Raw genomic sequence first — 455,039 nt, forward strand, 5'->3', positions numbered from 1 at the left:
CGACCAGCGCCGCATCCAGCGCCTGCGTCAGCGTGAAGCTGCCCAGTTGCCGCCCCTGATCATCGTGGATCGTCGTCGTGCCGCTGAGAATGTTGGACCGGTCGATCAGCAGGACCAGGACGTAGTCCGTCAGAGTCGCGCATCGACGCGACTATCGCCATGTCGGTTAGGCAGCTCCGGAGACCGGGTTGCAGGCCGTCCTCACGGGTGGGACGGCCTTCTGAGCGGCACCTTAGAGGAGGATCGGCGGTTCGCCGCCGACGATCACGACGTCCGCCGGGCGGCGCGCAAACAGGCCGACGCTGACCACGCCCGGGATCTGGTTGATCGCCTGCTCCATGGCCACCGGGTCGACGATGGCCAGGCCATGGATGTCGAGGATGACGTTTCCATTGTCGGTGACGACGCCCTGGCCATCGGCGTTCTGTCGCCACACGGGCTGCCCACGCGTCAATGCCTGGATCTCGCGGGCGACGAGGCTGCGTGCCATCGGGATGACTTCGACCGGCAACGGGAACTTGCCCAGTACGTCGACGCGCTTGCTCGGGTCGATGATGCAGACGAACTTCTCGCTGGCCTCGGCGATGATCTTCTCTCGCGTCAGCGCCGCGCCGCCGCCCTTGATCAGGCGCTTGTGCGGGTCGCACTCGTCGGCGCCATCGACATACAGCGAAAGCGGGCCGGTGGCGTTGAGGTCCAGCACTTCCATGCCGTGCGAGCGCAGGCGCTGCGTGCTTTGGTCGGAGCTCGACACCACGCCCTTGATGCGGTCCTGGATACGTGCCAGGGCATCGATGAAGAATGCGACGGTGGAACCGGTGCCGACGCCGACGATCATGCCGTCTTCGACGTATTCGATAGCTTTTTCGCCAGCCAGGCGTTTGGCTTCGCTCATAGGGGTGCCCGTGTTATTCGAGGGAGAGCAGGTATTTCCACTGCGCGGCCGACACCGGGAACACCGACAGACGATTGCCGCGCCGGACCAGTGCGAACTCCTCGCCGAGTTCGGTGGCGTGCTGCTTGATTTCGTCCAGCGAGATCGTGCGGCCCAGCTTGCGATCGAACGCGACGTCAACCAGAAACCAGCGCGGTTCTTCGCGCGTGCTCTTGGCGTCGTAGTAGTCCGACTTGGGATCGAACTGCGTGTCGTCCGGATACGCCTTGCTGGCCACGGTCGCGGTGCCGACGATGCCGGGCACGTCGGTGTTGGAGTGGTAGAACAGAATGCCGTCACCGATCTGCATGCCGTCCCGCATGAAGTTGCGCGCCTGGTAGTTGCGAACGCCGTTCCACGGTTCAGTGCCGACGCGCTGCAGGTCGTCGATCGAGAATGCGTCGGGTTCGGACTTCATCAGCCAGTAGCGGCGACGTGCGCTCATGCGGGCTTCATCAGATTGCGGGCGTGCCATTGTAGGTCGCCGAGTCGGTGCAGATCGCATCCAGGGCAACGTCCCAGTCCGCCCGAAGCAGCGAATCGATTCGCTGCACGTCGAATGCGGCGCCGGCCAGCCAGGGCGGTGCGGCGTCGCGCTGACGAAAGGCGAACGTGCGGTCGTACCAGCCGCCACCCATGCCCAGGCGATGGCAGGACCGATCGAACCCGACGAGCGGGACGACCACCAGGCTCATCTGCGAAGCGTCCAGCAGGCTATCGGGAGACAGGTCCGGCTCGGGAATGCCGTGGCGATTGCTTACCAGCGGGTCGCCTGGACGCCAGGGCGCGAAGCGCAGATGGCCGTCCTCGTGCAGAACCGGCAGGCAGTACACGCATTCATCGGGCAGGCGCAGCTGCCACATGTGCAGCGCAATCTCGCCGTCCATGGCCCAGTAGCCGGCGACATAACCCGAAGTGGGAGCAAAGGGGAGCGCCAGCAATCGCTGGGCCAGCCGTTCTGCACCGGCGATGCGTTCGCCCGGCGGCAGGGCGCGGCGGCGGTCGCGGAGTTCGCGGCGCAATGCCGCGCGGTCAGCCGTCATGCGGCGCGGTTCCCTAATGTTCGCCGGCCATCGCCGCTGCGTGGACAAAAAAGAACAGGCGCGAAGCCGCGCCCGATCTGGATTGGGGACCCCATGCAATGAGGTCCCGGAATGAAAAGTCCTCCGCCAATGGCGATGCTTGCGAAACGACCTTGAACCCGGGGTTCAAGTGGGGACGCTTGGATGCCTTCGGGCTTCCCGCTACAAGGCGGACTTGCACTCCGGGCCTCCGCCGCGCCCCCGTGGTCGTCATTAAGGGACAAGGCGAATGTTTGCGCACGCTGTCGCGCACAGCAGAGGACGTGAGCGAAGTATAGCGCGGGAGTCCGGGTGAGCGCGTCCGCTCGTCGGCACGGCCAAGGCGAGGTTCAGCGGTGCGCGCGTCGGGCGCGCAATCAGCGCGCAGTGGCGTCGAACAGATCGTCGAGGCGGCGATGCAACTCGTTGAGCGTGCGCGAGAGCTCACGGTCGCGGCCTTCGCTTTCGCCCTTGATCTGCTGCAGTTCGTGCGCGAGGTTGAGCGCGGCGAGAACGGCGATACGATCGATCGCCGCCATGCGGTTGCTGCCGCGGATGTCGCGCATGCGCTGGTCGAGCAGCTTGGCCGCGGCGAGCAGGCTGTCGCGTTCGTCCGGCTCGCAACCCACCGTGTATTCACGGTCGAGCAGGCGGATGTTGACCGGTTCGCTGGCGGAACTCATGGCGAAGGACTCACGTGTGCTGCTCCAGCGATTTCAGCCTGGCGATCATCGCCTCCACGCGCGTGCGTGCCTGCTCGTTCTTGGCCAGCAATGCCGAACGCTCGCCGATCAGTTGTTCCTGCTGCTGGCGCAAGCTCCGGTTCTCGTCGCCGAGGCGGCGTGCGCGCTCGGCCACCTCTTCGAGGCGGGCGGTCAGCGACTGCAACTCGGCGATCAGTTCGGCGCGATCCATGGCGGCACGATAGCAGGGCCACTGGGCCGGTCAAGGCGCGCCAGAGCGGGGCGTCGTAGACCGGCTCTCAGGGGACCGCGCCCACCGTGCTGAGCGCACTAGGGGTCCAGGTCCGGATGAAGGCGAAGCAGTGCTGGGCTTCCAGCGGGCGCGCCAGCCAGTAGCCCTGGATCTCATCGCAACCGTGCTCACGCAGGAAGCGCATCTGGTCGACGGTCTCCACGCCTTCGGCGACGACGGTCAGGCCAAGCGAGCGCGCCATCGTGATGACGGTGCTGGTGATGGCCTCGTCTTCCGGATCGTGGGTCAGGTCACCGATGAACTCCTTGTCGATCTTGAGCGTGTTGATCGGCAGGCGCTTGAGGTAGGCGAGCGAGGAATAGCCGGTGCCGAAGTCGTCGATCGCCAGGCCGACGCCGATCGAGCGCAGTGCCTGCAACGTCGCCGAGGTCTGCTCGGCGTTCGCCATGATCACGCTTTCAGTCAGTTCGAGCTGCAACTGCTCGGCGGGCACGCCGCTCTCGATGAGCGTGCGGGCAACGGTCCTGGGCAGGCTGCCGCGCAGCAGCTGCAGCGCCGAGACGTTGACCGCCATCGTCAGCTGGTCGAGGCCATTGTGGCGCCAGCGCTTGAGCGTGCTGCAAGCCTCGCGCAGCGCCCATTCGCCGATGTCGAGGATCAGGCCGCTTTCCTCGGCCAGCGGGATGAACTGCGCCGGCGATATCTCGCCGTGCTCCGGACTGTTCCAGCGCAGCAGCGCCTCCACGCCCGTGATCTGCGACGTCGCGAGCGAAAGCTTGGGCTGGAACACCAGGCGCAGCTCGCCGCGGTCGAGCACCTTGCGCAATGCCGCCGAGATCGTGGCGCGGCGCCGGATCTCAACGTCCATGACCTCGTTGTAGCGCATGTAGGTACGCCGGCCGGCTGCCTTGGCCTGGTACATCGCGGTGTCGGCGTGTTTGAGCAGGTCCGTCGGCACCTGCGCATGCTCGGGGTACAGGCTGATGCCGATCGACGGCGATATCGATACGTCCTGGCGCTCGTCGATTTCCAGCGGATCCTCGAACGCCTGCAAGAGGTCGCGTGCGATCCGCTCCGCTTCGTCCGGACTCTTCAGGTTTTCCAGCACGACGGTGAACTCGTCGCCGCCCAGGCGCGCGACGGTGTGTTCGTTGCCGACTGCGTTGAGCAGGCGTGCGGCGGTGGCGCGCAGGATGCGGTCGCCGGCGGCGTGGCCGAGCGAGTCGTTGATGTCCTTGAACCGGTCGAGGTCGAGGAACAGCACCGCGATGTGCGTGCCCTGCCGGCGCGCGCGCACGATCGCGCGCGAGAGGCGCTCGGACAGCAGCGTGCGGTTGGGCAGGCTGGTCAGCGTGTCGTAGTTGGCCAGGTAGCGCAGCTCCTGCTCGGCACGCTTCTGGTCGGTGATGTCCGTCAGCACGGCCACGTAGTGGCTGCGCTGGCCGCTGGCATCCTGCACCGCGCTGCCCTGCAGCCAGCACAGGAACTCGTTGCCGTCCTTGCGCTGCTGCCAGATCTCGCCCGACCAGCGGCCTGTGCGCTCGAGCTCGCTGCGCATGTGCCGGTAGAACTCCGGGTCGTGCTGCATGCTGTCGATCAGGCTGGACGATCTGCCGATGACTTCGGCATCGCTGTAGCCGGTCATGCGCGTGAAGGCGGGATTGACCGAGACGAACATGAAATCGCGGTCGACCACCGCGACCGCCTCGGCCATGCTGCGCAGCACTTCGCTGGAGATGCGACGCTCGCGCTCCGCGCTGCGGCTTGCCGTGACGTCGCGGGCGGTGCCCGCCACGCGCAGCGCCCGGCCGTTGTCGCCGCGGTCGACCACGCGGCCACGCGCACGCACCCAGCTCCAGCTGCCGCTGGCGTTGCGGACGCGATGCTCCGACAGGAACAGGGCGGAGTCGCCACGCAGGTGCTGGCGCAGGAGTTCGCGCACCCGGGGCAGGTCGTCGGGGTGGATCTCGTGCTCTTCCTCGATGTAGGTCTGCACGCCGATGTCCGGAGCGAGACCGCCCTCCTCGTGGACGCGCATCCGGTGCAGTTCGCCACGCGCCAGGTCGTAATCCCAGAATTGCTCGCCGGACGCCCACAGAGCCAGCTTCAGGCGCTCCTCGCGTTCGCGGATCTGATCGAAGTAGCCGCGCTCGCGTTCGCGACGCTGGTGCCAGCGCCAGCTCAGGGTGGCGCCCAGCGCCAGCAGCATCAGTGCGGCGGCGGTGAGTGCCAGCGGATGGCGCCACAGCGGCGGCGCGACGAACACCGGGATCTGCAGTTCCTGCGGATTCCACACGCCATCGCGATTGGTGGCCTGCGCGCGGAACAGGTAGCGACCAGGCGGCAGGCCGGTGTAGGAGATGTCCTGCTGCATGCCGTTATCGACCCAGCCCTGGTCGAAACCGTCCATGCGGTACCGGTAGCGGATGTTGGCCGCTGGCGCGAAGTCGAGTGCACCGATGCGCAGGCGTAGCAGGTCTGCGCCGTCTGGCACGTCGAGGCGCGCCGGATCCCAGAGCACGCCACCGTCGAGCGAGTCGTCCGCACCGACGCGCGCCGACAGCAGCCGCACTGGGGGTGTGTAGCGCGAATCGGCCATGCGGCGCGGATCGAACAGGTTGATGCCGCGCACGCCGCCCAGCAGCACGCGTCCGTCGCTCAGATAGGCGACGGCGCCGCCGTTGAACTCCAGGTCCTGCAGGCCGTCGGCGAGGCCGTAGGCGCGCGCCTGGTCGTTGTCGGTATCGAAGCGCAGGATGCCGGCGTCGGTGCCGAGCCAAAGGCGTCCGCTCGGCGCCTCGGCGATGGAGAACACCACCGGGACCGGACGCCCGCGCAGCGCTTCGCTCAGCGGGTGGGCAAAGTGGATGGGCTCGCCCGGTACCTCGATCACGCGGCTCAGGCCTGCGTGCGTGCCCACCCAGATCGCGCCGTCGCTGGCGATGTGCACGGCCCGCACGCGGTTGCCGGCGAGGCTGTCGGCGGCATCGCTGCGGTGGCGGAAGTGGCGCAGCATGCCGGTGGCCGGGTCGAGCAGGTCGAGGCCGTCGCTCGTGCCCATCCAGATCCGGCCGCGGCGGTCCTGCGCGATCGCATGCACGGTCGGATGGCTGAGTCCGCTGGGCTGCCCCTCGCGGTATGCATAGCGCACGACGCGGCCGCTGCGCGGGTCGTAGCGCAGGGCGCCGAGGTTCGTGGTGCCCAGCCACAGCGAGCCGTCGCGATCCTTGCTAATCGTGCGCAGGCTGGCGTTGCTGTACTCGCCCAGGTCGAGCGGACGGGTATGGCGGGAATGCGTATTCAGGCGCACCAGTCCGCGCGTGGTGGCGACCCACAATTCGCCGTCGCCGGCCGGCACGAATCCGACGGCACGGTGCTGCGGCAGCATCGGCAGCGCCGCGCTGTCGTCATCGAACCGATCCTCGTCGAGCCGGTAGTGCAGCAGGCGGCCGTTGTCCGTGCCCACCCAAAGTGCACCCTCGTCGTCCTGGATGGCGGCGCGGACGCTGTCGTCGGCTGCCGCGTTGCGCGAGCGCCCGCTGTCGAGGTCGAAGACGTAGCGGAAACGGCTGCCGCGCGGGTCGGTGATGGAGACGCCGCGGAAGCCCCCGCCGACCCACAGCATGCCGCCGCGATCGACCAGCAGGCTGCTGACCGACTCGTCTGGCAGGGTGGCGTCGACGCCTGCTTCCTCGCGGACGGCTTCACTCCGTCCGCTCACCGGGTCATAACGCAGCAGGCCTTCGCCCGGAATGCCCAGCCACAGGCGGCCATCGGGCGCTTCGGCAATGGATCGCACGTCATGGATGCCGGCGTCGCGCTCCGTCGGCCAAGTCCGGATCAGGGTGCGGCCATCGCTGTGCAGCCGGTAGAGGCCGTCGTGGCGGCCGATCCACAGTTGGCCGCGATGGTCCTGCCCGAGGCTGCCTGCCGGTTCCGCGGGGCCGACCCGGTCCACCGCACCACTGACCGCGATACGGTACAAGCCGGCGTTGCTGGCGAACCATACCGAGCCGTCACGCGTCGCCAACAGGTTCTGCCAGGGCGCTTCGCGGGTCGTCTGGGAGTTGAGGCGCACCACCAGCGTGCGGCGGCCGCTGGCGGCGTCCAGTCGCTCCAGGCCGGCGACCGTGCCCACCCAAAGCGAGCCGCGCGCCGGCAGCAGGGCCATCACCTGGCGGTTGGCGTGTTCACCGTCGGTGATCTGGTAGCGGCGGATCTTGCCGGTGCCCAGATCCAGCCGAGCCACGTATTCGGAATAGGTGCCGATCCACAGCGCCTCGCGGCCCTCGACGGCGAGCGCCGTCACGAAGCTGTCCGGGAGCGTTCCGGGATCGCGCGGATCATGGCGGAAGGCGACGTAGCGCTTGCCGTCGTAGCGATGCAGGCCGCCCTGAGTGCCGACCCAGACAAAGCCCTGGCGGTCCTGGGCCAAAGCGGTGACCGTGTTCTGGGTGAGCCCGCGATCGCTGCCCAGGCGCGTGAAGTAGAAATCGCGCGTGGCGGCGTGCGCCGGCGGACCGATGCCCGCAGCGATCAGTATCAGGCCGAGCAGGCCGACGGAGAGGGCAGGGACGGAGGGACGCACGGTACTCAGTGTAGGCAGTGGCTTGCATCGGCAACAAGCTGGAACCGCATGCCATTGCTACACTGCCAACTTCCCCACAATCGTCGTTTGCCTCCCGTTCCGTGTCCAAGACCGACCCCAACCCTGCCGAACTGCCCGCGGTCTCCGCGATCGAAGCCGAAAGCCGGCGCCTGGAACTGGCGGCAACGCCCTTCGAGCTTCACGGTTCGCTGTGCGGCTGGCTCGCTGGCGGCGGCGCGTCGGTACGTGAATGGCCGGCCAAGGTGCTGGCCGACGATGCCATCCCGGCGCCGCCCGAGGGCAGTCCGCTGGATGAACTGAGGCTGGCCAGCGCTTCGCAGCTGGACGATCGCAGCTTCGATTTCGACCTGCTGCTGCCGGAAGCCGACGCCTCGCTGGCCGAGCGCAGCGGCGCACTATTCGAGTGGTGCCGCGGTTTCCTGGGCGCATTCGGCCTGGCCGCCGGCGCTAGCCCGCGGTTGTCCGAGGAAGGGCAGGAGGCCCTCGCGGACCTCGCCCGCCTGGCCGGGGCGCAGGCGCAGGAAGATGGCGACGAGGATGACGAAGAGGCGCTGGTGGAGATCGAGGAGTTCGTGCGCGTGGCCGTGCTGTTGCTGCACGGCGACTGCGTGCTCGCCGCGCAGCATCGCCAGCGCCTCAACTGACCGGCATGGCCAAGCCGATCACGACTCCCGCCAAGGCCTACGCCCGCCGGCGCAGGCAGCTCATGCGCATGGCCGGCGACGACGCCATCCTGGTGCTGCCGGCCGCGCCCGAGCGCATCCGCAGCCGCGATACCCACTACCCGTACCGGCAGGACTCCGACTTGCTGTACCTCACCGGGTTTCCCGAGCCTGAGGCGGTCCTCGTGCTGGTGCCGGGGCGCAAGCACGGTGAAGTGATCCTGTTCTGCCGAGAGCGCGACCTCGAACGCGAGGGCTGGGACGGTCCGCGTTACGGTCCGGAAGGTGCGGTCGAGACGTTCGGCCTCGACGATGCGTATCCGATCACCGACCTCGACGACATCCTGCCGGGCCTGCTCGAAGGCCGGTCGCGCGTGTATTACCACTTCGGACGCGACCAGGAGTTCGACCTCAAGCTGATCGGCTGGCTCAACCGCGTGCGCGCGATGGTGCGCCAGGGCGCGCAGCCGCCGCACGAGTTCCTCGAACTCGGCCACCTGCTCGACGAACTGCGTCTGTTCAAGGATCGCGACGAGATCCGGTTGATGCAGCGCGCCGCCGACATCAGCGTGCTCGCTCACCAGGCTGCGATGCGTGCGGTGCGGCCGGGCATGCACGAATACGAGTTGCAGGCGGAGCTGGAACGCGTCTTCCGCCAGCACGATGCCGAGCCGGCCTACAGCAGCATCGTGGGCGCAGGCACCAATGCCTGCGTGCTGCATTACCGCGCCAATCGCGCGCCGGCGATGGACGGCGACCTGGTGCTGGTCGATGCCGGTGCCGAGTATCGCGGCTATGCCGCCGACATCACGCGCACGTTCCCGGTCAACGGCCGCTTCAGCAAGGAGCAGCGTGCACTGCACGATCTGGTCGGCGCGGCGCAGGCGGCTGCGCTCGCGCAGGCGCAAGCCGGAGTCGCCTACGAGGCCGGCCACGTTGCTGCGGTGGAAACGCTGACCGAAGGGCTGCTCAAGCTGGGACTGCTCAAGGGGCGCCTGGAGAAGAACATCGCCGATGGCAGCTACAAGCGCTTCTATCGCCACAAGACCGGCCACTGGCTGGGCCTCGACGTTCACGACGTCGGCGAATACCGCTTCGATGGCGAATCGCGCCTGCTCGAGCCCGGCATGGTGTTCACGATCGAGCCCGGCCTCTATGTATCGGCCGATGACACCAGCGTCGACGCGAAGTGGCGCGGCATCGGCATCCGCACCGAAGACGACGTGCTGGTGACGCGCGACGGCGCCGAAGTGCTGACCGGCAAGCTTGCGCGCAGTGCGGACGAGATCGAGGCCTTCATGGCCGACGTGCGAGTGGCCTGAGACTCGCTGCTGGCTGCAGCGGCGGTGAGCTTCGCATCCGCCGCAGCCGGTGCCGCGCGCCGCACCGATGTGCGGCGCGCATGGTTGATCACCCGACCTCGGCGAAGCCTTCGCGGGTCAGGTTCAGCGGCGCCGCTTCGGTGCACACCACGTCATCCTCGATGCGGATCCCGCCGAACGGCTTGAACGCCTCGACGCGGGCCCAGTCGACGCTGGCGCCGTGGCCGTTCTTCTTAACCTCGTCGAGCAGCATGTCGATGAAGTAGATGCCCGGCTCGATCGTGACCGCCATGCCCGGCTCCAGCATGCGCGTCATGCGCAGGTATGGATGGCCTTCCGGCTTGGCGATCGTGCCGCCTTCGTCCGAAGCGGCGAACCCGGCTACGTCGTGCACCTGCAAGCCGATGCCATGGCCGATGCCGTGCGGGAAGAAGGCGCTGCTGACGCCGGTGGCGAGTGCGGTTTCCGGCGAGACCTTGATCACGCCGAAGTTCCACAGGATGCCGGCCAGCGCCAGGTGCGCGTCGACGTGGATCTGCTTGTAGTCGACGCCCGCGCGGACCTGGTCGCACATGCGCAGCTGGGCGGCGTCGACGGCGTCGATCATGGCCTGGAACTCGTGGCCGGTATCGAGCGCGTAGCTGCGCGTGATGTCGCAGGCGTAGCCGTGGTGACTGGCGCCGGCGTCGATCAGGAAGCTGCGCACCGGCTTCGGCGGAACCAGGTCGCGCTCGGTGTAGTGCAGGACCGCGCCGTGCTCGTTGAGCGCGACGATGTTGTTGTAGGGCAGGTCGCCCGCGTCCTGGCCGGCAGCCTGGCAGTACACCAGGTGGATGCCGAACTCGCTCGCGCCGGCGCGGAACGCGCGCTCGGCGGCCCGATGGGCACGCACGCCGCGACGCGTCGCCTCGCGCATCATCGCGACTTCATAGGGCGTCTTGAAGGCGCGGTGGTACTCGAGGTAGTTGACGACCGCCGCCGGATTGTTCGGCGCGAACGCGCCCAGGGCGCTTTGCGGCTCGCCGAGGATGGCGCAGCGTCCGGCATGCGCCGGCAGGTGCTGCAGCGCCTCTTCGGGGCGACGGATCACGACGATGTCGAAATGCTCGACCCAGTAGCCGCTCGGCGCCGACGGCACCACATGCCAGTAGTCGAATGGCTGCAGGAAGATCAGCTTGGGCCTCTGGCCCGGCGTGGCGACCAGCCAGCTGCCGGGTGCCTTGGTCAGCGGCAGCCAGGCCTTGAACTGCGGGTTCACCGCATAGGGATAGTCGCGGTCGTCGAAGACCTGGTAGTGCAGCGTGCCGCTGGGCACGACCAGGTGGTCGAAGCCGCCACGCTCCAGCGCCACGGCCGTGCGGCGCTGCAGTTCGTCGATGTGGTGGGAGTAGAGCGAGGAAGCGGCGGGGGCTGGGGTCATTGCGTCGGCGGCCTGGCGGAATCAGCCGCATTTTGCCGCAAATCGCCCGGCGCGATTTTGCGCCAGCCAGTCTTGCTTCAGCTATTCGTAGACCGCGCCGGGGGCGTCCAGCCATTGCCGCAGTTGCAGCATCTGGCTTTCCAGCATCGTGATGAACCGGAATCCGGTCCAGGTCTGGCCTGCCGCGCTGGCGCCATCCTGCCAGAGCAGGTGCGCGCCGACTTCGATCGGCAGGGCGCGGTCGGGCGCCTGGTACAGGTTGAAACGGAACTGGTATAGCCCGTCGTCGACCAGGGGCGCGCTCGCGATCAGCAGCATGCCGGTTTCGGAGAGGTTGCCCAGGTGGCCGACCACGTTGTCGGTCATCGTGTCGACGACCGGAATCGTCTCCGGCACCTTGCGACGGCGGACGCGGCGGAACTCATCCATCATGCGGTGGTCTCCTCGACCGGACCCAGGCCGGCAAAACTGCGCAGGGCGTTGAGCGCGGCATGCCAGGCACGGTCGACCAGGCGGCCCTTGTCGGCGGTGACGATGCGGGTCTGGCCGGCGGCCAGCATGCGCGCCAGGCTGTCCAGCGACTGCTCGCCGACGCGCTGGCCGCGCTGGTTGACGAACAGGGCGTTGTCGGTGACCGGGCTGTACCACGACAGGCGACGGCGCACGACATCGCCCTGCTGGTTGGTGACGAACTCGAACCACGTCCCGAACGGCAGCGCGCGCAACTGGTCGTAGCACTGCTGCTCATGCGCGCTGCGCGGCGGCGGCGGCTTGGGCTTGGCGGGACCGCTGTCCTCGCCCAAGCGGCCACGTGCCTTGAGCTTCATCGCCAGTTCGGTGCGCGATGCCGGATCGTCCTCGTCGCCGACCCCGGTGGTCAGGCGGCGTGCGATCGCGTTGGCCTCGTCGGCGTGGTAGCCGACCAGTCCCAATGCATGTTCGACCTTGGCGCCCAGGCCTGCGGGGACTTTGCTACCGCCCCGGCCGAGCGTCGCCAGAACGATCTGGCGCGTCATTTCCTGGTGCTGCTGCCACTCCGACGACTCCTCGCCGTGGCGCAGCAGGATCAGTGTCAGTACATCGGCCCAGGCCTGGCTCAGCAGCGAGCGCACGAAGCGCGGTACCTGCTGGCCCTGGGTCGCCGAATCGATTTCCTCGGCGGCGCGATGCTTGGCGAGCTCGAGCTTCTCCTTGCCGCGTGCCGCCTCGACATGGCGCCGCTCGGTGACTTCGGCCTTGCGCGCCATCGCCCGCAGGTGCTGCTGCAAGCGCTGGTTGGCGGCATCGAAGACGGTCGAATCGCCGTGGTAGTGCTCGACCACATGGTCGACGGCCCGGCGCAGGTGCTCGTCGAGCTGCGGATCGCTCTCGTCCTCGGACATCCAGCTCGCGCCGGATTCGGCCACGGTATTGAGCAACTGGCGGGCCGGGTGACGCTGCTGGACGAAGAAAGTGCGGTCCAGCAATGCGGCGCGCAGCAGCGGCACCTGCAGGCGATTGAGCAGGACCGAAGCCGTGCTGTCCTCGCGCAGCTCGTGCTGGATCGCGTTGTACAGCATTCCCAGCAGCTCGAAGGTGTCGCTGTCCTCGCGCGACAGCGCGGCTTCCTCGCCATGCTTCTTGTGGCTCTGGGTCAGCAGCGCCTGGCGCAGGTCGGAAAGATTGCGTGCCGACGACACGCCGCTGTTGGCGGCATCGCCCTGGAACGTGCCCAGCGTGGCGATGACCTCGGCGGTCGGAATCGCCTTGGGGTTCTCGGCGCGCCGGCCGGAGCGCAGCTTACCCAGCAGGTCCCGGCGCCCCGACAACAACTGTTGCAGCAACGCCACCGCAGCCGCTTCGTCGGACTCGCTGACTCGGTCGCTCTGTCCCTGCCAGGCGGTGTGCGGCCGCGGTCCGATGCGGGCCGGACCGGCCGGGGCGTCTGCAGGGAGCTCGGGGCGCTCTTCGCGGCGATGGCGCGCGGCCTCGAGCTGTGCCTGGGTGGTGGGGCGGGTACGGATCGGAACGAAGGCCAGGCTGGGCAGCACGTTCTCGCGCGCGAGCAGGGCATTCATCGTGTCGACCAGCTGGGCATAGCCGTTCAGGACATGGCGGTCGAAGGTCCGGAACAGCAGCAGTCGCGGTTCCAGCCCGATCTGCAGCGTCTGCCCGGCTTCGCCGAGGATCCGGCACAGCGAATACGGCCCCACCGGCAGGCGATCGGCGTCGAACGCCGGTGCGCCGCCGAGCACGCCGAAGCGCTGGCCGAGCAGGTGCAGGCCGAGGTTGGCGCGGGAGGAGTGGCGCGCGGCGATGCCCCGCAGCACGGCGCCCTCATCCAGCTCCGAATCCTCGACCAGGCGCAGGTCGCGGAACGTGGGCAGCGTGCGCGAGTCGTACTGCTCCGGCATCGACAGCGGCTCGCGGACGCGCGTCAGCGCGGCCTCCAGGCCCATCAGGTAATGCGGCACGAGGTCGGCGCGGTTCAGGCGCACGATCCGCAGCGTCTCGAAGTGCAGCGACTGCTGCGCGGGGTTGCGGGCGTGGTCGGCCTGGCGGAACAACTGCTGCTCGAACTCACCGAGCATGCGCTCGAGCTGGCGCGCCATCTCGTCCGAGACCAGCGCATACAGATGTTCCAGCACGCGCCGGACCCGCCGCGGCATCGCCGCCGTTGCGAGCGTGGGCCGAACGACGGTGGAACCGAGGGGTTCGAACATGTGGACGATGGCCTGCGCGGGACCTTTTGGCGGCGATCTAACCATGCCTGACAGCGGTCTGCCAGACCTGCCGGGGGTGCCGGCCTACCGGTAAGAGCGGAGGAAGGCCCCGGAACCGGCCATATTCAGGTGGCTTCGGGCCTATGAATCAAGGAACAACGCCACGGCGTCGTTGGTGAAACGCCGGCCCAGATCGGTCGGCCGGACGCGACCGGCGGCATCCTCGACCAGCCAGCCGGTGTCGATGGCCTGCCGCAACTGCGGTTCGATCACGCCCCGGTCGAGCCCGGTGCGCGCCTCGAACTCGCCCAGTGTGAAGCCGTCGACCAGCCGCAGGGCGTTGAGCATGTATTCGAACGGGCGCCGCTCCGGCTCGATCCGGTCGTCGCCGCCGATCGCCCCTGCATGGCCGGCCTGGACCAGGTACTGGGTGGGATGCTTGATCTTCCATCGCCGCAGCACGGCCTGCTCGGCACCCAGCGTCAGCTTGCCGTGGGCACCGGCACCTATGCCCAGGTAGTCGCCATAGCGCCAGTAATTGAGGTTGTGTGCGCACTGTCGGCCCGGGCGCGCGTAGGCACTGACTTCGTACTGCGCGTAGCCGGCCTGCGCCAGCAACGCCTGGCAGTGCTCCTGCATGTCCCAGCTGGCGTCGTCGTCAGGAATGCCGGCCGGCGGCTTCGCGGCGAACATCGTGTTCGGCTCCAGCGTGAGCTGGTAATGGCTGATGTGCGCCGGCTGCAGGGCGAAGGCGCGCTCAAGGTCCTGTTCCGCCATGGCCAGCGTCTGCTGCGGAAGGGCGTACATGAGGTCGAGATTGACGTTGTCGAAGCCGGCGTCCTGCGCCATTTTGACCGCGGCCTCCGCCTCGCCGCTGTCGTGGATGCGGCCCAGGCGCTGCAGGCAGCCGTCGTCGAAACTCTGGATGCCGAAGCTCAGCCGGTTCACGCCGGCGCTTCGGTAAAGCTCGAAACGGCCGTGTTCGGCCGTGCCGGGGTTGGTCTCCATCGTGATCTCGCAGCCGGGCGCGAATCGCAGGCGCGCGCTGGCGCCCTGCAGGATGCGGTCGATGAACTCGGGCGGGAACAGGCTGGGCGTGCCGCCGCCGAAGAACACCGAGTGCACGGTGCGGCCCCAGGCCAGCGGCAGGTCGTGGTCGAGATCGGCCAGCAGCGCGTCCACGTAGGTGTCGAACGGCAACGCGCCCTTTCCCTCATGCGAGTTGAAATCGCAGTACGGGCATTTGCGCACGCACCAGGGCAGGTGCACGTAGAGCGACAACGGCGGCGTGGTGAGGGGCACGGTAGATCGTCAGGAGTCGTCGGCGACGGTGAACGTGCCGATGTGGCGTTCCGACAGCGTCAGTTCGTCGCCCAGGGCATCGATTCCCGCGTAGCGCGGGTCGTGGCGTTGCTGGAACGCAGTGTAGTCCTGCTCGCTGCGCCAGCGGTCGATGGTGAGGTAGTGGCCAGGGCGATGGCCACGCATCAATTCGGTGCCGAGGTAGCCGGGCTGCTCGCGGAACAGCGCCACCCAGGCGCCCTGGCTGCCATAGAGCGCCTCGAACGCGGATTCCACGCCCGGTCGCACTTCGTATTCCCAGACGGTCGCGAACATGGCGATCAAGCCGATTCCTGCAACCTGGCGCGCAGCGCCGCCAGCGCGCGGCCGCGATGGCTGATGCGGTTCTTGCGTTCCGCGTCGAGTTCCGCGGCCGAAACGCCCAGCTCCGGGTCGAAGAACACCGGGTCGTAGCCGAAGCCGCCATCACCGCGACGCGCGTGCAGGATGCTGCCGGACCACACGCCTTCGGCGATCAGCGGCTGCGGATCATCGGCATGGCGCAACAGCACGATCACGGCATAGAAATGCGCCGTGCGCTGAGCGTCCGGCACGTCCTTCAGCACATCGAGCAGCTTGTCGATGTTGGCCTGCGCATCGCCATGCACGCCGGAATAGCGCGCCGAATACAGACCCGGCGCGCCGCCGAGAACATCCACGCAGAGCCCCGAGTCGTCACCCAATGCCGGCATGCCGGTTTCGCGCGCTGCCTTGCGCGCCTTGATCAGCGCGTTCTCGACGAAGGTCAGGCCGGTCTCGTCGGCGTCGTCGACGCCGAGTTCGCCCTGCGTCACGAACTCGATGCCGCTGCCGCCGAGCATCTCGCGGAACTCGCCCAGCTTGCCGGCGTTGCTGCTGGCGATCACCCATTTCATTGGCAGGCTCATGCGGCCGGCCCTCGTGCGGCAGGCTCCAGGAGGTCCCAGCGGTTGCCGTACAGGTCCTCGAACACGGCCACGGTGCCGTAAGCCTCATGGCGCGGCGTCTCGAGGAAGTTCACGCCATGCGCCGCCATGCGGGCATGGTCGCGGGCGAAATCGTCGGTATGCAGGAAGAAGCCGACGCGCCCGCCGCACTGGTTGCCGACGCTCGCGCGCTGCTTGTCGCCATCGGCTTGCGCGAGCAGCAGCGCGGTTTCCGCGCCCTGCGGAGCGACGCGCACCCAGCGCTTGCCATCACCGAGGTCGGTGTCTTCCAGCAGCGCGAAACCCAGGGCGCCGGTGTAGAACGCGATCGCCTCGTCGTAGTCGCGCACCACCAGGGTGATGTTGGCGATGGCCTGTCTCATCGTTGCGCCGCTTCAGCCTGCAAGGGCTTCACGCTGCTTTGCGATCAGTTCGGCGATGCCGGCTTCGGCCAGCGACGTCAGTGCCTCCAGTTCGTCGCGCCGGAATGCATGGCCCTCGGCTGTACCCTGCAGTTCGATGAAGCCGCCGCCGTCGTTCATGACGACGTTCATGTCGGTGTCGCAGTCGCTGTCCTCGGCATAGTCGAGGTCCAGCACGGGCACGCCGCGATAGACGCCCACCGACACCGCCGCGACCGCGCCGAAGATCGGGTCGCGCGTGATTTCCCTGCGCGCCTGCAGCCAGCGCACGGCGTCGACCAGGGCGACATAGGCGCCGGTGATGGCCGCGGTGCGCGTGCCGCCGTCGGCCTGCAGGACGTCGCAGTCGAGCGTGATCGTGCGTTCGCCGAGCAGTTTGCGGTCGATGCAGGCGCGCAGCGAGCGGCCGATCAGGCGCTGGATCTCCAGTGTGCGGCCGCCCTGCTTGCCGCGAGCGGCCTCGCGGTCGGAGCGCGAATGCGTGGCGCGGGGCAGCATGCCGTACTCGGCCGTGACCCAGCCTTCGCCCTTGCCGCGCAGGAATGCGGGCACCTTGTTGTCGACGCTGGCGGTGCACAGCACGCGGGTCTCGCCGAAGCTGACCAGCACGGAACCCTCGGCGTGGCGGGTGTAGCCGCGCTCGATGCGGACCTCGCGCATCTGGGCCGGGGCACGGCCGCTCGGCCGGGCAATGGCGCCCGTCGCGGAGCCGGCGGAGGGAGCTGCGGGAGTGCCGGTCATGGCCATGGGTACCGTTCGGAGGGCGCGCGAGTTTACCATTCGCTCCCTGTCGGCTTAGGAATTCCCGATGATCCGCAGCATGACCGCCTTCGCCAATGGCGAGCGAGTTACCCCGTGGGGCACGCTCGGCTGCGAGCTGCGTTCGGTCAACCACCGCTTCCTCGAGGTAGGCGTACGCCTGCCAGAGGAGCTGCGCGTGCTCGAACCGGTGCTGCGTGAGCGCATCGCCGCACGCGTGTCGCGCGGCAAGCTCGACCTGACCTTGCGCCTGCGCGCGCCGGAAGGCGAGGGCGCCCTGCAGCTCAACCCGTCCCGGCTGCGCGAGCTGAGTGAACTGGCGCAGGACCTCGAGGCCCGCTTCCCGCGTCTGCGCACCGACTTCACCGAGCTGCTGCAGTTTCCCGGAGTGCTGCAGGCCCCGTCGGCCGATCCGGCCGAGCTGCAGGCGCAGGCGCTGGCGCTGCTTGATCAGGTGATCGACGAGTTCGTCGTTTCGCGCGAACGCGAAGGCGCGAAGCTCGCCGCCGTGATCAACGAGCGCGTGGACGGCATCGCCGCGATTGCCGCCGAAGTGCGGACGTTCATGCCAGCCATCCGCGCCGGCCAGCGTCTCAAGCTGGAAACGCGACTCGCTGATCTGGCACAGCCGCTGGATCCGGGCCGTCTCGAACAGGAACTCGTGCTGTCGCTGCAGAAGCTCGACGTCGAGGAAGAGCTCGACCGCCTCGACGCGCATGTCGGCGAAGCACGGCGCGTGCTCAAGCTGCGCGAGGCCGTCGGCCGCCGGCTCGACTTCCTGCTGCAGGAGTTCAACCGCGAGGCGAACACCCTGGGTTCCAAGTCGGTCGACGCTCGCAGTTCCGCCGCCGCGGTGGAACTCAAGGTGCTGATCGACCAGGTCCGCGAGCAGATCCAGAACATCGAATAACGACTGGCCGCGCGCGTCCACAGGCGTCGGCGCGGGAACAGACACACGACAGGAAACGTGATGCGCGGAACCCTTTTCATCGTCGCGGCCCCTTCGGGCGCCGGCAAGTCCAGCATCGTCAATGCGGTGCTCGCACGCGATCCGAACATCTGCCTGTCGATCTCGTTCACCTCGCGCCAGCCGCGTCCGGGTGAGCGCCACGCCGAGCACTACCACTTCGTCAGCGCGACGGAGTTCGAGCAGATGGTCGAGGTCGGCGACTTCTTCGAGCATGCGCGCGTGCATGGCGACTGGAAGGGCACGGCTCGGCAGTCGGTCGAGCCGCAACTCGCTTCGGGCAAGGATGTGCTGCTGGAAATCGACTGGCAGGGTGCGCGCCAGGTGCGCAGCAAGGTGCCCGACGCGGTCAGCGTGTTCATCCTGCCGCCATCGCGCGAGGCCCTCGAGCAGCGCATGCGAAGCCGCGGCCAGGACAGCGAGGATGTCATCGCCCAGCGCCTGGATGCCGCACGCGAAGAGATGTCGCACTACGGCGAGTTCGACTACGTCATCGTCAACGAGCACTTTCCGATTGCCGTCGACGAGATGTGCGCGATCTTCACCGCCAGCCGCGTCCGCCGCGACCAGCAGGTCGCCCGCCATTCGCGGCTGATCACCGCGCTGCTGGTCGACGATTGACCTGGGTAGTCGCCCTGTTCAGGTGGCTGGGGTGCCGGGATTTCAAGCTAACTTCCTGATTCGTAAGGCGGGGCTTGCTCCTGTGGATATCTGCCGCTAACATTTCCGGTCCCTCAAGCCTGCATGACGGCCTTCCGGCCGCCAGGAGCCCCATGGCCCGCATCACCGTTGAAGATTGCCTGGAAGTGGTCAACAACCGCTTCGAACTCGTCATGATGGCCGCCAAGCGCGCCCGCCAGCTCGCCAACGGCGTCGAGCCGCAGCTGGACAACAGCGAAGCCAATGACAAGCCGACGGTCCTCGCGCTGCGCGAGATCGCCGCGCGCCAGATCAATCCGGATTACATCGATGCGGTCGAGAAGGCCGAGCGCGAGCGCAAGGAGCGCGAGGCGCTGGAGTGGGCCGCGGCCGAAGTCGTGGCCGACGAAGACATGTCCAAGGGCGACGACTGATACGCCCACGCGGCGGGCCGTTCACGCGGCCTCGCCCCCGGCTCAGCGCCGGCACACGACGGCCCCGCCCCTGCGGGGCCGTTTGCGTTTGGGCGTCCCGCAATGCGCACGCCATCGCAGACGTTAAAAATGTGATTGCTGGCCCCCATGTTCCGCATTGCGCCCCGCGCCGTTGCGCGCGTAGATTCCGGATATGACCCCCGTTGCGTCAGCACTGAGCCTGCCTGCCATTCCCGCCTTCGACGAGGCGGAGCTGCCGGATTACGTGCGCGAGTTCGAGCGCACCGCCGAATACCTGCCCGAGCCGCAGCGCCATTTGCTGCGCCGCGCCTGGGCGATCGGCGCGGCGGCGCACGCCGGCCAGACCCGCAAGTCCGGCGAGCCCTACATTACCCATCCCGTGGCCGTGGCCCGAGTGTTGGCCGAACAAGGCCTGGACGTGGAGACGCTGGTCGCGGCGATCCTGCACGACACGATCGAGGACACGCCGCTGACTCGCGAGGCGCTGGCCGGCGAGTTCGGCGCCACTGTGTCGGAGCTGGTCGACGGCGTTACCAAGCTAGACAAACTGCAGTTCCGCGATCGCCAGGAAGCCACGGCGGAGAGCTTCCGCAAGATGCTGCTGGCGATGTCGCGCGACCTGCGCGTCATCCTGATCAAGCTCGCCGACCGCCTCCACAACATGCGCACGCTCGGCGCGCAGAGCGTGGAAGCGCGCCACCGCATCGCCCGCGAGACGCTGGAGATCTACGCGCCGATCGCCCAGCGCCTCGGCATGAACCTGATCAAGGCCGAGTTGCAGGACCTGGGATTCCGCGCGCTGCATCCGTGGCGCCATGCAGTCATTTCCAAGCGCATCCGCACGCAGCCGGTGGTGCGGCGCGAGTCGCTGGTGCAGATCGAGGCGCACCTCGCGCAGCGGCTGGCCAAGGAAAAGCTGATGCACCGGCTGGTGAGCCGGGTGAAATCGCCCTGGAGCATCTACACCAAGATGCGCGGCGAACATAAGAGCTTCGCCCAGGTGATGGACGTGTTCGGCTTCCGCGTCGTCGTGCGCAGCGTGCCGGACTGCTACCACGCGCTCGGCGTCGTGCATGCGGCCTACAAGCCGCTGGATTCCCGCTTCCGCGACTTCATTGCCATTCCCAAGGCCAACGGCTACCAGTCGCTGCACACGGTGCTGTTCGGGCCTTACGGCTCTCCGGTCGAGGTGCAGATACGCACCGAGGAGATGGACCTGATCGCCGAGCGCGGCATCGCCGCGCACTGGTCGTACAAGCACGGCGGCGATGGCCCCAACAGCGCGCAGAGCCGCGCACACAGCTGGATCGCCGGCCTGGTCGAATCGCAGCGTTCCACGGGCTCGTCGCTGGAGTTCCTCGAGAACGTCAAGGTCGATCTGTTCCCGGACGAGGTTTACCTGTTCACGCCCAAGGGCGACATCATGGCGTTGCCGCGCAACTCGACGGCGCTGGATTTCGCCTATGCGGTGCACACCGACGTCGGCAACCGCGCGGTGGCCGCGCGTGTCGACGGCAAGCTGGTGCCGCTGCGTACCAAGCTGGCCAGCGGCCAGCGCGTGGAGATCATCACCGCCAAGTCGTCGACGCCGAAGCCGCAATGGCTGGAGTTCGTCGTGTCCGGCAAGGCACGCACGTCGATCCGCCAGCAGCTCAAGCAGCTCGAGCACGAGGACGCGGTGCAGCTCGGTCACCGCATGATCGACCGTGCGCTGGAGGCGCTGGGCATTTCGCTGGACCGCATTCCGGCGGTGCGGTTGGAGGCTTATCTCAACGAGTTCCGCTACCCGCGGCTGGAAGCGCTGCTGGCCGACATCGCGCTCGGCAACCGAATGCCGCAGCAGGTGGCGCAGGCGCTGGCGCGGGAAGCGCCGGGCAAGCGCGGCGCACGTCCCGTCGAGCCGGCGCCGATGTCGCAGGACAAGATCCTGATCACCGGTTCCGAGCGCGGCGTGATCAGCTTTGCCAACTGCTGCCTGCCGATCCCGGGCGACGAGATCATGGGCTACCACACGGCCGGCAAGGGCATCGTGGTGCACCGGCTGGATTGCCCGAACGTCGCCGATTACCGCAAGTCGCCGGACCGTTGGGTGCCGATCGGCTGGGACCGCGAGGTCGCAGGCGATTTCGCCGCGGCGCTGCGCATCGAGGTCGACAACCGGCCCGGTTCGCTGGCGCAGGTCGCGGCTGCCATTGCCGAGGCTGAATCCAACATCGACCGCGTCGAATACCTCGACCGCGACGCCAACGTGGCCGTGATGCGCTTCGCCATCGAAGTGAGCGACCGCCGCCATCTGGCAGACGTGATGCGGCGCGTGCGCCGGCTCAACGTCGTGCTCGGCGTGCAGAGGATGTAAGGCCGGCTGCCGGCTTCGCTAAACTGCGCTCCTTTGAATCCGGAGCGCCCCATGTCCCGTCAGATCATCCACACCGACAAGGCGCCTGCCGCGATCGGTCCGTACTCGCAGGCCGTGCGCGCCGGCGGCACCGTGTTCCTCTCGGGCCAGATCCCGCTCGACCCGGCTACCGGCCTGATCGTCGAGGGCGACATCTCGATGCAGACGCGTCGCGCGTTCGACAACCTCAAGGCGGTCTGCGAAGCCGCCGGTGGCTCGCTGGGCCAGGTAGTGCGGCTGGGCCTGTACGTCACCGACCTGGGCAACTTCGCCGCGGTCAATGCGGTGATGGGCGAGTATTTCCAGGCACCGTTCCCGGCGCGCTCGACGATCGAGGTGTCCGGCCTGCCGCGCGGCGCCGGGTTCGAGGTCGACGCCATCATGGTGCTCGACTGAGTTTGAGGCGCTGAGGCTACTGCCCCGCTCATCCTTCGACTCCGGCGCTTTGCGCCTACGCTCAGGACGAACGGTGCGAGTATCGCTGTGGTCTCAAACCCCGTTCGTCCCGAGCGTAGGCCGCAGGCCGGAGTCGAAGGATGGGCGGGAGAGAGTTGATCCGTGTCACCCCTGCGAGCGCATCTCCCGCGGTGCCACGCCGGTCCAGCGCTTGAAGGCGCGGCGGAACTCGCGGGCGTCGCGGAACCCCACCGCGGCGCCGACGTGGGCGATGCTGAGGCTGTGATCGGCGAGCAGCGCGCGCGCCGATTCGGTGCGCACGCGGTCGTGCAGCTCGGTGAAGCTGGTCTGCGCGGCACGCAACTGACGGCGCAGCGTGCGTTCGGTCAGGTGCAGGTTGTCGGCGATGTCGACCAGGCGCGGGTTGTCGGCCAGGTGCATGCGCAACAGGCGTTCGACCACGGCCACTATCTCGCTGCGCGATTCGTCCGCCGGCATCTGTTCGTCGCACAGCGCCAGCACCTGCTGCGCGCTGGCGGAGTTGTGGGCCGGCATCGGCGAGCGCAGCCATGAGGCATCGATGACGACGCGATTGCGCGCACAGGCGAAGCGCACCGCGCAATCGAACAGCGCGGCATAGTCGTCCGCGTAATCCGGCGCCGGGTAGGCAAGTTCGACTACCCGCGGCCGGAATTCCGGGCCCAGCAGGCCGCGGCACAGCATCAGCGAACTGGCGAACAGTTCCTCGCACAGGAACGGTTCCAGCTCGGCATCCGGGCTGCGCATGAACGCAATGAAGCCGACGCCGCCGTCCCCGGCATCGTCGAGGTCCAGTTCCATCATGGCCCCGGTGATCGGCGCGTACTGCACGCCCAGGCGCAGCGCCTGACCGAAATCGGGGGCGGTCAGCATCGCCAGCCCGAGCAGGCCGAAGTGGCCGATGTTCTGGCGCACGCCCAGCGCCAGCCCCGACCCTTGGATCGGCAGGCTGCGCATGGCACGGCGGATGATCTGGCAGGCTTGGCGGTAGGACAGGTAGGCGGCGTTGTCGCCGCTGAACTCGGCCGGGCCCAGCCGCAGCCCGGCGAACCAAGGCTCGCAAGGCACGCCGGTCTCGCCGGCCATCGCCACCAGCCCGGCGATCATGCCGCTCTTGATGTTGGCGGTGCTCAGGCGGGGGTCGTCGTTGTCGATGGCTTGCATGCGTGGCGTAGCTTGTCCGGTTTCCCCCCCTGAGTATGCCGCCTTTGCCCTCCACGCACGCCGCCCGGTCGTCACAGACTGGCGATTGGGGCCAGGGGACCGTCCAACCGCACAGAAGCGGGTGGCGATACCTGGCATGGGCGGCCGCAGGCCGCGCTGACAGGATGGAGTCGGATGAAGCGGATCATTCTCGCCACGGCGATCACGGGCTGCGTGGCGCTGGCGGCCTGCCAGAAGCAGGAACCGGCGGCGGCTGCCGACACCAGCTATCAGAAGGTGCTGATCGAGCGCCTGCTCGACGCCAAGCCGGGCGACGTCATCGAGATTCCGGCCGGCCGATTCGCGTTCGACCGCAGCCTCAACCTGCGCGTGGACGGCGTGACCATCCGCGGCGCGGGCATGGAAAAGACCATCCTCAGCTTCAAGGGGCAGAAGACTGGCGCCGAGGGGCTGTTGGTCAATGCCGGCAACTTCACGCTCGAGAACCTCGCCATCGAGGACAGCAAGGGCGACGGTCTCAAGGTCAACGAAGGCGAGAACATCACCATCCGTGGCGTGCGCGTGGAATGGACCGGCGGCCCGAAGACGACCAACGGCGCCTACGGCATCTATCCGGTGCAGACCACCAACGTCCTGATCGAGGACTCGGTGGCGATCGCCGCCTCCGATGCCGGCATCTACGTCGGCCAGTCGAAGAACGTGGTGGTGCGACGCAACCGCGCCGAGTACAACGTCGCCGGCATCGAGATCGAGAACAGCATCGGCGCCGACGTATACGACAACGTGGCGACGAACAACACCGGCGGCATCCTGGTGTTCAACATGCCCAACCTGCCGCAGCCGGGCCACACCACGCGTGTCTATCGCAACAAGGTCGTCGCCAACAACACTGGCAACTTCGCGGCGAAGGGCGCGGCGGTGGCCAGCGTGCCGGCAGGCTCCGGCGTGGTCATCAACTCCAACGACCGCGTCGAGATCTTTGACAACGACATCGCCGACAACCAGACCGCCAACGTCATCGTCTCCAGCTACTACTCGACGGGCTACATGAACGAGAGCGGCGTGGCCAAGGCTTTCGATCCGTACCCGGAAGAGATCCACATCCACGGCAACCGCTTCAAGGGTGGTGGCGACAAGCCCGACGGCCTCGACCTGAAGGCATTGAAGGTGGCGATGTTCGGCCTCAACGGACGTCTGCCCGACGTGCTGTGGGACGGCTACTACAACACCAAGCGCGCCGGTGGCCCGCAGATGTGCGTCGACAACGGCACCGCGGCCACGCTCAACGCCGATGGCCCGGAGAAGTACAAGAACCCGCGCATGGTGACCGACGAAGTGCGCTGCAAGCTGCCGGCATTGCCGACCGTTACCCTTCCCGGCGACAGCGCGGCGACGGCCGCGAAGGCAGCGCCGGCGGCATGAAGGGCAGTTCGATGTGGCGGTGTCTTTCCCTTGCAATCGTGCTGGCGGCGCTCGGACTGGGCGGTTGCGAGCGCGCTGGCGCACCGGTGGAGTTCCATGCGCAGGGCCAGCCGCAGAAGCTCGATGACTGGCACGTGTTCCAGATCGAGGACGGGCGCCTGCGGTTCAACGAGGGCGTCGAGCCCTATGCATTGAACACCGCGCTCTTCAGCGATTACGCGCACAAGCTGCGCACGGTGTGGATGCCGCCGGGCGCGCATGCGAAGTACGACGGCCAGGAGGCGTTCGACCTCCCGGTCGGGACCATCATCAGCAAGACGTTCTATTACCCGCGCGCACCGGGCGGCACCGATGACGTGCTGCGCGTGGCCGAGACGCCGGAGGAAACGCGCGACGGCCTGGACCTGGCCAAGGTGCGGCTGATAGAAACGCGCCTGCTGGTGCGCCGCGAGCAGGGCTGGATCGCACTGCCGTACGTGTGGAACGTCGAGCAGACCGAAGCCACGCTGGCCCGCGCCGGCGATGCGATCCCGCTGGAGCTGCGCAAAGCGCACACCGGCACGACGCAGTCGTTCACCTACATCGTGCCGGACGAGAACCAGTGCGCCGGTTGCCACGCCAGCAACAACACGACGCGCGCGCTGCATCCGATCGGTTTGAAGGCGCGCCACATCAACCGCGACGATCCATGGCACGCCGGCCAGAACCAGCTCGACCGGATGGTCTCGCTGGGCCGCCTGCAGGGCCTGCCGCAGGCGAACGTCCCGCGCAACGCGCGCTATGACGATGGCAGCGCGAAGGTCGAAGACCGCGCGCGTGCCTATCTCGACATCAACTGCGGCCACTGCCACAACCCGAAGGGACCGGCCGACACCTCCGGCCTCTGGCTCGACGCCGCCACCAAGGAGCCGCGCCGCCTCGGCCTGTGCAAGCCGCCGGTCGCGGCCGGGCAGGGCACCGGCGATCATCTGTTCGACATCGTGCCGGGCCAGCCCGACGCGTCGATCCTGGTCTATCGCATGAACAGTCTCGATCCGGGCGCGATGATGCCCGAGCTCGGACGCAGCACCGTGCATGAAGAAGGCGTCGCCCTGGTCCGCGACTGGATCCGGGCGTGGCTGGGCAGTTGCCGTACTGAGGGAACGGAAGTCGCGTCGCAGTAGTCCACGCACCGCAGGCGAACGCCTGCGATAACTAAAAGAAAAGCCATTGGGAGGGGAGTTCCGATGTCGCCACGCAAGAAACGGCTCGCTGTATGCATGCAGCGGGCGTTGTCCGGCTGTCTCGTGTTCACCGCGGCCATGCCGCTCGCCTACGCGCAGCAGGCCGAGTCCGCAACGCCGCAGATGACGGCGAAGCAGCTCGACACCATCACCGTCACCGCGCAGAGCCGCGAGCAGGAACTGCAGGACGTTCCGATCGCGTTGCAGGTGGTCACCGAGCAGTTGCTCGACGACATCGCCGCGGAAGACCTGGGCGACATCGACAGCTTCGTCCCGGGCCTGAAGGTCAACAGCCTGCAGCCGACCCAGCCGAGCTTCGAACTGCGCGGCATCAGCACGGACGACTTCGGCATCGGCACCGACCCGGCGGTCGGCGTGTATGTCGATGGCGTCTACGCCGGCCGTGGCGGCGGCGTGCTGCTGCCGTTCACCGACGTGCAGCGCATCGAGGTACTGAAGGGCCCGCAGGGCACGCTGTTCGGCCGCAACACCGCGGCGGGTGCGATTTCGATCATCACCAGCCGGCCGGAAAACGAGAACGCGGCCAGCGGCAAGCTGCGCCTGGGCAATGACAACAAGACGTACTTCGAGGGCATGGCGAACGTCGCCGTGACCGAGGACTCGGCGTTCCGTTTCAACGGCCTGTTCAACCACAGCGACGGCTGGCTGCACGACTCCGTCACGGGCGAGGAGTTGAATCCCGAGAACAACTGGGCCACGCGTGCCGCGTTCCAGACCCGCTTCGGCGACAACACTCGCGCGTGGATCACCTGGGACCACGAGAGTCTGGACCAGAACGGCCAGGCCACCACCGGCGTCGTGCCGATCCCGGCATTGCCGGCGCTGCCGGCGGCGCCCGCCGATCCGGACTCGTTCCTCGATCCGCTGCACATTCCGACGGCATCCGATGCCGTCAATGGCGAAACCCGCGAGTTCGACGGTGCGACCCTGATCGTCGACCACAACTTCGGCTGGGGCAGCCTGACCTCGACCACCGCGTGGCACCAGTACGACTCGATGAACCGCGTCGAGGAGGACGGCACCAACCTCAGTTACCTGTACGTCGACTCGACCAACACCGAGAGTAACGAGAACTTCTACCAGGAGTTCAAGCTCAACGGCAGCACCGATCGCATCGACTGGATCGCCGGCGTCAGCTACTTCCAGGAAGACGCCGACCAGACCAGCGAGGTCAACGTGCTGACCGACTCGGTCGATACGCTCGCGCAGAACCTGGGCCTGGCGCCTCCGGGTGGCCTGTTCGGGCCGATCAGCGATGCCGCCAACATGTTCGGCATTCCGGTGAACCTGCACGGCCTGCCGTGGAACGAGAAGTTCGTCAACACGCTCGATACCAAGGCCTACGCTGCGTTCGGCGACGTGATCTGGCGCGTCAGCGACAAGCTCAATCTGACCGCCGGCCTGCGCTACACGCGGGATGAGAAGGAGTTCACCTGGTTCAACGACCTGCGTAGCGCGCCGGAACTCGATGCCCAGTTGAACCTGCTGGATGCGATCGGCTTCCTCGACGCGATCGGCATCCCCAAGGAAGCGCTGGTCTTCGACGTCGCCTTCGTGGACCCGCCCGCCGTGATGAACAAGGGCGTGCTCAACCGCGCCAAGAAGTCGTGGGACGACTGGAGCCCGCGCTTCGTCGTCGACTACCACTTCCAGGACAACCTGATGGGCTTCGCCTCGCTGGCGAAGGGCTACAAGGCCGGTGGCTTCAACGCGCTGCAGATCGGCAGCGAGTTCGAGAACGAGGACGTCTGGAACTTCGAGACCGGCATCAAGCACACGCTGCCGGACTACCGTCTGTCCTACAACGCGTCGGTGTTCTACTACGCCTACGACAACCGCCAGGCGGTCACGCTGGACATGACGACGGACATTCCGCGCTTCGTCGTCAACACCTCCGACCAGGAAGCCTGGGGCGTGGACTTCGACCTGCGCTGGCAGGCCACCGACGGCCTCGGTTTCGACTTCAACGCCGAGTACCTGGATTCGACCTACAAGAGCTACGTCAATCCGCAGGGCGTCGACCTCGGCGGCCAGCCGACCGGCGCGCCGGAGTGGTCGATGGCCGCGGGCGTGAACTACGTCTGGCGCCTGGCCGACATGGGCGACGTGCGTGCAGCGATGCGTTACGCCTACGTCGGCAAATGCCGCAGCAACGACGAGTCGGTGAGCGTGCTGGGCTGCGGCCGGTTTGGTGCCGTCGAGGCGGGCGAGGCACAGGAAACGCTCGATGCGCGCATCGGCTGGACCGCGCCGAACGGCAACTGGGGCGTCGCCGTGTACGGCAACAACCTCCTCGACAACCAGTACGTCAATACGTTTGGCACCTATGGCATGACGGTGCTCGGTACGGTCGGTGCCCGCATGACCGAACCGCGCACCTACGGCGTGGAACTCAGCGCCCGGTTCTGACCGGGCGCACCACGCCCCACAGCGCGTGTGGCTCAAGGCGGTACTCCGGGGCGTCAGACCCCGGGTGCTTCCGATTTCCCGACCCCGGCGAGGTACGCGCCGGGGTTTTTTTTTCGCCGCCGATCCCGGCATGCTGTTGCGATGCCGACGCGCAAGGACGGGGTCACCGTCGACCTCCACACGCAACCGATCACCTGCCTGCCCGGGGTGGGTCCGCGCGTGGCCGAGAAGCTCGCGGCGCGTGGATTGTCGACCTTGCAGGATCTGTGGCTGCAACTGCCCAGGCAATACGAGGACCGCACCGCGATCGTGCCGATCCGGCTGTTGCAGCCCGGCGTGGCGGTGCAGGTGGAAGGGCGGGTGGAGGCGGTCGAGCGCGGCTTCCGTTACCGGCCGATGCTGCGCGTGGCCGTGAGCGACGACTCGCACGGGACGCTCGTGCTGCGTTTCTTTCATTTCCGCGCCGCGCAGGTGGCGCAGTTCCGGCCGGGCGTCCGTGTGCGCTGCTATGGAACCCCGCGACCGGGGCAGCACGGGCTGGAAATCGTGCATCCCAGCTACCGCGTGCTCGACGACGGTGCCGATGCCGCGCTTGGCGAAAGCCTGGATCCGGTGTATCCAGCCATCGAGGGAATCGGGCCGGCGTCGCTGCGGCGCCTGATCGGACTCGCGCTGGATCGCCTGCCGGACGAAGCGTCGCTGGAACTGCTCCCACGCGAACTGCGTGACGGCTTTCAACTGCCTTCCCTGCGCGAAGCCTTGCTGACCGTGCACCGTCCACCGCAGGACGCCGATGTCGCCGCGCTGCTGACCGGGCGCCATCCTGCGCAGCGGCGGCTCGCGCTCGAGGAGCTGCTGGCACACCACCTGAGCCTGCGCCGCCAGCGCATCGCGCAGCAGGCGCATGCGGCCCCTGTGCTTGAAAAACCGGCGCTGGCGAAGCGGCTGGAGAAAAACCTGCCGTTCGCACTGACCGGCGCGCAGCAACGCGTGTTCGCGCAGGTCCGTTCGGACCTGGCCAGGCCGCATCCGATGCTGCGCCTGGTGCAAGGCGATGTCGGCAGCGGCAAGACCGTCGTGGCGGCGATGTCGGCGATGCTGGCCGTGGCGTCGGGCCAGCAGGCTGCGCTGATGGCGCCGACCGAGCTGCTCGCCGAGCAGCATCTCAACAACCTGCGGGGTTGGCTGGAGCCGCTGGGCGTACGCGTGGCCTGGCTGGCCGGAAAAGTCACCGGCAAGGCGCGCGCGAAAGTGCTGGAGGAAGTTGCCAGCGGGCATGCGCAGGTCGTAGTCGGCACGCACGCACTGATGCAGGAGGGCGTCGCTTTCCACGACCTGGCGCTGGCGATCGTCGACGAACAGCATCGCTTCGGCGTGCACCAGCGCCTGGCGCTGCGCGACAAGGGCACCGGCGGCAGCGGCAATGGCGATGCCATCGTTCCGCACCAGTTGGTGATGACCGCCACGCCGATTCCGCGAACGCTGGCGATGGCGGCGTACGCCGACCTCGACGTTTCCGCGATCGACGAACTGCCGCCGGGCCGCACCCCGGTGCAGACGGTGGCGTTGAGTGCGGAACGCCGTCCCGAACTGGTCGAGCGCATCCGCAAGGCCTGCGCCGAAGGGCGCCAGGCCTACTGGGTGTGCACGCTGATCGACGACAGCGACGAGGTCATCGCGCAGGCCGCACAGAGTACGTTCGAAGACCTGTCCAAACGCCTGCCGGAACTGCGCGTCGGGCTGGTGCACGGTCGCATGAAAGCGGCCGACAAGCAGTCGACGATGCGTGCCTTCAAGGACGGCGCCATCGACCTCCTCGTTGCGACGACGGTCATCGAGGTCGGTGTCGATGTCCCCAATGCGTCGCTGATGATCATCGAGAACGCCGAACGGCTCGGCCTCGCCCAATTGCACCAGCTGCGCGGGCGGGTCGGCCGCGGCAGTGCGGCGTCGAGCTGCGTGCTGCTGTACCAGTCGCCGTTGTCGCAGATGGCGCGGCAGCGGCTGGAGACGATGCGCGAAACCAATGATGGCTTCGTCATCGCCGAGAAGGACCTGGAGCTGCGCGGCCCAGGTGAACTGCTTGGCACCCGCCAGACCGGCCTTGCCAGTTTCCGCGTCGCCGACCTGGCACGGGATGCCGACCTGTTGCCGCAGGTCCAGCGCATCGGCGAACAGTTGCTGGAGCAATCTCCGGAGCTGGCGGAACGGATCGTCGCCCGCTGGGTAGGCGGCGCGATGCGCTATGCCTCCGCCTGACGCTCTGGGCGAACATCGGCCTGTTCATCGATACAAAGTCGCGCCGTTTGGTGAATAATCGGCCCTCCGCGAACTCCCCCCAGCGGTTTTTCATGCACGACGCAAGTGAAGGACAGGCTGCCCTGGCTCCGACAGGCGGTCCGGATGGCGGGAGCCCACGACCTCAGTTCGACATCGGGAGTGGGCATCATGCGCCTCCAGCCTCCGATGCCTCGTCTCCCCCGAAGCTTGCCGTGATGCCTGATTCGATTCGTTCCCGCGCCGGCCTGAGCCTCGGGCAGCCGTTCATTGCCGCCGATGTCGGTGGCACCTTCGCGCGCCTGGGCCTGGTTCAGATGGGCGAGGATGGCAAGGTGGCCGTCCTCGAATACCGCCGCTATGCCTGCGCGAGCCATCCGAGCCTGGCTTCGATCCTGCGCGACTTCGCCGAAGCCGTGCCTGCGCAGGCTGACTCGGTGCAGGCCGAGCACGCCGTGGTCGCGATCGCCGGGCGGCTGGAAGGCGACACGCTGATCAACAGCAACCTGCCCTGGCCGGTCTCGCTGGAGCGCACGCGCTGGGAGGCCGGCATCGGGCACATCGGCCTGCTCAACGATTTCGAAGCGGTCGCCTGTGCGATGCCATACATCGAGCCCTCCGCGATGTCGCGCGTCTGCGGTCCCGAAGATGGTGCGGCGGAGCGCGCGGGGCCGGCGCTGGTGCTCGGGCCCGGCACCGGCTTCGGCGCATCGCTGTACCTGCCGCGGAACCTGCAACCGGGATCGCGGCCGAGCGTGCTGGCCAGCGAAGCCGGCCACGCATCGCTGGCCGCAGGCAACGATCGTGAGCTGCAACTCGTAAGGCACCTGCTCAAGCGCTGGTCGCACGTCGACAACGAGCGCGTGCTGTCGGGTCCGGGCCTGCTCAACATGTATCGCGCGCTGTGCGAGATCGACGGCCGCGCGCCCGAGCTGGATTCGCCGGTGATGATCACCGCCGCCGCCTACGAGCGCAGCGATGCGCACGCGGTCGAAGCGGTGGGCATGTTCTGCGGCCTGCTCGGCAGCCTCGCTGGCGACCTTGCAGTCACTTTCGGTGCGGCTTCCGTTTACCTGGCCGGCGGCATTCCGGCGCAGATCAGCGCGCTGCTGATGGAGAGCGACTTCGCCGCGCGCTTCCGCAACAAGGGCGTGCTGGGCGAGGTGCTCGCACGCGTGCCTGTGTGGCTGGTCGATCATGGCCAGCTCGGCCTGGTCGGTGCGGCCGCGTGGTACTTCGAGCGCAACGGCGATCGCTGACCCGGCGCGGCCGGATGTCGAGCGACCTAGCCCCCAAGCCCTGGACCCCTCGAGCATGAGCAGCCGGCGTCAGTTCCTTCAGTCCTCCCTGATGGCCGCCGGTGCGCTTGCGCTGCCCGGAGGACAGGCCGCCCCCATCGCGGCAGCTTCCGGCGCACGCGTGGTATCGACGTGGGATTTTGGCGTCGGCGCCAACCGCGCGGCATGGACTGTGCTTGCCGGGGGCGGCAGCGCGCTGGATGCGGTCGAAGCCGGCGCGCGCTGGGCCGAGGCGGACCTGTGCAACCCCACCGTGGGCCGCTGCGGCAATCCCGACCGCGACGGTGTGCTCACGCTCGACGCGAGCATCATGGCGGGCGACGGCCGTTGTGGCGCGGTCGCGGCGCTGGAGGACATCGCGCATCCGGTTTCGGTGGCGCGGGCGGTGATGGAAAAGACCCCGCACGTGATGCTGGTCGGGCAGGGTGCCCAGCAGTTCGCCGTCGAACAGGGCTTCGAGAAGACGCCGCTGCTGACCGACGAGGCGCGGGCGGCCTGGCGCGAATGGCTCAAGACCGCGAAGTACGAACCGCAGATCAATGCCGAGCGCAGGCAGCGTCCCGGCGATGCCAGCAACCACGACACGCTCGGCATCCTCGCGCTCGATGCGCAGGGACGCCTGGCCGGTGCGTGCACTACCAGCGGCATGGCCTGGAAACTGCACGGACGTGTCGGCGACAGCCCGATCGTCGGCGCCGGCCTGTACGTCGACAATGAGGTGGGCGCCGCGACGGCGTCGGGCGTCGGCGAGGAAATGGTCCGGAACGCAGCAAGCTTCCTCGTCGTAGAACTGATGCGGCAAGGACGTTCGCCGGCGCAGGCCTGCCGGGAGGCGATCGATCGCGTCGTGCGCAAGCGCCCGGAAGCGAGCAAGCGGATGCAGGTGTGCTTCCTCGCCATGAACAAGCACGGCGAGACCGGCGCGTTCGCGCTGCACAAGGGCTTCGTCTATGCGATGCAGGACGGCGGCCCGGGCCCGCACGACCGTCTCCATGACGCCGCTTCGGTGTACACCACGGAACAAGAATGAGCACGCCGCAATGAGCATGCCGCTGCTCGAGATCGCCGCGAACTCGCTGGGTTCCGCGCTGGCGGCCCAGGACGGCGGCGCCGATCGCATCGAGCTGTGCGAGAACCTTGGCGAAGGCGGTTGCACGCCATCCTACGGGACGCTGGCGCGCACGCGGGACTGCATGCGGATCCCGTTGTACGTGCTGATCCGTCCGCGACCCGGCGATTTCTACTACGACGAGTTCGAGCGCGATGTCATGTTGCGCGACATCGAGGTTTGCGCGCGCCTGGGCTGCGATGGCGTGGTGATTGGCGCGCTCGACACCGACGGTCACGTCGACATGGCGACGTGCCGCGAGCTGGTCGTCGTGGCAGGATTCATGGGCATCACGTTCCATCGCGCAATCGACGCGGCGCGGGATCCAGCCCAGGCACTCGAAGCGGCCATCACGCTGGGTTGCCATCGCGTCCTGACATCGGGGGCGAGCACGACCGCGCTCGAAGGCGCGGATGCGATCGCATCGATGGTGCAGCAGGCCGAGCACCGGATCCGGGTGATGGCGGGCGCCGGCCTCAACGCCGGCAATGTTCGCGAAGTCGCAGCGCGCACGCAGGCGCGCGAGTTCCACGCTTCAGCCAAGGCGGTGCGCGTGTCGGCGATGCGCCACCGCAATGCGCAACTGGCCGGGCTCGACAGCAATTGGCAGCAGACCGATCGCGACGCCGTCCGTGCGCTACGTCGGGCGCTCGACACGCCCGGCACTCCGCCGCCGCAGTAGGCATGGCCGCGCGGCGGCGCGAGCGGCCATAATCGACCGATGACCAGAATCCCCCTCCTGATCGATACCGACCCGGGCGTCGACGACGCGCTGGCGCTGCTGATGGCGTTCAACGATACGCGCCACGAGGTCGTAGGCCTGACCATTGCCGCCGGCAATGTCGGACTGCGCCATACCGTCGCCAATGCATTGAAGCTGTGCGAGGTATGTAACGTCGACGTGCCGGTTTTCGCCGGCTGCTCGGGCCCGCTGCTACACCCGGCGCCCGATGCCGGGTATGTGCATGGCCAGGACGGTTTCGGCGATGTCGGCTACGAGCCGGCGAAGCGCCAGGCCGAAGCGGAGCATGCCGCACAGGCAATCCTGCGCTTGTCGCACGAACATGCCGGCCGCCTGATGCTCGTGGCACTCGGTCCGCTGACCAACATCGCACTCGCGCTGAAGCTCGACCCCACGCTGCCGGAACGCGTGGCCCGGTTCGTGGTGATGGGCGGCGCGGTGACGGCGCACGGCAACATCACGCCGGCGGCGGAGTTCAACATCTACTTCGACCCCGAAGCCGCGCATATCGTTTTCACCGCCTTCGCACAGATCGAACTGGCCGATTGGGAAGCGACGCTCGCGCACGGGCTGCTGCACCAGAAGGTGGTCGGCTGGCTGCAGGCGGATTCGCCGCGCGCGCGCTTCTACGAGCGCATCTCGAAGAAGACCCGCGAATGGTCCGAAGACCGCCGGGGCGATCACTGGCATTCCGCCGATGGCCTGGCGATGGCGTACGCGCTCGAGCCGGAAGGAGCGCTGGAGCAGGTGGCGCGGCCGCTGGCGGTCGAATTGGCGGGCCATCACGGCCGCGGCGCTACGGTCGTCGACTGGCAGCGTCATTCTGGCCGCCCGGACCACGTGATGATCCTGCAACGCTACGATCAGGCTCGCTTCGAGCGCCTGATCGAGGCCGCCCTGGCGGCCGGTTGAGTCGCCCCCGGAAATCCTTTGAGGTTTGGGGTTGCCTGAGGCGGATGGAGGCCTGTATACTGCCGCGCTTTCCCCGAATGAATTGGTGAGTGCCATGAAGGCCGGCATCCATCCCGACTACCGCGAAGTCGTCTTCCAGGACGTCACCACGGATTTCTCGTTCCTGACCCGCTCGACCCTTGGCAGCAAGGAGAAGATCAAGTGGGAAGACGGTAACGAATACCCGTTGATCAAAGTCGACATCAGCTCGGCGTCGCACCCGTTCTACACGGGCAAGCACAAGATCGTCGACACCAGCGGTCGCGTGGACAAGTTCCGCAAGCGTTACGCGCAGAAGTAATCTGCACCTGACGTCCGACCGAAAGGTCGCGTATGACGGCTGCCCTCCGGGGCGGCCGTTTGCGTTTGTGGGCCGGTCGCCGCAATGGACCGGTTTTACCGTGTCTGGCGGTCGGCGCCGCCGTCACGTTCGTGCAACGGTCCGGTGCGGCACCGGCACGGCGCACAGACCAAAGTCCGAGCCTCGGCTCCAGGGTGTTGTGCGATAATTCAGTGTTCGCGGCCTCCGCGACCCTGTTTTCCCCACTTCGTGCCGCGGCCGTCCCTGCGGCATGCAGACCCGAGGAGTGTTTTGTGTCCGATTCCAACAAGGCCGGTCTCGACCAGGTCACCCTGACCGCCGGCGACAAGAACGTCACCCTGCCGGTCCAGCACCCGGTGCTCGGCGCCCCGTGCATCGACATCGCCAAGCTGCCGAAGGAAACCGGCTGCTTCACCTACGACCCGGGTTTTGGCGCCACCGCGAGCTGCAAGTCCGCGATCACCTACATCGACGGCGACGCCGGCGTGCTGCTGTACCGCGGCTACCCGATCGAGCAGTTGGCCGAGAAGTCGAGCTTCCTCGAGGTCGCCTACCTGCTGATGAATGGCGAACTGCCGAACAAGGAGGAGTTCTCCGCGTTCGAGCACGAGGTCACGCATCACACGATGATGCACGAGGCGTTCCGTACGTTCCTCTACGGCTTCCGCCACGATGCGCATCCGATGGCCATGCTCACCGGCATGCTCGGTTCGCTGGCGAGCTTCTACCACAACGATCTCGACCTCGAAGATCCGGAGCAGCGCCGCCTGGCCGCGATCCGCCTGATCGCCAAGGTCCCGACGATCGCCGCCGCCTGCTACCGCTATTCGATCGGCTGGCCGATCCGCTATCCGCGCAACAACCTCGAGTACACCACGCGCTTCCTGCACATGCTGAAGGAAGTGCCGAGCGAGCCGCTGGAGCTCAGCCCGGTCGCCGCCAAGGCGATGGACCTGCTGTTCATCCTGCACGCCGACCACGAGCAGAACGCGTCGACCTCGACCGTGCGCCTGGTCGGTTCCACCGGTGCCAACCCTTACGTCAGCGTCGCCGCCGGCGTCGCGGCGCTGTGGGGACCGGCGCACGGCGGCGCCAACGAGGCGGTGCTGAAGATGCTGGAAGAGATCGGCCGCCCCGAGAACGTCGGTTCGGCGATCGCCAAGGCCAAGGACAAGGAATCGGGCTTCCGCCTGATGGGCTTCGGTCACCGCGTCTACAAGAACTTCGATCCGCGCGCCAAGATCATCCGCGAGATGACCCACAAGGTCCTCGGCGAACTCGGCATCAACGATCCGCTGCTGGATGTGGCGATGCGCCTGGAAGAGGCCGCGCTGAAGGACGACTACTTCGTGCAGCGCAAGCTGTACCCGAACGTCGACTTCTACTCCGGCATCATCTACAAGGCGCTGGGCATTCCGGTGGAGATGTTCACCGTCATGTTCGCCATCGCCCGCACCGCCGGCTGGGTCTCGCACTGGCTGGAACAGCAGAACGATCCGGAAGCCCGCATCGGCCGTCCGCGCCAGATCTACACCGGCTCGGCTCAGCGCGACTACGCCGGCATCGACAAGCGCTGATCCGCAAGGCGCGGTTCCGCATGGCCGGCACTCGCGCACAACCGGCAACGAAGCCGCGGTCACACCGCGGCTTCGTCGTTTTCAGGTGGCTGGTTTACGCGCTGCTGGCGTGCGACGTCGTGCTCTACGCGCGGTTCGGCCGTGCCACCGAGTTCCTGGACACGGCGGCGTGGTTTGTCCTGCTGCTGCTGTTCGAATGGGAGACCGGCGGCTGGACGTTGCCGTCGCGCTGGCGTCCGGCATTGCATGCGGTGCGCGCGGTGGCGGCACTGGCAGTGGTCGCCGCCTGCGTGGGCTATGCGCTCGAACAGGTCTGGCTCGACTTCGCCAACGAAATGGTCTGGCTCGGCGTGATCGCATTGCTCGAGCTGGAAGTTCGCCTGCCGCAAGAGGCGGCCGGCTGGCATCGCCTGCGGCGCGCGGTCGCCGCGCTGCTGTACCTGGCGCTGATCGGCTTCATGCTGACCTGGGCCGCCATGGGCGTGGGCGGCGCGGATGCCGACAGTGCCAGCATGCGCGCGGCCTGGCTGGACGCCTGGGATGCGCTGCTGTGGCTCGTCGCGTTCGTCGCGATCGAGCTCAATGTGTTCGGGCTGGCGCCGGCGCGGCCGCGTCGTGTGCTCGAACGTCAGCCGTCGCCGCGCTCGTAGCCCTCGATCTCGTCGTCGGCGAGCAACTGCCGCAACTGACTCGCCGAGGCGCGGCGCATTGGCTTCTCCTCCAGGCTCGACAATGGTGCCTGGCGCAGCACGTCGAGCGGCAGCACGGTGATGTCGAAGGCGATGTCCTCGGCGCTGAACACCCACACCGGGAAGTCACCGATGCGCTCGCGGTCCAGGCGCAGGCGCCGGCTGCGGGCTTCGGCTGGAATCCCGTGCTGGTCGAGGAATCGCGGGGCCGCGTCCGGGTCGTCGCTGTACAGGTGCAGGGTGACCGGGCTGCGGCCGTCGGCGGTGCCTTCCAGTACCGGACCGACTAGGCGCGGCTCGAAGGCGCGGAAGAATTCCAATGCGCGCAATGCCGCTTCGCGGCGCGCGCGCACGGCGACGACGTTGTCGCGCTGGAACAGGCGCTGGTACTCGCGCAGTGCGTCCTCGATCTCGCGGTTACGCGGCAGCGAGGCGTCGTCGAAAATGCCGAGCCGCTCGGCTGCTTTCAGCTTGGCCTGGTGGTAATCGCGGATGCCGCCTTCGGCCATCAGGCGCGCGGCTTCATGCGCGAGCTGGTGACGGCGCTCGCGTGTTCGTGTCTGCTGGTGCAGGTGGGCGTGCTGTCTGGCGTGGGGCATGACGACCTCCGCGGCTGGCACGACAAGGGCGAGGGCGCTCGCCGCGGCCGGCCACGGAGGACCGGCACTCAGAAGATATCAAACGATTCTTCTGCCGGCGTGGTTTCTTCCGGCCCGTAGTCGACGTACGCCTGCATCCGTTCAAGATCCTCGTGCTTGACCCATTCGAGGATCCCGCCCGTATCCGACGGCACCAATGCGCCGTTGGCGCCGACGGCGACCTTGACCATGCCCTGCGGCGGATCGTTGGCGGCGATCGGTTGGTCCTTCAGCGCCACGCGCATGTAGTCGATCCAGATCGGGAGCGCGGCCTTGCCGCCGTATTCGCGATAGCCCAGCGACTCGAATCCATCGCGTCCCACCCACACGGTGGTGGCGAGAGGGCCGCCGAAGCCGGAGAACCACGCATCGCGGTGGTCGTTGGTCGAACCGGTCTTGCCGCCGACGTCCTCGCGGCCGAGCACCTTGGCCGCGGTGCCGGTGCCGCGCAGCACGACGTCGCGGAGCATCGAGACGATCTGGTAGGCGGTGCGGTCGTCGATTGCGCGCGGCGCCAGCAGCATGTCGGCGATGTTGGCCGGCGGCACGGTGTTCGGCCGGGACTTGTCCTCGCTCTTCTCGACGGCAGGCGCGGTGGTGCCACCGGCGGGGCCGAGGTCGAAGCCGTCGACCACGCTCGAGGCCGGCGTCGCCACGGTGCCGTTGGCGCGCGGCGCGCATTCGCGGCAGGCCACGGCCGGCTTTTCCTTGAACACGACGGCGCCGTCGCGGTCCTTCACCTCATCGATGAACCAGGGCGTGACGCGGAAGCCGCCATTGGCGAACACGGCATAGCCGCGCGCGACCGCCAGCGGCGTCAGCGATGCGGTGCCGAGCGACATCGACAGGTTCGGCGGCAGCTGTTCCTGCTCGAAGCCGAACTGGCTGATGTACTTGCGCGCGAAGTCGACGCCGATGGCATCGAGCAGGCGCACCGACACCAGGTTGCGCGACTGCACCATCGCCTCGCGCAGGCGCATCGGGCCGGCGAAGTTGCCCGTGTCGTTCTGCGGACGCCACAAGTGGCCGCGGCGATCCTTGAAGACCACGGGCGCGTCCAGCACGATCGAAGCCGGGTTGTAGCCGCGTTCGAAGGCGGCCGCGTAGACGAACGGCTTGAAGCTCGAACCCGGCTGGCGGCGAGCCTGCGTGGCGCGGTTGAACTTGTTGCCGGCGAAGCTGTAGCCGCCGGACAGGGCACGCAGTGCACCCGTGTTGGCATCCAGCGACACCAGTGCCGATTGCGCGCGCGGCAGCTGTTCGAGCTTGTAGCCGGCCGCAACGGGCGGCTGGCCCGCAGTCGCGGCGGCGGCCACGCGCTGCACGCGCACCAGGTCGCCGCGCTTCACCAGCTTGGCAGGGGCGTTGCCGTTCCAGCCCTGGTCCGCGCCCAGTTCGATCTCCGTGCCGTCGCCCAGCGCCAGCCGCACCTGCGAGCCGCTGACGCCGAGCACCACGGCGGGCATCAGCCCAGCCTGCGGCGGGATGTTGGCCAGGCGGGTGCGGGCGGTACCGGCATCGTCCCCGGCGTCCAGTTCGAAGTGCTTCTCGACGCCATGCCAGCCATGGCGGCGGTCGTACACGGCCAGGCCGTCGCGGATGGCTTGGTCGGCCGCGGTCTGGAGCGCCGGGTCGATAGTGGTGGTGACGTGGTAGCCCTTGGTCAGGGCTTCGTTGCCGAAGCGGGCGACCATTTCCTGGCGGACCATCTCGGCGACGTAAGGCGCGTACACCTCGACCGGCCGCTCGTGCGGGGTGGCGTGCATCGCCACCGCCTTGGCCTGGGCGGCCTCCGCCGGGCTGACGAAGCGCAGCTCGGCCATGCGGTCGAGGATGTAGTCGCGGCGCTGCTTGGCACGCTCGGGATTGCTCAACGGGTTGCCGCTGGAGGGGAACTTGGGGATACCCGCCAGCGAGGCCATCTCGTCCAGGCTCAGCTGGTCCAGCTTCTTGCCGTAGTAGAACTCGGCCGCCGCCGCCACGCCGTAGGCGCGGTTGCCGAAGAAACTCTTGTTCAGATAGAGCTCGAAGATCTCGTCCTTGCTCAGCTCGCGCTCCATGCGCATGGCCAGCAGCATCTCGGCGAGCTTGCGGGTGTAGCTGTACTCGGAGCTCAGGAAGAACTGGCGGGCGACCTGCTGGGTGATCGTCGAGCCGCCCGGGACCCGCTTGTTGTCGGTGGTGGCCAGCAGCCAGACCGCGCGGCCGATGCCTTTGAGGTCGACGCCGTGGTGCTGGTAGAAGCGGGCGTCCTCGATCGCGATGAAGGCCTTCTTGAGCCGGTCCGGGACGGTTTCGATGGCGATCGGGTAGCGGCGGGTCTCGCCGAACAGCCCCATCAGGCGGCCGTCACGCGCATAGACGTACATAGGCTCCTGCATCTCGACGCTGCGGAGCGTCTCGACATCGGGAAGCTTGGGGGCCACCAGGTAGTACAGGACGCCCAGGGCGACCATGCCAATCAGGAAGACGCCGGCGAACGCGAGGAGCGCCCAGCGCAACAAACGGCCAAGACGGGGCATCAAGCGGATTTCCGATTGCGGGTGTCGTGGCCGTGGAGTATAGAGGAGCGGAAGTCGGGGGCTTGGGGATACGGTCACGGGTGCGGCGTCCGGTTATGGGGCCGCAACCCGTTTTCGCGGTGAAATGGGGTTCTGTTGGCGCTACTTGAAAGAAGTGGTTGCCAGTCTGCGCAAAGTCCGTTATTTAAGGCGGGGCCACATAAAGTGCTCGTAAGCACTTGTGGCAAGGGGAGAAAATCGTGGGGATCGTCACAAAAGGCCAGCCGGCACTGGTTGGCGTGGATATCAGCTCCACTGCGGTCAAGCTGTTGCAGCTCTCCAAGGCCGGCAACCGCTACCGCGTCGAGCATTACGCGGTCGAACCGCTGCCGCCTAACGCGGTGGTCGAAAAGAACATTGTCGAGGTCGAAGCTGTCGGTGAGGCGATCAAACGCGCCGTCGCCCGGTCCGGAACGCGTGCCCGCTTCGCGGCGGCCGCGGTCGCGGGCTCGGCGGTCATCACCAAGCTGATCTCGATGCCGTCCGACCTCGATGGGGTCGACCTCGAGAGCGAGGTCGAGCTGGAGGCCGTCAACTACGTCCCGTACCCGATCGAGGAAGTGAACCTCGACTTCGAGGTGCTCGGGCCGACGCCAGGCAATCCGGACATGGTGCAGGTGCTGCTGGCCGCATCGCGCTCGGAGAACGTCGAGGTCCGCGCCTCAGCGCTGGAGATCGGCGGCCTGACGCCCAAGGTGATGGACGTCGAAGCCTTCGCGATCGAAAACGCCTTCGCGCTGATCGCCGACAACCTGAGCAGCCCGCGGGACGGGATCATCGCGCTGATCGACTCCGGCGCCACGATGACCACGCTCAACGTGCTGCGCAACGGACGCAGCCTCTACAGCCGGGAACAGGTCTTCGGCGGCAAGCAGCTCACTGACGAAGTGATGCGCCGCTACGGCCTCAGCTACGAGGAAGCCGGTCTGGCCAAGCGCCAGGGCGGCCTGCCGGAAAGCTACGACGCGGAGGTGCTGGAGCCGTTCAAGGAGGCGATGGTCCAGCAGGTCAGCCGACTGCTGCAGTTCTTCTACGCCGGCAGCGAGTTCAACCGCGTCGACCAGATCGTGATCGCCGGCGGCTGCGCCGCGATCCAGGGCATCGCCCAGATGGTCGAGGAGCAGCTCGGCGTGCCGACCATCATCGCCAACCCGCTTGCCCACATGACGCTCGGTCCCCGTGTCCAGGCCCACGCGCTTGCGCAGGACGCGCCGGCCCTGATGATCGCCTGCGGCCTCGCCCTGAGGAGCTTCGACTGATGGCACGGATCAATCTCCTACCGTGGCGTGAGGAACGGCGCAAACAGCGTCAGAAAGAATTCGGGGTGATGCTGGCCGGCTCGGCGCTGGGCGCCGTGCTGCTGGCCTTCCTGATCGTCAGTTTCTACAAGGGCCAGATCAGCGGCCAGAACGAGCGCAATACCTACCTGCGCGACCGCATCACCGAGGTCGACACGCAGATCAAGGAAATCGAGGAGCTGGACAAGAAGAAATCCAAGCTCCTGGCGCGCAAGGAAGTGATCGAGCAACTGCAGGCCAACCGCTCGCAGATGGTCCACCTGTTCGATTCGCTGGTGCGCACGATTCCCGACGGCGCCGTGCTGACCTCGATCAAGCAGGACGAGCAGACCCTGACGCTGCAGGGACGCGCGCAATCGAATGCCCGCGTCAGTACCTACCTGCGCAACCTCGAGGGCTCGGGCTGGATGACCAATCCGGACCTGTCGATCATCGAGGCCAAGGGCAACGACAAGGGCCTGCCGTACGAGTTCAGCCTGCAGGTCAAGCTCGCCAACCCGAACGCGCCGAAGGACGAGGACGGCGACGGCAAGCCTGATGCGCCGGCCGCTCCGCCCGCGAACACGCCCGCCGCCGTGGCGCCGACCGCCGCTCCCGCGGCACCGGCATCGCAGCCGGCCACCACGCCCGCCGCGGCACCGGCCAACGGAGGAGCTGCGTCGTGAGCCAGAAGAAAGTCAGCCTGAAAGACCTCGACTTCAACAACATCGGCGGCTGGCCGCAGCAGGCCAAGATCGTCTTCTGCGTGCTTGTCGGCCTGCTGATCGTCGGCCTGGCATGGTGGCTGTTCGTGCGCGACCAGCGCGAGGAACTGGCCGGCCTGGAACGCCAGGAAGCCGATCTGCGCAGCGAGTTCGAAACCAAGCAGGGCCGTGCCGCCAACCTGGAGCCGCTCAAGCAGCAGCTCGCACAGATGGAGCAGCAGTTGCAGCAGATGCTGCGCCAGTTGCCAAGCAAGACCGAGATGCCCGACCTGATCGTGGACATCTCGCAGACGGCGCTGGCCACCGGCATCACCAACGAGCTGTTCCAGCCAGGCCCGGAAGTGCCGAAGGAGTTCTACGCCGAGAAGCCGATCGCGCTGCGCATGGTGGGCACGTACCACCAGTTCGGCGGCTTCGTCAGCGGCGTGGCTTCACTGCCGCGCGTGGTGATCATGACCATGCACGACATCTCGCTGCAGCCGCGTTCGAGGAACAAGGATGCGGTGATCACGCCGAACAGCCCACTGGAGCTGGCCGGCACGGTCAAGACCTATCGTTATCTCGACGAAGAGGAAGTGGCCGATCAGCAGAAGACGGCCGGTACCGCCAAGGGCGGCCAGGGGGGAACCTGAGATGCGCGTGAATGACGTCCGCACCGGACTGCGTCCCGGTTCGCTGGGCCTCGCCCTGCTGCTCGCGCTTGGACTGGCCGGCTGCTCGCGCGGTATCACCAGCACGCCTGGCGAAGCACCGAACCTCGAGAAGTGGGTCGCCGAAGTCAAGGCGCGTCCGGCACCGCCGCTGGATCCGCTGCCGGTGATGCAGCAGTTCGAAACCTTCGAGTACGCAGCGCAGGCGCTGCGCGACCCCTTCAGCAGTGCCTTCACCGACGAAGGCAACGGCAATGGTCCGCGGCCGGATGCGGATCGTCGCAAGGAAACACTCGAGCAGTTCCCGCTCGACAGCCTCGACATGGTCGGCACGCTCGGCCGTGGCGGTGGCGTCATCGCGCTGGTCATGGCGCCTGACAAGGTGACGTATCGCGTGCGGCCCGGTTCGTACATGGGGCAAAGCGACGGTCGTGTGACCGCCGTCTTCGAAGATCGAATCGAGCTGGTGGAACTTGTGCCGGATGGCGCGGGTGGTTGGCTGGAGCGTCCAGCCACGGTCGCGTTGGAAGATCAATGATTGGGGGAGAGTCACGATGACCGTAGTCAACGCCAAACGCTCGCGGCCTGTCCGGCGCCCCATGCTGCATAGCGGGGTCGGCCTGCTGGTAGGCGCGATCGCCGCCTTCGGTGCGGTCCATGCGGCTCCGCAGAGCACGGCGACGCCGACCAGCGTCGCACCGATGCCGAGCCGCGACCCGGCCAAGCAGTTGCCGGGCACCATCGCGGTATCAAACATCGACTTCAAGCGCGGGGACGGCGGCGCAGGCCGCCTGATCCTGCGCTTCGATGGCGACGGTGCCGCGCCGGACCTGCGCAGCACCGGTTCGACCGTCACCATCAACGTCGGCAACGCCAAGCTGCCGGCGAACCTGCAGAAGCCGATCAACGTCAGCGACTTCGCCACGCCGGTGCAGCGCATCGATGCGCGGCCTGCCGGTGAGGGTGCGCAGCTGGTGCTGAACACCAGCGGCAACTACGAATCGATGGCCTACCAGACGGGTCGCGAGTACATCGTCGAGATCGTCCCGCGCGCTTCCACTGCGACCGCGTCGCGTGGCAAGGGCACGGGCCAGGCGATGGGTGCGACTACCTCGGGTGCTTCAACCCGCGCCTACAGCGGCCGACCGGTGACGTTCAACTTCCAGGACGTGCCGGTCCGGACGGTACTGCAGCTGATCGCCGAAGAGTCGGGTCTGAATGTCGTCGCGGCCGACACGGTACAGGGCAACGTCACCCTGCGCCTGGTCAACGTGCCGTGGGACCAGGCGCTCGACCTCGTGCTGCAGGCCAAGGGCCTGGACAAGCGTCGCAGCGGCAACGTGGTATGGGTCGCGCCCCAGTCCGAGATCGCCAAGTACGAGCAGGACAGGGAAGACGCGCGCATCGCGCTCGACAACCGCGTCGACCTGGTCACCGAGTACATCCAGATCAACTACCACAATGCCGCGCAGATCTTCAAAGCGCTGACCGAGGCCAAGGGCGTCGGCGGCGGTGGCGCTGGCGCTGGCGGCTCCAACCAGGACAGCGGCTTCTTGTCGCCGCGCGGTCGTCTGGTCGCCGACGAGCGCACTAACACGCTGATGGTCAGCGACATCCCGAAGAAGATCGCCCAGATGAAGGAGCTGATCCGGGTCATCGACCGCCCGGTCGATCAGGTCGTCATCGAGGCGCGCGTGGTCATCGCCACGGAGACGTTCTCGCGCGAGCTCGGCGCCAAGTTCGGCATCAGCGGTGCCAGCGGCACGCCGGGTGACCGCAGCTCGGTCGGCTTCGGCGGCAGCACCGACGCTTCGTCGGCCAACGCCATCGACCGTGGCAACAACGTCAGCCCGACCAATCCGCGCGGTCTGGGCACGATCACGCAGGGCCTGATGACCAACCTGCCGGTCACCACGCCGGCCGGTGCGGTCGCGCTGTCGATCCTCAATGCCGGCTATCTGCTCGACGTCGAGCTGTCGGCCATGCAACAGGAAGGCCGCGGCGAGGTCATCTCCAACCCGCGCGTCGTCACCAGCAACCAGCGCGAAGCCATCATCAGCCAGGGCCAGGAAGTCGGCTACGTGACGATCTCGCCGCAGCAGGGTGGCAACGACATCCCGATCCCGAACGTGCAGTTCAAGGACGTGCTGCTGCAGATGAAGGTCACGCCGACGATCACCAACGACGGCCGCGTCTTCCTCAACATGGCCGTCAAGAAGGATGAAGTCGAAGGCTTCGTCGACACCTCGATCGGCCAGGTTCCGCAGATCAGCAAGCGCGAAGTCAACACCGCGGTGCTGGTCGAGGACGGCCAGACGGTCGTGATCGGCGGTGTCTACGAGTTCCGCGACCGCAGCGACATCACCAAGGTTCCGTTCCTCGGCGATGTCCCGTTCCTGGGCAACCTGTTCAAGAAGAAGGGCCGCAACCGCGAGAAGGCGGAGCTGCTGATCTTCGTGACGCCGAAGGTGCTCCAGGTCACCCAGCGCTGACCGCTGCGGCACGGATGGACACGGAAAGGGCCTTCGGGCCCTTTCTGCTTTTTGGGCTTCGTCGACGCGACGGGGGCTGAACGCGGACAGGAAGTGATGAACCTTGCACGCAGGCTTGGGTCAAAATCGACCCTGGTAACTGCCTTCCGAGAGCGCGATGGACCTCATGCCCACCGACCTGCGACCGCGCAGCGAGACCGCCCGGCTGCACGACGCATTCCGCGCCCTGCGGGATGCACTGGCGACCGAGATCGTCGGCCAGGCGGCATTGATCGAGCGCCTGCTGATAGCGCTGCTGGCGGACGGACACCTGCTGGTCGAAGGGGCGCCCGGCCTCGCCAAGACCAGCGCGATCCGCGCGCTGGCGGCGCGCCTGGAAGCCGACTTCGCGCGTATCCAGTTCACCCCGGACCTGCTGCCGGCGGACCTGACCGGCACCGAGGTATGGCGGCCGCAGGAGGGGCGCTTCGAGTTCCAGGCGGGGCCGGTATTCCATCCGATCCTGCTGGCCGACGAGATCAATCGCGCCCCGGCCAAGGTGCAGTCCGCACTGCTCGAAGCGATGGGCGAGCGCCAGGTCACCGTGGGGCGCGCCACGTATGCCCTGCCGCGGCTGTTCCTGGTCATGGCGACGCAGAATCCGATCGAGCAGGAGGGCACTTTCCCGCTGCCGGAGGCGCAGCTGGATCGATTCCTGATGTACGTGTGCATCGGCTATCCCGAGGCGGCGGCCGAGGCCGAGATCCTGCGCCTGGCGCGCTCGCATGCGCGCGAGGCGATGCAGGCATCGTCCGTTCCCGTGGAACGCATGCCGCTCGCCGATGTGTTCGCCGCGCGCGAGGCCGTGCTCGACCTGCACCTGGCGCCACCGGTGGAACGCTATCTGGTGGAGCTGGTGCTGGCCTCCCGCGATGCTGCCCGTTACGACGCCGCGCTGGCGCGGCGCATCGCCTGGGGTGCGAGTCCGCGTGGATCGATCGCGCTGGAGCGCTGTGCGCGTGCGCACGCGTGGCTGGCTGGACGCGACTTCGTCACCCCGGACGACGTGCGCGCGGTGGCGCCGGATGTGCTCAGGCATCGCATCCTTCCCAGCTACGAGGCGACCGCCGAAGGCTGGGACGGCGAGCGTCTTGTGCGCGAATTGCTGCAACGGGTGCCGCTGCCCTGAGTCGATGACGATGCAGCTCTCTCACTCCACTCCTGGCCCGGAGGGCGACGGCATCGTCCCGCGCCTGTCCGAACTCGTTGCGCTGCGCGCGGCGGCAGGCGGACGGCGCCATGCGCCGAAGGGCCGCTTCGGCGTGAGCGGGCATGCGCTGTCGCCGTTGCGGGGCAGGGGCATGGAATACGCCGAGTCGCGCGAGTACTCCATCGGTGATGACGCACGCCACATCGACTGGCGCCTGACCGCGCGCACCGGGCGTGCCCACACCAAGTTGTTCCAGGCGGAACGCGAGCGGCTGAGCCTGATCGTCGCCGATACCGCGGCATCGCTCTACTTCGGAACGCGCGTGCGCTTCAAGTCGGTGCAGGCGGCGCGCGCGGGTGCCGTGGCGGCCTGGGCGGCCGTGCGCGATGGCGACCGGATCGCGGCGCTGCGCGGGAGCCTGCGCGAGGCGCCGGTGACGCCCGCTGGCGGCGCACGCGGCGCGCTGCGCGTGCTCGATGCCCTGGTGCGCTGGTACGCGCAGCCACCGGCCGACGACGCCGGGCTGGAGGTCGCGCTCGACCATGCCGCGCGCCTGCTGCGGCCGGGATCCCGTCTGGTCCTGCTGGCCGATCCACGCAGCATCGCGGCGGTGCCGCCACAACGCTGGCCCGGTCTTGCGCAGCACCACGAGGTGATCGTGCTGCTGCTCAGCGATCCGCTCGAAATGCGCCCGCCGAAAGCGATGCTGCCGTTCTCCAGCGGCGGCCATCGCGTCGAGGTGGACCTGGCTGCGCCGACGCCGCGACAGCGCTGGCGCGAGGAGTTCTCCGCGCCTATCGAAGAGGCGCTGCAACGGTTGCCGGCCCGCGGCGTGCGTGTGCAGGTGTTGTCCAGCAGCGACGACAGCGAATCGTGGTTGCCGCTGCTGGGTCGTTCACGGCCGCTGGTGGCGTGAGGGCGCGATGACCGGCATCGTGCTTCGCGACATCCATCAGCCGCCCGCGCCGTCGTGGTGGCCGCCCGCGCCAGGCTGGTGGCTGCTCGTCATCGCGCTCCTTACCCTCGCCGTGGCGTGGTGGTGGTGGCGCGGCAGGCGCGATCGCCGGCGCCGCGAGATCGCGGCGCTGTTCGACCGGGCCGTCGACGCCGCGGAAACGCCGGCGGGCCAGGTCGCCGCCATGTCGGAAATGCTGCGCCGCGCTGCGCGTAAGCGCGATGCGTCGGCGGATCGACTGCAGGGAGAAGCCTGGCTCGAGTTCCTGGATGCGCCTGTAGACCGCGCAAAGCGCCGGCGCAACATGCCGGCGCCGGTGTTCGTGCAGGGAGCCGGGCGCCTGCTGCTGGATGGAGGCTACCGCCGCGACGTAGACGCCGCCGAGGCCAACGCATTGCGCGTGCTGGCGCGCCGGCGCTTCCTGCAATGGATGGGCGCGGCATGATCGATTCCATCATGGCGTCGCTGCAGTCGCTGATGGACCAGTTCGCGTGGCCGTGGTGGTTGCTCGCCTTGCCGTTGCCGTTGTTCGCGCGCTGGCTGCTGCCGCCGCTACGCGGCGGTTCCACTGCATTGAAAGTGCCGTACGGCCATCGCCTCGACGCGGTCGCCAAAGGCGGCGCACGTGCCGTGCTGGCCGGTGGTATCGGCCTGCTGCCGTGGCTGGCGTGGATCCTGTTGTGCGTGGCGGCCGCGCGGCCGCAGCAACTGGGCGAGGCGATCGAGCCGCCGCAGGAAGGGCGCGACCTGATGCTGGCGCTCGACCTGTCGGGCAGCATGAGCGAGCCCGACATGGAACTCGGCAACCATCCGGTCGACCGGCTCACGGCGGCCAAGGCCGTGCTGGCCGACTTCCTGGATCGTCGCGGCGGCGACCGCGTCGGATTGATCGTGTTTGGCCGGCGCGCCTATGCGTTGACGCCGCTCACGCGGGACCTCACTTCGGTTCGCGACCAGCTGCACGATGCGGTGATCGGCCTGGCCGGGCAGGAGACCGCGATCGGCGATGCGATCGGGCTCGCGGTGAAGCGTCTGCAATCGCAGCCGGCCGAACAGCGCGTGCTGATCCTGTTGACCGACGGCGTCAACACCGCCGGTTCGCTCGATCCGAAAAAGGCCACCGAACTGGCGCGCGATTCCGGCGTGCGCATCCATACCGTGGCTTTCGGCGGCGACGGATCGATGTCGGTGTTCGGATTCCGCCTGCCGATGCCCGGCGGCGGAGACGAGATCGACGAGCGGGCGCTGCGCGACATCGCCAAGCAGACGGGTGGCCGGTTCTTCCGCGCACGCGACACAGCGCAACTCGCCGGCATCTATGCCGAGATTGACCGCCTCGAACCGATCCGCCATCCCGGTCCGGCGTTGCGTCCCCGCATCGAGCGCTATCCCTGGCCGTTGGCGGCGGCCTGCGCGTTGGCTTTGCTCGCCTTCGCGCGTCCGCGGCGGAGGCTCGCATGAGCATCGACTTCGCCGCGCTGCACCTGTTGCGTCCGCAATGGCTCTGGGCCCTGCTGGCGCTGCCGCTGCTCGCATGGTGGTGGCGCCGCCGCCGTCGTCGCGACGGCGTCTGGCAGTCGCTGGTCGACCCGCACCTGCTGCCGCACCTGCTGGAAACCAAAGCGGATACGCGCAGCCGCATGGCCGCCGGTATCGCAATGTTGGCGGGCGTGCTCGCGATCGTCGCGCTCGCGGGGCCGAGCTGGCGGCAGAGCGAGCAACCGCTGTGGCAGTCGCACACGCCGCTGGTGATCGTGCTGGACCTGTCGGGTGCCGCCCTGGCGCCGGACCTTCCGCCTTCGCGCCTCGCGCAGGCGCGCGCCAAGATCGCCACGTTGCTGCGCGAACGGCAGGGCGGGCAGGTTGGGCTGGTGGCCTACGCGGGGGATGCCTTCACGGTGGCGCCGCTGACCGACGATGCTGCCAACGTCGCGTTGTTCCTCGACGCGCTCGCGCCGGAAGTGATGCCGGTCGACGGCCAGCGTGTCGATCGCGCCATTGAGTGGTCGTCGCAGCTGCTGCGGCAGGCGGGGTTCTCCAGCGGACAGATCCTGCTGATGACCGACCAGGCCGATGACGCTGCGCGTGCGGCGGCGGCCGAAGCGTCGCGCGGCGGCTACCGCGTGTCCGTGATCGGCCTGGGCCGCGCCGAAGGGGCGTCGTACCGGCGCATGGACGGCAGCATCGCCATGGCCCGCCTCGACGAATCGTCGCTGCGTTCACTCGCCAGCAGCGGCAACGGTAGCTATTCGGCACTGACGCCGGACGATGCCGACCTGCGTGCGCTGGGCGTGCTCGAGCCGGGTCTCGGCGACGCCGATGCGAAGGGCGGAGCAAAAGGGCACGCGTGGCGCGATGAAGGCTATTGGCTGCTGCCGCCGCTGTTGCTGCTGGCATTGCTCTCGTTCCGCCGCCAGGGCGCGGCGGCGTTGTTGCTGCTGTGCGCGATCGTGCCGTGGCAGCCGGCACGCGCGGTGGAATGGTGGCAGCGTGCCGACCAGAAAGCGCATGCACGCATGGAGCAGGGCGCGCGGTCCTACCGGCAGGGCGATTTCGCCGGGGCAGCGCAGGCATACCAGGCTGCCGACAGCGCCGATGCGCACTACAACCGCGGCAATGCGCTCGCCAAGTCCGGCGAGTATCCGCAGGCGATCAGCGCCTACGACGAGGCATTGAAGCGCGAGCCAGGCATGGCCGATGCCATCGCCAACAAGCGCGCCGTGGAAGCGGCGATGAAGCGCAAGCCGCCGCAGGGCGGATCGGGCCAGGATCAGCAACAATCGCGGGGCAAGCAGAAGAGCCAGCCTTCGCAGGGACAGGGCGCGCAGCCGAAACCGCAGCAACAGAGTAGCCAGCAGGATCCGTCGCAAGCCCAGCAGTCACGCCAGGAACAGGCACAGGAGCGTGCGAAGCCGGCCGATTCGCAGAGCCAGCAGGCCGCCGATGCCGCGCAGCGCGAGCGGATGCGCCGCGCGCTGGAGCAGGGCAAGGCGCAACCCGGGCAGCAGCGCGAGCAGGCGCGGCCCGCCAATGAGACGCCGCAGCAGCGCGAACGCCGCCTCGCCAACGAGGCGTGGCTGCGCCGCGTGCCGGACGATCCGGGCAGCCTGCTGCGCGAGAAATTCCGGCTCGAACATGAGCGCAGACAATCGCAGGACACGCCGGGAGAATGATCAGGAACATGATCGGGAGCATGGGCACGATGCGTCGAATGTCGTGGAACCTGCGCGCGTGGCTGGTGGGTGCATGGCTGATGCTGTCGATGATCAGCCTGGACGCATCGGCGCAGGCGCGGGCGTGGCTCGACCGGGACAGCATCGGTGCCGGTGAGACCGTCACCCTCAACATCCAGACGACGTCGGCGAACTCATCCGCGCCGGATTACGCGCCGCTGCAGCGCGACTTCTTCCTGACCGGCCACACCAGCCGGCGCGAGTTCGAACTGGTCAATGGCCGCAGCCGCACGCGCACGCTCTACGCCGTGGCATTGCAGCCACGACGAGACGGCCTGCTGACGATTCCGCCGCTGGACGTCGGCGGCGAGCGCACGCAGTCGCTGACGCTGCAGGTCGCCGCGTCGAGTGCGCGCATGCCGGCGCGTGCCGGCGATGACGTGTTCATCGAGAGCGGGGCAGACGACGAGTCGCCGTACCTGCAGCAGGCGGTGGGCTGGGTGGTGCGCCTGTACTCGGCCGCGCCGCTGGTATCCGGCCAGCTCGACCAGGCCGCGCCGGAAGGCGCATCGCTGCAGCGCATCGGCGATGACGCGCAATACGTGCGCGACATTGCCGGGCGCCGTTACAGCGTCGTCGAGCGCCGCTTCCTGCTGGTGCCGGAGCGCAGCGGCACGCTGACCATTCCCGGTGCGACATTCGAAGGGCGCGGCACCGGCGGATTCTTCGATGACCTGTTTGGCAGCCGCGGCGCGGAGCTGCACGCCAACGCGCCGCCACGTTTCCTGCAGGTGCGCCCGGCGCCGGCCAATGCACCGCAGCCCTGGCTGCCCTTGCACGATCTGCAACTGCGCTACCAGTCCACGCCGCAGGAGTTGCGCGCAGGCAGCGCCGCCACGTTGACGGTCGAGGCGGTCGCCGACGGCGCCACGGCCACGCAGATGCCGGAACTGCAACTGCCCGCGATCGACGGCGTGCAGGTGTTCCCCGAACCGGTGCAGGCCGACGAACGCTTCGTCGACGGACGGCCGCGCGTGAAGTTGACGCGTCGCTTCTCGCTGGTGCCCGCGCGTGCCGGTGCCGCGCAGCTGGCCGGCATGCGCATGGCCTGGTGGGACGTCGGCGCCGGCGCGGTCCGCACCGCCAGCTTGCCCCCGCTGTCGTGGAGCATCGCCCCCGGCGCCGCGACGCAGAGCAGCATGGCGGCGCCTGCCGCGACCACTGCCCCGGCGCCTGCTGCCGGCCCGGATAATTCACCCTGGCAGGCGGTGCAGGGCGCCAACCGCGTCTGGGTCCTTGCGGCATTGCTGTTCGCAGCGCTGTGGCTGTTCACCCTGGTCTGGGGGCTTCACCGCCACGCGCCGGCCGCCGCGCCGCCCAACCTTCCGGACCAGGCCGGAAAAACCCCCGGACGCACCCGCGCCGACCTGAAGCGCGCGCTGGACCATGCCGACTTTGGCGAAGTCGCCCAGACGCTGTGCGCGCTCGCGCACCCGCCTGCCAGGGGCGTCGACGAACTGCTGGCGCGCCTGGACGATGCGCGCCAGCGCGAAGCGGTGCAGGCGATGGAGCGGGCACGCTGGGGTGGCGGCGATGGCGCCGCTGCGCGCGGATTGCTGCGCAGTGCCTTCGCCCAGGGACCGCGCTGGAAGGCCGACACGCCGGCCCCGGCCTCGCCATTGCCGCCGCTCTACCCGGAAGGTTGACGCCCGCCGTCGGGCCGGGGCGCCGGCTCTGGTAATCTCGCCGGCTGCATTGCCGAGGGGAACCGAATGAGCCACGCCAGCCTGCCCGAGATCAACATGCCGACCAAGGGCATGCCGTTGCACGTCAAGGTGCTGATCGGCTTCATCGCCGGCGCCTGCTTCGGCCTGTTCGCGCACTTCGTCGCCCCGGGTTCGCCGCTGGTCACAGGTCTGGTGAGCTACGTGGCGCAGCCAGTCGGGCAGGTGTTCCTCGGCCTGCTGTTCATGCTGGTGCTGCCGCTGATGTTCTCGGCGCTGGTGCTGGGCGTGGCCGAACTGGGCGACGTCGCCAGCCTCGGCCGGCTCGGCTGGCGCACGCTGATCTACACCGCCGTGGTCACGCTGATCGCAGTGGGCATCGGCCTGCTGATGGTCAACCTGATCGGGCCCGGCCACGGCCTCGACCGCGGCATGCTCGACCAGGCGATGGCGCAGGGCGCGCAGAAGGCCGGCGAGATCGCCGCGACCGGCCAGCAGCTCGACTTCATGAAGCTGCTGCTCGGCATCGTGCCGAAGAACGTGATCGCCGCCGCCGTCGACGACAAGCAGAAGCTGGGCGTGATGTTCTTCGCGCTGATGATCGGCATCGGCCTGGTGATGACGCCGAGCCCGGCCACGCAGGCGTTCAAGAATGCGATCCAGGGCCTGTTCGAAATCTGCATGCGCCTGATCGGCATGATCATCAAGCTGGCGCCGTACGCGGTGGCGTGCCTGATGTTCGCGCTGTGCGCCCAGTTCGGCTGGGAGCTGCTGCTGGTACTGGGCAAGTTCGCGCTGACCGTGATCGCCGCGATCGCCGTGCACATGTTCATCGTGCTGCCGTTGTGGGTGAAGTTCGCCGGTGGCATGAGCCCGCGCGCGTTCTTCCGCGGCAGCCAGGAAGCGCTGCTGACCGCTTTCGCCACCGCATCCTCGACCGGCACGCTGCCGGTCACGTTGCGCGTCGCCGAGCAGAACCTGAAGCTGCCGCGCAAGGTCTCGCGCTTCGTGCTGACCGTCGGTGCCTCGGCCAACCACCACGGCACCGCGCTGTTCGAGGGCATCACCGTGCTCTTCCTGGCGCAGGCGTTCGGCATCGAGCTGACGCTGGCGCACCAGGTCATGGTGCTGGGCCTGTGCCTGCTCGGCGGCATCGGCACGGCCGGCGTGCCGGCCGGTTCGCTGCCGGTGATCGCGATGATCTGCGCCGTGCTCGGCATCCCGCCGGAAGGCGTCGGCATCATCCTGGGTGTCGACCGTTTCCTCGACATGTGCCGCACCGCGCTCAACGTCACCGGCGACCTCGCCACCGCCGTGGTGGTCGCCAACCGCAGCGGCGAGGTCGAAGAGGCCGAGGCCGCTGCCGTCATCGGCACCGGCGACGGCGCGCCCGAAGCTGCGACCTGATCGCCGCATCCGCCTTTCCCCGATGCGGGGAAGGCGGAATCCGTGGCCTGGAGTACCGCGGCATGCCGGGCGTCCGCTCCTGGCCTGAAGCTCCCGCGCCCGGTACGCATGAAGGGGCCCTCCACGCGCCCTGCTGCATGATCCGGTGATCCCGCAGCCTGCGTGGAGCACCGCGATGGCCGAGACGAGTCACCGCACCGGCAAGCCCGGATTGCCGCTGCACTGGAAGATGGCGATCGGTTTCGCCGCCGGCCTGCTGCTGGGACTGATCGTGCATTACGGTATCGGCCCGCACGCGCCGGCCGTGCAATGGTTCACCACCTGGATCACGCAGCCCGCGGGAACGCTGTTCCTGCGCCTGATCTTCATGCTGGTGATCCCGCTGCTGTTTTCGGCGCTGGTGATCGGCGTGGCCGAGATGGGGGATGTGCGCTCGTTGGGGCGCATCGGCTGGAAGACGCTGGCCCTCACCGTCATCGTGTCCGGCATCGCGGTCCTGCTCGGCCTGTTGCTGGTGAACTGGTTCAAGCCCGGTGCCGGCATCGATCCCGCCACGGCCCAGCAACTGCTCAGCGAAAGTTCCGACCGCGCCAGCGCCATCGTCAGCAGCACACACACCCAGCCCAAGGGCCTGGACATGCTGATGGCGATCGTGCCGGACAACGTGATCAGCGCCGCCGCCGACAACGCCATCCTGGCGGTGATGTTCTTCGCGCTGATGCTCGGCATCGGTCTGGTGTTGAAGCGCAGCCCTGCCACCGAGATCCTGCAGCGCGGCATCGAGGGCCTGTTCGAGGTGTCGATGATCCTGATCGGCCTGGTGATCCGGCTGGCGCCGTATGCGGTGTTCTGCTTCATGTTCAACCTGGCCGCGCTGTTCGGGTGGGAACTGCTGGCCCGCCTGGGCGCCTATGTCGGCGTGGTCGTGCTGGCATTGGCCCTGCACATGTTCGTGGTGTACTCGCTGACGTTGAAGTTCATCGGCGGCTACTCGCCGGTGCGATTCTTCAAGGGCGTGCAGGAGGCGATGGTGATGGCCTTCTCCACGGCCTCCAGCAACGCGACGCTGCCGACGGCCCTGCGCGTGGCCGACGAGGAACTCGGCCTTCCACGACAGGTGTCGCGCTTCGTGCTGACCGTGGGCGCGACCGCGAACCAGAACGGCACCGCGTTGTTCGAGGGCGTGACCGTGCTGTTCCTCGCGCAATTCTTCGGCGTCGAACTGTCCCTGGGCCAGCAGGCCACGGTCATGTTCGTCTGCATCCTCGGCGGCATTGGCACGGCCGGCGTGCCGGCCGGCTCGCTGCCGGTGGTGGCGCTGATCTGCGGGATGGTCGGCGTGCCGCCGGAGGGCATCGGCCTGATCCTCGGCGTCGACCGCTTCCTCGACATGTGCCGGACCACGCTCAACGTCACCGGCGACCTGATGCTGGCGACCGTGGTGTCCCGGGGCGAGGGCGGGGCGCCGGATACGTCAGCCGCGGCCTGACCGGTACGCCGGTTCAGGCCGGTGGGGCGACAGGGCGGCGTCCGGGTGGGACAATAGCCGCCGCTTTGTCCTCCCCGTTCGCGCCTGGGGAGTTGCCCGCTCGCCGATCCCCACCTTCCCGTTCCCGCCCCGCTCCCGCAGGGACCGAGACCCAAACCAGACCGCCATGACGACGCCCAGCCGCCGCGACCTCGCCAACGCCATCCGATTCCTCGCCATCGACGCGGTGCAGGCCGCCAACTCCGGCCATCCCGGCATGCCCATGGGCATGGCCGACATCGCCGAGGTGCTCTGGAACGACTACCTGAGCCACAACCCGAACAACCCGAACTGGCTCAATCGCGACCGCTTCGTGCTGTCCAACGGCCACGGTTCGATGTTGCAGTACGCGCTGCTGCACCTGGCCGGCTACGACCTGGCGATCGACGAGCTGAAGAACTTCCGCCAGCTCGAATCCAAGACGCCGGGTCACCCGGAAAACTTCATGACCTCGGGCATCGAAACCACGACCGGTCCGCTCGGTCAGGGTTTCGCCAATGCCGTCGGCATGGCACTGGCCGAGAAGCTGCTGGCGCAGCGCTTCAACCAGTCCGGCTTCGATGTCATCGACAACCGCACCTGGGTGTTCATGGGCGATGGCTGCCTGATGGAGGGCATCTCGCACGAGGCCGCGTCGCTGGCCGGCACCTGGGGCCTGAACAAGCTGGTCGCCTTCTGGGACGACAACAAGATCTCTATCGACGGCAACACCGACGGCTGGTTCACCGACGACACGCCGGCGCGTTTCGAGGCCTACGGCTGGAACGTCGTGCGTGGCGTCAACGGCCATGACAGCGAGGAGATCAAGACCGCGATCGACACCGCGCTGAAGTCGGCCGACAAGCCCACGCTGATCTGCTGCCGCACCACGATTGGTTTCGGCTCGCCGGGCAAGGCCGGCAAGGAATCCAGCCACGGCGCGCCGCTGGGCAAGGACGAGGTCGTCGCCACGCGCGAAGCGCTGAACTGGCCGCATGCGCCGTTCGAAATTCCCGAGGCGATCTACGACGGCTGGCGCGTGCGCAGCAACGGCCAGGGCCGCGAGGACCAGTGGAACCAGCTGTTCGCGTCCTACCAGCGCAAGCATCCCGAACTCGCCGCCGAACTGCTGCGCCGTGCGCGCAACGAATTGCCGGAAGGCTTCATCGCCGCCGCCGACGCCTACATCGCCAAGCTGCAGGCCGAAGGCCCGGTCGTGGCCTCGCGCAAGGCTTCGCAGATGGCGATCGAAGCGTTCGCGCCGCTGCTGCCGGAACTGATCGGCGGCTCCGCCGACCTCGCGCACTCCAACCTGACCCTGTGGAAGGGCAGCAAGTCCGTCGCCAGCGACGACCCGAACGCCAACTACGTCTACTACGGCGTGCGCGAGTTCGCGATGACCGCGATCAGCAACGGCCTGGGCCTGCACGAGTGCTTCATCCCGTACGACGCGACCTTCCTGGTGTTCAGCGACTACGCGCGCAATGCGGTGCGCATGAGCGCGCTGATGGGCGCGCACGCGATCCACGTCTACACCCACGACTCGATCGGCCTGGGCGAGGACGGCCCGACCCACCAGCCCATCGAGCACATGGCCTCGCTGCGCTACATCCCGCACAACGACCTGTGGCGCCCGTGCGACGCGGTCGAGTCGGCGGTGTCGTGGAAGCAGGCGATCGTGCGCAATGACGGCCCGAGCTGCCTGATCTTCTCGCGCCAGAACCTCGCCCACCAGGCGCGCAGCGAGCAGCAGGTCGCCGACATCGCACGCGGCGGCTACGTGCTGAAGGACTCGGCCGGTGCGCCGGAGATCATCCTGATCGCGACCGGCTCGGAAGTCGGCCTGGCGATGCAGGCGGCCGAAAAGCTCGGCGACAAGGTCCGCGTGGTGTCGATGCCCTCGACCAATGTCTTCGACCGCCAGGACGCCGACTACCGCGAATCGGTGCTGCCCAAGGCCTGCCGCAAGCGCGTGGCCATCGAAGCCGGTGTCACCGACTTCTGGCGCAAGTACGTCGGCCTCGACGGCGCGGTGATCGGCATCGACAGCTTTGGCGCGTCGGCACCGGCGGAGAAGCTGTTCCCGCACTTCGGTTTCACCGTCGAGCACGTGGTCGAGGCGGCGAAGTCGCTCTGACCGCGCACCGGGTTGGTAACAAAAGAAAAGCGGCCTGTTGGCCGCTTTTTCTTTTGCTGTCCAGTGACGATCAGGCGGCGGTCGGCCGTGGCGTCTCGTGGCGCCGGAAATAGCGGTGGTGCTGCATGTGGTCGTGCTTCTGACCGATCGTGAAGTAGGCCTTGCCGCCGCGGCGGCCGTTCTGCAGGCAGGGCAGTTCGTATTCCGCGTCCGGGTTGTTGGTGTAGTAGTGCGGAATCTTGTCGATGAAGCGTCCCAGCATGTCCGGGCCGCACTCCACTTCCTTGTACTTGTCGAAGCCGAAGCGCGGGTTGCCGATGTTGAAGTCGTCCACGCAGACCACGCCGTTCTCGATCAGCGACAGCTCGCGCTCCAGCGGCCACGCCTCGTACCAGTGCGCGTCGAGGTAGTAGAGCGGGCAGCGGAAGCGGTCGCGGAACTTGGCGATCAGTTCGGGCGAGTCGATCTTCTCCACGTGCGTGTGCGGCATGAAGCCGACCCGGCGCTTGACCAGGTCGACGTAGCGGTCGACCACGTCGCAGGTGACGATGGTGAGGTTGGGATACGCACGCGCCAGGTACTCGGTGGTATCGCCGGCGTTGCTGCCCGTCTCGATGATGGCATCGCACTGGTAGCGCTCGATCAGGAAATCGAATTCGAGTGCCGTCGTGATGTCGAAACCGAACGGCCCGCCGCCGTCGCTGAGTTCGGCCGCACCGAGGCGTCGGGTACGGTAGAAATGGCGGTACACGTTATCGGCGGACATCCGGCATGAACTCCCTGGCGTTGGATCGCCAGTATAGGCAATGTCCCCGCCCGAACCGGAGTACCGGACAGGCGCGCCTAAGCCGTCCGCTTCAGCGCCAGCCCGACCAGGCGCGCTTCGATCCGTTCGCCCAGCCCGCGCGGTTCGGCAAGCTGCATGCGCCCCAGCGCCTCGGCGTCGTCGCAGCGGCCCGCGGTCAGCGCGGCGAGCACGGCGCGCACCTTGCCCGAGCGCGTGGCCGTCCCCGTCTTGAGCCAGCCCAGGGCCTTGACCAGGCGCTGCTCCACCGTGGTGAAGTCGCTGCCCAGCGGATAGTCGGGCAGGCTTCCGGCGGTCCGGAACGGTGCCAGCGCTGTTCGCAGGTGCTCCGGCGTATTGCCGGCGGCCTCTTCCGGCACGGCGACGCCGTCGCGGAGCTTGCCATGGCGCCGGGCGGTATCAAGCAGCCCCGACTGGAAGCGCGCGTCGGCCACCGCCGCCATCGCCGCGATGCAGTCCCCGTCGCTAAGCCCCCGCACGTCGGCGATGCCGTACTCGGTGATGTAGAAGTCGCGCAGATGGCGCGGAATCGTCGTGTGCCCGTAGTTCCACACGATGTTGGACGTAAGGCGTCCGCCTGCCTCACGCGTGGCCCGCAGCATCAGCGCCGAGCGCGCATCCGGCAGCGCATGTGCCATCGCGACGAAGTTGTACTGGCCGCCCACGCCGGAGACGACGCGGCCGTCTTCGAGCCCGTCCGATATCGCGGCGCCGAGGACGGTCGCTATCATGCAACTGTTGAAGAAGCGCGCGCGCCGGCGCTGCAGGCGTTCGAGCGCTTCGTTGCCGCCGTAGAGCTCGTTGACCGCGCTGACGCGCTTCATGCCGATGCCACGGCAGACGTCCTCCGGCAGAGTGCGCAGCCATTGGTAGAAATCCGGCGAACCCAGGTAGAACGCGCCATGCAGGTATTCGCCTTCGCGTTCGAGGCGGGCAAGGTCGTCATCGCTGGCGCGTCCTGCGTCGACACGCTGCATCAGCTCCACGTCGTCGACGACTTTCCGCCGGATCACGCCGACCTCGACCAGTCGCCGGAAGCCCTCGTTGATCATCTCGCTGCAGCCATACAGGCCTTCGGCGAACGGCCCCAACGCCGGGTCGTCCGCACCGGTATTGAGCAACGCGCGCAGCACGCGGCGGTACTCGGCGTTGTCGGTGTGGCGCAGCACCAGCGCGTGGCACAGCGCATCGGCCAGCGCGCCGATGCCGATCTGCAGCGTGCCGCCGTCCAGGACCAGCGTGCTGGCATGGAACCCGATTGCGTAGTCGGCGTCGTTGACCGGCTGGCGCGGCAGGCCGAACAGCTTCGGGTGCGGGCCGGGCGGTGACACCACGATGTCGAAGAAATCCGCATCCACGGCGGCGCTGCCCCCGAGCCACGGCAGGCCCGGATCGACCTCTGCCACCAGCAGCGGCCGCGGCAGGCCGCGCGCGACGATGGCGTCGATGGCATCGAAAGTCAGGTCGGTATTGCACGACAGCGACAAGCGCATGCCATCGGCCGAGCGCGCGACTTTCTGCACGATGGCGTTGACCCCGCGGTCGCCGAGGGCGCGCGCGACATGCGTGTAGTTGAGGCTGGCGTAATGCTGCTGTGCCTGCGCGGAGCCGAGCATCGCGCCGGATTGCATGTAGAACTCCTCGACTTCGATGTGCGGCGGCAGCGCATTGCGCTTGAGTGCCTGCACATAGGCCAGTCGCGGGAAGTCGTCGCCGAAATGGCGCTGCACGAACGGCCCGAGGAAGCGGGCCTCCAGGCCCTTGCCCTTGCCGGGCGGGTCCAGCGACAGCGCGGTATACAGATGCAGCCTTCGCGACGGGTCGCGTTCGACGCGGGCATACAGCGCATTGAGTAGACGATGCGGCTTGCCCAGCCCCAGCGGAGCGCCGACATGCAGCGGGCCACCGATGCGCGCCAGCAGCGCATCGATGGCGGCATCGAGGGAGTCGAGCATGAGCGGTGCAGGGCGGGTCATGTCGTCAGCCTACCGGCTGCGGTGTGAGTGGGTCGCGGAGGCCCGGCGCACGGACTAACGCAGAGCCACGGCATCGATCCAGCGCACCATCGCATCCAGCGCCTCGGCCATGACCTCGACGTCCTTGCGGCCGGAGCGGGCCAGGACATGAAAGGAGTGATCGGCCCCGTCGAGCCAGTGCAACTGCGCACGCGCTCCCAGTTCGTCCACCGTGGCTTGCAGCAGCGCCTGTTCGGCCAGTTCGTCACGGGTGCCCTGCAGGAACAGCATCGGGACGTCGATGTCGGCGAGGTGCGCCGCGCGCTCGACGGAGGGCTTGCCGGCGGGATGCAGCGGAAAGCCCAAAAACGCCAGGCCGCGGACACCGGGCAGCGGCGAGGCGGCCTGCGCCTGCGACGTCATGCGACCGCCAAAGGATTTGCCGCCGGCGAACAGCGCAACGTCCGGCACCTGGCGCGCGGCCTCGGCCACCGCCGCGCGCACGGTGGCCTGCGCCAGCTTCGGCGTATCCGGGCGCCGGGAGCCTCGCTCCATGTACGGGAACTGGTATCGCAACGTCGCGATACCCCGCGCCGCGAGGCCCTCCGCAACCGCGGTCATGAACGGATGCGTCATGCCGGCGCCGGCGCCGTGCCCCAGCACGTAACAGGCGCGCGCATCCTGTGGCAGCTCCAGCAAGGCGGAGACCTGCTGCCCGTCGTCGAGCGTGACCGATAGCGCTGTCGCCTTCATGCGCTGCCTCCGACTTGACCGGACAGCCGCATCAGCGCCTGCGCATAGGCCGGAGCGGTCGGTTCGTGCATGAAGTACACGTGCACATCCTGCCAGGACGTCTCCAGAAGACGTCGCGTCCACTGCGCGAGGTCGTCGTCGGAGTACTGCTCCAGGCGCAGGCGGACGTAGCCCCAAGGCGCGGTCTCGACCAGCGGCGGCGGGGCATCGTCCTCGCGTTCCGACAGGCACAGCGCGGCTGCGGACTGCTGCAGCAGCGAATACACGTCGTCGTCGAACCAGCTGTCGTGGCGGAACTCGAACGCAGCGCGATGATCGGCCGGCAGCAGTTTCAGGAACTCGCCCAGCCGCGGCAGGTCCTTCTTCAGGAACGGGGGCAACTGGAACAGCACCGGCCCGCGCTTCACGCCCAGCGTATCCAGGGTCCGGTAGAGATAGACCACCGAATCGGCGGCGGCGTCGGCTTTCAGCCGGGCGTCGTGGGTGATGCGCCGCGAGGCCTTGATGGAGAAACGGAAATCGGCCGGCGTCGCCTCGGACCAGTGCTCCAGCACCGGCGGCCGGGGCATCTGGTAGAAGGTGTTGTTGATCTCGACCGTGGGCAGGTGCTGCGCATAGAAGGCCAGCATGGCATCGGGCTTGATCTTCTCGGGATAGAAGTCGCCCTTCCATTCCTTGAAGGAATAGCCACTGGCACCGGCCCAACACCGTGGTGCAGTCATCGTCCGACTCCGCGAAGGTACGAATGGCCAAGCTCAGCGAATATTCCGCCAAGCGCCGTTTCGAAGCCACCCCCGAGCCGAAGCCGGTGGTGGCCGAAGGTGGCGGCGGGCCCCTGCTGTTCGTGGTGCAGCAGCATTCGGCACGACGCCTGCACTACGACTTCCGGCTGCTGTGCGATGGCGTCCTCAAGTCCTGGGCAGTGCCGAAGGGGCCTTCGCTCGACCCCGCCGACAAGCGCATGGCGGTGCACGTCGAGGATCATCCGTTCGACTATGGATCGTTCGAAGGCGTGATCCCGCCCGGGCAGTACGGCTCGGGCGAGGTGATCGTGTGGGATTGCGGCACGTACAGCCCCGACGAGCACGGAACCTGGTTCCACGACCGTGCCGAAGCGGAGCGGCAGGTCCGCGAAGGCATCGAGAAAGGCAAGCTCAGCCTGCAGTTGCGCGGGGAGAAGCTGAAAGGATCGTTCGCCCTGGTGCGCACCAAGGACGCGAAGCAGTGGCTGTTGATCAAGCATCGCGACCGCTTCGTCAGCAAGGACGACATCACCGCGCGCGATCGCTCGGTGCTTTCGGGCGTCAGCGTGGCGGAGATGAAGAGCGTGCCGGCGCATCGCATTCCGGCGGCGCAGCTCGCGCCAAGTGCGGGCGATGGAACACCAAAGGCGATGCCCGCGACCATAGCGCCGATGCTGGCGGAGATCGGCGACGCAGCCTTCCGCCGCGAAGGCTGGATGTGGGAACCGAAGCTCGATGGTTACCGCGTAATGGCATTCATCGACAAGGAGGGCGTGCGGCTGCGCTCGCGCCGTGGACTGGACCTGACTGCTGCCTTCCCCGCGCTGGTGAACGAGCTGTCCGGGCAGGGCGTCGATGGCATGGTGCTGGACGGCGAGATCGTCGCCTTCGATGCGAACGGCGTGCCGTCGTTCAACGCATTGCAGAACCGCGTGCAACTGAAGACACCGGCGGAGCTGACAGCCGCGGATCGTGCCGTGCCGGCGGTGTTCTTCTGTTTCGACATGCCGTACTTCGCCGGCGTCGACCTGCGCGATGTGCCGTACCGCGATCGTCGCCGCTACCTCACGCAGGCCTTGCTGCCGTCGCCGCTCGTGCAGCTCGTGCATGCCGACGAGGATGGCATCGCATTGCAGGAAGCGGCATTGACCAGCGGTTTCGAGGGCGTGGTCGGAAAGCGCCTGGACAGCCGCTACCAGTCCGGCCGGCGCTCGCCGTCGTGGCTGAAGGTCAAGCCGGTGCACAGCGCGGAGTTCGTGATCGGCGGCTACACACGCGGCAAGGGATCGCGCGAAGCGCTGGGCGCGATCCTGGTCGGCTACTGGGAGGATGGCGAACTGCGCTTCGCTTCGCACGTGGGCTCCGGGTTCGATGCGCGCAGCCTCAAGCTGCTGCAGTCGCGGCTGGAGCCGCTCAAGCGGTCTTCCTGTCCCTTCGCCGAGAAGCCCGAGCTGCCCAATCCGACGACCTGGGTCGAGCCGGAGCTCGTCGCCGAGGTGCAGTTCCAGCAATGGACCGAGGATGCGCACCTGCGAGCCCCCGTATTCCTGCGGCTGCGCGAGGACATCGATCCGGCGCAGGTGCGGCGGAACGCCAACTCGTCATCCCCGCGAAGGCGGGGACCCAAGGACGTTGCCGTGAAAAGCGCCGGATCCGTGGGCTCCCGCCTTGGCGGCGATGGCGGGCGAACGGGGCATGACATCGAAGAAGTCCTGGCGCGGCTCGATGGTTCGAAGAACGCCTTCGAGCTGACCGTGGGCACGCACCGGATCCGGCTGACCCACCTCGACCGCGTGTACTGGCCGGCAGCGCCGGGCCTGCAGTCGCCACCCCAGACCAAGCGCGACCTGCTGCGTTACCTGGCGCAGGTATCGCCGCTGATGCTGCCGCACCTGGCCGATCGTCCGTTGACGATGATCCGCATGCCCGACGGCATCGGCGGACAGCGTTTTTTCCAGAAGCACTGGACGCAGGAGCGGCCGGCGTTCGTCGAATCCGTCACCGTCTATTCGGGGCACAAGGACGAGGAGCACGAGTACCTGCTATGCAACAACCTGCCGACGCTGCTGTGGCTTGCGCAATCCGGGACGCTGGAGTTCCACGTCTGGCATTCGCGCGCGCGGGTCGGCCCGGATGCGGTCTCGAAGTCCACCGACTACGCGACCTCACTGGAATCGCTCGAAGCCTCGGTGCTGAACTACCCGGACTACGTCGTCTTCGACATCGACCCGTACATCTATTCCGGCAAGGAGGCGCCGGGTGCGGAGCCGGAGCTGAATACCGTCGCGTTCGACAAGGGACGCGAGATCGCCTTCCACCTGCGCGAACTGCTGCTGGGCATGTCGCTGGAGCCGATCGTGAAGACCTCGGGAAAAACCGGGCTGCACGTGTTCGTGCCGATCAGGCGCGACCTCGACTTCGATGCCGTCCGCCAGGTGTCCGAGCTGGTCAGCCGGCACCTCATGAGGTTGTATCCGAAGGACATCACCATGGATTGGAGCGTGCCCAAGCGCACCGGCAAGATCTTCATGGACCACAACATGAATGTCCGCGGCAAGACGCTGAACGTGGCCTACTCGCCGCGCGGCGAGCCCGGCGCGCCGGTGTCCATGCCGCTGACCTGGGACGAACTGGCCGATGCGCATCCACTGGACTTTCGCATGGGCGGTGCGATAACAAGATTGGCCCACACGGGCGACCGCTGGCGCGATGCACTCAAGCGCAAGCAGGACCTGGTGCGGATACTGAAATAGGCACGCATCTTCACGCCGCCGTCATCTGCACGGCGGCCCAGCGGAGGCAGTCATGGCGGCCCGTTCCATCGCGTCATTGAGCATCTCCTTCGGGCTGGTGTCGATTCCGGTGAAGCTGTACACCGCCACCGAATCGAGCCGCACGATCTCGTTCAACCTGCTGCACAAGACCTGCGGCTCGCGGCTGAAGCAGCAGCTGTTCTGCGCGAAGGAGGACATCCCGGTCGAGCGCGACGAGATCGTCAAGGGGTTCGAGTTCGCCAAGGACCAGTACGTGATGTTCGAGCCGGAGGAGCTCAAGGCGATGGAGGAGGCCGGGACGCATGCTGCCGACGTCACCGAGTTCGTGCCGATCGCGGCGATCGACCCGGTGTACTTCGACAAGTCCTACTACCTCGCACCCGACAAGGGGGGCGCAAGGCCGTATGCGCTGTTCTCGCGTGCGCTGCGCGAGTCAGGCAAGTGTGCGATCGGCCGCTGGGCTGCACGGGGCAAGCAGTACATCGTGATGATCCGGCCCTTCGAGGACGGTCTGGTCATGCAGCAGCTGCTGTATTCCGACGAGGTGCGCTCGATCAGGGACCTCGACATTCCCAGTGCCGACGTGAAGCCGGCCGAACTCAAGCTGGCCGAGCAGCTGATCGAACAGCAGGCGTCGGACACCTTCGACCCGACCGCGTACAAGGACGAGGTGCGCGAACGCATCGAGGCCGCCGTACAGAAGAAGGTCGATGGCAAGCAGATCACGCTGGTCGAGGAGCCGGAGAAGGGTGGCGCGCAGATCATCGATCTGATGGAGGCGCTGCGGGCCAGCCTGGAGCGGAAAGCGCCGGCCGCGGCACGCAAGGCGCCGGTGGCCGCTGCCAAACCGGCACGCAAGCCGGCCAAGCAGGCGCCAGCCGCCGAGCCCGGGCCCGAAAAGCGCAAGGGCACGCGGCGGGCCAAATAGGGCATGCACCAGTACGGGGTGCGCGATGTCGAGAAGCTGCTCCGCCTGTCGCGCAGTACCGTGCGCGCGCTGGTGGAGGCCGGCTTCGTCGCGCCGATGCGGGGGCCGCGCAACAGCCTGCGCTTCTCGTTCCAGGACCTGATCGTCCTGCGCACCGCGCAGGCGCTGGAGGTCGCCAACGTACCCCGGCGGCGAATCATGCGCGCGCTGCGCGAACTGCGCAGCCGCTTGCCCGAGGCGATGCCGCTGTCGGGACTGAGCATCGGCGCGATCGCCGACCATGTCGTCGTCCGCGAGGGCGGCAACCGCTGGCATGCCGAATCCGGTCAGTACCTGCTGGCGTTCGAGGGCGACCCAGCACAGGGCGCGCTGCGCGTGATCGAACAGGTGCAGACGCTGCCGCCCTCCGAAGACGGCGACTGGTATGCGCGCGGCGTCGCGCTGGAACGCGAAGATGCCGATGCCGCGATGCAGGCCTACGAGCGTGCGCTGGCCGATGTTCCGGACCACCTGCACGCGCGCATCAACCTCGGCCGGCTGCTGCACGACGCGGGCCAGCTCGATCGCGCGGAGCGTGTCTATCGAGAGGCCATCGATGCCGGCGCCCACGATGCATTGCTGTTCTACAACCTGGGCGTGCTGCTCGACGACCTCGACCGCAAGCCGGACGCGGTGCGTGCGTATGAGGCCGCGTTGAAGGAAGACCCGCAGTTCGCCGACTGCCACTACAACCTGGCGCTGCTGTTCGAGGACCTCGGCGAGCCGCGCCAGGCGATCCGGCACATGGCGCGCTACCGCAAGCTGGTGGGCGAATCCGGCGGGTGAGGTCGCCGGCGCTCGTTCGTCAGGGCGCGTCGACGACGCGGATCGACTCGACCTGGCGCACCGAGCGCGCCGGACGCGAATCGCCCGGGACGACGAGGCGCCACGGACCGTCGTGCGCATCCAGTGCGCTGCCGTTGCAGCGGTTGGTCAGCACCACTTCGCGGGCGCCGAGCGACGGGTCGAGTTCGGCCAGCGCGAAGGCCGCGCGATAGCCGTCGCGCGCGCCGACCACCACCACGCGAGCGAGTTCCGGGCCACGCAGCGGTGTACCCGGCATCGCACCGCTGGCACGCAGCAGTGCGAGCAGCGACACGCCCTGGCATTCGAGTTTCTTCTCGTGGACGACGGTGCGGACCGGTACAGATGGCAGCTTCGCGATCACTGCCGGGTCCAGCGGTACATCCACTGCCGTGGCCGCGGCTGCAGCCAGTGGGCAGCAGGCGAGGAGCAGGGCGATCAGTCGTCGGGTCATGGCGTATTCGCGAAGCGTCGGGCCAGTTGCGAGCCTGCCAGCAGGGCCGCGATGAACACAACCGCTTCCATTGTTCCGTGCGCGAGATTGGCCAGCGCCGGTCCCGGGCAGTAGCCGGCGATGCCCCAGCCGATGCCGAACAATGCGCTGCCGATCAGCAGCCGGCGATCGATGCGGGACGAGGGCGCGGGCGCCAGTGCATCGCCGCAGAAGGCGACGTCGCGTCGTCGTATCCACGCGAACGCCGGCACGGCGACCACCAGCGCGCCGCCCATCACCAGCGCCAGCGACGGATCCCAGTGGCCGGCGACATCGAGGAAGTTCAGCACCTTGTCGGGGTTGGTCATGCCCGAGACAGCCAGGCCCAGCCCGAACAGCGCGCCGCAGATTGCGGCGAAAGCGATCCGCTTCATGCCGCCACTCCGATCACGTGCCGCATGACGAAAGTGGTGATGAAGCCGGTGCCCATGAACGCCAGCACCGACAGCAGCGAACGTTTCGACAACCGGGCCAGTCCGCAGATGCCGTGGCCGCTGGTGCAGCCGTTGCCCCAACGCGTGCCGAAGCCGACCAGCAGGCCTGCTGCGAGCAGCCACGGCAGTGGAAAGTCATCGCGTCCCGGTGCACCGGCGAACGCGAACCAGGCTGCGGCGCCGGCGATCAGGCCGAGCAGGAAGGCGAGTCGCCAGCCACGGCCCTCGCGTTCGTCGACCGCGCTGTTGAGGATGCCGCTGATGCCGGCGATACGGCCGAGCGAGGCGTACAGCAGGCTAGCGGCCAGCCCGATCAGGGCGCCGCCGATCAGGGCGGTGAGGGGAGTGAACTCGGTGGGCATGGGTCAGAATCGATCCAGCGGGATCTTGAGGTAGCGGATGCCGTTGTCTTCCGGCGGCGGCAATGCACCGGCGCGGATGTTGGTCTGCACTGCAGGCAGGATCAGCGCAGGCATCGCCAGCGTCGCGTCGCGTGCTTCGCGCATCGCGACGAAATCGTCCTCGCCTACGCCGTCGCGGACGTGGATGTTGTCGCGCTTCTGCGCGCCGATGGTGGTTTCGCAGGCCATCTCGCGGCCACCCGGACCGTAGTCGTGGCAGACGAACACGCGCGTCTCGTCGGGAAGATCGTCGAACAGGCGATGGATCGAGCGATACAGAGTACGCGCATCGCCGCCCGGGAAGTCGCAACGCGCGGTGCCACCGTCCGGCATGAACAACGAGTCGCCAGTGAACAATGCATCACCGATCAGGTAGGCACTGCTGTCGGGCGTGTGGCCCGGCACGCCGACGACGCGTGCGTCCAGTGCGCCGATGCGGAACGATTCGCCGTCCGCGAACAGGTGGTCGAACTGTGAACCGTCCACCGGGAAGTGTTCGTCGAGGTTGAAGATCGGCCGGAATGTTTTCTGCACCTTGCGGATGCCTTCGCCGATGGCGAGCCGGGCCTGCGGCCATTGCGACTTCAGCCAGTGGCCGGCGCTGAAGTGGTCGGCGTGCGCGTGCGTTTCCAGGATCCACTGCACCTGCAGGCCGTGCTCGCCGACGAAGTCGAGCAGTTGCTGTGCCGACGTGGTCGACGTGCGCGCAGCCTTGGGGTCGAAATCGAGTACGGCGTCGATCACCGCTGCGGCCGGTCCGTCGGGTTCGCGCAGCACGTACGACCACGTGTTGCTGTCGGCGTGGAAGAACGGTTGGACCAGGGGCTTCATCGTGGCCTCCAGTTCGCGGCCGGCATGCGGGGTTGCGACCGATTATATTAGTAATTGCTAATTTAGCAAAGCTGCATATAATGCACTCGCGGCCGGCCGGGGCCTTCGTGAATGAGGATGCTGTCTTGCCACGAGTCAAACGTTCCAGGGCGCCAGCCTTGGCCATGGAGCAGATGCAAGCGTATGCCGCCGAGGCCGCGGCGCTGATGCGCTCGCTCGGCAATGAGCAGCGCCTGATGATCCTGTGCCAGCTGGTCGACGAGGAGCTCGGCGTGGGCGAACTGCTGTCGCGCATGCCGCTGTCCCAGTCGGCCCTGTCGCAGCATCTCGCGGTACTTCGCGAGGCGAACCTGGTGCAGGCACGACGCGAAGGTCTGCAGGTGTTCTATTCGCTCGCGCCGGGGCCGGCCAAGCCCATCCTGTCGTTGTTGCATTCCATCTATTGCGCGGAGCCAGCATGAACACGACATCCATGATCGCTGCAGGCGCGCTCGCGTGCGCCATCGCTGCCATGCCGCATGCAGCTGCAGCGGCGACACCTGCCCAGTCTGTTTCCGAGACGCCCATGTCCGATGCCGTTGCGAACCCGCCCGTTCCGAACCTGCGCCGTCCCGGCGAACGCCTGATGACCGGCGGCCAGCCCGCCGCCACCGCGTGGAAGCAGTTGGCCAATGAAGGCGTGACCACGGTGATCAACCTGCGCCCTGACGTGGAGCTGGAGGGGCGCGACGAAGCGGCGGAGGTTGCGGCCGCGGGCCTGGGCTATCGCCAGATTCCGGTCGCCGGCAGCGCAGGTATCACAGCCGATAACGCGGACGCGCTGTGGTCGGCGATCTCGCAGTCGTCTGGCCAGGTGCTGGTGCACTGCGCGTCCGGCAACCGCGTGGGTGCGCTGCTCGCAATCGGTGCCGCGCGCCAGGGCGGGAAGTCGCCGGAGCAGGCGCTGGAGTTCGGCAAGCAGGCCGGCCTTACCGGTGCCGAGCCGCGCGTGCGCGAACTGCTCGGCCTGCCGCCGAAGGAGTGATCAGCGGCCCAGCGCCGCGTTGAGCGTGGCGGCCAGTTGCGCGCCGCCGCGGCGCAGTTGCACCTCGGCGAGCGGGCGCCAGGTCTGCACGTAGTCCTCGCCGACGACGGCCTTGGCCGGATAGAAGCCCGGCCGCACGACGACCGCGCATGAGGCTTCGGCCCACTCGGCCGATGCGGGGGGCAGCGGTGTGCGCGACATCGTCACGGCCAGCGGCATCGCACGCAGGCGTTGCAGGTAGGCCGTCTCGTCGAGGCCGGCGGCGTTGATCATGCCGCTGTCCCACAGCGAGTGCAGGTTGCTGCCCTTGCCGTTGAAATTGACCTGGCGGTCGTTGCCACCCTTGTCGTGGCCGTAGCCCGCATGCAGCGGCTGGTGCACGTCGCCGATGAAGTGGACGACGAACTTCAGCGCCTGCTGGCGTGCCGCCTTCGGCTGCTTGCGGTCGGCGAGGATCGCAGTCTGCGCGCGGATCGCCTCGACCACGCAATCGCCACCATTGGGGCAGTGCTGGGCCTGCACATAGCGGCAGCCGTCTTCGGCGATGTTGACGTAGTGCCACTTCGAGGTGCGCTTGCCGAGGTCGGGATCTTGGTCGCGCAGTTCGTCGGCCCAGTTGGCGATGCCGGGCAGCGTCGGCTCCGCTTCGCCCTGCAGCAGTTCGTTGATCGCGGCGCGCGTGCGCGGACTCAGGTCGTCCCAGGCCAGCGCAGCGACCAGGCGGTGGCCCAGGCGGCCCCAAGCGGCGGCTGGCGCGGGCAGCAGCGCGACGACGGTGAGCAGGGAGGCGGCGATGAGGGGCAGGGGCAGGCGTTTCATGGCGCGCACTTTAGCCCAGGGGGCTTCGCCAGCGGCTTGCGGTTTCTGCCGCAAACCACCGTCGGCCCAACGCCCGGCCGGCGGCTTCACCGCTGGGCGGCCCACTGGCGGGTCCACACTGGCCGGCAAGGGCCAAGCGCAGCGCCTGTTAGAATGGGGATCCCCTTTCCATCCGCTGCGCCAGGGGCGTGGCCGCAGGAGTCTTTCCGCTATGACCATCAAGGTAGGTATCAACGGCTTCGGCCGCATCGGGCGCAACGTGCTGCGCTCGGCCGTCCAGAACTTCGCTGGCGAGATCGAGATCGTCGCCATCAACGACCTGCTGGAGCCGGACTACCTGGCCTACATGCTGAGCTACGACTCTGTGCACGGCCGCTTCAAGGGCGATGTGAAGGTCGAAGGCAACACGCTGATCGTCAACGGCAAGAAGATCCGCCTGACCCAGGAACGCGATCCGGCCAACCTGAAGTGGGACGAAGTCGGCGCCGACGTCGTCATCGAATCGACCGGCCTGTTCCTCGACAAGACCACCGCGCAGAAGCATCTCGATGCCGGCGCGAAGAAGGTCGTGCTGTCGGCGCCGTCGAAGGACGACACGCCGATGTTCGTCTACGGCGTCAACCACAAGACCTACAAGGGCGAGGCGATCATCTCCAACGCTTCGTGCACGACCAACTGCCTGGCGCCGTTGGCCAAGGTGCTCAACGACAAGTGGGGCATCAAGCGCGGCCTGATGACCACCGTGCACGCCGCCACCGCCACGCAGAAGACCGTCGACGGCCCGTCCAACAAGGACTGGCGCGGCGGCCGCGGCATTCTGGAAAACATCATCCCGTCCTCGACCGGCGCCGCGAAGGCCGTCGGCGTAGTGATCCCGGAGCTCAACAAGAAGCTCACCGGCATGGCGTTCCGCGTGCCGACCTCGGACGTGTCGGTCGTCGACCTGACCGTCGAACTCGACAACGCCGCCACCTACGCCGAGATCTGCGCCGAGATGAAGGCGCAGTCGGAAGGCGCGCTGAAGGGCATCCTCGGCTACACCGAGGACAAGGTCGTCGCCACCGATTTCCGCGGCGACACCCGCACCTCGATCTTCGACGCCGAAGCCGGCATCGCGCTCGACGGCACCTTCGTCAAGCTGGTCAGCTGGTACGACAACGAGTGGGGCTACTCGAACAAGTGCCTCGAGATGGTCAAGGTCGTCGCCGCCAAGTAAGCGGCACGCACCACGATCGATGAACAAGGCCGGCATTGCCGGCCTTGTTTTTTGCGGTTCGGGACACAGTTAACCAAGGTATGAGCGAGAACCACGAACTCACCGAACAGGACCTGGCGACGCTGGTCGACCGCTTCTATGAACGGGTCCGCGCCGACCCCGAGCTGGGTCCCGTGTTCAATGCCGCCATCGACGACTGGCCTGAACACAAGCGCATGCTGACCGCGTTCTGGTCTTCGGTCACGCTGGGTACGAAGCGCTATCGCGGCAACCCGATGGCGGCGCACCGGCCGCATCCGATCCGCGCCGAGCATTTCGATCAGTGGCTCGCGCTGTGGCAGAGCACCGCGAACGAGGTGCTGGCGCCGGAACATGCCGCGAAAGTGCTCGAAACCGCACAGCGGATCGGCTACAGCCTGCGTTACGGCCTGGGCCTGCTCGACAAGGAAGGTGCACGGCCGCTCGGCCTGCCGATCGCTACGGCGCGCTGAGGCGCCGCACTCGAGCGAACGGGCTCAACCGAATTTGCGCATGGCCGGCCACACCTCGGCCCAGTCCATGCGCAGGTTGCGGCACAGGAAGACTTCCGGGTGGTCGCGGGTTTCCTCGTTCGGCACGTCGAATCGATTGCGGATGCGGGTGACCACCACACAGTCGGCAGGCGTGTCGGCCATGCCTTCGCGGTCGTCGCCGAGCACGATCACCGTCTGCGGCGATGTCATGCCATAGCCGCGGTACCAGTACGAGTTCACCGGGCTGATCGCCCGTGGAAGTCCGTACTGTCGTCCGTACAGATTGATGGCGCCCGCCTCGCCGTAGTTGTTGGCGAAGATCGCGGTACGGGTGCGTTCCTCCGGCGTCAGGCAGGAGTAGATGCGCGCGACCTCAGCGACCAGGTCCTGCCAGCCGATCTGCTCGGCGAAGTTGTCGTGCGCGGCGCGGCTGATTCGCCAGCCGGTCGAATTGACCGGTGCCAGTTGCAGGCCGACGAGCCCGCTGCCCACCGCCATGGCGGCGATCCACAGCGAGAGCGTCACCGCGCCCAGACGCGACGTCCACAGGCGCAGCGGCCGGCGCGCCCGCAGCCAGCGCTCGGCTGCGACACATCCGGCCGCGACCAGCATCGGATAGGCCGGGGCGAGGTAGTACGCGCGCCCTTGGGCGAGCGCGAACAGCAGTAGCGGTACGGCGTACATCCAGGCCAGCGCGCGGTAGCGGCGGCCTTCGGGCGAGAGCACCAGCCAGCCCAGCCCGAGCAGCCACAACGGCAGCGCCAGCAAGCCGGCATTGCCGTAGAGCTGGCCCAGCAGGAAGCCGTCGGTGCGGCCGATGCGCATGTCGCGCGCGTGGATCGACTGCAGGAATTCCAGCGAGATGAAATCGTGCTGCCACTGCCATAGTGCGTTCGGCAGGAACAGCAACAGCGACAGCGCCACCCCCATCCACAGCCACTGGCTGCGCAGGTGCGCGCGCAGCGGAGTGGCCAGCGTCGCGGCGACCACGCCGGCCACGCAGAACACCATCGTGTACTTGGTCAGCATGCCCAGGCCGATCGCCGCACCGATCGCCAGCCACCAGCGCGCATCGCCGCTGTTGCCCAGCCGCAGCACCAGCCAGGCCAGCAGCACCCACCACGCGTAGTCGACGCTGACGTACTGCATCAGCCCGCCGGCCACCATCGAGAACGGCGCCAGCGCCGCGACGAGTCCCGTCACGATCTGTGCGCCGCGTCCGCCGCCCAACTCGCGTGCGATCAGGCCGGCCAGCACCACGCTGATGCTCTGTGCCAGCGCCGCGAACAGGCGGAAGCCCGTCAGCGACTCGCCGAACAGTTCCAGCGAGATGCGCCCCAATGCGGGTGTCAGCGGTGGATAGGCGACATAACCCCAGGCCAGTTCGCGTGCGTCGTCGAGCAGCGCGAGTTCGTCGCGGTGGAATCCGTAGCGGGTGTTGGTGAAGAGGCGCAGGACCAGCAATGCGAAGGCGATCAGCGCGAGCCAGCGGATTTGGCTGGGCGGGCGAACGGACGGCATGGCCTGCATCGGGTCGCTCCTGGCGGGGCGGCGCATGGGATGTGGCATTAGGCACATCCCGCCCGCCCTCGCGCAATGTGCCGGCTAGGCGGACAGCGCGGGCACCGGCGTCGGCTGGCCGTGTGGATCCAGCGCGACCATCGTGAAGCGGCCGCGCGTGGCCAGGTCGGAGTCGCCGGAGAGCAGGTCCTCGCGGTACATCTCGACCTCGACCTGCATCGACGTGCGTCCGGTGGCGACCACTCGCGCGATGAGCTCGACCAGCGCGCCCTTGGGCACGGCGAGGTGGAAGTCGATCTGCTCCGAGCGAGCGGTCACGACCGTGCAACGCGAGTAGCGCGAAGCGGCGATGAAGGCGGCTTCGTCCATCCACGCCAGCGCCTGGCCGCCGAACAGCGTGCCCAGATGGTTGGTGTGGTCGGGGAAGACAATCTCTGTCATGCGCGCTTCGGTCGGGCGCGCTTCGATCGGGCGTGCCGCGCGCACGCCTTTGATGTCCTTGCTCCCTTCCCCCGCAGGCGGGAGAGGGAGCACAGCAGCGGACGAAGCCGCATCAGAACGCGGCATCGAACGCCACCTCGCCCTGTACGCCGACCTGGTAGGCTGACACGCGGCGCTCGAAGAAGTTGGTCACTTCCTGCACATCCTGCAGGTCCATGAAGGCGAACGGGTTGGTCGCACCGAAATGCTTCGGCATGCCCAGTTGCGCCAGGCGCTGGTCGGCGCAGTACTGCAGGTACTGGCGCATGTCCTTCGGCGAAAGGCCGGCGACGCCGCCCGACAGCACGTCCTGGGCGAACTGCATCTCGCACTCGACGGCCTCCTCCAGCATCTGCACGACTTCGCGCGCCAGTTCGTCGTCGAACAGCCCCGGCTCCTCGGACCGCGCGGTCCTGATCACCTCGAACGCGAAGGCCATGTGGCAGCTCTCGTCGCGGAACACCCAGTTGGTGCCCGAGGCCAGCCCGTGCAGCAGGCCGCGCGAGCGCAGGTAATAGACGTAGGCGAACGCGGCAAAGAAGAACAGGCCCTCGATGCAGCAGGCGAAGCAGATCAGGTTGAGCAGGAAACGGCGCCGCTGCTGCGTCGTCTCGATGCGCGACAAGTCCTGGATCGAGTCGATCCACTTGAAGCAGAACTCGGCCTTGGCGCGGATCGATGGAATGTTCTCGACGGCGTCGAACGCCTTGGCGCGCGCAACCGGGTCGGGCAGGTAGGTGTCGAGCAGGGTGAGGTAGAACTGCACGTGCAGCGCTTCCTCGTATAGCTGGCGCGACAGGTACATCCGCGCCTCGGGTGCGTTGATGTGCTGGTAGAGGTTCAGCACCAGGTTGTTGGCGACGATGCTGTCGCCGGTGGCGAAGAACGCCACCAGCCGCTCGATCAGGTGCCGCTCGGCCGGCCCGAGCTTGTGCTTGAGGTCGTTGACGTCCAGCGAGAAGTCGACTTCCTCGACGGTCCAGGTATTGCGGATCGCGTCGCGGTACATCTCGTAGAACTGCGGATAGCGCATCGGCCGCAGGGTCAGGTCGAAGCCGGGATCGAGCAGGCGCGAGGCAGGTTGTGCGGACATGGGCGTCTCTTCTGGATGAGGACCTTGCCCTTCAGCGGCGGGCGGCTCTGGGCTCGGGGGAGGGAGGAGCCACGACGACCGCCGCTGAAGGGAAGGAATAGGGTGCTGTCAGATCGATCTCTTCTCCCGCACTGCGGGAGAAGGTGCCCGAAAGGCGAATGAGGGCGCGTTGGCGGTTACCAAAAACGCCTTCACCCCAAGGCGAAGCGCCTCATTGGCACGCCTCGCAGGCCTCCGGGTTCTCCAGTGAGCAGGCGACGGCTTCGGTTGGCGTGTACTCGGGCTTCGGCGCCTGCGCAGCGCTGCTGCTCACCGTGGTCTTGGCGATCTTCGTCGCCGGCCGCGAACGCAGGTAATAGGTCGTCTTGAGACCCTTCTTCCAGGCGTACATGTACATCGACGACAGCTGGCCGATGTTCGGGCTCTCGATGAAGAGGTTCAGCGACTGGCTCTGGTCGATGAAGGCGCCGCGGTCGGCGGCCATGTCGATCAGCGAACGCATCGGCAGTTCCCACGCTGTGCGGTACACCTGGCGCAGCGATTCCGGAATCTGCTCGATGCCCTGGATCGAACCTTCGGCCATCTTGATGCGATCGCGCAGTTCCGGCGTCCACAGGCCCAGCGTCTTCAGCTCCTCGGCCAGGTAGCGGTTGACCACGAGGAAGTCGCCCGACAGCGTCTCGCGCTTGAACAGGTTCGACACCTGCGGCTCGATGCACTCGTAGCAGCCGGCGATCGAAGCGATCGTCGCGGTCGGGGCGATCGCGATCAGCAGCGAGTTGCGCAGGCCGTGCTCGCGGATGCGTGCACGCAGGCCGTCCCAGCGTTCCGCGTCTTCCGGCGACACGCCCCAGACCTCGAACTGCAGCTCGCCCTGCGCGGCGCGGGTGTCCTCGAAGCCGGGGTGGCGGCCGCGTTCCAGTGCGAGTTCATTGGAAGCCGACAACGCGTGGAAATAGATGGCCTCGGCGATCTTGCGCGAAAGGGTGCGTGCCAGCTCGGAGTCGAACGGCAGGCGCAGCTTGAAGAACACGTCCTGCAGGCCCATCACGCCCAGGCCGACCGGGCGCCACTTGAGGTTGGCGCGACGCGCGGTCTCGATCGGGTAGTAGTTGAGGTCGATGACGCGATCGAGCTGGCGCACCGCAAGGCGCACCGTCTCGGCCAGCTTGTCGAAATCGAAGCGTCCGGCCTCGCCGTGCACCGGGCCTTCCTCGAACAGCTCCACGTGATGGGAGAGGTTGATCGAGCCGAGATTGCACACCGCCGTCTCGTCCTGCGAGGTGACCTCCAGGATCTCGGTGCACAGGTTCGACAGGTGCACCACGTTGCCGTCGCGCAGCGTCTGGTTGCAGGCGCGGTTGGATTTGTCCTTGAAGTTCATCCAGCCGTTGCCGGTCTGCGCCAGCGTGCGCATCATCCGCGCGTACAGCTCGCGTGCCTTGACCTGCCTGGTCGCCCCGCCGGCTGCTTCGGCGGCGCGGTACGCGCGATCGAACGACTCGCCCCAGAGGTCGGTCAGCTGCGGCACCTTGGCCGGGTCGAACAGCGACCAGTCGCCGTCGGCTTCGACGCGGCGCATGAACTCGTCCGGGATCCAGTTGGCCAGGTTGAGGTTGTGCGTGCGGCGCGCCTCGTCGCCGGTGTTGTCGCGCAGCTCCATGAACTCTTCGATGTCGGCATGCCACGGCTCCAGGTACACACACGCCGCGCCCTTGCGCTTGCCGCCCTGGTTGACCGCCGCGACCGAGGCATCCAGCGTCTTCAGCCACGGCACGATGCCGTTGGACAGGCCGTTGGTCGAACGGATCAGCGAGCCGCGCGAGCGGATGCGCGTGTACGACAGGCCGATGCCGCCGCTGAACTTGCTCAGCTTGGCCACGTCCATGTAGCGCTTGTAGATGCTCTCCAGCGAGTCTTCCGGCGAGTCGAGCAGGAAGCAGCTCGACAACTGCTCGTGGGTGGTGCCGGAGTTGAACAGCGTCGGCGAGCTCGGGATGTAATCCAGCTGCGCCATGCGGCGGTACAGCGCCAGCGTGTCGCCCACGTCCTCGCTGAGCGCGCAGGCGATGCGCAGGAAGAACTGCTGCGGCGTCTCGATCACCGTGCGCGCGGTCGGATGGCGCAGCAGGTAGCGGTCGTAGAGCGTACGCAGGCCGAAGTAGTCGAAGCGCGCGTTGAGCGAATGGTCGATGGCATCGTTGAGCTTGCGCGCGTTGGCCTGTACGAACGCGAGCAGACGGTCGTTGATCAGGCCCAGTTCGTGCCCGCGCTGCACCGATTGCGAGAAAGCGTGGATCTCGATGCCGGCGACTTCCTTCTCGATCACGCCGGCCAGCAGGCGCGCGGCGAGACGGCCGTACTCGGGTTCCTCCGCGGTCAGCAGCGCGGCGGTGCGGATCGACAGTTCGTCGAGCTCGCGCGTGGTCGCGCCGTCGTACAGGCCAGAGATGGTGCGGGTCGCCACGCGCATCGGGTCGACCGCGAACAGCCCTTCGCAGTTGCGAGTCACCGCGCGCACGATCTTGTTGAGGTCGACCGGTTCGCGGCGGCCGCTGCGCTTGGTCACCGTCATCGTCAGGTTGGCGGCGGGCGGGGTCAGGGCGAAGCCGCCGGCCGGTGCGGGGTCGGTCGAGGCAGGTTGCGTGGAAGTGGCCGCTGCGAGGGGCGCTTCGGTAATGACGGTCATGGTGGCGGACTCCGGTGCGTGGGCGCACGGCTCGTCGTCCTTCCCTCGAAGGGCGACGCGCGGAGATGCGGACGCACCGGCGGCAACATCACCGACGGCACGGCCACGCCCCCGCGGGCGCGGAGTCCGGAGATTGAGATCAAGGCGTCGCGCAGCCCGAGACGGGCGCAGGCGGTCGTTCCGCCCGTTCGCGACACCGACCGTCTTCCCTCCGAAGACTCGCTGGCCGGTCACCGCGCGGTGTGCAACGCGCGGCTGTCGGCAGGTCTTCGGACTCGGGACATGACGTGCACTGCGTGCTGCGTCGCCTACCGGAGGCCGCTTCCCAGGCGCGTCGCGCCCAGTGCCATGGCCACCTTCGTTTCCCATACCGCTGCGGGGCAGTGCTGGATTTCCACCAGCTTCCCGTTTTAAGCCGACCGCGAGGCCGGCACCGACGGCCACAACATAGTGGGGGTCGTCTGATCCGTCAACGCTAAATATTGTGGATAACTCGTGAAGGCGGCCGTGGTGCGATTTGCCGAGCAGGCGCGCGGACGGGACAATACGCGCCCTCGCCGCGGCCGCTGCCGCCGCGCAGCGCCCCCTTCTCATCGCAAAAGACGGAACCGCCCATGTCCATCCTCCGCATGTCCGACCTCGACCTCGCCGGCAAGCGCGTGCTGATCCGCGAAGACCTCAACGTGCCGATCGACGATGGCCGCATCACTTCCGAGCAGCGCATCACCGCGGCACTGCCGACGATGAAGCTGGCGTTGGAGAAGGGCGCCGCCGTGATGGTGACCTCGCACCTGGGGCGCCCGAAGGAAGGCACCTGGACGCAGGAGGATTCGCTGGCGCCGGTCGCCAAGCGCCTGTCCGAACTGCTGGGCATCGAGGTGCCGCTGGTGAAGGACTGGGTCGACGGCGTCGACGTGAAGCCGGGCCAGCTGGTGCTGCTCGAGAACTGCCGCATGAACGTCGGCGAAGGCAAGGACGACGAGGCGCTGTCGAAGAAGTACGCCGCCCTGTGCGACGTCTTCGTCATGGACGCGTTCGGCACCGCGCACCGCGCGCAGGCCTCCACGCACGGCGCGATCCGCCACGCCAAGGTCGCTGCCGGTGGCCCGCTGCTGATGGCCGAACTCGACGCGCTGGCCAAGGCGCTCGACAACCCGGCGCGTCCGCTGCTGGCGATCGTCGCCGGCTCCAAGGTGTCGACCAAGCTGGAGTTGCTGTCGTCGCTGGTGTCGAAGGTCGACCAGCTGATCGTCGGCGGCGGCATCGCCAACACCTTCATCGCCGCGATGGGCCATGGCGTCGGCAAGTCGCTGGTCGAGACCGACCTGATCGACACCGCGAAGAAGATCATGGCCGACGCCAAGGCGCGTGGCGCCGACATCCCGGTGCCGGTGGACGTCGTTGTCGCCCCGGCGTTCGCCGCCGATGCACCGGCCACCGTCAAGGCCGTCGATGCCGTCGGCGCGGACGACATGATCCTCGACATCGGCCCGAAGACCGCCGAGCAGTACGCCGAGCTGATCAGGAAGGCCGGCACCGTGGTGTGGAACGGCCCGGTCGGCGTGTTCGAGTTCGACGCGTTCGGCAAGGGCACCGAGACGCTCGCTCGCGCGATCGCCGCGAGCAAGGCGTTCTCGATCGCCGGCGGCGGCGACACGCTGGCCGCGGTCGACAAGTACGGCATCGAACGCGACGTGTCGTACATCTCCACCGGCGGCGGTGCGTTCCTGGAGTTCCTCGAGGGCAAGGAATTGCCGGCGGTCGCCGCGCTGAAGCAGCGCGCCGGCTGATCCGAAGCCGCGAAGAGTGATCTCGATCAGCCCCGCTTCGGCGGGGCTGATCTGCTTTTTGGGTGGGCCGCCAGCCCCATCTTGGCGGGGTGGTCTGTTTTTCGACGGTGTATTTCAGACCACTTGCGCGGATGTGCCGAGGTACGGACGGATTGAATGCGTATTCAATCCGAATGCATGGAGAGCTGTGCTAGCGTCGGGGGGTTCAAAGGACCTGCACTCGATGACGACCACTCTTCGCCGCACCAAGATCCTCGCCACCCTCGGCCCGGCCACCGACGCGCCGGGCGTACTCGACGCCCTGCTCACCGCCGGCGTCGACGTCGTAAGACTCAACTTCTCGCACGGCGATCCGTCCTCGCAGGTCGCGCGCGCCAATGCCGTGCGCGAGGCCGCGCAGCGCGTCGGCGTCGAAGTCGGCATCCTCGCCGACCTGCCGGGTCCGAAGATCCGCATCGAACGCTTCGCCGAGGGCCGCGTGCTGCTGAAGGCGGGCGACCGCTTCGACCTGGTCGCCAGCGCCGATGCGCCACCGGGCACCCTGCGCGAAGTCGGCGTCAGCTACCTCGGACTGCCCAACGACGTGGTGCCGGGCGATGTGCTGCTGCTCGACGACGGCCTGCTGCAGTTGCGCGTCGGCGCGGTGGAGGGCGAGCGCATCGTCACCACGGTGCTCAACGACGGCGTGTTGTCGGACCGCAAGGGCCTCAACAAGCTTGGCGGCGGCCTGTCGCTGGGCGCGCTGACCGAGCGCGACCAGGAACTGATCAAGGTCGCGGCCGAGATCGGCGTCGACTTCATCGCCGTCTCGTTCTGCCGCAACGCGCAGGACATGGACGACGCGCGCCGCATCGCCCGCGCCGCCGGCAGCGACGCTGCACTGGTGTCGAAGATCGAGCGTGCCGAGGCGATCGAGAACCTGGCCGAGATCGTCGATGCCAGCGACGTGGTGATGGTCGCGCGTGGCGACCTGGGCGTGGAGATCGGCGACGCCGAATTGCCGGGCCTGCAGAAGAAGATCATCCGCGAATCGCTGGCGCGCAACCGCGTGGTGATCACCGCCACGCAGATGCTGCAGTCGATGGTCGACAATCCGATTCCGACGCGCGCCGAAGTGCTCGACGTCGCCAACGCGGTCATCGACGGCACCGATGCGGTGATGCTGTCGCAGGAATCCGCCGCCGGCCGCTACCCAATCAAGGCGGTCGAGGCGATGGCGCGCATCTGCCTCGGCGCCGAGCGCCAGTTCGAGATGGATACCGACTTCGAGGCCGCGCCGCGCAACCTGGAGCGCGCCGACCAGGCGATCGCGATGGCGGCGATGTTCCTGTCCGAGCACATCGGCGTGCGAGGGATAGTGGCCATGACCGAGTCCGGCGGCACCGCCCGGTTCCTGTCGCGCTTCCGCTCGCAGGTGCCGATTTTCGGCCTGTCCCGCCACGACGGCGCGCGCCGACGCATGGGGCTGATGCGCGACGTGGTGCCGCGCCAGTTCGACAGCCGCGGCATGACCGCGCGCGATGCAGCCCGCAGTGCGGTGAAGGCGCTGTTCGAGCAGGGCCACCTCAGTCAGGGCGATCGCGTCGTGTTCACCAGTGGCGACACGATGGAGCAGCACGGCGCGACCAACACGCTGCGCCTGCTGCAGGTCGGCCCGGATGGTTGTGCCGAGGGCTTGGGCGAGCTCTGACCGTCGCGCAGACCCAACTGGTATCAATTTTCGGGGTGTCTGGTACGCAAGTGGTTGATTTGCCGTTACCCAGGGCGGACGAGGGAGGCGGGGTGCCGCTATAATGACGGGCTCCCAACCTCCCAACCGCTCCTGCAGGACGTCCAATGAGCATCGAACAGCTTGCCGAAACCGCCCAGGCCATGGTCGCCCCGGGCAAGGGCATCATCGCCATCGATGAGTCCAACAACACCATTGCCAAGCGTTTTGCCGGTGTCGGCATCGAAAACACCGAAGAGAACCGCCGTGCCTACCGCGAGCTGCTGCTGAGCACGCCGAAGCTGGGCGACTACATCTCCGGCGCGATCCTCTACGACGAAACCATCCGCCAGTCGACGAAGACCGGTGTGCCGTTCACCAAGCTGATGATGGACAACGGCGTCATCCCGGGCATCAAGGTCGACAAGGGCACCTTCCCGCTGGCCGGCTGCCCGGGCGAAGTCGTGACCGAAGGCCTCGACGGCCTGCGCGCGCGTCTGGAGGAGTACTACAAGCTCGGTGCCCGCTTCGCCAAGTGGCGCGCGGTCATCAACATCGGCGACGACATCCCGTCGGGCACCTGCATCGAAGCCAACAGCCACGCGCTGGCCCGCTACGCCGCGCTGTGCCAGGAGCAGGGCCTGGTGCCGATGGTCGAGCCGGAAGTGATCATGGACGGCAGCCACGACATCGACACCTGCTTCGACGTCACCGAAGTGACGCTGCGTTCGCTGTTCGCTTCGCTGTACGAGCACAACGTCGTGCTGGAAGGCACCATCCTGAAGGCCTCGATGGTCCTGCCGGGCACCACCAGCGGCGAGAAGGCCTCGGTCGAGGAAGTCGCCGCGGCCACGCTGCAGGTCCTGCGCTCGACCGTGCCGGCCACGCTGCCGGGCATCGTGTTCCTGTCCGGCGGCCAGAGCGACGAGGACGCCACCGCGCACCTCAACGCGATGAACCTGATGGGCCCGAACCCGTGGCCGCTGTCGTTCTCGTACGGCCGCGCGATGCAGGCCGCTGCGCTGAAGCTGTGGTCGCAGGACCTGGTGAACAACTTCGCCAAGGCCCAGCAGACCGTCTACGAGCGCGCCCGCGACAACGGCCTGGCCGCCCTCGGCCAGTGGAAGAAGGCCGCGTAAGCAGCCGCTTCCAACTCGGAACAAGAAAACGCCGGCCTCGTGCCGGCGTTTTTTTTTGGCTCCGGGGTGTTCACGGCGGACGAATACGCCTGTGCTAGTGTCCCGCCGGAAATGGGGCAGTACCGACCGCAAGGGAGCCTGCCATGGACCCGACCGATGACCTCATCGCCAAGCGCCGGGAACGCGTAGCGTTCCTGCTGCTCACGGCTGTCGTGTTTCCGCTGCTGACGGTGATGCTCGTCGCCAGCTGGGGCTTCGTGGTCTGGATCTGGCAGATCTTCAACGGGCCGCCGACCGGGCATTGAGCCATGCCCGCCGCTCCCGTCCGTTCGCGTCGCGCATTCCTGTTCGGCCGGCAGGCCGCCAAGCAACCGCTGCGCCCGCCCTGGGCGCTGGACGAATCCGACTTCCTCGACCGCTGCACCGACTGCGGCGCCTGTGTCGCACGTTGCCCCGAACACGTCCTGACGCGTGGTGAGGGCGGCTACCCCGTATTCGATCCTCACCTCGGCGAATGCACGTTCTGCGGCGAATGCGAGCTGGCCTGCGAGCCGGCGGCGCTGTCGCGCGAGGCCGACGCCGCACCGTGGGAACTGCTGGCCGAAGCGGGCGATGCCTGCCTGCCGCGCCACGGCGTGGTCTGCTCGAGCTGCCGCGATGTCTGCCCGGAGCAGGCAATTACGTTCCTCGTCATGACCGCAGTCCCCGCGCCCGCGGTCGATGCCGCGCGCTGCACCGGCTGCGGCGCCTGCGTGGGCATCTGCCCCGTTGCCGCGATCTCGTTGCACCACCCAGCCAGGGAAACCGCATGACTGCCGTTGCCGCCAACGCCGAACTGCACATCGCCAGCTTCGTGGTCCAGCACCGCCCGGAGGCGGCGTTGGCCATGACCGCGAAGATCCGCGAAAGCGGCGACATGGAGCTCGCGCGGGCAGGCGAGTTCCGCAGCATCGTGCTGTGCGAATGCGAGAACCAGTACGCCATCCTCGACCGGATCGATGCGCTGCGTGCCGTACCGGGCGTGCTCAACGTCGCCCTGGTCTACCACCACGCCGAACCGCGCGAGGCACTGAAATCGCCGATGCCCGTCGCGCCCGCACTGGATGCGAATGACCACGGAGTCGCGCCATGACCACCCGTCGCGAGTTCATCCGAAATACCGCCGTTGCCACCGCCGCCGCGGCGGCAGGCATGACGCTTCCCGGCGATGCCGCCAACATCGTCACCGAGGGCGACCTGACCGCGTTGAAGTGGGACAAGGCGCCGTGCCGTTTCTGCGGCACCGGCTGCGGCGTCAATGTCGCGGTCAAGGACGGGCGCGTGGTGGCCACGCACGGCGACGTGCATGCCGAGGTCAATCGCGGGATCAACTGCATCAAGGGCTACTTCCTGTCCAAGATCATGTACGGCGCGGATCGCTTGACGATGCCGCTGCTGCGCAAGAAGAACGGCGTCTACGCCAAGGACGGGGATTTCGTCGAAGTCGGCTGGGACGAGGCCTTCGACGTCATGGCCGACCAGTTCAAGCGCGTCCTGAAAGAGAAGGGGCCCGGCGGCGTGGGCATGTTCGGCTCCGGGCAATGGACCATCTTCGAAGGCTACGCGGCCAACAAGCTGATGAAGGCCGGCTTCCGCAGCAACCACATCGACCCCAACGCGCGCCACTGCATGGCCTCGGCGGTGATGGGCTTCATGCGCACCTTCGGCATGGACGAGCCGATGGGTTGCTACGACGACTTCGAGGCGGCCGACGCGTTCGTGCTGTGGGGCTCGAACATGGCCGAGATGCATCCGATCCTTTGGACGCGCGTCACCGACCGGCGCCTGTCGCAACCGCACGTGAAGGTCGCGGTGCTGTCCACGTTCGAGCACCGCAGCTTCGAGCTGGCCGACATCCCGATCGTGTTCAAGCCGCAGACCGACCTGGTCATCCTCAACTACATCGCCAACCACATCATCCGCAGCGGCCAGGTCAACAAGGACTTCGTCAACAAACATACGACCTTCAAACGCGGCAACGACGACATCGGCTACGGCCTGCGTCCCGAGCATCCGCTGGAGGTCAAGGCGAAGAACGCCAAGGATCCGAACGGCGGAAAACCAATCACCTTCGACGAGTTCGCCGCGTTCGTCGCGCCGTACACGCTCGACAAGGCGGTGGAGATGACCGGCGTCGAACGTGGTTGGCTCGAGAAGCTTGCGCAGCTGTACGCCGACCCGAAGGTCAAGGTCACCTCGTTCTGGACCATGGGCTTCAACCAGCACACGCGCGGCGTGTGGGCCAACAACATGGTCTACAACCTGCACCTGCTGACCGGGAAGATCTCCACGCCCGGCAACAGCCCGTTCTCGCTGACCGGACAGCCCTCGGCCTGCGGTACGGCGCGCGAGGTCGGCACGTTCTGCCATCGCCTGCCGGCCGACATGCTGGTGGCCAATCCGGAGCATCGCAAGCATGCCGAGGAGATCTGGAAGATCCCGCACGGCATCATCGAACCCAAGCCTGGCTACCACGCGGTCGAACAGAACCGCGCGCTGCGAGACGGACGGCTCAACGCCTACTGGGTGATGGTCAACAACAACATGCAGGCCGCGGCCAACATCCGCGAGGAAGCCTGGCCGGGCTACCGCAACCCGAAAAACTTCATCGTCGTCTCCGATGCTTATCCGACGGTGACGGCTCAGGCTGCCGACCTGGTACTGCCGGCGGCCATGTGGGTGGAGAAGGAAGGCGCCTACGGCAATGCCGAGCGCCGCACCCAGTTCTGGCACCAGCTGGTGAAGGCGCCGGCGCAGGCGCGCTCCGACCTGTGGCAACTGATGGAGTTCTCCAAGCGATTCACCACCGAGGAATGCTGGCCCGCCGACCTCCTGGCCGCCAATCCGCAGTTCAAGGGCAAGACGCTGTTCGACGTGCTGTTCAAGAACGGCAACGTCGATCGCTTCCCGGTGTCGGACATCGAGCAGGGCTACGCCAACGACGAGTCGCAGGCGTTCGGCTTCTATGTGCAGAAGGGATTGTTCGAGGAGTACGCGGCGTTCGGCCGCGGCCACGGACACGACCTGGCCCCGTTCGATGACTACCACCGCACGCGCGGCCTGCGCTGGCCGGTGGTCAAAGGCAAGGAAACGCGCTGGCGCTACCGCGAAGGAGCGGACCCTTACGTCAAAGCGGGCGCCGGCTTCGAGTTCTACGGAAATCCCGATGGCAAGGCCGTGATCTGGGCGCTGCCGTATGAGCCGGCCGCCGAGTCGCCGGACGACGACTTCGACATGTGGCTGGTGACCGGACGCGTGCTCGAGCACTGGCATTCCGGCTCGATGACGATGCGCGTGCCGGAGCTGTACCGCAGTTTCCCAACCGCCGTGGTGTTCATGAATCCCGACGACGCCAAGTCGCGAGGATTCAAGCGCGGCGACGAAGTGCGCGTGGTGTCACGGCGCGGCGAGATGCGCACGCGCGTCGAAACGCGCGGACGCAACCGGATGCCGCCGGGCGTGGTGTTCGTACCGTGGTTCGACGCCGGCCAGCTGATCAACAAGGTCACGCTGGACGCGACCGATCCGATCTCCAAACAGACCGATTACAAGAAGTGCGCGGTCAAGGTACTGGGCGTCTAAGGAGGATTGCCGTGGACAAGCGCAACAAGCCGTTGTGGCCCGCCATCGTCCTGCTCCTGGCGATGATGGCGCTGATGTTCCTCGCGGGGCTGATGGTCGGGCGCGGCAGCAAGCGGCCCCCGCCGGATACGGCGGCGCCCGCGCCGAAGGCGGTGGCGGTTACGAGCGCCGCCAGCGCGTTGGGCCGCACCACTACGCGTCAACTCGACGGCCTGCGTCGCGGCGTGCCCGTCGACCAGGAGGCCAGCCCGTTGCCGATGGCACGGGTCGAGAACGTCGATCGCAAGCGCCTGCGCGCGTACCCGATGCAGCCGCCGACCATCCCGCACTCCATCGATGGTTACCAGGTCGACAAGAACAGCAACCGCTGCATGCTGTGCCACGCGCGCGCCAATGCCGAGAAGTTCCAGGCGCCGCCGGTCAGCGTCACCCACTACATGGATCGCGACGACCAGTTCCTGGCGACGATCTCGCCGCGCCGCTACTTCTGCAACCAGTGCCACGTGGTGCAGACCGATGCGCAGCCGCTGGTCGCCAACAACTTCGAGGACATCGACACCGTCATGGCGGCGGCCGTAGCAGAGTCCGGCTCCGTCCATGAAGCGGCTGTTGCATCGAAGGGGACACCGTGATGTTGCGGCGCATCCTCGGATGGCTGCGCCCCTACTTGAACACGCTGCGCTCGCCCAGCGTGCACTACAGCCTGGGATTCCTGGTCGCGGCCGGCTTCGTGGCCGGCATCCTGTTCTGGGGCGGCTTCAATACCGCGCTGGAGGCGACCAACACGGAGAAGTTCTGCACCGGCTGCCACGAGATGCGCGACAACGTGTTCCAGGAGCTGAAGACGACGATCCACTACGCCAACCGCTCCGGCGTGCGTGCGACCTGCCCGGACTGCCATGTTCCGCACGACTGGACCGATAAGATCGCGCGCAAGATGCAGGCATCCAAGGAGGTGTGGGGCAAGGTGTTCGGCACGATCAACACGCGCGAGAAGTTCGTCGACCACCGCCTGGAACTGGCGATGCACGAATGGGCGCGGCTGAAGGCCAACGATTCGCTCGAATGCCGCAACTGCCACGACTACGACTCGATGGACCTGACGCGGCAGGGCTCGCGTGCGGCGCAGATCCACAAGCGCTGGCTCGGCACCCGCGAGCGCACGTGCATCGACTGCCACAAGGGCGTGGCGCACCACCTGCCCGACATGACCGGCATCCCGCAGGGCTGATGCCTGCGGAGGGCACGCGATCAGCCCGACTGCACTTCCATCACTTCGCGGTACAACTCGGCCATCTCGCGGCCGAAGCAGGCGAACACCACGTGTTGCGGTTTGCGGCCGGATGCCAGCCAGACACTGACCTCATGGACCGCCACCGGCACGGCTTCCTCGACCGGGTAGCCGTACACGCCGCAGCTGATCGCGGGGAACGCGATCGAATCGAGGCCTTTCTCCCACGCGAGCCGCAGCGACTCGTGGTAGCAGCTCGCCAGCAGCGCTTCTTCGCCGCTGCCGCCGCCGTGCCATACCGGGCCCACCGTGTGGATGACATGACGCGCCTTGAGCCCGTGGCCGCCGGTCATGCGTGCGTCGCCGGTCGGGCAGCGCACGCCGGGGCGTACTTCCGGCAGTGCGCGGCACTCCGCGAGCAGGCCGGGGCCGGCGGCGCGGTGGATCGCGCCGTCGACGCCGCCGCCTCCCAGCAGCGTCTCGTTGGCCGCATTGACGATGGCATCGACCGCCAGTGCGGTGATGTCGCTTTCGATGACTTCGATGCGCATGGCCACCTCACCGCTTCGCTGCAACGAACTGCAAGGCGGCCTTACAGGCCCGCGAGCCATTCGTCGTCGGAAGCCTCGTTGACGCCTTCGAACAGGAACGTACTGAGATACCGCTCGCCGGTGTCGGGCAGCATCGCCAGGATCACCGAACCCTTCTCCGCATCGCGCGCCACCTCCAGCGCGGCGGCTGCGGTGGCGCCGGCGGAGATGCCGACGAACAGCCCTTCCTCCTGCGCGAGCCGGCGTGCGGTGTCGCGCGCGACGACATCGTCGATCGGCAGGATCGCGTCGGCGACTTCGCGATTGAGCACCTCCGGCACGAAGTCCGGCGTCCAGCCCTGGATCTTGTGCGGCTGCCATTCCTTGCCCGCCAGCAGCGATGCGCCGGCCGGCTCGCAGGTGGTGACGCGCACTTCCGGCCGCGCGACCTTCAGCACCTCGCCGACACCGGTGAGGGTGCCGCCGGTTCCCCAGCCGGTGACGAAATGATCCAGGCGGCGGCCGGCGAAATCGCGCAGGATCTCCGCCGCCGTGGTTTGGCGGTGATAGGCGGGATTGGCGGGGTTGGTGAACTGCCGGGCCAGGAACCAGCCGTGCTGCTTCGCCAGTTCCTCCGCGCGTCGCACCATGCCGCTGCCGCGCTCGGCCGCCGGAGTGAGGATGACCTTCGCGCCGTAGGCGCGCATCAGCTTGCGGCGCTCGATCGAGAACGTCTCGCTCATCGTCGCCACGAACTTGTACCCGCGGGCGGCGCAGACCATCGCCAGCGCCACGCCGGTGTTGCCGGACGTGGCTTCGACGACGGTGTCGCCGGGCTTCAGCAGGCCCTTGGCCTCGGCATCGAGGATGATCGCGATCGCGAGCCGGTCCTTGACCGAGCCGCCCGGATTGAAGGCTTCGACCTTGACGTACAGGGTGACGTGCGAGGGTGCCAGCTGGTGCAGGCGCACCACCGGGGTGTGGCCGATCGTGTCGAGGATGCTCTCGTGGATCATGGGACGATTCCTGGGCAGGGGCGGAAGTCGAACCCGGCACATCGATACCGCCGGGTATGGGGTATGCGTGATCGTCGTGCAGGTTGCCACAGCCGCGGGAGCCCTGCAGGAGCGCCCGCCGGGCCGTGTCACCGGCCGAGATGGCCGATTGTGCACAGTCGGCCGTCAACGAAAGGCCCACGCGGACGTTAATCAACGAACGCTAGAATCCACAGGTTGCGGCAATACCGCCCGTGGGGGTCCCGTCCTGGGCCGGGCCCGCCGCTCATTTCCTTTCACAGAGACACGCATGCGACCTGCTTCCGTATTCCGCGCCAGCTGCGCCCTGGCCTTCGTCATCGCGTTGGCCGCGTGCGGCCGCGATGGCGCCGCGCGGCAGAACGGCGGCGGCGACCGCCCGGTGCCGGTGACCACGACGCAGGTGCGCATGCAGCCCTGGAGCGACACGGTGCTCGCATTGGGCAACGTGAAGGCGCGCGAGTCGATCACCGTCACCGCGAAGGTCAGCGAAACGGTGGAGAAGGTGCATTTCGACAGCGGCGACACCGTCGCGGCCGGATCGCCGCTGGTCACGCTGACCGGCAGCCAGCAGCAGGCCGCCCTGGAGCAGGCCGAGGCCGCCGCGGCGGAAGCCGACCGTCTCTACCAGCGCCAGAACGAACTCGCCGCGCAGCAGCTGATCGCGCGCTCGTCGCTGGACACCCAGCGCGCCGCCCGCGACGTCGCCCGCGCGCGAGTCGCGCAGATGCGCGCCGACATCGGCGACCGTGTGATCCGTGCGCCGTTCGGCGGCGTGCTCGGCATCCGCCAGATCAGCCCGGGCTCGCTGGTCACGCCGGGCACCGCGATCGCGACGCTCGACGACACCGCGCGTGTCTATGTCGACTTCCCGGTGCCCGAGGCGATGCTGGCGCAGGTGGCGGTCGGGCAGATCGTGTCCGGCACCAGCACCGCGTATCCGGGCCGCACGTTCGACGGCAAGGTCAGCACCATCGACGCACGTATCGACGAAGCCACGCGCGCGGTGACCGTGCGCGGCGACTTCGCCAATACCGACCGCGCACTGCGTCCGGGCATGCTGCTGCAGGTCACGCTGACCCGCCCGCAGCGCGATGCGCTGCTGGTGCCCGAGATCTCGATCGTGCAGGTCGGCACCGATTCCTTCGTCTATCGGGTCAAGCCCGACGGCACCGTCGAGCGCGCGGACGTCAAGGTCGGCACGCGCCGCGAAGGCCTGGCCGAAGTCGCCGAAGGCCTGAAGGCCGGCGACCGCATCGTCGTCGACGGCACCGGCAAGCTGCGCGTCGGCAGCCACGTCACCGACATCAAGGCCGAGCCCGCCAAGCCCGCCGCCAAGCAGGGGTGAGTGCATGAACCTTTCCGACCTCTCGATCCGCCGTCCGGTCTTCGCCACGGTCATCAGCCTGCTGCTGATCGTGCTGGGCGTGATGGCGTTCTCGCGCCTGACCCTGCGCGAATTGCCGGCCATCGATCCGCCGATCGTCTCGGTCGACGTGACCTATCCCGGCGCGTCGGCGGCGGTGGTGGAGACGCGCGTCACGCAGATCCTCGAAGACGCGCTGTCGGGCATCGAGGGCATCGAGACGATCGAGTCGCGAAGCGTCAACGGACGCGCCAGCATCAGCATCGAGTTCAATCTCTCGCGCGACATCGAGGCCGCCGCCAACGACGTGCGCGACTCGGTCAGCCGCGTCAGCAACCGCATGCCGGAAGAGGCCGACCCGCCGCAGATCGAGAAGGTGGAAGCGGACTCCGACCCGATCCTCTGGCTCAACATGAGCTCGACGAAGATGGACACGCTGCAGCTGTCCGACTACGCCGAGCGCTACGTCGTCGACCGGCTCTCCTCGGTGGACGGCGTTGCACAGGTCCGCATCGGCGGCCAGCAGCGCTATGCGATGCGCGTGTGGCTCGACCGCGACGCGCTGGCCGCGCGCGGCATCACCGTCAACGAGATCGAGTCGGCACTGTCCTCCGAGAACGTCGAGCTGCCGGCCGGCCGCATCGAGTCCAACACCCGCGACTTCACGCTGCGCGTGGCGCGCAGCTACCAGAAGCCGGAAGACTTCGCCCAGATCCCGCTGGGCAAGGGCAGCGACGGCTACGTCGTGCGCCTGGGCGACGTGTCCCGGATCGAGCTGGCCTCGGCCGAGCGCCGCGCCTACTACCGCAGCAACGGCGAGCCGAACATCGGCCTGGGCATCGTCAAGATCTCCACCGCCAACAGCCTCGACGTCGCCCGCGCCGTGCGCGAGCAGGCCGAGCGCATCCAGCAGACGCTGCCGGAAGGCACCAAGATCTTCGTCGCCTTCGACACCACGGTGTTCATCGAGTCGGCGGTCGAGCGCGTGTACCACACGCTGATCGAGGCGATCGTGCTGGTGCTGATCGTGATCTGGCTGTTCCTCGGCAGCGCGCGCGCCGCGCTGATCCCAGCGGTGACGGTGCCGGTCTGCCTGCTGGCGGCGTTCATCCCGCTGTGGTTCTTCGGCTTCTCGATCAACCTGCTGACGCTGCTGGCACTGGTGCTCTGCATCGGCCTGGTGGTCGACGACGCGATCGTCGTGCTGGAGAACATCCAGCGCCGCACCGACCTGGGCGAGCCGCGACTGGTGGCGGCGGCGCGCGGCACCAAGCAGGTCGCCTTCGCGGTGATCGCGACCACCGCGGTGCTGGTGGCGGTGTTCCTGCCGGTGGGCTTCATGGAAGGCAACACCGGCCGTCTGTTCCGCGAGCTGTCGGTTGCGCTCGCCGGCGCGGTGGCGCTGTCGGCGTTCGTCGCGCTGACGCTGACGCCGATGATGTCGTCCAAGCTGGTGCGGCCGCACCGCGAGGAGAAGTCCAACCCGGTCAACCGCTGGGTCAACGCGCGCGTGGATTCGCTGGGCCGGCGTTACGGTGAGCTGCTTTCGCGCATGACGGCCCGCCCGCCGAAGCGGCTGTTTCCGATCATGATGTTGGTGCTGACGCTGACCGGCATCGTGAGCGCCGTGCTGTTCAAGCTCGTGCCATCGGAACTGGCACCGCCTGAAGACCGCGGTTCGTTCCAGATCTCGATCCTCGGCCCCGAAGGCGCGGGCTTCGACTACACGGTCAAGCAGGTGCAGCAGGTCGAGAAGATCGTCGCCAGCCACACCGGCGCCGACCAGGTGATCCAGCGCTACAACCCGCGCGTGCCGGGTGGTTTCGGCGCCAGCGAGGAGATGCATACGGGCCGCATCGCCGTGTTCCTGCAGGACTGGGACAAGCGCAACATCAGCACGGCCGACGTCGCCAAGCAGTTGCAGGGCGAGCTGGCACAGCTGCCGGGCGTACGAGCGATGCCGCAGGTCAGCGGCGGCCTGGTGCGCAGCCGCGGACAGCCGGTCGCCATCGTGCTCGGCGGCCCGGACTACGCCGAACTGGCGCAGTGGCGAGACAAGATCCTGGCGCGCATGGAGCAGAACCCGGGCTTCTTCTCGGCGGATTCCGACTACAAGGAAACCCGTCCGCAGATGCGCGTGGAGATCGACCGCCAGCGTGCCGCCGACCTCGGCGTGCCCGTCGGCGACATCGGCCACGCGCTGGAAACGATGATGGGCAGCCGCCGCGTCACCACGTTCGTGCAGAACGGCGAGGAATACGACGTCATCGTCCAGTCCAACCGCGAACTGCGCGCCACGCCGGCTGACCTCGCGGCGATCCAGGTGCGCGCGCGCGATGGCGCGCTGGTGCCGCTGTCGAACCTGGTCACGCTGAAGGAGCTGGCCGAGCCCGGCAGCCTCAACCGCTTCAACCGCCTGCGTGCGATCACGATCAGCGCCGGCCTCTCGCCGGGCTACCGCATGGGCGATGCCATTACCTGGCTCGAACAGGCGGTGAAGGAAGAGCTGCCCGAACACGCGCAGATCGACTGGAAGGGTGAGTCGCGCGAGTACAAGCAGGCCGGCGGCGCGGTGATGCTGACCTTCACGCTGGCGCTGCTGATCGTGTTCCTGGTGCTGGCGGCGCAGTTCGAAAGCTTCGTGCATCCGTTCGTGATCATGCTGACCGTGCCGCTCGGCGTGCTCGGCGCGTTGATCGGACTGGCCGTGACCGGCGGCACGCTCAACCTGTTCAGCCAGATCGGCATCGTCATGCTGGTGGGCCTGGCGGCGAAGAACGGCATCCTGATCGTCGAGTTCGCGAACCAGTTGCGCGACGAAGGCCGCAGCATCCACGAGGCCATCGTCGAGGCTTCGTCGGTGCGCCTGCGCCCGATCCTGATGACGTCGATCGCGACTGTGGTCGGCGCCATCCCGCTGGTGCTGGCCGGTGGCCCGGGCTCGGCGAGCCGCGCCACGATCGGCATCGTGGTGATCTTCGGTGTCTCGTTCTCGACGCTGCTGTCGCTGTTCGTCGTGCCGGCGTTCTACGTGCTGCTGGCCAAGTTCACGCGCTCGCCGGAAGCGGTGGCGCACGAGTTGGAAAAGCTCGAGTCGCAGACGCCGCAGGTGGGCGGGCACGCGTAAGCGGCCATCCTGTGGCGCCTCCGGCGGCCTGTCCCTTCCCCGCATGGGAGGGGTGGTCGCCGGAAGAGGGGGCAGGGCCAACGGTGGCTGCTACCCTGTGCCCATGCTCGACCCGTTCCGCCAGCAATACGGCCACGATGTAACCCTGCGCGGCGACGGTTTCGTGCTGCGCCGCTGGCGGCGTGACGACCTGGAATCGCTGCTCATGCACGCCAACGACATCCGCATCGTGCGCGGCCTCAGCGACCGTTTCCCGCATCCGTACACGCGTGCGGACGGGGAGCGCTTCCTGGCCGGGGAAGTGGTCGACCTCGCCGACCCGGTGTTCGCGATCGAAATCGGTGGCCAGGCCTGCGGTGGCATCGGCGCGCGACCAGGCCAGGGTGAGCGCCGGCACGGCGCCGAACTTGGCTACTGGCTCGGCCAGGCGCACTGGGGGCGTGGACTGATGACGCGCGTGGTGGCGCTGTACGCGCCATGGGTCATGCGCGGGCTGTCGCTGCACCGCCTGCAGGCGACGGTGCTGGACAACAATCCGGCCTCGGCCCGCGTGCTGCTGAAGAACGGGTTCGAGGAAGAGGGCACGCAACGCTGTGCCGTGGTGAAGTTCGGCGAACTGCACGACCTGCGCGTGTTCGCCAAAGTGAGAAGGAGTCTGGACGATGCAACGCACCCCACCGAATGACGGCCGGCCACCGCGCGGGCGCCCGCCCGGAAGCGGCCAGCCCTGGGATCGTGCGGCCGCACGCGGTCCGCGCGAGCCGTCGCAGGAGCAACGCCGTTCCCCGGCGCATCGCGAGCCGCAGCAGGAGCAGCGCCGTCCGCCGCTGCATCGCGAGCGGCAGCAGCACACGCATCACGACGAGCAGCCCGGCGGCCACGACAGCGCCGCATTGCGCGATCAGCGCACCGCCGAACTGCGTCTTTACGGCCTCAATGCGATCCACGCGGTGTTCCAGCGTCGCCCGCAGGCGATCCGCAAGGTGTACCTGGGCGAGTCGCGCATTCCGGCGCTGCAGCCGCTGTTGAAATGGTGCGTGGCCAATCGCGTCGGTTATCGCGTGGTGGACGAGGAGGACCTGAACCGGCTCGCCGCCAGCACGCACCACGAGGGTGTGGTCGCCGATGTGCTGCGCGAGGAGCCCGTGCCGCTGTCGACCTGGCTGCGCGACCTGCCCGCCGGACCGCAATGCGCGCTGTGGCTGGACGGCGTCGGCAATCCGCACAACCTCGGCGCGATCCTGCGCTCGGCCGCGCACTTCGGCGTGGTGGCGGTGCTGCTACCCAAGTCCTCGCCGCTGGCGCTGTCCGGTGCCGCGGCGCGCGTCGCCGAAGGCGGTGCCGAGGCCGTGCCGATGGTGCGGCTGGGGCGCAGCGACAATGCCATCGCGCAACTGCGCGGCGCCGGCTTCACGCTGGCCGCGACGGTGGTGAAGGGCGGCGGCGACCTGTTCGACACCGAGTTGCCCGATCGCGTGGTCTACGTGATCGGCGCCGAGGGCGAGGGCATGGACCGCGACCTGGCCGAGGCCTGCGACCTGCGTCTGTCGATCCCGGGCACGGGGGCGGTGGAGAGCCTCAACGTCGCCGCAGCGACCGCGGTGCTGCTGTCGGCCTGGCGCGCGACCCGGGATTAGTTCGCCACGCCCACGCCACCGTTCGCCCTGAGCGTAGGCCGTAGGCCGGAGTCGAAGGGTGCACGGGGACGACTTCGCCCGCTTCATCCTTCGACTCCGGCGCGGCGCGCGCCTACGCTCAGGACGAACGGTGCGAGCGCCGCAAGTGCGCCGTGAGGGGGCTGCGCTGCGCCTACTGCGCCTGCGGCTTCAGCGGCAGCCACGCCCGCACCGAGGTGCCGGCGCCGGGCTCGGTCTCGATGTCGAAGTGGCCGCCGAGCAGTTGCGCGCGCTCGCGCATGGTCAGCAGACCCAGGCCGTCGATGCGGTCCGGCGCGACGCCGCGGCCGTCATCGAGGACATGCAGCATCAGTCCGCCTTCCTGCCGGGACAGCGTCAGCGTCACCTGGCGCGCGTCGGCGTGGCGCAGCACGTTGGTCAGCGCCTCCTGCGCGATGCGGAAGCAGGCCAGTTCGACCGCAGGATCGGCACGGTCCTGCAGGGCGTCGAGCCGCAATTCGAGTTCGGCCGGGGCGGCACGGAACAGGCGTTCGCTCTGCCAGCGCAGGGCGGCCTCCAGCCCCAGCGCGTCGAGTTGCGGCGGCCGCAGCAGCATCGAGATGTCGCGGAGCTTGGCGATGGTCTGGTCGGCGAGGCCGACGACCTCCCGCACGATCTCCTCGCGCACGGGCGCGCTCTCGCCATCGATCGACATCACGCCGAGCTTGATCGCGGTGATCGCCTGGCCGATGTCGTCGTGAAGCTCGCGCGACAGCATGCGGCGCTCGGTTTCCTGCAGGTCGATCAGGCGCCCGGCCAGCGCCTGCAGTTCCTGCTGCTGGCGACGCAGCTGCGCGGCCAGTTCATCGTCGCGGCCCGGACGCAGCCTGCGCAGCAGCAGGAACAACGATGTGCCGAGCAGCAGCGCCGACAGCAGCATCGCGATCCAGAACGGTGCCATACCCGGCATCGGCGGCAGGTTGGCGAGCAGGCGTGGCATTACCCAGGCCTGCCAGCCGAGCGCGACGGCGCAGGCGGCGAGGCACAGCAGCCAGAGCCGTCCATGAAGACGGGCGCGGAATCCGCGCCCGGTGTTGGGGTTCGCCATGCGGGGAGATTGCCCGCTCGGTCGTGATGGGGGGATCGACGTCATCCCGGCATGCGAGTACTCAGAAGAGTTCGACGCTACCAGCATCCATCGACTGCTGCATCACCGGCTTGTGGGGCGGGCGTTCCCACTCGTTGCGCATCTGTGCGATGCGCTGGCCGAGCTGGCCCACCGCCTGGCGCATTTCGCCGTCCGGGCGGTCTGCGCGGTGCAACAGCTGGTGCAGGGCGGTGGCTTCGCGGTTGATCGCGCCCAGGCGCTCCAGGTGCAACGTGGCGGCGCCCAGCGCCTGCGTGGCGATGTCCTCGAACTGCAGCGAACGCACGGCCTCGGCGACCGAGCCGTCGATGGAGCGGCCGCAATCGGCGATCTCGCGCATGCCGTTGCCGAGGCCGCGGTTGATGCCGTCGACGCGTTCGAGCATCGCTGCCGCTTCGACGCGCGCGCCCCGCGACCGGTCGAGGTCGCGCGAAGCCATCTGGCTGACCATGTCGCGGACCCGGGCGATCGAATCCTTGGAGCTGTGCGCGAGCTTGCGGATCTGCTCATTGAACGCGGTGGAGCGCTCGGACAGATTGCGCACCTCGTCGGCCACGACCGCGAAGCCCCGGCCGGCCTCGCCGGCGCGAGCGGCTTCGATGGCGGCGTTGAGCGCCAGCAGGTTGGTCTGGTCGGCGATCGACTTGACGTCCTCGAGCAGGGCGAAGATGCCGTCCAGGTGTTCGGCCATCGCGTCGATGTGCGTGACCGTGGTGCCGCTCTGGCCGCTGACCGCTTCCAGTGCCTCGACCAGCTGCTCCATCTGCTGGCTGGCCTGCACCGCGAAGCGCGAGACATCCACGCCGCTGCCGTGCTCGCCGTCGCCGGTGCGGTCGATCAGCCGTGCCACGACCTCGCTCTGTTCGCGCGACTTGCGGTTGACCGCCTCGAAGCTGACGCCGAGCTTGGCCACCGATTCGCGGATCAGGCTGCGGGTGCGGTCGATCTCGCCGCGCGAGCCCTGCACCTCGGCACCGACGAAATTGCGAAGCTCGTCGAGCAGGCGCGTCTGCTCGCGCAGCATCGCCGCGTCTCGCGCGCCGGGGCGCTGCGTCGACCAGGCAAAGCCGATCCAGGCGGCGGTCATGGCCACCAGCGCGCCCCAGCGGACCGCAGCGGGCCAGCCCAGCGCTTCGGCGCCGATCAGCAGAACAGTGAGCGCCAGCGGCGCTGCCAAGCGAATGAGTACGCGCGAATCCATCATCGATCTCGTCGGAGTGGGGCAACTTTGATAACGGCCGCAGTGGCGGTGGCTTTAGAACGCTTTGAAGCAAAAAACAGGCAAAAACAGCTGAATGGCGCAGCCGGTCACGCTGGCGACGGCTCACGCACGGTGGCGGCGAGCAGGCGCGTGGCGATCTGCGACAAAGGCACCGTTTCCTGCGCCGCACCGAGCGCGACCGCGGCGCCGGGCATGCCCCACACCACGCTGCTGGCTTCGTCCTGCGCGACCGTCGCCGCACCCGCCTTGCGCAACGCCAGCAACCCGCGCGCGCCGTCGTCGCCCATGCCGGTCAGCAGGGCAGCGCTGGCGTTGGCGCCGGCGTGTTCGGCCACCGACTCGAACAGCACGTCGACGCTGGGCCGGTGCTGGCGCACCGGGGCGTCGTCGCCGAGGCGGCAGTGCCAGTTCGCGCCGCTGCGGTACACGCGCAGGTGGCGGCCGCCCGGCGCGACGTAGGCGTGGCCGGCCAGCAGCGGCTGGTCGTGCTCCACGTGCACCACGGTCATGCGGCTGTGGCGGTCCAGCCGGTCGGCGAACGCGGCGCTGAAGGCGCCGGGGATGTGCTGGGCGATGACCGTCGCCGGTGCATCGGCCGGCATCTGCATCAGCACTTCGCGGATCGCCTCGGTGCCGCCGGTCGACGCGCCGATCGCGAGCAGGCGATGGGTCGTGCGGTAGGCGGACACCGCGGGGGCGGCGGTGCGGTCCGGCGCCAGCGCGACCACGCGCGCACGCGCCGCCTGGCGCACCTTCTCCACCAGTACTTCCGCATATTCGCCCAAGCCGCGGGCGACATCGAGCTTGGGCTTGGCGACGAAATCCACTGCGCCCAGCGCCAGCGCATCGAGCGTCACCTGCGCGCCGCGCTCGGTCAGCGTCGACACCATGACCACCGGCATCGGCCGCAGCCGCATCAGGTTGCGCAGGAACGTCAGGCCATCCATGCGCGGCATCTCGACATCGAGCGTCAGCACGTCGGGGTTGAGCTGCTTGATCTTTTCCCGCGCGATGTACGGATCGGCGGCGCTGCCGACAACCTCGATGCCGGGATCGGCATCGAGCAGCTGCGTCATGATCTGCCGGACCAGCGCGGAGTCGTCGACGACAAGCACCTTGATGGGGTCGCGGGACGCCTTTGCCGGATTCCGGACGGCGGACGCGATCATCAGAACAGCTCCACGCTGCCGCTGGACGGTTCGCGGGCGAGGCGGCCGTAGTAGGCACGCTCGGCGTCGACGATCACATCGTTGCGCGCGGACGGCAGCCGCTTGACCAGCGTGCGTCCGGTCTGCGGGAAGAAGCAGACCTTGCGCGGGTGGATGTCGCCCAGGTCCTGCGCCATCAACGGGATGCGCTCGGCGGCGAGGTACTCCAGCACGAAGCCGGCGTTGCGCGTGCCGATCGGATCGCTGTAGAAGCCGCTGAGCACGTTGCCCCCGCCGAACACCTTGGCCTGCAGGCGCGAGCGCCGCACGCCGCGCTTGAGCAGGTCGTTGATCAGCAGCTCCATCGCGTGCGCGCCGTAGCGCGAGCACACGTCGCTGCCGCCACCGGGCAGCATGAAGTGGTTCATGCCTCCGACCCCGAGCAGCGGGTCGAAGAGGCATGCGGCCACGCACGAACCCAGCAACGTCACCAGCGCCAGCGGCTGGTCGGTCACGCGGTAGTCGGCAGGGAGCAGCTTGATCGCGTGGGTTTGCAGCACCGGATCGTAGTAGCTGCCCGGTTCCAGGCTGGCGGAGACGGCGTTCATCGAGGGCCTCCTGCCGCAGCGCGGTATGTGGTCCGGCCGCAGGGCATGATCAGGTCGTGGGCGTGGTTGAAGCTTTCGGAATGACCGGCGAACAGCAGGCCATGCGGCGCCAGCAGCGGCGCGATCCGGCTCAGCACCTGGTACTGGGTCGGCTTGTCGAAATAGATCATCACGTTGCGGCAGAACACCGCATCGAAGCCGCCACGCAGGCCGTAATCGTCGGCCAGCAGGTTGAGCGTGCGGAACTCGATCAGCGACTGCAGAGCCGGTTTGACGCGGCACAGGCCGGCGTTGGGGCCGCTGCCGCGCTGGAAGAACTGATGCCGCTGCTGCGGCGACAGACCGGTGATGCGCTCGACCGGGTAGATGCCGCTCGCGGCCGTGTCCAGCACGTTGGTGTCGATGTCGGTGGCGAGGATGCGCACCGGCGGCGTCATCGTGCCGAACGCCTCGCACGCGGTGATCGCGATCGAGTACGGCTCCTCGCCGGTCGACGCCGCGTTGCACCAGATGCGCAGGCCGCCGGGCGGCAGCGAGCGGAGCAGCGTCGCCAGTGCGTCGAAGTGGTGGGCCTCGCGGAAGAACGAGGTCAGGTTGGTCGTCAATGCATTGACGAAGCTCTGGCCCTCGGCCTCGGCCTCGGCTTCGGTCTCGACGTAGTCGAGGTAATCGCAGAAGCGCTCCATGCCGAGCGCGCGGACGCGGCGCGCCAGGCGGCTGTAGACCATGTCGCGCTTGTGCGGTTGCAGATGGATGCCGGCGCGCGCGTGGATCAGGCGGCAGACGCGACGGAAGTCGCGGTCGTCGAAGCTGAACTCACGTTCGTCCTGGCTGCGCGAAGTGCGCATCGTCGAGGCGCTCGGCTGGGGCGGCCGATGGCCGCCTGGGAAGGGAAGTGCTGGGAAAGCGCAGGAAGAAGCGGCGGCACGGTGCAGCTCGTGCCGCCGCGCGGATCAGAACTCCTGCCAGTTCAGATCGCCGCCGTTGACGACTGCCTGGCCACGCGGCTTGCGGGCCGCCGGCTTGGCACGCGAGGCCTGCGCCTTGGCCGCGTGCACGGGCATCTCGATCACCGCCGATGCCGTGTGCGCCGATGTGGCCGTGGCGCCGTGGGCGAGACGGAACACCGCCACCGTCTGCACCAGCTGTTCGGCCTGCTGTTCCATGCTGCGCGCGGCCGCGGAGGCTTCCTCCACCAGTGCCGCGTTCTGCTGCGTACCTTCGTCCATCTGCGTGATGGCCTGGTTGACCTGGTCGATGCCGGCGGTCTGCTCCTGCGAGGCGGCGCTGATGTCGGCAATGATGTCGGCGACGCGCTTCACGCTCGTCACGATTTCTTCCATGGTCTTTCCGGCCTGGTCGACCAGCTCGCTGCCTTCCTCGACCTTGACGACCGAGTCGGTGATCAGCGCCTTGATCTCCTTGGCGGCGTTGGCGGAGCGCTGCGCGAGCGAGCGCACCTCGGCGGCGACCACCGCGAAGCCGCGGCCCTGTTCGCCGGCACGTGCGGCTTCGACCGCGGCGTTCAGCGCGAGAATGTTGGTCTGGAACGCGATGCCGTCGATGACGCCGATGATGTCGACGATCTTCTTCGACGAGGCGTTGATGGCGTTCATCGTCTGCACGACTTCGCCGACCACCGCGCCGCCCTGGCCGGCGACTTCGGCCGCGCCGATCGCCAACTGGTTGGCCTGGCGGGCGTTGTCGGCATTCTGTCGCACGGTCGAGGTGAGTTCTTCCATCGACGAGGCGGTTTCTTCCAGCGACGCGGCCTGCTGCTCGGTACGCTGTGAGAGGTCGCTGTTGCCGGCGGCGATCTCGGCGGCGGCGGAGCTGATCGCGTCGCTGCCCTGGCGGATCTGGCCGACGATCTGCGAGAGCTGTTCGACGGTGCGGTTGGCGTCACTGGCGAGGCGGCCGAACTGGCCCGGCAGCTCCACTTCGACGCGACGGTTGAGGTCGCCGTCGGCGACCGCGGACAGCAGTGAGCCGACTTCGTGCAGGCCGCCATCGGCCGTGGACATCAGCTGGTTGAGCGACTGCACGATGTCGCGGAACACGAACTGGAAGCGGGCGGCGTCGCCGCGCACGGTGAAGTCGCCGGCGACGGCGGCCTCGACCAGGCGCTCGATCTCGCCATTGACAGCGTTGAGGCTGGTCTTGACCGAGTCCATCGTGCGCGTCATCGCCGCCTTTTCGCCCGGTAGGCGGTCCATGTCGAGCGTCAGGTCGCCGATCGCGTAGCGCTCCATGATGCCCAGTGCCTTCTCGATCGCCGCCAGGTGCGAAGCGACCAGGCCGTTCGTATCGCTCACCATGCGGCCATAGGCGCCCGGGAACGCGCTGTCGTCCATGCGGAAGCTGATCTGGCCTTCGTCATGGCGATGGGCCATCTCGCCCTGGGCGTCGGCGAAGCCGCGCAGCGTGCGGATCGCGCGCTCCAGGCTGCGGGCGATGTCGTTCATTTCGTCGCGGGTGTGCACGCGCACCGATTCCGGGAACTCGCCGCGGGCGAGCAGGTCGGAGGCGGCTTCGACTTCCGACAACGCGGCACGGGTGCCGCGGCTGAAGCCGAGGAACAGGTAGGCAGCGATCAGCAGCACCAGCACGCAGGCGCCCATCGTCAGCGCGGTGCGCTGCTTAAGGCGGCTGATCTCGAGCTGCGCGGCCTTGTCGAGCGACATGTTGGCCGCAGCCAGCGCCGAGGCCAGCGCCAGACGCGTGGCCTGGGTACGCGCCGCCATCACCTTCACCGGCAGCACCGGCGTCTCGGCGTCCAGCACATGGGTCTGGATGGCCGAGTTCTGCTTGGCGACGGCCTCCAGCGCGGTGCGCAGCTGCTTGCCGATGGTGTCCTGCAGGGTCGGCATCTCCTTCTCGGCGTCCTTCAGCTCCAGCTCGAGGCGGCCGCGCACGAAGTCCTGCATCGTCCGCGAGATCGCCAGCCCCGTGCGGTCGTCGACCCAGATCGCGCCGTCGCCGAGCACGCGCAGGCTGACCGAGCCCTGCTGCGAGGCGTACTGCGTCAGTGTGGGAATCCAGTCGGTGGCGGCGCGGCCCATGTAGAGCACGGCCGGGTCAGACGCCAGCTGCAGGCCGGTGCTGTTCGACAGCAGAGCCACCAGGTCACTTACCTTGACGACCGCAGCGTTGTGCGCCGCTGACGCGGCGGCCGAATCGGCATGGTCGCCGGCGGCCTTGGCCCAGGCGTCACGGGCGGCCTGCAGGCCAGCCTGCATCGGCGCCTCCGGCAGCGTCGCGCGCTGCCAGGCCGCCAGTGCGTCGAGTTGCGCTTCGGCCGACTCTGCCGCCTTGCTGATGGCCGTATCGGAGACAGTGTCCTTGCCGAAGCGGCGCAGCACCAGTTGCTCGTGTTCCTGCATCGCCAGCATCGCGCCATGCAGATGGGCCAGCCCGGCGACCGCGGAGCGCTGCGTGCGGGCCGCATCGATCTCGGCGTTGGAGCGCACCAGCAGGATGCCGGCCAGCAGGCCGCAGGTCAGCATGAAGGTGGCGCCGATCAGCATCGCTTTCTGGCCGAAGCGCAGACGCGACATCAGGTGGGTGGCGGGACGGAGCAGTTGATCCAGCAGTGGGGAGGAGGTGCGGGTAGGCATGGCTCGCGATACGACCGGTTCGGGGACACCCGGAGCAACGGCGGGGCACGCCAAAACTTTAGGTATTCAAGGCAGCAGGAAGCGCCCCTAAAGATTCGCCGGATGCGGCCGATGTCACCGCTGTCCGCCTGACATTCCCATCCCCAAGGAGTACTCCATGCGTCGTTCCCTGCACGCCATCGGCCTGGCCGCCCTGGTCCTGTCGTTCGCCACCCCGGCCCTGTCGGCCGAGCTGAAGCCGATCAAGCGCGTCGAGCCGCAGTATCCGGCTGAAGCTGCCCGCGCCGGCACCCAGGGCTTCGTCGAAGTCGAGTTCACCGTGGACGACGGCGGCAACGTCGCCAACGTCTCGGTCGTCAACGCCAAGCCCGCGCGCGTGTTCGAGCAGTCGGCCGTGAAGGCCGTCAAGCAGTGGCAGTTCGCCCCCGGCGGCGGGCGCGGCAAGGTGCGTCTGGACTTCGCGCTCTGATCAAGGCGCGCGAGCGGGGCGTTCTGCAGGAAGAAAAAGCGCGCCGATGGCGCGCTTTTTTCTTTCGTCGATTCCATCCGCCGGGATAACCGGCACCACAGCAGCGCTCAGGACTTCTTCCGCTCGCGGCGTCGCAGCGCCAGCATCGCGAACGTCGTGATGAGCAGCAGAGCCGGATAGATCACCACGAGGTCGACGCGGACGTCGGCCTCCGGCGTGCGCCATTGCACGATGATTTCCCAGATCGCGTAGCCCAGCCAGAACAACGCTGCCGTGAACAGCACGGTGCCGCGGTAACGCCACCACAGCCAGGCGAACATCGCCCCGAGCAGCAGTGCGCCGAAGGCGATGCCCAGGAACAGGGTGACGGACTGTACGGCGTTGGGCATCGGCGTCGCACGGCGGCGGTGGGCAACGGCTCGCACAGGTGAACGCCCGGCGGGACCTTACCCGGCCAGGCGTCGACGCGTCATGCCGTCGAAACCGCGTCCGCCGTCACGTGAGTGCGGCGGGCGGGCGAGGGCGTGCTACGCGACGGACTTCTTCGCCTTCTTGGCTGACTTTGCGTCTTCCGGGTGCACCTCGACGGTCACCTCGTCGATGCGGCCGGTGAAGCGGAAGGGCAGCGTGTAGGTCCAGTCGACCGCCGAGCCGTTGTCCATGCCGATGTCCAGGCCTTCGCCGATCGAGAACTGGATTGGAATGGTCCGCTCGAGGCGGCCAGTGGCGACCTGTTTGCCATTCGCCTTCAGCGTGACGGTGCCGCCCTTGCCCATGCCGCCGCCGTCGTAGGCGAACTCGACCACGATGGTGGCCTTGCCCTTGGGCAGAGGCTTCTCGGCGGCGAACGTCGGACGCTCCATGCCGAGGAAGTTATAGGAGAAGGTCGGCTTGCCATCGCGAAGATAGAGGCCGTAGCCGCCTTCCGAACCGCCCTGCGTGATGATCATGCCCTGCGCCTTGTCGTCGGGCAGCTCTACCTGCGCAGTGATCGTCCATGACTTGTTGAGCATCGGCAGGCAGGCGGCGTCGGGCAGCGCGACCATGCCTTCGTAGTAGGTGGCGGTGGTTCGCTTGCCGACCAGGCTGGGCCGGCCCATCGCCTCGGCATTCATGCGGATGGTGCCGCGCCAATCGATCGGCAGCACGCTGTACTTCGCCGCCTCGGCCCACCACAGGTCCTGCAGCTCGCGCAGCTTGTCGGGATGGTCCTTGGCGATGTCGTTGGCCTGGGAGAAGTCCTCGTCGAGCTTGTACAGCTCCCATACCTGCTTGTCGGGGTTCCAGTCTTCTGGACGGACCGCCTGCCACGGCGCGAACGATGGCGCCGACGCCATCCAGCCGTCGTGGTAGAGACCGCGGTTGACGGCGAGTTCGAAGTACTGCGTGCGCCGCCTGCTCGGTGCCTTGGCGTCGCCGAAGGTGAACGCGAAGCTGATGCCCTCTATCTCCTTCTGCGGAACGCCATTGAGCACGCGCGGCGCGGTGACGCTGCAGATCTCATAGATCGTCGGCACGATGTCGATCGTGTGCAGGAACTGCTCGCGCAGGCCGCCCTTGTCCTGGATGCCATCCGGCCAGCTGATGATCATCGGGTTGCGGGTGCCGCCGAAGTGGCTGGCAACCTGCTTGGTCCACTGGAACGGCGTGTTCATCGCGTGCGCCCAGGAGGACGGGAAGTGGTTGAAGTGCTTGGGTCCGCCGAGCTCGTCGATGGCCTTCAGGTTGTCCTGCCACTTCTCGACGAATCCGTTGAAGAACAGGTTCTCGTTGAGCGAGCCTTCCAGTCCGCCTTCCGCGCTGGAACCGTTGTCGCCAGCGATGTAGATGATCACCGTGTTGCCGGCATCCGGCAGCGCCTTGACCGCGTCGATGATGCGGCCCATCGCCGCATCGACCTGCGCGCCGTAGGCGGCGAAGACTTCCATCATCCGCGCGTACAGACGCTTCTGGTCGGCGTTCAGTCCGTCCCACGCCGGCAGGCCCGCCGAACGGGTGGTGAGCTTCGTGTCCTTGGGTACGACGCCGAGCTTCTTCTGCCGCTCCAGTGTCTGCTCGCGGTAGGCATCCCAGCCCATGTCGAACTGGCCCTTGAACTTGTCGATCCACGATTTCGGCGCCTGGTGCGGCGCATGCGTGGCGCCTGGAGCCACATAGAGGAAATACGGCTTGTCCGGCGCAATGCTCTTGACCTTGCGCACCCAGGCGATGGCCTTATCGGCGAGGTCCTCGGTGAGGTGATAGTCCGGATCGTCCGAAGCCGGAACCAGATCGCGGTTTTCGAACAGCAGCGGATTCCAGTGGTTCATGTCGCCGGCGTTGAAGCCGTAGAAGTAGTCGAACCCCAGGCCGTTGGCCCAGCGATCGAACGGCCCGGCGGCGCTGAGCTCCCAGGTCGGCGTGTTGTGGTTCTTGCCGATCCACGCGGTCATGTAGCCGTTCTGGCGAAGCACCTCGCCGACGGTGCCGCAGCTGCGCGGTAGTACGCAGCAGTAACCGTCGTAGCCGGTCGCCATTTCGGTGATGCCGGCGAATGAAGCCGAATGGTGGTTACGTCCGGTGATCAGCGCCGCTCGCGTCGGGCTGCACAGCGCAGTGGTGTGGAAGCAGTTGTAGCGCAAGCCCTCCGCGGCCAGGCGATCCATCGTCGGCGAAGGCACGCCGCCGCCGAAGGTGCTGAACTGACCGAAGCCGACATCGTCGAGCAGGATCAGCACGATGTTGGGCGCGCCTTGTGGGGGCTGAACCGGTTGCGGGAACTGCGCCGGGTCGGAATCGAGCACGGTGCGGCCGATCTGGCCGGAGAAATGGAAATCGGGACGCGGCAGGGTGTCCGGCGTTGAGGCGCCGGAAGCATCGCGCTTGGCGGACATGGTTGTACTCCGTGGGGGACCGCGAAGTGGCCAAGCCTGTGGCAGCCGGTGTCGAGCAGGCGTGAGTGGCGAATGAGGTTCCGGCAATGCGCGTCCTTAACAGCGCGTGCGGCAGATTGCAGCGTTCCATCGCCCGCCGTGCGCGTACGGCTATTCCCCTGGAGTGAGAACCATGGCGACGAAGAAGCCCGCAAGCGGGTTCGACCGGTTGCCTCGTCAGATAGAACGTTTGTCGGGCTGGTTGCTTGCCGCGCTGTTCCTGATGCCGTCGTCACAGGGAGTGGCCGCGCAGCGGTCGGGGCAGGGACCTTGGCTGATCGATGTCGAACGGTTCACCGAGCTTCCGGACGGTGTGCGCCACCCGGAAGGGCTCACCGTCGATCCTGCGACGGGTGAGTTTTTCGTCGGGACGTTCGATGCGCGCATGCCCGAGGCGGCACGCAACAACCAACTGGTGCGTTACTCCGCGCAGGGCAAAGTGATCGCGCAGCGCAGCTTTGGGGCGACACCGCTGACCGGAGTGGCGTTCCGCGACGGGAAGGTCTACGTGCTGAATTTCGGCGCATCCAAGCTCCAGCGCCTGGACGCCAGGTTCGATGCCAAGACGCCCGTCGAGGACGTCGCCACCTTCGGCGCGTTGGATCCTGCGGCACCGACCGCGCGCCGCATCGACAATCCCGATGGCAGCCAGGATCAGATCACCTACGGCGCATCCGGCCTGCCCGCCATCAACGGCATGGTGTTCGATCGCGCCGGCAACCTGTACGTGTCCGATTCCTTCCAGGGGGCCATCTACCGCATTGCCGGCGCTACGCGATGCGCGCCCTGCAAGGTCGAGGTGTTCTCGCGCGACGCTTTGCTGGGCACGACCGGCGCGCTTCCGTTCGGCGCCAATGGTCTGGCGTTCAGTGCCGACGAGCAGGTGCTCTACATCAACAACGCCGGCGATGGCCGTGTGCTGCGCATGGCGATGCCCCACGGCCCGGTGAGCGTGCTGGCGGAAAGCGTGTACGGTGCCGACGGCCTGCTGTTCCACAAGGGGCTGCTGTGGGTCGCATCCAACCAGACCGACAGCATCGTCGCCCTGGACGAGAAGGGCCGGGTGCGTGCGCGAGCCGGCGCGTTCCAGGGCATCGATGCCGATGGTGCGCCGCGCGGCCTGTCGTTCCCGGCGGCCACCGCGGTGCAGGGCGACTGGATGCTGGTGATCAACCTGGCGCTCCCCATCACCGCGGCCGTGGGCGATGAATGGGAAGAGGACGTTACCCGCTGGACGGTGTCGCGCTTCCGTATCCCGGATGCAGCCAGATAGCTGGGCAAACGGGATGGGGCTGTGTTCGCGTGCGGCGCAATGCGGGTCGCACTGTCTGGCTTCGTGTGCGTCGCCGACCGGTCGTCGCAACGTTCGCACCACTACGAAATCCTAACGCAGGCCTTCCCCCACCTGGCGTTATGCTGGCAGGCAAGACGCGTGGCAGATGCGGGACCAGGGTCCCGGACCTTTCTACACATCCGCAACGGCGGCCCTGCTTTACAGTGGCCGCCGTTTTTGCCCGTCGGCGGGCGTAACTCCTGGGAGGCGCGATGGCAACGAGGATCGTGCTGGGTTGGCGTGAATGGGTGGCCTTGCCCGAACTGGGCGTGGCGCGCCTTCGCGCCAAGGTGGACAGCGGGGCGCGCAGTTCGGCGCTGCATGTGGACTCGCAATGGACGTTCTACGAGCGCGGTGCGCCGTGGGTCGGCTTTCGCCTCAGTCCCGGGCATGGCGCCGGCATCGTCGAGACGGCGGCGCCAGTGTTCGACGAACGCGAGGTCACCGATTCCGGTGGTCATGTCACGCGCCGGGTGTTCGTGCACACCACGCTGATGCTGGCCGGGGTGGAGCGCGAGATTGAAATCAATCTGTCCGACCGGCGCGGCATGCTGTTCCCGTTGTTGTTGGGACGCACCGCGCTGGCCCGCGTGTTCACGGTCGATCCGGCGCGCTCCTTCCTCCATGGCCGCCATCCGCTCGGCTTCGCCGCCGTGCCACTAGAATCCTGGCAATGAAACTCGCCGTCCTCTCCCGCAACAGTAAACTCTATTCCACCCGCCGCCTGATCGAAGCCGCGCGCGACCATGGCCACAGCGTGCGCGTGCTGGATCCGCTGCGCTGTTACATGCGCATCTCCAGCGACGGCTTCGCCATGCATTACAAGGGCGTGCCGATGTCGGGCTACCACGCGGTCATCCCGCGCATCGGTGCCTCGATCACCCGCTACGGTTCTGCGGTGCTGCGCCAGTTCGAGTTGATGGGCTGCTACACGCCCAATCCGTCCGACGCGGTGCTGCGTGCGCGCGACAAGCTGCGTTGCCACCAGTTGCTGGCCGCCGAACGCATCGGTCTGCCGGTCACCGTGTTCGGCGACAACCCCGACGACACCCATGACCTGCTGGACATGCTCGGCCCGCCGCCGCATGTGATCAAACTGAACGAGGGCACGCAGGGCGCGGGCGTGATGCTGACCGAGAAAATCTCCGCCTCGCGCGGTGTCATCGAGGCGCTCCGCGGCCTGTACGCCAACTTCCTGGTGCAGGAGTTCATCGACGAGGCCAAGGGTGCGGACGTGCGCTGCTTCGTCGTCGGAGGGCGCGTGGTCGCGGCGATGCGCCGCCAGGCACCGAAGGGCGACTTCCGCTCCAACCTCCATCGCGGCGGCACTGCCAAGGGTGTGCGCGCGAGCGCTGCCGAGCAGGAGGTCGCGGTCCGTGCCGCGCAGGTGCTGGGCCTCGGCATCGCCGGTGTCGACCTGATCCGTTCCGATCGCGGTCCGCTGGTGTTGGAGGTCAACGCATCGCCGGGCCTGGAGGGAATCGAGGAGGCCAGCGGGGTGGATGTGGCCGGCGAGATCGTCCGCTATGTCGCCCAGCACGTCCGCCGGCCCACCCGTCAGGCGGGGGCTCCGTCGTTGATCAGGCAAGTTAGCCGCAATTAACGGAAGTTTGTGGCTGATTGACGCTATTTCCCGCAGATTGACGCCGAAGGGCCAGAGGGCGGGGCCCATTTAACGTCAATTTAACGCCGGGATTTAACAACGGCTTAATCGATTTCGGCGTAGCTTAGACCTCGCCGCAGCACTGCCACTTCCAAGTTCAGTCGATCCTGGTCGGAAGCAGCACTACGGTAATCGGGGCAATACCTTTTTGGCCCAGGCGCGGTGGCCCCGCGCTTGGGCCTTTGTTTTGTGTGCGCTTCGTGCGCGGCGAATGTCGAGCGCCGCCACCGTCGCGCGTTGCGCGTCATGACGCCGCATGGACGGCATGGCGACGACATTCGTCTTAACGTTTAGTCTTAACGTTTGGTCCGCACGCTGGAGTCGCCTTCGGAACCTCGCCGCCGCCGGCGGGTCGAAGGCCCACAATCAGGAAGGTCCCATGCGCATTCTCGTCATCGAAGACAACCAGGACATCGCCGCCAACCTCGGGGACTTCCTCGAAGACCGCGGCCACACCGTCGATTTCGCCGCCGACGGCATCACCGGCCTGCACCTGGCCGTGGTGCATGACTTCGATGCGATCGTGCTCGACCTGAACCTGCCGGGCCTGGACGGACTGGAGGTCTGCCGCAAGCTGCGCAACGAAGCGCGCAAGCAGACGCCGGTGCTGATGCTGACTGCGCGCGACAGCCTGGATAACAAGCTGGCCGGATTCGATTCCGGCGCCGACGACTATCTGATCAAGCCGTTCGCGCTGCAGGAAGTGGAAGTCCGCCTCAACGCGCTCTCGCGCCGCGGCCGCGGCGTGCAGACGCGCGTGCTGACTGCGGGCGACCTGGAGTACAACCTCGACACGCTGGAAGTGCGCCGCCAGGGCAAGCTGCTCCAGCTCAACCCGACCGCGCTGAAGATCCTGCAGGCGCTGATGGAAGCCGCGCCCGCCGTCGTCACCCGCCAGGAACTTGAAACCCGCGTGTGGGGAGAGGAACTGCCGGACTCCGACAGCCTGCGTGTCCACATCCACGGCCTGCGTGCAGTGGTGGACAAACCTTTCGACGTGCCGCTGATCCAGACCCGCCATGGCATCGGTTACCGCATCGCCGCTCCCGACCACGGATAAGCGGGTGGCGCAGACAGGGGGCACTGCGCCGGTCCGGCGGCGCATGCGTTACCGGCGGCAGCTGCGCAGCCGCATCATCCTCGCCTTCGTGCTGCTCGGCTTCGGACTGACCGCGCTGTTCGCGTGGGCGACCAACTTCACCCGCACGCGCGTGGAGAACCAGCTCGTCGAAGACCTGATGAACCGCAACATCAGCGAGTTCGCCAGGCAGTTCGAGCGGGATCCTAGCAATCCCGATTTCGCGGTCGACCAGATCCGCGCTTTCGTCTATACGCCGGACAAGTTCGATTCCGTGCGCGTCAACCGGCCGGAGTGGGCCGATCTGGCGGACGGCATCCACGGCATCACCGGTACCGATGAGGCGGGCAAGCCGCTGGCCTACAAGCTGGCGGTGCGCAAGACGCCGCAAGCCTGGTTCTTCCTGGCCTACGACATGTCGCAGGCTGCGCGAGGCGAGAAGCAATTCAACCGCGCGATCTACGGTTCCGTGTTCGTGTTCACGTTGCTGTCGTTGATCGTTGGCTGGTGGTCCGCATCGCGAGTGATGAGTCCGGTGTCGGAACTGGCCAACCGGCTCAAGCGTTCCGGCCGCAGCTCCGAGCCGGAAAACCTGGCCCAGCATTTTCCCGAGGACGAAGTCGGCCAGCTGGCCGAAGCGCTGGACGACTATGCCGAGCGCTTGACCGAGGTCGTGCAGCGCGACCGCGAGTTCAACGCCGACGTCAGCCATGAGTTGCGCACGCCGCTGGCGGTCATCAAGGGCGCGGTCGAACTGCTGCTGTCGCGTCCGGACCTGGACGACAAGACCCGCACCCGCCTGCAGCGCATCCAGCGCGCCGAGCAGCAGTGCACCGACCTGATCAGCGCGCTCCTGCTCCTGTCGCGCAACGAGCGCGGCCACGGTGCCACCGACATCGGCAAGGCCGCCGAACAGCTGCTCGACGCGCATCGTGCGCAGTTGGGTGGCAAGCCGCTCGAGCTGCACGTCGAAGGCCAGCGCGGCCTCGTGGTGGATGCGCCCGAAGCCGCCGTGGCGGTGGCGCTGGGCAACCTGATCGGCAACGCGGTGAAGTACACGACCGAAGGCTCCGTCGTGGTGCGCCTGGGCCAGCGCTCGGTCGAGGTCATCGACTCCGGTCCGGGCCTGAGCGAGGAGGACGCGGCCAAGCTGTTCCAGCGAGGCTATCGCGGCACGCACGCCGGCCACGCCCAGGGCGGCGGCATAGGCCTGTCGATCGTGCGACGCCTGTGCATGCTTTATGGCTGGGACGTGCAGGTGCGCCCGGGCCGGGAGCGAGGTGTCGTCGCCACGCTGACCTTCGATGCGCAGCCTCCGTACCTGTTGTCTGCGTCGGAAGCCAAACCCTGACCGTGGCGCCGCGGCGCAGCGGTAACCGCCGTGCAATTGTGTAACCCGCGCCACCCCGACTACCCTGAGCCGATGCCCCGTCACCGCCACCGCCTGCTGCGCGCATTGCATGCCAGCCTGATGCTGGTGCTTGTGTTGTGCCTGGCGGGGCAGCCGTTACTGGCGGCGGTGGGCGAGGTGCATGAAGCCACCCATCACGCCGCCCAGGCTGCACTGCATGACGACCATGCCCCGGCGCATGACGTGACCGAAGCAGGGTCGGATCAGTGCCGCGAAGACGGCACGCTTCACCTGCTGCTGCATTACGCGCATTGCTGCGGCCATAACGTCCCGCTCGCCGCTGCGGCATCGCCTGCGCTCGACGCGGTGCCGGTCGACCGGCAGGGCCTCCCGCCGGTGATGTCGCACGTGGCATCGTTGCGGCCGAACACGCCCTTCAGGCCTCCGATCCAGGCATGACGCGCGCTGGCCTTGAGCCGGCGATTCGCCTTGTCTGATTCCATCGGAGCATCCCCATGCATGTTCGACTCGCGGCCTTGGCCGCGTGGGTCGCGGCCGTCGTGGCATTTCCCGCGACCGCCGCCGACCGCCTTACCCTGGACGACGCCTTTGCGCGCGTCTCCTTCTCACATCCCGATCTGCGCCTACTCGACAGCCGCGGCAGCGTGCTGTCCGCCGAAAGCCAGCAGGCGGCACAGCGTCCGGCGCTGGTCGCTGGCGCCACCATCGAAAACGCCTTCGGTTCGGGCGAATACAGCGGCCTACGCGGCGCCGAGCTGACCCTGACCCTGGCCTCGGTGCTGGAACGTGGCGGCAAGCTCGATGCCCGGCGTGCGATGGCGCAAAGCCGCATCGATGCGCTCGCCGTGCAGCGCGAGGCACAGCGCCTCGACCTGCTGGCAGAAACCGCGCGTCGCTATCTCGCCGTCGTCGCCGCCGACCACCGCCGCGCGCTGGGGGCGATCGACGTTGAACAACGGCAGCGCACCGTCGTCGCTGCGCGCCAGCGCCTGCAGGCCGGTGCTTCGCCGGAATCGGTGCTGCTGACGGCGCAGGCGGCACAGGCGCGCGCCGAACTGGCACGCGACCGCGCCTCGCAGCAGCAGGCCGCCGCGCGGCAACATCTCGCGGCCCTATGGGGCGAGCGCGTTCCGTCGTTCGAAGCGGTCGGCGGCGATCCGCTGGTCTTGCCGGCCGTCGCGCCGATGGAAGTGCTGGCCAGAGAGCTCGAGCGCACGCCTGAACTCGTCCGGTTCGCCGACGAGCGCCGCATCGGCGAAGCGCGGCTGCAACTGGCGCGTTCGGCCGCGACGGCGGACCTGGACTGGCAGGTCGGAGTGCGTCGCCTGCAGACCACCGATGACACAGCCCTGATCGGTGGCATTTCGTTGCCGCTCGGCAGCCGCTCCCGAGCCGAGCCCGGCATCCGGGCCGCTGAGGCCGAGTTGGAGACGATGTCGATCGAGCGCGAGGCGAAGGGGCTGTCGCTGTACTCGACGCTGGTCGAAGCACACGGCCGCTACGAAGTGGGGCGGACCGAGGTACAGCGCCTGCAAAGCGACGTCCTGCCAAGACTGGCCCGCGCCGAGCAGGCCGCAGAACGCGCGTACCGCGCCGGCGCGGTCAGCTACCTCGAATGGGCGCAACTGCAGTCCGAGCAGACCGCGGTGCGCCAACAGCAACTCGACGTAGCGCTCGACGCGCAACGCGCACTCATCGAAATCCAGCGGCTCACCGGCCAGGCGTTCGTGACGCCGGTGGCTGCCGCTTCGTCTGGAGATTCCACCCCATGATCCGTTCCCACTGGTCCGCCCTGGGCCTGGCCCTGTTGCTGACTGCTTGCAGTCCTTCGCCGAACGCCGAGTCCGAGACTGGCGAGGCGCATGAAGCCGAAGAACACGGCGAACACGAGGAGGCTCCGCAGCAGACCACCATCCCCGCCAAGACGGCGCAAGCTGCCGGCATCCGCGTCGCGCCGGTCGAGGCGGGCGTGATCGCCGACGAACACGAGGTGCAGGGCCTGCTGACGCCTGTCGAGGGGCGTGTCGCGCAGGTCACCGCCCGGTTCCCGGGTCCGGTGCGCTCGGTGCGCGCTGGCGTCGGTGACCACGTGCGCGCCGGACAGGTGCTGGCGACCATCGAGAGCAACCTGAGCCTGACGACATATTCGATCAGCGCGCCAATCAATGGCGTGGTCATGGCGCGCACGGCCGCGGTGGGCATGTCCGCCGCAGAAGGCGCACCGCTCTTCGAGATTGCCGACCTGTCCACACTCTGGGTGGACCTGCACATCTTCGGTGCCGACGCCCAGCACATCGGTGCCGGCGTGCCCGTGACCGTGACGCGCCTGAGCGACGGCGTTTCCGCGCAAACGACCCTGGAGCGTGTGCTGCCGGGCACCGCTACCGCCAGTCAAAGCACGGTGGCTCGTGCCACGATCGAGAACACCGACGGTCTGTGGCGTCCGGGCTCGGCGGTCAAGGCCCGCGTCACCGTGGATCGCCAGCCCGTGAAGCTGGTGGTGCCGCATGGCGCGCTGCAGACCGCCGAAGACCAGGACGTCGTCTACGTGCAGCAAGGCGACACGTACCGCACCCGCCCGGTGAAGTTGGGCCGGCGCGATGCCGAGCGCGTGGAAGTGCTGGACGGCCTCAAGGCAGGTGAGCGCGTGGTCGTGGCGCAGAGCTTCCTGATCAAGGCGGACATCGAAAAATCCACCGTCGAAGAAGATCACTGAGGCCCGCCATGCTCGAACGCCTCATACGTCTCTCCATTCGCCATCGCTGGCTGATGCTGGTGCTCACCGCCGCGCTGATTGCGTTTGGCGTGTGGAGCTACCGGCACCTGCCGATCGATGCCACTCCCGACATCACCAACGTCCAGGTCCAGATCAACACGCAGGCATCTGGCTACTCGCCGCTGGAGGCCGAGCAGCGCGTTACGTTCCCCATCGAAACGGCGATGGCCGGCTTGCCGAAGCTGGACTACACGCGTTCGCTGTCGCGTTACGGACTGTCGCAGGTCACCGTGGTCTTCCAGGACGGCACCGACCTGTACTTCGCACGGCAGCAGGTGGCCGAGCGGCTGCAGCAGATTGCTTCGCAATTGCCGGAAGGCCTGGATCCGGAGATGGGGCCGATCTCGACCGGACTCGGCGAGATCTTCATGTACACCGTCGAAGCCGAACCCGGCGCCCGCAAGTCCGATGGCACGCCGTACACCGCCACCGACCTGCGCACGCTGCAGGACTGGGTGATCCGCCCGCAGCTGCGCAACACGCCGGGTGTCACCGAGGTCAATACCATTGGCGGCTACCAGCGGCAGATCCACATCACGCCCGATCCGGCGCAACTGGTCGCGCTCGGCTTCACGCTGCACGATGTCGTGCAGGCCATCGCACGCAACAACCAGAACGTCGGTGCCGGCTACATCGAGCGCAACGGCCAGCAGTTGCTGGTGCGCGTGCCGGGCCAGCTTGCCGACCTGGAGTCGATCCGCAGCATCGTGCTCGACCGGCGCGAAGGCGTGCCGATCCGCGTACGCGACGTCGCCACCGTCGACGAAGGCAAGGAGCTGCGCACCGGTGCGGCCACTCAGAACGGGCATGAGGTGGTGATCGGCACCGCCTTCATGCTGTTCGGCGCCAACAGCCGCGAGGTCTCGCGCGCGGCGGCGCAAAAGCTCGATGCGGCCAACGCCAGCCTGCCGGCAGGTGTGCATGCCAAGCCGGTCTACGACCGCACGGCCTTGGTCGACCGCACCATCGGTACCGTCGCCAAGAACCTGATCGAAGGCGCGCTGCTGGTGGTCGTCGTGCTGTTCGTGCTGCTCGGTAACGTGCGTGGATCGTTGATCACCGCGGCCGTGATTCCGCTGGCGATGCTGTTCACGATCATTGGCATGGTTCGCGGCGGCGTGTCGGGCAACCTGATGAGCCTGGGCGCGCTCGACTTCGGCCTGATCGTGGACGGCGCGGTCATCATCATCGAGAACTGCCTGCGCCGTTTTGGCGAGGCGCAGCGTGCGCTGGGTCGCGAGTTGAACCAGCAGGAGCGCTTCGACCTGACCGCATCGGCCACGGCCGAAGTCATCAAGCCGAGCCTGTTCGGCCTGGGCATCATCGCGGCGGTCTACCTGCCGATCTTTGCGTTGTCGGGCGTGGAAGGGAAAATGTTCCACCCGATGGCCATCACCGTGGTGCTGGCGCTGACCGGCGCGATGATGCTGTCGCTCACCTTCGTCCCGGCAGCGATCGCGACGCTCCTGCGCGGACGCGTGGCCGAGCACGACAACCGCCTGATGCGCTGGTCGCGTGCACGCTATGCACCGATGCTGGACTGGGCGCTGCGTCATCGCGTCGCGGTGCTGGCCGGTGCCGCGGTGCTGGTCGTGGGGTGTGGCCTGCTGGCCACCCGGCTCGGTTCGGAGTTCGTGCCGAGCCTCGACGAAGGGGACATTGTAGTACAGCCGATGCGCATCCCCGGCACCAGCCTGGAGCAGTCGGTGACCATGCAGCGGACGCTGGAGACCCGGATGAAGCAGTTCCCCGAGGTGGCCAACGTGTTCTCGAAGATCGGAACAGCCGAAGTTGCCACCGATCCGATGCCGCCTTCGTTGGCCGACACCTTCCTGATGCTCAAGCCGCGCGAGCAGTGGCCGGATCCTGGCAAGCCGAAGTCCGAGCTGATCGAGGAGATGGAAGAAGCGGCGCGCGCGATACCGGGCAGCAACTACGAGTTCACCCAGCCGATCCAGATGCGCACCAACGAGCTCATCTCGGGCGTGCGCTCGGACGTGGCCATCAAGGTATATGGCGACGACCTGGACCAGCTGGCGCGCTTGGCGGCGCGCGTCGAACGCGTGATGCGCACGGTGCCGGGAGCGCAGGACGTCAAGGCGGAACAGGTCACCGGGCTGCCGCTGCTGACGGTCACGCCGGATCCGGCGGCGCTGGCGCGTTACGGCCTCAATCCCGGCGACATCCAGGACACCGTGGCCACGGCGATCGGAGGCGAAGTCGCAGGTCAGCTGTTCGAAGGCGATCGCCGTTTCGATCTGGTGGTGCGGTTGCCGGAATCGTTGCGGCAGGATCCGGCGGTGCTGGCCGACCTGCCGATTCCGTTGCCGGTCGCAGCTGATCCCGACGAATCCAGTCGCGCGGCGGCGTGGCGCAGCGGCGGCCCCAGCACAGTGCCATTGCGCGAGGTGGCGCAGGTGCGGATCGAGCGCGGCCCTAACCAGGTCAACCGCGAGAACGGCAAGCGTCGTGTGGTGATCACGGCCAACGTGCGTGATCGCGACCTCGGCGGTTTTGTCTCCGATCTGCGACTGCGCATCGGCCGCGACGTGAAGCTGCCGGAGGGCTACTGGATCGATTATGGCGGCACGTTCGAGCAGTTGATCTCGGCCAGCCAGCGCCTGGCGGTGGTGGTGCCGGTGACACTGGCGATCATCTTCGCGCTGCTGTTCTGGGCGTTCGGCTCGGCCCGGGATGCAGCCATCGTCTTCAGTGGCGTGCCGCTGGCGTTGACCGGCGGCATCGTTGCGCTGGCGTTGCGGGGCATTCCGCTGTCGATCTCGGCCGGCGTCGGTTTCATCGCCCTGTCGGGCGTTGCGGTGCTCAACGGGCTGGTGATGATCGCCTTCATTCGCAAACTGCGTGACCAGGGCGACGCGCTGGAAGATGCGGTGAAGGACGGCGCATTGGGCCGCTTGCGGCCGGTGCTGATGACGGCGCTGGTGGCGTCGCTGGGCTTCCTGCCGATGGCGTTGAACGTTGGTGCAGGCTCGGAAGTGCAGCGTCCGCTGGCGACCGTCGTGATCGGCGGCATCCTGTCTTCGACCGCGCTGACGCTGCTGGTGCTGCCGGTGTTGTATCGCTGGGCGCATCGAGCCCGCGAGGTGGCATAGCTGGCCGCGTTTGGTCCCGGAACCACGGCGGCTGTGCCGCCGTGGTTCCGGTCATGCGGCGTCGCAGACGGTCAGCGTGCTTGAGCCAGCGCCACTGCGTCCGCACCTGCGGGGAATCGGAGTTGTCCGCCAGCATCGTTGACGGCGCGCCACACCGCGTCGGCGACGTCGGCTCCGGTTGTCGTTGACGTTACCTGCGACAGCGAATCGAAGATGCGCTGCGCGAACGGCGCGTACGCCTCCGGGATCGATCCTTCCATGCGCTGCCCGACGTTCGCCGCGAAGCGCGTAGTCGGACCATAGCCAGGCTCCACCAGCTTCGCTCGCACGCCGAAGGTGGCAAGCTCATGCGCCAGCGAGCCGGTGAAGCCCTCGATGGCGGTCTTGCTCGCGGTGTACGCCGCGACCAGTGGCATCGGCGCCAGTGTCGCGCTGGACGTCACGTTCACCACGACGCCGGCCCGGCGTGTGCGGAACTGCGGCAGCACGGCCTGCGTCATCGCCATCACGCCGAAGGTATTGGTCTCGAACACTTCGCGCACGGTGGTCATCGGCGTCGCCTCGAAGGCGCCGAACAGGCCGATGCCGGCATTGTTGACCAGCGCGTCGATGGGGCCGCATGCATCGAGGGTCGCGGTGATGCTGCCGGGGCTGGTCACGTCCAGTGCCAGCACGCGCATCCGCTCAGAGTCCGGAAGGATGTCCGCGCGCGGCGTGCGCATGGTGGCGACCACGTTCCAGCCCTGGGCGTGGAAGTGGCGAGCGGTTTCGAGACCATAGCCGGAAGAGCAGCCGGTGATCAGCACGGTGTTCATGAGGGTCCTGCGATGTATGGGGGGATGTGCACACCGTAGCGACCCGTAACTGGACGCTCTACACTGAAAAGTCCGGAATTCATTGGCGAGCGTCCAGCCATGAGCGACCCGCTTTCCGAGGTGGTGGCGCTGCTGCAGCCACGCGCCGTGTTCTCCAAGCGCATCAGCGGTGCGGGGCAGTGGGGCGTGCGCTACGCCGAGTTCGGCCAGCCGAGCTTCTGTGCCGTGCTGGAAGGCCGCTGCCTGCTGGCGGTTGAAGGCCATCGGCCGCTGACCCTGGAAGCTGGCGATTTCGTGCTGATGCCTGCGACGCCGGGCTTCACGCTGTCGGGTTTCGATCCGGTTACTCCACAGTACGTCGATCCCAAAGTCACCGCGTCGCCCACTGGCGAGGTCCGACATGGCACGCGCGGCGGACGTCCGGATGTGCGATTGCTGGGTGGCTACTTCGTCTTCGACTCGACGGATCCCGCGCTGATGGTGTCGCTGCTGCCGGCGGTGATGCACGTCCGCGACGCCAAACGTCTTTCGGTCCTGGTGCGGTTCGTGGCTGAGGAATCGACTGGAAACAGGCCGGGCCGCGAGCTCGTGCTAAACCGCCTGGTGGAAGTGATGCTGGTCGAGGCGCTTCGATCGACACCGGGCGACGATGCACCGCCGGGGCTGCTGCGGGGACTCGCCGATGCCAGGCTGGCGCCGGCGATGCGGCAGATGCACCGGCACCTCGCGCGGCCGTGGACGGTTGCGCAACTGGCGAAGACGGCTGCGCTGTCGCGTTCGGCATTTTTCGAACCCTTCACGCGCACCGTCGGCCTGGCGCCGATGGAATACCTGCTGGCGTGGCGGATGGCGCTCGCCCGGGATCTGCTCCGCCGCGAAGGTCTGTCGCTCGCCGAGGTCGCAGAGCGCGTCGGCTACGGTTCCGCCAGTACGTTCAGCACGGCCTTCAGCCGTCACGTGGGCCAGCCGCCTGGCCGGTACGCGCGCGAAGTGTAGCGATGCTCTACGCGCGGCTTATCTCGTGCGCGGCGAACTCCCGCGCGGCCCAGTCGAGGAACACGCGCACTCGCGGCGACAACTGGCGAGTGCGCTGGTACAGCAGCGAGACCGGGCCGGGTGGCGGTGGTGTGTCCTTGAGCACTTCGATCAGCGTGCCGCGCTGCAGGTCATCCTCGACGTGGAAGCGCGGCACCTGCGCCAGGCCCAGGCCCAGGCGGATGCCTGCGAGATAGCTCTCGGTGCCGTTCACCGACAGCGTGCAGGGCAGCGACACCGTTCGCGCATTGGCGCCGCTTCCGAACTCCAGCGGCGTCACCAGGCCGGTCGTGATCGAACGCAGGCCGACCGCGCGGTGGCCGTCGAGGTCGCCGATGCCGGACGGCGTTCCGTACTTCTCGAAGTAGGCCGGCGTCGCGCAGGTCAGGCGCTCGAGCGTCGCCACCTGCCGTGCTACCAGGTCGCTGTCGCGCAGTTCGCCCCAGCGCAGCGCGCAATCGACGCCTTCGTGCACGAGGTCGACCCAGCGCTCGCTCTCGCTCATCGACAGTTCGATGTCCGGATAGCGCTCGAAGAAGGCCGGCAGGCCGGGCAGCAGGAAATGCCGCGCGAGCGTGCCCTGCACCTCGACGCGCAGCAGGCCCTTGGGCGTCGCGCCACGGAAGGCGCCATCGGCGTCCTCGACGTCGTCGAGGATGCCCAGGCAGCGCTGGTAGTAGGCCTCGCCATCCAGCGTGGGCCGCACGACGCGGGTGGTCCGTTGCAGCAGGCGCGTGCCGAGCCGGTTCTCCAGCTCGTGGATGACCTTGGTACAGGGGGAGCGGGGCACCTCCATGTCGTGGGCCGCCTGCGTGAAGCTGCGTCGCTCGACGACCCGGACGAACAGTCGCATCACGTCGAACCGGTCCATCACCGCCTCCGATTGTTCGCGCCAGGGAAACAATAAAGCCAATCCTAGCGGGATTATCTCCGGCTTGTGCCTCGCCAGACTGTCTCCAAGCCGCCAGTCCGGCGGACCCCACGGAGACCACCATGAACACTCCCAGCAAGACCGCCGTCGTGACCGGCGCCTCGCGCGGCATTGGCGCCGCGATCGCCCGTCGCCTTGCCCGCGACGGTTTCACCGTCGTCATCAACTACGCCGGCGCCGCGGACGAAGCCGAAGCCCTGGCCGGCGAGATCGAACAGGCCGGTGGTCGCGCGATCACCGCGCAGGCCGATGTTGCCGATCCGGCCGCAGTCGCCCGCCTTTTCGGTGGCGCCGAAGCGGCCTTCGGCGGCGTGGACGTGCTGGTGAACAACGCCGGGATCATGCGCTTGGCCACGCTGGCCGAGAGCGACGACGCGCTGTTCGACAGCCAGGTCGCGATCAACCTCAAGGGCACCTTCAACACGCTGCGCGAAGCTGCGCGCCGCCTGCGCGATGGCGGCCGCATCATCAACCTGTCCAGCAGCGTGGTCGGCCTGACGCCGCCCACTTATGGCGTTTACGCGGCGACCAAGGCCGCCGTCGAGGCGATGACTGACGTCCTGACCAAGGAGCTGCGTGGCCGCAACATCAGCGTGAACTCGGTGGCCCCGGGACCCACTGCCACGCGCCTGTTCCTCGAAGGCAAGCCGCAGGACGTGGTCGAACGCATGGCGAAGCAGGCGCCGCTGGAACGGCTCGGCCAGCCCGAGGACATCGCCGCTGCGGTGGCCTTCCTCGCGGGCCCGGACGGTGCGTGGGTCAACGGCCAGACGCTGCGCGTCAACGGCGGAATCATCTGAAGCATTGCCATTCCACGCACGGCGCGCTTCCGCGCGTCCACCCGATCGATGGAGACACCATGAAGCAGATCATCCTCATCACCGGTGCGTCGAGCGGCTTCGGCCGCCTCACCGCCGAATCGCTGGCGAAGGCCGGTTACACCGTCTATGCCTCGATGCGCAACACGTCGACCCGCAATGCGCCCGTCGTCGCGGAGATGGCGTCATTCGCAAAGGAACAGGGTATCGACCTGCGCACGGTCGAGATGGACGTGCAGTCGCAGGAATCGGTGGACCAGGCGATCGCACAGGTCATCGCCGAAACGGGCCGCATCGATGTAGTCATCCACAACGCGGGCCACATGGCGTTCGGGCCGGCCGAATCCTTCACGCCCGAGCAATACGCCCAGTTGTACGACATCAACGTGCTGAGCACGCAACGCGTGAACCGTGCCGCGCTTCCGCACCTGCGGCGTCAAGGCAAGGGCCTGCTGGTGTGGGTGTCCAGTAGCAGCGTGGCGGGCGGCACGCCGCCTTACCTGGCGCCTTACTTCGGCGCCAAGGCGGCGATGGATGCGATCGCCGTGCAGTACGCCCGTGAGCTGTCGCGCTGGGGCATCGAGACTTCGATCGTCGTGCCGGGCGCGTTCACCAGCGGAACCAACCACTTCGCCCACACCGGCCATCCCGGCGACGAAGCCCGCGCGGCCGATTACGAGGCCGGTGCGTACGCCGGCTTCGGCGAGCAGGTGCAAAAGGCGTTCGCCGCGATCGTGCCGCCGGAGGCCGACGCCGGCCTGGTGGCCCAGGCAATCGTCGATGTGGTGGACACGCCGTTCGGCAAGCGGCCGTTTCGCGTGCACATTGATCCCACCGAGGATGGCGCCGATGTCGGCTTCGGCGTGATGGATCGCCTGCGCAGCGAGATGCTGCACCGGGTCGGCCTGTCGGATCTGCTCAAGCCGCGCGTGAACTGAGCTGGGTTCACCAGCAACAAAAAGCCGGAGGCCCTGCGGCCTCCGGCTTTCAGTGACTTGCCGTGGACTCGCTTACAGCGGTTCCAGCCAGCCGTACTTGTCCGGCGTCTTGCCTTCGAACAGGCCGAAGAACAGCTCCTGCATGCGGCGCGTGAGCGGGCCCGGCTTGCCGGTGCCGACCTGGCGGCCGTCGACCGAACGGATCGGCGTGAGCTCGGCGGCGGTGCCGCACATGAACAGCTCATCGCACAGGTACAGGTACTCGCGCGGCAGGTCGCGCTCGACCACCTGGATGCCGGCATCGCGGGCGAGGGTGATGATGGTGTTGCGGGTGATGCCATTGAGCAGCGCGGCGCTCACGGGCGTGGTGTGCAGCGCGCCATCGAACACCAGGAACAGGTTCTCGCCGGCGCCTTCGCTGAGCAGGCCGGTGGAGGCCAGCGCGATGCCTTCGCCGAAGCCGAGGCGGCGTGCCTCGCGTGCGACCAGCTGACCGGAGAGATAGTTGCCACCGGCCTTGGCGCCGGCCGGAATCGTGTTCGGGGCGAAGCGCTGCCAGCTCGACACGCACGCGTCGATGCCTGCCTCGAGCACGCTGGCGCCGAGGTACTGGCCCATCTTCCACGTCGCCACGGCGACATCGGTCGGCGTGTCGGCCGACAGGCCGAAACCGCCCAGGCCGCGATAGGCGACCGGACGCAGGTAGTCGGTGGTGTTGTCGTTCGCCTTGATGACGTCGCGACAGGCCTGGTTGATCTGTTCCACCGTGTACGGCATCGCCATGTCGTAGATCTTGGCGGAGGCGAACAGGCGCGTGTTGTGGTCGGTCAGGCGGAAGATGACCGGGCCGTTCGGCGTCTGGTAAGTGCGGATGCCTTCGAAGACCGACGAGCCGTAGTGCAGCGCATGCGACATCACGTGGGTGGTGGCTTCGGCCCAGCGCTTGATCGCGCCGTTCTGCCAGATCCATTCGGGGTATTGCATGCTCATGCCGGATTCTCGCGGGAAAAGACGATACGGAGCCCGCTAGTTTACCGGGGTGTGCGGGCAAAGGCCCGTGACCTGCCGGGGATTTGCCCGAGCCGGACGCCCGGGGGAGGGGGAGGCCCTACAGCTGGACCCACCAGCAGCCGAGGTGGCGGCGCAGGCCGAACACCGTCTGCGACGGCGTGATGCTGTTGGCCAGGGTCTGCTCCACGCGCACCGCGACCGGAGTGCTGCGGACGCTCGTCTGCGGGGTGTAATGACCATCCTCGTCGAACGTGCCCAGGCCTTCTTCATTCTCGCCTTGCGCAACCGATCGCGGCATCACCGGCACCACGTCCACCAGTGGCCGCTGCACCATGGCATCGAGCCTGGCCAGGATCGTGTAGGCCGTGCTGCCCGCCATCCCCGCCCAGTGATAAACCCCCGCGAGGCGATTGACGTCGTGCGTGTCGAACGCGGTGGTCATTTCGAAGATCAGGTCCTGCACCGTGCGCGAGCAGCCGCGGTAGGCGCGGCTGTTGCTGCCAGCCGCCGCCTGCGGCGCGTGCGGTGGCGCACGTTCCTCGGCGCCGAGCTCGCTGCACTGGTGATCGGTGAACACGACCGCGCCATCGGCTTTGACGCACCGGCGAACCTGCGCGTGCGCGGGCGCGGTGACCACGGCCGTTCCGAGCAGCACGAGTCCGAGCAGTGCGACTATCGGGGCAAGCGTTCGCGGCATGGACGCAAGCCTAGCCCCGCGGGCAGGCCTCGAACAGTGCGGTCTTTCACGGTGTGATCCGTGCGATCGTCACGTCCGGCTGGAAACTGACGAAGTAACAGCCCGAGTAGCGATGCACGTCCAGGTCGACGATGCTCGCGCCGTTGCCGCCAGCGAGCAGCAGTTGCAGCATGCCGGCACTCTCGGATGGACTGGTCTCATCGGCCGGACCGATCTGCGCGTTGAAGTACTGCGCGCCCTGCAGCGGCTGGTCGGTGAGCCTGCTCAACCGGTCCATCACCTGGCGGCTCTGCCGATGCGTCATGCCGACCCAGTGGAAACTTTCTGCGAGGCGGTTCACGTCGTGCTGTGCGAGCGAACCCTGCAGATCCAGCGACAGCTGCCGCGGCGACCGCGCGCAACCCTCCACCAGCGAGCGCCGCTTGGGTATGGGGCCGCGGGTGGTGTCATCGCGATACATGCCGAGCGACACGACCGTGCCGGTCTGCGCGGTGTCGTAGGTGATGCGCGACACCAGCTCCGGCGGGATCGGTGTTGATCTGGCGTTGGCCGAAGCGCAACTGCGGTCCGTATAGACCACTTCGCCGCTTGCCGCTTCACAGCGCTGTATGGCCACTGCGCCGGAATCGTCAGCGAGAGATGCGGTGGGTGAGGCGGCGGCCACGACGATCGTGATCGCGGTGGTACGCACGACAACCTTGGCACGGAACGTCGCCATGCCAAGATCGTGCGCCACAGTGCGTCATGGCAGGATGCTGAAAACGTGTCCGCGCGCTTAATGTTCGCTGGTGCTGCGGCGATTCAACGCGCGTTTAGCCATCTTAATGGGGCGCGCGATTTGCTTAATGCGCTTGCTCAACGCAGCCGCGACAGCACGGCCAGTGTCGGCTTGGACAGATTGAGTGTGTAGAAGTGCAGGCCGGGTGCACCTCCATCGACCAGCCGCTCGCACATGCCCGCCACCATGTCGGCGGCGAACTCGCGGATCGCTTCGACATCGTCCCCGAAGGCCTGCATGCGCTTGCCGATCCAGCGCGGGATCTCCGCGCCGCACGCGTCGGAGAACCGGCGCAACTGGCTGAAGTTCGAGATGGGCATGATGCCGGGCACGATCGGCACGGTGACCCCGATGCGGCGCGCGTCGTCGACGAAACGGAAGTACGCGTCGGCGTTGTAGAAGTACTGGGTGATGGCGCCATTGGCGCCGGCGTCGATCTTGGCCTTGAAGTGACGCAGGTCCGCGAGCGCGTCGTCGGCCTGCGGGTGGCACTCGGGATAACAGCCGACCTCGATGTGGAAAAAGCCGTCGTGTTCGCGGCGGATGAAGTCGACCAGGTCGGTCGCGTAACGGAAGTCGCCGGTGTGGCCCATGCCCGAGGGCAGGTCGCCGCGCAGCGCGACGATGCGATGGCAGCCCATCGCCTTGTAGCGTTCCAGCAGTTCGCCCAGTTCCGCGCGCGTGCCGCCGACGCAGGACAGGTGCGGCGCGGCATCGTAGCCGTGGACCGCATGCAGCCTCTCGACGGTCTCCGGCGTGTAGCTCAGCGTCGATCCACCGGCGCCGAACGTGCAGGAGACGTACTCCGGGTTCTGTTCCTTGAGCTTGGCGGCGGCCTTGTCGAGCTGCGCGCGCTGTTCGTCGGTCTTGGGCGGATAGAACTCGAAGCTGATCGGGGTCATGGCGACTGCCGGTTCCGGAATGAAGGAAGTCTATCTCTTCATCGCGATGAATGGAACGTTGAGTGTCCCGATCACGATCAAAAAAAACGGGCGCCGAGGCGCCCGTTTTCGTGTCACGCGGTGATGCCGCGATCAGTAGCGGTAGTGCTCCGGCTTGTACGGGCCGTCGACCGGCACGCCGAGGTAGGCGGCCTGTTCGGCGGTGAGCGTGGTCAGCTTCACGCCGATCTTCTCCAGGTGCAGGCGCGCGACTTCCTCGTCGAGCTTCTTCGGCAGGATGTAGACCTTGGGCTCGTAGACGTCCTTGTTGGCCCACAGGTCGATCTGCGCCAGCGTCTGGTTCGAGAACGAGTTCGACATCACGAAGCTCGGGTGGCCGGTGGCGCAACCCAGGTTCACCAGGCGGCCTTCGGCCAGCAGGAAGATCGAATTGCCGTTCTTGAACGTGTACTTGTCGACCTGCGGCTTGATATTGAGCCGGATCGCGCCCGAGGTGTTGAGCTTGTCGACCTGGATCTCGTTGTCGAAGTGGCCGATGTTGCAGACGATGGCCTGGTCCTTCATCTGCGACATGTGCTCGAGCGTCAGCACGTCCTTGTTGCCGGTCGTGGTGACGTAGATGTCGCCGCGGCCCAGCGTGCTTTCGACGGTGTTGACCTCGAAGCCTTCCATCGCGGCCTGCAGGGCGTTGATCGGGTCGATCTCGGTGACCACGACGCGCGCACCGTAGGCACGCAGCGAGTGCGCCGAGCCCTTGCCGACGTCGCCATAACCGCACACCACGGCGACCTTGCCGGCCAGCATCACGTCCATCGCGCGCTTGAGGCCGTCGGCCAGCGACTCGCGGCAGCCGTAGAGGTTGTCGAACTTGCTCTTGGTGACCGAGTCGTTGACGTTGATCGCCGGCACCAGCAGCGCGCCGGCCTCGAGCATCTGGTACAGGCGATGCACGCCGGTGGTGGTCTCTTCCGAGACGCCCTTCCAGTCCTTGACCACGCCGTGCCAGAAGCCCGGACGCTCCTTGGCGACGCGCTTCAGCAGGTTCTTGATGACCTGCTCTTCATGGTTGGACGAAGGCGTGTTGACCCAGTCCGAACCGTTCTCGAGCTCGTAGCCCTTGTGGATCAGCAGGGTCACGTCGCCGCCGTCGTCGACGACCAGCTGCGGGCCCTTGTTACCCGGGAAGGTCAGCGCGTCGAGCGTGCAGTCCCAGTACTCTTCCAGCGATTCGCCCTTCCACGCGAACACCGGCGTGCCCGACTTGGCGATCGCGGCGGCGGCATGGTCCTGGGTGGAGAAGATGTTGCACGAGGCCCAGCGCACGTCGGCGCCGATGTCCTTCAGCGTCTCGATCAGCACGCCGGTCTGGATGGTCATGTGCAGCGAGCCGGTGACGCGAACGCCGGCCAGCGGCCTGGTCGCGGCGTACTTCTTGCGGATCGACATCAGGCCCGGCATCTCGTGCTCGGCGATGTCCAGTTCCTTGCGGCCCCAGTCGGCCAGCGAAATGTCGGCGACCTTGTAATCGCCTTCGGTCGAGAAGGTCTTGGGTACTGCGTTCATTGATTGCTCCGGTTTGTCCCCCTCCTCCGCATCGGGAAGAGGGCAGGGTGAGGGCGAATCTGCGTTCGCCAAACCGGGCGCCGTTGCTTCTCAGATCCCGCCGAGCCTGATTCCGGGCTAACCGGACTTGCAGCGCCCCTCGGCGGGACGGGGCATTTTATCCGCTCGCACCGGTGGATGGGTGAACCGGTTCATGCGGCGCATAAGAAAACGGGCCGCAAGAGCGGCCCGTTTCCTGCATGTCGCGAAGATGCGGGATGCCCGCTTACTTCTTCAGACCGGCGTCCTTGCGCAGCGCTTCGGCGCGGTCGGTCTTCTCCCACGAGAACGCGGTGGCCTTGTGCTTCTTGCCGGCGCCGTCGACGTAGCTGATTTCCTTCGGCTTGCGGCCGAAATGGCCGTAGCTGGCGGTCGCCTGGTAGATCGGGTGCTCCAGGTCCAGCATCTTGGTGATGCCGTACGGGCGCAGGTCGAAGTGCTTGCGGATCAGCTTCTCGATCTTGTCGTCCGAGATGTGGCCGGTACCGAAGGTGGTCACCGAGATCGAGGTCGGCTCGGCGACGCCGATCGCGTAGGACACCTGCACTTCGCACTTGTCGGCCAGGCCGGCAGCGACGATGTTCTTGGCGACATAACGCGCGGCGTAGGCGGCCGAACGGTCGACCTTCGACGGATCCTTGCCCGAGAACGCACCGCCGCCATGGCGGGCCATGCCGCCGTAGCTGTCGACGATGATCTTGCGGCCGGTCAGGCCGCAGTCGCCCACCGGGCCGCCGATCACGAACTTGCCGGTCGGGTTGATGTGCACCTTGTTCTTCGGCAGCGCTTCGAGCCACTTCTTCGGCAGCACCGGCACCAGGATCTCGGTACGGACGGCTTCGATCAGGTCCTTCTGCTTGATGTCCGGATCGTGCTGGGTCGACAGCACCACGGCGTCGAGGCCGATGATCTTGTTGCCGTCATAGCGCAGCGTGACCTGCGACTTCGCGTCCGGGCGCAGCCACTTGAGCTTGCCGCTCTTGCGGACCTTGGCCTGCTGCTCGACCAGGCGGTGCGAGTAGTACAGCGGCGCCGGCATGAACTCCGGGGCCTCGTTGCAGGCGTAGCCGAACATCAGGCCCTGGTCGCCCGCGCCCTGTTCTTCCGGCTTCTTGCGGTCGACGCCCTGGTTGATGTCGGGCGACTGCTTGCCGAGCATGTTGATGATCGCGCAGGTGTGGCCGTCGAAGCCGACTTCGGAATTGTTGTAGCCGATGTCGTTGATGACCTTGCGCGCGAGCGCTTCGATGTCGACCCACGCGGTCGTGGTGACTTCGCCGGCCACGATGGCCGCACCCGTCTTCACCATCGTCTCGCAGGCCACGCGCGCGCGCTTGTCCTGGGCCAGGATCGCGTCGAGAACCGCGTCGGAAATCTGGTCGGCGATCTTGTCCGGATGGCCTTCGGAGACGGATTCGGAGGTGAACAGATAGCTGGACATCGGAGGCTATATCCCCGTATTCGGATGAAAGGATGGCCGCGCATGATACAGGCTCGGCCGTTCCGGCGCATTGTGCGCTTGCGGGATGTTGTCTGCGGGTTAAGGCCGGGTCTCCCTCTCCCTGGCCGCCTGCGGCGTCCTGTCCCTCTCCCGCAAGGGGGGAGAGAGGTCGAGGCGGCTACTTTGAGCCCCGTGCTCGCGGGGTCGACGCGCGCGGCGAGTCGAGAGAGGGGGCGCTGTCATCGCGGTGAAGCCAAACCGCCACGCGGCTGTCGCGCCTGGGGCGCAGGCTTCGCGGCGAGACGCCCCGCCGGGGCGGCCTGCGACGCCCGATGCTGCAATTCGAACGCCGCCTGCAAGAACATTTCCCGCACTGGTTCCGGGGCCGCCGGGCCCGGCTGGCGCATCCGCTGCTGCGCACGATCGGGCGCTGGTCGCGCTTCGACGCGGTCGATGAGTTCCTCCAGGCCCACGGCGGCCTGAAGGGCTTCGCCTTCGTCGCCGCCGCGCTCGACTACCTGCAATCGCGCTATCAGGCCGATCCCGCCGAGGTCGCCCGCATCCCCGCCAGTGGCCGGCTGCTGATCGTCGCCAACCATCCCTCCGGGGCGCTGGACGCGCTGGCGCTGCTCGACCTGGTGGGGCGCGTACGGCGCGATGTGAAGATCGTCGCCAACGACCTGCTGTCCGCGCTGGAGCCACTGTCGGACCTGCTGCTGCCCGTGCGCATCCTCGGTGGCCGCCCGACTCCTGAAAGCCTCGAGGCGATCCACGCCGCGCTCGAGGATGGCCAGTGCGTGATCGTGTTTCCTGCCGGTGAGGTGGCCCGGCTGGGCCTGCGCGGCGTCACCGACGGGCGTTGGCGCCGCGGCTTCCTGCGCTTCGCGCGCCAGAACGCCGCACCCGTGCTGCCCGTCCGCATCGAGGCACGCAACTCGGCCTTGTTCTACGGCGCCTCGGCATTGTTCAAGCCCGCCGGCACCGCGCTGCTGGCGCGCGAGATGTTCGCCCGCCGTGCGCGCCGCATTGCGCTGCGCATCGGCACGCCGCTGACGCTGCCAGCCGAAGGCGATCCGGAGCGCCTGCTGCGGCAGGTCCGTCGCGAGCTGTTCTCGCTCGGGCGCCCCAGGCCTGCGGGTAGTGCAGCCGACGCCGCCCGGGGCGCCATGGAGGAGCACGGTCTGGGTCCTGCGACGCTGATCGACGCGGTCGACCCGCTCGCGGTGCGCTCCCGGGTCGAGGCGATGGATCTGCTGGGACAGACGTCCGACGGCAAGCAGATCCGCGTCGGCCGCCTCGCCGCCGGCTCGCCGCTGCTGCAGGAGATCGGCCGTCTGCGCGAGCTGACGTTCCGCGCGGTGGGTGAGGGCACCGGCCAGCGCCTCGATGTCGACCTGTACGACAGCTGGTACGAGCACATCGTGCTGTGGGACGACGCCGCATCGAAGATCGCAGGTGCCTACCGCATCGCGCGCGGTGCGAGCGTGCTGGCCGAGCGCGGCTTGGCGGGCCTCTACACGGCATCGCTGTTCCGCTACGCCGACGATGCGATCCCGCGCATCGCACAGGGCATGGAGCTGGGGCGCAGCTTCGTCGTTCCCGATTACTGGGGTAGTCGCAGCATCGACTACCTCTGGCAGGGCATCGGCGCCTACCTGGCTCGCCACCGCAACGTGCGCTACCTGTTCGGACCGGTGTCGATCAGTGCGGCGCTTCCGCTGGACGCACGCGAGCAGATCGTCGCCTACTACCAGCACTACTACGGCAGCCTCGAGCGATGCGCGGTGTCGAAGCAGCCGTTCGCCTACCGCGCTGCACCGCCGCAGTTCGACGCGGTCGACGCGGCCACGGCGTTCCGCGTGCTGAAGGCGAACCTGGATGCGCTCGGGGCGACGTTGCCGATGCTCTACAAGCAGTACACCGACCTGTGCGAGCCGGGCGGGGCGCGATTCCTGGCCTTCGGCATCGACCCGGATTTCAGCGACGCCATCGATGGACTGATCGAGGTCGACCTGCAGCAGTTGCGGCCGAAGAAACGCGAGCGCTATCTGGGAGCTGCCGCCGCGGAGGCCGCCGGATGACACCGGCCGCACCTTCGCTGCCGCCGCGTCGTCGCGCGGTCTTCTTGTCGGACGTCCATCTGGGGTCCAAGCATTGCCACGCCGCGGAACTCGCTGAGTTCCTCGGCGCGTTGCGTTGCGATCGCCTCTACCTGGTCGGCGACATCGTCGACCTGTGGTGGATGGCGCAACGACGCGCGGCATGGGGCGCGCCGCAGAACCGCGTCATCGAAGCGCTGCACGCGCTGCGTCGCGGCGGCACGGAACTCGTGTACGTGCCCGGCAACCACGATCGTCCGATCCGGCGTTTCTGCGGACTCGCGCTTCCACGCATGACAGTGCGGCGTCGCGCGATCCACGTCACCGCGGATGGCCGCCGCCTGCTGGTCACGCACGGCGACGACTACGACTTCGTCACCCACTTCGGCGGATTCCAGGAACGCTTTGGCGACTGGCTGTATTACCGCATCCTCACCGGCAACCAGCTGTACAACCGCCTGCGCCGGCGAATGGGCCAGCGCTACTGGTCGTTGTCGGAATTCCTCAAGCGCCAGAGCGGCGCGGCCGAGCGTTACATCGCGCGCTTCGTGCAGGCCGGCATCGACGATGCGCGCAGGCGTGGCCTGGATGGCATCGTCTGCGGCCACATCCATCGTGCCGGCCTGTTGATGCAGGACGGCTGCATCTACGCCAATGACGGCGACTGGGTCGAGAGCCTGACCGCGATCGCCGAGGACCCGGACGGCACGCTGCGTCTTCTGGCGCACACGGGCGAGACGCTGGCGAAACTGGCGCCGCGCCGCGTATTGGCGATGGACGGTGCGCGTTTGCCGGAGGCGGCCTGACCTCGATGCCGATCAGTCCTGACGCCCTGCAGGCGCCGCGGCCTCACGGGCCTTCGCGGACGTTGCCGGCACGCCGTCGAGCGTCATCGCCATCACGATCGGGCTGCTCCACGCGTGCCGCGTCGCGCTGACCGCGATCGAGTCGACGTCGCGGTCGGGATGCGGATTGCGCAGACGCACTGCGTAAAACCGTGAAAGCGACAGCCAGGACGACTCGGTCGACGTCGTCGCGAACTGGGACAGATACGCAAGGGGCTGCTCGGGCAGGTCGGTGCCGTCGTGCCACCACGGCCAGACTTGTTTGCGTCCCTGGATCGACAATCGGGCGGTGCTTCCATCGTGGTAATGCAGTTCGACAGAGGCATACGGAGTAGCAGCGAAGCCGGCCGTCGTACCGTAGCCGGTCAGCAGCACATCCATCGCGGCGAATCGCGGCGCGCGAACCCTGATGGCTTCCACGCGGAAGGGCCGTGCCTTGTCGCCATCGTCCGGCACGACGCTGCCCATGTCCGTGGCGATGCCGCAATCGATCCAGAAGTCGTGTCCCAGCAGTCGCTGAAGGCCGCGCGGAATGGTGCGCAGGTGGAGGGTGGGAGGCCAGATGTCGTCGTTGCTCTCACCGAGGACATTGCAGTGGGGTCGCAGGTCGACGAAACGCGGTTCCGTGGGGGGCATGGTAGCCAGCGTCGCGCCCGGCGAAGAATGCGGTGCCATCGATGCCGCGCCGGGGTCGGCCTGGCGTGGATCGGGCGGCGCGGCATCTCCTGCCGCGACCGGCGCGGCAGCATCCAACTGGTCGACGGGCCGCCACAGCGACGCAAGCGACGCCAGTTGTGCGGCCGGGCGTGACTCGCTGGGGATCGGCACCACATACCGGCGCCAGAGCGTCTGCACCAGCAGCGCATCGCCGTGCTGATCCATTGTCAGCGAATGCAGCGGGTCACCGGGGGCGTCAAGGAGTTGGAGCGGTGGTGTCAGCCATTCGCCAGTCGTCGCGTCGTAGAGCATCGCGCCCTGCCTGGTACTGACCGCAAGCCGGCGTCCATCGCCGCTGCGTGCCAACAACGCCACCGGGACGCCGCCCGCGAATGCCGTGGCGCCAAGTCCTTGCGAAGGAGCGAAGCGCAGCAATCCCTTGTCGTAACTGAGCAGCGTCGCGCCTTGCCCGGAAACGGCTTCGAGCCGCACGCCGCCAATGCCCGGGACCGGAACGTTGTATATGGGCGGGCCGCCCGCGAGGCGCCATCCGCGCAGCCGCGGTTCGCTGGTGAGTGCCCACACCATGCCGCCGTTCCGATCGACATCGGCGTCCATGATGCCGATACCCCAGAACGCCACGGGATCGGTCACCTCGACGGGCCCCTCGTCGGCATAGAGCGCGCGGCGCGTGGCCACGACGTCCGCTCCCAGGCGTTGCATCGCCCGTAGCGGTTTCAGTGTCCGGGCGTCCAGCACATGCAGTTCGTTGAAGCGCCAAGCGAGCAGGCTGCGACCGTCGCCGGACAGGCGCATGCCGTGCAGCGGACTATCGATTTCGGTCGAGGCCAGCCTCAGCCCTTCCCTGAGGGAGTAGCAGGTGATGAGCGTGCGGCTGCGCCCCGAAGCGCGGATGACCTGGCTGGCGATGAGCACGCCGCCGTCAGGCGTGGCCAACAGCCGGTTTGGCGAATTACCCAGGGCAATCGGTGGGAAGCGCGCCTTGCCGCTGCGCCATTCGTTCACATGCAGATGGCGTCCAGCGCTGGCGACCAGCGCATCGCCCTGGCCTGCGAGAAAGGCGAAGCCCACCGGTTGCGGATAGGCGATCGACGGACCGGCCGAGCGGCGGGTGATGCCATCCATGACCTGGGCACGCGCGCCGTCCACGGCAACGACATGGCGTCCGTCGAAGGCGGTGTTGCTTGGAAGCGGCGCGGGAGGCCACGGCAGCGGCGATGGCTGGTGCGTGCGCCACAGCCTGATCTCGCCCGTGAATGTCCCCGTCGCGAGCAGGCCCACGGACGGCGCCCAACTGTTGGAGCGACTGTAGCGCGTCGCCGGAAGGCCAGGACGTTTGTGCAACAGCAGGGCCGGCCCGGGTGTGTCGGGAATACGCCAGACCTCCGCCTCCAGTTCGTTGCGTGCGAGCACCGTCCTCGACCTGCGGTCGAGATCGATGTTGAAGGATCCATCGCCCATCCGTATGGGATGCGTCTGCAGTTCCCGACGCACCAGATCCCAGACCAGTGCGTATCCGTCGCCGTAGGCGGCTGCAAGCCAGGAGCCGTCGTCGCTGATGCGTACCTGGATGACGCTGGCAGGACGCTGGGGCTGCAATCGCGTGAGCGTACCCGTGACGGTGTCGATCAACGAGATCTGGCCGTCGAGATGCCCGAGCACCAGCTGGCCAGCATCGGGAGTAAAGGCCCAGGAGCGCAGGATCTGGCTGTCGTCGAAGCGGTACACGAAGCGGGTGCGCAGCGTGTGCGGATCCCAGAGTTCGAGCGCACGGTTGAAGTCCAGGTCCACGGCCACGTGGCGTCCCTGCGGCGCCAGCAGCCACGTGGGCTGGCCCGCGTCGAACTCGCGCCAGGGACTCACCGCTTGGCCATCGGCCACGCGCACCAGTTGCGTGCGCAGATGCTCCGTGCGCACCAGGACGTGACTTCCATCCGGACTGAAGGTCGCGTCGCGGAAATCCGGTTGCGATGAGGTCCATAGCGCACCGGTATCGAGGTCGAACAGCAGCTGGTTGAGGCCACTGGGGAAGGGCAGTGGATCGGGGTAGGGGCGTGCGCCGAGCAGGTGTTTGCCGTCGCTGGCCGGCCACAGGTGGCCCAGGTGGGTGGCCTGCATCATGAAGTGAGTGGCGTTGCGCGTATCCGTCCGCCAGCGCTCACGGCCGGACGGCAGGTCGAACAGACGTACCGTTCCGTCCTCGGTACCGGCGGCAAGCCAGCGGCCATCGTTGGCCATTGCCACGGTGAATACCGGATTGCCGACTCCGATGACCTGGATCAGTGCCGGCGTGTGGGCCAGCAAACTGCCGATGCGCAGGCGCGTGGCGGCGGCTTCCTCAGATGCGCCGCTGTCCTCCTGTTCGACCAGATTGCGGGTCAGCGGCTGCAGGGCGTCGGTGTCCTTGCCGGCGTTGATGGACAGCCACGCCTGATTGCCTCGTTGCGACCACAACTGCGTGCGTGCGATGGACGCGTTGTGCTCCGCCCGCCGCCACTGCTGTGTCGTGGCGACCAGCCCCGCCAGCACGGCGAGAATGGCGATCCCGGCCGCGGTGGCCAGTCGCGGCTCGCGCTTGGCCCAGCGGGCGATGCGCAGGGCGGCGTTCAGGGGACGCACCGTCACCGCGCGTCCTTCGAGGAAGCGGCCGAGATCGTCGGCCAATTCGCGCGCGCTGGCGTAACGGTGCTCCGGGGATTTTTCCAGGCAATGCAGGCATATCGCTTCCAGGTCGCGCGGAACCGCCGCGCGGCGGTTGATGCCGCGGACCTGGCCTTCCAGCACCAGGCGCAGGGTTTCCTGCGGACTTTCAGCGAGGAATGGCGGAACGCCCGCCAGCATTTCGTAAAGGATCGCGCCCAGTCCCCACACGTCGGTGGCCGGTGTCAGCTTGCTGCTGCGCACGCGGGCCTGTTCCGGAGCCATGTAGCTCGGCGTTCCCGAGACCTGCTCGTTTTCAAGGCTCAATGCCTGCCCGAGTCGGCGCGCAAGGCCGAAGTCGGACACCTTCGGCGTGCCGCCAAGCTCCATCAGGACGTTGCCGGGTTTCAGGTCGAGGTGCAGCACCCCAAGCCGGTGTGCGTAATCGACGGCTTCGGCGACCGTGCGCAGGAGCGTGGCGGCTTCTCGCGGTGGCATCGGCCCATGCTGCAACCGCTGCGCCAGGCTCTGTCCCTGCATCAGCTCCATCGTGTAGTAGATGAGCCCGTCGTGCTCGCCGATCGCATACACCGACACGATGTTCGGATGTTGCAGCAGCGCGGCGTTCTGCGCCTCGCGCCGGAAGCCGGCGACGAAATCTTCGGACGCCCATGGACCGGCCGACAGCAGTTTCAACGCGACCTCGCGCTCGAGACTGTGTTGCCGCGCCCGATAGACCACGCCCATGCCGCCTTCGCCGAGGACTTCGAGAAGTTCGAAGTCGCCGAGCGCGCGCTGCGCCGGATCGCTCAGGTCGAGTTCGAGGGACTCCAGCGGGAGGAATGCCAGATGCGACGTGAGGCGGCTGGCCGCAGGCCCTCGGGGTCGGGGAACGCTGCCGAAGGCCAGACGGGCCAGGCAGGAAACCCGCCGGAATCGCGATCGCTCGCTCATCCTTCGGTCTCCGCAATTGCCGCGAGCAGGGCCGCGCGCTCACTGTCGAGGTCGGCGGCGTTGCTTACGGTCTGGCTCAATTCGAGCTCGACCAGTTCGCGAAAGCGCTGGCGCAGGCGCTTGACCGCGAGCGCGACGAACACGGGCTTCGCGCCGAGGCGATTCGCCAGCGCTTCGTACTCGCCCGGTTCCGGTTCGGCGCCGAGGTAGCGCTCCATCGCTTCGTACATCGCCAGGCGCCCCGCCTGCCGGGCCTCCTCTCGCAGCCGCGCGCGGGCATGGCCGATGACCTCAAGGGCGAAGCCCCGCTGCATCGATTGCTCGGGCGATTCTCCGTCCGTGGGCTCGGTCTGTTGGCGCGCTTCCAGCTCGTCCAGCGGCAGCGGGGACGCCAGCTCCGCAGGGATGTCGATGTCGACCGAGGGGTTCCGCGACAGGTGGCGATGCAGCTCCTCCTGAAGGAACAGACGGAACCGGCCGACATGAGCACCTGCCGCGCGTCTGGGACCGTCACGCAGCAGCTGCGCGAAGAATCCCGCCGTCATCCTCTGGGAAACGTCCGGAGCATGGCCGCAGCGGCGCAGGTACACGTAGACCGGATACCAGTAGTGCAGGCACAGTTCGAAAAGACGCTGCCGGGCAGCGTCCCCGCCGGCATCGGAATCGCGTGGTTTCAAGGCGGCGACCAGCGACCAGCGGGTATTGCCGAAATCGGGAGCGGAATTGTCGGACATCGTCGACGGCTCCGGCTTCGCAGGTGTCAGCGGTCGGCGTTTGCCAGCGCCGATCGCAGCACGCGCAGTTCTTCGGCCAGGTCGTGCGGGCTCCCGGTGGTATCGGCCAGTTGCTCGCGCAAGATCAGCGCTGGTCCACGGCCGGCGCTGCCGATCTGCTCCAGTGCACTGCGTGCCGTTTCCGGCTGGCGCGCCTCGAGGATCAGATTCCAACGCGTAGTGCCGAACAGGCTCACCGTGGCCTCCCACCTCCACTGTCGCCGGGCACATCTGTCCGCGACATGGCACTCAACGCAGAACGGGGGTAACCATCGGTCAGGATGCTGGCCATGGCGGCGGCCGAGGCGATGAACAGGGCGGCCACGTCTGACGGCGGGGACGGAAAGAAGTCGCGGCCGCACATGAACGTGCGCTGCCCAGGTGGAGTGGCCATTGCCTATCTCCCGGCGACGGTGCGTTGCCATTGCGGACCGCGGATCGCGGCCACTGAGAGATACGCCGCCGGTATGCAGCGATTACGGCGTTGCTTACCGCAGCCGCACGGCTGCTGCAGATGGCTTGGAGGGGAGGGTCGCGAAACAGGAATGGCATCGGCCACTGGACCGATGCTTCGTCTGCGGAGGATTTGCCGGGCTTCTGCGGGAGTTGCGTCTGCGTTTACGTGCGTTGAGGAACCAAGACCTCCGAACCACGTTGCCGCCCAGGACCGGTAAGTTGACGCTGGGCGGCTATGACACGTGGTTGTCTATGGTGGTCAAGGTGGTCGATTCCTCACGACGTCCCTGCATGGTTGGGTTACAGCGTGGTCAGCTCGCGGTCGCGGATCTGGAACACGATGCGACGGCCGTCGGCACTCTGCAGTTCGACCGGCTGGCCGCTCATCAGCTGCTCATAGCGAACCTCGCCCACTGCGTCGACGAACTTCTCGAGCGAACGCTGATAGGTGTACGGATACTCGGCGAAGGAAGTGCGGTTGCCGAGAATCATCTGCACCTTGCGCTCACTCAGTCCAGTGATCTGCGACAGCTCACCGAGCGGATCTTCCTGGGCCCAGGCCGACGGTGCGACGGCTGCGAGGGCGAACACGAGCACTGCGATCTTGGCTTTCATGGTCTGCCTCCGATGAGCCGGGAAGGTGGGGAAGGGAGCACATCGTTTCATCCCGGCGTGCATAGTTCCTCATATCCTTCGCATCCAAACATCGCCCATTCGGCGCTATTACTTTCGACATGATCGGTCGCGATATCGCGAAGATGCGTGGCATGCAATCTGCGTTATGCGCGCTGATTGCGGGCATGCAGGAAGATTGATGGGTGATGCGAAGTGCATGACTGCGTGCGAACGAGACAGTTGCGAGCGAAACGGTTTCAAGCGTTACGCATTGCCGGTGCAATGAAAAAAAGGCCGGGAAAATGGCTGTCCCGTCGAATCGGGTTCAAGGAGCCAATGCAGGGACTGGAACGCATGAGATGGAACGTTGAGAGGCCGCAAGCGTAACCATGACCATGGTCATGCATGACCATGGTCACTGCTGCGGCAGATCAATACACGATAGCCCTCGCCTGCACGAAGGAGTAGAAGAACACCGCATTGGGATCGTTCTGCACCTGGTGCATTTCTTGGCGCATGCCATCGACGACATCCCGGGTGACACACCCAGCGCTGACCAGCTGGTTGGCGGCCGACAGCAGAAGCTCTTCCCAGAACGCGATCATCGTCTTGCGACGCGCGGGCTCGCGATTGTCGTAGTGGAACGTCTTGACCTGCGTGGTGACGTCGCGGAAACCGCCCGCCAGAAGCAGGTTTCCGAGCTTCGCGCCGACGAACGGATCGCCGCCGCTCTCGTACTGGAAGTCGTTGAAGGCCATCCAGTAGCGCCACACGTTGGGCGAATACGGATCGAGCAGGAACGAGGCGTTCATCACCTCGGTGATGTACACGGGGGCCCCCGGCGCCAGTACACGACGGACCTCGTTCAGCACCCGCGCGGGTGACGGCACGTGCTCGAGCACCCAGCAAAGAAAGGCGGCATCGAAACTGCGTGGCTCGAAGGGCAGGTCGGTGGCATCGGCTTTCTGCAACGAGTAGCGGCCTTCGAGCCATGGCATGGCACCGAGGTTCGCGCTCGCCGCGCCCAATTGCGGTTCGCTGAGGTCGACGCAGCTCACGTGCAGCTCCGGGAAGCGCCGCAACAGGATCTCGGTCTGTGCGCCGACGCCGCTGCCCACTTCCAGCAACCGGCGCGCCCCGCTGTAGTCGATGTCGTGGAAGATGGTGGCTTCGGCCAGGCGTGCCTGCTTCACCAGGCGCGCCTGCTCGGTGGCGGAGAATCCGTGCAGGTAGGGAAACTCGCTGCTGCGGTTCTGATCAGTCATTGCGGACTCCATGGAACATGGCTGGGGGCATGATGCCCCGGTGTCCGTTACGGCTCCGATCACGGCGCGGCTCACGCCGCAGCCGGCAACCCCGTGGGCAGTCCAGCGACGAGGGCGTCGAAGTAGTCGCGGGTCAGACGCAGTTGCGCCTCAGCGGTCTCGGCCTGGTTGACGACGCTTCGGAACGCGGCATTCTCGTGCCGGTCCTTTGCGTACCAGCCCAGGTGCTTGCGTGCGATGCGCACGCCCGACGGCTCGCCGTAGAAGGCATGCAGGTGTTCGAGGTGGCCGAGCAGGACGTCGCGCACTTCCGCCAGCGACGGCGGCGCCATGAGCTCGCCCGTGGCGAGGTAGTGCGCGATCTCGCGGAAGATCCAGGGCCGTCCCTGAGCCGCGCGACCGACCAGCACCGCATCGCAACCGGTGTGGGCGAGTACCTGCGCGGCCTTCGCCGGCGAGTCGATGTCGCCGTTGGCGAACACCGGGATCGACAGAGCGGCTTTCACTTCGGCGATCGTGTCGTACTCGGCGATGCCGGTGTACTGCTGGTCGCGCGTGCGGCCGTGCACGGCGAGTGCGGCGATGCCGGCTTCCTGGGCGATGCGCGCGATCGTCAGCGCGTTGCGCTGGCCTTCGGCCCAGCCGGTGCGGATCTTCAGCGTGACCGGGACATCGACTGCGCGCACCACCGCATCGAGGATGCGTGCGACCAGCGGCTCGTCGCGCATCAGCGCCGAACCGGCCCAGGCATTGCACACCTTCTTGGCCGGGCAGCCCATGTTGATGTCGATGATCTGTGCGCCGTGGTCGACGTTGTAGCGTGCGGCCTCGGCCAGGACCTCGGGCACGGTGCCGGCGATCTGCACGCTGATCGGTGCCGGCTCGCCGTCGTGATCCATGCGATGCCGCGACTTGGCCGTGTTCCAGAAACGCGGATCGGAGGTGGTCATCTCCGACACGCACAGGCCCGCGCCGAGGCGCTTGCACAGCACGCGGAACGGTTTGTCGGTGACGCCGGCCATCGGCGCCAGGATCACGCGCGGCGCGATCTCGTGCGGGCCGATGCGGAAGCTGGCGGGGGCGGAATGGTCCGGCATGGCGCGCATTGTAGCGTTCGCACCATGCCGCATCCGCCACGCGTGTTCAGCGGCGATGCGCGCGCCGGCGACGCCAGAACAGGAAGCCGGTCACCAGCATGAAGGCCGGCAGCAGGCCGATGAGCGCGGTCAACCACTTCATCGGCGCTCCACCGACGGCGCCGCTGTGCAGCGGGTAGATGGCGTCGCTCATGCGCGAGCCCAGGCCATTGCGGGTGGCGTCATAGGTATCGAGCAGGCGCGCATCGTCGGCGTGCAGCAGCACCAGGCTGCGTCCGACCGGATGCCATTCGCCGGCGGCACGAGCGCGGAACGAGACCGTGCCGTCGCCGTCCTTGGGCATGGACAGGCGGTTCAAACTCGCGCCGGGCAGTGCTGTGTTGGCGCGCGCGAGCACGGCCGGCCAGTCGATCTGGGCGCCTTGACGCGTCGTCTTCGGCGGCTTGACTGCTTCGCCACCGAACATCGCGATCAGCGCCGACTGCACCTGGCGCGAATAGACCATGCCGACGCCGGTGACGGTGGCCAGCAGCAGCAGCGGCAACAGCATTGCGCCGAGGGTGCGGTGCCAGGTCAGCCAGCGGCGCACTGGCGGGTTCGCATGCACCTTCAGGTGCGTGCGCAGCCGGCCATGGCGCGGCCACCACAGGTACAGGCCGGACAGCAGCAAGCCCAGCATCAGGAAGCCGAAGACGCCGAGCACGGCCTCGCCGGTTTCGCCGCCGAGCAGGTGCGTGTGCAGGTCACGCAACCACAGCACGGCATCGTCTTCCTTGCTGCGGGTCAGCAGCAGGGCACCGTCTTCCGGCGCGAAATAGGCACGGCGGCCGCCCTTGAAGAAGCCCTGCCAGACCGGCAGGTCCTCGCTGGGCAAGTCGATCGAGTTCAAGCCCTGCGGCGACCAGCGTTCGATCAGTCCAGCCAGCACGCGGCCGTCCGCGACCGGCTCGTGTTGGGTCAGCTCGGGATGCTGCCAGCGCAGCAGGTCCTTCTGGAACACCAGCACGGTGCCTGCCAGCGCAAGCAGTGCGAACAGCAGGCCGACGCTCAGGCCGACCCACAGGTGCAGCCACGACAGCAACGCGCGCAGGCGCGGTCTGGCGGGGGCATGTCGGGGCGGCGCGGCGGCGGCTGCGGTCATTGGTTTCGGATCGTCAGAAGCGGTGTGCCCAGCCTACCGTCAGCACGCGGCCACGTCCGGCGGTATAGGTGTCGTTGCGCGGCGTGGTCTGCGAGTAGTAGGTGATGTACTGCTCGCCGAACAGGTTCTCGACGCCGACATTCAGCGCGCCCAACGGCAACTGGAAGGTCGCCTGCAGGTCGACGGTGGTGTAGCCGTCGAAATCGTTGTTCGTCTGGGTGACGCCGCGGAAGTCGAACTCGCGGTCGAGCGAATGGCTGGCCTGCAGGCGAGTCGACACCACCGGCGTCCAGGCCTGGTCCCAGAACGCGGTGACGCGATCCGGGCTGACGTTGATGCCCGGCAGATCGCTGTCGACGCGGTCGTCGCCGTTGCTGTCGTAGCGGCCATCGGTCTCCGCATACGCCAGGCCGGCGCGGGTCGCGTCGGAGAACTGGAACGCGACGCTGCCTTCGAAACCGCTGATCTCGGTGCGCTCGCGCACGACGTTGTAGCTCTGCGTGGCGGTGTCGAAGGCCAGGCGCGAGCCGAGGTCGGAGTCGGACCAGTACGCGGCCACGTGGACCAGCCAGCGGCCGTCGTCGTAATCGAGGCCGATCTCCTGGTTGTCGGCGATCACCGGCTTGAGGTCGACGAGGTTGTCGACGCGCTGGCCGGGCGCGGTGATCGCGCGCAGCACACGGCCGATGTCGGCGACGGTGTAGCCCTCCGAGTACGAGGCGTACAGCTTCAGCGCGTCGGTAGCCTCCCAGACCACGCCCAGGTTCGGCAGCGTCTCGCTGGTCGTCGGCGAACCGCCGGTGACGAGGTAGCGCGTGCCCTTCACGCCAGCCGGGATGGTGCGCTGGTCGGGAATGGTGAGGTAGTCGTCGACATCCAGCGTGCCGTGCTCGTAGCGCAGGCCACCGGTCAGCATTACCGAATCGGTGAGCCACCACTCGGCCTGCACGAACGGCGACCAGGATTCGTAGGAGGTCTCGGGCACCCAGTCCATCTGCGCGTACACCAGCTCCTGCGCGGTGGTGTCGCGGGCGAGGTCGAGGCCGAGCGTTGCGCGCAGCCTCAGGCCGAAGAGGTCGCCGCGCGACCAGCTGAACTTGCCGCCCAGCTTCTCGGAGTTGTTCTGCGACTGGTCGAACCAGTGCGGATCGCGTCCGTCGCCCCAGAAATCGCCCCAGTCCGTGCCGCCATACAGCGCCTCGAAGTCGACCCAGTACAGCTGCGCCTGCAGGTAGCCACCGGCCAGATCCTTGTCGGTGTAATCCAGCGTCAGCTCGGTCGAAGTGTTGCGCGGGCCATCGCCTTCGCTGCCGCCGCGCGCGGACGTCGCGGGCTGGCCGGTCAGGAAATTGCCGTTGACGGCGTGGTAGTCGTTGTTGCCTTCCAGCTCGAAGCGGTTGGCGGTGAGCTGCAGGCGGCGGGTGCCATCGAAGTTCCAGCCGGCCTTCGCGAACAGGTCATGGCTCTGCGAGTCCATCAGGTCGCCCTGCACGTCGTTGACGGCGATGGAGTCGCCGTTGCCGTCGTAGTACAGGCCTTCGCTGGCGTAGGACACGCCGCCGACGAAGTCGAACGCGCCGCTGCGGGTGCCGGCGACGTACGAGGCGCGGTAGCCGGTGCTGTCGCTTTCGTGCGGCATCGCGGTGCTGGCGGCGACGTTGACGTCCTGGAAGGTCTCGCCATCCTGGCGCGGCGCGCGCTTGGTGATGATGTTGATGATGCCGCCCGATGCGCCCAGGCCCTGCAGCGCGTTGGCGCCGTGGATCACCTCGATGCGCTCGATCATCGACGGATCGATGGTGTGGCCGTCGCGGCCGCCCTCGCGCAGCGGGGTCGATTGCGGCACGCCGTCGACCAGGTACAGCGGCTTGCGGCCGCGCAGGGTCTCGCCGCTGTTGGTCAGCTTCTGGCGCGACGGCGCGAACGACGGAATCAGGTTCGCCAGCACCTGCGAGATGTCCTGGGTCAACGCCAGTTGCTGCTTGAGCTGCTGCTGGTCGATGACGGTGATGGTGTTCGGCAGGGCCGCTTCGGAGTCCGGGATGCGGCTGGTGCTCGCCGAAACGGTGACGCGGTCCATGTCGGTCGCGTCATCGGCATGGACGACGGGCGAGGCAAGGGCGGCGAGCAGGGCGCTCACCAGAAGCTGGCGACGGGGCATTGAACGGGGGCTGGGGAATCAAGTCGGGCGCCATGTTAATGCGAACCATTCGCGTTTAACAGCCCGAGGCCCCGACAGTGGCGCAGGACGACACGCCGGGCAAAGGCCCGGAAGGGCGCTTGGACTCGGGGTGGCTCAGTTCGAGGCGGCGAACCGCGCCCGGACGTCCGCATCCCGCGGCATGGCCACGGCGGCTCCGGCGCGCTCCGTGGACAGGCCGGCGTAGCGCACGGCGTAGTGCAGGTGATCGGCGAAGGACGCATCGGGGCGGGCGGCCAGCGAGGCCGCGAGCGCGCCGTTGAAGGCGTCGCCAGCGCCGGTGGTATCGACGGCTTTCACCGCAGCGGCGGGAACCCGGTAACAAGCCCTGGCATCGCCGCGAAGCGCGCCTTCGGCGTGCGAAACGAAGCAGCCGGCGGCGCCGAGGGTGATCACCACGCTGCCGTGCGGCAGCAGGCGACGACACCCCGAATGCAGCGTGTCATCGTCAAGGCCGGGCAACTGGTCGGCGGACAACCGCTCGCCGAGATGGCGCACGAGTTGAGCGCAGAACTCGGTTTCGTTGGGCGTGATCACGTCGGCCAGCGCCAGCAGCGAGGCCGGCGCCACCGCATCGGCAGGCGCGGGATTGAGCAGCGCCAACGCGCCCGACCGGCGCGCCAGTGCGAATGCGGCTTCCACGGCGGGCACCGGGGATTCCAGCTGCGCCAGCACCACGGCCGCGGCGCCGAACGTTCCGGCATGCTGGCCGACGAATTCCACCGACAGCTCGGCATTGGCGCCGGGCCCGATCACGATGGAATTGCGGCCGTCGCCATCCACGTAGATGCCGGCCGTGCCGGTTGGCGCCTCGCAGGGCAGATCGCGCAGGTGGATGCCGTCTGCCGCCGCGAGTGCGCGCGCGAGCTGGCCGCCGAGGTCGTCGCCGAGCGCGCAGACGAAGCTGGTGTCGGCGCCCGCGCGCGCTGCGGCGGTCGCCTGGTTGAAGCCTTTGCCGCCCGGGCCGGTGTGGTAGTGGCCGCTCAGTGTTTCGCCCGGCCGGGGCAGGGATGCCACGGTCCAGACGTGGTCGACGTTGAACGAGCCGACGACGACCACATGCGGACGGGGGGATGCCATGCGATCAGCCGAAATGCGTCAGCACGCCGGCGATGGTGGCGGTCATGAAGGTCGCGATCGAACCGCCGAGCACGGCACGCAGGCCGAAGCGGGCGAGGTCGTGACGGCGCTCCGGAGCCAGGCCGCCGATGCCGCCGATCTGGATCGCGATCGAGCTGAAGTTGGCGAAGCCGCACAGCGCGTAGGTCGCGATCAGCTTGCCCTGGTCGCTCATCACGACGCCGGCGACCTTGCCGTTGACGATGTCGGCCAGGTGCGCGTACGCGACGAACTCGTTGAGCACGATCTTCTCGCCGATCAGGCCGCCCAGGATGGTCGCGTCGGACCAGGGCGTGCCGATCACCCACGCGATCGGCGCCAGCACGTAACCGAGCAGGGTCGACAGGTCGGTCGGTTTGCCGATCGCCGCGGCCAGGCCGGTCGCGTCGCCGATCCACACCAGCGGCCAGTTGATCAGCGCGATCAGCGCGATGAAGGCCAACAGCATCGCGCCGATGTTCAGCGCCAGGCGCAGGCCATCGCCGGCACCGGCCGCGGCGGCATCGATGATGTTGGCGGTGGTCTTCTCGACTTCCATCTTGACCGTGCCGCGGGTCAGCGGCTCGCCGACTTCCGGCACGAGGATCTTGGCGATCACCAGCGTTGCCGGGGCGGCCATGATCGAGGCGGCCAGCAGGTGCTTGGCATAGAACGCCTGCGCTTCCGGATCGCCGCCGCCGAGCATGCCGACGTAGGCGGCCAGCACGCCGCCGGCGATGTGCGCCATGCCGCCGATCATCATCGTGATCAGCTCGGACTCGGTCATCTTCGGGATGTACGGGCGCACGGTCAGTGGCGCCTCGGTCTGGCCGATGAAGACACTGGCGCAGACGCTGGTGGTCTCGGCGCCGGACACGCGCATCACCTTGGTGATCACCCAGGCCATGCCGCGCACGATCGCCTGCATCACGCCGAGGTGGTACAGCACGCCCATCAGCGCGGCGAAGAAAATGATCGTCGGCAACACCTGGAAGGCGAAGATGAAGCCGAACTTGGACGTGTCCATCAGGCTGCCGAAGATGAACTCCGAGCCCTTGCCGACGAAGCTGAGCACCTTGACGAAGCCGTGGCCGATCGAGTCGAACACGTCGCGGCCGCCGGGAACCAGCAGCACGAGGGCAGCGAATGCAATCTGCAGGGAGATGCCGGTACCCACCAGCTTCCAGTCGACCCGGCGCTTGTTGTTGGAGAACAGCCAGGCGATGCCGACCAGCACTGACAAACCAAACAGGCCAAAGGCCACCCGGACGATCGCTTCCACTCGGTTGTTCCCCCTGCCATCGGCGCCAGCCGCGGCTGATCTTGTTCTGTGCCTCTCCCGCAAGCGGGAGAAGGAATTGGTATGTACGGAAAAATGGACGGACCGCCCAGATTTCCCAGCCGGCGGCGCAGCCTAGTCCAGCCCCCCCCACAGCGGCAAGCCGGAGCGCACGTTCAGGGTTTCAGCCGTCCCGGGCGATGACGCGGTTGCGGCCCTGGCGCTTGGCCAGGCGCAGGCGGTGGTCCGCGCGCCGCAGCAGATGTGACAGATCCAGTCCCTCGTGCGGGTACCCGACCAGGCCGGCGCTGAAGGTCAGCTGCATCGGCTCGGCGCCTCGTTCGGCCTCGAATGGCTTCTCCGCCAGCGACTGGCGGATCGCGTCGACGCGCTCCCAAGCCGTGCCAAGGGGCTTGCGCAGCAGAAGCACGAACTCCTCGCCACCCAGGCGCACCAGCCATTCTCCCGGCTCGGCGTGGTCGCGCAGCGCCGAGACCACATGCCGCAGGGCACGGTCGCCGGCATGATGGCCGTTGCGGTCGTTGATACGCTTGAAATGGTCCAGGTCGATCAGCGCCAGCGTCAGGCTGCCGCCATTCTCGCGGATGTGGTCGAACAGCCGTGGCACGCGGTGCTGCAGCCAGATGCGATTGGGCAGGCGGGTCAGGCCGTCGGTACCCGACATTTCGACCAGGCGCTGCATCCGGTAGACGACCATGGCCGTGATCATCGTGACGATCACCAGCAGCACCAGGCGCTGTCCCTGGCTGGCGGCGGTGACCGCGCCGTAGTCGGTGGACAGCAGTTGTTCGGGCGAGGACGCCACGGCGAACACGGCCGCCACGAGCATCGCGTACTGGACGAAGGCGAGTGCACCTGCGAGCAGCGTCACGCGGCCATCGCTGCGCAGCGCGGTCAGCAGGATCGCCAGCACGTAGCCGCACCACACGATCAAGCTGTTGAGCGCGGCCGGGAGGTGATGGAACGCCAGCACGACCAATATCAGCGTGGTCATGCTGACGTCGTAGGCGGTGGTCACGAACGGCAGCCACGGCAACTGCCGGCTGCGGCGGGCCAGCGCGAGCCAGACCTGCGCGAATACATTGACCAGCACCGCACCGCCGAGCCCGATCAGGGTTTCGCGCACGCCGCCGCCGCCGGCCGCATTGATCAGCGGCAACAGCAGCAGCAGCACGGCGATGACCGCCCGCAGGCGCGCCACCAGCAACTCGCCGCCGGCGCCGGCCTCGAGCAGGATCTCGTCGGGCCGGACCATCAAGGCCGTGGCGATTTCACGGAGCTTGCCGCTGACGTGCATTCGTCCCCCTGGCCGTCAGGCCTGGGGGCGAGCATAGCGCGCGCCCGCGGCGGGTTCAGCCCACGCCGTTCCAGGCGACCCACACGGCCAGTACCGCGAACACGGCCGCGGCCACGTGCCGGGCGGCCTTCAGCGGGAGGCGACTGGCGAAACGGCTACCGAGCAGGACGACGGGAACGTTGGCGAGCAGCATGCCGACGGTGGTGCCGGCCACCACTTCCCACAGCGGCTGGTACTTCGCGGCGAGCAGCACGGTCGCGACCTGGGTCTTGTCGCCGATCTCGGCGACGAAAAAGGCGAGCGTGGTGGCGATGAAGGCGCCACGCGCGGGCAGCGTCTCGTCTTCGTCGATCGTGTCCGGCTTCAGCGTCCACAGCGCGATTGCGGCGAAGCTACCCGCGACGATCCAGCGCAGGATCTCCGGCTTGAGCCAGTCGGCCGCCAGCGCGCCGAGCCAGCCGGCTAGTGCGTGGTTGAGCAGCGTAGCGACCAGGATGCCGGCGACGATTGGCCAGGGCTTGCGGAAACGGGCGGCGAGCAGCAGGGCCAGCAACTGGGTCTTGTCGCCGATTTCGGCCAAAGCGACGACGCCGGTCGAAACGGCGGCAGCGGACAACGGGAAGGCTTCCATGTGTTGGGTTCCGGGGCCGGGCATTCGCGTGGACGCGAAGGCAAACGCCACGCGGCCCGGCCCGGCTTTCGCCAGATTGCTCGCGTAACGCCTGCCTTCGGTCTTGCCCGTGGCTGCGGCATACGCCGTCAGCCGCTCCTGCGCCATGGCCTGTGGGCCAAGTGTGTTGACGCAGGTCCCCGCGGTTCTTCGGACATCGGTCCGCAAGTCGGCGGGTGGGCTACTCCCCGGAGGAGGAAGTGCGCGCATTCTACCAGCCCGGAAGCGCCCGGCGGGCCCGCTAAACTGAACGCATACGGTCCAGGAGTTCCTCCCATGCAATACCGCCGCCTCGGCTCGTCCGGCCTCCAGCTCTCCGCGCTCTCGTTTGGCGCATGGCTCACGTTCGGCTCGCAGATCGGCCGCTCCACCGCTCGCGACCTGATTGCGACGGCTTGGGACCACGGCATCAATTTCTTCGACAACGCCGAGACCTATGCCAACGGTGAGGCGGAAAAGGTCATGGGCGACGTCATTGCCGACCTGCGCCTGCCGCGCGACGGCTACTGCGTATCCAGCAAGGTGTTCTTCGGCGCGGTGACCGATCCGCGTCCCACGCAGAAAGGGCTTTCGCGCAAGCACGTCACCGATGCCTGCCACGCCGCGCTGAAGCGCCTGCGGGTGGACTACCTCGACCTCTACTACTGCCATCGCCCGGATCCCGATACGCCGATCGAGGAAACGGTGCTGGCAATGGACGCGCTGATCCGCCAGGGCAAGGTGCTGTACTGGGGCACGTCCGAATGGACGGCCGCGCAGATCCGCGAGGCGAACCGGTTCGCCCGCGCTCATCATCTGTACGCGCCGACCATGGAGCAGCCGCAGTACAACCTGTTGCATCGGGAGCGGGTCGAACTGGAGTACGCGCCCCTTTTCGCCGAGATGGGATTGGGCACGACGATCTGGTCGCCGCTGGCCTCGGGCCTGCTTACCGGCAAATACAGCGCCGGCGTGCCGAGCGAGGCGCGCCTGGGCCGTGAAGGGTTGGGCTGGCTGCAGCGCACCGCCTTCGGTGGCGAAGGCGAGCGGCTGGCCCGCGCGCAGGCCTTCGTCGCCTGCGCACAGGAACTCGGCCACGCGCCGGCGCCGCTCGCGATCGCCTGGTGCCTGCGCAATCCGCATGTATCGAGCGTGATCCTGGGCGCAAGCCGTCCGGAGCAGTTGTTGCAGAACCTGCAGGCACCGGAACTGCTCGAACGCATCGACGAATCCACCTGGCAGCGCCTGGAAGCCGCCGCGGCGTAACGAGTCAGCAGGCCATTGACTGGCAAATGAGAATCATTATCATCTATGGCTCGTCCAGAACGAGCCACGCCCATGTCACTGCGCCCAACGCTGCTGCATCTGAAGCCCCGTTCCGAGCGTCCGTCCGCCGGCATCGTCGTGTCCGCGGTCATGCTGCCGGGCACCGGCACGCTGCGCGGGAGCCGTGAGGTCCTGATCCGCCATGGCGGCGAGGTCTACCGGCTGCGCCATACCCGCAACGACAAGCTGATCCTCACCAAGTAATCCCGGTCGCTTCCGCCGTCTGCCGGAGCGCCCATCCCAACAAGAACAACAACTCTCTCCAAGGCTGCAAGCCCGCCTGCCGGCTGCCAGCTCGCCTCGGTCACCACCTAAAGCGAGCAGCACGCATGCAACCCGTCAGGAACACCCTGGCCGTGGCCCTGTCCACGGCCCTTTCTTTGGCCGTCTCCACCACATACGCAAGCCCCTCGGGCGTCGACTCGGCGCAGGGCGAATCGGATGTTCCGCTGATCGCCTCGGCGGCCGGCGGCATGAGCGAACTCGACCGCATCGTCGTCACTGCCACGCGCACCGAGCGGGCGATCGAGGACGTGCCGGCCACGGTCACGGCGATCGACCGCGAGGAAATGGACCGGCAGATCGTGCGCGACCTCAAGGACCTGTTCCGCTACGAGCCAGGCATCACCGTCACGTCCAGCTTCGGCCGCTTTGGCATCGGCAACGTGCGCATCCGTGGCCTCGGCGGCAACCGCGTGCGCATGGAGACCGACGGCATCTCGGTGCCGGAGGCGTTCGCGATCGGCAGCTTTTCCAACGCCAACCGCAACTTCGTTGACCTCGACACGCTCAAGCGCGTCGAAGTCGTGCGCGGCCCGGGCAGCACGCTCTACGGCTCCGATGCGCTGGGTGGCGTGGTGGCGTTCGAGACCAAGGACCCATCCGACTACCTCGCTGACGACAATCAGTACTTCGGCCTGAAGCTTGGCTTCGAGGGCGAGAACGATGGGCTGTTCGGCGGCGCCACGGCGGCGTTCGGCGGAGAACGCTGGTCGGGCCTGGTCGCTATCGGCCACCACCAGGGACAGGAGCGCGAGAACATGGGCGACGTGCGCAGCGATGACTCGACGCGTACCGCGCCCAACCCGCAGAGCAGTGATGGTCGCAGCCTGCTGACCAAGCTGGTCTATGCCCCCGGTGAACACCAGCGTTTCAAGCTGACGGTGGAAGGCAACGAAGACCAGGCCGACACGGACGTACTGACTTCGCGCGGCGCTGCCGCCGCAGCGCCCGGGGCGCCGCAGGTGCGCACGCTCTCGCTGCTGGGCAACGACCACCAGACCCGGGCGCGCGTGTCGTTCGCGCACGAGATGGACGCCATCGAATCCGCCTTCGCAGACTCACTGAAGTGGCAGATCTATCGCCAGGACAGCGAGACCACGCAGCAGACCACTGAACAGCGCGTGTCCGTGGTCGCCGGCCGTCCGGTGAATCCGACGCAGCGCTTCCGCGAGTTCAATTTCGACCAGCGCCTGATCGGGGCCGAGGCGGTGCTGCACAAGGATTTCGACACCGGCTCGGTCGCGCACTCGCTGACTTACGGCCTCGACCTGACCCACACCGAAGTCCGCCAGAAGCGCGACGGCCGATCCACCAACCTCACTACCGGCGCCGTGACGAGCACGATCCTTCCCGACGTGTTCCCGGTGCGCGACTTCCCGGTGACGACCACGCGGCAGGCCGCGGTGTACGCGCAGGACGAAATCCTTTTCGCCGACGGCGCCTTTCGCCTGGTGCCCGGCGTGCGAGTCGATCATTACGACCTCGGCACCGATGTCGACGCGATCTTCGCCGCCGACAATCCGGGCATCGCCGTCACCGGACTGACCGAGACCAGCGTGTCGCCGAAACTCGGCATGGTCTGGCATGTGGGCGGTGGCTGGTCGACATTCGGTGGCTACCAGCACGGCTTCCGCGCGCCGCCCTACAGCGACGTCAACATCGGCTTCACCAATTTCGCCTTCGGCTACACCGCCATCGCCAATCCCGACCTGAAGCCGGAGACCAGCGATGGCATCGAGCTGGGCGCGCGCTTCGGCAACGATGCCGTGCACGTGGAGGCATCGGGTTACTACAACCGTTACGCCGACTTCATCGAGTCGCAGCGCTTCGTCGGCACCAACGCCCAGGGCTTGATGGTCTTCCAGTCGCAGAACATCGCCGATGCGGAGATCCACGGCGTCGAGGCGCGTTTCGGCGTCGATCTCGGCGCCTGGTCCGACGCAATGGCCGGCTGGTCGCTGCGCGGCTCGGCGGCGTGGTCGAAGGGCGAGGACCGCAGCACCGGTGCACCGCTGGCGTCGATCGACCCGCTGCGCGCCACGCTCGGCATCGGCTATGACCACGAAAACTGGGGCGTTGAGCTGGCCGGGCGTTTCGCCGGCCGCCGCGACGATGTGCCGGTGGCGGCCGAGTTCGAAACGCCCGGCTACGGCGTCCTCGACTTGCTCGGCCATTGGGCCTTCGCGCCCGGCGCGGATGTCGACTTCGGCGTCTTCAACCTCGCCGACCGCAAGTACTGGGATGCGGGTGATGTGCCTTCCGGAGTGCTCGCCACGAGCGCCGTGCTCGACCGCTACACCAGCCCCGGCCGCAACGTCGGCGCCAGCGTGTCCTTCAGCTGGTGACCGCTCGCCACCCATGCCACGTGAATCCAGACACGACACGACCATGAAATCCAGACTCATTGCCACAGGCCTGGCGGGCCTGCTCACCTTTTCCACTCTCGCGCGTGCACACGACCATCCGGCGCAGACCGACACGGCCCGCGACCGCGCCTCGATCCTCGCCATGCAGGGCGAGTACATCGTCGACTTCGCCTTCGACGAAACGGTGCTGCTGCAGCCCGGCTACGAACGCCGCCCGGCGATGCGCAGCGGCGGCAACGAAACGGTCATCGTCGTCGAGGACACCCCGACGCGGATCGTCCTGCAGCACATCCTGGTCGACGAGAAGAGCGGCCACGTGACCAAGCACTGGCGCCAGGATTGGACGTTCGAGTCGCAGAAGCGGTTCGAGTTCACCGCCGAACAGAGCTGGCAGGTGCACGCGATTCCGGCATCGCTGACCCGCGGTGCCTGGACCCAGTGTGTGTACGAGGTCAGCGACGCGCCTCGCTATTGCGGCACCGGGCGCTGGAACTACGAGAGCGGAAGCCCGACCTGGACCAGCGACCTGAGCTGGCGGCCACTGCCGCGCCGCGAGTACACGCAGCGCAGCGACTACAACGCAATCTCGGCGATCAACCGCCACACGCTGACGCCGGGCGGCTGGACCCACGAGCAGTTCAACACCAAGGTGCTGCGCAAGCCGGACGGCACGCAGGTCGAACTGGCGCGCGAGTTCGGATTCAACGATTACCAGAGGACAACCGACGTCGACTTCAAGCCGGCTTATCGTTACTGGGATGCCACGCGCAGCTACTGGTCAACGGTGCGCGCGCAGTGGGCGCGTTTCCTTGACCAGCCGCCGGGTCTGCACCTGAAGACGAAGATCGATGGCATGGCGATGATCATGCCGCTGTTCGAGCAGGCGGGCCGCGTGGAGAAGGGCGAGCGCGTCGACGATGGCGAAATCGCGAAGGTGTTCGCGAAGTGGGTCGAGCCGCTGGCCGCGGACAAGCGCGCAGCGAGTCGCTGACTTTCGGGGTTTAGCGGCCATCGTGCTGCCCACGGATGGGCAGCGCGGTAGCCATTCTTTACATGTGCATCAGAGCAGCATCGTCAGCGCAGGGGCTTGCGGCGGCTTCGGCGGTGCCGGAGGCGCGGGCGGAGCGGGTACCGCTGCGGGGGCACCGATCGGCGCCGGCGCTGCAGGCGGTGCGGGCGGCGCCAGCGGAGCGGCAGGCGGTGCGGGCGGAGCCGGAGGCGCCGGCGGAACGGGGAGCTGCAACTGCGCCACCTTGGGCACCTTCACCTGCACGGTGCCGCTCTTGCGGTCGCGCAGATAGCTCACGCTGGCCTTGCTGTCGGCCGGCTTCTTGCGCAGCGCCGCCATCGCTTCGCGCGGCGAGTTCACGGCGGTACCGTCGATGCTCTGGATGACGTCGCCGGCCTGGAGCCCGGCCAGTTCCGGGCTGGTGCTCAACACCAGCACGCCGCGATCGGCACCGAAGTAGCGTCCCAGGTCCTTGTCGACGGTGGCGAGATTGAAGCCGCTCCAGCGGAACGCTTCGGTCAGCATCGGCAGTTTGCAGTCGCCGCCCTTGCAGTCGCCCATCGGGCCGAGTCGGATGATTTCGCTGCGCACCTGCGGCGCCACTACCGGCGCGACGTGCATCTCGATCGCGTCGGTGTCCAGGTCCATGTCGGCACCGCCATTGGCGACGATGACGCGACGCTGCGGCATCAGCTGGCGCCCTTCCTGGTCGCGCATCAGCAGCACGCGGTCGCCCGGCTGCGGCGTGGCTTTCACGGTTGCGCTGCGGCCGTCGCGTTCATAGGTCAGCGCGACCGGCGTCTTGGTGTCGAGGTGGCTCAGTTGTTCGCGCGCGTGTGCCAGCCGGTCCTCGGACGTCTTGTCGGCCAGGGTCTTGCCATTGATCGCGGTGATGCGGTCGCCGCTGCGCAGGCCGGCCTTGGCGGCGCCGCTTTCCGGCGTGACCGCGGCGACGCGGACGCCGGTGCCGGAATCCGGCTCCAGCACGACGCCGATCACCGGTCGCGATTCGAAGCGGCGCTCGAAGACGAACGAGTGGGCTTCGCCGCCCTGTTCGCGGGAAAGTTCGGCCACGCGCCGTGCCGCGCGATCGAGGTCGGCGCGCGCGTCGGCCAGTTCCTTGGCCTTGGCCGCATCGGTCGTGGTCTTGTCCTGCGCACCGGCCGCACAGGCGAGCAGCAGGCCGATCGACAAGGCGAGCAGGGCCGGCTTGGCTGATTTGATTGTCATGGTGTGTCCCGTCTGCGTTGGGTTGCGATGGTTGGGGGGTTCAATCGACGCTGACCAGCGCGCCGTCGTAGCTTTCGCCTTGAGCGGCCAGCCAGAGCTGGGTGGTTTCGACGCCGGCCAGTTCGCGCAGCGTCTGCACGCGCTCGCGCCACAGGGCTTCGTGCTGCTCGGTCGTCAGCGTGGCGCTTTGGGTGAGTCCGGCATCGATCAGGCCGACACGCTGGTCGAGTTCGGCGGTCATCACGGTGGCTGCGGCGCTCCCCACGCGTTCGTCGCGCGTCATCGCGATAAGCGCTTCCAGACGTGCGGACTCGGCCTGAAGTTGCAGCAATGCATCGCTGGGGCTGCTGGTGGACTTCGATGCGTCAACGGTCGCGACGGCAGCGGCCGTGCCTGCCGATGCGGGCTCGTCCGAGGCGGCGATCGATGCGGCCGGCGCAAGAGTGGTCGGCGCGGGTGTGGACGGCGGCTTCTTCGGCGTGCTGCGCGCGATCCGGTGTGGCGTCCTGGCCGCTGCTTGCCGTTCCGCAACGCTCGCCGTCGCCTCGCTCGAGGGCGAATCGACGGCTGGCGTGAGGGCCGGGGCCGGAAGTGGGGTAGATGCCTTCGCAGCTTCGTTGCGCGGCACGGTGGCATCAGGAACGTCCGCTACGGCGACAGAAGGGCTGGCCGGTGCCTGCGTATCGCGCTCGCGCATCAGCATCACCGGGGCCAGCGCGACCAGCGCCAGTGCCGCGGCGATCGCCAGCCAGCGCATGCGGCGCGGGACTGGATGCTTCGCACCGGTTTGTTGGTCGAGCGCACGCGACAGCCGCTGCCAGCCATCGGCCGGCGGCACTTCCAGCGGAAGCGAGGCGAACGCGCCGCTCCAGTCGCCGGAGGACAGGGGGTGCGGATGGGCAGTGTCAGGCATGGGCCCTCTCCCGGGACGGTCCGGCCGAAGCCGGTTCAAGCAGTTCGCGCAGGCGGCGGCTGCCGCGCGCGAGTTGCGATTTGGAGAAGCTCGGCGTTCGTTCCATCAGCGCGGCGATCTCCTCGTGGGTGTATCCCTCGGCGTGGTACAGCCACAGCACGCTGCGGGTGGCCGAAGGCAACTGGTTGAGGGCGCGCGTCAGCGCCGCCGCATCGGCGGCCGCCGCGGGCAGCGGCCCCGGGTCGGCCACGATCGCGCCCGCGCCGCCTTCGTCGCCGTCGAGGGCCACGTCCAGGGCATGCCGGCGCTGGCTGCGCAGGCGCATCAGCGCCTCGTTGACGGCGATCTGCCGCAGCCAGCCCCAGAACGGGCTGCCCTGGCTGCCGCGGAAATCGGCGATCTTGCCGAGCACCTTGAGCATGGTTTCCTGCAGCACTTCTGCCGCCTCCTCGCGATCGCCGGCGATCCGCATGGCCAGCGTGAACACGGGCCGTTCGAACCAGCGGTACAGCTGCTCGAATGCCGCCCGCTCGCCCGCGCGCGCGCGCGCCAGCAGGGCGTCGGGCACGTCGATGGCGAAGCTGCTGCGGGGGCAGGCCGTCGCCGGCGGCGTGTTCGGGGCGGTGGTCGGTGGCATGTCACTCATCTGGATGCAGCGGTGGGCCAAACCGTCGCAGGGGGTCGCTGGACCCGAATGGCCCAACTCCTATACTCGGTCCCAATACAGGGAGGAGAGGCACCATGTCGTTGGGATCGCTGTTGGCGGTGGTCGTGCTGGTCGCGGGCGTGATCATCCTGTTCAAGACCGTGAGGATGGTGCCGCAGGGCTACGAGTGGACCGTCGAACGCTTCGGAAAGTACACCCATACGATGGACCCGGGGCTGCATTTCCTGATCCCGATCGTCTACGGCGTCGGCCGCAAGATCAACATGATGGAGCAGGTGCTGGAGGTTCCCAGCCAGGACGTCATCACCAAGGACAACGCGGTGGTGAAGGTCGACGGCATCGTCTTCTTCCAGGTGCTCGACGCCGCCAAGGCGGCCTATGAAGTGGCGCAGCTGGAAGTGGCCATCCTCAACCTGGTGATGACCAACATCCGTACCGCGATCGGCTCGATGGACCTGGACGAGTCGCTGTCCAAGCGCGACGAGATCAACACCAAGGTGCTGATGGCGGTCGATGCCGCGACCCATCCGTGGGGCCTCAAGGTCAACCGCATCGAACTGAAGGACATCCAGCCGCCGCGCGACCTGGTCGACTCGATGGCACGCCAGATGAAGGCCGAGCGCGAGAAGCGCGCCAACGTGCTGGAAGCCGAGGGCTTCCGCCAGGCCGCGATCCTCAAGGCAGAAGGCGAGAAGCAGTCGGTGATCCTGGAGGCCGAAGGCCAGAAGGAAGCAGCGTTCCGCCAGGCCGAGGCGCGCGAGCGCCTGGCCGAGGCCGAGGCCAAGGCGACGCAACTGGTGTCCGACGCCATCGCCACCGGCAATGTCCAGGCGATCAACTACTTCGTCGCGCAGAAGTACATCGAGGCGTTCAAGGCACTGGCCGAGGCGCCGAACCAGAAGTTCGTGATGATGCCGATGGAGTCCGCTGGCGTGATCGGATCGATCGCCGGCATCGCCGAACTGGCCAAGGAAGCGCTGGACCGGCAGCCGTCGCGCGGCGCCGTGCCGCCGTTGCCTCGCGCGGGGGGCTGACGCGATGCAGTGGAACTGGGAAACGGTGACGTGGGCGGCGGTGACGCTGCTGCTGTTTGCCGCCGAGGCATTGGCGCCGGGCGCATTCATGCTGTGGCTCGGCTTTGCCGCAGCGGTGGTGTTCGTGCTGGTGCTGCTGGTGCCGGGGGTTCCGGTGCTGGCGCAGGTCGCGGTGTTCGTCGTGCTCAGCTTCGTCTCGATCCAGGTGTACCGCACCTGGTTCCGCGGCCGCGAGCGCAAGAGCGACCAGCCCGCGCTGAACCGCCGCACCGCCGCCCTGGTCGGACGCGTGGTGCCGCTGGACCGCGCCATCGTTGCCGGACACGGGCGCGTGCAGATCGCCGATGCATTCTGGGACGTCACCGGTCCGGAACTGCCGGCCGGCACCAGTGTGCGCATCGTGGCGGCCGACGGAATGACGCTTCGGGTCGAGCCGCTGTAACGCCAGCAATCCGCCGGCCACGTGCGCCGGCGTATGCGAAGCGGGCCGGCGAGGGCCCGCCGCATCTGGGATAATGCCGGGCTCACTCCACGCAAGGCCCGGCCATGATCCAGAAGACCATCCTCAACGACGCCCACCGCGCTCTCGGCGCCAAGATGGTCGACTTCGGCGGTTGGGACATGCCGATCCACTACGGCTCGCAGATCGACGAGCACCACCTGGTGCGCAGCGACGCGGGCATGTTCGACGTCAGCCACATGACCGTGGTCGACCTGAAGGGCGAGCGCGTGCGCGACTTCCTGCGCAACCTCGTCGCCAACTCGGTCGACAAGCTCAAGGTGCCGGGCAAGGCGCTCTACACCTGCATGCTCAACCCGCAGGGCGGCGTGATCGACGACCTGATCATCTATTTCCGTAACGACGGGTTCTTCCGCCTGGTGGTCAACGCCGCCACGCGCGAGAAGGACCTGGCGTGGATCACCGAGCAGGCCAAGGCGTTCGACGTGAAGGTCAGCGAGCGCCCCGACTTCGGCATGGTTGCCGTGCAGGGCCCGAGCGCACGCGAGAAGGTGATCGGCCTGCTGCGCGAGGAAGACCGCGCCGCCATCACCAAGCTCGGCAAGTTCGCCGCGGGCGAGGCGAAGACGGTCAGCGGTATCGACGTGTTCGTCGCCCGCACCGGCTACACCGGCGAGGACGGCTTCGAGGTCGTCGTGCCGGAAGCGCAGACCGTCGCGTTCTGGAACGAGCTGCTGGGTGCCGGCGTGAAGCCCGCCGGGCTCGGCGCGCGCGACACCCTGCGCCTGGAAGCCGGCATGAACCTCTACGGCCAGGACATGGACGATGCCGTCTCGCCGTACGAAGCCGCGCTGGCCTGGACCGTCGCGCTCGACGAAGGCCGCGACTTCATCGGCCGCGGCGCGCTGGAAGCGCAGAAGGCCACGGGCGTGCCGCGCCAGATGATCGGCCTGGTGATGGACGAGAAGGGCGTGCTGCGCCACGGCCAGAAGGTGCTGACCGACAACGGCGAGGGCGAGATCCTGTCCGGCACGTTCTCGCCGACGCTGGGCAAGGCGATCGCGTTCGCGCGCGTGCCGGCCGGTGCTCCGGGCAACGTCCGCGTCGACATCCGCGGCAAGGAAGTGCCGGTGCGCGTGGTGAAGTTCCCGTTCGTGCGCGATGGCCAGGCGCAGGAAGGCGTGCTCGGCTGAGTTGCCGCACGAAGTGAAAGAGCAAAAAGAAGCCGGCGAAAGCCGGCTTCGAGTTTTTTCGGGCATCCAGCCCGGGGCTTCCCTGCTTCGCGAGAGATGACAGGCGACCGGCGCGACGCCATGGGGAGAGGTTCGCCGCGCCGGACGCCGTCAGTTGTGGCGTGCTTCCAATGTCACGCCAGCGAACGCTTTCACGCCGACCACCTTGATGTAGTAAGTACCCGCACGCGCCACGGCGATGCGCGCGCTCTCGCTGTTGCCGGGCCGCACCGAGCGCACGTCGGCAGCGAGAGCGGTCGGAACCGTGCCGTAGCTGACCAGCAGGCTCACGTCGCCGCTGCCGCCATAGGTCATGAAGCTGAGGCCGCTCGCGCCCACCGGCACGTCGAGCGAGTACAGCAGTTCGGTACCGATCGCGCCGGACAATCCGCCCACCGGCATCTTGTTGGCGATCGGACGTGCGGAGCTTTCGCAGTCCGGGCCCTGGCACGGCACCACTTCATTCAAGGCCGCCTTGGCATTGAGGATGCCGCTGCCCATCGGCGTGGCCGACGGGATCGCTACCGGGAAAGCGCGCGCCGTGCCTTTCAGCAGCGCTTCGACCTGTGCGGGCGTTAGCGGTGCCGGGGCGATGCTCTGGACCAACGCCACGGTACCCGCCACGTGCGGCGATGCCATCGAGGTGCCGGACATGCCGCCGTACACCTGAGCGCCCAATTCGGGCGCGGTCAGGCTGTCGTTGAGCGCCTGCCAGACATAGCCGTCGTAACCGTCGACGCCGCCGCCGCCACCCGGCGCCGACAGGTCGACGTGCGACCCGTAATTGGAATAGCTCGCGCGGCCGCCGGTCACGCGGGTGGCGCCGACGGTGATCGTGTTATTGCAACTGGCCGGCGCATAGCCGGACGCATCGTCGTTGTCATTGCCCGCCGCGACCACGACCGTGGTGCCGTTGGCGACGGCGGTGTCGATGGCCGACTGCAGCGTGACGTCGCAGGCGCCCGGGCCGCCCAGGCTCATGTTGATCACCTCGGCCGGGTTGGTGTTGGCGGGCACGCCGGGCACGCTGCCGCCGGACGCCCATACCACCGCGTCGGCGATGTCGGACAAGTAGCCGCCGCAGCGGCCGAGCACGCGCACCGGCAGCACCTTGGCGCCGTGGGCGACGCCCGCCATGCCACGGCCGTTGTTGGTCATCTCGGCGACCGTGCCGGCGACATGGGTGCCGTGGAAGCTGCTCGAGCGCAGCGGGCACTGCGTGTCGTCGTTGTTCCAGTCGCCATAGTCGTGCGCGCCGGCGACGCGCTCGTCGGTCGGACGGCGCGAGACGAAGGCGTCGCTGATGAAGTCGTAGCCGGGCAGCATGTTGCCGTCGAGGTCGTTGTGGTCTGTGATTCCGGTGTCGATCACCGCCACGACCACGCCTGCGCCGTTCGACTTGTCCCAAGCCGCGGGTGCATTGATGCCGCCAATGGGGCTGTGCAGGTGCCACTGGTACTGCGCCAGGTACGGATCGTTCGGCATCAGCGACGGTGCGGCCATGCCGGTGTGCTGAAGGAGACGGTCGGGCTCGGCATAGGCCACGGCGGGGTCGCTGGCGAGCGTGCGCAGCAGCGCGGCGCTGGAAACGCGGTCGAGCGGGCGCGACAGTTCGATCACGTCGGCGCCGCCGGCGAGCCGGCGCAGGTGGCGAACCGACAGTCCGGGTTTGGCTGCGGCGATGCCGGAACGGCTCAGTGCAGTGCGCGCCGCGCCCAGCGCCTGCAGCGTACTTGCGCGCTGCGCCGTGCCGTTGCGGTATCGGACGATGTATCGGCGCGTCATCGCATCCGCGGCTGCGCGGGACGACGGGGCTTCGGTGGCCCGCACCACGAATCGGGGGCCTGCGGCATCGGCCGCACCGAGCACGGCGACGGAAATGGCCGCGGCGAGCGCGCAGGCGGAGAGACGGGAAAACTGGTACATGGAATGACTCCTGGAGATGCCGGCGGACCGGCATGAATGCAGCGCAGGAGGCGGCCCGGCGCGCGGGCCGCCATGCGTATCAAGGGGAAGGGCGTTTACCAGCCGAAGCCGATACCGGCGCCCGCCGAGCTTTCGTCGTCGGTGAAGGCGCCGCCGACGGTGAGCGTGGTGCGCTCGCCGATCGCGCGCTGGTAGCCGACCGACAATGCCTGTTCACCGCCGCTGAAACCCACGCCGACGCCGACGCGGTTCTGCGTGCGCACGCCGGCCGCGCTGGTGGCCATGTTCAGCATGGCCGCGTTCATCGCGCCCATCTTGTCGATGCGCTGATCGGTCTCGTCGAAGCGGTCGCCCATCTCGGCACGCAGGTCGTCGATCTCGGCCATCGGCGCGGTGATGAGGTCGTTGAAGCGCTGGTCCGTGTAGGCACGGGCTTCGCTCAGCGTGCGCGCGTCACCGGCATTCACCTGGCGCACGTTGGCGGCATCCGTGTCCGCGCTGCCGTCGGCGACGTTGACGACCTGGCGTTCGTGCCCGGCCGAGCCCACCGACACCGTGTTGGCGCGGTTGGCGACCGAGCCCTGGCCCAGCGCGACTGCGCCGGTCGCATTCGCGGCCACGCTCGCGCCTTGGCCGAGCGCGGTGCCCGAGGCAGCCTGTACCGACGCGCTTTCGCCAACCGCGACCGCATTGGTAGCCGTCGCGGCGATGACGCTGTTGGCGCCGACCGCGGTACTGCCGTCGGCATGCACCTGGGCGTTGCCGCCGAGCGCGGTGTCGTTCGGTCCGGCCGCGTGCGCGTCGCGGCCTATGGCGACGCCGTTACTGCCGCCTGCGTCGGCGTTGGAGCCGATGGCCACCGCGCCGGTGCCCTGGGCGGCATGCGCGTCGTCGCTGCCGGCGGTGCCACCGTCCACGGCGACATGGCTGTCGCTGGCACCACTGCCTGCAGGCGAACCCGGTGCCGCGGCCTCGATGGTCGCGAGGCGGCCATCGAGTGCGTTCAAGCCGCGATCCAATGCCGCGAGTGCGTCGCCGACATTGCCAAATGCATTGCCCATGACCGTGAAGCGCGCTCCGCTCACGGTGCCGAACGCGTCCATCGTCGCGCCGCCGCCGATGACACCGGCGAGGCTTTGGCCGGCCGCGAACAGCTGCGCACCAATGATCGCTTCATTGCTGCCGGCCGTGATCGCACCGGCGCGCAGGTTGGCCAGCACGGTGCCACCGGCACCCGCCAGGCTGATGCGGCCTCCCGATACGTCGTCGTAGGTCACTGCATGCAAGGCGTTGCCGCCGGCGTCGACCAGGCCTGCCTCGCGCAGCTGGCGGACGTTGACCGCATCGTGGTCCTCGACGCCATTGGCGACGTAAGCGATCTGACGCTCCTGTCCGGCGGCGCCGACCGACACGGTGTTGTCGCGGTCGGCGACAGAGCCCGCACCCAGCGCGACGCTGTTCAGCGCGCTCGCCTCGCTGCCGTCGCCGAGGGCGAGGCTGAGGTCGCCGGCCGCGACGGCGTTGAAGCCGATCGCGCTGCTGAACTCGCCGCGTGCCATCGCGCCGCTGCCGAGCGCGGAAGCGCCGATGCCGATCGCGTTGCTGCCTGACCCGAGCGCGGTGGCGTAGTCCCCTTCGGCCATCGACAGCGCGCCACTGGCCACGCTTTCCAGTCCGATGGCCTGGCTCAAGGCGCCGCTGGCGAGCGTGCGCTCGCCCAGTGCCCGCGCACCGGCGCCGACGGCGGTCGCGCCTTCACCATCGGCGAGCGAGCGGACGAAGTCCGTCCAGCCGGAGCCATCGTCCTGCGCGCCGACGAAATAGGAACCGCCCAATGCCGTGCTGTTGACGCGGGTGGCGATGGCACCGGTGCCGGCCGCGGTAGAAGCGAAGCCGAATGCACTGGCATAGGCGCCGAGTGCGCTCGAATAGTCGTAGCCGGCAAATGCGCCGATGCCCGTCGCGACGGTGAAGTTCCCCGCGGCCTGGCTGAAGGAGCCGAACGCCGCGGCGGTTTCGCCGTTGGCGACGGCGCCGACGCCGACGGCAATGCTGGCCATGCCATAACTCTTCGCGGCCAGACCGAGCGCGGTGCCCTGTTCGCCCTGGGCGAGTGCGTTCTCGCCCACCGCGGTGGCGTCTTCGCCTGACGCGACGGCGCCCACGCCGATCGCAGTGCTGAAGTTGCCGCTCGCCATCGACGCCGAACCCACCGCGGTCGACAACGCGCCGGTGGCTTCCGTCTTGTGCCAGCCGCCAACCCAACTGGTCGGTCCGCCAATCGCGACGGCGCCATTGCCGGCGGCATTCGCCATCGGGCCGATCGCGATGTCGCGCGGCGTCTGCGCGACCGCATCGCGGCCGATCGCCACCGACCAGATGCCGGTCGAGGTGGAACGCAGGCCGATCGCCACCGATTCCAGTCCGATCGCCGCCGCCGCGGGGCCGGCCGCCAGCGCGGAGGTGCCCGAGACCGCATCGTCGCTGCCGTCGCCGATGCCATTGGACGAGAAGTAGCTGATGCCGTCGGTGTCGGCGGGCAGTGGCTTCAGTGCGCGTCCGTCGGACACGAGCATGGTGGTGGCGATACCGCCGGCGGCCGCCGGTCGCGTGCATTCCAGGACGGCCCGGTAATGGCCCTGCGCATCGGGCTCTGCGGACTCGACGATCCGGCAGGCATCGCTGGGCGGCGTGGGGGAGGGGGGCGCGTCGGTGTTACTGGTTTGTGCGTATACGGCCGGCGGGGCGGCCAGCATCAGGGCTATGGCTACGTGCAACTTGGTGCGCTTCATCGTGCGTCGGTCTCTTGGAGTGGGACGCCTGCTCCGGAGAGGTGAAGCACGCGCCAGGAGCTCACGACGCTGTCATGGCCTGGCGAAGAAGGTCATTCCAATCGTTTGACGATTCCTTTATCGACGCGTTTCCGGCAGTGGATCAGGGGCTTGCGGTTGCCACTGCGCCCGTCGGCCGCGGTGCCAGGCTCAGTTCCGCGGGGATAGGACGCTCGCCGGCCAGTCGGTGGGCATGCTCGAGCGCGGCGCGCCACTCGCGCGGCTGTTCCATCCGCCGGTAAAGCTCGACCTGCAGCATCGCCAGTTCGAAGTCGTGCTCGGCCCAGGGCGCCACGCGTCCGGCCAGCGACGCGGCTTCGTCGAGTTCCCCGGTCTGCATCAACCAGTGCGCATAGGCGATGGCCGCATGGGCGATCTCGCCCGGGATGCCTCCGGACTCGGCCAGGCGCATCGCCTCCTGGTAGCTGAGTCCGGCTTGCATGTCGCGTCCCGCACGTCGATCGCGCAAGGCGGCATCCAGCGTGCGGGCGAGCGGATCGCCTGCGAATACGTCGGGAGCCTCGCGCAAGACGGGCAGGTCCGCCTGCAGCGCGGCCTCGTTACGACGCACCTGCATCCAGGCGCGTAGGCGTGGATTGCGTCCGGCCGGCCAGTCCTGCAAGGCAACTGTCGCAAGCATTGCAACGGAGCGTGTGTCTCCGGCTTGCCGCGCCAGTTCCGCCTGCAGGAACTCGCGGCGGCCGAAATCGGTGGCCGCCGCCCCACCGGCTTCGGGCATGCGCAGCAGCTCGCGCGCTTCGCGCAGGCGGCCTGCGCCGATCAGAGCCTCGGCGCGCGCCAGCAGCAGGTCCGCAACCTGGGTTGGGTCGCGCACGCGCGAGCGCATCGCCCAACCTCGTTCGCTGACGGCGAGTGCGGCACCCGTCTGCAGCAGCTGCAGGTGCGAGGCGGTCAGCATGCTGCGCACGCCGGCCAGTTCATTGGCCGCCCCCATCGCCTCGAAGTCGCGCTCGGCTTTGGCGAAGTACTGCACGGCCTGCTGGGGGCGCCGACGCTCCATCTCGACGATGCCGAGGTTGCCGTCCACCCGCGCCACGGCGAGCCGGTCGCCTGATCGCAACAACTGCACCCGCGCCTGTCCCAGGTCCGACAACGCCGCATCGAACTGTTGCCGGGCCGAGTGCGCGCTACCACGCCCATTCAGTGCACGGCCGAGATCGATGCCGCCGGATCGCGATTCGAGTTGTGCCACGGCCTCGTCGAAACTCTGCGCGGCCTCGGCATGGCGATCGAGCCGCATCAGGAACGAACCTCGCAGCGTGAGCAACTGGCCGCGGAAGGTGGCATCGCGAATCGCTTCGCGGCTGCCCAGCAACCGCGTCACCGCCGCCAGCCCGGCACTGTTGCGGCCGGCACGGAAGTCGATCTGTGCCAGCCTGTATCCGAGTTGCGGCGCCGATCGCTGCAGTTCCGGCGCGGCAAGGAGGATCCGCCTGGCCACATCCAATTCGTTGGCGAGCACCGCGGCCTGGGCGCGCAACATGCGTTCCTCCAGACCCGTGGATGCAGACGCTCCGCCTGGCGAGACCGCGCCGAGCGCAGACATCAGACGGTCGCCAGCCACGCGCGTCGCCGCGACGAGGTCCACATCGCTGGCGACGCCGCGCTGCATCAGCCCCGTGCCGTCGGTGGCCGTCAGGGTCACCTGCCATCGCTGGCGCTCGCGACGCGCATGGCCACGAACGATCCATTCGGCGTCGGTGTGCCGGCGCAGCCATTGCGGATCGGGCTGGGCGTGGTCGCCTGCGCGCAGCAGGCTCAGCGTCGCCTCGCTCGACCAGACCGGCAGGTCTGCGCGGCGCATGCGGTCGACCACGTAATCCATCATCCCCAGGCGCGCCCACGTTGCGTCGCCGGGACCGCTCACGTGCAGCGGCAGCACGACGATCGCGCCGTGCCCGGTCGCGCCTGCATGTGCGTCGGCAACTCCGGAGCGATCCCAGGGCCACGGCCCGAACAGGAACATGAGTGCGACGAACAATGCCGTGACGAAGCCGAAGTCAGCCTGCGTGCGCCAGCGCCAGGCGACCGTGCGCCGTGCGGCAGCGGTCGCGCATGCGAAGGGTTCGACCGGGTCTGCGGCGAGATTGCACGGTGTCTCCGTTGCGGCCGGCTCGTTTGCCGGCCCGGGCAGTGCGACGCTTGCCGCCTCCGGCGTGGCTTCTTCGAGCACCGTCACCGGCGCACACCAGCGGAACCCGAAGCGGGGCACGGTGCGGATCGCGCGCTGGCCTTGGCCGTCGTCTCCGATGGCGCGGCGAGCGCGAAGCACGATCTGCGCCAGTTGCGCGTCGGAGACGTCGGGGCGCGCGAACACCGCCTGCACCAGTTCGTCGCGGCCGACGGCGCGGTCGCGGTGCTCGATCAGATAGAGCAGGCATTCGAGCGCGCGTGCCGGCAGCAGCAGTGCGTCTCCGTCGCGCTGGAGTTCGCGCCTGGCGGGATCCAGCACCAGCGCGCCAAAGCGATAGCGGGCGACCTTCGTCGCGGATTGCGAGTGCATCGGTGGAGTAACCGAGTCCGGTGGGTCCGCGCCGCTGCGGCGCCATGACCCTTCGACCTGCCGTGCCCAACTCCGGCGCGACAAGCGGCCAGTCCCACGTCCAGTGGATTGCACAGATGAAGTAATGAAACAGGCCGGATGATAGGGCGGGCCGCGATCGGGCGCCTGCGAATTTATTCATCACCGGCACCCGGAAAATGCGTTCCCCGGAGGCCTCGCGTGGGGCCCTGCTGCGACATAGCATGGCCGGCGCCGGAGCAGGTTCATGCGCCAGCGATCTCAGCCAACAAGAAGGGGTGCATGCCAGATGAGTCCGCAGGACGCCGCCACGCCGACCGTCGACTATTACTTCACCCTGATGTCGCCCTATGCCTATCTGGGGCATGCGCAGGTGCTGGCGGTGGCGCGCGAGGCCGGCGCCCGCCTGGTCTATCGGCCGGCGCGCATATTCGAACTGTTCTCCGCTAACGGTGGCCTGCCTCTCGGGCAGCGTGCTCCTGCGCGGCAGCGCTACCGGCTGGTGGAACTGCAGCGCTGGCGAGAAGCGCGCGGCTTGCCGCTGAACCTCGCGCCGAAGTACTTCCCGGTCGACATCGCGCTGGCTGACCGTTGCACGATCGCGCTTGCTGAAGCGGGCGCCGATCCATCCGGATTCATGGACGCCGCGTTCCGCGCGGTGTGGGCGCAAGACCTCGATCTGGCCGATCCGCAGCTTGTCGCGCGATTGCTGACCGAGCAGGGCTTCGAAGCCAGCACAGTATTGGCGGAGGCGGAGGGCGCCGTCTCGGGCGAGATATACGAGCGCAACACGCAGGCGGCCATCGCCGCGGACCTGCCAGGCTTGCCCGGATATGTCCTCAATGGCGAGCCGTTCTGGGGGCAGGACCGGATCGACGCATTGCGTGATGCCCTGGTCAGCGGCCGGGGGCCGTACACAAGTCGCTGACATCACCCTGTCGCACCATGACGTCACGCCGTTAAACTAGCCGCCGTCCCAGCCGTCCCCCGCAGAGTTCGAGGCCAGCCATGAGTGAAATCCCCGGTGATCTGAAGTTCCTGAAGTCCCACGAATGGGTCCGCGTCGATGGCGACGGCAAGGCGACCGTCGGCATTTCCGACCACGCCCAAGGACTCCTCGGCGACCTGGTTTACGTCGAGCTCCCCAACGTTGGCGACCGCGTCGAAGCGGGCAATGCCTGTGCCGTGGTCGAGTCGGTCAAGGCTGCCTCGGACGTGTACGCGCCGGTCAGCGGCAAGGTCATCGCGGTGAACTCGGCGCTGTCCGACAAGCCGGAGACCATCAACGAAGACGCCTACGGCGAAGGCTGGATCTTCACCGTCGAGCTCGCGGAGCCGGAACAGCTCAACGAGCTGCTGGGCCCGGACGACTATGCCGAGCTGCTGGAAGACGAAGATCACTGAGCCCAGCTCGTCCCTGTATGACCTGGACCGGCCGCCATGTGCGGCCGGTTTTTTTTTGGGCGGCAGCGCCGCACTCGTCCGCCCGCGGCTCCCGCGCCGCTCGCGCTTCCGTCTCGAATATCGGCCGGAGTCATCGAGCGAGGCCGCGAAATCGGGAAACGAGTTCGCCTGTTTCGCGCTGTGCCACGAGTGATCCAGCGCATCCGATCCGGCGGTATTCGCGATGCGAACCGGAGTGCCGATCGACTGTGCAGGCGCCTCCGAGTCGTTCGAGTGGGCCGTAGAAAGTGGAAATGAGTTCGCGCACTTTCGCGCAAATGGGCTTGTGCGACGCGAAATAGGACCGCCTCCGGGAAACTTTTTTTGGGTGTGCAGCAGGCCCGAAAATCACCTCGAAGGGTTCGGCTGCGCGCAGGCCTTTGACACCCATGCGCGTCGTCGCAACGGTGAAGTGCCTTTTATTCGAATGCTGAAATGAAGTGTTTTTTTGATTGCGTTTCTTTCGCACGCGTTAGTCCGGACTAAATCCGGGCACGTGTGCTGCGGTTGCCCGGGGGCGTTCGCAGGCGACCCCGGGCAGGGCGGGCCGTAAAAAAAAACCTCCGGAGTTGTTGACAGTCCGAAAAACCGTGATTAGGTTTCGCCCAGCAGACGTTTCCTGCGGAAGCGAGTGAGTAAAACCAACGCGACAACATGCAGTACTAAACGAACCTCCGACCGGGCAGTCGAAACGGTGGAAGCAGGATTCGTTTCCTCTGCGAAATCGCGAAAGACAGATTCCCTGAAACCCGGTTCGCCTTCGGTGGGCCGGGTTTTTGTTTGGCCACCACGTGTGGCCACCCGCGTCCGCGAGGCTTCTTCCGCGCGCGGTGTCCTCCGCCTCCGGGCGGTAGGAGGCACTGAATCCGTTGCGATGCGCCTGGCGCATCGCCGGCTGGAGGCGGGTCCGATTCCCGCTCCTTTGGTTTGACCTGGGCTGTAAACCCGAAAGACCACTGATCGACTACTGACGAGGATCCACACCATGGCCATGAAGAAAGCTGCTAAGAAAAAGCCCGCCGCCAAGAAGGCTGCGAAGAAGGTCGCCAAGAAGGCCGTCCGCAAGGTCGCCAAGAAGGCTGCTGCCAAGAAGGTTGCCAAGAAGGTCGCCAAGAAGGCCGTGAAGAAGGCCGTTGCCAAGCGCGCCGTCAAGAAGGTCGCCAAGAAGGCCGCCCGCAAGAAGGTAGCCAAGAAGGTCGCCAAGAAGGCCGTGCGCAAGGCTGCTGCCAAGCGCGTTGCCAAGAAGGCCGTGAAGAAGGCCGTGCGCAAGGCTGCTGCCAAGCGCGTTGCCAAGAAGGCCGTGAAGAAGGCCGTGCGTAAGGCTGCTGCCAAGCGCGTCGTGAAGAAGGCCGTCAAGAAGGCCGCTCGCCGCAAGGTCGCGAAGAAGGCCGCCGCGGCTGCCATGCCGGCGACCCCGGCACCGATGATCTAAAAAAGAAAAACCCCGAGTACCGTAGCAATCAAGCTCTCTCCCCGCGCCCAGGCGGGGGGAGAGTTTTTTTATGGGGCATGGAAAATGCTTGGCGCGGCGCGCCGGCTCGGGATTACCTCGACGCGAGCGAATGCGCCAGGCCTTCTCTCCTGCAGAGCGATTGCGGAGGCCAGGACAGAACGATCCGGCCTGCGCTCGGGAACGATCGCGGGCTCGTCGGAGTCGATGGGCGGCCTGCTTCCCGGAGGGTGGCCTTGAAGCAGCCAGAAGTTTCAGCCCGCGGGGCAGGACCGAAAAAAGGGCCGCGCGATGCGCGGCCCCGGTGTCAGGCGGAAGTGCTGTACGGCGTTACTGCGGTGAGGCAGTCGCGCGGGCGGCGCTGGCGCCGACATTGACCGCGGGCGCGGCGCCCGATTCGGCGTAGAGCGTCGTGTCGTCGAAATCGACATCGAGCCAGCGCTGCGTAGGCAGGCCAAGTGCGCGGTCGAGGATCGTCGGCAGCATTCCCGACGGCAGCGAGCTCTCGCTGTTCCACATCAGCGCGATGCCGAGGTCGCTTTCCGGCAGCAGTGCCACCAGGCCGCGATATCCCTGTACGGCGCCGCCATGGAAGACGACGCGATGGCCTGCATAGTCGTATACGCGCCAGCCAAGTGCGTAGCCGGCGGAATTGAGGCGCTGACGGCGCCACGAGGAACCGCGGGTTTCGCTCGGCGTATTGACCAGGGGCTGGTGCAACGTCGCCAGCAGCGGCGCCGGCAGAACGTCAGGGCGGTGCCCCGTGTGCGCGAGCAGCCACTGCGCCATGTCGGAGGCGCTGGCGTTGACGCCGGCCGCCGGCGCGACCTGGTAATAGTTCGGCTTCGGCATCAACGGCACCCAGCCGCCGCGGCCGCGCACGTGAGGGCGGGCCCAACGCGGGCTGGACTCGATCCCGTCGAGACCGAGGCTGGCGTCGTTCATACCGAGCGGCTTGAAGATGCGGCGCTGCACTTCCTGCGTGTAGAAGTCGCCGGTGGCCGCGAAGACGACGTCGCCGATCAGGCTGAAGGCGATGTTCTGGTAGCCGTAGCAGCTGCCGGGTTGGCAGTTCATCGGCGCGTTGGCCAGCTTCTGCGTCAGCGTCCGGTAATCGACGTTGGCTTCGAGGTCGCGGTCGTAGGTGTTGTGGGTCAGGCCGACGCGATGGCTGAGCAGGTCGGCGACGGTGACCTGGCGAGCCGCATACGGGTCGCTCAGGCGGAACGTCGGCATGTAGTCGACCAGCTTGCTGTCCCAACGCAGGGTGCCGTCGTTGACGAGCAGGCCCGCCATCGTGCCGGCAAAGGCCTTGGACAGCGACGCGAGGCGGAACACCGTATGCGAATCGACCGGCTGGCCGGCGCGTGCGTCGGTGACGCCATAACCGCGGGCGCTGATGACCTGCCCGTTGTGGACGATCGCCATCGCCAGTCCCGGCACGCGACGGTTCGCCACCAGTTGCTGCGCCATGCCTTCGAAATGCCGCGCATCGAAGCCCGCAGGCAACGGATGTTCCGGAGCCTTCGCGACGACAGGTGCAACGGCGGCAACCACCGCGGGCTTGGCCGCGGCAGGTGAAGGCGTGGACGGCTGCGGCGGATCCCAGCGCAGCGAGGTTTGAGCGGCCGAACCCAAGGTCAGGCTGATAAGAACGGCAAAGGTGCCGTAACGCCAGGCCTTCCGTGACCGCGGATTCGAGTGGTGATTCATCGGTCGCAGCGCCTGCGGATGCTGAGATTGCGCCGGATTCTAACGCCGATCTCAGGGGTTTGGGGAAAAGCGGGCCTCAGCGTTTTGATTTCTACAGGGTTTTGTTGCGTGCCGTCTCAGTTCATCCATTTGGATGAATGGGGCGGAGCGCATTCAGGAAATACCGGGGAAAACCCCGTTCTCCTGCTGGAAATAACGCGTACCCGAAGCCGCTCCGGGCATCATCCGGCGCGAATCAGATCGGCGGCGCGCTCGGCGATCATCATCGTCGGCGCGTTGGTGTTGCCACCGATCAGCGTCGGCATCACCGAGGCGTCGATGACGCGCAGGCCTTCGACACCGCGGACACGCAGTTGCGGGTCGACTACCGACGCATCGTCGTTGCCCATGCGGCAGGTGCCGATGGGGTGGTAGATGGTTTCCGCCTTGGCCCGGACGAAGGCCGCCAGGCTGGCGTCGTCGAGGTCGTCGCGGGCCGGGAAGATCGGCGTGCCGCGATACGCGTCGAAAGCCTTTTGCGCCAGCAGCTCGCGTGAGAGCTTGGCGCACTCGACCATCATCTTCAGGTCGAAGCCTTCCGCATCGCTCAGGTAGTTCGCTTCGATCCGCACCTTGTCGGCCGCGCGGTTGCTGACCAGCGAAAGGCGGCCTCGGCTGCGTGGGCGCAGCAGGCATGCATGCACCGTGTAGCCGTCGCCGGACAGGCGATGGCGGCCGTGGTCGTCGAGCATGGCCGGCACGAAATGCAGCTGGATGTCGGGCCGCGCGTCCGGTGCGAAGCGCGAGCGGACGAACGCACCGGCTTCGGCGATATTGCTGCTGCCCACCCCGCGGTGGCCGCGCAGGTAATAGTCGAACGCGACCTTGGCGTCGCTGAGGCGGTCGTAGGTGACCGCCTGCGTGGAGTGCTGCAGCGTGCAGATGTCGAGGTGGTCCTGCAGATTCTCGCCGACCTGCGGTGCGTCGTGGACGACGTCGATGCCGAGCCGGCGCAGGTGCGCGACGGGGCCGACGCCGGACAGCATCAGCAGTTGCGGGGAGTTGAGCGCGCCACCGCTGAGCAGCACTTCGCGCGCGGCCTGCTGGTGGTAGGCCTTGCCGTGCGCGGTGTAGACCACACCGCTGGCTCGGCGCGAACCGGCCGGGCCGTCGAAAGTGATGCGGCTGACGTGCGCGCCGGTGACGATGGTCAGGTTGTGGCGTTCGCGGACCGGGTCGAGGTAGGCCACTGCGCTGGAGCAACGCGCGCCGTTTTTCTGGGTGACTTGGTAGAGGCCGAAGCCTTCCTGCACGGCGCCGTTGAAGTCGCGGTTGCGCGGGTGGCCGGCCTGCTGGCCGGCTTCGATGAAGACGTGCGAGAGCGGATTGGTGTGGCGAAGGTCGGAGACGTACAGCGGCCCCTGGTCGCCGTGCAGCGCATCGCCGCCGCGTTCGTTGCGTTCGCTGCGGCGGAAGTAGGGCAGCACCGACTTCCAGTCCCAGCCAGTGGCGCCGTGCGCGGACCATTCGTCGTAGTCGGCCGGCACGCCTCGCGTGTAGCACATGGCGTTGATCGAACTGGAACCGCCCAGCACCTTGCCGCGCGGCCACCACAGGGTGCGACCATCGAGCTGCGGCTCCGGCGCGGTGTGGTAGTCCCAGTTGAGGCTCTTCTTGCCGACCAGCTTGGCGAGTCCGGCCGGCATGTGGATGAAGGGATGCCGGTCGCGCGGGCCGGCCTCCAGCAGCAGCACTTTGACGTGCGGGTCCTCGGACAGGCGATTGGCGAGCACGCAGCCGGCCGAGCCGGCACCGATGATGATGTAGTCGAACACTTGTCTCTCTGCGCCCCGCGCCCGTGAAGCCAACTGCCTGCGGCTGGCCGACCGTAAGCGCCGCCATTAGAGCAAATGCTCCCGGCGGCCGCTGGCAGGCATCCCTTCGGCTGGCGGCGGCGTGGGCGATCGGCTAACGTGCCGCCACCGGTTTTCGGAGCAGCGCAATGGCGCCCAGCCACGACGAAGGCGTGCCGGCCCGGCGCATCCTGGGCGGCGAGTGGCGTGCGGTCGCTCTGTCCTTCCTCTACTTCTTCAGCGTGCTGGCGGCCTACTACGTGATCCGGCCGGTGCGCGAGCAGCTTTCTGCCGCGGTCGGCTCGACCCAGTTGCCGTGGTTCTATGCGGCCACCTTCCTGGCCACGCTGGCGCTGACGCCGGTGTTCGGTGCCCTGGTCGCCCGCTATCCGCGACGCCTCGTGGTGCCGGTGGTGTACGTGTTCTTCATCGCCTGCCTGTTCGGGTTCGTGCCGTTGTTCACCCAGGAGGGCCTGCTGAGCCCGCGCGCGCTCGGCACGGTGTTCTTCGTCTGGGTCAGCGTCTTCAACCTGTTCGTGGTGTCGGTGTTCTGGAGCTTCATGGCCGACATCTGGAGCGCGGAACAGTCGCGGCGGTTGTTCCCGATCATCGCCGTGGCGGGGACCGCCGGCGCCGTCACCGGCCCGATACTGACGCGCGCGCTGGTCGACGTGATCGGTGTGGCGCCCCTGCTGATGGTTTCTGCCGGGCTGCTCAGCATCGCCGTGGTCTGTATCGTCCTGCTGGGCCGATGGGCCCGCGTGCACGGCGCACGCCGCCACGAGGCCGCACACGAAGCGCCCATCGGCGGAAGCATGTTCGACGGCCTGCGCCAGATCTTCGCCGACCCCTTCATGCGCGGCATGGCGGTGCTGCTGTTGCTCGCCGACGGCATCGGGACCGTCAACTACGCGCTGGTCGCCGACTACTCCGGTGCCACCTTCACCGACGCGGTCGCCCGCACGCGCTTCGCGGCCAATGTGGACCTGTGGGCCAACACGCTCACCGCGGTAACCCAGATCACCGTCACGCGCTGGCTGCTGCCGCGCAAGGGGCCCGGCACGGTGATCCTGATCTGGGCGCTGGTGAGCATCGGCGTGCTGTCGCTGGTGATCGTCTCGCCAGATCCGCATGCCCCCATGCTCGGTGCCATGCCGGCGGTAGCGGTGGCGCTGATCGTCAGCCGCGGCCTCGCCTACGGGATGGCCGAGCCCGCGCGCCACAGCCTCTACACACGCGTGCCGCGCAGCGTCCGATACAAGGGGCAGAACGCGGTCGATACCGCGGTGTGGCGTTTCGGCGATACCGCGATCGCGCTGGCGATGAACGGCCTGCGCTCGATGGGTGTCGTGACCGCGGGCTTCGCCGGCATGAGTGCATTGGCGGCGCTCACGGCCGCGACCATCGGCTGGCGCCTGTCGCGTCGCGTCGAGGGCGGCGAACCTGCCGCGCCGGCCCAGACGGCGGCGTCGTGACCTTCGGCGCATGCCGCGTGCACGGATGACGCCGCACGCTGCGCGCTGATCCCACGCCAGGCGCCACGATGACCAACCGCCGCGACTTCCTCGCCGCCTCGTTTGCAGGGGCGAGCCTGCTGGCGCTGCCGGCCTTCGCACGCAAGGCGGCCAAACCGCTGAAGATCCTGGTGCTGGGCGGCACCGGATTCCTCGGCCCGCAATTCGTCGATGTCGCGCGTGCCCACGGCCACACCCTGACACTGTTCAATCGCGGCAAGACCAATCCCGAGCGCTTCGCCGGCGACGACTATCAGGACGTCGAGCAGCTGCACGGGGACCGCAAGACCGACATGAGCGCGCTCGAAGGCGACCGCCGCTGGGACGCGGTGCTCGATACCTCCGCCTACCTGCCGGCCGATGTCGCGCGTTCGACCGGACTGCTGGGCAAGCGCGTCGGCCAGTACGTCATCGTCTCGACCATTTCGGTCTACGCGAAAACCGACACGCCGGGGCAGGACGAATCCGCGCCGCTGATCGAGCTGCCCGATCCCAACGTCACCGAGGTCACCGGCGAGACCTACGGTGGCCTCAAGGCGCTCTGCGAGAAGGCCGCGCAGGACCGCATGCCGGGCCGCGTCACGGTGGTGCGGCCGGGCCTGATCGTCGGGCCGGGCGACCACACCGATCGCTTCACCTACTGGCCGGCGCGCGCCGACCGCGGTGGCGAGATCCTCGCGCCCGGCAGCGCCGCCGACCCGACCCAGTTCATCGACGTACGCGATCTTGCGGCGTTCCTGCTGACCACGATCGAGCGCCGTCACGTCGGCATCTACAACGCCGATGCGCCGGCTGGAAAGCTGACGATGGGCGAGCTGCTGAAGACCTGCCAGGACGTCGCGCGCGAGCGCAAGGCACCGGCGTCGACATTGACCTGGGTTGCGGCGGATTTCCTCGAGGCGCAGAAAGTGTCGCCGTGGCAGGACATGCCGGCGTGGATTCCGGCACAGGGGGAATACGCCGGCTTCGGCCGCATCAGCAGCGCGAAAGCGCAGGCAGCCGGGCTGACCTGGCGTCCGCTGCGCGACACCGTGCGCGACACGCTCGACTACTGGCGCAGCCTGCCCGATGCACGCCGTGCCAAGCCGAAGGCGGGACTGGCGCCGGAACGCGAGGCCGAGGTACTGAAGGCCTGGCATCAGCGGGAAGGCGCGGTCACGAGATAACCGTGTGCGCGTTCACTGCGCGCGCCGCTGTCCTAGACTGGGACCCACTTCCTTCGAACGGAGTCGCGGGCATGTCCATGCTGGCTGTCGTGCTGGTGCTGCTGGTGGCGCTCCTTCACGTGTGGTTCCTGGTGCTGGAGATGTTCCTGTGGACCCGGCCACTGGGCCTGAAGGTGTTCCGGCAGTCTGCGGAGAAGGCCGAGCAGTCGCGCGTGCTCGCTGCGAACCAGGGGCTCTACAACGGCTTCCTCGCTGCAGGCCTGGTCTGGGCTGCGATCAGCGGACGTAGCGACATCGCGCTGTTCTTCCTGGGCTGCGTGGTGGTGGCGGGGGCCTTCGGCGCGGCGACGGTGAACCGTCGCATCTTCTACGTGCAGGGTGTTCCGGCGCTCGCGGCGATTGCTGCGGTGTGCCTGGCCTGATGCTGTCGCTGCTGCTCGCCATGCTGGGCGCGCCGGCGTCTCCAGACGTGTTGATCAACGAACAGATCCAGTATTACCGGATCGAGGGGAGCAGCCCGAATGAGCTGGCCGAGCAGATGCAGGCTCGCGGCCCCGTGCAGCCGCTGACCGGCCGGCGTTCCAATGCGCTGACCTACTGGACCGTGACCTGGTCGCATCATGGCGAATCGCACGAAGGCGGTTGCCGCGTGTCGGACGTGGACGTCATGGTGAATATCGTGATGACGTTGCCGCAGTGGGCGGGCGAGCAGGGCAACCAGCCCCTGGCCCGTGAATGGCGGCGCTACGCGTCCAGCGTGCAGGAACACGAATACGTTCATCGGCAGCACGCACGCGAAGCTGCCATCGCCGTGAGGAATGCGTTGTGGGCGGTTCCGTACCAGCCCGGCTGCGATGAACTGGAGCGCGCAATGAATCGTGCTGCGCGCAAGGAACTGAAGCGGTTCGCGGCGCTGTCGCGCCAGTACGACGCGCAGACTGGTTTCGGGACGACCCAGGGCGCCCGCCTGCGACAGGTGAGCCGGCCTTAGCGGCCAGGCCCAGGGCCGGGCCGGTCCGAGCGGAAATGCTGCGGAGGCACGAACAAGCAACAGGCACCGCGCACGTTCATGGCACGCGGGTGGCCTAGACTGATCACCGGATCCTTCGAACGGAGTCGCGGCATGCCGATGCGGGCCGTCGTGCGAGTGCGATGGCTGGGCCTGTCCGGCCTGCTGTGGTTCGCAGTCGCTGGCGCACAGGTGCCGGGGCAGGTGCATCTGGAAGAGCGTGTCGAGTACTACCCGATACATGGGCAGGACCTGCGCGAACTCGCCGTGCAGATGCAGTTGCACGGTCCGACGCACGTGTCGACCGGACGCCAGTCCGCCGGCACGACGCTCTGGAGCATCTCCTGGTCGCACCGGCTGGAGATGCGCGATGGGCGGTGCGCGTTGGACAGCCTGGATATCTACGCCGCGATCCGCACGACGCTGCCGCGATGGGATGGCGATCGAGGCAACGGTCCGACGGTCCGGGAGTGGCGCCGCTACCTGTCGAGCCTCCGGCTGCACGAGGCCACGCATGTGCAGCATGGCCGCGAAGCGGCCGAGGCGACGCGTGAAGCCATGCTGGCGGTGCCGCCACAGGAGACCTGTGCGTTGCTGGCGCGAGCCCTGCAGCGGGCGGCGCAGGGGCAACTGCGTCGATACACGCGATTGACCCGCCGCTACGATGCCCTTACCGACTATGGCGCCACGCAGGGCGTGCGCTTCGATTTCTGACGCTACTTCCTGGGCGAAATCCACATCGCGATGCGCGCGCGGAACACGGTATCGCCGGCCGTGTCGGTGACGGCGACGCTGACCGGAAGGTCGTAGCCGGCGGATGCTTCCACGAGCGGGATGTCTGGCGTCGCTACGCCGTGCAGTGTTCCCGTGGCCTTCTTCAGGTATTCGACCGTCATGCCCTTGGGAATCCAGCGCATGCTGGCCGGAATGCTCGCGTCGGTCATCACGCCGGCGCTCAGTTCGGCCAGGTTGCACAGCGCGATCGCGTGCACCGTGCCGATGTGGTTGTGCACGCGCCGGCGGTCGCGGATGCGCACTTCGCAGCGGCCGGGCTCCAGCGAGACGAAGCGCGGCGCGATCGTGGCGAAGTAGGGCGCCTTCAGGCACACCGCGCGCGAGAACAGCCAGTGGCCGGCGGGCCAGCGGGTGATGCGACGGTACATGGCCAGTACGTTCGCGGTCATGCGGGATCTCCGGTAGCGCGGTGTCTTGATGCGAAGACGGCGGGCCTGGGCCCGCCGTCCTGGTCATTCACGTGCCGTCGTCAGGCCGCCGCGCGGTTGTCGTGCTGCTCCGCGCGATAGCCGGCCGAACGCAACTCCTCGGGGTCGAAGTCGTCGACGCTGATCGCGTCGATCGTCATCTCGCGCAGTTCTTCCAGCTGCTTGCGTTCATCGGCCGTGATCCAGCCTTCGCGCACGCCCTCGTCGAGTTGCTCGCTGAAGCTGAGCGCCTCGATGTCCTTGGTCTTCAGCGCCTTGAGGAACTTGCGCTCCACCGGCTCGGCCAGCACCACTTTCTGCAGGTAGCTGTTGATGCGTCCCGCCGGGTTGTTGGCGGTAGGCGTGGTGAAGATGCCGGCGGCGAGACGGTCGCGCGCTTCATTCGGCGACATCAACAGCGAGGCGGTCTTGTGGCCCAGGCGGTCGCTCGGTGCCTGCGCACGGCGGCCCCACGGGAATACCAGCAACCACATCAGCCAGCCGATCGGGCGGATCGGGAAGTTGCGCAGCGCTGCCGAGAAGGCGATCTCGATCTTGTGCACGCTGTTGTGGAACGACCAGGCCAGCAGCGGCTGGTCGGACACCGGGCGGCCTTCGTCCTCGTAGCGCTTGAGCATCGCGCTGGCGATGTAGAGGTGGCTGAGCACGTCGCCGAGGCGGCCCGACAGCGATTCCTTGAACTTCAGCTTGCCGCCGAGCAGCAGCATCGAGGTATCGGCCATCAGCGCCAGCGCCGCCGAATAGCGGTTGAGCTTGCGGTAATAGCGGCGCGTGTAAGTGTCGCCAGGCGCGGCGCCGATGCGCGCGGAGGTCAGGCCGTACCACCAGCTGCGCACGGCATTGGAGATGGCGAAGCCGATGTGGCCGAACAGGTTGCGGTCGAACTCGCGCAGTCGCTCGTCCGGATCCGGCAGCATCGCCGCCTTCATCTCCTTGAGCACCCACGGATGGCACAGGATGGCGCCCTGTCCGAAGATCATCAGCGAGCGCGTCATGATGTTCGCGCCTTCGACCGTGATCGCGATCGGGGAGGCCTGCCAGCCGCGGCCGAGGTAGTTCTTCGGGCCGAGGATGATGCCCTTGCCGCCGTGGATGTCCATCGCATCCATCGCAGCCTCGCGGCCCATCTCGGTGCAGTGGTACTTGGCGATGGTCGACGGCACGGCCGGCAATTCGCCGCGGGCGACCGCGGCTGCCGAGGCTTCCGACAGCGCGCTGGCCGCGTAGGCGTTGCCGGCCAGGCGGGCGAGTGCTTCCTCGACGCCTTCGAAACGGCCGACCGACAGGCCGAACTGCTTGCGGATGCGCGCGTAGGCGCCGGTCACCACGGCCGCCATCTTGGCGCCACCGCTGGCGGTGGAGGGCAGCGTGATCGAGCGGCCGATCGACAGGCACTCGACCAGCATCTGCCAGCCCTTGCCGGCGTAGGCTTCGCCGCCGATCAGCTGGCTCAGCGGGATGAAGACTTCCTTGCCATGAATGGGACCGTTCTGGAACGGCGAATTCAGCGGGAAGTGGCGGCGTCCGATCTCGACGCCGTCGGTGTCGCGCGGCAGCAATGCCAGGGTGATGCCGATGTCGCGCTTGTCGCCGAGCAGCCCGTCCGGGTCGTACATACGGAAGGCGAGGCCGATCAGCGTCGCGACCGGGGCCAGCGTGATGTAGCGTTTGTCGAAGGTCAGCTTGACGCCGACCACGCGCGCGCCGTTCCAGTCGCCCATCGTGACGATGCCGAAGTCGGGGATGGAGGTGGCGTCGGAACCCGCCCACGGACCGGTCAGGCCGAAGCAGGGCACTTCGCGGCCGTCGGCCAGGCGCGGCAGGTAATAGTCCTTCTGCTCCTGCGTGCCGTAGTGCATCAGCAGTTCGGCCGGACCGAGCGAGTTGGGTACGCCGACGGTGGAGCTGACCACCGACGAGATCGACGCCAGCTTCTGGATGACCTTGTGGTTGGCCAGGGCGGTGAAGCCGAGGCCGCCGTATTCCTTCGGCACGATCATGCCGAAGAACTTGTTCTTCTTGATGTACTCCCAGACTTCCGGCGGCAGGTCGGCGCGGACGTGGGTGATGTCCCAGTCGTTGACCATCCTGCACAGGTCCTCGACCGGGCCGTCGAGGAAGGCCTGTTCGTCGGCGGTCAGCGACGGCCTGGGCTGGCTCAGCAGGACGTTCCAGTCCGGCTTGCCGGAGAACAGTTCACCCTCGAAGCCGACGGTGCCTGCTTCCAGCGCCACGCGCTCGGTTTCCGACAACGGCGGCAGGATCTTGGTGTAGAAGCCCAGCAGCGGCTTGGTGATGAACGGCAGGCGGAACTGCGGCAGCAGCAGCGGCACCGCAATCAGCGCGGTGACCACGGCGGCGACGACCGTGGCGGCACCGCTCGCGCCCAGCAGCCAGCAGGCTACGAGCGCGGTGGCGGTCAGCGCCGCCCAGACCGGCAGGCGCAGCCGGTGGTAGGCGGAGATGGCACCCACCAGCAGGAAGGCAATAAAAGGAATCGCGATACTCATGACGACGCTCCAACAGCGATGCGGCGGTGGCAATGGGGCCGGTGAATGACCGCTGGGACGTTGGCCCTATGGAGTCTGGCCACTCAATCGCCTGCATCAAGCACTCAACATACGGGCGAGTATGGTAAGGTTCCCGGGACCGTGTCAACTGACACCTGGTCAACAGTCTGATTCCCAATTTGCCCGTTCTGGCCGGATGCGTACTGTTCCCGCCGGGGGCGTATGGTTAAAATTGTCACTATGAGCCTGACCGCCCAGAACAAGCCGAATCGCAACGGCCAAGAACGCACCGGCCGCCTCAGCGCCGACGACTGGGCGCAGGCCGCCCTCGACATGATCGCCGAGCAGGGCGTGGCTGCCGTCGCGGTCGAACCGCTGGCGCGCCGGCTCGGGGTCACCAAGGGCAGCTTCTACTGGCACTTCCCGTCGCGCGACGCGTTGCTCGTCGCCGCACTGGAACGCTGGGAAAAGGTCGAGCAGGAGACCGTGTTCGGCCAGCTCGAGCCCATTCCCGATCCGCGCGAGCGCCTGCGCGCGCTGTTCACGCTGGTCGCCCACGAGTTCAAGTCGCACGTCATCTATTCCGAGCTCCTCAAGGCGCTCGACCACCCCGCCGTGCAGCCGGTCATCGGCCGCGTCTCGGAGCGCCGCCTGGACTACCTGACCGCGTCGTTCCGTCAGGCCGGCCTGAGCCGCACAGACGCCCAGCACCGCGCCCGCCTGCTCTATGCCGCCTATGTCGGCTTCCTGCAATTGAACCTGCAACTGCACCAGGCGCGGATGCAGCACGACGAATTCGAGGCCTATGTCGAGCACATGATGGCCACTTTGATCCCGTCTTCCTGATTTTCTTTTGTTTACAGCCGACCCGGGCTGGAGGATGTTTGCCGTGAATGCCATTTCCCATGACGTCTCGAAACCTGCCGTCGCGCCGGGAAGCGAAGGCAGCAAGCTGGCCGCGCTGAATGCGTGGGTGGCCGAAGTTGCCGCGCTGACCCAGCCCGATGCGATCCACTGGTGCGATGGCAGCGATGCCGAGAACGCCAGCCTGATCGCCCGGATGCAGGCGGACGGGACGCTCATCAAGCTCAACGAAAAGACCCATCCGAACAGCTGGTTGCACCGCTCGCATCCGGATGACGTCGCCCGCGTCGAGCACCTGACCTTCGTCTGCACGCGCGAGCAGGAAGACGCCGGCCCGAACAACCACTGGATGTCGCCCGCCGACGGCCACAAGCAGATGGACGCGCTGTTCGCCGGCTGCATGAAGGGCCGCACGATGTACGTGATCCCGTACTGCATGGGCCCGATCGAATCGCCGCTGTCGCGTTGCGGCGTGGAGATCACCGACAGCCCGTACGTGGTCGCCAACATGCGCATCATGACCCGCATGGGCGCGCCCGCGCTGGCGCGCATCGAGCGCGAAGGCAAGTTCGTGCGCGGCCTGCATTCGATCGGCGAGCTCGACCCCGAGCGCCGCTTCATCATGCATTTCCCGGAAGAGCTGACGATCAAGTCGTACGGCTCCGGCTACGGCGGCAACGCGCTGCTGGGCAAGAAGTGCCATGCGCTGCGCATCGCCTCGCACCAGGCCCGCAACGAAGGCTGGCTGGCCGAGCACATGCTGATCCTGGGCCTGGAGAACCCTCAGGGCGAGACGCACTACGTCGCCGCCGCGTTCCCGTCGGCCTGCGGCAAGACCAACCTGGCCATGCTGATCCCGCCGGAGGGCTACCGCGCCCAGGGCTGGAAGGTGTGGACGGTGGGTGACGACATCTGCTGGATGCGCCCTGGCGCCGATGGCCGCCTGTACGCGATCAACCCGGAAGCGGGCTTCTTCGGCGTGGCCCCGGGCACGTCCGACAAGTCCAACCCGAACGCGCTGGCGTCGATCCAGCACGACACCATCTTCACCAACGTCGGCGTCACCGCCGACAACCAGCCGTGGTGGGAAGGCCTGGACAACGGCCATTCGCCGGTGACCGACTGGCGCGGCAATGCATACGACGCCGTAAAGGGTCCGGCCGCGCATCCGAACTCGCGCTTCACCGTGTCGGCCAGGCAGTGCCCGAGCTACTCCGAGCAGGCCGAGAATCCGGCTGGCGTGCCGATCAGCGCGATCGTCTTCGGCGGCCGCCGCGCCTCGCTGGTCCCGCTGGTGTTCGAAGCGCGCGACTGGAAGCACGGCGTGCTGGTCGGCGCCGCGATGGGTTCGGAAACCACTGCCGCCGCGACTGGCGCGGTGGGCGTGATGCGCCGCGACCCGATGGCGATGAAGCCGTTCTGCGGCTACAACTTCGCCGACTACTTCAGCCATTGGCTGTCGTTCGACCAGAACGGCGCCAAGCTGCCGAAGATCTTCCACGTCAACTGGTTCCGCAAGGGCGACGACGGCAAGTTCCTGTGGCCGGGCTTCGGCGACAACCTGCGCGTGCTCGAGTGGATGATCCAGCGCGTGAAGGGCGAGGCCGGTTCGGTCGAGACGCCGATCGGCCACCTGCCGAACCAGGGCGACCTCAACCTCGACGGCATCACGCTGAGCGAGGAGGCGCAGGCGAAGCTGTTCGGCTTCGACCACGCCGGCTGGCAGACCGAGTTCGCCAGCATCGGCGAGTACCTGGAGGAGTACGGCCCGCGCATGCCGCAGGCGCTCAAGGACGAACAGCAGCGCATCGCCAGGTCCCTGGAAGGCTGAGATCGCGCGATGACGGTAGCGAACCCCGCAGCCCTCGCGGCCAGTCGTGAATATGTGATCGACGGCCGCCCGCTGCGGGTGTTCGACGGGCATCTGCCGAACGTGGGCGATTACGTGCGCGGCCTCTCGCGGGCCGCGTTCACGCGCACTGAGGTCGCGCGTCCGGAGACCGCCGAATACAAGCACTGGGCGACCGAGATCAAGCTCGAAGCCCTGGTGCAGCAGCCGGTGTTCGACATCACGCGACGCGCGGTGCTCGGCTTCACCGGACCGGGTTTCGGCTACCGGCCTTACCGCGCCTATACCAATGTCGCCAGCTTCGGCGACATGCTGTTCACCCACACCGACTGTCTGCCCGAGCAACACGACCTGACCGCACTCTGGTACCTGTGCGAGGAATGGGATCTGGAGTGGGGTGGCGAGACGATGTTCTTCGACGCGCAGGACGAGGTGGCCTGTGCAGTGCGTCCGCGCCCGGGCCGGCTGGTGATCTTCGACGGCGCGATCAAGCACGTCGGCCGTCCGCCGAACCGAATCTGCTACGCACCCCGGTACACCTTCGCGATCAAGTTCGAAAAGGTCGCGGCGGGCGGCGCATGAGCGCGCAATTGCCGCAGAAGCTCTGGCGACAGGGCGAGGACTATGCGCGCCAGGGCCAGTGGGCCGCCGCACTGAAAGCCTACAACGGCCTGCTCGAACATGACCCCGCCCACGTGCTGGCACTGCTTCGCGCCTCGCGCATGGCGCTGTCGCTCGGCCGCTATCGCGATGCGCGCGAGTACGCGATGCGCGCGCTGGCCGCGCGCCCGCGCGGCGACGAAGCGGTCATCATGCTGGCCCGCGCGCTGCGCATGTTCAACGAGCCGCTGGCGCTGCTGGAATGCGTCGAGCACTCCAACTGGCGCGAGTGCCGCTCGGCGGAGTGGCTGACCGAGCTGGCCATGCTGGTCAGCACCATCGGCGACAACCACAAGGCGATGGAGTTGCTGGACCTCGCCATCGTGCGTGATCCGAAACATCCGCCTACCCGCTATTTCCGCGGCGTGGTGCAGATGTTCTTCGGCGACATGGACGCGTCCGAGAAGGAGCTTGAGCGCTGCATCGCGCTGGCGCCGACGTTCGCGCAGGCGCACTGGGTGCTGTCGCGCCTGCGCAAGCAGACGCCGCAAAGCAACCATGTGGCGCGGATGAAGTCCCTGCTTCCACGCGTGCAGCCCGGGACCGAGAGCGATGCCTATCTCGCGTTCGCCGCGCACAACGAACTGCACGACCTCGGCGAGTACGAGGAAGCGTGGCAGGCGCTGGACCACGCGTGCCGGGTGAAGCGTCGCCTGACGCCGCACGACCGCCTCGATGCGAAGTGGATGTACGAACGGCTCGTCAAGCTCTGCGATGCCGACTTCGTGCAGGGGGCGACGCAGGTCGACGGGCCCTTCGTGCCGGTTTTCATCGTCGGCATGCACCGCTCCGGCAGCACGCTGCTGGAACAACTGCTGGGCGGCCACCCGTTGGTGGCCGACGGTGGCGAAACCTATTCGTTCACGACGCAGATGCGTTATGCCACGGACTACCGCAACAAGGGCGTGGTCGATGCGGAACTGGCGAAGCGGGCGCGCGACGCCGACTACGAGGTCGTCGGCAGCCGCTTCTTCGAGGCCAGCGCCTGGCGTGCGAAGGGCAAGCCGTACCTGACCGAGAAGCTGCCGTCGAACTTCCTCAACCTCGGCTTCATCGCCAAGGCGCTGCCGCAGGCGCGCATCCTGCACATGGTGCGTGACCCGCTGGATACCTGCTTCTCCAACCTGCGCACGATGTTCTCGGACGTGAACACGTTCTCCTACGACCAGCGCGAATTGGCCGAATGGTTCGGCCAGTACCGCCGCCTGATGGAGCACTGGCACCGGGTCATGCCGGGCCGGGTGATGGACGTGCACTACGACGCGCTGGTGGCCGACCCGGAAGCGGTGATGCGGCAGGTGCTGGACCATTGCGGCCTGCCCTGGGACGGCGCTGCCACCTCGCTGGACCGCGCCGGCGCCGTGGCGACCGCCAGCAGCCCGCAAATGCGCGGCGGCATCATGAAGAACCGGGGCGCTGCGTGGCGCCCCTACGAGGCCTGGCTGAAGCCGCTAATCGACGGTCTTGCCGAATTCCGCACACCGGACCCTTAAACCTCCTCGCGGGCCAGCGCATCTGAATGGATATGCTGAGCGCCGTGACCGAAATCCTGACCGATCCGATCCCCGCGGGGGGCGACGCCGATGACGAGCGTGCCCTGGTCGGTGCCGCCGCGCGCGGCGAGATGACGGCCTTCGAAGCGCTGTATCGCCGTCATGCCAGCCGCGTGCACGGCGTTATCGCCCGGCTGGTGGGCGGGCAGGGTGCTCGCGCCGAGGACCTCACCCAGGAGGCCTTCGTGCGCGCCTGGCAAGCACTGCCGGCGTTCCGGTTCGAGTCCGCATTCACGACCTGGCTGCACCGGCTCGCGGTCAACACAGCATTGATGGAGCTGCGCAGCCGCCGCAGCCGCCCCCAGGACGAGGGTGGCGACGAGGACGCCTTCGAACTGCTCGGCACCACCGATTCGGCCGGCCACACCACGGCGCTGACGATGGATCTGGAGCGCGCGGTCGCCAGCCTGCCGCCGCGGGCGCGCGCGGTGCTGGTGTTGTACGACGTGGAAGGCTGGAAGCACGAAGAGATCGCCGACGAGCTCGGAATGGCGGTCGGCAGTTCCAAGGCCCAATTGCACCGCGCGCGCAGCCTGCTGCGCGAACGGTTGGGAGCACACGCATGAACACGAACGATCACAATCCGCACGACGAGCGCCGCCAGGACGAGATCAGCGACGCGCTGCGCTGGCAGCTGCGCGCCCTGCGCCGCGACGAACCGCCCTCACACGACCTGTGGCCTGGCATCGCCGAGCGCCTGCAGGCGACACCGCAGTCCGCCCCGCGGCCGACGCCGCGGCGCTGGATCGCTCCGGTCGCGATGGCGGCCAGCCTCCTGCTGGTCGTATCCGCGATCGGCTGGTTGCGCACCGCCGACCAGTCCACGGCACCGGCCGCCGACTCTCTGGTGCAGCGCGAGGCCGAAGGAATGACGCGCCAGTACCAGGCGGCATTGCTGGAGATGGAGCAGGCGGCGCCGGAGTCCACCCCGGTCCTGCAGCCCGCCTTCCGCGAGCTCGACCGCAATGCCTCGCTGATCCTCGACGCCCTGGCACACGACCCGGATTCGAGGCTGCTGCTGGAGCAGCTCCGCCGTACCTATGCCCGCCGTCTCGCGCTGACCCAGCGCGCGGTATTGACCTGACCCCGCCCCCGACCTGTCCGACACCCGCAATGAAGTCCCGGAGAAACACCATGTCCCGTCATCCTTCCCTGTCTTTGGCGATGTCGATCGCGCTGGCCTTGGGTGCCCTGCCGGCGTTCGCGGCGACGCCCATCAACGAGACGCGCCCGCTGGACCCTCGCGGACGCATTGAAATCGAGAACATCAAGGGCAGCATCGACGTGCAGGCCTGGGACCGTGCGGAAGTGAAGATCGAAGGCAGTCTCGGCGCCGGGGTCGAGAAGCTCGAGATCGAAGGCGACCGCGACCACCTCGCCGTGCGCGTGAAATACCCCAATCGCGGTAACGGTCTGAACATGTTCGGCCGCAACGACAAGAGCGAGCCGACCGATCTGAAGCTGATGGTGCCGCGCCGCGCCGACCTCTCCATCGACTCGGTGGCCGCGGACGTCGGCGTGACCGGGGTTGCCTCGGGCGACCTGTCGATCGACAGCGTCAGCGGCGATGTCACCGTCGCGGCGGCGCCGGGAGAGGCCACCATCGACAGCGTCAGCGGCGACCTGCAACTGACGATCAACAGCAGCAAGGTCAGCATCGAAAGCGTCAGCGGCGACATCTTCCTGCGCGGACGCCTCGACGGCGACATCGACCTGGACAGCGTGTCCGGCAACGTCGACGTAGCGGTTCACGAGAGCCGCCTGCGCAAGCTCAATGGCTCAACCGTTTCCGGTGACATGAGCATCGGCGGCGCCCTCGCCAAGGGCGGCCAGATCGCATTGGACACGGTCAGTGGCGACCTGCGCTTGAACCTGCCCAAGGACCTGTCGGCGACCGTACGCGGCGAGAGTTTCAGTGGCGACCTGAGCGCGCCGGGTGCGCAGATCGACCGTCCACGCCACGGCCCGGGCTCGAGCTTCGAGCACCGCTATGGCAGCGGCGATGGCGAGATCCGCATCGAGACGTTCTCCGGCAACGCCCGCCTCGGGCTGGAATGAGGGCGGCCGTCAGGCCTTCATTCCGAACCAGCAATTGAAGGCGATGGTGATTCGCTCGTCATCGCCGTAGAAGGGCATCACCTCGTGCTGCAGCCAGGACGGGAACAGCACGAGCTGGCCGGGCTGGAAACGGATGTTCCAGGTGCCGTGGTGATAGGGCGCGCGCAGGCGCGCATTGCCGGCATCCAGGAAATAATTGCTGTAGTGGTGCGGGTTGTGGAACCGCAGCACGCCCGATTCGGGGCGGTCTTCCGGCGTGCGGCCCGGATCGACGCAATAGACGCCGGACCACGATGCCATCGGATGCGTGTGCAGGATCGTGAAGCCACCGTGGCGGGTCACGTGGAACCAGGTGTGCGAAAAGATCTGCAGCTTCTGGATTTCTTCCGCGCTGTAACCGTTGGTGTCCTGGATCATGCGGCCCAGCGCCGCCCAGCAGAACTGGCGTAGCTGCTGCACGCAGGCCTCCGGCCAGGCGAACAGGTTGAAGTCGCTCTCGAACACACCCTGCTGCTGCTTCAACGAGGGGTTCGGGTTTGCGTACCGGTCGCCCTGGACTTCGCGCGACAGCAGCAGCGCCTTCAGCTCGGCATTGAGTTCAGCCGCGTTGGGGTGCAGTTCCTGGCCGAACGGCACGGCGAACATCGGGGATATCTCGAGGGGCATGTCGTCTTCCGGAAGGACCTGGCCGTCGGCTCATTGTAGACCGCGGAAAAAACTACGGCCCCTTGCGGGGCCGTAGTGGATACAACGGTGTTGCGACCGATCAGAACTTCTGCGAGTAGCGCATGTAGAAGAACTGGCCCGGGACCTCGTACTGCGGGTCGAACGAGTTGGCGAACGTGGTGACCGAGACCGGCGGGTCCTTGTCAAACACGTTGTTGATGCCGACGGTGATCTTCGCGTTCCACGGCGCGTTCCAGTAGGCGCTCACATCGTGGTACGTGACCGCACCGATGTGACGCTCTGCTGCATTGCGCTGGGTGAAGTTGTCGCCACCAGCCGTACCGTCCCACACGCCGTTGCCGTTCGCATCGTTCGGCACAGCGATGATGCGGTCGGTGTCGGTGCAGAGGAAGCCGTAGCCGTAGTCTTCCAGGGCCTGGCAGTTCTCGGTCTGCGACGAGTAGTAGCGCATGTTCCAGGTCGCACCGAAGTCGCCCATCTCCCAGCGCGTGGCCAGGTTGGAGCGGATGCGCCAGGCGTTGCTCTGGTTCGGACCGTCGTACTCGCCGACCTGGTTGCCACCCTCGTTGAAGAACAGCGGCTGGCCGATGGCCGGCACTTCCATCTCGTCTTCGCCGAACTGGCCGTCGCCGTCGATATCGTCTTCCTGGCTGGCCAGGTAGGTCGTATCCCACGAGAAGCTGAACTTGCCCCACGAGGTTTCCGGCAGGCGGTAGCCGATGGTCAGGTCGTAACCTTCGACTTCCGTGCCACCGATGTTGGTGGTGGTGTTCAGCAGGGTCTGGATGTTGCCATCCGGACGGCGGGTGTACAGGGCGCAGGTCGGGCCGGCGCCGCCGGAGTCCAAGCACTGCTGGATGATCGCGGCGCCACCGATCGTGGTGATCGCGTCCTCGATCTTGATGTTCCACCAGTCAAGCGCGATGTCCAGGCCTTCCACGAAGCTCGGGCTGTAAACCAGGCCCAGGGTCTTCGAGGTCGAGGTTTCCGGCTGCAGGTTCGGGTTACCGCCGACCGTGATGCGGATCTGCTGGTTGTCCTGCTGGTAGCCGCCTGCCGGCACGCCTTCGGCGACGCAGCGCGCCTGAGCGCCCGGAGTCTGATTGCCGAAGTTGGCGTTGTTGCAGGGGTCGCTCAGGGTCGGGAACGAGTCAGCCTGACCGGTGAACAGCTCGGAGATGGACGGAGCGCGGAAGCCTTCCGACCAGTTACCACGAACCATCAGGTCGTCGATCGGCTTCCAGCGGAAACCGAACTTGCTGTTCAGCGTGTCGCCGAAGTTCGAGTAATCCGAGTAGCGGGTCGCCAGCGAGAAGTCGAGCAGCTTGGCGAACGGCACGTCGGCCAGCACCGGCACGGCCAGTTCGAGGTAAGCCTCGTCCAGGTCGTAGCCGCCGTTGGTGGCGGTACGGGCGTTACCGGTGGTGTTGCCCGAGTTGATCAGGGCGTCCGGCGAGTCGTAGCCGTCTTCGGTGCGGTGTTCCAGGCCGAACGAGAAGCCCAGCGCGCCACCCGGCAGATCGAACAGGTCGCCGCTGACGTTGGCGTAGTAGTTCTTCTGGGTGTACTGGTACTCGTCGTGCGCGGTGAACGACACGAAGTTCAGCATTTCCGGCGTGATGCTGCCGACGCCGCCCAGCAGGTTCAGCGGAACGCAGCCGGCGATGATGGCGGTCGGGGTGCCGCAGCGCGCAACGCCGTTGGCGTCACGGAACGACGGGCCCAGCGCCTGCTTCAGCGCGATGACGTTCATCAGGCCGAAGGTGGTGTTGTTCGCCTGGTTCTCACCGCGGAAGTAGCCGGCTTCCCAGTCGAAGTACTTCTCGCCGAAGGTCAGGGTGCCTTCAAAGCCGGCGTTCACCGCGAAGGTGGTGACCTTCTGGTTGAACGAACGGCCGCCGGTCTCGACGAAACGGCGGTTGATGCGCGAGATGTCCTGGCCGAACGGGTTGTAGACGCTGTTGCGGCTGATGAACACCGCCTGGCTCATCGGGTTCGCACCCGGGGCCGTACCCAGCACCACCGGCATGGCGGCGAGCAGCTGCTCGGAGACACGCTCGTTGTAGGTGATGGTGGTCTTGAAGCGGATGTCGTCGGTCACGTCGACGGTCGCGTTACCGAAGACCGAGCGGCGCTCCTGCGGGGTCAGCAGGTAGTTGTCCGGGGCGAAGTTGTAGATGTCGCCCGGGATCGCGAACGGACGCGGGGCGCTGGTGCCGCCGTTGTCATACGTGAAGGTGCCCGCACCGCCGTTGAAGTTGGTCTGGGCGCCGGTGCAGACGTTGGTGGCGGTGTTGAAGCCACCCGGGCAGAGCGCGAAGCGGCCGCCCGGCGTGGTGCCGGAGCCGAACGAGTTGCCGGTGCCGACGATCGGCTCCTTGGAGATGTCACGGTCGCCGGCCATGACCGGCTCTTCCTTGACGTAACCGAAGCCCAGCATCGCCGAGAAGCGGTCGCTGCTGCTGCCGATGGTGAAGTCATAGGCCTGACGCGTGCCGTCGCCCTTGTCGAACTGACCGAGGTAGGCGTTGGCTTCAGCGCCTTCGAAGTTCGAGCGCAGGATCACGTTGACCACGCCGGCGATGGCGTCCGAGCCGTAGATCGTCGAGGCGCCGTCCTTCAGGACTTCAATGCGCTCGACCGCGGCGGTCGGGATGGTGTTCAGGTCGACCGCGCCACCGAGACCGGTGCCGCCGACCCAACGCTTGCCGTTCACCAGCACCAGGGTGCGGTTCGAGCCGAGGTTACGCAGGCTGACGCGGGTTTCGCCGTTACCGCCGTTGTTGAACGTGCTGTTGAGGGTCGAACCGTTGGCGGTGATGTTCTGGATGACATCGCCGACCGAGGTCAGGCCCTGCGCCGTGATGTCATCGCGGCTCAGCGAGAAGATCGGCTGCGAGGTCTCGATGTCCGCACGCTTGATGCGCGAACCCGTGACTTCGATGCGATCGAGGGTGGTGGCTTCCTTCTCCGTTTCCTGGGCCAGGGCAACGCCCGTGCCGGCAAGGGCGGTGGTGCCCACGGCGAGCGCGAAGCTGATCGCGTCCCGGAGCTGGGTGGTCTTCAAGGTCATCTCTCTCTCCAAGTGTGTCTTGGGTAATCCCATGGGGGCCGCCGGTTGGCGCAAAAAAATGCACCTAAGTCGGCAAGGCCGTCCCGATACTAGCCACGTCTGGCGAGAAATTAAAGTGTCGTTAACTGACGGTGTGAATCTCGTAATGGCCTGAGACAAAAAAACCTACGGCCCCGTATGGGGCCGTAGGTCTGTTGCGGGAAACGCCGTGTTTCAGGCGCTCCGGGTCGATCAGAAGCGCTGGCTGTACTTCATGTACCAGAAGCGACCGATGTCGTACTCACCGTCGAAGCTGAAGTTCGAGTTCGGCTGCGAGTACATGACCGGCGGTTCCTTGTCGAACACGTTGTTGGCACCGACGGCGACCGTAGCGTTCCACGGAGCATTCCAGCGGACCTGGATGTCGTTGAACGTGACCGAGCCGGCGTTGCGGCGACGCGACAACGTGCTGGCCGGGGTGCCGTCAGCGAGCAGCGCACCGCTCGGAGCGAACACGATCTCGTCGCACTCCAGATGCGGTTCCATCACGTTCGGTGCGCCCGTGCCCGTCGGGGTGAAGTACGTGCAGGCTTCCTTCATGCCCGAGAAGTAACGCGCCATCCAGCTCACGCCGAACGAACCCATCTCCCACGACGCATTGAAGTTGGAGCGGATGCGGTGCGGGTTGCCCGCGCCGGCGCGGCCGACGGAGGACAGCGCGACCTGCGGAACGTTGCTGCCGACAAAGTAATCGGCCGACGTGTAGGTGCTGTTCGACTCGAAGTTGAAGGCACCCCAGCTCTCGGTCTTCAGGCGGTAGCTGAAGTCGACGTCGAAGCCCTCGACCTTGCGGAAACCGGCGTTGCGGTTGCCGAACGTCACCGTCGGGATGCCGTTGACCGGATCACGCGTGAACAGCGCCGCGACGCAGCGGCTGGCGATACCGATCACGTAGCAGTCGTCGAGGATGGCGCTGGACGTGTCGGCGACGATGGTGTCGGCGATGCGGATCTTCCACCAGTCCACCGACGCGCTGAAGCCTTCCAGGAAGCCCGGGCTCCAGACGAAGCCGATCGTCTGCGACTTGGAGATTTCCGGCGTCAGCGTCGGGTTGGAGCCCGACGTGAAGGCGACAGGCGTCTGCGCCGGCTGCGTGCCGACCGGGACGAAGCCCTGGCCGAGCTGGCGATAGGTGTTGCCGAGCGCCGCACCCATCCCACCGTTGCCGCCGACACCGTTGATGCAGTTGTTGCGCACCGCGGCGTTCGTGGCCGCAGTGCCACGCACGGTGTCGCAGGGGTCGGTGAACTGCGGGAACGTCTGCGAGCCGCCACCGAACAGGTCGGCGATGGTCGGAGCGCGGAAACCGTCGGCGTAGGTGGCACGCAACAGCAGCGAGTCGATCGGCTTCCACTTCAGGCCGAACTTGTTGTTGGTGGTCTCGCCGAAGGTGTCGTAGTCGGAGAAGCGCGTCGCCATGTTGAACGACAACTCACGCGCGCCCGGCAGGTCGGCCAGGATCGGGATCTGCAACTCGGCGTAGATTTCGTCGACCGTGTAGCCACCGCGGGTCGGGCCGGCGGCAAGGTTGGTCGAACCACCGGTCACCGACAGCGCGTCCGGAGTGAAGCCGCCTTCTTCCTTGCGGTTCTCGACGCCGACCGCGAAGCCGAGGTCGCCTGCCGGCAGCGCGAAGATGGTGCCGGCCAGGTTGGCCGAGATGACCGTGGTTTCGGTCTCGCCCTTCGAGTGCTCTTCCTGGAACAGGTAGTTGTGCAGGGCCTGGTTGTTCGTCAGGCCGCCCGGGCCTTCCACGCCGAACGGCAGGAACGGATTCCAGGGCGTGCAGCCGGCGATCGGCGCAGCCGCCGTACCGCAGACCGCCTGACCGTTGGCGGCGATGAACGACGGGCCCACGGCGGCGCGGACGTTGGCGAGGTTCAGGTTGCCGAACGAGTTCTGTTCCGACTCGTTCTTGTTCTTGAGGTAGGAAACATCCCAGTCGAACACGCGGTCGGCGAACTCGAAGCTGCCTTCGAACGCGCCGGTGAAACGGTAGGTGGTCAGGGCGCTATCGGTGACGCGCGGCTGCTCCCACGTACGGCGCCACCAGTTGGAGATCGTCGCACCGGTCGGGTTGAATGCGCTGGTCGCCGCCATCGGGGTGGCGAACGACGCGGCCTGCATCGGGTAGCCGGCGATGTCGCGGCGGCTCTCACGATGGCTGTACATCAGGTCCGTGTGGAAGCGGATCGAGTCGTTGATGTCATAGATGCCGTTGACATACAGCGATTCGCGCTGGATCGGCTGACGCAGCGTCATCTGCTCGTTGGTGTTCGACTTATGCAGGGTCGAACCCGGGGTGCAGATGTTCGGACCCGGTGCGGCGACCGAGTTCGGAAGGCAGGTGCCGGTAGCAATATCCTGACGGATGTAGTCGGCGATGTTGCGCGGGTTGCCGCCCTCGCGGAGCACCACGCGCGTGCCGGCGGGCAGGCCCGGGACGGCGGTGGTGGCGGTGGTGGTGAAGCCACCGTACTGGCCCACGGGGGTCCAGTTGTCGGTCGCGTGCTCGCTGCCGCGCGAGAACGCGCTGTACGGACGGTCCTTGGCCCACACCTCGTCTTCATCGGACCACTCGGCGGCGGCGGTCAGCGAACCGCGATCACCGGTGAAGCCCATGACGAAGTCGCCCTTGGTGATGCTGCCGTCGCCTTCGTCGTACTGACCGTAGTAAGCGCTGGCCGTCGCACCTTCGAAGTTCGAGCGGGTGATGATGTTGATCACGCCGGCGATGGCGTCGGAGCCGTAGATCGACGAGGCGCCGTCCTTCAGGACTTCGATGCGCTCCACGGCGACGGCCGGGATCGTCGAGACGTCGGACAGGCCGCTCGTGGTGATGCCCAGGCGCTTGCCGTTGACGAGCACCAGGGTGCGCGCGGCGCCCAGGTTGCGCAGGCTGATGAACGTACCGCCGGAAGCTTCACCAGCCGACAGCGGAGCTGCACGGCTGATCGGCGGCGAACCGGTGGCGCTGATGTTCTGCAGGATGTCAGCGACGGACTGGAAGCCCTGCTTTTCGATGTCCTGGCGGGTGATCTGCAGAACCGGCTGAGCGGTTTCCAGATCGACCTGGCGGATGCGCGTGCCGGTAACTTCGATGCGGTCCAGGTTGGTCGCTTCTTGCGCGGCTTCCTGAGCGAAGGCGGCGCCAGCGGCGGCAGTCGTTCCGATTGCGAGCGCAAACGCGATCGCGTCGCGGAGCGGCGTGGTCTTAAAAGTCATTTCTTCTCTCTCTCCAAAAAGAACGGGTCACTTCCCCCATGGGCCCGGCCGAAAGCATCAAAAAAAGAAGCAGACTCGGCAAAGCTGTCCCGATCTTAACCAGAAGTTTAGATAGAGTGAAAGATGCGTTAATTCTTTAGTGCGGGTCGCGTCGACGGAGCCAATTTCCGGACGGAGGCGTATCGATCGCGAAACGCAGGCAACTGGCGGCTCGCCCCGCACAGGCGCGCGTAATCGACCGCCAGGTCGCGGGTACGGGGTGGGGTGAGGGACGTGCGTCTTTGATGCGGCGCACAACGGCCGCGAAGGGTGCTTGAGGAGAAAAGGCGGGACTACCCGCCGGCCGTGCCGAGGCCGCTGACCGTCAGAGGTCTTGTTCGTAGCGGACGTAGGGCATGGTGCCCTCGTCCTGGTCGTCATTGGCCGGGGCGAACGGATTCTTGCCGCGGGTGACGACGTTCTCGGCGCCAACTGTCAGCTGGCCGCTCCAAGGCGTGCGCCAGGTCAGGCCGACGCCCAGACCCTGCCACTGGCCTGCCTGGCCGGGTGTATCCACGACGCGGCCGATGATGTTGGCACCGAAGTCGCCGACGTTGGCTCCGATGGTCAGCGTCTTGCTGGTCCAGCGATCCGATACCTCGGCAGGGAGGTCGCCGGCCGGGATCAGCCTGGCGCGTGCCAGAGTTCCGCCGATCGAGACGGTCGCCTCGCGGCCGATGTTCTTCTGGCCGTAGAGCGTCAGGGTGTTCTGGTCGAACTTGCTGGCCTTGTTGCTCGGGCTCAGCCAAGTGGGAAGCGTGTCGCGCCCGGTACCCACCTGCAGGCCGACCTTGCCGCCGGGGCGGGTTAGGCTTGCGCCGGCCAGCGCCTGGCGGCTGCCGCCGCGATCGTCGTTGTCGTCGAGGGCTGCCAGCATGCAGTGGTTCGCGAGGCTGCCGATCGTGTTGGCCAGCCCGGTCCGGCGGTCGCAGATCACGCCAAGCGTATCGCCGGTGTCCAGGCCGAAAGCCGCGTCGAGCGTGGTGTTGCCTCCGCGCCAGCGGGCACCCGCGGTCGGGATTCCGGTCGGCTCGAGTTCGAGGAAGGCTTCGACCTTGCCGCTGGCCTTGTTCCAGACCGGCAGGACGGTGGTATCGCGGGTCCCGGCCTTGTTCAACGACTGCGCATGCGCGCCTGCTGCCACGCCGAAGGCGAGCATCAAAACGAACGGCAGTCGTAGCAGATGGTTCCGCATGGTCCGGTTACGACCGGCACGACGCCGGCGAGTTCCCCTGTCCTTAGGCCCGAATTATAGGCGATTTATGTTTCCTTAACAATCTCGGACTGCCGTATTCCCCATTACTGCACCCGGTCGGGTGCGTCGAGCTCGATCGCGGTCTTGGAAAAGAGTGTGGCGATCTGCTGCTCGTCAAACCGATACGTCTGTCCGCAAAACTCGCAACGGACCCTGGCTTCACCATCGGCCACCGCCGCCGTCGCCTCGTCCTCCCCGAGGGAGACGAGCATGGCCTCGACCCGCTCCCGGGAGCATGAACAGGCGAAGCTCAAGGGCTTGTGACCAAGGATCGCCACACCATCCTCGTGGAACAGGCGGGTCAGCAGGTCGCTCGAGTCCCACTCCAGCAGTTCCTGGGTGGAGAGGGTGTCGAACAGGGCTCCGGCCCGGTTCCAGCCGTCCTCGTCACCCTCGTCGCCCGGGAGTTTCTGCAGCATCAGGCCGGCGGCCCGCTGGTCATCGGCGGCCAGCAGCAGCCGGGTCGGCAGCTGCTCGGACTGCCGGAAGTAATCCTCGAAGGCGCCTGCCAGCGAATCCGACTCCAGCGCTACGAGCCCCTGGTAGCGCATGGGGTCGCGACCATTCGCGGTCGGAGGATTCTCGATGGTGATGGCGAGCACCGCCTGCGGACCAAGGTCGCGCAGGTCACGCGAAACCGAGCCCTCTTCCGCCAACTGGGCGATGCCGCGCAACGTGCCGGCCGCGGTGCATTCGGCGAACAGCGTGCGCAGTGCACCATCGCCGCGCAGTTGCACGGACAAGCGGCCGTCGACCTTGGCATGGCCGGTGAACAGCGCCGCCGCGGCTGCGGCTTCTCCAAGCAGTTCGGCGGCCGCCTGCGGGTATTCGGCGCGCTCGCGGATCTGCCGCCACGTATCCTCCAGATGTACGCGAACGCCGCGCACACCGGCGGTGTCGATCAGGAATCGGGTGAGCTGGTCGCGATCGTCGGTGCGGGAGGCGGTCGGTTCGGTCATCGTGATACCCGTGCGGCGGGCGCGCTGCATCGCGGATAATGCGCGCGCCGATGTGAAGGGGAGTTACCGGAAATGGGGATGGGATGTCGGAAGTGCAAGCGGTGAATCAGCCGGTCCGGGCCGCGCGCAAGCGTCTTCGTTGGTGGCGGTGGTTGTTGGCCCTGCCGTTCCTCTTCGTGGCCGCTTCGGTGTTGCAGGTGGCTGCGTTGCGTTTCATCGATCCGCCATTCAGCGCCTTCATGGTGTCACGCCAGCTCGAGGCATGGGGCGAGGGCGACTGGGGGTTCCGCATCGCCCACGACTGGCGCGACCTCGACGAGATCTCGCCAAACCTGCCGGTGGCGCTGGTCGCCTCTGAGGACCAGAACTTCGCCGATCACTTCGGCTTCGACCTGAAGGCGATCGAGAAGGCGCGCAAGGCGAACGCGCGCGGGCGCAAGATCCGCGGCGGCAGCACGATCAGCCAGCAGACCGCGAAGAACCTGTTCCTGTGGAGCGGCCGCAGCTGGGTACGCAAGGGCATCGAGGCCTGGTACACGCTGCTGCTCGAAGTGATGTGGCCGAAGCACCGCATCATGGAGGTCTACGTCAACATCGCCGAGTTCGGCGACGGCGTGTATGGCGCGCAGGCAGCAGCGCGCACCTACTTCCACAAGGACGCTTCGCGCCTGGCGGCGGTCGAGGCTGCCCGCATGGCCGCTGTGCTTCCCAGTCCGCGCCGCTACAGCGTCGTGCGTCCGGGGCCATACGTGCAGCGCCGCACCCGCGCGATCCTGCGGCAGATGCGCTACATCGGCGGCGACGGCTACCTCAAGCAGATCGATTGATCGGCGGCTCACGATTCCTGGCCTCTCGGTGGTCCGCCACCGCCGGCACCGTCCGTGTACCGGCGTTCGCGCAGGTCAAGCGCAACGCGCTCCGGTAGAGCAGGAGCCTGCGAGCTCGCAGGGCCGCCTCGGCGCTCGAAGAGAACATGAGCCCACACGCCGCACCGCTTCACCCCTCCGTCGATGCCATTCGATATTTCATTAAATATGGAAATGTGTCAGGAAGTGCGAGGGCGCCGCTACTATTCAGGCATGAATCGCCACCGCCTCACCGTCGTTGTCGCGGCCTTCAACGAGGCCGAAAGCCTGCCCCTGCTGCAACCGCGCATCGGCGCCGTGCTCGATGCCTTGTCCGCGGACGGCGTGGAGGGCGCGGTGCTGTATATCGACGACGGCAGCACCGATGGGACCTGGGATGTCATGCAGCGATTGGCTGCAGCCGACTCCCGTGTCGCCCTGCTTAGGCTCTCGCGCAACTTCGGCAAGGAACTGGCGCTGACCGCCGGCTTGGACCGGATCGAGGAGGGCGCCGCGCTCATCCTGGATGCGGACGGACAGGACCCGCCGGAGCTGATCCCGCAATTCGTGGCCAAATGGCGCGAGGGCTATGACGACGTGCACGGCACGCGCATGGAGCGCGACGGCGAGGGCTGGCTCAAGCGCAGCACCGCGCATGCCTTCTACCGGGTGATAGGCCGCCTCTCGAAAACGCCGATTCCGGCCGACACCGGCGACTTCCGGTTGCTGTCGCCACGCTCGCTCGATGCGCTGCGTCAATTACGCGAGCGACATCGCTTCATGAAGGGGCTGTTCGGCTGGGTCGGTTACAACCGGGTGGCGATCGAGTACCACCGCGAACCGCGCAGCGCCGGGCACAGCAAGTTCAATTTCTGGCGGCTCTGGAACCTGGCGCTGGAAGGCATCACCAGCTTCTCGACGGCGCCGCTGCGGCTGGCCACCTACCTCGGCCTGCTGACCGCACTGATCGCGTTCGTCTACGGCGTATGGGTGATCCTGAAGGCCCTGTTCTGGGGGGACCCGGTCGCCGGCTGGCCGACGATGATGGCGGTGATCCTGTTCCTCGGCGGTGTCCAGCTGATCGCGCTCGGACTGATAGGGGAGTACCTCGGGAGGCTGTACGAGGAGTCCAAGCAGCGCCCGCTCTATCTCGTCGACACCTGGTTGCCGGGTGGGCCTGCCAACGCCCGTGAAGCAGGTCGCGCCGAACAAGAGGCCGCGCGAGACAAGGAAGAGCGACTGAGTGGATGTCGATCCACGATTGAGCGATGACGCTGTGTCGCGCGGCCTCTTGTCCGGCCCTGCGGGTTGCTCCCCAGTAGCTGCCATGCGGCGCCGCGCGACTTGACCTTGCAATCAGCAAGGCGCTGCGTCGCACAACACCACCTGGACTACTGGAGAGCAACGCGGCCTGCTTCACGGGCGTTGGCAGGCTCACAGGAGTATCCTCGGGAAAAACCCCGCCTGCAGACGGAGACGGCCATGCGCACCGTGCGTCAACTGCTCGAAGCGAAAGCGCCTGAGATCTACGCGATAAATCCTGACGCGCCGGTCATCGAGGCAATCCGCCTGATGGCGGACAAGCGCATCGGTGCGTTGCTGGTACTTGATGGCGGACAGCTGGTCGGCATCGTTTCCGAGCGCGACTATGCCCGCAAGGTGGTGCTGCAGGGACGTTCGTCGGCCGACACGCCGGTGCGTACGATCATGAGCACGGACGTCGTCACGGTGGGGCTCGGCGACAGCGCCGAACACTGCATGCAGATCGTCACCGAACGACGGTTCCGCCATCTTCCCGTCGTGCACAACGGCGAGGTGCTCGGCGTCGTGTCGATCGGCGACCTGGTCAAGGCTGTGATCGAGGACCAGCAGTTGGAACTCGACCAGCTCCAGACCTACATCCGCCACGCGTAATCGGCATTTGCAGGCGGTGCGCAACAGCCTTCAGAGGCATCGCATCCAGCGGCCGCAACCGTTATTTCGCGTACTTCCCGCCGCAGCCCGCGTCCTCGCCGGGTCCCAGTTCCAGTGTCGCCAGCAGCGCCGCTGGCGGCGTGATCGTGGCGAGCGTCAGCGCAATGCCGCCACGCAAGCCGAGGCGCCCGAGGTCCGGATGCAACTGCGGGTGTTTGAACGTGCCGTCCAACTGCAGCGGCGTGCGAAACGCCAGCAGGCTGCGGTCCTTCGGGCGCGGTTTGATCGTGAGGTCGAGCTTCTCGTCCCGCAGACTGATCGTTCCGGATCCGACCAGGAGCGTGTCGGTGGTGTCGAATGCGAGCGCGCGTGCGGTCATCACGCCGTCGTCGATGGCGAAGTCGCCGAACGCGCAGCGCAGCGGAATCAGCTGGTCGCCTGACAGCTCGAACTTGATGATCTCGGCCAGGTCGATGCCGGCCATTTCCATCAGCAGATTACTGATCTTGCCCCGGCCCATGCCCAGAAACGCCTGTCCGTCGGCGCTGCCCAATATCCTGGCGACCGAGTTGCCCTGTCCGTTGATCGACACCTTGCCGCCGAGGCGGCCTACCGCATTGCCGGCGAGCTTCACCTGCGGCAACAGTTTCGAAAGTTCCAGGTCGCGGCTCGTGATGTCCGCGCGCGTGCGGATGATCTGCGCACGTGCGTCCATGTGGACGATCGAACGGATGGTGCCGCCGGCGACACCGAAATCGAGCGGGTCGAGCCGCAGCACGCCGTTCTCGAGCAGCAGGTGGGCGTCCATGTCGTCCAGGGGCAGCCGGGGCGCATTGATGCGTGCCGCACGCAGGCGCACGTCGGCATCCATCGCGCGCAGTCTCTCCAGTTCGTAGGGCGTGTCGGGCAGGACGCGGCCGCTGGCCTGCGCGCTTGCCGACTGCGCGGCGAGTTCGGGATTGCTGGTTTCGCCTTGTCCGGTCTGCGGGGCTCCGCCCACGAAGCCGGCCAGGTCGTCGATGTCGAGCCGCTTTGAACGCAGGTCGGCACGGAAGTACGGCCGATCGCCGGTCGTGTCGATGCTGGCGTCGCCGGCCATGTCGCTGTCGCCGACCCGGCCGCTGAACTTCCGGTAATACCAATGCTCGCCATCGCGGACGAAGCGCCCGTCAAGCTGGTAAGGGGGCGTGGGCGGAATCGCAATGCCAGTGAGTGGATACAGGTCCGCCAGGTCGCGTCCGGACAGCGTCATCTGCAGGTCGAAGACGTTGAGGCGAAGCGGGTCGCTGAGGATGCCGCGGGCGTGTGCGTGCGTCGCGCCCGCCGTGGCGCGAAGGTCGATGCGGTAGGGCGCCTCAGGCTCACGCAGGGCGAGCGGCGACTGCGCGTTGCCTGTCACCTTGAATGCATTGCCTTTCCAGCGTCCGCCACCGACGATCGCGATAGGCGCATCCTCGCGTGTCTGGCCCGGCTGGCTGGCGATGCCGATCTGCAGGTCGCTGTGTTGCCGGGTGTCGACGAAGCGCAGGCGGCCGTCGTCGACCCAAAGCCTGCGCACCTCGGTCGCGCGGCCAGGAGTGCCGAAGATCCAGTTGCCGGGTCCGCCCGCGGGATTGGCTTCCAGCAGCAGCCGGGGCTGTGTCACTTGCAGGTCGAGTACGCGCGGCCGCATGCGCAGCAGCGAGCCGAGCGCGAAGCGCATGCGCATGCGTTCGGCCGTGGCCATGGTCGGTTCCTTCGACCATGCGGCATTGCCAAACCGCACGCGATCGAGCGTGAGGACGGGTGTTCGGCCGAGGTCGACGTCCAGATTGCCGGCGATGTCGAGTTCGCGGCCGGTGCGTGCTTCGACGATGCGCTCGACGGCACCGCGGAACCAGTTCCAGTCCCAGACCGCGAGCAATACCGCCAGGGCGAGCATCAGCAGCCCCAATGCGCTCAGCCAGGGATGACGTTCCGCCCAGATACGTCGTTCGGGATCACGCGGTCTTCTTCCTCCGCGCGGTTGCTGGTTGTCCTGCTGCGAGCCCATTCCGCCCGCCTTTCTGCCTGACACGCCGCTACCTTCGTCAGGCGCGGGTCAAATGGGAGTGAAGTCCGCGTGGGCGCCGAAGCGACGGTTCAGGTGCCACCGTGGATTTCAACCCGGGAGCAACGCCTTGGAGTCGACGACCTGCGCCATCACCGCCACGTAATGGCAGACGCTGCCACCGATCACGAACAGATGCCAGATGGCGTGCGAATAGGGCAGGTTGGGGCGGTGATAGAACACCGTGCCTAGCGTGTAGAACAGCCCGCCGGCCAGCAGCCAGCCGAGCGTCCATCCGTCCAGCGCTCCGAGCAGCGGTTTGATCGCGACGATCACCAGCCAGCCCATGGCGATGTAGATGATCGTCGACAACAACTTGAAGCGGCCGGTGTAGAACAGCTTGAACACGACACCCGCAAGCGCCAGCGTCCAGATCGCCGCGAACAGGCCCCAACCCCAGGGACCGCGTAGGCCGATGAGAGTGAAGGGCGTGTACGTGCCAGCGATCAGCAGGTAGATCGCGCAGTGGTCGAACACCTTCAGGCGCGCCTTGGCGACCGGATGCTGAATGGCGTGGTAGAGCGTCGAAGCCAAGTAGAGCAGCAGCAGACAGACACCGAACACGATGGCGCCCGCGAGCTGCCAGCCGTCCCCGAACAGCGCTGCCAGCGTGATCAGCACCGCGCCACCGGCCAATGCTGCGGTGGCGCCCAGGCCGTGGGTCAGGGCATTGGCCACCTCCTCGCGGAGCGAGTCGATGTCATGCGCGGGAGCGGCGTCGGTCGTGCGATCGGAGGATGAGGTCGACATACGGTGCAGCATCGTGACGGGTTATGGAGTATTTGCTCGATCGGGCCGGCATCGCAGCCAGGGCGTGACAACTGTGGCACGAAATCGCGGCCAGACCGCCGCTGCCACTATGATGCCTGTCCCAGCACAGCGACCCGGGCACCGGGCCACGATGATCATTTCCCACCAGCACCGGTTCGTCTTCGCGGCCATTCCCAAGACCGGCACGCACTCGGTCCGCCAGGCGTTGCGCGAGCATCTCAGCGCCGACGACCTCGAGCAGGTCGGCCTGTTCGTGAACAAGCGCTTCCCGTTCGAGGAGCTGGCGGCGATCAAGCACGGCCACATCACCCTGGAGCAGATCCGCCCGTTCCTCGGCGAAGATGCATTTGCGGACTATTTCAAGTTCGCGTTCGTACGCAATCCGTTCGACCGCTTCGTGTCCTACTGCGCATTCATGACCCGCGCCGATGGCGCGTTCCTGAAGAACCCGCAGCAGGTGATGCGCTACATCCTGTTCCAGGCGCGACCGCAGCAGCACGTGCTGTTCCAGCCGCAGCACACGTTCGTCACCGATGACGATGGTCTCATGCTGGCCGACCAGGTCGGCCGCGTGGAGGACATGCAGGGTTCCTACGACGCCATCTGCCTGCGCATCGGCATCCCCACCGAGCCGCTGAAGCAGGTCAACAGTTCGCGCCGCGGCAGTTACCGGGACTACTATGACCAGGAACTGATCGACGGCGTCGCCGAGTTCTATCGCCGCGATCTCGAACTGTTCGGATACGAGTTCTGACGATGCTTTCGCCCGCCGACATCCGACCCAACCCGCGCAAGACCACGAGCGTCCGCCGACTTGGTCGCCTCGACATCGCGCGCCTGCGCGAAGCGGTGCTGGCGATCCCCGAGGCGATGTGGGATGCCGAGAATGCCGACAAGCCGAACCGTTTCGAGGCACTAGATCGCACGCGCCACATCGTGTTCCGCTTCGTCAGCAATTTCCAGGACTGGCGGCAGTCGTACGACAGGCCGCTGTGGCACGAGTGGCGCGAACTGCTCGAGCCGGTGCTGGCGCAGGCCGTCGCACCTTACGGGTACGATCGCGCGGTGTTTCCGCGGGTGATGCTGGCGCGGATGGCACCAGGCGGTGTGATCAAGCCTCATCGCGACGCCAATCCGGCTGCCAAGTGGCCACACAAGATCCACGTGCCGTTGCTTACGAACGAACAGGTGACCTTCTTCGTCGATGGCGTGGGTTACCACTTCGAGGAAGGCGAGGCGGTCGAGGTCAGCAACATGGCCGTGCATGCGGTGGAGAACAACGGCACCAGCGACCGCATCCACCTGATCTTCGAGTATTACGACCAGGACCAGCCGGATCCGGAATGGCTGGCGGCGGTGATCGAAGCGGCACGCACGCGGGCTGCGACGCGCTGAGAATGCGCGCCGGCGCATGCACGATGCGCCGGACGCGCGGAAACCGTCTTACTGCGGCATGGCCTCGGCAGCGGCCTGCATCGCCTGCACCTGCTCGACGTAGCTTCCATAGCCCATGAAGAACAGGGCGATGCCCGCCAGGCTCATCAGCAGCGGCACCTTGTTCTCGCCGAAGTTCAGGACGCCGTAGAGCTGCGCGACAAACGGCACCAGCAGCGAGCCCAGGCCCCAAAGCACACCGCTCGAGCGGAACGCGTTGACGACCAGCCACAATCCGCCCACGGCGGACAGCAGTACACCCAACCAGAACATGGCCTTCTCCCCTAGTGTTGGACGCCGGGCTTTCCCCTCCCGGCGCGCCGATCCTAGCCCATTCAGGGAAGAAGTGTGACGTCAGTCAAAAGACGCGGCGTGGGCGTGCTCGCGCGTGGCCATGAACTGCACGTCCGGGGCGCGTTCCTGCGCGAGCTGCAGGTTGATGCGGGTCGGCGCCAGGTAGACCAGTTCGCCGGCAGCGTCGAGCGCGAGGTTCAGCGCGTTCTTGTCGCGGAACTCCTCCAGCTTCTTCTCGTTGCCGCAGCGGATCCAGCGCGCCGTGGCGACGTTGACCTGCTCGAAGCTGGCATCCACGCCGTATTCGTCCTTGAGGCGGTAGGCGACGACGTCGAACTGCAGCACGCCAACCGCGCCGAGGATCAGGTCGTTGCTCATCAGCGGGCGGAAGAACTGCGTCGCGCCTTCTTCCGACAACTGCGCCAGTCCCTTCTGCAACTGTTTGAGCTTGAGCGGATCGCGCAGGCGCGCGCGGCGGAACAGCTCGGGCGCGAAGTTCGGGATGCCGGTGAAGCTCAGCGCCTCGCCTTCGGTGAAGCTGTCGCCGATGGAGATGGTGCCGTGATTGTGGATGCCGATGACGTCGCCGGGCCACGCGTTCTCGGCGATCTCGCGGTCGGACGCCATGAAAGTCAGCGCGTTGGCGAGCTTCACTTCCTTGCCGCTGCGTACGTGGAAGGCCTTCATGCCGGCGCTGAACTGTCCCGAGCAGACGCGCATGAACGCCACGCGGTCGCGGTGCTGCGGGTCCATGTTGGCCTGGATCTTGAACACGAAGCCGGTGAGCTTGGGCTCGTAGGCTCCGACCTCGCGCGACGTGGTTTCGCGCGGCTTCGGTGCCGGCGCGTGTTCGACGAAGAAGTCCAGCAGCAGCTGCACACCGAAGTTGTTGACGGCCGAGCCGAAGAACACCGGGGTCTGTTCGCCGGCCAGGTACCTGGCCGGGTCGAACGGATGCGAGGCGCCCTCGACCAGTTCCAGTTCGTCGCGCAGTTCCTGCAGCATCTGCTCGCCGATGCGATTTGCCAGTGCCGGGTCGTCGACCGAGGTGAAGATCGTCGAGTCCTGGCGGGTGAAGTTGCGGCCTTGCTCGTACAGGTGCACTTCGCCGGTGATCAGATGCACCACGCCCTTCAGGCGCTGGCCCATGCCGATCGGCCAGGTGATGGGAGCGCACTGGATGCCGAGGACGCTTTCCACTTCGTCGAGCAGGTCGATCGGGTTCTTGCCCTCGCGATCGAGCTTGTTGATGAAGGTCATGATCGGCGTGTCGCGCAGGCGGCACACCTCCATCAGCTTGATCGTGCGTTCCTCGACGCCCTTGGCGACGTCGATGACCATCAATGCCGAATCGACCGCGGTGAGCACGCGATAGGTGTCCTCGCCGAAGTCGGCGTGGCCGGGCGTGTCGAGCAGGTTGACGATGCGGCCCTCGTACGGGAACTGCATCACCGAGCTGGTCACCGAGATGCCGCGCTCTTTCTCCAGCGCCATCCAGTCCGAGGTCGCGTGGCGGGCGGCCTTGCGGCCCTTGACCGAGCCGGCCATCTGGATCGCGCCGCCGAACAGCAGCAGTTTTTCGGTCAGGGTGGTCTTGCCGGCGTCGGGGTGCGAAATGATCGCGAACGTGCGGCGGCGGGCGGCTTCGAGGGAAACGTCGGACATGGCTACGGCGCGCGCGAGCGCGTCGGGAATGCGAGGGAAGGGCGCCATTATACGGGCAGTGGCGCCCGGGGCCGTCCTGATGGCCGGCATCGCGGTGAGCCGGCAGGCCTTGGACGGGCCAGGCGAAAGTGTGCCGGGCTCCGCAATTTCGTGAATCCGCTCCCCGGACGGCCTAAAGACCGGCCTGGAGCCGCCGCTACTTCCTCCGGAACCCGTTTTTGGAGGCAGTCGTGCGCATAGTGATCGTGGGCGAGGGAAGCAACCGGACCATCGAGTTGGACCGGGCACTGGCGGATTTCGACATGGAGGTGTCCTGGCTTGGCCCCGATGAGGCCGTGGCCCTGGCATCGGATCTGACCGTCCATGCCTTCGTGGTCGGGATGCGGGTCGGCGTACTGCACGGGCCCGCGCTGCTGGCCGAACTGGGGGCCAAGCACCCGGAGGCCGTCCGCATCCTGCTGCTCGATCCGGAGCAGGACCCCGGCGCGATGCTGGGTCTGGATTGTGCGCACCGCCTGCTGCCGCGGCCCATGGACGCAGGCGAGCTGATCGAGGCCGTCGAAAGCGTGGCCGACCTGCGCGGGCTGCTCGGCAGCAGCGAGATGAAGCAGGCGATTGGCCGCGTCGGCGCGCTGCCGCCTCCGCCGCGGCTGTACATCGAGCTGACCCGCCTGCTGCGCAACCCCGACGCCAGCAACTCGGCCATCGCCGGCATGCTGTCGCAGGATCCGGGCATTGCCGCCAAGGTGCTGCGCCTGTGCAACTCGGCGTACTTCTCCGGTGGCCGCGAGATCGCCGACATGCGCGCGGCGGTGACCCGCCTCGGCCATCAGGCGCTGCGCCGCCTGGTGCTGACCAGCGAGACCTTCGGCACGTTGCAGCCGGTAGGTGGCCTCGACCGCGAGGCGATGCAGGATCGCGCGCTGCGCACGTCGCGCCTGGCCGGCAAGCTGCTCGGCGGACCCAGCGCGGAAATGGCGTCCACCGCGGGCCTGCTCGCCGAAGTCGGGCTGCTGCTGCCCGGCCTGAAGCCCGGATCCGAGGACGGTCCGCACTACGCGGAAGCCGGTGCCTACCTGCTCGGGTTGTGGGGCCTGCCGATGCCGATCGTCGAGGGCGTGGCCTACCACCATCGCCCGACGAGCCTCCGCGCGAGCGGGTTCTGGGTGGCCGGTGCGGTGCACGTCGCCTCGGCGCTGGTCGGCGAACGGCCGGTCGACGAGGACTACCTGCGCTCCGTGGGACAACTCGACAAGCTGCCGCTGTGGCGCTCGCAGGCCGAGCCGTCACTGCAGGCGGCGTAACGCTTCATCGTGATTCCCAACCCTCTCACGCGCGAGCGGGGAGGGATTTTCTTTGGGAGCCTGAGCCTTACGGCGATCCGCTGGCGATGCGCAGCGGGCCACTGGGCCCGCGCATGCGGAACGGAATCGACTCCAGCCGCATGCCACGGTTTACCTGCACGGCGAAATGCAGGTGCGGGCCCGTGGTGAAGCCGGTGTTGCCGGACAGTCCGATCTGCTGTCCCGCGCGCACGCGCTGGCCGACGCGCGCCATCACGCCCTCGCTGCGCAGGTGCGCATACAGCGCCATCGTGCCGTCGTCGTGCAGGATGCGCACGAAGTTGGCACGCCCGCCGTAGCGCTCGCGGTTGAGGCCGGCCTTGTCGAAGTCGGACTCGACCTGCATCACCACGCCATCGCGCGCTGCGACGACCGGCGTGCCGACGTCGGCGGCGAAGTCCACCGCGTAGCGATTCTGCGAGTCGGTGTGGCTGAACTGTCCGCCGTAGCCCTGGTCGATGCGGAACTCGTCCTGGCGCAGCGGCAACAGGTACTCGATGTCTCCGGGCCGGGCGTTGGGATCGCCGGGCAGGCTGTCCATGCGCAGTTCAAAATCTCCGCCGCGCCCCGGGTCGGCGGCGCTCAGCACGGCGACGAGCGCGCTGCTGCGCGGCGGTACCATCGCGCGCGCCGGCAGTGGCGGATCGCCGACGATGTTGTTGCTGCGGCTGAAGCTCACCAGCACCTCGATCGGACCCGCCAGCGTGTTGTCCGCAAAGGCCAGATAGCGGCCGCCATCGCTTTCCACGCGCAGCCGTGCGATCGCACTGGGCTCGGCCTGGACCCGGATTTCCTTGACCGAACCCTCACGCGCGGCTGCGGTCTGGTTGGCGTTCGGCGCGCTGTCGCCGTAATGGGTCACGCCGTTCTTGTCGGTCCAGCGATAGACCTTGGCGGCATCGGCCACGGCGGCACTGCCCGCCAGGGCAAAAGCGCATGCGGCGATCGACAGGGTGCGCGGCACGTTCATCGGGAGCCGGCCGGAGCCGGGACTGGACGCGGAGGTGTCTAGCCTACTGCGTGCAGTCCTGTTCGAGCGAGAGGGCCTTGGCGACGTCGCGCAGGTCGAAGGCGCTGACCGATTTGTCGTCGTGCACCGCGAACAGCGCGCCACCGGGGAAGCTCGGGGTGGCAGCCGCATGCAGCGCCACGCCGTCGGTGTGCGCGGTGACCTTGCCTTCGAAGCTGCCCTTTGGCTGCAGCGTCACGCGGTCGAACAGGTGGAAGATCGTCAGCGGCGCGAGCTGGTCGACCGCGATCCAGTAACCGCCGCCGTCCGGGCAGGTCCACAGCGCCACGCCCTCGGCCTCGGCACCGAAGCTGTCCTGCGGCAGGCTGCGGCCGGTGTACTTGCCGCTGAAGGTGTACTCGCGCAGCGTCGACAGGTGGCGGCGGTCCTCGTCGGCGACCAGCATGCGGTCGTTGGTCGGGTCGCCGGAGATCGATTCGACCATGCGCAGCGCGCTTTCCTCGCTGGTGTCGCCGAACGAACCGCCGTAGTTCGCGCGCAGGCGGCCCGCCTGGTCGAACTGCACGCGATAGCGGCGCACGCGCTGGTCGAGTTCGGCGAACGGCGGAACCTGGTCGAATTTCTTGCCGTACATGAAGCTGTCGGTGATGTACGCCTCCAGTTCGCCCGGCTCGGTCTCGGTCAGCCAGATGCCGTAAGGACTGCGCAGTTCGGCATCGCCGAAGCTGCCGACCGGCTTGAACGACGGCAGCGACAGCACCTGCACACGGTGGTTGTCGCGCTCGACCACGAACAGCATGTCGCCGAACACGGCCACGCCATTGGGCCGGTCGAACTGGCCCAGGGCCGCGCCCTCGGAACCGATCTCGCGCAGGCGCTCGCCGCTGTCGGCGTCGAAGACCACCAGCCGGTGCGTCGATTTGGCCGAGGCGATCAGCCAGGTGCGGCCATCCTCGGTCGGCCAGGTCGCCAGCGAGTCCAGCTCGTCCTGCGGCGTTTCCGCGGAAACGTAGCGCTCGGCGACGGTGGTCACCTCCGGCGCGGTTTGCGGGGCCGGCGACGGCGTGGCGGTGCGGGGGGCGGTGGCGGTACAGGCGGTCAGCAGCAGTGCCGCTGCGAGCGCGGTCGGGAGCAGTTTCGTCATGCGCGAAGTGTATTCGCGAACCCTGAACGCGTGCGATGCCTTCCCGGTCGGCTGGCTCGGCTCCGGGCGGGGCGCTTATGACAAATCTTTCTATGCGGATAAAGCGATTGACAGGCCGCCGGGGCGGCAGGCAGACTGCGGCCATCCATCGAGACCGGCAGAGGGACAGGCCCTTTGAAGCCGGGGCAACCCAATCCGATGCAGCCCTGCTGCGCGGGTGAAGGTGCCAATTCCTGCGACAGGTCGCGCCCTACACAGGCACGCCGGTCGAAAGATGGTTGCGAAGCGCACTCCCACGCGGGTGCGCCTTGGCGACTCGCAGGCTCGATGGCCCCGTCACTTCGGATGCCCGCCATGAGTCTTGCCCCAGCCGCTCTCCACGAACACCCAACCGCCAGCGACCGCGCCGTCGTCGATTTCCACGTCGCCGCGCCCCTTGATCCGGCACAGGCCGTTTTCGCCCGTCGAGGCGAATGCACGGTGGAGCTGGACCTGCGCCATGCCGGCCGCCGCGACGTGGTGCTTCGTTACGAAATCCTGGGCGACCCGGCGCTGCCCGCGGTGTTCGTGGCTGGCGGCATCTCCGCGCACCGGCACGCCGCCGCGAGCGCAACATTTCCGCAGGAAGGCTGGTGGCCGCAGCAGACCGGCATCGGCCGCGTGCTCGATCCGCGCCACTACTGCGTGATCGGGTTTGACTGGCTCGGCGCCGACGGCGCAATCGACGCGCCGATCGATCCCGCCGACCAGGCCGATGCGGTGGCCGCCGTCCTCGACCAGCTCGGCATCGCCCGCGTGGAAGCGTTCATCGGCTGCTCCTACGGTGCGATGGTCGGCCTGCAGTTCGCCGCGCGTCACGCCGCCCGGTTGGGCCAGTTGGTGGCGATCAGCGGCGTGCATCGCGCGCATCCGTATGCCAGCGCGTGGCGCGCGCTTCAGCGGCGCGCCGTTGCACTCGGCGCGCTGCAGTGCGACGAAACCCATGGCCTCGCGCTGGCTCGCCAGCTGGCAATCCTGAGCTACCGCACGCCCGAGGAGTTCGCCGAGCGCTTCGATGCCGCCCACGTCAGTGACGGGCGCGTCCGCGTCGGCGCCGAGGACTACCTCGACCATTGCGGCGCGAAGTACGTCGAGCGCACGTCGCCCACCGCCTACCTGCGCCTGTCTGAATCGATCGACCTGCAGCAGGTCGACCCCGGCCTGATCCGCTTGCCGGTCACCGTCGTCGCCATCGTCGAGGACCGGCTCGTGCCGGTGTCCGATGCTTACGACCTGGTTGAGCGACTGCGTGGCGAGACCCGGCTGCGCGTGCTTCGCTCGCTGTACGGACATGATGCCTTCTTGAAGGAAGAAAGCGCGGTCGCCGCGATCCTGCGCGAGGTGCTCGACGACGCCGCATTCGCAGGCTGCACGGAGGTGGCGGCATGAGCACGCGCAACCGCTGTACCGCCGCCGTGCGCGCCGGCATCGATCGCGACGTGGCCTACGGCGCGGTTACGCCGCCGATCGTCCTGTCGTCCAACTTCAGCTTCGCCGGGTTCAACGAGAAGCGCCGTTACGACTACACGCGCAGCGGCAATCCCACGCGCGACCTGCTCGCCGAGGCGCTGGCCGAACTCGAGGGCGGCGCCGGCGCAGTCGTCACCGCCACCGGCATGGGCGCGATCACGCTGCTGCTGCACGCCCTGCTCAAGCCCGGCGACCGCCTGGTCGTGCCGCACGATGGCTATGGCGGCAGCTGGCGCCTGTTCAACGCATTGGCGAAGAAGGGCGCGTTCGAACTGATCACCGCCGACCTCACCGATCCGCGCGCGCTGACCGAGGCGCTGGCCTCCGGCCCGGCCGTGGTCTGGATCGAGACACCGTCCAATCCGCTGCTGCGCATCACCGATCTGCGCTTCGTCATCGAGGCCGCGCAGGCGCTGGGCGCGCTCACCGTCGTCGACAACACCTTCCTGTCGCCGGCGCTGCAGCAGCCCATCGCGTTTGGCGCAGATTTCGTCCTCCATTCCACCACCAAGTACATCAACGGCCACAGCGATGTCGTCGGCGGTGCCGTGGTCGCGCGCGATGCCGCGCAGCACGAGCATCTGGTGTGGTGGGCGAACGCGCTCGGACTGACCGGATCGCCGTTCGACAGCTTCCTGACGCTGCGCGGCCTGCGCACGCTCGATGCGCGCCTGCGCGTGCACCAGGAGAACACGCAGGCACTGGTGGCCCTGCTCGATGCGCATCCGGCGGTGCGCACCGTGCATTACCCGGGACTGGAGTCGCATCCGGGCCACGCGCTGGCAGCGCGCCAGCAGTTCGGCTTCGGCGCGATGCTCAGCGTCGAGATCGAAGGAGGCGAGCCTGCCGTACGTGCGTTCCTCGACGGGCTGGAGTGCTTCACGCTGGCCGAATCGCTGGGCGGCGTGGAAAGCCTGATCGCTCATCCGGCCACGATGACGCACGCAGCGATGTCGGCCGAAGCGCGCGCTGCCGCCGGCATCGGCGACGGGTTGCTGCGGCTGTCGGTCGGCATCGAGCACGCCGATGACCTGGTCGCCGATATCGAGGCGGCACTGGAACGCGCAGCGCAGGCGATCGCGTCGCCGGAACGGGCGAAACGGTGAGTCGCGCCGTGAGTGCCATCGGGCTGGCGCCGCACGCGCCACCCGCCGTTGCACGCGTGGCGCTGCTCGGCACCGGCACGGTCGGCAGCGCGGTGCTCGCGCGCCTGGCGTCGTGGCATGGCACGACGCAGGCGGGACGGCTGTCGCTGGTGCACGTGGCCAACACGCGCCAGTCCGCCAGCGACCGCGCCGGGCTGCTGCCCGGCGACGCGGTCCAGCGGCTCGCGCTGGCGCCGCAACACAGCGCACTTGAGCAGGTCGAGGCTGCGTTGGGCAACGAAGGCGCCCGCATCGTCATCGACGCCACCGCGAGCGAAGCGGTGGCAGACCGGCATGCGCATTGGCTGGCCCGCGGCCTCCATGTTGTCACCGCCTGCAAGATCGGGCAGGGCACGTCGTTGTCGCGCTGGCGTGCGATCCGCGCCGCGACGCTTGCCGGCGACACGCGCTACGGCGACAGCGCAACGGTAGGTGCCGGCCTGCCGCTGCTGCGCTCACTCCGAGAACTCCAGTCCGGGGGCGATCGCATCCATGCCATCGCCGGCGTCCTGTCCGGTTCGCTGGCGTGGCTGTTCAACCAATACGACGGCATGCGCCCGTTCTCGGCGCTGGTGCGGCAAGCGCGCGACGCCGGCTACACCGAGCCCGATCCGCGCGATGACCTGTCCGGCGAGGATGTGCGCAGGAAGCTGCTGATCCTGGCGCGTTCGGCCGGTGTCGAGCTGGATGCAGGCGACGTTGAAGTCACCTCGCTGGTGCCGCCGGAGCTGGCGATCCTCTCCCGCGACTCGCTCGATGGCGCCTTGCCGGCGCTCGATGCGCCACTGCGCAGGCGCTTCGCCGAGGCCTACAAGCGTGGCGAACGACTGCGTTTCATCGCGCGCCTGCAGGACGGTCGCGCGCGCGTCGGGCTGGAAGCGCTGCCGTTCGATCACCCGCTCGCCGGCGGTGCAGGCACCGATAACCGGGTCGCGATCTGGTCCGATCGCTATCGCACGCAACCGCTGGTGATCCAGGGGCCCGGTGCAGGCGCGGAAGTCACCGCCGCGGGACTGCTCGACGACGTTCTGAAGATCTGTCGCGCGACGGACGAATAGCGGATCCGGGGACCTGCGTGAATGCGGGGAGGCCCCGGCACGGCCGGTCCAGTACTATCCGCAGCTTGAGTGGCCCGGATCGTGAAAGATGGTTCCGCCGAGTGATTCCGCCAACTTGATGCGTGTCGCGCTGCTCGAGGACGATGCCGTGCTGCGCGAGCGCATCCTGCTGCCCGGACTGGCCAACTTCGGCTTCGCCGCGGTCGGGCTGGACACGGCGGCCGCGCTGCACGAGCGCCTGAAGTCGGAGCGGTTCGACATCGTCGTGCTCGATGTCGGGCTGCCGGACGCAGACGGCTTCACGGTCGCGCGCGATATTCGGACTGCGTTCCCGAACATCGGCATCGTCATGCTGACGGGCCGTGGCGAGACACCCGACCGCGTGCGCGGCCTCAGCCAGGGCGCGGACGCCTATCTCGCCAAGCCGGTGGAAATAGACCTGCTCGCCGCCACGCTGCACAGTCTGGCGCGTCGCCTGAACGGCACGCCGCCGCCTGTTTCGAAGCGCTGGCAGCTCGACGCCAATGGCTGGTGCCTGGTCTCGCCCAATGGCGGCACCGTGGCGCTGACCAAGACCGAGCGCCGCGTGGTCGAACGCCTCACGGCCGCTCCCGGCACAGTGGTGGCCCGCGACGTCCTGATCGCGGCGTTGACCAGCAACGTCTACGACTTCGACCCACACCGCCTCGATTCGCTGATCTACCGCTTGCGACGCAAGGTCGCCGATGCCTGCGGAGAACCATTCCCGCTGACCGCGGTACACGGCGAGGGCTACGTGCTCAACGACCGCTGACCGGTCAGGCCGCGGCGGCCTCCGGAAACCGGATCGTGAACGTCGTGCCTTGCCCCGGCACGCTGTCGACGCGGATGTCGCCACCCAGCGCCTTCACCAGATCGTGCACCACCGACAGACCCAGTCCGGTGCCTTCGGCCGCGACCTTGGTGCTGAAGAACGGCTCGAAGATGCGCGCGGCCACGTCCCGCGACATGCCGATACCGGTATCGGAGAGGCGGATCGTCGCCTGGCCCGAACCGTGGCTGCCGACCTCGACACGGAATGCACCGCCATCGCGCATCGCATCGCGCGCATTCGCGGCGATATTGAGCACCATCAGCTCGAACTCGCTCCGGTCCAGGCGCACGCGCAATCCACTGGCGTCGTTTGGCAGCTCCAGGAGCACCGAGGACGGGAACAACTGGCGCAGCATCGGGCGAAGTTCCGCCACCGCCACCGCTGGGTCGAAGGCCTGGATGTTGAGGACATCGCTCCGGCTGAATGTCAGCAGCTTGCGGATCACGGTGCTGCCGCGCGCGGCGGCTTCCTCGATGCCTTGCAGTGAATCGAGCAGGGCGTCCACCTGTTCGGAAGCGCTGCCCATGTCGCGCACGCGGTGCCGCTGCGCGGTGAATCCCTGGATCACGCCGAGGATGTTGTTGAAGTCGTGGGCGACGCCGCTGGCGAGGCGTCCGCTTGCTTCCAGTTTCTGCGCGTGGATCAGTTGCGACTGCGCACGCTCGCGTTCCGCCATCTCGCGCTGAAGCTCGAGGCCGCGCTGGTTCGATTCCGCGAGGCTTTCGCGCAACGCCTTGATCAAGCGGTCGAGCACGATCGTGATCAGCGTGTAGCTGATCAGCACCGCCGGCACGTTGACCAGCGCGACCGAGGCCGGAATGCCCTGCTGCGCCGCACGGTACAGGTCGCTGGCGAATCCGGTCGCGAACACCGCCATCAGCAGACCGAAAACGATCCACAACGCGCGCCGTCCCAGCACCAGGCCGCTGATCACCAGCGTCAGCATGGTGGGTGCCGGATCGATCAACTGCGACAGCACGCCGGTGCGTGCAAACACGATCTCCAGCGAGATCAGCTGCATCGCCAGGAACAGCACCACCGCGGGACGGAAGCGGCCGTTTCGGATCATCCACAGGCTGAGGAACGCCAGCGCTGCGACCAGCATGTCCAGTGCGAGGATCAGCAGGCGGGCTTCATTGACCTCACCGCCGCTGGCAAGGCGCCAGGCCCAGTTCACCGGCAGCAGCAGGCCGTAGAACAGCAATAGCAGCTGCATCACCGGCGCGTTGCGGCGATCGATGGGATCGGCGATGGGCGCACTGCGCAGCCAGCGGAGAAAACGGTTCCACATATCGACAGCGATCCCTCGCAGCGGAGCCGCTGCGCGTGAGTGTTGCGGGGAGGCCGGCGACGCGCGTCCTGCGTGGCGGTGCGTTCGCCAATGCCGACGGTGAGATTCCGGTGATTATTTGGTGAGAACGCGAGCGTGACAAGGTTTGGCGGGGCGCCTTAGTTTCGCTGCGCCGACTGCGAACAAGCCTTGTGCAACGTAGCCCGGCGCAATGCCCAGGGTGGGGGCGAATCAATCAATCAACTGCATTCGATGCAGCGGCGGCGCTTTTTTGAAGCGCTTCAGGCCGACGGGCGTCGTTTGCCTTCAGAAAACCAAGATCGGGCGGAGGGGTTTGGATGAACAAGATTTTCAGCCGAGTGTGGTGCCGGAAGCGCCAGCAACTGGTGGTCGCCTCGGAACTGGCCGCGGCCGGCGGCAAGAAGGAAGGCCGGCGTCGCCTGGGCAACGCGGCGCTGGGCGCCGTGACGCTGACCGTGGGCTTCGCGCTCGCCCCTCCACCCGCATTGGCCGAAACCACGGATGCACCGGCGTCGGCGAAGGTCGAGCAGGCCTGCGTCGCTGCAGCCGAAGCTCATGAGGCATCTGCTGAAGCACCCGGCTGCGCTGCCGGCGTGCAGGCCGTGACGCCCGTCGCCGCGGTCGAGGATGCGTACGTGAAGGTTGACGGCGCCGGCGACGGCAGCGACGACGCGACGATGAGTGGCGAGGGTGCGATCGCCATCGGCAGCAGCAGCTACGCCGTGCAAACCGCGACGACCGCAGTCGGCTCCGGCAGCATGGCCGGAGGCCTCGGCGCCAGCGCGTACGGGCAGGGTGCGATGGCGCTCGGCGATTCGACCGTGGCCGTCGGCCAGAGCGCCTATGCGGGTTCCGGCACTGACCCTTTCATCAACGGCCTGGGCAACACCGCCATCGGTGCGCACGCCACGGCGGACGCCGAGCAGGGCGGCACCGCGATTGGTGCGTTGAGCGAGGTGTACGGCACCGGAGCCACGGCCATTGGCGGACAGGCGCAGGCTTATGGCGACGGCAGCCTGGTGGCAGGCTTCAACAGCGGTGCGAACGGTGAGGCCGGCATCGCGCTCGGTTCGAACTCCCGTGCCGTCGCAGGCGACTTCGGTGTTGCGCTCGGCGGTGGTTCGCTCGCCGCGGGTGAGGGCGCGACGGCGCTTGGCGGTCTGGCCTGGGCGCAGGGCAACCACGCCATTGCCGCGGGCTACTACTCGACGGCCGCCGGCGACGGAAGCATCGCCATGGGCGGCGGCATCGGTGCCGATCTCGATGGCGATGGCACGATCGGTCCGGGCGAAGCGACGATCGCGGCGGGCTACCACGCGGTCGCGCTCGGCTTCCAGGCCGCGGCGCTCGGCGATGGTTCGCTCGCGCTCGGTGACAACGCGCAGGCGCTGCAGATCAACGCCACCGCGCTCGGCGCGATGAGCGTGGCCGAAGGCGAGTCGAGCACCGCCACGGGCGCGGCCAGTGTCGCCAAGGGCGCGGAAAGCAGCGCCTATGGCTATCAGGCCGATGCCGAAGGCAACTACTCGACCGTGCTGGGCAGCAACAGCCTCGCGCTCAGCGACGGCGCGACGGCCATCGGCAGCGGCGCGACCGCAATCGGCACCGAGAGCCTCGCGTCCGGCTATGGCGCCACGGCCACGGGCGAGTACTCGATCGCCCAGGGCAGCGGCAGCCAGGCCAATGGCAATGCCGCCATCGCGATCGGCGCGATGAGCAGCGCGGCCAACGACAGCGTCAGCATCGGTGCCGGCAGCAGCGCCGGCGACTTCGCCACCGCTACCGGCACGCTGGCGGTCGCTTCCGGCTGGGGCTCCAGCGCGTTCGGCGACAGCGCCTGGGCCACCAGCGACTTCTCGCTGGCGGTCGGCGCCAAATCGATCTCGATGGGCATCGGCGGCATCGCGATCGGCACCGACAGCTATGTCGATGCCAACGCCTACCAGGGCATCGCCATCGGTGCGCTGGCCACCTCGCTGGGCAAGCAGTCGCTCGCAATGGGCTCGCAGTGGACCACTGCCGGCGGCGACAGCTCGATTGCGATCGGTGGCACCAAGGCGTGCACCGGCTTCATGTGCATCGAGGAAAACACCGCAGCCTGGGGCATCAACAGCGTCGCGCTGGGCGCGGGCTCGCAGGCCCAGGCCGACGGTGCCACTGCACTGGGTAGCGGCACTGGTGCTTTCGGCATCGATTCGATCGCGATCGGCATGGACGCGAAGTCCTGGAACACCAGCGCGATCGCCATTGGCGCACGTTCGTTCGCGATGGGAGACAACTCGGTCGCGCTCGGTACCGACTCGGTCACGTCCCGCAGCAACGTCGTCACGGTGGGCAGCGAGTGGTCCGGCATGAACCGCCAGATCACCGGCGTCGCCGACGGTACCGAAGCCAACGACGCGGTGAACAAGTCGCAGCTCGATGCCGTTGCATCGATGGCCAGCGACGACAACCGCTACTTCGCGACGAATGGCATCGCCGACGGCAGCGACGATGCGATCGCCGATGGCGAGAACGCGACGGCAGCCGGTGCGTCCAGCGTTGCCAACGGTGTCGAGAGCACCGCCTACGGCTACCAGAGCAACGCGGTCGGCGACCACGCTACGGCGGTCGGCAGCAGCAGCCTGGCGATGGGTGAGGGCGCTTCGGCGTTCGGCACCGGCGCCACTGCCAACGGCGCCTTCAGCAGCGCCAGTGGCTACGGCGCGGTTGCCGAGGGCGAGAACAGCAGCGCCTTCGGCAGCAATGCGATGGCGCTGGGCAACGCCAGCTTCGCCGGAGGCGACAGCGCGCAGGCCAACGGCGGCGGCAGCGTCGCGCTCGGTGCGTCTGCGATCTCGAACGGTTCGCTGGGCGTGTCGATTGGTGGCGATGCCACCAACAACGGCTTCTTCGCCGTTGCGATCGGCGGCGTGTCGCTGGCCGATGCGCCGTTCTCGGTCGCGATCGGTGGCTTCGCCACTGCGTCCGCCTGGCAGGCCACCGCGATTGGCTCCGGTGCTTTCGCCGGCGGCTGGAACGCAACGGCCACTGGCGCCGGTGCATCGGCTGGTGACGGTGGCGTCGCGATCGGTGCGGGCGCGCAGTCGGGTTACTGGTTCTACGACGAGACCACCGGTGAGAACACCTTCATCGGCACGTCGGGCACGGCGGTCGGCCAGGGCGCGTTCGCGACGGGCCAGTACAGCACGGCGCTGGGCGGATTCTCGGGCGGTTCGTTTGCATCGGCCGCAGCGTCGGGCCAGTACAGCACCGCGCTCGGTGCCGGTGCGTATGCCGGTTCGTACTGGGACAGCACGCTGGTCGGTGACTACACCACGGCGGTGGGTTCGGAGGCGTGGGCCATCGGTGGTTCCGCCACCGCGCTGGGCTTCAACAGCTTCGCGCAGGCCGATAACGCCACGGTGATCGGTGCCAACGCATGGACCACGCCGGATGCGAGCAACAGCGTCGCGCTCGGCGCCGGTTCGCTGGCCGATCGCACCAACACGATCTCGGTCGGCGCGGCGCAGGACTGGACCGATGCCGCGGGCACCGTGCATGCAGCGATCGATCGCCAGATCGCCAACGTCGCGGCCGGTACCGAAGCGACCGACGCGGTCAACAAGGGGCAGCTCGATGCCGCCCTCGCCACCGTCGGCGGCGACGTCGGGCAGCTCGATGCGGCCGCGGTGAAGTACGACGACGTCGCAGCCAAGGATCGCATCTCGCTCGGTGGTGCTGGTGGCACCACGATCGGCAACGTCAAGGCCGGCACGCAGGCCGATGACGCGGTCAACGTGGCGCAGCTGTCGTCGGTCGCCTCGGCGCTCGGCGGCGGTTCGGCACTCGGCAGCGACGGCATGCTGATCGGCCCGTCGTACGCGATCCAGGGCGGCAGCTACGGCTCGATCGGCTCGGCGTTCGCGTCGATCGACAACGCACTGACCGGCATCATCGGCCGCCTCGGTTCGCTCGAGCACAGCCCGGGTGGCGGCGTGCCGGGCGGCACCGGCGCCGGCATGGCGATCGGCAACGGCAGCCATGCGCAGGACGCTACCGACACTGCAGTCGGACACGGCTCGGTCGTGCGCGCCGACGGCAGCACCGCGGTCGGCAGCAACACGTCGATCAGTGCCGAGGCGACCAATGCGGTCGCGGTCGGTGCCGATGCCAGCGTGACCGCTGCGTCCGGTACCGCGCTGGGTCAGGGTGCGTCGGTCACGGCCGAAGGTGCGGTGGCGATCGGCCAGGGTTCTGTCGCCAATGAAGCCAACACCGTGTCGGTCGGCAGCGCGACGCAGCAGCGCCGCGTCACCAACGTCGCTGCCGGCACCGCCGCGACCGATGCCGCGAATGTGCAGCAGATGCAGGCCGGTGATGCGGCAACGCTGGCTTCGGCGAATGCCTACACCGACACCACCGCGACGCAGACGCTGACGCGCGCCAACACCTACACCGACAGCCGCTTCCAGGCGCTGAGCGACGAGTTCACCAATCTCAGCAGCGAGATCGGCATGCGCCTGGGCGAACAGGACGAGCGCATCGACCGCCAGGGGGCAATGAACGCCGCGATGATGAACATGGCGATCAACGCCGCGAACACGCGCAGCGAGCGTGGCCGACTCGGCGTCGGTGCCGGTTGGCAGAACGGCGAAAGCGCGTTGTCGGTCGGCTACTCGAAGGCGATCGGCGAACGCGCGTCGTTCTCGATCGGCGGCGCCTTCAGCAGCGACGACCAGTCGGCCGGCGTCGGTTTCGGTATCGACCTGTAAGCACGAGCGATCCACACATCACGCGAGTCCACGCGAGAAGCGGTGGGGACTGGTTCCCCCGAAGCGGCCCCACCGCTTCCTCGCACCTACAAGTTCCACCGGAGAGAGAGATGAAGAAGACCACCCGTAATCTTTGCGCCGGCACCCTCGGCGCTGCCGTGCTGGTTTCGCTGTTTGCCTATGCCGCCGACCGCACGATCGGTGCGGCGCCGGCCACGCTGGCGACGTCCGCCCATGCTGCTTCGAAGGGCGTTCTCGCCGCTGGCGGCCAGGTGGCCGCTGCGACGCCGCAGTCCAACTTCGACCGTTTCATCGTCAAGTACAACGCCGGCACCACGCGCAGCAGCCAGACCATGGTGACCAGCGCAGTCAACGCCGCCGCCATGCGTGCCGGCGTAGCCGGACTCAAGGCGGGCAGTAATGGCGTCGCCACCGTGCTCGGCGTGCAGCACGTGCGCCGCATGGCCGTCGGCGCCGACGTCGTACGCCTGTCGCGCGGCCTCAACCAGGCCGAAGCCGATGCGCTGCTCGCGCAGCTTCGCAGCGATCCGTCGGTCGAGTTCGCCCAACCGGACTACCTGCGCCAGCACACCGACTTCACGCCGAACGACACGCGCTACGCCGACCTGCAGTGGCACTACCACGATGCCAGCGCGGGCATCCGCATGCCGCAGGCGTGGGACGCCTCGACCGGCGGGGGCGTGGTGGTGGCCGTGCTCGACACCGGCTATCTGGACCATGCCGATCTCAACGCCAACATCGTGCCCGGCTACGACTTCATCATCGACACCGAAGTCTCCGGTGACGGCGACGGCCGGGACGCCGATGCGCACGATCCGGGCGACTGGCTCGGCAGCGGCGAGAGCTCCTTCCACGGCACGCACGTCGCCGGCACCGTCGCGGCGATGACCAACAATGCGCTGGGTGTTGCCGGCGTCGCGTTCAACGCGAAGGTGCAGCCGGTGCGCGTGCTCGGCCATGGCGGCGGTTACACGTCCGACATCGCCGATGCGATCACCTGGTCCTCGGGCGGTCACGTCGACGGCGTGCCGGACAACGCCAACCCGGCCGAAGTGATCAACATGAGCCTGGGTGGCGGGAGCAAGTGCAGCGACGATCCGGTGACGCAGGCCGCCATCGACGGTGCGGTGAGCCGCGGCGTGACGGTGGTCGTCGCTGCCGGCAACTCCAACTACGACGCCGCGTTCTTCTCGCCCGCCAGCTGCAAGGGCGTGATCACCGTCGGCGCCACCGGCAAGACCGGCGCGCGCGCCAGCTACTCGAACTACGGCGCGACCGTCGCCGTGGCCGCGCCGGGTGGCGACTACAACGGCATCGCACCGGATTACGGCGCGGTGTGGTCACTCGGCAATGCAGGCGCGCAGACGCCGGAAGCCAGTCCCGCCGGCGACCGCCTGACCGGCATGATGGGCACCTCGATGGCGAGCCCGCACGTGGCCGGCGTGGTGGCGTTGATGCAGAGCGCCGCCGTCGCCGCAGGCAAGCCGGCACTGACGCCGGCGCAGGTGAAGACGCTGCTGCGCACGACGTCGACCGCGTTCCCGGTGACGCCGCCGGTGAGCACGCCGATCGGTTCGGGCATCGTCAATGCCGCCGCGGCTGTCGCCGCCGCGACGCAGGACATCCCCGCCGACCAGGGCACGCTGCTCGACAACCGCATCGCGTTGCCGAACCAGACCGGCGGCCCCGGCGACGCGATCCTGTACAAGATCGTCGTTCCGGCCGGCAAGACCAGCCTCAATCTGCGCACGTACGGCGGCACCGGCGATGTTTCGCTGTACACCGCGTTCGACCGCGTCCCGACCACGAGCAGCTACGACCGCAAGTCGGCCAAGGCCGGCAACGGCGAGACCGTGCTGATCACCCGTCCGGCGGCGGGCACGTACTACCTGCTGGTGGTCGGCGAGACCGGCTTCAGCGGCGTCTCGGTGATGGCCGTGTACTGATCGCCGGATTCGTCCTCCGGTCATCGGGGAAAGGGAGGCGAGCGATCGCCTCCCTTTTTTTCATGTGTGTCCGTCGACAGCCCGCGGCTTGCGCATTCAGTTTTTCGTGGCTTCGCCTGTCGGAAAAGTCTCGCCTCGTGCGACGCCAAGGTGTACAAATGTACACCTATGGATCCCTTCGACACCCTGCCGCCGCAGCGCGCCGCCGTCCTGGCCTTCCTCCGCCGGGAACTGGCCGCCGGGCGAGCGCCCAGCCTGGCCGAAATCGCCCAGGCCTTTGGTTTTGCCTCGCGCAACGCCGCGCAGAAGCACGTCCAGGCGCTGGTGGCCGATGGCCTGGTCGAACTGGTGCCGGGTCAGAAGCGCGGCCTGCGCCTGCCCGGAGGAACCGCCGATCTGTTGCCATTGCCGGTGCTGGGCCGGGTGGCGGCCGGCCAGCCGATCGGCGCGGACATCGGCCTGGACCAGCAGTTGTGGCTGGACCGTCGGCTGTTCTCACCCACGCCCGATTACCTGTTGAAGGTGCAGGGCGATTCGATGATCGACGACGGCATCCTCGACGGCGACCTGGTCGGCGTGCATCGCACCGCCGATGCGCGCGATGGTCAGACCGTCGTGGCGCGTGTCGATGGCGAACTCACCATCAAGCGCCTGCAGCGCGACCGCCGTCGCATCCGCCTGTTGCCGCGCAATCCCGCGCACGCGCCCATCGTCGTGGAAGCCGGACAGGACTTCGCCATCGAAGGCGTGTACTGCGGCCTGGTCCGGCAGGGCTGACATGGGCGCCGTGGTTCCCATCGACCGCCTGTTGGCTGCGCAGACGCTGTGGCATGCCGGCCGCACCGCTGCCATCGCCGCTGACGGCGAGCCCAGCGGCCACGCCGCTTTCGATGCCCTGCTGCCGCAACGTGGCTGGCCGCGCCGCGCGTTGACCGAACTGTTGCTGCCCGCCGATGGCGTGGGAGAACTCGCGCTGCTGCTTCCCACGCTGGCGCGGATGACGCAGGCCGGCGGCACGGTGGCGTTGATCGCGCCGCCGTACGTGCCGTACGCACCGGCCTGGCAGGCGGCCGGCGTGGATCTGTGCGCACTGGAAATCATCGATGCGGCGCCGCGCGATGCGCTGTGGGCATTCGAACAATGCCTGCGCAGCGGGGCGTGTGCGGCCGTGGTCGGCTGGCCCGTGCAGGCCGACGCGCCGGCACTGCGCCGCCTGCAGGTGGCCGCCGACAGCGGCGACTGCCTGGGTTTCGCGCTGCGCGACCGCAGGCATGCAGCCAATCCTTCGCCGGCGGCCTTGCGCGTGGAATACGCCGGCGACACGCACAGTGCCGGCGCCTGGTACGTGCGCAAATGCCGCGGTGGGCACGCACCCGCGCAGTCCTTCGCCCTGGGTGCGGGTTGAGGTGCGCGCATGCTCTGGGCCTGTGTACTGCTGCCGCAACTGGCGCTGGATGCCGTCCTCCGGCGCCAGCCTGATCCCGACGCGCCGCTCGCGCTGGTCGGTGGATCGGCGCAACTGCGTACGCTGCATGCCGTGAACCCTGCCGCCGCGCACGCCGGCCTGAAAGCCGGCATGCGCCTGACCGCGGCGCTCGCGTTGCTGCAGGACTTCGCGATGGTCGAACACGACGCGCAGGCCGAAGCGCGCTGGCAACGTTTCCTCGCGGCTTGGGCGTATCGCCACAGTTCGCTGGTCAGTGCGCAGTGGCCCGGCTGCCTGGTGCTGGAAGTGCGCGCGAGCTTCCAGTTGCTGGGGCCGTGGCCACGCATCGAGGCGCGGTTGCGCGAAGAACTCGCTGCGCTGGGGTTCGTGCATCGCATCGCGATGGCGCCGACGCCGCGCGCCGCACGCGTCCTGGCCGGGCTGCGCGATGGCCTGGCGGTGTCCCAGTCCGGTGCCATGCAGGAATTGCTGGACAAGGTGCCGGTGCGCCGTGCGGTGCTGCCCGAAGGCACGGGTGAGCGGCTGCATCGCATGGGCATCCGCGACCTGCGCACGCTGCGCGGGTTGCCGCGCGACAGCGTGCGACGCCGCTTCGGACTGGAACTGCTGGAGCACCTGGACCGCCTGTACGGCACGGCGGACGACGCGCTGTCGTACTACGCGCCGCCGGACCATTTCGATGCCCGGGTGGAGCTCGGCTATGAAGTCGAAAGTCATACCGCGTTGTTGTTCCCGCTGCGCAGGATGATCGGCGACCTGTGCACGTACCTGTCCATCCGCGATGGCGGCGTGCAGCGCTTCGTGCTGCGGCTCGAGCACGAAGGCGCGCATACCGACGTGGACGTGGGCCTGCTGGCCGCGGAGCGCGAGCCGGCGATGCTGTTCGAACTGACCCGCAACCGGCTGGAGCGCGTGCAGATCCCCAAACCGGTGGTGGCGTTGCGTTTGCTGGCACGCGAACTGCCGCCGTTTGTTCCGGCCTCGCGTGACCTGTTCGATGTACGCGCGCAGCAGTCCTTGCCGTGGCCACAGTTACGCGAGCGCCTGCGCGCGCGACTGGGCGACGACGCGGTGTACCGCGTCGCTCCCGCCGGCGACCCTCGCCCCGAGCGTGCCTGGCGGCGCGTGGACGGCGGCGACGCATGCATCGGCGATGCACCGGCACGTCCACCGCGTCCGCTGTGGCTGCTGCCGCAGCCGGTGCCGTTGCGCGATCCCCATCCGCGCATCGTGTCGGGTCCTGAGCGGCTGGAAAGCGGCTGGTGGGACGGCGACGACGCGCGGCGCGACTACTACGTGCTGGAAACGGCGCGGGGCCAGCACGCTTGGGCATTCACGCCGGCGGGTGAACGTGATGGCTGGATGCTGCACGGGTGGTTTGCATGAGCTGGGACGATGCCGTCGATGGCGTGGATCGCGAGACGCCGGGTGGCCGGCCGCCGCGCGCCTGGGAAGTGGCTCACCGATTGGGCCTGCGGGCGGCCAACGACGATGCCGTCGTGGACGATGCGTTGCCGGCATACGCCGAGCTGCATTGCCTGTCCGACTTTTCCTTCCTGCGCGGGGCGGCCAGCGCGGAAGAGCTGTTCGCCCGCGCGCATCGCTGCGGCTACGAAGCCCTGGCGATCACCGATGAGTGTTCGCTGGCCGGCATCGTGCGCGCCCTGGAAGCGTCGCGTGCCACTGGAGTTAGGCTGATCGTCGGCAGCGAGTTCACCCTGACCTGCGGCTTGAAATGCGTGTTGCTGGTGGAAACGCATGCCGGCTACGCGCAGCTGTGCCAGCTGATCACCGTGGCACGCCGCGCCGCTCAGAAGGGGGCGTATCGATTGTCACGAGCGGACATGGAGACCGTGCTGCGCGATGCGATGCCGGGCGTGTCTGCGTTGTGGGTTCCAGGCTGCGCTCCCGATGCCGCAGAAGGGCAATGGCTGCGCGGCCTGCTGGGCTCGCGTGCGTGCCTGGCGATCGAACTGCACCGCGAACAGGACGACGAGGCACGTACGCACGCCTTGCTGGCCCTGTCGGCGCAACTCGGGATGACGCCGGTAGCCGCCGGCGACGTGCACATGGACGTGCGCCGCCAGCGCGTACTGCAGGACACGATGACGGCGATCCGCCACGGCAAGGCGTTGGCAGACTGCGGCGAGCACCTGTTCCGCAACGGCGAGCGCCACCTGCGCACGCGCCGTGCACTGGGCAACATCTATCCGGCCCCTCTGCTGGAAGCAGCCGTTCAGTTGGCACGGCGCTGCACGTTCACGATGGACGACGTGCGTTACGACTATCCGGCCGAACTCGTGCCGGCTGGGCATACGCCCACCACCTGGTTGCGTGCCCTGACCGAAGCCGGCATGCGCGAGCGCTGGCCCGAAGGCGTGCCGCCGAAGATTGCCGCACAGATCGACGGCGAACTGGCGCTGATCGCCGACCTGAAGTACGAAGCGTTCTTCCTCACCGTCGACGACATCGTTCGTTTCGCCAGGTCGCGCAGCATCCTGTGCCAGGGGCGTGGCTCGTCCGCCAACTCGGCGGTGTGCTTCGCGCTGGGCATCACCGTCGTGAACCCGGCGGAAAGCCGGTTGCTGATGGCGCGCTTCCTGTCGAAGGAGCGCAACGAGCCGCCCGACATCGATGTCGATTTCGAGCACGAGCGGCGCGAGGAAGTGCTGCAGTACGTCTACAACAAGTACGGCCGGGAACGCGCGGCGCTGGCCGCCACCGTCATCCGTTATCGCGGCAAGAGCGCAGTGCGCGACGTGGCCAAGGCGTTCGGATTGCCGCCGGACCAGGTGGCGCTCCTGGCCGAATGCTACGGCTGGGGGAATGGCGATGCGCCGATGGAGCAGCGCCTGGGCGAGGCCGGTTTCGATCCGGACAATCCGTTGATCGCGCGCGTGCTGGCCGTGACGGCGCAGCTACGGGACCACCCGCGCCACCTGTCGCAGCACGTCGGTGGTTTCGTCATCAGCGACGCGCCACTGAGCACGGTGGTGCCGGTGGAGAACGCGGCGATGCAGGACCGCACCATCATCCAGTGGGACAAGGACGACCTGGAGACGATGAAGCTGCTGAAGGTCGACTGCCTGGCGCTGGGCATGCTGACCTGCATCCGCAAGGCGGTGGACCTGGTCGAACGGAGCCGCGGTTACCGCATCGACCTTGCACAGTTGCCTGCAGGCGACTCGCCGACCTACGAGATGATCCAGGCTGCCGACACGGTGGGCGTGTTCCAGATCGAATCGCGCGCGCAGATGAGCATGCTGCCGCGGCTGAAGCCGAAGGATTTCTACGACCTCGTGGTGGAGGTGGCCATCGTGCGGCCCGGTCCGATCCAGGGCGGCATGGTGCATCCGTACCTGCGGCGCCGGCAGGGCAAGGAGGCGGTGGTGTATCCCTCCGAAGGCATCGAGGAAATCCTCGGCAAGACGCTGGGCATTCCGCTGTTCCAGGAACAGGTGATGGAACTGGTGATCCATGCCGGCTACCAGCCTCACGAAGCCGACAACCTGCGCCGTTCGATGGCGGCCTGGCGGCAGGGCGGCGACATGGAACCGCACCGGGCGCGCATCCGCCAGCTGATGGAAGCCAAGGGCTACGCGTCGGAGTTCATCGACCAGATTTTCGAACAGATCAAGGGATTTGGTTCCTACGGCTTTCCGCAGAGCCACGCGGCGTCGTTCGCCAAGCTGGTCTACATCAGCTGCTGGTTGAAACGGCACGAGCCGGCGGCCTTCGCCTGCGCGCTGCTCAACGCACAGCCGATGGGGTTCTACTCACCCAGCCAGATCGTGCAGGACGCACGCCGCGGCAAGGGCGGGCGCGTGGGCGTGGAGGTCCGGCCGGTCGACGTGACCTGCAGCGACTGGGACAACGCGCTGGAAGGTGGCCATGCACGACGCGGCGTGGACGACGGCGGGCAGGCGGCGGTCCGGCTGGGGCTGCGGCAGGTGGCGGGCCTGTCCGAAGCGATGGGGCAGGGCATCGTCGTGGCGCGCGCGCAACGCCCGTTCCTCGATGTGCGTGATCTGTCGTTGCGCGCCGGACTGGATGAGAAGGCGCGCCATGTACTGGCTGAAGCCGGCGCCCTGCAGGCACTCGCCGGTCATCGCCATGCCGCGCGCTGGGCGGTGGCCGGCATCGAACGCCAGCGCCCGTTGCTGCCAGACAGTCCCGACGAAGACGCCATCCTCCTGCCGGCGCCGAGCGCGGGCGAGGACGTGTTGTCGGATTACCGTGCGACAGGCCTGACGCTGCGTGCGCATCCCCTGTCGCTGCTGCGTGCGCGGCTGCAGCGCGAACGCGTGATGGATTCGCGCCAGCTTCGCGATCTGCCGCATGGTCGTGGCGTCCATGCCGCAGGCATTGTCACCCAGCGCCAGCGGCCGGCCACGGCCAGCGGCACGATCTTCGTCACGCTGGAGGACGAACACGGCATGGTCAACGTGGTGGTGTGGCCGGACGTGGCGTTGCGGCGCCGCAAGGCATTGCTCGGTGCGCGGCTGCTGGCCGTGCGCGGACGCTGGGAACACGTGGACGGCGTGCAGCACCTGATCGCGCGCGACCTGCAGGACATGAGCCACCTGCTGGGCGAACTGCAGACCAGTTCACGCGATTTCCATTGAGCCCGCCATGCACGCCTTGCCAGCCCTGACCGACGACTTGTTCGCGCCGGACTGCGTGACGCTGGTGGACGATGCCGAAGGCGGCGTGCGCTATTGGCCGCGCTTCGTCGACAATTACACGGCGCGGGCATGGTTCGATGCACTGCATGCGGGTGCCGCCTGGACGCACCTGCAGCGGCCAATGTACGACCGCATCGTGGACGTCCCCCGATTGCTGGCGAACTACGCGACCGACGCGTTGCCCGCCGACCTGCCATTGGCCGATATCCTGCAGCGCGTCCGCGAGTGCGTGCCGGCACCCTACAACCGGATCGGCATGAACCTCTACCGCGATGGTGCGGACAGCGTGGCGATGCACCACGACAAGCTCCACACGCTGCAGCGGGGACATCCGATCACGCTGGTGTCGCTGGGAGCGCCGCGCCGCATGCTGGTTCGTGCCAACCGTGGTGCACGCACCACGCTGGCGGTGGACCTGGCGCCCGGCAGCCTGCTGAGCATGAGCCATGCGTCGCAACTGACGCACGAGCATGGCATTCCGAAAAGCCGCCATGTGCAGGGACCCCGCATCAGCGTGGTGTTCCGGGTCAGGCCGGATCATTGATTGCCAGCAACGCAGCCCTGCGGCTCAGCCGAGCGCAATCGCACACCACCGCGCTGGCGGCCGAATGGCCGCCAGGCGGTTCCTTCATGCGCGAGCAAGCGCTTCAGCTGGCTCAGCCGCGAATGAAAGCCAGCAGGTCGCGGTTGATCACGTCGGCATGAGTGGTGCACATGCCGTGCGGTAAGCCTTCATAGACTTTCAACGTGGCCTTGCGGAGCAGTTTGGACGAGAGCATGGCCGAGTCCGCAATCGGCACGATCTGGTCGTCGTCGCCATGCATCACCAGCGTCGGCACGTCGATGCGCTTCAGGTCCTCGGTGAAGTCGGTAGCCGAGAACGCCTCGATGCAGTCGTACTGCGCCTTCGCGCCGCCCATCATCGCCTGGCGCCACCAGTTCATCCGCACCGGCTCGACGAGCGGCGTACCGGGGCGGTTGAATCCGTAGAACGGCACCGGAACGTTCCAGTAGAAGCCGGAGCGGTTGGCCGCCAACTCTTTCCGGAGGCCATCGAACACTTCGCGCGGCTGCCCGCCAGGATTGGCGGCGGTCTTCACCATCAGTGGCGGCACCGCGCCGATGAGCACGAGCTTGGCGACGCGGCCCGCCCCATGTCGGGCGACATAACGGGTAGCCTCGCCGCCGCCGGTCGAATGGCCGACATGGATGGCGTCGCGCAGGTCCAGATGCGCCGCAAGTTCGGCGACGTCGGCGGCGTAGGTGTCCATGTCGTTGCCGGTGGCGGTCTGGCTGGAACGGCCGTGGCCGCGCCGGTCGTGCGCGATGACGCGGTAGCCCTGTTCGAGGAAGAACAGCATCTGCGCATCCCAGTCGTCGCTGGAAAGCGGCCAGCCGTGGTGGAACACGATCGGCAGACCCGAGCCCCAGTCCTTGTAGAAGATCTCGGTACCGTCTTTGGTGGCGATCGTTTTCATGTTGCGGTTCCTCGCGGAGCGGGTGGGGGATTGGCTGTTGCCCGCGGCATGGCTCGCGGGCAGGGGAAAGGCGGCCATCGCCGCGGCGCTCATGCTCCAGACAAGGCATTGGCGGCGGGTGGTATCGATAGGCCTGGGGGAAGCGATGGCTCGCTTCGAAAGCTTGCCGAAGAGGAGCTTGCGCATTGCGGAGGTATGTGGAGTCAGGAAGGAATGAAGGCAGAACAGCTTTGCCGTGCTTCTCAACATAGGTTTCCGTTGCGTACGACGGTAGGCGCGGGAGCGTGCGCACGCTGTTGACCGTCGTGCATCAATGCGGCGGCAAGGACATTGGTTCTGCGAAGGCAACACGGTGCACCCGTGTCGGCGCTACCGCGATCAGAGGTGCCGGACTACGATCGATTCGTCGACGTCCTGGGGATGTCGCCGTGCGTCGTGCCGACGGCGCCCATCCGAACGGAGATTTCCCATGTCATCGTCTAGCAGCATTCCTTCCGATTCGTCGCGACCCGGTGCCGCCACGGATTTTCCTGTGCGTGTACTGGCAGGAATCACGGTGCCTGATACCCCGCTGGTGACGCGCGCGATCGAGTTTGCGCGCGAACACTCGGAGCCATATCTGTTCAACCACGTGATGCGATCTTGGCTCTTCGCGGCGTATCTCGCCGGGCAGAAGGACGAGCCGTACGACGCCGAGGTGCTGGCGGTATCCGCGCTGTTGCACGACATCGGCCTGTCGGATTCGATGGCCGGCAAGTTGCGGTTCGAAGTGGAAGGCGCCAACGCGGCACGGGAGTTCGTCCGCGGACTCGGCGTCGACGAGCGCCGGGCCCAGCTGGTCTGGGACAGCATCGCGCTCAACTCGACGCCGTCGATCTGCCTGCACAAGGAGGCCGAAGCGGCGCTTTGCACGCTGGGAGTCGGGCTCGACTGGGGCGGTTGGGGTTACGACAGCGTGCCATCCGGGCAGATCGAACAGATCGTCGCGGAGTTCCCGCGTCTCGACATGAAGCAGCGTTTCACGAAGGCGGTCTGCGGCATCTGCGAGCGGCGTCCGGAGACCACCTACGACAACTTCGCACGCGACTTCGGCGAGCGGTACGTGCCGGGCTATCGCGCACCGTCGATGGTCGACGTTCTGCTGGACGCGCCATTCGAAGAGTAGGCGCGCGGATCGATTCCCGCCGCAAGCTGGTGAGTGGCACCAGGAGGACGCATGTCCCGCCTGGTGCCTCACTGGACGGTCAAGGCGCCAGGATCAATGCGGGCTTGCCCGCATCCTTCAGCAGATACACGAGGAACTTCGCTGGCTTGTCCTTGCTGGCGTTGCGCCCGACCGTGTGCACGTCGTCGGGACCTTCGTGGAAGCTCTGTCCCGGCGTCAACGTGACCTCCTTGCCGCCGGCCACGCCCATGACGATCGAGCCTTCGAGCACATAGATGAATCCGTGTGCATCGTGGCGGTGGACCGGATCGGCGCCACCGGGCGGGTACTCGACCTTGAGCATCAGCATTTCCTTGCCGGGATGGTCGGGCAGCGCTTGGGTCATGACCGGCGTGACGACGGGGGGAGGGGCGTCGTTGCCCTGCAGGCCATGGGCCGCAAGCGTGCCCGACCACATCAGGGTCGCCAGGCTCAGCAAATGGTGAATACGCATCGGTTGACTCCAATCGCTCAGGGGCCCGGGATCACCGCAGGCTTGCCGGCATCCTTCAGCATGAACACGACAAACTTCGCGGGCTTCGTCTGGCTGGCATTGCGCGAAACCGTATGCACGTCGCCCGGCTTCTCGCTCCAGCTTTGCCCCGGCGTCAACGTGACCTCCTGGCCGCCTTGCACCGCCATCACGACGGAGCCCTCGAGCACGTAGACGAAGGCGTATGCGTCATGGTGATGGAGCGGGGAAGAGCCGCCCGGCGGGTAGTCGACGGTGAGAAGCAGGCCTTCCTTGCCGGGATAGTCGGGCAAGGGCTGGGTCATCACCGGCTTGACGACGGGGGGAGGTGCGTCGTGGCCTTCTGGACCGTGGGCCATGGCCGTGCCCGAGCACAGCAGCGCGAGCAGGCTCAGCGAAAGGTGAATGCGCATGGGTGTCTCCTGTGGAGGTGTGGTGACGACGGCTCGGCTCAGGACAGCCCGGCCTTGTCGAGGCCGTAGAACTTGTCGGCGGAGCCAGGCACGGAGCGGAAGCCCACGCTGATCCGGTTCCAGCCGTTGATCGCAACGATCACGCCCGTCAGGTCGACGATTTCCTTCTCCGACAGTTGCGATCGCACTTCTTCGTAGACGTCGTCCGGCACGCCGTGCGGCGGCAGTTGCGTGAGTACCTCGGTCCACGCCAGGCAGGCGCGTTCACGGGGGCTGAATAGCGGGGACTCGCGCCACACCGCGACGTGGTGCAGCCGAAGCGGACGCTCGCCGTGGATGACCGCTTCCTTCACGTGCATGTCCACGCAGAATGCGCAGCCGTTGAGCTGCGAGGCGCGCATGTCGACCAGGTGGATGATCGACTTCTCGATCGACAGTTTCTTGGTAAGCAGGCTGAACTCCACGAACTTCTTGATCAGTTCCGGGGATTGCTGCTGGTAATCGAGACGTTGACTCATGACGGATTCTCCGTGCTGATGGGGAGGGCTGGGTGGCATGGCGCCGCCGGCTGCGGGGCAATCTAGGCGCCGTCGCACCATGTCGGTAGATCGCTCGCCGGACGCGCGGTGTTGAGCGCGGCGCACCAATGGCGGTGTCGGCCCGCCGCCGGACCAGCCGTCACGACGGGCTGACACGGGAGCCTGTCACAACCGGGGTCACTGGAACGTCCTTGGTTCATGACGACACCCAAGGACGACCACGAGATCCGGGTCATGGTCCCGAACGCCGAACGCATTTGGTTCGAGTTCATGGCCGCGCTGGACACGCTTGCGCCGGACGCCCGCGCGGCGTTCCTGCTGCACGAGATCTTCGAGGCCAGTTACGACGACATCGCCAGGCTGATCGGTCAGCCGGTGGACACCTGTCGCCTCCACGTCGAGTACGCCCGGCAACATGCGCTGGCCCGCATGCGGCCGCCGGGCAGGCAAGCAAAGGCACGATCGAAATGAATGCAATGATCCAGATTCCGACGGAGCGCCAGGATGCGTTGACCTCCAGTTTCTCCGCCAGCTACGCCGGCGTCATGGCGTTCATCGCGGTCGCCACCGAAGGCAGCTTCGCGCGAGCCGCGGACCGCCTTGGCGTTGGCCGCTCGGCGGTCAGCCGGAGCGTGCAGAAACTGGAAGGACAACTGGGTGCGCGCCTGTTCTCCCGAACGACCCGTTCCACGTCGCTCACTCCCGAAGGGGAGTTGTTTTTTGAGAACTGCCGTCCCGGTGTCGACCGCATCCTGCAGGCGCTGGAAGAGATGCGCGACCTCCGCGACGGGCCGCCGCGCGGGCAGTTGCGGATCAGCGCCACGCACGGCTTCGGCCGCAAGGTCATCGCGCCGCTGATGCGCGAGTTCCACATGCGTTACCCCGGCATCGGCATCGAGCTGATGCTGGACGAGCGTGCCCCCGACCTGGCCGGCGACCGCATCGACGTGGCCTTCCGTGACGGCCGTCTGGACGACAGCCAGGTGATCGCCAAGCAGATCGTGCCCATGCAGATGCTGGTTTGCGCCTCGCCCGACTACGCGCGCCGGAACGGGCTGCCAACCTCGGTCGAAGCCCTCCAGGAGCATGCGTGCATCAATCGAAGGCTGGCGAATGGACGCCTGGCCAGCTGGGATTTCCACATCGACGGCCGCCCTCACAGCATCGCGCCGCAGGGCGACATCGTCCTCAACGACGACGACCTGATGATGCAGACCGTTCTGGACGGAGAGGGCCTGGCGCAGATGCCGGGGTTCCAGGTGTGCGATGCACTGCGCAACGGCACGCTGGTGTCGTGCCTGGGCCAGTTCGCGCCCGACGACCGCGGGCACTACCTGTGTTATCTCAGCCGGCGGCAGCTGCCCAAGCGCATCCGCGTCTTCATCGACTTCATCACCGCGCACGTCCGCGCGTTGCACCTGGACTGCGCCACCGAGATGACCCGCATCCTCGAGGCCGCCGAGCCGGTTGCCGCCATGCGGAGCGACTGCCTCGTTCTCGCCGCGGACTGACCGCGCCATTGGTGCGCAACAGGAAACACCGTGCATCCGGACGCATGGCTACAACGGGCAATGCCGCACTCCTAGCATCGTTACCAGTACGCCCGGCTGCATTAAGAGCGCCGGTGCATCCCAACAAACAGAGGTGGAACATGAAATTCGTCGTCATCGGCGGTACCGGCCTGATCGGCAGCAAAGTGGTATCGCGCCTGCGCGGCCTCGGTCACGAGGCGCTGGCCGCCGCGCCTTCGACCGGAATCGACGTCATCAGCGGTGAAGGGCTCAATGCCGCGATGACAGGCACCGACACCGTCATCGACCTGGCCAATTCACCGTCTTTCGAGCCGGAAGCAGCCATGGACTTCTTCCGGACGGCCGGCCGCAACGTGCTGGGCGCGGAAGCCAAGGCGGGCGTCCGCCACCATCTGGCGCTGTCCATTGTCGGCGTCGAGAAGTTGCCGGACAACGGCTACTTCCGCGCCAAGGTCGAGCAGGAGCAGCTGATCCGCAACTCCGGTATCCCGTTCACCGTCGTGCACTCGACGCAGTTCTTCGAGTTCCTGCCGGGCATCATCCAGGCGGGTACCGAGGGTGCGACGGTTCGCCTGTCGCCGGCACTGGTGCAGCCCATCGCATCGGAGGACGTCGCCGATGCGGTTGCACGCCTGGCCTTGCAGGCGCCGGCCAACGGCATCGTCGAGATCGCAGGACCGGACCGCATGCCGATGTCCGACCTCGCGCAGCGGTTCCTGCAGATCATCCAGGATCCGCGCGAAGTCGTCGGCGACGTGCACGCGCGCTACTTCGGCTCCGAACTGCAGGAAGACACGCTGGTGCCTGAGAAGGCGGGCTGGCGCGGCGCGCTGGACTTCGAACGCTGGCTGGCCCAGTCCGAGTACGCCCGCTTCGCGGCGAGGGCATAGGCGAGGAAGTCGACAAGGACCCCGTGTGCCCATGAGCCCGCTGCTGCCACCACCGGCCAACCTGCTGGACAGGTATTACGGCGAGGACGCCCTCGCTCTTTACACCGGCCGCGTGCGCGTGACCGGAGGCGAAGCGGGACACGGGCGCGCTTCGGGCGTGGTGAAGTCGGACGATGGCGCGCTCGACGTGAACCTGCGGATGCCGACCGAGCTCGGTGGTCCCGGCGGAGGCAGCAACCCGGAGCAACTGCTCGCGGCGGGCTACGCCGCCTGCTTCCATGGCGCATTGATGCTGCTGGCGAACCGCGCCGGCGTGGAGCTCCGGGACGTCGTCGTGGACGCCGCGGTGACGTTCGCGCGCGATCCCATGGACGGACTGTTCCTGCTGTCGGCCGACATCCGCGTCAGCCTTCCCGGCGTCGACCGCGCGCTGGCTGCCGAGCTGGTCCGCAACACCGAACGCGTCTGCCCCTACGCAAAGATGTTCCGTCACGGCATCGACCACGTGGTGGCGGTGGCGCACGAGCACGAGACACCTTCCTGACCGCTGCATGCGGCGAGGAGACACGCAATGACCCTCAAGATCGAACGCATCACGCCCCGCAACAGGCTGCTGGCCTGGGTCGAGGACCGGTTGCCGGTGGTCTCGTTCGTGGCGGCGCACACCAGCCGCTACTACGCGCCGAAGAACTTCAACATCTGGTACCTGTTCGGCGCACTGGCCGGGGTGGCGCTGGTCAACCAGCTGGTCACCGGCATCTTCCTGGCGATGCACTTCAAGCCGTCCGCGGCCGAGGCGTTCTCGTCGGTCGAGTACATCATGCGCGACGTGGAGTGGGGCTGGCTGATCCGCTACATGCACTCCACCGGCGCGTCGCTGTTCTTCGTCGTGATCTACCTGCACATGTTCCGTGGCCTGATGTACGGCTCCTACAAGCGGCCGCGCGAGCTGGTGTGGGTCCTCGGCATGTCGATCTACCTCGTGCTGATGGCCGAAGCCTTCATGGGCTATGTGTTGCCGTGGGGCCAGATGTCGTTCTGGGGCGCCAAGGTGATCATCTCGCTGTTCGGCGCAATCCCTATCGTCGGCGATGGCCTGTCGCACTGGATCATGGGCGACTACGTGCCCGCGGACGCCACGATCAACCGCTTCTTCGCGCTGCACGTCATCGCGCTGCCGCTGGTCCTGTTGCTGCTGGTGGCCGTGCACATCCTGGCGCTGCATGAGGTGGGCTCGAACAATCCGGACGGCATCGAGATCAAGGACAAGACCGGCAGCGATGGAAAGCCGCTGGACGGCATCCCGTTCCATCCCTATTACTCGGTCGAGGACCTGCTCAGCACGTCGGTCTTCGTGCTGGTGGCCGCGTTCCTTATCTTCTTCGCGCCGACGGTGGGCGGTCTGTTCCTGGAACACGACAACTTCACCGAGGCCAATCCGCTGGTCACGCCGGAGCACATCAAGCCGGTGTGGTACTTCACGCCGTACTACGCGATGTTGCGTGTCATCCCGGACAAGGTGATGGGTGTGGTGGTGATGTTCCTCGCCATCATCGCGCTGTTCCTGCTGCCGTGGCTGGACCGCGGCAAGGTCAAGTCGGTCCGGTACCGAAGATTCGGCTACAAAGCCGCGCTCGGCGTGTTCGTCGTGTCGTTCGTCCTGCTGGGCGCCGTGGGCATCGGCGCGGTGGCGCCCCTGCTGTCGCGCCTGTTCGGTAGCGGCATCGACGTCAACCTGATCGAGAACTGGATCGGCCGGGTCCTGCTGGCGGGTTACTTCGGCTTTTTCGCCTTCACATGGGTCTACACGCGGTTCGGTATCGAACGTACCAGGCCGGTGCCCGAGCGGGTGACGTAGTCGCTGCCCGAGGCCGCGAGGCGACGGCAGGAGAGCGGTCATGCACATCGGAAAGTCGTACAGGCTCCCGGAGTTCCTGGTGTGGACGCGACGCACGATCTACGTGCTCGTGGTGCTGAGTGTCGCGCCCGTCGCGCTCTACCAGCTGGCCGGATTCAAGTGGCTGGCGATCCCGTGGGGCATCGTGTTCCTGCTGGGCGCGTCGGTCGCGCTGTCCGCCGGTTTCAAGAATGCGCAGGCCTACAACCGCCTGCAGGAGGCGCAGCAGGTCTGGGCATCGATCGTGAGCAGCAGCCGTGTGTGGGGTGCGATGTGCCGGGACTACGTCGCGGATCCGGAGCGCGCCCGCCAGCTGGTGTATCGCCATTTCGCCTGGCTCACCGCGCTGCGCTACCAGATGCGCGACGTGAAGGCCTGGGAAACCATGGACCGCGCGGAGAACGTCGAGTACCAGCGCCGGTACGCCATTCCCGAGCGCGAGCGGCCGCTCGAGTCCGAGCTGGAGCGCTATCTCTCCCCAGCGGAAGCAGCGCAGGTGCTGACGTCGCATACCCGGGCCTTGCGGGTGCTCGTGCTGCAAAGCTGGGAGGTGAGCAAGCTGCTGGCCGACGGAACCCTCACGGCCTCGCAGGGCGGCGAACTGCAGGCGACGGTGCGCCGGCTCTTCGATCACCAGAGCAACAGCGAGCGCATCAAGGACTTCCCGTTCCCCCGCCAGCATGCCTTCATCAACTCGCTGTTCGTGAAGATCCTGTGTTTCCTGCTTCCTTTCAGCATGATCGGCGAGTTCGAACGCCTGAACGAAGTCGTCGATGGCTGGGCCAAGGGCAACATGGTCTGGCTGAGCGTTCCGCTGAGCCTGCTCATCTCCTGGATGTACACCTCGCTGGACCAGGTTGGCGAGAGCACCGAGAACCCGTTCGAAGGCGGTGCCAACGACGTTCCGATCTCCCACATCTGCGAGGAGATCGAGGCGGAGCTTAGAGAGATGCTCGGCGAAGCCAACGTGCCCGCACCTGCCGGACTGGAAGGCGACATCGCTGTTTGAACCGCCCCGATATTGCCCAAGGAAGCCATCGACGCCATGCAGTGCCTCCGCAACCTGCTGCTCAATACCGACAGCTACAAGGCCAGCCATTGGCTGCAGTATCCGCCGGGTACCGATGCGACGTTCTTCTACGTCGAGTCGCGCGGCGGTCTGTACGACCGCACGCTGTTCTACGGCCTGCAGGCCATCCTCAAGGAATACCTGGCCAGGCCGATCTCGCATGCCGATGTCGATGAGGCGCGCGATTTCTTCGCCGCCCATGGCGAACCGTTCAATGAGGCCGGCTGGCGCTACATCGTCGACCGGCATGACGGGCTCGTGCCGATCCGCATCCGCGCCGTGCCGGAAGGGACCGTCGTCCCGACGCACCAGGCGCTGGTGACGATCGAATCGACCGATCCCGATGCGTACTGGGTGCCGTCCTATCTCGAAACCATGCTGCTGCGCCTGTGGTACCCGGTCACGGTGGCGACGATCAGCTGGCACGCCAAGCAGACGATCCGGCAATTCCTCGAGCGCACCAGTGACGATCCCGCCGGGCAGTTGCCGTTCAAGCTGCACGATTTCGGCGCACGCGGCGTGTCCAGTGCCGAGTCGGCCGCGCTCGGTGGTTCGGCGCACCTCGTCAACTTCATGGGCACCGACACCGTGTCGGGCGTGCTGGCGGCGCGCGCGTACTACCACGAGCCGATGGCGGGATTCTCGATTCCCGCGGCCGAGCACAGCACGATCACCAGCTGGGGCCGCGAGAACGAGGTCGAGGCCTACCGCAACATGCTGCGGCGATTCGCTAAGCCGGGCTCCGTCGTCGCGGTCGTCTCGGACAGCTACGACATCTATCACGCGATCAGCGAGCACTGGGGCAGGACGCTGCGCGAAGAGGTCATCCGCTCGGGCGCGACGCTGGTGGTGCGCCCAGACTCCGGCGATCCGGTGGACGTGGTGCACAAATGCCTGGTGCTGCTCGATGAGGCTTTCGGCCACGCCGTGAACGGCAAGGGCTACAAGGTGCTGAACCACGTCCGCCTGATCCAGGGGGACGGGATCAACCCGAACAGCATCCGCGCGATCCTCGAGCGCGCGACCAGCGCGGGTTACTCCATCGACAACCTGGCCTTCGGCATGGGCGGAGGCTTGTTGCAGCAGCTCAACCGCGACACGCAGAAGTTCGCGCTCAAATGCTCGGCGGCCCGCATCGACGGTCGCTGGATCGATGTCTACAAGGACCCGATCACCGACAAGGGCAAGCAGAGCAAGCGTGGCCGCATGACCCTGCTGCGACACCGTGAGTTCGGCACGTTCCAGACCGTACCGGTGCCGCCCGAAGCAGAGTCGCTGGCCGACGTGGTCAGGCCGCAGGGCTACGACGATGCGATGGTGACGGTCTGGGAGAACGGGCGGCTCGTCCACGACTGGACGTTTGCCGAGGTCCGCAAGCGCGCCGACGGCAACCGGCTCTAGCGCAGTCGACGAGCTGCGCCGCACGAGGGTCTCACGCGTTCCGGATGGACTCCCACATCCGCAGGCGGTCGGCGATCAGCTCGGCGCGCTTGCCATCATCGAGTCCGTCCAGGATGACCACATGCTCGGGCTCGGCGCGCAGGTACACGCCCGAGGTACGCGCGGCGATGCCGGACTGGCCGCTCGGGAAGGTCGTGAAGACGCCGGCGGCGCGACTGGCGGACTCGATCCGGATGTCTCCCGTGCCCTCCAGTTGCGGCGCGTTCGGATCGCGCGGCCGTTCGCCCCTCCAGTAGTAGAAGATGCCCGACGGGTTCTTGATGTCCCTGCTCGCTTCGCTCCAGTAACGCGCGCACAGTGCGCCGTCGGATTGCCATGAGCGGCCGGTGAGTTCCAGGGTTCCTTCGCGGTTGCGCGAGATACGCATCAGGCTCACGGCCGAAGGCTCCCCGGCACTGCGCTCCGTCAGCGAGAACTGCCACCACTGTCCCTCGATGCTGGCGACGCTGGCTTCGCTTTCGATCGCCTTGCGCAGCTTCAGGTTGATGGCTCTCGTCTCGGTCGCCGTCAGTGCGTCTCCATAACGGATGCAGGTGAGGCCGAGCAGGTCGCTGGGAAGCTTGGCGCCATTCGCATGGAGGATGAACGTGCGGCGCATGCCGAGCACGCCGCCGAACAGGCCGGCCTCGAAGACGACGTTGTCGCGCGGAGACGCTTGCGCGGTTCCGGGTTCGGTCAGTGCCGGGCTGTTGCTGGTCCAGTCGTCCTGGGCGAACACGAACGCCGCGAAGTCGACCTCGCGCGTGAGTTCGAGGAGCCGTTCCAGCGTCGTGGTGCCCGGATTGAACGAAGCGGTCCAGGGCTCCACGTGCGCGACGTCTTCGAGGCCGCGCGTCAGTGATTGCAGGAGCTTGGTCTGCTTCGCCGATGAGCCCAGGAAGATGCGGGGCTTGTCCATCCTTTTCTCCCGACAGCCGGTACGACCGCGTCCGTGCCGGGGCACGAACTCCGCATGTGCCGGCCTAGCTTAATGGAATCCCGGATGCACCCGCGTGGGCGAGCGCCCTCGTGCGTACGCGCGGCGCGGCATGCGGGCCGCGCCCTCACGCGCCGTTACATTCAGCTGATCTATTCATCGCGCTCCAGTCATTCCAGAACCGGTGCCCGGTGCGTTACGACCTGAACCTGCTGCCCGTCTTTCTCACGCTGATGGAGGAGCGCAGCGTGACCCGTGCCGCCGAGCGGCTGGGCATCACGCAGCCCGCCTTGTCGAACGCGCTCGCGCGCCTGCGCGACATGCTGAAGGACCCGCTCTTCATCCGCGAACGCTACGGCATGCAGCCCACCCAGAAGGCCGAGGAACTCGCGCCGGTGGTCGCGGCGGCATTGGCGAGTCTCGACGAGCTGGTCCTGGGCCAACAGGGTTTCGATCCGGCCAGGGCAGAGCGGCTGGTCACCATCGCGCCCAACAGTTATGTCGAGTTCGTCCTCGTGCCCAGCCTGGTGGCGCGGCTGCGCGAGCGTGCGCCGGGAATCCGGCTTCGCCTCACGCCCTACGGCGCGGATCTGGCGGACACCGGCGTCATCTCCGGGGTGACCGCGATGGTGCTCGGCCGCGTGAACGATCCGCCAGACAACCTGGTCGTGCAGCACCTGATGGACGACAGCCTGGCGTGCGTCGTACGGGCCGATCACCCGGTGGTCAACAAGCGCATGTCGAAGCAGCAGTACGAACAGCTCAAGCACGTGAACGTGCTGCCGCCCGGCCGCTTGCGCGTGGGTCTGTTCCAGGCGCTGGAGCGGCAGGGATTGCGACGCGAGGTCGCCGTCTCGGTCACGCATTTCCTCGCGATCCCGGAAATGGTCGCGGTCACGGACTATTGCGCGACCTTGCCGAGCCTCATCTGCCGGCGGCTTGCGAACGATCCGCGGCTGAAGGTGGTGCCTGCGCCCGCCGACCTCGGTACGTTCCCGGTGGAGATGGCCTGGCATGTACGCTACCGGCACGACCCAGCACACCAGTGGCTGCGCTCGCTGGTCAGCGAAGTGGCGAGCGGGCTCTGACAGCTGGTGAACCGTGAGGCCGCCCGAGGGCGGCATCACGGAGGTGACCGGCGTATGGGGATTACGCCGCGGTGGAAAGAGCGAGTGTCTCCGGGAACCAGGTATAGCCCTCCGCGCCTCCGCCGAAGAACGCGGACGGCGGTGCTTCGAACAACGGCGCATTGCGGCGCAGGCGTTCGACCAGATCCGGATTGCCGATGAACGGCTTGCCGAACGCGATCATGTCGGCGTGCCCCGAAGCCACGGCGTCGATCGCCGTCTGCCGGCCATAGCCGTTGTTGGCGATGTACTTGCCGCCGAAGGCGTCGCGCAGCGCCTGGAAGTCGAAGGCATCCGCGCCGTTGCCGTCGTGCAGCTGTCCCTCGACGAGATGCAGGTAGGCGAGGTTCATCTCACCGAGCCGGCGGGCCAGGTAGGCATGCGTTTCCATCGGCGTGCTGTCGAGCGGGGTGTCGCCGATGGCCGTGGACAGCGGCGAGAGGCGGAGACCGACGCGATCCGCGCCCCACACGGCGGAAACGGCTTCGACGACTTCGAGCGGGAAGCGGGCGCGATTCTCGATGGAACCGCCATAGCGATCCTGCCGATGGTTGGTGCTGTCGCGCAGGAACTGCTCCAGCAGGTAACCGTTGGCGGCATGCACTTCGACGCCGTCGAAGCCCGCTTCCCTGGCCCGGCGCGCGGCATTGCGGTAATCGTCGATGACGCCGCCGATCTCGTGCAGCTCGAGCGCGCGAGGCGGCGTCGGAGGTGCAAAGCCGTTCTCGATGAACACGTTGCCGCCGGCCGGGATCGCGGAAGGTGCAACCGGCGCGGCACCGTTCTCCTGCAGGCTTTCATGCGACATGCGTCCGACATGCCACAGCTGCATGACGATCTTGCCGCCTTCGGCATGGACGGCCTCGGTGACGCGCGCCCAGGCTTCTGTCTGCGCGTCGGTGTGGATGCCGGGCGTGAACGCATAGCCGCGGCCCTGGCGCGAGATGTTGGTGGCCTCGGTGATGATCAGGCCTGCCGAAGCGCGCTGGCGGTAATACTCGGCCGCGAGTGGCGTGTGGACGCCATCGCTGCCGGCGCGCGAGCGCGTGAGCGGCGCCATCGCGATGCGGTTGCTGACTTCGATCGCTCCCAGCGTCGTGGGCGAGAAGAGGTTGGCGGCTGACATGGTCGGCTCCTTGGTGGGGTGGCCAAAGCATGCGTACGCCGATGGTATGTATCCAGTTTATTTGTTGTATTGCAGTTATTCGCAGGACGTATATGACGTCTGAGGTTGCGGCGCGTGGCCTGCGCCACGCCGGTCGAAGACGCCACGATCTGCAAGGAGCCCCTAACCGCCGAGCGCGATGGTGATGGCGACGAGCACGCATCCCAGCAGCACCATCGACAGTCCGACGAGCCAAGGGCGCAGCCCGGTGGCGCGCCCGTAGGCGACGCCGGCGACGAACAGCATGGTGATCGCGATGATGTTCGAGGTCCGCATGGCGGGTGCGACTGAATCCATCAGCAGAAAGGGAATCGCGATGGGGAAGGTGCTGAGGAACACCAGCAGGCAGACTGCCAGGCCTCCCAGCAGGTCGCTCATCGCAAGGCGAGTTACCTCCGGGGGGCGCCCGGTGCTGCCTGCCAGGCGCCGATGGATCGTATCCAGTTCGTCGGCCGTGAGCGCCGCGGCAACGTCGCCGGGCAACAGTTCGGCCAGCAGGCTGCGGGCATGCGCTGCATCGGTGGTTCGGCGCAGCATGTGGAGCTGCTTGCGTTCGCTGCTGCGGGCGGCATGGGTGATCATCACGTAGATGATTCCGTCGATGATCCCCCATGCAAGGTTGCATCCGAGTGCGCCGATCAGCATCGCGCGCACGTCGTTGCGGCCCGCATCGGCCACGCTGAGCGAGCCCGTGAACGTGAGTGCCATGATCAGCCCGAGCATGGCCTCGGCGATGCGGTCACCAGGGTCCAGGATGCGCCGGAAACGTGGGCTTGACGTGGGCATCGAGTGGAGCCTTCAAGGATTCAGGTCATAGCGCAGCGATACCTGCACGCGCTGCGCCTCGCCCGTTGCGCCAGTCAGGTCGCGATGGCGGCCCCACAGCCATTCCGCGCCCATCATCGCGCGATCGCTGAACTGCCAGGCGAGGTTGAGCGATGCGAATGACGTGCTCTCGGGCAGGCCCGGGTCGAGGAACAGGTCGGCGTCGGGGTCGATGCGGAGGTGGCCGTAGGACGCACTGGTGCTGAGCGTGTCGCTCCACGCATGGGTGTAGCCGGCGCCATAACCATGGGCATCGATGGCCTCGAGTTCCAGTTGGGGATTGAAGGCCGCATCCAGTCCCAGTCCGGCGATGTCCTGCAGGAAGTCCGCGTATCCCTTTCCGGCGCTGGCCCAGCCCTGGATGCTGTCGTCGCCGAACACGCCCGCCGCGAAGGTCAACTGCGTGGCGTAGGCTTCGGTCGTTCGCGTGGCGTCGCCGGTCGCACTTTGCACTGCAAGGTCGCGGAACAGGTTCGCCCACTGCACATGCCAGTCGGGCGTTTCCCAGCGCAGCCCCAATGTGGCGTCGGGCCAGCGAGAGTAGGGCGCATAGTCGCCGAGCACCGCGATGTCGGCGTTGGGCTTTTCCAGTGACATCGGCAGGGTCAGGCGACCTTCGCCGTGCCGGTAGAGCGTGGGCGAGAAGCGGACCTGCGGCGTGTACTTGAAGGTGAACGAGTTCGGACCTTCGTAATCGAGTGTGTTCGGAAACGCATCGATGTCGGTGAAGGCGGACAGCCCATACCCGGCAAGGAAGTTGAAGCCTTCGGCTTCAAGCTCGCCATAGAGGTACTGGAGGTTGTAGTCCATGTCCGGCCCGCCATCGCCGAAGAAGTTGTTGAGGTACACGACCTTCAGCAAGCCGTAGGGCGTATTGCGGCGGAAATCCATGCGAACGGCGCTCTGCCTCGCGCTGAGGTTGCTGCGCGTGTCCGAATCGTGGAAAGGCGAGCCCTGCACGGGTATCGAGGATGGAACGAACAGGTCCTGCTCGCCCATGAACTTGTTATCGAACATCAGATCGAGCTGGGCGATGACGTCGAGTCTCAGGAGGCTTCCGGTCTCGCCGAGTCGAATGTAGCCCTCTGGCAGTGGCTCTTCGACGCCCGCCATCGCGGAAGGCGGTCTGTGGATGCGCGAGGCCGGTTCCTGCTGGGGCAGGTCGGCTGCGGTCACGGTCCGTGTTTCCGTGGGCGAGGGTAAGGGGGCTGCGACGTGGGCAGTCTCCTTTGCCTCAAGCTCGGCCAGGTGCCTCTGCATCTGCTCGATGACGGCCTGCTGGTCGCGCAGTTGTTCCTGCATCTTCGCGATCTGCAGTTTCAGTTCGGGAATCGCCGGATCCTTCGACTGCGCACGCGCTTGTGGCGAAAGCGCCATGGCCAGGAACAAGCAAAACAGAGCGTCCAAGGCCGGGGCGATCGAAGCTCGCCGGCAACCGACGGGCATCGCGGCCGGCCGCTGGTGCCCTGTGGCAGGCTGCACGTCTGCTTTCACCTGTCCCCCAAGAAGCACCGGTTATCGACTGCTGCCAACGGGGCCGCGATCGACGGGCGGTCAGCCGCTCTGCGAAGCAACGCATTCGGCGCATTGGCCGGCCCCGATGCTCATGCGGTGCAATGGATCCTGGGTCATCGGGCGACCGTTCTTTCATGTTCTCATCACGCCCACCCGATTGGGGGATGCAGTCCGTCCGGGCCTGCAGGACGCGTTGATGAGCGATAAGGCGTCACCGCAAGGATGGCGTCGAGGGATCGGTGGATTGGTTGATTGAAGTCGAGTCAGTGCGCCTGTCGCGACGCTGCGTCGCGTCGGCGTGATCGACCTGACGTTGAGTACACGCAGGTGGCAATGGGGGCAGGGAACGGCACCGAGGTGCTTGGGGTTCCTGTCTGGTCAGCGCGCTTGGCTCGCCATGTGCGGCGGAGCGGTGCGCAGGAAAGAAGTCATCCGGTCGCTGATGACCGGAACAGGATCATTGCGATGCATGCAGAACCAGACCGTGCCGCGCGTACCGACGCAGCCTTCCATTCGGCATCGCTGGCGCTTGGGGAGTCCGAGGTCTCGGCTGATCCCATCCCGATCATGATCGCGTCGGACCGCACGGCGCTGCATGCGGCCTGGCTTTCCATGCTGGCATCCGAGCCCGGCATCGAGATCATCGGCGAACCGGTCACGGATGCGACGGGCCTTGCGGCCAGTCTGGAACTCAACCATCCCAAGGTGCTGCTGCTCGACAAAGCCCTTCTGGACCGTCTGGGTCCCTTGTGGCTGCGAAGGATCCAGCAGTACCGACCTCATGTGTGCGTACTCCTCCTGGCGGACCAGGCTTGCCTCAGCGCGGTAGCCGACGTGCTGCGCAACCGGCTTCATGGACTCCTGCTGACGACGAGCCCTGCCGATCTTTGCCTCAAGGCGATCCGCGCCGTCAGCAAGGGCGAGCTGTGGCTGTCGCGTCGCCTGATGGCCGAGGTCATCACCGATCCGACGTGGCCGTTCACTCCCGCGGAAGTCGAAGTGGCGGCCGATCCGGACCGTCTCCATGCAATGGAAACGCTCACCCGACGGGAGTTGCAGGTCGTCGCGCGCCTGCATCGCGGCTGCAGCAACAAGGAAATCGCGCGCGAGCTCGGGATCATGGAAGACACGGTGAAGAAGCATCTGAAAAGCGTCTTCGCCAAACTCGGCGTGCGTCGCCGCGCGATGGTGATCCTCCAGGCGACGGCTACCGCGTGACCTGAGCGCCATGGCCTGATTGCCATCGGCGCCGACCCGCGTTCCAGAGCTGATTCGGGGTGCCTTTCTCCTCGCAAGCACGACCATGCTTGCCGGGACCTGGTCCGCCGGATCGGTCTTCGACGTCGGTGGCGCGGAACGAAGAGCTCGTCAAAGCCAGCAACACGGATAACGGTTGCTGCAAGCGATCGCGATCCATCCCGTGTACCAGGTCTGCCCCCCGTAGGTGGCAGACCCAACGCTTCCTGCGGGCACCGGATGCAGGCACGCAGCGTAGCCGAACGAAGAATCAGCCCGCTCAGCCACTGCTGCGCTCCTGCACGCTCAACTTCCAGCTTTTGGTCTGGTTTAGTTGCCGGGCTCCGGCGGCTGCGGGTTGACCCGCGTCGCCAGGCATTCCACGTTGGATGCCCGATGGGGTCCGATCTCAGATGCCAGGTGCAGCGCTGGACTGAAGAGCGTTTGGACATAGCCATCGCCATGGGCGATGTGGGCAGCCGCTGACTGCGGGCCAGCCCCGATCACGATCCCCAGGAATTGATTTTCATCGGTGAAGACGATGTTGAACCCTTCCTCCGTCTCGACCGTGCAGTTGCCGGTGTTCTCACAGTTCGCGCCAAGATCCCTTGGCCCGCCAATGTTGTGGCAGATGAGGTCTTTGGACGGTGGCGGATCCTTGTCGCCCGCGCAGGCAGCGCCGGCCGCCAGGGTCGCGCTGAGGGTCAGCATGGCGGTCATCAGCGTCTTCTTCGTCAGCCCAGTCATTTCAGTCTCCTAGTCTCGAGTTGGTTGAACGTATGTCCGTTCCGATGGGACTCGCTCTGTCATGGCTCGGCGCCCCTGTGTTCGTTGCGTCCCAATCGCACGGTGCCAAAGTCGACATCGCCGGGCCATTCCACGTAAGAGGAAGTTGATGGGTGATGGTGGTTCGAGTGCGGTGGAACGCGATCGAGTCGCGGCAGTTCTGGGATGCGTGGGCCGCAACGGGAGTTCTTCGACATGGATATCGCGAGCGAGCAGAAGCAGAGAGGGCGCCGCGTCTTCGCGGCGCCCTCCCAAAGACAAGCGTGCGCCGATCCCTCGCTATGGCATGACCCTGAACCCGTTGGGCAGGGTGCCGCCGCTACCGACGCGTACATCCCAGACCGGATCCTTGGCTCTGCCCTTCTTGACCGGCACGGTGACAGTCGCCGTGATCTGGTCCACGGTGTCGGTGTCCGACGTCAGTTGCACGTTGCTGGCGACCGGCTGTGCACTGTTGCCGCCGAAGAACGTGACGCCCATGCCCTGGGTGAATCCTTGGCCGGTAATGGTCACCTGCACAGTGGTGCCCATGCGTGCCGAACTCGGAGTGATCGATGACACCAACGAGCATTGACCGCTGCTGTCGAGCACTGTGACTGTGCTCGGCTTCTTGATGTTGAGCAGCAAGCACGACACGTTGTCGTTCTCGTTGGACTCGGAGATCACCTTCTTCGGATCTATCTCGATCTTCAGCTTGTAGATGCCGTCGGCATTTCCCGTGAAATCGATCTCCTGTCCGGCAAGATGGGCGCCGTAGGTGTCGCCCCAGCCCACCGACATGCCCTGCAGGTCGCGCCCACACGTGTTGTAGAAGGCGCTTGCCGGTGCGCCCGGCAAGCCAAGGTTGACCGCGGTGGTATCCATCACGCAGAACGTGGTCTTGGCACCGGTGCGCTGCGACCCTCCCGTTGCGTTCACCGGCTGCAGCGTGTACAGCGCGTAGTCGTTGAAGTGCATGTGGTCGTGCGCGGGGTGGTACTCGAAGGCGCCTGCGAACTTGAGCACCGGCGGGCCGCTGGTCTGGTAGATCACCTGGTACACCTGCTGCTTGCCCGATCCGGTGTCGACAGAACCAGCCGCGAGTTCCAATGGGCCGGTGCCGCTGTTCCAGCTGGTGGTGCTGAATCGAAGCTCGGAACGGCCACCGGCATCCGTCGACAAAGTCGCACCGAAAGCCGGACGCGGGATAAGGTTCGGCAGCTTGGCCGTTTGCGCGGCAGCTGTGCCAGAGAGAGACAGCGATGCGACGATCGCCGCCAGCAGGGCGGCACGCTTGCGAAGCGAATCCATGGTCATGGTGGGGCTTCCAATGATGTCGGCGGGTTCGGGGCAATCAGCCATGCGTGCGTTGTTCATGAGTCGTGTCCTCTTGCCCGGGTCGTGCAAGCCTGTCGAGCAGGTCGATGGTCGGTGGCGCGATGCCCTCATCAGCCATCCATGAGGCACGCGCCGCTTCCCCGCGACGAGTGCGCCGGGCCGGCGTTTGGTCCACCCAAGCTGTCAGGGGCGACCAACGCCGGCAATTCCACAAAAGGGGAGGTCGCGGAAGCGGCGGCGTGAATGGTGCGCCGCGCGGGTTTCCTGGTAGCTCGCAGCTCTGGGAATCGCCGATGGATGCGATCACCTCGCAGGCGCGATGCTGGCAGAGAAGCTATTTGAATGAATCCTTCGCCCGCTTCGAAACAAACTGCTTCAATGAATGCGAGTGTCACCCGACGAGCCCTGTCATCGCGCGTCCGGATGGAGTGGGTGGTACCGTTGGATACGTTGTCGGCGACTCCTTCGGAGTCCACCACATGAATCTCACCCATGTGAATCGGGGCTGCGAGCCGCGCTTGCGGAGCGTCTGGCCCCCCTGCAACGCCTGCAGGCGGCGTTGTGCCGGACCGCTCGTCCATTCACCCCTCATCGATGCGACATGCGCGATGGCGTGATGATGGTGCGGCAACGTAAAGGAACACGGGGTTCGCCGGAACCCTGGAGGCAACAATGAACATCGAAGCGTTGCAGACCAGGCATCCCTCCAGTGGGGAAGATGCGGCGCCTCGCGTTGTCAGCTGCAGGAAGTTCTACGATCGCGAGTCGCTGATGGCCTATGACCCGGAGTCGGAGGATTGGCAGAAGCAGTTGGCTCGCCGCTACGACACCCATTTCGAGATCGCGCAGGTCCTGAACAACGTCGAAGACGTGCCCATGTCGACGTACGAAACCTTCGACATGAAGGTGACGCCGTATCTGGCCCAGCTGATGGACCGCGACGACCCGAACTGCCCGATTCGCCTGCAGTACCTTCCATCGATGAAGGAAAGCCTGAGCGTACGGATGGAGCACACGCTGGCCGACGAACTCGGTGAAGCCGAGCACACGGTGCCGGGAACGTCCGTGGTCCACCGCTATCCGCGTCGCGTACTGTTCCTGGTCACCACGCAGTGCGCCTCGTTCTGCCGGTATTGCACGCGATCCCGCATCGTTTCGCACTCCGGCGAACGAGCCATAGGCCGTGCCGATCTGGACGCGTCGATGGCGTACATAGCGGGTAACAAAGAGATCGAGGACGTGCTGCTGTCGGGTGGCGATCCGCTGGTGTTCACCGACCGCAAGCTGGATGAGCTGTTGGGCCGCATCCGCTCGGAGGCGCCGCACGTCAGGTTCCTGCGCATCGGAAGTCGTCTGCCGGTGCAGCTTCCGACCCGCATCACGCCGGAACTGTGTGCGGTCATAGAGAAGCACGACGTGCAGATGGTGAACATCCACATCAACCACAGCAAGGAAATCACGCCGCTGCTGCGCTCACGCATCAGGATGCTTCGCAGGACCGGCACGATGCTGGGCAATCAAAGCGTGCTGCTCAAGGGCATCAACGACGACGTACAAGTGTTGCGCGACCTGTTCATGGATTGCGTTTCGATGGGTGTACGCCCCTATTACCTGTACCAGAACGACCAGACGTTGCAGGGCGCCCACTTCACCGTTCCCCTGTCGCGGATGCTGGAGCTGTATGAAGGCGTCCGCGGCTGGATCAGCGGCCCGGCGGTTCCGACGTTCGTGATCGACGGCCTGGGCGGCCTCGGCAAGATGCCGGTGATCCCGACGTACGTCGAGGAACGCGAGGGGCACATCGAGTGCCGCAACTACAAGCAGGAGCGGGTCCGGATGGACTACCTGCGCGACGGCGCCAAGATCTGAGGCGGCGCGGCGCATATTCCATGCGCCGGTAGATCCTCACCCGTAATAGGCGAGGAACATGTCCACGGCGGCTTCGGCCACTTGCTTCTGTTGCGCGGGTGTCAGTGGCGGTTGACCGAGCGCCACCTGCGGCCAGAACGCGAAACCCTTCACCAGGCCCTGCAGCTGCATCGAGGCGAACAGGGGATCCTTGGCTTTCAGGCGGCCATCGGCGGCAGCGGCGCGGATCCACGTCGTGAGTCCTTCCTCACGATTGCCCATGCGCGAGACCATCTCGTGCGCGCGCTCGGGCGAATGGATGCCGGCGGCGATCGCGACGCGCGCCAGGTCGGTGAAGTTGTCGTCGTGCAGCAGCCGCAGCTTCTGGCTCACCAGTTCCAGCAGTTGCGCGCGCAGCGGGCGATCGCCGCTGTATGCCAGGTCGAGGCCCTCGACGCTGCGCTCCCAGAGTTGCTCCACGATGTGCTCGAACAGCGCTTCCTTGCTGGGGAAGTGGTTGTAGACGGTGCGCTTGGACACGCCGGCACTGTCCGCGATGCGGTCCATGCTGGTGGCCTCGTAACCGGACTGACGAAACTCGGCCACAGCGGCATCGAGGATGGCCGCGCGCTTGCGGTCGGTCAGTCGGGCAGGGGCGGGCAGGCTGTTCATGGGGAAAGTTTACACCCATGGGTTTACTTTTCCGAAAACGGAAACTACACTGTGTCGTGTACTTTCATAGCCCCTGTTCATGAAGCGATCCGCTGGCCATTCCTTCCCCCGTCTCCGCCGTGCGTGTCGTACCGCCCTCTTTTCTGGAGCCCTGCTCGTGAGCGCCTGCCTGCTGTCCGCCGCCAAGACCAATCTCCCCGTCGCGGGGTATCCCGCCTCGCCGCAGGCCGCCGAAGGCCGCTTCCGCAACCCCGCACCCAAGCCGGCCGATGGCGTGCTCAAGACCCTCGGCATCATCTGGAACGTGCTGCTCAACAAGCCCGACACCACCGTGCCGAAGGGATCGGTCCCGGTCGATGCGCTGACCCGGGCCGACCTGGACGCCGCGCCGGACCGCAGCCTGTTCCGGCTCGGCCATTCGACGATGCTGATCAAGCTGCGCGGCGGTTACTTCATCACCGACCCGGTATTCGCCGAGCGCGCCTCGCCGGTGCAATGGATGGGGCCCAGGCGCTTCCATGCGCCGCCGATCGCTCTGAAGGACCTGCCGCCGCTGCGCGGCGTGATCCTCTCGCACGACCACTACGACCATCTCGACCGCGCCACCGTCCTGCAGCTGGCAAAGACCACCGACGTGTTCCTTGCTCCGCTCGGCGTCGGTGACCGGCTGATCGCCTGGGGCGTTGATGCTGCCAAGGTGCGGCAGTTCGACTGGTGGGAGGGCACGAGCATCGATGGCGTGGAGTTCACCGCGACGCCGTCGCAGCACTTCTCTGGTCGCGGCCTGTTCGACGGCAACAAGACGCTGTGGGCATCGTGGGTGATCGTCGACGGCGCGGACGATGCGGATGCGCCGGACCACGGCACCCTGCGCCTGTTCTTCAGCGGCGACACCGGCTACTTCGACGGGTTCAAGGAGATCGGCCGCCGCTTCGGGCCGTTCGACGTGACCCTGCTCGAAACCGGCGCCTACGACGCGCAGTGGCCCTACGTGCACATGCAGCCCGAACAGACCGTGCAGGCGCATGAGGACCTGCGCGGACGCTGGCTGCTGCCCGTGCACAACGGCACCTTCGACCTGGCCATGCACGGCTGGCAGGAGCCGTTCGAGCGCGTGCTCGCGTTTGGTGAAAGGCGTGGGATCGCGCTGACCACGCCGCGCATGGGCGAGCGCCTGGACCTGTCAGCGCCGCATACGGCGACGCGCTGGTGGCGCGAGGTGGATACCGTCACCGCAGGAGCGTTGCTGCCCGAGCGCGGCTTCGAAGCCGCGCAGTAACCCCTCCCAGCGTGCTGCAGACCTCTCAGGTGGAAACACGATGAAACTTCAGATCAACGGCATCCGCGGCGGAGACTGCGTGCGAAGCATCACCAACGCGCTGCTCCAGGTCGATCTCGGCGCCCGCATCAACTTCAACCTCGACGACCACCTCGTGCGCATCGAAGGGCGATTGACCCTGGGCGACGCGACGACAGCGATCGAACGGGGCGGCTTCAAAGTAGCCTCGATCATCGACGACACGGTCGTCGATGCCGTGTTCCGCATCGCGCACTGCGAGGCGTTCTAGGCGCGCGGGCGTCCGGCCGAAAAGTGCCCCCTTTTCGCTTGCGGATGCGGATATTGATGCGCAACCAGGACATACGACCGCTTCCAGCCGGAAGCGGTCGTTGCCCGCGACCCATCGCACTACCTGGAGCGCTTCGCCTCGTCGCGATCGATCGAGCCGTCGCTGTTGCCGTCCATGACCGCGAAATCGCTGTCGGTGAAGGCGTCGATCTCGGCGATCGTCAGGTAGCCGTCCTTGTTGGCGTCGATCTTGTCGAACTTGCTGACGTCGCGTGCGTCGGATACTTCATTGCGCGACAGCTTCTCATCGCGGTCGACGTCGTACAGCAGCACCAGTTCCTCGACGAACCCGTCGTACTCGGCGCGGTCGACCTTGCCGTCGTCGTTGGTGTCGGCGGCGTCGAAGCGCTCAGGCGCGACGTCGGACTTGACCTGTGCCGTGGCGGGGGCGGCCACTGCCAGGAGCAGGGCGAAGCCCAGGGCGATCTTGATCATCTTGGCCACTCCTCGTGTCAGCCGACGTCCCACTGCCCATTGGATTTCTTGCAGGCGGTGCCCGAGGTCTCGTCGACCTCCTTTCCGTCCACGCTGAGACCCCTGCGGAAGTCGCGGCAGAGGCGTCCGTCGGTCATGCGCTTGGTGTTGAGCGCGACGAAGTAGCCGGACTCGTGCGTGCGTGGATCGGACCAGGTCACCTTCTGGCCTGAAGCGCCGTTGTTGAGGGCGCGCTGTGCCGCGTCCTTCTCGTACTCGGATTTGGCGTGCTTCTTGAACAAATGGTCGCCGACGAAGCCGCCAGCGACCGCGCCGGCTGCCGTCATCAGTGCCCGGCCCGTGCCGCCGCCGAACTGGTTGCCGACCAACCCGCCGATCACTGCGCCCGCCACCACCGAAGCGCTTTCCTTCTGTGTGTCGCGGGTACCCGGATCCGTGGAACACGCCGCGATGGTGAGCGCGGCCGCCAGCACGATGATCTGCTTCATCGCTGCGTCTCCCGTGGGTGAAAAAGCCCACGCCGAACGGCGTGGGCGCCGTCATCTTCCGCCCGGGCCGTTAATTCGGCGTGACCCACGCCCTGGAAGGGCTTCCGGCAGATATCTTTGGAGTGGGGCAGGGGATTGGGGCGTGAAGCCATGACGGACAACCAGTCGGGGCCGGGCGGACTCGCGACCGCACAGGTCATCGAAGCGCTGCGCAAAGCCCGCACTTCACTGGTGCGGGCGTACATGCTGCACGTGCTCTGGTTCACGGTGATGTGCGGTTTCGTCGGACTGCACTGGAACCAGGGTGGCCTCAAGGCTTCCGTGCTGCTGACACTGGTCACGGTACCGCCGGTGCTCGTGTTTACCGTGAAGGTGCACAGCCTGTGCCGGGCGATCGATCCCCGGTCGCGAACGGTGGGCCTGGTGCCGGTGATCGTAACCACGCTGGTGCTCAGTCCGTTCGAATCCGGTCTTTTGCTGCCCGCCAAGAACCTGATCGTCGCCAACCGCCTGCTGCGGGCACACCGACCGGCTCAAGCTTTGGTGGACAATGACCCTGCCGGGTTGCCAGACAGCCCCGGGCGTGAAAATTTCCAATGAGGCGTTGACCATGTCGGCATCCACCACGGCCCTCGATGCGCTACAGCAGGACACATGGGCCACGGCCACGGGAACGGAAGACGATCTCCCGCTGGTCTTCCGCTTCCGCCAGCACATGCCGCTGGCGGTGCGTCAAGCCAGCGACTTCCCCTCGTTCATCAACGTCTATTGGGGCTACGACGGCAGCGAAAGCAATGGCATGCCGCCGTCGGATCACTACGACCGCCAGATCGCGTTCGAGGAGGCGATCGTTCCGCTCGACGAGGAAGACCGCCTGGGTTTCCTGATGCTGGTCATCACCGGAAACTCGCGCAAGGAATGGATCTTCTACGCCAATGACGTGGATGCCTGGCTGGCGCGCTTCAACGAGCTGCTGTCCGGTCATTCCGTCTACCCGATCGAGATCGAGACGGGGGACGATCCGGATTGGACGGCATGGCGGGGCGTGGCCGCCTGCGCGCAGAACTGATGACGGTGATCATGACGACTCCGCCGCTCGAATCGCTGGACACGCCGGCGCTGGTGCTGGACGAGACGCGCATGCTGCGCAACATCGAACGCCTGCGCCGTCACATCGGCAGTCTCGGCGTATCCGTTCGCCCGCATCTGAAAACGGCGAAATCGGTCGAGGTGGCGCGACAGTTGCTCACTGACGGCCACGGTCCGGCGACCGTCTCGACATTGAAGGAGGCCGAGGTGTTCGCCGCCGCGGGTGTCGGCGACGTCCTCTATGCGGTCGGCATTTCCCCGGCGAAGCTGCCGCGTGTGCTGGCCCTGCGCAAGCGCGGCTGCGACGTCAGCGTGGTGCTCGATTCGCTCGAACAGGCTCGCGCGGTCGCCGAGGCGTCGCGCGAATCCGGCGACCCGATCCCGGTGTTGATCGAGATCGATTGCGACGGCCATCGTTCCGGCATGCGTGCGGGCGACCCGCTGATCCTCGACATCGCACGCGTCCTGACATCGGGCGGTGCCGAATTGCGCGGCGTCATGACCCATGCCGGCGAGAGCTACGGAGCGGTCGGAGCGGAGGCATTGGCCGCATTCGCCGAGCGCGAACGGGCTGCCGTGGTCTCCGTGGCCGAAACGCTGCGCGCCTCGGGCTTCCCATGCCGAGTCGTCAGCATGGGGTCCACGCCGACGGCTCACTTCGCGCGAGACCTGGGCGGCGTCACCGAAGTGCGCGCGGGCGTCCACGTGTTCTTCGACCTGGTGATGGAAGGCATCGGCGTGTGCTCGCGCGACGACATTGCGTTGTCGGTGCTGACGACGGTGATCGGACATCAGCCGACGCGCGGCTGGATCATCGTCGATGCCGGCTGGATGGCACTGTCGCGTGACCGGGGCACTGCCAGCCAGGCGGTCGACCAGGGCTATGGCGTGGTCTGCGACGCCGACGGCGCCGGATTCGAGGACCTGATTGTCGTCTCGGCCAACCAGGAACACGGCATCGTCGCGCTTCGCCCCGGGAGCCGCGCCACCTTGCCCGATCTTCCCGTGGGAACGCGTCTACGCATCCTGCCCAACCACGCCTGCGCCACGGCGGCGCAGTTCGACGGCTACCAGGTGCTGCGGGCCGGGACAGACACGCCGCTGGCGTATTGGCCGCGCATTCGCGGCTGGTAGCGGGTCGCGGGCGTTCGGCATACGGGAACCGTGGTCGATTTCGCAGTGCCTGCGCGGTAGTGTGTGGTCGCTCCGGCCTCCTGGTCGTGTCGAGGCGCCGGAGCCGATGGCCGCGGTCGTGGTCGCGGTGCACAGGGTCTGCCAGACCAAGGGGAACACAATGGATGTCCGCTCCGCTTGCTTAGCAGTAGTGCTGATGTCGATGGCGACAACGGCCGTCGCGAACGATCCCCCCGCCGAGCCGCGGCGTCGCACTAACGACAACGTGCTGATGATGTACACGCCGCAGGACGATGAGGGCTTCATCACTCGCGGTGACCTGGCGTCGCTGGGATGTCCCGTCGAGAGGATGAGCGGCACTTATGCCGATGTGCCCATGAGCGGCGAGCGCGCCTACCGCTTCGACAGCAGCAAAGGCTGCACGATCGACCTGCTGACGACGATCACCGAAATCCGCTATGCCAAGAAAGATGCCGCCGCGTTGTGGCAGGACGTCGACGAGTATGCCGCGCGGCGCGCGAAGAAATGCAAGAGCACGCCGGAGGTCCGCGAGGTTTCGACCGGCGAGAAAGCACGCCTGACGATCTTCCCGGGCGACAAGGACAAGTGCGGCTTCACCTATGTCGTGCAGGATCGCGGCTACCTGTACGAACTGGTCTCGTTCGGCAGCGGCTTCGTGCTGACGCCGGAGCTGGAGAAGATCGTCGCCGGCAAGCTCGATGCGCTGGCTTCGGGCCAGGCCCTCGGACCTTACGACCGCGCGGCGAAGTAGCAGTGCGCTGATGAATGGCGGGCCAGCCACGGCCCGCCTTTCACGCCGGGTTTACCGCCTCCGTCGAACATGGCCTTCGCTTTCGTCGCGTACGCCGCCAAGGCGTCGGGACCCGTCGTGTTCAAAGGAGAAGGGCATGGTCAAGTCCCCGGGCAAGTACTCCGTCCCCGCGTGGGCGGCGATATTTGCGACCGGCATCTGCAGTGCGTGGCTGGCCGGCTGCAACACGACACCAGTATCGGAAGCTTCGTCCTCGCCGATGTTGCCGGCTCCCACGGTGGTGCCTGCGACGCCAGCGCCAGTGCCGGAGCTCAAGCCTGGAGTGCCAGCCGGCTACCTGGGACGCAATCTCCCCAACAGCCTGGTGCTGCTGCCTGCACCACCGGACGGCGACAGCACAGGCTTCCGCCAGGACCAGGCGGTCAGCCGCGCATCGCAGAAACTCAAGGGCACGCCGCGCTACGCGCTGGCCGCCTCGGATGCGGACCTGCATTTCCCCCATGTGGCCAGTACCTTCGACTGCGCGCTCGGCGTACCGGTCACGCAACAGGACACGCCGCGGCTGTACCTGCTGCTGCAGCGGACCATGGTGGATGCCGGGCTGGCGACGTACACGGCGAAGGATCACTACAAGCGCATCAGGCCGTTCGTGCACTACAAGGAATCGACCTGCTTCCCCGCGGACGAAGCGGCGCTGCGGAGTGATGGTTCCTATCCGTCCGGGCATACCTCCATCGGCTGGGCGTGGGCGCTGCTGCTGACCGAACTCGCACCTGACCACGCCGATGCGCTGCTGGCGCGCGGCCGCTCGTTCGGCGAAAGCCGCCTCGTCTGCAATGCGCATTGGCAGAGCGACATCCTGGAAGGGCGCGCGGTGGCGGCGGGCGCGGTGGCACGGCTGCATTCGGATCCGACGTTCCTGTCGGACATGCAGGCCGCCAAGGCCGAGATCGATGCGCAGCGCAGCGCCGGCAAGATGCCGCAAGGCGACTGCGCGGCCGAGGCCGAAGCGCTGAAGACGAAGATCCCCGGCGTGCTGTGACGATGGGCGGCTAGCCGCAGACGTCGGCACCGGAGAAATGAGAGGCACCTTGGTACGGGGCGAGGTCCTCCGTGTCAGTGACTCCGCATGTCATCGCGGAGCCTGCGCACGCCGTCGCGATCGACCGGGTGGGGCTGTCCGCCAAACCGGCTGCGCAGCCAGCCCGCGAGTGCGGCGACGTCGTCGTCGTTGAGGTCCTGGGCGAAGCCCGGCATGTCCTGCATGCGCGCCAGTCCCGGGAAGTCGTGTTCCGGGAGACCGTCGAGGATGGCGACGATCAGGTTGTGCGGATCGGCATCGCGCACGCTGCTGTTGGTGCTCAGCGCGGCCGCGACGTTGGGCATGCCTTCGCCGTCGCGGCCGTGGCAGCCGGAGCACAGATCGAGGTAGTGTCGACGGCCCTGTTCGGGCGTTCCACTTGTCGCGGATGCGATCCGCTTCGCCGGCGGCGGCGTGTCGCCGAGCAGGTAGGTGGCCATCGCATCGAGATCGGACGCCGGCAGCCGGCTGGTGGACAGGTTGACCACCTTCAGCATCTCGTCGGAGGCCACCGCATTGGCGCTGACGCCGCCGCCGAGATAGGAGCGCAATTGCGTGGCGTCCCAGCCGCGCGCCGACAAAGCCGTCGGCGTGATGTCGGGAGCGGCGAAGCGGCCCATCCTGCTGTTGCCGGCCAATGGATGGTCGCGGTCGACCTGGCCAAAGCGGCCGCGCGGGCTGTGGCATTCGCCGCAGTGGCCGAGTGTTTCGACCAGGTAGCGGCCGCGCTGCCAGGAAACGGAGCTGCCCTGCGATGCGGGGCGAGTCTCGGCGCCTGCGAACAACAGGTTCCAGCCGTGGATGCCGCTGCGGAGGTTGAAGGGGAAGTGCACGCCGTTCTTCAGGTTGGCCTGCGCCACCGGCGGTTGCTGCATGAGGAACGTATAGATCGCGTCGCTGTCGGCGCGCGTCATCGTCTTGTAGGACACGTACGGCATCGCCGGATAGAGCTGGTGCCCGTCACGGGCTTCGCCGCGCGTGATGGTGTGGAAGAACTCGTCGGCGGTGTAACGGCCGATGCCATGGTCGGGATCGGGCGTGATGTTGGTGCCGTGGATCGTGCCGAACGGGGAGCCCAACGGCACTCCACCGGCGAACGGCGCGCCGCCTTCGGCGGTGTGGCACGCGGCGCAATCGGCCGCATCGGCGAGGCGGCGTCCGTGTGCGATCTGCTCCGGCGTCGCCGACACGCGCTGTATCGGGCCGCGCGACGACCACCAGCGCGACAGCCACGACACCAGTACCACCACCAGCACGATCAGCAGCAGCCAGGCCAGCATGCGTTTCCAGCCGGTGCGGGTCATGGCGCGCCCTCCTTGCCGGCATCGCGCACCAGGCCAGGCGTTGCCAATACCAGGTCCTTCACCGCCTGGTAGTAGCGGACGTAGCCCGTGCAGCGGCACAGGTGCGGGTTCAGCGCTTCGGTGATCGTGGCTTCGAGGGCGTCGCGGGAGACCGGTGTCTTCTTCAGGCGCTCGACCAGCACCGTCGCGGCGTTGACGAAGCCCGGGGTGCAATAGCCGCACTGGAAACTGAAGTGGTCGAGGAAGGCCTGCTGCACCGGTGACAGCTCGGTGATCGCGCCCGTGTCGTCGCGCTTCGCGTGCCCTTCGACCGTACGGATCTGCTTGCCATCGAAGTAATGCGCGCCGGTGATGCAGCTGCGCACCTCGCGCGGGCCGTGTTCGTCGTCGACGATGACGGTGCAGGCGCGGCACACGCCCTGGCCGCAACCGAAGCGCGTGCCGGTGAGGCCGAGGTACTCGTGCAGCACGTCGACCAGCATCATGTCCTCGGGGATGTCGAGCGGGCCGTGCGCGCGTCCGTTGACGTGCAGGCGCAGCGGCCGTTTGCTGCCCAGCTTGGCGCTCATGCCGTTTCCTCCGTGGCATCCACGCGGCCGCTGGCGAGCGCCGACCGCACCTTTTCAGCAGTCACCGGCAACTCGCGGAAGCGCAGCCCGGTGGCGTGGGCGATGGCGTTCACGATGGCGGGCACCACCGCGATCATCACCACTTCGGCCATGCCCTTCGGTGGATCGCTGTCGGACAGCGCGGGTAGCACTTCGCCGGACTGTTGCCACACCGCCACGTCCTTCGCCCGAGGCAGCGTGTAGCGGTTGAAGTTCCAGGTGCCGTTGCCGGGGCCGTCCTCGTACAGCGGCAGGTACTCATGCAGCGCATGGCCGATCCCCATCGCCAACCCGCCCTGCAACTGGCCGGAGACGAGCTCAGGCACGATCGGGTTTCCGCATTCGAGCACCGAGTGATGGTTGAGAAGCTCGACTTCGCCGCTCGCCGTATCGACCGCAACCTCGGCGATCGTGCCGATCGCGCTGTAGTAGACGACGCCCGCGTTGTTGCGCTGCGCGGGCGGGTAGTGCGCGCGCGTGCGCTCGATCATGCGGTAGCCGTTGGCGGTCGGCGTGCCCCGGCCTTCGCCTTGCCCATCGCCCCAGCGCAGCGCGATGCCGTCCAGCGGCAGGCGTGCATCGCTGCCTTCGAGGGGGAACTCCGCCTCGGCCCACTGCCAGCGGTTGAACGTGTGCACGATCGCGCCGGTCGCCAAGCCCAGTTCGAACGCCTTGGCGACCAGTTGCTGCAACGGCAATGGCGTGAGTCCGCCGGCGGTGAGCTTGCCGTCGACCCAGCGCGCTTCTTCGCGCCGCACGACCAGCGGTGCAAGCTGGCCGCCGCCGAAGCCCTGGCCCCAGATCGCCAGCGCCGCCGGCCACAGGCCCTGCGTGAACAGCAGCCGCGCCGCTTCGCGGGTGGCGTGGCCGAAGAAATACGCCGAGTTGCTGGCGCTGCTCGGGCTGACGTAGTGCGGCGTCCAGCGAGGGTTGCCGACGTTGCGATCCTGTTCGGCCTGCTGCATCAGCCAGGGATCGCCGGTCTCGAACATCGGCAACTCCGGCCACTGCGTGTCGCCGGTGCGGATTTCGTCGGCGGGTCGGCCGAGCCAGGGAATACACAGCGCCGACTGGCTGGTGGCCATGCCGGTGCCCATGTCGATGCCGATGTGCCGCAGCAGCACCTTCCCTTCGCGCGACAGCGACACCTCGGCGAACGCGGCTTCGGCACCGGTGCCGAAATCCTTCTGCACGCAGCCGAAGCCGATTCCGTAGCGCTTGCCCGGATGCGCGGCTTCGAACTCGCGTTTGCGCTGTTCTCGCTGCTGCCATAGCGGATGCGCGCGGCACTTCGCCAGCACCTCGTCGGCGCGCTGTGCGCCGCCGGGAATCGCGCCCTGCGTGTTCTTCATCCCCGATGTGAACACGTTGCGCTGGCGCAGTTCGATCGGGTCGAGCTTGAGCTCGGCCGCGACTTCGTCGACCAGCATCTCGGTCGCGCCCATGCTCTGCAACGTGCCGTAGCCGCGTGCCGAACCGGCGTCGAGCGCGCGCGATGAGATGACCGTGCTGGCCAGGTCGCTTTGGGGAAAGTAGTAGATCGACTGCGCCGCCGTCGCAGCGACCAGGCACACCGAGGGCGAGAAGTTCTGGCGGCCGCCACCGTCGCCGTGCATCGTGCCCTGGAAGATGTCGAACTTTCCGCTGGCTCGATCCACCGCGATTCGATAGCGGATGCGGAAGCTGTGGCGCTTCAGGCTCGACTGGAACTGCTCGTAGCGGTCGTTGGCCAGCCGCACGGGCCGGCCATCGCCGTACAGACCCGCCATCAGCGCGTAGAACGGGAACGGGTTGTGGTCCTTGGAGCCGTAGCCGACGGTGTAGCAGGGGTGCAGGATCAGGCGTTTCACGCCGAGCCCGCTGGCGGCCAGCATGCGCGCGCCGTCCTCGGCGACTTCGTGTGGAGACTGGGTGGCAGCGACGAGGTGCATCGTGCCGGTGGCGGGGTCGAACCAGCCGTTGCCGTTATCGAGCTCGAATGCGGCGGTGTCGATCGACTGCGAGAAGTACTCGCGCTCCATCACCAGCGTGCCGGCAGCGGGCGCATCGAGCGCAGTCGCGATGGCTTCGGCGTGTGCCATGCCTTGCGCGTCGATGGCACCGTTGGCGTTGCCCTGTGGCCATTGCGGGATGTTCTTGCGGTAGCCCGCCGGGAACAGCGGCGTGTCCTTGAGGCTGGAGTAGGCGTCGTCTTCGAAAGGTGTCGCGCCACCTACGCGCACGTAACGGAAGCTGGCCCACGGCGGACGCTCCAGGGGGCCGGTCTGCGCGCCCCAGCGGATTACTTCGTCATGGAACTTCAGCGCGGTCTTGGCAGTGCGGAAGCGGGCGAAGTCGTGCCACACGAGCAGTGCCACGGCGTGACCGAGATAGGCCGGCGTCTTGCCTTCCGGCAGCAACATGTCCTCGCCGTAGAACGGCGGGAAACGCACGCCGTCGCGCTCCAGGTCGGCGGCGGTGACGATGTGGTCGGGCTTGAGCGTGGCATCGAGGATCGACAGATCGAAGCCTGCGTAGGCTCGGTCGGCACGGCCGACCCGCAGCAGCATTGCGTGCGCCTGCTCTTGTGGCCAGCCGGGCATGTCGCGGCCGCGGATGTCGTAGCTGAAGACCTTCTCGCCGGTGACCTTGGCGGTGGCGTCGGTGCGGTATCGGATGCGGCCGGTCGAGGCGTCCCAAGGCAACGGCCGCTGCCGCTCGCGTTCGAACAGCGCTGCCAGCGCCGCGCTGCCCGGTGGCGCGATATAGACCGCGATGCCCGCGACCACGCTGCACTTCAGGAAGTCGCGGCGACTCAAGCGGGCTGGCATGGCGAAGCGCTCCGGCTGGCCTGCGGCGATCTTAACCACAGTTGCCGGGACCGCCTAACCACGGCAGCAGAAACTATTCCCCAGGACGTTGGCGGCCGCAGCTATCGTCGGCCCGGGAGCGTGCCGACGTCGGCTCTGCGCAGGCGGTTCCTGATAAACCACCGGAAGTTGTCATCACCCGGTGACAACGGCGAATCCGTATCGTTTCGCAAGGCCCGTTCGGGGCCTCGGCGCCAAGGCGCCAAATGCCTGGCTCACTGGATATCAACGACGTGCCTCGCCCGTCCCGCTGGTTGATGCGGAAGGCGCGATCCCGCTTCCCCGCGTGTCGTCAGGCCAATCCAGCTCCCATCAAGTTCGAGGAGACGCGCGCATGGCAAGCAAGACGAAGCAACCCAACATTCTCGTGATGTGGGGGGACGACATTGGCCAGTCGAATCTGAGTTGCTATACGAAGGGCTTGATGGGTTATCGCACGCCCAACATCGACCGGATCGCGAAGGAAGGGATGATCTTCACCGATGCCTACGCAGAGCAAAGCTGTACGGCGGGCCGCGCGTCGTTCCTTACCGGACAATGCGGCCTGCGGACCGGGCTCACCAAGGTCGGCCTCCCCGGCGCAGGACTCGGGCTCAAGGCAAAGGACATCACCGTCGCCGAAGCCCTCAAGGGGCAGGGCTATCGCACCGGCCAATTCGGCAAGAACCACCTGGGCGACCTGGACGAGCACCTGCCGACCATGCATGGTTTCGATGAGTTCTTCGGCAACCTCTACCACCTGAACGCCGAGGAAGAGCCGGAACACGTCGATTACCCGATCGATCCCGAGTTCAAGAAGAAGTACGGGCCGCGCGGCGTGCTGCATTGCTGGGCCGACGGCAAGGGCGGGCAGAAGATCGAGAACACTGGCCCGCTCACGAAGAAGCGGATGGAAACCTGCGACGAAGAGTTCATGGAGGCCGCCAAGAAGTTCATCAAGGCCGCGCACGAAGCAGGCGAACCGTTCTTCGTCTGGTTCAACACCACGCACATGCATGCCTTCACGCACGTGCATCCGGATTGGCGCGGGAAGGCCGGACACTGGCAGTCCGAATACCACGACACGATGCTGTACCACGACGATTGCATCGGCCAGATGCTCGCTCTTCTCGACGAGCTCGGCATTGCGGACAACACGTTCGTGCAGTACAGCACCGACAACGGGCCGCACATGAACACCTGGCCGGATGCCGGCACCACGCCATTCCGCAACGAGAAGAACTCGAGTTGGGAAGGCGCCTACCGCATCCCGTGCATGGTGCGCTTCCCTGGCAAGATCGCGGCCGGGTCGGAGTCCAACGAGATCGTCAGTCACCAGGACTGGTTCCCCACCATCCTTGCGATCGCCGGCGATGCCGACATCAAGGAGAAGCTCCTGAAGGGGCACAAGGTCGGCAACAAGACCTTCAAGGTGCACCTGGACGGCTACAACCTGTGGCCGTACCTGACTGGCAAGGAAAAACAGAGTCCGCGCAAGTCGTTCGTCTATTTCACCGACGAGGGCGAGGTCGCTGCGCTGCGCTACGAGAACTGGAAGATGTTGTTCATGGAGCAGCGTGTCCCCGGCACGCTGAAGATCTGGCAGGAGCCGTTCATCACGTTGCGCACGCCATACATCTTCAATCTGCGAACAGATCCGTATGAGCGTGCGCAGATCACCTCGAACACTTACTACGACTGGATGTTCCGACGCATCTACCTGCTGGTGCCGGCGCAAGCCTACGTCCAGGAGTTCCTGATGAGTTTCAAGGAGTTCCCCCCGAGCCAGAAGGCGGCCACCTTCAATCTGGAGAGCGTGCTCGCCAGTCTGGAGAATGCTTCGTCCGGCGGCGCATGACGTCTGTTTCCATGACGTTCCGTTGCGGCCCGCCCTGGAGGCGGGCCGCAACGCATGGCATCACATCGGCGGAGGGGCGTCCGCTCGGCACGCTTTTGATTTCGCCCGTGTGCGCGGGCTAATCCTTTTGACTTGATCTGCACGATGCAGGCGCCGCCCGGTCGCGGCGCCGCAGGCGGTCAGCACTCGATGACGTTGACCGCCAGGCCGCCGCGCGAGGTTTCCTTGTACTTGTCCTGCATGTCGCGGCCGGTGTCGCGCATGGTCTTGATGACCTTGTCCAGGCTGACCTTGTGCTTGCCGTCGCCGCGCATCGCCATGCGGCTGGCGTTGATCGCCTTCACCGCGCCCATCGCGTTGCGTTCGATGCAGGGGATCTGCACCAGGCCGCCGATCGGGTCGCAGGTCAGGCCGAGGTTGTGCTCCATGCCGATCTCAGCGGCGTTCTCGATCTGGCTGGGTGTGCCGCCGATGGCGGCAGTCAGGCCGGCGGCGGCCATCGAGCAGGCCACGCCGACTTCGCCCTGGCAGCCGACCTCGGCGCCGGAGATCGAGGCGTTTTCCTTGTAGAGGATGCCCACCGCCGCGGCGGTCAGCAGGAACGTGCGCACGCCCTGGATGTTGGCACCCGGGCAGAAGCGGTCGTAGTAGTGCAGCACCGACGGGATGATGCCGGCCGCGCCATTGGTGGGCGCGGTCACTACGCGGCCGCCGGCCGCATTTTCTTCGTTGACCGCCAGCGCATAGAGGTTGACCCAGTCCAGCGTGGTCAGCGGGTCGCGCATGGCCGCTTCGGGGCGCGAGGACAGTTCGTTGTGCAGCGCCGGTGCGCGACGCGAGACATGCAGTCCGCCCGGAAGCGTGCCCTTCGCGCGGACGCCGCGCAGCATGCAGGCCTGCATCGCGTTCCAGATCTCGTCGAGGCCGGCGTTGATCTCCTCCGGCGTGCGCCACACCTGCTCGTTGGCGTACATCAGCTCGGCGATGCTCAGGCCGTTCTGCTTGCACTGCGCCAGCAGCTCGTCGCCGGAATGGAACGGGTAGGGCAGGTCGGTGGTGTCGGCGACGATGCGGTCTTCCGCCGCTTCGTCCTGGTTGACCACGAAGCCGCCGCCGACCGAGTAATAGTCGCGCGTGGCGATCACCTCGCCGTCGGCGTCGTAGGCGGTGAAGCGCATGCCGTTGGTGTGGAACGGCAGCTTCTGGCGCTTGTTCATGATCAGGTCGTGCTTCTCTTCGAAGGCGACCTCGTGCTGGCCGAACAGGCGGATGCGCTTCTCGCCGCGGATGCGTTCCAGCGCGTCGGGGATGATGTCGGGGTCGATCTCGTTGGGCCAGTGGCCCTCCAGCCCCATCAGCACCGCCTTGTCGGTGCCGTGGCCGCGGCCGGTCAGGGCCAGCGAGCCGAAGACTTCGGCGCGGACGCGGGCGGTGCGGGCCAGATCCCCGTTTTCGATCAGCCAGCGCTGGACGAAACGGGCGGCGGCGCGCATCGGGCCGACGGTGTGCGAGGAACTCGGCCCGATGCCGATCTTGAACAAATCGAAACTGCTGACGGCCACGTGTAACTACTCCTGGAGCCCCACGAGGGATGGCAAGCGGGGCGATCAGGCTATTCTACGCGCCCCGAAGGCCCCTTCCCGCCATACTGTCCCGCACTGCCGATGTCCGATCACATCCCCGTGCTGATGCCCGAACTGACCCTGTTCCAGCGCGACGACTGCCACCTTTGCGACCTCGCCCTCGAGGTCCTGGCGGTGGCACGCGCACCGGAGTTCGAGAGCGTCTTCATCGACGACGACCATGCGCTGGAAACGCGCTACGGCATCCGCGTGCCGGTGCTGCGCGACGAGGGCCGCGGCATGGAGCTGGACTGGCCGTTCGACGCCGAGGGCGTGCGCCGCTTCCTCGAGAAGTAAGCGTGGACGGCGTTCAGCCGTGGCGCTTGAAGTACTGCACTTCGCGCTCGTGCTTTTCCGCCGCGGCGCGGGTCGGGAAGGTGCCCAGGTTGCGGCGCTTGCCGGTGCGCGGGTCCTTCTTGCGCGAATAGAGGCGGTATTCGCCCGAAGCGAGCTTGCGGATCATGCGGGCCGTCCCGTGTCAGATGAGGCCATCAACGCATGCCGGGCGTAACCCTGCCGTCCGCTCCGCGTCCCGATTCCGTAAAGGCCTTCACCTTCAGCCGACAAGCGAACGGAGCCTTGCGGCTCCGTTCATGGTGACGACGCTGCTCGCGTTTGATTTCACTTCGCGGGTGCGAACACGACCTTGGTACTGACCGCCACTTCGTTCGGGAGCATGTCCGTATCGGCCCAGTCCTCGCCGCTGCCCACGCCGAAATCCAGGCGCTTCACCGTGGCCTTGCCCTGCAGCACCGGCTGCGCGCCGGGCGTCCAGGTGAAGGTCAGCGTGACCGGCTTGCTGGCGCCGCGAAGGCTCAGCGTGCCGTCGGCTGCGTACTGGTTGCCGCCGAGGCTACGGAACTTCGTCGCGGTGTAGCGCGCCTGCGGAAACTTGCCGACGCTGAAGAAATCGCTGCCCTTGAGGGCATCGTCGCGTTCGCCGTTGGCAGTGGTGACGCTGGCGAGCGGGATCGTCACGTCGAGCTTGGACGTCGCGAGTTGCTTGGGGTCGAAGCTGAAACGAGTGGTGAAGCCCGGGAATCTGCCGGTGAACACTTCGCCTTCGTACTTGCTGGCGAAGGTCAGGCTGGAACCGGCGGCCTGCACGTAATCGGCGGCGCTCGCCGGCGTGGCGAATGCAAGGGCGGCCAGGACGGCAGCCATTGCACCGGGAAACTGGATCGACATCAGCGGATCTCCGAAGCGGGGGATGGGGAGGAGACGTTGCGGCGGCGCGACGGCAGCATGCGCCTCAGGGTCGCGTCGTGCTGGAACAGGTGGTGGTAGAACGCAGCGGCGGCATGCACCGCCACCAGCGCCACCAGCAACCAGAACAGCCACTCGTGCGAGTCGCGCATCACAGGCTGCAGCGACTGGCTGGGCGGCAGCAGCTTGGGAACCTTGAACAGACCGAAGAAGCGCAGCGGTCGCAGCCCGCTGACCGAATCGAACAACCAGCCCGACAGCGGCACGGCGAACATCAGGGCATACAGCAACCAGTGCGTGATGTTGGCGATGCGCTCCTGCCAATGCGGCGAGCCGGGCACTGGGCGCGGCGCGCCGGCATACCAGCGCCACAGCAGGCGGACCACCACCAGTGCGATTACCGCCAGCCCGGTCGACTTGTGCAGGTCGTAGACCCAGAAGTAGCGGGGCGACTTAGGCAGCTCGACCATGACCAGTCCGACCACGGCCAGGATCAGGATCAGCAGCACGATCAGCCAATGCAGCAGCTGGCTGATGGCGCCCCAGCGCTCGTCGGTGTTTTTCAGCGTCATGGTGTCGGTTCGGGAGGCGTGGGTTCGGGTTCGGTTTCCGGCTGATCAGTGGAAGCCGGTTCGGAAGGATCTGGTTCAACCGCGGGTTCGATTGGTGCCGGGGCTTGGGTCTCGACGTGCGCCGCGCCGCGCTCGTCGGGCTTGCCGATCACCGCTTCGGCCTCGATGCGCAGGTCCACGCTGTCACCGATGACGTTCTTCCACGTGATGATGCCGTACTCGGCCCGGCTCAATGTTGCGGTGGCCGAGAAGCCGGCGGTGCGCCGGAACGGTGGCAGCGGGTGGCGCTTCAGCGCGTTGAGCGTTACGTCCATGCAGAGCGGGCGCGTCATACCGCGCAGGGTCAGGTCGCCACAGACGCGGGCGCGGTCGGCTTCGCCAGGTTCGACCGACGTGGACACGAAATGCGCTTCCGGATGGCGCTTGCCGTCGAGCAGGTTGATGCCCAGCACCGCCTCGTTCCACTTCGCATCGCCCAGGTCCAGGTGCTGTATCGGCACGCGCACGTCCAGTCGCGCGCTGCGCCAGTCGTCGCGATCGAACACCAGCGTGCCGGTGCTGCCGGACACGGTGCCCAGCGCCTTCGAGAATCCGGCGTGACTGACCGCGAACAGCACGCGCGTATGGACCGGATCGAGCTCATAGGTTTCGGGGCCCGCGGCGCCGGCTGAGGACCAGGAGGCCACGCCGAGCATCAGGCCGAGCGATGGGAGGACGCGGCGGAGCATCAGGTCATTCCAGAGGCGGGGCTGGGTGGATTCTAGAAGGGGCGGATGCCCGGGCGCGCACATCATGCCGAGGCGATGGCCGCGGCGGAGGCTTGCGTGTGCAACGATGCGTTGCGAGGATTCGGCCGCCCCGCGGGAGGGCGGCGGGGAAGAGGACGCCTGATGCGACGTTGCACACTGATCGTGCTGTGGCTGTTCGCAGCACTGGCATGGATGCCGGCCTGGGCCGGATTGCCCGAGACGCCGCGGCCGCGGCAGCTCACGGTGGCCCATGGCCTGCCGTCCAATCGCATCAACGGCATCGCCGAGGACCAGCACGGCTACCTCTGGATCGCCACCAGCGACGGCCTTGCGCGCTACGACGGCATCGCCTTCCGCATCTGGCGGACCGAGCAGGGACTGCGCGACAACTTCGTGTGGTCGGTGCATGTGGACGCTCGCAACCGGGTCTGGGTGGGCACGCGGCAGGGTGGCCTGGCGGTACTGGATGCCGCACGCAGCCGCTTCCGTCATTACGATCGGGCCAACACGCCCGTGCTGGCGAGCAATGACATCTGGTCGATCGCTTCGACGAAGGATGGCGCGATCTGGTTCGGCACTTCCGATGCCGGCTTGTACCGCATCGCGGCTGACGACAGGGTGACCCGCTTTATGCCGCGGGCCGGCGATACCCGCAGTCTGCCCGACGCCAGCATCGGCCAGCTCGCACGCGCGCCCGACGGTTCGCTGTGGATCGGCACCAAGGCGGGCGTCGCGCGCTGGAACGGCCGCGATTTCGAGCGGGTTCCCGCCGATGCGCTGAGTTCGCCGTCCATCAATGGCCTCATGGTGGAGCCTGACGGGACGCTGTGGATCGGTACGCCCGCCGGCGTCAGCGTGCGCAGGCCCAACGGCAGTTTCTCGAAGAGCCCGTGGCGCGAGGTTGGATTCCGCGACGCCATCTGGCACGTGCTGCTGCGTGATCGCGCCGGGCAGTACTGGCTGGACATCGCCGCCGGCCTCGGACGCGACGGCGACGACCAGGTGTCGGTGGTCCCGCTCTACAGCGAAGCGGCCAATGGCCTGGTGCGGCCGCTGTGGGTCGGTGGTTACGAGGATCGCGAAGGCGGGGTGTGGTTCGCCAGTTCCAACAGCGGCCTGTGGTACCTGCCGCCGAACTGGAGGCGTTTCGCCACGCTCTCGCGCCGCCTCGACGACACCACGACGATCGCGAACGCGCACGTGCGTGGGATCGCACCTGCGGCCAATGGCGACATGTGGCTGGTCGGTACGGGCGGCGTGCTGGACCGGCTCGATCCCGAGAGCGGGCGGGTCGAGCATGTCTGGAAGGATGTCGGTGCCGGCTTCGTGCTGGCGAGCGTTTTCGAGGATCGCGACGGTTTCGTCTGGGTCGGCTACCAGGACGGCCTGGCGCGCATCGATCCGATCCGCAAGCAGTTGCGGCGATGGATCAGTGACAGCAAGCGCGATCCCGCGCCGCCCGGCGACGCCTACTTCACGCAGACGTCCGACGGCCTGATCTGGATCGCCACCGACAGCAACCAGGTGGAGGTGCGCGACGGCGAGGGCCGCGTGCAATGGAAGGTGGCCGCCGGCGATGGCCGTGGACTGCCGTCCGGCACGGAGTTCCAGCATCTCGGTCTGGCGCCCGACGGCACGGTGTGGATAGCCGCGGCGCGCGGGTTGTTTGCGTGGAATGCCGGATCCAAACGCTTCGAGCCGGTGCCGGGCGCTCCCGCCGAGCACGTGTACGGCTACGCCATCGGCCACGACGACCGCATCTGGCTGGCGCGGCTGGGCGCGGTGGAGTCGTATCGCTGGGATGGCGAGGCCCTGCAGCTGGAGCGACGCATCGACGCGCGCCACGGCTTCCCTGAGCTCGAGCCGAGCGGGCTGACGGTGGACGCGGCGGGACTGGTCTGGCTGACCAGCGTGCGCGGGTTGATCCGCGTGGATCCCCGGGCGGAGTCGGTGCGGGTCTACGGCGTGCGCGACGGACTGCCCGGCCAGGAGTTCGAGGACGGTCCGGCCGCCCGCCGCGGAGACGGTCGCATCCTGGCCGGCAGCACCGATGGGCTGGTGTTGTTCGATCCCGCCACGGTCCGGCCGGCCGAGATTGCGCCCCAACTGACGATCGAGACCGTCGATGTGCGCCGCGGCGATTCGCGGATGGGCTTCACGCCTGGCCGCGCTTTTTCGATCGGGCACGACGATCGTGACCTGCGCATCGTCGCGCGGCTGCTGTCGTTCAACGACGCCCTCAACCACGCCTACCGCTTTCGCCTTCGCGGATATGACCGCGACTGGGTCGATGTCGGTTCCACCGGCGAGCGCGTCTTCTCGCAGCTCAAGCCCGGGCAATACCGCCTGGAAGTGAAGGCGCGCGCCGCTGACAACGTCTGGTCGGGCGCGAAGGTCATCGAGTTCAGCGTTTCGCCGCCATGGTGGCAGACGTGGTGGGCGCTCGCCGGATTCGCAGGCCTCGCCGTACTGCTGCTGTGGACGTTGGCCGATACCTATCGCACGCGGCTCAAGCGCCGCCATGCGTGGCTGCTCGCCGAACAGAAGCGCGAACTTGCCGAGCAGGGTTCGCTGGCCAAGACCCAGTTCCTCGCAAACCTGGGCCATGAAGTGCGGACTCCGATGACCGGCGTACTCGGCATGAGCGAGCTGCTGCTTGGCACGCCGCTCGACCCGCAGCAGCGCGGCTATGCCGAATCGATCCATGGCGCCGGCGAGCATCTGCTGCGCCTCGTCAACGAAGCGCTCGACCTTGCCAGGATCGAATCGGGACGACTGGAGCTCGCGGACGAAGTATTCGAATTGCGTACGCTGGTGACGGATGCGGTCAAGCTGATGGAGCCGCTGGCACAGCGCAAGGGTTTGGCATTCGCGGCGACCGTCTCTGCCGATGCGCCGCGCGGATTGCGTGGCGATCCGATCCGCGTGCGCCAGATCCTGCTGAACCTGCTCGGCAATGCGATCAAGTTCACCGAGCACGGGAGCGTTTCGTTGGAGGTCTCGGCGCTCGCTCCGCAAGGTGTGCGCTTCGACATCGCCGACACCGGCCCCGGCCTCAACGAGGAACAACTGACGCGGTTGTTCCGCCGTTTCGAGCAGGCGGAAGGCGCCAGCGCCCGTTACGGCGGTAGCGGTCTGGGCCTGGCGATCTGCCACGAACTGACGGCGGCGATGGCGGGCGCGATCACGGTCGACAGCCAGCCTGGCGAAGGCGCGTGCTTCAACGTCAGTCTGCCGCTTGCCGAAGCGGTATTGCCCGAGAACGGGCCCTCGTCACCCGCTGCCGCGCCGGCTGGACGCCGCCTCTGCCTGCTTCTGGTCGAGGACGATCCGACGGTCGCCGATGTGATAGCCGGGCTGCTGCGGGCGCAGGGGCACCGGGTCGAACATGCCGGCCACGCCCTGGCAGGCCTGACCGAAGCGGCCACTCGCCGGTTCGATGCCGCGCTGCTGGACCTGGACCTGCCGGGGATGGATGGTTTCGCCTTGGCCAGGCAGTTGCGTGCGCAGGGATTTGACCGTCCCTTGATCGCCATCACCGCGCGAGCGGATGCCGAGGCAGTGCCGCAGGCGCTGGCGGCCGGGTTCGACCGCTTCATGCGCAAGCCGGTGACGGGCGCGTTGTTGAACGAACTGCTGGAGGATGCCGTGGCCTGAGCCACGGCTGTGCCCGCTCAGGCCTGGGGGGCGTCGATCCCGGCCCCGGAGCGGATCGGTGCCGCGACGACCAGTTCACCGGTTTCGCCGTACACGCGCACGACCACGTTGCGGCGGCTCGTACGGGCATGCAGGTGGGCGTCGCGCCGCCCGGCCGTGGCAGCGTCGTGCAGCGTGCCGTGGCAGTGCAATGTCGAAGGCATGGAGACGCAGGGTCCGGTCGATCCGGACTCGCGGATTTCGACCCGGTAACTCATCGTCTGGGCTCCCCCACGCTGCTTTGAAGCAGCCTGTTTTCCGGCGGCTTCGCGTGCCCGGTCTGGGCGGGGGCGATCGCGTGCGCCATCAGGGCGAGTGCCGCCACCGTCAGCCACACGACCAGGAAGCGGCGCACACCCTGCCGGATGCGGTCGGCACGTCGTCCGGTACGAATTGCGCGGTCTAGCACGTGCGCCATCGCGAAGCCCCGGCTCCGAACTCGGAAGAAAAAGGCGCCCCGGCCCAGCCAACCCGTTGCTCAAGCGGACGGCCTGTAATCCTTTGCTGAGCGGTGGTTCCTTGACCATCGCAAAGGCCGGGCTGCCGGGGCGCAGTCAGAATGCTGTATGGGTCCGAAACCTGCCGTCGGCCGACAGCGCGCCGGACCGTAGGAAAACTCCTACGTGTCGCACATCGGGCTTGGCTTCCGGTCCCGCATCCTGACCGCAGGCACAGCATGGGACCGGCGCTGCCTACGCCGGGTGAAGATGGCGAGTCGGTTTCGCGTCAGCGTCGCGCGGAGCGACGCCGCGAATCAGCGCGCGCTGAGTTCGTGCACCGCGGCCACGAGCGCGGCGACGTGGTCCGGGCTCATGTCGGGCGACATGCCGTGTCCGAGATTGAACACATGGCCCTCGCGCGAACCGCCATTGCCGGCCGCGTAGTCGTCGAGCGCGCGCCCGACCTCACGGCGAATCGCGTCCGGCTGCGCGTACAGCGTCACCGGATCGAGGTTGCCCTGGATCGCGACCTTGCCGCCGGTACGGCGCGCGGCATTGCCCAGCTCGACCGTCCAGTCGACGCCGACGGCTTCGGCACCGCTGGCGGCGAGTTCCTCGAGGTAGGCGCCGTTGCCCTTTCCGAACAGGATCAGCGGCGCCCGCCCCTCGGGTGCATGGTCGTCACCACGCGGCAGCTCCTGCGCAATGCGCTTGAGATAGCGCAGCGAGAACTCGCGGTACATCGCCGGCGACAGCACGCCGCCCCAGGTGTCGAACACCTGCAGCGCCTGCGCGCCGGCCTGGCGCTGTGCGTCCAGGTAGGCGATCACGGAGTCGGTCACGACCTCCAGCAGGCGGTGCATCGCCGCCGGGTCGTTGAGCGCCAGCGACTTCACCTTCGAGTAGTTGTCGCTGCCGCCGCCTTCGACCATGTAGCAGGCCAGCGTCCACGGACTGCCGGAGAAGCCGATCAGCGGCACGGAACCGTCCAGTTCGCGCCGGATCGTGCTGACCGCGTCCGTCACGTAGCGCAGCTCGCGGCCCATGTCGGGCACGGCCAGGCGGGCGATGTCGTCATGGCTGCGGATCGGGTGTTCGAACTTCGGGCCCTCGCCCTCGACGAAGTACAGGCCCAGGCCCATCGCGTCGGGCACGGTGAGGATGTCGGAGAACAGGATCGCCGCGTCGAGCGGGAAGCGCCGCAACGGCTGCAGCGTCACTTCGCAGGCCAGTTCGGGGTTCTTGGCCATCGCCAGGAAGCTGCCGGCCGCGGCGCGCGTGGCGCGGTATTCCGGCAGGTAGCGGCCGGCCTGGCGCATCAGCCACACCGGCGTCCGGTCGACCGGCTCGCGGCGCAGGGCGCGGAGGAAGCGGTCGTTCTGGAGGGCGGACGTCGGGGCGGGGGCGTTGGCGGTCATTCGTCGGTCTCGGGCGCGTGGGGTCGCGCGGAAGGGCGGCATTATCGCCTGAGCGGGCGGGGACCGGCGGAGTGCCCTGGTCGCGCGCCGGCACCGGAGCGTTTCAGCGTGGGGCTTTACCCGGGCTCACCGGGGTGCGTCGGCGCCCTGCACGAACATCAGCTGGAAGCCCCGCTTGAGCTGCTGGTCACGCGCGCTTTCGAGCGCGGTCATGGCGCTGGCGTGGTCGAGGAACTGTTCCCTGCGCAGCGTGCTGCGGCCGCCGATCTGGCCGGACTCGCGCACCAGCGTCCAGCCGCCGAGGAGGTCCGGCTGCAGCATCAGTTGCACGAAGCGCGGGGCTTCGCGGCCGTCCGGACGTTGTTGCAGGAGCAGGCGCATGGCGGGATTGTACGGTCAGGGTTCGCGGCGCGGACGCTCGCTCATCCTCTCCGCAATACCTCCAGCACGGTTTCGTCGGGCACGCCCGAGGCGAGGGTGGCCGAGCCCAGCGGCTTCCATAGCACGAAGCGCATGCCGCCGGCCTGGGCTTTCTTGTCCAGGCGCATCCGTTCCAGCAACCGTGAAGGGTCAAGCCCAGTCGGCATCGCGGTGGGAAGGCCAAGCCGGTGCAGCAGCGCTTCCAGCCGGTGTGCGTCGGACAGCGGAGCCCAGCCCACGGCCGCGGCCAGCTTCGCCGCCAGCACCATGCCGACCGCTACGGCCTCGCCATGGTTCAGCGCATCGCTTTGCGCACCTGCGTAGCCCTGCTCGGTTTCGATGGCGTGGCCGAAGGTGTGGCCAAAATTGAGCACGGCGCGTTCGCCCTGCTCGAACGGATCGCGCGAGACGACCTCGGCCTTGTGCCGGCACGAACGCGCGATCGCCTCGGACAGCGTCGCATCCTCGCTGGCGACCAGCGCGTCGGCGTGCGCCTCGAGCCATGCGAAAAAGCCCGCGTCGAACACCGCGCCGTACTTGACCACTTCGGCCAGGCCCGCGCGCAATTCGCGCGGCGGCAGCGAGCGCAGCACGGCGGTATCGGCGATCACGGCCCGTGGCGCATGGAACGCGCCGACGAGGTTCTTGCCGGCGGGCAGGTCCACCGCCGTCTTGCCGCCGACGGAGGAATCGACCATCGACAGCAACGTGGTGGGCAACTGGATCACGTCGATGCCGCGCATCCAGCAGGCCGCTGCAAAGCCGGCGAGATCGCCCACCACGCCACCGCCCAGCGCGATCACCGCGGCGTCGCGCGTCGCGCACATGGCCGCCAGCGCGTCGATGCACTCGCAGAACCGGGCCAGCGTCTTTTCCTGTTCGCCGGCGGGCATGACATAGCGGCCCACGTGCAGCGACGGCCGGGCCGAGAGCAGCGTGGCTTCGACGCGATCGGCATAGAGCGGCGCCACGTTGACGTCACTGACGATCAGCGCGTGCCGCCCGCGCAGCGTCTGGGCGATGCGTGCATCGCCCAGCAGGCCAGGGCCGATCAGGATGTCGTAGCGCGACTCGCCCTCGACCTTGACCGTGTGCAGTGCGCTCATGAAGGAATACTCCTTTGGCGGCAGGCGGCGGCGAAGGGCCAGTGGACCTCCAGCAGTCGCGCGAGATGTTCGGCGGTGTCGGTCTCGGAATGACCGTCGGTGTCGAATTGCAGGTGCGCGACTTGCGCATACAACGGCGCGCGCACTTCGGCCAGGCCGCGAAGGATCCGTTCGCGGTCGCCATGGGCGAGCAGGGGACGGGTGCGATCCTGCGCCAGGCGTTGCAGTTGCTGGTCGACGCCGGCCTGCAGGTACACGACGAATCCCCGCTCGCGCATCAGCGATCGATTGGCGGCATCCAGCACCGCACCGCCGCCCGTGGCCAGCACCAGGCCTTCGTCCTGCAGGAGTTCGGCCAGTGTGGCGCGCTCGCGCGTGCGGAATCCTGCCTCGCCTTCGCTTTCGAAGATCTGGTTCACGCTGCAGCCTGCGCGCGATTCGATCTCGCGGTCCGCGTCGGCCAGGCGCAATCCGAAATGCTCGGCGAGGCGCCGGCCGATGCTCGATTTTCCGGATCCCATCGGGCCGACCAGGACCAGATTGGAGACGCCGGGGCGTGGGGCGCTGGCGGAAGTCATGGCGCGATTGTAGCCAGCCGCCGCAGACAGGATGTCGATGCGTGATGTTGACGGGCCCGGGCGTACGGTCGCGTGGCCGGCGGCAACCCGTCGCCGGAATCCCCCGGGAGAGACGCCATGTCGGTAGCCAAGGTCATCGAGCTCAATGCCGCTTCGAAGACGAGCATGGAGGACGCGGTCAAGGTCGGCCTGAAGAAATGCGCCGAATCCGTGAAGAACCTGCAGGGCGCGTGGGTTCACGAGATCAAGGTCGTGACCGACGACAAGGGCAACGTGCAGGAATGGCGCGTCAACCTGCGGATCACCTTCATCGTCGAGTGACACCCCGCGGGCAGTAAACGGATTTCAGGCCAATGGACGCCGCTGCGCGTCCAGGGGCAGTACGAGATCGGCGAGCCCGGGCAACGTGCGCAGCGCCTGGCGGCTGACGCGCTCGAACAACTGCACGAAGCGATCCATTTGCGGCCGCGACATGCCGCGCCGCGGGGACGGAGCGTTGGCCTGCATGGCCGCTTCCTGCTCCCACCGCCATCCGGGCACGATCTCGAATCCCGGAGGCTGCAGGAACAGCAGGCGATCCAGCCGCGACCACAGCGCCGGGTACTCGCGGGCGAGGGCGTCGTTGCAGTACCGGCGCCACGATCCGTCCGGGTCTTCGTCGCGCTCCACCGCGTTCAGCGATTCCCGCAACTCGCCGGGCGCCTGTGGCGGTGTTTTCAGGAACCAGCCCTCGAACAGCACGAGGTCGGCGGCGGACACGGGCTTCCAGCGCGACGGCGGCAGGCGAGTGTCGGCGAGCTTGTCGAAGCGGGGCAATCGCACGTGCCCGCCTGCACGCAGCCGGTCGAGCACGTCGCAGGCGAGGGCGACATCGTGGGTGCCCGGCGGCCCGCGCGTGGCGAGCAGCGGGTGCACGTCCCGTGCGAGGCGCAGACGTTCGCGGCGGCCGAGGTAGACGTCGTCGATCGACAACGTGGCCACGCGCAGCCCGCGCCGCGCCGCCATCGCGCCGACCTGCGCGGCGAGCGTGGACTTGCCGGAGCCCTGCAGGCCAGCAATGGCATAGACGCGCGCGCCATGGACGAGCGCATCGTCGAGGACACGGCGGACGATCTCGTCGCCGAATCCGGCGGTATGGGGAGCGGCGGGTGAGGAAGGGTGCAGCCGTGGCGACATCGGCCCACAATATCGCAATGACGACAGCCCCCCTGCTCAGTGAAGCCCTCGCCACGTTCGCGCAGTTGTTCGAGGAAGCGCGCATCGCCGGCGAGCCCGACCCCACCGCGATGACCGTCGCCACGGCCTCGCTCGATGCCCGCCCGTCCGCGCGAACGGTGTTGTTGAAAGCGTTCGACGAGCGCGGCTTCGTGTTCTACACGCACCTGGACGGGCGCAAGGGCCGCGAACTGCAGGCCAATCCGCATGCGGCGCTGCTGTTCCACTGGCCGCGTGTCCGCGACGGCGTGCAGGTGCGCATCGAGGGTGCGGTCCAGATCGTCGGCGACGACGAGGCCGATGCCTATTTCGCCTCGCGGCCGCGCGGAAGCCAACTCGGTGCGTGGGCATCGAAACAGTCGGAGACGCTGGAATCGCGCGCGGCCTTCGAACAGCGACTGGCGCAGGCCGAGCACGAGTTCGCGGGCCGCGACGTGCCGCGCCCCGCGCGCTGGACCGGGCTGCGCGTGCGCCCGGAGATGATCGAGTTCTGGTACGGCGCGGATTTCCGCCTGCATGAGCGCCAGTGCTACGAAGCCGATGTGGCCGGCGAATGGCGCAAGAGGATGCTCTATCCGTGAAACCCGGGTGGACCGTGCGCATGGCAACGCCGGCCGGTGTGCCGGCCTGGGCGTTGGCCCCCGAGCACGGAAGCGAGGCGCGGACGGCGGGCCGGTGCGAGCTGCATGCGACAATTCGCGCATGGGACCGCAACGCATCGTCTGCCTGACCGAAGAACCGACCGAGACGCTGTACGCGCTCGGCGAACAGCACCGCATCGTCGGCATCAGCGGCTTCACCGTGCGCCCGCCGGTGGCGCGCAAGGAAAAGCCCAAGGTCAGCGCCTTCACCAGCGCGAAGATCGGCGAGATCCTCAAGCTCCAGCCGGACTTCGTGATTGGCTTCTCCGACATCCAGGCCGAGATCGCCGGCGAACTGATCCGCCACGGCATCGAGGTGTGGATCAGCAACCACCGCAGTGTCGAGGGCATCCTCGACTACATCCGCCGGCTTGGCGCGATGGTCGGCGCGGCGGCGAAAGCGAACGCGTACGCGGACGAACTGCAGCGAGGGCTGGACGCCATCGCGGCGGAGGCGGCCAGGCTGCCGTGCCGCCCGAAGGTCTATTTCGAGGAGTGGGACGAGCCGCCGATCACCGGCATCCGCTGGGTGGCGGAGCTGGTCCGCATCGCAGGCGGCGACGACATCTTCCCGGAACGCGCCGCCGAGCCGCTGGCGAAGCAGCGCATCCTCGAAGACGCCTCGGAAGTGGTGCGGCGTGCGCCCGACATCGTGTTCGGATCGTGGTGCGGCAAGAAATTTCGCCCGGACAAGGTCGCCGCACGTCCCGGCTGGGATGCGATCCCGGCGGTGCGCGACCGCGAACTGCACGAGATCAAGTCGCCGCTGATCCTGCAGCCCGGGCCCGCGGCATTGAGCGACGGAGTGCGGGAGATCGCGGGCGTGATCCAGGCTTGGGCGCGGCGGCATGGGTAGGTGTCAGGTCCGCCTGCTTCGCGCACTCAACAGAGCCTCTCTTCCGCATGCGGAGAGTGGGTGAGGGCCGTTTTCAGCGCGGGTAGAAGTCGCGGCTGAACTGCATGCTCGAGGTAGCGCCGCCTTCGCGGACGATCGTGAGGTCGAAGCGCAGCGTGTCCGGCAGCGAGATGTCGACCGTGCCGATGTAGTCCAGCAGCTCCGGACCGGAGCCGGCCCCGGTGCGCAGCTCGCGCATCGAGACCGTCTGGCGGCGGCCGCGCAGGTCCGTCGCGGTGGCGGTGATCTGCGCCGGGAGCGCCACTTCCTGCGCTTCGGGCCCTTGGCGGACGGCAACCAGCAGCATCACGGTGCGGTCGTCGCGGGCGATGCCGTATTGCGCCGCCACCTGCTCGGGCAGCGAGGAAGTCTGGACGACGCTGGCGCGGATGCTGACGTCGCCGATGCGACTGACCGCATCCTGCGTGGCGCCCGCCGTGGAAGCACTCGGCGCAGCCGGCGGAGGCGAACCGCCGCCTCCGCATCCGGCAAGGACGAAGGCCGTCAGCAGCGAGGCCAGAGAGATCTTGTGGCTCATGACGGTCTCCTCGGGTTCATCAATCATGCGCCGCCGACAATTGGCGGCCGCGTTCGGTGGCGGCGGCAATCGCACTGTCCACCAGGGCGCGGAAGCCGCCGGCCTCGAACGTCTCGATCGCCGCCTGCGTGGTCCCGCCGGGCGAGGTGACGCGGGCGCGCAGTACTTCGGCCGGTTCGTCCAGCTGCGAGAGCATGGTCGCCGCACCCAGCAGGGTCTGGGTCACCAGGGCCTGGGCCGCCTCGGGCGCGAGTCCCTGGCGGATGCCCGCGGCGGTCATCGCTTCTGCCAGCAGGAAGACGTAGGCCGGGCCGCTGCCCGAGACCGCGGTGACGGCGTCCATGCGCGCCTCGTCGTCGATCCACACGGTCGGGCCCACCGCATGCAACAGGGCTGCGGAACGCTCGCGGCCGGCATCGTCGGTGGCTGGGTTCGCAAAAAGGCCGGTGATGCCTGCGCCGAGCAGGGCCGGGGTGTTGGGCATCGCCCGGACCACCGCCTGGCCGCCGCCCAGCCACTGGTCGAGCTGCCGGGTGCCGATGCCCGCGGCCACCGAGATCACCAGCGGATGCTGCGCCTGCGCCAACGGCGCGAGTTCCTCGCACACGGCGCGCATCACCTGTGGTTTGACCGCCAGGACCCAGACCGCGGCGCCATCGGCGGCCGCGGCCGCGGAGCCGTACGCGGCCACGCCGAAGTCGCTCTGGAGGCCTTCCCGCAGGGAGTCGACCGGCTCGGCTACGTGGAGGGCGGCGGGTTTGTGGCCGCGCGAGGCGAGGCCGCCGATCAGGCTGCGGGCCATGTTGCCGCCGCCGATGAATGCGATGGAAAGGGTCATGCGTGGGAGTGGTCCGGTGTGTGGGGCTTGGCCGGGCGCGAGCCGAACAGGGCGGTGCCGACGCGCACCATGGTCGCGCCTTCGGCGATCGCGATGGGGCAATCGTCGCTCATGCCCATGGACAGTGTGTCGGCGTCGGGATGGTCGTGCTGCAGGGCCTCGAACAACTCGCGCGTGCGCCGGAAGGCGCCACGCCGCTGCTCGATGTCGGGGTGGGGCTGCGGGATCACCATCAGACCCCGCAGGCGCAGCCTTGGCTCACCCGCGACGGCGGCGGCCAGGGCCGCCACCTCGTCCGGGCGGCAACCATGCTTGCTGCTCTCGTCGTCGATATTGACCTGGATCAGGACGTTGAGCGGCGCCCGGTCGGCGGGCCGGTGCAGGGCCAGCGCCTGGACCAGCTTGGCGCGGTCCACGGTCTGCACCCAGTCGAACAGCACCGCGGCTTCCCTGGCTTTGTTGGACTGGAGGTGACCGATCAGGTGCCACTCCAGCGCCAGCGCATTCAGTTGCGCCTGTTTGGCTGCCGCCTCCTGCACGTAGTTCTCGCCGAATGCGCGTTGTCCACACGCCGCCAATTCCGCGACCGCGGTCGCAGGCTGGGTCTTGGACACGGCAAGCAGGCGCGGCACTGGCCGCTGGGCGGCCCTCGCCGCGTTCTCGAGTCGGAGCAATACGTCTTGCAGGGCGTGCGTGAGCACGTCGACAAATCCTGAAATGGGGGCTGGAACGGCGGTACGGGTCCGGGGCTATACTGCCCTCAGGGGTGGTTTCGCGCCAGTTTTCGCGGGCGCAGACACGTATCGGGTCGTTTCGTATCAAGAAGTTTCCGCGTTGCGGGGGGAGCACGCATGGATATCGCCGAGCTGTTGGCGTTTTCGGTCAAGAACAAGGCATCCGACCTGCATCTGTCGGCGGGCTTGCCGCCGATGATCCGGGTGGACGGCGACGTCCGCCGCATCAACATTCCGGCGCTCGACCACAAGCAGGTGCACGCGCTGGTCTACGACATCATGTCGGACAAGCAGCGCCGCGACTACGAAGAGTTCCTCGAGGTCGACTTCTCGTTCGAGATCCCGGGCCTGGCGCGCTTCCGCGTCAACGCGTTCAACCAGAACCGCGGCGCCGGTGCGGTATTCCGTACCGTGCCTTCGGAAGTGCTGACGCTCGAGGACCTGGGCTGCCCGCGCATCTTCAAGGAACTGATCGACCAGCCGCAGGGCCTGATCCTGGTCACCGGCCCGACCGGTTCGGGCAAGTCGACCACGCTCGCGGCGATGGTCGACCACATCAACAAGAACGAATACGGTCACATCCTCACCATCGAGGACCCGATCGAGTTCGTCCACACCTCGCAGAAGTGCCTGATCAACCAGCGCGAGGTTCACCGCGACACGCACGGCTTCAACGAAGCGCTGCGCTCGGCGCTGCGCGAAGACCCGGACTACGTCCTGGTCGGCGAGCTGCGCGACCTGGAAACCATTCGCCTCGCGCTGACCGCCGCGGAAACCGGCCATCTCGTGTTCGGCACGCTGCATACGAGCTCGGCCGCCAAGACCGTGGACCGCATCATCGACGTGTTCCCGGCCGGCGAGAAGCCGATGGTGCGCTCGATGCTGTCCGAATCGCTGCGCGCGGTGATCTCGCAGGCGCTGCTGAAGAAGGTCGGCGGCGGCCGTACCGCCGCGTGGGAGATCATGGTCGGCATTCCGGCGATCCGTAACCTGATCCGCGAGGACAAGGTCGCGCAGATGTATTCGGCGATCCAGACCGGCCAGAACTACGGAATGATGACGCTCGACCAGCACCTGCAGGACCTGGTCAAGCGTGGCCTTATCACCCGTCCGAATGCGCGCGAGTACGCTAAGGACAAGCGGCTGTTCGATTGATCAACGTCCGGCCGTGCCGCGACCAATGACGGCCGCGGCGCACGGAACGCAACAACGCCTCACGGAGGCATCGCATGAGCACCACCGGCACCACCATCGATTTCACCTCCTTCCTCAAGCTGATGGCGCACCAGAAGGCGTCGGACCTGTTCATCACGGCCGGCATGCCGCCGTCGATGAAGGTCCACGGCAAGATCTCGCCGATCACGCAGAACCCGCTGACCCCGCAGCAGAGCCGCGACCTCGTCCTCAATGTGATGACGCCGCAGCAGCGCGAGGAGTTCGAAAAGACGCACGAGTGCAACTTCGCCATCGGCGTCTCGGGCGTAGGCCGCTTCCGCGTGAGCTGCTTCTACCAGCGCAACCAGGTCGGCATGGTGCTGCGACGCATCGAGACCAAGATCCCGACTGTCGAGGAGCTCAACCTGCCGCCGGTCATCAAGACGCTGGCGATGACCAAGCGCGGCATCATCATCTTCGTCGGTGCTACCGGTACCGGTAAGTCGACCTCGCTGGCGGCGATGATCGGCTACCGCAACATGAACTCGACCGGCCACATCATCACGATCGAGGACCCGATCGAGTTCGTGCACAAGCACGAGGGCTGCATCATCACGCAGCGCGAGGTCGGCATCGACACCGACAGCTGGGACGCGGCGCTGAAGAACACGCTGCGCCAGGCGCCGGACGTGATCATGATCGGCGAGGTGCGCACGCGCGAAGGCATGGACCACGCCATCGCCTTCGCCGAGACCGGCCACCTGGTGCTGTGCACGCTGCACGCCAACAACGCCAACCAGGCGATGGACCGCATCATCAACTTCTTCCCGGAAGACCGACGCGGCCAGCTGCTGATGGATCTCTCGCTCAACCTCAAGGGCGTGGTCGCACAGCAGCTGATCCCGACGCCGGACGGCAAGGGGCGCCGCGTGGCGATGGAGATCCTGCTCGGCACGCCGCTGGTGCAGGACTACATCCGCGATGGCGAGATCCACAAGCTGAAGGAAGTGATGAAGGAGTCCGTGCAGCTCGGCATGAAGACCTTCGACCAAGCCCTGTTCGAGCTGTACCAGGCCGGCGAGATCTCCTACGAGGACGCGCTGCGTTATGCCGACTCGCAGAACGAAGTGCGCCTGCGCATCAAGCTTGCGCAGGGCGGCGATGCCAAGACCCTGGCGCAGGGCCTGGACGGCGTCGAAGTGGCCGAAGCCCGCTGATACGGGTGGCTATCGGATGAAGGAAGAAGCCGGGCCTGGCCCGGCTTTTTCTTTGGATGTTTCCTCGATTGCAGTCACGGACAGGCCGCCGCCGTGACACGGACTTCACACGCCAGGACGGCATGCTTCTCTAGGGGGCAGGGGCGTGCGCGTGACGCGCACGGAGATCGAATCCGGACGATCGAGGCGCGCGTGACCGCGCGCGCCGCAGCCGCTGTTTCCCCGTACAGGCCGCCGCAACAGGCGCCTGGACGAGCTGATTTTCTCAGCCCGGCTGCCGCCTCTCGATTCCCTCCCCGGCGGCCGGGCTTTTCTTTTCGGCCGTCCATCAGGGCTAATGGTTCAGCCCGATTCCGCCATCCAGGGCGGCGGCAGCGCCGCGATGCGCGCATACACCGGGCAGCTCTCGCGATGCGCGCCGGCCAGGTAGCCCAGACTCATCAGGAACTCGCCGGTGATCTCGCCACCGGTGAAACGGAAGGTCTTCTTGAACAGCTTCACCCATGACGCCTTGTCGCGCCGGCGATCGTGGTCCAGCTGCTGTGCATCGAGCCACTGCGCGAAGCTGCCATGGCTGTCGCGCAGTCCACGGATCACCTGTGCATTGTGGATGGCGGCATCGACCTTGAGACGGTTGCGGATGATGCCGGGGTCGGCCAGCAGGCGTTCGCGGTCGCGCTCGCCATAACGGGCGACGCGATCGACGTCGAAGCCATGGTAGGCGCGACGGAAGCCGTCGCGCTTGCGCAGCATGGTTTCCCAGCTCAGCCCCGCCTGGTTGATTTCCAGCACCAGCCGTTCGAACAGCACGGCGTCCTCGCGCTGCGGGAAGCCGTACTCATGATCATGGTACGGCCCGTGCAGCGGGTGGCCCGGTGCGTAATCGCAGTAGCCCGACATCGCCGGTTACGGCTGCGTGCTGGCGTACTGCGACAGGCCCAGCACCTCGAGCCCCTGGTCGAAGCGGATGTCGACCGGGATCTTCGCGTCCTTCAGGCGTGCCAGGTCCGAAGCGAGTTCGGGCTTGATGACGCCCATCGTCGCGGTCATGCGCTTGGCCTCGGCGTAGTCGCCGTCGCCCTGCACGGTCAGCAGCTTGGCGCTGAGCGCGTTCATTGCCGAGCGCATCTTCTCGAAGTCGACGCGGTAGCGGCCATCGGCGTCACGGGTGAACGCGCCGCGTTCGGCGAAGAAGTTGAAGCGCACCATGTTGGCCTTGCCATGCGCGTCCGCGGCGCCGAAGCGCACCGAGCGCAGGATGCCGGCGAGGAAGGTGACGTAGCCGTCCATCAGCTTGGTCTTGTCGAGTTCACCCTGCTCGCTCAGCGCGTCGATCATGTACAGGCCGAGGATGTCGGCCTTGCCCTCCTCGAAGCTGGAGGCGTACTCCTTCAGCGCTTCGTCGACCGTGCCCTTGCCGTCGAGAGTCTTCTTGATGCCCAGGCCGTGCGCGACCTCGTGGAACATCACGTCCTCGAAGAATGCATCGAAGGTGACGTGCTTGAGCTGGTCCTGGGCGATCAGCTGCTGCGCGATCGGCATCAGGATCGCGTCGAACTTCGCCTTCATGACGTTTTCCAGCTGCAGACGGCGCGTGCCTTTCTTCAGCTGGACTTCCTCGTCGTTGGGCAGGTTGATCGCGATGGTCTTGGCGCCGACGTTGGCGTTGCCGCCGTAGTACACGGCCTGGTACGCGTTGAGGTCGGCATTGGAGCCGGGCGTCTCCGCCTTGTACTTCCCATCGACCGGCAGCCCCTTCTGCAGCGCTGGCAGCAGCTTGGCGAAGCGCGCCAGCTTCTGGCTCCATTCGATGTCCTTGATCAGCACCAGGCCTTCGTAGGCAGCCTTATATCCGAACAGCTGGTCCTCGTAGGTCTCGATCGGACCGATGACGACATCGACCGGATTGGTCTTCATGTCCATCCAGGCCAGGTCGCTGGGGCGGAAGTCGTCCGACAGCAGCGCGTCGGCGCGCATGGCCAGGTAGCTCGCGAACGCCTGGTCGGCGCTGAGCTTCGACGCCTCGCGCAGCAGAGCGGCGGCGCGCTCCAGTTCGGCGCGGTACGCCTGGTGATAGGGCTCGGTGATCAGCTTGCCGGCCGCGTCGCGGCGAAGCAGCGTGTAGTTGGAGGTCTTGTCCGGCAGCGAGGCAGCCTCGAACTCTTCCTTGGTCATGTCCACGGGATAGAACGGGCCGCCCGGCGGACGCGCCCCCACACCGGCGATGAACGGCTTGTCCTCGTTGAGGCGGTCCCACGGGCCGAAGTTGACCTCGACCAGTTCGCGCGTGGCGGCATCGGGGGCGCGTGCGAGCAGTTGATCGCGGTCGCCGTCCCACGATTGCTTCCAGTAGATCGCGTTCATCACGCCGCTGGCTTCGACCAGCCTGGCGATCATCTGTCGCGTACGTTCATCGAACTTCGACAGATCGGCCTTCAACGGAACGCGGGCGTAATCGCCGGCGTGCTCCGCGGCGTAGGCGCTGGCGGCATCGGGCGCGGGCTGCGCCGGTGCCGTGCTCGCGGCCGGCTCCGGGGCCTGGCGTTGACAGGCGGCCAATGCAATGACGGCGAGGCAGGCGAAGGCGAGGGGGCGCAGGGACAATGCAGGCATGACGGTGCGGTCGATTTCGGGGCCAATCGCCATCCTACGCCGCGGGCCAAGGCCGCGCGATCACACGCCGCGCGATAGAATGCGGGGCATGCAAGCAACGCCCACACCCCTCGCCAATCAGCTCCTGATCGCGCTGCCGGCGCTGGCTGACACCAATTTCTCGCGCAGCGTCGCGCTGATCTGCCAGCACGACGACGACGGCGCCATGGGCATCGTCGTCAACCGCCCGTCCGAATACACTCTCGGTGAAGTACTCGGGCAGATGGGCGTGGAAGGCGGCGATGAACATCTCCGCGCGCAGATCGTCCTGGCGGGCGGCCCGGTGCATCCGGAGCGCGGCTTCGTGCTGCACGATGGCGGAATGCATTGGGACTCGACGATGGCGATCGCCGAGGCGCTGTTCCTCACGACCTCGCGCGACATCCTCGAGGCGATGGCGCGTGGCGAAGGGCCCAGGCATGCGATCGTCGCGCTGGGTTGCGCCGGCTGGGGCTCGGGCCAGCTCGAGCAGGAGCTGACCGAGAACGACTGGCTGACCGCACCCGCGGATCCCGAACTGCTGTTCAACCTTCCGCTGGAATCGCGCTGGCAGGCGGCGGCCGGGCGCATCGGCGTCGACTTCGCCCACCTGGCCGATTACTCCGGGCACGCATGATGGCGCCGCCCTCCGGCCAGCCTTCCGAAAGCCAACCTGCCAGCGGACCGTCTTCCAGCATCCGCCGCGACGGCACCGTTCTCGGCTTCGATGTCGGCTCGCGCCGCATCGGCATCGCCGTCGGCAGTGCCTTTGGCCATGGCGCACGCGCGCTAGCCGTGGTCGACGTGCATGCGAGCGGACCGGACTGGGCCATGATCGACCGTCTGCGCAAGGAATGGCGTCCGGACGGCATGATCGTCGGCGATCCGATGACGCTCGAAGGCGGCGACCAGCCGATACGCCAGCGCGCCCATGCGTTCGCGCGCGAGCTGCATGCCCGCTACAAGGTGCCGGTGGTACTGGTCGACGAGCGATCCAGTTCCATCGAAGCCGCGCAGCGTTTTGCCTCCGACCGCGCCGAAGGGCGCAAGCGCCGCCGCGATGCCGATGCCCTGGACGCGGTCGCCGCGGCCGTGATCATCGAGCGCTGGCTGGCGGCCCCGGACGAAGCCACCGAACTCTCCGACCTGCCTGCCGCATGAACGCATCCCACACCGTGACGCCCCGCCACCTGCTCACCCTGGACGGCATGCCGCGCGATGCCCTGAACGCGCTGCTGGTGCGCGCACAGGCCTTCGCCGAAGGCCATTACGACCGCCGCGCGCTGGATGGCATCGCGGTCTGCACGCTGTTCTTCGAGCCTTCCACGCGTACGCGCATGAGCTTCACGCTGGCCGCGCAGCGGCTCGGTGCCGACGTGCTGAACTTCGATGCATCCACGTCCTCGACCAGCAAGGGTGAAACCGCGCTGGACACGATGAAGAACCTAGAGGCGATGGGCGTGCGTGGCTTCGTCATCCGGCACAAGGTCGACGGCGCCGTGGCCGAATTGTCCGGACATGCCAACCCGGGAACGTCGCTGGTCAATGCCGGCGATGGCCGCACAGCACACCCGACGCAGGGCTTGCTTGACATGCTGACCCTGCGCCAGGCGAAGGGTCATGACTTCTCCCGGCTGAAGGTGGTGATCGTCGGCGACGTGAAGCACTCGCGCGTGGCCCGGTCCGATCTGCAGGCGTTGCGGGCACTGGGTACCGGTGAGATCCGTGTGTGCGGGCCGGCCTCGTTGCTGCCGGACGACGGCACGCTGCAGGGTTGCGTGGTGTCGCATGACCTCGATGCCGCGCTGGAAGGCGTCGATGCCGCGATGATGCTGCGCCTGCAGCGCGAGCGCATGGAGGAGGGCCTGGTTGCCTCGCTTGACGAGTACCACCGTGACTTCGGGCTCAGCGCCGCGCGCCTGAAGCGTGCCGCCGCGGATGCCGTGGTGATGCATCCGGGGCCAATGAACCGCGGCGTGGAGATCACCGACGACGTCGCCGACGGCCCGCAATCGCTGATCCTCACCCAGGTCAGCAACGGCGTCGCCGTGCGGATGGCGGTGCTGGAAGCGCTATTGCGCGGCTGATTTCCCTCTCCCGAAAGGGAGAGGGAGTAATGGGGACACCGGTTTCCGGTGTCTTAAGCCATCCTGTCTTGCTTCTCCCCTTGTGGGAGAAGGTGGCCCGAAGGGCCGGAAGAGGGGTAAGCGAGCGACAGCGAGCCTATCGCTCCTGCGCGAACAGCCACGGCCACAGGTCCGCCGTGGCGTAAGCCGGGTCCCAGGCGTTGTGGCCGGCCTGGGCAAACTCTGTGTAACGCACGTTGCCGCCGATCCGGCGCATCGCTTCGACCATGTGGCGCGACTGGTCCGGCGTCACCACATCGTCCTGGCCGCCGTGGAAGAGCCACATCGGCAGGTGTTGCAGCCGCTGCGCGGCCGCCACGAACGGATCGGGCGCACCGGCGACGCCGTCGACCTGCAATGGTTCCTTGATGCCGGGCTGAGTGATGCCGCCGCAGACCGGCACCAGCGCCGAGAAGCGTTGCGGTTCCATCAGCGCCAGCTCGTACACGCCATAACCACCGCGCGAGATCCCGGTCAGCGCGATGCGGTCGTCGTCGCCATTGAACTCGCGCACGCTGGCATCGAGCTCGGCCAGCGCCATGCGAGCCGTGGCACCGCTCCACGACTGACCCGCTTTCGCCTGCGGGAACACCACGATCGCAGGGAAGTCCGCCATGTGCTGTCGCAGGTACGGCCCGAGGCCGACCTCGATCTGGCGCTGGTTGTCGGTGCCGCGTTCGCCGGAGCCGTGCAGGAACAGCACGACCGCGGGCTTGCGTCCGCCTGCTTCACGCGAAGGAACGAACACCTGGTAGCGGTGGACAGCGCCCTCCACCTGCAGTTCGCGCTGTTCGAATCGGCCGGTATCCACCTTGGCGGGCGAATGCGAGCAGCTCGCACCGAGCAGCAACGCGAACATGACCAGCAGCGAGTGGGGATGGAACTTCATGGGACAGCCTGGCAAACGACGTTGCCATATTTTTCCGCGTACGAGCGGCTGCGCGCCCGCGATTGCGTCGCAGAAACGCACTTGATCAGCGCAACAGCAGCAGCGTGGCCAGACCCAGGAACGTGAAGAAGCCCATGACGTCGGTCACGGTGGTCAGGAAGATGCTGCTCGCCAGCGCCGGGTCGAAACCGAAGCGCTTGAGCGTCAGCGGCACGAGCACGCCGGCCATCGCCGCCGAGAGCAGGTTCAGCGTGAGCGCGGTGGCGATCACCAGCGACAGGCCGATGTTGTGGAACCACAGCATCACGATCACGGCCAGCAGCGAGCCGAGCGCCAGGCCGTTGAGCAGCGCGACGCGCACTTCCTTCCACAGCAGCGTGCGCACGTTGGAGGCACCCACCTGGCCCAGCGCCAGGCCGCGCACCATCAGCGCCAGTACCTGCGTGCCGGCATTGCCGCCCATGCCGGCGACGATCGGCATCAGCACCGCCAGCGCGACCAGCTTGTCGATCGTGCCGGCGAACTCGCCGACCACGCTGGCGGCCAAAAAGGCCGTGGCCAGGTTGATCGACAGCCAGATCAGGCGGCGCCGCATCGCGCGCCACACCGGGCTGAACAGGTCCTCGTCCTCGTCCAGGCCGGCCGCGCTCAGGGCCTGGTGCTCCGCCTGCTCGCGGATGATGTCGACGACGTCGTCGATGGTGATGCGGCCGAGCAGGATGTTGCTGTCGTCGACCACCGGCGCGCTGAGCCAGTCATGGTCGGAGAACCTGCGGGCGACTTCGCCAGCGGACTCTTCCACGTCGATCGCCGGCTGCTCGTCGTCGATCAGCTTGTTGATCGGCGTGCCGGGCTCGTTGGTCAGCAGCGAAGCCACCGCAATGCGGCCGAGGTACTGGTGGCGGCGGCTGACCACGTACAGGTGGTCGGTGTGCTCGGGCAGTTCCCCGCGCAGGCGCAGGTAACGCAGCACGACGTCGATGGTGGTGTCGGCGCGCACCGTCACCACGTCGGGATTCATCAGTCGGCCGGCGGTGTCCTCCGGGTACGACAGCACCTGCTCGAGCCGCTCGCGGTTCTCGCGGTCCATCGACTTGAGGACTTCGTCGATGACCGTGTCGGGCAGGTCCTCGACCAGGTCGGCGAGGTCGTCGATGTCCAGGTCCTCGACGGCCGCGACGATTTCGTCCGGATCCATCTCGGCCAGCAGGCTCTCGCGCACCTCGTCGCCGACGTGGACCAGCACCTCGCCGTCGTCCTCGGCATCGACCAGGCCCCAGACGATGGTGCGCTTGGCCGGCGGCAGCGATTCGAGCAGGTTGCCGATCTCGGCAGGGGAGAGCGTGTTGACCAGCCGGCGCACGGGGCCAAGGCGGCCGCTGTCGAGCGCGTCTGAGAGCAGACGCAGCTGGCGCGCGGTCTTGTCGTGGCGGACGGCTTCGGCCATTCGGGGCTTCCGTTGGCGAGTCGAGCCACGTTGGGCGCGACAGGGTTAGGCGTTCATGCCGGCATTATCGCCCCATATGCGGAAGCTGCCCACCCCCGAAATCATCTAAGGCGTGTTATCGCGCAGCCACTGTTCGATCGAAGCGCGGTCCCTCGCGCGAAGCAGGCCCTTGGCATTTGCCTGCAGTTGCGACAGATCGCAGGCGCGGATGCTGCGCCGGAGTTCCAGCAGCGTGGCCGGGTGCAGGCTGAACTCCATCAGTCCCAAGGCCAGCAGCAGCGGCGCGAAGTGCGCGTCGCCGGCCATTTCCCCGCACACCGCGACCGGCTTTCCGCGCTTGTGGCCCAGCTTGATCACGCTGCTCAGCATGCGCAGCACGGCCGGGTGGAGCGGCGTGTAGAGCTCGCCGAGGGCTTCGTTGTTGCGGTCGGCCGCGAGCAGGTACTGGACCAGGTCGTTGGTGCCGATCGAGAGGAAGTCGACGCTGCCGATGAAGCTGGGCAGGGCGATCGCCGCTGCCGGGACTTCGATCATCGCGCCCAGCGGAATCTGATCGGCAACCTCGTGGCCCTGAGCGCGCACTTCCTCAATCACACGATTGAGGCGAGCGCGCACGGTACGGATCTCCTCGCGCGAGCTGACCATCGGCAGCAGGATCCGCAGCGGGCCGTAGCCGGACGCGCGCACCAGGGCGCGCAGCTGCGTGTCCAGAAGGCCATCGCGCGCCAGCGAGAGGCGCACGCCGCGCAGGCCCAGCGCGGGATTGGGCTCGTCGCGCAAGGCCAAGCCGGTGCGGTCGGCCTTGTCGGCGCCGAGGTCGAGGGTGCGGATCGTCACCGCGCGGCCGGTCATGCCGAGCACGACGTCGCGATACACGCGGAACTGCTCGTCCTCGTCCGGTAGTTCGTGGCGCTGCAGGAACAGGAACTCGGTGCGATACAGGCCAACGCCGGCGGCGCCTAGGGCATGCGCTTCGGCCACATCCTCGCGCGACTCGGCATTGGCGTAGAGTTTGATGTCGATGCCATCGAGCGTGCGCGACGGCTCGCGGCGCAGCCGGTGCAGCTGCTTGCGCTCGCGCGCGAGCTCGCGCATCCGCGCACGGTGCGCGCGCAGGTCGCCGGCGTCGGGTTCGACCACCACGCGGCCGCTGCCGCCATCGACGGCCAGCACGTCGCCGTCGTTGATCCGCTGCATCGCGAGCGAGGCGCCGACGACCAACGGCAGGTGCAGGCTGCGCGCGAGGATCGCGCTGTGCGAGAGCGTGCTACCCGACGTGGTAACGATCGCCATCACGCCCTGCGCCTGCAACTGCGCCAGCTCGGCGGGGGCGATGCTGTCGGTGACCAGGATTTCGCCAGCGACGCCCTGGACGTTGGCGTCGTGCCGGTGCAGCGCGGCGTGGATGCGTCCGATGACCTGGTCGACATCCTCGATGCGGCTGCGGAAGTAGGCGTCGTCGAGCGTGTCGAACACCGACGCGATGCGGTCGCGCTGCAGGCGCAGCGCGTAATCGGCTCTATAGAGGCCCTTGCGGATCAGCTCGTCCAGGCCCTGCAGCAGCTCCGGGTCGTCGAGCAGCAACGTGTGCAGGTCGAGGAACTCGCCGACTTCGTGCGCGAGGGCACCGTGGAGGCGCTCGCGCAAGGCATGCATCTCGCCGCGGACATGGGCGATCGCATCGTGCAGGCGTGCGATCTCGGCCTCCGCGGCCGACCTCGGTATCCGCTCCTCGACGACCTCCAGCGCATGTGGCAGGCGCACACGGGCACGGCCTAGCGCGCTGCCGCGCGACGCGCCGTGTCCGATGAACTCCTGTCTCATGGATCGTCCCTGCCGGAGGTCAGATGTCTTCGTCGAAGCGGCGATCGAACAGCGCGATCACGGCATCGGCCGCGGCGGCCTCGTCCTCGCCTTCGACGCGCAGCTTGACCGGCGTGCCCTGGCCGGCGGCCAGCAGCATCACGCCCATGATGCTCTTGGCGTTGATCTCACGCCCCTTGGCGGTAAGCGTTACGTTGCTGCGGAAGGCCGCCAGCACCTGCACCAGCTTGGCAGTGGCGCGCGCATGCAAACCCAGGCGATTGCTGACGGTCAGTTCGCGTTCGATCATCGTGGTGCCCTCAATCCCGTCTCCTGCACGCCTTCATCCAGTGTCGCGTCCTCATGCCTCATCGATGATCACGCCATTGCGCGTACCGGCAGCGGCTACCGCCGGCAGTTCGTCGAGCTCGAGTTCTGCGTAGTTCAATACCCGCAGCAGCATCGGCAGGCTCAGCGCCGATACCCGGCGTACGGGCGTGCCGAGCCGCGCGACCTTGGCTGCCAGGTTGCTTGGCGTCGACCCGTAGAGGTCGGTCAGCACCAGCACGCCCTGGCCGCCATCGACGCGCCGAAGCGCGGCGCTGGCCTGGGGGAGCAGGCTGTCCGGGTCGCCGTCGAACGGCACTTCCATCGCCTCAACGCGCAGCGGCAGTGTCCGCAGCAGGCGCTGCGCGACCGCCACCAGCGAGTTGCCGATGCCTTCGTGGGTGATCAGTAGGATGCCGACGGCCATGCCGCCAACTTAACAGACGCGGGTTACGGCTCGGAAGCACCGGCAGCGCCTTGCCGCCAGACACGACGTGGGCAGCCGTTTGGCTGCCCACGTGATCCGCGATGTTGCCCGGTCAGTGACCTGGCTGTGTCGGGGGCTGGTCCTTCTTCGCCTCCGGTTCCGGGGTTTCCACCGGCGGAGGTGTCTGTGCGGGCGGTGACGTCATCGGCGCCTCGGCCGAAGTGGCAGGCGGTGCCTCTGAAGTGGCCGGCGGTCCCTCGGTGGTGGCGGGTGGCGGGGTCTCGGTCGCAGGAGGCGGAGTCTCTACCGGAGGCGGCGCCTCGGTCACCGGCGTGGTCGTCTCCGGTGTGATGACGGTTTCCTCCTTCTTGCAGCCGGCTACGGCGGTGATGCCCAGCAGCATCGCCAAGGTGAGTGGACCCGACCACACAGGATGAATCCTGGATTTCATGGTTCGCGCTCCTTTCGGCGGCATCGGACGACGATGGCGTCGGTCGATGCGGGCCGATTGGCTCAGTACTTCGTAGTGGAGTCCTTCGTGTGAGTCTTTTTCCTCCAGGCAGACGCGTACGATCACGACGCAGTTCGACCGTAGGCCGGCGGCACGAAGCCGCGCGCAACGTCCTTGGAAAGGTTTCGTTGCCAGGGTGGCCGGCCTGGAAGCAGGGTCAGGAGGGGTTTATCGAACGCAGGCCATCCCATGACGCCATCGTCACAGGCGTTGCAGGCCCGGCTTGTCGCGAAGGCGGTGCTGCCTTAGTCGAGTTCGCGGTGATGCACGGCCACTTCGTCCCAGCCGTGTTCGCGCGCGTGCTCGGCCATCCGCTCGGCGAGGTACACGGAGCGATGGCGGCCGCCCGTGCAACCGAACGCTACGGTGACGTAACTGCGGGTGTTGTCCTCGCGCAGGCGCGGCAGCCAGGTGTCGAGGAACTCGCTGATCTGCGCGACGAAGCGCTGCACGTCCGCCTGCGCTTCCAGGTATTCGCGCACGCCGGCATCACGGCCTGACAGCGGGCGCAGGCTAGGTTCCCAGTGCGGGTTGGGCAGGCAGCGCGCGTCGAACACGAAGTCGGCGTCGCGCGGCACGCCGCGGCGATAGGCGAAGGACTCGAACAGCAGCGAGATGGTCGCGTCGCCCTCGTTGCCATAGTCGGAAATGATCTGGCGGCGCAACTGGTGGACGTTCAGCCGGCTGGTGTCGACCACTTCGTCGGCGAGCTGGCGCAGCGGCTTGAGTACCTGGCGTTCCAGTGAGATGGCATCGGCCAGCGCCAGGCCGAGGTGGCTCAACGGGTGACGGCGGCGCGTGTCCGCATAGCGCTTGAGCAGCGCATCGTCGTGGGCGTCGAAGAACACCATCTGCGGATCGAGGCCGAGCTTGCCGACCGCCGAGAGCGATTCCGGCACGGCGCTGAGGTCGCTGTGGCGATTGCGCACGTCGATGCCGACCGCCAGCTTCGGTGCGATGTCGTCGGCCTCGAGCACGTTGCTGACGAACTGCGGCAGCAGTTCCACTGGGAGGTTGTCCACGCAGTAGAAGCCCAGGTCCTCGAAGGTCTTGAGCGCCACCGACTTGCCCGAGCCGGACATGCCACTGACGATGACGAGGGTGGGGGGATGGCTGGTGTTGGTCACGGAGTGCCGCGCTCCAGGAAGTGGCTGTGTCTTGCCATGAAGGCCGCGGCCGGGTCGACGCCCTTGGCCCGCAGGATGTGCGTGCGCGTCGCAGCCTCGGTCAGCACCGCCAGGTTGCGACCGGGCATCACGGGCAGGGTGATCGTCGGTACGTCGAGGTCGAGCACGCGTCGCGCGCCGAGGTCGCCGGTGAGCCGCTCCATGCCGCTGGGCTGGGGCTCCAGGTGCGGACGCGTCAGGTGCACGATCAGGCGCAGGTACTTGTTCTTCTTGACGGCGGTGTCGCCGAACATCTGGCGGATGTTGAGCACGCCCAGGCCGCGCACTTCCAGCAGGTCCTGGATCAGTTCGGGGCAGGTGCCGTCGAGCACGTCGGGCGCGATCTGGGTGAACTCCGGCGCGTCATCGGCGACCAGCCGGTGCCCGCGCGTCACCAGTTCAAGCGCCAACTCGCTCTTGCCCGAGCCGGCTTCGCCGGTGATCAGCACGCCGATCGAGTAGATCTCCATGAAGACGCCATGCAGGGTCACGCGTGGCGCCAGCGTGCGTGCCAGGTGGTACTGCAGGTGGTTGAGCAGCTCATGGCCTCTCCTTGGCGATATCCACAGTGGCGTGTCGCTTTCCTCGGCGGCGCGGCGCAGGTCCTCGGGGCAGACCTGGTCCTTGCTGATGACCAGCGCCAGCGGCCGGAACTGGATGATCTTCTCGATCGTCTCCCAGCGCATGCGCGAATCCAGCGCGTCGAGCCAGGTCAGTTCCTCGGTGCCGAGGATCTGCACCTTGTTGGGATAGACGGCGTTGAGATAGCCCGCCAGCGACGGGCGGCGAGCGACGGTGTCGACCGCTTCGAGCACGCGCTCTTCGCCCCTGCGGCCGGCCAGCCAACGCAAGGACAGGCGTTCGCGTTGCTGCTCGTACAGTTCGCGCGCGCTGATGCGGGCATTCATTGCATTGATCTCGATCTGCCGTCGTTGGGCCGGAGCATAGTCCGGCCGAATGTTCTCTGGTCCGTCCGCCATCCTGCGGTCCCCATGCCGGTCCTATGGTCATCCGGCCGGCGGAATGCTCCGCGACTTGTGCGGTCGGGTGCAAGTGCGGCCTCTGGCGGCCTGCCGGCGGCAGCAGATCCTGGGTCGGAAAACGAACTGGCCGGCGGTCCACGACCGCCGGCCAGCATGGGTATTCGGGTATCCGGCCGTCGGGGCCGGGCAGACGGTGTCGTGATCAGCCGAACTGGCCGCTGCGCGCCACGCTCTCGCCACGATGATGGTCGACGAGCTTGGTCTTGTGCTTCATCAGCAGGCGATCGAGTTTGTCGGCGAGCAGGTCGATGGCGGCATACATGTCCATGCCGGAGGCATCGCAGTGGAGTGTGCGCCCGGAGAGAACGACGGTGGCCTCGGCGCGGTGGTCGGGCTTGTCGAGACTGAGTTGCGTGCGGACGTCGAAGGGTTGGTCGAAATGGCGTTGCAGTCGCGCCAGCTTTGTTTCCATGTAGTCACGCAGGGCCGGGGTGACTTCAATCTGCTGGCCGTAGGTTTCGATGCGCATCGGAGACCTCCTGAACGTCGCGACGGAATTTTTATGACACCTGGACGTGGTCCAGGGTTCCAGCATCGCACGCCGTAGGCGTCGCGGAACAGCGTGCTGTATCGCAGATTGCGCGGCTGGTGCTGACCGCCGCGTCAGGATCGACGCTCTTGTCCTCCCTGCGGATTCATCAATGTGATGTTTTCGGATGCAACGCGTTAAACGTGATGCCTGTGTGTTTCAGCCGATCCGCACCCGGTCCTGCGACGACGGGATGCTCATGGCCTCACGATACTTCGCAACGGTGCGTCGTGCCACCGGTACACCAGTCGCTTTCAGGGTTTCGGCCAGACGCGCATCCGACAACGGCTTGCGTGGATTCTCTGCTTCGATGAGCTGGCGGATCATGGACTGGATGGCGGTGCTCGAGGTCTCGCCGCCGGTGCCGGTCTCGATGCCGGACGCGAAGAACGCGCGCAGCGGAACCGTGCCACGCGGCGTACGTGCGTACTTGCGTGCGATCGCGCGCGACACGGTGGACTCGTGCAGGCCCACTTCGGCGGCCACTTCGCGCAACGTCAGCGGGCGCAGCGCGCCATCGCCGAACTCGAGGAAGGAGGCCTGCTGCCGGATCAGGCAACGTGCGACTTTCAGCAGAGTGTCGCCCCGCGCTTCCAGGCTCTTGAGCAGCCAGCGCGCCTCCTGCAGGTGGCCGCGCAGGTAGCTAGCGTCCGACGGGCTGGCATGGCGGATCATGCCTTCGTAGCCGCGGTGGATGGCCACGCGCGGGCGCATGTTCTGGGCCAGGGTCACCCGCCACATCCCGTGCTGGCGCCAGATGACGACATCCGGCGCGATGTAGGTGTCGCTGCCGATGGCGCCGATCTGAGCACCGGGGCGGGGGTCGAGCGACCTCAGCAGGTGGACAGCGGTCTCGACTTCATTCGGATCGCGCTTCAGCTCGGCGGCCAGGCCGGCGATGCCGATGCGCGGCAGGCGGTCGAGCGAGTCGCTGGCCAGCATCCTCGCCAGCGTCCGGCCGGGGGTGTCATCCGGCAACTGTTCCAGCTGCACGGTCAGGCACTCGCCGACCGTACGGGCACCTGCGCCCACAGGATCGAAGCGCTGGACTTGGTGGAGCACGGTCAGGACCTCGTCCAGGCTGGCCTCGACCTGCGGCTTCAGCGAATCGAGGATGGCATCCAGCGGCTGGCGCATGTAGCCGTCGTCATCGATGGCCTCGATCAGGGCGACGCCGATCTGGCGATCGCGATGCGACAACGGGCTCAGGTGCAACTGCCATAGCAGGTGGTCGTGAAGCGTGTCGGCCTCGGCGACCTGTTCAGCCATCGGGATGTCATCGTCGCGGTCGGACGGCCCGAGGCGCTCATACCACGTGTCGCCGTCCTTGCTGTTCCAGTCGACTTCCGGCGCATTCGGCTCGCCACCGTCGCCGCCATCCTCGATGGGCGGATGCGGCACGTCATCGGCCGAGATGCTGCCGATCGACGGATCGGCCCAGTCCAGCAGGGGGTTGGTCTCGACCGCGTTGGTGAGCTCCGCCTCCAGTTCGATCGCGGACAACTGCAGCAGGCGGATCGCCTGCCGCAACTGCGGCGTCATCACCAGATGTTGTCCTAGTGCGGCTTGGAGACGGGGCTTCATTGTCGTCATCTAACGCGAGCTTGCGTGGGCGGCGGCCGCAAACGCCCGACGACCGTGCTGCTGCGCGAGCATTTGGCGAAGCCGCCCTGGCAATAGCCCGAGACTACAGACGGAAGGTTTCGCCCAGATACACGCGCCGCACGTCGGGGTTGGCCAGCAGCGCGTCCGGAGCCCCCTGCGCGAGCACGCTGCCTTCGCTGAGAATATACGCCCGATCGCAGATACCCAAGGTTTCGCGAACGTTGTGATCGGTGATCAGGACGCCGATGCCGCGATTCTTGAGATGGCGCACGATTCGCTGGATCTCGCCGACCGAAATCGGGTCGACGCCGGCGAAGGGTTCGTCGAGCAGCATCAGCCGCGGCTTGCCGGCCAGCGCACGCGCGATCTCGACACGGCGGCGTTCGCCGCCCGACAGGCTGGCACCGATCTGGTCGGCGACATGGGTGATCTGGAGTTCGTCGAGCAGGCTGTTGAGCTCCCGCTCGCGGCCGGCCCGGTCCAGGTCCTCGCGCAGTTCAAGCACCAGGCGGATGTTGTCGGCCACGCTGAGCTTGCGGAACACCGACGGTTCCTGCGGCAGGTAGCCGACGCCGTACTTGGCTCGCGCGTACATCGGCTCGGAGGTGATGTCCTTGCCGTCCAGCACGATCTGGCCTGCATCGGCCGGCACCAGGCCGACGATCATGTAGAAGCAGGTGGTCTTGCCGGCGCCATTCGGGCCCAGCAGTCCGACCACTTCGCCGGCATCCAGGGTCAGGCCGAAGTCCTTGACCACCTGGCGCGCACGGTAGGCCTTGCGCAGCCCCTGTGCGACCAGCATCAGCCGCCCCCCTGGCCGGTCTTGGGCTGGATGCGCATCTTGACGCGCCCGGCACCTTCGCCGCCGCTGGTGACCTGGCTGGTCTTCATGTTGTAGACCACGCGCTCGCCATTGAGGGTGCCGCGCGGCTCCTGGATGGTCACCTTGCCGGTGAACACGACGACCTCGGCCTTGAGGTCATAGTCGACCTTGCTGGCCTCGGCACTGAAGGGGGCGCCATTGTCGAGCTGCTGCTTCATCTTGACCGGGCCCCCGGTCAGGACGGCGCGCACGGGCTCGCCACCCTGCTGGGTGATGGTGGCCGTCGAGGAACGGATGTCGAGGCTCCCCTGCGTGATGATCACGCCGCCGCTGAGCACGGTCGGGCGGCTGTCGTCGAGCGAGTAATCGGAATGGCCGGCATCGATGTCCATCGGCTGGTTCCGGTCCGACGAGCGCGCCAGCGCCGGCATGGGAACCAGTGACGCCGCGATCAGCGCCAGGCCCAGCAGGCTAGCGGGGAGTACGTTCATATCGACCCTTGATGTCGGATTTGAGGGCAATGTTGTTGGCCTTGAGGTCGGCATCGAGGCCCCGGCCGTTAAGTGTAAAGCCCGGCTGCCGGACGGTGATCGGCGCATTCGAGGTGGCACGCTTTTCGTCCGGGAAGACATTGAGCTCCTCGGTCTCCATGCTGACCGCCTTGCCCGACCGGTTGGTGTTGTTCGCCGTGACCTGGCCGCGCAGGCGCAGTTCCTTGCCCTCGGGGCTGACCCAGCCCGTCCTGGCACGCACCTCCCACGGCTTGTCCTGAGAGCCCGGCGTGGGCGGGATCACGAACAGCGGCGTGGCGATGGTCATCGTCTTCGCGTCCGGGTCCCGCTCCAGCCGCGGGGCGCTCAGCGTGAAGGACTCCTGGCCCTTCTTGTCCAGCGCGACGAGTTCGAAATCGCTCAGCACATAGTCGGGACGCCGCTGCGCATGGGACTGGCCCTGTTCCTTGTCGCGCTGCAGCCAACGCACCCATCCGGTGAGGAGCGCGGCGATCAGCAGCAGCACGGTGGCGATGCCGCGCCAGCTCATGCATTGCCCTCGATGCGGGTGCCTTCGGTCCGGCTGACGTCGGCCAGCAACGCCTCGGCATGGCCCTGCGCCGCGAGCAACAGGTCGCAGAACTCGCGGGCGGCGCCGTGGCCGGCACGCTGGCCGGTGCGCCAGTGCACGCGTTCACCGACCCAGCGGTGAGCGTCGGCCGGTGCCACCGAAAAACCGCAGTGCAGCATCACGCGCAGATCGGGCAGGTCGTCGCCCATGAAGGCGACCTCGTCCATGCCCAGGCCGAGTCGCGCGGCGATCTCGCGAACGCAGGCCAGCTTGTCGCCGACGCCGATATGCACCTCGGCGATACCGAGATCGGCCGCGCGCTGCTGCGCCACGATGCTGGCGCGCGCGGTGACGAAAGCGACCGTGATGCCGCTCTTGCGCAGCAGCACCAGGCCTTGGCCGTCGTGCACGTTGAACGCCTTGAGTTCGCGGCCTTCGCTGTCGAAGAACAGGCGGCCGTCGGTCAGCGTTCCGTCCACGTCGAAGCACGCCAGTCGGATGCGCGCGGCGCGTTCGCGAATGTCGGCGGGATAGTCGTTGAGGTGCGAGTAAGGCATGTCGGCAGGCGGCATCGGGCGATCACACCACCCGTGCACGCAACAGGTCGTGAATGTTGAGGGCGCCGACGACGCGATGCTCGGCATCGATGACGATCAGGCCGCTGATCTTGTTCGCTTCCATCAGTTGCGCCGCTTCCACCGCCAGCGCATGCGAACCGATGGTCTTGGGCGAGCGCGTCATCACCTCGACGATGCGGGTGTTGCGCACGTCGAAGGTATGGTCGTCGAGCGTGCGTCGCAGGTCGCCGTCGGTGTAGAGGCCGAGCAGGCGGTTGTCGTCGTCGACGATCGCCGTCATCCCCAGCCGCTTGCGGCTCATCTCCACGAGGGTTTCGCTGATGCTGGCGTCGGCGGTGACGCGCGGCACGTCGTCTCCGGCATGCATGATGTCGCTGATGTGCAACAGCAGGCGCCGGCCGAGCGCGCCAGCGGGATGCGAACGGGCGAAGTCGTCGGCGGTGAAGCCGCGCGCGTCGAGGAGCGCGACTGCGAGCGCGTCGCCCATCGCCAGCGATGCAGTCGTGCTGGAAGTCGGTGCCAAAGCCAGCGGGCAGGCCTCGGCCGGCACGCTGACGTCCAGGTGCACGTCGGCCTCGCGTGCCAGCGACGACTTCGGCCGGCCGGTCATCGCGATCAGCTTGTTGCCCTGGCGCCGCAGCACCGGCAGCAGCAACAGGATCTCGTCGCTCTCGCCGGAGTAGGACAGGGCGAGCACGACGTCGGTGTCGGTGATCATGCCGAGGTCGCCATGGGCGGCCTCGCCGGGGTGCACGTAGAAAGCTGGCGTGCCGGTCGAGGCCAGCGTCGCGGCGATCTTGCGGGCGATATGGCCGGACTTGCCCATGCCGGTGCAGACCACGCGGCCGCGGGCCGCCAGCATCAGCCGGCAGGCTTCGGTGAAATCGTCGCCGATGCGCCCGGCCACCGTGGCCAGGGCCTGGGCTTCGATCTCGAACACGCGGCGTCCGCTGGCGGTCAGGCCGGCAGCAGAGTCGTCAACGGGTGGAATGGGGGCGGTTGCCATTTCGGACCGGAGGCCTTTCCGTTAGGCTAATTGGCCAATTCTATGCGGTTCATCCGCGAAAAGCCCGCCGGCGTCCAGCGGCGGCTGATCCCACGACCGCGCGATGACGCAGCTGCGCTGCGCGTTGCGCATCCAATGCGAGGCCGTTGCAAGTGAATGCCGACACCATCCGACATCTGATCGAACAGGGCTTGCCCGGCGCCCAGGCGCAGGTACAGGGCGACGATGGGGTGCATTTCGAGGCCACCGTGGTCGCCGAGGCCTTCCGCGGCAAGCTGCCGCTGGCCCGTCACCGCATGGTCTACGCCACGCTCGGCGAGCGCATGGGCGGCGAGATCCACGCGCTGGCGCTGAAGACGCTGACGCCGGAAGAAGCCGCGCGCTGACGCCACGACATCGCGTGCGGGCCTCGGCCCGGCGCGAACCAACACCACCGGGAATTACGATGCAGAAGATTGTTGTTGAGGGCGGCGCCGTACTGAACGGCGAGGTGCAGATCTCCGGCGCCAAGAACGCCGTGCTGCCGATCCTGTGCGCGACGCTGCTGGCCGATGAGCCGGTGGCGATCAGCAACGTTCCGCACCTGCACGACGTTGTGACCACGGCGCGCCTGCTGGGCGAACTGGGCGCGGGCATCCAGGTCGACGAGGGCACGGCCGGCGACGGCAAGCCCGGCCGCGGTCGCGGCATCACGGTCGATCCGCGCACGGTGCGCAGCCACATCGCGCCCTACGAGCTGGTCAAGACGATGCGCGCCTCGATCCTCGTGCTGGGCCCGCTGCTGGCCAAGTACGGCGAGGCCGAGGTGTCGCTGCCGGGCGGCTGCGCCATCGGATCGCGTCCGGTCGACCAGCACATCAAGGGACTGCAGGCGCTCGGCGCCGAGATCAGCGTCGACCACGGTTTCATCAAGGCCCGCCGCAACGGTCGCCTGAAGGGCGCGCGCTTCGTCTTCGACGTGGTCAGCGTGACCGGCACCGAGAACGTGATGATGGCCGCCGCGCTCGCCGAGGGCACCAGCGTGCTGGAGAACGCGGCGATGGAGCCGGAGGTCGTCGACCTCGCCGACTGCCTCAACGCGCTCGGCGCGCAGATCGAGCATGCCGGCAGCGGCCGCATCGTCGTGCACGGCGTCGAACGCCTGCACGGCGGGCACCATGACGTGCTGCCGGACCGCATCGAGACCGGTACCTTTCTGGTCGCGGCGGCCATGACTGGCGGCCGCGTCACCGTGCGCCGCAGCCGTGCCGACACGCTCGATGCCGTGCTCGACAAGCTGCGCGATGCCGGTGGCGAGATCACGGTCGAGGGCGATCGCATCACCCTCGACATGCAGGGCCGCCGCCCGAAGGCCGTCAACCTGACCACGGCGCCGCACCCGGCCTTCCCGACCGACATGCAGGCGCAGTTCATGGCGATGAACTGCATCGCCGATGGCGTCGGCGTGATCAACGAGACGATCTTCGAGAACCGCTTCATGCACGTGCAGGAGTTGCTGCGCCTGGGTGCCGACATCCGTGTCGAAGGACACACCGCGATCATTCGCGGCGTCGAGCAGCTCAGCGGCGCCCCGGTGATGGCGACGGACCTGCGCGCGTCGGCTTCGCTGATCCTGGCCGGCCTGGTCGCTGACGGGCAGACCACGATCGACCGCATCTACCACCTCGACCGCGGCTACGAAAACATCGAGGAGAAGCTGTCGGGACTCGGTGCCAGGATCCGCCGCATCGCCTGATGCATGAAGACCTCCCGTTCGTCGCGATTCACGCCGCGCCGCCGCATCGTGCTCGGCGTGTTCGCCGCATTGCTACTGCTGGTGGGCTGGCTGCATTTCACCGGTGCCGCCGGTACGCGCGGCATGCCGCTGAAGGAAATGGACTGGAACGGTGACGGCAAAGCCGGCATGGAAGAGTGGCTGCAGTCGATATACGCCGTGGTCGTGCACAAGACCGTCGACGGCCCTCGCGAATGCAGCACCTATGCCTGGCGGCGCGATGACAGCACGATCCGGGTCGATTGCCGAACGGTGGTGAAGCCGGCAACTCCGGACAAGTGATACAAAAAAGCCCCGCGATGCGGGGCTTTTTCGTGGGGCGGTTGGCGGGCGTCAGCGCGTGGACTGGACGCGCAGATCGATTTCATCCGCGCCGTCCTTGCGCTGCAGGATGCGCGCAGGCACCGGCATCCCGGCCACCACCCAGGCGATGGTCTGCTTGTTGCCGGACGAGCTGACGACCTTGGTCGCCTGCTGCGCCTTGCCGTCGATGGTGATCGACTCCTTGCCGGCGACCGTGTAGTTGAGCTGCTTGACGCGGCCGTCCTCGACCATGCGGTAGTTCATCGGCTTGCCGGCGACGACGTCGCGGACGATGGCCAGGTTGATCAGCAGCGCATCGAGGTCGCCTGGCTCAAGCTTGATCGGACCGGCGCGCTCCGGCTTTACGTCGCCGGTCCAGCTGGCGACGCCGCGCGACCAGTCGTAGGTCGCGATCTTGGTGGTCTTCTTGGTCAGTACGTTGGTCGAGTCGTTGCCCGACAGCGGCCGCCACTGCCCGCCGTTCTCCTCGAACACGGTCGACTGGCTCAGCGTCGCCAGCGGGCTGTTGATGTCGAGGGTGTACTTCCACTTGTTGGCGCCGGCCGAGGCCAGGACCATGCGGCCGCTGCCCTGCATGCCCATGTAGTTGGCCTGGTAATCCGCCGTGAAAGGCTGGACGGCCAGCGCCGGCAGGCTGGCGACGGCGAGCGCCGCCGCGGCGAACGCGCGACGAAGCATGGGGGTGTTTTTCGTGGACATCGTCAGGCTCCCTTGTACTCGACCAGTCGCAGGTCGTAGGTGTCTTGGCCGTTCTCGCGTTGCAGGATGCGCACCGGCGTCGGTACACCTTCCACCACCCAGATCACGGTTTCCTCGTTGCCACTTTGTACGCGGTTGACGCGCATCGCGCTGAAGCTCATGTCGCCGATCTTCACGCCTTCCGATTCCGTGGCGACCACATACTGGTGCGGGCGCACGCGGCCGTTGTCGACGAAACGGTATTGCAGCGTCTTGCCCGGCTGCGCGTCGCGGATCACCGCCAGATTGATCAGCAGCCCGCTCATGTCGCCGGACTGGATCGGAACCGGCTTCTGGCGGCTTTCCTTGATGTCGCCCTGCCAGCGTGCCGTCAGCGCGCGCCAATCGTAGACGCCGATGGTCTGGCGCTTCGTGAACACGGCCTTCTTGACCGTGCCCTGGCTCAGCGGGCGGTAGGTATCGCCCACCAGGTCGAACACGGTGCTCTGCTCGCCATTCACGCCGGCCAGGCCCATTAGGCCGGTGGTGCCGTGGATGCCAAGGTCGACGCGCCAGCGGCGGGCATCGTTGCGCACCACCTGCATCGTGGCATCGCCCATCTCCTTGCCGCCATTGAAGACCTGGTAGTGGGCGATGAAGGGTTCGAGCGCCTGCGCCGGGAGGCTGCAGGCCAATGCCAGGCCGGAGGCGAGGAATGCCGCGGGCATCCGGACGCAGGTCATCAGGGTACGGGTCATCAAGCGGTGTCTCGTTGCGGTATCCGGAGGCGGTCATCGTCGCCCAGCGACAGCGGGGCGTGCAGTTCGGCGCTGTCGAACATCACCTGGCCCCGGCCGGACAGCGCGACGCGCCCGGCGCAGATCAGGCCGACCGTGTCGACCAGCAGCGGGTGCTCACGGGTCAGCACGCGGGCCGCCAGCGCTTCCTCGTCGTCGCCGGGCAGTACCGGAATGGTGGCCTGGGAGATCACCGGGCCGCCATCCAGTTCCGGCGTGACGAAATGGACGCTGGCGCCGTGCACCGTCGCGCCGGCATCCAGGGCCTGGCGGTGCGTGTGCAGGCCCTTGAACGCGGGCAGGAGGGACGGGTGGATATTGATCATGCGGCCGCGGCGGGCATCGACTACGTGTTCGCTCAGCAGCCGCATATATCCGGCACAGACGATGAGATCGGGCTGAACGCCTTCGATGAGGCTGAACAGGGCTTCATCGTAGGCCAGGCGCGTTTCGAATCCGCGCGGGGAAAGCGCCTTGGCCGGGATCCCCCCTGCGGCGGCCAGCGCCAGTGCGCCGGCGCTCGAACGGTCGGAAAAGACGCCCGCGATGCGGGCATCCAGCCGGTTCGCGGCGATGGCCGCGATCAGCGCCCGCAGGTTGGTGCCGCGCCCGGACGCCAGCACCGCGATCCGGAACATCGCGATCAGCCGATGCGCAGGCGTTCGCCGGTGCCGGCCGGCGCGACCTGTCCGATCTGCCAATGCGCCAGGCCGAGCCGGTCGAGGTCAGCGTTGACGGCGGCCACGTCGCCCGGAGCCACCATCAGCACGAAGCCGATGCCGCAATTGAAGGTGCGCCACATTTCTTCGCGTGGCACGTTGCCCTCACGCTGCAGCCAGTCGAACACCGCCGGCAGCGGCCAGGACGAGGTGTCGATCTCCAGGCCGAGGGGCTTGGGCACGACGCGGATGATCTTCTCCACCAGCGCGCCGCCGGTGACGTGGGCCATCGCATGGATGTCGTGCCGGGCCAGCAGTTCCAGCACCGGCTTGACGTAGATGCGCGTGGGCTCCATCAGCGCGTCGGCCAGCTTCACGCCGCCGAGGTCGAGGTCAAGCGGGTTGCCGGCACGCGCCAGGATCTTGCGGATCAGCGAATAGCCGTTGGAATGCGGGCCGCTGGAGGCGATGCCGATCAGCACGTCGCCCTCGCGCACGCGGCTGCCGTCGATCAGCCGGGCCTTCTCGACCGCGCCGACGGTGAAGCCGGCCAGGTCGTACTCGCCCGGCGGATACATGTCGGGCATCTCGGCGGTTTCGCCGCCGATCAGCGCGCAGCCGGCGATCTCGCAGCCCTTGGCGATGCCGCCGACCACGTCGACGGTGGTGTCGACATCGAGCTTGCCGGTGGCGAAGTAGTCGAGGAAGAACAGCGGCTCGGCGCCCTGCACCAGCACGTCGTTGACGCACATGGCCACGAGGTCGATGCCGATGGTGTCGTGGCGGTTCAACTGTTTGGCGAGGATCAGCTTGGTGCCCACGCCGTCGGTGCCGGAGACCATCACCGGCTCCTTGTACTTGCCCGACAGGTCGAACAGCCCGCCGAAGCCGCCGATGCCGCCGCCGAGCACCTCGGGGCGAAGGGTGCGCCTGATGGCAGGCTTGATGCGCTCGACGACTTCGTTGCCCGCGTCGATGTCGACACCGGCGTCGCGGTACGTCATCGGGGCGGGAGTGGGGGAGGTAGGCTGGGTCACGGCGGCCTCGGCGGTCGCGGAAGAGATGAAGACGGCGATTTTACCAGTCGTGACGGCCTCGAATGGACGTGCCGGGCCGGCTACGGCACCATTTCGACTCATCACGCACCCCTAAGGAAGGCGATGGTTCGGGCAAACCGTGTGGCGACACTGCGCTGGAAGTTCCGGGCGCTGGGCATTGCGTTCGCAATGTCGATGCTCCTGCTGGCGAGCTTCACCGCCGCCGCGCAGCGCGTGGAAGGCGATCGCGCCAAGGCCGAAGGCCTCTACGCCGCCGAAATCTCGGTGAACGGGCAGGGCGAGCCCGAACGCAACACCGCCTTTGCCCGTGGACTGGCCCAGGTACTGGGCAAGCTGACTGGCGACCGCGGTGCGGCCTCCAAGCCGGGTGTCGGCCAGGAGCTGCGCCGGGCCAAGGACTACGTCGCCGATTACGACTATCGCCAGGACGAGGGCGTCTCGGCCCAGGGCGCGCCGACGTTCGGCACCACGCTGATCGTCCGCTTCGACGAGGAGCGGGTGAACGAGCTGGCCGCGATCCTGGGCCTGCCGGTCTGGCCGCAGCCCCGTCCGAAGCCGGTCCTGTGGCTGGCGATCGACGATGGCTCGGGCCCGCGCCTGGTCGGCCTGAAGCAGGTCAATGCCGCGCGACCGGCCCTGAACCGTGCCATCGACCGGGGATACCGGCTCGGCCTCCCGAACGGCACCGCCGCCGAGCAGGCTGCGGTCGGCGCGATCTGGCGCGGCGATACCGCCGCCGTGGCACGCGCCTCGAGCGCCTACAGCCCGCCGATGCAGCTGGTCGGCAAGCTGTACCGCAGCGCCACCGGCTGGACAGCGGACTGGATCTTCGTCGACAGCGGCAAGGTGCTGTCGAAGTGGTCGGGCAGCGATGCCGACGCACGCAAGCTGATGGCCACCGGCGCCGATGGCGCGGCCGACGCACTGATCAAGCGCTACGCCAAGCGCGGCACCAGCCTCGGCCTGCCGGGTACGTACCGCGTGATCTTCACCGGCATGGCCAGCAGCGAGGACTTCATCCGCCTGGCCGGCTACCTGCAGAAGCAGCAGGTGGTGCGCAAGCTGACCCCGGTCCGGGCGACGCCCGAAGGCATGGAGTTTGACCTGGAACTGCTGACCGGGCCGGAAGGCCTGCGCCGCGCACTCCTGCGCGACGACGTGCTCAGCGGCGGCGAGGGCGAGCCGCCGGTGTACAGGCTCAACTGACGGGAACGCACCGAATGGATTCCGCACCCAACCATGACATCGCCCGATTCCTGAAACGCCTGCAATGGGCCGCGGTGGGCGCCGCGGCCTGCTGGCTGCTGTGGTTGCTGGCGCCGATCCTGACGCCGTTCGTATTCGCGCTGATGCTGGCCTGGCTCGGCGATCCGCTGGTCGACCGTCTGCAGCGTTCGGGCCGCTCGCGCAACGTCGCGGTGACGATGGTGTACTCGCTGATGGCACTGCTGGTGCTGATCGCGCTGCTGATCCTCGTGCCGTTGATCGAACGTCAGATCGCCACCCTGGTGACGTCGCTGCCGAGTTACCGCGACTGGTTCATGCTGACGGCGCTTCCCTGGCTGGAGGCGAAGCTGGGCATCGAGCTGACCGAATGGTTCGACCTCGGCCACATCACGCAGCTGGTTCGCGACAACTGGGAGCGTGCCGGCGGCATCGCCACCACGCTGCTGGGCTACCTGTCGCGTTCGGGCTTCGCCGTGATGGCGGTCGTCGCGAACATCCTGCTGCTGCCGATCATCACGTTCTACTTCCTGCGCGACTGGGACCTGCTGGTCGAGCGCGTCGCGTCGTTGATCCCGCGCGATCATCTGGAGACGGTCAGCCGCCTCGCCCGCGAATCCAGCGACGTGCTGGGTGCGTTCCTGAAGGGCCAGTTCCTGGTGATGCTGGTGCTGGGTGTCCTCTATGGCCTGGGCCTGTGGGGCGTAGGTCTGGACCTCGGCATCCTGATCGGCTTCATCGCCGGCCTGCTGACCTTCGTGCCGTACCTGGGACCGACCAGCGGCATCGTGCTGGGCGTCATCGCGGCGCTGGTCCAGTTCGGCGACTGGCAGCACGTGGCCGGCGTGCTGATCGTGTTCGGCATCGGCCAGATGATCGAAAGCTATGTGCTGACGCCGAAGCTGGTCGGAGACCGCATCGGCCTGCATCCGGTGGCGGTGATTTTCGCGGTGCTGGCTGGCGGCCAGTTGTTCGGTTTCCTCGGCATGCTGCTGGCACTGCCGGTGGCCGCCGTTGCCAACGTGCTGCTGCGCTATGCGCAGGAGCGCTATCGCCACAGCCGGTTGTACGTCGGCGAACACACGGCCGGCGCGATCGTGCCGGTGGATCCGCTGGCCGATCCGCATCTCGCGCCGCGCGCGGAGCAGGAAGAGAAGTAAGCAGTGAGTATTCCGCAGTTGCCGCTGACGTTGCGGTATCCGCCCGACCAGCGCCTGGACACCTTCGTGCACGCGCCGGCCGGCGCGGCCGAGCTGTTGCGCGCCCTGGCCGCGCAGGACGGCCAGTTCGACAATGTGTACTTGGCCGGGCCTGCAGGCGTCGGCAAGACCCATCTGCTACTCGGCACCTGCGCTGCCGCGGAAGCGGCAGCGCGCCGCGCCGCCTACTTGCCGCTGATCGCGGCGACCGGGCGTCTGCGCGACGCGCTGGAGGCGCTGGAAGGCAACGACCTGATCGCGCTGGATGGCCTGGAAGCGATCGCTGGCAGCCGTGACGACGAGGTCGCGCTGTTCGACGCGCACAATCGTGCGCGTGCCGCTGGCATTCGCCTGGTGTACTCCGCGCGAGACATTCCCGATGCGATCGGGCTGGGCCTGCCCGACCTGCGCTCGCGCCTGGGGCAATGCACGCGCATCACGCTGACTCCGCTCGACGACGAAGGCCGGCGCGAAGTGCTTCGCCAGCGCGCACAGCGGCGTGGCCTGGTGCTGGAAGAGCCCGCGCTGGACTGGCTGCTCAAGCGCGTTGGCCGCGACCTGGGCGGACTGACCGCTTTGCTCGACCGCCTCGACCGCGCCTCGCTCGCGGCGCAGCGCCGCATCACCGTGCCTTTCCTGCGGCAGACGCTGGGCTGAATCCCTGCGGCTTCAGGCGATGCCTGAGGCCAGCGATTCGTTCAATGCCTGCAGGCGCTGTGGCGTGCCGACATCGGTCCATTGGCCGCGATGGTGCTCACCGCTGATGCGGTGCTCCTCCATGTGAGCGCGCAGGATCGGCGCCAGCCGGAAGCGCGGTGGCGTGGCATCGGCGCCGGCATCGCTGCTGTGCGCGCGCCAGCCATCGAGAAGTTGCGGGCGGTATATGCCGAGACCGGCATAGGTGAGGCGATGCGGCCCATCGCCGCGCACCAGCCCGCCATCGTCGAGCGCGAAATCTCCCTGCGTCGCCTGCACGGGGCGATCGACCATCACCAGATGGGCCAGGCCCGCCGGCTCGCGCGGCAGCCGCGCGAAGTCGTAGTCGGTCCAGATATCGCCATTGACCAGCAGGAATGGCGACTCGCCCAGCAACGGCAGCGCATGCAGCATGCCGCCGCCGGTTTCCAGCGGCTGCGTGCCTTCATAGGAATAGTGCAGGCGCAGGCCCCAGCGCGCTCCGTCGCCCAGCGTCTGCGGGAACTGCGGCGCCAGCCAACTGGTGTTGATCACGATGTCGCGGATGCCGATCGCGGCGAGCTTCTCCAGGTGCCAGACGATCAGCGGTTTGCCCGCGACTTCCAGTAACGGCTTCGGCGTGGTGTCGGTGAGCGGCCGCATGCGTTCGCCCAGGCCGGCCGCGAAGATCAATGCCTTCATGCCTTGCGCTCCATCGCCGGGCGGATGCGGGTGTCGAGCAGTTCGCGCAGCGGCGCCAGTTCCGCGTAACGCGGCAACACCTCGTCGAGGTAGGTGATGAAGCGCGGCGCATCCGGCAGGTACTTGGACTTGCCGTCGCGGTAGTGCAGGCGCGAGAAGATGCCGAGGATTTTCAGGTGGCGCTGGATGCCGAGCCAATCGGCGTCGCGACGGAAATGCTCCAGCGGAGGTACCGGCAGGCCGGCGTCGATAGCGCGCGCGTGATAGCGGCCGATCCACTCATCCACGCGTGCCAGTGGCCAGCTCAGGAATGCATCCTTGAAGAGGCTGATCGGGTCATAGGCGATCGGGCCCAGCACGCAGTCCTGGAAGTCCAGCACCGCCGGGCCATCGGGCACCGGCATCAGGTTGCGCGGCATGAAGTCGCGGTGCGTCAGCACGCGAGGTTGCGACAGCGCGTTGTCCATCAGCCGGCGCTGCACCAGTTCCAACCGCTCCAGGTCGCCGCAGTCGAGTGCGATACCGAGGTGGCGGCGCAGGAACCATTCCTCGAACAATCCGGCATCACGCTGCAGCAGTGCCTCGCCGAACTCGCCGATGCCCGGCGGCGGCGGGATCGCCTGCAGTCGCAGCAACTGAACGAGCGCAGCCTCGAAATGCGCGTCGGCGCTGGCATCGTCGATGGTCTGCGCCAGCGTCGGTCCGCCCAGGTCCTCGAGCAGCAGGAACCCCTTGTCGACGTCCTGCACCAGCACGTGCGGGACGCGCACGCCGCCGCCTTCCAGCAGGTCGCGCATGCGCAGCCAAGGGCGCACGTCTTCCAGTCCCGGCGGAGAGTCCATCACGATGACGCTGCCACCGTCGCGTGGATTCGCTCGCCAATAGCTGCGGAAGCCGGCATCGACCGATGCGCGCTGCAGTCGCAGGGAAGCGTCGCCCGTGGCGTCGCGGGCCCAGACCAGCCGCTCGATTTCGCGTGCGTCGGCCTCGGCCGAAGAAGGGACTACGGTCATGCACTCTCCATGCGGCGGAACGGCCGCAGGCACACAGCGTAACGAGCCGCTGCGCGCCGGGGAATGCCGGGCCTCGATAACTGCGAAGGGCGCCCGATCGGGGGCGGATTCAGGCTCTGGCACTTCCGTGTCAGGCGGCGACCGTTTCGCGCTCCAGCGATGCCAGCCACTCGTCGTCGGATCCCTCCAGGACTCCTTCGAACAGGAACGTCGACAGGTAGCGTTCTCCTGTATCGGGCAGCACGGCCAGCAGCACCGAACCCTCGGGAGCGCTTTCCGCGACCTTCAGCGCGGCCGCGACCGTCGCGCCGGCGGAAATGCCGACGAACACGCCTTCCTCGGCGGCCAGGCGGCGTGCCGTGTCGCGCGCCAGGACCTCGTCGACCGGCAGCACTTCGTCGGCGATGGTGCGGCTGAGCACGGCCGGCAGGAAGTCCGGCGTCCAACCCTGGATCTTGTGCGGCTGCCAGTCCTTGCCCGACAGCAGCGCCGCGCCGGCGGGCTCGCTGGCGATCACCTTGAGGTCCGGTCGCGCGAGCTTCAGTACTTCGCCTGCGCCGGTGATCGTGCCCCCGGTGCCCCAGCCGCTGACGAAATAGTCCAGCCGCTTGCCAGCGAAGTCGCGCAGGACTTCGGGGCCGGTGGTGTTGCGGTGCCAGGCCGGGTTGGCTTCGTTCTCGAACTGGCGGGCGAGGAACCAGCCATGTTTGTCCGCCAGTTCCTTGGCCTTGCGCACCATGCCGCTGCCGCGCTCGGCGGCCGGCGTCAGGATCACCCTGGCGCCGTATGCGCGCATCAGTTTGCGGCGCTCCACCGAGAAGGTCTCGGTCATCACCGCCACGAACGGATAACCTCGCGCGGCGGCGACCATCGCCAGCGCGATGCCGGTGTTGCCGGAAGTGGCCTCCACGATCGTCTGCCCCGGTTTCAGCAGGCCTTTGCGCTCGGCATCGAGCACGATCGCCAATGCGAGGCGGTCCTTGACCGATCCTCCCGGATTGAAGGCTTCGACTTTGGCGTAGAGAGTGACGTGCTTCGGCGCGATGCGATGCAGCTTGACGATCGGCGTGTTGCCGACGGTGTCGAGGATGTTGTCGTAGAGGGCCATCGATGTGCTCCTGTCGAATGTCTTGCCGGGTGGGTCAGGCCGCCTGGGCGATGCCGCGCGTTGCGCTGCCCAGCGGTGCAGCACCGAACCAGTGCAATGTCTCTGCGAACGCGGCTACCTCGCCAACGATCAGCAATGCAGGCGATTGCACGGAATGCGCGTGTGCACGCTCCGGCAGTTCCGACAGCGGCCCGGTGACGACGCGCTGGTTCGTGCGCGAAGCGTTTTCGACCAACGCGAACGGTGTCGACGGGTCGCGACCGTGCGTGACCAGCTGGTCCCGAAATGCCTCCAGCCCGGCCACGCCCATGTACACGGCGAGCGTCTGCCGCTCCTGCGCGAGCGCAGCCCAATCCAGCGTGTCCAGCGAATCGCGGCAATGCGCGGTGACCAGGCGCACCGACTGCGCGTGATCGCGGTGGGTCAGCGGTACGCCGGCATAGGCGGCGCAGCCCAGCGCGGCGGTGATGCCGGGCACGACTTCGTAATCGATGCCGTTCGCACGCAGTACTTCGAGTTCCTCGCCGCCGCGTCCGAATACGAACGGGTCGCCGCCCTTCAAGCGCACCACGCGATTGCCGGCGCGGGCGTGCTCGAGCATCAGCGCATGGATCTGATCCTGCGTGGCGTGGTGGTTGCCTGCCTGTTTGCCGACCTCGATGCGCTCGGCATCGCGGCGCGCCAGCTGCAGCACCTCGCCGCTGACGAGGCGGTCGTGGAGGATGACGTCGGCTTCGTTGAGCACGCGCAATGCACGCAACGTCAGCAAGCCCGGATCGCCGGGACCGGCGCCGACCAGCGCAACCGAACCACGCGGTGCGTCCTTCTTTTGACCAAGCGCGATCGCGAACTCCCGCTCCGCGGCGAGGTGTCGCCCTTGTCGCAGCAAGCGCGGCACCGGACCTTTCAGCAGCCGGTCGAAGAAGCGACGGCGCTCGCCGGTGTCCGGGTAATGTGCCCGGATGCGCTCGCGTTCGCGGATGAGCAACTTGGCCAGTGTTTCGATCGAATCGTCGAGCGAGGTCTCCAGTTGCTCGCGCAGGTGACGCGCCAGCATCGGTGCGCCTCCGCCACTGGAAATTGCCACCTGCAGCGGGCCCCGTTCGACGCGGGCGGGAATCTGCACGGTCGATGCGTTGGCGTCGTCGACCACGTTCGCCCAGATCCGGCGCGCCTGGGCGGCGTCGGCGACGGCCTGATTCACGGTCGGGTCGTTTGTCGCGGCGACCACCAGCCAGGTGTCCTCGAGCCAGTCCGCCCGGAAGGGGCCAGCGAGGTGCTCGATGCGTCTGTCCGCGGCCCATCCGGCCAGTACGCCGGTCAACTCAGGGGCTCCGACCCGGACCAGCGCCCCGGCGTCCAGCAGCGCCTCGATCTTGCGCTGGGCCACGGGGCCGCCACCGACCACCAGCGCGATGCGGCCGCGCAGGTCGGCGAAAACAGGGAATAGCCTGGTGACGGCGGGCGGATTGGCCATGGTGTCGATCGCGGCGGGGAGGGGCGGTACGGTGAACGCTAGTGAGCGCCGCCTGATCCGGGAAATGACGCGGGCGCCTGTACCCATGCCGGAAAGGCATGAGCTGGACAGGAGGCGTCCGGTCGGGTAGGTTTTATCTATCTTTCCATTCGTATTGAGCGATATATGAAGTCGATGTGTTGTCGAGTCCAGCCGCGAACCGCCACCCCAGGTGCCTCCGTGCCTGCCTCGCCACCATTCCCGCTCCCACCGACATGACCCTCACCCAGCTCCGCTATCTCGTCGCCATCGCCGATTCCGGCCTCAACATCACGCTGGCCGCCGAGCGCGTCCATGCCACGCAACCCGGCCTGTCCAAGCAGCTCAAACAGCTCGAGGACGAACTCGGATTCCAGCTGTTCACGCGCAAGGGCCGCAGCCTCGAAGCGGTCGCGCCCGCCGGCGAACGGGTGCTCGCCCACGCGCGCCGGATCCTCGAAGAAGCCGCCAACATCCGCGCCTATGCGGCCAACGAGCGCGGCCAGCACACGGGCCGGCTCGTGCTCGCCACCACCCACACGCAGGCACGTTTCGTATTGCCGGACGTCATCGCGTCGGTAAAGCGCGAGTTCCCCCAGGTCAGCATGCACCTGCAGGCGGCCGCCGACGGCGAAGTGCTGGAACAACTCGCGCGCGGCGAAGCGGACCTGGCATTGATCAGCACCGCCGGCGCCGAGCCCGAGGGTGGCGTGGCCGTGCCGCTGTATCGCTGGCGTCGCGTCGTGCTGGTGCCTCGCTCGCATCCGCTGGCCGCGCTCGATCGCGCGCCGACGCTGGCCGAGCTGGCGGCGCATCCGCTGGTCAGCTACGAATCCTCGAACAAGCCCGAATCCTCGTTGCGGCGCGCTTTCCTTTCGCGCGGCCTGGAGCCGCAACTGGCGATCACCGCGCGCGACGCCGACCTGATCAAGACCTACGTGCGGGCGGGGCTCGGTGTCGGCGTGCTTGCCGAAATGGCAGTCACCACGCGCGACGTCGACCTCAAGGCATTGCCTGCACCTGCGGAACTGCCCGAATGCGTCACCTGGGCGGTGATTCCGCGTGCTCGCGTGCTGCGCGAGTACGCGCTGGCGCTGCTGCATGGTGTCGCGCCACAACTCGATCGCCGCGATCTGCGCCGCGTGCTGGAGGGCAACCTCGAGCCGCACTGGCCGCAGGCACCGACATGGAGCGAGCTGGGCCAACCGATCACGTTGTGATCGGTTCGGCCTGTTCATGCCGGGTCCGCACCGATTCACGCCATGCGCGGGACGCGCTGAATTAATTATCAGCTACCCGATTCGTAGGCCGGAGGCACGCTGCTCCGTAACATGGCGCGACAGTTCGAACGGAATTTTCCGCCGATGAAGTTCGTGGTAGCCACTTACGGAACCGAGGGCGACGTCAGGCCCCTGGCAGCGTTGTGCCGCGCCCTGATGGACGCGGGTCATGAGGCGACGCTGCTCGCTGATCACGCAACGCTGGGTGTCCCGCAGGCGCTGGGCGTGCCGGCCAGGGCATTGACCGGCGACATCCGTGGCACGCTCGATCCCTCGGTCGCGATCTCGAACGTGGTCGGCAAGGACCATGGACTCAACAGCACGGCCAAAGCACTGGCCGGCATAGCCAATGCGAACGCGGAGCCGTGGCTGCGCGAGATCGCCGAGGCCGCCGAAGGAAGCGATGCGCTCATCGTGTCGGCATTGGCCGCCTTCGTAGGGTTTTCAGCAGCGGAGCATTTGGGCATCAAGGCGATCGGAGCGGGTTTCATTCCGCTTTCGCCGACGTCCGACTTCGCCACCCCCTTCCTGCCGCCTTCGCGCGTGCCGCGTGCGCTGAACGGGCTCAGCCACGAATTCGTCAATGCGATGTTGTGGCGTGCGTTCCGCACCTCGACCAATGCCGCACGCGCGAAGGTGTTCGGACTTCCGCCGCGCAGGAAGAACTGGACCACACATCCAATGCTCTACGGCATCTCGCCGAGCCTGGTGCCGCCGCCGGCGGACTGGCCGAGCTACGCGCATTTGTGCGGGCAATGGCTGCCGCCGGAAAGCCAGTGGGCGCCGCCGAAGGCGTTGTCTGAGTTCCTGGAGGCGGGCGAGCCGCCGCTCTATGTCGGCTTCGGCAGCATGGTGGGGTTCGACAGGGCCGCGCTGCTGCGCGAGGTGGTGTCTGCAGTGGCAGGCCGCCGCGCGCTGTTCTATCCCGGATGGAGCGGGGACGAAGAACTTGAGCTGCCCGGCAACTTCTTCGTGCTGGGGGATACGCCGCATGCGTGGTTGTTCCCGAAAGTATCGGCCGTGATCCACCACGGCGGTTCGGGCACGACTCATTCGGCGGCCCGCGCCGGCGTGCCCTCTGTCGTGGTGCCCTTTGCAGGCGACCAGTGGTTCTGGGCCGACCGGCTCCGGCGTGCGGGCGTTGCCGGCGATGCGGTTAATGGCCACCGGTTGAAGGCGGCGCCGCTCGCGCGGGCGATCGACTACGCGGAGCAGGCGCCGGTGCTCGCACGTGCGTGCCGGTTGGGTGAACAGATGCGCACGGAGAACGGTCTGGCCTACGCCATCCAGGCGATCGAACGGATCATGGCCGGCTAGCGCCTATGCCGCGTTCGGCTCGTCGAAGTGCAGGCCGCATTCGCGCTTGAGCCCGAAGAAGCGGGTGTCCTCTTCCTGCATGCCCGGCTGCAGCGGCCGTGTCGTATGCACGTCGCCGATCGAGACATAGCCCTCATGCCAGAGCGGGTGATAGGGCAGGTCGTGCTGCTGCAGATAGGTCCAGACGTCACGATCGCTCCAGTCGGCGATCGGATGCAGCTTCCAGCGTCCATCGCGCAGCTCGATGAACTCGATGCCGGCGCGCGTGCGCGCCTGGCTGCGGCGCAACCCGGCAATCCACGTGCGCACCCCAAGCTCGTCGAGCGCACGCTGCATCGGCTCGACCTTGCGCATGCGGTTGTAGCGCTCGATGCCTTCGATGCCGTTCTCCCACAGCCTGCCAAAGCGGGCCTCCATCCAGGCGATGCCGATCTGCGGGCGATAGACCTTCAGGTTGAGGCCAAGATGCTCGGTGAGCTGGTCGACGAAGCGGTACGTCTCCGGGAACAGGTAGCCGGTATCGACCAGGATCACCGGGATCCGGGGCGACTGGCGCGTGACCAGATGCAGCGACACCGCGGCCTGCGCGCCGAAGCTGGACGACAGCGCGTGCGAGCCCGCGGTGTGTTGAAGCGCCCACGCGACGCGTTCCTCGGCGCTGCGGGCGCCCAACCAGCGGTTCAGTTCGGCCAGTGCGCGCGGAGACTCCGCGGCGGTGATGGGGTCAGGTGGCGCGCTCATGCGGCGTCCTCCGTGCGCAGTAAGAGGGGAATGGAAGGCCGGATCGGCACGACGCCGCGGCGCACGAGGAAGTCGCCGAAACCCTCGCCATCGGCGCGCATCGCCGCGTAGTCGGCGAACAGCGGGTCGAGCGAGGCCAGGATCTCCGGCTCGGCGATGTTCTCGCGGTGCAACGCGTTCAGGCGCTGGCCGCGGTGGTCGGCGCCCAGCATCAGGTTGTATCGCCCCGGCGCCTTGCCGACGAGGGCGATCTCGCCAAGGTAGGGGCGCGAGCAGCCGTTCGGGCAGCCGCTGATGCGCAGGTGGATCGGCGCGTCGCGCAGGCCGTGGGTGTCGAGCAGACCCTCGATCTTTTCGACGAGATCGGGCAGGTAACGCTCCGCTTCGGCCATGGCGAGGCCGCAGGTCGGCAGTGCGACGCAGGCCAACGCATTGCGGCGCAACGGGCTCGCGCTGCGGTAGCCGTCAAGCCCGAAGCGTTCCACCAGACCGTCGACGCGCCCGCGCAGTGCCGCCGGAACGCCGGCAATCACGAGGTTCTGGTTGGGCGTGAGGCGAAACTGCGCGCCTTCGCCTTCGCCTTCTGCCTCCAGCAGCCGCGCAACCTCACGCAGTCCGCTCAGGTGCGTGAGGCCATCGCGGTCCCAGATGCGCCCGGCGGGAATCCGCAGCGTCAGGTGCGAGTTGCCATCGCCGGACTCGATCCAGCCGAAGCGGTCGCCGTTGTGGACGAACTCGAACGGCTCCGCGGCCGCAAGGGTGAAACCGGCGCGGCGTTCCACCTCGGACTTGAACCACGCCAGCCCGCGGTCGTCGATCGTGTACTTCAACCGTGCTCGCTTGCGGACGGCGCGGTTGCCGAAATCACGCTGCGCCGTGACGACCGCCTCGCCGATGGCGATCACCTGGTCCGGCGTGACGAAGCCGATCACATCGCCCAGGCGCGGGTAGGTTTCCGGATCGCCGTGCGTGGCGCCCATGCCGCCGCCGACGGTGACGTTGTAGCCGGCCACTTCGCCGTCGCGGATGACTGCGATGAAGCCAAGGTCCTGCGCGAACACGTCGACGTCGTTGTAAGGCGGGACCGCGAAGCCGATCTTGAACTTGCGCGGCAGGTAATTCGCGCCGTAGATCGGCTCGTCCTCGCTGCCGCTACCGGCGATGCGCTCCTCGTCCAGCCAGATCTCGTAATAGGCGCGGGTGTTGGGCAGCAGATGCTCCGACAGCGCCGCCGCGTGCGCATGCACGGCGGCGTGCGCTTCCGACTGCAGCGGGTTGGCCGCGACCGCGACGTTGCGGTTGACGTCGCCGCAGGCGGCCAGCGTGTCGATCAACGCCGCGTTGATCGCCTGCATGGTCGGTTTCAGTTCGGTCTTGATCACGCCATGCAACTGGAACGCCTGGCGCGTGGTGATGCGCAGCCCGCGTTCGGCGTACGTCGTGGCGATCGCGTCCAGCTGCAGCCATTGCTTCGGAGTGACCACGCCGCCCGGAGTGCGGGTGCGGATCATGAAGCTGTAGGCGGGCTCCAGCTTCTGCTGGCGGCGTTCCTCGCGGACGTCGCGGTCGTCCTGCTGGTAGCTACCGTGGTACTTGATCAGGGTCTGGTCGTCGTCGTTCAGCGCGGCGGTGACCGGGTTGTCCAGCGAGTCGAGCAGCGTGCCGCGAAGGCGGGCGCTGTGCTGTTTGATGTCCTCGACGGAATGGCTGCTCATCAGTACACGTCCCGTGCGTAGCGCCCCTGCTGTTGCAGGGTGTTGAGATAATCCCCGGCGTCGTCCACCGTCTTGCCGCCGTGTTCGGCGATGACGGCCAGCAGCGCCGTATGCACGTCGCGTGCCATGCGCGCCGCATCACCGCAAACATAGACGTGTGCGCCGCCTTCGAGCCAGTCGAACAGCTCTCGGCCGTGCTCGCGCAGCCTGTCCTGCGCGTAGACCTTGTGCGCCTGGTCGCGCGAGAAGGCGAGGTCGATCCGGTCCAGCTGCCCGTCCTTGAGCGCCTGCTGCCATTCCGCCTGGTACAGGAAGTCGCTGCGGAAGTGAGGATTGCCGAACAGCAGCCAGTTGCGGCCGCGGGCGCCTGCCGTCACCGGGCGTGTCGCGGCGCGCTCCTGCACGAACCCGCGGAACGGTGCGACGCCCGTCCCCGGGCCGATCATGATCACGTCGCGGGATGCATCGGCTGGAAGGCGGAACCGTTCATTGGCTTCGATGAACACCTTCAGCTGCGTGCCTTCCGGGCTGCGCGCCAGCAGGTTGGACGCCGCGCCCCAGCGCGTGCCGTGCCCGTCGTCGTACTCGACATGCGCCACGGTCAGGTGGGCTTCGTCGCCGACGTGTTTCCGGCTCGACGCGATCGAGTACAGGCGCGGCGTGAGCGGACGAAGCGCGGCGACCAGCTCTTCCGCACTCCATGGGGCAGGATGCCGTTGCAGCAGATCGATCACCTGCGTCGTGGCGAGAAAGCGCGCGAGGTTCGCCTGCTGGCCTGGCGCCATCAGATCGTTGAGCTCGTCGCTGCGTGCGAGTGCAGCATGACTGGCCAGGAAAGGACGCGTCAGCCGGGTCAGTTCGAGCTTGCCGCCCAGCCAGTCGCGCAACGGCAGGCGCTGCCCGGCATGGTCGATATCGGCCTCGCCATCGAGCCGCAGCGTGGCGATGACCTGGTCGACCAGTTGCGGCGGATTCGACGGCCACACGCCGAGCGCGTCGCCGGGCTCGTAATCGAGTCCTGAGCCATCCAGCGACAGCTCGATGTGGCGGATGTCCTTGCTGCTGTCGCGACCGGTGATGCGCTGGTTGCCCAGGAGCTCTGCCGCAAATGGCGCATCGCGATGGTGGGCAGGAGCGGCCGGCAGCGGACGCAACGGCGTCACCGTGGCCAGTGGCAGGGCTGGCTTCAGCGATTCCCGCGCCCGGGTCAGCGCCTGTTCGATCCATGGATTCGCAACGGATTCGATGTCCAGGTCGGCGTCGCCGCGTGGGAGCAGCCGCGTCGCGCCCAGTTCGGCGAGTCGTGCGTCGAGCTTCTGTCCAATCGCGCAGAACTGCGGGTAGCTGGAGTCGCCCAGACCAAGTACCGCGTAGTGCAGCTGCTTCAGTTCCGGCGCGCGCCTGCCGGTGATGAACTCGACCAGGGCGCGGGCATCGTCCGGCGGGTCGCCGTCGCCTTGGGTGCTGATGACCAGATAGAGGTGGCGCTCGTCCTTCAGTTCGCGGATCGGGTAGGCATCGGCCCGAAGCAGGCGCACCACCAGCCCTGCGGCCTCGCTCTCGCGGGCCAGTTGTTCGGCCAGGCGCTTGGCATTGCCGGTCTGGCTGCCGTAGACGATGGTCAGGCGCGCGCCCGCGGGCGCATCGACGACTGGCGCCAGTGGCGCATTGGTTGATGCCCGGCCCGCCAGGCCGGCCGCGTAGCCAGACAACCACCACAGGCCGGGCGCATCCAGCCCCTCGGTGACGCGGGCAAGCGCTACCAGCCGGTCTTCGGCAAGGGGCGTCGTGAATGCGGCGGAGGCAAGCGGACTGGAGACCGACATCGGTGCGGGCGGGACCTTGGGGATGTCCAGCAGGCTAGGCCTCGCAGGCCCGCGCAAGAAAGGAATCCGGGTTATGCGGTCATGCCAGTCGCTTATTTCCGGCGCCAGCGGCGGCGCCTCCTACAATGTGGTCAGATAGCCGCGCCCCGCCTTCGGTACGGAGGCAAGCACGGCGCCGCGAAACCAGATCCGACGATGACCTTGCCCCTGAACCTGAGCCACCTCGACCGCCTCGAAGCCGAGAGCATCCACATCCTGCGCGAGGTTGCGGCCGAGTTCCGCAACCCGGTGATGCTGTATTCGATCGGCAAGGACAGCTCGGTGCTGCTGCACCTGTTGCTGAAGGCTTTCCATCCGGCGCGTCCACCGATTCCGTTGCTGCATGTCGATACCGGCTGGAAGTTCCGCGAGATGATCGCCTTCCGCGACCGTCGCGCCAGCGAGACCGGTGTCGACCTGCGCGTGCACACGAATCCCGAGGGCGTGGCCCAGGGCATCGGCCCAATCAGCCACGGCGCGACCGTGCATACCGATGTGATGAAGACCCAGGGCCTCAAGCAGGCGCTGGACCAGTACGGTTTCGACGCCGCCATCGGCGGTGCGCGTCGCGACGAGGAGAAGTCGCGTGCGAAGGAGCGCATCTTCTCGTTCCGCAGCGCGCAGCACCGCTGGGACCCGAAGAACCAGCGTCCGGAGCTGTGGAGCCTGTACAACACCCGTATCCACAAAGGCGAATCGGTGCGCGTGTTCCCGCTGTCCAACTGGACCGAGTTGGACGTGTGGCTCTACATCTACCGCGAGAAGATTCCGGTGCCGTCGCTCTATTTCGCCGCACAGCGCCCCGTGGTGGAGCGCGACGGTGCGCTGATCCTGGTTGACGACGAGCGCCTGCCGCTTCGCGAAGGCGAGTCCCCGCGGCTGAAACAAGTGCGATTCCGCACGCTCGGCTGCTATCCACTCACTGGCGCGATCGAGTCCGAGGCCGACACGCTGGAGAAGATCATCGCCGAGATGCTGGTGGCCACCACGTCCGAACGCCAGGGCCGGGTGATCGACCATGACCCGTCGGCGTCCATGGAGAAGAAGAAGCAGGAGGGGTACTTCTGATGTCGCGCGCGCATGAACCCTCCGAGGCCGTCGCCGCCTACCTGCAGCAGCACGAGACGAAGGACCTGCTCCGTTTCATCACCTGCGGCAGCGTCGACGACGGCAAGAGCACGCTGATCGGCCGGTTGCTGTACGAAACGCGCGCGCTGTTCGCCGACCAGTTGTCCGCGCTGGAATCCGACAGCCGCCGTCACGGCACGCAGGGCGATGCCATCGACTACGCGCTGCTGATGGATGGCCTTTCGGCCGAGCGCGAGCAGGGCATCACCATCGACGTCGCCTACCGCTTCTTCAGTACGGAGAAGCGCAAGTTCATCGTTGCTGATTGCCCGGGGCACGAGCAGTACACGCGCAACATGGCCACCGGCGCGTCTACGGCCGACGTCGCCGTGGTGCTGGTCGACGCGCGCAAGGGCCTGCTGCCGCAGACGCGCCGCCACAGCTACATCGTGTCGCTACTCGGCATCCGCCATGTGCTGGTGGCGGTGAACAAGATGGATCTGGTGGGTTACGACTTCGCCGTCTTCGACGAGATCGCCGCTGGTTACCGCGCGCTCGCGGAGCAACTGGGCATCGCCCACGTGCAGGCCGTGCCGCTGTCTGCGCTGCAGGGCGACAACCTGTTGGTGCGCTCGGCGCAGATGCCGTGGTACGACGGCCCCAGCGTGCTGGAATACCTGGAAACCGTGCAGGTCGAGCGCGCCGGCAATGACGTCGGTTTTCGCCTGCCGGTGCAGTGGGTCAACCGGCCCAACCAGGACTTCCGTGGTTTCGCCGGAACCGTCGCGGCGGGCACGGTGCGGCCGGACGATGAGATCGTCGCCCTGCCGTCGGGCCGCCGCTCGAAGGTCGCACGCGTGGTCACCGCCGACGGCGACCTCGACGCCGCCGGCGAAGGCCAGGCGATCACGCTGACACTGGCGGACGAACTCGACGTCAGCCGCGGCGACGTCATCGCCGCGGGCCACAATCCGCCGCAGGTGTCCGACCAGTTCGCCGCACACGTGCTGTGGATGGGAGAGCAGGCGCTGCTGCCGGGCCGGCCCTACTGGCTGAAGATCGGCACGCGCACGGTCAGCGCCAGCGTGACCGAGATCAAGCACAAGATCGACGTGAACACGCAGGAGCCGCTTGCGGCCAAGCACCTCGAGCTCAACGAGGTCGGCTACTGCAACCTCTACCTCGATCAGCCCGTTCCGTTCGAGGCGTATGCCGACAACCGCACGCTTGGCGGATTCATCCTGATCGACCGGCAAAGCAACGCCACGGTCGCCGCCGGTACGCTCGATTTCGCGCTGCGCCGGGCCGGCAACATCCACTGGCAGCATCTTGACGTCGACAAGACCGCACGGGCCCGCATCAAGGGCCAGCAACCGCGCTGCCTGTGGTTCACGGGTCTCTCCGGTTCGGGCAAATCGACCATCGCCAACCTGGTCGACAAGCGCCTGCACGCGATGGGCTACCACACGTTTATTCTGGACGGCGACAACGTCCGCCACGGCCTCAACAAGGACCTCGGTTTCACCGACGAGGATCGCGTCGAGAACATCCGGCGTGTCGCCGAAGTCGCCAAGCTGATGTCCGATGCCGGGCTGATCGTACTGGTGAGCTTCATCTCGCCGTTCCGCGCCGAGCGGCGCATGGCACGTGACCTGTTCGCGCCCGGTGAGTTTGTCGAGGTCTACATCGACACGCCGCTGGAAGTGGCGGAGCAGCGCGACGTGAAGGGCCTGTACGCGAAAGCGCGCGCAGGCCAGTTGCGGAACTTCACCGGCATCGACTCGCCGTACGAGGTGCCCGAAGCGGCCGAGCTGTCGCTGGATACGGTCGATGAATCGGCCGAGCGCCTGGCGCAGCGTGTGATCGACTACTTGCTCGATTAACCGCCGGCTCGATTGACCGCGCTCCATTCCGGCCAACAAAAAACCCCGGCACTGCCGGGGTTTTCTGTTTCGTCCGGAACCCGCTCAGGCCGCCGGCTTGGCGGTCTTGCTGCGGATGAACTCGTAGATGAAGAGCAACACGATGGCGCAGACGATGGAAACGATGAATCCGATCACGCCGCCGCCTTTGACGAACAGGCTGCCGATGTAGGCGCCGGCGATGCCGAGCAGGATCGTCAGGATCCAGCCCATCGGGTCCGCGCCCGGCTTGAAGAAACGAGCAAGTACACCAATGACCGCACCGATGATGATCGTGTACAGGATGCCGCCCATATCACTCCCCTCCAGGATGGTTGGTGACGCGCCCGCATCCTAGCAGCGGATACGGGCACGTGCGCGGGGAGGTCCGGGCGGCGGACCTGGACCGGGATCAGCAGCAGCCGTGGTCGCCGTGGTGCTCGCCGCCGGCCACCGCGGACACGCCCGTCGTCTCGCCGCGCTGGCTGGCCAGGTGGTGCTCGGCGATCACGCGCGAGACGCAGGCGGTGACGCGCTTGCCCATCGGGATGTGCAGGAACTCGTTCGGGCCGTGCGCATTGGAATGCGGACCGAGCACGCCGGTGATCATGAACTGCGCGCCCGGGAACTTCTCGCCGAGCATGCCCATGAAGGGGATCGTGCCGCCTTCGCCCATGTACATGGCCGGCTGGCCGAAGAACTCGCGGCTCGAGGCATCGATGGCCTTGGTCAGCCACGGCGATTGTGCCGGCGCGTTCCAGCCCGTCGAGGCCTTTTCCAGGTCCAGCGAGACATGGGCGCCGTTGGGCGGATCGCGCATCAGCTCCTGCTTCAGCATCTCGCCGGCCTTCTTGCCGTCCAGCGTCGGCGGCAGGCGCAGCGACAGCTTCACGGAGGTGTGCGGACGCAGCACGTTGCCGGCCGAGCTCAGCGGCGGCATGCCATCCACGCCCGTCACCGACAGCGCCGGGCGCCAGGTGCGGTTGAGCACCAGTTCGGCGAGTTCGTCGTCCATGGGCTTCATGCCGGGCAGAAACGGGAACTTGTCGAACACGGCCGTATCCAGCACGCGTGCGGCCTCGCGCGCCTGTGCCAGGCGCTCGGCGGGGATCTCCGCGTGCATGCCATCGATCAGGATGCGCCCGGTCTTCTCGTCCTCGATGCGCGACAGGATCTGGCGCAGCAGACGGAAGCTGGACGGCACGATGCCGGAGGCGTCGCCGGAATGGACGCCTTCGCTCAGCACCTTGACAGTGAAGTTGCCGCCCGTCAGGCCGCGCAGCGAGGTCGTGCACCACAGCTGGTCGTAGTTGCCGCAGCCAGAATCCAGGCACACCACCAGCGAAGGCTTGCCGATGCGGCCGGCGAGGTGGTCGACGTAGGCAGGCAGGTCATAGCTGCCGGATTCCTCGCAGGCTTCGATCAGCACCACGCAACGGGCGTGCGGCAGGCTCTGTTCCTGCAACGCCAGGATCGCTGCCAGCGAGCCGAAGATCGCGTAGCCGTCGTCGGCGCCGCCGCGACCGTACAGGCGGTCGCCCTTGATCACGGGCTTCCAGGGGCCGAGGTCGGCATCCCAGCCGGTCATCTCCGGCTGCTTGTCCAGATGGCCGTAGAGCAGCACGCAGTCGTCGTTGCTGCCGCCGTTGGCGGCCGGGATGTCGATGAAGATCAGCGGCGTCCGGCCTTCCAGGCGCACTACCTCGACCTTCATGCCGGGGATCGGCTGCGCCTTGGCCCAACGCTCCATCAGGCCGACCGCGTCGTCCATGTAGCCGTGCTTGACCCAGTCGGCGTCGAACATCGGCGACTTGTTGGGAATCCGGATGTACTCGACGAGCTGCGGGACGATTTCGTCGTCCCATTTCTCGCCGACGTAGCGGTCGACCTTGCTGGCGTCCATGGAACGGCCTCGAGCGGGGATAGGAAGGCCACCATTCTACCGCCCCCGCCAGCGTCGGACTTTTCCTACTCCATGCCGGGGCGTGGGCTGGCTGCCGCGCGGTGGCTAGGACGATACGGTGGCCGCAGGGGATACGGAGACTGTCCATACCGGCAGTGAAAGCCTCCGGGCACGAAGGACAGGTCCCGGCCTGCCGGTGGAACGGAATCCACTCTTACGGAGCCAAGCCATGAAGTCGTTCGCTGTTGCAATGCCCCGGATCGCCGCCCTGCTGCTGGCGACAGGTATCGCGATCTCCGCCCACGCGGCCGAGAAGGTCAACATCAACACCGCCGACGCCGCCACGATCGACCGCGTCCTGCTCAACATCGGTGCTTCCAAGGCCGAGGCCATCGTCGCCTACCGCAAGGCCAACGGCCCATTCCGCAGTCCGGATCAGCTTGCGCTGGTCAAGGGCGTCGGGTTGAAGACCGTCGAAAAGAACCGTGACCGGATCGTCGTCGGGGGCGCCGCCGCTGCACCAGCGGCACGCAAGCCGGCCGCCGCAGCGCCGCGCACACCCGTCAAGCGCTGACCCGGAATGCCGGTGCCCCAGGGATGGGGGCTGGCTGGGGAAAGGATTCCCGCAGGAGTTGGGGGAGAGCCCTGGACAAGGACGTGCACCGCCCGGGCGCAGAGGGACCTGCGCCCGGGCGGAACCTGTTGTCTGCATAACCAGGGCAGATGCGGCCGCCCGCGCGGACCGGCATCGTTAAACTGGTGGGGTCCGGACCGGAACGGTAGATGCAATTGGCAGACCTTCATCGCTCGCGGGTGATCCCCGCCAACGAGTACCGCCGGGAGCGCTGGCGGAACCAGCTCGGCTGGACGCGCGAGATCGCCCGCTGGCCCGAAGAGGGGGATTGGAACTGGCGGCTTTCGATTGCCGAGATCGAGCGCGATTCCGCCTTCTCGGCGTTTCCGGGCATCGATCGCGAACTGGTGCTGCTGTCAGGCAACGGCCTGCGGCTGCGGTTCGAGGATGGCGCAGTCCACGACCTCGAGCCACCGCACGGCAAGCTTCGCTTCGCCGGTGAGGCAAGTCTGGTAGGCGAACTGATCGATGGGCCGACTCACGACTTCAACCTGATGTGGCGGCGCGACCGCGTGCGTGCGCAGCTCTGGCACCGTCCCTTGGTCGGGCCGATGGTGATCTTCGTGGAGCCTTACACGACCTGGGCAGTCCACCTGATGGCGGGGCAGGCGCACTTCGGTGACGACTCCGGACTGCCGGCGTTGGCGGCGGGCGACAGCGCGATATTCACGGCGGGCGATGAGCGCTTGCGCCACGTGCTGGATGGCGGCGGCGAGGCCTTGCTGATCCGGATCGAACCCCACGCCAGCAGTTGATGCGCTTGATCAATAGACGTCGCGGCGGTAGCGGCCTTCTAGGGCCATCATCTCAAGCTCATCCGCGCCGACAGCCTCGCGCAGCACCGCATCCACAGCAGGCGCCATGCCCTCCAGACTGCCGCATACGTACACGGATGCGCCTGACTCCAGCCACTCCCTGAGTCGCGGCAACTGGTCCTGCAGCAGGTGCTGTACATAGGTCCTGTCGCCGCGATCGCGCGAGAAGGCGAGGTCCACCCGCTCGATCACGCCATCGTGCTGCCACGCACGGACCTCGTCGCCGTAGTGGAAGTCGTGGGCAACGTTGCGCTCGCCGAACAGCAGCCAGTTGCGTCGCCATCCCGATGCGATTCGCGATTTCAGCAATGCGCGTAACCCGGCGATGCCGGTGCCGTTGCCGATCAACACCATCGGCCGGTCATCGGCCGGTGGATGGAAGCCGGGATTGCTGCGGATGCGCAGATCGACTTTGCCGAGCATTGGCGCATGGGCGGTGAGCCAGCCGCTGCCGCTGCCCAGCCGGCCATCGCTTCGCCGCATCTGCCGGACCAGCAAGTGCACCGAGCCATCGGGCGGCAGCGAGGCGATCGAGTATTCGCGATGCGGCAATGGTCTAAGCATGTCAGCGACCGCCTGTGCGCCATGCTCGCGCGCAGTGGCGGCGTCAGGCAGGTGCGAACGGCCGAGCAGCTCGGCCAGCGCAAGCGAAGTCCCGCCGGAGGACACCGGTGCGGTGCCGTCCTGTCGCGATGCCTCCAGCCAGGCCGCCACGTCCACATCGCTGTTGCGCGGACCGACTTCCGCAATATCGCCGGCCTGCCACGTCAGCCCGGCCGCATCGATCGGCTCCAGCGCGACGTGGAATGCCGCCGCGCCGGCGCTGCCGGCATTCAACAGCGTGCGCTGCGTCAATCGCCAAGGCCGGTAGGCCGGTGCGCTCCAATCGGACAGGTCCGTGCGGCCGGCAAGCAGGCCGAGGTGATGCTGCCAGTGCCGCAACGCACCGGCGTCGCCATTGTCGACCTCGACCAGGTCCAACATCGGTTGCGCGTCCGCATGCCGCAACCAGGCATCGAGTCGATGGCCGAAGCCGCAGAACTGCGCGTATTCGCGGTCGCCCAATGCGAGCACTCCATAGCGAAGGCCCGGCAACGCGGCGCGATGCGACAAGGTGTTGCGCACGAACCGCACGGCTGAGTCAGGTGCGTCGCCTTCACCGGTGGTGGACACCACGAACAGCGCATGGCGGTAACGCGCCAGCCCGCTCATGTCGAGTGCACCCAATGGGAGCAGATCCGCGTCAAGGCCTGCATCAGCCAGTGTCTGCCAGGTGCGGCGTGCCAGGAACTCGGCGTGGCCTGTCTGGCTGGCGAACGCGACTACCCAATCGTTGCCGACGCCGGGCGCAAAGTGTGGCAGTACATGCCGCTTGTTTCGCCGGCGCCGCAGCAGGGTCACCGCACCCGTGAACGCACCGTAGGCCAGTACGATCGCTGCGGCTGCCATCAGTCGAGTACCGTCTGGCAGGCGCCACTGCGGGGTTTCGACCTGCCACCGCAACAACAGCACGGCCAGTATCGCCAAGGCGAGCAGCAGCACGGCCTGTCCGATCGCGCCGGTATCGACGCGCCGTGTCGCGCCGGTGCTCATGCGGCGTGTTGGCGCGCCACGAATGCCGGCGTCGCTCGGCTGCGGAAGCCGCCGCCATCGTGGGTGATGAAGAGCGCGGCGAGCCCATTGCGGTTCGCGTAGGCGAGGCCTGATTCCGGTCCCAGCACGGTCAATGCGGTGGCGAGTGCATCGGCATGCATGCACTGCGGATGCAGCACCGTCACCGATGCGAGGCCATGCGCTACCGGGCTGCCGGTTCGCGGATCTATGGTGTGCGAGTAGCGCGCAATGCCTTCGCCGAAATAGCGGCGATAGTCACCTGACGTCGCAATCGACAGTCCTTCCAGCGCCACCACGGCGACGGTGGCCGTTTCGTCCTGCGGCATCTCGACGGCGACCTGCCAGGCGCTGTCGTCGGGTTTGCGGCCGTGGCCACGCAGTTCGCCGCCCACTTCGACCAGGAACGAAGCGATGCCCTGCGCGATCAGGTAATCGGCAACGCGATCGACGCCGTAGCCCTTCGCGATCGACGACAAATCGACATGGCAGTCACCTGGCTGCACGGCGGTGCGGGTGAGAGGATCGAACTGGACACGCTGCCAGCCGATGCGGCCTCGCGCGACAGCCAGCGCCTGTGCGGCGGGAGCTTCGGTTCGCGCGCCATCGGGGCCGAAACCCCAAAGATTTACCAGTGGTCCGACGGTCGGGTCGTAGGCGCCTGCGGTATCCCTGGCCAAGTCCAGCGCGGCCCCGAGCACGGTGCAGAGTTCCGGCGGCAGCAGGTGCGACGTGCCCTGTGCGGCATGGTTGAAGCGGCTCAGATCGGAGTCCGCTTCCCACGTGCTCATCTGCGCGACGACCTCATCGAGCCTCGCCTGGATTCCGCGCTCCAGTGCGGGCAACGCATCGGCGCGCGTGAGGAGCTTGGCCGACCACGTGGTGCCCATGGTCCATCCACGCAATTCATGCAAGGCGGGGCCTGCCAGGGAGGGCAACCCCCAGTTGCCAGCCGGCACGCTGATGCGGAACGTAGAAACCACCGGAGTGCTGCCGATTGCTTTACTGCGGCAGCACTTCGAGCACGGCGACGTAGCTCAGACGCCGCTGCTTCGCTTGCGGCAGCGTGGTCTTCTGGTCTTCGCTGACGGTTTCCAGCCAGTACATGCCCGGCTGCGGCCAGGTGACCTGGAACTTGCCGTCGCTGCCGGTCGTCAGCTGGATTTCGTTCTGCTGGTCGCGGTAGCGCGTCGCACCCGGGACGACATCGACCTTCAACCCGGATGCGGGCTTGCCATCGACCAGCAACTGGAACGTCGCGGCTTCGCCAGCGAAGAGGTCGTTCGGGTGCGTCACCGGCACCAGTTCGATGCCCTTGCCGGCGGTCTTGAACGCGGTGGTGCTCGGCGTGCCAACGGTCGCGAACGTCTCGACTCGGCCCAGGCTCTGGCTGGCCTTGACGTCGGTGGCGCCGGCGGGGATCTCCTTCGCGAATGCGTCCGCCTTGCCGCGCCAACGCTTGTCCTCGCCAGCGAGCTTGTAGGTCGCCGACATGCCCTCATTGAGCACGCCGATCCTGTAGGTGCCTTCCTGGCTGAGTTCGACATCGAACACGCTGCGCAGCTTGCCGGTCGACAGGTTCTGCGGCTGCACGTTGCTGCCGTCGGGAGCAGTGATGCTCAGGCCCTCCAGTCGCAGCGGCACATGGTTGAAATAGAACAGGTCGTTGGAGACCGCGGCATCGACCGTCAGCCAGGCGCCCTTGTCGGAGAACACGGTGCTGGAGGGCTGCAGCCAGGCCTTGTGCGCGGACGCGGGGAGCGCGACGCACAACGTCATGGCGGCGGCGATCGCTATCGTAGAGAGCTTCATCACGGACTCCGGTTTTCGTTCTGCTTCGTGGGGTAAGGATGGATCAGGGCTTGATGGCGAGTGCGACCTTGCCCAGCTCGGTCTTGCCCTGTACGGACTGCGCCTGCGCCTTGCCCGACCAGTCGAAGGGAATGCTGAGCAGTTCACGGCCGCCGACTTCGCGTGCGGCCTCCACCACCAGCGTGTACTTGCCGGGCGTGAGGCCGTCCAAGGACTTGCTGTCGCCCTTGAACGACAGCGAATGGACACCGGCCGGGCGGGTTGCGCCGCTGACGCCGTCCACCGGCATCTTCAGCGTGCGGCCGCTGCGGCGCCACCACTGGCGCATGTCCTTCAGCCACCTGGTGCCTTCGCCATCCTTCTTGTTGACGTCGTACCAGACCGCCAGATTGGTGGCGACGGTGTTGTCGGGACGCTCGATCCAGGCCGCGACGTAAGGGCGGTGATACTCGGCGACGTCCAGTCGCGGAATCTCGATGCTGACCGTCATGTCGGCGGCAAACACCGGAACCGGCGTCATCAGGGCGGTGAACAGTACGGTGCGGGACGGCGTCATGTCGTTCTCGTATCAATGCATGAAAAGGATGATCAGCAGCGCCGGCACGGCCACGCCCAGCGCGACGAGCGGCCAGGTCGACCCGCGCTGACGCGCGTGCAACTGCAGCAACCACAACCCGGTCAGCGCGAACAACAGGCACGCCACCGCGAACAGATCGATGAACCAGCGCCACACCGCACCCGTGTTGCGGCCCTTGTGCAGGTCGTTGAGCCATGCAATCCAGCCACGACGCGTGAGCTCGTACTCGATGGCGCCGTTGCTGCGATCGATGCTGAGCCAGGCGTCGCCGCCGGGACGAGGGAGCGATACATAGGCCTCCTCGTCCGACCATTCGACGTTGCGATCGGCCGTGTCGACGCTCATCTCCCGTGCGATCCAGTCGCGAGCGGCGCCGGGCAGCGGATCACCGTCGCCATGCTTGCCCTGCAGGGTCCGTAGAACGCTCGAGGGCAGGGTCTCGTTGACAGTGACGACCTGGGCTTCGGCTTCGATCTGCGCCGCGTGGTTGAGCGTGATGCCCGTAGCGGCAAACAGCAGCAGGGCGATCAGGCTCACGGCCGAGCTGATCCAGTGCCAGCGGTGCAACGTCTTCAGCCACCACGCCCTGCGATTGGGATCGGCCTCGGCATCGGCCCGCGGGTGTGCCATCACGTCTCGGTCCAGCGCCGCAGGAGGTTGTGGTAGACACCGGTCAGCTGCACCAGCGCCGGGTGCTCGGGCACGTCCTGCGTGAGGCGGCGAATCGATACATCGAGTTCGAACATCAGCCGTCGCTGGGCGTCCTCGCGCAGCAGGCTCTGGATCCAGAAGAACGAGGCAATCCGCTCGCCGCGCGTCACGGGACTGACCTTGTGCAGGCTGGTGCCCGGGTAGAGCACCATGTCGCCGGCCTGGAGCTTCACGCTGTGCGTGCCGTAGGTGTCCTCGATGATCAACTCGCCGCCGTCGTACTCCTCAGGCGAGCTGAGGAAGAGTGTGGCCGACAGGTCCGTGCGCACCGGTTCCGCACCGCCGCGGCTGCGGTCGTAGCGCACCGCATTGTCGACATGGAAGCCGAACGACTGCCCGCCGGCATAGCGGTTGAACAACGGCGGATAGATGCGCTGCGGCAGTGCTGCGGAGAAGAACGTGGAGTTGCGCGACAAGGCTTCCAGGATCAGTCCGCCCAGCTCGCGCGCGACCGGGTCGGTCTCGGGCAGTTGCGCATTGTCCTTGGCGCGAGCCGACTGATATCCAGCGGTCATGCGCCCATCGGCCCAGGCGCCTTGTTCCAGCCGTTGCCGGCAATGGGCGACCTGGTCGGGGCTGAGGACTTGCGGCAATTGCAGCAGCATAGGGCTCTGCTCTCGATGACGCCGCCGCGATGGGGCGGCGGCGCCTGGAAGGATGGAGCGTGGATTAGAACCTGTAGGTGGCGCTCAGCACCACCTGGCGCGCATCGCCTGGCGTTGCCCAGCCGTTGTTGCGCACCCGGATGTAGTACTCCTTGTCGAACAGGTTGTTGGCGTTGAGCTGGAGGCTCAGACGCTCGTTGACCTCATAACCGATCATCGCGCGATGGGTGGTGTAGCCCTTGATGTCGCCGCGGTTGTTGATCAGGGCCGTGGTGCTGCTCGTGTAGTACTCGTAACCGCTCTGGTAGGTGATGCCGTAGCCGAAGGTCCACTGGTTCCAGTCGTAGGCGGTCCAGATGCTGCCCGAACGCTCCGGCGTTGCACTGATCGGCAGGCCCTTCAGCGGGTCGGGGTTGGCCGCAGTGTTGAGGCAGGCCGGGCGCGGACGGGCCAGGCAGTCGTCCGAGACGCCCTGCAACACTTCGCTGTCGAGCCAGGAGAAGTTGGCAAACACGGACCAGTCATGGGTGATGCGTCCGGCGACACCCAGGGACACGCCATCGACGCGGGCTTCGCCGTCGAGCTGCTGTTCGCCGCTCGGATTGGCCGGATTGCCCGGATCGGCCACCTTGTAGTTCTGGCGCTCGTTGCGGAACACCGCTGCGGTCACGGCGAGGTTGTCCAGCACGTCCCACTTGGTGCCCAGCTCATAGTTGACCGCGGTCTCCGGGTCGACGTTGCAGTTCGCGGTGCCGGTGGTGCTGGTCGCGGTGCACGAGCCGTTCACCGAGGCCTTCGACGGCGTCTTGCTGTTGGAGTACGACAGGTAGATCGTGCCGTTCTCGACCGGCTTGAAGATCAGGCCCGCGCGATAGGAGAAGAGGTCGTCCTCGTTGTTGGCGACTGGATTCCGGCCCAGCACGGCGCCGATGTTGCTGTTGTCGGGACGCGGATTGGCCGCGGTCGGCGCGGTGTAGGTCTTGATGTTCCAGGTGACGCTGTCGCCTTCGTTGTGCTCGTAGCGGGCACCGAGGTTCAGCATCCACTGATCGTTGAACTGGAGCGTGTCGAATACGTAGGCGGCCTGGTTATCGAGCGAACCTTCGGTGCGTCCGGTCAGGAAGAAGTTGTAGGGGCCGGTGTACAGCGAGTCCGGATTCGCGATGCTCATCGGCGGCAGCACCGCCGGGGTGCCATCGGCGGTGCGCAGGACCGCGCCGCTGTCCAGGTCGAAGCTCTCCCGCGAGAAAGACACGCCAGCGACCAGCGCATGCTCGATCGAGCCGGTGCTGAAGCGGGAAGTCAGGTCGGTCTGGCTGATGGCGATGGCGTTACGCGTGTCGCGGGAGTGACCGCGCGGTCCGGTGGCGGTCAACGCCACGGTACCGGGGATCGAGCCGCGGGCGCAGGCGGTGCCGGTGGCCGGATTGATGCCACTGTCCAGGCACCAGGTCCCCTGCGGGGCGTCGACGATGCTGAGCTGATCGACCTGCTGGAAGCGCGCCAGGCTGCGCAGCGTCATGGCGCTGCTGAAATCGTGCTCGAACACGCCGGTGAGCATGTCGACATCGATCTCCTGCGTGTCGACGTTGTGATAACCGTAGTAGTTGCTCGGATCCGCGCCAGGCAGCGGGCCGCCGAAGGCGCTGAAATAGGGCACGCCGTACTGCGGGATGTTGTCGTCGCTCTGGTGGAAGTAGCTCAGCGTGAAGCGGGTGTCGGTACCCAGGCCGAATGCCACCGAAGGTGCGATGCCCCAGCGCTCGAAGTTCTCATAGTCGCGGCCCGGCGCATCGTTCTGGTGCACCATCGCGTTGATGCGGAATGCGGTGCCGTTGTCGAACTCGGTGTTGCTGTCCAGCGCGAGGCGGCCGTAGCTGTCGGTGCCCGCACCCGCCTGCAGCACGGTGGAATCGCCGCTGCGTGCAGCCTTGCTCACCAGGTTGATGTTGCCGCCGACCGAGCCCGCGCCCGAATAGACCGAGTTTGAGCCGTTCACAAGCTCCAGCGCTTCGACGTTGAAGGTGTCGGTGCGGCTGTACTGTGCGCTGTCGCGCACGTTGTCGGTGGTGATGTCGCTGTTGGCGGTGAAGCCGCGCAGGTTGATGCTGTCGCCATAGCCACCGCCGCCTTCGCCGGCGCCGAACGTGATGCCCGGAAGCGTGGTCAGCACGTCACGCAGCGACAGCAGACCCTGTGCATCCATCGCGTCCTTGGTGACGACCGTGATGGTCTGCGGCGTGTTGAGGAGCGGTTCGGTGTACTTGACCGAGCTCGGCTTCTCCACGCTCTGGCCGATGACTTCGACCTTGTCGAGATCCGTGGCCTGCATCGGCTCGCCGGAGGGGCCCGCGAGCGCGGGAGCGCTCAACGCGAGGGTCAGGGCGCCTGCAAGCGGCGAGACAACGAACTTCCTGTTGGTCATGGGGATCCCGGAATCAGTACCAAAGCGATGGGGGACGGCGCTGCCGGCCGTTTCAATCGACAATGTTAATGAGAGCGATTCGCATTTGCAACGAATCGCCGCACGGAAACCGGCCAAGAGGCCATTCGCGGGTTGCCCGGGGGCTGGATTCGCGCGCGTGCGAGCGACCGGCCGATAGAGCCGGCCGATCGAACCAACCTCAGCTTCCAAAGTACCCGCGGCACCTGCGCGGGGTGAGCGGTGCTCAGGTCAGGCGCGGTCGTCGCGGGTCCAGACGCTGCCGTCCTCGACCTTCACGGGGAACCTGGGCACGGGCTCATAGGCCGGGGCGCACAACGGGCGGCCGTCACGGACGTCGAACTTCGCGCCGTGCAGCACGCATTCGATCGTCGCTTCCTCGCCGTCGAAAGTGCCCGCGGACAGTTCGTAGTCCTCGTGCGAGCACTTGTCCTCGAGCGCATAGAAATCGCCGTCATAATTGACAACCAGGATGGGCGTGTCGCCGTCCCAGGCCACGGTGCTTTCGCCGGGCAGCAACTGCGACGTCGCGCAGACGAAAACCCAGTTTTCGCTCACAGCGCCTTCTCCATGATTTCGAACCGGAGGTCGTCCCGCTTGGGAAGTCCGAAACGCTCGTCGCCGTAGGGGAAGGGCTTGTGGATGCCGGTGCGGTGGTAGCCACGACGCTCATAGAAGGCGATCAGCTCTCCGCGCACATCGATCACGGTCATGCGCATGGTGCCCAGCTTCCAATCGTCTCGGACGACGCGTTCGGCTTCGGCCAGTAGCTGCTTGCCGATGCCGCCTCCCTGCAGCGTCGGCGATACCGAGAACATGCCGAAATAGCCGGCACCATCCTCGATGGCGACGTGCGCGCAGCCGAGAAGTTCATTGCCACGTTCGGCCATCACGATGGCGCTGTGTGGGCGCCCGATGCAGGCGGCGATGTCGTCCGCACCCGTGCGGCGGCCGCCGAGCAGATCGGCCTCGGTGGTCCAGCCCTGCTTGCTGACGTCGCCGCGATAAGCGGACTCGACCAGCGCCACCAGCGCGTCGATGTCGTTCGAAGTGGCGATGCGGAAGGCGAGGGGGGCTTGCGTCACGACAAAGGGCTCCAGAACAGAACATATTGCAGCGTTTTACAACGCGAACCGCGAGCGCTGCAACGAAAGGAATTAACTCCCCTTGTCGCTACTGCGCCGCGCCGCGCGACGTTCCTCGATCAGTTGGGAACAGCTCAGCCGAGCAGCTTGCGGACCTTCCCCAGTGCCGCGACGAAGGCATCGACCTCGTCGTGGGTGTTGTAGAACGCGAGCGATGCCCGGCAGGTCGCCGGAACGCCGAAGTGCTGCATCAGCGGATGGGCGCAGTGGTGGCCGGAGCGGATCGCAACGCCTTCGAGGTCGAGCAGGGTGGCCAGGTCGTGCGCGTGCGCGCCTTCGACCAGGAAGCTGATCACCGCGGCTCTGTCGCGAGCCTGGCCGAAGATGCGCAGGCCTGGGACCTTGGACAACTCTTCGGTTGCGTGCGCCAGCAGTTCCTGCTCGCGCGCCTCGATATTCGCCATGCCCGGCGAGGACAGGTAGTCGACGGCCGCGCCCAGGCCGATGAAGCCGGCGATGTTGGGCGTGCCGGCTTCGAACTTGTGCGGCGGATCGTTGAACACGGTGCCTTCGAAGCGCACTTCCTTGATCATCTCGCCGCCGCCGATGAAGGGCGGCATCGCGGCGAGGTGCTCGCGCCGGGCCCACAGCGCGCCGGTCCCGGTCGGGCCGCACATCTTGTGCCCGGTGATCGCGTAGAAGTCGCAGCCGATTGCGGCCACGTCGAGGGCGCGGTGCGGTGCAGCCTGCGAGCCGTCCACCGCGGTCACGATGCCTCGGCGGCGGGCTTCGCGGCAGATCTCGCGAACCGGATTGACAGTGCCGAGCACGTTGGAGACGTGCGTCAGCGACAGTACCTTCACTTCCGGCGTCAGCAGGGAGTACAGCTGATCCAGGTCGAGCTCGCCTCGCTCGTTGAGTTCGGCGACCTTGATCGTGGCGCCTGTCCGCTGAGCCACGAGTTGCCACGGCACGATGTTGGCATGGTGCTCCATGCGGGTCAGTACGATCGCGTCACCGGGCTGCAGGCGCGGCAGCGCCCATGAGTAGGCGACCAGGTTCAGCGCGAACGTGGTGCCACTGCACAGCACCAGCTCGTCGCTGCGGACATTGAGGAACTTGCCGAGCTTGGTGCGCGCGGCTTCGTAGGCGTCGGTGGCCTCGGTTCCCAGCGCATGCACGGCGCGGCTGACGTTGGCGTTGTGGCGGCGATAGAAGTCGTCGACGGCTTCGATCACGGATTCCGGCTTCTGCCCGGTGTTGGCCGAGTCAAAGTAGATCAGCGGCTTGCCGTGGACCTGGCGGGTCAGCAGCGGGAAGTCGGCGCGAACACGGGCCCAGTCGATGGTCGAGGCTGCAGTACTGCTGGCATCCATCCGGCTCATGCGGCCTCCAACCGGTTCAGCGCCGCGTCGAGGCGGACCGCCAATGCATCACGCAGCGCGGTGTCGTCGAACACGGCCAGCGTCTCGCGGCAGAACGCCGCGGTCAGCAGCGAGCGCGCCTGCTCGGCGGGCACGCCACGACTGCGCAGGTAGAACAGCGCGGTCTGGTCGAGCTGGCCGACCGTCGCACCGTGCGCGGCCTGCACCTCGTCGGCATGGATCTCCAGCACCGGCTGCGTGTCGATCTCAGCGCCCGCGCTGAGCAGCAGGTTCTTGTTCGACAGCGTAGCGGCGGTGCCGTCGGCGCCCTCACGGATCAGGATGCCGCCATGGAAGGCAGCCTTGGAGCGTCCGGCACCGAGTCCGCGCCAGGTCAACTCGCACGCTGTGTCGCGACCGACGTGGTCGATGCCCAGGCGCGTATCCAGGTGGCGCTTGCCGTTGGCGAGCAGGACGCCGTTCGCGTGCAGCTTCGCGCTGTTCCCGTGCAGCGCAACGTTGAACTCGTGGCGCGACAGGCCTGCGCCGAGCTCGAGGTCGAGACGGCGGTAATCGGCGTCGCGTGCCATGACCGCATCGGTGCGGGCGAACAGGCTCGCGCTGGCGGCTTCGTCCTGCACGCGGGCATGTTGCAGAACCGCGCCCTGGCCCAGGTGCACGTGCATGACGGCATTGGCGAGGTGACTGTGCGCGCCATCGCCGAGGTGATGCTCGATTACGGTCAATTCCGCGTTATCGCGAAGTTCGACCAGGTGGCGCAGATGCCATGCGCGGTCGCCTTCGCTGGCGGCGCCGATGAAGACCAGGTTCACCGGCGACGTGCCGCGCGCGCCGCTCTCGGCGCGGAGCACGGCGCCTTCATCGGCGAGAGCGGCGTTGATGCGGGCGAAGATCTCGTCGGCGCGCTCGAATTTGCGGGCGAGGAAGTTGGCATCGCGCGGTTCGCCCTCCGCCAGCACCTGAGACAGCGCGCGCAGCGTCACGCCCGCCGGCAGGCCGCTGGTGTCGGTGTGTACTGCATCGAATCGGCCGTTGACGAAGACGATGCGCGGCGCAGCGATGCCGGCCAGCAGCGCCGGATCGAAGGCGGCGGTCGCGGCGTCGGATGCCTTGAACGCGCGGCGCTCGAGGGAGCGCAGAGGCGTGTATTTCCAGGATTCCACGCGCGCGTGCGGGATGCCGTCGCGCAGCGCATCGTCGAGCGCGGCCCGGCGACTGTCGCGAAGGCCGGCAGCGTCGCGCGTGGCGAGCGCGTCGAAGGCAGAGGCGAAGGAGTCGAGCAGGGCACTCATGTCAGGCCGCCGTTTCCGGTGCGGTGTGCTCCGGAGCGATGCGTTCCTTCACCCAGGCATAGCCGTGCTGCTCCAGCTCCAGCGCCAGCTCAGGCCCGCCGGTCTCGACGATTCTGCCGTCGGCCAGAACATGCACCACGTCCGGGCGGATGTAGTCGAGCAGACGCTGGTAGTGGGTGATGACGAGGAACGCGCGGTCGGCCGAGCGCAGCGCGTTGACGCCATCGGCGACTGCCTTGAGCGCGTCGATGTCGAGGCCCGAGTCAGTCTCGTCGAGGATCGCGAGCTTGGGTTCGAGCAGGGCGAGCTGGAAGATCTCGTTGCGCTTCTTCTCGCCACCCGAGAAGCCTTCGTTGACGCCGCGATGCAGCAGCTCATCCTTCAGGTGCAGGACGGCCAGCTTCTCGCGCACCAGCTTGAGGAACTGCATTGAGTCCAGCTCGCCTTCGCCGCGCACCTTGCGCTGGGCATTGAGCGCGGTGCGCAGGAAGTAGGTGTTGTTCACGCCGGGGATCTCGACCGGGTACTGGAACGCCAGGAACACGCCGGTCGCAGCGCGCTCTTCCGGCTCCAGCGCCAGCAGGTCCTTACCTTCGAACGTCACCGAGCCCGACGTCACTTCGTAGCCCTCGCGGCCGGCAATGATGTTGCCGAGCGTGGACTTGCCGGCGCCGTTCGGGCCCATGATGGCGTGCACCTGGCCGGGCTGCAGTTCCAGCGTGAGACCCTTGAGGATCTCCTTGCCGGCTACGGAGACGTGGAGGTTTTCGATCTTCAGCATGTTCGTTCCGATTCTGTCTTGAGCCCCGCTCCCGCGTGCGGGAGAGGGGTTGGGATGAGGACCTTGCGAAAGAGCGGTCCTCGTCCGCCCTTCGGGCCCCTTCTCCCGCTGCGGGAGAAGGGAAAAGCAGGAGCGATCAGCCGACCGACCCTTCCAGCGACACTTCCAGCAACTTCTTCGCCTCAACCGCGAACTCCATCGGCAGCTCGCGGAAGACGCTCTTGCAGAAGCCGTCGACGATCATCGACACCGCGTCCTCTTCGCCGATGCCACGCGAGCGGCAGTAGAACAGCTGGTCCTCGCTGATCTTCGAGGTGGTCGCCTCGTGCTCGACGGTCGCGCTCGGGTGCTTCACCTCGATGTACGGGAAGGTGTGCGCGCCGCACTTCTTGCCGATCAGCAGGCTGTCGCACTGGGTGTGGTTGCGCGCGCCCTCGGCGTTGCCGAGCACCTTCACCAGGCCGCGATAGGTGTTCTGGCCGCGGCCGGCACTGATGCCCTTGCTGATGATCTTGCTCTTGGTGCGCTTGCCGACATGGATCATCTTGGTGCCGGTGTCGGCCTGCTGGCGATGGTGCGTCAGCGCGACCGAATAGAACTCGCCGACCGAGTCGTCGCCCAGCAGCACGCAGCTCGGGTATTTCCAGGTAATGGCCGAGCCGGTTTCGACCTGCGTCCAGCTGATCTTGCTGCGCGCACCTCGGCATTCGCCACGCTTGGTGACGAAGTTGTAGATGCCGCCGCGACCTTCCTCGTCGCCCGGGTACCAGTTCTGGACCGTGGAGTACTTGATCTCGGCGTCGTCCAGCACGACCAGTTCGACGACGGCCGCGTGCAGTTGGTTCTCGTCGCGCATCGGCGCGGTGCAGCCTTCGAGGTAGGAGACGTAGCTGCCTTCCTCGGCGACGATCAGCGTGCGCTCGAACTGGCCGGTCTCGCTGGCATTGATGCGGAAGTACGTGGACAGCTCCATCGGGCAGCGCACGCCCTTGGGAATGAACACGAAGCTGCCGTCGGAGAACACCGCCGAGTTGAGCGCGGCGAAGTAGTTGTCACCCGTCGGGACGACGCTGCCGAGGTACTTCTGCACGAGTTCGGGATACTCGCGGATGGCCTCGGACATCGAGCAGAAAATGACGCCCTTCTCGGCCAGTTCCTTGCGGTAGGTGGTGCCGACCGACACCGAGTCGAACACGGCGTCGACGGCGACGCCGGCCAGCTTGGCGCGCTCATGGAGCGGCACGCCCAGCTTCTCGTAAGTGTCGAGCAGTTCTTTTGGCACTTCGTCGAGCGAGGCGTACTTGGCCTTCGGCGCGCTGTAGTAGCTGATGGCCTGGAAGTCGATCGGTTCGATCTTCAGCTTGGCCCAGTGCGGCATCGGCATGGTCAGCCAGTGCCGGTAGGCGGCCAGGCGCCATTCCGTCATCCACTCCGGCTCGTCCTTCTTGGCGGAGAGCGCGCGGATGATGTCCTCGCCGAGGCCGGGAGGAAGGCTGTCGGATTCGATATCCGTAACGAAGCCGGCCTCGTACTTGCGGCCGAGTTGCTCATGGATTTCGCGGTTTTCAATTACTTCGGTGGCCATCGGGCTGCCTACTGCGTCAAGCATTGGCCAGGTGCAGTTCGATGCGCCTGGCCGTGTCTTCGGGGGGAGGGGGCGGAGCCAGCATCTGCGCCAGGGTCACGCCTCGCAGTGCATCGATCACGACGTCGTTGATGCGCCGCCAGTTGGCGCGCACACCGCAGGACTGCTCGATGCCGCAATTGCCGGCATGGACGCTGCACTCGGTCATACCGAGCGGCCCTTCCATCGCCTCGACGATCTCCAACAGGCCGATCGCTTCGGCGGCGCGGGCCAGGCGGTAGCCGCCATTGGCCCCGCGGAACCCCTCGACCAGTTCGGCCTGCGCCAGCGGCTTGAGCACTTTGGCGACCGTGGTCGGCTCAAGACCCGCGCGTTCAGCCAGTTCCGAGGCGCTGAGGACAGCGTCGGAATGGTGGGCGAGAACGGTCATGACGACCGTCGCGTAGTCGGTGAGCCTGGTGACGCGGAGCATGGCGCTTGGGGGAGGCGGTTAATCCGTACCGGAATTGTACGGTTTCGGCCTCCCGCGGCCAAGCGCCGGCTCCTGGTGGTTCAGTCGGCGGCCGGTCAGGCCTGTTCAGGCTTTCGGAGGCACCGCGGCCGGAAGGACCAGTTCGTAGTACGGGGCGGTCGGGTTCTGGCCGGGTGGGAGGTAGGCTGGGGCGGCTTCGCCGTCGGGGCCCAGCGACTTGATGAAGTGGTAGATGGCGCGGCGGTCATCTTCGTTCATGGCACGTACGTTGAAGTCCGGCATGACCGGCCGGGTGCGCAGGTTGGCCGTGTAGTCCATCCACTGTTTCTCGTCCATGCCGGCCGCGCGCAGGCGCAGGTTGCTGGCGTAGGTGGTGCCCCAGGGGCCCTTGAAGCCCACCCGCGAGCCCAGCAGCCACTGCGACTTGTCCATCTGCCCCTGGCTTTCCGGATATCCGGGGGTGTGGCAGTCGTTGCAGCCGCTGGTGCGGATCAGGTACTCGCCACGGGCGATCAGATCGGAGGCGGCCGCCGGAGCGGGCGACGCTGCAGGGGAGGTGGGCTCGTGGGCGCTGCCGGTGGCCTGGAGAGCGATCACGATGGCCAGGGCTGTGAGCGACAGGCCAAGGAGCAGGGGAGTTCTCATTGCAGTTGCTTTTGGTTTGGAGATACGTCGCCAACGCGACTCGTGCGCCAAACCGGTCAATGCGATGGCGGCTGCACGCCGATCCGGGTGAGAATGACCACCCGATCCTTTCCTCCGGAAGTCTGCATGTCGCGCAAAGTCGTCGCCCGTCGTTCCGCCATCCACGGCAACGGCGTCTTCGCTGTCGCACCGATCGCCAAGGGCGAACGCATCATCGAATACAAGGGCGTGCGCCGTACCCACGAGGAAGTCGATGCCGGCGAGAGCGGCGAGATCGATTCCGGGCATACCTTCCTGTTCACGCTCAACGACGAGTACGTCATCGACGCGAACTTCAAGGGCAACACCGCGCGCTGGATCAACCACAGCTGCTCGCCCAACTGCGAAGCGGTGCTGGACGAGGACGACGGCGACGACCGCCGCAAGGACCGGGTCTTCATCGAGGCGATTCGTACCATCCAGCCCGGTGAGGAACTGTCCTACAACTACGGCATCACGCTCGACGAGAAGCACACCAAGGAGCTGAAGAAGATCTGGGAATGCCGCTGCGGCTCCCCGAACTGCACCGGCACCATGCTGCAGCCCAAGAGCGAGAAGAAGAAAGCCAAGCGCGCCAAGAAGCTGGAAAAGGCCGCCAGGAAGCAGGAAGAACTGAAGGCCCAGGCCCGTAACGGCTGAGTCCAATGCCGGGCCTTCGCCCGGCGGCGCGGCACGTACCAACGGGCAATGGCGCGGCAAGGCGTGGCATTGCGACACTGCTGTCATGCGCCACGCGCAGCGTGTCGCCATCCGTCATCGTTGCAGGAGTCTCCATGAGCGCCATCCAGGGCAAGGTCGCGGTCGTCACCGGCGCGGCCAGCGGCATCGGCAGGGAAATTGCCTTTGAACTGGCCCGCGGCGGCGCCGCGGTCGCCATCGCCGATCTGAACGAGGCCGGTGCCCAGTCCGTCGCGGCGGACATCGTGAAAAACGGCGGCCGTGCGATCGGCCTGGCGATGGACGTGACCGACGAGGCAGCGGTGGACGCCGGCATCGCGCGCGTCGTAGCCGAACTGGGCGGGGTCGACATCCTGGTGTCCAATGCCGGCATCCAGATCGTCAACCCGATCGAGCAGTTCGCCTATGCCGACTGGAAAAAGATGCTGGCAATCCACCTCGACGGCGCCTTCCTGACCACGAAGGCCGTGCTGCCGCACATGTACGGCCCGGGAGCGTCGGGCAAGAGCCGTGGCGGGGTCGTGATCTACATGGGCTCGGTGCATTCGCACCTGGCTTCGCCGCTCAAGTCCGCGTACGTGACCGCCAAGCACGGCCTGCTTGGTCTCTCGCGCACGCTGGCGAAGGAAGGCGCCAAGCATGGCGTGCGCAGCCACGTGGTGTGCCCGGGCTTCGTCCGCACGCCGCTGGTCGACAAGCAGATCCCCGAGCAGGCCCGTGAACTGGGCATCAGCGAGGAGGAGGTGGTCAGCCGGGTGATGCTGGGCAATACCGTCGATGGCATCTTCACCACGGTGCAGGACGTCGCCCAGACCGTGCGCTTCCTCACGGAATTCCCGACCGCCGCGCTTACCGGACAAAGCTTCGTGGTCAGCCACGGCTGGCACATGCAGTAGTAAGGCCGTATATCTGCCCACAGAACCGCATCGCCAAGCATCTTGCGATGCCGCTGGCAACCGTTTGGTTGCCATGACTAAAGCCAGTCGGTGACTTCCCCCGTGCGCGGTTAGTCTGCGCACCGCTCGAGCGCGTTCGCGCCCTGAGCCACGACAAACATCCCAGTACGGCTGCACAAGGGCCCCTCATCATTCGACGAGGGCCCGACGGCGGCCGTTTCCCCCGCCTGGCGAGAACTCCGAACGATGCGTGCCCTGTTGATCCTGTCCCTGTTGGCTGCCCTGTCCGCTCCCGCGGCGGCGGTGGAGATCGATGGCCGCATAGACCCCGCCGAGTGGCAGGGCGCGCACCACGTGACCGATTTCCGCAAGACCCAGCCGCTGTCGCGCGAGCCCGGCACGCTGGCGACCGAAGCCTGGGTGCTTGCGACGCCGGACGGCCTCGCCGTCGCATTCCGCAACCTGCAGCCGCCGGAAACGCGTACCCGCCAGAAGGTGCAGCGCGATTTCGAGGAGCAGGTCGACCGCGTGAACCTGATGGTCGATTTCGACGGCGACGGCCGCACGGCTTACGACTTCACCATCGCCTCGACCGGAGGTATCGCCGATTCGGTCGTCACCAACGAGAACCAGTTCAACGACGACTGGGACGGCCAGTGGCTGCACGCGGTCAGCGAGGACGCGGCCGGCTGGAATGTCGAGATGCTGATCCCGTGGTACACCGCGCCAATGCGCAACGGCGAGAACGGCATGCGCAGGATCAAGGTCTATCTCGACCGCGTGATCGGCTCCACCGGCGAGCGCTCGGCCTGGCCGGCGGCGAGTTTCGAGACCCCGCGCTTCATGTCCGATTTCTCGCCACTCGAGATCCCGTTGTACAGCCAGTCGCTGCTGGCGATCACGCCTTATGCGTCGGGCCTGTACGACAACGTCGCGCACGCCAGCGACTTCGATGCCGGCGCCGACATCTTCTGGAAGCCCAACGGCCAGTTCCAGCTGACCGCGACGCTCAACCCGGACTTTGGCCAGGTCGAGAGCGACGACCTGGTCATCAACTTCAGCGCCACCGAAGCGTTCATCAGCGACAAGCGCCCGTTCTTCACCGAGAACCAGGGCATCTTCGAGTTCACCACGCCCTCGGACTTCAGCCAGTTGCTGTACACACGGCGCGTTGGCGCGCCCGCCGACGACCACAGCGGGGAGGCCGGCGACATCACCGGCGCGGTCAAGCTCAACGGCAGCTTCGGCGCGACCAAGTACGGCGTATTCGCCGCCGAAGAGGCGGATGAAGTAGGCCGTACGTTCGCCGCGCTCCGGGTGGTGCGCGACTTCACCACGCAGAATCTCGGTGCCATGGTGACCCACGTCGACCGGCCGTTCCTGGATCGCGAGGCGACGGTGGCCGGCATCGACCAGAACTGGCGCCCGACCGAGCGGCTGAGCCTGCAGACGCGCGTGATCGGCAGCCAGATTGACCAGGCCGGCGAGACCACGCGCGATTCGGGCTTCACCACCTGGATCAAGTACGAGATGGACGATGGCTGGCGCCAGGAATGGATCGGCATGCACTTCGGCAACGATCTGCAGATCAATGACTTCGGCTACCTGTCTCGCAACAGCACCAACTACGGCCACTGGGAGTTGCGCCGGCGCTTCGCCGACCTGCCGGCGGAGTCGCGCTATGCATCGAAGGAATGGCGCTGGCGCGCGAGCACCAACCACAACGACCACGGCGAGCGTCTGTCCAACCAGTTCCGCATCAGCCGGCAGGGCAATCTGCGCAACGGCAGCTTCGAGTACATGCAGCTCAACGTGAACAGTGCCGGTGTCAGCGACCTGCTGACGCGCGGGCACGGTTCGGTGAACGTGCCGCCGAGCTTCAATGCGCATTACGAATACGACCGGCCGCGCAAGGGCGACTGGGGGTTCGAGGTCCTGGCCGACGTGTTCACCGGAGGCATCGCAGGGAACGACAAGATCGGCTTCGATGTCGAGGCCACCCCGACCTACTTCATCAACGATGCCTTCAGCGTCTATGGCGGCGTGTACTACGAGCAGATTCCCGCCTGGCTGGTCTGGCAGAACGACAACCTGATCGGCGAGTTCGACGAGCACTGGCTGCAGTTCAACGCCGGCCTCGACTGGATCATGACCGACCGTCACGAGCTTCGCGTCAAGCTGCAGGCGATCGGGCTGGACGCGCAGTTGAGGCAGGGCTATAGGGTCGACGCTGCTGGCAACTCAATCCCCACCGCGGACCCGATCGACGACTTCAGCGTGCGCAACCTCGGGTTCCAGGTCCGTTACCGCTACGAGCTGGCGCCGCTGTCGTACCTCTACGTCGTCTACGGTCGAGGCGGCTACGAGCAACTGCCGATCTCCGAGGAAACGCCAGACCTCGTGCGCGACAGCCTGGAACTGCGCGACGACGAGCAGTTGCTGGTCAAGCTGAGCTACCGATTCGAGATCTGATCGCCGACCGACGGCCAGCTGCACGGTTCGATGATCCCGAACAGGCCGTCGCGGCGCGTCCGGCGGCCGAGCTTGAGCAGTTCGTCGTCGCGGCTGACCAGCCAGTGCGCGCCGGCGTCGCGCGCCAGGCTCAGGAACTTCTGGTCGTCTGGATCGGCGCAGCGCGGCAACGGTGTGGCGCCGGCAGGCTCCTTCGCATCCACGCATCGCACCAGGGCATCGAAGGCCGACATCGCCGCGCCGCGCGCGGCATCGTCGATGGCGAGCTGCGGATAGCGCAGCACCCTCAGCCATTCCTCGCGGCACGCGCTGTCGGTCACCGCCGCTACTTCGCCCGACCGCATCGCCGCCAGCAGTGCCGCCGCACGCGCGTCGCGGAACAGGAACAGGTCCAGGCAGGCGTTGGTGTCCAGCACGATCCGCGGCACGATCTGCGCCATGCCACCTTCGCCGGATGCGGCCGGCCGGTCTTCCATGGGCTTACTGGCTGACTTCGCGCAGGTCGGCGGAGGCTATGCGCCAGGCGCGCTGTTCTGCCGTGGAGCCGTCGACCACGGCGCGGCGCAACGTGTAGGCGCCGACGAAACGGCGCTCGCGGCCGTCTTGTCCGGTGGCGGTGAAGGCGACCGGCACTTCGACGAAGCGCGATCCGGCCGCGGCTTCGACCCGGCTGGGCGCCATGATTTCCACGGATACGCCACTGGTGTTGTCGAAGCCGCTGGCGAACTGCTGCGGCGACTGGCCGCTGGCGCGGCCGTTGTCGGACCACAGTGCATAGGCACTGTTGAAATTGCGGCTGTTGATGGCCGCGTAGTAGTCGCGCACGACGGCCACGGCATCCTGAGGCGTGGGTTCCTCAGCTGCCGGCGCTTCAGCGCCGCCGGCGTCGTCCACGGTGGCGGCCGTGCCGTCTCCCAGCGGTGAACCGTCCTCCGCCGTGCTCTCGGGCAGGATCGGATTGCCGTTCTCGTCCAGCGCGATTTCCTGCGGCTGAACTTCCGGCGGCAGGCCGACCTGGCCGGGTCCTGGCTTGTCCGGCATGCCGGTGACACTGCCGCGGGCATTGGCCTGCGGCGCCGGCAGCGCCTCATCGGCAACGCCGTCCACGCGGGCGGCGGCCTTCTTGTCGCCGCCACACGCGGTCAGCAGTACGGACAGGCAGAGCAGGGCAAACAGGGGCCGGAGTTGGAGGTGCATGTCATTGATCGAGGTGGACGGTCACGTGCCCGTTCGAGATCTCGGTCGCACCGATGCGGCGCGAACCGAGCCTGTCGAGCAGGCTGTTATCGAAGCGGTACACGGGCTCCTGCCGCGAGTAATCGCTGAGCCAGGCATTGAGGAGGGCGCGGGAGCTGCTGTTCATTACGCCCCCCAGCGCCGGAACGTCGACATTTTCGATCATCGGCTGGTCCAAGTGCAGCCCCCGCGTCGACGGGTCGTAGCGCAGCGCGCTGCTCAGGGCGAAGCGGCCGGAGGGCTGGCTGCTGTCGCTGCCCAGCGCTCCCAAGCCGATGTCGAAGTCCAGGCGCAGGCGGCTGCTTCCTTCCGGGATCGACAGGCGAGGGTTCATCAGCGTCATCGACACCAGTCCGCCGAGCTTGTCGTAGTGCTTCGGGAAGTTGCGGTTCAACGACTGCTGCAATTGCTGCTGGCTGAAGCTCACGTCGTTTCCGAGCAGGGCGCCGACGGTCGAACAGCCGGTCAGCAAGGCGCCCACGGCCAGCAGGCCGGCGGCTAGGGAGAGGAAGTGGCGTCGCGCGTTCATCGCAGGCTCCATCAGGACTGGCCGAACGATACGCGCGACAGCTGAGCGGCGATAGCCGCGGATTGCAAACGATGGGACCGATCCTGCTACAAGGCCGGGTTGACTTACTGCGGAGGACGGACCTACGGCAGATGTGCCCAGCTCCTGGCCCTGGACGCCACGGATCGCACCTGGTTGAGGCCCTTGGCCAGCCGATCCACACCCGAGTAGATGATGTCGCGGCTGGAGGTCGGATGGGATTTGCCCAGCAGTTCCAGGCCCGATGCCTTGATCGAATCCAGCAACTGGGACTGCTCCGGCGGTCGCGGATGCAGCCTGGCTTTCCTCAGGATGCGATTCATCTGGTGAACGTGCGCGCGCCGATCCAGATCGCGTGCGCAGATGTGGATGCTCGCACTGATCGAGATGTCCGATCCATTGCGGACCCAATGCGGCGCCAGCGGCGGATGGTGCACTCCCATCCCCGGCACCAGCCGGAAGCACCGGCCGCGAGGCTGGAACTCCTCGCGGTAACGGGCCGCGTTGGTTTCGCCAAGATAGAAGCGTTCGATCTCGTCTGTCGGCAACAGTTCGCGATCATGAGGGTCGAACAGGTAGACGTCCTTCTCCCCGGAGATCTGGCACAGGAAGTTCGCGTCATGATCGATGTGGTAGGGGGTTACCAGGTGGGGCGAGGCGATGAACATCGAAAGATGGACCATCGTGACGCCGCCCAGGATCGTGTGCCCGAGCAAGGCTTCGGTATCGGCTACCACTTCCTGGCAAAGATCGTCGTAATCCCGATCGACCGCGCTGACGTTGCTCAGCTTGATGAACAAGGCAGAGTCGCGAAGCTCTTCGAACGCCGATAGCGACTTCGGCCGCTCCACTTCGCTCGAGTACGGCTTGGCGACGTCGTACCCGCCATCACGGACGCTGAAGCGGTTGCCTATTCCAGCATGGATCATCCGCTCCGCGGCGACGGCAAGGCGTGGCAGCGAGAACAGCGGATTGTCCGCCAGCCGGTGGTGCAGCAGGAAGGCGCGGTCGCCGAACGAGGCGATGAAGCGATCGCGGTCGCCCTCGTCGAACACGGCGAATTGGTGGCCCGCATCGGTATGTTCGCTCGCGAAAGTAGCGGCCACGTGTACTCCCCGTGTCGCGGGCAGGAATGCGAATCGAGCCGCGCGACGCAACAGAATCAGGAACAGGCTGTGAATCTATCACCGCGGCGACGGCCCAAGGTTCGCGCGGCGGGGGATGTATAGGGTGAGGGGTGCGGGTGTTGCGGCGCGGACTCAGTTCCCGGGCGTCGGCGGTGCGGGCTGCGGTTTCGCCGAACCCGGCTTGGCAGTCGGTGACGCGGCCTTGGACTTTCCCTTGTTCGTCTTCTTGTTGGGCTTCGCAGTCGCCGCAGCGTCGGCTTTCTGCACTGGGGCGGACGGCGGCAATGGCAGCGGCGGCGGTGCGCGCGTGCCGGTCGCGTAACGCACGTAGTTGCGGTAAAGAAATTGCACCGCCGGCGTGCCGTCCAGATTGTGCGCGGCCGTCCCTCCCTGTCGCGGCTTGAGCACGGCGAACCAGCGATTCGCGCCGGCGATGTCGCGGTCGGTCAGCGGCCGGCCCTGCGCGTCGGTGGCAATGATCGACAGCGTCACGGCATGGTTGACGTTGCCACCGATCCCGTAGAGCCGGCGGTGCTCCGGATCGGTCTTGACCACGAGGTCGCAATGCAATCCCAGCGAGCCACTGGTCATGCCGCGGACGTCGGCGATCGACGAGAACGTGCTCGTGCCGCGCGCGGTGCAGATCAGGTCGCCTGCAGCCGGGATGGTTTCGCCGACGTCATAGGCGACGTAGGCATGGGACGGATCGTTGCCATCGCGCGCGCGTACCGCCGCCAGCACGTAGTCGATATGCGAGCCGCTGCGACGGAACTGCTGGGGCGCCCAGCCCGCCTCGCAGGCCAGCCAGGAGATGAACGCCGCCGACCACGGCATCGCCCATCCGGCCTCATTCCATCCGTAGTTGACCACGCTCTGCACGCGCAACGCTTCCTCGCTGCCGGTGGCGGCCCAGTAGCCGGCGATCGTCGCGCGCACCGCGCTGTCGTCTTCCATCATGCCCAGCCGCGGCGCGTGCCGAAGCACGCGATCGCCGATCGAGGCGTTGCTGCGCGAGGAGATGATGTCGATGACTTCGCCGGGCGATACCAGACGCGGCACGATCGCCGCAGGCTCCACCGACAGATCCAGCACGGGCAGGCCGAAGTAGGCCCATTCCGCGGCCGCGAGGTCGATCATCCGCGTGCGCGGATCGCCGGTGGCAGCGGGCATCGACGGACACGAACTGATTGCCGTGGTATAGCCGGGTGCGAGCGCCTGGGTGTAGCCGCTGCCCTCGCGCCGGTACAGCGGCTCGTAAGTATCGGGGCCGGTCCGCACCATCATCGGCGTGCTGCGCGTGTACTGGACGCGCAGTGCCGGGTCAGGCGATCCGGCTGGACGCAGAAAGTTGGGAATCGTGCGGCTCGTCCCTGCAACCTGGGCCCGTGCGAGTGGCGGTACGACCGCCACCAGTGCCGCCGCCAGCAGTACCACGACCGGGAGGTCCCTGAGGCAGTGTCGCATCGCGCATCCTGGCGGCGGGGAGGGATGCCAGCTTCGGTCACGCCATGTGAAGCCGGCATCGCGCCAAGGTTGCGCTAATCCTCGTCGGCCTTGGGCTTGTACGCCTCCACGAGCTTCTGCTGGACGTTGGCCGGGACCGGCTCGTAATGGCTGAAGTCCAGCGAGTAGCGCCCGCGTCCGGCCGTGACCGATTTCAGTTCGGCGGCATAGCCTTCCAGTTCCGACAAGGGCACCTGCGCGCGCACGATGATCTCGTTGCGCACCGAGTCGGTGCCGCTGATGCGTGCCCGCTTGCTCGCCAGACCGCCGCTGATGTCGCCCATGTGCTGCTCGGGCGCGTTGACCTCCAGGTCCACGATGGGCTCCAGCACCTGCGGCCGCGCCTTGCCTATCGCGTCGAGGAAGGCCTTCTTGCCGGCGGCGACGAAGGCGACCTCCTTGCTGTCGACCGGATGGTGCTTGCCGTCGTAGACGATGACGCGCACGTCCTGGATCGGGTAACCGGCCAATGCGCCGCTGCGCAGGACCTGGCGCACGCCTTTTTCGACCGCGGGCAGGAACTGGCCCGGGATCGTGCCGCCCTTGACCTCGTCGACGAACTCGAAACCGGTGCCGCGCGGCAACGGCTCGATGCGCAAGAACACTTCGCCGAACTGGCCCGCGCCGCCGGTCTGCTTCTTATGGCGGTGGTGGCCCTCGGCCTTGCCGCTGACGGTTTCGCGATAGGCGATGCGCGGCGGGCGCGATTTGACCTCCACGCCGTAGCGGTCCTTCAGGCGCTCCAGATTGATGCGAAGGTGCAGGTCGGACAGGCCGCGGATGACGGTCTCGTTGGTTTCGATCTCATGCTCGACGACGAAGCATGGGTCCTCCTCGGCGAGCTTGTGCAGGGCCGTGGTCAGCTTCTGCTCCTGGCCCTTGCTGGCTGCGTCGATCGCGAGGCCGAACATCGGCTTGGGGAAGTCGAGCGGGGACAGGCGGATCTCATCCTCGTCGTGGCTGTCGTGCAGCACCGCATCGAAATGCAGGTCGTCGACTTTCGCGATCGCGGCGATGTCACCGGGAATGGCCTGCTCGATCTCCACGTGGTCCTTGCCGCGCAGCTTGAACAGATGGCCGACCTTGAACGGCTTCTTCCCGTCATCGACGAACAACTGCGTGTCGCGCTTCACCGTGCCCTGGTAGACGCGGAAGATGCCGAGCTTGCCGACGAAGGGGTCGTTGATGATCTTGAAGACATCGGCGACGACATGCGCCTTCGGATCGGGAGAAGCGTGGATGCGCTGGCGCTCCGCGCCTTTCTCGAACGGGGGCTCGTTCGCCTCGGCGGGATTGGGGAACCACTGCTCGGCGACCTCCAGCAGTTCCTTCACGCCAGTGCCCGTGCGGGCGGAACAGAACAGCACCGGCACCAGGTGTCCTTCGCGCAGGCACTGCTCAAACGCGTCGTGCAGTTCCTCGCCAGTCAGGCCTTCCTCGCCGAGGTCGAGGTAGTGCTCCATGACCGACTCGTTGATCTCGACGATCTGGTCGATGATCTTCTGGTGCCAGTCGGAGACCGGGCCGAGGTCGCTGTCGCCGGCCGTGTTTCCGAGGCAACCGATCACGCGCTTGCCGCCGTCGGCGGGCAGGTTGAGCGGCAGACATTCGGTTCCGAACGCTTCGCGCAGGTCGTCGAGCACGCGTGCGGCCGCTGCGCCCTCGTGGTCGATCTTGTTGATCACCAGCACGCGGCAGAGGTTTCGGCCCTTGGCGTACTCCATCATCCGGCGCGTGCCGTATTCGACGCCGCTGCCGGCATCGACCACGATCGCCACCGTTTCCACCGAGCCGAGCGCAGACAGCGCCGGACCGCGGAAATCCGGGTAGCCGGGCGTGTCGATCAGATTCACATGAATGCCTGCGTGGTCGATGCTCGCGATCGCCGCGTCGATGGAGTGGCCTCGCTGCTTCTCGATCGGATCGAAGTCGGAGACCGTGCTGCCGCGTTCGATGCTGCCTGCCGTCTGGAGTGCGCCGCCGGCTTGCAGCAGGGCTTCGAACAGCGTGGTTTTGCCGGCGCCGGGGTGGCCTGCCAAGGCCACGTTGCGGATGGATGCTGTGCTGTACGACATGAGGCCGTCTCTCCCTGGACTGGGTCGAAAGAGGCCGTCATGGCTGTCCGCGTCGGAAGCCCTGCCGTCCGAGCAGGCGCTCGGCGGGCGGTCATGGCGGGGCCGGCATCGCGCCGGGATCGCAAGCCTCCCGCAAGGCTCGGGGCGGGTCAAGCGGTCGCGAGGCATTGGCCGGTCCGGCGACGGGTTGCCACCCCTCTCACGACCCAACCGGTAGGCTGTTGCGTCCCCCTCGATGGAGCCGTGACATGGGTTTCAAGCGTTACGCGGAAGCGATCTGGCAGGGTGACCTGCAGGCCGGCAAGGGTTCGATGAGCACGCCCCAAAGCGGCCTCTTCGCCGGGCAGAACTACTCCTTCAAGACCCGCTTCGGGGACGAGAAGGGCACCAATCCCGAGGAATTGCTGGCCGCCGCCCATGCCGGCTGCTTCAGCATGGCCTTGTCGGCGGTGCTGGGAAAATCCGGCTTCACGCCGGACCGCATCGAGACCCGCGCCGAGGCCACGATGGAGCCGGGTATGGACCCGGGCCCCACCATCACGGGCGTGCACCTGATCGTCAGCGCCAGGGTGCCGGGACTCACCCCCGAACAGTTCCAGCAGATTGCCGAGGCAGCCAAGGCAGGCTGCGTGATCTCGCGCGCCCTCTCCGTGCCGGTGTCGCTGACGGCGACCCTGCAGGGTTGAGCGGGGTGTCTGGGCCGCGCGGCCGGCAGGCGGCGCGGCCATGACCGTCAGGCAGGCGTTGATGTTGCACGGGGCCGGTGGCGGCGCGTGGGAGTGGAGCGTGTGGCGGGCGGTGTTCGCGGCGCACGGCATCGAGGCCGTGGCCGAGGACCTGCGTCCGGCCGCATCCGGCCTCGCCGCCACCGGATTCGACGATTACGCGGCGCAGGTCGCGGCGGCGCTGGCTTCTCTCCCGCGTCCGCGAGCGCTGGTCGGTGCCAGCCTGGGCGGACTGCTCGCGATGGCGTGCTCCACGCAGGCCGATGCGCTGGTCCTGGTGAATCCGATGCCACCGGCACCGTGGGCCGGCCGGATGCCGGCGAAGGATCGGGGCGACATCGTGCACTGGGCGCGTGACGCGCGGCTGGCGACGACGCGCAGGGCGCTGCCCGATTCCGACGACGCCACCGCGCTGCATGCGCTGCGGCGCTGGCGCGACGAGTCCGGGGCGGTACTGCGCGCGGCGCAGCAGGGCATCGAAGTCGCCGTGCCGGCTTGCCCGGTGCTGTGCATCGCGTCCGGCAGCGACGAGGACGTGCCCGCCGCTCTGACCGAAGCGTTGGCGGACGCGTGGAATGCCACCTTGTTGCGACTGCCGCAGGCCAGTCACGTCGGCCCGTTGCTCGGCCGCGATGCCGCCTCGGTGGCGACGCAGGCGGCGGTCTGGCTGTCGGCGAGGTAAACCCGCTTCCGGCTTCACGCCGCAAGCCCGCTGGATTCAGCAGGGGTTGCTGGCTGCGATTCGACGATCCGCTCGCGCCATTCCGGCGTGGGAGTCCACGAATGAATCGCCCGCTCGTCAGTCCTCTGCAGGCCCTGGCCGTCCTGGTGCTGTCCGGTGCCTCGGTGGTGGGTTCGGCCCAGACGTATTCCAGTCCGGGCTCCTATGGCCAGCCGGTTTATGGCCAGAGCAGCCAGGTCGACTACGCCCGCGTGATCCGCGTCGATCCGGTCTTCGACCGCTACTCGACGTCGACCTCGCAGCGCTGTTACGAGCGTCCGACCTACGTCAACGGAAGCAATGGTTACGGCGGCTACGAAGATGGCAGTTACCGCGGCGATGACGGCTACTACGACCAGTACGGCAACTACCGGCGCAATACCGCAGGCACGGAAACCGGTCGCACGGTGGCGACGGTGATCGGCGGCATCGTCGGCGCCGCCGTCGGAAGCCAGGTCGGCGGTGGCAGCGCCCGTTACGCGACCTCCGCGATCGGCTCGATGGTGGGCGGCATGGCGGGGCGCCAGATCTACGAGCAGAGCAAGCGCGACAACGACCGCGTCGGCGCGGTGCGCGTGTGCGATCCGGTGCCGGTCGGAAATGGCTATCCAACAGGCGACCGCAACAGCAGTGCCTACGACGTCACCTACGAGTACGCCGGGCGCACCTACACCACGCGCACGAATTACCACCCCGGCGACCGCATGCGCGTGCGGGTCGACGTGCGGCCGGAATAAGAGAGTGAGAGAGGGTGAGGGAGCGAGGGGCCAGGGAAGGCCCCTTTCTTTTCCGGTGTCCTGACGGGGCCGGAAGGCTCAGGGCCAGTCGATGGTTCCGCGCACCACGTTGCAGACCTGGCCGCCGGACCACACGTCGCCATCGGCATCGACACGCAGGTGCAGACGCGCGTCGAAACCCACTTCGCGGCCCTGGCTGACGGTGTAGCGACCGCCGCTGCCGGGCAGGGCGCGGTTGTGGCTGAGCCAGGCGGCCAGCGTCGCGTTGGCCGCGCCCGAGGCGGCGTCCTCGAAGCGCGCCGGCGCGCCGACGAAGGCGCGGACGACCAGGCCGTAATCGCGTCCCGCATCGGCCCGGGCGAACGCGCACAGGCCCATGCTCTCGGTGCCTTCGGCCAACGCGGCGACGGCGTCCCAATCCGGCGTGGCGCCGCGCAGAGCCGACTCGCTGGCCAGTTCCACAATCCACCAGCGGCGCCCGCCGTCCATCAGGGCCGGCGGCAACGTGCCGGGAGTCAGTCCGCGCATGGCCGCCGCCAGGCGCGGGGCTGGATGTTCGGCGATCTCGACCACGCGTGCGTGCGGCGTGCGCACCGAGATCCGGCGCTGCGCGCCTTCGCCTTCCACCGCCAGCGGCAGCAGTCCGGCCACGCCCTCCTGCAGCAATTGACCGCCGTTCAGTTGCGCCAGGCCTGCCTCCAGCACGACATGGGCGGTGCCGACGCTGGGATGCCCGGCGAAGGGCACCTCGCGGCGCGGGCTGAACATGCGGATGCGGTAGCTGGCGCCGGCTTGGGACGGAGGAAACACGAACGTGGTTTCCGGCAGCCGCGTCCAGCGGGCGATCGCCTGCATGGCGGCGTCGTTCAGCCCATCTGCGTCGAGAACCACGGCGAGGGGATTGCCGGCGCCGGGACGGTCGGCGAAGACGTCCAGTTGCAGGTAGCGGCGGAGGGTCATCGGGTGGGGAACCGAGCGGACATGGGTGGGGGGTTCGACTGGGATTATTCGACTAGAATCGCGGTCTTTATGCTGCACCGCGCCGCCGTCTGCCGGCGGGTGCGTCATTCTAGGTGCTGTCCGGGCCGCGTGCCCGGACGGTTGCAGACGTAATCAACCCAATCATCGACCAGATCGAAATATCACGAGGGCAGTTGCGGTGGCGGAAGTGAATCGCTGGGTAGTACTCAAGTTCGGCGGCACATCGGTGTCTCGCCGGAATCGTTGGGACACCATCGGACGCCTCGCCTCCAAACGCATGGCCGAAGACGGTGCGCGCGTGCTGGTCGTGGTGTCGGCGCTGTCGGGCGTGACCAACGAGCTGCAGGCGATCGCCAATGGTGATGCGATCGATGCGCGCATCGCCGCCCTGGTCGAGCGCCACCGCGCGTTCTGCGCCGAGCTCGATCTCGATCCCGATTCCGTGCTCGGCGAACGCCTGGCCGCGTTGCAAGCACTCGCCGGTGATGCGCGCGCGCCGGAGCGCACGCTCGACTGGCAGGCGGAAGTGCTGGCGCAGGGCGAGCTGCTGTCGTCCACGCTGGGCGCCGCCTACCTGCGCCGGCAGGGGCACGATTTCGGCTGGTGCGATGCGCGCCAGTGGCTCGACGCCGTGTCGTTGCCCAATGCCAGTGCCTGGGCTCAGCGCCTGTCGGTGAACTGCCGTCTCGATGGCGATCGCGGCTTCGCCGAACGCTTCGCGGTGCAGCAGGCGCCGATGCTGCTCACCCAGGGCTTCATTGCGCGGCATGGAGACGGCGGTACGGCCATTCTCGGACGCGGTGGTTCCGATACGTCGGCGGCGTACTTCGGCGCGTTGCTGAAGGCGCAGCGCGTGGAGATCTGGACCGACGTGCCGGGCATGTTCAGCGCCAACCCGCGCGAAGTGCCCGATGCACGCCTGCTGACGCGCCTGCATTACGCCGAAGCGCAGGAAATCGCCACGACCGGCGCCAAGGTGCTGCACCCGCGCTCGATCGCACCGTGCCGCGACGCCGGTGTGGCCATGGCCATTCTCGACACCGAGCGTCCCGAACTGCCCGGCACGCGCATCGACGCGAGCGCCGCGACCGTCCCGGGCGTCAAGGCGATCAGCCGGCGCAACGGCATCGTGCTGGTGTCGATGGAAAGCATCGGCATGTGGCAGCAGGTCGGCTTCCTGGCCGACGTGTTCGAGCGCTTCAAGCGCCACGGCCTGTCGATCGACCTGATTGGTTCCTCGGAAACGAACGTCACCGTCTCGCTCGACCCGAGCGAGAACCTGGTCAACTCCAACGTGCTGGAAGCGCTCAGCGCGGACCTGGCCGAAGTGTGCCGGGTCAAGGTGATCGCGCCGTGCGCGGCGATCACGCTGGTCGGCCGCGGCATGCGTTCGCTGCTGCATCGCCTGTCGGACATCTGGGCGACGTTCGGGCGCGAGCGCGTGCACCTGATCTCGCAGTCGTCCAACGACCTCAACCTGACCTTCGTCATCGATGAAGCCGATGCCGATGGCCTGCTGCCGCACCTGCACGCCGAGCTGATCCGCAGCCGTGCGATGCCGGTTCGCGACGACACCGTGTTCGGCCCGAGCTGGCGCGAGATCGCGCATGGCAAGCCGCAGCGTGCACCGGCGTGGTGGCGCGGCCGCCCCGAGCAGTTGCTTGCGCTCGCGCAGCAGGGCACGCCGCGTTACGTCTACGATCTGGATACCGTCCGCGAGCGCGCCCGCTCGCTGAGCGCGGCGAACGCGGTCGACCGCTGCTTCTACGCGATCAAGGCCAATCCCCACCCGGCCATCCTGCGCACGATAGTCGAGGAGGGCTTCGGCCTGGAGTGCGTGTCGCTGGGCGAAATCGAGCACGTCTTCGCCACGCTGCCGCAGATCGATCCGGGCCGCGTGCTGTTCACGCCGAGCTTCGCGCCTCGCCGCGAGTACGAGGAAGCTTTCGCGCGCGGCGTGACCGTCACGCTCGACAACATCGAAGCGTTGCAGCGTTGGCCGGAAGTATTCCGCGGCCGCACGATCTGGCTGCGCATCGACCTCGGCCACGGCGAAGGCCACCACGAAAAAGTCCGCACCGGTGGGGTGGCGGCAAAGTTCGGTCTGCCGATGACGCGCTTCGATGCCTTTGTCGAGCACGCACGCAAGCTCGGCATGCGCATCAGCGGCCTGCATGCACATCTGGGCAGCGGCATCGAGGATCCGCAACACTGGCGTGGCGTGTACGCGCACCTGGCCGGCCTGGCCGACAACGTCGGCACGATCGAGAGCATCGACATCGGCGGTGGCCTGCCGATCCCGTACACGCCGGAATCGCCGGAGTTCGACCTGGGGCTATGGCGCGCCGGGCTCGAGGAGATCAAGGCGGCCTATCCGCGCTACGGGCTGGTGATCGAGCCGGGCCGTTACCTGGTGGCCGAGAGCGGCGCGCTGCTGCTCACCGTCACGCAGACGGTGGAGAAGGACGGCGTGCTGCGCATCGGCTGCGACGGCGGCATGAACGCGCTGATGCGCCCGGCGATGTACGAGGCCTACCACGGCATCTTCAACCTGAGCCGGCTCGACGATGCGGTCACCGCGACGTTCGACGTGGTCGGCCCGATCTGCGAGAGCAGCGACGTGATCGGTCGTGGCCGCACGCTGCCGCTGGCGACCGCCGAGGGCGACGTGATGCTGGTTGCCGATGCCGGCGCCTACGGCATGGCGATGGCCAACACCTACAACCTGCGGGCCCTGCCGGCAGAGGAAATCATTGAATGAGTGAGTGGAAATTCAACCGCGATGCCATCCGGGCATTCCGGTTCGTACGCTGCGGCTTCGATGCCCAGTCCGGTGTCGCGCAGCTGGTGTACGCCTTCGACGACGGCCCGGAACTGATTGAGACGATCACGGTGCCCGGCGCGCCGTTCGCGCTGGACGGCGCGCGCGCCGCCGCGGTCGAGCGCGCGCTGCGGCTGCTGCACCTGATCACCGGCGTCAGCTACTACAAAGCCGCGGTTCCGGAGGAAATCCGCATCGACAGCTACGCCATCGATGCAGATACCGCTGCGTTCCTGGAAACCATCTACGTCAACGGACTGGGCGAGTTCGCGTACCGCAACGGCTTGAACCTGCACGGCAGGATCAAATTCCCGCATGGCGAAACCGCGGCGCCCGCCGCGCCGGTGCTCGGCCTGCGCGAGCACGCGCTGGTGGCGATCGGCGGCGGCAAGGATTCGCTGGTCAGCATCGAGGCACTGCGTGCACTGGATGTCGCGCAGACCGTGACCTGGATCGGCGGCTCGCAGCTGATCCGCGCCTGCGCCGAGCGCACCGGCCTGCCGACGCTCAACATCGGTCGCGCGCTGGCGCCGCAGCTGTTCGACTACAACCGTGAAGGCGCTTGGAACGGCCACATCCCCGTGACGGCGGTGAACTCGGTGATCATGGTGCTGGCGGCGCTGCTGCATGGCGTCGACCAGGTCGTGTTCTCCAACGAGCGTTCGGCCAGTTACGGCAGCCTGATCGAGGGCACCGGCGAGGTGAACCACCAGTGGTCGAAGGGCTGGGCGTTCGAGTCCGCCTTGGGCGACTACATCCAGCGCGAGATCGCAGCCGACCTTCATTACTACTCGCTGCTGCGTCCGCTGAGCGAACTTGCCGTGGCGCGCCAGTTCACGCGCACCGACCGGTACGACGCGCACTTCAGCAGCTGCAACCGCAACTTCCACATCCTCGGCGAACGCCCGGCCAACCGCTGGTGCGGTGTCTGCCCGAAGTGCCACTTCGTGTTCCTCGCGCTGGCGCCGTTCATGCCCAAGCCGCGCCTGATGGGCATCTTCGGCCGCAACCTGCTCGACGACACGGCGCAGACCGGCGGCTACGACGCGCTGCTGGAGTTCCAGGACCACAAGCCGTTCGAGTGCGTCGGCGAGGGCCGTGAATCGCGTGCGGCGATGGCCGCGTTGGCCGGGCGCCCGGAATGGCGCGAGGACGCGCTGGTCGAGCGGTTCGCGCAGGAAATCCGTCCGCAGCTCGATGAAGCCGACCTGCGCATCGAGCCGCTGCTCGTCATCGACGACGAGCAGCGGATTCCGCCGCGCCTGTGGGAACGACTGCGTGCGCACCTCGCCGCTTAAGTTCGGGCAACTCGAGGACAGCAAGGTCGCGCTCTGGGGCTGGGGCCGCGAGGGTCGCGCCGCGTATCGGGCGATCCGCTCACGCCTGTCGGCACTGCCGCTCACGCTGTTCTGCAATGCCGAAGAGGCGGCCGAGGCCGCTGCGCTCGGCGATGCGCATCTGGCGACCGAAACGGACGCCAGCGCGGAACGGTTGTCGGCCTTCGATGTGGTCGTGAAGTCGCCTGGAATCAGCCCGTATCGGGCGGAGGCCGTGACGGCCGCTGCTGCGGGAACGCGTTTCATCGGCGGCACCGCGCTGTGGTTCGGCGAGCATGCCGGCGCCGATGGCGTCGTCCCGCGCACCATCTGCGTGACCGGTACCAAGGGCAAGAGCACCACCACCGCGCTGCTGGCGCACCTGCTGCGCGCTGGCGGCCATGTCACCGGGCTGGCCGGCAACATCGGCCTGCCGCTGCTCGAGGTGCTCGATGTCGCGCAGCCGCCGGAATTCTGGGTGATCGAGCTGTCGAGCTACCAGACCGGCGATGTCGCCCACAGCGGCGCGCATCCGCAGGTCGCGGTGGCGCTGAATGTGTTTCCCGAGCATCTGGACTGGCACGGTTCGGAAGCGCGCTATGTCGAAGACAAACTGCGCCTGCTGACCGAGGCCGCGCCGCGGGTCGCGATCATCAACGCCAACGACAAGCGCCTCACGGCGTTGTCGCTGGCGGACAGCGACGTGCGTCGCTTCGCCGATGCACAGGGTTGGCATCTGCGCGAGGACGACCTTTACCGAGGCGACGATTTCGTGATGGATACGCGCTCGCTGCCGCTGCCGGGGCGCCACAACCGCGGCAACTTGTGCGCCGTGCTGACCGCGATCGAGGCGTTGGGCCTGGATGCGAAGAAGCTGGCGCCGCATGCAGGGTCGTTCCGGCCGCTACCGCACCGGCTGCAGACGCTCGGTACCCGCGACGGCGTCGCCTACGTCAATGATTCGATCAGCACCACGCCGCACGCGAGCCTCGCCGCGCTGGACTGCTTCGGCAACCGCCGCGTCGCCATCCTCGTCGGCGGCCACGACCGCGGCCTGCCGTGGGAGGAGTTCGCCGATGCGATGCGCACGCACGCACCGCTGGCGGTGATCACCATGGGCCAGAACGGGCCGCGTATCCACGCGCTGCTGGAGCCGGTGGCAGCACAGGGCGGTTTCCATCTCGGCGCGGCGAACGATCTCGCCGACGCGATGACGCAGGCGCAGGCCGCGCTGGGCGGCGAGGGCGTCGTGCTGCTGTCGCCGGGCGCGCCGAGCTTCGGCATGTATCGCGATTACGTGGCGCGCGGCCGGCATTTCGCAGAGCTGGCCGGCTTCGATCCGGACATGATCAGCGCCATTCCGGGACTCGGCATCGCCTGACCCGCGCGGGGGGCGCCTTCACGTCGGGGCGGCAGGCGGGGCGGCTAGTCTGCTCGCACCCGACAGGAGAGCCGCCATGCGCCGTCTCGTTTCCGCAGCCAGCCTGGCGTTGAGCGCCGTTTTGTTGCCCGCCCACGCGGCGATGCAGGCCAATCCGGTGGAGTGGAGCATCGGCAAGGACTCCTACACCGGCATCCTGGTTTACGACGACGCCAATGCGATCAAGCGCCCGGGCCTGGTGATGGTGCCGGACTGGAAGGGCATCACGCCCGCTGCGATCGAGCGCGCCCGGCAGTTCGCCGGCGACGACTACGTGGTGCTCGTAGCTGACATGTATGGGACGAAAATCCGGCCGAAGAACGACGACGAGGCCGGAAAGGTGGCCGGTCCGCTGCGCGATGACCGCCCGGTGCTGCGCGCGAGGATGGAAAAGGCGGTCGACGTCCTGAAAGCGCAGGCCGGCAAGGCGCCGGTCGATGCGACCAGGGTTGGGGCGTTCGGCTTCTGCTTCGGAGGCACTTCCGCTTTGGAGCTGGTGCGCGGAGGCAGCGAAGTCGCCGGCGTGGTCAGCTTCCACGGCGCCCTCTCCACGCCACTCCCGGCCAAGGACGATTCGGCACGCACCCCGGCGCTGGTCCTGAACGGTGCCGACGACCGCAGCGTCACCGACGAGGACATCGCCAGTTTCGAGAAGGAGATGGATGCGGCCGGCGCCGATTGGCAGTTCGTCAACTTCAGCGGTGCCGTGCACTGCTTCGCAGTGCCCGAAGCCAACAACCCGCCGGGCTGCGTCTACGACCCCAAGGCATCGCGACGCGCGGAAAAAATGATGCGCGACTTCTTTGACGAGCGTTTCGCGGCCGCCAGGCCGTGAGAGGACCTGCCGCCGCGATCAGTGGTCGCGGCTGACGGCGTAGCGGGCCAGGCCGCGCAGTGCCATCGTGTAGTCATTGTCCGCGATGCCGTCGAGCGCGCGCTCGGCGGCTTGCGCGTACTCGCTGGCGCGGCGGCGGCTGTAGTCGAGGCCGCCGGTGGCGTGGATTGCCGCCAGGACCTCCGGCAGCGCGCCGGTGTCGCCATGCTCGATCGCGTGCCGCAGGCGAGCGCAGGTGGACTCGTCGCTGTGGGAGATCGCATGGATCAGCGGCAGCGTGGCCTTGCCCTCGGCCAGGTCGTCGCCCAGGTTCTTGCCCAGCGTCTGCGCATCGGAGGCGTAGTCCAGGACATCGTCGGCGATCTGGAACGCGTACCCGAGGTTGAGCCCGTAGTCGTGCAGGGCATCGCAGGTCGCCTCGTCGGCACCCGACAGCAGGGCGCCCAGACGAGTCGCGGCCGCGAACAGCACCGCCGTCTTGCGCTCGATCACCCGCAGGTACGCGGCCTCGTCGGTGTCCGGGTTGCGCACGTGCAGCAACTGAAGCACCTCGCCCTCGGCGATCTGGTTGGTGGTGTCGGCCAGGATCTGCATGACCGCCATCCGCTCCAGCTCGACCATCAGCTGGAAGCTGCGCGAGTACAGGAAGTCGCCCACCAGCACGCTGGCAGCATTGCCCCAGACCGCGTTGGCGGTCTTGCGGCCGCGGCGCAGGTTGGATTCGTCGACGACGTCGTCGTGGAGCAGGGTGGCGGTGTGGATGAACTCGACGACCGCGGCGAGCTGGTGCGCATCCGGTCCGCGGTGGCCGAGCGCTCCGGCTGCCAGCAGGAGCAGCATCGGACGAAGCCGCTTGCCGCCGGCGCCGATGATGTACTCGGAGACCTGGTTGATCAGGACGACGTCCGAGGCCAGCCGTCGCCGGATCAGCGCATCGACCGCCGCCATGTCCTCCCGGGCCAGGGACTGGATCGCCACCAGGTCGGGGACGGGCAGGGTCGGGGTCGTGGATTGCATGGGCGGACCGGCTCGATGGAGGCCGGATTATACGGCGTCGCCGAACGGCCGCCCCCGGCTCCGTCAAGGGAATCGCCTACATGCCACGAAGTGCCGGGCCGACCCCGCGGCGGCCCGTTATACTCCAATGTCAGTCGCCAGCCCCGGCGGCACAGCGAAGGACACACGAACCCATGGCACGCGGCATCAACAAGGTCATCCTGGTCGGCAACCTCGGCAACGACCCCGAAACGAAATACACCCAGGGTGGCATGGCGGTGACCAAGGTCAGCCTGGCGACCACCAGCGTGCGCAAGGATCGTGAAGGCAATACGCAGGAGCGCACCGAATGGCACCGCGTGACCTTCTTCGGCAAGCTCGGCGAGATCGCCGGCGAATACCTGCGCAAGGGCAGCCAGGTCTACGTCGAAGGTTCCATCCGCTACGACAAGTACACCGGCCAGGATGGTACGGAGCGCTATTCGACCGACATCATCGCCGACGAGATGCAGATGCTCGGTGGCCGCGCCGGTGAGGGTGGCGGCGGTGGCGGTGGCGGTGGAAGCCGCGGCGAGTACCGCGGCGGCGGCGAGCGCCAGTCGCGTCCGCCGGCGCGCCAGGAAGCGGCCCCGCGCCGCGAAGCCCCGCCGGCCAAGTCCAACGATTTCGCCGACGATTTCGCCGACGACGACATCCCGTTCTGATCCCGATCGCATGAAAACTGCCGCGGCCGGACGGGCTGCGGCCGCGGCATTGTTTTGATAAATGGAGTTTTACTAGTGCGTACTTGGCTTGTGACTGGCGGCGCAGGTTTCATCGGCGGCAATTTCGTTCTCGACGCCGTAAAGCAGGGAGTGCGGGTTATCAACCTCGACGCACTCACCTATGCGGGTAATCTCGATACCCTGGCCTCGATCCAGTCGGATCCGAATCACCTGTTCGTGCAGGGCGATATCGGCGATGCCGCACTGGTCGAGCAGTTGTTGCGCGAGCACCACCCCGACGCGGTGATCAACTTCGCGGCCGAAAGCCACGTCGACCGCTCGATCGACGGCCCGGCGGCCTTCGTGCAGACCAACGTCGTCGGCACGCTCAGCCTGCTGGAGAAGACGCGCGACTACTGGAAGTCGCTCGACGAAGCCGGCCGTGCCGCGTTCCGCTTCCTGCACGTGTCGACCGACGAGGTCTACGGCACGCTCGGCGACACCGGCAAGTTCACCGAGGAAACCCCGTACGCCCCCAACTCGCCGTACTCCGCGTCGAAGGCTGCGTCCGACCATCTGGTCCGCGCCTTCCACCACACCTATGGCCTGCCGGTGCTGACCACCAACTGCTCCAACAACTACGGTCAGTTCCAGTTCCCCGAAAAGCTCATCCCGCTGATCATCGCCAAGGCGCTGGCCGGCGAGCCGCTGCCGGTCTATGGCGATGGCAGGAACGTGCGTGACTGGCTGTTCGTCGGCGATCACTGCGCCGCCATCCGTCGCGTGCTGGACGCCGGCCGCGTCGGCGAGACCTACAACGTCGGTGGCGATGCCGAGCGCGAGAACATTTTTGTCGTGAAGACGATCTGCAAGCTGCTCGACGAGCGCAGCCCGCTGCCGGACGGCCGTGCGCGCGAATCGCTGATCACCTTCGTCAAGGACCGCCCTGGTCACGATCGCCGCTACGCCATCGATGCGTCCAAGCTCCAGAACGAGCTGGGGTGGGCACCGACGGTGACGTTCGAACAGGGCATCGCCCAGACCGTCGACTGGTACCTCGGTAACCAGCCGTGGGTCCAGCGCGTGCTCGACGGCAGCTACCGCCTCGAACGCATTGGACAGGCCTGAGGAACGAACATGAACCGTAAGGGCATCATTCTCGCCGGTGGATCCGGCACCCGGCTGTATCCGATCACGCAGGGCATCAGCAAGCAGCTGCTGCCGGTGTACGACAAGCCGATGATCTATTACCCGCTCAGCGTGCTGATGCTGGCGGGCATCCGCGAAGTGCTGGTGATCAACACGCCGCACGAGCAGCCCCTGTTCCAGACCCTGCTTGGCGACGGCTCGCAGTGGGGCATGCGTATCGAGTACGCGGTGCAGCCCAGCCCGGACGGCCTGGCGCAGGCGTACCTGATCGGCCGCGATTTCGTCGACGGCCAGCCGAGCTGCCTGGTCCTGGGCGACAACATCTTCCACGGCCCCGGCCTGACCGCGATGCTCAAGCGCGCGGGCGAGCGTGACCATGGCGCAACCGTGTTCGGCTACTGGGTCAAGGACCCGGAGCGTTACGGTGTCGCCGAGTTCGACAATGATGGAAAGGTGATTGGGCTGGAAGAAAAGCCGGTCAAGCCGCGTTCCAACTATGCAGTCACCGGCCTGTATTTCTACGACGGCCGCGCCAGCGAGTTCGCTTCGCAACTCAAGCCGTCCGCGCGTGGCGAACTCGAGATCACCGATCTCAACGCCCGCTACCTCGAGGAGGGCTCGCTGCACCTGGAGCAGCTCGGCCGCGGCTACGCCTGGCTCGACACCGGCACGCACCAGTCGCTGCTGGAGGCGTCCAACTACATCGAGACCATCGAAGCCCGCCAGGGCCTGCGCGTCTGCTGCCCGGAGGAGATCGCCTGGAACAACGGCTGGATCGATGCCGAGCAGCTCAATGCGCTGGCCAAACCGCTGGCCAAGAACGGCTACGGCCAGTACCTGCTGAGCCTGGTCGACCGCGGTTACGTGCCATGAAGATCATCGAAACCGATCTGCCCGGCTGCGTGGTCGTCGAACCGCGGGTCTTTGGTGACGCCCGCGGCTTCTTCTTCGAATCCTTCAACAGCGACAAGCTCGCCGAGCACGGCCTGCAGCCGAAGTTCGTGCAGGGCAACGTGTCCTCGTCGGTGCGTGGCGTGCTGCGCGGCCTGCATTACCAGTGGCCCAATCCGCAGGGCAAGTATGTCTCCGTCGTCGAGGGCGAGGTCTGGGACGTGGCCGTCGACATCCGTCGGGGTTCGCCGCACTTCGGTCGTTGGACGGCGGTGCTGCTGAGTGCGGAGAACAAGCGCCATTTCTGGATTCCGGAAGGGTTTGCGCATGGCTTCGTCACGCTGAGCGAGCGCGCGGTCTTCAGTTATCTGTGCACGGCGACGTATGACGCCAGCGCCGATGCCGGCATCCGCTGGAACGATGCGAAGCTCGGAATCGACTGGCCGGTGACCGACGTGGCCCTGTCCGACAAGGACGCGCGCGCTCCGTTCCTCGACGAGGTGCCGGAAGACCGCCTTCCGATTTACGTCCCATGAGTTACGGGCCATGAGGATCCTGCTTCTAGGAGGCAATGGCCAGGTCGGCCATGAACTGCGTCGCAGCCTGGCCTCGTTGGGCGAGGTGGTGGTCACCACGCGCAGCGGCGAGGTCGACGGAGAAGTGTGCGAGCGGCTTGACCTGTCGGAACTGGACGCGATCGAGCCGTTGCTGGATCGCATCCTGCCGGAAGTCGTCGTCAACGCGACGGCCTACACCGCGGTCGATCGCGCCGAAGACGATGCCGCAGCGGCGTTCCGCGCCAATGCGGAGGGGCCAGGTCGCTTGGCCGAAACCTGCGCCGCCCGTGGCATCACGCTGGTTCACTACTCGACCGACTACGTGTTCGACGGCAGCGGAACGCGTCCCTATCGCGAGGATGATGCGACGGCGCCGCTGGGAGTCTATGGCGCCAGCAAGCTGGCAGGCGAAGAGGCCATCCGCGCCAGCGGTGCCAGGCACATGATCCTGCGCACGGCGTGGGTGTATGGGATGTACGGCAACAATTTCCTGCGCACGATGCTGCGCGTCGGCGCCGAGCGTGACGAACTGCGCGTGGTGTCCGACCAGCGTGGCTCGCCGACGCCGGCCTGGCTGATCGCCGACGTCACCGCCCAGGTCCTCGAAAAGGGTGTCAGTGAATCCGGCGTTCGCCACCTGGTCGCCGCGGGCGAAACCACCTGGCATGGCTTCGCCAATGCGATTTTCGAAGAGGCGGTATCTCGCCATCGCATGGTGCGGCATCCAAACGTGACGGCCATCACGACCTCCGAGTACCCCACGCCAGCCCGGCGTCCCGCTTACTCGGTGCTCGACACCGCAGCATTGCGCGGCGACTTCGATGTGCGCTTGCCTGATTGGCGCCGAGCGCTGACCGAGACCTTCGACAGGGCGCCCTGACCCGGCCCTTCTGTGACAAGCCGCTTTGATGCAAAGCGGCAGTCCATTGAGCTAGCCTGTGCGAGCGCGCAAGGACACATCCTGCGCGTGGCCGATGGATGGCCTTGGATCATTTCACAGGAGTGGGGGGGAGAATGAAGGCAATCGCACTTCTGGCGGCGCTGCTGGCGCTGTCGCCGGCCACCATGGCCGCGGACGTGGATGTGAAGGCATACACGCGCAAGGACCAGTTCGACGACATCAAGATGTCGCCGAATGGGCAGTACTTCGCGGCCACGGTTCCGCTGGAGGATCGAACGATCCTGGTGGTCCTCGAGCGCACCACCAACAAGTTCATCGGCAGCTTCAAGCTGGCCGAACACACGGACATCTACGCCTTCGACTGGGTCACGCCCGATCGCCTGATGATCAGCCCGGCCGAGAAGTTTGGCTTGATGGAAAGGCCCAGGCCCACGGGCGAGCTGTACGCGATGAATGCAGACGGCAGCAAACTGGAAAACCTGGTGGGCTGGCGCATCGACGACGGCGGCGCGGGCACGACGATCAAGCCGAAGAAGGGGAACAACAAGGTAGGCGCGTTCCTCATCGACGCTCCGCCGGCTGCCGCCGACGCGCGCTCGGTGCTGGTCGCGGCGACTCCATACCTGGACGCGAATGCCCCGGACAGGGACCTGTTCACCACCGTCCAGCGCCTGGACACTTTTTCTGGCCGCATGACGCGCGAGGCATCGGTTCCCGTGCGCAACGCGAACTTCTTCCTGGACAACAAGGGCGCGGTGCGCTTTGGCGCTGGCGCCAACAGCGACAACATCCGGAAGCTGTTCTACCGCGCAGACGACAAGTCGGAGTGGGAACTGGTCGCCATCGAGAAGGACGGGCGGTTCGAAACACCCATCGGATTCTCCGCCGACGACAAGGTCGCGTACCTGAGGGTCGAGATGCCCCAAGGCCCCGATGCCATCGTGGCAATGGATCTGGCGACCAGGAAGCGCACCGAAATCCTGCGTGACGACGATACCGATCCTGGCACCATCATTTACCGCAACGGCACGCGGATTCCGATTGGCGCGTATTTCATGGACGGCAAGCCGCGCACGGCGTTCTTCGACCAGAGCGCGCCCGAGGCCCGGCTGCAGCAGAGCCTCGAGGCGGCGTTCGGCGGTGATGGCGTGGTGATCACTTCGCAGACCGCGGACAGCCGCCTGGCCCTGGTGGAGGTGTTCGGCGATCGCAACCCCGGGGATTTCTACCTGTACGACACCGTCGCCAAGAAGGCATCGCATGTGCTCTCCCGCAGGCAGTGGTTCGACCCCGAACTGCAGGCGCAGATGCAGCCGATCGCCATCACCGCGCGCGACGGCATCAAGCTGCATGGCTACATCACCCGACCGAAGGGAGCGGGCGACAAGCCGCTGCCGATGGTGGTCATGCCGCACGGTGGTCCGTTCGGCGTCCGCGATGGGTGGGGCTTCAACAACTTTGGACAGATGCTGGCACAGGCGGGCTACGCCGTGCTGCAGTTGAACTATCGCGGCTCCGGCGGTTATGGGCAGGCCTTCGAGCAGGCAGGCGGCCGCGAGTGGGGCGGCAAGATGCAGGACGACCTCACCGATGCGACCCGCTGGGCTTCGCAGCAGGGCTATGCGGACTCCAAGCGTATCTGCATCTTCGGAGGCAGCTACGGCGGTTATGCCTCGTTGATGGGCGTGGCCAAGGAGCCCGATCTGTACCGCTGTGCCGTGGGCTACATCGGTGTCTATGACCTGCCTACGATGCTCACGCACGGCGATGTCCAGGAGCGTGGCTCCGGCGAGACCTATCTGAGGGATTGGGTTGGCGAGCGCGAAGCGCTGCGTGCCGTTTCTCCCACCAACCTGGCCGCGCGCATCAAGGTGCCGGTGTTCCTTGCGGCCGGTGGCGAGGACGAGCGTGCGCCGATCGCGCACAGCCGGATGATGGAGCAGGCGCTGCGCAAGAACGGCGTGACGGTGGAGACGCTTTACTACGACACCGAAGGCCACGGCTTCTACAAGCCTGAGCACCAGGAAGAGTTCTATACGCGCCTGCTGGCGTTCCTGTCGCGCAGTCTTGGCGGCGGCGTCGCCACCGCCACCGCCGGCGCTGGCGAAGGCAAGGCCGCGAAGTAGGAAGGCTTGTGCCATCAAAAGAAACGGCGCCTTCGGGCGCCGTTTCTTTTTCTGCGGGCCGATTGGCGTTAAGGCTACTTCACGCCATGCATCATCCGTCGCAGCAGCGGCGATACGGCGAAGGCCAGCACTGCCCAGCCGATGCCGATCCACATCAGCAGCAGGAACAGGTTGGCGTACTTTTCGCCGGCCATGGCGAAGTCGATGGCGGCACCCTCCGGTATGTCGAGGGCGGCGAGCTTGCCGAACAGCGCGGCCAGCGTTTCCGAGAATGCCGTCGCCAGAAACCAGGTGCCCATCATCAGGCTGACCACGCGCGGCACCGACAACTGGGTGACGGCGGACAGTCCGACCGGGTACAGGCACATCTCGCCGAGTTCGAGCAGCAGGTATGCAAGCACCAGCCACCAGACGCTCGCCAGCGTGCCGGTGGCGCCGGCATGCTGCGCGGCCCACACCAGCGGCAGGAAGCTCAGGCCGGCGAACAGCAGGCCCATCGCCGACTTGGCCGGCTTCGACGGGTCGAGCCCGCGCTTGTCCAGTCGGGTCCAGATGACCGCGAACAGCGGCGCCAGCAGCACGATGAACATCGACCCCAGGTAGGTGAGCGAACCCGCCGTCTGCGGCAACAGCACGGCGTCGTGTACCAGCGCGGCCAGCATCGCCAGCATCGCCAGCATCAGCAGTGAACGTGGCCACGGCGAGCCGGGTGTGCGCTCGGAGATCGACGATGCGGTGACGAAGGCGATCGGTGCGAACAGCAGGGCGGGGATCGACCACGGCCACGGCGTGCCTTCACGGATCACCAGCGACGGGAAGAGGTCCTTGCCCAGCAGGCGGTCGGTGAACGTCACCCACGAGCCATACGTCTGCTCGTACAGCGTGTAGAAGATCAGCGCGGCGAAGATCATCACCATCATCGCGCCCATGCGCTGCGCTTCGACCTTGCTGCAGCCACGGGTGACGAAGCCGGCGTACCAGAAGCCCACGGCCAGGAACACCACCGACATCAGCACCAGCGCCAGCGTCGCTTCCTCGACGAAGAAATCCAGTACGCCATAGCGAGCCGACAGCCAGTTCACCGCGATTCCGATGCCGGCGAACACGAGCAGCGAAGGCGCGTAGGCCGTCAGCGGCTTCGGCTGGGCATCGTCGCGACGCAGGCCGTGCCACATCGTCCAGGTGATGCCCGCCAGCGCCATGATCACGATGTAATACGTCCAGCGGATCGTATCGGGGCCGAGGCGGATCGCCGTCACCGCGTGCATCAGCCAGGCGACCGGCAGCAGGCCGAGGATCGCCAGCGCATAGATCGTCCATTCGCGCGAACGGCTCAGCGGCTTCGGTGGTTCGGCGATGCCGCGCAGGTATTTGCGGCCCCACAGGAACTGCGCCAGTCCGAGCAGCATGCCGATGCCGGCCGCGCCAAAGCCGTACTTCCAGCCGTAGGTCTGGCCGAGGTAGCCGCACACGATCGAGGCGAACAGGCCGCCGAGGTTGATGCCGGCGACGAACAGCGAGAAGCCCGAATCGCGGCGCGGATCGTTTTCGGGATACAGCCGGCCGACGATCGTCGAAACGTTGGGCTTGAGGAAGCCCACGCCCATGATGATCAGCGCCAGCGACAGGTAGAACACGCGCAGCGCGCCCTCGTCGCGGACCACGACGCCGTTGACCGTGGTCGCGGCAGCGCCCTCCACCGCCATGCCGATGTGGCCGGCGACCAATAGCAAGCCGCCGAAGATCACCGCCTTGCGCATGCCCAGGAAGCGGTCGGCGAGCAGGCCGCCGATCACCGGCACGCAGTAGACCAGGCCGCCGTAGGCACCCAGCACGTCGAGGCCGGCGCGGTCACCGAACTTGTGGTGCTGCAGCAGGTAGAGCAGCAGCAGCGCCTTCATTCCGTAGAAGGAGAAGCGCTCCCACATCTCGGTGAAGAAACAGACGAAGACGCCTTTGGGGTGGCCGAACAGTTCGTCGCGCGAGTCGGCCGCAGGGACGTCGGAAAGATGGCTGGAAACGGCGGACATGCGGGCTCCTGTAGGACCGCCGGAGTGTAGCCCGCATGCCGGACCACGCGGAGCCATGGTTTCCGTACGCCACGGACGGGTGGCTCGGGGTGGCTCGCGCCTGCGGGCCGGCGTCTGCAATACTGCCGCGTCATTCGCCTGGGGGCCCGAATCCGTGAGCAAAAAGAACTTGTCCGGCCTGGAGCCGCGCAAAGAGCTGACCATCCGTGGCCTCATCCTCGGCGTCGTCATCACCGTGCTGTTCACTGCGGCGAATGTCTTCTTCGGCTTGAAGGCGGGCCTCACCTTCGCCACGTCGATCCCGGCCGCGGTGATCTCGATGGCGCTCCTGCGCGGGTTCAAGGACTCGACGATCCAGGAGAACAACATCGTGCAGACCGTCGCCTCCGCGGCGGGAACGCTCTCCTCGATCATCTTCGTGCTGCCGGGCCTGGTGATGATCGGCTGGTGGACCGGGTTCCCGTACTGGGAGTCGTTCCTCATCTGCCTGCTCGGCGGCGTGCTGGGCGTGATGTATTCGATCCCGCTGCGGCGCGCGCTGGTCACCGGTTCCGACCTGCCGTATCCGGAAGGCGTGGCTTGCGCCGAGGTGCTGAAGGTCGGCAGCGGCGGCGAGGCGGAGGGAGTCGAGGAAAGTCGCGCCGGACTGCTGGCGGTGGTCTGGGGCGCCATCGCCTCGGCGGTGTTCGCGGTGATCGTGGCGACGCGCGTGTTCGCGAGCGACGTCGCCCACTACTTCCGCATCGGCGGTGGCGACAAAGGGCCCGTCACCGGCTTCGACTTCGCGCTGTCGATGGCGTTGTTCGCGGTCGGCCACCTGGTCGGCTTGTGGGTCGGCGTCGCGATGCTGCTCGGTGCCGTGATCGGCTGGGGCTGGGGCGTGCCGCATTTCTCTGCACTGTCCGGCGCCACCGGCGCCGCCGCGGACGTGGCTCAGGCGACCTGGAGCCAGCAGGTGCGCTTCCTCGGTGCCGGCACGATCGGTGTCGCGGCGATCTGGACGCTGCTCAAGCTGATCAAGCCCGTGGCCAGCGGCCTCGGCTCGGCGATGGCGGCGTCGCGGGTACGCAAGGCCGGGCAGGCCGGCGCGCTGCCGCGAGTGGAGCAGGACATCCCGATCGGCCTCGTCGGCATCATTTCGCTCGCCAGCCTGCTGCCGATCGGCTGGCTGTTCGCGCACCTGAGCGTCGAAAGCGGCCTCGGCGACCACGTCGTACCGCTCGTCGCGGGCGGCCTCATCTACTGCGTGGTGATGGGCTTCCTCGTCTCGGCGGTGTGCGGCTACATGGCGGGCCTGATCGGTTCGTCCAACACGCCGGTGTCGGGCATCGGCATCCTCGCGGTGATTGGCGCGGGCCTGCTGCTGGTGCTCGGCATCAAGCCGATGCTTGCGCCTGGCCACGAGCAGGGTCTGGTGGCATTCGCATTGTTCGTCACCGCGATGGTGTTCTCGATCGCGACGATCGCCAACAACAACCTGCAGGACCTGAAGACCGGCCAGCTGGTCGATGCCACCCCGGCCAAACAGCAGTGGGCGCTGATCATCGGCGTCGTTGCCGGTGCGGCGATCATTCCGCCGATCCTCGACCTGCTCAACCAGGCCTACGGCTTCGCCGGTGCTCCGGGCGCCGATCCGTCGAAGGCGCTGGCGGCGCCGCAGGCCGGTCTGATCTCGGCGCTGGCGCAGGGCGTGATCACCAACAACATCGACTGGAGCCTGATCACGACCGGTGCACTGATCGGCGTCGGGCTGATCGTGCTGGATACCGTGCTGCGGCGCACGACCAAGTCGGCGCATCTCTCGCCGCTGGCGGTGGGCCTGGGCATCTACCTGCCGACGTCGGCCACGCTGATGGTGGTGGTCGGTGCGATCGCGGGTGCGATCTACGACCGTCGCGCCGAGCGCGGTCCCAAGCCGGAGGCCACCAAGCAGCTCGGCGTGCTGCTTGCGTCCGGCATGATCGTCGGCGAAGGCCTGCTGGGCGTGGCGATCGCGGCGATCGTCGCGTTCTCCGGCAAGGATGCGCCGCTCGCGGTGGTCGGCCCGGACTTCGCTGGCACCTCGGTCTGGATCGGCGGTGCCTCGTTCGTGATCGTCATGCTGGCGCTGTACCGCTGGGCCGCCAACACGAGCCGCCGCGCTTCCACCTGAGCGGGACACAGGCCGGTTCGCCTGTTCAGCGTGCCTGTCCTGTCCGCATGACCGCCGGCCTTTGCCGCCGGCGGTCCCCGCGCCTACCATCCGCCCCTTCGCTTCGCTGCCCGTTTCCGGAGTTCCGATGAACCTGCGTCACGCCGTCCTGCCGCTGCTGATCGCGGCATCCCTGCCTTCGTTCGATGCCGCGGCCGCCCGCGGTTTCGAGGTCCGCGACCTCGCCAAGCTCGATCGCGTTTCCGAGCCGACGCTGTCGCCGGACGGCCGCCGCGTGGTGTTCGCCAAGCGCGTGATGGATTACGCCGCGAACAAGGCATCGACGTCGCTGTGGATCGAGGACCTGTTCGCGCGCGATGCTGCGCCGCCGGTGCGCCTCACGCCGGAAGGCTGGAGCGTCAATTCGCCGGTGTTCGCTCCCGATGGCAAGTCCGTGTACTTCCTGAGCGGCAAGTCGGGCAGCTCGCAGTTGTACTCGATGCCGGCCGGTGGCGGTACGCCGAAGCAGCTGACCGCGTTCGACGCCGACGTCGGTAGCTTCCAGCTGTCGCCGGACGGCAAGCGCGTGGCCTTCAGCGTCGAGACCTTTGCCGAGTGCAAGGGAGACCTGGCCTGCACGAAGAAGAAGATGGACGAGCGCGGGCAGCAGAAGAACACCGGCATGGTGTTCGACCGCATCTTCATCCGCCATTGGGACGCCTGGAACGACGGCCGCCTCAATCGGCTGTTCGTCGCGGTGCTGCCGGGCGACGGCAAGGCAGTGAGCTCCGCTACGCTGGTGAGCGGCGACGTGCACGGCGACGTGCCATCGCGTCCGTTCGGCGACGGCAGCGAGTACACGTGGTCGCCGGATGGCCAGAGCCTGGTGTTCAACGCGCGCATCGCCGACGCGAAGGAACCGACGTCGACCAACTTCGATCTGTACCAGGTCGCCGCCGATGGCAGTGGCCCGGCCAAGAACCTCACCGCCGCCAATCCGGCGTGGGACACCGGCGCCACGTTCAGCGCCGACGGCAAGACGCTGTACTACCGCGCGATGAAGCGCCCGGGCTTCGAGGCCGACCGCTTCGGCCTGATGGCGCTCGACCTGGCCAGCGGACAGCGTCGCGAAATCGCGCCGGGCTGGGATCGCTCGGCCGACGGCATCACGCTCAGCGATGACGGCAAGACCATCTACACCACCGCCACCGACCTGGGCGAGCACCCGCTGTTCGCGGTCGACATCGCCAGCGGCAAGGCCACCAAGGTGGTGGGCGAGGGCAGCATTTCGGCGTTCGCACTGGCCGGTCCGACGCTGGCGCTGACGCGCAACACGCTCAAGAGCGGCGACGTGCTCTACACGACCAGCGCCGACGCCACCGCGCCGCTGCGCCCGATCACCCAGGCCACCGGCGAGACGCTCAAGGACGTCGCGTTCGGCGACTTCGAGCAGTTCGACTTCAAGGGATGGAACGGCGACACCGTGCACGGCTACGTGGTCAAGCCGTGGAACTACGTCGAGGGCAAGAAGTACCCCGTCGCCTTCCTGATCCACGGAGGCCCGCAGGGCAGCTTCGGCAACGGCTGGAGCTACCGCTGGAACCCGCAGACCTATGCGGGTCAGGGCTACGCGGTGGTGATGATCGATTTCCACGGTTCGACCGGCTACGGCCAGGCCTTCACCGACGCGATCAGCCAGCACTGGGGCGACCGCCCGCTGGAAGACCTGCAGAAGGGCTGGGCAGCCGTGCAGAAGAAGTACGCCTTCCTCGACGGCGGCAATGCCTGCGCGCTCGGCGCGTCCTACGGCGGCTTCATGGTCAACTGGATCGCCGGCAACTGGCACACCCCGGCGTCGGGCGCATGGAAGTGCCTGGTCAACCACGACGGCGTATTCGACCAGCGCATGATGGGTTTCGCCACAGAGGAACTGTGGTTCACCGAGTGGGAGCAGGGCGGCACCGCGATCGACAAGGCGGCGAACTACGAGAAGTTCAACCCGGTCAACCACGTGAAGGACTGGCGCGTGCCGATGCTGGTGATCCACGGCCAGCAGGACTTCCGCATCCCGGTCGAGCAGGGCATCGGCGCCTTTACCGCGCTGCAGCGCCAGGGCATCGAGTCCAAGTTCCTGTACTTCCCGGACGAGAACCACTGGGTGCTCAAGGCCCAGAACAGCGTCCAGTGGCACGACACGGTCAACGGCTGGCTGAAGCAGCACATCGGCCAGTCGCTGCCCTGAGCCGTACCGGCCGTCGGGCCGGCAGCTACCTCAGTTGACGCGACGGCGCCCCCGGGTCGAACCTTGGGGCGCCGTCGCGCTGTCAGGGGGAGTACATGGCCGCCAGCACCGATCTGGGTCTTCAACTCGAGCCACTGCCCGGGCAGGAGGAACCGCCTACCAAGGGCAAGCCGTTCCAGGACATAGGCCGGGAACCTTCAGACCAGGCCAAGCCGTCCTATCAGGGGCCCGATCGCCGCAAGGCCGAGCGCCGGACGGGGCTGGAGCGCCGTGAGGAGTTCCGCTTCGAGCCGGGCAAGGACGACCGCCGCAAGGGCAAGGACCGGCGCAAGCACAGCCGCCTCGACGATACGTTCGTCTGGTAGGCGCCGCCGCCAGGGCGGCGGCACCCACGATCAGAGCGGCACGATCAGCAGCAGCGTGAGCGGCCCTTGCCGTAGCGGGCCGCCATGCGCTCGTGGAAGAACTCCTCGCGCGTCATCGCCGATCGCCCCGGATGGCTGCGGCGCATGTGCTCGAGGTAGTTGTCGTAGTCCGGTATGCCGATCGCCAGGCGCGCGGTCTGGGCGCTCGCACGCCACCAGCGTGCGAGCAGGGTCCAGGCCAGCCTCGCGGCGTCAGCGGCTGACGGCATCGAGCGCGACATAGTCGCTCTCCTGCGCGGTAGGCGACCGGCTGTTCCGCGCCGCCAGCGCGGCTTTCAGGCCGAAGAACACCGTGGCCAGGACCACCGCGATGAACAGCGCAGCCAGGCCGGCGTCTATGTAGTTGTTGAACACGATGCGCTGCATGTCGTCCATAGACTTGGCCGGCGCGATCACCTCGCCGCGCGAGGCGGCGTCGGCGAACTTGCGGGCGTTGGCGATGAAGCCGATCTTCGGGTCGTCGTGGAAGAGCTTCTGCCAGCCGGCCGTCAGCGTGCACACCAGCAGCCACGCGGTCGGGATCAGCGGGACCCACAGGAACTTCTCGCGCTTCATCTTCACCATCACCACGCAGCAGAACACCAGCGCCAGGCCGGCGAGCATCTGGTTGGCAATGCCGAACAATGGCCACAGCGTGTTGATGCCGCCGAGCGGGTCGACCACGCCCTGGTACAGGAACCAGCCCCAGCCCGAAACCGCGACGGCGGTGCAGGCGATGTTGGCTGGCCAGCTGTCCGTGCGCTGGAACGGCGGATACGCCAGGCCGATCAGCTCCTGGATCATGAAGCGCGCGACGCGCGTGCCGGCATCGATCGTGGTGAGGATGAACAACGCCTCGAACAGGATGGCGTAGTGGTACCAGAACGCCATCATGCCTTCGCCGCCGACGAGGCCATGGAGGATTTGCGCCATGCCGACCGCGAGCGTCGGCGCGCCGCCGGTGCGCGAGAGGATGCTGGCTTCGCCGATCTCCCTGGCGGTGGCGGTCAGAACCTCAGGCGTGAGCACGAAGCCCCAGCTGGAGATCGCCGCCGCCGCGGATTCCGCGGTCGTGCCGATCAGCGCCGCGGGCGAGTTCATCGCGAAGTACACGCCGGGCTGCAGCACGCACGCGGCGATCAGCGCCATGATCGCGACGAACGCCTCCATCAGCATGCCGCCATAGCCGATCAACGGGATCTGCGCTTCGTTGGACAGCATCTTCGGCGTGGTGCCGGAGCTGATCAGCGAATGGAACCCCGACACCGCACCGCAGGCGATGGTGATGAACAGGAACGGGAAGAGCTTGCCGCTGAACACCGGCCCGGTGCCATCGACGAACTTGGTCAGCGCCGGCATCTGCAGGTCGGGCATCGCGAACAGGATCGCGATGGCGAGGATCAGGACCGTGCCGATCTTGAGGAAGGTCGAGAGGTAATCGCGCGGCGCGAGCAGCAGCCACACCGGCAGCACCGCGGCGACGAAGCCGTAACCGATCATCAGCCAGGCCAGCGTCGTGCCCTTGAGATGGAACAACGGGCTCCACTCCGGATGTGTGGCGACCTGCCCGCCGAGCCAGATCGCCAGCAGCAGCAGCACGAAGCCGATCACCGACACCTCGAAGATGCGGCCCGGGCGGAAGTAACGCAGGTACACGCCCATCAGGATCGCGATCGGAATGGTCATGGCCACCGTGAAGGTGCCCCACGGCGATTCGGCCAGTGCCTTCACGACTACCAGCGCCAGCACCGCCAGCAGGATCACCATGATCATCAGGATGCCGATCATCGAGATCACGCCCGCGGACGGGCCGATCTCGGCGCGGATCATCTCGCCCAGCGAGCGTCCGTCGCGGCGCGTGGAGAAGAACAGCACCAGCATGTCCTGCACCGCGCCGGCGAGGACCACGCCGAACAGGATCCACAGCGTTCCGGGCAGGTAGCCCATCTGCGCGGCCAGTACCGGGCCGACCAGCGGACCGGCGCCGGCGATCGCGGCGAAGTGGTGACCGAACAGCACCGCACGCGGTGTCGGCACATAGTCCAGGCCGTCGTTGCGGCGCCATGCCGGCGTCGCGCGGGTCGCGTCGACGAGCAGCGCATTGCGTGCGATGTACAGCCCGTAGAAGCGATAGGCGATGGTGAATACCGACACGGCCGCGACCACCAGCCACATCGCGCTAATGGTTTCGCCGCGATGCAGCGCGATGGTGCCTAGACAGAACGCGGCCAGTACCGCCAGAGCGGACCAGCCAAGCCAGGACAGACCTTTCATGAATCCCCTCCCGATTGACCTCCGAAGGGTGGCCCCGCGGGCGGCGGCCGGTCAATGCGCAATGCGCCATCCGCCCTGCGACTTTGGTCTAAGCGGGAACTCGTTCGCGGATCGGCGCTAGAGCCACTTGGCGCGGCGCAGCAAGCGGAACAGCAGCGCGCAGACCAGCGCGGTCACGCCGATCACGGCGAAATAGCTGTAGCGGCCGTGCAGTTCCGGCATGTGCTCGAAGTTCATGCCGTACCAGCTGGCGATCAGGGTTGGCGCGGCCAGCAGCGCGGCCCAGCCGGCCAGGCGCTTGACCACTTCGCCCTGCTGGATCGTCACCAGCGACAGGTTGACGGTCATCGCCGCGGTCAGCATCTCGCGCAACGTGTCGGTGGCCTCGTTGATGCGCACGGTGTGGTCGTGCACGTCGCGGAAGTAGAACTGGCTTTCCTCGTCGATCAGGCTGCTGCGCGAGCGCGACAGCTGCCCAAGAATGTCCTGCAGCGGCGCGACCGCCATGCGCAGCCGCGTCAACTCCCGCTTGAGGTCGTAGAGCTGCTTGACCGTGTCCTTGCGGAATTCCTCGGCGAAGATCTCGTGCTCGAGCTCGTTGAGGTCCTGGCTGAACTCCTCGACGATCGGCGAGAAGTTGTCGACGATCAGGTCCAGCACCATGTACAGCGCCGCGCCCGGGCCGTGCGCCATGTCCCCGGGCTCGCGCTCGAGGCGCGCACGCGCCGGTGCGTAGCTGACCGAGGCGCCGTGGCGCACGGTCAGCAGGTAACGCGGGCCGACAAAGATATGGGTCTCGCCGAAGCGGATGTGCGAGTCCACCGACTGCGCGGTGTGCACGACGATGAAGAGCGAGTTGCCGTAGCTTTCCAGCTTTGGTCGCTGGTGCGCGCTCTTCGCGTCCTCGATGGCGAGGTCGTGCAGGCAGAACTCTTCCTGCAGCTTCTCGAGGATGCCTTCGTCGGGCTCGTACAGCCCAACCCAGACGAAGCTGCCGTCGTCGACGGCGAGCACGTCGCTGATTTCATCGAGGGTGATGTCCCGGCGCTGGCCGTCGCGGCTGTAGACGGCGCAGTTGACCACGCACTGGGGCAGGGACGGATCCTTCATGACGTGAATCGTGCCCGCAGGCTGCGGGCACGGCAAGCGTGGCGAGTGCGGTTACCGTCCGCGCGAGCGGAACGCCTGCAGCAGCCCGAGCTGGATCGGCAGCAGCAGCGAGATCCAGTGCGCGTTCCGTTGCGGGTACACCGGCAGCCAGTACAGGAACAGCCCCACCACGGCACCGATGGCGACGACGGCCAGCACGCGCCGGAACCACACGCCCGGATCGCGGCCGCGCAGCACGCGCCAGGCACCCGGAATCAGCAGCCAGCTCAGCGGGTTGAGCAGCAGCAGGTTGTGGTTGGCCCAGCCGTAGCGGTGTCCGGTGCCGAACCAGATGAACAGCATCAGCGCCGCGAGCACGCCCGACAGCAACCAGAACGGCAGGGCGAACGCAGCCAGTGCGCGCGGCTTCCGCCGCCCGAGCCATGCAGCGCCGACACCCAGCGCGATGCCGGTCAACGCCCACGGCCACCAGCGTGGCGGTGCGTCTTGCGGCTCGGGAGCCAGTTGATGCGGCAGCACCGGTTGCTCGGCGCCGATCAGGGGGCGGCCCGCGCCGTTGGTGGTTTCACGCAGGGCGTCGGCCAGGCGCATCGGCACGAACGATTCGTTCCAGACCGGTTCCGGCACATCGGCGGCCGGTCCCAGGCCGAGGTCGAATCCCAGCCACATCCACCACGCCGGCGACGCCAGCCGCACGGCCTCGCTGCGGAACGTGCTGCCGTGCGAGCGGCCTTCGATCTGACGGCGCAGGCCGCCACCCAGCGTGCGATCGATGGCATCGCGGACGCGGGTGGAGCAGTTGTCGTCGAAATACTGGTAGCGATAGAAGGCGTTTTCGGGCTTGGCGTTCTCTGCCAGCGCGGCGGCCAGTTCGCGGGCCTGCGTTTCGTCCAGGTTGAGCCACTGGATGTCCACGCCGCGGCCTTCGGCGCGGTACTGCGCCAGGTCCTGTTCGAACGGCAGCGCCGCCAGCCGGTAGCGCATCTCGCCGCGGATGAAGCGGCCGATGAAGTCCTTTTCGGTCGGATCGAAGAAACCGTAGTTGTACGAGGTCGCGGCGCCGGTATCGGGATCGAGCACCACCAACGCGTTATGGCCGAACCGTTCCCAGAAGATCTCGCCCGGCTGCATGGTTGCCACGCCGATGCGCGGCGCCGCAGCGAAGGCGTTCGCCGCAAGGAACCAGAGCAGGCAGGTCAGCAGCAGCCGCTGCACGCGGCCGGCGTCACGCATCGCCGAGCACACCGACATGGAAGGCGTGGACCCGGCGCGCATCGGCGCTGGACACGCGGAACACGAAGCGGCCGAGGGTCAGTTCCTCGCCGGCTTCGGGCAGGTGGCCGATCGCGGCCGTGATCAGGCCGCCGATGGTGTCGTACTCGTCTTCGTCGAAATCGGCGCCGAAGCGCTCGTTGAAGTCGGCGATCGGGGTCAGCGCGTCGACCACGAACTGGCCATCGGCCTGCGCCGCGATCAGGGCGTTGGGGTCCTCGGCGTCATCGTGCTCGTCGTCGATCTCGCCGACGATCTGCTCCAGCACGTCCTCGATCGTCACCAGGCCGGCGACGCCGCCGTGCTCGTCGATGACGATGGCCATGTGGTTGCGCGACTGGCGGAACTCGCGCAGCAGCACGTTCAGGCGCTTGGATTCGGGGATCAGCACCGCCGGACGCAGCAGCGAGTGGATGCTGCCCGGGCCGTAGTCGGCGACCACGCCACGCAGCAGGTCCTTGGCCAGCAGCACGCCGAGGATCTCGTCCTTGTCCTCGCCGTGGACCGGGAATCGCGAATGCCCCGATTCGACCACCTGCTTCATCAGGTCCAGGAACTTGCCATCGGCCGGCAGCGAGACCATCTGCGCACGCGGGATCATCACGTCGCCGACCGTCATGTCGCCAATGGCGATCGCGCCTTCCATCATGCGCAGCGTGTCGGCAGCGATGAGGCCGTCCGCCTGCGCATCGCGCAACAGCTCGACCAGGTCTTCGCGGTTGGTGGGCTCGCCGGACAGCGCCGAGCTGATCCGTTCCAGCCAGGAGCGCCGCCGTTCGTGCGGTTCCGGCGCGTGGAAGCTACTACTGTCGTCCTCGGACATTGTGTTCTAGAAGGCGCCCGCGGGGGGGAGGGCGTCCGGGCCAGTCTAGCGCATGCCGGATCGGGAGGCGGGGCGGCGACCCGGCGGTTTCAGCCGAGATAGGGGTCGGCGATGCCCAGGCCGGCGAGGATCTCGCGCTCGAGCTGCTCCATGCACTCGGCCTCGCGATCGTCGTCATGGTCCCAGCCGAGCAGGTGCAGCACGCCATGGACGGTGAGGTGGGCGTAGTGCGCGCCCAGCGCCTTCTTCTGTTCCTTGGCCTCGCGGGCGACGACCGGGGCGCAGATCACCAGGTCGCCCAGCAGTGGCAGCTTGACCCCCTTCGGCAGGCCTTCCGGCATTTCCGCCGGGAAGCTGAGCACGTTGGTCGCGTAGTCCTTGCCGCGGTAGTGCCGGTTGAGCGCGCGTCCTTCCTTGGTGCCGACGATGCGGATCGCCAGGTCGGCCTCGCGGATGCGGTTGGCCAGCGCCGCTCCCACCCACTTGCGGAAGCTCATCGCGGCCGGGATGCCCGTGCGCGGAACGGCGTAGTTGATCGTCACGTCGAGACGGATGGGGCCTTTGGTCATGGCGAGGGTTCGGTGCTCAGTGGGCCGGGCCGGTCGCGGAGTCCTGCGCGTCGCGTGCGTCGTAGGCGTTGACGATGCGCGCCACCAGCGGATGGCGGACCACGTCGCGGGACTCGAAGAAGGTGAAGCTGATGCCGTTGACGTTGCGCAGTACTTCGAGCGCGTCCTTCAGGCCGGACTTCTGGTGCTTGGGCAGATCGATCTGGGTCATGTCGCCGGTGACGACGGCAGTGCTGCCGTAGCCGATGCGGGTCAGGAACATCTTCATCTGCTCGATCGTGGTGTTCTGCGCTTCGTCGAGGATGACAAACGCATCGTTAAGCGTGCGTCCGCGCATGTAGGCCAGCGGCGCGATCTCGATGACGTTTTTTTCCAGCAGCTTGACGACCTTCTCCACCCCCAGCATCTCGTAGAGCGCGTCGTACAGCGGGCGCAGGTACGGGTCCACCTTCTGGGTCAGGTCGCCCGGCAGGAAGCCGAGTTTTTCGCCGGCTTCCACCGCGGGGCGCACCAGGATCAGGCGCTGCACGCGTGATTCGTTGAGCGCCTCGACGGCGCTGGCCACGGCGAGGAACGTCTTGCCGGTGCCGGCTGGACCGATGCCGAAATTGATGTCGTGCGTGGCGATCGCGTGCAGGTACTTGGCCTGGTTGGCGCCGCGGCCGCGGATGGTGCCGCGCTTGACGCGGATGTTGACCTCCTGCGGCTCGACGCCGTCGCTGGCCACGGCATCGGCGTCGATCTCGGTGAGGCGCAGGTGGATGGCGGGTTCCGTCAGCGTTTCCTCGGCGGCATCGCGCCACAGGTCGCGCAACAGCGTCTCGGCCTTGCCGACGGCGACCTGCGGGCCGACCACGCGGAACACGTTGCCGCGGTTGGCGATCTCCACGCCCAGGCGCAGTTCGATCATGCGCAGGTGGCCGTCGAAGGGCCCGCTCAGGTTGGCGAGGCGCTCGGCTTCTGCGGGCTCGAGGACGAATTCGGAAGTGGTTCGCGATGGCATCAGGGGAGCCGGGTCATCCGTAACAGGCGCGTTCCGCGCGCAAGGCGCGCGTGCGGGTGGGGGACGTCACTTTGCGCCTGCAGGGCGCGTTTCGCAAAGGGATGCGGTCAGTGCAGGGCTTCAGTCGGAACCGGTTCGGCGCCTGTGGTTCCTTGCGATGGAAAACAGCCCGACCGCGATGACAGCGAGTGAGCCGATCAGCCACAGCCAATCGGTCGTGTGGTGAAAACCGCCGGTGCGCGCGATCCGCATCCAGCAACGCAACAGGCCGAGCAGGCCGAGTCCGCAGAACCAGAGGCCGAGGGCATGGCGACGCAGCGGGTGATTGCGTTGATCGGGTGGCATGCGGCGGAACGATAGACCAGTGGCGGGACGGGTGCCTTGCCAAGGGCGGCCGGCCGGGGCGGGCCTGCCGGGACCGTTCGTCGGATTGGGGTTGAAATCTAATTAATCAGATAATTAAATATACCCATGAACACCGATACGCTCCCTCGGACCCGCGGCCGCCCGGCCCGGGCGACTTCCACCCCGTCGGGACGGGCTCCTGGCCGCCCGGGTGCGGACAGCCCCGACCTGCGGGCGCGCGTCCTCGATGCCGCGATCGCCTGCTTCACCCGCCAGGGAATCGCAGGGGCTTCGCTGCGCAGCATCGCGTCCGAAGCGGGCGTGAACCCGGCGCTGCTGCACTACTACTTCGGCGATAAGGAGCAGTTGCAGGAGGCGGTCGTCTCCGAGCGCATCCTCCCGGCCTTCGCCGTACTGCGCGAGCCGGTGATGCAGGCCGGCGACGACGTCGCCGACCTGGTGGCTGCCTTCGTGAAGGGCGTGGGGCTCCTGGTCGCCGAGCATCCCTGGCTGCCGCCTCTGTGGGTGCGCGAGGTGCTTTGCGAAGGCGGCGCGCTGCGTAACGTGCTACTCGAGCGCATCGGTCCGCAGGTGCCGCAGATGATGGCGGCGCGCTTCGCCCAGGCGCAGCAGCGCGGCGAAATCAACGAAGACCTGGACCCGCGCCTGCTGATGGTGTCGCTGGTGGGGCTGACCCTGTTCCCGATCGCGGGAGCGCCGATCTGGCGGCGCCTGCTGAACGCCGACGACCTCGATTTCGATGTGATGCGCCGGCACACGCTGGCGTTGCTGGATCGTGGCCTCAGTTGCGCCTGATTACGTGAGGTTGAAATGAGCACTGTCACCGGAGTTCCGGCCGTGAAGCATGCGCGACCCGCACTGTGGGTGTTGCTGGCGCTGATGCTGGCCGGCTGCAATGAAGAGGGCCAGCAGGCGCTGGGCACGCTGGAATGGGATCGCGTGGCCGTTCCGGCGCCGGCAGCCGAGAAGATCGTCCGCATCGACGTACGCGAAGGACAGCGCGTGGCGGCCGGTGCGCGCCTGGCCCAGCTCGAATTGGCCCGTACGCAGTCGCAGTTGGCCGCGCTGCAGGCCCAGGCGCGCCAGGCCGGCGACACGCTCGCCGAACTGCGCGCGGGTCCGCGCCGCGAAGACATTGCCCAGGGCCGCGCCAACCTGGCGGCGGCACAGGCACGCGCCACCAATGCGCAGGCGTTTTATCGCCGCATGCAGCCGCTGGGCCGGCAGCAGCTGGTGGCCGAGGCCGAAGTCGATCTCGCGCGCGCGGCCGCCGACAACGCGCAGGCGGAAGTTCGCGCCGCGCAGCAGGCACTGCTGGAACTCGAACGCGGCACGCGCAGCGAGCAGATCGCCCAGGGCGAAGCCGCGCTGGCTGCCGCGCAGGCGCAGACAGCGGTGCAGACGGTCAACCTGGAGAAGATGGACCTCGTCGCGCCGCGCGCAGGCGTGGTCGACAGCCTGCCGTATCGCCTCGGCGACCAGGCGCCGGTCGGGGCGCCGCTGGTGATCATGCTGGTCGGCGATGCGCCATACGCACGTGTCTACGTTCCCGAGCCGATCCGCGCCAATGTCCGCGTCGGCCAGGCCGCGCAGGTCCATGTGGACGGTCGCGACGGCACGCTGCAGGGACGCGTGCGGATGATCCGCAGCGAACCGACCTTCACTCCGTACTACGCACTGATCGGCAAGGACGTTTCGCGCCTGAGCTACCTCGCCGAGGTCGAGTTGACGGGAAAGGATGCAGCTTCGCTTCCGGCCGGCGTGCCGGTGCGGGTGGAGTTCGAATGAGCCACGACGCCGCCCCCGCCATCCGCGCGCGCGGGCTCAGCAAACAGTTCGGTGCGTTGAAGGCGGTCGACAACGTCGACCTGACGGTGCCGACCGCAAACGTCTACGGCTTCCTCGGGCCCAACGGCTCGGGCAAGACCACCACCATCCGCATGCTGTGCGGGCTGCTGACGCCGAGCCATGGCGACGTGGAGGTGCTCGGACTGAGCATCCCCGCACAGGCCGAGGAACTGCGCCGCCGCATCGGCTACATGACGCAGAAGTTCTCGTTGTTCGAAGACCTGAGCGTGCGCGAGAACCTGGAGTTCCTTGCCGCGGTGCAGGACATCCCGCGCGCCGAAGCGGCCAGGCGCATCGACGCGCTGCTGGAGCAGTACCACTTCCAGGACCGGCAAAACCAGCTTGCCGGCACCATGAGCGGCGGCCAGAAGCAACGTCTGGCGCTGGCTGGCGCGGTGATCCACAAGCCGGAGCTGCTGTTCCTCGATGAGCCCACCAGCGCGGTGGATCCGGAATCGCGCCGCGATTTCTGGGAGAAGCTCTTCGACCTGGCTGACGGTGGCACCACGATCCTGGTATCCACCCACTACATGGACGAGGCCGAGCGCTGCCATCGCATCGCCATTCTCGACCGCGGCGTGCTGGTCGCCGACGGCACGCCGGACGAACTGACGCACGCGCTGGCCGGGCGCACGGTCGAGGTCATTGCCGAACATCCGCGCCGGGCCCAGCAACTGCTGGTCGGCGTGCCGGGCGTGCTCAGCGTCGCGCAGATCGGCAACAGCCTGCGCGTGCTCAACGACCGCAATGGCGACGCCGCCGAGCGCCTGCGCAAGGCGCTGGCCGATGCCGGACTGCAGGCCGAGGTTGCCGATTCGCATCCCAACCTGGAGGACGTCTTCGTCTCGGCCACGCGCGGGCGCGATGAGGAGCAGGAGCGTGCGGCATGAGCCTGCGCCGCCTGCAAGCGATCGTCATGAAGGAACTGCGCCAGATGCGGCGCGACCGCATCACGCTGGCGATGATCGTCGGCATCCCGGTGATGCAGCTGGTGCTGTTCGGCTACGCGATCAACCTCAACCTGCGCGGCCTGTCTGCGGGCGTCGCCGACCAGGCGAATACCGCGGGATCGCGGGCCGTCGTCATGGACATGACCGCGACCGGTGTGATCGAGCCCAAGGTCAGTGCGCGCACGCCGCAGGAACTGATGGAACGCCTGCGGCGCGGAGAGATCAGTGTCGGCGTGGTCGTGCCGCACGATTTCGAGCGCCGGCGCCATGAGGGCCGCGAGGCGGTGCAGGTGCTCGTTGATGGAAGCGATACGGTCGTGCAGAGCGCTGCGGTGCAACTGGCGCAGTTGCCGCTCGACAACACGCCCAGGGCCAACACTCGGCCACTGCGCGAAGGCACGGGCCAAGTCGCGGCCGGGCAGATCAGCGTCGTCGCCTTCTACAACCCGGAGCGGCGTTCGGCGATCAACATCGTGCCAGGCCTGATCGGCATCATCCTGACGATGACGATGGTGATGTTCACCGCAGTCGCGATCGTGCGCGAGCGCGAGCGCGGCAACATGGAGCTGCTCATCGCCACGCCTTTGAGCCGCAGCGAACTGATGGTCGGAAAGGTGCTGCCTTATGCCGGCATCGGACTGATACAGACGTCGTTGGTGCTGCTGCTCGGCGTCTGGCTTTTCGACGTGCCGATACGCGGCAGCCTGCTGGATGTCTATCTCGCCGCCGTGCTGCTGATCGTCGCCAACCTGACGCTCGGCCTGCTGATCTCGACCAAGGCGCAATCGCAGTTCCAGGCGATGCAGATGACGTTCTTCGTGTTCCTGCCGTCGATCCTGCTGTCGGGCTTCATGTTTCCGTTCGCCGGCATGCCGAAGATCGTGCAGTGGCTGGCGGAGGTGTTGCCGCTGACGCATTTCCTGCGGCTGATCCGCGGCATCATGCTGCGCGGTGCCAGCCTGGTGGAGCTGTGGCCGGAAGTGCTCGCGCTGCTCGCCTTCATCACAGTGATGATGACCGCCGCGATCCTGCGCTTCCGCAAGCGCCTGGATTGAACGGGCAGAAGCTTGCTCCGGCTTGCGTCGCTGGGTCACTTTGCGCAAAGTCCGCCCAGTCGGATCGCCTGGGGAGGCGGCATGCGCAAGCAGCGTTGGGGAAGGGCGGCAACGGGCCTGGGGGCCTTGGCCGTGGTACTCGCAGGGCAGGTGGGCGCCGCGGAGGTCACGGTATTGAGTGCGGCGCGGATCCACACGATGGATACCGCCCAGCCGCGCGTGCAGGCGCTCGCGTTCGACGACGCCGGCCGCATTCTTGCGCTGGGAGACACCGCTTCGCTGCTGAAGCGCTATCCGAAGGCGGCGCGCCTGGATGCAGGCGACGCCACCGTGGTGCCGGGCCTGATCGACGCGCACGGCCATGTCGCGGGGCTGGGCATGTCGATGCTGACGGCCGATTTGATCGGCACGCGCAGCAAGGACGAAGTGCTTCAGCGTCTGCGGGCTTTCGCCGGACAACTTCCCCCGGGCGCGTGGCTGATCGGCCGGGGCTGGGACCAGAACGACTGGCCGGAACAGCGTTTCCCCACCGCTGCCGACCTCGATGCGGCATTTCCCGATCGCCCCGTGTGGCTGGAACGTGTCGACGGCCATGCCGGTTGGGCCAACACGGCCGCGATGCGCGCGGTGAAGCGCGACCTGTCGGGCACCTGGCAGCCGGAAGGCGGCCGCATCGAACGCGATGGAAAAGGCCAGCCCGCCGGCATCTTCATCGATGGCGCGACCGCGCTGGTCGACTCCGCCCGTCCGCCGCTCGACGAAGCCACCGCCGAACGCGCGCTGTCGCTCGGCATGCAGGCTGCGGTCGAGCATGGCCTGACCGGAGTGCACGATGCCGGCGTCGATCTTGCCGAATTGCGCCGCTACCAGCGTCTCGCGGATCGTGGGCAGATGCCGCTGCGCATCACCGCGATGGCGGCCGGCGACGGCGACGCGCTGGAGATGCTGTGCCATGACGGCCTGTACCGCCATGCATCAGGACGCCTGCAGATGCGCACGGTCAAGCTGTACGCCGATGGTGCGCTGGGCAGTCGCGGCGCGGCGATGCTGCAGGACTACAGCGACGACCATGGCAATCGCGGCCTGATGTTGACGACGCCTGAGGCGATGGTCGCTGCAGCCAGCAAGGCAAAGCGCTGCGGGGTTCAGGTGGCGACGCATGCCATCGGCGATCGTGGCAACCACGAGGTGCTCGAAACCTACTCGCGTGTGCTGGGTGGAGCTTCCAGTGGAGGCCACCGCTGGCGCATCGAGCACGCGCAGGTGCTGGCGCCGGACGATCTGCCGCGCTTGGCCGGGCTGCACGTAATCGCCTCGATGCAGCCGACCCATGCCACCAGCGACATGCCGTGGGCACAGGATCGCGTTGGACCGCAACGCATCGTCGGCGCCTATGCATGGCGGCAGCTTCGCGACAGCGGCGCGCGGCTCGCGCTGGGCTCGGATTTTCCGGTCGAGTCGGTAGACCCGCGCCTGGGCCTGTTTGCCGCGGCCACGCGCACCGACGCCCAGGGATTGCCCGTGGGTGGCTGGTTTCCGGCCGAGAAGCTGACGGCGTACGAGGCGCTGCGCGGCTTCTCGCTAGACGCGGCCTACGCGGGTTTCGCCGAGACGGAAGTCGGCAGCCTGGAGGTCGGCAAACGCGCAGACTTCGTGCTGCTGAAGGAAGATCCGCTGGCGATCGATCCCGCAATGCTGCGCGAGCTCACCGTGCAGGCGACTTACGTGGATGGGCGCGCGGTTTACCGGGCGCCAAAGCAATAGGGCGTTGTTGCAGCCGGGCGGCAGTGCCCGTTATTCCCGCGACACTGGAATGACGGGCTGAAAAAACTCAGGCCACCGCTTCTTCGTCCGCGGTTGCCACACGCCCGCGCAGCGAGTTGCTCATCGCTTCGGTGATGACGACGTCGACGAACTGGCCGACCAGGCGCGGATGCCCCGGGAAGTTCACCGAGCGCATGTTCTCGGTCTTGCCGGTCAGCTCGTTCGGATTCTTCTTCGACGGGCCTTCCACCAGCACGCTCTGCACGCTGCCGACCATCGCGTCGGAGATCGAGCGCGCATGCGCGTTGATGTGCGCCTGCAGGCGCGACAGGCGCGCATGCTTCTCCTCGCTGGTGACGCTGTCTTCCAGATCGGCTGCCGGCGTGCCGGGGCGGCGCGAGTAGATGAAGGAGAACGACTGGTCGAAGCCGACGTCCTCGATCAGCTTCATGGTCTTCTCGAAGTCGGGGTCGGTCTCGCCGGGGAAGCCGACGATGAAGTCGGACGAGATCGAGATGTCCGGACGCACCGCGCGCAGCTTGCGGATCTTCTGCTTGAACTCCAGCGCGGTGTAGCCGCGCTTCATCGCCGCCAGCACGCGGTCGCTGCCGGCCTGCACCGGCAGGTGCAGGTAGTTGGCAAGCTTGGGCACGTCGCGGTAAGCCTCGACCAGCGAGTCGGAGAACTCCAGCGGATGCGAGGTGGTGAAACGGATGCGGCCGACGCCCTCGATCTCGGCGATGGCGCGGATCAGCAGGCCGAGGTCGGCGATTTCGCCATCCCCGTAGGGGCCGCGGTAGGCATTGACGTTCTGGCCGAGCAGGTTGATCTCGCGTACGCCCTGGGCAGCCAGGTCGGCCACCTCGACCAGCACGTCCTCGAACGGACGGCTGATCTCCTCGCCGCGGGTGTAGGGCACCACGCAGAACGAGCAGTACTTGCTGCAGCCTTCCATGATCGAGACGAACGCGCTCGGCCCTTCGGCGCGTGGCTCGGGCAGACGGTCGAACTTCTCGATCTCGGGGAAGCTGATGTCGACCTGCGGCAGGCCGGTCTCGCGCTTGGCGCGGATCAGTTCGGGCAGGCGGTGCAGGGTTTGCGGGCCGAACACCAGGTCGACGAAGGGGGCGCGCTTGACGATCGCCTCGCCCTCCTGCGACGCGACGCAGCCGCCGACGCCGATCACCACCGGACGCTCGCCCTGCTTGAGCTGCTTCCAGCGGCCGAGCTGGCTGAAGACCTTCTCCTGCGCCTTCTCGCGGATCGAGCAGGTGTTGATCAGGATGACGTCGGCTTCCTCGACGTTGCTGGTCAGTTCCAGGCCATCGCTGGCAGCGAGGACGTCGGCCATCTTGGCCGAGTCGTACTCGTTCATCTGGCAGCCGTGGGTCTCGATGAAGAGCTTCTTGGTCGGCTGGGCCACAGGCTGGCCGGCCGGGGAGGTCGTGTCGGTCATGTCTCGATCCGGGAGGGGCGGCGGTTAATCCGCGCCGGAGGGGGCGCTAGTGTAGCGGCCGCAGCCGCCCAAGGGCCGGTTTGGCGTCCTGGTCACGTTTCCGCGGTCAGTGGCCATCAAGGCCTTGGCAAGGCAAGGACGACGGGAGACACTCGCCGGCATGAGGGGGGGAGCACTGCTGCTGGGGATCAGTTGCCTGCTGCTGGGCGCGCCAGCCGTGGCCGGCACCCTGTACCGCTGCGAGACCGCCGACGGCGTGCGCAGCTACGTCAGCAAGCGTGTACCCGGTGCCCGCTGCACCGTCGTCAGCCAATACCAGCCGGCGAAATCGAAAGCGGCCCGCCCGGTTCCGGAGCCGGCCGCTCCTGCGGCTTCGGGCGCGACCCTGGTCTCCAATGCCGTGGATGGGTCGCCTGCGGCAGCTTCGGTGCCCGCGCCTGTTGCGCCGGCAGCGGTCGCTCCTTCGACCCCCGTCAGCCCCGCCCACGCGCCGTCCCGCCGCGTCCAGGGGCAGGTCTACTCCTACATCCAGGACGGTGTGCGCCATTACACGAGCCGCCGCCCGAGTGGCCTGGCAAACGCCAGCCCGGTCCGCACGATCCGCTACAGCTACATCGAGACCTGTTACGCCTGCGCGGCTCGGCCGGGGGTCGATTTCGGCAGGATCCGTCTCAATACCGCGGCCTATAACGCCGAGATCGCTGCCGCGTCGCGGGAATACGGGGTGGAAGAGGCGGTGGTCCGGGCCATCATCCATGCCGAATCGGCCTATAACCCCAATGCGCTGTCGCGGGTCGGGGCGCAGGGGCTGATGCAGCTGATGCCGGCAACGGCGCGGCGCTTCGGCGTCGACAACGCCTTCGACGCGGCCCAGAACATCCGCGGTGGCGTCCAGTACCTCGCCTGGCTGCTCAAGCGCTTCAACGGCAACCTGACCCTGGCCGCGGCGGGCTACAACGCCGGTGAGGGGGCCGTGGACAAGTACAAGGGCGTGCCGCCCTACAACGAGACGCAGCGCTACGTGCAGCGGGTCGCGGTGCTCGCCGACCGCTACCGGGGCTCGGCGCCGGTGGTCCGCTAGGGCCGAGTGCATCTGGCACGGCCTGTGCCGCAGCGGGCGCCCCGTCGGGCCGGGGGCTTCGGCGGATTGTCGGGCCATTAACCGTTCCGTTACACTTCCTCGTCTTTTTGAGCCGCGAGCCGTCGCCAGTGGCGTGCGCGACGCGGTGAACTTCGTTTTCCAGTTTTTTGCGGAGTGCCGGATGGCCAACCAAGGGATCAAAGATCCTAAAAACGATCCTGTGAACTCCGGCCGCCGCCGGTTCCTGACGGCTTCTACGGCCGTGGTGGGTGCAGTCGGCGCGGGATTCCTGGCGGTACCGTTCATCAAGTCGTGGAACCCCAGCTCGCGCGCCAAGCTCGCGGGCGCTCCGGTGACCGCCGACATCAGCGCCCTGGCCGAAGGCCAGCGCCTGATCATGGAGTGGCGTGGCCAGCCGATCTGGATCGTCAAGCGCTCCAAGGCGATCCTCGACGCGCTGCCGACGCTGGATGGCCACCTGCGCGATCCCAAGTCCGAGAACAAGGATCAGCAGCCCGCCTACATCAAGGGTGAGACGCGCTCGATCAAGCCGGAAATCTCCGTGCTGGTCGGCCTGTGCACGCACCTGGGCTGCTCGCCGGAAATGAAGGCCGAGATCCGGCCGGAGCCGTTCGATCCTGAGTGGAAGGGCGGTTACTTCTGCCCCTGCCACAAGTCGCGCTTCGACATGGCCGGGCGTGTGTTCCAGGGCGTGCCGGCGCCGACCAACCTGGTCGTCCCGCCCCATTATTACGAGAACGACTCCACGATCGTGATCGGCGTGGATCCGAAGGGAGCGGCGTAAGCCATGTCCAACATCTTTACCCGCACCGCCAACAGCGTGATGGATTGGGTCAACGAGCGTGCCCCGGCGATGATGCCGGCGTACCGCAAGCACATGACCGAGTACTACGCGCCGAAGAACTTCAACTTCTGGTACTACATGGGTTCGCTGGCACTGTTGGTGCTGGTCAACCAGATCGTCACCGGCATCTTCCTGACGATGCACTTCAAGCCGTCCGCGGCCGAAGCGTTCTCGTCGGTCGAATACATCATGCGTGACGTGGAGTGGGGCTGGCTGATCCGCTACATGCACTCCACCGGCGCGTCGATGTTCTTCATCGTCGTCTACCTGCACATGTTCCGCGGCCTGATGTACGGCTCGTACCAGAAGCCGCGCGAGCTGGTGTGGATCCTCGGCATGCTCATCTACCTCGTGCTGATGGCCGAAGCCTTCATGGGCTACGTGCTGCCGTGGGGCCAGATGTCGTTCTGGGGCGCCAAGGTGATCATCTCGCTGTTCGGTGCCATCCCCGTGATCGGCAACGGCCTGACCGAGTGGATCATGGGCGACTACCTGCCGTCCGACGCCACGCTCAACCGCTTCTTCGCCTTGCACGTGATCGCGCTGCCGCTGGTGCTGCTGCTGCTGGTCGTGCTGCACCTTGGAGCGCTGCACGAAGTCGGGTCCAACAACCCCGACGGCGTCGACATCAAGAAGGGCCCGAAGGGCAACCGCTGGGACGCGAACAAGCCGGCCGACGGCATCCCGTTCCATCCGTACTACACGGTCAAGGACACCTTCGGCGTCGGCTTCTTCCTGGTCATCTGCGCCTTCGTGATCTTCTTCGCGCCGGCGTTCGGCGGCTGGTTCCTGGAGCATGACAACTTCACCGAGGCCAACCGCCTGGTGACGCCGGAGCACATCAAGCCGGTCTGGTACTACACCCCGTACTACGCAATGCTTCGCGTGGTGCCGCACAAGCTCAGCGGCGTCATCGTGATGTTCGCGGCGATCGCGGTGCTGTTCGCGGTGCCGTGGCTCGACAAGTCGAAGGTCAAGTCGCACCGCTACCGTGGCTGGATCACCAAGTTCATGCTCGGCATGCTGGCGATCTGCTTCCTGTGGCTGGGCAAGATCGGCGCCGGTCCGGGTACCGATCCGGTCGAGACGATCATCGGCCGCGTGCTGACCTTCCTGTACTTCGTCTTCTTCATCACCATGCCGATCTGGACCAAGATGGACCGGACCAAGGCGGTGCCGCAACGGGTGACGATGCATGACTGACCTCATCGCCAAAGGCCCTGAAGCACACCGTCGCTCCGTCCTGAAGATGCCCATCGTGAAGAAGCTCGCCACCTTCGCTGCCGGCCTGCTGGTCTCGGCCAGCGCCTTCGCCTCCAGCGGCGGAAACCTGCAGCAGTCGGGTACCGACCTGGGCGACGTCTCGTCGCTGCAGCGCGGCGCCCAGCTGTACATGAACTACTGCTCGGGCTGCCATTCGCTGAAGTACCTGCGCTACTCGCGCATGGCCGAGGACCTTGGCCTGAGCGAAGAAGAGGTGATGAACAACCTCAACTTCACCGGTGCCAAGTACGGCGAGCAGATCCAGGTCAGCCTGACCCCGGAACATGCCAACCAGTGGTTCGGCAAGATGCCGCCGGACCTGAGCCTGATCGCCCGTGTCCGCGGCAGCGATTGGATCTACACCTACCTGAAGTCGTTCTACCTGGATGAGTCGCGTCCGCTCGGCTGGAACAACCAGCTGTTCCCGAACGCCTCGATGCCCAACCCGCTGTGGGAGCTGCAGGGCCTGCAGCACGCCGAGTATGGCGAGCCCGACAAGGCCACCGGCGATCGGCCGGTCCATGGCCTGAAGGTCGCCACCCCGGGCAAGCTGGACAGCGAGGGCTTCAACCAGGCGGTCCGCGACATCACAGCTTTCCTCGAGTACGCCGGCGAACCGGCCGCCCTCAAGCGCCAGAACCTGGGCGTCTGGGTGATCCTGTTCCTGGTGGCCTTCACGTTGATCGCCTACATGCTCAAGCTCGAGTACTGGCGGGACGTGGACAAGCACTGATCGCACACCGTGTTACTGAAAGGCCCGCGTCAGCGGGCTTTTCAGTACATGGCAGGGGATGCGAAGCTCGAGGCCGTGACGACCGTCCACACGGGGTGGATGGCGTCTTGCTACTGGCGGATTCCGGTGGCTGGAGAGGTCGATGATGGCGGCGAGCCCACGTATGCGTAATGCCCTGACCCTGTTTTCGTCCACCGATTGCGTGCTGTGCCACCGCGTGCGCCTGGTGCTCGCGGCCAAGGGCGTCACCTACGACCTGATTCCGGTCGATCCGCAGAACCCGCCGGAAGACCTCGTCGACCTCAACCCCTATCACTCGGTACCGACCCTGGTCGAGCGCGACCTGGTGCTTTACGCCGCCAGTGTCGTCAGCGAATACCTCGACGAGCGCTACCCGCACCCGCCCCTGATGCCCGTCGATCCGCTGTCGCGGGCGCGCCTGCGCCTGGCGATGCTGCGCCTGGAGCACGACTGGGTGCCGCAGGTACAGGCGATCCAGCTCGGCAACAAGGTCCAGGCCGAAGCCGCGCGCAAGCGGCTGAAGGAACTGCTGACCGCTTCGGTGCCGCTGTTCAAGGCCAGCAAGTTCTTCCTCAATCCGGAAATGAGCCTGGCCGATTGCGCGATGGCGCCCATCATCTGGCGCCTCGACGCGCTGGGCGTGCCCCTGCCTAAGGACGGCAAGGCCATCGAGGACTACGGCAACCGGATCTTCCGCAACCCGGGGTTCATGCGCAGCCTGACCGAGCAGGAGCGCAAGCTGCGCGAGATGCCGGCCTGACTGCGCCGGCCGACTCGCCGCAGCGTGGACACGGGCCGCAGACTGCGACGGTGTGCTTGTCGAAGGCGGTCGCACGGGCCGCCGAAACGCCTGCTCGGCGTTAGACTGTGGGCATGAGCGAAGACAGCGCCCTGATGACCAGCCATCGTCCGTACCTGTTGCGGGCGCTGTACGAATGGATTGCCGACAACGGCATGACCCCGCACCTGCTGGTGGATGCCACGCGCCCCTCTGTGCAGGTCCCGATGCACGCGGTCAAGGACGGCAAGATCGTCCTCAACATCGCCGAGCGCGCGGTTTCGCATCTCGAGATGGGCAACGACACGATCCGCTTCAGTGCACGATTCGGCGGCGTCAGTCATCCGGTTTCGGTGCCGGTGGGCGCCGTGCTGGCGATCTACGCCCGCGAGACGGGGCAGGGCATGGCATTGCCTGACGAAGCCCTGGCGTCGGGCAGCGAGGCTGACGACGAAGCGATCGAGTCCGCCCAGGACCATCCGCCCCACGGCGACGACGACGGCCCCGAGACGCCCACGCCTCCGCGCCGCGGCTCGCATCTGCGCATCGTCAAGTAACGCATCGGCGCGTTCGCTCGGCGCGCGAACGCCTGTGCCGATGCGTCATCCCCGCGTAGGCGGGGATCCAGCGTCCTGAGTGCCGCGCGCTGCGCGGCTCGACGGAACATCCAGGGCAGTTCAGTGCAGCGGCGTCACACCGCGCGTGACCGGGCCGCTGAAGGCAATCAGACGATCGCCGCGCATCACCAGCTTGCCGACATGGCGGTCTTCGCCATCGATCGAATAGTCGAACCGGAACGTGCGCTCCCACCCCAGCCAGCCGTTGTCGTGACGGCACAGCTTCAGGCCGATGGCGTGCACGCTGTGGTCGAGCCATTGCACGCCGGCGGCCCGGCAGGCGTCGCGGCCCACCGCTTCCGCGCGTTCAGCTGCCGCGCGCCCGGCGCTCCAGAATGCGAACACCGTCGCAGCGACGATCATCAGGATGAGTAGAGTCGGCATGCACTCACTGTGGTGGCGCGGGACTGAACTCGCAAGCCTCCGCATGGCGCAAGGTGGGCAGGGGGCCACCATCCGCATGAAACTCGTATTTCCCGATGGCGAACACCCGCAGGTCCTGCTGGGCCTTGGCGTCAACCGGGTCGGTTCCGACCCGGAATCCAACATCGTCCTCAATCGTCCCGGCGTTCAACCGCAGCATTGCCAGCTGCATGTGTCCGCACATGGCGTGATGCTCGACGTGCCGCACGGCACTCCGGTCAGCGTCAACGGCCGTCGCGTCGATGGCCTGATCTCGCTGCGACCAGGCGACAGCATGGCGTTCGATCGCGTGCAGGCGCGTCTGGCCGCACTCGAGACCACGCCGGGCATCCGTCCCGACGAAAGCCCGCTCGACGTACCGGCGGCGAACGACGATCCCGGTGTGACGGCGGTTCGCTCGGCGACGCCACGCTACGTACTGCACGGGGTCTCCGGCAATGCGTCGGGGCAGAAGCTGCCGATCCACGGCGTCGTCACGGTGGGGCGTGCGCCCGAGTGCCAGTTGCGCCTCGACGACGAAGGTCTGTCGCGACGCCACGCGCGCTTGCTGCCCACCGAAAACGGCGTGCAGGTCGAGGACCTGGGGTCGACCAACGGCACCTACATCAACGGCAAGCGCGTGTTGCGTGGTGAGGCGAAAGTCGGCGACGTGATTGCTTTCGACGCCCTGCAGCTTCGCGTCGCGAAGCCCGGCGACAGGCTGGGGCCGGTGCAGGTGGTTCCGAAGCCGGGCCGCCGCCGCGAAAAATCGGCCAGCGACCGCCAGACCTGGTTGTGGCTGGGCGTGGCTGCCGTCATTGCCGTGTCGGCGGTGGCGGGCGTCTGGCTGCTGCGCTGACAGTGCCGGGCGTCCGCGATCAGGCGGATGCCGGCGGAGGACCCAGCTTCAGTGAGAGATCGATCGCGCGGACATGCTTGGTCAGTCCGCCGATCGAGATGAAATCGACGCCGTCCTCGGCAATCGCACGCAACGTGGTCATGTCGACGCCGCCGGAAACTTCCAGCGGTATCGTGCCGTTGAACGGAGCGCTCCTGGCGATCCGCACCGCCTCGCGGCGCATCGCTGCATCGAAGTCGTCGATGAGGATGCGGTCGCAACCTTCGCGCAGGGCCTCTTCGAGTTGCGCGATCGTCTCTACCTCCACGATCAACGGCAGCGTCGGGTGCATCGCACGCGCTGCCCGGATGGCCGCCGTGATCGACCCTGCCACGCGCACGTGGTTCTCCTTGAGCATCACGGCATCAAACAGTCCGATGCGGTGGTTGACGCCGCCTCCCACGCGCACGGCGTATTTCTGCGCCAGCCGCAATCCCGGAATGGTCTTGCGGGTATCCAGGATCCTGGCTCGGGTGCCTTCCACCGCGGCGACATACGCGGCCGTGGCGGTGGCGGTGCCGGAGAGCGTCTGCAGGAAATTGAGCGACGCGCGCTCGGCGCTCACCAGGGCGCGGGTGCGGCCCTGCAGGAGCGCCAGCACCGTGCCCTTGCCGACGCGGTCGCCTTCGGCCACGCGCCAGTCGATCGACATGTCCGGATCGAGCGCGCGATGACAGGCGTCGAACCACGGCCGCCCGCACACCACCGCATCCTCCTTGCACAGCAGGTAGGCGGATTCGGCCGTGTCCGGCAGCAGCTGGGCGGTCACATCGCCCCCACCGAGATCCTCGGCCAGGGCTCGCCGGACGTCGTCGGCGACCTGCTCGGCCGGGGGCGGGGCGATGCTGGCGGTCATGCCGCGGGGAACCCGTCGACCTGGGCGGTGGCGATGGCCTCTTCGGCCAGCAGCACGGGGATGCCGTCGTCGATCCGGTAGACCGTCTTGCGGTCGCGCGTCACCAGCGCTTCCTGCAGCGATTCGGCCTGGGCGCTGCCGTCGCCACGGACGATGCCGCCGGCCGCAATGGCGCCATTGAGCGCCTGCAGGCCACGGCTGTCGAGCAGCTGCAAGGGCTGGCGCGTGGTGGGGCAGACGAGCAGGTCGAGGAGCTTGCGGTCCATGGGCGATGAAGCTCTTGCGGAAGGCCGGTAGAATACCGTTTTGCCGCAGGGTCGAACCATGACAGACGCATCGATAGACGCATCATCGCAGGCGCCGCTGGTCGGCATCGTGATGGGCTCGCGCTCCGACTGGGAGACGATGCAGCACGCCGCCGCCAAGCTCGAAGCACTCGGCGTCCCGCACGAGGTGCAGGTCGTGTCGGCCCACCGCACTCCCGACCTGCTTTTCGATTACGCCGCCAAGGCCAAGGCGCGCGGCCTGCGCGCGATCATCGCCGGCGCCGGTGGCGCCGCGCACTTGCCGGGCATGCTGGCCGCCAAGACCGCGGTGCCGGTGCTGGGCGTGCCGGTGCAGAGCAAGGCGCTCAACGGCATGGACTCGCTGCTGTCGATCGTGCAGATGCCGGCGGGCATCCCGGTGGCGACTTTCGCCATCGGCAACGCCGGCGCCGCCAACGCGGCCTTGTTTGCGGCGGCATTGCTCGCGCACGAACAGCCGGCGATCGGCCAGGCGCTGGAAGACTTCCGCACGCGCCAGACCGACGACGTGCTCGCTAACGGCGACCCGCGGAAATGACGACCGTCGGCATCCTAGGTGGCGGCCAGCTCGCGCGCATGATGGCGCTCTCCGGTGCGCCGCTGGGCCTGCGCTTTCTGGTGATGGACAACGTCGCCGATGCCTGCGCCGGCCAGTTTGCACCCATGGTAGTGGGCGACTACCGCGACGAAGCCGCGCTGACCGAGTTCGCATCGAAGGTTGACGTCGCCACGTTCGACTTCGAGAACGTGCCGGCCGAATCGGCGCACTGGCTGACCGACCGGGTTCCGGTATTCCCGAAACCGCGCGCGCTGGCAACGGCCCAGGACCGACTGGCCGAGAAGACCCTGTTCCAGGAGCTCGGCATCCCGGTGCCGCCCTTCGCGGCGATCGACACGCGCGAGCAGCTCGATGCCGCCATCGCGCAGATCGGCGCGCCCTGCATCCTCAAGACCCGTCGGCTCGGCTACGACGGCAAGGGCCAGTTCCGCATCAAGACGCCTGCCGATGCAGGCGCTGCCTGGGACGCGCTGGGCGCGCAGGCCGGGAAGGTCGGCCTGATCCTCGAAGGCTTCGTCCACTTCCAGCGCGAACTTTCGGTAGTCGCCGTGCGCGGCCGCGATGGCGAGTTCCGCACCTGGCCTCTGACGGAGAACTGGCACGTGGACGGCGTGCTGTCTGCCAGCCTCGCGCCGGCCAGGGTCGACGAAGCGACGGCGCAGACCGCATTCGAGTACGCACGCAAGCTGGCCGAATCGCTGGACTATGTCGGCGTGTTCGCGCTGGAGCTGTTCTGCCGCGACGGCGAACTGCTCGCCAATGAACTGGCTCCGCGCGTGCACAACTCCGGCCACTGGACCATCGAAGGCAGCGAGACCTCGCAGTTCCAGAACCACCTGCGTGCCGTGCTCGGTTTGCCGCTCGGCGATACGCGCATGGTCGGCATGGCCTGCATGCTCAACTGGATCGGACAGATGCCGGATGCATTGCCGGTGCTGCGCGAGCCCGGCGGCCACTGGCACGACTACGGCAAGGAGCCGCGCGCCGGACGCAAGGTGGGGCATGCCACGCTGCGGGCCGATGATGCAGGTGCGCTGGCGGCGACGTTGCGCAGGGTGGGCGATGCGCTCGAACGTGCGGATCAGGTGGCGCCGGTGATCGCGGCACTCGCTCGCTGAGCCACGGCAACAAAGAAAAAACGGCCGGGAAATCCCGGCCGTTTTCGTATCCGCGCGGTGCGCCGATTACTTCATGTTGGAAGCGACGAAGTCCCAGTTGACCAGGTTCCAGAACGCTTCGAGGTACTTCGGACGGGCGTTGCGGTAGTCGATGTAGTAGGCGTGCTCCCACACGTCGCAGGTCAGCAGCGCGATGTCCTCGCCGGTCAGCGGGGTGGCGGCGTTGGAGGTGCTCACCAACGCCAGCGAACCGTCCGGGCGCTGCACCAGCCAGCCCCAGCCCGAACCGAAGGTGCCAACGGACACCTTGGTGAACTCTTCCTTGAACTTCTCGAAGCTGCCGAAGGCCTTGTTGATGGCATCGGCGACCTTGCCGGTCGGCTCGCCGCCGCCCTTGGGCGACAGGCAGTTCCAGTAGAAGGTGTGGTTCCAGATCTGCGCAGCGTTGTTGAACATGCCGCCCTGCGACTTGCGGACGATCTCCTCCAGCGACATCGAAGCGAACTCGGTGCCCTCGATCATCTTGTTGAGGTTGTCGACGTAGGTCTTGTGGTGCTTGCCGTAGTGGAAGTCGATGGTCTCGCCGGAGATGTGCGGCTCGAGCGCGGTGCGGTCGTACGGCAGGGCGGGCAGTTCAATGGCCATTGCGGGCTCCTGAGGGGCTGGCTGGATGGGGGTTGCCGGGGCGGCTTCCGGACCGTGTCTGGGTCGGGACGCGTCCGCGGCTCGGGAAGGCTTACAATTACATTCTATCCCCACGTTTCGTTGCCGTGCCGTCAATGGCGGTGCAACGCTCCATCGCAGGAGTTTCACCATGTCCGTCATGGAACGGATCCAGTCCGAAGTCGAAAGCCATCCCATCGTGCTTTTCATGAAGGGCAACGCGCAGTTCCCGATGTGCGGCTTTTCCAGTCGCGCGGTGCAGGCGCTCAAGGCGGCTGGCGCGACGCAGTTGCACACGGTCAACGTGCTCGAGGATCCGGAGATCCGCGCCAACCTGCCGCGCTTCTCCAACTGGCCGACGTTTCCGCAGCTCTTCATCCACGGCGAGCTGATCGGCGGCTGCGACATCACGCTTGAGCTGTTCGAATCCGGTGAGCTGGCTCGCATGATCAGCGAGACCCAGCGCCAGTGAGCGCGACCGGAACCGGCGAGGAAGCGCGCGTCCTCGATGGGCGCGTAGTGCTGGTCACCGGCGCGCACGGTGGCCTGGGCAGCGCTTCGGCGCAGGCGTGCGCGCGCGCCGGCGCGACGGTGGTGCTGCTTGGCCGCAAGCTGCCCAAGCTCAATCGCATCTACGACGCCGTGGCCCAGGCCGGCCCGGAGCCGCTGTTGTATCCGCTCGACCTGGAAGGCGCGTCCCCGGACGATTACGCCGAACTGGCAGAGCGACTGGAAGGCGAGGTCGGACGCCTCGACGGCGTGCTGCACTGCGCCGCCGATTTCGCCGGGCTGACGCCGCTTGCGCAGACCGATCCGGCCGCGTTCGCCCGCGCCATCCACGTCAACCTCACCGCACCCTGGTGGCTGTCGCAGGCCTGTTTGCCATTGCTGGGCAAGGCCGATGACGCAGCGCTGGTGTTCGTGCTCGACGAACAGGCGCGGGCAGGGCAGGCGTACTGGGGTGGTTACGGACTGGCCAAGCAGGGACTGGCTGGGCTGGTCGCCATGCTTCATGCAGAACTGGCCAATTCCCGCATCCGCGTCGCCGGACTCCAGCCGGGGCCGATGCGGACGCCGCTGCGCGCCAAGGCTTACGTCGAAGAGAACGATCGCCTCGCGGTCGATCCGTCGGTGTACGCCGACGCCTGCGTCGCGCTGCTGTCGCCCGCCGGCGCAGTCCACCGCGGCCAGGTCTGGAACCCCCTGTCATGACGATCGCCTCGGCGGCGCTCCTGCTGTTCCTGATCCTGGACCCGCTCGGCAACGTGCCGGTGTTCCTCAGCCTGCTTCGCGGCCTGCCGCCGAAGCGGCAGCGGTTCGTGCTGGCGCGCGAGCTGCTGATCGCGCTGGCGGTGCTGATGATGTTCCTGTGGGGCGGCAAGTACGCGCTGGAGCTGATGCACCTGCGCCAGGAGTCTGTGTCGATCGCGGGCGGCATCGTGCTGTTCCTGATCGGCATCCGCATGATCTTCCCGCCGCCGGAAGGCCTGATGGGCGAGATCCCGGACGGCGAGCCTTTCATCGTCCCCATGGCCATTCCGCTGGTGGCGGGCCCCTCCGGCATGGCCGCCGTGATGCTGATGGGCAGCAACGAGCCCACCCGGTTGGGCGACTGGAGCCTGGCCCTGCTGATCGCCTGGGGCGCGACCGCGGCCATCCTGTTCTCGGCCACCATGCTCTACAAGCTGCTGGGCAGCCGAGCCCTGACCGCCATCGAGCGTCTGATGGGCATGCTGCTGGTGGCCATTTCCGTCCAGATGTTCCTTGACGGATTAGGCACTTACCTGCAGATCTCGCCGCCTTGACCGGATCTGGCTCTTAACGGCTTTTTTTGACGGTCGTCACGTCCCTGTAACAACCCCCTCCTAGCCTGTTAAACTGCTGTTAACCCGGCAGGGGTGCTTCCGTCCGGGTCAGGGGTATTGATTCCGCCCACGAGCGACGCCCGTCCAACGGGCGCCGACGCACCCGCCACGCTTTCCCTTTTTGCATCCGAGGCCATCGTAATGACCCACCCTAACCGTGTCCGGTTGTCCAAACTGACGCTGGGCCTGCTTGCCGCGCTCGCTGCTGCTCCCGTCTTCGCCCAAGCCACGTCCGCCGGTATCGCCGGCCGCGTCGTGGGTGCCGACGGCCAGCCTGTGGTCGGCGCAGAAGTCGTCATCACCCACACCGAGTCGGGCACCGTCAGCCGCGCCGTGACCGGCGCCGACGGCCGCTACAACGCCCGCGGCCTCCGCGTCGGTGGTCCGTACACGATCACCACCACCTCCGGCGCTGGCGCCGGCAGCCAGGACGGCGTCTACCTCAACCTCGACAAGGTCAACCAGGTCGACGTGACCCTGGCTGGCGGCAGCGTGACCACGCTGGAATCGGTGCAGGCGATCTCCTACGGCGGCTCGGAAGTGTTCAGCGCGACCAAGATGGGCGCCGGCACCACCGTGACCCGTGAGCAGTTGGAGTCGATGCCGACGATCAACCGCAACATCCAGGACTTCGCCCGCCTCGACCCGCGCGTCGTGCAGAGCGACAAGGCCCGTAACGAGATCTCGGTCGGCGGCCAGAACCCGCGCTACAACGTGATCCGCGTCGACGGCATCAGCAGCGCCGACTCCTTCGGTCTGCAGGGCAACGGCCTTCCGACCCCGCGCCAGCCGTTCTCCATCGATACCATCGACGAAATCGCCGTGGACGTCGCCAACTACGACGTCACCATCTCCGGCGCTGTCGGCGGCGTGATCAACGCCGTTACCAAGTCGGGCACCAACGAGTTCCACGGTTCGGTCTACGGCGTCTACCGCGACAACGACTGGTCGGGCAAGAACCAGAACGACATCCGTCCGGTGCTGTTCGACTCCGAGGAAACCTACGGCGCGACCTTCGGCGGCCCGATCGTCAAGGACAAGCTGTTCTTCTTCATCAACTACGAGAACTACACCGGCAAGGACCTTTTCACCGGCAACTCGGGCTTCGGTCCGGTGGGTTCGGGCGAAAGCAACATCGTCGGCATCACCCAGGCCCAGATCGACCAGGTGATCGCGATCTCGCAGGGCAAGGGCTTCGATCCGGGCACGCTGGCCAAGCCGGCGCTTGACACCGAGAGCGAAGAGTTCGGCATCAAGTTCGACTGGAACATCACCGACGCCCAGCGCGCCACCTTCCGCTACGGCAAGACCGAGCAGAGCACGCCGTTCCTGCAGGGCTTCAGCAACAGCTCGCTGGCGCTGAACACCTACCACTACGTTTCCGACTTCGAACTGGAGACCTACAGCGCGCAGCTGTTCAGCGACTGGACCGACGTCTTCTCGACCGAAGCCAAGGTCTCGTACCGCGACTATTTGACCGAGCGCAACCCGCTGACCGATCTGCCGGCCATCGCCGTGCGCATCGGCAACAACACGCTGAACTTCGGTACCGAAGAGAACACCCACGCCAACGTCCTCGGGACCAAGACGTGGAACGCCTTCTTCGCCGGCAACCTGTTCCTCGGCGACCACACCGTCAAGTTCGGTGCCGACTACGAGTCGAACGAGGTCTACAACCTGTTCGGCCGCCGCGTGAACGGTGTTTACACCTTCAACAGCATCGCCGACTACGCCGCCAACCGTTCCAGCCGCTACCAGCTGTTCTACCCGCTGAACGGCGATCTCGACGCGATGGCCGCGGTGTTCACCCAGAAGAACCTGGGCCTGTTCCTGCAGGACAGCTGGGCGGTCAACCAGAACCTGACGCTGACCTACGGCCTGCGCTACGACCGCTCGATCGTCGACGACAAGCCGGTGTTCAACGCCACCGCTTCGTCGCTGTTCGGCGTGCGTAACGACAACACCGTCGACGGCGCCGACCTGTGGTCGCCGCGCGTCGGCTTCAACTACACCATGGACACCGAGCGTCCGTCGCAGGTGCGCGGCGGCCTGGGCCTGTTCAAGGGTGCAGCGGCCACCGTGTGGCTGGCCAACCCGTACGCGAACAACGGCGTCACCTACACCGACTTCTTCGACTCCAACGGCACCACCGTCTTCTCGCCGGATCCGAACGGCCAGCTGGCGATCGCGCAGACCGGCGGCGTGCCGGGCACGCAGTCGGTGGACTTCATCGATCCCGACCTGACCCAGCCGTCGGTGTGGAAGACCAACCTGGCGTTCGATACCGAGCTGCCGTTCTACGGCATCGTCGCCTCGACCGAGCTGGTCCTGACCTCGGTCAAGGAAGGCATCTACTACCAGCAGCTGAACCTGGGCGCGCCGACCCGCGTCGGCCAGGACGGTCGCCTCATGTACTGGAACGCTGCCGGCTACAATCGCGCCGCCTGGAACCAGGCCGGCGTCGGCACCGGTACCACGGCCCGTGCTGCCCGCGACCTCCGTTTCAACGACGCCATCATCGCCAAGCAGACCACCAAGGGTGAAAGCCAGCAGCTGACCTTCTCGTTGAACAAGCCGTTCAACGACAGCGACTGGGCGTGGACCGCGGCGTACACCTACACCAACGCCAACGAAGTCAGCCCGCTGACCAGCTCGACCTCGAGCTCGCAGCTGGGCAACGTTTCGATCTTCCAGGCCAACGAAGAGGTCAGCGCGACCTCGGCCTACGAGATCAAGAACCGCTTCCTGGCGACGCTGCAGTGGAAGCACGCGTTCTTCGGCGACAACGACACCATGGTGTCGCTGGTGTACGAGGGCCGCAGCGGCCGTCCGTACACCTACAACTTCGACAACGACGCCAACGGCGACGGCCGCATCAACGACCTGCTGTACATCCCGAACGGCCCGGGCGACGTGCTGTTCGGCTCGGCGGCGGAAGAGGCCGCGTTCTGGAACTTCGTCGCTGGCGACGAGTACCTGAACTCGCACAAGGGTCAGGTCGCCGTGCGCAACGACTCGACCGCTCCGTGGGTCAACCAGTTCGACCTGCAGATCTCGCAGGAACTGCCGGGCTTCTGGGAAGGCCACAAGGCCGAGCTGACGCTCGACATCCTCAACGTCGGCAACCTGATCAACAACGATTGGGGCCGCGTCGAAGAAATGTCGTTCCCGTCGATGCGCGGCGTGGTCGAGTACGGCGGTGTCGATCCGACCACCGGCAAGTACGTCTACCGCTTCAACACGCCGGACAGCCTGACGGTCTACGACGACAAGGGCATCTCGCGCTGGGCCGGCCAGATCAGCTTCCGCTACCGGTTCTGATCGCGGCGAAAGCCGAACGTGCGACAACGAGAACGGCCGGGGAAACCTGGCCGTTTTCTTTTGTGGGGGCGGCTGCGCTAGAGTCGCAGCCGACAACAAGACGAAAGCAAGAGAGCAGATGAGCGCCACGATCGACACCACCCTCCCCACCGTCAACGCCCGCATCTATCCGCGCGGCGGACTCGACGTCCTGTCACGCGACGAGGTCGCTCGCCTGCGTGACGCCTCAACCGGCATGCACGACCTGCTGCGCCGCTGCGCGCTTGCGGTGCTGACCAGCGGCAGCGCCTCGGACGACCCGCGCGCTGCCCGCGAGCTTTACCCCGACTTCGACATCCAGGTGCACCAGCAGGATCGCGGCGTCCGCATCGACTTGGCGCACGCTCCTGCGATGGCCTTCGTCGACGGCGAAATCATCCATGGTGTCGCCGATCTGCTGTTCGCGGTGGTGCGCGACCTCGCCTACACGGCGATCGAACTCGGCAGCGGCCGCGATCTGGAAAGCACCGAAGGCATCACCGATTCGGTGTTCGGCCTGTTGCGCAACGCCCGCATCCTGCATCCGGCCGACCCGAACCTGGTGGTCTGCTGGGGCGGCCATTCGATCTCGCGCGACGAGTACGTCTACACCAAGCAGGTCGGTTACGAGCTCGGCCTGCGTGGGCTCGATATCTGCACCGGCTGCGGGCCGGGCGCGATGAAGGGCCCGATGAAGGGTGCCACGATCGCGCACGCCAAGCAGCGCCAGCGCCGCAGCCGCTACATCGGCATTACCGAGCCGGGCATCATCGCGGCCGAATCGCCGAACCCGATCGTCAACCACCTGGTGATCATGCCGGACATCGAGAAGCGCCTGGAGGCGTTCGTCCGGCTGGGCCACGGCATCATCGTGTTTCCGGGCGGCGTCGGTACTGCGGAGGAAATCCTCTACCTGCTCGGCATCCTGTTGCGCGAGGAGAACCAGGGCCTGCCGTTCCCGCTGGTATTCACCGGCCCGTCTGCATCGGCGCCGTATTTCGAGCAGATCGACAAGTTCATCCGGCTCACGCTGGGCGAGGCGGCGACGTCGCGCTACGAGATCGTCATCGGCGATCCGGTCACCGTCGCCAAGCGCATGTCGACCGGCATCCGCAAGGTGCGCGAGAACCGCATCGCGCACCAGGATTCGTTCTTCTTCAACTGGTCGCTCAAGGTGCCGCTCGAGTTCCAGCGTCCCTTCGTGCCTTCGCACGAGGCGATGGCGAAGCTGGACCTGCACCACGGGCGCAAGCCGCACGAACTCGCGGCCGATCTGCGTCGTGCCTTCTCAGGCATCGTGGCTGGCAACGTGAAGGAAGACGGCATGCGCCGTATCGAAGCGCGCGGACCGTTCGAGATCCACGGCGACGCCGACATGATGCAGTCGCTCGATGCCCTGTTGCGGGCCTTCGTCGATCAGCGTCGCATGAAGATCGCTGGCGAGTACAAGCCCTGCTACAGGGTGGTCACCTGACCGGTCGGATCAGAGGCAGTTGCCGCTGCCGCTGCCGCTCGCGGTCTTCCGCGGCGGCAGGCCGGGCCGCGTCACGACATCGAGTTCCAAGGTGTACGTGCCGCACCGGTCGCCGGTCTGCGAGCCCTTGGGCGTCGCCGTGATCGTGTAGGCCGACGCGGTGTTGACCGTGACCGCAAACGTGTAGTTGCTTTGCGCGTCGTTGAACGACGTGCCGGTGGTGCCCGTCACCTGCAGGAGCGTGCCGTAGGTGGTGTTGTTCGAGCGCCAGCGCTCTTGGCGCAATTGCAGGTCGCCCAGAACCATGACGGCTTCCGTGCGACGGCTCTTCTTCACCTGCTCCGAGAAGGTCGGAATTGCGATGGCCGCCAGAATTCCGACGATGGCAATCACCACGACCAGCTCGATCAGCGTAAAGCCTGAATGCTTCATTTTCCGGGCTCCCCGAACCTCGACGCGGCATCGTAACACCCGCCGGTCGGTCCATTTCCGCCGCTGCCGGGCGTTTATCCAGCCGGTGCGCCCGTTCGTCCGGTAGGACATTGCCGCGTGCCCGTCCTCTTGCTTAGATGGCATGGGAAAAGGGGCTCGGATCATGCGCGTGGCGAACACAAAAGGATTCACCCTCGTCGAATTGATGGTCACGCTGGCCGTTCTGGCGATCCTGGTCACACTTTCGATTCCGACGTTCAACGACTTCAGGCAGCGCTCCGCTTTGCGCGGTGCGGCCGACCAGGTCGTGTCCTTCATCGGCGACGCGCGCTTCGAAGCGCTGCGTCGCAATTCGGACGTAAAGATCGGCTTCGTGACCAATCCTTCCGGCGCGTTCTGCATCGGCGCCGCGACGACCACCGTTCCTGGCGACGACGCCTCGTGCGATTGCTTCACTGCCGGCAGTTGCGACGTCAGTGCCTATCCGGACGACCAGGCCCAGTGGAAGGGCGTGCGCTTCCCGTCGCTGCCGACCATCGGCAACGACGACACCGATGCCAGCGGCGTGATCGTGATCGATCCCAAGCGGGCGAACCTCACCGAGGCGGGCGACGTCGGCCGCATCTCCCTGCAGTCGCCGACGGGTTCGCAGGATTACCGGGTCGATGTCGTCGTCGACCGCAATGGCCGCGCGACGGCATGCCAGCCGGCGGCGGCGCCGTCGAAGTTGTCGGACTACCAGGATCGAGGCTGCTGATGATGGTCGCCGTACGCAAACAGGCCGGCTTCTCGCTGGTGGAACTGATGGTGGCGCTGGTCGCCGGCATGATCGTGGTCGGCGCCGTGCTGGCGTTCGCGCTGTCCAGCATCCGGGCGAGCTCCGAGTACGTCCGTACGACCCGCCTGACCCAGGAACTGCGCACCAGCCTGGAGACCGCGACTGACGACCTGCGCCGGGCGGGCTTCGACGAACAGTCCCTGCGCTACGTGGCACGGCCACCGTCGTTCACCGAGACTTCGCCGTTCTCGCGTGTCTTCATCAGCACGAACGCGTCCTGCGTCATCTATGCCTATGACCGGAAAGATGGCACGGATGGAACGCTCGACCTCTCCAACGGCGAGGTGCGTGGAATCCGCAGGGCGGTGAGGTCGGTCAACGGTCGCAACGTCGGTGTGCTGGAAATGGCGGAAAGCTCCGGCACGACGCAGCCGGATTGCACGGGTGGCTCGCCCGACTACTCGACCTTTCCGGCGACCTGCACCGCTGGCTGGTGCCCGCTGTCAGATCCGCGCCTGATCGACATCACCGCATTCCAGGTCGTCAACGACCGCCCCGCCACCAGCGGCGTGCCGGGACTGATCGCCACCGGCTCGGGCCCGGCCGTGCTCCCCATGCAGTTGCGCAAGCTGCAGGTGACCATGTCCGGCTCGCTGATTTCGATGCCTACCGTGATCCGCACCATCACCACCGACGTGCGGGTCCGGGCCGACTGCGTGCGCGCGGCCGCCGCCACCAATTGCATCGCTGTTCCGAACGGGACGTAACGGGAACCCCCTGCATGAACGCGCGTAACCCATCACCTGCACGTCCCGGCCGCCGCGCGCAGCGCGGTGTCACGACGCTGGCCATCACGCTGATCCTCCTCGCCATCGTCACGGTCATCGTGTTGTTCGCGACAAACGTTGCGTTCTTCGAGCAGCGCACGTCGACCAACCAGAACCGTGCCGTGTCGACCGAGCAGATGGCCGAGTACGCGGTCAGCCTGGGCGGCCAGTACCTCAATGCCAACCGGGCGGTGGTCGTGAAGACCGCGACGGGCGGCTGGCTCACCGGTGGCACCCGCCGCTGGCTTGCCTGCCCGAGCGGAACGCTTGCCGCGGGCCACCCATGCCTGGCCGAGCGCGACCCGACGCGCCGCGCCGGGATGTACTACTACGACAACGACCCGACCACGACCGACGTGGACGGGATCCCCTACAGCACCCTCACGGCCTCCACCGGCGGCATCCTGACCGGTGCGGACAGCTCCAGCCGCTTCAGCGGCACCACTGTGCTGAATGCGCTGTTGTGTCGCGTCGGCCCCAATGCGACCAATCCGACGGTACCGGAATGCCAGCTCAATCCGACGGCCGCAGGCAATGTCGCCGTCACGCTGGTTGCGACGTCCCAGGTGGCTGGCGAAAGCGCCGCGGCCACGGTCAAGGAGACCTGGGCGACCGCGATGACGATGAACCCGTCTGCGCCGGTCCCGCTGATCGCGTCGGGCCTGGTCGAGGGCCTGGGTAACGCACAGGTCGTGGCGGCGCCGAACGCCGGTGGATATGGTGTGGCCGCATCGATCTGGTCACCCAACGACATCGACATCGGCAGCAGCGGCGCCAGCGCCTGCGGCTCCGGCGGCCTGGGCAGCGTCAGCACCTGCCATCTCGGCGAGTACCTGCAGAACACCCCACGCACGAACCTCAAGACCACCTGCGCCACGTCCAACAATGCATGCGGTTGCCCGGCGGTCAGCGCCAGCGGCGTCGACTTCCTGTCGGGCCACTCGCAGAGCACGCGCAAGGAAAACCTCGACATCCTGGATCGCGACGGCAACTGCGGCACGCTGCCGGACATCACGTTCTTCCCGCGCAACCCGTACGACGACCCGAATGATCCGACGGATGACTCGCTGTTCGAGTACATCTTCGACGTCGACTATGTGGTCGCCGAGGGCGGTACCACGGTGCAGACCAACTGCGGCAGCAGCGGAACCGAGAATTGCGCCGCGTACGCGCTGACCAACGACTACAACGCCACTGTGCTGCCCAACTGCAGCAGCCTCAACACGTCGTCGAGCGGCATCTTCTACGTGACCGGCGACTGTGATCTCAACTCGACCGGCTCTGCGACGGCGTCCGTCATCCTGGTGGTGGACGGCGAGGTTCGCATCAACGGCAATGTCGACTTCTTCGGCATGCTGTTCGCGCGCAGCAACGACAACACCGCCGAAGTTCGCGGCAACGGCAACGTCAAGATCTTCGGTTCGCTGGTGGTGGAGGGTGATGTCAACATCACCGGCAGCATCGACCTGGTCTATGACAGCACCAGCGCCTCCGGTAATGCAGGCGGCGTTATCCCGGACAGCGTGAAGTTCGGCCGCGTGACGGGAAGCTGGCTCGACAGCCAGACGGGCATCTGAGGACGCACACATGAAACTCGTCTCTTCGCATCGCGCCAAGGGCTTCAGCCTGCTGGAAGTGCTGATCGCGGTCGTCGTTCTCTCGTTTGGCCTGCTGGCATTGGCGGCATTGCAGAGCCGCATCTTCCAGGCGTCGGCCGAGGCCAAGGCGCAATCGGTCGGCCTGGCGATGGCCAAGGCCAAGATCGAGGACATGCGTTCGTACATGACGATGGCCCAGTACCAGGGCCTCACCTCGGGCTCCGATTCGGCGACCACGGTCGACGGCACGTCGTACAGGCGCAGTTGGACCGTGAAGCGCTATGCCGTAGCCGTCGGCAGCACCACGTTCTCCGAGTACACGAACGTCACCGCCAACCTGCCGGCAGCTTACTCGCCCAATCGCGAGTTCAAGACGGTCCAGATGGAGGTCACCTGGACTGATCCGTCGAACCAGCAACGCTGGGTCCGCATGGAAGACGCGATCTCGGGCATCGATCCGCAGGACTCGGCGCGCAACCAGCGCACCCGTGGTGGCCGGTCGCGCGGTCCGAAGGTGATGATCTACGACCCCAGCTCCGAGAATGGCGTCATTCCGATCGCGGTGGGTGACGGTACCTCCACCGCGGCGACGAACCCCAAGCCGGTCAACGTCTCGCGCACCGGCGACGATGCGGTGGAAACGCGTTACGACGTGTTGACCTATGCTGCGCTCAGCGGCGGCACGGCCCAGGCGCAGACGCGCGTCGAGACGACCGTAGTCGGTTGCACCTGCACCAACACGCCGACCACCGCCACTGTTTACCGGCCGACGTACTGGAATGGCTTGCGCTACACCACCCCCGTGGCTGCGACCTATACGGGTCAGGCGCGCGCGGCCAGCGGCGTCACGCAAAGCCGGTACTGCGACGCCTGCTGCGGCAGCCACCATGACCCATCGGGCGTGCAGGGCGCGAAGTTCTCGCCGCGCCTGACCTCGCACCAGCACTACCGCCTCAACAACGGTGCGTTCGAGGTTGCGGCGGCCGGGCAGAACTACCTGGAAGCCTGCCGCCTGATCCGCGTCGACGGCATCTTCGACGTCGCTGCCGACCTGTCCAACGACTACACCAACCTGCTGGCGACCGCGAACAACGCCAGCAGCCCGGTTCCGGGCGGGACGGCGGTCACCAACTACCAGAACTTCGTACTGGATTATCTCGACCACCGCTACGTGGCCCAGAATCCGGGCACGTCGACGGCCTCGACGGTTTACAACAACCGGCAGTCGCCCGCACCGGCCACGGACGCGGCGGCGCGCCAGCTCGATGACCCGGCGGAAATCAGCATCGCGGCCACCAACGACACCAAGTGGTTGCATGCCCGCGGCCTGTATGTCGACTTCCTGGAGCCCGAGGCTGTCGACGCAGTCGTCGACGCGAAGAGTGCCTGCGGCAACGTGTCGGCCTCGGTGCTGCGCTCCTGCGTACTGCGGGTGTTGCCGTTCACCTCGATCAACCTGACCGAGATCGCCGAGTGGACGCCGATCACCGGCACACAGGTGAAGGCGAGTAATGACGATTTCTCGACATCGGTCGCGATCGACACTCCGGTGCGTGGCAAGGTTACGCCAGGCAGTAATCCAACGCCCAACCAGGTAACTGACGTGTTCGCACGCGTCGGCTCGTCCAACTCCGGCGTTGCGATCTTCGGCGACATCAGTCCGAACGAGGACGAGCAGATCTACAACCCCGACATCACCGGCTTCTGGCGTGACCAGCAGGCGTTCCGTGTCAGCAATAACAGCGGTGGCGGGCAGCCCGGTGGTGCGTTCAATATCGCCTTCGCCGGTTACACGGTGGTCATGAGCGATCCGCCTCAGGCCGGCTACACCTACGGCAATCGCAGCGATACCTGCAGCAACCCAAGTGGCGCGTCCTTCCCCTGCACGACACAGCAAGGTGAAACCCTGCCGGCTCCGCTGGTGGTACGCGTCGGCAACTACAACCAGAGTGGCACGATCACGATCCCCAACCCGTGCCGGAACAACGGCACCACGACGATGCCCTATCGCGTGGACTACGCCGTGAGCTCGTTTACGTCGACGAACGGATCGACCACGTTCGGCACGATGAACGTGCTCAACCCCGGTGCCGTCGGTGTGATCCCGACCGGCGAGTACACCGAAGCGAGTGTGTCCACTGTTGCAGCGAACGACACGATCACCGCCAACTTCGGTGCGCCGACCTACATGTGCCCGTCGAACTATCCGAATCCGGGTGGTAACACCAACTCACCCAACAGCCGCTACCAGTGCACGGGCAATGGCTCCAACGCCGCACCGACCTGGTCGTCGATGGTGGCATGCCCGAGCCAAACCGGAGTGCCCTCGTTCCCCTGATCGGATGATGCCAGCGGCGGAAAATGCGAAATCCGGGGTTGACCAAAGACCCCGGGCCTAGCATCATATGCAGCCCCGCCCGAATAGCTCAGCCGGTTAGAGCACTTGACTGTTAATCAGGGGGTCGTTGGTTCGAGTCCAACTTCGGGCGCCAGTTTCGAAAAACATCAAAGGCTCGCCATCAGGCGGGCCTTTTTTGTGGCTGATGACCGGGTGTGAATCGAGCGCCGGAGGTCAGGCGCCGTAAGCACAGGCTTGTGCCGCAGCTTCCGTCGGCTTGCCGTGCCGCATCTGCCCGCTGTTGGACAGGACCAGTGTGCTCGCCTTCGCCGCGCCACGGGCATCGCACAGGGTGAAGGTGACGTTGGAGCCGGCATTCCCGCCGTTGGGCTGGATGATCAGGCGTGTACGCCCTTGAGTTGACTTGAGGCGGATGCCGCCCGCCAGCGCGGCCTCGCGCCGCACGACGGTTTCATTGGCGTCGCGGGTGCGGTCGCCATCCAGATCGGCGAAGACCATCCATCCCGGGCTCCAATCGCTGGACCCGCTGCAGCGCTCCGCGGTGGAAACAGGGCAGATCACGACTTCCGTCGCGGTGACCGTGGCATGCCGGTTCGCGTCCAGCAGCGTGCCCTCCAGCGCGGACTGGGCCAGCGCCCGGTAGGCAGCGGCGCGGGCATTGGACCAGGCGGGAACCGCCAGGGCCAGAAGGATCGCGGTCACCGTCAGCGCGATGATGACCTCCAGCAGGGTGAATCCGGCGTCCGTGCGGCTCATGCTTCTCTCCTGGTCTTGCACCGCAAGCTAGGCCTGAAGCCGGGCTGAAAGATTCAGTCCGCGCACCATGCGGGGGTAGGTAAACAGCCCTTCAACCCCCATCTCCAACGCGGACTACACTGTCGGATTGCCCCGCACTGACGCCGATGAACGACATCCTTCAACCTGCAGGATTCCAGCTCGTTGCGCCGTACCAGCCGGCCGGAGACCAGCCGCAGGCGATCGCCAGGCTGGTGGAGGGGTTCGAGAGCGGCATCGCGGCCCAGACCGTGCTCGGCGTGACCGGATCCGGCAAGACGTACACCGTCGCCAATGTCGTGCAGGCGGTGCAGAAGCCGACGCTGGTGATGGCGCCCAACAAGACCCTGGCCGCGCAGCTGTACGGCGAGTTCAAGTCGTTCTTTCCGAACAACGCGGTCGAGTACTTCGTCAGTTACTACGACTACTACCAGCCGGAGGCCTACGTCCCTTCGAGCGATACGTACATCGAGAAGGACAGCTCGGTGAACGAACACATCGAGCAGATGCGCCTGTCGGCGACCAAGGCTCTGCTCGAACGGCGTGATGCGTTGATCGTCTGTACCGTGTCGGCCATTTATGGCCTGGGCGACCCGAACGAATACTTCCGCATGGTGCTGCACCTGGTGCGGGGCGAGCGCATCGACCAGCGCGAGCTGATACGCCGCCTGACCGAAATGCAGTACACGCGCAACGACACCGAACTGCGCCGCGCCACGTATCGCGTGCGCGGTGAGGTGATCGATATCCATCCGGCCGAAAGCGACGCCGAGGCCGTGCGCGTCGAGCTGTTCGATGGCGAGATCGAGCAGTTGACGCTCTTCGATCCGCTGACTGGTGAAACGCTGCGCAAGGTGCCGCGCTACACGGTCTATCCCGGTTCGCACTACGTCACGACGCGACGCACCGTGCTTGACGCGATTGAGACCATCAAGGCCGAACTGCGTGAGCGCCTGGAGCAGTTGTACGCGCAGAACAAACTGGTCGAGGCGCAGCGCCTGGCGCAGCGTACCCAGTACGACCTGGAGATGCTGGCGGAAGTCGGCTACTGCAACGGCATCGAGAACTACTCGCGGCACCTGACCGGCCACATGCCGGGCGAGCCGCCGCCGTGCCTGTTCGACTACCTGCCGCCGGACGCGCTGCTGGTGGTCGACGAATCGCACGTGACCGTGCCGCAGATCGGCGCCATGTACAAAGGCGACCGTTCGCGCAAGGAAACGCTGGTCGAGTTCGGCTTCCGGATGCCATCCGCCCTGGACAACCGGCCGCTGCGGTTCGAGGAGTGGGAAGGCCGCTCGCCCCGCGCGATCTATGTTTCGGCGACGCCGGGCCCGTACGAGCTGCGCAAGTCGGAAGACCAGATCGTGGAGCTGGTGGTGCGCCCGACCGGCCTGCTCGACCCGCAGGTGGAGATCCGCCCGGTCGCGACGCAGGTCGACGACGTGCTGGGCGAGATCCATGAGCGCGTCGCCATGGGCGACCGCGTCCTGATCACGACGCTGACCAAGCGCATGGCCGAGAACCTCACCGAGTACCTCGGCGAGCATGGTGTGCGCGTGCGCTACCTGCATTCGGACGTGGACACCGTCGAGCGCGTCGAGATCATCCGCGACTTGCGATTGGGCAAGTTCGATGTGCTGGTCGGCATCAACCTGCTGCGCGAAGGCCTCGACATGCCCGAGGTGTCGCTGGTGGCCATCCTTGATGCCGACAAGGAGGGGTTCCTGCGCTCGGCCGGATCGCTGATCCAGACCATCGGTCGCGCCGCCCGAAACGTGCGCGGCAAGGCGATCCTGTATGCCGACCGGATCACCAACTCGATGCAGAAGGCGATCGACGAAACCGACCGTCGCCGCCAGCGTCAGGTCGAACACAATGCGGAGCATGGCATCACGCCGCGTTCCGTCGCCAAGCCGATCGTGGACATCATGGAGGGCGCGCGCGCCGAGCCAGGCGAAGCCTCGGTGAAGGGGCGGGGAAAGGGCAAGCGGGTTGCGGAAAACCTGGCAGATTACGCCAAGCTCAGTCCCAGTCAGTTCGCCGCGCGAATCAAGGCGCTGGAGCAGCAGATGTACCAGCACGCGCGCGATCTGGAGTTCGAGGAGGCTGCGGCGGTACGCGACGAGTTGCGACGGCTGAAGGACGCAGGCTTTGCGGCCTGATGCCGCCTGAATCGGGAGCCATGCCGGAAAATTTGTCGACAGGGCTGTTGCTGATGGCGAGCCGACGGGCTACACTGCGCGCCCCTCGTCGAGCAGTTTGGCGACGAAAGGGCGGTTAGCTCAGCGGTAGAGCACTACCTTGACATGGTAGGGGTCACAGGTTCGAACCCTGTACCGCCCACCAATATGTTGCGAACGGCCGGGCATTGCCCGGCCGTTCTGCTTTTGGCGGATGCGTATGGCGGTGGGCGCGGTTTCCACTTGTGATCCGCGCGGAAACATCCGGGCGTTGACTTGTCCCGGGGCAGCCACAACTATCTGCATGTATCCCCGGCCACTGGCCGAGACAGGACGAGAGGTGACCCGCGGACATCCGCCGGTCGAGCGTGCGACATGAGCACTACCACCCCCCATCGCTGAGCGCCGACGACGCCCTCCAATGACGGCGCCGCGGCGCCGTTTTTCGTTTCTGCCCCTGCATCTCCATGCCAAGCCGCGCCGCCGGCGCGCCAGCCCATCGCTACCGACAATGATCGCCATTACGCTCCCCGACGGCAGCCGCCGCGAGTTCGAACAACCCGTTTCCGTCGCCGAGATCGCCGCCTCGATCGGCGCCGGCCTCGCCAAGGCCGCACTGGCCGGCAAGGTCGACGGCAAGCTGGTCGACACCAGCTACCGCATCGCCAATGACGCCTCGCTCGAGATCGTCACCGACAAGCATCCCGATGCACTCGATGTGCTGCGCCATTCCACCGCGCACCTGCTCGCGCAGGCCGTGCAGCGCCTGTTCCCGGGCGCGCAGGTCACCATCGGTCCGGTGATCGACAACGGCTTCTACTACGACTTCGCATACGAGCGTCCGTTCACGCCGGAGGACCTGCCGGCGATCGAGGCGGAGATGCAGAAGATCGTCAAGGAGTCGCTGCTGGTCTCGCGCAGCGTGAAGTCGCGTGACGACGCGGTCGCGTTTTTCCGTGGCTTGGGCGAGGAGTACAAGGCCGAGATCATCGAGTCGATTCCGGCCAACGAAGATCTGAGCCTGTACTCGCAGGGCGAGTTCACCGACCTTTGCCGCGGCCCGCATGTGCCAGGCACGGACAAGCTGCGCGCCTTCAAGCTGATGAAGGTCGCCGGTGCCTACTGGCGCGGCGACTCCAACAACCAGATGCTCAGCCGCATCTACGGCACGGCCTGGCTCAACGACAAGGACCTCAAGGCGTACCTGACGCAGCTGGAAGAGGCCGAGAAGCGCGACCATCGCAAGATCGCCAAGCAGCAGGACCTGTTCCACCTGCAGGAAGAAGGCCCCGGCCTGATCTTCTGGCATCCCAAGGGCTGGTCGATCTGGCAGGTCGTCGAGCAGTACATGCGCAAGGTTTACCGCGACACCGGTTACGGCGAGGTGCGCTGCCCGCAGATCCTGGACGTCTCGCTGTGGCAGAAGTCCGGCCACTGGGACAACTACAAGGACAACATGTTCTTCACCGAGTCGGAGAAGCGCACGTATGCGCTCAAGCCGATGAACTGCCCGGGCCATGTGCAGGTGTTCAACCAGGGGCTGCACAGCTACCGCGACCTGCCGATTCGTTACGGCGAGTTCGGCGCCTGCCATCGCAACGAGCCGTCCGGCGCGTTGCACGGCATCCTGCGCGTGCGTGGCTTCACCCAGGACGACGGCCACATCTTCTGCACCGAAGACCAGATCGAGTCCGAAGTCCGCGCCTTCCACGAGCAGGCGCTGAAGGTCTACGGCGACTTCGGTTTCAGTGACATCCAGATCAAGATCGCGCTGCGTCCCGACTCTCGCCTGGGCGACGACGAAACGTGGGACAAGGCCGAGAACGCCCTGCGCTCGGCGCTGCGCGCGGCCGGCGTGGAATGGCAGGAACTGCCGGGCGAGGGCGCCTTCTATGGCCCGAAGATCGAGTACCACCTGTCGGACGCCATCGGCCGCACCTGGCAGTTGGGCACGATGCAGGTCGACTTCATGATGCCGGGCCGCCTGGGGGCCGAGTACGTCGACGAGCACAGTCAGCGCCGCCAGCCGGTGATGCTGCACCGGGCCATCGTCGGCTCGATGGAGCGTTTCATCGGCATCCTGATCGAGCACCACGCCGGCCAGTTCCCGGCCTGGCTGGCCCCGGTCCAGGCCGTGGTCATGAACATCACCGACGCCCAGGCCGACTACGTGGCCGAGGTCCGGAAATCCCTTGCAAATCAAGGGTTCCGGGTCGACGCCGATTTGCGGAACGAGAAGATCGGCTATAAGATTCGCGAGCACACGCTGCAGCGCGTGCCATACCTGCTGGTGGTCGGAGACCGCGAGAAGGAAAATGGCCACGTCGCCGTGCGCACGCGGGGAGGGGAGGACCTGGGGACGATGTCCGTCGCCGATTTCGCCTCGCGTTTGCGCAGTGAGGGCGTACAGTAACGTCCGCAGCTTGCCCAGTCCCGGCCGCACCCCGCGGCTGGCACGATCCATACCGGAGATTGCAACATCAGTACCCCCGAAAAGCCGAATCGAAAGAACCAGGAGATCCGCGTACCCCGCGTGCGCGTGATCGGCAGTGATGGCGAGATGATCGGCGTGCTCACGCGCGACGAAGCGCTTCGCATGGCCGAGGAAGAAGACCTGGATCTGGTCGAAATTCAGCCCAACGCCGATCCGCCGGTCTGCAAGATCATGGATTTCGGCAAGTTCCGCTTCGAGCAGCAGAAAAAGGCCAACGAGGCCAAGAAGAAGACGAAGCAGGTCGAGATCAAGGAACTCAAGTTCCGCCCGGTCACCGACGAAGGCGATTACCAGATCAAGCTGCGCAACATGCGCCGCTTCCTGGAAGAGGGCGACAAGGTCAAGGTCAACATCCGCTTCCGTGGCCGCGAAATGAGCCATCAGGAACTGGGACGCGAAATGGCCGCCCGGATCGAGGCGGACCTGGGTGATGACATCGTGATCGAGTCGCGCCCGCGCCTGGAAGGCCGGCAGATGGTCATGATGATCGCGCCCAAGAAGAAGTGAGGTCAGCGGCCAGTGGCCGCTGACACCCTCCCGCCTGCGGTAGAGGGGGAGGGAGAGGGAAGCGCCGCAAGGCGCTTCTTTTCTTTTCGGGGTGGCAGCGTCAGCCTCACCCAGTCCCTCGCCCTGAGCGGGGGCAGGGGCAGGCTCGGGACCAAAGCCCTGATTTTCAAAGGAAAGATTGCAAGCCAGGCGCCGAGCCCGCATAATGTGCGGCCCGGTTCGCCGGGTTGTTGTTTGCTGTACCACGGACCTGTCGCAGATTTATTTAGAATCAACGACTTACAAGCCGGCAAGGGCAGGACGGAAAGAGTGGCCATGCCACCGCCCAGGCCAGTGACCTAACTCCGAAAGGACATCGCAATGCCCAAGATCAAGACCAATCGGGCGGCGGCCAAGCGCTTCCGGAAGACCGCTTCCGGCAAGTACAAGTGCGGCCACGCCAACAAGAGCCACATCCTCACCAAGAAGGCGACCAAGCGGAAGCGCAACCTGCGGCAGACGAACCACGTTCGTGCCGAGGACGCGGGCCGTCTGGACCGCATGCTTCCGTATTTGTGAGGAGACTGAAAAATGGCACGAGTTAAGCGTGGTGTTACGGCGCGTCGCCGTCACAAGAAAATCCTGAAGCAGGCCAAGGGCTACTATCACGCCCGTCGCAAGGTCTTCCGCGTCGCCAAGCAGGCGGTGACGAAGGCCCTGCAGTACGCCTACATCGGTCGTAAGCAGAAGAAGCGCAATTTCCGTTCGCTGTGGATCACCCGCATCAATGCGGCGGCCCGCATCAACGGCATGAGCTACAGCCGCTTCATGAACGGCCTGCTGAAGGCCGGCATCACCCTCGACCGCAAGGTGCTGGCGGACATCGCCGTGCACGACGCGCAGGGTTTTGCGGCGCTGGCAGAGAAGGCGAAGAGCGCGCTCGCGGCGTAAGTTGGTCGATCGCATGGCGTCCCGCATCGCCGGGGCCGTGCATCGCACAATGCAGTACACGCATGGGGAAGGGCGCAAGTCCTTCCCCATGTTCGTTTCTGGGGCCCGGCATGGCCCCGATGGCACAAGACCTGAGGTTTGCGGGGAATGAGCGGAATCGAATCACTGACGCAACAGGCACTGGCCGACATCGCCACGGCGGGCACGTCGGACGCGATCGAAGCGCTGCGCGTCGCGCTGCTCGGCAAGAACGGCAGCGTCACGGCCCAGCTCAAGCAACTCGGCACCTTGCCGCCGGACCAGCGCAAGGCCGCCGGTGAGGCGATCAACAAGGCGCGCGATTCGCTGGCCTCCGCATTGGCCGAGCGCAAGACGGCGCTCGATGACGCCGCACTCGATGCGCGCCTGGCGTCGGAAACGATCGACGTCACGCTGCCGGGCATCGACGCCGCACGCGGTGGCGTGCACCCGGTCAGCCGCACGCTCGAGCGCATCGCCGACATCTTTGGTCGCCTGGGTTTCGAACTTGCGGACGGCCCGGAGATCGAGGACGACTGGCACAACTTCGAGGCGTTGAACTTTCCACCGCACCACCCGGCGCGTGCGATGCACGACACCTTCTATTTCGGCGACGGCCGCCTGCTGCGCACGCATACCTCCGGTGTGCAGGTGCGCTACATGGCCGATCACAAGCCGCCGCTGCGCATGATCGCGGCCGGCAAGGTCTACCGCAGCGACAGCGACCAGACCCACACGCCGATGTTCCACCAGGTTGAAGGCCTTCTGGTCGACGAACACGCGAGCTTCGCCGATCTCAAGGGCACGCTGGCCGAGTTCGTGCGCGCGTTCTTCGAGCGCGACTTCGAGATGCGCTTCCGGCCGAGCTACTTCCCCTTCACCGAGCCTTCGGCGGAGGTCGACATCGCCTGGCAGCAGCCCGACGGTTCGACGCGCTGGCTGGAAGTGCTGGGCTGCGGCATGGTGCATCCGAACGTGCTGCGCAACGTCGGAATCGATCCGGAGAAGTACACCGGTTACGCGTTCGGCCTGGGCGTGGAGCGCTTTGCGATGCTGCGTTATGGCGTCGATGACCTGCGCAGCTTCTTCGAGAACGACGTGCGCTTCCTGCGCCAGTTCGCGTAAACGTTGGCCGTCATCCCGGCCAAAACCGGGGTCCATTTTGACTTTGCCGTCAGGGCAAAGCAGGGATTCCGGGCTCGGGTGGCGCAAAGAACAACAGCAACATGGATCCCGGTGTTCGCCGGGATGACGAGAAAGATCGGGATAGGCGAAGAATGAAATTCTCCGAGAACTGGCTGCGCCAGCATGTGCCGACCAACGCAACGCGCGAGCAGCTCGCGGCGACGCTGACCGCGATCGGCCTGGAGGTCGAGGAAGTGACCGCGCTGGGCGAGTCGCTCGACGGCGTCGTCGTCGCGCAGATCGTCAGCGCAGAAAAGCATCCCGAGGCCGATCGGCTGCAGGTTTGCCAGGTCGATACCGGCAACGGCATGGTCCAGATCGTCTGTGGCGCGCCCAACGCGCGTGCGGGTCTGAAAGCTCCGCTGGCAATGGTCGGAGCCAACCTGCCCGGCGACATCGCGATCAAGGCTGCCAAGCTGCGGGGCGTCGAGTCGTTCGGCATGCTGTGTTCGGCCAAGGAGCTGGGCGTGGACCCGGATGCCTCCGGCCTGCTCGAACTGCCGGCCGACGCGCCGGTCGGCGCCGCACTGGCGCAATACCTGGCGCTGCCGGACGCATCGATCGAGATCAAGCTCACCCCGAACCGCGCCGACTGCTTCAGCGTGCGAGGCATCGCCTACGACGTGGCCGCCGCCGCGGGCGGGGAAGTCGCGCCGTTCGACATCGCACCGGTTGCAGCGCAGTCGGATGCGCGCTTGGCAATCGAGCTGAACGCCGGCGCCGATGCGCCGCGTTATTGCGGCCGTGTCATCGAAGGCGTCAACGCCTCCGTGCCGACGCCGGTGTGGATGGCCGAGCGCCTGCGTCGCAGCGGCATCCGCCCGGTGTCGTTCCTGGTCGATGTCACCCAGTACGTCATGCTCGAGCTCGGCCAGCCGATGCACGCGTTCGATCGCGACACGCTGAAGGGATCGGTCGGTGTACGTCGCGCGCGTGCCGGCGAAAGCCTCAAGCTGCTAGACGGTCGCGATGTCGTGCTGGACGAACAATTCCTCGCGATTACCGACGCCGACCGCGTGGTCGCGCTGGCGGGCGTGATGGGTGGCTTCGACACGCGCGTGACCGATGCCACGAAGAGCGTGTTCCTCGAAGCCGCGCACTTCGCACCCGCCGCGATCATCGGCCGTGGTCGCAAGCTGGGCCTGCACACCGATGCGGCCCATCGCTTCGAACGCGGTGTCGCGCCGGTGCTGCCGGAAACCGCCATCGAGTACGCAACGAAGCTGATCGTCGACATCGCCGGTGGCGTGTCGGGACCGGTGGTCGAGGCCGCGTTGCCGGAACACCTGCAGCCGTCGCATCCGATCCTGCTGCGCCGCGCGCGCCTGGCCCGCGTGCTGGGCCTGGATATCACCGACGACCAGGTGGAGCGCATCCTGCGTGGGCTGGGTCTCGATGTTGAGAGTGCGGCCGACGGCTGGCGCGTGGTGCCGCCGAGCCGCCGCTTCGACCTGGCGATCGAGGAGGACCTGATCGAGGAAGTCGCGCGCATCCACGGTTATGACGCGATCCCGACGACGCTGCCGGGCGGCGCCTCGCGCCTGGTGGCGCCGAGCGAGACCCGCATCGACGAAGCCGCGGTGCGCCGCCAGATGACGGCGCGCGATTACCTGGAGGCGGTCAACTACGCCTTCGTCGATGCGCAACTGCTGGCTGACTGGCACCTCGCCGACGGATGCGTGCCGCTGGCCAATCCGCTCAGCGCCGAGCTTGGTGTGATGCGCACGTCGCTTCTGCCGGGCCTGGTCGCCTCGGTGGCGCGCAATGCCGCGCGTCAGCAGCCGCGAGTCCGGCTGTTCGAACTGGGGCGCGTGTTCGCCGCCAACGGCAATGAAGCCCCGATCGAGACGCGCCGAGTCGCGGCCGCCGTGATCGGTGCGGCCCGGCCCGAGCAATGGGGCGGCGAGTCGCGTGCTCTGGGCTTCCATGACCTCAAGGGCGACCTCGACAGCCTCGCATCGCTGGCTGGAGCGCAACTGGAATACCGCAGTTCGCAAACGGCCTGGGCCCATCCGGGCCGTTCGGCGGATGTCTATCGCGACGGCGTCCGGCTGGGCTGGATCGGCCAGCTGCACCCGCGCCTCCAGCGTGCCCTCGATCTCGATGCCGAGGTCCTGGCGTTCGAACTCGATTTCACCTCCCTGTTCAGCCGGGCGGTGCCGCGGGCCGGGCATCTGTCCAAGTTCCCGTCCGTCCGCCGCGATCTGGCGTTCGTCGTCGCGGAAAGCGCCCCGTGGGCGGAAATCTCGTCGGCCGTCCGGGCGGCCGCAGGCCCGGCGCTGCGGGATCTGGTGCTGTTCGACCGCTATCAGGGCAAGGGCGTGGAACCGGGATTCAAAAGCCTCGCTATGGGCTTGATTCTGCAGGATGAATCGCGCACGCTGACTGACCGCGAGGTGGACGCGGCGGTGTCCTCGGTGACCGAGGCGCTGCAGCGCAGCCACGGTGCGGTCATCCGCGGTTGAGGTAGGAAGGGCATGGCACTGACCAAGGCTGAAATGGCGGAACGCCTGTTCGACGAAGTCGGGCTGAACAAGCGCGAGGCGAAGGAATTCGTCGATTCGTTCTTCGACGCCCTGCGCGAGGCTCTCGAGCACGGCCGGCAGGTCAAGCTGTCGGGTTTCGGCAATTTCGACCTGCGCCGCAAGAACCAGCGCCCCGGCCGCAACCCGAAGACCGGTGAGGAGATTCCGATCTCCGCCCGCACGGTGGTGACCTTCCGTCCGGGCCAGAAGCTCAAGGAACGCGTCGAAGCCTACGTTGGAGGTGAGCATGCTTGATCCGGGCAGCAATCGAGAACTGCCGCCAATCCCAGCCAAGCGCTACTTCACCATCGGTGAAGTCAGTGAGCTGTGCGACGTCAAGCCGCACGTGCTGCGCTACTGGGAGACCGAGTTCCCGACGCTCAATCCGGTCAAGCGCCGCGGCAATCGCCGCTACTACCAGCGCCACGAGGTGCTGATGGTCCGGCAGATCCGCGGCCTGTTGTACGAACAGGGCTACACCATCGGCGGTGCGCGCCTGCGCCTGGAAGGCGAGGCGGCCAAGGACGAGTCGGCGTTGAGCTCGCAGATCATCAAGCAGGTGCGCATGGAGTTGGAAGAAGTCCTGCACCTGCTGCGCCGCTGAACATCGTGGCTTGCGGATATCGGTCGATGCATGGCCGGATCCGCCGTTAAACCGCTATACTTCACGCCCGCCTTCGGGCGGACATCGCAACACGTCGGGGCGTAGCGCAGCCTGGTAGCGCATCTGCCTGGGGGGCAGAGGGTCGTCGGTTCAAATCCGGCCGTCCCGACCAATATTCGAAATCAAACCGCTCTCTCGCCTCGTGCGAGGGAGCGGTTTTTTCGTTGTGGCGCAGGCGATGCGAAGGCCAAGAGCTTCGGCATTCTCTCCATGCCCGAGGACTTTGCTGGATTCGCAGCTTCCTTCGACACTGTTTGAAAGCACTCTCCACCAGAGCATCACGCACGCAGTTGAGTACTCCTGCCTGCTTCCGTATGACCTGTTGCGCGTCTCCGCAACCTGCACTTTCAACGTCGCACAGATCTGGGGCGGCTTCTTTGCGGTGCCACCCGGCGGCACACTCTGCCCGGTTCCTACCGTTCGTCGAATCCACCGGTTATCCGCCACTTGTCCACAGGGTTATCCGTCGCGTCCGTCGGCGGGCAGGGGTAGCTTCGACGGCGTTCAGGGGACCTTTGCCGGGGGGTATCAATGAGTCGGAGCAGCATCCAGTACAGAAGTGCGATGGAGCGCTATGTGTCGCTTGCGGATCCGCAGGAAATCGCAGACCTGATCGATGACTACCTGCTGGCGCGCAATTACAGCCTGACAGAGCAGAGTCGCGAACTGGTCCGGAATGTCCTTGCTCCATTCCGGTCGCATGCCCCGATGCTTCGGGCAGACCTGATCGGGTTTCTCGACACGATGATCGCGCCGGCCCGGTGAATCCGGGCGGCGTAGCATCTCGCCAGAGGCAGCGAAATGCGGACCGGTATCCCCGGTCCGCTTTTTTTTTACCTATGGAACTTGGCTAAGCCGTGGCAGTCTGATTGGCAACCGGTCAATGCAGCAAGGACGTTCCATGCGCCGATTACTGTTGGTTTCCTGTCTCGCACTGTTGTCCATCTCCAGGGCGTTAGCCCAGGCCGCCGCGCCGCCGCCTGAAGGCGAGATCCGCGATCTCGCACCCATCGTGGTCAGTGGTGTACAGCCTGGTCCCGGCATGTGGAAGGTATCGAAGGGCGATCACGCCATGTGGGTGCTCGGCACGATCTCGCCGGTCCCCAAGCGCATGGAATGGGAAGCACGCGACGTGGAGGCCGTGATCGCACGGGCGCAGGAGTTCATCGAGGCCCCGGGCGTGAGGGTCGACGCCAAGGCCGGATTCTTCCAGCGGCTCGCACTCGTGCCCAAGGCGCTGGGCGCTCGCAAGAACCCCGATGGATTGACGCTTGAACAGGTCGTGCCCGCCGACATGTACGCCCGCTGGCTGCCGCTCAAGCGCAAATACATGGGCAACGACGCCGGCATCGAGCAGTGGCGCCCGATGTTTGCCGCGATGGAGCTCTATCAGGAGGCGATCGACGACTCTGGTTTGAAGCAGGGTGGACTGGTCGCACCGGTCGTGGATCGTGCGGTGAAGAAGTACAAGGTCAACCGGACGTCGCCGACGTTGATGATCATGATCGAGGACCCTAAGCAGGCCCTGCTGGAGTTCCGTGAATCCCAGCTCGACGACCTGGATTGCTTCGGTAAGACCCTGCAACGGCTTGAGACGGACCTGGACACGATGCGCGACCGTGCCAACGCCTGGGCGACCGGCGATCTCGACACGCTGCGCGCATTGCCCTACAGCGACCAGAACGAGGCCTGCCTGCGCGCAGCCGCGCGCGCGGGCGTGCTGCGCAAGCGCGCCGGCGATATCGAGGCTCAGGTGGAATCGCGCTGGATGGAGGCCGCGGAAAAGGCGCTGGCGAACAATGCCGTCACGTTCGCGGTACTGCCGATGCGCGAACTGCTCAAGCCCGACGGTTACATTGCCAAGCTGCAGTCGAAGGGCTACGTCGTGGAGGCGCCGTAGTCGTTGGTCTAACGCGAGGTATTGGGGCGAACGCGGCCTAGACGGCTTTCTTGAACGCCCAGTACAGGGCCTTGGCCCTGGAATACGCCGGCGAATCACCGGCCACGGAAGCGCGGAAGAAATCGATGGCCTTCATTTCCATCTTGTGCCGCCAGAACTCCCAGGGATCCCGATGCCGATAGGCTTCGAAATAGCGGTCCAGTTCCTCTGACGTATTGGCTTCGGCCTGATCCGAGTAGCGGGCGACGTAGGGCGTGAAATCGGGGTAGAGCCCCGAGCGCGGCCAGCTGCCGATCAGCGTGGTCTTCATGAAGTTGCCGATTAGGAGGTCGTCGAAGATCCGGTACTCCACCGCGGTCATCAACGAGTTGCGCGGAACCTCGAAGCGAAGGCTACGCCGGTTGCCCTGGCCGAGCGGTATCTCGAAATCACTTGCCCCGACTCTCAACACGATCGAATCGAGCCACGACTTCAGGTGCTCCACGCGCTGGAAATAGGCCCGACATTGCGCCTGGTCGCTGGCGCTGAGCACATCCCCCCAGTCGTCGCCAAAGTCCGCCGGCCTGTATATGCGGCCATCGTTCGGCTTGGGTGCGATCGGCCCATGCTCGTCGGTCTCGCAGTCCCAGCGAGTGAAGGCCGGCAGCAACTCCACGCTGTTCGACTCGAAGCCAACGGCGAAGTCCGCGATGGGTGTCGTGTATTCGCTCGCCCACTCCGAGTCTTCACGCTGATACTTGTGCATCGTGGAAAACGGGATGTAATGCGTTACGCCGTAGCTTTCCGCACTGTGCTTCACCGCCTGGCCGACGGGAAGCTTCAACCCCGCCTTGGGGACGATGAAGGTTCCATCTTCGCGGTAGTAGTTGATCATGTCGGCGTCGCCGTAGCCGATCAGCGAAAGCAGGAAGCTCTTGTCGAACTCCCGGATCACCTTGCGGACGTGGCGCCCCCAGCCGCGGTCGATCGCGTCGTTGGTGTTGACCAGCAGGCGCCCGTTCACATCGATCAGGATGATCGCATCCTGGTAGTAGTCCGAAATGCACTGCACGCGCACGTGCGGTGACAGGGTGACCCACTCCTTCTGCGGCAACACTTTGACGCGGTGCCCCATCCTTTCGAGATCGCTCCTGATCCGCTGGCCGTGATGATCGGGCAGGAGGATGGTGCGTCCGAGGAAGAGCGGCAGCGACTCGGGATTCAGGTGGTCGGGATGCCCATGCGAGAACCAGATGAAGGGAGATTCCTTCGCGGCCTGCTTCAGTTCGGGCGGAATTTCGTGACTGAGAGTCCAGCTGCCGAAATAGCTGGAACCCTCGATCCAGGGGTCCGTGGCCAGCAGCGGCCTGCCCTCGTCATACACCAGGATCGTTGCATTTCCGATGGTTTCGAAACCGCATCGAAAAGGTGTTTGGCTGCCCATCGTTGTTCATCTCCCCGGCACATGCATTCCGCGAGAAAAATGGCTGGATGACACCCAAACGGTGTACTCAGCATCTCATCCACGGACCTACTTGAACGCGAGTCGCGCGCTGACCCGGTCAAACGCACGTCGTGCTCTTGCCAGGAATAACGCGAATCGACAGTCCTGCCGGGCGGGGCGCCCGGCACGAACGATCATATGCCTGTCGTCCTTGGTGGCGTGATCGTCCGAGTGCGGCAGTCGCTGCTTACACGGCGGCGCTGCGCGCTTTCGGATCGCCCTGCTGGGGCCAGCGCTGCAGGACGGCTGCACGGATTCCGGCGACGTCCAGTCCGGCTTCGCTCAACAGCTGTTCGCGGCTCGCGTGGTGCTGGAATGCATCGGGCAGGCCCAAGTGCAGCACCGGCATGGTGATGCCTTCGGCGGCGAGCAGTTCGGCGACACCCGAACCCGCACCGCCAGCGACCACGTTGTCCTCGATCGTCACGAAGCCGTCGTGGTGGCGTACGAGTTCGAGGATCATCGCGCGGTCCAAGGGTTTCACGAAGCGCATGTTGACCACGGTCAAGCCGAGTTCCTCGCCCGCCTTTTCGGCAGCCGTGACGACGGCGCCAAAGGCGAGCAGGGCGATGCCGTGTCCGCGGCGGCGAACCTCGGCCTTGCCGATCGGGAGGGTGTCGAGTTCAGGTTGCACGGCGACGCCGGGGCCGGTGCCGCGCGGATACCGCACCGCCGCTGGACCTTCGTACTGGAAGCCAGTGCTGAGCATCTGCCGGCACTCGTTCTCGTCGGCCGGTGCCATCACCACCATGTTTGGCACGCAGCGCAGATAGCTCAGGTCGAGGTTGCCCGCATGCGTAGCGCCATCCGGGCCGACCACGCCGCCGCGGTCGATCGCGAACAGTACGTCCAGGTTCTGGATGGCGACGTCGTGCACGAGCTGGTCGTAACCGCGCTGCAGGAACGTCGAGTAGATCGCGACCACCGGCTTGACGCCTTCGCAGGCCATGCCGGCGGCCAGGGTGACGGCGTGTTGCTCGGCGATGGCGACGTCGAAGTAGCGCTGCGGGTATTCCTTGCTGAAGCGCACCAGGCCTGAGCCCTCGCGCATCGCCGGGGTGATGCCCATCAGCCTGCTGTCGACGGCGGCCATGTCGCACAGCCATTCGCCGAAGACGTCGGTGTACGTCGGCTTCTTCGCGCCAGGCTTGCTGACCATTCCCTGCGCCGGATCGAACGGGCTGACCGCGTGGTATCCGATCTGGTCGCCTTCGGCGAGTTCGTAGCCCTTGCCCTTGGTCGTGATGATGTGCAGCAACTGCGGACCCTGGAGGCCCTTGAGCGTCTTGAGCGCACCCAGCAATGCGTCCATATCGTGGCCGTCGATCGGGCCGGTGTAATGGAAGCCCAACTCCTCGAAGAACGTGGAGGGCACGAACATGCCCTTCCAGTGTTCTTCCCAGCGCTTTACGAACTTCGCCGGGCCGCTGTGCTTGTCGCCCAGCAGCTTCTTGCCGCCTTCGCGGATCGCGTTGAGGGTGCGGCTGCCGGTCAGGCGCCCCAGCATCCGAGTGACGCCACCGACGTTCTCGGAGATCGACATCTGGTTGTCGTTGAGGATGACCAGCAGGTTCGGCTCGATGCCGTCCGGCTCGTCGCCCATGCCGCCGCCATGCGCCAATGCCTCGAAGGCCATGCCGCCGGTGATCGCGCCGTCGCCGATCACGGCCACGACCTTGCGCTCGTCGCCCATGCGCTGGAGCGCGATGGCCATGCCAAGGGCGGCGGAAATCGAGGTCGAGGAGTGGCCGACGCCGAACGTGTCGTACTCGGATTCTTCCCGCTTGGGGAAGGGTGCCACGCCGTCCTTCTGCTTGACGGTGTGGATGGTGTCGCGCCGTCCGGTGAGGATCTTGTGCGGATAGCTCTGGTGGCCGACGTCCCACACCAGGCGGTCCACCGGAGTTTCGTAGAGCCAGTGCAGCGCGACCGTCAGTTCGATGACACCCAGTCCGGCGCCGAAGTGGCCGCCGACTTTGGCGACCTGTTCGATCAGATAGGCGCGCAGTTCGTCGGCGATCACGGCCAGTTCCTCTTCAGGGAACTGGCGCAGGTCGGCGGGAACTTCGATTCGGGAAAGACGCGGGTAGCGCTGCGGATCGATCATTACGACGGGATCTGGCGATTAGCCGCCAATTGTCCCGCCGCGGACGCGCCCCGGCAAGGCGCGGCCTCGGAAGCCCTTCAGACTCAGCGGCCGCGAAGCCGCCCGAACAGGCCGCCGGACTTGGGCGGATCGGCTTCCGGCTCGGGTTCGCGGAAGGGCTCGGCGAACCCGGTGGCCAGGTTGGCATTCACGAAATCGGTCGCCTCCTCCGGCGTCACGCCACTGGCGTCAGCGATTTCGGGAAGCGTGGCCGGCCCTTTCATCATCGCCGTGGCGATGCGGAAGTGCTTGGGGAACTCACGCTCGGTCTGCGGCCACTTGAGCAGTTGGTATCGGGCGCCCGGGTCGTAGCCTGCGGCAAGCCGGCCGCGATCGGCCAGCAGGGCGCCGAACCACACCAGGCGACCCAGCGGCTGCGGCACCCCGAGCGTAGCAGCCTGGCGATCCCATTCAGCCGCGTCGAGCGCGACGAAATCGGCTTCATCCAGTGGGCCCTGGAAGGCGGCGTCCAACGGCTTGAGCAGGGCGGGTCCGTGGTACTGGCGACGCTCGGCATCGATCAACAGCACCAGGGAGTCGCGCTGGAAACGGCGCTTGCCTTTGAGCGCGCCGGGGGCCAGCCAATCACCAAGGCGGCGCTCGACAGGGGCGGCTGGGGCCGGTGGCGCAGGTTGCGGCGCCTGTGCCGCTTCGGAGGGCACGGTGTCGGGCTCAGGGGCTGCAACGGCCGCGGGCGCCACGGCCATCGGCACCGGTTCGCTGGTGACGGCGGCCGGAGCTTCGATTGGAGTGGGGGGCGGTGTTTCCGGCTCGGGCGTGTTCGCCGGTGCCGCCAGTGGTGCGGAAGTCCTCGGTTCCGGCGCGCCGGAATCGAGTTGCTGCAGCAGTGCCTTGAGTTCGCCTGCGCCAAACGGCTTGCCCAGCCGGTACTCGGTCTGGACCCGGGAAGCCGATGTCAGGCCGATCACCGTCTTGCCCGCGCCGTGCAGGCGCAACCAGCTCATCGGCCCATACATGCTGTCCATGTCGACGACGACGTAGTCGGCATCCGCGTCGGAAAGCAACTGCCAATGACCGCCTACTCGGGCGTTCGCATCTGCGAAGGCCGCCTGTAGTGCGGACTCCGTTACCGGATCCATTCCGGTGAGACCCAAGGTGGGGCGCATGTGCGTCCAGACTTTTCAATGATTCGTCGAGTGTTGCGGACAACCCCGCGCACGTCAACGCGAATACATGGTGGTCTTGGGTGGGCTCGCGAGCCGGGTGCCCGCCGGCGTGCGGCTTGCTCTCGGTCCGTCATGCGGGGAAATGTGATTCTTACTAAATGTGATTTTCTTGAGTTGCTCAAGTAAAAAAATATTTCGCCGTTAAGATAATCTGTAAATTAATTACAAACGAACACCTATTAATTGTGATTTTTGAGAAGGTCACAATTCGTTCGGCTTTCCTGGGGTGCGAGCCGCTGGTTCGCGTATGCAAGTCGGATGAGTGGACCCGCCGCGTCGGCAAGGTTTCGCGTGCGCGAGGCGTACGCCCATCGTGTCGCTTTCGGTAAACACATGAAGTCGAAATCGTTCAAGATCTGTGTGCTCGGTGAGTTCGCCGTCGGAAAAACCAGTACGGTCGCGAGGTGCGTGCGCAACACGTTCAGCGAGGTCTATCTGACCACCGTGGGGGTCAAGGTCGACAGCAGGAGCCTGAGCCTTTCTGCAGACCAGGAGGTGCGCCTGGTGCTGTGGGATATCGCAGGGTCCAACACGCTGGACCAGGTGCGAACGAATTACATCCTGGGAGCGCACGCACTTCTTCTCGTCGCGGACGGAACAAGGGAGCCCACGGTTGCGACTGCGCTCGGGCTGCGGGATCAGGCGCAAGTAATACTGGAGAGGGATCTGCCCAGCGTACTGATGCTGAACAAAGCCGACCTCGTCGGCGAGTGGAGCGTGCCGCTTGGCCGCATCCGGGAGGTCGAACACGAACTTCCGATCATTTCCGCCAGCGCCAAGACCGGTGAGGGCGTCGAGGAGGCGTTGCGCGAACTGGTCAAGGCGTTGATGCCGTGAGAGCCCGGAAACGCTCTAAGGCTGCGCACGATGTTTCGGCAGTCGCCAGGCCGCCGCTGGTGGTGACGATCGACAGCTCCGGTCGTGTCGTCGACATGGTGGGCGACCCCGGCATGTTTGCGGACGATGGATCGGATGAATCACACGTCGTCCAATGCCTGCTCGACCTGCTCGAGGGCACAGATGGACATGCCGAAGTGCTGCACTCTGTCGAACTGGCGCCGGGACGATACGCCGACATCCATATCGTGTCGGAAGGCGATCTGCGCCATTTCGTCCTGCTGGATGCCAGCGAAGTCATGCAGGCATTGCAGCGCTCGCAGCAGGTGGGCCACGACGCCGCCCTTGGCCAGGAGCGCGAGCGGCGCGCACTGCGGCATCCCGCCAACGAGCGGATCGCACGCCACGGCGCCCCTTTTCGCTTTGGCGCAGGTCTGTTCGCGGCAATCGCAACTGAGATGCGCGAATCGCTGGCAGTGCTGGCCGGTCACTCCCGCATGCTGGCCAGACACTGTGAGGACGATGAGATCGCGCTCCGGTCGGTGGCGGCCATCCAGCATGCAGCGGTGCGCCTGGATGCGCTTTCGTCGAACGGTTTGATCGCGTTGGGCGGGCTAGCAGCAGGTGGCCGGGAGCCGGGCGTGGTGAATCTGCAGCAACTGGCCGCATTCCTCCATGACGCGTTCGCCTTGCATGCCAACGGGCGGGGAATCGGCTTCGAGGTTCAGGTGACTCGTTCCCGTACGCTCGTCGAGCTCGATGATGTCTCGTTCCGACAGGTGTTGATGAACCTGCTCATTCATGCCCTTGACGGCATGAGCCATGGAGAGCTGATGTTGTCCTTGTCGCCAGGCACCCGCCACATGGAGGTGGAAATCTCGGCGGAACCGGATGGTTTCAAGGCGTCGCACTTCGGCCCCTTGATCACGACCAGTGAGGTGCTTCATTCCAATTCCATGGGAAGCCTCGAACTTGCCGTCAGTCAGCAGATCCTGCGCAGAATGGATGCACGGATAGAGCTCGTTCCGGCAGCGCAAGGGGGCTACCTCGTCTGGTTCCGCATCCCGGTTCGCCAATCCGAAAACGAAGGTGCGGCGGACCCGAAGACCGTCGCGGTAGCTGTGACCGAGGCGAATCGGGAGCCGCTCGACTCGGTGCTGTTGGAACTGGGGCAACTGTAGTGGTGGCACCGACCACGGAGCTGGAGCGCGTTCCGACGATGATGATCGGCGCGGAGGAGGTCTCGGCAGGGGAGGCGGGCTGGGTATCGGATGGCGTTCGCATCAGCGTCGCGACTGGTGACGACCGGCAGACGTTGTATGACGCTGTCCCGGCCATGCTTTCAAATGTACCGGGCAAAGCGGGATGATCCAGATCATCGACATGACGGCGTTCGTCACCGTGGTGCAGGTGGCGAGCTTCACCGAAGCGGCCAAGCGCCTGGAAGTGACCAAGTCGGTAGTCAGTCGACGCATCGCGGATATCGAAAGGGAGTTGGGTGTGCCGCTGCTGGATCGAGGCGCACGTGGCGGCGTCCGTCCTACCGAGGTGGGTGCTGTGTATTACGCCAAGTGCGTCCGCATCCTTGAGTCGATTCACGCTGCGAATGACTTCGTGTCCGGTTTCAACAGTCTGGTCAAGGGACGCTTGAATGTTGTCGTGCCCAGTTCCTTCGCCGACGCTCTTGTCACTCCGTTGCTCAACCGGTTCGCAGCGTTGTACCCGGACATCTTGCTGGATGTATCGATTGGCGGCGAGGACGGCCTTGTTGACACGAACTTCGACATAGCCATCCGGGTCGGCGAAATCGATGAGCCGGACATGATTGCGCGCCCCATGGCCAGCTACCGGAACTTGTTGTGTGCAAGCCCCGGCTACCTGGATCATCGGGGAAGCCCATCTACGCCTGAGGAACTGATCGATCATGACGGCTTGGCGGATGCCGCCGTCGGGACTCCGGGCACATGGCGGTTGCAGGTCCGAGGGGACTGGAAAGACATTCGTTACCGGGAAAAGCTGCGCAGCTCCAGTTGCCGACACTTGATCACGGCTGCATGCGGCGGCCTTGGGATTGTCATGGTGCCGGACCTGCTGGTGACGCATGAGCTGGAGTCCGGCCGTCTGCGCGCATTGCTGATGGACTATCCGGCGCCCAGCGGCTCATTGTCGGTGGTCTATCCGAAGAGCCGCCGAGCATCGCAGAAGGTGCAGAGGCTGCTCGCATTCCTGCTGGAGTCTGCGGGACGATCGTAATCTTGCTCCGATGAGGCGAGCATCGCCTTGTGCCCGCATGTTCGCCAAACGCGAACACCCTGTTCGCGCGAAACCTCTCGTGTGATCCCGGGTACACATCGATCCTATGTCGCAAGGACGGCAGGCGTAACGTCGACACCGAGCAGGGGTAGTCGACGGGGCGAGCGGGCGAAGGAGCGACAAGCACAGCCATTGGTATCGGGGGCATCCGACATCAATGGCAGTGCCAACTCATATCAGTGCAAACAGTTTCAACAGCTTCTTCCTGGCAGTCCCCGCTGTGGGAAGTCGGCGGGCACACGATTGTGACGATCGTGCGCTCGTGTGGTGTCCATCTCCATCCCCTAGTGCCCGATGGACATCCGAATGTCGCTCCTGAGCGACGACCGAAGGGGGTCAATCCCCTTCGGTCCCTTTTCTTCACCGCCCGGAGGCATCGTGAGTCGCAAGCTGATCGCCGAGATGATTGGTACTTTCTGGTTGGTACTCGGTGGCTGCGGGACCGCGATCCTGGCCGGGAATCAAGTCGGCATTCTGGGCGTTTCGGCTGCATTTGGCCTTGCCGTACTTACCGGGGCCTTTGCGTTGGGACACATCTCCGGCGCCCACTTCAACCCGGCAGTCAGCGTCGGCTTGTGGGTCGGTGGCAGGTTCCGTGGACGCGATGTGGTTCCTTACATCGTCGCGCAGGGCGCCGGCGCAATTCTTGCGGCGTCTGTGCTGTACGTGGTGGCGCAGGGATATCCCGATTTTCTCATTGAGCCACAAGCCCCCGGTGCATTCGCTAGCAACGGTTACGGGGCGCTCTCACCCGACGGTTACGCGCTTCCGGCGGCGTTCCTCGTCGAGGCGCTGCTGACTGCCAGCTTCGTGCTGGTCATCATGGCTGCGACACGGCCGCGGCCCGATGTTCCTTCCGACTTCGCCCCGCTGATCATCGGGTTGGCTCTGACGCTGATTCACCTGGTGAGCATTCCCGTGACCAATACCTCCGTGAATCCGGCGCGATCCTCGGGCATGGCCCTGTTCGCCGGAGCCGGTGTGTTGTCGCAGCTTTGGCTGTTCTGGGCGGCCCCTTTGCTGGGCGGAGCCATTGGCGGCGCGACTTACCGGGTAATCTCGCTGGACTGATGCCGCTGTGTGACGAATCGATCAGTGGGCCAAGCGCGACTTCTGCGGCAGCTGACTGCGCAGGAACGCCATCTGGTCGGCCAGGATGTTGCGGTTGCTCAGAATGAGGTGCTCGATCCAGCTCGGCCGGTATGGCACCGCCAGCAGGGGCATGCTCGCCTGCTGAGGTGTCCGGTTGCCCTTGCGGGAGTTGCAGTGGAAACACGCCGCGACGACATTTTCCCAAATGTCACGGCCGCCCTTGGAAACGGGTACCACGTGGTCGCGCGTAAGTTGCGGGCGGTGGAATTCGCTGCCGCAGTACAGGCACAGGTGGCCGTCGCGTGCGAACAATGCCGCGTTGGTCAGTGCGGGAGTGGGATCCCACGAATGCGAGTGCGCATGACCTCGTGCTGCCACGATGGGGTGCAGGGCGATCGTGCTCTGCTGGCCGGTGCGGCGGCAGGTTCCGCCGTGGACTTCGAGGCAGGGGTCACCCAAGGTCCATGCGACAGCATCGCGCACGTACAGGCACGTTGCTTCCTGCCAGCTGATCCAGCTCAACGCGCGGCCATGTGCGTCCAGCGAAAGCAGGCGCACTGCGTTGAGGCGGGAAACGACGTTGCCCCCGGGATATGCGGAGACATCCGTGTGGGCCGGGCCAGGCTGAATGGAATCAGCAAGGGTTCCGGCTTGGACCAGGCGAAGCTTCGCTCTATCGGTCTCCATCGGGGATTCAGCTTATACCCGAAAGATGACGATTTGCACACCTGGACGTGAAAGCATGCAGGGACGTTCGTTCGAGCCAGTCTTGACCTGTCGTCACACGGCGCTGCCCAGGGGCAGGCCCTGGGCAGCCGGGAACCTCACGGTCAGAATGCGTCGGCGTCGAGTGCGGTCAGGTTGTCTGCGCCGCTGACCATTGCTGCCGCGTGAGCTTGTGTCCGCGGGAGGATGCGGGCGAAGTAGAACCTGGCCGTTTCGCGCTTGGCGGCCTTGAACGAGGCTGACTGCGAAGATGCTTCGCTGGCGGCCACGCTGCGAGCCCACCAATAGGCGAGCGCCACATAGCCTGAGTACATCAGGTAGTCGTATGACGCCGCACCGATCTCTTCGGCATTCGCCGATGCACGCCTGCCGATCTGCATCGTCAGTTCCTGCCACTGAGCGGCCTTCTCGCGAAGTGGGCCCAGGAGGTCGGCAAGCGCCGGATGGTCCGCTTGTTCGTCGCAGAAGCGGGTGATTCGTTCGAGGAACACCTTCAAGCCCGCGCCTTGCGTTTGCATGACCTTGCGGCCCAGCAGGTCGAGGGCCTGGATGCCAGTGGTCCCCTCGTACAGGGTGGTGATGCGGGCATCGCGTGCGAGCTGCTCCATGCCGTGTTCGGCGATATAGCCGTGACCGCCGAAGCATTGCAGTGCGTGATACGTGCACTCCACGCCCCATTCCGTCAGGCAGGCCTTCACGATGGGGGTGACGAAGCCGAGCAGGGCGTCGGCTTGTTCTCTCTCGGCAGCATCCTCGGCGTGCGTGGCTATGTCGACCTGCAGCGCGGCGTCATAGCCCATGAGCCGGCCACCTTCGACGAGGGCTTTGCAGGTGAGCAGCATGCGGCGCACGTCCGGATGCACGATGATGGGGTCGGCCGGCTTGTCCGGATACTTCGGGCCGGACAGGGAACGCATTTGCAAGCGCTCACGTGAATAGCGCAAGGCGTTCTGCAAAGCGCGGTCCGACAGTCCGAGTCCCTGCAGTCCGACGGCGAGGCGTGCGGTGTTCATCATGACGAACATCGCCGCCAGGCCCTTGTGCGGTTTCCCGACCAGGTAGCCTTGCGCGCCGTCGAAGTTCATGACGCAGGTGGCAGAGCCGTGGATGCCCATCTTGTGCTCGAGGCTTCCGCAGCGAACGGCGTTGGCCTCTCCGATATTTCCGTCGCGATCGACACGGTGCTTGGGCACGACGAACAGTGAAATGCCTTTGCTGCCGGCCGGTGCGTCCGGCAAGCGCGCCAGCACAAGATGGACGATGTTGTCGGTGAGGTCGTGCTCGCCGGCGGTGATGAATATCTTGGTACCACTGATGGCGTAGCTGCCGTCCGGCTGAGGTTCGGCACGCGTCTTGAGCAGGCCCAGGTCGCTGCCGCAATGCGGCTCGGTCAGGCACATCGTGCCGGTCCAGCGGCCTTCCACCAGCGGTTTGAGGAAGACTTCCTGCTGCCAGGCTTCGCCATAGTGCAGCAGGGCTTCGGTTGCGCCGTGCGACAGCAGAGGGAAATTGCCCCAGGAGAGGTTGGCGGCGTCGATCATTTCCTTCAGCGGCACGCCTGCCGCATGCGGCAGGCCCTGGCCGCCGAACTCTGATGGCGAGGTCAACCCCGGCCAACCTCCCTCGACGTACTGCGCATAGGCCTGCTTGAAACCGGGGGGCGTGGTGACCGCGCCGGTTTCGCGATCGAGCTTGCAGCCCTCGCGGTCGCCTATGGCGTTGAGCGGCGCGAGCACGGTGCTGGTGAACCGGGCGCCTTCCTCCAGTACTGCATCGAGCACGTCGCGGGTGGCATCCGTGTAGCCCAAGCGCTGGAACGCGGTTTCGGCGTCGAGTACGTCGAACAGAGCGAAGCGCATATCGGCAAGGGGGACTTGGTAGGTGCTCATGGTGGTCTCGCTGGCGTAACTGGGTCGTTTTTCAGGAATCGATCAAACGCTTGTTTGCATTCTTTTGCAAGCTGCGCGGACGGTGGGTTTGGCGGGCGGGAAGAGTGGGGCCTTAGCGCAGTACGCCGGGCAGGCCCGGTGCCGGGCTCAAGGCGCTGGTGCGCTTGATTTCAAAGGAGCGCTGCTTGGCCTCATCGGGCGTGGCATCGATTCGGCCTTCGAGCGAATAGCCGATACTGCGGCCACCGGCCAGGGCGTCCGCCACGGCAAGCTTGGCAGCGGCGGAAGGCTTCAGATTGATCGTGACCACATCGGCCGACTCGGGACCGATGGACATGGCCGGCTGTGCCAGCAGGTGGCCCGCGGGCGCGTCGCCGAATTGCAGCGTCAGATCGAGGGAGTCGAAACGCATCGGGATGCTGCTGAAGTTCTCGATACGAAGGTCTGCAGACCAGCTGCCATCGGCGCGAACGCTGAGTTGCTGGAGCCGCGCCGACGGTTCAGACACGCGCCGGACCGGGCCGCTGTTGCAGGCCGTCAGCAGCAGGCCCATGGCCAGCAATACGCACGCGCCCAATGCCCGTCCAAGTCCCCGTCCAACCTTCATGCGGTCAACTCCGTCACCAACGGAAAACGAGCATACACCGGCGTAGGTTGGCTGGGAGGGGGAGGTGGCCCAGGCCATCAAGGCGCTTGGCCGGTGCCGCGACGGAGGCGATCTGCTTCAGTTGGGCATGCGCGCCCAGGTGAGCACGCCGGCTGCCGTGATCCCAAGTGGATTCAGGAGCTGCGATCACCGGGTATCGAGGCGAGGTACTGCTCGACTTTGTCCAGCACGTCGACCAGGTTCTCCCTGGCCTCCTGGAACCCGCGCGCAAAAGGCTCCCCCGCGGAACGCATCGCCAGCTCCTCCAGCGCGGCCAGCGTCTGGCCGGCAGTCTCTTCACCGATCTGGTAACACGCGGATTTCATCCGGTGCGCCAAGGCTCCGATCTCGGCCCGGTCGCCTCGGGCAAATGCGGCGTCCATGGATTCCAGATCGGTACGGGTGACCCGCTCGAAGATGCCGAGCATTCTCCGGACTTTGTCCTCGTCATGGCGAAGCAGTTCGCGCAACGTGGCAAACATGGTGATGACTCAGGTGCTCGCCTTTGGCGAGATCGGTGATGGATCCAAACGGGGCGATTTACAAGTGCGGGATATGCGGCGAGGTTTGCGATCTCTGCGACTGCGCCTGGCTATCTATTCGTAACGACAGAGTTGTCGCTCGCGCGGCCAGAGGCCCGCTATGAGTCATTCCTCCATGGGTATTCCACAGTGCCGGCCTCGAAGGGGGCGGCCAGTGCAGAGATTTCCCCGGACGTCCGATAGAGCGCTGGAGAGGACCACGCGAATCCGCGCGCGGCAGCGCTGCCCAGTGCCGTGATCCATCGCTTGCCGCTATGCGGCTCCCCCGTCATCTCACGATGGCCACCAACCTTGGAGAGAGCATTGGGCAGCAGGTACCTGCCGCGATCGGTCGAGACATTGGTGTCGGCGAGGCCATCTCCGTGAAGCTCGTGCAATTCGTGGTTGAGCCGATCGAGACGCTTACCCAGGCTGCGCGGTGTCGTTCCGCGAACAAACACGGCCACACGCGCCCAGGGGCCGTGGCTGATCCTCAGCCGGTATTCTCCTACGGTCGCCGCACCCAGTGCGCCTCCACCGGTCACCTCCATCGAATCGCAGACGAAATGCTCGATGGCAGTGAGCATTCCAGCCACAGCATCGGCATCGACGTTTTTTACGCCCGGCGCGGAGGCGTGATCGAGCAGGAGGCCACTGCCCGCCTGGATCACGAACAGGTGTTCCACCTGACAGCTCTTGCGGCGCCACAGTCGCCAGCGCGCCACAGGGGGGCGTTGGACCGGGAGGCGTCGGGCCTGCAACCAATCAAGTGCTGCCAGGCGGCGCAGCACCTCCCGGTCGATACGCGCCAGCTCCTGCTGCAGGCGGTCTCCCAGTTCGTCCAGCCCATGCGGGAACTCGCGAGAAAGGCGATCGCGGAGCAACTCGCGGACTTCGCTCAGGTCATGATGGCGTGAGGCCAGTCCCGGATTGGCAACAATGGTGGCTTGCGTTTGGCTAACCATGGCTCCCCCATTTCGGACATCAGGGTGTACTGCGATCGCTGTCGTCGAGGAGCGACGACGTGCGATTGATGACTCCGGCAAGCTCGGTGCGTGCTTGAACGATCCGCTGGACCAGCACCGGATCCATGGCCGAGTTCGGCCGGGTGGCTCCGATCGCGGCGAGACGCTCGCCGGCGGCGGCCTCTCCGAGCAGGTGGCACGCCATCGCAGCGCGATGCGCTGCCGCACGCGCCAGTTGTCCGTCGCCGGACGTCACGGCCTGATCCAGCTGGTTCAATTCCGCAGCGATCGATTGATGGATCGCGCGGAGCACACGGCCCAGGCGGTTCGCATCACCGCGGAGTAGCTCTACGAGTGCCGGGAAGGCGTTTTGGGTGGAACTGGCCTGCATGACTTGCTATCCGCTTGGAGACGCGAAGTGGTACGTCGCCAGGGAATGCTAGGCAGGTCGCCCTCGCACTGAAATTGGGAAAAGTCTTAGCTGGGGCGGGCAGGCGCTCAGCCCAGCAGGTAATCCAGCCCGTGGGCCGCCAGATACGGGCCGATCTCCGCATTCGAGCGCAGACCCAGCTTGTTCAGCGCGTTGTATTTGTGGGTGGTGATGGTCTTGTAGCTGCGGCCGGAATCGATCGCGATCGCCTGCAGGTTCTCGCCGCGGGCCAGCGCAAGCACGACTTGGCGCTCTCCGCTGGTGAGCTGATGCCAGGGATGGCTGCGCGCAGACTCCAGGTCCACGGCAGGATCCATGAACGTGCCCCCATCCGTTACCACGCGGATGGCTTCGATGGCGACGTTCGGTCCGCTTGCCTTCAGCACATACCCGCGGGCGCCGAGGTCGATCGTGGCCAGGGCGAGCGAAGGGTGGGCGTGGCCGGTGTAGACCAGCACCTTGAGTGCGGGCATGGCCGCGATGACCGCCTCCAGCAGAGGCACGCTCTTCAGCCGCCCCGGCATCTGCAGGTCGAGCACGAGCAGGTCGAAGGAGGCCGCATCGAGCGCGCCCAGAAGCGCGTCGCTGTCGCTGACGTTCTCGATGACCGGTATGGCCGGGGTGAACACGCTTTTCAGCATCTCGCCCAAGGCAATGCAAATAATCGGGTGATCATCTGCAATGAGAATTCGCATTCGCTGTGACTCTGGTGCAATGCCTGCACGGCTTTTCAGATTTACTCCTGATCAGCGGGAATTTGAAGCCGGTGGCCCAGGGGAGCGGCCCGCGAAGTGGCGCGCGTGTCAAGTCGGATCGGACGTGGCGGATCGCTTGCCAGGTGCGCCGGATGTCCGTATCATCGCGCACCTCACACGGCCTGCCGTGATGCGGCCGGGTAGCTCAGTTGGTAGAGCAGGGGATTGAAAATCCCCGTGTCGGGGGTTCGATTCCCTCCCCGGCCACCATTAAAAGTGGCGTGAATTAAAGGGTTTGCAGCGATGCAGACCCTTTTTCGTTTCCGGCCCCAAAATCCATGGTCATCCCATGGTCAGCGCGCTGGATACCATCGCTGACCATGAGCCTCACAGTCAGCTTCATGGTCAGCGCCGTGCTGCGACCTGACCAGTTAGTTGACCAATGCCGCCCCGTGCGGTGGTAGGTTCGGGGTCCATGCGCCAACGCCGACCCGACCCGGCCGCCTTGATCTCGAAGTGCGAGTGCGCGGGCATGACCCGCGCCGGCATCGCACGCGCGGCCGGCGTCAGCCCGTCCACCATCACCAGGTTGGCCAACGGCGACCGGGGCCGCCGCATCGGGTTCGACACCATGGACGGCTTGCAGCGCGCGCTGGATCACGCCCAGCGCCCCGCCGACGTGGCGTCGGTGCGGGTGCCCACTCGGTGGGTGCCTCCGGGCTCCTAGCCCTTCCCATTGGCCTGTTCGACGTGTGGCAGGCCTGGGGCCGCCACGCCGGGGATGCCGGCGGGCGGTCCCAACTCATTCGCCGTTGAAGTCCTTGAACGCATCGAACAGCGGTTGGACGATGCCGCTTATTTCCTCCTGCGACAACGGTGACAGGCGCATGCACACGGCAATCACGATGTACGCCAAGGCGGTGATGTCCCCGATGGTGGGCAGCAATCCTGCAAAGTCCGTGTCAGTGTTGCCCACCTGTCCGTTCTTCAGGTAGACGTTCACCACTTCGATGCCGCCGTGGGTGATGCCGGACAGCGGCGACCATCGGTTGCGGATGGCCGTGGCGAACCGCTTGTCCCATGTGTAATGCGCCTGCACGGCTTCGGCCATTTCGTTGAGGTGCATGTTGCGCGTGCCGCCCTTCGGTTTGGGCAACTGCGGCATTGTCCCGTCCGCATAGAACGCGGCCACCTCGGCGTCCGTGGCCGGCTCGGCGAAGTAGGCGCCGCGCACAAGGTGGTCAATCTGCGAACGGTGCAAGGTCATGGCCGGCAACCACGACAACCCCGCTTCCTCCGAAAGGATCGAAGTCAGCAACCGCGCATGCTCCAAAGAGCCGACAAGCAGGCTCAACGCGATGAACATGCGCTTGGTGTTGTCGATCTTGAGGGCGGCGAGCACCGCCGCTATCTGGCATATCAGCTTGTGCGCCTCGGCGGCCTTGGCCTCCACCTGCGCGATTACTTCGGCGTCCTTGGCCATCACCCACCCCCGATGATTTGGCCAACCCTATCACCTCCACCGGCACAGCCTGTTACCCTGCGGCGGACCACAGGGGGTAGCCATGGACGAACAACAGGCAGCCGCGCTTCAAACCGGCATTGCAGCGCAACGAATTCTGACGCTTGGCGCCCGGCTCCTGAGTACATCACTTGATCATTTTTCGGGTTGGCTGTTGGCGGGGTTCGGCGCCGTGTTCGGCCTCCTGATCGCCAACATTGATTCGCTGAAAGACCACATCACCACCTTCAACGTCATGGCCGGCGCGGTCCTCTTTTTGATCGCGGCCGGCCTCGCCGCACTCCAAAAACTGCTCGCCGCATATCTGACGGCCACCACGGCCTCGGCGGCGGAAGGTCGAGAGATTGGGAGGGAAATCGCCGAAAGCGAACTGCCCGTTGACGTTCAAGAGATGTACCGGCAGGTAGCCCAAGGACTGTTCTGGCCGCTCAGCGCATTCAACAGGTGGATGACAGCCAAAGCGAACAAAGGCGACGTTGCCGTGGTGGGCCGACATCACGCCAAGGCGGCGCAAATCCAGTTCTTGTTGGTGTTGCTGCAATCCGCTTTGAGCATTGTGGCGGCCGCGTTCGTGGTGGCGGGCATCAAGATTTGAACCGGGAACGAAGCTTCAATTGAAGCTTCGTGGCATCGCACCCGTTACGCAGTGAACCCGATCGCCTTGCTCTTTTGGGAGCCTGAAATTAGGTACACGAAGTGGTGCGGGATTTGGAAGGGATACGCAACCGTGTCTCCGGCCTTGAAGGCTTCGACCTGCAAGTAGTACGGGTGGTTGGTGTCAATCTGAGTGCACCAAAAGTGCAGCATTGGCTTTCCGTCCGGGCCGGCGACGGGACTGCAATGCTTCAACAAGAACTGAAAATCCCGCTCCGGAATATCGGATCGGAGTATGACGTTGTACCTGGCGAGGAGTTCTGACATGAGTGCTAACGCCTGAATTAGAGGGTGGATGACTGCCCCGAACCTGAGACAAGCGCAATAACTGCAACAACGAGCGAGAGCAGAGCGATAGGAATGCCAAGGCCCGCATTGTTGTTAAGGAATGCCAGGGATCGCTGAAGTGGATTAAGGCCTGCCCGACGAAAACCTTGCTCAGTCAACCAAAAGGCGGAGTTGTCGATGTTGAACACGACATAGCCCTGCCTTTCTAGCTCTTGGGCGGCCTGAGGAACCAAGTATTTCTTCATCCCGTTGCTAATCACCAGGATCTCAGGGACGTCTTGCTCTATCCCAGAGCCGGCGGTGATGTAGAGCTTGCTCTCATGCAAGTTTGAGGTGCGATACCCGAACTGCGACACATGCCGTCTAAACATGTAGCGAAGGAATTTTTCGTCAAGACCCTTTGGAAACATCACCGCCCCCCGGGGTGCCTGGATAAACCGAGCCGCGACAGCGGCTTCGGCTTGAATGAATTGTTAGGCCTACCTGCGGCCAACGAACTTAAAGAGGCAGGCCAGTTCGTGCCGAATCACTGCGCTGTTGCTGTTATAGAAGACCTGTCCAGCACCGTCCTGAGTCATAGAAGCCTCACAGGCTTGGCGGTAACTGCCAAGATGCTTCCGGAAGGCGGATCTTTGCCATGGCCAGAGGTAGTGCATGAAAAGGTCAATCTCGTGCTGCGAGGGGCGCTTGTTGTATGGAGATGGCCCATCTTGCTCAGTTAGTAGCCATTTACGGATTGGCGCGACAGCGTCATTGAACTCCTTGCGCTTGTCTCTGCCGATGGCAAGCCAGTGGCCAAGGATGAGCCCCAGTAAGAAGGTGATGAAGCTCACGAGTCCGGTTGCCATGATTTTGATGTTGGCCTAACGCCCGAATTAAGCCAGCCGAGAAGCGGCTTCGGCTTGAATGAATTGTTAGGGCGCACTGCCGATACTCAGGAAGCGCTCCATCCACGCCCTTTCCGATGGCGACGGGTTGTAGCTGAAGGCAGAGTGGCCCGGGACGTCTGTAGGGACTTCACACCAGTATCTTGGCTTTGCCATGGTGTCTATGAAAGTAAGCTCGCACGTTGCGTAGCACATCCAGACTCCGGCGGCGACGAATTGGAGGTTGGCTGTTAGCGCCTCATCATGTTGGGAGTACTCACGAATTGGTGTTACTTGCTTGTGCATCTTCCCAATGTGAGTGAACTCTTTGCTAAGCATTCCGTAGATGCGGCCAAATGGTTCAAACACTCGCTTTGCGCTTGTGATCGCTCGAGTTGAATCAAACGTATGGTTCCTATAAGACTCAAAATCAGACCGGTTTTGCACCAAGTGAAGCACGACAGCTAACGATTCGATGCATGAGCGGAGGATGATTCCAGGCTGGAGAATGAAACCACTCCGCACAAGATGAGTTGCTGCCGCTAGTGAATTGAGCGCGTTTGAGAGGAGTTCACAACAGGCAATCCTTAGCTCATCTTCTTCTTGGTCGGCCTTTATAAGGCCGGATGTTAGCAGCGCAACGCATAGGGCGAACTGCTCGCTGATCTTGTTGAGGTCATCTCCATGGATCGCGTCGAAGGAGCGACCAATCCTGTCCGCGTCACGTGTAATTTGGTTTACCAGGACTGTTTTGCGTACTTCGATGATCTGCTGGTTTTTGTTGTCGATGACGATGGCACATGTGTCCGGATGTCTTGATGTCATGACGTGCGCCCTAACGCCTGAATTAGGCCGAGCCGCGACGCGGCTTCGGCTTGAATGAATTGCTACAACACAACCTACAAGCCTTTGTTCTTCTCAGCCTCACCTTCCGCAACACAGTCCGACATATTTTGGAATTCGTAGCGCATGACCAAGTAGCCAGTCGACATGTCGGTAGCACCAGCTTCAAGAGTGATAGAGCCTAAGTTGCTTGTCAGGCTTGAGCCCTCCTCCTTGCTCCAAACCTTCGCGAGCGTCCGATTCTTCTTGAGGAGGTACATCATCCAGAACTCAGGAGAGTCGTAGCGCTCGCTAGTAAAGTCATACTTCTTGCCTTTACCGTATTTGCCAGTAATTGCTTTATCTATCGCGTCAAATGCGCTCCGAACTTCATACCCAGTGTCCCCGGATTGAATGTCCTTGCCGATTGCTACGACTTTGCATAGTCCGCTTTTCTGAGAGAAGAGTAGCGAATAGGACTCAAAATCCGGGTGGGAGACGGGGACAGAGTTAGTACGGTATATGCCTGGGCCTTGGTCGCTTTCTTCGAGGCTCGACGTCGCTGCTTTAGCCTCTGCGGGAGATAGGCCCATCCTCAGTCCGAACGGGCCGTCATACGTTACGTGCGCTGTCACTGGAGAGGGCTGCGGCGCAGTAGGATGTTCCGCTTGTGTGGGGGCGCTGGCAGGGCTTGCGCTCTGCTGGCACCCGGACAGTGCAATGATGGAAATCAGGCATGCAACCGCTTTTCGCTGCTGGAAGCGCATCAATCCCCCTATTGTGTTCTTGCGTCTAATTAAGCCGAGCCGCGACGCGGCTTCGGCTTGAATGAATTGTTAGGCCTGGCCGGCGGCGCCAAGAAAACCTGCCAGCACCGCGATCCCAACGAAGTAAAAGAAGGGTGACGCAATCAGTGATGCCAGAAGCTGCCAAAGGCCCGCGCCAGCGCCAAGTTTGGACATCGCGACGATGGCGAGAATGAACGCGACCATGTTGAGCGGCCAACCGATAAAGAGGCCGATGCCTGGTATGGGGACGAGAAACGTCACCCACGCAATTGCAAGACAGACCCAAGCGGCGCGGCCCGCCGTGTTGCTTTGCTGTTCGGCTCCAACTGCGGATATGTTCACGCGATTCCCCTGTTGTGTAGACCCGTGGTCCGGCACATCCTGCATCACACTCCCCCGAATGTGACGCCCCCTTTGATCTGGCCCAAGACTACGGGGCCCCGGTCCGGCGAACAAGCCGACGTATAACCGGACCCATAGGGGCGGCGAATGAAGCCTATAGAAAGTCAATCAAAATCAAAGACCCCATCGAGAACCCGGCCTCAGGTTCTCGGAGGGAAAAACGCAGTCACGTCCGGGTGCCGCTAGGCTGGCGTGTCACCGCCTGCGTGGCAATCTCACGGCCTTCCACCCGTGCTTCCAGCGCGACCACGCGGTCTTCCAGCGCGTTCACGCGCAGGCGCAGTTCGGAGACTTCATTGCGCAGGCCGTCGCGCAATTCGACGAGGACGCGGCGGACGGCGCGGCCCATGGCCTTCTCGCGCGCGCTCAAGTCGCCTTTCGGATACAGGCGCGTTTTCAGTGCGGCCAGCGACGTGGCCACAGCGGCCAAGCGCTTGTTCTGCGCGGCCTCCATGGCGTTGATGGCGGCGAGCATGTCGGACACGGTGACGGTTCGGTTATTCCATGGTGCGCCGGGCTGGTGGGTCTGTTTCATGGAACCTCCCAATAGGTGGTGCCGTTCAAAAAGCGGGGTCTGTATCGTTGGATTCTCTTGTTTCGGCGGGTCGGCGGCCGGTTGCGGTGGGGCGGTGAAAATTAGCAACATCGCCCCCCGGGGGGCGCCCCGTAATCCGGGCCGGTTTCAATTTCTGTCCCAATTTGGGACAGAATTAGACCGGCGGTGGTGGTGCGTCGGTTCCATGTCGAGCGGGGCGGCGCGCGTGTTCGTGCTGCTCGGCGTCTCGTTCGGCGAGCCGCTGCGCGTAGCGCTCGCGCAGGGCGTTGGCGGCGTTGTGCGTCATCAACAGATCGTGCTCCACCCAGTCGGCCAGCGCGTCGAGCAACGCGGCAGTGGTGATGTCAGTGCTGTGGTTCATGGCCGGTGTCCTCGCCGTCGGTGATGTCGGTGGCGTGCGTGTTGGCGTTCGCGGCGGACCTGGATAGCTCGGCTTCCAACGTCGCCAGCCACAAGTCCGGGTTGGTGGTGGGCTGATAGGTGCGCACGGCGTCGGCCAGGCCGGACAGCGCATGCATGAACGCTGCAGTGGCGGCGTGCATCTGTTCGCACGCGGCCACCAGCACTTCCGCCGGTGTCGCCGGGATCGTCACCGGCTCGGCCACGGCGGCGGAGAATTGCTGTGCGGCCTGCGCCTCGCGCCACTGTTCCAGCATCTGCCGGCCGTACTCGCGGACCATGTTCTGGCCTTCCGCATCGAGCATTCCGAATGCGGCCTGGTCGTAATGGATCGTTCCGTCGCCCACCCAACAAACGGGTGTCTTCGTCGTGACGTAATCGCTATCGGTTGACATGGCTTCCTCCTTGGTCGGGGTTGGTGATGTTCGACCGTGCATCCAGGTCGGCGCGGTCGCGTTCGATGGCCACCAGCGAATCGCGGCGGTCCTTGAACCGGTTGCGCAGGTCGCGGCGGATGTTCTCGGGCAACAACTTGATGCTGGTGGCGATCACGTCCAGGTCGGCGACGGTCCGCGCTTCATCGATCTCGTCGGACCACCTCGCCGTGGTGGCGTCCACCTCGTGCGCCGGGACGTGCGCGCGCTGTGCAGTACCGGCCGGGCTGTTGAGTCCCGGGAAGCGGCCGCGATGCTGGCGGCTGTGCAGGTTTGCACCGGCGGTTTCCTCGGTGCTGGCGTCGGCGTCGGCCATGCTTTCGTAGCCGATGCAGAACACCTGCACGCACATGTACTTGAACGCGGCCGCCATAGCCTTGGGCACTGCCTTGTCGGCGCGGTCGCTGGCCTCGCCCATGACTTCGATTTCATGCCGGCTGCCATCGGCCACGGCGATGAAGCTGTAACGCAAGGTCAAGGTGACGTGCAGCAGCGTGGCGCCGCTCTTCGCCTCGCGCTCCACCAGGTCCTTGCCGATCACGCTCGGTAAGATAACCAGCCCGTGCGCCGACAGCAGCGGCGACAGCGCGTTCAACACGGCGTCGATGGACCGGTAGCGGTAGCGATCGTGTTCGTTCACGGCGTCCTTGCCGATGCCAACCTTGGCCAAGTCGGCCATGACGGCGGCGATGCACGCGTAGACCATGGGCGCGGAATCGGTCATGGCTTCCCAGCCTCGGCGAACATCGCCTCTGCCACGTCGGCCGCGTTCGCCGGGACGCTTCCGTTCCGCCTTAGTTGTTGCTGCTGCTCTTCTCCCGGAAATCTATTTCCGGTTTTGGACTTTGTCTGCCCATCCGAAGAAGCAACAACAACAGCGGGTGATATATCACCCGAAGCAAAAGCTTCTAATCTTGGTTCTTGGCTATTGGTTATTGGTTCTTGGTTAGCATTGCCTTCGCACTGCGTTGGCAATGCGTTCGCATCCTCTGGTTGGGCTTCATCGGCATGCGTTGGCACTGCGTCCGCATCGCATCGGCTCTTCTTCCAGCGCGCGCTGGCGCTCGCCCGGGCCCTGTCCTGCTTGTCCCGGTAGGCGGCGATTTCGGCATCACAGCGGCGATGCCGCCAGCCGTCCGGCCCGTGGTGGAAGAACTCTTGCAGCATGTCCACCACGGCGCGCTTCTCGTCCTTGGCCTGGGCGCGGACCAGTCGCTGGACGGCGAGCACGTCGCCAGGCAAGGGCGCTTCCGCCGTGTAGTACCGCCGCAGCAACCGGAGGTAGATGCCGTCTTCGACGGCGGTCAGGTGGCTGGTCGCGGCTTCGTAGTCACCGACGTGGAAGGGCACGTAGTGCATGGCGATCACCGCGCATTTGCAGCGCGCGTCGCTGCGGTTCTAGGTTGTGCCGTTGCCCCGATCATCGGCAGGGTGATGACGGCGGGCATGGTCGGTCATCCGGCCGCCGCTTCACGAATTAGCGCAACTTGCTGCTGCTCCATCCAGCGCGCGGTCGCGGCGCTGTCGTAAAGCACGCGGCCGTGGAGAGTGATCCACGGCGGGCCGATCCGCTGGCGACGCCAGCGCACTAGCGTTTCCGGTGCGCGGTGCAACGCGTCGGCCATTTGCGCTGTGGTCAGGTACTGCGATGCCTGCTTCATGTCCTAGCCCCTTGTTGTGTTGACGTTGCATTGGTGATGCAGCGTTGGGGCAATGTGCGCGCATCGGTGTGAGCTAGCAAAGCTGGAAAAAAGATACTTGGTGCGCACCAAGTACCTTTCAGGGGTAGATAAGGGGGTGTTGAGTGCAATCCGACGAACGGTCAGCGCGCGCGGTGCAGGGGCACGACCTTGCCGTTGGGCTTATCGAGCATGTCGCGCAGCACCTGCAACGCGTCGCGCTTCTCATCCAGGTAGCTGTGACGGTCATAATGACGATCCTGCACGCCGCCTAGGCCGTGGCTTTGCAGATGGGCGCGCACATCCTTGCTGACCTTCGCGGCGGCCAAGCGCGTTTCGACGGTGCGCCTGATCGTGCCGGGCGTAATCGGCATCGACACCAGTTCCTTGTCCAGCAACAGTTCCGATACGTCGCGCATGGCGGCGGCCAGCGTATGCGGTACCGCAGCGCGCGCGCCGGCACTCACGCTGAAAAGATGTGGCCCGGCCGGCTCGTCGGTACGCATGTCCTCCAACGCGGTGATGGCGTCCGGGAGCAGGGGGACCACGTGCGTGCGTGCCTTACGGCGCCGTCCCTTGGTGTCCATCAGCGTGATGGCGTTCGCGTCGTGGTCCCAGTCGCGCACATCCAGCCGGCTCAATTGCTCCATGCGTTGGCCACCGGTCAACAGATGGAAGCGCATCATGGCGCCGTGCGGCGTGGTCAGTTTGTTGATGGCCTTCCAGTAATGCCGCAGTTCGGTTTCGCTCAGGGCGCCGGATTCTTCCTGCACTTCGCGGTCACCGTTGGCGCCTTCATCGGGCCGGGTCACGCGCAATTCCAGAAGCGGGTTGGCGCGCACGTCGAACTCGGCGAACGACACCACACCGGCATCCAAGCGCGACGCCTTAGCGGCGTTGAAGGCGGCGCGGAGATGTGCGGCCAGCTTTTCAGCCGCGCGCCATTTGCCGGCCCGGGTCAACTTGCGGAAAACCGGCATGACGGTTTCCACCGTGATGGCGTCCACCGGCAAATCGGCGATCTTCGGATGCGGCTTCGTGATGTTCCTGTCCACCGTGGCGTCCACCTCCTTGGCGCTGGCCTTGCCGGCCAGCTTGAGGTGATCCACATAGGCGGCCATCAAGGCGCCCAGCGTGGCCTTGGACTTCACCTTGGCGGCTTCGGCGGCGGCGCGCTTGTCCTTCGCTTCCTGCCATGGGTCGCGGCCGGCATCGACTAGCGCGCGCGCTGCCTTGGCCCGCTCGCGCCCGGCGCTGATGGAGAGCCTGGGCGCCGGGCCGTATTCGCCCAGCACCAGCCGCCGGGTGGCGCCGGTCAACTTGGCCACGTACACCAGCACGAAGGTGCGGTTGCCGGTCGGCGTGGACCGGATGGCGAAGCCGCGAATGTCGCCATCGTCGTAGTCGATGACGTTGGCGGAGTCGGGCAGGGGCAACGCCTTCAACGCGGTGTCGGTGAATCGAAATTTGGCCATGGGTAGGTCGTGATCGGTCAGATTTTCATGGTCAGCGCCAACCTGTCCCCGTGTTTCATGGTCAGCGCATGGTCAGCGCATGGTCAGCAGATTGCGTACTGGCTACGTAGTGGATAATCCCCGTGTTTGCGCGGGAAAGTCAAGCAAGGCAGGGCTTTAGGCCGCTGACCATGAGCTAGATCATCGGTCACGCAATGTTCAATCAGGGGATTGAAAATCCCCGTGTCGGGGGTTCGATTCCCTCCCCGGCCACCATTCCAGGTGGACTATGTGTAGCGAAGAAGGGTTGCGCGAAAAGCGCAGCCCTTTTTGCTTTTCTGGCGGGCGATCCGGCCGTCTGGCTGGCCGGTTCTACGGGCGCTGAACGCGTGTTCCGGCGCTGCTTCCGGTTGCCGCTGGCGGGCGCATGATCAGGGTGTGTGAGCCAGCATCGTGCTGGAGGAGTGCGACATGAAGATCCTGCTGTCTGCGATCGGCCTTCTGCTCGCGTTTTCCGCCTGTGCCGCCGATCCGAATATCCGCGATGCCGACCGGCTCGCGCTATACCGGGCCAACGCCGGTGCGTCGGTCGACAACTTCCAGTATTTCGGACGGCTCGACGGGTGGACGCCGCTGGGCGAGACCGCAGTGGCCATCTGGACCCGGCCGAGCGAGGCCTATCTGCTGGAGCTCGACGGCACCTGCCAGGACCTCGACTTCGCCAACGCCATCACCGTGACCAACCAGTTCGGCCGGGTTTACCGGCGGTTCGACAAGGTCGTCGTGCTCGGGCGCGGTACCAGCCAGATTCCGTGCTGGATCCGCGACATCCGGCCGATCGACGTCAAGGCGCTGAAGCAGGCGGAAAAGGACAAGCGCGCGGCCGACGCCGTTCCCCGCGCAAGCTGAGTGGGCGCCTGGCGGTCGCCCGTCACTCTTCCGGCGGCACGTAGCCGGCCGGCTTGGCTGCGTCCCGGCTGAAAAGGAACTTCTGCATCTCGCCCTCGAGGAAGGCGCGGTGCTTGGGGTCGAGCGGCGAAAGACGGTTTTCGTTGATCAGCATCGTCTGGTGCGCGAGCCATGCGGCCCATGCCGGTTTGCCGATGTTGGCGAAGATGCGTTTGCCGAGTTCGCCGGGCCATGGGACGAAGTCCAGGCCTTCGGTTTCGCGTTGTTCGTATTCGCAGTAGACGGTGCGCGGCATGGCTCAAGGTCCGGTGTTGCGGTTCAGCAGCTGGTCGGCTTCCAGCAGCTTGCGGATCGGGGCGGGAATGCCCAGGGTGCCGAGCTCCTCACGGGCCACCCAGCGCAGATCGTCATTGTCGCCGATCCGGTCGCGCAACGAGGCGTCGCGCCAGCGCAGTGGCTGCAACTGCAGCTTGTAGTGGCTGAAGGCGTGGTCGATGCACGGCAATACCTCGCGTGCCGCGCGGTTGCCCGCCAGGTGCCGCTCGAACCATGCCATTGCGAGAGCTTCGTCTTCCGCCTGCGGCAAGGTCCACAAAGACGCCCAGATGCCCGTGGGCGGGCGGCGCTGCAACAGGATGCGGCCCTCGCCATCTTCCGCCCACACGACGTGTGCGTATTTCTGCGGAGGTGCCTTGCCCGGCTTGGGCGTCGGCAGTTCGGCGACACGGCCTTCCCGGCGTGCCACACAATCGTCCTGCAGCGGGCACAGCACGCAGGCAGGATCGCTGCGCGTGCACAGCGTGGCACCCAGGTCCATCTGCGCTTGCGTGTAGTCGGCGAGGCGCGAATCAGGCAACAGCGGATCGGCGGCGTGCTGATCGGCCAGCGACCACAGCCGCTTCTCGACCGCAGGAAGTCCCGGCCAGCCGTCGACACCGTGATAACGGCTCAGCACGCGTTTGACGTTGCCGTCCAGGATCGCGAAGCGGTCGTTCCACGCCTGCGAGACGATCGCCGCTGCGGTGCTGCGGCCGATGCCGGGCAGGGCGGTCAGCGCGTCGATGTCGCGCGGAAGTTCGCCGCCATGCTGTTCCAGGCATCGCCTGGCCGCGGCGTGCAGGTTTCGCGCGCGGGCGTAGTAGCCAAGGCCCGACCACAGGGCGAGCACGTCATCGAGCGGCGCCAGCGCGAGGTCGCGCAGCGTCGGCAATCTTTGTACGAATCGTTCGAAGTACGGCGCCGCGGTCTTGACCTGCGTCTGCTGAAGCATGATTTCCGACAGCCAGACGCGATACGGCGTGCGCGGATGTTGCCAGGGCAGGTCATGGCGACCGCTGACGTCGAACCAGGCCAGCAGGCGTTGCGCAAAGGAAGGTGGCAGGGGAGCGGTCATGGAGTAGCCGGAGTATCGTCGCCGAACTCGATGTCGACGCCTTCCAGCGTGACACCCGAGATTTCCAGCTTCGGGGTGGTCAGGCGGCCGGCCAGTGGCGGCAGCGGCGAGCCCTGCGCGTCAGCATCAATCCAGTCGAGCATCTGTGGCAGGCGGAAGCGTCCGTCGAACACGGTTGCGTCGCGGCTGAGCCGGAGGGCCGCGACGTCCGAAAGGTCGGTGCGGCCGTGGTAGCGCAGGTCGAACGGCAATGACGATGACGACTGGCCGATCGGCGGTGGCAGGGCCGGCCACGTCGCCGGCCAGTTCGCGATCGCACCCTGCAACTGCGTCGAGAGCGCATCGCCGAGAACGAGCTGGCCGTGAGCATCGAGTTTCGGAACAGGCCCTTGGCCGCGAACTGCCACGCCGAGAGGCGAAAGGCCGGCCACGCCATCGCGGACGCGCAGCTTGCCCGCTAGTCCGAACACGAAGGGCAGGTCGGTGTCGCCATTGCGGTAACGCGCTTCCACACCCAAGCGCAGGCGATCGAGACCGATGCCGTCCTCGCCGTCGTGCAGGCGGCCGGACACCGTCGCTTCCATCGGCAGGGTCCACGGCGCCGACTCGACGCTGACGTCGCCCGACAGGCCCAGCCCTGCGCCGGCGGCAGGTCGTGTGAGTGCGACGTCGAGATCGAACGGCACGCGCGTGGAGCCGCTGGTCATGCGGCCGCTTGCGTGCGCGCTTGCGGGGCGTTGCGGATGGAGTGACGGCAGATCGAAGTCGAACGCGTCCACCGACCAGCCATCCCCGATCACGCGTCCGCGGACCACGTGCAGGCCGCCGGTCAGCGTCGGGATGCGGGTTTCGGAAGGGGGACGCGTCGCGAGCCAACGCTGCAGCGCGGTGAGGTCGAGTTGCGGCGCGTCCAGTTCGATGCGCTTGATCGTGAGGTCGGCACCGCGGGCGCGAATGGTCGACCAGGGGAGCTCCAGATGGATGCGCTCCGCGCTCAGCAAAGCAGCCGCGGCGCCGGGCTGGCGCGCGACGACATCGCGAAGGGCCAGCATCGGCGTGCCACGCAGCCGGTATTCGCTGGCGCCGCTCGCTGTGATCTCCAGCCCCAGCGCTTGGCCAGCCTGGTGCAGGATCAGGCCGGCGACCTGGCTCGGTTGCGATACCCAGCGCAGCGCGAACACCGCAAGCAACATGCCGATCGCGAGCGCGATCCACACCGCGCGGCGGTTCCTGTTCTGCGGTGGTGGCGTCGTGTCCGGCGCGGGCATGCGCGGGGCGATGACGTCAGGCGCCCAGCGACTCGGGCAACAACGCGTCGATGAACGCCTCCGCATCGAACACGCGCAGGTCTTCCGGACGTTCGCCGATGCCTGCGTAGCGAATCGGAATGCCAAACTCGCGAGCCAGCGCGAACACCACGCCGCCCTTGGCGGTGCCGTCGAGCTTGGTCACCACCAGGCCGGTCACGCCGACGGCGGCATGGAACTGGCGTAGCTGCGACAGGGCGTTCTGGCCGGTGGTGCCGTCGATCACCATCAGCACCTCGTGCGGTGCGCTGGCGTCGAGCTTCTGGATGACGCGTTTGATCTTGCCAAGCTCGGCCATCAGGCCCTGCTGGGTGTGCAGTCGTCCGGCGGTGTCGGCGATCAGTACCTGGGTGCCGCGCGCCTTGGCGGCCTGCAGGGCGTCGAAGGCGACCGATGCGGCGTCGGCGTTCTGCCCCTGTGCCACGACCGGCACGCCGTTGCGATCGCCCCAGGCTTGCAGCTGGGCCACCGCTGCGGCGCGGAAGGTGTCGCCCGCAGCGAGCATCAGCGGACGGTTCTCGTCCTTGAAGCGCTTGGCGAGCTTGCCGATCGTGGTGGTCTTGCCGACGCCGTTGACGCCGACGGTCAGCAGGACGAATGGCTTGGCTTCGGTGTCGATCCGCAGCGGCTGGGCGACGGGCTTCAGCATCGCCAGCAGATCGGCGCGCAGGGCGATCAGCAGTGCATTGGCGTCCGCAAACTCGCGCGCCTTCATGCGCTTGCGCAGCGACTCGACCAGCTGCGAGGTCGCGGTGACGCCCACATCGGCCGTGATCAACGCGGTCTCGATCTCGTCGAGCAGGTCGTCGTCCAGGCGTGGATGCCGGGAGAACAGGCCGCTGAGGCTGCGCGCGAAACCGGTGCCGCGCAGGCGTTCGCGCCAGCCCGGCTTGCCGGGTGCAGCCGGGGACTCCGCCGGCAACGGAGCCGGGGCGGGCTCGATGTAGTCGGTGGAGGATGGCGCCTCAAGCGCGGGCTCGACCTCGTGGGCCGCGGCGATCACCTCGGCGGGAACAGGTTCGTGTGCGATGGCCGGCGCAGCCGGAGGCGCGGACGTTGCGGCATCCGGAAAGGCTGCCGCCAGTTCCTCGGCACGGGAGGACTCATGCTCGCTGCCAGGCTTTGCCGCATCGGCGGTGGACTGGGGTTTCTTGCGGCGGAAAAAACTGAGCATCGAAGGCGGCGGCGTGGGAGAAGGCGCGAATGCGCGAGAATGCACACATGCTACCACCCGCCTTTCAGTGCCCCCGATGAACAGATCGCCACCACGCCGTCCGCCGGCGGCTGCCGCACCCGGCAAGGTGCGCCTGATCGGCGGCCGCTGGCGCGGCACGCGGCTCGAAGTGCCCGATGTCGCCGGCCTGAGGCCGACGTCCGATCGCGTTCGCGAGACGCTCTTCAACTGGCTCATGCCGATGCTGCCCGGTGCGAACGTACTGGACCTGTTCGCTGGCAGCGGAGCGCTGGGAATGGAGGCGCTGTCGCGAGGGGCATCCCGGGCGGTACTGGTGGAGCGGGATCCTGCCTTGGCCACGGCGTTGCGCAGCCTGGCCGCGCGCCTTCCCGGCGGCGAGGCCG

General features: G+C 67.0%; 414 protein-coding genes, 4 tRNA genes, 1 other RNA gene, 5 pseudogenes and 4 riboswitches (1 of these 428 running past the window's edge). Of the genes and pseudogenes, 212 read left to right on the top strand and 212 right to left on the bottom strand.

The window, feature by feature from the left end:
- From IU514_RS00005 to IU514_RS00040, 8 genes and pseudogenes are all read right to left on the bottom strand, one after another.
- A pseudogene (locus IU514_RS00005) lies at positions 1-127 on the bottom strand (2OG-Fe dioxygenase family protein); the annotation flags it as partial.
- 105 nt (positions 128-232) lie between these two features.
- A complete protein-coding gene (gene rpiA, locus IU514_RS00010) occupies positions 233-895 on the bottom strand; it encodes a ribose-5-phosphate isomerase RpiA (RefSeq protein WP_194929021.1) in 663 nt (220 codons plus the stop codon).
- A gap of 13 nt (positions 896-908) precedes the next feature.
- Positions 909-1,379: an EVE domain-containing protein gene (locus tag IU514_RS00015; RefSeq protein WP_194929022.1), complete on the bottom strand. Its 471-nt coding sequence runs from the start codon at positions 1,377-1,379 to the stop codon at positions 909-911.
- Positions 1,380-1,389: 10 nt separating this feature from the next.
- Complete coding sequence (locus IU514_RS00020) at positions 1,390-1,977, bottom strand: 5-formyltetrahydrofolate cyclo-ligase (RefSeq protein WP_194929023.1); 588 nt, start codon at positions 1,975-1,977, stop codon at positions 1,390-1,392.
- A gap of 116 nt (positions 1,978-2,093) precedes the next feature.
- Positions 2,094-2,280: non-coding RNA, 6S RNA (ssrS, locus tag IU514_RS00025), on the bottom strand.
- A 92-nt stretch (positions 2,281-2,372) separates the two neighbouring features.
- On the bottom strand, positions 2,373-2,678 hold the full coding sequence (locus IU514_RS00030; RefSeq protein ID WP_194929024.1) for a cell division protein ZapA: 306 nt from the start codon (positions 2,676-2,678) through the stop codon (positions 2,373-2,375).
- Positions 2,679-2,688: 10 nt separating this feature from the next.
- On the bottom strand, positions 2,689-2,910 hold the full coding sequence (locus tag IU514_RS00035; protein WP_194929025.1) for a TIGR02449 family protein: 222 nt from the start codon (positions 2,908-2,910) through the stop codon (positions 2,689-2,691).
- 67 nt (positions 2,911-2,977) lie between these two features.
- Positions 2,978-7,519, bottom strand: coding sequence for an EAL domain-containing protein (locus tag IU514_RS00040; RefSeq protein WP_194929026.1), 4,542 nt, complete (start codon positions 7,517-7,519; stop codon positions 2,978-2,980).
- A 101-nt stretch (positions 7,520-7,620) separates the two neighbouring features.
- Between IU514_RS00040 and IU514_RS00045 the strand changes: the two genes are divergently transcribed.
- Together IU514_RS00045 and IU514_RS00050 are read left to right on the top strand one after the other, a co-directional pair.
- Entirely contained in the window at positions 7,621-8,184 is a 564-nt protein-coding gene (locus tag IU514_RS00045; RefSeq protein ID WP_194929027.1) for a UPF0149 family protein, read from the top strand.
- A gap of 5 nt (positions 8,185-8,189) precedes the next feature.
- A complete protein-coding gene (locus IU514_RS00050; protein ID WP_194929028.1) occupies positions 8,190-9,524 on the top strand; it encodes an aminopeptidase P N-terminal domain-containing protein in 1,335 nt (444 codons plus the stop codon).
- An 88-nt stretch (positions 9,525-9,612) separates the two neighbouring features.
- Here IU514_RS00050 and pepQ read toward each other — a convergent pair whose 3' ends face one another.
- The 8 genes from pepQ to rph form a co-directional block, all read right to left on the bottom strand.
- On the bottom strand, positions 9,613-10,944 hold the full coding sequence (pepQ, locus tag IU514_RS00055; protein WP_194929029.1) for a Xaa-Pro dipeptidase: 1,332 nt from the start codon (positions 10,942-10,944) through the stop codon (positions 9,613-9,615).
- Between the two features lie 81 nt (positions 10,945-11,025).
- Entirely contained in the window at positions 11,026-11,376 is a 351-nt protein-coding gene (locus IU514_RS00060) for a PilZ domain-containing protein (protein WP_194929030.1), read from the bottom strand.
- The gene (locus tag IU514_RS00065; protein ID WP_228760378.1) at positions 11,373-13,646 is read right to left on the bottom strand and encodes a DUF1631 domain-containing protein; all 2,274 of its coding nucleotides are present in this window, start codon (positions 13,644-13,646) and stop codon (positions 11,373-11,375) included. Before IU514_RS00065 ends, IU514_RS00060 begins: the two co-directional genes overlap by 4 nt.
- A 141-nt stretch (positions 13,647-13,787) precedes the next feature.
- Positions 13,788-14,948 carry a radical SAM family heme chaperone HemW gene (gene hemW, locus IU514_RS00070; protein WP_194929032.1) on the bottom strand — a complete coding sequence of 387 codons (1,161 nt, stop codon included), beginning with the start codon at positions 14,946-14,948 and terminating at the stop codon, positions 13,788-13,790.
- A gap of 9 nt (positions 14,949-14,957) precedes the next feature.
- Positions 14,958-15,263: an antibiotic biosynthesis monooxygenase family protein gene (locus IU514_RS00075; RefSeq protein WP_228760412.1), complete on the bottom strand. Its 306-nt coding sequence runs from the start codon at positions 15,261-15,263 to the stop codon at positions 14,958-14,960.
- A gap of 5 nt (positions 15,264-15,268) precedes the next feature.
- Complete coding sequence (gene rdgB / locus IU514_RS00080; protein ID WP_194929508.1) at positions 15,269-15,862, bottom strand: RdgB/HAM1 family non-canonical purine NTP pyrophosphatase; 594 nt, start codon at positions 15,860-15,862, stop codon at positions 15,269-15,271.
- A gap of 8 nt (positions 15,863-15,870) precedes the next feature.
- Positions 15,871-16,275: a VOC family protein gene (locus IU514_RS00085; protein WP_194929034.1), complete on the bottom strand. Its 405-nt coding sequence runs from the start codon at positions 16,273-16,275 to the stop codon at positions 15,871-15,873.
- 12 nt (positions 16,276-16,287) lie between these two features.
- Complete coding sequence (rph, locus tag IU514_RS00090; RefSeq protein WP_194929035.1) at positions 16,288-17,055, bottom strand: ribonuclease PH; 768 nt, start codon at positions 17,053-17,055, stop codon at positions 16,288-16,290.
- Between the two features lie 67 nt (positions 17,056-17,122).
- On the opposite strand from rph, the gene IU514_RS00095 reads away from it, so the two are divergent.
- The 5 genes from IU514_RS00095 to IU514_RS00115 all read left to right on the top strand — a co-directional run bounded on the left by IU514_RS00095 (position 17,123) and on the right by IU514_RS00115 (position 21,925).
- Positions 17,123-17,983, top strand: coding sequence for a YicC/YloC family endoribonuclease (locus IU514_RS00095; protein WP_194929036.1), 861 nt, complete (start codon positions 17,123-17,125; stop codon positions 17,981-17,983).
- A 60-nt stretch (positions 17,984-18,043) separates the two neighbouring features.
- Complete coding sequence (gene gmk / locus IU514_RS00100; RefSeq protein WP_194929037.1) at positions 18,044-18,661, top strand: guanylate kinase; 618 nt, start codon at positions 18,044-18,046, stop codon at positions 18,659-18,661.
- A 152-nt stretch (positions 18,662-18,813) separates the two neighbouring features.
- Positions 18,814-19,113, top strand: coding sequence for a DNA-directed RNA polymerase subunit omega (gene rpoZ / locus IU514_RS00105; RefSeq protein ID WP_194929038.1), 300 nt, complete (start codon positions 18,814-18,816; stop codon positions 19,111-19,113).
- Between the two features lie 193 nt (positions 19,114-19,306).
- The gene (locus IU514_RS00110) at positions 19,307-21,490 is read left to right on the top strand and encodes a RelA/SpoT family protein (RefSeq protein ID WP_194929039.1); all 2,184 of its coding nucleotides are present in this window, start codon (positions 19,307-19,309) and stop codon (positions 21,488-21,490) included.
- A gap of 51 nt (positions 21,491-21,541) precedes the next feature.
- The gene (locus tag IU514_RS00115; protein ID WP_194929040.1) at positions 21,542-21,925 is read left to right on the top strand and encodes a RidA family protein; all 384 of its coding nucleotides are present in this window, start codon (positions 21,542-21,544) and stop codon (positions 21,923-21,925) included.
- A 165-nt stretch (positions 21,926-22,090) separates the two neighbouring features.
- Here the strand turns inward: IU514_RS00115 and IU514_RS00120 are convergent, their stop codons facing one another.
- Positions 22,091-23,128 (bottom strand): AraC family transcriptional regulator, encoded by a 1,038-nt coding sequence (locus IU514_RS00120; RefSeq protein ID WP_228760379.1) that lies wholly within the window; start codon positions 23,126-23,128, stop codon positions 22,091-22,093.
- A gap of 174 nt (positions 23,129-23,302) precedes the next feature.
- Between IU514_RS00120 and IU514_RS00125 the strand changes: the two genes are divergently transcribed.
- From IU514_RS00125 to IU514_RS00175, 11 genes are all read left to right on the top strand, one after another.
- Positions 23,303-24,550: a parallel beta-helix domain-containing protein gene (locus IU514_RS00125; protein WP_194929041.1), complete on the top strand. Its 1,248-nt coding sequence runs from the start codon at positions 23,303-23,305 to the stop codon at positions 24,548-24,550.
- Positions 24,547-25,713, top strand: coding sequence for an SO2930 family diheme c-type cytochrome (locus IU514_RS00130; RefSeq protein WP_194929042.1), 1,167 nt, complete (start codon positions 24,547-24,549; stop codon positions 25,711-25,713). The genes IU514_RS00125 and IU514_RS00130 overlap by 4 nt, the downstream gene beginning before the upstream one ends.
- A gap of 63 nt (positions 25,714-25,776) precedes the next feature.
- Positions 25,777-28,203 carry a TonB-dependent receptor gene (locus IU514_RS00135; RefSeq protein ID WP_194929043.1) on the top strand — a complete coding sequence of 809 codons (2,427 nt, stop codon included), beginning with the start codon at positions 25,777-25,779 and terminating at the stop codon, positions 28,201-28,203.
- A 141-nt stretch (positions 28,204-28,344) separates the two neighbouring features.
- Complete coding sequence (recG, locus tag IU514_RS00140; protein ID WP_194929044.1) at positions 28,345-30,462, top strand: ATP-dependent DNA helicase RecG; 2,118 nt, start codon at positions 28,345-28,347, stop codon at positions 30,460-30,462.
- Positions 30,463-30,698: 236 nt separating this feature from the next.
- Positions 30,699-31,739: a glucokinase gene (locus IU514_RS00145; RefSeq protein ID WP_194929045.1), complete on the top strand. Its 1,041-nt coding sequence runs from the start codon at positions 30,699-30,701 to the stop codon at positions 31,737-31,739.
- A gap of 55 nt (positions 31,740-31,794) precedes the next feature.
- Positions 31,795-32,808 carry a glycosylasparaginase gene (locus IU514_RS00150; protein WP_194929046.1) on the top strand — a complete coding sequence of 338 codons (1,014 nt, stop codon included), beginning with the start codon at positions 31,795-31,797 and terminating at the stop codon, positions 32,806-32,808.
- 10 nt (positions 32,809-32,818) lie between these two features.
- Positions 32,819-33,568, top strand: a complete 750-nt coding sequence (locus tag IU514_RS00155) for a copper homeostasis protein CutC (RefSeq protein WP_194929047.1) — start codon at positions 32,819-32,821, stop codon at positions 33,566-33,568.
- Between the two features lie 39 nt (positions 33,569-33,607).
- Positions 33,608-34,540, top strand: a complete 933-nt coding sequence (locus tag IU514_RS00160; RefSeq protein WP_194929048.1) for a nucleoside hydrolase — start codon at positions 33,608-33,610, stop codon at positions 34,538-34,540.
- A gap of 94 nt (positions 34,541-34,634) precedes the next feature.
- Positions 34,635-34,880, top strand: a complete 246-nt coding sequence (locus IU514_RS00165) for a type B 50S ribosomal protein L31 (RefSeq protein WP_194929510.1) — start codon at positions 34,635-34,637, stop codon at positions 34,878-34,880.
- A 293-nt stretch (positions 34,881-35,173) separates the two neighbouring features.
- The gene (locus IU514_RS00170) at positions 35,174-36,478 is read left to right on the top strand and encodes a citrate synthase (RefSeq protein WP_194929049.1); all 1,305 of its coding nucleotides are present in this window, start codon (positions 35,174-35,176) and stop codon (positions 36,476-36,478) included.
- 20 nt (positions 36,479-36,498) lie between these two features.
- Positions 36,499-37,128, top strand: a complete 630-nt coding sequence (locus tag IU514_RS00175; protein WP_194929050.1) for a hypothetical protein — start codon at positions 36,499-36,501, stop codon at positions 37,126-37,128.
- Here the strand turns inward: IU514_RS00175 and IU514_RS00180 are convergent.
- Positions 37,107-37,766, bottom strand: coding sequence for a hypothetical protein (locus IU514_RS00180; protein ID WP_194929051.1), 660 nt, complete (start codon positions 37,764-37,766; stop codon positions 37,107-37,109). The genes IU514_RS00175 and IU514_RS00180 overlap by 22 nt on opposite strands.
- Positions 37,767-37,834: 68 nt before the next feature.
- Entirely contained in the window at positions 37,835-40,327 is a 2,493-nt protein-coding gene (locus tag IU514_RS00185) for a penicillin-binding protein 1A (RefSeq protein ID WP_194929052.1), read from the bottom strand.
- A gap of 239 nt (positions 40,328-40,566) precedes the next feature.
- Between IU514_RS00185 and IU514_RS00190 the strand changes: the two genes are divergently transcribed.
- The 14 genes from IU514_RS00190 (at position 40,567) to tkt (ending at position 57,602) form a co-directional block, all read left to right on the top strand.
- The gene (locus IU514_RS00190; protein ID WP_194929053.1) at positions 40,567-41,625 is read left to right on the top strand and encodes a pilus assembly protein PilM; all 1,059 of its coding nucleotides are present in this window, start codon (positions 40,567-40,569) and stop codon (positions 41,623-41,625) included.
- Entirely contained in the window at positions 41,625-42,329 is a 705-nt protein-coding gene (locus IU514_RS00195; RefSeq protein WP_194929054.1) for a PilN domain-containing protein, read from the top strand. Before IU514_RS00190 ends, IU514_RS00195 begins: the two co-directional genes overlap by 1 nt.
- Complete coding sequence (locus IU514_RS00200; RefSeq protein WP_194929055.1) at positions 42,326-43,000, top strand: type 4a pilus biogenesis protein PilO; 675 nt, start codon at positions 42,326-42,328, stop codon at positions 42,998-43,000. The genes IU514_RS00195 and IU514_RS00200 overlap by 4 nt, the downstream gene beginning before the upstream one ends.
- Before the next feature lies 1 nt (position 43,001).
- Positions 43,002-43,556 (top strand): pilus assembly protein PilP, encoded by a 555-nt coding sequence (locus IU514_RS00205; protein WP_194929056.1) that lies wholly within the window; start codon positions 43,002-43,004, stop codon positions 43,554-43,556.
- A 16-nt stretch (positions 43,557-43,572) separates the two neighbouring features.
- The gene (locus tag IU514_RS00210) at positions 43,573-45,510 is read left to right on the top strand and encodes a type IV pilus secretin PilQ (RefSeq protein ID WP_194929057.1); all 1,938 of its coding nucleotides are present in this window, start codon (positions 43,573-43,575) and stop codon (positions 45,508-45,510) included.
- 157 nt (positions 45,511-45,667) lie between these two features.
- Positions 45,668-46,678 (top strand): AAA family ATPase, encoded by a 1,011-nt coding sequence (locus tag IU514_RS00215; protein ID WP_194929058.1) that lies wholly within the window; start codon positions 45,668-45,670, stop codon positions 46,676-46,678.
- Between the two features lie 4 nt (positions 46,679-46,682).
- Positions 46,683-47,615, top strand: coding sequence for a DUF58 domain-containing protein (locus IU514_RS00220; protein WP_194929059.1), 933 nt, complete (start codon positions 46,683-46,685; stop codon positions 47,613-47,615).
- 7 nt (positions 47,616-47,622) lie between these two features.
- The gene (locus IU514_RS00225; RefSeq protein ID WP_194929060.1) at positions 47,623-48,099 is read left to right on the top strand and encodes a DUF4381 domain-containing protein; all 477 of its coding nucleotides are present in this window, start codon (positions 47,623-47,625) and stop codon (positions 48,097-48,099) included.
- Positions 48,096-49,115 (top strand): vWA domain-containing protein, encoded by a 1,020-nt coding sequence (locus IU514_RS00230; RefSeq protein ID WP_228760381.1) that lies wholly within the window; start codon positions 48,096-48,098, stop codon positions 49,113-49,115. The genes IU514_RS00225 and IU514_RS00230 overlap by 4 nt, the downstream gene beginning before the upstream one ends.
- Positions 49,112-50,827 carry a VWA domain-containing protein gene (locus IU514_RS00235; protein ID WP_194929061.1) on the top strand — a complete coding sequence of 572 codons (1,716 nt, stop codon included), beginning with the start codon at positions 49,112-49,114 and terminating at the stop codon, positions 50,825-50,827. Before IU514_RS00230 ends, IU514_RS00235 begins: the two co-directional genes overlap by 4 nt.
- Positions 50,828-50,865: 38 nt before the next feature.
- A complete protein-coding gene (locus IU514_RS00240; protein WP_386760575.1) occupies positions 50,866-52,533 on the top strand; it encodes a BatD family protein in 1,668 nt (555 codons plus the stop codon).
- 66 nt (positions 52,534-52,599) lie between these two features.
- Positions 52,600-53,958, top strand: a complete 1,359-nt coding sequence (locus tag IU514_RS00245; RefSeq protein ID WP_228760383.1) for a dicarboxylate/amino acid:cation symporter — start codon at positions 52,600-52,602, stop codon at positions 53,956-53,958.
- 175 nt (positions 53,959-54,133) lie between these two features.
- Positions 54,134-55,447 carry a dicarboxylate/amino acid:cation symporter gene (locus tag IU514_RS00250; protein WP_194929062.1) on the top strand — a complete coding sequence of 438 codons (1,314 nt, stop codon included), beginning with the start codon at positions 54,134-54,136 and terminating at the stop codon, positions 55,445-55,447.
- A gap of 166 nt (positions 55,448-55,613) precedes the next feature.
- Positions 55,614-57,602, top strand: a complete 1,989-nt coding sequence (gene tkt, locus IU514_RS00255) for a transketolase (protein ID WP_194929063.1) — start codon at positions 55,614-55,616, stop codon at positions 57,600-57,602.
- A gap of 70 nt (positions 57,603-57,672) precedes the next feature.
- On the opposite strand, the gene IU514_RS00260 is transcribed toward tkt, so the two are convergent.
- The 4 genes from IU514_RS00260 to IU514_RS00275 all read right to left on the bottom strand — a co-directional run bounded on the left by IU514_RS00260 (position 57,673) and on the right by IU514_RS00275 (position 61,837).
- A complete protein-coding gene (locus tag IU514_RS00260; protein WP_194929064.1) occupies positions 57,673-58,368 on the bottom strand; it encodes a hypothetical protein in 696 nt (231 codons plus the stop codon).
- A gap of 77 nt (positions 58,369-58,445) precedes the next feature.
- Positions 58,446-60,383: an acetyl-CoA hydrolase/transferase C-terminal domain-containing protein gene (locus IU514_RS00265; protein ID WP_228760384.1), complete on the bottom strand. Its 1,938-nt coding sequence runs from the start codon at positions 60,381-60,383 to the stop codon at positions 58,446-58,448.
- Positions 60,384-60,437: 54 nt separating this feature from the next.
- Entirely contained in the window at positions 60,438-61,115 is a 678-nt protein-coding gene (locus tag IU514_RS00270; protein ID WP_194929065.1) for an alpha/beta hydrolase family protein, read from the bottom strand.
- Positions 61,112-61,837: a DUF72 domain-containing protein gene (locus tag IU514_RS00275; RefSeq protein ID WP_194929066.1), complete on the bottom strand. Its 726-nt coding sequence runs from the start codon at positions 61,835-61,837 to the stop codon at positions 61,112-61,114. The genes IU514_RS00270 and IU514_RS00275 overlap by 4 nt, the downstream gene beginning before the upstream one ends.
- Before the next feature lie 23 nt (positions 61,838-61,860).
- On the opposite strand from IU514_RS00275, the gene ligD reads away from it, so the two are divergent.
- The 3 genes from ligD to IU514_RS00290 are packed head-to-tail and all read left to right on the top strand — an operon-like array spanning position 61,861 to position 66,385.
- Positions 61,861-64,611: a DNA ligase D gene (gene ligD / locus IU514_RS00280; protein ID WP_194929067.1), complete on the top strand. Its 2,751-nt coding sequence runs from the start codon at positions 61,861-61,863 to the stop codon at positions 64,609-64,611.
- 52 nt (positions 64,612-64,663) lie between these two features.
- Positions 64,664-65,560: a non-homologous end joining protein Ku gene (gene ku / locus IU514_RS00285; RefSeq protein WP_194929068.1), complete on the top strand. Its 897-nt coding sequence runs from the start codon at positions 64,664-64,666 to the stop codon at positions 65,558-65,560.
- 3 nt (positions 65,561-65,563) lie between these two features.
- On the top strand, positions 65,564-66,385 hold the full coding sequence (locus tag IU514_RS00290) for a tetratricopeptide repeat protein (protein WP_194929069.1): 822 nt from the start codon (positions 65,564-65,566) through the stop codon (positions 66,383-66,385).
- A 19-nt stretch (positions 66,386-66,404) separates the two neighbouring features.
- On the opposite strand, the gene IU514_RS00295 is transcribed toward IU514_RS00290, so the two are convergent.
- Genes IU514_RS00295 through IU514_RS00310 form a run of 4 tightly spaced genes read right to left on the bottom strand, consistent with a single transcriptional unit; the run spans position 66,405 to position 68,562 of the window.
- Positions 66,405-66,857 (bottom strand): molybdopterin-binding protein, encoded by a 453-nt coding sequence (locus IU514_RS00295; RefSeq protein ID WP_194929070.1) that lies wholly within the window; start codon positions 66,855-66,857, stop codon positions 66,405-66,407.
- Positions 66,854-67,270 (bottom strand): DUF6691 family protein, encoded by a 417-nt coding sequence (locus IU514_RS00300; protein ID WP_194929071.1) that lies wholly within the window; start codon positions 67,268-67,270, stop codon positions 66,854-66,856. Before IU514_RS00300 ends, IU514_RS00295 begins: the two co-directional genes overlap by 4 nt.
- Positions 67,267-67,692: a YeeE/YedE family protein gene (locus IU514_RS00305; RefSeq protein WP_194929072.1), complete on the bottom strand. Its 426-nt coding sequence runs from the start codon at positions 67,690-67,692 to the stop codon at positions 67,267-67,269. The genes IU514_RS00300 and IU514_RS00305 overlap by 4 nt, the downstream gene beginning before the upstream one ends.
- A gap of 3 nt (positions 67,693-67,695) precedes the next feature.
- Positions 67,696-68,562, bottom strand: coding sequence for an MBL fold metallo-hydrolase (locus tag IU514_RS00310; RefSeq protein WP_194929073.1), 867 nt, complete (start codon positions 68,560-68,562; stop codon positions 67,696-67,698).
- A 164-nt stretch (positions 68,563-68,726) separates the two neighbouring features.
- Here IU514_RS00310 and IU514_RS00315 point away from each other — a divergent pair, with 164 nt between their 5' ends.
- A complete protein-coding gene (locus tag IU514_RS00315) occupies positions 68,727-69,023 on the top strand; it encodes an ArsR/SmtB family transcription factor (protein ID WP_194929074.1) in 297 nt (98 codons plus the stop codon).
- The gene (locus IU514_RS00320; RefSeq protein WP_194929075.1) at positions 69,020-69,586 is read left to right on the top strand and encodes a protein tyrosine phosphatase family protein; all 567 of its coding nucleotides are present in this window, start codon (positions 69,020-69,022) and stop codon (positions 69,584-69,586) included. Before IU514_RS00315 ends, IU514_RS00320 begins: the two co-directional genes overlap by 4 nt.
- Here IU514_RS00320 and IU514_RS00325 read toward each other — a convergent pair whose 3' ends face one another.
- Positions 69,587-70,405, bottom strand: a complete 819-nt coding sequence (locus IU514_RS00325) for a S1/P1 nuclease (RefSeq protein ID WP_194929076.1) — start codon at positions 70,403-70,405, stop codon at positions 69,587-69,589.
- A gap of 211 nt (positions 70,406-70,616) precedes the next feature.
- Here IU514_RS00325 and gap point away from each other — a divergent pair, with 211 nt between their 5' ends.
- Both gap and IU514_RS00335 read left to right on the top strand, forming a co-directional pair.
- Positions 70,617-71,621 (top strand): type I glyceraldehyde-3-phosphate dehydrogenase, encoded by a 1,005-nt coding sequence (gene gap / locus IU514_RS00330; protein WP_194929077.1) that lies wholly within the window; start codon positions 70,617-70,619, stop codon positions 71,619-71,621.
- Between the two features lie 80 nt (positions 71,622-71,701).
- Complete coding sequence (locus tag IU514_RS00335) at positions 71,702-72,112, top strand: group III truncated hemoglobin (RefSeq protein WP_194929078.1); 411 nt, start codon at positions 71,702-71,704, stop codon at positions 72,110-72,112.
- A 24-nt stretch (positions 72,113-72,136) separates the two neighbouring features.
- On the opposite strand, the gene IU514_RS00340 is transcribed toward IU514_RS00335, so the two are convergent.
- The 4 genes from IU514_RS00340 to IU514_RS00355 form a co-directional block, all read right to left on the bottom strand.
- Entirely contained in the window at positions 72,137-73,654 is a 1,518-nt protein-coding gene (locus IU514_RS00340) for a glycosyltransferase family 39 protein (protein WP_194929079.1), read from the bottom strand.
- A gap of 84 nt (positions 73,655-73,738) precedes the next feature.
- Positions 73,739-74,095 (bottom strand): acyl-CoA thioesterase, encoded by a 357-nt coding sequence (locus IU514_RS00345; RefSeq protein ID WP_228760385.1) that lies wholly within the window; start codon positions 74,093-74,095, stop codon positions 73,739-73,741.
- 112 nt (positions 74,096-74,207) lie between these two features.
- Positions 74,208-75,227: a ribonucleotide-diphosphate reductase subunit beta gene (locus IU514_RS00350; RefSeq protein WP_194929081.1), complete on the bottom strand. Its 1,020-nt coding sequence runs from the start codon at positions 75,225-75,227 to the stop codon at positions 74,208-74,210.
- Between the two features lie 211 nt (positions 75,228-75,438).
- Positions 75,439-77,802: a ribonucleoside-diphosphate reductase subunit alpha gene (locus IU514_RS00355; RefSeq protein ID WP_228760416.1), complete on the bottom strand. Its 2,364-nt coding sequence runs from the start codon at positions 77,800-77,802 to the stop codon at positions 75,439-75,441.
- Positions 77,803-78,159: 357 nt separating this feature from the next.
- Positions 78,160-78,369, bottom strand: a riboswitch (cobalamin riboswitch).
- Positions 78,370-78,530: 161 nt separating this feature from the next.
- Here IU514_RS00355 and IU514_RS00360 point away from each other — a divergent pair.
- The 9 genes from IU514_RS00360 to IU514_RS00400 all read left to right on the top strand — a co-directional run bounded on the left by IU514_RS00360 (position 78,531) and on the right by IU514_RS00400 (position 87,405).
- Positions 78,531-79,706 (top strand): phosphoglycerate kinase, encoded by a 1,176-nt coding sequence (locus IU514_RS00360; RefSeq protein WP_194929083.1) that lies wholly within the window; start codon positions 78,531-78,533, stop codon positions 79,704-79,706.
- Between the two features lie 223 nt (positions 79,707-79,929).
- Positions 79,930-81,396: a pyruvate kinase gene (gene pyk / locus IU514_RS00365; protein WP_194929084.1), complete on the top strand. Its 1,467-nt coding sequence runs from the start codon at positions 79,930-79,932 to the stop codon at positions 81,394-81,396.
- Between the two features lie 146 nt (positions 81,397-81,542).
- The gene (locus IU514_RS00370; protein WP_194929085.1) at positions 81,543-82,553 is read left to right on the top strand and encodes a class I fructose-bisphosphate aldolase; all 1,011 of its coding nucleotides are present in this window, start codon (positions 81,543-81,545) and stop codon (positions 82,551-82,553) included.
- Positions 82,554-82,696: 143 nt separating this feature from the next.
- Positions 82,697-82,858, top strand: coding sequence for a periplasmic nitrate reductase, NapE protein (gene napE, locus IU514_RS00375; protein ID WP_194929086.1), 162 nt, complete (start codon positions 82,697-82,699; stop codon positions 82,856-82,858).
- Between the two features lie 3 nt (positions 82,859-82,861).
- Complete coding sequence (napF, locus tag IU514_RS00380) at positions 82,862-83,365, top strand: ferredoxin-type protein NapF (protein WP_194929087.1); 504 nt, start codon at positions 82,862-82,864, stop codon at positions 83,363-83,365.
- On the top strand, positions 83,362-83,685 hold the full coding sequence (locus IU514_RS00385; RefSeq protein WP_194929088.1) for a chaperone NapD: 324 nt from the start codon (positions 83,362-83,364) through the stop codon (positions 83,683-83,685). The genes napF and IU514_RS00385 overlap by 4 nt, the downstream gene beginning before the upstream one ends.
- On the top strand, positions 83,682-86,174 hold the full coding sequence (napA, locus tag IU514_RS00390) for a periplasmic nitrate reductase subunit alpha (protein WP_194929089.1): 2,493 nt from the start codon (positions 83,682-83,684) through the stop codon (positions 86,172-86,174). Before IU514_RS00385 ends, napA begins: the two co-directional genes overlap by 4 nt.
- 11 nt (positions 86,175-86,185) lie before the next feature.
- Entirely contained in the window at positions 86,186-86,806 is a 621-nt protein-coding gene (locus IU514_RS00395; RefSeq protein ID WP_324187753.1) for a nitrate reductase cytochrome c-type subunit, read from the top strand.
- Positions 86,806-87,405 carry a NapC/NirT family cytochrome c gene (locus IU514_RS00400; RefSeq protein ID WP_228760386.1) on the top strand — a complete coding sequence of 200 codons (600 nt, stop codon included), beginning with the start codon at positions 86,806-86,808 and terminating at the stop codon, positions 87,403-87,405. The genes IU514_RS00395 and IU514_RS00400 overlap by 1 nt, the downstream gene beginning before the upstream one ends.
- A 20-nt stretch (positions 87,406-87,425) precedes the next feature.
- On the opposite strand, the gene IU514_RS00405 is transcribed toward IU514_RS00400, so the two are convergent.
- Both IU514_RS00405 and cysK (IU514_RS00410) read right to left on the bottom strand, forming a co-directional pair.
- The gene (locus IU514_RS00405; protein WP_194929090.1) at positions 87,426-87,956 is read right to left on the bottom strand and encodes an O-acetyl-ADP-ribose deacetylase; all 531 of its coding nucleotides are present in this window, start codon (positions 87,954-87,956) and stop codon (positions 87,426-87,428) included.
- Between the two features lie 41 nt (positions 87,957-87,997).
- A complete protein-coding gene (cysK, locus tag IU514_RS00410) occupies positions 87,998-88,951 on the bottom strand; it encodes a cysteine synthase A (RefSeq protein WP_194929091.1) in 954 nt (317 codons plus the stop codon).
- A 289-nt stretch (positions 88,952-89,240) separates the two neighbouring features.
- Between cysK (IU514_RS00410) and IU514_RS00415 the strand changes: the two genes are divergently transcribed.
- From IU514_RS00415 to IU514_RS00430, 4 genes are all read left to right on the top strand, one after another.
- Positions 89,241-90,317: an efflux RND transporter periplasmic adaptor subunit gene (locus tag IU514_RS00415; RefSeq protein WP_194929092.1), complete on the top strand. Its 1,077-nt coding sequence runs from the start codon at positions 89,241-89,243 to the stop codon at positions 90,315-90,317.
- A gap of 4 nt (positions 90,318-90,321) precedes the next feature.
- A complete protein-coding gene (locus IU514_RS00420; protein ID WP_194929093.1) occupies positions 90,322-93,462 on the top strand; it encodes an efflux RND transporter permease subunit in 3,141 nt (1,046 codons plus the stop codon).
- Between the two features lie 103 nt (positions 93,463-93,565).
- Positions 93,566-94,147 (top strand): GNAT family N-acetyltransferase, encoded by a 582-nt coding sequence (locus IU514_RS00425; protein ID WP_194929094.1) that lies wholly within the window; start codon positions 93,566-93,568, stop codon positions 94,145-94,147.
- Positions 94,125-95,099, top strand: coding sequence for a TrmH family RNA methyltransferase (locus IU514_RS00430; protein WP_194929095.1), 975 nt, complete (start codon positions 94,125-94,127; stop codon positions 95,097-95,099). The genes IU514_RS00425 and IU514_RS00430 overlap by 23 nt, the downstream gene beginning before the upstream one ends.
- Before the next feature lie 172 nt (positions 95,100-95,271).
- Here the strand turns inward: IU514_RS00430 and IU514_RS18880 are convergent, their stop codons facing one another.
- From IU514_RS18880 to IU514_RS19120, 6 genes are all read right to left on the bottom strand, one after another.
- A complete protein-coding gene (locus IU514_RS18880) occupies positions 95,272-96,186 on the bottom strand; it encodes a sensor histidine kinase (RefSeq protein WP_386760360.1) in 915 nt (304 codons plus the stop codon).
- Between the two features lie 61 nt (positions 96,187-96,247).
- The gene (locus IU514_RS00440; RefSeq protein WP_194929097.1) at positions 96,248-97,426 is read right to left on the bottom strand and encodes a methyl-accepting chemotaxis protein; all 1,179 of its coding nucleotides are present in this window, start codon (positions 97,424-97,426) and stop codon (positions 96,248-96,250) included.
- A 107-nt stretch (positions 97,427-97,533) separates the two neighbouring features.
- Positions 97,534-98,616, bottom strand: coding sequence for a protein-glutamate methylesterase/protein-glutamine glutaminase (locus IU514_RS00445; RefSeq protein ID WP_194929098.1), 1,083 nt, complete (start codon positions 98,614-98,616; stop codon positions 97,534-97,536).
- Positions 98,616-99,203, bottom strand: a complete 588-nt coding sequence (gene cheD, locus IU514_RS00450) for a chemoreceptor glutamine deamidase CheD (protein ID WP_194929099.1) — start codon at positions 99,201-99,203, stop codon at positions 98,616-98,618. The genes IU514_RS00445 and cheD overlap by 1 nt, the downstream gene beginning before the upstream one ends.
- Positions 99,200-100,051 carry a CheR family methyltransferase gene (locus IU514_RS00455; protein ID WP_194929100.1) on the bottom strand — a complete coding sequence of 284 codons (852 nt, stop codon included), beginning with the start codon at positions 100,049-100,051 and terminating at the stop codon, positions 99,200-99,202. Before IU514_RS00455 ends, cheD begins: the two co-directional genes overlap by 4 nt.
- 105 nt (positions 100,052-100,156) lie before the next feature.
- Positions 100,157-102,820, bottom strand: a complete 2,664-nt coding sequence (locus IU514_RS19120; RefSeq protein ID WP_324187754.1) for a methyl-accepting chemotaxis protein — start codon at positions 102,818-102,820, stop codon at positions 100,157-100,159.
- Between the two features lie 157 nt (positions 102,821-102,977).
- On the opposite strand from IU514_RS19120, the gene IU514_RS00465 reads away from it, so the two are divergent.
- Complete coding sequence (locus IU514_RS00465; RefSeq protein WP_194929101.1) at positions 102,978-103,289, top strand: energy transducer TonB; 312 nt, start codon at positions 102,978-102,980, stop codon at positions 103,287-103,289.
- Between the two features lie 107 nt (positions 103,290-103,396).
- Here IU514_RS00465 and IU514_RS00470 read toward each other — a convergent pair whose 3' ends face one another.
- On the bottom strand, positions 103,397-103,678 hold the full coding sequence (locus tag IU514_RS00470) for a hypothetical protein (protein WP_194929102.1): 282 nt from the start codon (positions 103,676-103,678) through the stop codon (positions 103,397-103,399).
- Between the two features lie 138 nt (positions 103,679-103,816).
- Positions 103,817-106,162: an arylsulfatase gene (locus tag IU514_RS00475; protein ID WP_194929103.1), complete on the bottom strand. Its 2,346-nt coding sequence runs from the start codon at positions 106,160-106,162 to the stop codon at positions 103,817-103,819.
- Positions 106,163-106,334: 172 nt separating this feature from the next.
- On the opposite strand from IU514_RS00475, the gene IU514_RS00480 reads away from it, so the two are divergent.
- From IU514_RS00480 to IU514_RS00520, 9 genes and pseudogenes are all read left to right on the top strand, one after another.
- Positions 106,335-107,474, top strand: a complete 1,140-nt coding sequence (locus tag IU514_RS00480; protein ID WP_194929104.1) for an SMP-30/gluconolactonase/LRE family protein — start codon at positions 106,335-106,337, stop codon at positions 107,472-107,474.
- A 272-nt stretch (positions 107,475-107,746) separates the two neighbouring features.
- On the top strand, positions 107,747-108,211 hold the full coding sequence (locus IU514_RS00485) for an ATP-dependent zinc protease family protein (RefSeq protein WP_194929105.1): 465 nt from the start codon (positions 107,747-107,749) through the stop codon (positions 108,209-108,211).
- Positions 108,208-109,137: a 30S ribosomal protein S6--L-glutamate ligase gene (rimK, locus tag IU514_RS00490; RefSeq protein ID WP_194929106.1), complete on the top strand. Its 930-nt coding sequence runs from the start codon at positions 108,208-108,210 to the stop codon at positions 109,135-109,137. Before IU514_RS00485 ends, rimK begins: the two co-directional genes overlap by 4 nt.
- 439 nt (positions 109,138-109,576) lie before the next feature.
- Positions 109,577-110,257 carry a response regulator transcription factor gene (locus IU514_RS00495; protein ID WP_194929107.1) on the top strand — a complete coding sequence of 227 codons (681 nt, stop codon included), beginning with the start codon at positions 109,577-109,579 and terminating at the stop codon, positions 110,255-110,257.
- Positions 110,217-111,626, top strand: coding sequence for a sensor histidine kinase (locus tag IU514_RS00500; protein WP_194929108.1), 1,410 nt, complete (start codon positions 110,217-110,219; stop codon positions 111,624-111,626). The genes IU514_RS00495 and IU514_RS00500 overlap by 41 nt, the downstream gene beginning before the upstream one ends.
- A 72-nt stretch (positions 111,627-111,698) precedes the next feature.
- Positions 111,699-112,085 carry a hypothetical protein gene (locus tag IU514_RS00505; RefSeq protein WP_194929109.1) on the top strand — a complete coding sequence of 129 codons (387 nt, stop codon included), beginning with the start codon at positions 111,699-111,701 and terminating at the stop codon, positions 112,083-112,085.
- Positions 112,086-112,141: 56 nt separating this feature from the next.
- Positions 112,142-113,419, top strand: coding sequence for a TolC family protein (locus tag IU514_RS00510; RefSeq protein ID WP_194929110.1), 1,278 nt, complete (start codon positions 112,142-112,144; stop codon positions 113,417-113,419).
- A 131-nt stretch (positions 113,420-113,550) separates the two neighbouring features.
- A pseudogene (locus IU514_RS00515) lies at positions 113,551-114,363 on the top strand (efflux RND transporter periplasmic adaptor subunit); the annotation flags it as partial.
- A gap of 8 nt (positions 114,364-114,371) precedes the next feature.
- Complete coding sequence (locus IU514_RS00520; protein ID WP_194929112.1) at positions 114,372-117,536, top strand: efflux RND transporter permease subunit; 3,165 nt, start codon at positions 114,372-114,374, stop codon at positions 117,534-117,536.
- Between the two features lie 71 nt (positions 117,537-117,607).
- On the opposite strand, the gene IU514_RS00525 is transcribed toward IU514_RS00520, so the two are convergent.
- Positions 117,608-118,351: an SDR family oxidoreductase gene (locus tag IU514_RS00525; protein WP_194929113.1), complete on the bottom strand. Its 744-nt coding sequence runs from the start codon at positions 118,349-118,351 to the stop codon at positions 117,608-117,610.
- A 99-nt stretch (positions 118,352-118,450) separates the two neighbouring features.
- On the opposite strand from IU514_RS00525, the gene IU514_RS00530 reads away from it, so the two are divergent.
- On the top strand, positions 118,451-119,347 hold the full coding sequence (locus tag IU514_RS00530) for an AraC family transcriptional regulator (RefSeq protein ID WP_194929114.1): 897 nt from the start codon (positions 118,451-118,453) through the stop codon (positions 119,345-119,347).
- Between the two features lie 7 nt (positions 119,348-119,354).
- Here IU514_RS00530 and IU514_RS00535 read toward each other — a convergent pair whose 3' ends face one another.
- Positions 119,355-120,257, bottom strand: a complete 903-nt coding sequence (locus IU514_RS00535; protein WP_194929115.1) for a LysR family transcriptional regulator — start codon at positions 120,255-120,257, stop codon at positions 119,355-119,357.
- A gap of 122 nt (positions 120,258-120,379) precedes the next feature.
- On the opposite strand from IU514_RS00535, the gene IU514_RS00540 reads away from it, so the two are divergent.
- Positions 120,380-121,117 carry an SDR family oxidoreductase gene (locus IU514_RS00540; RefSeq protein ID WP_194929116.1) on the top strand — a complete coding sequence of 246 codons (738 nt, stop codon included), beginning with the start codon at positions 120,380-120,382 and terminating at the stop codon, positions 121,115-121,117.
- Between the two features lie 59 nt (positions 121,118-121,176).
- Complete coding sequence (locus tag IU514_RS00545) at positions 121,177-122,073, top strand: SDR family oxidoreductase (RefSeq protein ID WP_194929117.1); 897 nt, start codon at positions 121,177-121,179, stop codon at positions 122,071-122,073.
- Between the two features lie 72 nt (positions 122,074-122,145).
- Here the strand turns inward: IU514_RS00545 and IU514_RS00550 are convergent, their stop codons facing one another.
- The 6 genes from IU514_RS00550 to metK all read right to left on the bottom strand — a co-directional run bounded on the left by IU514_RS00550 (position 122,146) and on the right by metK (position 128,504).
- On the bottom strand, positions 122,146-123,063 hold the full coding sequence (locus IU514_RS00550) for a branched-chain amino acid transaminase (protein WP_194929118.1): 918 nt from the start codon (positions 123,061-123,063) through the stop codon (positions 122,146-122,148).
- 118 nt (positions 123,064-123,181) lie between these two features.
- On the bottom strand, positions 123,182-123,781 hold the full coding sequence (locus IU514_RS00555) for a hypothetical protein (RefSeq protein WP_194929119.1): 600 nt from the start codon (positions 123,779-123,781) through the stop codon (positions 123,182-123,184).
- Between the two features lie 46 nt (positions 123,782-123,827).
- On the bottom strand, positions 123,828-124,499 hold the full coding sequence (locus IU514_RS00560; protein WP_194929120.1) for a hypothetical protein: 672 nt from the start codon (positions 124,497-124,499) through the stop codon (positions 123,828-123,830).
- A 137-nt stretch (positions 124,500-124,636) separates the two neighbouring features.
- The gene (gene metF, locus IU514_RS00565) at positions 124,637-125,461 is read right to left on the bottom strand and encodes a methylenetetrahydrofolate reductase [NAD(P)H] (protein ID WP_194929121.1); all 825 of its coding nucleotides are present in this window, start codon (positions 125,459-125,461) and stop codon (positions 124,637-124,639) included.
- Positions 125,462-125,593: 132 nt separating this feature from the next.
- Entirely contained in the window at positions 125,594-127,024 is a 1,431-nt protein-coding gene (gene ahcY, locus IU514_RS00570) for an adenosylhomocysteinase (protein ID WP_194929122.1), read from the bottom strand.
- A 68-nt stretch (positions 127,025-127,092) separates the two neighbouring features.
- Positions 127,093-127,171: riboswitch (S-adenosyl-L-homocysteine riboswitch) on the bottom strand.
- A 118-nt stretch (positions 127,172-127,289) separates the two neighbouring features.
- A complete protein-coding gene (metK, locus tag IU514_RS00575; protein WP_194929123.1) occupies positions 127,290-128,504 on the bottom strand; it encodes a methionine adenosyltransferase in 1,215 nt (404 codons plus the stop codon).
- A 332-nt stretch (positions 128,505-128,836) separates the two neighbouring features.
- Here metK and olsF point away from each other — a divergent pair, with 332 nt between their 5' ends.
- A complete protein-coding gene (gene olsF / locus IU514_RS00580; protein WP_194929124.1) occupies positions 128,837-130,585 on the top strand; it encodes a bifunctional ornithine lipid synthase OlsF in 1,749 nt (582 codons plus the stop codon).
- Positions 130,582-131,409, top strand: a complete 828-nt coding sequence (locus IU514_RS00585) for a UDP-2,3-diacylglucosamine diphosphatase (RefSeq protein ID WP_194929125.1) — start codon at positions 130,582-130,584, stop codon at positions 131,407-131,409. The genes olsF and IU514_RS00585 overlap by 4 nt, the downstream gene beginning before the upstream one ends.
- A 12-nt stretch (positions 131,410-131,421) precedes the next feature.
- Here IU514_RS00585 and IU514_RS00590 read toward each other — a convergent pair whose 3' ends face one another.
- From IU514_RS00590 to IU514_RS00645, 12 genes are all read right to left on the bottom strand, one after another.
- The gene (locus IU514_RS00590; RefSeq protein ID WP_194929126.1) at positions 131,422-135,720 is read right to left on the bottom strand and encodes a WD40 repeat domain-containing serine/threonine protein kinase; all 4,299 of its coding nucleotides are present in this window, start codon (positions 135,718-135,720) and stop codon (positions 131,422-131,424) included.
- Positions 135,717-136,454 carry a hypothetical protein gene (locus IU514_RS00595; protein WP_194929127.1) on the bottom strand — a complete coding sequence of 246 codons (738 nt, stop codon included), beginning with the start codon at positions 136,452-136,454 and terminating at the stop codon, positions 135,717-135,719. Before IU514_RS00595 ends, IU514_RS00590 begins: the two co-directional genes overlap by 4 nt.
- A 26-nt stretch (positions 136,455-136,480) precedes the next feature.
- Positions 136,481-136,690: a hypothetical protein gene (locus IU514_RS00600; protein ID WP_194929128.1), complete on the bottom strand. Its 210-nt coding sequence runs from the start codon at positions 136,688-136,690 to the stop codon at positions 136,481-136,483.
- A 559-nt stretch (positions 136,691-137,249) separates the two neighbouring features.
- Positions 137,250-137,564: a hypothetical protein gene (locus tag IU514_RS00605; protein WP_194929129.1), complete on the bottom strand. Its 315-nt coding sequence runs from the start codon at positions 137,562-137,564 to the stop codon at positions 137,250-137,252.
- A 431-nt stretch (positions 137,565-137,995) separates the two neighbouring features.
- A complete protein-coding gene (locus IU514_RS00610) occupies positions 137,996-138,829 on the bottom strand; it encodes a class I SAM-dependent methyltransferase (protein ID WP_194929130.1) in 834 nt (277 codons plus the stop codon).
- A 71-nt stretch (positions 138,830-138,900) separates the two neighbouring features.
- Complete coding sequence (dusB, locus tag IU514_RS00615) at positions 138,901-139,926, bottom strand: tRNA dihydrouridine synthase DusB (RefSeq protein WP_194929131.1); 1,026 nt, start codon at positions 139,924-139,926, stop codon at positions 138,901-138,903.
- A 46-nt stretch (positions 139,927-139,972) separates the two neighbouring features.
- Positions 139,973-141,067, bottom strand: a complete 1,095-nt coding sequence (locus tag IU514_RS00620; RefSeq protein ID WP_194929132.1) for a PepSY-associated TM helix domain-containing protein — start codon at positions 141,065-141,067, stop codon at positions 139,973-139,975.
- Positions 141,068-141,080: 13 nt separating this feature from the next.
- Positions 141,081-143,207, bottom strand: coding sequence for a TonB-dependent receptor (locus tag IU514_RS00625; RefSeq protein WP_194929133.1), 2,127 nt, complete (start codon positions 143,205-143,207; stop codon positions 141,081-141,083).
- A gap of 156 nt (positions 143,208-143,363) precedes the next feature.
- On the bottom strand, positions 143,364-144,347 hold the full coding sequence (locus IU514_RS00630) for a ribokinase (protein WP_194929134.1): 984 nt from the start codon (positions 144,345-144,347) through the stop codon (positions 143,364-143,366).
- A 4-nt stretch (positions 144,348-144,351) separates the two neighbouring features.
- Complete coding sequence (locus IU514_RS00635; protein WP_194929135.1) at positions 144,352-145,647, bottom strand: NupC/NupG family nucleoside CNT transporter; 1,296 nt, start codon at positions 145,645-145,647, stop codon at positions 144,352-144,354.
- Between the two features lie 181 nt (positions 145,648-145,828).
- Positions 145,829-146,962, bottom strand: coding sequence for a GGDEF domain-containing protein (locus tag IU514_RS00640; protein ID WP_194929136.1), 1,134 nt, complete (start codon positions 146,960-146,962; stop codon positions 145,829-145,831).
- 55 nt (positions 146,963-147,017) lie between these two features.
- Positions 147,018-147,593 carry a TMEM165/GDT1 family protein gene (locus IU514_RS00645; protein WP_194929137.1) on the bottom strand — a complete coding sequence of 192 codons (576 nt, stop codon included), beginning with the start codon at positions 147,591-147,593 and terminating at the stop codon, positions 147,018-147,020.
- 86 nt (positions 147,594-147,679) lie between these two features.
- Positions 147,680-147,827: riboswitch (yybP-ykoY riboswitch) on the bottom strand.
- A gap of 81 nt (positions 147,828-147,908) precedes the next feature.
- Here IU514_RS00645 and IU514_RS00650 point away from each other — a divergent pair.
- From IU514_RS00650 to IU514_RS00665, 4 genes and pseudogenes are all read left to right on the top strand, one after another.
- Positions 147,909-148,877, top strand: a complete 969-nt coding sequence (locus tag IU514_RS00650; RefSeq protein WP_194929138.1) for an aldo/keto reductase — start codon at positions 147,909-147,911, stop codon at positions 148,875-148,877.
- A 171-nt stretch (positions 148,878-149,048) separates the two neighbouring features.
- Positions 149,049-149,141 (top strand): annotated as a pseudogene (hemP, locus tag IU514_RS19180) (hemin uptake protein HemP); the annotation flags it as partial.
- 125 nt (positions 149,142-149,266) lie between these two features.
- The gene (locus tag IU514_RS00660) at positions 149,267-151,564 is read left to right on the top strand and encodes a TonB-dependent hemoglobin/transferrin/lactoferrin family receptor (protein WP_194929140.1); all 2,298 of its coding nucleotides are present in this window, start codon (positions 149,267-149,269) and stop codon (positions 151,562-151,564) included.
- Between the two features lie 43 nt (positions 151,565-151,607).
- Positions 151,608-152,576, top strand: a complete 969-nt coding sequence (locus tag IU514_RS00665; RefSeq protein ID WP_194929141.1) for a DUF6607 family protein — start codon at positions 151,608-151,610, stop codon at positions 152,574-152,576.
- A gap of 69 nt (positions 152,577-152,645) precedes the next feature.
- On the opposite strand, the gene IU514_RS00670 is transcribed toward IU514_RS00665, so the two are convergent.
- From IU514_RS00670 to IU514_RS00680, 3 genes are read right to left on the bottom strand one after another with little or no spacing between them, the layout of a single operon-like run.
- The gene (locus tag IU514_RS00670) at positions 152,646-153,824 is read right to left on the bottom strand and encodes a PDZ domain-containing protein (protein ID WP_194929142.1); all 1,179 of its coding nucleotides are present in this window, start codon (positions 153,822-153,824) and stop codon (positions 152,646-152,648) included.
- 40 nt (positions 153,825-153,864) lie between these two features.
- Positions 153,865-154,737: a hypothetical protein gene (locus IU514_RS00675; protein ID WP_194929143.1), complete on the bottom strand. Its 873-nt coding sequence runs from the start codon at positions 154,735-154,737 to the stop codon at positions 153,865-153,867.
- Positions 154,730-155,374 (bottom strand): RNA polymerase sigma factor, encoded by a 645-nt coding sequence (locus tag IU514_RS00680; protein WP_228760388.1) that lies wholly within the window; start codon positions 155,372-155,374, stop codon positions 154,730-154,732. The genes IU514_RS00675 and IU514_RS00680 overlap by 8 nt, the downstream gene beginning before the upstream one ends.
- 104 nt (positions 155,375-155,478) lie before the next feature.
- Here IU514_RS00680 and IU514_RS00685 point away from each other — a divergent pair, with 104 nt between their 5' ends.
- The 3 genes from IU514_RS00685 (at position 155,479) to gcvT (ending at position 158,091) form a co-directional block, all read left to right on the top strand.
- Positions 155,479-156,438 (top strand): SPFH domain-containing protein, encoded by a 960-nt coding sequence (locus tag IU514_RS00685; protein ID WP_194929145.1) that lies wholly within the window; start codon positions 155,479-155,481, stop codon positions 156,436-156,438.
- Between the two features lie 4 nt (positions 156,439-156,442).
- Positions 156,443-156,880 carry an NfeD family protein gene (locus tag IU514_RS00690; protein WP_194929146.1) on the top strand — a complete coding sequence of 146 codons (438 nt, stop codon included), beginning with the start codon at positions 156,443-156,445 and terminating at the stop codon, positions 156,878-156,880.
- Positions 156,881-156,984: 104 nt separating this feature from the next.
- A complete protein-coding gene (gcvT, locus tag IU514_RS00695) occupies positions 156,985-158,091 on the top strand; it encodes a glycine cleavage system aminomethyltransferase GcvT (RefSeq protein WP_194929147.1) in 1,107 nt (368 codons plus the stop codon).
- A 150-nt stretch (positions 158,092-158,241) separates the two neighbouring features.
- On the opposite strand, the gene IU514_RS00700 is transcribed toward gcvT, so the two are convergent.
- The 3 genes from IU514_RS00700 to IU514_RS00710 form a co-directional block, all read right to left on the bottom strand.
- Complete coding sequence (locus tag IU514_RS00700; protein ID WP_194929148.1) at positions 158,242-160,056, bottom strand: S8 family peptidase; 1,815 nt, start codon at positions 160,054-160,056, stop codon at positions 158,242-158,244.
- Between the two features lie 95 nt (positions 160,057-160,151).
- Positions 160,152-162,848 carry a YadA-like family protein gene (locus IU514_RS00705; protein WP_194929149.1) on the bottom strand — a complete coding sequence of 899 codons (2,697 nt, stop codon included), beginning with the start codon at positions 162,846-162,848 and terminating at the stop codon, positions 160,152-160,154.
- 142 nt (positions 162,849-162,990) lie between these two features.
- Positions 162,991-165,411, bottom strand: coding sequence for a winged helix-turn-helix domain-containing protein (locus IU514_RS00710; RefSeq protein ID WP_194929150.1), 2,421 nt, complete (start codon positions 165,409-165,411; stop codon positions 162,991-162,993).
- A 307-nt stretch (positions 165,412-165,718) separates the two neighbouring features.
- Between IU514_RS00710 and IU514_RS00715 the strand changes: the two genes are divergently transcribed.
- The 3 genes from IU514_RS00715 (at position 165,719) to IU514_RS00725 (ending at position 168,304) form a co-directional block, all read left to right on the top strand.
- Positions 165,719-166,357, top strand: a complete 639-nt coding sequence (locus tag IU514_RS00715; protein WP_194929151.1) for a 2-hydroxychromene-2-carboxylate isomerase — start codon at positions 165,719-165,721, stop codon at positions 166,355-166,357.
- Positions 166,358-166,437: 80 nt separating this feature from the next.
- Positions 166,438-166,833, top strand: coding sequence for a glycine cleavage system protein GcvH (gcvH, locus tag IU514_RS00720; RefSeq protein WP_194929152.1), 396 nt, complete (start codon positions 166,438-166,440; stop codon positions 166,831-166,833).
- A 1,030-nt stretch (positions 166,834-167,863) separates the two neighbouring features.
- On the top strand, positions 167,864-168,304 hold the full coding sequence (locus IU514_RS00725; protein ID WP_194929153.1) for a hypothetical protein: 441 nt from the start codon (positions 167,864-167,866) through the stop codon (positions 168,302-168,304).
- Positions 168,305-168,652: 348 nt separating this feature from the next.
- Here IU514_RS00725 and IU514_RS00730 read toward each other — a convergent pair whose 3' ends face one another.
- Both IU514_RS00730 and IU514_RS00735 read right to left on the bottom strand, forming a co-directional pair.
- Positions 168,653-170,035, bottom strand: a complete 1,383-nt coding sequence (locus IU514_RS00730) for a serine hydrolase domain-containing protein (protein ID WP_194929154.1) — start codon at positions 170,033-170,035, stop codon at positions 168,653-168,655.
- 221 nt (positions 170,036-170,256) lie between these two features.
- A complete protein-coding gene (locus IU514_RS00735) occupies positions 170,257-171,849 on the bottom strand; it encodes a GMC family oxidoreductase (protein ID WP_194929155.1) in 1,593 nt (530 codons plus the stop codon).
- A 167-nt stretch (positions 171,850-172,016) separates the two neighbouring features.
- Here IU514_RS00735 and IU514_RS00740 point away from each other — a divergent pair, with 167 nt between their 5' ends.
- From IU514_RS00740 to IU514_RS00760, 5 genes are all read left to right on the top strand, one after another.
- Entirely contained in the window at positions 172,017-173,342 is a 1,326-nt protein-coding gene (locus tag IU514_RS00740) for an NTP/NDP exchange transporter (RefSeq protein WP_194929156.1), read from the top strand.
- 68 nt (positions 173,343-173,410) lie between these two features.
- Positions 173,411-174,547 carry an NAD-dependent epimerase/dehydratase family protein gene (locus IU514_RS00745; RefSeq protein ID WP_194929157.1) on the top strand — a complete coding sequence of 379 codons (1,137 nt, stop codon included), beginning with the start codon at positions 173,411-173,413 and terminating at the stop codon, positions 174,545-174,547.
- A 71-nt stretch (positions 174,548-174,618) separates the two neighbouring features.
- A complete protein-coding gene (locus IU514_RS00750) occupies positions 174,619-174,969 on the top strand; it encodes a DUF1304 domain-containing protein (protein WP_194929158.1) in 351 nt (116 codons plus the stop codon).
- Positions 174,969-175,538: a DUF922 domain-containing protein gene (locus IU514_RS00755; protein ID WP_194929159.1), complete on the top strand. Its 570-nt coding sequence runs from the start codon at positions 174,969-174,971 to the stop codon at positions 175,536-175,538. Before IU514_RS00750 ends, IU514_RS00755 begins: the two co-directional genes overlap by 1 nt.
- A gap of 132 nt (positions 175,539-175,670) precedes the next feature.
- Entirely contained in the window at positions 175,671-176,270 is a 600-nt protein-coding gene (locus IU514_RS00760) for a DUF922 domain-containing protein (protein WP_194929160.1), read from the top strand.
- 2 nt (positions 176,271-176,272) lie between these two features.
- Here the strand turns inward: IU514_RS00760 and IU514_RS00765 are convergent, their stop codons facing one another.
- Both IU514_RS00765 and IU514_RS00770 read right to left on the bottom strand, forming a co-directional pair.
- Positions 176,273-176,740: a hotdog fold domain-containing protein gene (locus IU514_RS00765; protein WP_194929161.1), complete on the bottom strand. Its 468-nt coding sequence runs from the start codon at positions 176,738-176,740 to the stop codon at positions 176,273-176,275.
- Between the two features lie 80 nt (positions 176,741-176,820).
- Complete coding sequence (locus IU514_RS00770; RefSeq protein ID WP_194929162.1) at positions 176,821-179,289, bottom strand: acyl-CoA dehydrogenase; 2,469 nt, start codon at positions 179,287-179,289, stop codon at positions 176,821-176,823.
- 240 nt (positions 179,290-179,529) lie between these two features.
- On the opposite strand from IU514_RS00770, the gene IU514_RS00775 reads away from it, so the two are divergent.
- From IU514_RS00775 to IU514_RS00805, 7 genes are read left to right on the top strand one after another with little or no spacing between them, the layout of a single operon-like run.
- Positions 179,530-180,135, top strand: a complete 606-nt coding sequence (locus tag IU514_RS00775; protein ID WP_194929163.1) for a TetR/AcrR family transcriptional regulator — start codon at positions 179,530-179,532, stop codon at positions 180,133-180,135.
- A gap of 43 nt (positions 180,136-180,178) precedes the next feature.
- On the top strand, positions 180,179-181,984 hold the full coding sequence (locus IU514_RS00780) for a phosphoenolpyruvate carboxykinase (GTP) (protein ID WP_324187755.1): 1,806 nt from the start codon (positions 180,179-180,181) through the stop codon (positions 181,982-181,984).
- Between the two features lie 9 nt (positions 181,985-181,993).
- Positions 181,994-182,584, top strand: a complete 591-nt coding sequence (locus IU514_RS00785; protein WP_194929165.1) for a 2OG-Fe(II) oxygenase — start codon at positions 181,994-181,996, stop codon at positions 182,582-182,584.
- Positions 182,581-184,155, top strand: coding sequence for a tetratricopeptide repeat-containing sulfotransferase family protein (locus IU514_RS00790; protein ID WP_194929166.1), 1,575 nt, complete (start codon positions 182,581-182,583; stop codon positions 184,153-184,155). The genes IU514_RS00785 and IU514_RS00790 overlap by 4 nt, the downstream gene beginning before the upstream one ends.
- A 32-nt stretch (positions 184,156-184,187) precedes the next feature.
- Complete coding sequence (locus IU514_RS00795; RefSeq protein WP_194929518.1) at positions 184,188-184,781, top strand: RNA polymerase sigma factor; 594 nt, start codon at positions 184,188-184,190, stop codon at positions 184,779-184,781.
- A complete protein-coding gene (locus tag IU514_RS00800; protein WP_194929167.1) occupies positions 184,778-185,299 on the top strand; it encodes a hypothetical protein in 522 nt (173 codons plus the stop codon). Before IU514_RS00795 ends, IU514_RS00800 begins: the two co-directional genes overlap by 4 nt.
- Positions 185,300-185,349: 50 nt before the next feature.
- Positions 185,350-186,273 (top strand): DUF4097 family beta strand repeat-containing protein, encoded by a 924-nt coding sequence (locus tag IU514_RS00805; protein ID WP_194929168.1) that lies wholly within the window; start codon positions 185,350-185,352, stop codon positions 186,271-186,273.
- A gap of 9 nt (positions 186,274-186,282) precedes the next feature.
- On the opposite strand, the gene IU514_RS00810 is transcribed toward IU514_RS00805, so the two are convergent.
- The 5 genes from IU514_RS00810 to hslO all read right to left on the bottom strand — a co-directional run bounded on the left by IU514_RS00810 (position 186,283) and on the right by hslO (position 195,550).
- Entirely contained in the window at positions 186,283-186,939 is a 657-nt protein-coding gene (locus tag IU514_RS00810) for a TIGR02466 family protein (protein ID WP_194929169.1), read from the bottom strand.
- Positions 186,940-187,039: 100 nt separating this feature from the next.
- Entirely contained in the window at positions 187,040-190,033 is a 2,994-nt protein-coding gene (locus IU514_RS00815; protein WP_194929170.1) for a TonB-dependent receptor plug domain-containing protein, read from the bottom strand.
- Between the two features lie 231 nt (positions 190,034-190,264).
- Positions 190,265-193,297 carry a TonB-dependent receptor domain-containing protein gene (locus tag IU514_RS00820; protein WP_194929171.1) on the bottom strand — a complete coding sequence of 1,011 codons (3,033 nt, stop codon included), beginning with the start codon at positions 193,295-193,297 and terminating at the stop codon, positions 190,265-190,267.
- Positions 193,298-193,661: 364 nt separating this feature from the next.
- The gene (locus IU514_RS00825; RefSeq protein WP_194929519.1) at positions 193,662-194,495 is read right to left on the bottom strand and encodes an XOO1806 family protein; all 834 of its coding nucleotides are present in this window, start codon (positions 194,493-194,495) and stop codon (positions 193,662-193,664) included.
- Positions 194,496-194,635: 140 nt separating this feature from the next.
- Complete coding sequence (hslO, locus tag IU514_RS00830; RefSeq protein WP_194929172.1) at positions 194,636-195,550, bottom strand: Hsp33 family molecular chaperone HslO; 915 nt, start codon at positions 195,548-195,550, stop codon at positions 194,636-194,638.
- Between the two features lie 83 nt (positions 195,551-195,633).
- Here hslO and mtgA point away from each other — a divergent pair, with 83 nt between their 5' ends.
- From mtgA to IU514_RS00845, 3 genes are all read left to right on the top strand, one after another.
- Positions 195,634-196,377, top strand: a complete 744-nt coding sequence (gene mtgA, locus IU514_RS00835; RefSeq protein ID WP_194929173.1) for a monofunctional biosynthetic peptidoglycan transglycosylase — start codon at positions 195,634-195,636, stop codon at positions 196,375-196,377.
- A gap of 252 nt (positions 196,378-196,629) precedes the next feature.
- Positions 196,630-197,667 carry a glycosyltransferase family 2 protein gene (locus IU514_RS00840; RefSeq protein ID WP_194929520.1) on the top strand — a complete coding sequence of 346 codons (1,038 nt, stop codon included), beginning with the start codon at positions 196,630-196,632 and terminating at the stop codon, positions 197,665-197,667.
- A 210-nt stretch (positions 197,668-197,877) separates the two neighbouring features.
- The gene (locus tag IU514_RS00845; protein WP_194929174.1) at positions 197,878-198,309 is read left to right on the top strand and encodes a CBS domain-containing protein; all 432 of its coding nucleotides are present in this window, start codon (positions 197,878-197,880) and stop codon (positions 198,307-198,309) included.
- 61 nt (positions 198,310-198,370) lie between these two features.
- Here IU514_RS00845 and IU514_RS00850 read toward each other — a convergent pair whose 3' ends face one another.
- A complete protein-coding gene (locus IU514_RS00850; protein WP_228760390.1) occupies positions 198,371-200,341 on the bottom strand; it encodes an AsmA family protein in 1,971 nt (656 codons plus the stop codon).
- A 108-nt stretch (positions 200,342-200,449) separates the two neighbouring features.
- A complete protein-coding gene (gene trhA / locus IU514_RS00855) occupies positions 200,450-201,148 on the bottom strand; it encodes a PAQR family membrane homeostasis protein TrhA (protein ID WP_194929175.1) in 699 nt (232 codons plus the stop codon).
- 151 nt (positions 201,149-201,299) lie between these two features.
- On the opposite strand from trhA, the gene IU514_RS00860 reads away from it, so the two are divergent.
- Both IU514_RS00860 and IU514_RS00865 read left to right on the top strand, forming a co-directional pair.
- A complete protein-coding gene (locus IU514_RS00860) occupies positions 201,300-201,923 on the top strand; it encodes a sulfotransferase family 2 domain-containing protein (RefSeq protein ID WP_194929176.1) in 624 nt (207 codons plus the stop codon).
- Between the two features lie 2 nt (positions 201,924-201,925).
- Complete coding sequence (locus IU514_RS00865; RefSeq protein ID WP_194929177.1) at positions 201,926-202,564, top strand: aspartyl/asparaginyl beta-hydroxylase domain-containing protein; 639 nt, start codon at positions 201,926-201,928, stop codon at positions 202,562-202,564.
- Positions 202,565-202,612: 48 nt separating this feature from the next.
- Here the strand turns inward: IU514_RS00865 and IU514_RS00870 are convergent, their stop codons facing one another.
- Entirely contained in the window at positions 202,613-202,876 is a 264-nt protein-coding gene (locus IU514_RS00870) for a hypothetical protein (protein ID WP_194929178.1), read from the bottom strand.
- An 81-nt stretch (positions 202,877-202,957) separates the two neighbouring features.
- Positions 202,958-204,562 (bottom strand): peptide chain release factor 3, encoded by a 1,605-nt coding sequence (locus IU514_RS00875; protein WP_194929179.1) that lies wholly within the window; start codon positions 204,560-204,562, stop codon positions 202,958-202,960.
- Between the two features lie 230 nt (positions 204,563-204,792).
- On the opposite strand from IU514_RS00875, the gene IU514_RS00880 reads away from it, so the two are divergent.
- Positions 204,793-205,866 (top strand): HDOD domain-containing protein, encoded by a 1,074-nt coding sequence (locus tag IU514_RS00880; RefSeq protein ID WP_194929180.1) that lies wholly within the window; start codon positions 204,793-204,795, stop codon positions 205,864-205,866.
- 67 nt (positions 205,867-205,933) lie between these two features.
- Here the strand turns inward: IU514_RS00880 and IU514_RS00885 are convergent, their stop codons facing one another.
- Entirely contained in the window at positions 205,934-206,875 is a 942-nt protein-coding gene (locus IU514_RS00885; RefSeq protein ID WP_194929181.1) for a peptidoglycan DD-metalloendopeptidase family protein, read from the bottom strand.
- A gap of 43 nt (positions 206,876-206,918) precedes the next feature.
- Positions 206,919-208,019, bottom strand: coding sequence for an NHL repeat-containing protein (locus IU514_RS00890; protein WP_194929182.1), 1,101 nt, complete (start codon positions 208,017-208,019; stop codon positions 206,919-206,921).
- A 142-nt stretch (positions 208,020-208,161) separates the two neighbouring features.
- Positions 208,162-208,300: riboswitch (SAM riboswitch) on the top strand.
- A 73-nt stretch (positions 208,301-208,373) separates the two neighbouring features.
- Here IU514_RS00890 and metX point away from each other — a divergent pair.
- The 4 genes from metX to IU514_RS00910 all read left to right on the top strand — a co-directional run bounded on the left by metX (position 208,374) and on the right by IU514_RS00910 (position 212,524).
- Positions 208,374-209,447 carry a homoserine O-succinyltransferase MetX gene (gene metX / locus IU514_RS00895; RefSeq protein WP_194929183.1) on the top strand — a complete coding sequence of 358 codons (1,074 nt, stop codon included), beginning with the start codon at positions 208,374-208,376 and terminating at the stop codon, positions 209,445-209,447.
- Positions 209,444-210,634 carry an O-succinylhomoserine (thiol)-lyase gene (locus IU514_RS00900; RefSeq protein ID WP_194929184.1) on the top strand — a complete coding sequence of 397 codons (1,191 nt, stop codon included), beginning with the start codon at positions 209,444-209,446 and terminating at the stop codon, positions 210,632-210,634. The genes metX and IU514_RS00900 overlap by 4 nt, the downstream gene beginning before the upstream one ends.
- Before the next feature lie 17 nt (positions 210,635-210,651).
- Complete coding sequence (locus IU514_RS00905; protein WP_194929522.1) at positions 210,652-211,731, top strand: homoserine dehydrogenase family protein; 1,080 nt, start codon at positions 210,652-210,654, stop codon at positions 211,729-211,731.
- A gap of 88 nt (positions 211,732-211,819) precedes the next feature.
- On the top strand, positions 211,820-212,524 hold the full coding sequence (locus tag IU514_RS00910; RefSeq protein ID WP_194929185.1) for a response regulator transcription factor: 705 nt from the start codon (positions 211,820-211,822) through the stop codon (positions 212,522-212,524).
- A gap of 4 nt (positions 212,525-212,528) precedes the next feature.
- Here the strand turns inward: IU514_RS00910 and IU514_RS00915 are convergent, their stop codons facing one another.
- Entirely contained in the window at positions 212,529-213,875 is a 1,347-nt protein-coding gene (locus IU514_RS00915) for a sensor histidine kinase (protein WP_194929186.1), read from the bottom strand.
- Positions 213,876-214,213: 338 nt separating this feature from the next.
- On the opposite strand from IU514_RS00915, the gene IU514_RS00920 reads away from it, so the two are divergent.
- The 7 genes from IU514_RS00920 to IU514_RS00950 all read left to right on the top strand — a co-directional run bounded on the left by IU514_RS00920 (position 214,214) and on the right by IU514_RS00950 (position 227,293).
- Positions 214,214-218,650: an ESPR-type extended signal peptide-containing protein gene (locus IU514_RS00920; RefSeq protein WP_194929187.1), complete on the top strand. Its 4,437-nt coding sequence runs from the start codon at positions 214,214-214,216 to the stop codon at positions 218,648-218,650.
- Between the two features lie 110 nt (positions 218,651-218,760).
- Positions 218,761-220,617 (top strand): S8 family peptidase, encoded by a 1,857-nt coding sequence (locus IU514_RS00925; protein ID WP_194929188.1) that lies wholly within the window; start codon positions 218,761-218,763, stop codon positions 220,615-220,617.
- Between the two features lie 168 nt (positions 220,618-220,785).
- Positions 220,786-221,394, top strand: coding sequence for a transcriptional repressor LexA (gene lexA / locus IU514_RS00930; RefSeq protein ID WP_194929189.1), 609 nt, complete (start codon positions 220,786-220,788; stop codon positions 221,392-221,394).
- A 1-nt stretch (position 221,395) separates the two neighbouring features.
- A complete protein-coding gene (gene imuA, locus IU514_RS00935) occupies positions 221,396-222,022 on the top strand; it encodes a translesion DNA synthesis-associated protein ImuA (protein WP_194929190.1) in 627 nt (208 codons plus the stop codon).
- Between the two features lie 9 nt (positions 222,023-222,031).
- Positions 222,032-223,450 carry a Y-family DNA polymerase gene (locus IU514_RS00940; protein WP_194929191.1) on the top strand — a complete coding sequence of 473 codons (1,419 nt, stop codon included), beginning with the start codon at positions 222,032-222,034 and terminating at the stop codon, positions 223,448-223,450.
- Positions 223,447-226,689, top strand: coding sequence for an error-prone DNA polymerase (locus IU514_RS00945; RefSeq protein WP_194929192.1), 3,243 nt, complete (start codon positions 223,447-223,449; stop codon positions 226,687-226,689). The genes IU514_RS00940 and IU514_RS00945 overlap by 4 nt, the downstream gene beginning before the upstream one ends.
- A gap of 7 nt (positions 226,690-226,696) precedes the next feature.
- Positions 226,697-227,293, top strand: coding sequence for an alpha-ketoglutarate-dependent dioxygenase AlkB (locus IU514_RS00950; RefSeq protein ID WP_194929193.1), 597 nt, complete (start codon positions 226,697-226,699; stop codon positions 227,291-227,293).
- Positions 227,294-227,405: 112 nt separating this feature from the next.
- On the opposite strand, the gene IU514_RS00955 is transcribed toward IU514_RS00950, so the two are convergent.
- Complete coding sequence (locus IU514_RS00955) at positions 227,406-228,227, bottom strand: alpha/beta fold hydrolase (protein WP_194929194.1); 822 nt, start codon at positions 228,225-228,227, stop codon at positions 227,406-227,408.
- A 556-nt stretch (positions 228,228-228,783) separates the two neighbouring features.
- Here IU514_RS00955 and IU514_RS00960 point away from each other — a divergent pair.
- Positions 228,784-229,392 (top strand): HD domain-containing protein, encoded by a 609-nt coding sequence (locus IU514_RS00960; RefSeq protein ID WP_324187757.1) that lies wholly within the window; start codon positions 228,784-228,786, stop codon positions 229,390-229,392.
- 79 nt (positions 229,393-229,471) lie between these two features.
- On the opposite strand, the gene IU514_RS00965 is transcribed toward IU514_RS00960, so the two are convergent.
- Genes IU514_RS00965 through IU514_RS00975 form a run of 3 tightly spaced genes read right to left on the bottom strand, consistent with a single transcriptional unit; the run spans position 229,472 to position 230,834 of the window.
- Complete coding sequence (locus IU514_RS00965; protein ID WP_194929196.1) at positions 229,472-229,885, bottom strand: cupin domain-containing protein; 414 nt, start codon at positions 229,883-229,885, stop codon at positions 229,472-229,474.
- A 17-nt stretch (positions 229,886-229,902) separates the two neighbouring features.
- A complete protein-coding gene (locus IU514_RS00970) occupies positions 229,903-230,316 on the bottom strand; it encodes a cupin domain-containing protein (protein ID WP_194929197.1) in 414 nt (137 codons plus the stop codon).
- A 38-nt stretch (positions 230,317-230,354) separates the two neighbouring features.
- The gene (locus IU514_RS00975; protein ID WP_194929198.1) at positions 230,355-230,834 is read right to left on the bottom strand and encodes a carboxymuconolactone decarboxylase family protein; all 480 of its coding nucleotides are present in this window, start codon (positions 230,832-230,834) and stop codon (positions 230,355-230,357) included.
- A gap of 219 nt (positions 230,835-231,053) precedes the next feature.
- On the opposite strand from IU514_RS00975, the gene IU514_RS00980 reads away from it, so the two are divergent.
- From IU514_RS00980 to IU514_RS01010, 7 genes are all read left to right on the top strand, one after another.
- A complete protein-coding gene (locus tag IU514_RS00980; protein WP_194929199.1) occupies positions 231,054-231,326 on the top strand; it encodes a sigma factor-like helix-turn-helix DNA-binding protein in 273 nt (90 codons plus the stop codon).
- The gene (locus IU514_RS00985) at positions 231,323-232,366 is read left to right on the top strand and encodes a LysR family transcriptional regulator (protein ID WP_194929200.1); all 1,044 of its coding nucleotides are present in this window, start codon (positions 231,323-231,325) and stop codon (positions 232,364-232,366) included. Before IU514_RS00980 ends, IU514_RS00985 begins: the two co-directional genes overlap by 4 nt.
- A 140-nt stretch (positions 232,367-232,506) precedes the next feature.
- Positions 232,507-233,277 (top strand): SDR family oxidoreductase, encoded by a 771-nt coding sequence (locus tag IU514_RS00990; RefSeq protein WP_194929201.1) that lies wholly within the window; start codon positions 232,507-232,509, stop codon positions 233,275-233,277.
- A gap of 31 nt (positions 233,278-233,308) precedes the next feature.
- A complete protein-coding gene (locus tag IU514_RS00995) occupies positions 233,309-233,821 on the top strand; it encodes an Ohr family peroxiredoxin (RefSeq protein ID WP_194929202.1) in 513 nt (170 codons plus the stop codon).
- A 27-nt stretch (positions 233,822-233,848) separates the two neighbouring features.
- Positions 233,849-235,135 carry a cytochrome b gene (locus tag IU514_RS01000; RefSeq protein WP_194929203.1) on the top strand — a complete coding sequence of 429 codons (1,287 nt, stop codon included), beginning with the start codon at positions 233,849-233,851 and terminating at the stop codon, positions 235,133-235,135.
- 40 nt (positions 235,136-235,175) lie between these two features.
- Positions 235,176-236,183, top strand: a complete 1,008-nt coding sequence (locus tag IU514_RS01005; RefSeq protein ID WP_194929204.1) for a bestrophin family protein — start codon at positions 235,176-235,178, stop codon at positions 236,181-236,183.
- A 36-nt stretch (positions 236,184-236,219) separates the two neighbouring features.
- Positions 236,220-237,644: a nicotinate phosphoribosyltransferase gene (locus IU514_RS01010; protein ID WP_194929205.1), complete on the top strand. Its 1,425-nt coding sequence runs from the start codon at positions 236,220-236,222 to the stop codon at positions 237,642-237,644.
- A 31-nt stretch (positions 237,645-237,675) separates the two neighbouring features.
- Here the strand turns inward: IU514_RS01010 and IU514_RS01015 are convergent, their stop codons facing one another.
- On the bottom strand, positions 237,676-238,602 hold the full coding sequence (locus IU514_RS01015) for a TIR domain-containing protein (protein ID WP_194929206.1): 927 nt from the start codon (positions 238,600-238,602) through the stop codon (positions 237,676-237,678).
- A gap of 209 nt (positions 238,603-238,811) precedes the next feature.
- Between IU514_RS01015 and IU514_RS01020 the strand changes: the two genes are divergently transcribed.
- The gene (locus IU514_RS01020; RefSeq protein WP_194929207.1) at positions 238,812-239,708 is read left to right on the top strand and encodes a LysR family transcriptional regulator; all 897 of its coding nucleotides are present in this window, start codon (positions 238,812-238,814) and stop codon (positions 239,706-239,708) included.
- 61 nt (positions 239,709-239,769) lie between these two features.
- Here the strand turns inward: IU514_RS01020 and IU514_RS01025 are convergent, their stop codons facing one another.
- The 3 genes from IU514_RS01025 to IU514_RS01035 all read right to left on the bottom strand — a co-directional run bounded on the left by IU514_RS01025 (position 239,770) and on the right by IU514_RS01035 (position 243,144).
- On the bottom strand, positions 239,770-240,873 hold the full coding sequence (locus tag IU514_RS01025; protein ID WP_194929208.1) for an alkene reductase: 1,104 nt from the start codon (positions 240,871-240,873) through the stop codon (positions 239,770-239,772).
- A 162-nt stretch (positions 240,874-241,035) separates the two neighbouring features.
- Positions 241,036-241,635, bottom strand: coding sequence for a VIT1/CCC1 transporter family protein (locus IU514_RS01030; RefSeq protein WP_228760391.1), 600 nt, complete (start codon positions 241,633-241,635; stop codon positions 241,036-241,038).
- A gap of 75 nt (positions 241,636-241,710) precedes the next feature.
- Complete coding sequence (locus tag IU514_RS01035; protein WP_194929209.1) at positions 241,711-243,144, bottom strand: DcaP family trimeric outer membrane transporter; 1,434 nt, start codon at positions 243,142-243,144, stop codon at positions 241,711-241,713.
- A 573-nt stretch (positions 243,145-243,717) separates the two neighbouring features.
- Between IU514_RS01035 and IU514_RS01040 the strand changes: the two genes are divergently transcribed.
- Positions 243,718-244,470: a LuxR C-terminal-related transcriptional regulator gene (locus tag IU514_RS01040; RefSeq protein ID WP_194929210.1), complete on the top strand. Its 753-nt coding sequence runs from the start codon at positions 243,718-243,720 to the stop codon at positions 244,468-244,470.
- A gap of 348 nt (positions 244,471-244,818) precedes the next feature.
- On the opposite strand, the gene IU514_RS01045 is transcribed toward IU514_RS01040, so the two are convergent.
- Positions 244,819-245,235: a hypothetical protein gene (locus IU514_RS01045; protein ID WP_194929211.1), complete on the bottom strand. Its 417-nt coding sequence runs from the start codon at positions 245,233-245,235 to the stop codon at positions 244,819-244,821.
- Positions 245,236-245,553: 318 nt separating this feature from the next.
- Positions 245,554-246,570, bottom strand: coding sequence for a lysyl oxidase family protein (locus IU514_RS01050; RefSeq protein WP_194929212.1), 1,017 nt, complete (start codon positions 246,568-246,570; stop codon positions 245,554-245,556).
- 693 nt (positions 246,571-247,263) lie between these two features.
- Between IU514_RS01050 and IU514_RS01055 the strand changes: the two genes are divergently transcribed.
- Positions 247,264-248,460 (top strand): KamA family radical SAM protein, encoded by a 1,197-nt coding sequence (locus IU514_RS01055; RefSeq protein ID WP_194929213.1) that lies wholly within the window; start codon positions 247,264-247,266, stop codon positions 248,458-248,460.
- Between the two features lie 36 nt (positions 248,461-248,496).
- On the opposite strand, the gene IU514_RS01060 is transcribed toward IU514_RS01055, so the two are convergent.
- Positions 248,497-249,111 carry a TetR/AcrR family transcriptional regulator gene (locus tag IU514_RS01060; protein ID WP_194929214.1) on the bottom strand — a complete coding sequence of 205 codons (615 nt, stop codon included), beginning with the start codon at positions 249,109-249,111 and terminating at the stop codon, positions 248,497-248,499.
- A 157-nt stretch (positions 249,112-249,268) separates the two neighbouring features.
- Between IU514_RS01060 and IU514_RS01065 the strand changes: the two genes are divergently transcribed.
- Positions 249,269-250,390 (top strand): MBL fold metallo-hydrolase, encoded by a 1,122-nt coding sequence (locus tag IU514_RS01065; RefSeq protein WP_324187758.1) that lies wholly within the window; start codon positions 249,269-249,271, stop codon positions 250,388-250,390.
- Positions 250,391-250,430: 40 nt separating this feature from the next.
- Positions 250,431-250,679 carry a heavy-metal-associated domain-containing protein gene (locus IU514_RS01070; RefSeq protein ID WP_194929216.1) on the top strand — a complete coding sequence of 83 codons (249 nt, stop codon included), beginning with the start codon at positions 250,431-250,433 and terminating at the stop codon, positions 250,677-250,679.
- A 119-nt stretch (positions 250,680-250,798) separates the two neighbouring features.
- On the opposite strand, the gene IU514_RS01075 is transcribed toward IU514_RS01070, so the two are convergent.
- The 3 genes and pseudogenes from IU514_RS01075 to IU514_RS18890 form a co-directional block, all read right to left on the bottom strand.
- Positions 250,799-251,173 (bottom strand): EF-hand domain-containing protein, encoded by a 375-nt coding sequence (locus IU514_RS01075; protein ID WP_194929217.1) that lies wholly within the window; start codon positions 251,171-251,173, stop codon positions 250,799-250,801.
- 17 nt (positions 251,174-251,190) lie between these two features.
- Complete coding sequence (locus IU514_RS18885; protein WP_228760428.1) at positions 251,191-251,454, bottom strand: RT0821/Lpp0805 family surface protein; 264 nt, start codon at positions 251,452-251,454, stop codon at positions 251,191-251,193.
- Positions 251,440-251,565, bottom strand: a pseudogene (locus IU514_RS18890) (glycine zipper 2TM domain-containing protein); the annotation flags it as partial. The pseudogene IU514_RS18890 and the gene IU514_RS18885, both read right to left, overlap by 15 nt.
- Positions 251,566-251,811: 246 nt before the next feature.
- Between IU514_RS18890 and IU514_RS01085 the strand changes: the two are divergent.
- The 5 genes from IU514_RS01085 (at position 251,812) to IU514_RS01105 (ending at position 255,698) form a co-directional block, all read left to right on the top strand.
- Positions 251,812-252,261 (top strand): hypothetical protein, encoded by a 450-nt coding sequence (locus IU514_RS01085; RefSeq protein ID WP_194929219.1) that lies wholly within the window; start codon positions 251,812-251,814, stop codon positions 252,259-252,261.
- A gap of 10 nt (positions 252,262-252,271) precedes the next feature.
- Positions 252,272-252,730, top strand: coding sequence for a DUF695 domain-containing protein (locus tag IU514_RS01090; protein WP_194929220.1), 459 nt, complete (start codon positions 252,272-252,274; stop codon positions 252,728-252,730).
- A complete protein-coding gene (locus tag IU514_RS01095) occupies positions 252,697-253,884 on the top strand; it encodes a DSD1 family PLP-dependent enzyme (RefSeq protein ID WP_228760392.1) in 1,188 nt (395 codons plus the stop codon). Before IU514_RS01090 ends, IU514_RS01095 begins: the two co-directional genes overlap by 34 nt.
- A 196-nt stretch (positions 253,885-254,080) precedes the next feature.
- Positions 254,081-254,656, top strand: coding sequence for a hypothetical protein (locus tag IU514_RS01100; RefSeq protein ID WP_194929221.1), 576 nt, complete (start codon positions 254,081-254,083; stop codon positions 254,654-254,656).
- Between the two features lie 136 nt (positions 254,657-254,792).
- The gene (locus IU514_RS01105) at positions 254,793-255,698 is read left to right on the top strand and encodes an acid phosphatase (protein ID WP_228760393.1); all 906 of its coding nucleotides are present in this window, start codon (positions 254,793-254,795) and stop codon (positions 255,696-255,698) included.
- A 74-nt stretch (positions 255,699-255,772) separates the two neighbouring features.
- On the opposite strand, the gene IU514_RS01110 is transcribed toward IU514_RS01105, so the two are convergent.
- From IU514_RS01110 to IU514_RS01120, 3 genes are read right to left on the bottom strand one after another with little or no spacing between them, the layout of a single operon-like run.
- A complete protein-coding gene (locus IU514_RS01110; protein WP_194929222.1) occupies positions 255,773-257,041 on the bottom strand; it encodes a c-type cytochrome in 1,269 nt (422 codons plus the stop codon).
- Positions 257,038-257,610, bottom strand: a complete 573-nt coding sequence (locus IU514_RS01115; RefSeq protein ID WP_194929223.1) for a (2Fe-2S)-binding protein — start codon at positions 257,608-257,610, stop codon at positions 257,038-257,040. The genes IU514_RS01110 and IU514_RS01115 overlap by 4 nt, the downstream gene beginning before the upstream one ends.
- On the bottom strand, positions 257,607-260,459 hold the full coding sequence (locus tag IU514_RS01120; RefSeq protein WP_194929224.1) for a xanthine dehydrogenase family protein molybdopterin-binding subunit: 2,853 nt from the start codon (positions 260,457-260,459) through the stop codon (positions 257,607-257,609). The genes IU514_RS01115 and IU514_RS01120 overlap by 4 nt, the downstream gene beginning before the upstream one ends.
- Before the next feature lie 373 nt (positions 260,460-260,832).
- Here IU514_RS01120 and IU514_RS01125 point away from each other — a divergent pair, with 373 nt between their 5' ends.
- Positions 260,833-262,335 (top strand): arylsulfatase, encoded by a 1,503-nt coding sequence (locus IU514_RS01125; protein ID WP_194929225.1) that lies wholly within the window; start codon positions 260,833-260,835, stop codon positions 262,333-262,335.
- Between the two features lie 179 nt (positions 262,336-262,514).
- Here IU514_RS01125 and IU514_RS01130 read toward each other — a convergent pair whose 3' ends face one another.
- Positions 262,515-263,897 (bottom strand): L-serine ammonia-lyase, encoded by a 1,383-nt coding sequence (locus tag IU514_RS01130; RefSeq protein ID WP_194929226.1) that lies wholly within the window; start codon positions 263,895-263,897, stop codon positions 262,515-262,517.
- 102 nt (positions 263,898-263,999) lie between these two features.
- On the opposite strand from IU514_RS01130, the gene IU514_RS01135 reads away from it, so the two are divergent.
- Positions 264,000-264,254: a glutaredoxin family protein gene (locus IU514_RS01135; protein ID WP_386760409.1), complete on the top strand. Its 255-nt coding sequence runs from the start codon at positions 264,000-264,002 to the stop codon at positions 264,252-264,254.
- Positions 264,255-264,267: 13 nt separating this feature from the next.
- Here IU514_RS01135 and IU514_RS01140 read toward each other — a convergent pair whose 3' ends face one another.
- The 4 genes from IU514_RS01140 to IU514_RS01155 form a co-directional block, all read right to left on the bottom strand.
- The gene (locus IU514_RS01140) at positions 264,268-264,420 is read right to left on the bottom strand and encodes a hypothetical protein (protein WP_194929227.1); all 153 of its coding nucleotides are present in this window, start codon (positions 264,418-264,420) and stop codon (positions 264,268-264,270) included.
- 158 nt (positions 264,421-264,578) lie between these two features.
- Entirely contained in the window at positions 264,579-265,145 is a 567-nt protein-coding gene (locus IU514_RS01145; RefSeq protein ID WP_194929228.1) for a YceI family protein, read from the bottom strand.
- Positions 265,145-265,735, bottom strand: coding sequence for a cytochrome b (locus tag IU514_RS01150; protein ID WP_194929229.1), 591 nt, complete (start codon positions 265,733-265,735; stop codon positions 265,145-265,147). Before IU514_RS01150 ends, IU514_RS01145 begins: the two co-directional genes overlap by 1 nt.
- Positions 265,732-266,463, bottom strand: coding sequence for a YceI family protein (locus IU514_RS01155; RefSeq protein ID WP_194929230.1), 732 nt, complete (start codon positions 266,461-266,463; stop codon positions 265,732-265,734). The genes IU514_RS01150 and IU514_RS01155 overlap by 4 nt, the downstream gene beginning before the upstream one ends.
- Positions 266,464-266,625: 162 nt before the next feature.
- Here IU514_RS01155 and IU514_RS01160 point away from each other — a divergent pair, with 162 nt between their 5' ends.
- Positions 266,626-270,141 carry a ligand-binding sensor domain-containing protein gene (locus IU514_RS01160; RefSeq protein ID WP_194929231.1) on the top strand — a complete coding sequence of 1,172 codons (3,516 nt, stop codon included), beginning with the start codon at positions 266,626-266,628 and terminating at the stop codon, positions 270,139-270,141.
- A 17-nt stretch (positions 270,142-270,158) separates the two neighbouring features.
- Here the strand turns inward: IU514_RS01160 and IU514_RS01165 are convergent, their stop codons facing one another.
- The 6 genes from IU514_RS01165 to IU514_RS01190 all read right to left on the bottom strand — a co-directional run bounded on the left by IU514_RS01165 (position 270,159) and on the right by IU514_RS01190 (position 274,142).
- Positions 270,159-270,398, bottom strand: coding sequence for a hypothetical protein (locus IU514_RS01165; protein WP_194929232.1), 240 nt, complete (start codon positions 270,396-270,398; stop codon positions 270,159-270,161).
- Positions 270,395-270,598 (bottom strand): hypothetical protein, encoded by a 204-nt coding sequence (locus IU514_RS01170; protein ID WP_194929233.1) that lies wholly within the window; start codon positions 270,596-270,598, stop codon positions 270,395-270,397. Before IU514_RS01170 ends, IU514_RS01165 begins: the two co-directional genes overlap by 4 nt.
- Before the next feature lie 336 nt (positions 270,599-270,934).
- Positions 270,935-272,038, bottom strand: a complete 1,104-nt coding sequence (gene hemE, locus IU514_RS01175) for a uroporphyrinogen decarboxylase (protein WP_194929234.1) — start codon at positions 272,036-272,038, stop codon at positions 270,935-270,937.
- Between the two features lie 126 nt (positions 272,039-272,164).
- Positions 272,165-272,419, bottom strand: coding sequence for a WGR domain-containing protein (locus tag IU514_RS01180; RefSeq protein WP_194929235.1), 255 nt, complete (start codon positions 272,417-272,419; stop codon positions 272,165-272,167).
- A 41-nt stretch (positions 272,420-272,460) separates the two neighbouring features.
- Positions 272,461-273,564 carry a 3-dehydroquinate synthase gene (gene aroB / locus IU514_RS01185; RefSeq protein ID WP_194929236.1) on the bottom strand — a complete coding sequence of 368 codons (1,104 nt, stop codon included), beginning with the start codon at positions 273,562-273,564 and terminating at the stop codon, positions 272,461-272,463.
- Positions 273,561-274,142 carry a shikimate kinase gene (locus IU514_RS01190; protein ID WP_228760394.1) on the bottom strand — a complete coding sequence of 194 codons (582 nt, stop codon included), beginning with the start codon at positions 274,140-274,142 and terminating at the stop codon, positions 273,561-273,563. Before IU514_RS01190 ends, aroB begins: the two co-directional genes overlap by 4 nt.
- A 117-nt stretch (positions 274,143-274,259) precedes the next feature.
- Between IU514_RS01190 and IU514_RS01195 the strand changes: the two genes are divergently transcribed.
- Complete coding sequence (locus IU514_RS01195) at positions 274,260-274,463, top strand: dodecin family protein (RefSeq protein WP_194929237.1); 204 nt, start codon at positions 274,260-274,262, stop codon at positions 274,461-274,463.
- A gap of 24 nt (positions 274,464-274,487) precedes the next feature.
- Here IU514_RS01195 and IU514_RS19125 read toward each other — a convergent pair whose 3' ends face one another.
- Positions 274,488-275,318, bottom strand: coding sequence for a kinase (locus IU514_RS19125; RefSeq protein ID WP_194929238.1), 831 nt, complete (start codon positions 275,316-275,318; stop codon positions 274,488-274,490).
- A 17-nt stretch (positions 275,319-275,335) separates the two neighbouring features.
- Between IU514_RS19125 and pdxH the strand changes: the two genes are divergently transcribed.
- Together pdxH and IU514_RS01210 are read left to right on the top strand one after the other, a co-directional pair.
- Positions 275,336-275,938: a pyridoxamine 5'-phosphate oxidase gene (gene pdxH / locus IU514_RS19130; protein ID WP_194929239.1), complete on the top strand. Its 603-nt coding sequence runs from the start codon at positions 275,336-275,338 to the stop codon at positions 275,936-275,938.
- 121 nt (positions 275,939-276,059) lie between these two features.
- On the top strand, positions 276,060-276,854 hold the full coding sequence (locus tag IU514_RS01210) for an ABC transporter substrate-binding protein (protein ID WP_194929240.1): 795 nt from the start codon (positions 276,060-276,062) through the stop codon (positions 276,852-276,854).
- 73 nt (positions 276,855-276,927) lie between these two features.
- Here the strand turns inward: IU514_RS01210 and IU514_RS01215 are convergent, their stop codons facing one another.
- The 3 genes from IU514_RS01215 to IU514_RS01225 are packed head-to-tail and all read right to left on the bottom strand — an operon-like array spanning position 276,928 to position 278,970.
- Entirely contained in the window at positions 276,928-277,431 is a 504-nt protein-coding gene (locus IU514_RS01215) for a DUF4426 domain-containing protein (RefSeq protein WP_194929241.1), read from the bottom strand.
- Positions 277,432-277,450: 19 nt separating this feature from the next.
- On the bottom strand, positions 277,451-278,269 hold the full coding sequence (gene proC / locus IU514_RS01220; protein WP_194929242.1) for a pyrroline-5-carboxylate reductase: 819 nt from the start codon (positions 278,267-278,269) through the stop codon (positions 277,451-277,453).
- Positions 278,266-278,970, bottom strand: a complete 705-nt coding sequence (locus tag IU514_RS01225; protein ID WP_386760417.1) for a YggS family pyridoxal phosphate-dependent enzyme — start codon at positions 278,968-278,970, stop codon at positions 278,266-278,268. Before IU514_RS01225 ends, proC begins: the two co-directional genes overlap by 4 nt.
- 150 nt (positions 278,971-279,120) lie before the next feature.
- Between IU514_RS01225 and IU514_RS01230 the strand changes: the two genes are divergently transcribed.
- A complete protein-coding gene (locus tag IU514_RS01230) occupies positions 279,121-280,158 on the top strand; it encodes a type IV pilus twitching motility protein PilT (protein ID WP_194929243.1) in 1,038 nt (345 codons plus the stop codon).
- Between the two features lie 74 nt (positions 280,159-280,232).
- The gene (locus IU514_RS01235) at positions 280,233-281,375 is read left to right on the top strand and encodes a PilT/PilU family type 4a pilus ATPase (RefSeq protein WP_194929244.1); all 1,143 of its coding nucleotides are present in this window, start codon (positions 280,233-280,235) and stop codon (positions 281,373-281,375) included.
- Between the two features lie 342 nt (positions 281,376-281,717).
- Here the strand turns inward: IU514_RS01235 and IU514_RS01240 are convergent, their stop codons facing one another.
- Positions 281,718-282,275 carry a DNA-3-methyladenine glycosylase I gene (locus tag IU514_RS01240; RefSeq protein ID WP_194929245.1) on the bottom strand — a complete coding sequence of 186 codons (558 nt, stop codon included), beginning with the start codon at positions 282,273-282,275 and terminating at the stop codon, positions 281,718-281,720.
- 6 nt (positions 282,276-282,281) lie between these two features.
- On the bottom strand, positions 282,282-283,988 hold the full coding sequence (locus tag IU514_RS01245; protein WP_194929246.1) for a dipeptidyl-peptidase 3 family protein: 1,707 nt from the start codon (positions 283,986-283,988) through the stop codon (positions 282,282-282,284).
- Between the two features lie 88 nt (positions 283,989-284,076).
- Here IU514_RS01245 and IU514_RS01250 point away from each other — a divergent pair, with 88 nt between their 5' ends.
- From IU514_RS01250 to IU514_RS01260, 3 genes are read left to right on the top strand one after another with little or no spacing between them, the layout of a single operon-like run.
- Entirely contained in the window at positions 284,077-284,643 is a 567-nt protein-coding gene (locus IU514_RS01250) for a YqgE/AlgH family protein (protein WP_194929247.1), read from the top strand.
- Complete coding sequence (gene ruvX, locus IU514_RS01255; protein ID WP_194929248.1) at positions 284,643-285,167, top strand: Holliday junction resolvase RuvX; 525 nt, start codon at positions 284,643-284,645, stop codon at positions 285,165-285,167. The genes IU514_RS01250 and ruvX overlap by 1 nt, the downstream gene beginning before the upstream one ends.
- On the top strand, positions 285,164-286,093 hold the full coding sequence (locus tag IU514_RS01260; protein ID WP_194929249.1) for an aspartate carbamoyltransferase catalytic subunit: 930 nt from the start codon (positions 285,164-285,166) through the stop codon (positions 286,091-286,093). The genes ruvX and IU514_RS01260 overlap by 4 nt, the downstream gene beginning before the upstream one ends.
- A 136-nt stretch (positions 286,094-286,229) precedes the next feature.
- Here IU514_RS01260 and IU514_RS01265 read toward each other — a convergent pair whose 3' ends face one another.
- From IU514_RS01265 to IU514_RS01335, 15 genes are all read right to left on the bottom strand, one after another.
- Positions 286,230-287,021, bottom strand: coding sequence for a carboxylesterase family protein (locus IU514_RS01265; protein ID WP_194929250.1), 792 nt, complete (start codon positions 287,019-287,021; stop codon positions 286,230-286,232).
- 85 nt (positions 287,022-287,106) lie between these two features.
- Entirely contained in the window at positions 287,107-288,468 is a 1,362-nt protein-coding gene (gene mgtE, locus IU514_RS01270) for a magnesium transporter (RefSeq protein ID WP_194929251.1), read from the bottom strand.
- A 105-nt stretch (positions 288,469-288,573) separates the two neighbouring features.
- Entirely contained in the window at positions 288,574-290,292 is a 1,719-nt protein-coding gene (ptsP, locus tag IU514_RS01275) for a phosphoenolpyruvate--protein phosphotransferase (protein ID WP_194929252.1), read from the bottom strand.
- Positions 290,293-290,311: 19 nt separating this feature from the next.
- Positions 290,312-290,581 (bottom strand): HPr family phosphocarrier protein, encoded by a 270-nt coding sequence (locus IU514_RS01280; protein ID WP_194929253.1) that lies wholly within the window; start codon positions 290,579-290,581, stop codon positions 290,312-290,314.
- A gap of 51 nt (positions 290,582-290,632) precedes the next feature.
- The gene (locus IU514_RS01285) at positions 290,633-291,025 is read right to left on the bottom strand and encodes a PTS sugar transporter subunit IIA (RefSeq protein ID WP_194929254.1); all 393 of its coding nucleotides are present in this window, start codon (positions 291,023-291,025) and stop codon (positions 290,633-290,635) included.
- Between the two features lie 112 nt (positions 291,026-291,137).
- Positions 291,138-291,476, bottom strand: a complete 339-nt coding sequence (locus IU514_RS01290; protein WP_194929255.1) for a hypothetical protein — start codon at positions 291,474-291,476, stop codon at positions 291,138-291,140.
- A gap of 305 nt (positions 291,477-291,781) precedes the next feature.
- On the bottom strand, positions 291,782-292,663 hold the full coding sequence (gene rapZ / locus IU514_RS01295) for an RNase adapter RapZ (RefSeq protein WP_194929256.1): 882 nt from the start codon (positions 292,661-292,663) through the stop codon (positions 291,782-291,784).
- Positions 292,660-293,610, bottom strand: coding sequence for an HPr(Ser) kinase/phosphatase (gene hprK / locus IU514_RS01300; protein ID WP_194929257.1), 951 nt, complete (start codon positions 293,608-293,610; stop codon positions 292,660-292,662). Before hprK ends, rapZ begins: the two co-directional genes overlap by 4 nt.
- 277 nt (positions 293,611-293,887) lie before the next feature.
- On the bottom strand, positions 293,888-294,214 hold the full coding sequence (hpf, locus tag IU514_RS01305) for a ribosome hibernation-promoting factor, HPF/YfiA family (protein WP_194929258.1): 327 nt from the start codon (positions 294,212-294,214) through the stop codon (positions 293,888-293,890).
- A 219-nt stretch (positions 294,215-294,433) separates the two neighbouring features.
- Positions 294,434-295,858: an RNA polymerase factor sigma-54 gene (locus tag IU514_RS01310; protein WP_194929259.1), complete on the bottom strand. Its 1,425-nt coding sequence runs from the start codon at positions 295,856-295,858 to the stop codon at positions 294,434-294,436.
- A gap of 103 nt (positions 295,859-295,961) precedes the next feature.
- Positions 295,962-296,681, bottom strand: a complete 720-nt coding sequence (lptB, locus tag IU514_RS01315) for an LPS export ABC transporter ATP-binding protein (RefSeq protein WP_194929260.1) — start codon at positions 296,679-296,681, stop codon at positions 295,962-295,964.
- Positions 296,681-297,193, bottom strand: a complete 513-nt coding sequence (gene lptA, locus IU514_RS01320) for a lipopolysaccharide transport periplasmic protein LptA (protein WP_194929261.1) — start codon at positions 297,191-297,193, stop codon at positions 296,681-296,683. The genes lptB and lptA overlap by 1 nt, the downstream gene beginning before the upstream one ends.
- On the bottom strand, positions 297,174-297,743 hold the full coding sequence (gene lptC, locus IU514_RS01325) for an LPS export ABC transporter periplasmic protein LptC (RefSeq protein WP_194929262.1): 570 nt from the start codon (positions 297,741-297,743) through the stop codon (positions 297,174-297,176). Before lptC ends, lptA begins: the two co-directional genes overlap by 20 nt.
- On the bottom strand, positions 297,740-298,321 hold the full coding sequence (locus IU514_RS01330; protein WP_194929263.1) for a KdsC family phosphatase: 582 nt from the start codon (positions 298,319-298,321) through the stop codon (positions 297,740-297,742). The genes lptC and IU514_RS01330 overlap by 4 nt, the downstream gene beginning before the upstream one ends.
- Before the next feature lie 22 nt (positions 298,322-298,343).
- Positions 298,344-299,348 carry a KpsF/GutQ family sugar-phosphate isomerase gene (locus tag IU514_RS01335; protein ID WP_194929264.1) on the bottom strand — a complete coding sequence of 335 codons (1,005 nt, stop codon included), beginning with the start codon at positions 299,346-299,348 and terminating at the stop codon, positions 298,344-298,346.
- 152 nt (positions 299,349-299,500) lie between these two features.
- On the opposite strand from IU514_RS01335, the gene IU514_RS01340 reads away from it, so the two are divergent.
- From IU514_RS01340 to IU514_RS01350, 3 genes are read left to right on the top strand one after another with little or no spacing between them, the layout of a single operon-like run.
- Positions 299,501-299,734: a BolA/IbaG family iron-sulfur metabolism protein gene (locus tag IU514_RS01340; RefSeq protein WP_194929265.1), complete on the top strand. Its 234-nt coding sequence runs from the start codon at positions 299,501-299,503 to the stop codon at positions 299,732-299,734.
- Positions 299,735-299,793: 59 nt separating this feature from the next.
- The gene (gene murA, locus IU514_RS01345; protein ID WP_194929266.1) at positions 299,794-301,083 is read left to right on the top strand and encodes a UDP-N-acetylglucosamine 1-carboxyvinyltransferase; all 1,290 of its coding nucleotides are present in this window, start codon (positions 299,794-299,796) and stop codon (positions 301,081-301,083) included.
- A gap of 3 nt (positions 301,084-301,086) precedes the next feature.
- Positions 301,087-301,404 carry an EF-hand domain-containing protein gene (locus IU514_RS01350; RefSeq protein ID WP_194929267.1) on the top strand — a complete coding sequence of 106 codons (318 nt, stop codon included), beginning with the start codon at positions 301,087-301,089 and terminating at the stop codon, positions 301,402-301,404.
- A 51-nt stretch (positions 301,405-301,455) separates the two neighbouring features.
- On the opposite strand, the gene IU514_RS01355 is transcribed toward IU514_RS01350, so the two are convergent.
- The 4 genes from IU514_RS01355 to purM are packed head-to-tail and all read right to left on the bottom strand — an operon-like array spanning position 301,456 to position 304,584.
- Entirely contained in the window at positions 301,456-302,145 is a 690-nt protein-coding gene (locus IU514_RS01355; RefSeq protein WP_228760395.1) for a DUF3108 domain-containing protein, read from the bottom strand.
- Positions 302,146-302,147: 2 nt separating this feature from the next.
- A complete protein-coding gene (locus IU514_RS01360; RefSeq protein WP_228760396.1) occupies positions 302,148-302,882 on the bottom strand; it encodes a DUF3108 domain-containing protein in 735 nt (244 codons plus the stop codon).
- Positions 302,882-303,559 carry a phosphoribosylglycinamide formyltransferase gene (gene purN / locus IU514_RS01365; RefSeq protein WP_228760397.1) on the bottom strand — a complete coding sequence of 226 codons (678 nt, stop codon included), beginning with the start codon at positions 303,557-303,559 and terminating at the stop codon, positions 302,882-302,884. Before purN ends, IU514_RS01360 begins: the two co-directional genes overlap by 1 nt.
- 5 nt (positions 303,560-303,564) lie before the next feature.
- Entirely contained in the window at positions 303,565-304,584 is a 1,020-nt protein-coding gene (gene purM, locus IU514_RS01370; protein WP_194929532.1) for a phosphoribosylformylglycinamidine cyclo-ligase, read from the bottom strand.
- A gap of 156 nt (positions 304,585-304,740) precedes the next feature.
- Here purM and IU514_RS01375 point away from each other — a divergent pair, with 156 nt between their 5' ends.
- Genes IU514_RS01375 through hda form a run of 3 tightly spaced genes read left to right on the top strand, consistent with a single transcriptional unit; the run spans position 304,741 to position 307,718 of the window.
- Positions 304,741-305,844, top strand: coding sequence for a DUF2066 domain-containing protein (locus IU514_RS01375; protein WP_324187759.1), 1,104 nt, complete (start codon positions 304,741-304,743; stop codon positions 305,842-305,844).
- Positions 305,845-305,858: 14 nt separating this feature from the next.
- Positions 305,859-307,022, top strand: a complete 1,164-nt coding sequence (locus IU514_RS01380; protein WP_194929268.1) for an AI-2E family transporter — start codon at positions 305,859-305,861, stop codon at positions 307,020-307,022.
- Between the two features lie 3 nt (positions 307,023-307,025).
- Positions 307,026-307,718 carry a DnaA regulatory inactivator Hda gene (hda, locus tag IU514_RS01385; RefSeq protein WP_194929269.1) on the top strand — a complete coding sequence of 231 codons (693 nt, stop codon included), beginning with the start codon at positions 307,026-307,028 and terminating at the stop codon, positions 307,716-307,718.
- 12 nt (positions 307,719-307,730) lie between these two features.
- Here hda and murU read toward each other — a convergent pair whose 3' ends face one another.
- From murU to cysG, 4 genes are all read right to left on the bottom strand, one after another.
- Complete coding sequence (murU, locus tag IU514_RS01390; RefSeq protein ID WP_194929270.1) at positions 307,731-308,438, bottom strand: N-acetylmuramate alpha-1-phosphate uridylyltransferase MurU; 708 nt, start codon at positions 308,436-308,438, stop codon at positions 307,731-307,733.
- Entirely contained in the window at positions 308,435-309,451 is a 1,017-nt protein-coding gene (locus IU514_RS01395; RefSeq protein ID WP_194929271.1) for an aminoglycoside phosphotransferase family protein, read from the bottom strand. The genes murU and IU514_RS01395 overlap by 4 nt, the downstream gene beginning before the upstream one ends.
- Positions 309,452-309,581: 130 nt before the next feature.
- Positions 309,582-310,559: a cysteine synthase A gene (gene cysK, locus IU514_RS01400; RefSeq protein ID WP_194929272.1), complete on the bottom strand. Its 978-nt coding sequence runs from the start codon at positions 310,557-310,559 to the stop codon at positions 309,582-309,584.
- Between the two features lie 34 nt (positions 310,560-310,593).
- The gene (gene cysG / locus IU514_RS01405; protein WP_194929273.1) at positions 310,594-312,036 is read right to left on the bottom strand and encodes a siroheme synthase CysG; all 1,443 of its coding nucleotides are present in this window, start codon (positions 312,034-312,036) and stop codon (positions 310,594-310,596) included.
- A gap of 254 nt (positions 312,037-312,290) precedes the next feature.
- On the opposite strand from cysG, the gene IU514_RS01410 reads away from it, so the two are divergent.
- Positions 312,291-313,274: a LysR family transcriptional regulator gene (locus IU514_RS01410; protein WP_194929274.1), complete on the top strand. Its 984-nt coding sequence runs from the start codon at positions 312,291-312,293 to the stop codon at positions 313,272-313,274.
- A 144-nt stretch (positions 313,275-313,418) separates the two neighbouring features.
- Positions 313,419-314,651, top strand: coding sequence for a glycosyltransferase (locus tag IU514_RS01415; RefSeq protein ID WP_194929275.1), 1,233 nt, complete (start codon positions 313,419-313,421; stop codon positions 314,649-314,651).
- Positions 314,652-314,654: 3 nt separating this feature from the next.
- Here the strand turns inward: IU514_RS01415 and IU514_RS01420 are convergent, their stop codons facing one another.
- From IU514_RS01420 to IU514_RS01430, 3 genes are read right to left on the bottom strand one after another with little or no spacing between them, the layout of a single operon-like run.
- Complete coding sequence (locus IU514_RS01420) at positions 314,655-315,392, bottom strand: phosphoadenylyl-sulfate reductase (RefSeq protein ID WP_194929276.1); 738 nt, start codon at positions 315,390-315,392, stop codon at positions 314,655-314,657.
- Positions 315,389-317,107 (bottom strand): assimilatory sulfite reductase (NADPH) hemoprotein subunit, encoded by a 1,719-nt coding sequence (cysI, locus tag IU514_RS01425; protein WP_194929277.1) that lies wholly within the window; start codon positions 317,105-317,107, stop codon positions 315,389-315,391. Before cysI ends, IU514_RS01420 begins: the two co-directional genes overlap by 4 nt.
- Entirely contained in the window at positions 317,107-318,933 is a 1,827-nt protein-coding gene (locus IU514_RS01430; protein ID WP_194929278.1) for an assimilatory sulfite reductase (NADPH) flavoprotein subunit, read from the bottom strand. The genes cysI and IU514_RS01430 overlap by 1 nt, the downstream gene beginning before the upstream one ends.
- Before the next feature lie 195 nt (positions 318,934-319,128).
- On the opposite strand from IU514_RS01430, the gene cysD reads away from it, so the two are divergent.
- Both cysD and cysN read left to right on the top strand, forming a co-directional pair.
- Positions 319,129-320,040: a sulfate adenylyltransferase subunit CysD gene (gene cysD / locus IU514_RS01435; protein ID WP_194929279.1), complete on the top strand. Its 912-nt coding sequence runs from the start codon at positions 319,129-319,131 to the stop codon at positions 320,038-320,040.
- Positions 320,040-321,923 (top strand): sulfate adenylyltransferase subunit CysN, encoded by a 1,884-nt coding sequence (gene cysN / locus IU514_RS01440; RefSeq protein ID WP_194929280.1) that lies wholly within the window; start codon positions 320,040-320,042, stop codon positions 321,921-321,923. The genes cysD and cysN overlap by 1 nt, the downstream gene beginning before the upstream one ends.
- Before the next feature lie 84 nt (positions 321,924-322,007).
- Here cysN and IU514_RS01445 read toward each other — a convergent pair whose 3' ends face one another.
- Both IU514_RS01445 and IU514_RS01450 read right to left on the bottom strand, forming a co-directional pair.
- A complete protein-coding gene (locus IU514_RS01445) occupies positions 322,008-322,256 on the bottom strand; it encodes a GlsB/YeaQ/YmgE family stress response membrane protein (protein WP_194929281.1) in 249 nt (82 codons plus the stop codon).
- A 97-nt stretch (positions 322,257-322,353) separates the two neighbouring features.
- On the bottom strand, positions 322,354-323,844 hold the full coding sequence (locus IU514_RS01450) for a M20 family metallopeptidase (protein WP_194929282.1): 1,491 nt from the start codon (positions 323,842-323,844) through the stop codon (positions 322,354-322,356).
- Positions 323,845-324,073: 229 nt separating this feature from the next.
- Between IU514_RS01450 and IU514_RS01455 the strand changes: the two genes are divergently transcribed.
- On the top strand, positions 324,074-324,418 hold the full coding sequence (locus tag IU514_RS01455; protein ID WP_194929283.1) for a ComEA family DNA-binding protein: 345 nt from the start codon (positions 324,074-324,076) through the stop codon (positions 324,416-324,418).
- A gap of 209 nt (positions 324,419-324,627) precedes the next feature.
- Positions 324,628-325,233 (top strand): HutD/Ves family protein, encoded by a 606-nt coding sequence (locus IU514_RS01460; protein ID WP_194929284.1) that lies wholly within the window; start codon positions 324,628-324,630, stop codon positions 325,231-325,233.
- A 9-nt stretch (positions 325,234-325,242) separates the two neighbouring features.
- Here the strand turns inward: IU514_RS01460 and IU514_RS01465 are convergent, their stop codons facing one another.
- The 15 genes from IU514_RS01465 to IU514_RS01535 form a co-directional block, all read right to left on the bottom strand.
- Positions 325,243-326,886, bottom strand: coding sequence for a flavodoxin domain-containing protein (locus IU514_RS01465; protein ID WP_194929285.1), 1,644 nt, complete (start codon positions 326,884-326,886; stop codon positions 325,243-325,245).
- Complete coding sequence (locus IU514_RS01470; RefSeq protein ID WP_194929286.1) at positions 326,883-327,794, bottom strand: FAD:protein FMN transferase; 912 nt, start codon at positions 327,792-327,794, stop codon at positions 326,883-326,885. The genes IU514_RS01465 and IU514_RS01470 overlap by 4 nt, the downstream gene beginning before the upstream one ends.
- A 112-nt stretch (positions 327,795-327,906) precedes the next feature.
- Positions 327,907-328,716 (bottom strand): DUF4198 domain-containing protein, encoded by an 810-nt coding sequence (locus IU514_RS01475; protein WP_194929287.1) that lies wholly within the window; start codon positions 328,714-328,716, stop codon positions 327,907-327,909.
- A 43-nt stretch (positions 328,717-328,759) separates the two neighbouring features.
- Positions 328,760-329,272, bottom strand: a complete 513-nt coding sequence (locus IU514_RS01480) for a DUF2271 domain-containing protein (protein WP_194929288.1) — start codon at positions 329,270-329,272, stop codon at positions 328,760-328,762.
- 12 nt (positions 329,273-329,284) lie between these two features.
- A complete protein-coding gene (locus IU514_RS01485; protein ID WP_194929289.1) occupies positions 329,285-329,923 on the bottom strand; it encodes a PepSY-associated TM helix domain-containing protein in 639 nt (212 codons plus the stop codon).
- Complete coding sequence (locus tag IU514_RS01490; RefSeq protein ID WP_194929290.1) at positions 329,923-330,609, bottom strand: Fe2+-dependent dioxygenase; 687 nt, start codon at positions 330,607-330,609, stop codon at positions 329,923-329,925. Before IU514_RS01490 ends, IU514_RS01485 begins: the two co-directional genes overlap by 1 nt.
- Positions 330,610-330,673: 64 nt before the next feature.
- Positions 330,674-333,034 carry a TonB-dependent receptor gene (locus IU514_RS01495; protein ID WP_194929291.1) on the bottom strand — a complete coding sequence of 787 codons (2,361 nt, stop codon included), beginning with the start codon at positions 333,032-333,034 and terminating at the stop codon, positions 330,674-330,676.
- A 249-nt stretch (positions 333,035-333,283) separates the two neighbouring features.
- Positions 333,284-333,610 (bottom strand): non-heme iron oxygenase ferredoxin subunit, encoded by a 327-nt coding sequence (locus tag IU514_RS01500; protein ID WP_194929292.1) that lies wholly within the window; start codon positions 333,608-333,610, stop codon positions 333,284-333,286.
- The gene (locus IU514_RS01505; RefSeq protein WP_194929293.1) at positions 333,607-334,137 is read right to left on the bottom strand and encodes a GNAT family N-acetyltransferase; all 531 of its coding nucleotides are present in this window, start codon (positions 334,135-334,137) and stop codon (positions 333,607-333,609) included. The genes IU514_RS01500 and IU514_RS01505 overlap by 4 nt, the downstream gene beginning before the upstream one ends.
- Before the next feature lie 134 nt (positions 334,138-334,271).
- Positions 334,272-335,513, bottom strand: a complete 1,242-nt coding sequence (locus tag IU514_RS01510) for a cysteine desulfurase (protein ID WP_194929534.1) — start codon at positions 335,511-335,513, stop codon at positions 334,272-334,274.
- Positions 335,514-335,518: 5 nt separating this feature from the next.
- A complete protein-coding gene (gene sufD, locus IU514_RS01515) occupies positions 335,519-336,814 on the bottom strand; it encodes a Fe-S cluster assembly protein SufD (RefSeq protein WP_194929294.1) in 1,296 nt (431 codons plus the stop codon).
- A 1-nt stretch (position 336,815) separates the two neighbouring features.
- Positions 336,816-337,595, bottom strand: a complete 780-nt coding sequence (sufC, locus tag IU514_RS01520) for a Fe-S cluster assembly ATPase SufC (protein WP_194929295.1) — start codon at positions 337,593-337,595, stop codon at positions 336,816-336,818.
- 136 nt (positions 337,596-337,731) lie between these two features.
- Positions 337,732-339,180 (bottom strand): Fe-S cluster assembly protein SufB, encoded by a 1,449-nt coding sequence (gene sufB / locus IU514_RS01525; protein ID WP_194929296.1) that lies wholly within the window; start codon positions 339,178-339,180, stop codon positions 337,732-337,734.
- A gap of 16 nt (positions 339,181-339,196) precedes the next feature.
- The gene (locus IU514_RS01530; RefSeq protein ID WP_194929297.1) at positions 339,197-339,652 is read right to left on the bottom strand and encodes an SUF system Fe-S cluster assembly regulator; all 456 of its coding nucleotides are present in this window, start codon (positions 339,650-339,652) and stop codon (positions 339,197-339,199) included.
- A gap of 105 nt (positions 339,653-339,757) precedes the next feature.
- Positions 339,758-340,297 (bottom strand): c-type cytochrome, encoded by a 540-nt coding sequence (locus tag IU514_RS01535; RefSeq protein ID WP_194929298.1) that lies wholly within the window; start codon positions 340,295-340,297, stop codon positions 339,758-339,760.
- Positions 340,298-340,423: 126 nt separating this feature from the next.
- On the opposite strand from IU514_RS01535, the pseudogene IU514_RS01540 reads away from it, so the two are divergent.
- From IU514_RS01540 to IU514_RS01550, 3 genes and pseudogenes are all read left to right on the top strand, one after another.
- A pseudogene (locus tag IU514_RS01540) lies at positions 340,424-340,885 on the top strand (SET domain-containing protein); the annotation flags it as partial.
- Positions 340,886-341,109: 224 nt separating this feature from the next.
- Positions 341,110-341,910 carry a 3-hydroxybutyrate dehydrogenase gene (locus IU514_RS01545; protein ID WP_194929300.1) on the top strand — a complete coding sequence of 267 codons (801 nt, stop codon included), beginning with the start codon at positions 341,110-341,112 and terminating at the stop codon, positions 341,908-341,910.
- A gap of 246 nt (positions 341,911-342,156) precedes the next feature.
- The gene (locus IU514_RS01550) at positions 342,157-344,382 is read left to right on the top strand and encodes a DUF5916 domain-containing protein (protein WP_194929301.1); all 2,226 of its coding nucleotides are present in this window, start codon (positions 342,157-342,159) and stop codon (positions 344,380-344,382) included.
- Here IU514_RS01550 and IU514_RS01555 read toward each other — a convergent pair.
- The 6 genes from IU514_RS01555 to fusA all read right to left on the bottom strand — a co-directional run bounded on the left by IU514_RS01555 (position 344,364) and on the right by fusA (position 350,870).
- Entirely contained in the window at positions 344,364-344,858 is a 495-nt protein-coding gene (locus tag IU514_RS01555; RefSeq protein WP_228760398.1) for a PIN domain-containing protein, read from the bottom strand. The genes IU514_RS01550 and IU514_RS01555 overlap by 19 nt on opposite strands.
- Before the next feature lie 4 nt (positions 344,859-344,862).
- Positions 344,863-345,579 (bottom strand): Cif family virulence factor, encoded by a 717-nt coding sequence (locus IU514_RS01560; RefSeq protein WP_194929302.1) that lies wholly within the window; start codon positions 345,577-345,579, stop codon positions 344,863-344,865.
- A gap of 1 nt (position 345,580) precedes the next feature.
- Entirely contained in the window at positions 345,581-346,147 is a 567-nt protein-coding gene (locus tag IU514_RS01565) for a DUF1439 domain-containing protein (protein WP_194929303.1), read from the bottom strand.
- Positions 346,148-346,269: 122 nt separating this feature from the next.
- Positions 346,270-347,271 (bottom strand): cupin-like domain-containing protein, encoded by a 1,002-nt coding sequence (locus tag IU514_RS01570; RefSeq protein ID WP_194929304.1) that lies wholly within the window; start codon positions 347,269-347,271, stop codon positions 346,270-346,272.
- Positions 347,272-347,424: 153 nt separating this feature from the next.
- Positions 347,425-348,756 (bottom strand): DUF2272 domain-containing protein, encoded by a 1,332-nt coding sequence (locus tag IU514_RS01575; RefSeq protein ID WP_194929305.1) that lies wholly within the window; start codon positions 348,754-348,756, stop codon positions 347,425-347,427.
- A gap of 74 nt (positions 348,757-348,830) precedes the next feature.
- On the bottom strand, positions 348,831-350,870 hold the full coding sequence (fusA, locus tag IU514_RS01580) for an elongation factor G (RefSeq protein WP_194929306.1): 2,040 nt from the start codon (positions 350,868-350,870) through the stop codon (positions 348,831-348,833).
- Between the two features lie 248 nt (positions 350,871-351,118).
- On the opposite strand from fusA, the gene IU514_RS01585 reads away from it, so the two are divergent.
- From IU514_RS01585 to IU514_RS01595, 3 genes are all read left to right on the top strand, one after another.
- Positions 351,119-351,556 (top strand): OsmC family protein, encoded by a 438-nt coding sequence (locus IU514_RS01585; protein WP_194929307.1) that lies wholly within the window; start codon positions 351,119-351,121, stop codon positions 351,554-351,556.
- A gap of 40 nt (positions 351,557-351,596) precedes the next feature.
- The gene (locus tag IU514_RS01590) at positions 351,597-352,277 is read left to right on the top strand and encodes an alpha/beta hydrolase (RefSeq protein ID WP_194929308.1); all 681 of its coding nucleotides are present in this window, start codon (positions 351,597-351,599) and stop codon (positions 352,275-352,277) included.
- Between the two features lie 101 nt (positions 352,278-352,378).
- A complete protein-coding gene (locus IU514_RS01595; RefSeq protein ID WP_194929309.1) occupies positions 352,379-353,053 on the top strand; it encodes a glycine zipper 2TM domain-containing protein in 675 nt (224 codons plus the stop codon).
- A 78-nt stretch (positions 353,054-353,131) separates the two neighbouring features.
- Here IU514_RS01595 and IU514_RS01600 read toward each other — a convergent pair whose 3' ends face one another.
- A complete protein-coding gene (locus IU514_RS01600; protein WP_194929310.1) occupies positions 353,132-354,013 on the bottom strand; it encodes a PhzF family phenazine biosynthesis protein in 882 nt (293 codons plus the stop codon).
- Between the two features lie 199 nt (positions 354,014-354,212).
- Here IU514_RS01600 and IU514_RS01605 point away from each other — a divergent pair, with 199 nt between their 5' ends.
- The 4 genes from IU514_RS01605 to IU514_RS01620 all read left to right on the top strand — a co-directional run bounded on the left by IU514_RS01605 (position 354,213) and on the right by IU514_RS01620 (position 360,426).
- On the top strand, positions 354,213-356,795 hold the full coding sequence (locus tag IU514_RS01605) for a bifunctional aspartate kinase/diaminopimelate decarboxylase (RefSeq protein ID WP_194929311.1): 2,583 nt from the start codon (positions 354,213-354,215) through the stop codon (positions 356,793-356,795).
- On the top strand, positions 356,792-358,153 hold the full coding sequence (murL, locus tag IU514_RS01610; RefSeq protein WP_194929312.1) for a UDP-N-acetyl-alpha-D-muramoyl-L-alanyl-L-glutamate epimerase: 1,362 nt from the start codon (positions 356,792-356,794) through the stop codon (positions 358,151-358,153). Before IU514_RS01605 ends, murL begins: the two co-directional genes overlap by 4 nt.
- Positions 358,134-359,552 carry a UDP-N-acetylmuramoyl-L-alanine--D-glutamate ligase gene (gene murD / locus IU514_RS01615; RefSeq protein WP_386760443.1) on the top strand — a complete coding sequence of 473 codons (1,419 nt, stop codon included), beginning with the start codon at positions 358,134-358,136 and terminating at the stop codon, positions 359,550-359,552. Before murL ends, murD begins: the two co-directional genes overlap by 20 nt.
- A gap of 76 nt (positions 359,553-359,628) precedes the next feature.
- Entirely contained in the window at positions 359,629-360,426 is a 798-nt protein-coding gene (locus IU514_RS01620) for a dienelactone hydrolase family protein (protein ID WP_194929314.1), read from the top strand.
- Positions 360,427-360,444: 18 nt separating this feature from the next.
- Here the strand turns inward: IU514_RS01620 and IU514_RS01625 are convergent, their stop codons facing one another.
- Entirely contained in the window at positions 360,445-361,443 is a 999-nt protein-coding gene (locus tag IU514_RS01625; protein ID WP_194929315.1) for a polyprenyl synthetase family protein, read from the bottom strand.
- Between the two features lie 173 nt (positions 361,444-361,616).
- Here IU514_RS01625 and ssb point away from each other — a divergent pair, with 173 nt between their 5' ends.
- The 6 genes from ssb to IU514_RS01655 all read left to right on the top strand — a co-directional run bounded on the left by ssb (position 361,617) and on the right by IU514_RS01655 (position 367,750).
- Entirely contained in the window at positions 361,617-362,126 is a 510-nt protein-coding gene (gene ssb / locus IU514_RS01630) for a single-stranded DNA-binding protein (protein ID WP_194929316.1), read from the top strand.
- 75 nt (positions 362,127-362,201) lie between these two features.
- Positions 362,202-363,254 (top strand): dTDP-glucose 4,6-dehydratase, encoded by a 1,053-nt coding sequence (gene rfbB, locus IU514_RS01635; RefSeq protein WP_194929317.1) that lies wholly within the window; start codon positions 362,202-362,204, stop codon positions 363,252-363,254.
- 9 nt (positions 363,255-363,263) lie between these two features.
- Entirely contained in the window at positions 363,264-364,148 is an 885-nt protein-coding gene (gene rfbA / locus IU514_RS01640; protein WP_194929318.1) for a glucose-1-phosphate thymidylyltransferase RfbA, read from the top strand.
- On the top strand, positions 364,145-364,702 hold the full coding sequence (gene rfbC, locus IU514_RS01645) for a dTDP-4-dehydrorhamnose 3,5-epimerase (protein ID WP_194929319.1): 558 nt from the start codon (positions 364,145-364,147) through the stop codon (positions 364,700-364,702). Before rfbA ends, rfbC begins: the two co-directional genes overlap by 4 nt.
- A gap of 10 nt (positions 364,703-364,712) precedes the next feature.
- Positions 364,713-365,603, top strand: coding sequence for a dTDP-4-dehydrorhamnose reductase (gene rfbD / locus IU514_RS01650; protein WP_194929320.1), 891 nt, complete (start codon positions 364,713-364,715; stop codon positions 365,601-365,603).
- A 134-nt stretch (positions 365,604-365,737) separates the two neighbouring features.
- Positions 365,738-367,750: an alpha/beta hydrolase family protein gene (locus IU514_RS01655; protein ID WP_194929321.1), complete on the top strand. Its 2,013-nt coding sequence runs from the start codon at positions 365,738-365,740 to the stop codon at positions 367,748-367,750.
- A gap of 74 nt (positions 367,751-367,824) precedes the next feature.
- On the opposite strand, the gene IU514_RS01660 is transcribed toward IU514_RS01655, so the two are convergent.
- The gene (locus tag IU514_RS01660; protein ID WP_194929322.1) at positions 367,825-369,780 is read right to left on the bottom strand and encodes a peptide MFS transporter; all 1,956 of its coding nucleotides are present in this window, start codon (positions 369,778-369,780) and stop codon (positions 367,825-367,827) included.
- A 154-nt stretch (positions 369,781-369,934) separates the two neighbouring features.
- Here IU514_RS01660 and IU514_RS01665 point away from each other — a divergent pair, with 154 nt between their 5' ends.
- The 3 genes from IU514_RS01665 (at position 369,935) to IU514_RS01675 (ending at position 374,518) form a co-directional block, all read left to right on the top strand.
- Positions 369,935-371,932 carry an OPT family oligopeptide transporter gene (locus IU514_RS01665; protein WP_194929323.1) on the top strand — a complete coding sequence of 666 codons (1,998 nt, stop codon included), beginning with the start codon at positions 369,935-369,937 and terminating at the stop codon, positions 371,930-371,932.
- A gap of 127 nt (positions 371,933-372,059) precedes the next feature.
- Positions 372,060-374,153: an alpha/beta hydrolase family protein gene (locus tag IU514_RS01670; RefSeq protein WP_194929324.1), complete on the top strand. Its 2,094-nt coding sequence runs from the start codon at positions 372,060-372,062 to the stop codon at positions 374,151-374,153.
- A gap of 95 nt (positions 374,154-374,248) precedes the next feature.
- Positions 374,249-374,518: a hypothetical protein gene (locus IU514_RS01675; RefSeq protein WP_228760400.1), complete on the top strand. Its 270-nt coding sequence runs from the start codon at positions 374,249-374,251 to the stop codon at positions 374,516-374,518.
- Between the two features lie 44 nt (positions 374,519-374,562).
- Here the strand turns inward: IU514_RS01675 and IU514_RS01680 are convergent, their stop codons facing one another.
- From IU514_RS01680 to IU514_RS01715, 8 genes are all read right to left on the bottom strand, one after another.
- A complete protein-coding gene (locus IU514_RS01680) occupies positions 374,563-374,787 on the bottom strand; it encodes a YbdD/YjiX family protein (RefSeq protein ID WP_194929537.1) in 225 nt (74 codons plus the stop codon).
- Positions 374,771-376,831 (bottom strand): carbon starvation CstA family protein, encoded by a 2,061-nt coding sequence (locus IU514_RS01685; protein ID WP_194929325.1) that lies wholly within the window; start codon positions 376,829-376,831, stop codon positions 374,771-374,773. The genes IU514_RS01680 and IU514_RS01685 overlap by 17 nt, the downstream gene beginning before the upstream one ends.
- A gap of 117 nt (positions 376,832-376,948) precedes the next feature.
- On the bottom strand, positions 376,949-377,941 hold the full coding sequence (corA, locus tag IU514_RS01690; RefSeq protein WP_194929326.1) for a magnesium/cobalt transporter CorA: 993 nt from the start codon (positions 377,939-377,941) through the stop codon (positions 376,949-376,951).
- A 51-nt stretch (positions 377,942-377,992) separates the two neighbouring features.
- Positions 377,993-379,174 (bottom strand): lipoprotein N-acyltransferase Lnb domain-containing protein, encoded by a 1,182-nt coding sequence (locus tag IU514_RS01695; protein WP_194929327.1) that lies wholly within the window; start codon positions 379,172-379,174, stop codon positions 377,993-377,995.
- Positions 379,167-380,036 (bottom strand): CorC family transporter, encoded by an 870-nt coding sequence (locus IU514_RS01700; RefSeq protein WP_194929328.1) that lies wholly within the window; start codon positions 380,034-380,036, stop codon positions 379,167-379,169. The genes IU514_RS01695 and IU514_RS01700 overlap by 8 nt, the downstream gene beginning before the upstream one ends.
- A gap of 89 nt (positions 380,037-380,125) precedes the next feature.
- Positions 380,126-380,605, bottom strand: coding sequence for an rRNA maturation RNase YbeY (ybeY, locus tag IU514_RS01705; protein WP_194929329.1), 480 nt, complete (start codon positions 380,603-380,605; stop codon positions 380,126-380,128).
- 16 nt (positions 380,606-380,621) lie between these two features.
- Positions 380,622-381,608, bottom strand: a complete 987-nt coding sequence (locus IU514_RS01710) for a PhoH family protein (RefSeq protein ID WP_194929330.1) — start codon at positions 381,606-381,608, stop codon at positions 380,622-380,624.
- 120 nt (positions 381,609-381,728) lie between these two features.
- Entirely contained in the window at positions 381,729-381,953 is a 225-nt protein-coding gene (locus IU514_RS01715; protein WP_194929331.1) for a hypothetical protein, read from the bottom strand.
- A 126-nt stretch (positions 381,954-382,079) separates the two neighbouring features.
- Here IU514_RS01715 and IU514_RS01720 point away from each other — a divergent pair, with 126 nt between their 5' ends.
- The 5 genes from IU514_RS01720 to IU514_RS01740 all read left to right on the top strand — a co-directional run bounded on the left by IU514_RS01720 (position 382,080) and on the right by IU514_RS01740 (position 387,591).
- The gene (locus IU514_RS01720) at positions 382,080-382,769 is read left to right on the top strand and encodes a TetR/AcrR family transcriptional regulator (protein WP_194929332.1); all 690 of its coding nucleotides are present in this window, start codon (positions 382,080-382,082) and stop codon (positions 382,767-382,769) included.
- 84 nt (positions 382,770-382,853) lie between these two features.
- Positions 382,854-383,762, top strand: a complete 909-nt coding sequence (locus IU514_RS01725) for an HlyD family secretion protein (RefSeq protein WP_228760439.1) — start codon at positions 382,854-382,856, stop codon at positions 383,760-383,762.
- 20 nt (positions 383,763-383,782) lie between these two features.
- On the top strand, positions 383,783-384,712 hold the full coding sequence (locus IU514_RS01730) for an ABC transporter ATP-binding protein (protein ID WP_194929538.1): 930 nt from the start codon (positions 383,783-383,785) through the stop codon (positions 384,710-384,712).
- A complete protein-coding gene (locus IU514_RS01735; protein ID WP_194929334.1) occupies positions 384,709-385,827 on the top strand; it encodes an ABC transporter permease in 1,119 nt (372 codons plus the stop codon). The genes IU514_RS01730 and IU514_RS01735 overlap by 4 nt, the downstream gene beginning before the upstream one ends.
- An 81-nt stretch (positions 385,828-385,908) precedes the next feature.
- Complete coding sequence (locus IU514_RS01740) at positions 385,909-387,591, top strand: amidohydrolase (protein ID WP_194929335.1); 1,683 nt, start codon at positions 385,909-385,911, stop codon at positions 387,589-387,591.
- Between the two features lie 67 nt (positions 387,592-387,658).
- On the opposite strand, the gene miaB is transcribed toward IU514_RS01740, so the two are convergent.
- On the bottom strand, positions 387,659-389,047 hold the full coding sequence (miaB, locus tag IU514_RS01745; RefSeq protein ID WP_194929336.1) for a tRNA (N6-isopentenyl adenosine(37)-C2)-methylthiotransferase MiaB: 1,389 nt from the start codon (positions 389,045-389,047) through the stop codon (positions 387,659-387,661).
- Between the two features lie 160 nt (positions 389,048-389,207).
- Between miaB and IU514_RS01750 the strand changes: the two genes are divergently transcribed.
- The 6 genes from IU514_RS01750 to IU514_RS01775 all read left to right on the top strand — a co-directional run bounded on the left by IU514_RS01750 (position 389,208) and on the right by IU514_RS01775 (position 394,345).
- On the top strand, positions 389,208-390,128 hold the full coding sequence (locus IU514_RS01750) for a lytic transglycosylase domain-containing protein (protein WP_194929337.1): 921 nt from the start codon (positions 389,208-389,210) through the stop codon (positions 390,126-390,128).
- Between the two features lie 181 nt (positions 390,129-390,309).
- The gene (petA, locus tag IU514_RS01755) at positions 390,310-390,933 is read left to right on the top strand and encodes a ubiquinol-cytochrome c reductase iron-sulfur subunit (protein ID WP_194929338.1); all 624 of its coding nucleotides are present in this window, start codon (positions 390,310-390,312) and stop codon (positions 390,931-390,933) included.
- A gap of 3 nt (positions 390,934-390,936) precedes the next feature.
- A complete protein-coding gene (locus IU514_RS01760; RefSeq protein ID WP_194929339.1) occupies positions 390,937-392,196 on the top strand; it encodes a cytochrome b in 1,260 nt (419 codons plus the stop codon).
- A 46-nt stretch (positions 392,197-392,242) separates the two neighbouring features.
- Positions 392,243-392,989, top strand: coding sequence for a cytochrome c1 (locus IU514_RS01765; RefSeq protein WP_194929539.1), 747 nt, complete (start codon positions 392,243-392,245; stop codon positions 392,987-392,989).
- Positions 392,990-393,134: 145 nt separating this feature from the next.
- Entirely contained in the window at positions 393,135-393,770 is a 636-nt protein-coding gene (locus IU514_RS01770; RefSeq protein ID WP_194929340.1) for a glutathione S-transferase N-terminal domain-containing protein, read from the top strand.
- 113 nt (positions 393,771-393,883) lie between these two features.
- Positions 393,884-394,345: a ClpXP protease specificity-enhancing factor gene (locus IU514_RS01775; RefSeq protein WP_194929341.1), complete on the top strand. Its 462-nt coding sequence runs from the start codon at positions 393,884-393,886 to the stop codon at positions 394,343-394,345.
- 120 nt (positions 394,346-394,465) lie between these two features.
- On the opposite strand, the gene IU514_RS01780 is transcribed toward IU514_RS01775, so the two are convergent.
- The gene (locus tag IU514_RS01780; RefSeq protein ID WP_194929342.1) at positions 394,466-394,789 is read right to left on the bottom strand and encodes a DUF3301 domain-containing protein; all 324 of its coding nucleotides are present in this window, start codon (positions 394,787-394,789) and stop codon (positions 394,466-394,468) included.
- A gap of 76 nt (positions 394,790-394,865) precedes the next feature.
- Here IU514_RS01780 and IU514_RS01785 point away from each other — a divergent pair, with 76 nt between their 5' ends.
- A complete protein-coding gene (locus IU514_RS01785) occupies positions 394,866-395,666 on the top strand; it encodes an FHA domain-containing protein (protein ID WP_194929343.1) in 801 nt (266 codons plus the stop codon).
- A gap of 19 nt (positions 395,667-395,685) precedes the next feature.
- On the opposite strand, the gene nadC is transcribed toward IU514_RS01785, so the two are convergent.
- Both nadC and IU514_RS01795 read right to left on the bottom strand, forming a co-directional pair.
- On the bottom strand, positions 395,686-396,561 hold the full coding sequence (gene nadC / locus IU514_RS01790; RefSeq protein ID WP_194929344.1) for a carboxylating nicotinate-nucleotide diphosphorylase: 876 nt from the start codon (positions 396,559-396,561) through the stop codon (positions 395,686-395,688).
- Complete coding sequence (locus tag IU514_RS01795) at positions 396,558-396,827, bottom strand: Trm112 family protein (RefSeq protein ID WP_194929345.1); 270 nt, start codon at positions 396,825-396,827, stop codon at positions 396,558-396,560. The genes nadC and IU514_RS01795 overlap by 4 nt, the downstream gene beginning before the upstream one ends.
- 58 nt (positions 396,828-396,885) lie before the next feature.
- Here IU514_RS01795 and purE point away from each other — a divergent pair, with 58 nt between their 5' ends.
- Both purE and IU514_RS01805 read left to right on the top strand, forming a co-directional pair.
- The gene (purE, locus tag IU514_RS01800; RefSeq protein WP_194929346.1) at positions 396,886-397,404 is read left to right on the top strand and encodes a 5-(carboxyamino)imidazole ribonucleotide mutase; all 519 of its coding nucleotides are present in this window, start codon (positions 396,886-396,888) and stop codon (positions 397,402-397,404) included.
- A complete protein-coding gene (locus IU514_RS01805) occupies positions 397,401-398,543 on the top strand; it encodes a 5-(carboxyamino)imidazole ribonucleotide synthase (protein ID WP_194929347.1) in 1,143 nt (380 codons plus the stop codon). Before purE ends, IU514_RS01805 begins: the two co-directional genes overlap by 4 nt.
- A 66-nt stretch (positions 398,544-398,609) precedes the next feature.
- Here the strand turns inward: IU514_RS01805 and IU514_RS01810 are convergent, their stop codons facing one another.
- Positions 398,610-399,188, bottom strand: coding sequence for a superoxide dismutase (locus IU514_RS01810; protein ID WP_194929348.1), 579 nt, complete (start codon positions 399,186-399,188; stop codon positions 398,610-398,612).
- A gap of 169 nt (positions 399,189-399,357) precedes the next feature.
- Here IU514_RS01810 and grxD point away from each other — a divergent pair, with 169 nt between their 5' ends.
- The 5 genes from grxD (at position 399,358) to ppnN (ending at position 405,884) form a co-directional block, all read left to right on the top strand.
- Positions 399,358-399,678 carry a Grx4 family monothiol glutaredoxin gene (gene grxD / locus IU514_RS01815; RefSeq protein ID WP_194929349.1) on the top strand — a complete coding sequence of 107 codons (321 nt, stop codon included), beginning with the start codon at positions 399,358-399,360 and terminating at the stop codon, positions 399,676-399,678.
- Positions 399,675-400,418 carry an SDR family NAD(P)-dependent oxidoreductase gene (locus tag IU514_RS01820; protein WP_324187760.1) on the top strand — a complete coding sequence of 248 codons (744 nt, stop codon included), beginning with the start codon at positions 399,675-399,677 and terminating at the stop codon, positions 400,416-400,418. The genes grxD and IU514_RS01820 overlap by 4 nt, the downstream gene beginning before the upstream one ends.
- Complete coding sequence (locus IU514_RS01825) at positions 400,415-401,011, top strand: YhgN family NAAT transporter (protein ID WP_194929350.1); 597 nt, start codon at positions 400,415-400,417, stop codon at positions 401,009-401,011. The genes IU514_RS01820 and IU514_RS01825 overlap by 4 nt, the downstream gene beginning before the upstream one ends.
- 201 nt (positions 401,012-401,212) lie before the next feature.
- On the top strand, positions 401,213-404,392 hold the full coding sequence (locus IU514_RS01830) for a TonB-dependent receptor (RefSeq protein WP_194929351.1): 3,180 nt from the start codon (positions 401,213-401,215) through the stop codon (positions 404,390-404,392).
- 118 nt (positions 404,393-404,510) lie between these two features.
- Positions 404,511-405,884, top strand: a complete 1,374-nt coding sequence (ppnN, locus tag IU514_RS01835; RefSeq protein WP_194929352.1) for a nucleotide 5'-monophosphate nucleosidase PpnN — start codon at positions 404,511-404,513, stop codon at positions 405,882-405,884.
- A gap of 9 nt (positions 405,885-405,893) precedes the next feature.
- Here ppnN and IU514_RS01840 read toward each other — a convergent pair whose 3' ends face one another.
- On the bottom strand, positions 405,894-406,316 hold the full coding sequence (locus IU514_RS01840; protein ID WP_194929353.1) for a type IV pilin protein: 423 nt from the start codon (positions 406,314-406,316) through the stop codon (positions 405,894-405,896).
- Between the two features lie 169 nt (positions 406,317-406,485).
- Between IU514_RS01840 and IU514_RS01845 the strand changes: the two genes are divergently transcribed.
- The 5 genes from IU514_RS01845 (at position 406,486) to IU514_RS01865 (ending at position 412,011) form a co-directional block, all read left to right on the top strand.
- Entirely contained in the window at positions 406,486-407,073 is a 588-nt protein-coding gene (locus IU514_RS01845) for a GspH/FimT family pseudopilin (protein ID WP_194929354.1), read from the top strand.
- A complete protein-coding gene (locus tag IU514_RS01850) occupies positions 407,073-407,861 on the top strand; it encodes a PilW family protein (RefSeq protein WP_194929355.1) in 789 nt (262 codons plus the stop codon). Before IU514_RS01845 ends, IU514_RS01850 begins: the two co-directional genes overlap by 1 nt.
- 14 nt (positions 407,862-407,875) lie before the next feature.
- Positions 407,876-409,498, top strand: a complete 1,623-nt coding sequence (locus IU514_RS01855) for a pilus assembly PilX family protein (protein WP_194929356.1) — start codon at positions 407,876-407,878, stop codon at positions 409,496-409,498.
- 10 nt (positions 409,499-409,508) lie between these two features.
- Positions 409,509-411,857, top strand: a complete 2,349-nt coding sequence (pilV, locus tag IU514_RS01860) for a type IV pilus modification protein PilV (protein WP_194929357.1) — start codon at positions 409,509-409,511, stop codon at positions 411,855-411,857.
- Positions 411,858-411,934: 77 nt separating this feature from the next.
- A tRNA-Asn gene (locus IU514_RS01865) sits at positions 411,935-412,011 on the top strand.
- Between the two features lie 80 nt (positions 412,012-412,091).
- Here the strand turns inward: IU514_RS01865 and IU514_RS01870 are convergent.
- Entirely contained in the window at positions 412,092-412,634 is a 543-nt protein-coding gene (locus IU514_RS01870) for a GspH/FimT family pseudopilin (RefSeq protein ID WP_194929541.1), read from the bottom strand.
- Between the two features lie 146 nt (positions 412,635-412,780).
- Between IU514_RS01870 and uvrB the strand changes: the two genes are divergently transcribed.
- The 13 genes from uvrB to IU514_RS01935 all read left to right on the top strand — a co-directional run bounded on the left by uvrB (position 412,781) and on the right by IU514_RS01935 (position 425,058).
- On the top strand, positions 412,781-414,817 hold the full coding sequence (gene uvrB, locus IU514_RS01875; protein ID WP_194929358.1) for an excinuclease ABC subunit UvrB: 2,037 nt from the start codon (positions 412,781-412,783) through the stop codon (positions 414,815-414,817).
- Positions 414,818-414,926: 109 nt separating this feature from the next.
- Positions 414,927-415,001 (top strand) — tRNA-Val (locus IU514_RS01880).
- Positions 415,002-415,346: 345 nt separating this feature from the next.
- Positions 415,347-417,248 carry a threonine--tRNA ligase gene (gene thrS, locus IU514_RS01885; RefSeq protein ID WP_194929359.1) on the top strand — a complete coding sequence of 634 codons (1,902 nt, stop codon included), beginning with the start codon at positions 415,347-415,349 and terminating at the stop codon, positions 417,246-417,248.
- A 66-nt stretch (positions 417,249-417,314) separates the two neighbouring features.
- Positions 417,315-417,836: a translation initiation factor IF-3 gene (gene infC, locus IU514_RS01890; protein WP_324187768.1), complete on the top strand. Its 522-nt coding sequence runs from the start codon at positions 417,315-417,317 to the stop codon at positions 417,834-417,836.
- Positions 417,837-418,196: 360 nt separating this feature from the next.
- Complete coding sequence (gene rpmI, locus IU514_RS01895; protein ID WP_027083463.1) at positions 418,197-418,394, top strand: 50S ribosomal protein L35; 198 nt, start codon at positions 418,197-418,199, stop codon at positions 418,392-418,394.
- Positions 418,395-418,406: 12 nt separating this feature from the next.
- Entirely contained in the window at positions 418,407-418,766 is a 360-nt protein-coding gene (rplT, locus tag IU514_RS01900) for a 50S ribosomal protein L20 (protein ID WP_194929360.1), read from the top strand.
- 147 nt (positions 418,767-418,913) lie between these two features.
- A complete protein-coding gene (gene pheS, locus IU514_RS01905; RefSeq protein WP_194929361.1) occupies positions 418,914-419,909 on the top strand; it encodes a phenylalanine--tRNA ligase subunit alpha in 996 nt (331 codons plus the stop codon).
- A gap of 152 nt (positions 419,910-420,061) precedes the next feature.
- Positions 420,062-422,434 (top strand): phenylalanine--tRNA ligase subunit beta, encoded by a 2,373-nt coding sequence (gene pheT, locus IU514_RS01910; RefSeq protein WP_194929362.1) that lies wholly within the window; start codon positions 420,062-420,064, stop codon positions 422,432-422,434.
- A 12-nt stretch (positions 422,435-422,446) separates the two neighbouring features.
- Positions 422,447-422,749, top strand: coding sequence for an integration host factor subunit alpha (locus tag IU514_RS01915; RefSeq protein WP_194929363.1), 303 nt, complete (start codon positions 422,447-422,449; stop codon positions 422,747-422,749).
- Positions 422,742-423,098: a MerR family transcriptional regulator gene (locus IU514_RS01920; RefSeq protein WP_194929364.1), complete on the top strand. Its 357-nt coding sequence runs from the start codon at positions 422,742-422,744 to the stop codon at positions 423,096-423,098. Before IU514_RS01915 ends, IU514_RS01920 begins: the two co-directional genes overlap by 8 nt.
- 95 nt (positions 423,099-423,193) lie before the next feature.
- Positions 423,194-423,270, top strand: a tRNA-Pro gene (locus tag IU514_RS01925).
- A gap of 452 nt (positions 423,271-423,722) precedes the next feature.
- A complete protein-coding gene (locus IU514_RS01930) occupies positions 423,723-423,923 on the top strand; it encodes a hypothetical protein (protein WP_194929365.1) in 201 nt (66 codons plus the stop codon).
- A 136-nt stretch (positions 423,924-424,059) separates the two neighbouring features.
- Entirely contained in the window at positions 424,060-425,058 is a 999-nt protein-coding gene (locus IU514_RS01935; RefSeq protein WP_194929366.1) for a TraB/GumN family protein, read from the top strand.
- A gap of 37 nt (positions 425,059-425,095) precedes the next feature.
- Here the strand turns inward: IU514_RS01935 and IU514_RS01940 are convergent, their stop codons facing one another.
- The 3 genes from IU514_RS01940 to IU514_RS01950 form a co-directional block, all read right to left on the bottom strand.
- Positions 425,096-426,481 carry an MBL fold metallo-hydrolase gene (locus IU514_RS01940; RefSeq protein WP_194929367.1) on the bottom strand — a complete coding sequence of 462 codons (1,386 nt, stop codon included), beginning with the start codon at positions 426,479-426,481 and terminating at the stop codon, positions 425,096-425,098.
- Positions 426,482-426,728: 247 nt separating this feature from the next.
- On the bottom strand, positions 426,729-428,648 hold the full coding sequence (gene dxs / locus IU514_RS01945; protein ID WP_194929368.1) for a 1-deoxy-D-xylulose-5-phosphate synthase: 1,920 nt from the start codon (positions 428,646-428,648) through the stop codon (positions 426,729-426,731).
- An 83-nt stretch (positions 428,649-428,731) separates the two neighbouring features.
- Positions 428,732-429,712, bottom strand: coding sequence for a hypothetical protein (locus IU514_RS01950; RefSeq protein ID WP_194929369.1), 981 nt, complete (start codon positions 429,710-429,712; stop codon positions 428,732-428,734).
- A gap of 495 nt (positions 429,713-430,207) precedes the next feature.
- Here IU514_RS01950 and IU514_RS01955 point away from each other — a divergent pair, with 495 nt between their 5' ends.
- The 4 genes from IU514_RS01955 (at position 430,208) to aqpZ (ending at position 434,095) form a co-directional block, all read left to right on the top strand.
- Entirely contained in the window at positions 430,208-430,711 is a 504-nt protein-coding gene (locus tag IU514_RS01955) for a Rab family GTPase (protein ID WP_194929370.1), read from the top strand.
- Between the two features lie 59 nt (positions 430,712-430,770).
- Positions 430,771-431,892 (top strand): sensor histidine kinase, encoded by a 1,122-nt coding sequence (locus IU514_RS01960; RefSeq protein ID WP_194929371.1) that lies wholly within the window; start codon positions 430,771-430,773, stop codon positions 431,890-431,892.
- 184 nt (positions 431,893-432,076) lie between these two features.
- Complete coding sequence (locus IU514_RS01965; RefSeq protein WP_194929372.1) at positions 432,077-432,964, top strand: LysR family transcriptional regulator; 888 nt, start codon at positions 432,077-432,079, stop codon at positions 432,962-432,964.
- 438 nt (positions 432,965-433,402) lie between these two features.
- Positions 433,403-434,095 carry an aquaporin Z gene (gene aqpZ, locus IU514_RS01970; RefSeq protein WP_324187761.1) on the top strand — a complete coding sequence of 231 codons (693 nt, stop codon included), beginning with the start codon at positions 433,403-433,405 and terminating at the stop codon, positions 434,093-434,095.
- A 21-nt stretch (positions 434,096-434,116) separates the two neighbouring features.
- Here aqpZ and IU514_RS01975 read toward each other — a convergent pair whose 3' ends face one another.
- The 7 genes from IU514_RS01975 to IU514_RS02005 all read right to left on the bottom strand — a co-directional run bounded on the left by IU514_RS01975 (position 434,117) and on the right by IU514_RS02005 (position 439,988).
- Entirely contained in the window at positions 434,117-434,803 is a 687-nt protein-coding gene (locus IU514_RS01975; RefSeq protein ID WP_194929374.1) for an HNH endonuclease, read from the bottom strand.
- A 143-nt stretch (positions 434,804-434,946) separates the two neighbouring features.
- Positions 434,947-436,731 (bottom strand): acyl-CoA dehydrogenase C-terminal domain-containing protein, encoded by a 1,785-nt coding sequence (locus IU514_RS01980; RefSeq protein ID WP_194929375.1) that lies wholly within the window; start codon positions 436,729-436,731, stop codon positions 434,947-434,949.
- 112 nt (positions 436,732-436,843) lie between these two features.
- Positions 436,844-437,284: an LEA type 2 family protein gene (locus tag IU514_RS01985; protein ID WP_228760404.1), complete on the bottom strand. Its 441-nt coding sequence runs from the start codon at positions 437,282-437,284 to the stop codon at positions 436,844-436,846.
- Between the two features lie 227 nt (positions 437,285-437,511).
- On the bottom strand, positions 437,512-437,859 hold the full coding sequence (locus tag IU514_RS01990; RefSeq protein ID WP_194929376.1) for an Hpt domain-containing protein: 348 nt from the start codon (positions 437,857-437,859) through the stop codon (positions 437,512-437,514).
- Between the two features lie 158 nt (positions 437,860-438,017).
- Positions 438,018-438,863 (bottom strand): hypothetical protein, encoded by an 846-nt coding sequence (locus tag IU514_RS01995; protein ID WP_194929377.1) that lies wholly within the window; start codon positions 438,861-438,863, stop codon positions 438,018-438,020.
- A 19-nt stretch (positions 438,864-438,882) separates the two neighbouring features.
- The gene (locus IU514_RS02000; protein WP_194929378.1) at positions 438,883-439,254 is read right to left on the bottom strand and encodes a hypothetical protein; all 372 of its coding nucleotides are present in this window, start codon (positions 439,252-439,254) and stop codon (positions 438,883-438,885) included.
- Between the two features lie 107 nt (positions 439,255-439,361).
- Complete coding sequence (locus tag IU514_RS02005) at positions 439,362-439,988, bottom strand: response regulator (protein WP_194929379.1); 627 nt, start codon at positions 439,986-439,988, stop codon at positions 439,362-439,364.
- Positions 439,989-440,182: 194 nt separating this feature from the next.
- On the opposite strand from IU514_RS02005, the gene IU514_RS02010 reads away from it, so the two are divergent.
- Positions 440,183-440,258 (top strand) — tRNA-Phe (locus IU514_RS02010).
- 205 nt (positions 440,259-440,463) lie between these two features.
- Positions 440,464-440,715 carry a helix-turn-helix domain-containing protein gene (locus IU514_RS02015; protein WP_194929380.1) on the top strand — a complete coding sequence of 84 codons (252 nt, stop codon included), beginning with the start codon at positions 440,464-440,466 and terminating at the stop codon, positions 440,713-440,715.
- A gap of 75 nt (positions 440,716-440,790) precedes the next feature.
- On the opposite strand, the gene IU514_RS02020 is transcribed toward IU514_RS02015, so the two are convergent.
- Entirely contained in the window at positions 440,791-441,471 is a 681-nt protein-coding gene (locus tag IU514_RS02020; RefSeq protein ID WP_194929381.1) for a DUF6988 family protein, read from the bottom strand.
- An 82-nt stretch (positions 441,472-441,553) separates the two neighbouring features.
- On the opposite strand from IU514_RS02020, the gene IU514_RS02025 reads away from it, so the two are divergent.
- A complete protein-coding gene (locus IU514_RS02025; protein ID WP_194929382.1) occupies positions 441,554-442,105 on the top strand; it encodes a hypothetical protein in 552 nt (183 codons plus the stop codon).
- A 343-nt stretch (positions 442,106-442,448) separates the two neighbouring features.
- On the opposite strand, the gene IU514_RS02030 is transcribed toward IU514_RS02025, so the two are convergent.
- The 12 genes from IU514_RS02030 to IU514_RS02085 form a co-directional block, all read right to left on the bottom strand.
- Complete coding sequence (locus IU514_RS02030) at positions 442,449-442,862, bottom strand: hypothetical protein (RefSeq protein WP_194929383.1); 414 nt, start codon at positions 442,860-442,862, stop codon at positions 442,449-442,451.
- 69 nt (positions 442,863-442,931) lie between these two features.
- Positions 442,932-443,285, bottom strand: coding sequence for a hypothetical protein (locus tag IU514_RS02035; RefSeq protein WP_194929384.1), 354 nt, complete (start codon positions 443,283-443,285; stop codon positions 442,932-442,934).
- A gap of 81 nt (positions 443,286-443,366) precedes the next feature.
- Positions 443,367-444,143, bottom strand: a complete 777-nt coding sequence (locus IU514_RS02040) for a hypothetical protein (RefSeq protein ID WP_194929385.1) — start codon at positions 444,141-444,143, stop codon at positions 443,367-443,369.
- A gap of 74 nt (positions 444,144-444,217) precedes the next feature.
- Positions 444,218-444,907 (bottom strand): hypothetical protein, encoded by a 690-nt coding sequence (locus IU514_RS02045; protein ID WP_194929386.1) that lies wholly within the window; start codon positions 444,905-444,907, stop codon positions 444,218-444,220.
- A gap of 69 nt (positions 444,908-444,976) precedes the next feature.
- A complete protein-coding gene (locus tag IU514_RS02050; RefSeq protein ID WP_194929387.1) occupies positions 444,977-445,270 on the bottom strand; it encodes a hypothetical protein in 294 nt (97 codons plus the stop codon).
- Positions 445,271-445,496: 226 nt separating this feature from the next.
- Positions 445,497-445,805 (bottom strand): hypothetical protein, encoded by a 309-nt coding sequence (locus tag IU514_RS02055; RefSeq protein WP_194929388.1) that lies wholly within the window; start codon positions 445,803-445,805, stop codon positions 445,497-445,499.
- Positions 445,806-446,040: 235 nt separating this feature from the next.
- A complete protein-coding gene (locus tag IU514_RS02060; RefSeq protein ID WP_194929389.1) occupies positions 446,041-446,247 on the bottom strand; it encodes a hypothetical protein in 207 nt (68 codons plus the stop codon).
- Positions 446,231-446,680: a hypothetical protein gene (locus IU514_RS02065; protein ID WP_194929390.1), complete on the bottom strand. Its 450-nt coding sequence runs from the start codon at positions 446,678-446,680 to the stop codon at positions 446,231-446,233. Before IU514_RS02065 ends, IU514_RS02060 begins: the two co-directional genes overlap by 17 nt.
- Positions 446,667-447,443: an ERF family protein gene (locus tag IU514_RS02070; protein WP_194929391.1), complete on the bottom strand. Its 777-nt coding sequence runs from the start codon at positions 447,441-447,443 to the stop codon at positions 446,667-446,669. Before IU514_RS02070 ends, IU514_RS02065 begins: the two co-directional genes overlap by 14 nt.
- The gene (locus tag IU514_RS02075; protein WP_228760444.1) at positions 447,440-448,078 is read right to left on the bottom strand and encodes a YdaU family protein; all 639 of its coding nucleotides are present in this window, start codon (positions 448,076-448,078) and stop codon (positions 447,440-447,442) included. The genes IU514_RS02070 and IU514_RS02075 overlap by 4 nt, the downstream gene beginning before the upstream one ends.
- 95 nt (positions 448,079-448,173) lie before the next feature.
- A complete protein-coding gene (locus tag IU514_RS02080) occupies positions 448,174-448,380 on the bottom strand; it encodes a helix-turn-helix domain-containing protein (RefSeq protein WP_194929393.1) in 207 nt (68 codons plus the stop codon).
- Positions 448,381-448,541: 161 nt separating this feature from the next.
- The gene (locus tag IU514_RS02085) at positions 448,542-449,873 is read right to left on the bottom strand and encodes a tyrosine-type recombinase/integrase (protein ID WP_228760405.1); all 1,332 of its coding nucleotides are present in this window, start codon (positions 449,871-449,873) and stop codon (positions 448,542-448,544) included.
- Positions 449,874-450,323: 450 nt separating this feature from the next.
- Between IU514_RS02085 and IU514_RS02090 the strand changes: the two genes are divergently transcribed.
- Positions 450,324-450,761: a DUF6491 family protein gene (locus IU514_RS02090; RefSeq protein WP_194929395.1), complete on the top strand. Its 438-nt coding sequence runs from the start codon at positions 450,324-450,326 to the stop codon at positions 450,759-450,761.
- Positions 450,762-450,783: 22 nt separating this feature from the next.
- On the opposite strand, the gene IU514_RS02095 is transcribed toward IU514_RS02090, so the two are convergent.
- The 4 genes from IU514_RS02095 to ftsY all read right to left on the bottom strand — a co-directional run bounded on the left by IU514_RS02095 (position 450,784) and on the right by ftsY (position 454,635).
- Entirely contained in the window at positions 450,784-451,056 is a 273-nt protein-coding gene (locus IU514_RS02095) for an oxidative damage protection protein (RefSeq protein WP_194929396.1), read from the bottom strand.
- A 3-nt stretch (positions 451,057-451,059) separates the two neighbouring features.
- Positions 451,060-452,154: an A/G-specific adenine glycosylase gene (gene mutY / locus IU514_RS02100; RefSeq protein WP_194929397.1), complete on the bottom strand. Its 1,095-nt coding sequence runs from the start codon at positions 452,152-452,154 to the stop codon at positions 451,060-451,062.
- Complete coding sequence (locus IU514_RS02105; protein WP_194929398.1) at positions 452,151-453,371, bottom strand: AsmA family protein; 1,221 nt, start codon at positions 453,369-453,371, stop codon at positions 452,151-452,153. The genes mutY and IU514_RS02105 overlap by 4 nt, the downstream gene beginning before the upstream one ends.
- 67 nt (positions 453,372-453,438) lie before the next feature.
- Positions 453,439-454,635 carry a signal recognition particle-docking protein FtsY gene (ftsY, locus tag IU514_RS02110; RefSeq protein WP_194929399.1) on the bottom strand — a complete coding sequence of 399 codons (1,197 nt, stop codon included), beginning with the start codon at positions 454,633-454,635 and terminating at the stop codon, positions 453,439-453,441.
- A gap of 76 nt (positions 454,636-454,711) precedes the next feature.
- On the opposite strand from ftsY, the gene rsmD reads away from it, so the two are divergent.
- Positions 454,712-455,039 carry the 5' portion of a 16S rRNA (guanine(966)-N(2))-methyltransferase RsmD gene (gene rsmD / locus IU514_RS02115; RefSeq protein WP_194929400.1) on the top strand. Its footprint extends 326 nt past the window's final position, so 328 of the gene's 654 nt are visible here — the first part of the coding sequence; the start codon lies at positions 454,712-454,714; its stop codon lies off the right edge, out of view.

This window comes from Lysobacter niastensis, from assembly GCF_015453285.1.
Lineage (GTDB): Bacteria > Pseudomonadota > Gammaproteobacteria > Xanthomonadales > Xanthomonadaceae > Lysobacter_J > Lysobacter_J niastensis.

Coding starts and splice junctions, on each gene's coding strand:
- rpiA (WP_194929021.1), bottom strand. CDS start 895: ATGAGCGAAGCCAAACGCCTGGCTGGCGAAAAAGCTATCGAATACGTC.
- IU514_RS00015 (WP_194929022.1), bottom strand. CDS start 1,379: ATGAGCGCACGTCGCCGCTACTGGCTGATGAAGTCCGAACCCGACGCA.
- IU514_RS00020 (WP_194929023.1), bottom strand. CDS start 1,977: ATGACGGCTGACCGCGCGGCATTGCGCCGCGAACTCCGCGACCGCCGC.
- IU514_RS00030 (WP_194929024.1), bottom strand. CDS start 2,678: ATGAGTTCCGCCAGCGAACCGGTCAACATCCGCCTGCTCGACCGTGAA.
- IU514_RS00035 (WP_194929025.1), bottom strand. CDS start 2,910: ATGGATCGCGCCGAACTGATCGCCGAGTTGCAGTCGCTGACCGCCCGC.
- IU514_RS00050 (WP_194929028.1), top strand. CDS start 8,190: ATGGCCAAGCCGATCACGACTCCCGCCAAGGCCTACGCCCGCCGGCGC.
- pepQ (WP_194929029.1), bottom strand. CDS start 10,944: ATGACCCCAGCCCCCGCCGCTTCCTCGCTCTACTCCCACCACATCGAC.
- IU514_RS00060 (WP_194929030.1), bottom strand. CDS start 11,376: ATGATGGATGAGTTCCGCCGCGTCCGCCGTCGCAAGGTGCCGGAGACG.
- IU514_RS00065 (WP_228760378.1), bottom strand. CDS start 13,646: ATGTTCGAACCCCTCGGTTCCACCGTCGTTCGGCCCACGCTCGCAACG.
- IU514_RS00075 (WP_228760412.1), bottom strand. CDS start 15,263: ATGTTCGCGACCGTCTGGGAATACGAAGTGCGACCGGGCGTGGAATCC.
- rdgB (WP_194929508.1), bottom strand. CDS start 15,862: ATGAAATGGGTGATCGCCAGCAGCAACGCCGGCAAGCTGGGCGAGTTC.
- IU514_RS00085 (WP_194929034.1), bottom strand. CDS start 16,275: ATGAGACAGGCCATCGCCAACATCACCCTGGTGGTGCGCGACTACGAC.
- rph (WP_194929035.1), bottom strand. CDS start 17,055: ATGACCGGCACTCCCGCAGCTCCCTCCGCCGGCTCCGCGACGGGCGCC.
- IU514_RS00095 (WP_194929036.1), top strand. CDS start 17,123: ATGATCCGCAGCATGACCGCCTTCGCCAATGGCGAGCGAGTTACCCCG.
- gmk (WP_194929037.1), top strand. CDS start 18,044: ATGCGCGGAACCCTTTTCATCGTCGCGGCCCCTTCGGGCGCCGGCAAG.
- rpoZ (WP_194929038.1), top strand. CDS start 18,814: ATGGCCCGCATCACCGTTGAAGATTGCCTGGAAGTGGTCAACAACCGC.
- IU514_RS00110 (WP_194929039.1), top strand. CDS start 19,307: ATGACCCCCGTTGCGTCAGCACTGAGCCTGCCTGCCATTCCCGCCTTC.
- IU514_RS00115 (WP_194929040.1), top strand. CDS start 21,542: ATGTCCCGTCAGATCATCCACACCGACAAGGCGCCTGCCGCGATCGGT.
- IU514_RS00120 (WP_228760379.1), bottom strand. CDS start 23,128: ATGCAAGCCATCGACAACGACGACCCCCGCCTGAGCACCGCCAACATC.
- IU514_RS00125 (WP_194929041.1), top strand. CDS start 23,303: ATGAAGCGGATCATTCTCGCCACGGCGATCACGGGCTGCGTGGCGCTG.
- IU514_RS00130 (WP_194929042.1), top strand. CDS start 24,547: ATGAAGGGCAGTTCGATGTGGCGGTGTCTTTCCCTTGCAATCGTGCTG.
- IU514_RS00135 (WP_194929043.1), top strand. CDS start 25,777: ATGTCGCCACGCAAGAAACGGCTCGCTGTATGCATGCAGCGGGCGTTG.
- recG (WP_194929044.1), top strand. CDS start 28,345: ATGCCGACGCGCAAGGACGGGGTCACCGTCGACCTCCACACGCAACCG.
- IU514_RS00145 (WP_194929045.1), top strand. CDS start 30,699: ATGCCTGATTCGATTCGTTCCCGCGCCGGCCTGAGCCTCGGGCAGCCG.
- IU514_RS00150 (WP_194929046.1), top strand. CDS start 31,795: ATGAGCAGCCGGCGTCAGTTCCTTCAGTCCTCCCTGATGGCCGCCGGT.
- IU514_RS00155 (WP_194929047.1), top strand. CDS start 32,819: ATGAGCATGCCGCTGCTCGAGATCGCCGCGAACTCGCTGGGTTCCGCG.
- IU514_RS00160 (WP_194929048.1), top strand. CDS start 33,608: ATGACCAGAATCCCCCTCCTGATCGATACCGACCCGGGCGTCGACGAC.
- IU514_RS00165 (WP_194929510.1), top strand. CDS start 34,635: ATGAAGGCCGGCATCCATCCCGACTACCGCGAAGTCGTCTTCCAGGAC.
- IU514_RS00175 (WP_194929050.1), top strand. CDS start 36,499: ATGGCCGGCACTCGCGCACAACCGGCAACGAAGCCGCGGTCACACCGC.
- IU514_RS00180 (WP_194929051.1), bottom strand. CDS start 37,766: ATGCCCCACGCCAGACAGCACGCCCACCTGCACCAGCAGACACGAACA.
- IU514_RS00185 (WP_194929052.1), bottom strand. CDS start 40,327: ATGCCCCGTCTTGGCCGTTTGTTGCGCTGGGCGCTCCTCGCGTTCGCC.
- IU514_RS00195 (WP_194929054.1), top strand. CDS start 41,625: ATGGCACGGATCAATCTCCTACCGTGGCGTGAGGAACGGCGCAAACAG.
- IU514_RS00205 (WP_194929056.1), top strand. CDS start 43,002: ATGCGCGTGAATGACGTCCGCACCGGACTGCGTCCCGGTTCGCTGGGC.
- IU514_RS00210 (WP_194929057.1), top strand. CDS start 43,573: ATGACCGTAGTCAACGCCAAACGCTCGCGGCCTGTCCGGCGCCCCATG.
- IU514_RS00215 (WP_194929058.1), top strand. CDS start 45,668: ATGGACCTCATGCCCACCGACCTGCGACCGCGCAGCGAGACCGCCCGG.
- IU514_RS00220 (WP_194929059.1), top strand. CDS start 46,683: ATGACGATGCAGCTCTCTCACTCCACTCCTGGCCCGGAGGGCGACGGC.
- IU514_RS00225 (WP_194929060.1), top strand. CDS start 47,623: ATGACCGGCATCGTGCTTCGCGACATCCATCAGCCGCCCGCGCCGTCG.
- IU514_RS00230 (WP_228760381.1), top strand. CDS start 48,096: ATGATCGATTCCATCATGGCGTCGCTGCAGTCGCTGATGGACCAGTTC.
- IU514_RS00235 (WP_194929061.1), top strand. CDS start 49,112: ATGAGCATCGACTTCGCCGCGCTGCACCTGTTGCGTCCGCAATGGCTC.
- IU514_RS00240 (WP_386760575.1), top strand. CDS start 50,866: ATGTCGTGGAACCTGCGCGCGTGGCTGGTGGGTGCATGGCTGATGCTG.
- IU514_RS00245 (WP_228760383.1), top strand. CDS start 52,600: ATGAGCCACGCCAGCCTGCCCGAGATCAACATGCCGACCAAGGGCATG.
- IU514_RS00250 (WP_194929062.1), top strand. CDS start 54,134: ATGGCCGAGACGAGTCACCGCACCGGCAAGCCCGGATTGCCGCTGCAC.
- tkt (WP_194929063.1), top strand. CDS start 55,614: ATGACGACGCCCAGCCGCCGCGACCTCGCCAACGCCATCCGATTCCTC.
- IU514_RS00260 (WP_194929064.1), bottom strand. CDS start 58,368: ATGTCCGCCGATAACGTGTACCGCCATTTCTACCGTACCCGACGCCTC.
- IU514_RS00265 (WP_228760384.1), bottom strand. CDS start 60,383: ATGACCCGCCCTGCACCGCTCATGCTCGACTCCCTCGATGCCGCCATC.
- IU514_RS00270 (WP_194929065.1), bottom strand. CDS start 61,115: ATGAAGGCGACAGCGCTATCGGTCACGCTCGACGACGGGCAGCAGGTC.
- IU514_RS00275 (WP_194929066.1), bottom strand. CDS start 61,837: ATGACTGCACCACGGTGTTGGGCCGGTGCCAGTGGCTATTCCTTCAAG.
- ligD (WP_194929067.1), top strand. CDS start 61,861: ATGGCCAAGCTCAGCGAATATTCCGCCAAGCGCCGTTTCGAAGCCACC.
- ku (WP_194929068.1), top strand. CDS start 64,664: ATGGCGGCCCGTTCCATCGCGTCATTGAGCATCTCCTTCGGGCTGGTG.
- IU514_RS00290 (WP_194929069.1), top strand. CDS start 65,564: ATGCACCAGTACGGGGTGCGCGATGTCGAGAAGCTGCTCCGCCTGTCG.
- IU514_RS00295 (WP_194929070.1), bottom strand. CDS start 66,857: ATGACCCGACGACTGATCGCCCTGCTCCTCGCCTGCTGCCCACTGGCT.
- IU514_RS00300 (WP_194929071.1), bottom strand. CDS start 67,270: ATGAAGCGGATCGCTTTCGCCGCAATCTGCGGCGCGCTGTTCGGGCTG.
- IU514_RS00305 (WP_194929072.1), bottom strand. CDS start 67,692: ATGCCCACCGAGTTCACTCCCCTCACCGCCCTGATCGGCGGCGCCCTG.
- IU514_RS00310 (WP_194929073.1), bottom strand. CDS start 68,562: ATGAAGCCCCTGGTCCAACCGTTCTTCCACGCCGACAGCAACACGTGG.
- IU514_RS00315 (WP_194929074.1), top strand. CDS start 68,727: ATGGAGCAGATGCAAGCGTATGCCGCCGAGGCCGCGGCGCTGATGCGC.
- IU514_RS00320 (WP_194929075.1), top strand. CDS start 69,020: ATGAACACGACATCCATGATCGCTGCAGGCGCGCTCGCGTGCGCCATC.
- IU514_RS00325 (WP_194929076.1), bottom strand. CDS start 70,405: ATGAAACGCCTGCCCCTGCCCCTCATCGCCGCCTCCCTGCTCACCGTC.
- gap (WP_194929077.1), top strand. CDS start 70,617: ATGACCATCAAGGTAGGTATCAACGGCTTCGGCCGCATCGGGCGCAAC.
- IU514_RS00335 (WP_194929078.1), top strand. CDS start 71,702: ATGAGCGAGAACCACGAACTCACCGAACAGGACCTGGCGACGCTGGTC.
- IU514_RS00340 (WP_194929079.1), bottom strand. CDS start 73,654: ATGCCGTCCGTTCGCCCGCCCAGCCAAATCCGCTGGCTCGCGCTGATC.
- IU514_RS00345 (WP_228760385.1), bottom strand. CDS start 74,095: ATGACAGAGATTGTCTTCCCCGACCACACCAACCATCTGGGCACGCTG.
- IU514_RS00350 (WP_194929081.1), bottom strand. CDS start 75,227: ATGTCCGCACAACCTGCCTCGCGCCTGCTCGATCCCGGCTTCGACCTG.
- IU514_RS00355 (WP_228760416.1), bottom strand. CDS start 77,802: ATGACGGTGACCAAGCGCAGCGGCCGCCGCGAACCGGTCGACCTCAAC.
- IU514_RS00360 (WP_194929083.1), top strand. CDS start 78,531: ATGTCCATCCTCCGCATGTCCGACCTCGACCTCGCCGGCAAGCGCGTG.
- pyk (WP_194929084.1), top strand. CDS start 79,930: ATGACGACCACTCTTCGCCGCACCAAGATCCTCGCCACCCTCGGCCCG.
- IU514_RS00370 (WP_194929085.1), top strand. CDS start 81,543: ATGAGCATCGAACAGCTTGCCGAAACCGCCCAGGCCATGGTCGCCCCG.
- napE (WP_194929086.1), top strand. CDS start 82,697: ATGGACCCGACCGATGACCTCATCGCCAAGCGCCGGGAACGCGTAGCG.
- napF (WP_194929087.1), top strand. CDS start 82,862: ATGCCCGCCGCTCCCGTCCGTTCGCGTCGCGCATTCCTGTTCGGCCGG.
- IU514_RS00385 (WP_194929088.1), top strand. CDS start 83,362: ATGACTGCCGTTGCCGCCAACGCCGAACTGCACATCGCCAGCTTCGTG.
- napA (WP_194929089.1), top strand. CDS start 83,682: ATGACCACCCGTCGCGAGTTCATCCGAAATACCGCCGTTGCCACCGCC.
- IU514_RS00400 (WP_228760386.1), top strand. CDS start 86,806: ATGTTGCGGCGCATCCTCGGATGGCTGCGCCCCTACTTGAACACGCTG.
- IU514_RS00405 (WP_194929090.1), bottom strand. CDS start 87,956: ATGCGCATCGAAGTCATCGAAAGCGACATCACCGCACTGGCGGTCGAT.
- cysK (WP_194929091.1), bottom strand. CDS start 88,951: ATGATCCACGAGAGCATCCTCGACACGATCGGCCACACCCCGGTGGTG.
- IU514_RS00415 (WP_194929092.1), top strand. CDS start 89,241: ATGCGACCTGCTTCCGTATTCCGCGCCAGCTGCGCCCTGGCCTTCGTC.
- IU514_RS00420 (WP_194929093.1), top strand. CDS start 90,322: ATGAACCTTTCCGACCTCTCGATCCGCCGTCCGGTCTTCGCCACGGTC.
- IU514_RS00425 (WP_194929094.1), top strand. CDS start 93,566: ATGCTCGACCCGTTCCGCCAGCAATACGGCCACGATGTAACCCTGCGC.
- IU514_RS00430 (WP_194929095.1), top strand. CDS start 94,125: ATGCAACGCACCCCACCGAATGACGGCCGGCCACCGCGCGGGCGCCCG.
- IU514_RS18880 (WP_386760360.1), bottom strand. CDS start 96,186: ATGGCGAACCCCAACACCGGGCGCGGATTCCGCGCCCGTCTTCATGGA.
- IU514_RS00440 (WP_194929097.1), bottom strand. CDS start 97,426: ATGGATTCGCGCGTACTCATTCGCTTGGCAGCGCCGCTGGCGCTCACT.
- IU514_RS00445 (WP_194929098.1), bottom strand. CDS start 98,616: ATGATCGCGTCCGCCGTCCGGAATCCGGCAAAGGCGTCCCGCGACCCC.
- cheD (WP_194929099.1), bottom strand. CDS start 99,203: ATGAACGCCGTCTCCGCCAGCCTGGAACCGGGCAGCTACTACGATCCG.
- IU514_RS00455 (WP_194929100.1), bottom strand. CDS start 100,051: ATGCGCACTTCGCGCAGCCAGGACGAACGTGAGTTCAGCTTCGACGAC.
- IU514_RS19120 (WP_324187754.1), bottom strand. CDS start 102,820: ATGCCTACCCGCACCTCCTCCCCACTGCTGGATCAACTGCTCCGTCCC.
- IU514_RS00465 (WP_194929101.1), top strand. CDS start 102,978: ATGCGTCGTTCCCTGCACGCCATCGGCCTGGCCGCCCTGGTCCTGTCG.
- IU514_RS00470 (WP_194929102.1), bottom strand. CDS start 103,678: ATGCCCAACGCCGTACAGTCCGTCACCCTGTTCCTGGGCATCGCCTTC.
- IU514_RS00475 (WP_194929103.1), bottom strand. CDS start 106,162: ATGTCCGCCAAGCGCGATGCTTCCGGCGCCTCAACGCCGGACACCCTG.
- IU514_RS00480 (WP_194929104.1), top strand. CDS start 106,335: ATGGCGACGAAGAAGCCCGCAAGCGGGTTCGACCGGTTGCCTCGTCAG.
- IU514_RS00485 (WP_194929105.1), top strand. CDS start 107,747: ATGGCAACGAGGATCGTGCTGGGTTGGCGTGAATGGGTGGCCTTGCCC.
- rimK (WP_194929106.1), top strand. CDS start 108,208: ATGAAACTCGCCGTCCTCTCCCGCAACAGTAAACTCTATTCCACCCGC.
- IU514_RS00495 (WP_194929107.1), top strand. CDS start 109,577: ATGCGCATTCTCGTCATCGAAGACAACCAGGACATCGCCGCCAACCTC.
- IU514_RS00500 (WP_194929108.1), top strand. CDS start 110,217: ATGGCATCGGTTACCGCATCGCCGCTCCCGACCACGGATAAGCGGGTG.
- IU514_RS00505 (WP_194929109.1), top strand. CDS start 111,699: ATGCCCCGTCACCGCCACCGCCTGCTGCGCGCATTGCATGCCAGCCTG.
- IU514_RS00510 (WP_194929110.1), top strand. CDS start 112,142: ATGCATGTTCGACTCGCGGCCTTGGCCGCGTGGGTCGCGGCCGTCGTG.
- IU514_RS00520 (WP_194929112.1), top strand. CDS start 114,372: ATGCTCGAACGCCTCATACGTCTCTCCATTCGCCATCGCTGGCTGATG.
- IU514_RS00525 (WP_194929113.1), bottom strand. CDS start 118,351: ATGAACACCGTGCTGATCACCGGCTGCTCTTCCGGCTATGGTCTCGAA.
- IU514_RS00530 (WP_194929114.1), top strand. CDS start 118,451: ATGAGCGACCCGCTTTCCGAGGTGGTGGCGCTGCTGCAGCCACGCGCC.
- IU514_RS00535 (WP_194929115.1), bottom strand. CDS start 120,257: ATGGACCGGTTCGACGTGATGCGACTGTTCGTCCGGGTCGTCGAGCGA.
- IU514_RS00540 (WP_194929116.1), top strand. CDS start 120,380: ATGAACACTCCCAGCAAGACCGCCGTCGTGACCGGCGCCTCGCGCGGC.
- IU514_RS00545 (WP_194929117.1), top strand. CDS start 121,177: ATGAAGCAGATCATCCTCATCACCGGTGCGTCGAGCGGCTTCGGCCGC.
- IU514_RS00550 (WP_194929118.1), bottom strand. CDS start 123,063: ATGAGCATGCAATACCCCGAATGGATCTGGCAGAACGGCGCGATCAAG.
- IU514_RS00555 (WP_194929119.1), bottom strand. CDS start 123,781: ATGCCGCGAACGCTTGCCCCGATAGTCGCACTGCTCGGACTCGTGCTG.
- IU514_RS00560 (WP_194929120.1), bottom strand. CDS start 124,499: ATGGCGACGTTCCGTGCCAAGGTTGTCGTGCGTACCACCGCGATCACG.
- metF (WP_194929121.1), bottom strand. CDS start 125,461: ATGACCCCGATCAGCTTCGAGTTCTATCCGCCCAAGACCGACGAACAG.
- ahcY (WP_194929122.1), bottom strand. CDS start 127,024: ATGAACGCAGTACCCAAGACCTTCTCGACCGAAGGCGATTACAAGGTC.
- metK (WP_194929123.1), bottom strand. CDS start 128,504: ATGTCCAGCTATCTGTTCACCTCCGAATCCGTCTCCGAAGGCCATCCG.
- olsF (WP_194929124.1), top strand. CDS start 128,837: ATGCTGCAATTCGAACGCCGCCTGCAAGAACATTTCCCGCACTGGTTC.
- IU514_RS00585 (WP_194929125.1), top strand. CDS start 130,582: ATGACACCGGCCGCACCTTCGCTGCCGCCGCGTCGTCGCGCGGTCTTC.
- IU514_RS00590 (WP_194929126.1), bottom strand. CDS start 135,720: ATGAGCGAGCGATCGCGATTCCGGCGGGTTTCCTGCCTGGCCCGTCTG.
- IU514_RS00595 (WP_194929127.1), bottom strand. CDS start 136,454: ATGTCCGACAATTCCGCTCCCGATTTCGGCAATACCCGCTGGTCGCTG.
- IU514_RS00605 (WP_194929129.1), bottom strand. CDS start 137,564: ATGAAAGCCAAGATCGCAGTGCTCGTGTTCGCCCTCGCAGCCGTCGCA.
- IU514_RS00610 (WP_194929130.1), bottom strand. CDS start 138,829: ATGACTGATCAGAACCGCAGCAGCGAGTTTCCCTACCTGCACGGATTC.
- dusB (WP_194929131.1), bottom strand. CDS start 139,926: ATGCCGGACCATTCCGCCCCCGCCAGCTTCCGCATCGGCCCGCACGAG.
- IU514_RS00620 (WP_194929132.1), bottom strand. CDS start 141,067: ATGACCGCAGCCGCCGCCGCGCCGCCCCGACATGCCCCCGCCAGACCG.
- IU514_RS00630 (WP_194929134.1), bottom strand. CDS start 144,347: ATGGCATCCCCCCGTCCGCATGTGGTCGTCGTCGGCTCGTTCAACGTC.
- IU514_RS00640 (WP_194929136.1), bottom strand. CDS start 146,962: ATGCACGTCAGCGGCAAGCTCCGTGAAATCGCCACGGCCTTGATGGTC.
- IU514_RS00645 (WP_194929137.1), bottom strand. CDS start 147,593: ATGGAAGCCTTCCCGTTGTCCGCTGCCGCCGTTTCGACCGGCGTCGTC.
- IU514_RS00650 (WP_194929138.1), top strand. CDS start 147,909: ATGCAATACCGCCGCCTCGGCTCGTCCGGCCTCCAGCTCTCCGCGCTC.
- IU514_RS00660 (WP_194929140.1), top strand. CDS start 149,267: ATGCAACCCGTCAGGAACACCCTGGCCGTGGCCCTGTCCACGGCCCTT.
- IU514_RS00665 (WP_194929141.1), top strand. CDS start 151,608: ATGAAATCCAGACTCATTGCCACAGGCCTGGCGGGCCTGCTCACCTTT.
- IU514_RS00670 (WP_194929142.1), bottom strand. CDS start 153,824: ATGACAATCAAATCAGCCAAGCCGGCCCTGCTCGCCTTGTCGATCGGC.
- IU514_RS00675 (WP_194929143.1), bottom strand. CDS start 154,737: ATGCCTGACACTGCCCATCCGCACCCCCTGTCCTCCGGCGACTGGAGC.
- IU514_RS00680 (WP_228760388.1), bottom strand. CDS start 155,374: ATGCCACCGACCACCGCCCCGAACACGCCGCCGGCGACGGCCTGCCCC.
- IU514_RS00685 (WP_194929145.1), top strand. CDS start 155,479: ATGTCGTTGGGATCGCTGTTGGCGGTGGTCGTGCTGGTCGCGGGCGTG.
- IU514_RS00690 (WP_194929146.1), top strand. CDS start 156,443: ATGCAGTGGAACTGGGAAACGGTGACGTGGGCGGCGGTGACGCTGCTG.
- gcvT (WP_194929147.1), top strand. CDS start 156,985: ATGATCCAGAAGACCATCCTCAACGACGCCCACCGCGCTCTCGGCGCC.
- IU514_RS00700 (WP_194929148.1), bottom strand. CDS start 160,056: ATGTACCAGTTTTCCCGTCTCTCCGCCTGCGCGCTCGCCGCGGCCATT.
- IU514_RS00705 (WP_194929149.1), bottom strand. CDS start 162,848: ATGAAGCGCACCAAGTTGCACGTAGCCATAGCCCTGATGCTGGCCGCC.
- IU514_RS00710 (WP_194929150.1), bottom strand. CDS start 165,411: ATGCACTCGCAATCCGCGACGAAGGTCGCCCGCTATCGCTTTGGCGCG.
- IU514_RS00715 (WP_194929151.1), top strand. CDS start 165,719: ATGAGTCCGCAGGACGCCGCCACGCCGACCGTCGACTATTACTTCACC.
- gcvH (WP_194929152.1), top strand. CDS start 166,438: ATGAGTGAAATCCCCGGTGATCTGAAGTTCCTGAAGTCCCACGAATGG.
- IU514_RS00725 (WP_194929153.1), top strand. CDS start 167,864: ATGAAGAAAGCTGCTAAGAAAAAGCCCGCCGCCAAGAAGGCTGCGAAG.
- IU514_RS00730 (WP_194929154.1), bottom strand. CDS start 170,035: ATGAATCACCACTCGAATCCGCGGTCACGGAAGGCCTGGCGTTACGGC.
- IU514_RS00740 (WP_194929156.1), top strand. CDS start 172,017: ATGGCGCCCAGCCACGACGAAGGCGTGCCGGCCCGGCGCATCCTGGGC.
- IU514_RS00745 (WP_194929157.1), top strand. CDS start 173,411: ATGACCAACCGCCGCGACTTCCTCGCCGCCTCGTTTGCAGGGGCGAGC.
- IU514_RS00750 (WP_194929158.1), top strand. CDS start 174,619: ATGTCCATGCTGGCTGTCGTGCTGGTGCTGCTGGTGGCGCTCCTTCAC.
- IU514_RS00755 (WP_194929159.1), top strand. CDS start 174,969: ATGCTGTCGCTGCTGCTCGCCATGCTGGGCGCGCCGGCGTCTCCAGAC.
- IU514_RS00760 (WP_194929160.1), top strand. CDS start 175,671: ATGCCGATGCGGGCCGTCGTGCGAGTGCGATGGCTGGGCCTGTCCGGC.
- IU514_RS00765 (WP_194929161.1), bottom strand. CDS start 176,740: ATGACCGCGAACGTACTGGCCATGTACCGTCGCATCACCCGCTGGCCC.
- IU514_RS00770 (WP_194929162.1), bottom strand. CDS start 179,289: ATGAGTATCGCGATTCCTTTTATTGCCTTCCTGCTGGTGGGTGCCATC.
- IU514_RS00775 (WP_194929163.1), top strand. CDS start 179,530: ATGAGCCTGACCGCCCAGAACAAGCCGAATCGCAACGGCCAAGAACGC.
- IU514_RS00785 (WP_194929165.1), top strand. CDS start 181,994: ATGACGGTAGCGAACCCCGCAGCCCTCGCGGCCAGTCGTGAATATGTG.
- IU514_RS00790 (WP_194929166.1), top strand. CDS start 182,581: ATGAGCGCGCAATTGCCGCAGAAGCTCTGGCGACAGGGCGAGGACTAT.
- IU514_RS00795 (WP_194929518.1), top strand. CDS start 184,188: ATGCTGAGCGCCGTGACCGAAATCCTGACCGATCCGATCCCCGCGGGG.
- IU514_RS00800 (WP_194929167.1), top strand. CDS start 184,778: ATGAACACGAACGATCACAATCCGCACGACGAGCGCCGCCAGGACGAG.
- IU514_RS00805 (WP_194929168.1), top strand. CDS start 185,350: ATGTCCCGTCATCCTTCCCTGTCTTTGGCGATGTCGATCGCGCTGGCC.
- IU514_RS00810 (WP_194929169.1), bottom strand. CDS start 186,939: ATGCCCCTCGAGATATCCCCGATGTTCGCCGTGCCGTTCGGCCAGGAA.
- IU514_RS00815 (WP_194929170.1), bottom strand. CDS start 190,033: ATGACCTTGAAGACCACCCAGCTCCGGGACGCGATCAGCTTCGCGCTC.
- IU514_RS00820 (WP_194929171.1), bottom strand. CDS start 193,297: ATGACTTTTAAGACCACGCCGCTCCGCGACGCGATCGCGTTTGCGCTC.
- IU514_RS00825 (WP_194929519.1), bottom strand. CDS start 194,495: ATGCTCGCCTTCGGCGTGGCAGCAGGCGCGCATGCGCAGTCGTTGAAC.
- hslO (WP_194929172.1), bottom strand. CDS start 195,550: ATGACCGAACCGACCGCCTCCCGCACCGACGATCGCGACCAGCTCACC.
- mtgA (WP_194929173.1), top strand. CDS start 195,634: ATGTCGGAAGTGCAAGCGGTGAATCAGCCGGTCCGGGCCGCGCGCAAG.
- IU514_RS00840 (WP_194929520.1), top strand. CDS start 196,630: ATGAATCGCCACCGCCTCACCGTCGTTGTCGCGGCCTTCAACGAGGCC.
- IU514_RS00845 (WP_194929174.1), top strand. CDS start 197,878: ATGCGCACCGTGCGTCAACTGCTCGAAGCGAAAGCGCCTGAGATCTAC.
- IU514_RS00850 (WP_228760390.1), bottom strand. CDS start 200,341: ATGGGCTCGCAGCAGGACAACCAGCAACCGCGCGGAGGAAGAAGACCG.
- trhA (WP_194929175.1), bottom strand. CDS start 201,148: ATGTCGACCTCATCCTCCGATCGCACGACCGACGCCGCTCCCGCGCAT.
- IU514_RS00860 (WP_194929176.1), top strand. CDS start 201,300: ATGATCATTTCCCACCAGCACCGGTTCGTCTTCGCGGCCATTCCCAAG.
- IU514_RS00865 (WP_194929177.1), top strand. CDS start 201,926: ATGCTTTCGCCCGCCGACATCCGACCCAACCCGCGCAAGACCACGAGC.
- IU514_RS00870 (WP_194929178.1), bottom strand. CDS start 202,876: ATGTTCTGGTTGGGTGTACTGCTGTCCGCCGTGGGCGGATTGTGGCTG.
- IU514_RS00875 (WP_194929179.1), bottom strand. CDS start 204,562: ATGTCCGACGTTTCCCTCGAAGCCGCCCGCCGCCGCACGTTCGCGATC.
- IU514_RS00885 (WP_194929181.1), bottom strand. CDS start 206,875: ATGAACGTGCCGCGCACCCTGTCGATCGCCGCATGCGCTTTTGCCCTG.
- IU514_RS00890 (WP_194929182.1), bottom strand. CDS start 208,019: ATGACGAAACTGCTCCCGACCGCGCTCGCAGCGGCACTGCTGCTGACC.
- metX (WP_194929183.1), top strand. CDS start 208,374: ATGAGTCTTGCCCCAGCCGCTCTCCACGAACACCCAACCGCCAGCGAC.
- IU514_RS00900 (WP_194929184.1), top strand. CDS start 209,444: ATGAGCACGCGCAACCGCTGTACCGCCGCCGTGCGCGCCGGCATCGAT.
- IU514_RS00910 (WP_194929185.1), top strand. CDS start 211,820: ATGGTTCCGCCGAGTGATTCCGCCAACTTGATGCGTGTCGCGCTGCTC.
- IU514_RS00915 (WP_194929186.1), bottom strand. CDS start 213,875: ATGTGGAACCGTTTTCTCCGCTGGCTGCGCAGTGCGCCCATCGCCGAT.
- IU514_RS00920 (WP_194929187.1), top strand. CDS start 214,214: ATGAACAAGATTTTCAGCCGAGTGTGGTGCCGGAAGCGCCAGCAACTG.
- IU514_RS00925 (WP_194929188.1), top strand. CDS start 218,761: ATGAAGAAGACCACCCGTAATCTTTGCGCCGGCACCCTCGGCGCTGCC.
- lexA (WP_194929189.1), top strand. CDS start 220,786: ATGGATCCCTTCGACACCCTGCCGCCGCAGCGCGCCGCCGTCCTGGCC.
- imuA (WP_194929190.1), top strand. CDS start 221,396: ATGGGCGCCGTGGTTCCCATCGACCGCCTGTTGGCTGCGCAGACGCTG.
- IU514_RS00940 (WP_194929191.1), top strand. CDS start 222,032: ATGCTCTGGGCCTGTGTACTGCTGCCGCAACTGGCGCTGGATGCCGTC.
- IU514_RS00945 (WP_194929192.1), top strand. CDS start 223,447: ATGAGCTGGGACGATGCCGTCGATGGCGTGGATCGCGAGACGCCGGGT.
- IU514_RS00950 (WP_194929193.1), top strand. CDS start 226,697: ATGCACGCCTTGCCAGCCCTGACCGACGACTTGTTCGCGCCGGACTGC.
- IU514_RS00955 (WP_194929194.1), bottom strand. CDS start 228,227: ATGAAAACGATCGCCACCAAAGACGGTACCGAGATCTTCTACAAGGAC.
- IU514_RS00965 (WP_194929196.1), bottom strand. CDS start 229,885: ATGCGTATTCACCATTTGCTGAGCCTGGCGACCCTGATGTGGTCGGGC.
- IU514_RS00970 (WP_194929197.1), bottom strand. CDS start 230,316: ATGCGCATTCACCTTTCGCTGAGCCTGCTCGCGCTGCTGTGCTCGGGC.
- IU514_RS00975 (WP_194929198.1), bottom strand. CDS start 230,834: ATGAGTCAACGTCTCGATTACCAGCAGCAATCCCCGGAACTGATCAAG.
- IU514_RS00980 (WP_194929199.1), top strand. CDS start 231,054: ATGACGACACCCAAGGACGACCACGAGATCCGGGTCATGGTCCCGAAC.
- IU514_RS00985 (WP_194929200.1), top strand. CDS start 231,323: ATGAATGCAATGATCCAGATTCCGACGGAGCGCCAGGATGCGTTGACC.
- IU514_RS00990 (WP_194929201.1), top strand. CDS start 232,507: ATGAAATTCGTCGTCATCGGCGGTACCGGCCTGATCGGCAGCAAAGTG.
- IU514_RS00995 (WP_194929202.1), top strand. CDS start 233,309: ATGAGCCCGCTGCTGCCACCACCGGCCAACCTGCTGGACAGGTATTAC.
- IU514_RS01000 (WP_194929203.1), top strand. CDS start 233,849: ATGACCCTCAAGATCGAACGCATCACGCCCCGCAACAGGCTGCTGGCC.
- IU514_RS01005 (WP_194929204.1), top strand. CDS start 235,176: ATGCACATCGGAAAGTCGTACAGGCTCCCGGAGTTCCTGGTGTGGACG.
- IU514_RS01010 (WP_194929205.1), top strand. CDS start 236,220: ATGCAGTGCCTCCGCAACCTGCTGCTCAATACCGACAGCTACAAGGCC.
- IU514_RS01015 (WP_194929206.1), bottom strand. CDS start 238,602: ATGGACAAGCCCCGCATCTTCCTGGGCTCATCGGCGAAGCAGACCAAG.
- IU514_RS01025 (WP_194929208.1), bottom strand. CDS start 240,873: ATGTCAGCCGCCAACCTCTTCTCGCCCACGACGCTGGGAGCGATCGAA.
- IU514_RS01030 (WP_228760391.1), bottom strand. CDS start 241,635: ATGCTCGGGCTGATCATGGCACTCACGTTCACGGGCTCGCTCAGCGTG.
- IU514_RS01040 (WP_194929210.1), top strand. CDS start 243,718: ATGCATGCAGAACCAGACCGTGCCGCGCGTACCGACGCAGCCTTCCAT.
- IU514_RS01045 (WP_194929211.1), bottom strand. CDS start 245,235: ATGACTGGGCTGACGAAGAAGACGCTGATGACCGCCATGCTGACCCTC.
- IU514_RS01050 (WP_194929212.1), bottom strand. CDS start 246,570: ATGACCATGGATTCGCTTCGCAAGCGTGCCGCCCTGCTGGCGGCGATC.
- IU514_RS01055 (WP_194929213.1), top strand. CDS start 247,264: ATGAACATCGAAGCGTTGCAGACCAGGCATCCCTCCAGTGGGGAAGAT.
- IU514_RS01060 (WP_194929214.1), bottom strand. CDS start 249,111: ATGAACAGCCTGCCCGCCCCTGCCCGACTGACCGACCGCAAGCGCGCG.
- IU514_RS01070 (WP_194929216.1), top strand. CDS start 250,431: ATGAAACTTCAGATCAACGGCATCCGCGGCGGAGACTGCGTGCGAAGC.
- IU514_RS01075 (WP_194929217.1), bottom strand. CDS start 251,173: ATGATCAAGATCGCCCTGGGCTTCGCCCTGCTCCTGGCAGTGGCCGCC.
- IU514_RS01085 (WP_194929219.1), top strand. CDS start 251,812: ATGACGGACAACCAGTCGGGGCCGGGCGGACTCGCGACCGCACAGGTC.
- IU514_RS01090 (WP_194929220.1), top strand. CDS start 252,272: ATGTCGGCATCCACCACGGCCCTCGATGCGCTACAGCAGGACACATGG.
- IU514_RS01095 (WP_228760392.1), top strand. CDS start 252,697: ATGGCGGGGCGTGGCCGCCTGCGCGCAGAACTGATGACGGTGATCATG.
- IU514_RS01100 (WP_194929221.1), top strand. CDS start 254,081: ATGTCGATGGCGACAACGGCCGTCGCGAACGATCCCCCCGCCGAGCCG.
- IU514_RS01105 (WP_228760393.1), top strand. CDS start 254,793: ATGGTCAAGTCCCCGGGCAAGTACTCCGTCCCCGCGTGGGCGGCGATA.
- IU514_RS01110 (WP_194929222.1), bottom strand. CDS start 257,041: ATGACCCGCACCGGCTGGAAACGCATGCTGGCCTGGCTGCTGCTGATC.
- IU514_RS01115 (WP_194929223.1), bottom strand. CDS start 257,610: ATGAGCGCCAAGCTGGGCAGCAAACGGCCGCTGCGCCTGCACGTCAAC.
- IU514_RS01120 (WP_194929224.1), bottom strand. CDS start 260,459: ATGCCAGCCCGCTTGAGTCGCCGCGACTTCCTGAAGTGCAGCGTGGTC.
- IU514_RS01125 (WP_194929225.1), top strand. CDS start 260,833: ATGGCAAGCAAGACGAAGCAACCCAACATTCTCGTGATGTGGGGGGAC.
- IU514_RS01135 (WP_386760409.1), top strand. CDS start 264,000: ATGTCCGATCACATCCCCGTGCTGATGCCCGAACTGACCCTGTTCCAG.
- IU514_RS01140 (WP_194929227.1), bottom strand. CDS start 264,420: ATGATCCGCAAGCTCGCTTCGGGCGAATACCGCCTCTATTCGCGCAAG.
- IU514_RS01145 (WP_194929228.1), bottom strand. CDS start 265,145: ATGTCGATCCAGTTTCCCGGTGCAATGGCTGCCGTCCTGGCCGCCCTT.
- IU514_RS01150 (WP_194929229.1), bottom strand. CDS start 265,735: ATGACGCTGAAAAACACCGACGAGCGCTGGGGCGCCATCAGCCAGCTG.
- IU514_RS01155 (WP_194929230.1), bottom strand. CDS start 266,463: ATGCTCCGCCGCGTCCTCCCATCGCTCGGCCTGATGCTCGGCGTGGCC.
- IU514_RS01160 (WP_194929231.1), top strand. CDS start 266,626: ATGCGACGTTGCACACTGATCGTGCTGTGGCTGTTCGCAGCACTGGCA.
- IU514_RS01165 (WP_194929232.1), bottom strand. CDS start 270,398: ATGAGTTACCGGGTCGAAATCCGCGAGTCCGGATCGACCGGACCCTGC.
- IU514_RS01170 (WP_194929233.1), bottom strand. CDS start 270,598: ATGGCGCACGTGCTAGACCGCGCAATTCGTACCGGACGACGTGCCGAC.
- hemE (WP_194929234.1), bottom strand. CDS start 272,038: ATGACCGCCAACGCCCCCGCCCCGACGTCCGCCCTCCAGAACGACCGC.
- IU514_RS01180 (WP_194929235.1), bottom strand. CDS start 272,419: ATGCGCCTGCTCCTGCAACAACGTCCGGACGGCCGCGAAGCCCCGCGC.
- aroB (WP_194929236.1), bottom strand. CDS start 273,564: ATGAGCGCACTGCACACGGTCAAGGTCGAGGGCGAGTCGCGCTACGAC.
- IU514_RS01190 (WP_228760394.1), bottom strand. CDS start 274,142: ATGACTTCCGCCAGCGCCCCACGCCCCGGCGTCTCCAATCTGGTCCTG.
- IU514_RS01195 (WP_194929237.1), top strand. CDS start 274,260: ATGTCGGTAGCCAAGGTCATCGAGCTCAATGCCGCTTCGAAGACGAGC.
- IU514_RS19125 (WP_194929238.1), bottom strand. CDS start 275,318: ATGTCGCCACGGCTGCACCCTTCCTCACCCGCCGCTCCCCATACCGCC.
- pdxH (WP_194929239.1), top strand. CDS start 275,336: ATGACGACAGCCCCCCTGCTCAGTGAAGCCCTCGCCACGTTCGCGCAG.
- IU514_RS01210 (WP_194929240.1), top strand. CDS start 276,060: ATGGGACCGCAACGCATCGTCTGCCTGACCGAAGAACCGACCGAGACG.
- IU514_RS01215 (WP_194929241.1), bottom strand. CDS start 277,431: ATGAGCCACAAGATCTCTCTGGCCTCGCTGCTGACGGCCTTCGTCCTT.
- proC (WP_194929242.1), bottom strand. CDS start 278,269: ATGACCCTTTCCATCGCATTCATCGGCGGCGGCAACATGGCCCGCAGC.
- IU514_RS01230 (WP_194929243.1), top strand. CDS start 279,121: ATGGATATCGCCGAGCTGTTGGCGTTTTCGGTCAAGAACAAGGCATCC.
- IU514_RS01235 (WP_194929244.1), top strand. CDS start 280,233: ATGAGCACCACCGGCACCACCATCGATTTCACCTCCTTCCTCAAGCTG.
- IU514_RS01240 (WP_194929245.1), bottom strand. CDS start 282,275: ATGTCGGGCTACTGCGATTACGCACCGGGCCACCCGCTGCACGGGCCG.
- IU514_RS01245 (WP_194929246.1), bottom strand. CDS start 283,988: ATGCCTGCATTGTCCCTGCGCCCCCTCGCCTTCGCCTGCCTCGCCGTC.
- IU514_RS01250 (WP_194929247.1), top strand. CDS start 284,077: ATGCAAGCAACGCCCACACCCCTCGCCAATCAGCTCCTGATCGCGCTG.
- ruvX (WP_194929248.1), top strand. CDS start 284,643: ATGGCGCCGCCCTCCGGCCAGCCTTCCGAAAGCCAACCTGCCAGCGGA.
- IU514_RS01260 (WP_194929249.1), top strand. CDS start 285,164: ATGAACGCATCCCACACCGTGACGCCCCGCCACCTGCTCACCCTGGAC.
- IU514_RS01265 (WP_194929250.1), bottom strand. CDS start 287,021: ATGAAGTTCCATCCCCACTCGCTGCTGGTCATGTTCGCGTTGCTGCTC.
- mgtE (WP_194929251.1), bottom strand. CDS start 288,468: ATGGCCGAAGCCGTCCGCCACGACAAGACCGCGCGCCAGCTGCGTCTG.
- ptsP (WP_194929252.1), bottom strand. CDS start 290,292: ATGAGACAGGAGTTCATCGGACACGGCGCGTCGCGCGGCAGCGCGCTA.
- IU514_RS01280 (WP_194929253.1), bottom strand. CDS start 290,581: ATGATCGAACGCGAACTGACCGTCAGCAATCGCCTGGGTTTGCATGCG.
- IU514_RS01285 (WP_194929254.1), bottom strand. CDS start 291,025: ATGGCCGTCGGCATCCTACTGATCACCCACGAAGGCATCGGCAACTCG.
- IU514_RS01290 (WP_194929255.1), bottom strand. CDS start 291,476: ATGAAATCCAGGATTCATCCTGTGTGGTCGGGTCCACTCACCTTGGCG.
- hprK (WP_194929257.1), bottom strand. CDS start 293,610: ATGAATGCCCGCATCAGCGCGCGCGAACTGTACGAGCAGCAACGCGAA.
- hpf (WP_194929258.1), bottom strand. CDS start 294,214: ATGCGCATCGAAACCTACGGCCAGCAGATTGAAGTCACCCCGGCCCTG.
- IU514_RS01310 (WP_194929259.1), bottom strand. CDS start 295,858: ATGAAGCCCCGTCTCCAAGCCGCACTAGGACAACATCTGGTGATGACG.
- lptB (WP_194929260.1), bottom strand. CDS start 296,681: ATGCTGGTCGCACAGGGGCTGCGCAAGGCCTACCGTGCGCGCCAGGTG.
- lptA (WP_194929261.1), bottom strand. CDS start 297,193: ATGAACGTACTCCCCGCTAGCCTGCTGGGCCTGGCGCTGATCGCGGCG.
- lptC (WP_194929262.1), bottom strand. CDS start 297,743: ATGAGCTGGCGCGGCATCGCCACCGTGCTGCTGCTGATCGCCGCGCTC.
- IU514_RS01330 (WP_194929263.1), bottom strand. CDS start 298,321: ATGCCTTACTCGCACCTCAACGACTATCCCGCCGACATTCGCGAACGC.
- IU514_RS01335 (WP_194929264.1), bottom strand. CDS start 299,348: ATGGCAACCGCCCCCATTCCACCCGTTGACGACTCTGCTGCCGGCCTG.
- murA (WP_194929266.1), top strand. CDS start 299,794: ATGCAGAAGATTGTTGTTGAGGGCGGCGCCGTACTGAACGGCGAGGTG.
- IU514_RS01350 (WP_194929267.1), top strand. CDS start 301,087: ATGAAGACCTCCCGTTCGTCGCGATTCACGCCGCGCCGCCGCATCGTG.
- IU514_RS01355 (WP_228760395.1), bottom strand. CDS start 302,145: ATGTCCACGAAAAACACCCCCATGCTTCGTCGCGCGTTCGCCGCGGCG.
- IU514_RS01360 (WP_228760396.1), bottom strand. CDS start 302,882: ATGACCCGTACCCTGATGACCTGCGTCCGGATGCCCGCGGCATTCCTC.
- purN (WP_228760397.1), bottom strand. CDS start 303,559: ATGTTCCGGATCGCGGTGCTGGCGTCCGGGCGCGGCACCAACCTGCGG.
- purM (WP_194929532.1), bottom strand. CDS start 304,584: ATGACGTACCGCGACGCCGGTGTCGACATCGACGCGGGCAACGAAGTC.
- IU514_RS01375 (WP_324187759.1), top strand. CDS start 304,741: ATGGTTCGGGCAAACCGTGTGGCGACACTGCGCTGGAAGTTCCGGGCG.
- IU514_RS01380 (WP_194929268.1), top strand. CDS start 305,859: ATGGATTCCGCACCCAACCATGACATCGCCCGATTCCTGAAACGCCTG.
- murU (WP_194929270.1), bottom strand. CDS start 308,438: ATGAAGGCATTGATCTTCGCGGCCGGCCTGGGCGAACGCATGCGGCCG.
- IU514_RS01395 (WP_194929271.1), bottom strand. CDS start 309,451: ATGACCGTAGTCCCTTCTTCGGCCGAGGCCGACGCACGCGAAATCGAG.
- cysK (WP_194929272.1), bottom strand. CDS start 310,559: ATGGCCCTCTACGACAACATCCTCGACACCGTCGGCAACACGCCGATC.
- cysG (WP_194929273.1), bottom strand. CDS start 312,036: ATGGCCAATCCGCCCGCCGTCACCAGGCTATTCCCTGTTTTCGCCGAC.
- IU514_RS01410 (WP_194929274.1), top strand. CDS start 312,291: ATGACCCTCACCCAGCTCCGCTATCTCGTCGCCATCGCCGATTCCGGC.
- IU514_RS01415 (WP_194929275.1), top strand. CDS start 313,419: ATGAAGTTCGTGGTAGCCACTTACGGAACCGAGGGCGACGTCAGGCCC.
- IU514_RS01420 (WP_194929276.1), bottom strand. CDS start 315,392: ATGAGCGCGCCACCTGACCCCATCACCGCCGCGGAGTCTCCGCGCGCA.
- cysI (WP_194929277.1), bottom strand. CDS start 317,107: ATGAGCAGCCATTCCGTCGAGGACATCAAACAGCACAGCGCCCGCCTT.
- IU514_RS01430 (WP_194929278.1), bottom strand. CDS start 318,933: ATGTCGGTCTCCAGTCCGCTTGCCTCCGCCGCATTCACGACGCCCCTT.
- cysD (WP_194929279.1), top strand. CDS start 319,129: ATGACCTTGCCCCTGAACCTGAGCCACCTCGACCGCCTCGAAGCCGAG.
- cysN (WP_194929280.1), top strand. CDS start 320,040: ATGTCGCGCGCGCATGAACCCTCCGAGGCCGTCGCCGCCTACCTGCAG.
- IU514_RS01445 (WP_194929281.1), bottom strand. CDS start 322,256: ATGGGCGGCATCCTGTACACGATCATCATCGGTGCGGTCATTGGTGTA.
- IU514_RS01450 (WP_194929282.1), bottom strand. CDS start 323,844: ATGGACGCCAGCAAGGTCGACCGCTACGTCGGCGAGAAATGGGACGAC.
- IU514_RS01455 (WP_194929283.1), top strand. CDS start 324,074: ATGAAGTCGTTCGCTGTTGCAATGCCCCGGATCGCCGCCCTGCTGCTG.
- IU514_RS01460 (WP_194929284.1), top strand. CDS start 324,628: ATGCAATTGGCAGACCTTCATCGCTCGCGGGTGATCCCCGCCAACGAG.
- IU514_RS01465 (WP_194929285.1), bottom strand. CDS start 326,886: ATGAGCACCGGCGCGACACGGCGCGTCGATACCGGCGCGATCGGACAG.
- IU514_RS01470 (WP_194929286.1), bottom strand. CDS start 327,794: ATGGGCACCACGTGGTCGGCCAAGCTCCTCACGCGCGCCGATGCGTTG.
- IU514_RS01475 (WP_194929287.1), bottom strand. CDS start 328,716: ATGAAGCTCTCTACGATAGCGATCGCCGCCGCCATGACGTTGTGCGTC.
- IU514_RS01480 (WP_194929288.1), bottom strand. CDS start 329,272: ATGACGCCGTCCCGCACCGTACTGTTCACCGCCCTGATGACGCCGGTT.
- IU514_RS01485 (WP_194929289.1), bottom strand. CDS start 329,923: ATGGCACACCCGCGGGCCGATGCCGAGGCCGATCCCAATCGCAGGGCG.
- IU514_RS01490 (WP_194929290.1), bottom strand. CDS start 330,609: ATGCTGCTGCAATTGCCGCAAGTCCTCAGCCCCGACCAGGTCGCCCAT.
- IU514_RS01495 (WP_194929291.1), bottom strand. CDS start 333,034: ATGACCAACAGGAAGTTCGTTGTCTCGCCGCTTGCAGGCGCCCTGACC.
- IU514_RS01510 (WP_194929534.1), bottom strand. CDS start 335,513: ATGGATGCCAGCAGTACTGCAGCCTCGACCATCGACTGGGCCCGTGTT.
- sufD (WP_194929294.1), bottom strand. CDS start 336,814: ATGAGTGCCCTGCTCGACTCCTTCGCCTCTGCCTTCGACGCGCTCGCC.
- sufC (WP_194929295.1), bottom strand. CDS start 337,595: ATGCTGAAGATCGAAAACCTCCACGTCTCCGTAGCCGGCAAGGAGATC.
- sufB (WP_194929296.1), bottom strand. CDS start 339,180: ATGGCCACCGAAGTAATTGAAAACCGCGAAATCCATGAGCAACTCGGC.
- IU514_RS01530 (WP_194929297.1), bottom strand. CDS start 339,652: ATGCTCCGCGTCACCAGGCTCACCGACTACGCGACGGTCGTCATGACC.
- IU514_RS01535 (WP_194929298.1), bottom strand. CDS start 340,297: ATGAGAACTCCCCTGCTCCTTGGCCTGTCGCTCACAGCCCTGGCCATC.
- IU514_RS01545 (WP_194929300.1), top strand. CDS start 341,110: ATGAGCGCCATCCAGGGCAAGGTCGCGGTCGTCACCGGCGCGGCCAGC.
- IU514_RS01550 (WP_194929301.1), top strand. CDS start 342,157: ATGCGTGCCCTGTTGATCCTGTCCCTGTTGGCTGCCCTGTCCGCTCCC.
- IU514_RS01555 (WP_228760398.1), bottom strand. CDS start 344,858: ATGGAAGACCGGCCGGCCGCATCCGGCGAAGGTGGCATGGCGCAGATC.
- IU514_RS01560 (WP_194929302.1), bottom strand. CDS start 345,579: ATGCACCTCCAACTCCGGCCCCTGTTTGCCCTGCTCTGCCTGTCCGTA.
- IU514_RS01565 (WP_194929303.1), bottom strand. CDS start 346,147: ATGAACGCGCGACGCCACTTCCTCTCCCTAGCCGCCGGCCTGCTGGCC.
- IU514_RS01575 (WP_194929305.1), bottom strand. CDS start 348,756: ATGCGACACTGCCTCAGGGACCTCCCGGTCGTGGTACTGCTGGCGGCG.
- fusA (WP_194929306.1), bottom strand. CDS start 350,870: ATGTCGTACAGCACAGCATCCATCCGCAACGTGGCCTTGGCAGGCCAC.
- IU514_RS01585 (WP_194929307.1), top strand. CDS start 351,119: ATGGGTTTCAAGCGTTACGCGGAAGCGATCTGGCAGGGTGACCTGCAG.
- IU514_RS01590 (WP_194929308.1), top strand. CDS start 351,597: ATGACCGTCAGGCAGGCGTTGATGTTGCACGGGGCCGGTGGCGGCGCG.
- IU514_RS01595 (WP_194929309.1), top strand. CDS start 352,379: ATGAATCGCCCGCTCGTCAGTCCTCTGCAGGCCCTGGCCGTCCTGGTG.
- IU514_RS01600 (WP_194929310.1), bottom strand. CDS start 354,013: ATGACCCTCCGCCGCTACCTGCAACTGGACGTCTTCGCCGACCGTCCC.
- murL (WP_194929312.1), top strand. CDS start 356,792: ATGAGTGAGTGGAAATTCAACCGCGATGCCATCCGGGCATTCCGGTTC.
- IU514_RS01620 (WP_194929314.1), top strand. CDS start 359,629: ATGCGCCGTCTCGTTTCCGCAGCCAGCCTGGCGTTGAGCGCCGTTTTG.
- IU514_RS01625 (WP_194929315.1), bottom strand. CDS start 361,443: ATGCAATCCACGACCCCGACCCTGCCCGTCCCCGACCTGGTGGCGATC.
- ssb (WP_194929316.1), top strand. CDS start 361,617: ATGGCACGCGGCATCAACAAGGTCATCCTGGTCGGCAACCTCGGCAAC.
- rfbA (WP_194929318.1), top strand. CDS start 363,264: ATGAACCGTAAGGGCATCATTCTCGCCGGTGGATCCGGCACCCGGCTG.
- rfbC (WP_194929319.1), top strand. CDS start 364,145: ATGAAGATCATCGAAACCGATCTGCCCGGCTGCGTGGTCGTCGAACCG.
- rfbD (WP_194929320.1), top strand. CDS start 364,713: ATGAGGATCCTGCTTCTAGGAGGCAATGGCCAGGTCGGCCATGAACTG.
- IU514_RS01655 (WP_194929321.1), top strand. CDS start 365,738: ATGAAGGCAATCGCACTTCTGGCGGCGCTGCTGGCGCTGTCGCCGGCC.
- IU514_RS01660 (WP_194929322.1), bottom strand. CDS start 369,780: ATGTCCGCCGTTTCCAGCCATCTTTCCGACGTCCCTGCGGCCGACTCG.
- IU514_RS01670 (WP_194929324.1), top strand. CDS start 372,060: ATGAACCTGCGTCACGCCGTCCTGCCGCTGCTGATCGCGGCATCCCTG.
- IU514_RS01675 (WP_228760400.1), top strand. CDS start 374,249: ATGGCCGCCAGCACCGATCTGGGTCTTCAACTCGAGCCACTGCCCGGG.
- IU514_RS01680 (WP_194929537.1), bottom strand. CDS start 374,787: ATGCCGTCAGCCGCTGACGCCGCGAGGCTGGCCTGGACCCTGCTCGCA.
- IU514_RS01685 (WP_194929325.1), bottom strand. CDS start 376,831: ATGAAAGGTCTGTCCTGGCTTGGCTGGTCCGCTCTGGCGGTACTGGCC.
- corA (WP_194929326.1), bottom strand. CDS start 377,941: ATGAAGGATCCGTCCCTGCCCCAGTGCGTGGTCAACTGCGCCGTCTAC.
- IU514_RS01695 (WP_194929327.1), bottom strand. CDS start 379,174: ATGCGTGACGCCGGCCGCGTGCAGCGGCTGCTGCTGACCTGCCTGCTC.
- IU514_RS01700 (WP_194929328.1), bottom strand. CDS start 380,036: ATGTCCGAGGACGACAGTAGTAGCTTCCACGCGCCGGAACCGCACGAA.
- ybeY (WP_194929329.1), bottom strand. CDS start 380,605: ATGACCAAAGGCCCCATCCGTCTCGACGTGACGATCAACTACGCCGTT.
- IU514_RS01710 (WP_194929330.1), bottom strand. CDS start 381,608: ATGCCATCGCGAACCACTTCCGAATTCGTCCTCGAGCCCGCAGAAGCC.
- IU514_RS01715 (WP_194929331.1), bottom strand. CDS start 381,953: ATGCCACCCGATCAACGCAATCACCCGCTGCGTCGCCATGCCCTCGGC.
- IU514_RS01720 (WP_194929332.1), top strand. CDS start 382,080: ATGAACACCGATACGCTCCCTCGGACCCGCGGCCGCCCGGCCCGGGCG.
- IU514_RS01725 (WP_228760439.1), top strand. CDS start 382,854: ATGCTGGCCGGCTGCAATGAAGAGGGCCAGCAGGCGCTGGGCACGCTG.
- IU514_RS01735 (WP_194929334.1), top strand. CDS start 384,709: ATGAGCCTGCGCCGCCTGCAAGCGATCGTCATGAAGGAACTGCGCCAG.
- IU514_RS01740 (WP_194929335.1), top strand. CDS start 385,909: ATGCGCAAGCAGCGTTGGGGAAGGGCGGCAACGGGCCTGGGGGCCTTG.
- miaB (WP_194929336.1), bottom strand. CDS start 389,047: ATGACCGACACGACCTCCCCGGCCGGCCAGCCTGTGGCCCAGCCGACC.
- IU514_RS01750 (WP_194929337.1), top strand. CDS start 389,208: ATGAGGGGGGGAGCACTGCTGCTGGGGATCAGTTGCCTGCTGCTGGGC.
- petA (WP_194929338.1), top strand. CDS start 390,310: ATGGCCAACCAAGGGATCAAAGATCCTAAAAACGATCCTGTGAACTCC.
- IU514_RS01760 (WP_194929339.1), top strand. CDS start 390,937: ATGTCCAACATCTTTACCCGCACCGCCAACAGCGTGATGGATTGGGTC.
- IU514_RS01765 (WP_194929539.1), top strand. CDS start 392,243: ATGCCCATCGTGAAGAAGCTCGCCACCTTCGCTGCCGGCCTGCTGGTC.
- IU514_RS01770 (WP_194929340.1), top strand. CDS start 393,135: ATGGCGGCGAGCCCACGTATGCGTAATGCCCTGACCCTGTTTTCGTCC.
- IU514_RS01775 (WP_194929341.1), top strand. CDS start 393,884: ATGAGCGAAGACAGCGCCCTGATGACCAGCCATCGTCCGTACCTGTTG.
- IU514_RS01780 (WP_194929342.1), bottom strand. CDS start 394,789: ATGCCGACTCTACTCATCCTGATGATCGTCGCTGCGACGGTGTTCGCA.
- IU514_RS01785 (WP_194929343.1), top strand. CDS start 394,866: ATGAAACTCGTATTTCCCGATGGCGAACACCCGCAGGTCCTGCTGGGC.
- nadC (WP_194929344.1), bottom strand. CDS start 396,561: ATGACCGCCAGCATCGCCCCGCCCCCGGCCGAGCAGGTCGCCGACGAC.
- IU514_RS01795 (WP_194929345.1), bottom strand. CDS start 396,827: ATGGACCGCAAGCTCCTCGACCTGCTCGTCTGCCCCACCACGCGCCAG.
- purE (WP_194929346.1), top strand. CDS start 396,886: ATGACAGACGCATCGATAGACGCATCATCGCAGGCGCCGCTGGTCGGC.
- IU514_RS01805 (WP_194929347.1), top strand. CDS start 397,401: ATGACGACCGTCGGCATCCTAGGTGGCGGCCAGCTCGCGCGCATGATG.
- IU514_RS01810 (WP_194929348.1), bottom strand. CDS start 399,188: ATGGCCATTGAACTGCCCGCCCTGCCGTACGACCGCACCGCGCTCGAG.
- grxD (WP_194929349.1), top strand. CDS start 399,358: ATGTCCGTCATGGAACGGATCCAGTCCGAAGTCGAAAGCCATCCCATC.
- IU514_RS01825 (WP_194929350.1), top strand. CDS start 400,415: ATGACGATCGCCTCGGCGGCGCTCCTGCTGTTCCTGATCCTGGACCCG.
- IU514_RS01830 (WP_194929351.1), top strand. CDS start 401,213: ATGACCCACCCTAACCGTGTCCGGTTGTCCAAACTGACGCTGGGCCTG.
- ppnN (WP_194929352.1), top strand. CDS start 404,511: ATGAGCGCCACGATCGACACCACCCTCCCCACCGTCAACGCCCGCATC.
- IU514_RS01840 (WP_194929353.1), bottom strand. CDS start 406,316: ATGAAGCATTCAGGCTTTACGCTGATCGAGCTGGTCGTGGTGATTGCC.
- IU514_RS01850 (WP_194929355.1), top strand. CDS start 407,073: ATGATGGTCGCCGTACGCAAACAGGCCGGCTTCTCGCTGGTGGAACTG.
- IU514_RS01855 (WP_194929356.1), top strand. CDS start 407,876: ATGAACGCGCGTAACCCATCACCTGCACGTCCCGGCCGCCGCGCGCAG.
- pilV (WP_194929357.1), top strand. CDS start 409,509: ATGAAACTCGTCTCTTCGCATCGCGCCAAGGGCTTCAGCCTGCTGGAA.
- IU514_RS01870 (WP_194929541.1), bottom strand. CDS start 412,634: ATGAGCCGCACGGACGCCGGATTCACCCTGCTGGAGGTCATCATCGCG.
- uvrB (WP_194929358.1), top strand. CDS start 412,781: ATGAACGACATCCTTCAACCTGCAGGATTCCAGCTCGTTGCGCCGTAC.
- thrS (WP_194929359.1), top strand. CDS start 415,347: ATGATCGCCATTACGCTCCCCGACGGCAGCCGCCGCGAGTTCGAACAA.
- rpmI (WP_027083463.1), top strand. CDS start 418,197: ATGCCCAAGATCAAGACCAATCGGGCGGCGGCCAAGCGCTTCCGGAAG.
- rplT (WP_194929360.1), top strand. CDS start 418,407: ATGGCACGAGTTAAGCGTGGTGTTACGGCGCGTCGCCGTCACAAGAAA.
- pheS (WP_194929361.1), top strand. CDS start 418,914: ATGAGCGGAATCGAATCACTGACGCAACAGGCACTGGCCGACATCGCC.
- pheT (WP_194929362.1), top strand. CDS start 420,062: ATGAAATTCTCCGAGAACTGGCTGCGCCAGCATGTGCCGACCAACGCA.
- IU514_RS01915 (WP_194929363.1), top strand. CDS start 422,447: ATGGCACTGACCAAGGCTGAAATGGCGGAACGCCTGTTCGACGAAGTC.
- IU514_RS01920 (WP_194929364.1), top strand. CDS start 422,742: ATGCTTGATCCGGGCAGCAATCGAGAACTGCCGCCAATCCCAGCCAAG.
- IU514_RS01930 (WP_194929365.1), top strand. CDS start 423,723: ATGGAGCGCTATGTGTCGCTTGCGGATCCGCAGGAAATCGCAGACCTG.
- IU514_RS01935 (WP_194929366.1), top strand. CDS start 424,060: ATGCGCCGATTACTGTTGGTTTCCTGTCTCGCACTGTTGTCCATCTCC.
- IU514_RS01940 (WP_194929367.1), bottom strand. CDS start 426,481: ATGGGCAGCCAAACACCTTTTCGATGCGGTTTCGAAACCATCGGAAAT.
- dxs (WP_194929368.1), bottom strand. CDS start 428,648: ATGATCGATCCGCAGCGCTACCCGCGTCTTTCCCGAATCGAAGTTCCC.
- IU514_RS01955 (WP_194929370.1), top strand. CDS start 430,208: ATGAAGTCGAAATCGTTCAAGATCTGTGTGCTCGGTGAGTTCGCCGTC.
- IU514_RS01965 (WP_194929372.1), top strand. CDS start 432,077: ATGATCCAGATCATCGACATGACGGCGTTCGTCACCGTGGTGCAGGTG.
- IU514_RS01975 (WP_194929374.1), bottom strand. CDS start 434,803: ATGGAGACCGATAGAGCGAAGCTTCGCCTGGTCCAAGCCGGAACCCTT.
- IU514_RS01980 (WP_194929375.1), bottom strand. CDS start 436,731: ATGAGCACCTACCAAGTCCCCCTTGCCGATATGCGCTTCGCTCTGTTC.
- IU514_RS01985 (WP_228760404.1), bottom strand. CDS start 437,284: ATGGGCCTGCTGCTGACGGCCTGCAACAGCGGCCCGGTCCGGCGCGTG.
- IU514_RS01990 (WP_194929376.1), bottom strand. CDS start 437,859: ATGTTTGCCACGTTGCGCGAACTGCTTCGCCATGACGAGGACAAAGTC.
- IU514_RS01995 (WP_194929377.1), bottom strand. CDS start 438,863: ATGGTTAGCCAAACGCAAGCCACCATTGTTGCCAATCCGGGACTGGCC.
- IU514_RS02000 (WP_194929378.1), bottom strand. CDS start 439,254: ATGCAGGCCAGTTCCACCCAAAACGCCTTCCCGGCACTCGTAGAGCTA.
- IU514_RS02005 (WP_194929379.1), bottom strand. CDS start 439,988: ATGCGAATTCTCATTGCAGATGATCACCCGATTATTTGCATTGCCTTG.
- IU514_RS02015 (WP_194929380.1), top strand. CDS start 440,464: ATGCGCCAACGCCGACCCGACCCGGCCGCCTTGATCTCGAAGTGCGAG.
- IU514_RS02020 (WP_194929381.1), bottom strand. CDS start 441,471: ATGGCCAAGGACGCCGAAGTAATCGCGCAGGTGGAGGCCAAGGCCGCC.
- IU514_RS02025 (WP_194929382.1), top strand. CDS start 441,554: ATGGACGAACAACAGGCAGCCGCGCTTCAAACCGGCATTGCAGCGCAA.
- IU514_RS02030 (WP_194929383.1), bottom strand. CDS start 442,862: ATGTTTCCAAAGGGTCTTGACGAAAAATTCCTTCGCTACATGTTTAGA.
- IU514_RS02040 (WP_194929385.1), bottom strand. CDS start 444,143: ATGACATCAAGACATCCGGACACATGTGCCATCGTCATCGACAACAAA.
- IU514_RS02045 (WP_194929386.1), bottom strand. CDS start 444,907: ATGCGCTTCCAGCAGCGAAAAGCGGTTGCATGCCTGATTTCCATCATT.
- IU514_RS02055 (WP_194929388.1), bottom strand. CDS start 445,805: ATGCTCGCCGCCATCAACGCCATGGAGGCCGCGCAGAACAAGCGCTTG.
- IU514_RS02060 (WP_194929389.1), bottom strand. CDS start 446,247: ATGAACCACAGCACTGACATCACCACTGCCGCGTTGCTCGACGCGCTG.
- IU514_RS02065 (WP_194929390.1), bottom strand. CDS start 446,680: ATGTCAACCGATAGCGATTACGTCACGACGAAGACACCCGTTTGTTGG.
- IU514_RS02070 (WP_194929391.1), bottom strand. CDS start 447,443: ATGACCGATTCCGCGCCCATGGTCTACGCGTGCATCGCCGCCGTCATG.
- IU514_RS02075 (WP_228760444.1), bottom strand. CDS start 448,078: ATGCACTACGTGCCCTTCCACGTCGGTGACTACGAAGCCGCGACCAGC.
- IU514_RS02080 (WP_194929393.1), bottom strand. CDS start 448,380: ATGAAGCAGGCATCGCAGTACCTGACCACAGCGCAAATGGCCGACGCG.
- IU514_RS02085 (WP_228760405.1), bottom strand. CDS start 449,873: ATGGCCAAATTTCGATTCACCGACACCGCGTTGAAGGCGTTGCCCCTG.
- IU514_RS02090 (WP_194929395.1), top strand. CDS start 450,324: ATGAAGATCCTGCTGTCTGCGATCGGCCTTCTGCTCGCGTTTTCCGCC.
- IU514_RS02095 (WP_194929396.1), bottom strand. CDS start 451,056: ATGCCGCGCACCGTCTACTGCGAATACGAACAACGCGAAACCGAAGGC.
- mutY (WP_194929397.1), bottom strand. CDS start 452,154: ATGACCGCTCCCCTGCCACCTTCCTTTGCGCAACGCCTGCTGGCCTGG.
- ftsY (WP_194929399.1), bottom strand. CDS start 454,635: ATGCTCAGTTTTTTCCGCCGCAAGAAACCCCAGTCCACCGCCGATGCG.